The 461,373-nt window shown below is 29.8% G+C and carries 416 protein-coding genes, 4 tRNA genes, 1 other RNA gene, 3 pseudogenes, 3 riboswitches and 4 other annotated features (2 of these 431 cut by a window edge); of the genes and pseudogenes, 69 read left to right on the top strand and 355 right to left on the bottom strand.

Features of this window, described 5'->3' with window-relative positions:
- The 20 genes and pseudogenes from F3K33_RS08020 to F3K33_RS07925 form a co-directional block, all read right to left on the bottom strand.
- Nucleotides 1-1,066 carry the 5' portion of a coproporphyrinogen III oxidase gene (locus tag F3K33_RS08020; protein WP_011968871.1) on the bottom strand. It extends 362 nt beyond the left edge of the window, so the window shows 1,066 of its 1,428 coding nt (coding positions 1-1,066); the start codon lies at nt 1,064-1,066; the stop codon falls past the left edge of the window.
- A gap of 45 nt (nt 1,067-1,111) precedes the next feature.
- Nucleotides 1,112-1,708, bottom strand: a complete 597-nt coding sequence (locus F3K33_RS08015; protein WP_011968870.1) for an MBL fold metallo-hydrolase — start codon at nt 1,706-1,708, stop codon at nt 1,112-1,114.
- Nucleotides 1,709-1,720: 12 nt separating this feature from the next.
- The gene (gene dtd, locus F3K33_RS08010; RefSeq protein WP_011968869.1) at nt 1,721-2,170 is read right to left on the bottom strand and encodes a D-aminoacyl-tRNA deacylase; all 450 of its coding nucleotides are present in this window, start codon (nt 2,168-2,170) and stop codon (nt 1,721-1,723) included.
- Nucleotides 2,171-2,201: 31 nt separating this feature from the next.
- A complete protein-coding gene (locus F3K33_RS08005; protein ID WP_011968868.1) occupies nt 2,202-4,418 on the bottom strand; it encodes a RelA/SpoT family protein in 2,217 nt (738 codons plus the stop codon).
- Nucleotides 4,419-4,762: 344 nt separating this feature from the next.
- On the bottom strand, nt 4,763-5,281 hold the full coding sequence (locus F3K33_RS08000) for an adenine phosphoribosyltransferase (protein WP_011968867.1): 519 nt from the start codon (nt 5,279-5,281) through the stop codon (nt 4,763-4,765).
- A gap of 90 nt (nt 5,282-5,371) precedes the next feature.
- Nucleotides 5,372-6,247 carry a DHH family phosphoesterase gene (locus F3K33_RS07995; RefSeq protein WP_011968866.1) on the bottom strand — a complete coding sequence of 292 codons (876 nt, stop codon included), beginning with the start codon at nt 6,245-6,247 and terminating at the stop codon, nt 5,372-5,374.
- 123 nt (nt 6,248-6,370) lie between these two features.
- Nucleotides 6,371-7,246 carry a protein translocase subunit SecF gene (gene secF, locus F3K33_RS07990; protein ID WP_039770614.1) on the bottom strand — a complete coding sequence of 292 codons (876 nt, stop codon included), beginning with the start codon at nt 7,244-7,246 and terminating at the stop codon, nt 6,371-6,373.
- Nucleotides 7,239-8,504 carry a protein translocase subunit SecD gene (secD, locus tag F3K33_RS07985; protein ID WP_039770616.1) on the bottom strand — a complete coding sequence of 422 codons (1,266 nt, stop codon included), beginning with the start codon at nt 8,502-8,504 and terminating at the stop codon, nt 7,239-7,241. Before secD ends, secF begins: the two co-directional genes overlap by 8 nt.
- Nucleotides 8,505-8,875: 371 nt before the next feature.
- The gene (locus tag F3K33_RS07980; protein ID WP_039770618.1) at nt 8,876-9,244 is read right to left on the bottom strand and encodes a TIGR04086 family membrane protein; all 369 of its coding nucleotides are present in this window, start codon (nt 9,242-9,244) and stop codon (nt 8,876-8,878) included.
- Nucleotides 9,245-9,295: 51 nt separating this feature from the next.
- Entirely contained in the window at nt 9,296-9,574 is a 279-nt protein-coding gene (gene yajC / locus F3K33_RS07975) for a preprotein translocase subunit YajC (protein WP_017208831.1), read from the bottom strand.
- A gap of 162 nt (nt 9,575-9,736) precedes the next feature.
- The gene (gene tgt, locus F3K33_RS07970; RefSeq protein ID WP_011968861.1) at nt 9,737-10,873 is read right to left on the bottom strand and encodes a tRNA guanosine(34) transglycosylase Tgt; all 1,137 of its coding nucleotides are present in this window, start codon (nt 10,871-10,873) and stop codon (nt 9,737-9,739) included.
- Nucleotides 10,874-11,066: 193 nt separating this feature from the next.
- Complete coding sequence (gene queA, locus F3K33_RS07965; RefSeq protein ID WP_011968860.1) at nt 11,067-12,092, bottom strand: tRNA preQ1(34) S-adenosylmethionine ribosyltransferase-isomerase QueA; 1,026 nt, start codon at nt 12,090-12,092, stop codon at nt 11,067-11,069.
- A gap of 128 nt (nt 12,093-12,220) precedes the next feature.
- The gene (gene ruvB / locus F3K33_RS07960; protein WP_017208829.1) at nt 12,221-13,264 is read right to left on the bottom strand and encodes a Holliday junction branch migration DNA helicase RuvB; all 1,044 of its coding nucleotides are present in this window, start codon (nt 13,262-13,264) and stop codon (nt 12,221-12,223) included.
- A 65-nt stretch (nt 13,265-13,329) separates the two neighbouring features.
- A complete protein-coding gene (gene ruvA, locus F3K33_RS07955) occupies nt 13,330-13,926 on the bottom strand; it encodes a Holliday junction branch migration protein RuvA (RefSeq protein ID WP_023976285.1) in 597 nt (198 codons plus the stop codon).
- A 204-nt stretch (nt 13,927-14,130) separates the two neighbouring features.
- Nucleotides 14,131-14,700 (bottom strand): hypothetical protein, encoded by a 570-nt coding sequence (locus tag F3K33_RS07950; RefSeq protein WP_023976286.1) that lies wholly within the window; start codon nt 14,698-14,700, stop codon nt 14,131-14,133.
- A gap of 118 nt (nt 14,701-14,818) precedes the next feature.
- Complete coding sequence (locus tag F3K33_RS07945) at nt 14,819-15,553, bottom strand: hypothetical protein (protein ID WP_023976288.1); 735 nt, start codon at nt 15,551-15,553, stop codon at nt 14,819-14,821.
- A gap of 16 nt (nt 15,554-15,569) precedes the next feature.
- On the bottom strand, nt 15,570-16,439 hold the full coding sequence (locus F3K33_RS07940; protein WP_039770622.1) for a radical SAM/SPASM domain-containing protein: 870 nt from the start codon (nt 16,437-16,439) through the stop codon (nt 15,570-15,572).
- Nucleotides 16,440-16,602: 163 nt separating this feature from the next.
- Nucleotides 16,603-17,067 (bottom strand): annotated as a pseudogene (locus F3K33_RS07935) (radical SAM protein); the annotation flags it as partial.
- Between the two features lie 620 nt (nt 17,068-17,687).
- Nucleotides 17,688-18,119 carry a L,D-transpeptidase gene (locus F3K33_RS07930; RefSeq protein ID WP_373866461.1) on the bottom strand — a complete coding sequence of 144 codons (432 nt, stop codon included), beginning with the start codon at nt 18,117-18,119 and terminating at the stop codon, nt 17,688-17,690.
- Between the two features lie 129 nt (nt 18,120-18,248).
- Complete coding sequence (locus tag F3K33_RS07925; protein ID WP_039772864.1) at nt 18,249-18,863, bottom strand: DUF488 domain-containing protein; 615 nt, start codon at nt 18,861-18,863, stop codon at nt 18,249-18,251.
- A 306-nt stretch (nt 18,864-19,169) separates the two neighbouring features.
- Between F3K33_RS07925 and F3K33_RS07920 the strand changes: the two genes are divergently transcribed.
- Together F3K33_RS07920 and F3K33_RS07915 are read left to right on the top strand one after the other, a co-directional pair.
- Nucleotides 19,170-19,529, top strand: a complete 360-nt coding sequence (locus F3K33_RS07920; RefSeq protein ID WP_039772866.1) for a DUF5658 family protein — start codon at nt 19,170-19,172, stop codon at nt 19,527-19,529.
- A gap of 383 nt (nt 19,530-19,912) precedes the next feature.
- Nucleotides 19,913-21,184: a cation:dicarboxylate symporter family transporter gene (locus F3K33_RS07915; RefSeq protein ID WP_017208821.1), complete on the top strand. Its 1,272-nt coding sequence runs from the start codon at nt 19,913-19,915 to the stop codon at nt 21,182-21,184.
- Between the two features lie 146 nt (nt 21,185-21,330).
- Here the strand turns inward: F3K33_RS07915 and F3K33_RS07910 are convergent, their stop codons facing one another.
- Nucleotides 21,331-21,795, bottom strand: coding sequence for a CBS domain-containing protein (locus tag F3K33_RS07910; protein ID WP_017208820.1), 465 nt, complete (start codon nt 21,793-21,795; stop codon nt 21,331-21,333).
- Between the two features lie 160 nt (nt 21,796-21,955).
- Nucleotides 21,956-23,479: a DHA2 family efflux MFS transporter permease subunit gene (locus F3K33_RS07905; RefSeq protein WP_023976357.1), complete on the bottom strand. Its 1,524-nt coding sequence runs from the start codon at nt 23,477-23,479 to the stop codon at nt 21,956-21,958.
- Between the two features lie 286 nt (nt 23,480-23,765).
- On the opposite strand from F3K33_RS07905, the gene F3K33_RS07900 reads away from it, so the two are divergent.
- Complete coding sequence (locus tag F3K33_RS07900; RefSeq protein WP_011968849.1) at nt 23,766-24,416, top strand: TetR/AcrR family transcriptional regulator; 651 nt, start codon at nt 23,766-23,768, stop codon at nt 24,414-24,416.
- A gap of 176 nt (nt 24,417-24,592) precedes the next feature.
- Here F3K33_RS07900 and thiH read toward each other — a convergent pair whose 3' ends face one another.
- The 6 genes from thiH to F3K33_RS07870 all read right to left on the bottom strand — a co-directional run bounded on the left by thiH (nt 24,593) and on the right by F3K33_RS07870 (nt 31,793).
- Complete coding sequence (thiH, locus tag F3K33_RS07895) at nt 24,593-25,753, bottom strand: 2-iminoacetate synthase ThiH (protein ID WP_039772868.1); 1,161 nt, start codon at nt 25,751-25,753, stop codon at nt 24,593-24,595.
- 10 nt (nt 25,754-25,763) lie between these two features.
- Nucleotides 25,764-26,534, bottom strand: coding sequence for a thiazole synthase (locus F3K33_RS07890; RefSeq protein WP_039772869.1), 771 nt, complete (start codon nt 26,532-26,534; stop codon nt 25,764-25,766).
- A gap of 205 nt (nt 26,535-26,739) precedes the next feature.
- On the bottom strand, nt 26,740-26,937 hold the full coding sequence (thiS, locus tag F3K33_RS07885; RefSeq protein WP_011968846.1) for a sulfur carrier protein ThiS: 198 nt from the start codon (nt 26,935-26,937) through the stop codon (nt 26,740-26,742).
- 202 nt (nt 26,938-27,139) lie between these two features.
- Complete coding sequence (locus F3K33_RS07880) at nt 27,140-28,777, bottom strand: putative ABC transporter permease subunit (protein ID WP_023976358.1); 1,638 nt, start codon at nt 28,775-28,777, stop codon at nt 27,140-27,142.
- Nucleotides 28,770-29,495, bottom strand: a complete 726-nt coding sequence (locus F3K33_RS07875; protein WP_011968844.1) for an ABC transporter ATP-binding protein — start codon at nt 29,493-29,495, stop codon at nt 28,770-28,772. The genes F3K33_RS07880 and F3K33_RS07875 overlap by 8 nt, the downstream gene beginning before the upstream one ends.
- A gap of 255 nt (nt 29,496-29,750) precedes the next feature.
- Nucleotides 29,751-31,793: a thioredoxin domain-containing protein gene (locus F3K33_RS07870; RefSeq protein ID WP_039772871.1), complete on the bottom strand. Its 2,043-nt coding sequence runs from the start codon at nt 31,791-31,793 to the stop codon at nt 29,751-29,753.
- Nucleotides 31,794-31,953: 160 nt separating this feature from the next.
- On the opposite strand from F3K33_RS07870, the gene F3K33_RS26305 reads away from it, so the two are divergent.
- The 9 genes from F3K33_RS26305 (at nt 31,954) to F3K33_RS07830 (ending at nt 40,154) form a co-directional block, all read left to right on the top strand.
- Nucleotides 31,954-32,106, top strand: a complete 153-nt coding sequence (locus tag F3K33_RS26305; RefSeq protein ID WP_023976360.1) for a hypothetical protein — start codon at nt 31,954-31,956, stop codon at nt 32,104-32,106.
- Between the two features lie 147 nt (nt 32,107-32,253).
- Nucleotides 32,254-32,439 (top strand): asparagine synthase, encoded by a 186-nt coding sequence (locus F3K33_RS07865; protein WP_039772873.1) that lies wholly within the window; start codon nt 32,254-32,256, stop codon nt 32,437-32,439.
- Nucleotides 32,440-32,644: 205 nt separating this feature from the next.
- Entirely contained in the window at nt 32,645-33,325 is a 681-nt protein-coding gene (locus F3K33_RS07860) for a GntR family transcriptional regulator (protein ID WP_023976361.1), read from the top strand.
- Between the two features lie 64 nt (nt 33,326-33,389).
- On the top strand, nt 33,390-34,328 hold the full coding sequence (locus F3K33_RS07855) for an AEC family transporter (protein WP_039772875.1): 939 nt from the start codon (nt 33,390-33,392) through the stop codon (nt 34,326-34,328).
- Between the two features lie 490 nt (nt 34,329-34,818).
- Nucleotides 34,819-34,995, top strand: coding sequence for a DUF1540 domain-containing protein (locus F3K33_RS07850; RefSeq protein WP_017208809.1), 177 nt, complete (start codon nt 34,819-34,821; stop codon nt 34,993-34,995).
- 146 nt (nt 34,996-35,141) lie between these two features.
- Nucleotides 35,142-35,828: a FadR/GntR family transcriptional regulator gene (locus F3K33_RS07845; protein WP_011968839.1), complete on the top strand. Its 687-nt coding sequence runs from the start codon at nt 35,142-35,144 to the stop codon at nt 35,826-35,828.
- A gap of 141 nt (nt 35,829-35,969) precedes the next feature.
- A complete protein-coding gene (gene ilvD / locus F3K33_RS07840; RefSeq protein WP_039772877.1) occupies nt 35,970-37,640 on the top strand; it encodes a dihydroxy-acid dehydratase in 1,671 nt (556 codons plus the stop codon).
- Nucleotides 37,641-38,207: 567 nt separating this feature from the next.
- Nucleotides 38,208-38,924 (top strand): DUF434 domain-containing protein, encoded by a 717-nt coding sequence (locus F3K33_RS07835; protein WP_039772879.1) that lies wholly within the window; start codon nt 38,208-38,210, stop codon nt 38,922-38,924.
- 129 nt (nt 38,925-39,053) lie between these two features.
- Nucleotides 39,054-40,154, top strand: a complete 1,101-nt coding sequence (locus tag F3K33_RS07830; RefSeq protein WP_011968836.1) for a hypothetical protein — start codon at nt 39,054-39,056, stop codon at nt 40,152-40,154.
- Between the two features lie 92 nt (nt 40,155-40,246).
- On the opposite strand, the gene F3K33_RS07825 is transcribed toward F3K33_RS07830, so the two are convergent.
- From F3K33_RS07825 to F3K33_RS07725, 20 genes are all read right to left on the bottom strand, one after another.
- Nucleotides 40,247-40,861 (bottom strand): superoxide dismutase, encoded by a 615-nt coding sequence (locus F3K33_RS07825; RefSeq protein ID WP_039772882.1) that lies wholly within the window; start codon nt 40,859-40,861, stop codon nt 40,247-40,249.
- Between the two features lie 92 nt (nt 40,862-40,953).
- A complete protein-coding gene (locus F3K33_RS07820) occupies nt 40,954-41,937 on the bottom strand; it encodes a D-isomer specific 2-hydroxyacid dehydrogenase family protein (RefSeq protein ID WP_039772885.1) in 984 nt (327 codons plus the stop codon).
- A gap of 354 nt (nt 41,938-42,291) precedes the next feature.
- Nucleotides 42,292-43,536: an Nramp family divalent metal transporter gene (locus F3K33_RS07815; RefSeq protein WP_011968833.1), complete on the bottom strand. Its 1,245-nt coding sequence runs from the start codon at nt 43,534-43,536 to the stop codon at nt 42,292-42,294.
- Between the two features lie 261 nt (nt 43,537-43,797).
- Complete coding sequence (locus F3K33_RS07810; protein ID WP_039772887.1) at nt 43,798-44,595, bottom strand: TIGR00266 family protein; 798 nt, start codon at nt 44,593-44,595, stop codon at nt 43,798-43,800.
- A 260-nt stretch (nt 44,596-44,855) separates the two neighbouring features.
- A complete protein-coding gene (locus F3K33_RS07805) occupies nt 44,856-45,161 on the bottom strand; it encodes a spore coat protein (protein ID WP_017208801.1) in 306 nt (101 codons plus the stop codon).
- Between the two features lie 29 nt (nt 45,162-45,190).
- Entirely contained in the window at nt 45,191-45,409 is a 219-nt protein-coding gene (locus tag F3K33_RS07800; protein ID WP_023976369.1) for a spore coat protein, read from the bottom strand.
- 31 nt (nt 45,410-45,440) lie between these two features.
- Nucleotides 45,441-46,577: a zinc-dependent alcohol dehydrogenase gene (locus F3K33_RS07795; protein ID WP_017208799.1), complete on the bottom strand. Its 1,137-nt coding sequence runs from the start codon at nt 46,575-46,577 to the stop codon at nt 45,441-45,443.
- Between the two features lie 19 nt (nt 46,578-46,596).
- Nucleotides 46,597-46,959 carry a spore coat protein gene (locus F3K33_RS07790; RefSeq protein ID WP_026886363.1) on the bottom strand — a complete coding sequence of 121 codons (363 nt, stop codon included), beginning with the start codon at nt 46,957-46,959 and terminating at the stop codon, nt 46,597-46,599.
- 55 nt (nt 46,960-47,014) lie between these two features.
- On the bottom strand, nt 47,015-47,224 hold the full coding sequence (locus F3K33_RS07785) for a hypothetical protein (RefSeq protein WP_017208797.1): 210 nt from the start codon (nt 47,222-47,224) through the stop codon (nt 47,015-47,017).
- 257 nt (nt 47,225-47,481) lie between these two features.
- Nucleotides 47,482-47,685: a hypothetical protein gene (locus F3K33_RS07780; RefSeq protein WP_039772891.1), complete on the bottom strand. Its 204-nt coding sequence runs from the start codon at nt 47,683-47,685 to the stop codon at nt 47,482-47,484.
- Between the two features lie 808 nt (nt 47,686-48,493).
- Complete coding sequence (locus F3K33_RS07775) at nt 48,494-48,814, bottom strand: carboxymuconolactone decarboxylase family protein (RefSeq protein ID WP_039769022.1); 321 nt, start codon at nt 48,812-48,814, stop codon at nt 48,494-48,496.
- A 41-nt stretch (nt 48,815-48,855) separates the two neighbouring features.
- On the bottom strand, nt 48,856-49,140 hold the full coding sequence (locus F3K33_RS07770) for a glycosyltransferase (protein WP_039769023.1): 285 nt from the start codon (nt 49,138-49,140) through the stop codon (nt 48,856-48,858).
- Nucleotides 49,141-49,163: 23 nt separating this feature from the next.
- Nucleotides 49,164-49,688: a PadR family transcriptional regulator gene (locus tag F3K33_RS07765; protein ID WP_105412198.1), complete on the bottom strand. Its 525-nt coding sequence runs from the start codon at nt 49,686-49,688 to the stop codon at nt 49,164-49,166.
- A 220-nt stretch (nt 49,689-49,908) separates the two neighbouring features.
- Entirely contained in the window at nt 49,909-50,283 is a 375-nt protein-coding gene (locus F3K33_RS07760; RefSeq protein WP_039769027.1) for a nuclear transport factor 2 family protein, read from the bottom strand.
- Nucleotides 50,283-50,699, bottom strand: coding sequence for a hypothetical protein (locus F3K33_RS07755; RefSeq protein ID WP_039769029.1), 417 nt, complete (start codon nt 50,697-50,699; stop codon nt 50,283-50,285). Before F3K33_RS07755 ends, F3K33_RS07760 begins: the two co-directional genes overlap by 1 nt.
- A 14-nt stretch (nt 50,700-50,713) precedes the next feature.
- Nucleotides 50,714-51,046: a TfoX/Sxy family protein gene (locus F3K33_RS07750; RefSeq protein ID WP_011968825.1), complete on the bottom strand. Its 333-nt coding sequence runs from the start codon at nt 51,044-51,046 to the stop codon at nt 50,714-50,716.
- A 1,813-nt stretch (nt 51,047-52,859) separates the two neighbouring features.
- A complete protein-coding gene (locus F3K33_RS07740; protein ID WP_039773730.1) occupies nt 52,860-53,147 on the bottom strand; it encodes a tyrosine-type recombinase/integrase in 288 nt (95 codons plus the stop codon).
- A gap of 73 nt (nt 53,148-53,220) precedes the next feature.
- The gene (locus F3K33_RS07735; protein WP_023976775.1) at nt 53,221-53,418 is read right to left on the bottom strand and encodes a hypothetical protein; all 198 of its coding nucleotides are present in this window, start codon (nt 53,416-53,418) and stop codon (nt 53,221-53,223) included.
- Between the two features lie 149 nt (nt 53,419-53,567).
- Complete coding sequence (locus F3K33_RS07730) at nt 53,568-54,569, bottom strand: GGGtGRT protein (RefSeq protein ID WP_011968824.1); 1,002 nt, start codon at nt 54,567-54,569, stop codon at nt 53,568-53,570.
- A gap of 25 nt (nt 54,570-54,594) precedes the next feature.
- A complete protein-coding gene (locus F3K33_RS07725) occupies nt 54,595-55,287 on the bottom strand; it encodes an iron-sulfur cluster assembly scaffold protein (RefSeq protein ID WP_011968823.1) in 693 nt (230 codons plus the stop codon).
- A gap of 371 nt (nt 55,288-55,658) precedes the next feature.
- Here F3K33_RS07725 and F3K33_RS07720 point away from each other — a divergent pair.
- Nucleotides 55,659-55,745 (top strand) — tRNA-Leu (locus F3K33_RS07720).
- A gap of 274 nt (nt 55,746-56,019) precedes the next feature.
- Here F3K33_RS07720 and F3K33_RS07715 read toward each other — a convergent pair.
- Nucleotides 56,020-56,328, bottom strand: a complete 309-nt coding sequence (locus F3K33_RS07715; RefSeq protein ID WP_023976776.1) for an aspartate/glutamate racemase family protein — start codon at nt 56,326-56,328, stop codon at nt 56,020-56,022.
- 699 nt (nt 56,329-57,027) lie between these two features.
- Here F3K33_RS07715 and F3K33_RS07710 point away from each other — a divergent pair.
- Nucleotides 57,028-57,948: a DMT family transporter gene (locus F3K33_RS07710; protein WP_039773731.1), complete on the top strand. Its 921-nt coding sequence runs from the start codon at nt 57,028-57,030 to the stop codon at nt 57,946-57,948.
- Between the two features lie 375 nt (nt 57,949-58,323).
- Here F3K33_RS07710 and F3K33_RS07705 read toward each other — a convergent pair whose 3' ends face one another.
- The gene (locus F3K33_RS07705; RefSeq protein ID WP_039773732.1) at nt 58,324-59,562 is read right to left on the bottom strand and encodes a GNAT family N-acetyltransferase; all 1,239 of its coding nucleotides are present in this window, start codon (nt 59,560-59,562) and stop codon (nt 58,324-58,326) included.
- 557 nt (nt 59,563-60,119) lie between these two features.
- Between F3K33_RS07705 and F3K33_RS07700 the strand changes: the two genes are divergently transcribed.
- The 6 genes from F3K33_RS07700 to brnQ all read left to right on the top strand — a co-directional run bounded on the left by F3K33_RS07700 (nt 60,120) and on the right by brnQ (nt 65,645).
- Nucleotides 60,120-60,971, top strand: coding sequence for a sensor histidine kinase (locus tag F3K33_RS07700; RefSeq protein ID WP_023976779.1), 852 nt, complete (start codon nt 60,120-60,122; stop codon nt 60,969-60,971).
- Between the two features lie 148 nt (nt 60,972-61,119).
- Entirely contained in the window at nt 61,120-61,617 is a 498-nt protein-coding gene (locus tag F3K33_RS07695; RefSeq protein WP_023976780.1) for an NfeD family protein, read from the top strand.
- Nucleotides 61,618-61,643: 26 nt separating this feature from the next.
- A complete protein-coding gene (gene floA, locus F3K33_RS07690; protein ID WP_023976781.1) occupies nt 61,644-62,630 on the top strand; it encodes a flotillin-like protein FloA in 987 nt (328 codons plus the stop codon).
- A gap of 21 nt (nt 62,631-62,651) precedes the next feature.
- Nucleotides 62,652-63,053 carry a hypothetical protein gene (locus F3K33_RS07685; protein ID WP_023976782.1) on the top strand — a complete coding sequence of 134 codons (402 nt, stop codon included), beginning with the start codon at nt 62,652-62,654 and terminating at the stop codon, nt 63,051-63,053.
- Between the two features lie 17 nt (nt 63,054-63,070).
- On the top strand, nt 63,071-63,814 hold the full coding sequence (locus tag F3K33_RS07680) for a LytR/AlgR family response regulator transcription factor (RefSeq protein ID WP_039773733.1): 744 nt from the start codon (nt 63,071-63,073) through the stop codon (nt 63,812-63,814).
- A 472-nt stretch (nt 63,815-64,286) separates the two neighbouring features.
- Nucleotides 64,287-65,645, top strand: coding sequence for a branched-chain amino acid transport system II carrier protein (brnQ, locus tag F3K33_RS07675; RefSeq protein ID WP_039768862.1), 1,359 nt, complete (start codon nt 64,287-64,289; stop codon nt 65,643-65,645).
- A 446-nt stretch (nt 65,646-66,091) separates the two neighbouring features.
- Here the strand turns inward: brnQ and F3K33_RS07670 are convergent, their stop codons facing one another.
- From F3K33_RS07670 to F3K33_RS07645, 6 genes are all read right to left on the bottom strand, one after another.
- On the bottom strand, nt 66,092-67,702 hold the full coding sequence (locus tag F3K33_RS07670) for an IS1182 family transposase (RefSeq protein WP_031276413.1): 1,611 nt from the start codon (nt 67,700-67,702) through the stop codon (nt 66,092-66,094).
- Nucleotides 67,703-68,026: 324 nt separating this feature from the next.
- A tRNA-Lys gene (locus F3K33_RS07665) sits at nt 68,027-68,102 on the bottom strand.
- A 6-nt stretch (nt 68,103-68,108) separates the two neighbouring features.
- A tRNA-Gln gene (locus F3K33_RS07660) sits at nt 68,109-68,183 on the bottom strand.
- A 3-nt stretch (nt 68,184-68,186) separates the two neighbouring features.
- A tRNA-His gene (locus F3K33_RS07655) sits at nt 68,187-68,262 on the bottom strand.
- Between the two features lie 380 nt (nt 68,263-68,642).
- A complete protein-coding gene (locus F3K33_RS07650; protein WP_039770642.1) occupies nt 68,643-69,242 on the bottom strand; it encodes a nitroreductase family protein in 600 nt (199 codons plus the stop codon).
- Nucleotides 69,243-69,575: 333 nt separating this feature from the next.
- Nucleotides 69,576-69,884: a winged helix-turn-helix transcriptional regulator gene (locus F3K33_RS07645; RefSeq protein WP_011968801.1), complete on the bottom strand. Its 309-nt coding sequence runs from the start codon at nt 69,882-69,884 to the stop codon at nt 69,576-69,578.
- 173 nt (nt 69,885-70,057) lie between these two features.
- On the opposite strand from F3K33_RS07645, the gene F3K33_RS07640 reads away from it, so the two are divergent.
- On the top strand, nt 70,058-70,591 hold the full coding sequence (locus tag F3K33_RS07640; protein WP_023976786.1) for a DODA-type extradiol aromatic ring-opening family dioxygenase: 534 nt from the start codon (nt 70,058-70,060) through the stop codon (nt 70,589-70,591).
- Between the two features lie 54 nt (nt 70,592-70,645).
- On the opposite strand, the gene F3K33_RS07635 is transcribed toward F3K33_RS07640, so the two are convergent.
- The 10 genes from F3K33_RS07635 to F3K33_RS26300 all read right to left on the bottom strand — a co-directional run bounded on the left by F3K33_RS07635 (nt 70,646) and on the right by F3K33_RS26300 (nt 81,592).
- Nucleotides 70,646-71,098, bottom strand: coding sequence for a hypothetical protein (locus tag F3K33_RS07635; RefSeq protein WP_039770645.1), 453 nt, complete (start codon nt 71,096-71,098; stop codon nt 70,646-70,648).
- A 167-nt stretch (nt 71,099-71,265) separates the two neighbouring features.
- Entirely contained in the window at nt 71,266-72,135 is an 870-nt protein-coding gene (locus F3K33_RS07630; protein ID WP_023976788.1) for a cation diffusion facilitator family transporter, read from the bottom strand.
- Between the two features lie 389 nt (nt 72,136-72,524).
- A complete protein-coding gene (locus F3K33_RS07625; RefSeq protein WP_039770648.1) occupies nt 72,525-73,307 on the bottom strand; it encodes an HD domain-containing protein in 783 nt (260 codons plus the stop codon).
- A 217-nt stretch (nt 73,308-73,524) separates the two neighbouring features.
- On the bottom strand, nt 73,525-74,919 hold the full coding sequence (gene gltA / locus F3K33_RS07620) for an NADPH-dependent glutamate synthase (protein ID WP_105411917.1): 1,395 nt from the start codon (nt 74,917-74,919) through the stop codon (nt 73,525-73,527).
- Nucleotides 74,919-75,809 (bottom strand): sulfide/dihydroorotate dehydrogenase-like FAD/NAD-binding protein, encoded by an 891-nt coding sequence (locus F3K33_RS07615; RefSeq protein ID WP_041895316.1) that lies wholly within the window; start codon nt 75,807-75,809, stop codon nt 74,919-74,921. The genes gltA and F3K33_RS07615 overlap by 1 nt, the downstream gene beginning before the upstream one ends.
- A 150-nt stretch (nt 75,810-75,959) precedes the next feature.
- Nucleotides 75,960-77,042, bottom strand: coding sequence for a 2,3-butanediol dehydrogenase (locus tag F3K33_RS07610; RefSeq protein ID WP_011968796.1), 1,083 nt, complete (start codon nt 77,040-77,042; stop codon nt 75,960-75,962).
- A 241-nt stretch (nt 77,043-77,283) separates the two neighbouring features.
- Nucleotides 77,284-79,230 (bottom strand): sigma-54-dependent Fis family transcriptional regulator, encoded by a 1,947-nt coding sequence (locus F3K33_RS07605; protein WP_023976861.1) that lies wholly within the window; start codon nt 79,228-79,230, stop codon nt 77,284-77,286.
- Nucleotides 79,231-79,390: 160 nt separating this feature from the next.
- Entirely contained in the window at nt 79,391-79,993 is a 603-nt protein-coding gene (locus F3K33_RS07600; RefSeq protein WP_039773315.1) for a hypothetical protein, read from the bottom strand.
- Between the two features lie 470 nt (nt 79,994-80,463).
- Nucleotides 80,464-80,955: a 2Fe-2S iron-sulfur cluster-binding protein gene (locus F3K33_RS07595; RefSeq protein WP_039773317.1), complete on the bottom strand. Its 492-nt coding sequence runs from the start codon at nt 80,953-80,955 to the stop codon at nt 80,464-80,466.
- A gap of 487 nt (nt 80,956-81,442) precedes the next feature.
- Nucleotides 81,443-81,592, bottom strand: coding sequence for a hypothetical protein (locus F3K33_RS26300; protein WP_017211431.1), 150 nt, complete (start codon nt 81,590-81,592; stop codon nt 81,443-81,445).
- Between the two features lie 536 nt (nt 81,593-82,128).
- Between F3K33_RS26300 and F3K33_RS07590 the strand changes: the two genes are divergently transcribed.
- Complete coding sequence (locus F3K33_RS07590) at nt 82,129-82,707, top strand: 5' nucleotidase, NT5C type (protein ID WP_023976864.1); 579 nt, start codon at nt 82,129-82,131, stop codon at nt 82,705-82,707.
- Nucleotides 82,708-82,755: 48 nt separating this feature from the next.
- Here the strand turns inward: F3K33_RS07590 and F3K33_RS07585 are convergent, their stop codons facing one another.
- The 7 genes from F3K33_RS07585 to kdpF form a co-directional block, all read right to left on the bottom strand.
- On the bottom strand, nt 82,756-83,454 hold the full coding sequence (locus F3K33_RS07585; protein WP_039773319.1) for a response regulator: 699 nt from the start codon (nt 83,452-83,454) through the stop codon (nt 82,756-82,758).
- Nucleotides 83,447-86,158, bottom strand: coding sequence for an ATP-binding protein (locus tag F3K33_RS07580; protein ID WP_084670583.1), 2,712 nt, complete (start codon nt 86,156-86,158; stop codon nt 83,447-83,449). The genes F3K33_RS07585 and F3K33_RS07580 overlap by 8 nt, the downstream gene beginning before the upstream one ends.
- 146 nt (nt 86,159-86,304) lie before the next feature.
- Entirely contained in the window at nt 86,305-86,640 is a 336-nt protein-coding gene (locus F3K33_RS07575; RefSeq protein ID WP_017211435.1) for a hypothetical protein, read from the bottom strand.
- 47 nt (nt 86,641-86,687) lie between these two features.
- Nucleotides 86,688-87,314: a K(+)-transporting ATPase subunit C gene (locus tag F3K33_RS07570; protein WP_039773321.1), complete on the bottom strand. Its 627-nt coding sequence runs from the start codon at nt 87,312-87,314 to the stop codon at nt 86,688-86,690.
- A 66-nt stretch (nt 87,315-87,380) separates the two neighbouring features.
- Nucleotides 87,381-89,444 carry a potassium-transporting ATPase subunit KdpB gene (gene kdpB / locus F3K33_RS07565; RefSeq protein ID WP_039773322.1) on the bottom strand — a complete coding sequence of 688 codons (2,064 nt, stop codon included), beginning with the start codon at nt 89,442-89,444 and terminating at the stop codon, nt 87,381-87,383.
- A gap of 34 nt (nt 89,445-89,478) precedes the next feature.
- Complete coding sequence (kdpA, locus tag F3K33_RS07560) at nt 89,479-91,158, bottom strand: potassium-transporting ATPase subunit KdpA (RefSeq protein ID WP_039773324.1); 1,680 nt, start codon at nt 91,156-91,158, stop codon at nt 89,479-89,481.
- Between the two features lie 32 nt (nt 91,159-91,190).
- Entirely contained in the window at nt 91,191-91,268 is a 78-nt protein-coding gene (kdpF, locus tag F3K33_RS27115) for a K(+)-transporting ATPase subunit F (protein WP_077310054.1), read from the bottom strand.
- Between the two features lie 395 nt (nt 91,269-91,663).
- Here kdpF and nifJ point away from each other — a divergent pair, with 395 nt between their 5' ends.
- Entirely contained in the window at nt 91,664-95,182 is a 3,519-nt protein-coding gene (nifJ, locus tag F3K33_RS07550) for a pyruvate:ferredoxin (flavodoxin) oxidoreductase (protein ID WP_039773326.1), read from the top strand.
- Nucleotides 95,183-95,493: 311 nt separating this feature from the next.
- On the opposite strand, the gene F3K33_RS07545 is transcribed toward nifJ, so the two are convergent.
- The 4 genes from F3K33_RS07545 to F3K33_RS07530 all read right to left on the bottom strand — a co-directional run bounded on the left by F3K33_RS07545 (nt 95,494) and on the right by F3K33_RS07530 (nt 101,471).
- Complete coding sequence (locus F3K33_RS07545; protein ID WP_011968789.1) at nt 95,494-95,658, bottom strand: CDIF630_02480 family spore surface protein; 165 nt, start codon at nt 95,656-95,658, stop codon at nt 95,494-95,496.
- Nucleotides 95,659-95,892: 234 nt separating this feature from the next.
- Entirely contained in the window at nt 95,893-97,731 is a 1,839-nt protein-coding gene (locus F3K33_RS07540) for a S8 family peptidase (protein WP_039773327.1), read from the bottom strand.
- Between the two features lie 521 nt (nt 97,732-98,252).
- Nucleotides 98,253-99,467, bottom strand: coding sequence for an N-acetylmuramoyl-L-alanine amidase family protein (locus F3K33_RS07535; RefSeq protein ID WP_039773328.1), 1,215 nt, complete (start codon nt 99,465-99,467; stop codon nt 98,253-98,255).
- Between the two features lie 174 nt (nt 99,468-99,641).
- Nucleotides 99,642-101,471 carry a S8 family peptidase gene (locus F3K33_RS07530; protein WP_039773329.1) on the bottom strand — a complete coding sequence of 610 codons (1,830 nt, stop codon included), beginning with the start codon at nt 101,469-101,471 and terminating at the stop codon, nt 99,642-99,644.
- A gap of 276 nt (nt 101,472-101,747) precedes the next feature.
- A riboswitch (cyclic di-AMP (ydaO/yuaA leader) is annotated at nt 101,748-101,882 on the top strand.
- A gap of 202 nt (nt 101,883-102,084) precedes the next feature.
- Between F3K33_RS07530 and ablB the strand changes: the two genes are divergently transcribed.
- Complete coding sequence (gene ablB / locus F3K33_RS07525; protein WP_023976251.1) at nt 102,085-102,951, top strand: putative beta-lysine N-acetyltransferase; 867 nt, start codon at nt 102,085-102,087, stop codon at nt 102,949-102,951.
- Nucleotides 102,952-103,032: 81 nt separating this feature from the next.
- On the opposite strand, the gene F3K33_RS07520 is transcribed toward ablB, so the two are convergent.
- The 13 genes from F3K33_RS07520 to F3K33_RS07460 all read right to left on the bottom strand — a co-directional run bounded on the left by F3K33_RS07520 (nt 103,033) and on the right by F3K33_RS07460 (nt 118,615).
- Entirely contained in the window at nt 103,033-103,392 is a 360-nt protein-coding gene (locus F3K33_RS07520; RefSeq protein ID WP_039773330.1) for a C-GCAxxG-C-C family (seleno)protein, read from the bottom strand.
- A 73-nt stretch (nt 103,393-103,465) separates the two neighbouring features.
- Complete coding sequence (locus F3K33_RS07515) at nt 103,466-103,786, bottom strand: rhodanese-like domain-containing protein (protein WP_011968783.1); 321 nt, start codon at nt 103,784-103,786, stop codon at nt 103,466-103,468.
- A gap of 39 nt (nt 103,787-103,825) precedes the next feature.
- A complete protein-coding gene (locus F3K33_RS07510) occupies nt 103,826-104,518 on the bottom strand; it encodes a Crp/Fnr family transcriptional regulator (RefSeq protein WP_023976253.1) in 693 nt (230 codons plus the stop codon).
- A 126-nt stretch (nt 104,519-104,644) separates the two neighbouring features.
- Entirely contained in the window at nt 104,645-107,074 is a 2,430-nt protein-coding gene (locus F3K33_RS07505) for a heavy metal translocating P-type ATPase (protein WP_039773331.1), read from the bottom strand.
- Nucleotides 107,075-107,096: 22 nt separating this feature from the next.
- Nucleotides 107,097-107,462, bottom strand: coding sequence for an ArsR/SmtB family transcription factor (locus F3K33_RS07500; protein ID WP_011968780.1), 366 nt, complete (start codon nt 107,460-107,462; stop codon nt 107,097-107,099).
- 601 nt (nt 107,463-108,063) lie between these two features.
- Nucleotides 108,064-108,270 (bottom strand): alpha/beta-type small acid-soluble spore protein, encoded by a 207-nt coding sequence (locus F3K33_RS07495; protein WP_011968779.1) that lies wholly within the window; start codon nt 108,268-108,270, stop codon nt 108,064-108,066.
- A 184-nt stretch (nt 108,271-108,454) separates the two neighbouring features.
- Nucleotides 108,455-109,651 (bottom strand): Na+/H+ antiporter NhaA, encoded by a 1,197-nt coding sequence (gene nhaA, locus F3K33_RS07490; protein ID WP_039773332.1) that lies wholly within the window; start codon nt 109,649-109,651, stop codon nt 108,455-108,457.
- Nucleotides 109,652-109,774: 123 nt separating this feature from the next.
- Nucleotides 109,775-109,832: a sequence feature (sodium ion sensor (DUF1646 type); this cis-regulatory element may regulate processes involved in with the transportation of sodium ions), on the bottom strand.
- Between the two features lie 131 nt (nt 109,833-109,963).
- A complete protein-coding gene (locus tag F3K33_RS07485; protein ID WP_017211448.1) occupies nt 109,964-110,851 on the bottom strand; it encodes a DUF1002 domain-containing protein in 888 nt (295 codons plus the stop codon).
- A gap of 219 nt (nt 110,852-111,070) precedes the next feature.
- Nucleotides 111,071-112,735, bottom strand: coding sequence for an alpha-glucosidase (locus tag F3K33_RS07480; protein ID WP_039773333.1), 1,665 nt, complete (start codon nt 112,733-112,735; stop codon nt 111,071-111,073).
- Nucleotides 112,736-112,769: 34 nt separating this feature from the next.
- The gene (locus F3K33_RS07475; RefSeq protein ID WP_039773334.1) at nt 112,770-115,142 is read right to left on the bottom strand and encodes a glycoside hydrolase family 31 protein; all 2,373 of its coding nucleotides are present in this window, start codon (nt 115,140-115,142) and stop codon (nt 112,770-112,772) included.
- 120 nt (nt 115,143-115,262) lie between these two features.
- Nucleotides 115,263-116,120: a carbohydrate ABC transporter permease gene (locus tag F3K33_RS07470; protein WP_039773335.1), complete on the bottom strand. Its 858-nt coding sequence runs from the start codon at nt 116,118-116,120 to the stop codon at nt 115,263-115,265.
- Complete coding sequence (locus F3K33_RS07465) at nt 116,120-117,160, bottom strand: carbohydrate ABC transporter permease (protein ID WP_039773336.1); 1,041 nt, start codon at nt 117,158-117,160, stop codon at nt 116,120-116,122. The genes F3K33_RS07470 and F3K33_RS07465 overlap by 1 nt, the downstream gene beginning before the upstream one ends.
- Nucleotides 117,161-117,322: 162 nt before the next feature.
- Nucleotides 117,323-118,615, bottom strand: coding sequence for an ABC transporter substrate-binding protein (locus F3K33_RS07460; RefSeq protein ID WP_039773337.1), 1,293 nt, complete (start codon nt 118,613-118,615; stop codon nt 117,323-117,325).
- Nucleotides 118,616-119,061: 446 nt separating this feature from the next.
- Between F3K33_RS07460 and F3K33_RS07455 the strand changes: the two genes are divergently transcribed.
- Nucleotides 119,062-120,096: a LacI family DNA-binding transcriptional regulator gene (locus tag F3K33_RS07455; protein ID WP_023976261.1), complete on the top strand. Its 1,035-nt coding sequence runs from the start codon at nt 119,062-119,064 to the stop codon at nt 120,094-120,096.
- 242 nt (nt 120,097-120,338) lie between these two features.
- On the opposite strand, the gene F3K33_RS07450 is transcribed toward F3K33_RS07455, so the two are convergent.
- From F3K33_RS07450 to F3K33_RS07405, 10 genes are all read right to left on the bottom strand, one after another.
- Nucleotides 120,339-120,695, bottom strand: a complete 357-nt coding sequence (locus tag F3K33_RS07450; protein ID WP_039773338.1) for a hypothetical protein — start codon at nt 120,693-120,695, stop codon at nt 120,339-120,341.
- A 73-nt stretch (nt 120,696-120,768) separates the two neighbouring features.
- A complete protein-coding gene (locus F3K33_RS07445; protein WP_039773339.1) occupies nt 120,769-121,998 on the bottom strand; it encodes a cell wall-binding repeat-containing protein in 1,230 nt (409 codons plus the stop codon).
- Nucleotides 121,999-122,250: 252 nt separating this feature from the next.
- Nucleotides 122,251-123,513, bottom strand: a complete 1,263-nt coding sequence (locus F3K33_RS07440) for a S8 family peptidase (protein WP_039773340.1) — start codon at nt 123,511-123,513, stop codon at nt 122,251-122,253.
- A gap of 342 nt (nt 123,514-123,855) precedes the next feature.
- Nucleotides 123,856-125,676, bottom strand: a complete 1,821-nt coding sequence (locus tag F3K33_RS07435; protein WP_023976266.1) for an urease accessory protein UreH domain-containing protein — start codon at nt 125,674-125,676, stop codon at nt 123,856-123,858.
- A 1,355-nt stretch (nt 125,677-127,031) separates the two neighbouring features.
- Entirely contained in the window at nt 127,032-128,735 is a 1,704-nt protein-coding gene (hcp, locus tag F3K33_RS07430) for a hydroxylamine reductase (RefSeq protein WP_039772144.1), read from the bottom strand.
- 297 nt (nt 128,736-129,032) lie between these two features.
- On the bottom strand, nt 129,033-129,788 hold the full coding sequence (locus tag F3K33_RS07425) for a DUF438 domain-containing protein (protein WP_039772142.1): 756 nt from the start codon (nt 129,786-129,788) through the stop codon (nt 129,033-129,035).
- Nucleotides 129,789-130,001: 213 nt separating this feature from the next.
- Entirely contained in the window at nt 130,002-130,640 is a 639-nt protein-coding gene (locus F3K33_RS07420; RefSeq protein WP_039772139.1) for an oxygen-binding di-iron domain-containing protein, read from the bottom strand.
- Nucleotides 130,641-130,680: 40 nt separating this feature from the next.
- Nucleotides 130,681-130,914, bottom strand: a complete 234-nt coding sequence (locus F3K33_RS07415; RefSeq protein WP_011968764.1) for a DUF2249 domain-containing protein — start codon at nt 130,912-130,914, stop codon at nt 130,681-130,683.
- 350 nt (nt 130,915-131,264) lie between these two features.
- The gene (gene serS, locus F3K33_RS07410; RefSeq protein WP_023974205.1) at nt 131,265-132,542 is read right to left on the bottom strand and encodes a serine--tRNA ligase; all 1,278 of its coding nucleotides are present in this window, start codon (nt 132,540-132,542) and stop codon (nt 131,265-131,267) included.
- A 66-nt stretch (nt 132,543-132,608) separates the two neighbouring features.
- Nucleotides 132,609-132,815 (bottom strand) — a binding site (T-box leader).
- A gap of 457 nt (nt 132,816-133,272) precedes the next feature.
- Nucleotides 133,273-133,929, bottom strand: coding sequence for a YczE/YyaS/YitT family protein (locus tag F3K33_RS07405; protein ID WP_039772136.1), 657 nt, complete (start codon nt 133,927-133,929; stop codon nt 133,273-133,275).
- A gap of 550 nt (nt 133,930-134,479) precedes the next feature.
- Between F3K33_RS07405 and F3K33_RS07400 the strand changes: the two genes are divergently transcribed.
- Together F3K33_RS07400 and F3K33_RS07395 are read left to right on the top strand one after the other, a co-directional pair.
- Nucleotides 134,480-136,141, top strand: a complete 1,662-nt coding sequence (locus tag F3K33_RS07400) for a glutamine--tRNA ligase/YqeY domain fusion protein (protein ID WP_039772134.1) — start codon at nt 134,480-134,482, stop codon at nt 136,139-136,141.
- Nucleotides 136,142-136,407: 266 nt separating this feature from the next.
- Nucleotides 136,408-138,171, top strand: a complete 1,764-nt coding sequence (locus F3K33_RS07395) for a methyl-accepting chemotaxis protein (RefSeq protein ID WP_039772132.1) — start codon at nt 136,408-136,410, stop codon at nt 138,169-138,171.
- A gap of 82 nt (nt 138,172-138,253) precedes the next feature.
- Here the strand turns inward: F3K33_RS07395 and gltX are convergent, their stop codons facing one another.
- Together gltX and F3K33_RS07385 are read right to left on the bottom strand one after the other, a co-directional pair.
- A complete protein-coding gene (gene gltX / locus F3K33_RS07390) occupies nt 138,254-139,915 on the bottom strand; it encodes a glutamate--tRNA ligase (RefSeq protein WP_039772130.1) in 1,662 nt (553 codons plus the stop codon).
- Between the two features lie 264 nt (nt 139,916-140,179).
- Nucleotides 140,180-140,821, bottom strand: coding sequence for a lactate utilization protein (locus F3K33_RS07385; protein WP_023974211.1), 642 nt, complete (start codon nt 140,819-140,821; stop codon nt 140,180-140,182).
- 55 nt (nt 140,822-140,876) lie between these two features.
- Nucleotides 140,877-141,144, bottom strand: a binding site (T-box leader).
- A gap of 652 nt (nt 141,145-141,796) precedes the next feature.
- On the opposite strand from F3K33_RS07385, the gene F3K33_RS07380 reads away from it, so the two are divergent.
- The 4 genes from F3K33_RS07380 (at nt 141,797) to F3K33_RS07365 (ending at nt 144,742) form a co-directional block, all read left to right on the top strand.
- Complete coding sequence (locus F3K33_RS07380; protein WP_023974212.1) at nt 141,797-142,111, top strand: hypothetical protein; 315 nt, start codon at nt 141,797-141,799, stop codon at nt 142,109-142,111.
- Between the two features lie 29 nt (nt 142,112-142,140).
- Complete coding sequence (locus tag F3K33_RS07375; protein ID WP_023974213.1) at nt 142,141-143,727, top strand: ammonium transporter; 1,587 nt, start codon at nt 142,141-142,143, stop codon at nt 143,725-143,727.
- Between the two features lie 23 nt (nt 143,728-143,750).
- Nucleotides 143,751-144,089, top strand: a complete 339-nt coding sequence (locus F3K33_RS07370) for a P-II family nitrogen regulator (protein ID WP_023974214.1) — start codon at nt 143,751-143,753, stop codon at nt 144,087-144,089.
- A gap of 74 nt (nt 144,090-144,163) precedes the next feature.
- Nucleotides 144,164-144,742 carry a serine/threonine protein kinase gene (locus F3K33_RS07365; RefSeq protein WP_039772128.1) on the top strand — a complete coding sequence of 193 codons (579 nt, stop codon included), beginning with the start codon at nt 144,164-144,166 and terminating at the stop codon, nt 144,740-144,742.
- An 88-nt stretch (nt 144,743-144,830) separates the two neighbouring features.
- Here F3K33_RS07365 and lgt read toward each other — a convergent pair whose 3' ends face one another.
- The 5 genes from lgt to F3K33_RS07340 form a co-directional block, all read right to left on the bottom strand.
- Nucleotides 144,831-145,607 carry a prolipoprotein diacylglyceryl transferase gene (gene lgt / locus F3K33_RS07360; protein WP_039772126.1) on the bottom strand — a complete coding sequence of 259 codons (777 nt, stop codon included), beginning with the start codon at nt 145,605-145,607 and terminating at the stop codon, nt 144,831-144,833.
- A 277-nt stretch (nt 145,608-145,884) separates the two neighbouring features.
- A complete protein-coding gene (locus F3K33_RS07355) occupies nt 145,885-146,136 on the bottom strand; it encodes a TM1266 family iron-only hydrogenase system putative regulator (RefSeq protein WP_011968754.1) in 252 nt (83 codons plus the stop codon).
- 118 nt (nt 146,137-146,254) lie between these two features.
- The gene (locus F3K33_RS07350) at nt 146,255-147,295 is read right to left on the bottom strand and encodes a hypothetical protein (protein ID WP_039772124.1); all 1,041 of its coding nucleotides are present in this window, start codon (nt 147,293-147,295) and stop codon (nt 146,255-146,257) included.
- Between the two features lie 14 nt (nt 147,296-147,309).
- Nucleotides 147,310-148,344, bottom strand: coding sequence for a phosphodiester glycosidase family protein (locus tag F3K33_RS07345; RefSeq protein ID WP_011968752.1), 1,035 nt, complete (start codon nt 148,342-148,344; stop codon nt 147,310-147,312).
- A 198-nt stretch (nt 148,345-148,542) separates the two neighbouring features.
- Nucleotides 148,543-149,910, bottom strand: a complete 1,368-nt coding sequence (locus tag F3K33_RS07340; protein ID WP_039772122.1) for an MATE family efflux transporter — start codon at nt 149,908-149,910, stop codon at nt 148,543-148,545.
- Between the two features lie 616 nt (nt 149,911-150,526).
- Here F3K33_RS07340 and F3K33_RS07335 point away from each other — a divergent pair.
- Complete coding sequence (locus tag F3K33_RS07335; RefSeq protein WP_031275701.1) at nt 150,527-151,174, top strand: hypothetical protein; 648 nt, start codon at nt 150,527-150,529, stop codon at nt 151,172-151,174.
- Between the two features lie 241 nt (nt 151,175-151,415).
- Nucleotides 151,416-152,060, top strand: a complete 645-nt coding sequence (locus F3K33_RS07330) for a macro domain-containing protein (protein ID WP_023974219.1) — start codon at nt 151,416-151,418, stop codon at nt 152,058-152,060.
- Between the two features lie 103 nt (nt 152,061-152,163).
- Here the strand turns inward: F3K33_RS07330 and F3K33_RS07325 are convergent, their stop codons facing one another.
- Nucleotides 152,164-152,706 carry an NADH peroxidase gene (locus F3K33_RS07325; protein ID WP_011968748.1) on the bottom strand — a complete coding sequence of 181 codons (543 nt, stop codon included), beginning with the start codon at nt 152,704-152,706 and terminating at the stop codon, nt 152,164-152,166.
- 409 nt (nt 152,707-153,115) lie between these two features.
- Here F3K33_RS07325 and F3K33_RS07320 point away from each other — a divergent pair, with 409 nt between their 5' ends.
- From F3K33_RS07320 to F3K33_RS07310, 3 genes are all read left to right on the top strand, one after another.
- Nucleotides 153,116-154,021, top strand: coding sequence for a DUF5685 family protein (locus tag F3K33_RS07320; protein ID WP_023974220.1), 906 nt, complete (start codon nt 153,116-153,118; stop codon nt 154,019-154,021).
- The gene (locus F3K33_RS07315) at nt 154,021-154,626 is read left to right on the top strand and encodes a J domain-containing protein (protein ID WP_011968746.1); all 606 of its coding nucleotides are present in this window, start codon (nt 154,021-154,023) and stop codon (nt 154,624-154,626) included. Before F3K33_RS07320 ends, F3K33_RS07315 begins: the two co-directional genes overlap by 1 nt.
- A 177-nt stretch (nt 154,627-154,803) precedes the next feature.
- Complete coding sequence (locus tag F3K33_RS07310) at nt 154,804-155,298, top strand: hypothetical protein (RefSeq protein WP_039772119.1); 495 nt, start codon at nt 154,804-154,806, stop codon at nt 155,296-155,298.
- A 164-nt stretch (nt 155,299-155,462) separates the two neighbouring features.
- Here F3K33_RS07310 and F3K33_RS07305 read toward each other — a convergent pair whose 3' ends face one another.
- Nucleotides 155,463-156,485, bottom strand: coding sequence for a pyruvate kinase (locus F3K33_RS07305; RefSeq protein ID WP_039772118.1), 1,023 nt, complete (start codon nt 156,483-156,485; stop codon nt 155,463-155,465).
- A 145-nt stretch (nt 156,486-156,630) separates the two neighbouring features.
- Here F3K33_RS07305 and F3K33_RS07300 point away from each other — a divergent pair, with 145 nt between their 5' ends.
- Together F3K33_RS07300 and F3K33_RS07295 are read left to right on the top strand one after the other, a co-directional pair.
- Entirely contained in the window at nt 156,631-157,113 is a 483-nt protein-coding gene (locus F3K33_RS07300; protein WP_011968743.1) for a DUF4883 family protein, read from the top strand.
- 251 nt (nt 157,114-157,364) lie between these two features.
- Nucleotides 157,365-158,204 carry a PHP domain-containing protein gene (locus F3K33_RS07295; RefSeq protein ID WP_039772117.1) on the top strand — a complete coding sequence of 280 codons (840 nt, stop codon included), beginning with the start codon at nt 157,365-157,367 and terminating at the stop codon, nt 158,202-158,204.
- Between the two features lie 86 nt (nt 158,205-158,290).
- Here F3K33_RS07295 and F3K33_RS07290 read toward each other — a convergent pair whose 3' ends face one another.
- From F3K33_RS07290 to F3K33_RS07280, 3 genes are all read right to left on the bottom strand, one after another.
- The gene (locus F3K33_RS07290; protein ID WP_039772116.1) at nt 158,291-159,688 is read right to left on the bottom strand and encodes an aminopeptidase; all 1,398 of its coding nucleotides are present in this window, start codon (nt 159,686-159,688) and stop codon (nt 158,291-158,293) included.
- Nucleotides 159,689-159,787: 99 nt separating this feature from the next.
- Nucleotides 159,788-160,696, bottom strand: coding sequence for an HPr(Ser) kinase/phosphatase (gene hprK, locus F3K33_RS07285; protein WP_011968740.1), 909 nt, complete (start codon nt 160,694-160,696; stop codon nt 159,788-159,790).
- Between the two features lie 6 nt (nt 160,697-160,702).
- The gene (locus F3K33_RS07280) at nt 160,703-160,900 is read right to left on the bottom strand and encodes a DUF896 domain-containing protein (RefSeq protein ID WP_023974226.1); all 198 of its coding nucleotides are present in this window, start codon (nt 160,898-160,900) and stop codon (nt 160,703-160,705) included.
- A 308-nt stretch (nt 160,901-161,208) separates the two neighbouring features.
- Here F3K33_RS07280 and F3K33_RS07275 point away from each other — a divergent pair, with 308 nt between their 5' ends.
- Nucleotides 161,209-161,421, top strand: coding sequence for a hypothetical protein (locus tag F3K33_RS07275; protein WP_017211484.1), 213 nt, complete (start codon nt 161,209-161,211; stop codon nt 161,419-161,421).
- A gap of 182 nt (nt 161,422-161,603) precedes the next feature.
- Here the strand turns inward: F3K33_RS07275 and ssrS are convergent.
- The 4 genes from ssrS to F3K33_RS07255 all read right to left on the bottom strand — a co-directional run bounded on the left by ssrS (nt 161,604) and on the right by F3K33_RS07255 (nt 163,334).
- A non-coding RNA gene (gene ssrS, locus F3K33_RS07270) (6S RNA) lies at nt 161,604-161,797 on the bottom strand.
- A gap of 56 nt (nt 161,798-161,853) precedes the next feature.
- Nucleotides 161,854-162,252, bottom strand: a complete 399-nt coding sequence (locus F3K33_RS07265) for a hypothetical protein (protein ID WP_011968738.1) — start codon at nt 162,250-162,252, stop codon at nt 161,854-161,856.
- A 16-nt stretch (nt 162,253-162,268) separates the two neighbouring features.
- A complete protein-coding gene (locus tag F3K33_RS07260; protein ID WP_011968737.1) occupies nt 162,269-162,514 on the bottom strand; it encodes a DUF1292 domain-containing protein in 246 nt (81 codons plus the stop codon).
- 271 nt (nt 162,515-162,785) lie between these two features.
- Nucleotides 162,786-163,334 (bottom strand): hypothetical protein, encoded by a 549-nt coding sequence (locus F3K33_RS07255; protein WP_023974228.1) that lies wholly within the window; start codon nt 163,332-163,334, stop codon nt 162,786-162,788.
- A 248-nt stretch (nt 163,335-163,582) separates the two neighbouring features.
- Here F3K33_RS07255 and F3K33_RS07250 point away from each other — a divergent pair, with 248 nt between their 5' ends.
- Nucleotides 163,583-164,386 (top strand): MBL fold metallo-hydrolase, encoded by an 804-nt coding sequence (locus F3K33_RS07250; protein WP_023974229.1) that lies wholly within the window; start codon nt 163,583-163,585, stop codon nt 164,384-164,386.
- A 110-nt stretch (nt 164,387-164,496) separates the two neighbouring features.
- Here the strand turns inward: F3K33_RS07250 and F3K33_RS07245 are convergent, their stop codons facing one another.
- From F3K33_RS07245 to F3K33_RS07205, 10 genes are all read right to left on the bottom strand, one after another.
- Nucleotides 164,497-166,902 (bottom strand): homocysteine S-methyltransferase family protein, encoded by a 2,406-nt coding sequence (locus F3K33_RS07245; protein ID WP_039772114.1) that lies wholly within the window; start codon nt 166,900-166,902, stop codon nt 164,497-164,499.
- A complete protein-coding gene (locus F3K33_RS07240; RefSeq protein WP_039772112.1) occupies nt 166,892-167,575 on the bottom strand; it encodes a vitamin B12 dependent-methionine synthase activation domain-containing protein in 684 nt (227 codons plus the stop codon). The genes F3K33_RS07245 and F3K33_RS07240 overlap by 11 nt, the downstream gene beginning before the upstream one ends.
- Before the next feature lie 158 nt (nt 167,576-167,733).
- Nucleotides 167,734-167,842, bottom strand: a riboswitch (SAM riboswitch).
- A 102-nt stretch (nt 167,843-167,944) separates the two neighbouring features.
- Nucleotides 167,945-168,901 carry an MraY family glycosyltransferase gene (locus F3K33_RS07235; RefSeq protein ID WP_023974231.1) on the bottom strand — a complete coding sequence of 319 codons (957 nt, stop codon included), beginning with the start codon at nt 168,899-168,901 and terminating at the stop codon, nt 167,945-167,947.
- Between the two features lie 163 nt (nt 168,902-169,064).
- Nucleotides 169,065-170,528, bottom strand: a complete 1,464-nt coding sequence (locus tag F3K33_RS07230; RefSeq protein WP_023974232.1) for an MFS transporter — start codon at nt 170,526-170,528, stop codon at nt 169,065-169,067.
- A 495-nt stretch (nt 170,529-171,023) separates the two neighbouring features.
- A complete protein-coding gene (locus F3K33_RS07225) occupies nt 171,024-171,230 on the bottom strand; it encodes an acyl-CoA thioester hydrolase/BAAT C-terminal domain-containing protein (RefSeq protein WP_236892147.1) in 207 nt (68 codons plus the stop codon).
- A 34-nt stretch (nt 171,231-171,264) separates the two neighbouring features.
- Nucleotides 171,265-171,387, bottom strand: a complete 123-nt coding sequence (locus F3K33_RS26940; RefSeq protein WP_023974233.1) for a hypothetical protein — start codon at nt 171,385-171,387, stop codon at nt 171,265-171,267.
- 149 nt (nt 171,388-171,536) lie between these two features.
- Complete coding sequence (locus F3K33_RS07220; RefSeq protein ID WP_039772110.1) at nt 171,537-173,195, bottom strand: B12-binding domain-containing radical SAM protein; 1,659 nt, start codon at nt 173,193-173,195, stop codon at nt 171,537-171,539.
- A complete protein-coding gene (locus F3K33_RS07215) occupies nt 173,170-173,724 on the bottom strand; it encodes a hypothetical protein (protein ID WP_017211495.1) in 555 nt (184 codons plus the stop codon). The genes F3K33_RS07220 and F3K33_RS07215 overlap by 26 nt, the downstream gene beginning before the upstream one ends.
- 155 nt (nt 173,725-173,879) lie before the next feature.
- On the bottom strand, nt 173,880-175,184 hold the full coding sequence (locus F3K33_RS07210) for a PQQ-dependent sugar dehydrogenase family protein (protein ID WP_023974235.1): 1,305 nt from the start codon (nt 175,182-175,184) through the stop codon (nt 173,880-173,882).
- A gap of 249 nt (nt 175,185-175,433) precedes the next feature.
- On the bottom strand, nt 175,434-176,264 hold the full coding sequence (locus F3K33_RS07205; RefSeq protein ID WP_011968723.1) for a methyl-accepting chemotaxis protein: 831 nt from the start codon (nt 176,262-176,264) through the stop codon (nt 175,434-175,436).
- A gap of 187 nt (nt 176,265-176,451) precedes the next feature.
- Between F3K33_RS07205 and spoVB the strand changes: the two genes are divergently transcribed.
- Nucleotides 176,452-177,951, top strand: a complete 1,500-nt coding sequence (spoVB, locus tag F3K33_RS07200; protein WP_023974236.1) for a stage V sporulation protein B — start codon at nt 176,452-176,454, stop codon at nt 177,949-177,951.
- Nucleotides 177,952-178,130: 179 nt separating this feature from the next.
- Here spoVB and F3K33_RS07195 read toward each other — a convergent pair whose 3' ends face one another.
- The 4 genes from F3K33_RS07195 to F3K33_RS07180 form a co-directional block, all read right to left on the bottom strand.
- Nucleotides 178,131-179,747, bottom strand: coding sequence for a putative polysaccharide biosynthesis protein (locus tag F3K33_RS07195; RefSeq protein ID WP_011968721.1), 1,617 nt, complete (start codon nt 179,745-179,747; stop codon nt 178,131-178,133).
- A gap of 9 nt (nt 179,748-179,756) precedes the next feature.
- Complete coding sequence (locus F3K33_RS07190; protein WP_023974237.1) at nt 179,757-180,731, bottom strand: RluA family pseudouridine synthase; 975 nt, start codon at nt 180,729-180,731, stop codon at nt 179,757-179,759.
- Between the two features lie 93 nt (nt 180,732-180,824).
- Complete coding sequence (locus F3K33_RS07185; protein WP_039772107.1) at nt 180,825-182,006, bottom strand: M20 metallopeptidase family protein; 1,182 nt, start codon at nt 182,004-182,006, stop codon at nt 180,825-180,827.
- A gap of 153 nt (nt 182,007-182,159) precedes the next feature.
- Nucleotides 182,160-184,253, bottom strand: coding sequence for a cell division protein FtsA (locus tag F3K33_RS07180; protein WP_039772105.1), 2,094 nt, complete (start codon nt 184,251-184,253; stop codon nt 182,160-182,162).
- A 266-nt stretch (nt 184,254-184,519) separates the two neighbouring features.
- On the opposite strand from F3K33_RS07180, the gene F3K33_RS07175 reads away from it, so the two are divergent.
- Nucleotides 184,520-185,149: a hypothetical protein gene (locus F3K33_RS07175; protein ID WP_017211503.1), complete on the top strand. Its 630-nt coding sequence runs from the start codon at nt 184,520-184,522 to the stop codon at nt 185,147-185,149.
- 501 nt (nt 185,150-185,650) lie between these two features.
- Here F3K33_RS07175 and F3K33_RS07170 read toward each other — a convergent pair.
- Nucleotides 185,651-187,393: a solute:sodium symporter family transporter gene (locus F3K33_RS07170; RefSeq protein ID WP_039772102.1), complete on the bottom strand. Its 1,743-nt coding sequence runs from the start codon at nt 187,391-187,393 to the stop codon at nt 185,651-185,653.
- A gap of 450 nt (nt 187,394-187,843) precedes the next feature.
- Between F3K33_RS07170 and F3K33_RS07165 the strand changes: the two genes are divergently transcribed.
- The 3 genes from F3K33_RS07165 to F3K33_RS07155 all read left to right on the top strand — a co-directional run bounded on the left by F3K33_RS07165 (nt 187,844) and on the right by F3K33_RS07155 (nt 192,330).
- Nucleotides 187,844-189,583 (top strand): sensor histidine kinase, encoded by a 1,740-nt coding sequence (locus F3K33_RS07165; RefSeq protein WP_039772100.1) that lies wholly within the window; start codon nt 187,844-187,846, stop codon nt 189,581-189,583.
- A gap of 59 nt (nt 189,584-189,642) precedes the next feature.
- Nucleotides 189,643-191,268 carry a response regulator transcription factor gene (locus F3K33_RS07160; protein WP_039772099.1) on the top strand — a complete coding sequence of 542 codons (1,626 nt, stop codon included), beginning with the start codon at nt 189,643-189,645 and terminating at the stop codon, nt 191,266-191,268.
- A gap of 66 nt (nt 191,269-191,334) precedes the next feature.
- The gene (locus F3K33_RS07155; protein ID WP_039772097.1) at nt 191,335-192,330 is read left to right on the top strand and encodes an arabinose ABC transporter substrate-binding protein; all 996 of its coding nucleotides are present in this window, start codon (nt 191,335-191,337) and stop codon (nt 192,328-192,330) included.
- Between the two features lie 94 nt (nt 192,331-192,424).
- Here F3K33_RS07155 and F3K33_RS07150 read toward each other — a convergent pair whose 3' ends face one another.
- Nucleotides 192,425-194,440, bottom strand: coding sequence for an ATP-dependent helicase (locus F3K33_RS07150; protein WP_039772095.1), 2,016 nt, complete (start codon nt 194,438-194,440; stop codon nt 192,425-192,427).
- 298 nt (nt 194,441-194,738) lie between these two features.
- Between F3K33_RS07150 and F3K33_RS07145 the strand changes: the two genes are divergently transcribed.
- Nucleotides 194,739-196,223, top strand: coding sequence for a nicotinate phosphoribosyltransferase (locus tag F3K33_RS07145; RefSeq protein ID WP_023974245.1), 1,485 nt, complete (start codon nt 194,739-194,741; stop codon nt 196,221-196,223).
- Between the two features lie 142 nt (nt 196,224-196,365).
- On the opposite strand, the gene F3K33_RS07140 is transcribed toward F3K33_RS07145, so the two are convergent.
- Together F3K33_RS07140 and F3K33_RS07135 are read right to left on the bottom strand one after the other, a co-directional pair.
- The gene (locus F3K33_RS07140) at nt 196,366-196,602 is read right to left on the bottom strand and encodes a hypothetical protein (protein ID WP_236895129.1); all 237 of its coding nucleotides are present in this window, start codon (nt 196,600-196,602) and stop codon (nt 196,366-196,368) included.
- Between the two features lie 142 nt (nt 196,603-196,744).
- A complete protein-coding gene (locus tag F3K33_RS07135) occupies nt 196,745-197,071 on the bottom strand; it encodes a hypothetical protein (RefSeq protein ID WP_011968671.1) in 327 nt (108 codons plus the stop codon).
- Between the two features lie 413 nt (nt 197,072-197,484).
- On the opposite strand from F3K33_RS07135, the gene perR reads away from it, so the two are divergent.
- Complete coding sequence (gene perR, locus F3K33_RS07130) at nt 197,485-197,892, top strand: transcriptional regulator PerR (RefSeq protein ID WP_011968670.1); 408 nt, start codon at nt 197,485-197,487, stop codon at nt 197,890-197,892.
- Nucleotides 197,893-198,029: 137 nt separating this feature from the next.
- A complete protein-coding gene (locus tag F3K33_RS07125) occupies nt 198,030-198,953 on the top strand; it encodes a hypothetical protein (protein ID WP_011968669.1) in 924 nt (307 codons plus the stop codon).
- A gap of 288 nt (nt 198,954-199,241) precedes the next feature.
- On the opposite strand, the gene F3K33_RS07120 is transcribed toward F3K33_RS07125, so the two are convergent.
- The 21 genes from F3K33_RS07120 to hisZ form a co-directional block, all read right to left on the bottom strand.
- Nucleotides 199,242-199,766 carry a hypothetical protein gene (locus F3K33_RS07120; RefSeq protein WP_011968668.1) on the bottom strand — a complete coding sequence of 175 codons (525 nt, stop codon included), beginning with the start codon at nt 199,764-199,766 and terminating at the stop codon, nt 199,242-199,244.
- A 114-nt stretch (nt 199,767-199,880) separates the two neighbouring features.
- Complete coding sequence (locus tag F3K33_RS07115) at nt 199,881-200,135, bottom strand: hypothetical protein (protein WP_011968667.1); 255 nt, start codon at nt 200,133-200,135, stop codon at nt 199,881-199,883.
- A 31-nt stretch (nt 200,136-200,166) separates the two neighbouring features.
- The gene (locus F3K33_RS07110; protein ID WP_011968666.1) at nt 200,167-200,652 is read right to left on the bottom strand and encodes a hypothetical protein; all 486 of its coding nucleotides are present in this window, start codon (nt 200,650-200,652) and stop codon (nt 200,167-200,169) included.
- A gap of 220 nt (nt 200,653-200,872) precedes the next feature.
- Nucleotides 200,873-201,469 (bottom strand): ribosome biogenesis GTP-binding protein YihA/YsxC, encoded by a 597-nt coding sequence (gene yihA / locus F3K33_RS07105; protein ID WP_011968665.1) that lies wholly within the window; start codon nt 201,467-201,469, stop codon nt 200,873-200,875.
- Nucleotides 201,459-203,789: an endopeptidase La gene (gene lon / locus F3K33_RS07100; protein ID WP_039772091.1), complete on the bottom strand. Its 2,331-nt coding sequence runs from the start codon at nt 203,787-203,789 to the stop codon at nt 201,459-201,461. Before lon (F3K33_RS07100) ends, yihA begins: the two co-directional genes overlap by 11 nt.
- A gap of 307 nt (nt 203,790-204,096) precedes the next feature.
- Nucleotides 204,097-205,773 (bottom strand): ATP-dependent protease LonB, encoded by a 1,677-nt coding sequence (gene lonB / locus F3K33_RS07095; protein ID WP_039772089.1) that lies wholly within the window; start codon nt 205,771-205,773, stop codon nt 204,097-204,099.
- Nucleotides 205,774-206,018: 245 nt separating this feature from the next.
- Nucleotides 206,019-207,308, bottom strand: coding sequence for an ATP-dependent Clp protease ATP-binding subunit ClpX (clpX, locus tag F3K33_RS07090; RefSeq protein ID WP_023974252.1), 1,290 nt, complete (start codon nt 207,306-207,308; stop codon nt 206,019-206,021).
- 42 nt (nt 207,309-207,350) lie between these two features.
- The gene (gene clpP, locus F3K33_RS07085) at nt 207,351-207,950 is read right to left on the bottom strand and encodes an ATP-dependent Clp endopeptidase proteolytic subunit ClpP (RefSeq protein WP_011968661.1); all 600 of its coding nucleotides are present in this window, start codon (nt 207,948-207,950) and stop codon (nt 207,351-207,353) included.
- Between the two features lie 156 nt (nt 207,951-208,106).
- Nucleotides 208,107-209,390 (bottom strand): trigger factor, encoded by a 1,284-nt coding sequence (gene tig, locus F3K33_RS07080; RefSeq protein ID WP_039772087.1) that lies wholly within the window; start codon nt 209,388-209,390, stop codon nt 208,107-208,109.
- Nucleotides 209,391-209,485: 95 nt separating this feature from the next.
- The gene (locus F3K33_RS07075; protein WP_023974253.1) at nt 209,486-210,301 is read right to left on the bottom strand and encodes a hypothetical protein; all 816 of its coding nucleotides are present in this window, start codon (nt 210,299-210,301) and stop codon (nt 209,486-209,488) included.
- Between the two features lie 129 nt (nt 210,302-210,430).
- Nucleotides 210,431-210,625: a hypothetical protein gene (locus F3K33_RS07070; protein WP_017211518.1), complete on the bottom strand. Its 195-nt coding sequence runs from the start codon at nt 210,623-210,625 to the stop codon at nt 210,431-210,433.
- A 639-nt stretch (nt 210,626-211,264) separates the two neighbouring features.
- Complete coding sequence (hisE, locus tag F3K33_RS07065; RefSeq protein WP_039772085.1) at nt 211,265-211,591, bottom strand: phosphoribosyl-ATP diphosphatase; 327 nt, start codon at nt 211,589-211,591, stop codon at nt 211,265-211,267.
- A gap of 31 nt (nt 211,592-211,622) precedes the next feature.
- On the bottom strand, nt 211,623-211,952 hold the full coding sequence (hisI, locus tag F3K33_RS07060) for a phosphoribosyl-AMP cyclohydrolase (protein ID WP_011968657.1): 330 nt from the start codon (nt 211,950-211,952) through the stop codon (nt 211,623-211,625).
- Nucleotides 211,953-212,009: 57 nt separating this feature from the next.
- Complete coding sequence (hisF, locus tag F3K33_RS07055) at nt 212,010-212,771, bottom strand: imidazole glycerol phosphate synthase subunit HisF (RefSeq protein WP_039772083.1); 762 nt, start codon at nt 212,769-212,771, stop codon at nt 212,010-212,012.
- Between the two features lie 4 nt (nt 212,772-212,775).
- The gene (gene hisA, locus F3K33_RS07050; RefSeq protein ID WP_017211522.1) at nt 212,776-213,498 is read right to left on the bottom strand and encodes a 1-(5-phosphoribosyl)-5-[(5-phosphoribosylamino)methylideneamino]imidazole-4-carboxamide isomerase; all 723 of its coding nucleotides are present in this window, start codon (nt 213,496-213,498) and stop codon (nt 212,776-212,778) included.
- A complete protein-coding gene (gene hisH, locus F3K33_RS07045; protein WP_039772081.1) occupies nt 213,495-214,115 on the bottom strand; it encodes an imidazole glycerol phosphate synthase subunit HisH in 621 nt (206 codons plus the stop codon). Before hisH ends, hisA begins: the two co-directional genes overlap by 4 nt.
- A gap of 127 nt (nt 214,116-214,242) precedes the next feature.
- Entirely contained in the window at nt 214,243-214,830 is a 588-nt protein-coding gene (gene hisB / locus F3K33_RS07040; protein ID WP_039772079.1) for an imidazoleglycerol-phosphate dehydratase HisB, read from the bottom strand.
- A 217-nt stretch (nt 214,831-215,047) separates the two neighbouring features.
- On the bottom strand, nt 215,048-216,088 hold the full coding sequence (locus tag F3K33_RS07035) for a pyridoxal phosphate-dependent aminotransferase (RefSeq protein ID WP_023974256.1): 1,041 nt from the start codon (nt 216,086-216,088) through the stop codon (nt 215,048-215,050).
- Nucleotides 216,075-217,373, bottom strand: a complete 1,299-nt coding sequence (gene hisD / locus F3K33_RS07030; RefSeq protein WP_039772076.1) for a histidinol dehydrogenase — start codon at nt 217,371-217,373, stop codon at nt 216,075-216,077. The genes F3K33_RS07035 and hisD overlap by 14 nt, the downstream gene beginning before the upstream one ends.
- Before the next feature lie 132 nt (nt 217,374-217,505).
- Nucleotides 217,506-218,135, bottom strand: a complete 630-nt coding sequence (hisG, locus tag F3K33_RS07025) for an ATP phosphoribosyltransferase (protein WP_011968650.1) — start codon at nt 218,133-218,135, stop codon at nt 217,506-217,508.
- 2 nt (nt 218,136-218,137) lie between these two features.
- Entirely contained in the window at nt 218,138-219,283 is a 1,146-nt protein-coding gene (gene hisZ / locus F3K33_RS07020; protein WP_039772074.1) for an ATP phosphoribosyltransferase regulatory subunit, read from the bottom strand.
- 270 nt (nt 219,284-219,553) lie between these two features.
- Between hisZ and F3K33_RS07015 the strand changes: the two genes are divergently transcribed.
- Nucleotides 219,554-220,303, top strand: coding sequence for a YoaK family protein (locus tag F3K33_RS07015; protein ID WP_011968648.1), 750 nt, complete (start codon nt 219,554-219,556; stop codon nt 220,301-220,303).
- A 66-nt stretch (nt 220,304-220,369) separates the two neighbouring features.
- On the opposite strand, the gene thiI is transcribed toward F3K33_RS07015, so the two are convergent.
- The 6 genes and pseudogenes from thiI to F3K33_RS06985 form a co-directional block, all read right to left on the bottom strand.
- Nucleotides 220,370-221,527, bottom strand: a complete 1,158-nt coding sequence (gene thiI, locus F3K33_RS07010; protein WP_023974258.1) for a tRNA uracil 4-sulfurtransferase ThiI — start codon at nt 221,525-221,527, stop codon at nt 220,370-220,372.
- Nucleotides 221,527-222,675, bottom strand: a complete 1,149-nt coding sequence (locus tag F3K33_RS07005; protein ID WP_011968646.1) for a cysteine desulfurase family protein — start codon at nt 222,673-222,675, stop codon at nt 221,527-221,529. The genes thiI and F3K33_RS07005 overlap by 1 nt, the downstream gene beginning before the upstream one ends.
- A gap of 228 nt (nt 222,676-222,903) precedes the next feature.
- Nucleotides 222,904-223,779: an NAD(P)-dependent oxidoreductase gene (locus F3K33_RS07000; RefSeq protein WP_039772072.1), complete on the bottom strand. Its 876-nt coding sequence runs from the start codon at nt 223,777-223,779 to the stop codon at nt 222,904-222,906.
- A 65-nt stretch (nt 223,780-223,844) separates the two neighbouring features.
- A complete protein-coding gene (locus F3K33_RS06995) occupies nt 223,845-224,669 on the bottom strand; it encodes a RelA/SpoT domain-containing protein (RefSeq protein WP_011968644.1) in 825 nt (274 codons plus the stop codon).
- A 444-nt stretch (nt 224,670-225,113) separates the two neighbouring features.
- Nucleotides 225,114-226,334 (bottom strand): annotated as a pseudogene (locus tag F3K33_RS06990) (dicarboxylate/amino acid:cation symporter).
- Nucleotides 226,335-226,379: 45 nt separating this feature from the next.
- Nucleotides 226,380-227,849 carry a UDP-N-acetylmuramoyl-L-alanyl-D-glutamate--2,6-diaminopimelate ligase gene (locus F3K33_RS06985; protein WP_023974261.1) on the bottom strand — a complete coding sequence of 490 codons (1,470 nt, stop codon included), beginning with the start codon at nt 227,847-227,849 and terminating at the stop codon, nt 226,380-226,382.
- 319 nt (nt 227,850-228,168) lie between these two features.
- On the opposite strand from F3K33_RS06985, the gene F3K33_RS06980 reads away from it, so the two are divergent.
- On the top strand, nt 228,169-229,029 hold the full coding sequence (locus F3K33_RS06980; RefSeq protein WP_023974262.1) for an AraC family transcriptional regulator: 861 nt from the start codon (nt 228,169-228,171) through the stop codon (nt 229,027-229,029).
- 66 nt (nt 229,030-229,095) lie between these two features.
- Here F3K33_RS06980 and msrA read toward each other — a convergent pair whose 3' ends face one another.
- The 8 genes from msrA to F3K33_RS06945 all read right to left on the bottom strand — a co-directional run bounded on the left by msrA (nt 229,096) and on the right by F3K33_RS06945 (nt 237,688).
- Complete coding sequence (gene msrA, locus F3K33_RS06975; RefSeq protein WP_023974263.1) at nt 229,096-229,569, bottom strand: peptide-methionine (S)-S-oxide reductase MsrA; 474 nt, start codon at nt 229,567-229,569, stop codon at nt 229,096-229,098.
- 175 nt (nt 229,570-229,744) lie between these two features.
- On the bottom strand, nt 229,745-230,692 hold the full coding sequence (locus tag F3K33_RS06970) for an alpha/beta fold hydrolase (protein WP_011968639.1): 948 nt from the start codon (nt 230,690-230,692) through the stop codon (nt 229,745-229,747).
- A 316-nt stretch (nt 230,693-231,008) separates the two neighbouring features.
- Complete coding sequence (locus tag F3K33_RS06965) at nt 231,009-231,959, bottom strand: DUF3800 domain-containing protein (RefSeq protein WP_039772070.1); 951 nt, start codon at nt 231,957-231,959, stop codon at nt 231,009-231,011.
- A gap of 444 nt (nt 231,960-232,403) precedes the next feature.
- Nucleotides 232,404-233,645 carry an anti-sigma-I factor RsgI family protein gene (locus tag F3K33_RS06960; RefSeq protein WP_039772069.1) on the bottom strand — a complete coding sequence of 414 codons (1,242 nt, stop codon included), beginning with the start codon at nt 233,643-233,645 and terminating at the stop codon, nt 232,404-232,406.
- Between the two features lies 1 nt (nt 233,646).
- Nucleotides 233,647-234,201, bottom strand: a complete 555-nt coding sequence (locus F3K33_RS06955; RefSeq protein WP_011968636.1) for a sigma-70 family RNA polymerase sigma factor — start codon at nt 234,199-234,201, stop codon at nt 233,647-233,649.
- A gap of 359 nt (nt 234,202-234,560) precedes the next feature.
- On the bottom strand, nt 234,561-235,634 hold the full coding sequence (locus F3K33_RS06950) for an anti-sigma-I factor RsgI family protein (RefSeq protein WP_039772067.1): 1,074 nt from the start codon (nt 235,632-235,634) through the stop codon (nt 234,561-234,563).
- Between the two features lie 215 nt (nt 235,635-235,849).
- Entirely contained in the window at nt 235,850-235,990 is a 141-nt protein-coding gene (locus F3K33_RS26295) for a hypothetical protein (RefSeq protein WP_011968634.1), read from the bottom strand.
- A gap of 558 nt (nt 235,991-236,548) precedes the next feature.
- Entirely contained in the window at nt 236,549-237,688 is a 1,140-nt protein-coding gene (locus F3K33_RS06945; RefSeq protein WP_039772065.1) for an acyltransferase, read from the bottom strand.
- 592 nt (nt 237,689-238,280) lie between these two features.
- Here F3K33_RS06945 and F3K33_RS06940 point away from each other — a divergent pair.
- On the top strand, nt 238,281-238,622 hold the full coding sequence (locus tag F3K33_RS06940) for a hypothetical protein (RefSeq protein ID WP_011968632.1): 342 nt from the start codon (nt 238,281-238,283) through the stop codon (nt 238,620-238,622).
- A gap of 301 nt (nt 238,623-238,923) precedes the next feature.
- Here the strand turns inward: F3K33_RS06940 and F3K33_RS06935 are convergent, their stop codons facing one another.
- From F3K33_RS06935 to F3K33_RS06910, 6 genes are all read right to left on the bottom strand, one after another.
- A complete protein-coding gene (locus F3K33_RS06935) occupies nt 238,924-239,589 on the bottom strand; it encodes a hypothetical protein (RefSeq protein WP_011968631.1) in 666 nt (221 codons plus the stop codon).
- Between the two features lie 437 nt (nt 239,590-240,026).
- Nucleotides 240,027-240,581: a hypothetical protein gene (locus tag F3K33_RS06930; RefSeq protein WP_039772063.1), complete on the bottom strand. Its 555-nt coding sequence runs from the start codon at nt 240,579-240,581 to the stop codon at nt 240,027-240,029.
- A 216-nt stretch (nt 240,582-240,797) separates the two neighbouring features.
- Nucleotides 240,798-241,235 carry an ACT domain-containing protein gene (locus tag F3K33_RS06925; RefSeq protein ID WP_023974269.1) on the bottom strand — a complete coding sequence of 146 codons (438 nt, stop codon included), beginning with the start codon at nt 241,233-241,235 and terminating at the stop codon, nt 240,798-240,800.
- A complete protein-coding gene (gene thrB, locus F3K33_RS06920) occupies nt 241,235-242,131 on the bottom strand; it encodes a homoserine kinase (protein WP_039772061.1) in 897 nt (298 codons plus the stop codon). The genes F3K33_RS06925 and thrB overlap by 1 nt, the downstream gene beginning before the upstream one ends.
- A gap of 11 nt (nt 242,132-242,142) precedes the next feature.
- On the bottom strand, nt 242,143-243,600 hold the full coding sequence (gene thrC / locus F3K33_RS06915) for a threonine synthase (RefSeq protein ID WP_039772060.1): 1,458 nt from the start codon (nt 243,598-243,600) through the stop codon (nt 242,143-242,145).
- 160 nt (nt 243,601-243,760) lie between these two features.
- The gene (locus tag F3K33_RS06910; RefSeq protein WP_039772058.1) at nt 243,761-244,699 is read right to left on the bottom strand and encodes a DUF6414 family protein; all 939 of its coding nucleotides are present in this window, start codon (nt 244,697-244,699) and stop codon (nt 243,761-243,763) included.
- 373 nt (nt 244,700-245,072) lie between these two features.
- Here F3K33_RS06910 and F3K33_RS06905 point away from each other — a divergent pair, with 373 nt between their 5' ends.
- Complete coding sequence (locus F3K33_RS06905) at nt 245,073-246,047, top strand: alpha/beta hydrolase (protein ID WP_039772156.1); 975 nt, start codon at nt 245,073-245,075, stop codon at nt 246,045-246,047.
- A 405-nt stretch (nt 246,048-246,452) separates the two neighbouring features.
- Here F3K33_RS06905 and F3K33_RS06900 read toward each other — a convergent pair whose 3' ends face one another.
- From F3K33_RS06900 to hemA, 8 genes are all read right to left on the bottom strand, one after another.
- Nucleotides 246,453-247,010 (bottom strand): DUF3867 domain-containing protein, encoded by a 558-nt coding sequence (locus tag F3K33_RS06900; protein WP_011968624.1) that lies wholly within the window; start codon nt 247,008-247,010, stop codon nt 246,453-246,455.
- Between the two features lie 83 nt (nt 247,011-247,093).
- The gene (locus F3K33_RS06895) at nt 247,094-247,735 is read right to left on the bottom strand and encodes an epoxyqueuosine reductase QueH (protein WP_039772159.1); all 642 of its coding nucleotides are present in this window, start codon (nt 247,733-247,735) and stop codon (nt 247,094-247,096) included.
- A gap of 27 nt (nt 247,736-247,762) precedes the next feature.
- The gene (hemL, locus tag F3K33_RS06890; protein ID WP_039772162.1) at nt 247,763-249,055 is read right to left on the bottom strand and encodes a glutamate-1-semialdehyde 2,1-aminomutase; all 1,293 of its coding nucleotides are present in this window, start codon (nt 249,053-249,055) and stop codon (nt 247,763-247,765) included.
- A 237-nt stretch (nt 249,056-249,292) separates the two neighbouring features.
- Nucleotides 249,293-250,258, bottom strand: a complete 966-nt coding sequence (gene hemB / locus F3K33_RS06885) for a porphobilinogen synthase (RefSeq protein ID WP_039772164.1) — start codon at nt 250,256-250,258, stop codon at nt 249,293-249,295.
- A 98-nt stretch (nt 250,259-250,356) separates the two neighbouring features.
- A complete protein-coding gene (cobA, locus tag F3K33_RS06880) occupies nt 250,357-251,820 on the bottom strand; it encodes a uroporphyrinogen-III C-methyltransferase (RefSeq protein ID WP_011968620.1) in 1,464 nt (487 codons plus the stop codon).
- Nucleotides 251,821-251,832: 12 nt separating this feature from the next.
- Entirely contained in the window at nt 251,833-252,708 is an 876-nt protein-coding gene (hemC, locus tag F3K33_RS06875; RefSeq protein ID WP_011968619.1) for a hydroxymethylbilane synthase, read from the bottom strand.
- A gap of 43 nt (nt 252,709-252,751) precedes the next feature.
- The gene (locus tag F3K33_RS06870; RefSeq protein WP_023974277.1) at nt 252,752-253,432 is read right to left on the bottom strand and encodes an NAD(P)-dependent oxidoreductase; all 681 of its coding nucleotides are present in this window, start codon (nt 253,430-253,432) and stop codon (nt 252,752-252,754) included.
- A complete protein-coding gene (hemA, locus tag F3K33_RS06865; protein ID WP_023974278.1) occupies nt 253,390-254,595 on the bottom strand; it encodes a glutamyl-tRNA reductase in 1,206 nt (401 codons plus the stop codon). The genes F3K33_RS06870 and hemA overlap by 43 nt, the downstream gene beginning before the upstream one ends.
- A 999-nt stretch (nt 254,596-255,594) precedes the next feature.
- Here hemA and F3K33_RS06860 point away from each other — a divergent pair.
- Nucleotides 255,595-256,236, top strand: a complete 642-nt coding sequence (locus F3K33_RS06860; protein WP_023974279.1) for an undecaprenyl diphosphate synthase family protein — start codon at nt 255,595-255,597, stop codon at nt 256,234-256,236.
- 145 nt (nt 256,237-256,381) lie between these two features.
- Entirely contained in the window at nt 256,382-256,648 is a 267-nt protein-coding gene (locus tag F3K33_RS06855) for a DUF1294 domain-containing protein (protein ID WP_023974280.1), read from the top strand.
- Nucleotides 256,649-256,686: 38 nt separating this feature from the next.
- Here the strand turns inward: F3K33_RS06855 and F3K33_RS06850 are convergent, their stop codons facing one another.
- Together F3K33_RS06850 and metA are read right to left on the bottom strand one after the other, a co-directional pair.
- Nucleotides 256,687-257,295, bottom strand: coding sequence for a DUF2238 domain-containing protein (locus F3K33_RS06850; protein ID WP_023974281.1), 609 nt, complete (start codon nt 257,293-257,295; stop codon nt 256,687-256,689).
- Between the two features lie 85 nt (nt 257,296-257,380).
- Nucleotides 257,381-258,295 (bottom strand): homoserine O-acetyltransferase MetA, encoded by a 915-nt coding sequence (metA, locus tag F3K33_RS06845; RefSeq protein WP_011968613.1) that lies wholly within the window; start codon nt 258,293-258,295, stop codon nt 257,381-257,383.
- 580 nt (nt 258,296-258,875) lie between these two features.
- On the opposite strand from metA, the gene F3K33_RS06840 reads away from it, so the two are divergent.
- Both F3K33_RS06840 and ade read left to right on the top strand, forming a co-directional pair.
- Complete coding sequence (locus tag F3K33_RS06840) at nt 258,876-259,934, top strand: lactonase family protein (RefSeq protein WP_039772168.1); 1,059 nt, start codon at nt 258,876-258,878, stop codon at nt 259,932-259,934.
- Nucleotides 259,935-260,191: 257 nt separating this feature from the next.
- A complete protein-coding gene (gene ade / locus F3K33_RS06835) occupies nt 260,192-261,961 on the top strand; it encodes an adenine deaminase (protein WP_039772170.1) in 1,770 nt (589 codons plus the stop codon).
- A 45-nt stretch (nt 261,962-262,006) separates the two neighbouring features.
- Here ade and F3K33_RS06830 read toward each other — a convergent pair whose 3' ends face one another.
- Nucleotides 262,007-263,113 (bottom strand): HD-GYP domain-containing protein, encoded by a 1,107-nt coding sequence (locus F3K33_RS06830; RefSeq protein WP_011968610.1) that lies wholly within the window; start codon nt 263,111-263,113, stop codon nt 262,007-262,009.
- A 459-nt stretch (nt 263,114-263,572) separates the two neighbouring features.
- Nucleotides 263,573-264,385: a sugar-phosphatase gene (gene yidA / locus F3K33_RS06825; protein ID WP_023974285.1), complete on the bottom strand. Its 813-nt coding sequence runs from the start codon at nt 264,383-264,385 to the stop codon at nt 263,573-263,575.
- Between the two features lie 310 nt (nt 264,386-264,695).
- On the opposite strand from yidA, the gene ytaF reads away from it, so the two are divergent.
- Nucleotides 264,696-265,322 carry a sporulation membrane protein YtaF gene (gene ytaF / locus F3K33_RS06820; protein WP_011968608.1) on the top strand — a complete coding sequence of 209 codons (627 nt, stop codon included), beginning with the start codon at nt 264,696-264,698 and terminating at the stop codon, nt 265,320-265,322.
- Between the two features lie 195 nt (nt 265,323-265,517).
- On the opposite strand, the gene F3K33_RS06815 is transcribed toward ytaF, so the two are convergent.
- From F3K33_RS06815 to F3K33_RS06725, 20 genes and pseudogenes are all read right to left on the bottom strand, one after another.
- Nucleotides 265,518-266,033: a hypothetical protein gene (locus tag F3K33_RS06815; protein WP_011968607.1), complete on the bottom strand. Its 516-nt coding sequence runs from the start codon at nt 266,031-266,033 to the stop codon at nt 265,518-265,520.
- 16 nt (nt 266,034-266,049) lie between these two features.
- The gene (locus F3K33_RS06810; RefSeq protein ID WP_023974286.1) at nt 266,050-267,549 is read right to left on the bottom strand and encodes a cobyric acid synthase; all 1,500 of its coding nucleotides are present in this window, start codon (nt 267,547-267,549) and stop codon (nt 266,050-266,052) included.
- Nucleotides 267,550-267,655: 106 nt separating this feature from the next.
- Nucleotides 267,656-268,318 carry a Dph6-related ATP pyrophosphatase gene (locus F3K33_RS06805; protein WP_039772173.1) on the bottom strand — a complete coding sequence of 221 codons (663 nt, stop codon included), beginning with the start codon at nt 268,316-268,318 and terminating at the stop codon, nt 267,656-267,658.
- 20 nt (nt 268,319-268,338) lie between these two features.
- Nucleotides 268,339-269,076: an immunoglobulin-like domain-containing protein gene (locus F3K33_RS06800; protein ID WP_023974288.1), complete on the bottom strand. Its 738-nt coding sequence runs from the start codon at nt 269,074-269,076 to the stop codon at nt 268,339-268,341.
- A 76-nt stretch (nt 269,077-269,152) separates the two neighbouring features.
- On the bottom strand, nt 269,153-270,238 hold the full coding sequence (gene cobD, locus F3K33_RS06795) for a threonine-phosphate decarboxylase CobD (RefSeq protein WP_039772175.1): 1,086 nt from the start codon (nt 270,236-270,238) through the stop codon (nt 269,153-269,155).
- Between the two features lie 189 nt (nt 270,239-270,427).
- A complete protein-coding gene (gene cbiB, locus F3K33_RS06790; protein ID WP_039772177.1) occupies nt 270,428-271,375 on the bottom strand; it encodes an adenosylcobinamide-phosphate synthase CbiB in 948 nt (315 codons plus the stop codon).
- Nucleotides 271,376-271,431: 56 nt separating this feature from the next.
- Complete coding sequence (locus F3K33_RS06785) at nt 271,432-272,040, bottom strand: histidine phosphatase family protein (RefSeq protein WP_039772179.1); 609 nt, start codon at nt 272,038-272,040, stop codon at nt 271,432-271,434.
- A gap of 53 nt (nt 272,041-272,093) precedes the next feature.
- Nucleotides 272,094-272,480: a bifunctional adenosylcobinamide kinase/adenosylcobinamide-phosphate guanylyltransferase gene (locus tag F3K33_RS06780; protein WP_023974292.1), complete on the bottom strand. Its 387-nt coding sequence runs from the start codon at nt 272,478-272,480 to the stop codon at nt 272,094-272,096.
- A 17-nt stretch (nt 272,481-272,497) separates the two neighbouring features.
- A complete protein-coding gene (locus F3K33_RS06775) occupies nt 272,498-273,256 on the bottom strand; it encodes an adenosylcobinamide-GDP ribazoletransferase (protein ID WP_039772181.1) in 759 nt (252 codons plus the stop codon).
- Nucleotides 273,253-273,792 carry a bifunctional adenosylcobinamide kinase/adenosylcobinamide-phosphate guanylyltransferase gene (locus F3K33_RS06770; RefSeq protein ID WP_031276295.1) on the bottom strand — a complete coding sequence of 180 codons (540 nt, stop codon included), beginning with the start codon at nt 273,790-273,792 and terminating at the stop codon, nt 273,253-273,255. The genes F3K33_RS06775 and F3K33_RS06770 overlap by 4 nt, the downstream gene beginning before the upstream one ends.
- Before the next feature lie 38 nt (nt 273,793-273,830).
- Nucleotides 273,831-274,361 (bottom strand): cob(I)yrinic acid a,c-diamide adenosyltransferase, encoded by a 531-nt coding sequence (locus F3K33_RS06765; protein ID WP_023976657.1) that lies wholly within the window; start codon nt 274,359-274,361, stop codon nt 273,831-273,833.
- A gap of 421 nt (nt 274,362-274,782) precedes the next feature.
- The gene (gene cobT, locus F3K33_RS06760; protein WP_039772184.1) at nt 274,783-275,874 is read right to left on the bottom strand and encodes a nicotinate-nucleotide--dimethylbenzimidazole phosphoribosyltransferase; all 1,092 of its coding nucleotides are present in this window, start codon (nt 275,872-275,874) and stop codon (nt 274,783-274,785) included.
- 74 nt (nt 275,875-275,948) lie between these two features.
- On the bottom strand, nt 275,949-276,914 hold the full coding sequence (locus tag F3K33_RS06755) for a glycoside hydrolase family 73 protein (protein ID WP_039772186.1): 966 nt from the start codon (nt 276,912-276,914) through the stop codon (nt 275,949-275,951).
- Nucleotides 276,915-277,448: 534 nt separating this feature from the next.
- On the bottom strand, nt 277,449-277,628 hold the full coding sequence (locus tag F3K33_RS06750) for a hypothetical protein (protein ID WP_011968594.1): 180 nt from the start codon (nt 277,626-277,628) through the stop codon (nt 277,449-277,451).
- Between the two features lie 72 nt (nt 277,629-277,700).
- The gene (locus F3K33_RS26700) at nt 277,701-277,868 is read right to left on the bottom strand and encodes a hypothetical protein (protein ID WP_241395412.1); all 168 of its coding nucleotides are present in this window, start codon (nt 277,866-277,868) and stop codon (nt 277,701-277,703) included.
- A gap of 33 nt (nt 277,869-277,901) precedes the next feature.
- A pseudogene (locus F3K33_RS27110) lies at nt 277,902-278,147 on the bottom strand (NUDIX hydrolase); the annotation flags it as partial.
- Nucleotides 278,148-278,370: 223 nt separating this feature from the next.
- A complete protein-coding gene (locus F3K33_RS06740) occupies nt 278,371-278,823 on the bottom strand; it encodes a GNAT family N-acetyltransferase (protein ID WP_023976662.1) in 453 nt (150 codons plus the stop codon).
- Nucleotides 278,824-278,836: 13 nt separating this feature from the next.
- Nucleotides 278,837-279,601 carry a cobalt-precorrin-6A reductase gene (locus F3K33_RS06735; RefSeq protein WP_039772190.1) on the bottom strand — a complete coding sequence of 255 codons (765 nt, stop codon included), beginning with the start codon at nt 279,599-279,601 and terminating at the stop codon, nt 278,837-278,839.
- Nucleotides 279,602-279,730: 129 nt separating this feature from the next.
- Nucleotides 279,731-280,453, bottom strand: coding sequence for a precorrin-3B C(17)-methyltransferase (gene cobJ / locus F3K33_RS06730; protein ID WP_039772192.1), 723 nt, complete (start codon nt 280,451-280,453; stop codon nt 279,731-279,733).
- A gap of 186 nt (nt 280,454-280,639) precedes the next feature.
- Nucleotides 280,640-281,194 carry a helix-turn-helix domain-containing protein gene (locus tag F3K33_RS06725; RefSeq protein ID WP_039772194.1) on the bottom strand — a complete coding sequence of 185 codons (555 nt, stop codon included), beginning with the start codon at nt 281,192-281,194 and terminating at the stop codon, nt 280,640-280,642.
- 150 nt (nt 281,195-281,344) lie between these two features.
- Here F3K33_RS06725 and F3K33_RS06720 point away from each other — a divergent pair, with 150 nt between their 5' ends.
- Entirely contained in the window at nt 281,345-282,280 is a 936-nt protein-coding gene (locus tag F3K33_RS06720; protein WP_039772196.1) for a DMT family transporter, read from the top strand.
- Nucleotides 282,281-282,453: 173 nt separating this feature from the next.
- Here the strand turns inward: F3K33_RS06720 and lon (F3K33_RS06715) are convergent, their stop codons facing one another.
- The 6 genes from lon (F3K33_RS06715) to F3K33_RS06690 form a co-directional block, all read right to left on the bottom strand.
- On the bottom strand, nt 282,454-284,841 hold the full coding sequence (gene lon, locus F3K33_RS06715) for an endopeptidase La (RefSeq protein ID WP_039772198.1): 2,388 nt from the start codon (nt 284,839-284,841) through the stop codon (nt 282,454-282,456).
- Nucleotides 284,842-284,969: 128 nt separating this feature from the next.
- The gene (locus F3K33_RS06710; RefSeq protein ID WP_017210012.1) at nt 284,970-285,533 is read right to left on the bottom strand and encodes a TetR/AcrR family transcriptional regulator; all 564 of its coding nucleotides are present in this window, start codon (nt 285,531-285,533) and stop codon (nt 284,970-284,972) included.
- A 276-nt stretch (nt 285,534-285,809) separates the two neighbouring features.
- Complete coding sequence (locus F3K33_RS06705; protein WP_011968587.1) at nt 285,810-286,181, bottom strand: four-helix bundle copper-binding protein; 372 nt, start codon at nt 286,179-286,181, stop codon at nt 285,810-285,812.
- 253 nt (nt 286,182-286,434) lie between these two features.
- On the bottom strand, nt 286,435-286,830 hold the full coding sequence (locus tag F3K33_RS06700) for a carbonic anhydrase (RefSeq protein WP_039772201.1): 396 nt from the start codon (nt 286,828-286,830) through the stop codon (nt 286,435-286,437).
- Nucleotides 286,831-286,922: 92 nt separating this feature from the next.
- Complete coding sequence (locus F3K33_RS06695; protein WP_039772203.1) at nt 286,923-287,330, bottom strand: VOC family protein; 408 nt, start codon at nt 287,328-287,330, stop codon at nt 286,923-286,925.
- Nucleotides 287,331-287,384: 54 nt separating this feature from the next.
- Nucleotides 287,385-287,825 (bottom strand): YiiD C-terminal domain-containing protein, encoded by a 441-nt coding sequence (locus tag F3K33_RS06690; RefSeq protein WP_039772205.1) that lies wholly within the window; start codon nt 287,823-287,825, stop codon nt 287,385-287,387.
- Nucleotides 287,826-288,027: 202 nt separating this feature from the next.
- On the opposite strand from F3K33_RS06690, the gene F3K33_RS06685 reads away from it, so the two are divergent.
- Nucleotides 288,028-288,729 (top strand): MJ1433 family protein, encoded by a 702-nt coding sequence (locus F3K33_RS06685; protein ID WP_039772207.1) that lies wholly within the window; start codon nt 288,028-288,030, stop codon nt 288,727-288,729.
- 91 nt (nt 288,730-288,820) lie between these two features.
- Here the strand turns inward: F3K33_RS06685 and amrS are convergent, their stop codons facing one another.
- The 4 genes from amrS to F3K33_RS26285 all read right to left on the bottom strand — a co-directional run bounded on the left by amrS (nt 288,821) and on the right by F3K33_RS26285 (nt 291,801).
- Nucleotides 288,821-289,807, bottom strand: coding sequence for an AmmeMemoRadiSam system radical SAM enzyme (gene amrS / locus F3K33_RS06680; RefSeq protein ID WP_039772209.1), 987 nt, complete (start codon nt 289,805-289,807; stop codon nt 288,821-288,823).
- Nucleotides 289,808-289,907: 100 nt separating this feature from the next.
- Nucleotides 289,908-291,314, bottom strand: coding sequence for an AmmeMemoRadiSam system protein A (gene amrA / locus F3K33_RS06675; protein ID WP_039772211.1), 1,407 nt, complete (start codon nt 291,312-291,314; stop codon nt 289,908-289,910).
- Between the two features lie 21 nt (nt 291,315-291,335).
- Entirely contained in the window at nt 291,336-291,491 is a 156-nt protein-coding gene (locus F3K33_RS26290) for a hypothetical protein (protein ID WP_011968581.1), read from the bottom strand.
- Nucleotides 291,492-291,660: 169 nt separating this feature from the next.
- The gene (locus F3K33_RS26285) at nt 291,661-291,801 is read right to left on the bottom strand and encodes a hypothetical protein (RefSeq protein WP_017210004.1); all 141 of its coding nucleotides are present in this window, start codon (nt 291,799-291,801) and stop codon (nt 291,661-291,663) included.
- A gap of 412 nt (nt 291,802-292,213) precedes the next feature.
- Here F3K33_RS26285 and F3K33_RS06670 point away from each other — a divergent pair, with 412 nt between their 5' ends.
- The gene (locus tag F3K33_RS06670) at nt 292,214-294,214 is read left to right on the top strand and encodes a KUP/HAK/KT family potassium transporter (RefSeq protein ID WP_038457273.1); all 2,001 of its coding nucleotides are present in this window, start codon (nt 292,214-292,216) and stop codon (nt 294,212-294,214) included.
- Between the two features lie 79 nt (nt 294,215-294,293).
- Here F3K33_RS06670 and F3K33_RS06665 read toward each other — a convergent pair whose 3' ends face one another.
- The 6 genes from F3K33_RS06665 to F3K33_RS06640 all read right to left on the bottom strand — a co-directional run bounded on the left by F3K33_RS06665 (nt 294,294) and on the right by F3K33_RS06640 (nt 301,914).
- A complete protein-coding gene (locus tag F3K33_RS06665) occupies nt 294,294-294,662 on the bottom strand; it encodes a ribosomal maturation YjgA family protein (protein ID WP_039772217.1) in 369 nt (122 codons plus the stop codon).
- Nucleotides 294,663-295,027: 365 nt separating this feature from the next.
- Complete coding sequence (locus tag F3K33_RS06660; protein ID WP_038457272.1) at nt 295,028-296,320, bottom strand: C40 family peptidase; 1,293 nt, start codon at nt 296,318-296,320, stop codon at nt 295,028-295,030.
- 478 nt (nt 296,321-296,798) lie between these two features.
- Nucleotides 296,799-298,091 carry a lactate racemase domain-containing protein gene (locus F3K33_RS06655; protein ID WP_011968577.1) on the bottom strand — a complete coding sequence of 431 codons (1,293 nt, stop codon included), beginning with the start codon at nt 298,089-298,091 and terminating at the stop codon, nt 296,799-296,801.
- A gap of 637 nt (nt 298,092-298,728) precedes the next feature.
- On the bottom strand, nt 298,729-299,085 hold the full coding sequence (locus tag F3K33_RS06650; RefSeq protein WP_011968576.1) for a PqqD family protein: 357 nt from the start codon (nt 299,083-299,085) through the stop codon (nt 298,729-298,731).
- A complete protein-coding gene (locus F3K33_RS06645; RefSeq protein WP_011968575.1) occupies nt 299,072-300,994 on the bottom strand; it encodes an OPT/YSL family transporter in 1,923 nt (640 codons plus the stop codon). Before F3K33_RS06645 ends, F3K33_RS06650 begins: the two co-directional genes overlap by 14 nt.
- Nucleotides 300,995-301,326: 332 nt before the next feature.
- Nucleotides 301,327-301,914: an acyl carrier protein phosphodiesterase gene (locus F3K33_RS06640; RefSeq protein ID WP_039772220.1), complete on the bottom strand. Its 588-nt coding sequence runs from the start codon at nt 301,912-301,914 to the stop codon at nt 301,327-301,329.
- Nucleotides 301,915-302,244: 330 nt separating this feature from the next.
- Here F3K33_RS06640 and F3K33_RS06635 point away from each other — a divergent pair, with 330 nt between their 5' ends.
- Nucleotides 302,245-302,724 (top strand): S-ribosylhomocysteine lyase, encoded by a 480-nt coding sequence (locus F3K33_RS06635; protein ID WP_026889258.1) that lies wholly within the window; start codon nt 302,245-302,247, stop codon nt 302,722-302,724.
- A gap of 167 nt (nt 302,725-302,891) precedes the next feature.
- On the opposite strand, the gene lacZ is transcribed toward F3K33_RS06635, so the two are convergent.
- The gene (gene lacZ / locus F3K33_RS06630; RefSeq protein ID WP_039772224.1) at nt 302,892-305,918 is read right to left on the bottom strand and encodes a beta-galactosidase, LacZ type; all 3,027 of its coding nucleotides are present in this window, start codon (nt 305,916-305,918) and stop codon (nt 302,892-302,894) included.
- 399 nt (nt 305,919-306,317) lie between these two features.
- On the opposite strand from lacZ, the gene F3K33_RS06625 reads away from it, so the two are divergent.
- Nucleotides 306,318-307,871: a response regulator transcription factor gene (locus F3K33_RS06625; RefSeq protein WP_039772226.1), complete on the top strand. Its 1,554-nt coding sequence runs from the start codon at nt 306,318-306,320 to the stop codon at nt 307,869-307,871.
- Between the two features lie 30 nt (nt 307,872-307,901).
- Complete coding sequence (locus F3K33_RS06620; RefSeq protein ID WP_039772228.1) at nt 307,902-309,692, top strand: cache domain-containing sensor histidine kinase; 1,791 nt, start codon at nt 307,902-307,904, stop codon at nt 309,690-309,692.
- 422 nt (nt 309,693-310,114) lie between these two features.
- Here the strand turns inward: F3K33_RS06620 and F3K33_RS06615 are convergent, their stop codons facing one another.
- From F3K33_RS06615 to F3K33_RS06565, 11 genes are all read right to left on the bottom strand, one after another.
- Entirely contained in the window at nt 310,115-311,047 is a 933-nt protein-coding gene (locus F3K33_RS06615) for a ketopantoate reductase family protein (protein ID WP_011968569.1), read from the bottom strand.
- A 327-nt stretch (nt 311,048-311,374) separates the two neighbouring features.
- Complete coding sequence (locus F3K33_RS06610; protein WP_039772230.1) at nt 311,375-313,468, bottom strand: beta-galactosidase; 2,094 nt, start codon at nt 313,466-313,468, stop codon at nt 311,375-311,377.
- A gap of 110 nt (nt 313,469-313,578) precedes the next feature.
- The gene (locus tag F3K33_RS06605) at nt 313,579-314,412 is read right to left on the bottom strand and encodes a carbohydrate ABC transporter permease (protein ID WP_023973300.1); all 834 of its coding nucleotides are present in this window, start codon (nt 314,410-314,412) and stop codon (nt 313,579-313,581) included.
- The gene (locus tag F3K33_RS06600; RefSeq protein ID WP_039772232.1) at nt 314,402-315,298 is read right to left on the bottom strand and encodes a carbohydrate ABC transporter permease; all 897 of its coding nucleotides are present in this window, start codon (nt 315,296-315,298) and stop codon (nt 314,402-314,404) included. The genes F3K33_RS06605 and F3K33_RS06600 overlap by 11 nt, the downstream gene beginning before the upstream one ends.
- A gap of 113 nt (nt 315,299-315,411) precedes the next feature.
- The gene (locus F3K33_RS06595) at nt 315,412-316,725 is read right to left on the bottom strand and encodes an ABC transporter substrate-binding protein (RefSeq protein WP_023973302.1); all 1,314 of its coding nucleotides are present in this window, start codon (nt 316,723-316,725) and stop codon (nt 315,412-315,414) included.
- Nucleotides 316,726-317,202: 477 nt separating this feature from the next.
- Complete coding sequence (locus F3K33_RS06590; protein ID WP_039772234.1) at nt 317,203-318,207, bottom strand: LacI family DNA-binding transcriptional regulator; 1,005 nt, start codon at nt 318,205-318,207, stop codon at nt 317,203-317,205.
- 1,308 nt (nt 318,208-319,515) lie between these two features.
- Complete coding sequence (gene ribH, locus F3K33_RS06585) at nt 319,516-319,980, bottom strand: 6,7-dimethyl-8-ribityllumazine synthase (RefSeq protein ID WP_023973304.1); 465 nt, start codon at nt 319,978-319,980, stop codon at nt 319,516-319,518.
- A gap of 167 nt (nt 319,981-320,147) precedes the next feature.
- Nucleotides 320,148-321,341, bottom strand: a complete 1,194-nt coding sequence (locus F3K33_RS06580; RefSeq protein ID WP_077723640.1) for a bifunctional 3,4-dihydroxy-2-butanone-4-phosphate synthase/GTP cyclohydrolase II — start codon at nt 321,339-321,341, stop codon at nt 320,148-320,150.
- Nucleotides 321,342-321,405: 64 nt separating this feature from the next.
- The gene (locus F3K33_RS06575; RefSeq protein WP_011968561.1) at nt 321,406-322,056 is read right to left on the bottom strand and encodes a riboflavin synthase; all 651 of its coding nucleotides are present in this window, start codon (nt 322,054-322,056) and stop codon (nt 321,406-321,408) included.
- 25 nt (nt 322,057-322,081) lie between these two features.
- Entirely contained in the window at nt 322,082-323,167 is a 1,086-nt protein-coding gene (ribD, locus tag F3K33_RS06570; RefSeq protein ID WP_023973306.1) for a bifunctional diaminohydroxyphosphoribosylaminopyrimidine deaminase/5-amino-6-(5-phosphoribosylamino)uracil reductase RibD, read from the bottom strand.
- A 333-nt stretch (nt 323,168-323,500) separates the two neighbouring features.
- Nucleotides 323,501-323,616, bottom strand: a riboswitch (FMN riboswitch).
- 53 nt (nt 323,617-323,669) lie between these two features.
- Nucleotides 323,670-324,920, bottom strand: a complete 1,251-nt coding sequence (locus tag F3K33_RS06565) for a DUF6398 domain-containing protein (protein ID WP_039772237.1) — start codon at nt 324,918-324,920, stop codon at nt 323,670-323,672.
- A gap of 459 nt (nt 324,921-325,379) precedes the next feature.
- Between F3K33_RS06565 and F3K33_RS06560 the strand changes: the two genes are divergently transcribed.
- On the top strand, nt 325,380-326,375 hold the full coding sequence (locus F3K33_RS06560; protein ID WP_039772239.1) for an amidase domain-containing protein: 996 nt from the start codon (nt 325,380-325,382) through the stop codon (nt 326,373-326,375).
- 449 nt (nt 326,376-326,824) lie between these two features.
- Here F3K33_RS06560 and purB read toward each other — a convergent pair whose 3' ends face one another.
- The gene (purB, locus tag F3K33_RS06555; protein ID WP_039772241.1) at nt 326,825-328,255 is read right to left on the bottom strand and encodes an adenylosuccinate lyase; all 1,431 of its coding nucleotides are present in this window, start codon (nt 328,253-328,255) and stop codon (nt 326,825-326,827) included.
- Nucleotides 328,256-328,456: 201 nt separating this feature from the next.
- On the opposite strand from purB, the gene F3K33_RS06550 reads away from it, so the two are divergent.
- Nucleotides 328,457-328,675 (top strand): DUF378 domain-containing protein, encoded by a 219-nt coding sequence (locus F3K33_RS06550; protein ID WP_011968556.1) that lies wholly within the window; start codon nt 328,457-328,459, stop codon nt 328,673-328,675.
- 127 nt (nt 328,676-328,802) lie between these two features.
- On the opposite strand, the gene F3K33_RS06545 is transcribed toward F3K33_RS06550, so the two are convergent.
- The 36 genes from F3K33_RS06545 to F3K33_RS06370 all read right to left on the bottom strand — a co-directional run bounded on the left by F3K33_RS06545 (nt 328,803) and on the right by F3K33_RS06370 (nt 368,447).
- A complete protein-coding gene (locus F3K33_RS06545; protein WP_011968555.1) occupies nt 328,803-329,063 on the bottom strand; it encodes an HPr family phosphocarrier protein in 261 nt (86 codons plus the stop codon).
- Between the two features lie 122 nt (nt 329,064-329,185).
- On the bottom strand, nt 329,186-329,446 hold the full coding sequence (locus F3K33_RS06540) for a stage V sporulation protein S (RefSeq protein ID WP_009169189.1): 261 nt from the start codon (nt 329,444-329,446) through the stop codon (nt 329,186-329,188).
- A gap of 220 nt (nt 329,447-329,666) precedes the next feature.
- Nucleotides 329,667-331,208 (bottom strand): ribonuclease Y, encoded by a 1,542-nt coding sequence (gene rny / locus F3K33_RS06535; RefSeq protein ID WP_011968554.1) that lies wholly within the window; start codon nt 331,206-331,208, stop codon nt 329,667-329,669.
- A gap of 294 nt (nt 331,209-331,502) precedes the next feature.
- The gene (recA, locus tag F3K33_RS06530) at nt 331,503-332,588 is read right to left on the bottom strand and encodes a recombinase RecA (protein WP_023973309.1); all 1,086 of its coding nucleotides are present in this window, start codon (nt 332,586-332,588) and stop codon (nt 331,503-331,505) included.
- Between the two features lie 171 nt (nt 332,589-332,759).
- Complete coding sequence (gene pgsA, locus F3K33_RS06525) at nt 332,760-333,350, bottom strand: CDP-diacylglycerol--glycerol-3-phosphate 3-phosphatidyltransferase (protein WP_011968552.1); 591 nt, start codon at nt 333,348-333,350, stop codon at nt 332,760-332,762.
- On the bottom strand, nt 333,334-334,653 hold the full coding sequence (gene rimO / locus F3K33_RS06520) for a 30S ribosomal protein S12 methylthiotransferase RimO (protein WP_171780387.1): 1,320 nt from the start codon (nt 334,651-334,653) through the stop codon (nt 333,334-333,336). The genes pgsA and rimO overlap by 17 nt, the downstream gene beginning before the upstream one ends.
- Nucleotides 334,654-334,945: 292 nt before the next feature.
- On the bottom strand, nt 334,946-337,315 hold the full coding sequence (locus F3K33_RS06515; RefSeq protein WP_039772245.1) for a DNA translocase FtsK: 2,370 nt from the start codon (nt 337,313-337,315) through the stop codon (nt 334,946-334,948).
- Between the two features lie 113 nt (nt 337,316-337,428).
- A complete protein-coding gene (locus F3K33_RS06510; protein WP_011968549.1) occupies nt 337,429-338,136 on the bottom strand; it encodes a ClpP family protease in 708 nt (235 codons plus the stop codon).
- A 268-nt stretch (nt 338,137-338,404) separates the two neighbouring features.
- Entirely contained in the window at nt 338,405-339,601 is a 1,197-nt protein-coding gene (gene dapG, locus F3K33_RS06505; protein WP_039772247.1) for an aspartate kinase, read from the bottom strand.
- A gap of 16 nt (nt 339,602-339,617) precedes the next feature.
- Nucleotides 339,618-339,899, bottom strand: coding sequence for a YlmC/YmxH family sporulation protein (locus F3K33_RS06500; RefSeq protein ID WP_011968547.1), 282 nt, complete (start codon nt 339,897-339,899; stop codon nt 339,618-339,620).
- 67 nt (nt 339,900-339,966) lie between these two features.
- Nucleotides 339,967-341,274, bottom strand: coding sequence for a M16 family metallopeptidase (locus tag F3K33_RS06495; RefSeq protein WP_017210729.1), 1,308 nt, complete (start codon nt 341,272-341,274; stop codon nt 339,967-339,969).
- 49 nt (nt 341,275-341,323) lie between these two features.
- Complete coding sequence (locus F3K33_RS06490) at nt 341,324-343,429, bottom strand: polyribonucleotide nucleotidyltransferase (protein ID WP_011968545.1); 2,106 nt, start codon at nt 343,427-343,429, stop codon at nt 341,324-341,326.
- Between the two features lie 106 nt (nt 343,430-343,535).
- Complete coding sequence (gene rpsO, locus F3K33_RS06485; protein ID WP_011968544.1) at nt 343,536-343,799, bottom strand: 30S ribosomal protein S15; 264 nt, start codon at nt 343,797-343,799, stop codon at nt 343,536-343,538.
- Nucleotides 343,800-343,918: 119 nt separating this feature from the next.
- The gene (locus F3K33_RS06480) at nt 343,919-344,854 is read right to left on the bottom strand and encodes a bifunctional riboflavin kinase/FAD synthetase (protein WP_011968543.1); all 936 of its coding nucleotides are present in this window, start codon (nt 344,852-344,854) and stop codon (nt 343,919-343,921) included.
- Nucleotides 344,855-344,911: 57 nt separating this feature from the next.
- Complete coding sequence (gene truB / locus F3K33_RS06475; RefSeq protein WP_023973315.1) at nt 344,912-345,787, bottom strand: tRNA pseudouridine(55) synthase TruB; 876 nt, start codon at nt 345,785-345,787, stop codon at nt 344,912-344,914.
- Nucleotides 345,788-345,881: 94 nt separating this feature from the next.
- Nucleotides 345,882-346,862 carry a DHH family phosphoesterase gene (locus tag F3K33_RS06470; RefSeq protein WP_011968541.1) on the bottom strand — a complete coding sequence of 327 codons (981 nt, stop codon included), beginning with the start codon at nt 346,860-346,862 and terminating at the stop codon, nt 345,882-345,884.
- Nucleotides 346,855-347,211, bottom strand: a complete 357-nt coding sequence (gene rbfA, locus F3K33_RS06465) for a 30S ribosome-binding factor RbfA (RefSeq protein WP_011968540.1) — start codon at nt 347,209-347,211, stop codon at nt 346,855-346,857. The genes F3K33_RS06470 and rbfA overlap by 8 nt, the downstream gene beginning before the upstream one ends.
- 17 nt (nt 347,212-347,228) lie before the next feature.
- Nucleotides 347,229-349,316 carry a translation initiation factor IF-2 gene (gene infB, locus F3K33_RS06460; RefSeq protein ID WP_011968539.1) on the bottom strand — a complete coding sequence of 696 codons (2,088 nt, stop codon included), beginning with the start codon at nt 349,314-349,316 and terminating at the stop codon, nt 347,229-347,231.
- A 26-nt stretch (nt 349,317-349,342) separates the two neighbouring features.
- Nucleotides 349,343-349,654 carry a 50S ribosomal protein L7ae-like protein gene (locus tag F3K33_RS06455; RefSeq protein WP_011968538.1) on the bottom strand — a complete coding sequence of 104 codons (312 nt, stop codon included), beginning with the start codon at nt 349,652-349,654 and terminating at the stop codon, nt 349,343-349,345.
- A complete protein-coding gene (gene rnpM / locus F3K33_RS06450; RefSeq protein WP_017210732.1) occupies nt 349,647-349,913 on the bottom strand; it encodes an RNase P modulator RnpM in 267 nt (88 codons plus the stop codon). Before rnpM ends, F3K33_RS06455 begins: the two co-directional genes overlap by 8 nt.
- Before the next feature lie 13 nt (nt 349,914-349,926).
- Nucleotides 349,927-351,123: a transcription termination factor NusA gene (nusA, locus tag F3K33_RS06445; RefSeq protein WP_011968536.1), complete on the bottom strand. Its 1,197-nt coding sequence runs from the start codon at nt 351,121-351,123 to the stop codon at nt 349,927-349,929.
- Between the two features lie 16 nt (nt 351,124-351,139).
- A complete protein-coding gene (gene rimP, locus F3K33_RS06440; protein WP_011968535.1) occupies nt 351,140-351,598 on the bottom strand; it encodes a ribosome maturation factor RimP in 459 nt (152 codons plus the stop codon).
- 416 nt (nt 351,599-352,014) lie between these two features.
- A complete protein-coding gene (gene ispG, locus F3K33_RS06435) occupies nt 352,015-353,094 on the bottom strand; it encodes a flavodoxin-dependent (E)-4-hydroxy-3-methylbut-2-enyl-diphosphate synthase (protein WP_011968534.1) in 1,080 nt (359 codons plus the stop codon).
- Nucleotides 353,095-353,440: 346 nt separating this feature from the next.
- Nucleotides 353,441-354,451 carry an RIP metalloprotease RseP gene (gene rseP, locus F3K33_RS06430; protein ID WP_011968533.1) on the bottom strand — a complete coding sequence of 337 codons (1,011 nt, stop codon included), beginning with the start codon at nt 354,449-354,451 and terminating at the stop codon, nt 353,441-353,443.
- A 17-nt stretch (nt 354,452-354,468) separates the two neighbouring features.
- The gene (gene dxr / locus F3K33_RS06425; RefSeq protein WP_023973316.1) at nt 354,469-355,632 is read right to left on the bottom strand and encodes a 1-deoxy-D-xylulose-5-phosphate reductoisomerase; all 1,164 of its coding nucleotides are present in this window, start codon (nt 355,630-355,632) and stop codon (nt 354,469-354,471) included.
- Nucleotides 355,633-355,756: 124 nt separating this feature from the next.
- Nucleotides 355,757-356,725, bottom strand: coding sequence for an AI-2E family transporter (locus F3K33_RS06420; RefSeq protein WP_011968531.1), 969 nt, complete (start codon nt 356,723-356,725; stop codon nt 355,757-355,759).
- 142 nt (nt 356,726-356,867) lie between these two features.
- Nucleotides 356,868-357,662: a phosphatidate cytidylyltransferase gene (locus F3K33_RS06415; RefSeq protein ID WP_023973317.1), complete on the bottom strand. Its 795-nt coding sequence runs from the start codon at nt 357,660-357,662 to the stop codon at nt 356,868-356,870.
- Nucleotides 357,663-357,677: 15 nt separating this feature from the next.
- Nucleotides 357,678-358,436: an undecaprenyl pyrophosphate synthase gene (locus F3K33_RS06410; RefSeq protein ID WP_039772252.1), complete on the bottom strand. Its 759-nt coding sequence runs from the start codon at nt 358,434-358,436 to the stop codon at nt 357,678-357,680.
- Between the two features lie 412 nt (nt 358,437-358,848).
- Nucleotides 358,849-359,406, bottom strand: a complete 558-nt coding sequence (gene frr, locus F3K33_RS06405) for a ribosome recycling factor (RefSeq protein ID WP_011968528.1) — start codon at nt 359,404-359,406, stop codon at nt 358,849-358,851.
- A gap of 231 nt (nt 359,407-359,637) precedes the next feature.
- A complete protein-coding gene (gene pyrH / locus F3K33_RS06400; RefSeq protein WP_011968527.1) occupies nt 359,638-360,360 on the bottom strand; it encodes a UMP kinase in 723 nt (240 codons plus the stop codon).
- 108 nt (nt 360,361-360,468) lie between these two features.
- Nucleotides 360,469-361,386: a translation elongation factor Ts gene (tsf, locus tag F3K33_RS06395; protein WP_011968526.1), complete on the bottom strand. Its 918-nt coding sequence runs from the start codon at nt 361,384-361,386 to the stop codon at nt 360,469-360,471.
- A gap of 95 nt (nt 361,387-361,481) precedes the next feature.
- The gene (gene rpsB, locus F3K33_RS06390; RefSeq protein ID WP_011968525.1) at nt 361,482-362,183 is read right to left on the bottom strand and encodes a 30S ribosomal protein S2; all 702 of its coding nucleotides are present in this window, start codon (nt 362,181-362,183) and stop codon (nt 361,482-361,484) included.
- 540 nt (nt 362,184-362,723) lie between these two features.
- Complete coding sequence (gene codY / locus F3K33_RS06385; protein ID WP_011968524.1) at nt 362,724-363,500, bottom strand: GTP-sensing pleiotropic transcriptional regulator CodY; 777 nt, start codon at nt 363,498-363,500, stop codon at nt 362,724-362,726.
- A gap of 208 nt (nt 363,501-363,708) precedes the next feature.
- Nucleotides 363,709-365,802 carry a type I DNA topoisomerase gene (gene topA / locus F3K33_RS06380; RefSeq protein ID WP_039772254.1) on the bottom strand — a complete coding sequence of 698 codons (2,094 nt, stop codon included), beginning with the start codon at nt 365,800-365,802 and terminating at the stop codon, nt 363,709-363,711.
- Between the two features lie 46 nt (nt 365,803-365,848).
- A complete protein-coding gene (dprA, locus tag F3K33_RS06375) occupies nt 365,849-366,904 on the bottom strand; it encodes a DNA-processing protein DprA (RefSeq protein ID WP_039772255.1) in 1,056 nt (351 codons plus the stop codon).
- Between the two features lie 22 nt (nt 366,905-366,926).
- Nucleotides 366,927-368,447 (bottom strand): YifB family Mg chelatase-like AAA ATPase, encoded by a 1,521-nt coding sequence (locus F3K33_RS06370; protein WP_011968521.1) that lies wholly within the window; start codon nt 368,445-368,447, stop codon nt 366,927-366,929.
- A gap of 161 nt (nt 368,448-368,608) precedes the next feature.
- Here F3K33_RS06370 and F3K33_RS06365 point away from each other — a divergent pair, with 161 nt between their 5' ends.
- Nucleotides 368,609-368,980: a YraN family protein gene (locus F3K33_RS06365; RefSeq protein ID WP_039772257.1), complete on the top strand. Its 372-nt coding sequence runs from the start codon at nt 368,609-368,611 to the stop codon at nt 368,978-368,980.
- A 190-nt stretch (nt 368,981-369,170) separates the two neighbouring features.
- Here F3K33_RS06365 and F3K33_RS06360 read toward each other — a convergent pair whose 3' ends face one another.
- The 19 genes from F3K33_RS06360 to pta all read right to left on the bottom strand — a co-directional run bounded on the left by F3K33_RS06360 (nt 369,171) and on the right by pta (nt 387,972).
- The gene (locus tag F3K33_RS06360) at nt 369,171-369,983 is read right to left on the bottom strand and encodes a ribonuclease HII (RefSeq protein WP_039772259.1); all 813 of its coding nucleotides are present in this window, start codon (nt 369,981-369,983) and stop codon (nt 369,171-369,173) included.
- Nucleotides 369,970-370,833: a ribosome biogenesis GTPase YlqF gene (gene ylqF, locus F3K33_RS06355; RefSeq protein WP_039772261.1), complete on the bottom strand. Its 864-nt coding sequence runs from the start codon at nt 370,831-370,833 to the stop codon at nt 369,970-369,972. The genes F3K33_RS06360 and ylqF overlap by 14 nt, the downstream gene beginning before the upstream one ends.
- 217 nt (nt 370,834-371,050) lie before the next feature.
- On the bottom strand, nt 371,051-371,401 hold the full coding sequence (gene rplS / locus F3K33_RS06350; protein ID WP_017210749.1) for a 50S ribosomal protein L19: 351 nt from the start codon (nt 371,399-371,401) through the stop codon (nt 371,051-371,053).
- 116 nt (nt 371,402-371,517) lie between these two features.
- Complete coding sequence (gene trmD, locus F3K33_RS06345) at nt 371,518-372,237, bottom strand: tRNA (guanosine(37)-N1)-methyltransferase TrmD (RefSeq protein ID WP_039772264.1); 720 nt, start codon at nt 372,235-372,237, stop codon at nt 371,518-371,520.
- A complete protein-coding gene (gene rimM / locus F3K33_RS06340) occupies nt 372,227-372,724 on the bottom strand; it encodes a ribosome maturation factor RimM (RefSeq protein WP_011968515.1) in 498 nt (165 codons plus the stop codon). The genes trmD and rimM overlap by 11 nt, the downstream gene beginning before the upstream one ends.
- A gap of 437 nt (nt 372,725-373,161) precedes the next feature.
- Complete coding sequence (locus tag F3K33_RS06335; RefSeq protein WP_011968514.1) at nt 373,162-373,389, bottom strand: KH domain-containing protein; 228 nt, start codon at nt 373,387-373,389, stop codon at nt 373,162-373,164.
- Between the two features lie 48 nt (nt 373,390-373,437).
- On the bottom strand, nt 373,438-373,683 hold the full coding sequence (gene rpsP / locus F3K33_RS06330; protein ID WP_008424801.1) for a 30S ribosomal protein S16: 246 nt from the start codon (nt 373,681-373,683) through the stop codon (nt 373,438-373,440).
- A 52-nt stretch (nt 373,684-373,735) separates the two neighbouring features.
- On the bottom strand, nt 373,736-375,088 hold the full coding sequence (gene ffh, locus F3K33_RS06325; protein ID WP_011968513.1) for a signal recognition particle protein: 1,353 nt from the start codon (nt 375,086-375,088) through the stop codon (nt 373,736-373,738).
- A gap of 12 nt (nt 375,089-375,100) precedes the next feature.
- Complete coding sequence (locus F3K33_RS06320; RefSeq protein ID WP_011968512.1) at nt 375,101-375,430, bottom strand: putative DNA-binding protein; 330 nt, start codon at nt 375,428-375,430, stop codon at nt 375,101-375,103.
- 408 nt (nt 375,431-375,838) lie between these two features.
- Nucleotides 375,839-376,747, bottom strand: a complete 909-nt coding sequence (ftsY, locus tag F3K33_RS06315) for a signal recognition particle-docking protein FtsY (protein ID WP_023973327.1) — start codon at nt 376,745-376,747, stop codon at nt 375,839-375,841.
- 138 nt (nt 376,748-376,885) lie between these two features.
- Nucleotides 376,886-380,443 carry a chromosome segregation protein SMC gene (smc, locus tag F3K33_RS06310; protein ID WP_039772269.1) on the bottom strand — a complete coding sequence of 1,186 codons (3,558 nt, stop codon included), beginning with the start codon at nt 380,441-380,443 and terminating at the stop codon, nt 376,886-376,888.
- A 240-nt stretch (nt 380,444-380,683) separates the two neighbouring features.
- Nucleotides 380,684-381,715 (bottom strand): elongator complex protein 3, encoded by a 1,032-nt coding sequence (locus F3K33_RS06305; protein WP_039772271.1) that lies wholly within the window; start codon nt 381,713-381,715, stop codon nt 380,684-380,686.
- On the bottom strand, nt 381,708-382,406 hold the full coding sequence (gene rnc / locus F3K33_RS06300) for a ribonuclease III (RefSeq protein ID WP_011968508.1): 699 nt from the start codon (nt 382,404-382,406) through the stop codon (nt 381,708-381,710). The genes F3K33_RS06305 and rnc overlap by 8 nt, the downstream gene beginning before the upstream one ends.
- A 274-nt stretch (nt 382,407-382,680) precedes the next feature.
- On the bottom strand, nt 382,681-382,911 hold the full coding sequence (gene acpP / locus F3K33_RS06295) for an acyl carrier protein (protein ID WP_009169140.1): 231 nt from the start codon (nt 382,909-382,911) through the stop codon (nt 382,681-382,683).
- Between the two features lie 80 nt (nt 382,912-382,991).
- Nucleotides 382,992-383,993 (bottom strand): phosphate acyltransferase PlsX, encoded by a 1,002-nt coding sequence (plsX, locus tag F3K33_RS06290; RefSeq protein WP_039772273.1) that lies wholly within the window; start codon nt 383,991-383,993, stop codon nt 382,992-382,994.
- 638 nt (nt 383,994-384,631) lie between these two features.
- Nucleotides 384,632-384,814, bottom strand: coding sequence for a 50S ribosomal protein L32 (gene rpmF, locus F3K33_RS06285; RefSeq protein ID WP_011968506.1), 183 nt, complete (start codon nt 384,812-384,814; stop codon nt 384,632-384,634).
- A 3-nt stretch (nt 384,815-384,817) separates the two neighbouring features.
- Nucleotides 384,818-385,324, bottom strand: a complete 507-nt coding sequence (locus F3K33_RS06280) for a YceD family protein (RefSeq protein ID WP_011968505.1) — start codon at nt 385,322-385,324, stop codon at nt 384,818-384,820.
- A gap of 347 nt (nt 385,325-385,671) precedes the next feature.
- Nucleotides 385,672-386,874, bottom strand: coding sequence for an acetate kinase (locus F3K33_RS06275; RefSeq protein WP_011968504.1), 1,203 nt, complete (start codon nt 386,872-386,874; stop codon nt 385,672-385,674).
- A 96-nt stretch (nt 386,875-386,970) separates the two neighbouring features.
- Nucleotides 386,971-387,972, bottom strand: a complete 1,002-nt coding sequence (gene pta / locus F3K33_RS06270) for a phosphate acetyltransferase (RefSeq protein WP_011968503.1) — start codon at nt 387,970-387,972, stop codon at nt 386,971-386,973.
- Nucleotides 387,973-388,531: 559 nt separating this feature from the next.
- On the opposite strand from pta, the gene F3K33_RS06265 reads away from it, so the two are divergent.
- Both F3K33_RS06265 and ylbJ read left to right on the top strand, forming a co-directional pair.
- Nucleotides 388,532-389,737 (top strand): nucleotidyltransferase, encoded by a 1,206-nt coding sequence (locus F3K33_RS06265; protein ID WP_039772275.1) that lies wholly within the window; start codon nt 388,532-388,534, stop codon nt 389,735-389,737.
- 52 nt (nt 389,738-389,789) lie between these two features.
- Complete coding sequence (gene ylbJ, locus F3K33_RS06260) at nt 389,790-390,971, top strand: dipicolinic acid transporter SpoVV (protein WP_039772277.1); 1,182 nt, start codon at nt 389,790-389,792, stop codon at nt 390,969-390,971.
- Here ylbJ and F3K33_RS06255 read toward each other — a convergent pair.
- From F3K33_RS06255 to F3K33_RS06230, 6 genes are all read right to left on the bottom strand, one after another.
- Nucleotides 390,951-391,493: an ATPase gene (locus F3K33_RS06255; protein WP_011968500.1), complete on the bottom strand. Its 543-nt coding sequence runs from the start codon at nt 391,491-391,493 to the stop codon at nt 390,951-390,953. The two genes, ylbJ and F3K33_RS06255, sit on opposite strands and share 21 nt — an antisense overlap.
- Nucleotides 391,494-391,667: 174 nt before the next feature.
- The gene (coaD, locus tag F3K33_RS06250; RefSeq protein ID WP_011968499.1) at nt 391,668-392,147 is read right to left on the bottom strand and encodes a pantetheine-phosphate adenylyltransferase; all 480 of its coding nucleotides are present in this window, start codon (nt 392,145-392,147) and stop codon (nt 391,668-391,670) included.
- A gap of 3 nt (nt 392,148-392,150) precedes the next feature.
- Nucleotides 392,151-392,708 carry a 16S rRNA (guanine(966)-N(2))-methyltransferase RsmD gene (gene rsmD / locus F3K33_RS06245; RefSeq protein ID WP_011968498.1) on the bottom strand — a complete coding sequence of 186 codons (558 nt, stop codon included), beginning with the start codon at nt 392,706-392,708 and terminating at the stop codon, nt 392,151-392,153.
- A gap of 266 nt (nt 392,709-392,974) precedes the next feature.
- Nucleotides 392,975-395,008 carry an ATP-dependent DNA helicase RecG gene (gene recG / locus F3K33_RS06240; RefSeq protein ID WP_039772280.1) on the bottom strand — a complete coding sequence of 678 codons (2,034 nt, stop codon included), beginning with the start codon at nt 395,006-395,008 and terminating at the stop codon, nt 392,975-392,977.
- A 60-nt stretch (nt 395,009-395,068) separates the two neighbouring features.
- Complete coding sequence (locus F3K33_RS06235; protein ID WP_039772282.1) at nt 395,069-396,709, bottom strand: fatty acid kinase ATP-binding subunit FakA; 1,641 nt, start codon at nt 396,707-396,709, stop codon at nt 395,069-395,071.
- A 13-nt stretch (nt 396,710-396,722) separates the two neighbouring features.
- Nucleotides 396,723-397,073, bottom strand: coding sequence for an Asp23/Gls24 family envelope stress response protein (locus tag F3K33_RS06230; protein ID WP_017210764.1), 351 nt, complete (start codon nt 397,071-397,073; stop codon nt 396,723-396,725).
- A 960-nt stretch (nt 397,074-398,033) separates the two neighbouring features.
- On the opposite strand from F3K33_RS06230, the gene rpmB reads away from it, so the two are divergent.
- Entirely contained in the window at nt 398,034-398,225 is a 192-nt protein-coding gene (rpmB, locus tag F3K33_RS06225) for a 50S ribosomal protein L28 (protein ID WP_008424849.1), read from the top strand.
- Nucleotides 398,226-398,713: 488 nt separating this feature from the next.
- Here rpmB and F3K33_RS06220 read toward each other — a convergent pair whose 3' ends face one another.
- The 58 genes from F3K33_RS06220 to F3K33_RS05935 form a co-directional block, all read right to left on the bottom strand.
- On the bottom strand, nt 398,714-399,349 hold the full coding sequence (locus F3K33_RS06220) for a thiamine diphosphokinase (RefSeq protein ID WP_039772285.1): 636 nt from the start codon (nt 399,347-399,349) through the stop codon (nt 398,714-398,716).
- 4 nt (nt 399,350-399,353) lie between these two features.
- Nucleotides 399,354-399,998, bottom strand: a complete 645-nt coding sequence (rpe, locus tag F3K33_RS06215) for a ribulose-phosphate 3-epimerase (protein WP_039772286.1) — start codon at nt 399,996-399,998, stop codon at nt 399,354-399,356.
- Complete coding sequence (gene rsgA, locus F3K33_RS06210; protein ID WP_039772287.1) at nt 399,992-400,864, bottom strand: ribosome small subunit-dependent GTPase A; 873 nt, start codon at nt 400,862-400,864, stop codon at nt 399,992-399,994. The genes rpe and rsgA overlap by 7 nt, the downstream gene beginning before the upstream one ends.
- Nucleotides 400,865-401,230: 366 nt before the next feature.
- The gene (gene pknB / locus F3K33_RS06205) at nt 401,231-403,177 is read right to left on the bottom strand and encodes a Stk1 family PASTA domain-containing Ser/Thr kinase (RefSeq protein WP_011968491.1); all 1,947 of its coding nucleotides are present in this window, start codon (nt 403,175-403,177) and stop codon (nt 401,231-401,233) included.
- 1 nt (nt 403,178) lies between these two features.
- Nucleotides 403,179-403,898 (bottom strand): Stp1/IreP family PP2C-type Ser/Thr phosphatase, encoded by a 720-nt coding sequence (locus F3K33_RS06200; RefSeq protein ID WP_011968490.1) that lies wholly within the window; start codon nt 403,896-403,898, stop codon nt 403,179-403,181.
- Nucleotides 403,882-404,943, bottom strand: a complete 1,062-nt coding sequence (rlmN, locus tag F3K33_RS06195) for a dual-specificity RNA methyltransferase RlmN (protein WP_011968489.1) — start codon at nt 404,941-404,943, stop codon at nt 403,882-403,884. Before rlmN ends, F3K33_RS06200 begins: the two co-directional genes overlap by 17 nt.
- An 11-nt stretch (nt 404,944-404,954) precedes the next feature.
- Nucleotides 404,955-406,274, bottom strand: a complete 1,320-nt coding sequence (gene rsmB / locus F3K33_RS06190; protein WP_017210768.1) for a 16S rRNA (cytosine(967)-C(5))-methyltransferase RsmB — start codon at nt 406,272-406,274, stop codon at nt 404,955-404,957.
- Between the two features lie 14 nt (nt 406,275-406,288).
- A complete protein-coding gene (locus tag F3K33_RS06185; RefSeq protein ID WP_017210769.1) occupies nt 406,289-406,981 on the bottom strand; it encodes a zinc metallopeptidase in 693 nt (230 codons plus the stop codon).
- 15 nt (nt 406,982-406,996) lie between these two features.
- A complete protein-coding gene (gene fmt, locus F3K33_RS06180) occupies nt 406,997-407,923 on the bottom strand; it encodes a methionyl-tRNA formyltransferase (protein ID WP_039772290.1) in 927 nt (308 codons plus the stop codon).
- Nucleotides 407,924-407,945: 22 nt separating this feature from the next.
- Complete coding sequence (def, locus tag F3K33_RS06175) at nt 407,946-408,404, bottom strand: peptide deformylase (protein ID WP_011968485.1); 459 nt, start codon at nt 408,402-408,404, stop codon at nt 407,946-407,948.
- A 12-nt stretch (nt 408,405-408,416) separates the two neighbouring features.
- A complete protein-coding gene (gene priA, locus F3K33_RS06170; RefSeq protein WP_039772292.1) occupies nt 408,417-410,615 on the bottom strand; it encodes a primosomal protein N' in 2,199 nt (732 codons plus the stop codon).
- A 180-nt stretch (nt 410,616-410,795) separates the two neighbouring features.
- The gene (gene coaBC / locus F3K33_RS06165) at nt 410,796-411,980 is read right to left on the bottom strand and encodes a bifunctional phosphopantothenoylcysteine decarboxylase/phosphopantothenate--cysteine ligase CoaBC (RefSeq protein ID WP_011968483.1); all 1,185 of its coding nucleotides are present in this window, start codon (nt 411,978-411,980) and stop codon (nt 410,796-410,798) included.
- A 1-nt stretch (nt 411,981) separates the two neighbouring features.
- Nucleotides 411,982-412,200 carry a DNA-directed RNA polymerase subunit omega gene (gene rpoZ, locus F3K33_RS06160; protein ID WP_011968482.1) on the bottom strand — a complete coding sequence of 73 codons (219 nt, stop codon included), beginning with the start codon at nt 412,198-412,200 and terminating at the stop codon, nt 411,982-411,984.
- Nucleotides 412,181-412,819, bottom strand: coding sequence for a guanylate kinase (gene gmk, locus F3K33_RS06155; protein ID WP_039772294.1), 639 nt, complete (start codon nt 412,817-412,819; stop codon nt 412,181-412,183). The genes rpoZ and gmk overlap by 20 nt, the downstream gene beginning before the upstream one ends.
- On the bottom strand, nt 412,819-413,091 hold the full coding sequence (gene remA / locus F3K33_RS06150) for an extracellular matrix/biofilm regulator RemA (RefSeq protein WP_011968480.1): 273 nt from the start codon (nt 413,089-413,091) through the stop codon (nt 412,819-412,821). The genes gmk and remA overlap by 1 nt, the downstream gene beginning before the upstream one ends.
- 14 nt (nt 413,092-413,105) lie before the next feature.
- The gene (locus tag F3K33_RS06145) at nt 413,106-413,987 is read right to left on the bottom strand and encodes a YicC/YloC family endoribonuclease (RefSeq protein WP_017210774.1); all 882 of its coding nucleotides are present in this window, start codon (nt 413,985-413,987) and stop codon (nt 413,106-413,108) included.
- 869 nt (nt 413,988-414,856) lie between these two features.
- Entirely contained in the window at nt 414,857-415,282 is a 426-nt protein-coding gene (locus tag F3K33_RS06140; RefSeq protein ID WP_039772297.1) for a PBECR3 domain-containing polyvalent protein, read from the bottom strand.
- Between the two features lie 441 nt (nt 415,283-415,723).
- Complete coding sequence (spoIVA, locus tag F3K33_RS06135) at nt 415,724-417,202, bottom strand: stage IV sporulation protein A (RefSeq protein ID WP_011968476.1); 1,479 nt, start codon at nt 417,200-417,202, stop codon at nt 415,724-415,726.
- Nucleotides 417,203-417,563: 361 nt separating this feature from the next.
- Complete coding sequence (locus F3K33_RS06130) at nt 417,564-418,556, bottom strand: NAD(P)H-dependent glycerol-3-phosphate dehydrogenase (RefSeq protein WP_039772299.1); 993 nt, start codon at nt 418,554-418,556, stop codon at nt 417,564-417,566.
- Nucleotides 418,557-418,558: 2 nt separating this feature from the next.
- Nucleotides 418,559-419,875: a ribosome biogenesis GTPase Der gene (gene der, locus F3K33_RS06125; RefSeq protein ID WP_039772301.1), complete on the bottom strand. Its 1,317-nt coding sequence runs from the start codon at nt 419,873-419,875 to the stop codon at nt 418,559-418,561.
- A gap of 58 nt (nt 419,876-419,933) precedes the next feature.
- On the bottom strand, nt 419,934-421,268 hold the full coding sequence (locus F3K33_RS06120) for a radical SAM protein (protein ID WP_039772303.1): 1,335 nt from the start codon (nt 421,266-421,268) through the stop codon (nt 419,934-419,936).
- A 378-nt stretch (nt 421,269-421,646) separates the two neighbouring features.
- Nucleotides 421,647-422,309, bottom strand: a complete 663-nt coding sequence (phoU, locus tag F3K33_RS06115) for a phosphate signaling complex protein PhoU (protein WP_039772305.1) — start codon at nt 422,307-422,309, stop codon at nt 421,647-421,649.
- A 260-nt stretch (nt 422,310-422,569) separates the two neighbouring features.
- Complete coding sequence (gene phoU, locus F3K33_RS06110) at nt 422,570-423,232, bottom strand: phosphate signaling complex protein PhoU (protein WP_011968471.1); 663 nt, start codon at nt 423,230-423,232, stop codon at nt 422,570-422,572.
- Between the two features lie 18 nt (nt 423,233-423,250).
- Nucleotides 423,251-424,000: a phosphate ABC transporter ATP-binding protein PstB gene (gene pstB, locus F3K33_RS06105; protein ID WP_011968470.1), complete on the bottom strand. Its 750-nt coding sequence runs from the start codon at nt 423,998-424,000 to the stop codon at nt 423,251-423,253.
- Nucleotides 424,001-424,009: 9 nt separating this feature from the next.
- A complete protein-coding gene (pstA, locus tag F3K33_RS06100) occupies nt 424,010-424,894 on the bottom strand; it encodes a phosphate ABC transporter permease PstA (protein ID WP_011968469.1) in 885 nt (294 codons plus the stop codon).
- The gene (gene pstC, locus F3K33_RS06095; protein WP_039772307.1) at nt 424,894-425,787 is read right to left on the bottom strand and encodes a phosphate ABC transporter permease subunit PstC; all 894 of its coding nucleotides are present in this window, start codon (nt 425,785-425,787) and stop codon (nt 424,894-424,896) included. The genes pstA and pstC overlap by 1 nt, the downstream gene beginning before the upstream one ends.
- A gap of 23 nt (nt 425,788-425,810) precedes the next feature.
- Nucleotides 425,811-426,719: a phosphate ABC transporter substrate-binding protein gene (locus tag F3K33_RS06090; RefSeq protein WP_039772309.1), complete on the bottom strand. Its 909-nt coding sequence runs from the start codon at nt 426,717-426,719 to the stop codon at nt 425,811-425,813.
- A gap of 202 nt (nt 426,720-426,921) precedes the next feature.
- Nucleotides 426,922-428,628 (bottom strand): sensor histidine kinase, encoded by a 1,707-nt coding sequence (locus F3K33_RS06085; protein WP_039772311.1) that lies wholly within the window; start codon nt 428,626-428,628, stop codon nt 426,922-426,924.
- A gap of 2 nt (nt 428,629-428,630) precedes the next feature.
- Nucleotides 428,631-429,332 (bottom strand): winged helix-turn-helix domain-containing protein, encoded by a 702-nt coding sequence (locus F3K33_RS06080; RefSeq protein ID WP_011968465.1) that lies wholly within the window; start codon nt 429,330-429,332, stop codon nt 428,631-428,633.
- A 15-nt stretch (nt 429,333-429,347) separates the two neighbouring features.
- Entirely contained in the window at nt 429,348-430,088 is a 741-nt protein-coding gene (pgeF, locus tag F3K33_RS06075; protein WP_039772314.1) for a peptidoglycan editing factor PgeF, read from the bottom strand.
- Between the two features lie 264 nt (nt 430,089-430,352).
- Nucleotides 430,353-430,802 carry a transcriptional regulator NrdR gene (nrdR, locus tag F3K33_RS06070; protein WP_011968463.1) on the bottom strand — a complete coding sequence of 150 codons (450 nt, stop codon included), beginning with the start codon at nt 430,800-430,802 and terminating at the stop codon, nt 430,353-430,355.
- 70 nt (nt 430,803-430,872) lie between these two features.
- The gene (locus F3K33_RS06065) at nt 430,873-431,142 is read right to left on the bottom strand and encodes a YlmC/YmxH family sporulation protein (RefSeq protein ID WP_011968462.1); all 270 of its coding nucleotides are present in this window, start codon (nt 431,140-431,142) and stop codon (nt 430,873-430,875) included.
- A 40-nt stretch (nt 431,143-431,182) separates the two neighbouring features.
- The gene (gene sigG, locus F3K33_RS06060; protein ID WP_011968461.1) at nt 431,183-431,956 is read right to left on the bottom strand and encodes an RNA polymerase sporulation sigma factor SigG; all 774 of its coding nucleotides are present in this window, start codon (nt 431,954-431,956) and stop codon (nt 431,183-431,185) included.
- A gap of 82 nt (nt 431,957-432,038) precedes the next feature.
- Complete coding sequence (sigE, locus tag F3K33_RS06055; protein WP_011968460.1) at nt 432,039-432,746, bottom strand: RNA polymerase sporulation sigma factor SigE; 708 nt, start codon at nt 432,744-432,746, stop codon at nt 432,039-432,041.
- The gene (locus F3K33_RS06050; RefSeq protein WP_039772317.1) at nt 432,721-433,563 is read right to left on the bottom strand and encodes a sigma-E processing peptidase SpoIIGA; all 843 of its coding nucleotides are present in this window, start codon (nt 433,561-433,563) and stop codon (nt 432,721-432,723) included. Before F3K33_RS06050 ends, sigE begins: the two co-directional genes overlap by 26 nt.
- A gap of 847 nt (nt 433,564-434,410) precedes the next feature.
- Complete coding sequence (gene ftsZ / locus F3K33_RS06045; protein WP_039772319.1) at nt 434,411-435,544, bottom strand: cell division protein FtsZ; 1,134 nt, start codon at nt 435,542-435,544, stop codon at nt 434,411-434,413.
- Nucleotides 435,545-435,558: 14 nt separating this feature from the next.
- Entirely contained in the window at nt 435,559-436,812 is a 1,254-nt protein-coding gene (ftsA, locus tag F3K33_RS06040) for a cell division protein FtsA (protein ID WP_017210786.1), read from the bottom strand.
- Between the two features lie 100 nt (nt 436,813-436,912).
- Nucleotides 436,913-437,944 (bottom strand): type IV pilus twitching motility protein PilT, encoded by a 1,032-nt coding sequence (locus F3K33_RS06035; RefSeq protein ID WP_017210787.1) that lies wholly within the window; start codon nt 437,942-437,944, stop codon nt 436,913-436,915.
- 248 nt (nt 437,945-438,192) lie between these two features.
- Nucleotides 438,193-438,891: an RNA polymerase sporulation sigma factor SigK gene (gene sigK / locus F3K33_RS06030; RefSeq protein ID WP_011968455.1), complete on the bottom strand. Its 699-nt coding sequence runs from the start codon at nt 438,889-438,891 to the stop codon at nt 438,193-438,195.
- Between the two features lie 309 nt (nt 438,892-439,200).
- Nucleotides 439,201-440,817 carry a penicillin-binding transpeptidase domain-containing protein gene (locus F3K33_RS06025; protein ID WP_039772337.1) on the bottom strand — a complete coding sequence of 539 codons (1,617 nt, stop codon included), beginning with the start codon at nt 440,815-440,817 and terminating at the stop codon, nt 439,201-439,203.
- A gap of 486 nt (nt 440,818-441,303) precedes the next feature.
- On the bottom strand, nt 441,304-442,524 hold the full coding sequence (locus F3K33_RS06020; RefSeq protein ID WP_011968453.1) for a peptidase U32 family protein: 1,221 nt from the start codon (nt 442,522-442,524) through the stop codon (nt 441,304-441,306).
- Between the two features lie 6 nt (nt 442,525-442,530).
- Nucleotides 442,531-443,175 carry an O-methyltransferase gene (locus tag F3K33_RS06015; protein ID WP_011968452.1) on the bottom strand — a complete coding sequence of 215 codons (645 nt, stop codon included), beginning with the start codon at nt 443,173-443,175 and terminating at the stop codon, nt 442,531-442,533.
- 511 nt (nt 443,176-443,686) lie between these two features.
- The gene (gene mltG / locus F3K33_RS06010; protein WP_039772321.1) at nt 443,687-444,712 is read right to left on the bottom strand and encodes an endolytic transglycosylase MltG; all 1,026 of its coding nucleotides are present in this window, start codon (nt 444,710-444,712) and stop codon (nt 443,687-443,689) included.
- A gap of 108 nt (nt 444,713-444,820) precedes the next feature.
- Nucleotides 444,821-446,647, bottom strand: a complete 1,827-nt coding sequence (gene typA, locus F3K33_RS06005) for a translational GTPase TypA (RefSeq protein WP_039772323.1) — start codon at nt 446,645-446,647, stop codon at nt 444,821-444,823.
- Nucleotides 446,648-447,046: 399 nt separating this feature from the next.
- The gene (locus F3K33_RS06000) at nt 447,047-448,714 is read right to left on the bottom strand and encodes a ribonuclease J (protein ID WP_039772325.1); all 1,668 of its coding nucleotides are present in this window, start codon (nt 448,712-448,714) and stop codon (nt 447,047-447,049) included.
- A 363-nt stretch (nt 448,715-449,077) separates the two neighbouring features.
- On the bottom strand, nt 449,078-449,542 hold the full coding sequence (locus tag F3K33_RS05995; protein ID WP_011968448.1) for a Fur family transcriptional regulator: 465 nt from the start codon (nt 449,540-449,542) through the stop codon (nt 449,078-449,080).
- 85 nt (nt 449,543-449,627) lie between these two features.
- Complete coding sequence (locus F3K33_RS05990; RefSeq protein WP_017210790.1) at nt 449,628-449,906, bottom strand: DUF1292 domain-containing protein; 279 nt, start codon at nt 449,904-449,906, stop codon at nt 449,628-449,630.
- A gap of 201 nt (nt 449,907-450,107) precedes the next feature.
- Entirely contained in the window at nt 450,108-450,524 is a 417-nt protein-coding gene (gene ruvX, locus F3K33_RS05985) for a Holliday junction resolvase RuvX (RefSeq protein ID WP_011968446.1), read from the bottom strand.
- 108 nt (nt 450,525-450,632) lie between these two features.
- The gene (locus F3K33_RS05980; RefSeq protein ID WP_008424959.1) at nt 450,633-450,890 is read right to left on the bottom strand and encodes an IreB family regulatory phosphoprotein; all 258 of its coding nucleotides are present in this window, start codon (nt 450,888-450,890) and stop codon (nt 450,633-450,635) included.
- Nucleotides 450,891-451,026: 136 nt separating this feature from the next.
- Complete coding sequence (alaS, locus tag F3K33_RS05975; protein ID WP_039772328.1) at nt 451,027-453,666, bottom strand: alanine--tRNA ligase; 2,640 nt, start codon at nt 453,664-453,666, stop codon at nt 451,027-451,029.
- A 316-nt stretch (nt 453,667-453,982) separates the two neighbouring features.
- Nucleotides 453,983-454,161 (bottom strand) — a binding site (T-box leader).
- Between the two features lie 431 nt (nt 454,162-454,592).
- Nucleotides 454,593-455,621: an AI-2E family transporter gene (locus tag F3K33_RS05970; protein WP_039772330.1), complete on the bottom strand. Its 1,029-nt coding sequence runs from the start codon at nt 455,619-455,621 to the stop codon at nt 454,593-454,595.
- Nucleotides 455,602-456,102 (bottom strand): PRC-barrel domain-containing protein, encoded by a 501-nt coding sequence (locus F3K33_RS05965; protein ID WP_011968443.1) that lies wholly within the window; start codon nt 456,100-456,102, stop codon nt 455,602-455,604. The genes F3K33_RS05970 and F3K33_RS05965 overlap by 20 nt, the downstream gene beginning before the upstream one ends.
- A 604-nt stretch (nt 456,103-456,706) precedes the next feature.
- Nucleotides 456,707-457,003: a hypothetical protein gene (locus F3K33_RS05960; protein ID WP_023973364.1), complete on the bottom strand. Its 297-nt coding sequence runs from the start codon at nt 457,001-457,003 to the stop codon at nt 456,707-456,709.
- A 401-nt stretch (nt 457,004-457,404) separates the two neighbouring features.
- Nucleotides 457,405-458,481 carry a tRNA 2-thiouridine(34) synthase MnmA gene (gene mnmA / locus F3K33_RS05955; protein WP_011968441.1) on the bottom strand — a complete coding sequence of 359 codons (1,077 nt, stop codon included), beginning with the start codon at nt 458,479-458,481 and terminating at the stop codon, nt 457,405-457,407.
- An 11-nt stretch (nt 458,482-458,492) separates the two neighbouring features.
- Nucleotides 458,493-458,930 (bottom strand): Fe-S cluster assembly scaffold protein NifU, encoded by a 438-nt coding sequence (gene nifU / locus F3K33_RS05950; protein WP_011968440.1) that lies wholly within the window; start codon nt 458,928-458,930, stop codon nt 458,493-458,495.
- A gap of 1 nt (nt 458,931) precedes the next feature.
- Nucleotides 458,932-460,113: a cysteine desulfurase NifS gene (gene nifS, locus F3K33_RS05945; protein WP_039772333.1), complete on the bottom strand. Its 1,182-nt coding sequence runs from the start codon at nt 460,111-460,113 to the stop codon at nt 458,932-458,934.
- Between the two features lie 2 nt (nt 460,114-460,115).
- On the bottom strand, nt 460,116-460,568 hold the full coding sequence (locus F3K33_RS05940; protein ID WP_039772335.1) for an RrF2 family transcriptional regulator: 453 nt from the start codon (nt 460,566-460,568) through the stop codon (nt 460,116-460,118).
- Nucleotides 460,569-460,690: 122 nt separating this feature from the next.
- Nucleotides 460,691-461,373: the 3' portion of a replication-associated recombination protein A gene (locus F3K33_RS05935; RefSeq protein ID WP_077868349.1), read on the bottom strand. It continues 562 nt past the right edge of the window; the window shows 683 of its 1,245 coding nt (coding positions 563-1,245); its start codon lies off the right edge, out of view — the gene reads right to left on this strand; the stop codon is at nt 460,691-460,693.

Genomic DNA, 461,373 nt, shown 5'->3' with positions numbered 1-461,373 from the left:
AGATAAATTCTTCATACATTCTAGACCCTCTTTTAAGCGCTAGGCCATGAACTGTAATGCTATCAGGTTTTAGTTTTATTAACTCATTCTTAGTATGAATGACATCTTCATGCGTCTCACCTGGAAGTCCTATTATTATATCCATATTAATATCATCAAATCCAAGTTCTCTAGCCATTTTAAATTTTTCTTTTATATCTGCTGAAGAATGAGTTCTACCAATTAAATTTAAAGTTTTATCATTCATTGTTTGGGGATTAATACTTATTCTATCTACTCCATACTCTTTCATTGTCTGAAGTTTATTTCTAGTAAGCGTATCTGGTCTTCCGCATTCAACCGTAAACTCTTTTATATTATCATCCTTAATAAAACAATTATAAATTTCTTTCATGATTATGTTGAACTCTTCATCACTTACTGATGTTGGAGTACCGCCACCAAAATATACTGATTCGATATTAAGTTTTCTTTCCTTCACATATGAACTCATACCTTTTATCTCTTTAATAAGTGCCTCTATATATGGCGTCACCATCTTTTTATAAACACCTATAGGGTTCGAAGTGAATGAGCAATATAAACATTTTGTTGGACAAAATGCCATGCCTATATATATAGCTATAGTATTTTTATCCTTATTAACTATTTTTTTCTCAGCTTTTGCCACATCTATACAAAGTCTAGCTTTATCCTCATGAGCCAAGTATTTTTCTTTAAATATTTCTATCACTTCATCTTCAGTATTGCCTTCTTCAAGCAATTTTAATGCTATTTTAGATGGTCTGATTCCAATTAATATTCCCCAAGGATAAATGTCATGAGTTACATTTCTAAGGCACAGAAAAAGAAATCTTCTAAGAGAATTTTTAATATCTTCTCCTAAAGATTCTTCTACATAATAATTATTATATTCAAACCTTAAGGTTTTCTCATCAATATAAACCATATAATCTGCATCTTCTGCACCCACAAATTTAATTTCCCTCATTGAGTAATATACATTAAATAATTGGTATACTTCGTATCTAAATTTAAAATCATTTAAACTAACTTTAACTTCCATCGTTTCTCCCCTTAAAAATGTGCAAATTAATGCACATTTTTATTTTTATAAGAATGGATTATTCCTTTTTTCATATCCTATTGTAGATGCTGGTCCGTGTCCCGGATAAACTTTAACACCATCTCCTAAAGGCAATAACTTTTCCTTTATATTTTTTATAAGCTGTGCTCCATTCCCTCCTGGAAAATCACTTCTTCCAATAGATCCTTGGAAAAGAGTATCTCCTGTAAACAGTTCATCATTTACTAGGAAGCATATACCACCTGCTGTATGCCCAGCTGTCTCTATAACTTTAATTATATTATTGCCTAAAGATACTGTATCTCCTTCTTTTAAATATTTTGAAGCTTTTGGCAGTGATCCAAATACAAACTCGTCATTTTTCATATATTGTTCTTCATTTTCACTTATATAAAAAGGAATATTGAGTTTATTCATTAATTCAATAACTGCTCCCACATGATCCATATGTCCATGTGTCAAAAGAATAAATTTAGGCTTTCCATCCAACCTACTAATCTCTTTTTCTATCAAATTCGGCTGCCCGCCTGGATCTATAATTGCAAGCTCCTTGGTGCCTTCATCCATTATTAAATAACAATTTTCTTCATACATTCCCGCTATTAATGTTTTTATAATCAATTTGAATTCCTCCTAAAAATTTCTCTTACTATCTAATAATATGGTAACAGGCCCATCATTATTAATTTTAACCTTCATGTCTGCTCCAAATTCTCCACATTCAACTTTTAAGTTTGATGTCTTAAGAAGATCTAAGAATTCTTCATACAGCTTTTTAGCCTCTTCTCCACCTTGTGCTTCCATAAAATTGGGCCTTCTTCCTTTTCTACAATCACCATACAATGTAAACTGAGATATCACAAGTATTTCACCTTTAATATCCAATAGTGACAAATTCATTTTATCATTTTCATCATGAAACACTCTCAAATTGATAATCTTATCTTTTATATATTTTAGGTCTTCAAAAGTATCATCCTTAGATATTCCTATTAATACATTAAAGCCTACACCTATTTCACCAATTATATCTCCATCAACACAAACGCTAGATGAGCTCACTCTTTGTACAACTGCTCTCATGTTATCTCACCTTTCTGATATATATAAGATTCTAACTATTTACTCTATATACATCTGTCACACCTTTTAATCTTTTAAGTCGCTTCATTAAATCCTTCAGACTATCGACAGATGTAATTTTTATTTTTACATTAATTAGTGCCGATCCTTGCTTTGCTAAATTCGCATTTACAGCACTTAACTGTAGTTTAAGCTCTGTTATAACACTCATTATATCTGCTAGCAATCCATCTCTATCATCAGCTACAACTTGAATTTCTGCAAAATAAGATGTACCTTGTGCTGATCCCCAATTAACTTCTACTACTCTATCTTTATCTGTATCTATAAGGTTTTGCAAATTACTGCAATCACTCCTATGAACTGATACTCCTCTACCTTTAGTTATATATCCTAAAATTTCATCTCCAGGAACTGGACTACAACACTTAGCAAACCTGACCATAAGATTACTTTCACCTTTTACTGTTATTCCATATCCATTAGGTTCTGGTTTTCTTGCTGTTTTTGCAATTTGTTCCTCGATATTCTTATTTAAAATTTCCTTATTTTCTTTTTCCTTGTTTACCTTATCTACACCTATCCCATTGTCTTCCTTCAATCTTGCAATAAGAGTAGATACAGAGAATCCTCCTATACCAATTAAAGCATATAAATCATCCATAGAATGAATATTATATCTCTTCACTAATTTTTCATAAAAATCCCCTTTAGCAACGTCAGCATAGTTAACACACTGTTTCTTTAATTCCTTTTCAAGAAGTTCCTTGCCCTTTAGCATATTTTCTTCTCTTTTAGCCTTTTTAAACCAAAGTTTTATTTTGCTCTTAGATTGATTACTTTTTGCGATGTTTAACCAATCCATATTAGGTCCCTTAGCATTAGGCGAAGTTAAAATTTCTACAATTTCTCCTGTCTTGAGAGTATAATCTAAAGGAACTATTTTACCATTAACCTTAGCACCTACGCACTTATTTCCTACATCAGTATGTATTCTATATGCAAAGTCTATAGGCGTAGCATTGCTGCATAAATTTATTACAACACCTTTTGGAGTAAACACAAATACTTCATCTGAAAACAAATCTATCTTAAAACCTTCAATAAACTCTTCAGCATCTGATGTTTCTTTCTGCCATTCCAACATATCTCTAAGCCATACTAGCTTCTTTTCAAAATCTTTTTGCTTATCTTGCTCCCCTTTGGCGTTATCTCCCTCTTTATATTTCCAGTGAGCTGCAATTCCATATTCTGCTGTTTTATGCATTTCAAAAGTTCTAATTTGAATTTCAAAAGTTTTGCCTTGTGGTCCAATTACAGTGGTATGTAATGATTGATACATGTTTGGTTTAGGCATTGCTATATAATCTTTAAACCTTCCTGGAATTGGCCTGTAGATAGTGTGTACTATTCCAAGGACACCATAACAATCCTTAACAGAATGCACCAGAACTCTAATAGCCGTTAAATCAAAAATTTGCTCTATGCTTTTATTCTTACTAACCATCTTTTTGTAGATACTATAAAAATGCTTTGGTCTTCCATCAATATCCGATTCAATTCCAGAATTTCCAAGCTTTTGTTTTAAATCATTTACTATATCGTTTATGTAAGTTTCTCTTTCTACTCTCTTTTCAGCAATACTATCTACTAATTCATAATATTCTTTTTCATGTAAATATCTAAAACATAAATCCTCTAATTCCCATTTAATTTTAGACATACCCAGCCTATGCGCTAAAGGCGCGTAAATATCCAATGTCTCTTTTGCTTTGTTTTTTTGCTTTTTTGCTGGCATAAATTTGAGAGTTCTCATATTATGTAATCTATCTGCCAATTTAATAATTATTACTCTTATATCTTTTGCCATAGCAAGCAACATTTTTCTCACATTATCAGCTTGTTGCTCTTCTTTAGTTTTATATTCCATTTCTCCAAGCTTAGTAAGCTTCGTAACACCTTCTACAAGATTAGCGATTTCCGCATTAAAAAGGCTTACTGTTTCATCATAAGAAAACTCCGTATCTTCAATTACATCATGCAATAATCCAGCTACAATAGTATTAGTATCCATACCCAACTCAGCTAGAATTTCAGCTACTGCTATCGGATGAATAATATACGGTTCACCAGATTCCCTTTTTTGGTCCTTATGAGCTTTTTCAGCAAAATCATATGCTTTTTTTACCATTTCAACATCAACATTATTACAATTCTTATCAATCTTTTCCAGTAATTTATCAATCATAAGGATTACGCTCCTTCTATATTAATTCATTTGAAGTAAGTATCTAAAACAAAATAACAGATTAGAAATTACAGTATAATTTTTAGGCAGATAATTTAGTAAATACTGATTCTTAGTGTTAGTCAATTTATCAGCATAAAATACAATTAAATTAATAAAGTATCCTGAATTCCGCTCCGCTTTTTTGAATATACCTAAATTCAAAGGCTGGTTTAATAACCAGCCTAACTTTTTAATAATTATATATTATTTTAGAATTATTTTCAACAATACATTTAAAAGAAATGGAATCCTTACCAATTATAATGCCCAGAAACAACTCTTAAAATACCTAAAATCACAACTTAGATGTCGTATTTAACTAATGATAGTACATCATATCCTTCTAATTTATCTTTTCCTTTTAATTCAGTTAGTTCTATTACAAAATCAAGTGAAGCAACTATTCCACCTGCTTGTTCTATTAATTTAGCAACGCCTTCTACAGTCCCCCCTGTTGCTAATAAGTCATCTACAACAGCAACTCTTTGACCTGGTTTGATTGCATCTTTATGAAGTTGAAGCTGATCCTCTCCATATTCCAATCCATAATTAACTGATATAGTTTCTCCTGGTAATTTTCCTGGCTTTCTTACTGGAATAAATCCTACTCCTAAAGCATATGCCACAGGAACTCCAAAAATAAATCCTCTTGCTTCAGGCCCAACAATCAAATCAATTTTTTTATCCTCTAGATGTTTAACTATTCTATTAATAGTTTCTCTTAGCGCTTCTCCATCAGCAATTAATGTTGTTATGTCCTTAAAACTAATTCCTTCTTTAGGAAAATTTTCGATTACCCTTATTTTTTCTTGTAAATCCATTTTAACTCCTCCATAGAATTTAATTTAACATATCATTTATGATTCAATATTAAACAACTACTAATTAATAAATATTGCTTTACTATTTCATTAACTTTCCATATACCTTATGGAATTATTTGTTTTAAGTCTATATAAATATTTAACAATTTGATCAGCTCTATCTTTATCATTTGTAGTTAAGAGCTCTAAGACAATTCTAGCATTATCCATAACACCTACCGCACCTATAGGCGGAATTATGAATTCAATTATATTATTTATACCATCATTATTAAACTCTTCCAAACTGTTAAATTCTATTATTGATCTCAATCCATTATTATTAGTATTCATCAGGAACTTATTTCCTTCTTTAATTAGTACTCCATTTTCTCCCTTTGATGGTACCTTTGCCCACTGAATACCTATAAGTATTAAATCTAAATATTTATTTATACTTTTCATATTATAATATATAGCAATAGCTTGCATAAGCTTAAAAGTAAGTCCACTTGTCGATAAGTTCTTATATCTGTATTGGCACCCCTTTTGGTTAGGATTTATATAAATATAGTCATTAACAAGATCACTTTCTTCATTTTCAAGAATAATTAAATCAATACCTAGTTTTTTGCATAGCTCAACTTCTTCTTTAGATTTTAATCCAACACCTAAAGTTATTAATAGTTCAGCACCTAAAAAATCTACGTTATTTTTTATATCTACCGAATTTATTCTAGCATCAGCTTCTTGCCTATCATATATTAAATATTCTACATCAGCATTTAAATATCTCAAAACAAGAATTAACGATGAAACTGCACAAATCCCATCGACATTATATGTACCATAAACAACTATTTTTTGTCTATTATTTACCGCCAAAGCTAATCTCTCTATTGCTTTGTTCATACCCTTAAGTATAAATGGGTTATATCCGCTAATATAATTTGGACAATATATACTTTCCCAGAATTTACGCATGGTTTATTCCTCCATAAAATTAGAAAACACCTTTATTATAAATGATTATAATAAATTTTACAATTATTTTGTTAACAAATGAAAAAACCCCCATTGTGCTGGAGGTTTCTTCATTTCCAGTAATTAAGCTTTTTGTAATTTTTTCTTTTGGCTTCTAACTCTATCTTTTAAGTATACCCAAATTGGTGATGCTATACATATTGATGAATACGCTCCACTTATGATACCTACAATTAAAGGTATCGTAAATGCTTGAACAGATGGCACTAAAAAATTCATTGCTATTATAGTAACAACTGTTGCTGAAGAAGTATATAATGATCTTGCTATAGTTTCAGTCAAACTTACATCTGCCACTTCAATTGATTTCGCTCTTCTCATCATCTTTGTGTTTTCTCTAATTCTATCAAAAATAACTATCGTATCACACATAGAATATCCCACTATAGTCAGTATCGCTGCTATAAAAGGTGTATTTACTGGAATATAAAATATTGAGTAAACAGAAATAGTTACTAATATATCATGAATTGTGGCCGCTATAGCCGCTACTCCAAATTTGAATTCAAATCTAATAGCTATATATACTAACATTACTGCAAAAGCCGCGAGTAATGCATATATAGAATTTTGAGTCAACTCTCTACCTACTGATGATCCTATTTCATTCTGTGAAACTAGCACTTTATCATCCAGTTTATATTTAGATTCTAAATCAGATACAATTAATCCTAACTTATCACTATCCAGATCTGCTGATTTTATTTCATATTGATTATTATTAATTGTATTCGTCGAAGCATCTGGTGCATAACTTCGAATGATTGTGTCAACATCATCTTTATTTATACTTTCGTCTAGTTGAAGTACTATTTCAGAACCACCTTTAAAATCTATACCAAAGTTTAGTCCTCTAACACATAAGAATCCCATTCCGATTACAATAATGATTAGGGATATTGAAAACCATAATTTTGTCTTTTCCATTATTTTAAGCATGTTTTTCATCCCCCTTTTTCAAAGTAACACCAAAGTGTGATGGTTTATTTATAATTCCACTTTCAACAGCTAAATTAACAAGTACTTTTGTTACTACCAAACCTGTAAATAAACTTATAATTATACCTATCATAAGTGTAATTGCAAAACCTTTTACTGCTCCAGATCCTATAAAATATAGAATTAGTGATGCAAGTAAAGTTGTCATGTTAGAATCTACTATTGAAGATAATGCATGCTCTGATCCTTTTTTCACTGCCGCCTTAACAGTGTACCCTTTCTTTAACTCCTCTTTAGTTCTTTCAAACGTTAGTATATTAGCATCAACAGCCACACCAATAGTAAGCAAGAATGCCGCTATACCTGGAAGAGTCAATGTAACACCTACTTCTATAAAAGCAAAAAGTGTAAGTGTTATATACAAAGTTAAAGCAATATTAGCCATTAATCCTTGAATTCTATAATGGAATAGCATGAATAAAAATACTAATCCAACTCCTATAATTCCCGCCTTAACAGAGTTTGGAAATGCTGTAGCTCCTAGTTCCGCTCCAACATTACTAACTGAAACTTCTTTAACTGGAAGTGGAAGTGCACCTGCATTAATCATTCCAGCTAATTCCTTATTCTTTTGTAATGTATCATGTGTTTCAATACTTGCTTTTCCACCTGAAATTTGCGAATTTACTCGCGCACTAGATATTTCTTCGTCATCAAGGTAAATTGAAATATTTTGCCCAATATATTTTCCTGTTGCATCTGCAAACTTTTGTGCACCTTCATCATTTAATTCTAAACCAACTTCATATCCACCATTTTGTTGATTCATTTGTGCAGTTGCTTTTTTTACATCTGAACCTGTTAAAATTTCAGTTCCATCTGGCCCTTTAAAACTCAAATTACCAGACTTAACCAAACTATCTACTATTTCCTTAGAATTAGTTAATCCCGGTACATCTACTCTTATTCTCTTTGGACCTTCTGTTGCTACAATTGTTTCTGCAACACCAAGTTTATTTACTCTTAAAGATAAATGTTCCTTAGCACTTTGTAATTCTTCTGCAGTTACATCATCTTTTTGAATTTCCATAAGAACAGAAACTCCGCCTTGTAAATCTAGTCCTCTAGTTATTACTTTATCAAATGATTTAAATTCCCATCCTCCTAGAACAAATCCTTTAAATCCTGCAAAAGCTAACAGTCCAATTACAGCAATAATTAATATCAACAATGCTGAACTTTTGCTTTTTCTTTTCATCTTAATCCCCCTCTGCATATTATGTCTTTCATTAGGTTAGTATTTACTATATATTCCTTACTGAAAATTTTGGATTACAATTTCATTAACAGTTTCCTTTATTATGTAAAATACTTTAATATTTAAAATTAAGAAATTAAAGTCTTTAAGCTTAATTTTAAAGAACTTATTACTTCTTAATTTTAAATATTATTACATTCCTATGTTGCACATTGTTCATTATAGCACACTATAATTTCTTAATAAAGTTTTTTATTAATGTATGATATAACAATAAAATACTGTTTAACCTTCATTTAAATAAAAATGATTTCACATATGTATAACTTCTTTTAATCTTTGTAAAGTTAGTCATTAAAAACTGAAGTATCTTATAAATTTATCCCTAGCATCCCAGCAAGAGTACCTACAACCAGTGCTATAATCAATTTAATGAAGTCAAAAATCTTAAATGCTAATTCTCCATTAAAGCTACTAGATAGTATAAACAATACTAAATAATATGATAGTGCTACTCCAAAGCCTACAAGCCATCCCTTTGATTCATTTTTCTTTGCTCCTATCATTGCTCCTAAACTTAAACTGCATAAAGATATTATTACATATATCATGTTAAAAATACCTTTACTAAATACTAGTTTAGTCATCAATAAAGATAGAATTGTAACTCCTATGAAGCTTAGAATCAAAGTTCCAATAGTACCTTTTACTACTGATCTAAAATATTTACTATTTTCCATCAAAAACACCCCCCAACACTTCATTTTATGAAATATTAAAGGGCATTATGATTAATCCATCTTTATTTTATGAGATATTCCGCTCTTCTCTAATTTAATTCTAGTTTTTGCAGGACCACTTTCAATTGTAACTGATTTTTCATCTATATGTGTAATCTTACCTATGATTCCACCTCTTGTCACAATTTCATCATTTACTTTCAATTCATCAATCATACCTTGATATTTCTTTTTTCTCTTCTTCTCAGGTAATATAAGAAGGAAAAAAAATATCACAAATACAAGTAAATAAGGTACTACGCTCGTAAGTAACGCTAACATATTATCCATACTTTTCCTCCAATGTGTTTATTATATTTTTTTATATTCATGATATGTAGTTTACATTTTATTTACTTTAATGTCAATATAAACCTACATTTGTTACTCATGTTCATTTAGAAATCGTGTAAAGATCTATATCCCACCAAATTCATAAATAATCATTTTCAATTATCTGCCTTCCCATTGTGATAATTTTTCTTCCTTAAATTGCTTGAAATAACCACCTTCAATTGCGTCTCTTATATCTTTCATTAACTTATTATAAAAATACAAATTATGTAAAACGCATAATCTCATCGCAAGCATTTCCTTTGCTTTAAATAAATGTCTTATATATGCTCTTGTATAATTCTTGCATGTTGGACATTCGCAACCATCATCAATAGGTCTATCATCAAGTTCATATTTTGCATTCATAAGATTAAGCTTGCCTTCACTACAAAATACATTTCCGTGTCTCCCATTTCTGGCTGGAAGTACACAGTCAAAGAAATCCACGCCTCTGTCGACCGCTTCCAATATATTGCTAGGTGTACCTACTCCCATTAAATATATAGGTTTATCTTCTGGCAAATGTGGTACAACTGCATCTATCACTCTATACATTTCTTCATGAGTTTCTCCAACAGCAAGCCCACCTATGGCATATCCATCTAGATCCATTTTAGTTATTTCTTTAGCGTGCTTTATCCTTATATCTTCATAAACTCCACCCTGATTTATTCCAAATAGCATTTGTTCCTTATTTATTGTATCTGGCATAGAATTTAATCTATCCATTTCATTCTTACATCTTTCAAGCCATCTTGTAGTTCTTTCTACTGATCTTTCTACGTATTCTCTAGGCGCTGGATTTTCAATACATTCATCAAAAGCCATTGCTATTGTAGATGCCAAATTACTTTGAATTTGCATTGATTCTTCTGGTCCCATAAATATTTTCTTTCCATCTATATGTGAATTAAAATACACGCCTTCTTCTTTTATTTTTCTCATCTTAGCTAACGAAAATACTTGAAATCCACCTGAATCTGTGAGAATTGGTCTATCCCAATTCATAAACTTATGTAATCCTCCAAGTTTTTTAACCACTTTATCACTTGGTCTTAAGTGAAGATGATATGTATTAGAAAGTTCAACCTGGCATCCTATCTCCTTTAAATCCATGCTAGAAACTGCACCTTTTATAGCTGCTAATGTTCCAACATTCATAAATACTGGAGTTTGTATAGTTCCATGAGGAGTTTCAAACTGCCCTCTCCTTGCTTTTCCATCCTTTTTTAATAAAGTATACCTTTTACTCACAAGCGTCCACCTCTTAATTATATTTTTACGAAACTCAGCTACATTTGTTTACTGAGCAACTCTGAGATTCTTTAAAGAAACTAACTTCCATTTAGTTGTTAGCTGAATTATAAAATCAATATCTATTTTCTAATTCATCCCATTTTATATTGAAACACTTGACTATGTCACCTCATCAATGTAATCAAAACTTTTATTTAATAAACATAGCATCTCCAAATGAGAAAAATCTATATTTTTCATTTACTGCTTCTTCATATGCATTCATAACATTTTCTCTTCCTGCTAAAGTTGAAACAAGCATTATCAATGTAGATTCTGGTAAATGGAAGTTTGTAATTAACTTATCCACTACTTTAAATTTATATCCAGGATAAATAAATATATTAGTCCATCCACTTTGTTCCTTAACAAATCCATTTTCATCACCAATAGTTTCTAATGTCCTTGTTGAAGTTGTTCCAACAGATATAACCGCATTTCCTCTTTTTTTAGTTTCGTTTATTATATCTGCACTTTCTTTTGAAAGCATATAAAACTCTGAATGCATTTCATGCTCCTCTAGAGATTCAACTTTTACAGGTCTAAAAGTTCCAAGTCCAACATGTAATGTTAGATATACTATGTTAATTCCTTTATTCTTTATTTCTTGCAATAACTCTTTTGTAAAATGTAATCCCGCAGTAGGTGCTGCAGCAGAACCATTTTCTTTAGAATACACTGTTTGATACCTTTCCCTATCTTCTAATCTCTCATGAATATATGGTGGCAAAGGCATCTCCCCAAGCGAATCTAGAACTTCCTCAAATATTCCATCATAGAAAAATTCAACTATTCTATTTCCGTTTTCTTCCACTTCAACAACTTCAGCTTTTAACTTACCTTCCCCAAATGTAAATTTTCTACCAACTTTTGCTGATTTACCAGGCTTTGCTAGGCACTCCCATCTATCCTTTTCAATTCTTTTAAGTAAAAGGAACTCAATTTTTCCGCCAGTACCTTCCTTTTCTCCAATTAATCTTGCTGGCATTACTCTCGTATTGTTTAATACTAAAGTATCTCCTTCATTTAAGTATTCTATAATATCATGAAATTTCTTATGCTTAATCTCACCAGTTTTCTTATCTAAAACCATAAGTCTTGATGAATCTCTTTGTTCCAACGGATGTTGAGCTATCAACTCTTCTGGTAAGTAAAAATCAAAATCTTTTACGTTCATTTATTTATCTTCTCCTAACTAACAGCTTATTCTTATTATTGACACTTCTAACAAAGTTAAACTTTTAAAAACTATATCAGTTGTTCAAAACTCAATTTTAAAGCACTTACTAATAAATCCCTACTTATCTATTTATCAAAAAAGCTACCTTGTACTTTCCCATTATTACTTTTGCTTTTTGAATTGTTTACTCTTCCAAGATGTTCATATGCCTTATCACTTGCTATTCTTCCTCTTGGTGTTCTTATTATAAAACCTTTTTGAAGCAAATATGGTTCATATACGTCTTCTATAGTTCCCAATTCCTCCCCTATAAAATAAGAAAGTGTTTCAATTCCAACTGGTCCCCCGTTAAAATTATCAATAATAGCTTCAAGTATTTTATTATCAACTTTATCAAATCCCTGATTATCAACTTCCAATAATTCTAAAGCCTCTCTAGCCTCTTTCAATGATACTAGCTTATTAGATTTTACTTCTGAATAATCCCTAACCCTTTTTAATAGCCTATTGGCAATTCTAGGTGTTCCTCTAGATCTCTTAGCAATTTCCAAAGCACCTTCTTCAGTAATTGTACAACCAAAAACCAAAGCGCTTCTACTTACTATCTCCTTAAGTTCTTCATCTGTATAATATTCCATGGCACAAAGCACACCAAATCTATCTCTAAGTGGAGATGTAAGCATTCCAATCCTTGTTGTTGCTCCAATTAGTGTAAATTTAGGAAGATCAATTCTTATAGATTTCGCTGTAGCACCTTTTCCTATAACTATATCTAAAGCATAATCCTCCATAGCAGGGTATAATATTTCCTCAACATTTCTATTTAGCCTATGTATTTCATCTATAAATAAAACATCATAATCTTTTAATGTTGTTAGTATCGCTGCTAAATCTCCTGCTCTTTCTATTGCTGGTCCAGAAGTAATTTTTAAATCCCCACCCATTTCTTTTGCTATAATATTAGCTAAAGTAGTTTTTCCAAGTCCAGGTGGTCCATATAAAAGTGTATGATCTAATGCTTCTTTTCTATTTTTTGCAGCTTTAATAAATATATCTAATCGCTCTTTTACTTTGTCTTGTCCTATATATTCATTTATTTTTTGAGGTCTTAAACTAAGTTCAGAATTAAAATCTTCTTGCATCTCAGATGGATTAACTATTCTTTCCAAAAAACCTCCCCCTTTTCCTATGAGTCATATATGTATTATTTTTTGCTATTTATGTCTTAGTATCTTTATCCCATCAACGCCTTTAATGCATTTTTAATGATATTTTCTACACTATCATTCTTATCTATCTTTTTAAGTACTGATTCTGCTTCCTTCTCACTATACCCTAGCGCAATTAACGCGCTTAAAGCTTCTGATAATGCCATAACATTCTCATTATCCTGTGCATCAATTTCCAAACTGCTATCCAATAATTCATCTGGCTTTAGTTTATCTTTGATCTCTAAAATAATTCTAGCTGCTGTTTTTTTGCCTATTCCCACACCTCTACAGATGTGTTTCTCATCGCCAATCATTATTGCATATTTTAAATTATTAACTCTGCTTATAGATAATAAAGATAATGCTGCTTTTGGTCCAACTCCACTTACTGTTAAAAGAAGCTTAAACATCTCTAGCTCTTCCTTTGAATCAAATCCATATAATCCAATAAAATCTTCCCTTACTATTTGCTCAAGGTAAAGCATAATCTCCTCTCCATTCTTTGGCATAGAGGACATTGTAGCACCTGATGTAAATATCTTGTAGCCTATACCGCTATTCTCTACTATTACATAATCTTTATTTATTCCAATATATTTACCTTTTATATATTCGTACATCTATTTTACACCAACTTTTCTATATCTATAACTGTATTTAAAATTCAGCTAAAAAACTAATTTCTACATTATTAAAACCTAACTTATACTTTATCATTTTCAGGCAAATCTTTCAACAATGTATTTTTTAATTAATAAAAGGCATGTAAGTATCAAATTACTAACATGCCTTTTATTAATTAAAATTTACCTATCAGATTTCCATTATGATAAAAATTCTGATAAGCTTTCTTCTGCATCGTCTTTTGAATTATATTCAAGCTCAAAATTCTTAATTTTGTCTTTATCTATCTCACTTAAGTTATCTACTTTTTTACTATTAGTATACACATCTTCGCTATTTTCAATTGATAAAGTTCCATTACCATCAGTTTTATATATTGCTAAAAAGCCATCTTTTTCTCCAATATAATATTTATTAGGTTTTACAGCTTTAGAAGCATCTCTTTTATAAGTCATTTCTCCATTAGATTCTACTTCTAATACATATCCCTTATCTTTTAATGCCTTTGATAATTCCGTTTCTGTTAAATTCTTATCTATATTTAATTCTTTCTTTAACTCTGATAATGTTAATTCTTTTTCTTTCTTTTCACCTGCATATAAATAAATTCTTATATTATCATTTAATTTATTATTTATTTCACTTGATGATACAGGATTATTTTTAGCATTTTTGTTGCTTATATACTTTTCTGAAAAATAATATGTTATAGAAAATATAAGTGCTAATGCTAATGTCATACCTATAAATAATTTCTTTTTATTTACCATAATAATCACTCCTTATCAAGGAGTATAGCCATTATTTCTATATTTATACAAAAATTTTCTTTCAATGTTCAAATTAAGTATCTGTATAAAGTATTTACCATTTAAGAGTGATTGCCCATCAACTTTTTCTAAAAGCATGTTTTATGGCACTTATTAATATAATCCATGTTATTTTGAAACAATTCCTATAATGTATAATAGCATTTATTATCAACACGAATACTATTAATTCAATATAGTATAATAGTACTGTTAATATTGGCTTTGCATTCATCCACTTCATATCTAAAAACCTTGAAGTTAAAAATGATAATCCGAATATAACTGCACTAAGAATTATAAGTCCTTTTATCATTCCCTTAAAATCTTCATGACTTGGTGCTATTCCACTTATTAACACTAGAAATAAAAATATAGTTATTATACCTTCTTTACTCACTATTATTCTTGGATCTAGTATTCTAGATATATCAGCAACTTTATCTTTCAATACAAATTTACTTTCTATAAATATGAATAATGGTATATTTATTATGACAGGTGCTATAGCTATAAGAAATTCCTTAATGCTAATTAAAAATGGCATACTGCTTCCAACTCTTGATCTTATAAATCCCGGCCTGTTTCCTTTTGGCAAAAGTTGTACTTGTTCTATTTTAGCAAGACACAAAATTGCAACCAATAAATGTGCAAGTTCATGAGCCGGTGTACTTAAAGCATATATAAATTTAGCCACTCCTGCATTTATACTACTCAGTGCTCCTTGAAAAACCGATTGTATAAATCTCAATACATAGTAATACGAAAAATATATCAATAAAAAAATACCCACTGACTTAATTGCTGTTTCCATTTTAACAACGCCCCCACTATCTTACTCTATTTATAAAACCACATTTTTTGCATAATTCCTCTACTGCCTTTCTTCCAGAAAAACCATTATATATGTCTATAGCTCTTTTTGAACTTAGAATTTCTTCTAATGTATTGTCAAAGATATTACCAAGTGCTATACTACCATCACTATCTAAACAACAAGGCACTACTGTTCCATCTACTAATATTCCCACTTGATCTCTAAGCCCATAGCAGAAGACTCTTTCTCCTAACTCCTCAACTTGCAATGATGGCCACTTAAATTTCTCTCCCATACTAAGATATACATTATTTTTTAGTTTAAAACTATTTTTTTCCTTTAAACTTTCTCTCAAACTGGATTTTATTTTGAAACTTTGTTCAAGAAATTCAAAAATATCAATATTCATGCTATTACTAGCAGTATACTTTGTATCTAAATTCCACAACCTTAAAGAAGTTATTATATTAGTTTTTTCACTAGCTTCTTTAACAAATTCAATTATATTATCTATATATTTACTAAACTCAACATGTCCCTCATTCGCTTCAAAGCTATGAAGCGAAATATTAACTTGCCTTAAAGCATTTGAACTAAGTAACACATCTTTAACTTCACTTATTAAAGTTCCATTAGTAGTTATATTAACCTTTAATGAATTTTCATTGCTTATATCCAAAAAACTCTTTATATTTTCATTTAAAAATGGTTCTCCCATTAGATGAAAATATACATAATCAGTATGTAATTTCACGCTATTTACGATATGTTGAAAACTTTTCTTATCCATAAACTTAAGTTCCCTATTTGTTTTAGGGCAAAAATCGCAACTTAAATTACACACATTTGTTATCTCTATATAAATCTTTTTAAATTTCTTCATTAAATTATTACTCCAATCAATACATTTAGATAAAAATAAAATATATTTTATATCTCAAACTAGTATATATTTTAATCCCCGCCTTTGCAAGAAAATCACTGCTTTCTTAAAATTATTTTACAATAAAAATTCCACCTAAATCTAATATAAAATTTAGATGGATAGCAGTATACTTTGTATCTAAATTCCACAACCTTAAAGAAGTTATTATATTAGTTTTTTCACTAGCTTCTTTAACAAATTCAATTATATTATCTATATATTTACTAAACTCAACATGTCCCTCATTCGCTTCAAAGCTATGAAGCGAAATATTAACTTGCCTTAAAGCATTTGAACTAAGTAACACATCTTTAACTTCACTTATTAAAGTTCCATTAGTAGTTATATTAACCTTTAATGAATTTTCATTGCTTATATCCAAAAAACTCTTTATATTTTCATTTAAAAATGGTTCTCCCATTAGATGAAAATATACATAATCAGTATGTAATTTCACGCTATTTACGATATGTTGAAAACTTTTCTTATCCATAAACTTAAGTTCCCTATTTGTTTTAGGGCAAAAATCGCAACTTAAATTACACACATTTGTTATCTCTATATAAATCTTTTTAAATTTCTTCATTAAATTATTACTCCAATCAATACATTTAGATAAAAATAAAATATATTTTATATCTCAAACTAGTATATATTTTAATCCCCGCCTTTGCAAGAAAATCACTGCTTTCTTAAAATTATTTTACAATAAAAATTCCACCTAAATCTAATATAAAATTTAGATGGATATATGAATCAGCTTATATTAAACATTTTAATTATAATAATCAATTATTACCTTTACAAAAGATAAAGAGCAAGTGAATCTTACTAACTCCACTTGCTCTTTCTTAGTTACTGATTTTAACGTTGTCCGCCAACTGGGTACGACCGTCTGTCGTACATTGCTACCGGGATTTTTCCGTTGCCCGTCACCAACTGTATATCTCTTGAGATACACTCTTCTGCCGGATTGAAGTGTCAGTACACTAAGATAAATTAAACCTTTATCTTGATTTAATTATATCTCATTTCATCATTAATTGCAATAGTTTTTTGAATTTTCTGAATAATTGTAATTTTTATAATAAAATCCATATACTAGATTTAATATGAATATGTTTTCTTTTATATTTAATTACAAGTGCAATTTTATATAATTATTCTCTTAACTTTTATTTATCTATCCAAATATATAAATATAGGTTAATTTATAACTACTTTAGTCCCCTTAGGTATATTGTCATAAATCCATTTAGCATTTTCTTTGGCTAACCTTATACACCCATCTGATAGCTTCATACCTAACCTTCCATCTCTAACCGATCCATCCAAATTATAAATTATTGAATGAAATAAATAATTACCTTTAAACTGTGTATAATACCAACACTTGTATCCTTTATTTACGCCAAAATAGAGTCCCTTTATTCCAACCTTATAAGTTCCTTTAGGTGTTGGCGTTGAGGCTTTTCCTAAGGTGCACAAATAACTATTAATTAGGTTCCACTTATTTGTGCTTCCTTTAAAAATATTCACTTTAAAGCTTCCAGTATCTACCCAAATCAAGTAGTTGGTTTCACTAGAATAATTCTTAGAATTTACATAATCTGCATAGCTAATACGGTCACTCGACATATCTGCTCTAATGCCATTTTTTTTAATCCTAATACCTCTTAATACTTTAGATAAAATTTTTTTCATAATTAAAATCCTAATTTAGTAATACATATTAATATATGTCTTATATATTAATTTTGATTTCTATTATTCTAAATGCTCCACTCTATATCCAATTTCTTTATTTGCCAGTCGATAACCTTCCTTAATCATTTCAACCTCGCTAATTTCGTTACCAAGCAAGCTGTCTATAGTAATCTGATTCCTATTACTAAAGTATTTACTTAAAAGTTTCTCTTCTATTTTCTCTTGAGATGCCAAAGTATAGTCATCCAAAATATGCTTAACATTAAATCCATTCTCCCTTAATGATCTTCCAACTAATATACTCCTATGACACCTTATAGGATCCTGCATAGCTCCAAGAAGTGCAATATTATAACCTTTCTGACATCCTGTTTTTAGCCTCTCAATTCCTCTTAAAAAATCTTCTTCCATAATTACCTTTTCAAAATCAGAATATCCTTCCTTATTATAAGAGTTTTTATCTTGCCTTTGAGCCGCAAGTTCTTTAGCCATATATATGTATATAAATCCTTCTTTTTTTAAAGTTTCAGCTATTGTTTCCTTATTATATTGAACATTATATTTCGAATACGGAGTTCCTCTTATATCTACAACAGTATCAATATTATAAGTCTTTAGCATATCTATTAATTTCTCTATAGAATAGTTAGAATGTCCTATTGTGTATATGTACATTTACTTGAACTCCTCTCTTTATTATATTATTTTTTCTTTGCCTTCAATTATACCTTGCTCTTTCCTTAAAATTCTCTTAATACAAACTTTACTTCTATCTTATTCACAGCTTTTTTAATTTCTTTGATATTTTAAATCCTATCTATAAAAATATAGTAACATAAAAACTACTTAGAAAATAAGAACATATCTATAATAATGTAGTTCAAAATATACGTTCCAATAAAAAATATATATCTACCTATAATTAATAAAGCTTATACAATATCTTCATTATGGTAATAATCACTAAATGGAGGTGTTTTAATGATTACTTTTATAAAAAACTATTCTCTTAAAAATATAAAAATAAAATTTTTAGCTCTATATATCCTGAATGTTACAGACATAGTATTTACTATTTTACTCTTAGATACTGGTTTTTACGTAGAAGCAAATATTTTCATGTTAGAAGTAGTAAAAAGTCCAACTATAAGTTTTTTATTAAAAATATTAGCTCCTGCAGTTCTTTTTGTATTCATATATTTTAGAATGAAAGATGCAACTAATAAACAACTAAAGTACTGTAATTACTTTATTAATGGAAGTATCATATTCTATGGTTTAATAAACACATTTCATATTATCTGGTTTGCATTATTGCCTATATTTATTTTCATATTTTAATTTGCTAACTCTTTTGAAAATCAATATCTAATTCTCTAAATATATATTTATTATATTAATTAATATGTTCAGTTTTCTATCTTAAGCCCTTTATCTTGGTGCTTTTCTCTTAGTGTTAAAATCTAGCTTTTCGTAAATACACCATAGTAAGTTTATTAAAAATATAATTAACAACTAGAAATATTTTCAATTAATTGAACAACAAGAAAGGAATATATTCTTTATTTTTAAAAATGAATTTCTTTTAGAGACAAAATTCATTTTTTATGTTATAATTCAAAATGTTGCTAAGTAATCCTAATAATTTGCAACAAGAAATGATAATAACGTCATATTTAATATTATTTTTATTCAAATTTTAAACTAAGGAAGGATAATTTACTATGAAGAAAATTAAATTTGGTCTAGCATTACAAATTCTTGCAGGACTTATACTTGGAATTATAGTAGGTGGATTTTTTTATGGAAATCCAGCTGTTGAGGCATATTTAAAGCCTATTGGAGATATTTTTATTCGTCTAATAAAAATGATTGTAGTTCCAATCGTCTTTTCATCACTTATAGTTGGTATTGCTGGAGCGGGAGATATTAAGCAGGTTGGAAGACTTGGAGGAAAAACTCTTCTTTACTTTGAAGTAGTAACAACTATTGCTATTGTATTAGGACTTTTAATTGCTAATGTATTTCATCCAGGTACAGGAATAAATATGCAAGAGCTTGCTAAATCTAGCATTGATTCTTATGTAAGCACTGCAGAAAATGTAGCACATCATAGCTTTGCAGACACATTTATAAATATTGTACCTACTAATATTTTTGATTCACTTACAAAAGGAGACATGCTTTCAGTCATTTTCTTTTCTGTTATGTTCGGTCTAGGAGTTGCTGCAATTGGTGAAAAAGGGAAACCTGTTATACAGTTCGCCCAAGGAACGGCTGATGCAATGTTTTGGGTAACAAATCAAATAATGAAGACAGCTCCTTTTGGAGTATTCGCTTTAATTGGTGTGACAGTTTCTAAGTTTGGACTTTCATCTTTAATTCCACTTGGAAAACTAATAGTTACAACTTATGGTTCAATGATTTTATTTATATTACTAATATTTGGACTAATTGCAAAATTAGTTGGGACAAGTATCTTTTCAATCATAAGAATTTTAAAAGACGAACTTATACTTGCTTATAGCACAGCAAGCTCAGAAACAGTTTTACCTAAAATCATGGAGAAAATGGAGAAATTCGGATGTCCTAAAGCTATTGCAACTTTTGTAGTACCAACAGGTTATTCTTTTAATCTAGATGGTTCTACTCTTTACCAAGCTATTGCCGCAATATTTATTGCACAATTATATGGTATTAATTTATCAATACCAGCTCAAATTAATTTAATGCTTGTATTGATGCTTACTTCAAAAGGTATAGCAGGCGTGCCAGGAGTATCTTTTGTAGTTTTACTAGCCACTCTTGGTTCTGTTGGAATTCCAGCCGAAGGCCTAGCTTTTATAGCTGGAATAGATCGTATACTTGACATGGCTAGAACTGTTGTAAATGTATTAGGTAATTCTCTAGCAGTTGTTGTTGTATCAAAATGGGAAGGAAAGTATAATTCTATAAAGGGCAAAGAATATATAAAATCCATAAAGAAAGCTGCTTAATTCTATAACAAAAAAGTGAGTGTTTATCTAGAAATTATTTTCTAAATTAACACTCACTTTTATTTTTATATTCTATGGTCCTAGATTAATTGTTATCTTTATTTCTACTTTTAATATAATTATTATAGATAAGTTTTTACTATTACCTACAACTTATCTATAATCTTTTTCTGTATATATCTAATTACATCGCCTCTACTAATAACTCCTACTACTCTTCTTTCTTTATCTATAACCGGTATCTTTTTAAAGTTATGTTTTGAGAAAATAGACAAAACCTTTTCCATAGTATCTTCTGGAAAAACACAGAAAATATCTTTACATTTTGCAATAGTCATGATATTAGTATCCTTTATCATTCCAATTTCTTCTTCTAATTCTTCCTTTTTAAGATAAAATACATATGAAATTAAATCATACATTTTTCCTTCTTTAGGATTTATGCTTCTTATTATATCACCATCACTTACAATACCCGAAAGTATTCCCTTATTATCTACTATTGGTACTCCGCCTATTTTATTGGTGACTAATACCCTCATGACATCTTTAATAGTATTTTCTTTACTTACGGAAATTACATCAGTAATCATAAAATCCTTTACTTTCATTATTCTATCCCCTTTAATCAATTTACTTTATAAGTATTTTCTTATTTGTCTATCAAATTCATTAGTAAAATTTTATATTATTTTTATATTAATATCTTTTTAATTTATATATATCTATTATTAAATAACACATTCCTCTATTATAGTTTAATTTTTTATATCATCTTCTAGTTCTCATAAATAATGTTAAAAATATAGCAATAACAGCTATAGCTCCAGTTACAGAAATAGAATATGCCATAGCATCTACAGATGCTTGTCCTTGAATAATTTTTGCCAATTGAGATAGTGCCATAACTTTAGAAGTTTCTTGTGAAAAACCTTCATACATATATGATTTTGTTAGTGAATTTATAGTTCCTACTGCTGTTTTATTGTAGATATTTATTTGCTCTGCAAGTTTTGAATAATTATAACTTGTTTTCGATTGTATTATTACTGTCATTATGGTTACAGCAAGAGAACTTGCTACCTGTCTTATAGTGCTATTCAATGCTGATGCTCTTGGAATCATTTCGCCTTTTACTACATTCATACCAGCAGTGCTAATAGGCATCATAGCTATTCCTAATCCAATAGATCTTATACAGTTAATAAATATTATTGATTCCTTGCTAGAATTCATGCTTATAGCTGTTGACAACTTAAATGTAGCTAGTGCTAATATAATAAGACCTGGTATAACTACAGGTTTAGCTCCGAATTTATCATAAAGCGTTCCGCTTAATGGCATCAAAGCCCCCATAACTAGTGCTGATGGAAACATGATAAGTCCCGCCTGCATCGCAGTATATCCCCTTACATTCTGCAGAAATAAAGGCAATACATATGACCCTCCCATTAATCCTATAGTTAACACAGTTATTATAACTAAGCTCATACTAAAATCAAATAGTTTGAGAACTCTCAGATCTAATAGTGGGTCTGGATGTGTAAGTTCATTAACCACAAATAATATGAGGCTTAAACTCCCCAACGCTACTAACATTGGATTTATCATATCACCCCAATCAATTGAGGATCCTTTTCCAAGTACATATAACAAACTTACCAAACCTACTGTAGATGATAAAAATCCTACTATATCAAATGCCTTAAATGGTTTCATAGGTTGGCCTTTTAAAATAATCATCCCCAACAATACTCCTATTATTCCTATTGGGATATTTACTGTAAAAATTAATCTCCAATCCATTTTTTCTATAATCAGTCCACCAAGAGTTGGTCCTATAGCAGGTGCGGCCATAGCTGCTATTCCATAAACTCCAAGTGCAAGTCCTATCTTTTTTCTTGGAAATACAGAATATATTATACTCATGCCAACAGGCTGCATCATCCCTCCTCCAATAGCTTGAAATACACGAAATGCTATCATACTAGAATTGCTCCATGCAAATCCGCATAACGCAGACCCTATTGTAAAAATCGCCAATGCAACTATATATACTTTTTTAGCGCCAAAAATATCTTGAAGATATCCTGTTAAAGGAATAATTGCTCCAAGTGCTAATGTATAAGCTGTCATTACCCACTTCACATCATCTAATCCTACTCCAAATACAGACATCATTTTAGTTAATGCAACATTAATTATACTACTGCTTAGTACCGACATAAATGTACCAACTATGATAACTATCATTGCTAACCATGGATTTGCCTGTTCATTACTATTATCCTTCATTCTTTGTTCACCCCGTTGTTTAACATATTACTAGACATTAAATAGGCTAAAACATTTACATACTCCTGCTTCTAAGTTACTTAAGCTTCCTTATACGTCTCTTCTCATTAATTTATGACTTTTTATCATATCTACGATTTCGAGAATATAAGTTACACCATGAAACTTACTTAAGTATAAGTTACACCGCGTAACTTGTCAATGAATTTTGAGTAACATTTAGTAACTTGTAAGTTTATGATTCATTTGCTATGATGTAATTGTCAATTAGTAAGGAGGTAAAGAAATGGAATTTCAACGTGCTCGAAACGAAGAACAAAAAAGCATTAGGCGTGAACAAATCATAGAGGCTACATTAAAGCTATATGAAAGAGAGCCCTTAGAAAAAATCACACTTGCTTCAATTGCTAATGAGTTAAATTTTTCAAGAGCAAATTTATATAAATACGTTTCCACTAAGGAAGAAATTTTCCTATGGATATTAAGTTCAGATTTAGAAAAATGGGTAAAAAAGACATATGATAAACTTAAAGATTATGATCAATTAGAACTTAAAACTTTTTGTCTGTTATGGTCAGAACAAATGTATGAAAATCAGCGTTTTTTAAAGCTATTCTCAATTTTAGCTTCAGTATTAAGAAGTAATGTGACAACAAAATCACTGGAGATATTGAAGCAAGATCTTGCTAATAGCTTTGGTAAATTAAATTTGATTACTAAAAAATTTATTCCTAACCTGACAGAAGATGAGCTTAAACTTTTTAATGAATATCAGATTTATTATGCCTCTAGTTTATATTCTCCGGCAGTATCCTCTAAAAACCAACGTCAAGAGTTTCAAACTGTTTCACTACTAGAAGCCCCACCTGATTTTGTTTCGCGTTTTGCAGGATATCTTGAAGTAATTATATTGGGTCTTCAAGCGAAAAATAAATAATATTTATTTTATAATTCTTATATATAAGTCAAACTATAATTAGTATAATAAATTTATCTAAAAAAAAGTAGGAATCAATTAGAGATTCCTACTAAATTATTTCAGTATTAAGATATATTTAGATTACAACTCATCTATCTTTGCCTATGTTTAAAGATATAAACATCTTATTAATCTTATAAATATACATAATCATTCATTACAGGCTGTAAGCCTTTAGACTTAATTGCTTCATACACTTCATCTACTGATCTGTTATCTGCAATTTCAAATTGATTATCTCCCCTGTCTTCTGCATCTTCCGCATGGCTTCCTATTCCTGTACTTACACCTGCTGAAATCTTAGTAGCTGCTAAGCCAATTACATTATTACGAAATCTTTCGCATTCTCTTGTAGAAATCGTAATATTAGCAAAAGGCATAAAAAGACGGTAAGCTGTAATGACTTGCAAGAGTTGTTTCTCATGCACATCCTTTGGATTAATTTTATCATTATTAATAATTGGTCTTAACCTTGGACATGAAAATGCCATCTCTGCATGCGGATACTTTCTTTGAAGAAGGTATGCATGTACCCCTGTCGCAAAAGCATCTTTTCTAAAGTCATCTAGGCCAAGTAATGCTGCAAATCCAACACCACGCATCCCACCTTTTAGAGCTCTTTCTTGCGCATTAAGTCTATATGGAAATATGCGCTTATGCCCTTCAAGATGAAGTGTTTCATATTTATCTGAATTATAAGTTTCCTGGAATACAGTTACAAAATCTGCACCGCATTCTTGAAGATATTCATATTCATCAGAATTCATAGGATATACTTCTAATCCTACCATCTTAAAATACTTACGTGCTATCTTACAAGCTTCTCCAATATATTTTACATCTGACATTTTTCTGCTTTCACCAGTAAGCAGAAGCACTTCCTCCAAACCTGTTTTAGCTATTGCCTGCATTTCTTTCTCTATTTCATCGAAATTTAACTTCGCTCTGCGTATTTTATTATGACAGTTAAATCCACAATAAATACAATAGTTCTCACAATAATTTGCTAGATATAGTGGTGTGAACATGTAAACTGAGTTGCCAAAATGCTTTCTTGTTTCCTCTTTAGCTAATTGAGCCATCTCCTCTAAAAACGGCATAGCTGCTGGTGATAATAATGCTGCAAAATCTTCTATGGTACGATAATCATTATCCAAAGCCACTCTAACATCTGTTTCTGTATACTTATTATAATCATAAGCTTCCATGTGATTAATTACTTTATCCATTACATCTGATTCTAATACTTCCATCCCAGCCATATATTCCATGTGATTTATACGTTCTTCGCTCATAGTCTGCCTCCTAATCTTCTAAAAACCCAGTTAATGGTGATGACGCAGAAGCACCTTTATCTAGAACTCTACCTAGTCCTGAAAGATATGCTGCACGTCCTGCCTCAATTGCTTGTTTAAATGCTCCTGCCATAGCTGGAATATCACCAGCTGTCGCAATTGCAGTATTAGCCATAACAGCTGCCACTCCCATTTCCATAGCTTCACAAGCTTGAGATGGTCTTCCAATCCCTGCATCCACAATAATTGGAAGATCTATTTCATCTACTAATATTTTTATGAATTCTTTTGTAGCTAAACCTTTATTAGATCCAATCGGTGATGCAAGAGGCATAATACATGCTGCTCCAGCATTAGCTAGATCACGAGCCACATTTAAATCTGCATGCATATATGGCATTACTATAAAGCCTTCTTTAGCAAGAATTTCAGTTGCTTTAATAGTCTCATAATTATCTGGAAGCAAATATTTTGAGTCATGAATTATTTCAACTTTTACAAAGTCACCACAATTCATTGCTCTTGCAAGTCTTGCAATTCTAACTGCTTCTTCCGCATTTCTTGCCCCAGATGTATTTGGAAGCAATGTAACCCCTTCTGGAATAAAATCCAAAATATTTTCACCTCCGCTTGTATTAGCGCGTCTTAATGCCAAAGTAATCATCTGTGCGCCTGCATTCTCAACTGCAGCCTTAATTAAATTCAAATTATATTTTCCAGAACCTAGTATGAATCTTGATGAGAATTCATGTCCTCCAAGTGTTAATACATCTTTTTTCATTCCAATACTCTCCTTTAGCATTTTTCAGCAAGAACTAGTAGTATATAAAATTCGATTATTAAAATAAATTAATATGTATAACCAAATTATTAAATAAATAACTTAATTTAAAAGCTTGTCCTTTTCTAATCTAGATCTTGCAGTAAAATTATTGTTTTTATTGTTGATAATATACATTAGTGATATTTCTGAATTTATTAATGCATCAGCCGCCTCCAACAAAGCTAATTACTTCTAAAGAATCACCATCTTTAATATTTGTCTGCTTATATTGGGGTTTTGGCATTATTTCACCATTTAGCTCAACTACAATCTTATCTATTAAATATCCTTCACTGATAAGAAAGTCCTCTAACGATAATCCAGTTGCATTATCTGCCTCTTTTCCATTCACTTTTACCATTTAATCACCTCTTAAATATTTAATATGACTAAAAAAGGCCACACGAAAAAATACACCCAAGGTGGTGTACCCCTTCGTGTGACCTTCACACTCTGTAAATGATTATATCATTACACTAAGTTGGTGTCAAATTAACTTTAATTCAAAATGCATTACAAAATCAAAAAACAAATTTTTGTAATGCATTTTTATCTTATTCTGACTATTTTTCATTATATATTTTATAAGCATTCTTTAATAAGCCTTTATATAAAAGACTACTTCCAACAAGTGAAATAATAATGCAAATTCCAAATATAATTACATAATTCCTCAATATTATGGCAGCTACTACTAAACCAGCTCCTAATATAAATATAATAAGCATAATTAATAGAGGTATATAATTATTTTTAAACATAGCTTTTTCATTTTCCCATTCCAATTTTGGTGATTTAAAGTCTATATATAATCCCAATAAAGTTACCATAAGTATTGATCCAAATGAAGATATCGTCCCGAGCAATATTATGATAGGACTTACGTTTACTAATAAGAGTCCTAAGACAACTATAACCATCCCAAATTCATTTATAAATAATGATGAAAGAATCTTAGAGTATAGCTGAGTTTTATATTCCACAGGAATATACTTCGATACAATAAAATCTTTACCTTCTCTTGAAAGTGCACTTGCACCTGCTCCACCTGACATTATACATACCGTTCCACCTACAAATGCAATTGCTATGGTAATCGCATTCCATTTGGGACTACTATTTAATAAATACCTATACTCTGATAGTTTACCACCGGAAAAAAATGCAACACCCATTACTGCCGGCATGTAAAACATCATCGCTATGCAATTAATAAAGAATTGAGGAGTTCTGAATAAGATTTTAATATCTTTTATAATTAATGCTTTTAACTTTGAATTTTCTTTTATTATCTTATCTGCCTTACCGTTTTCTAAAATATTTTCCCTCTTGCTATAAGTTTCAGAAATACCTATTACTCCCTTTAAATATAACTTTCCTCCTATATAATAATATATTATGAAAATGATTAAACTTAGGCATAAAGACATAAGTATATTAAGCAAGCCTCTAATGTCATTGTTATATAATAGCGCATTTGAAGAAAATCTACTTGTTATGAAAATATCATTTAGCGTACTCATCGCGCTGTTATTTCCATCTGAAAATCTTTGAATCATTTGCTGTGAATTTGTACTTCTTCCAGAACTTGATGTAAAAAGATTGAATCCTACTATCAATATTAGTGATGCACACCCTGTAAATACTCTAAATGCATCTTTATGCTTAGATAAGCTAGTGAACCTCATAAGAATCATGCATATTAACGATGCCAATACCATCGGTATAATAGGAGTTATTAATAACACTATAATTCCATATAAATAATACAAGAAGCTTGCCTTTGACACAAATCCATAGACTATAAGTGGCAAAATCAACATTGATGTATACACATACATATTAATTAACACTGCCATAAACTTTCCAAATACTATTTCACTGCTTTTAAAAGGAAGTGGTAATATAACTTCAATATCATTTGAAAAGTATAAGATATTTATTATTGTATACATTCCAAAGATGAAAGAAACACTCTCCCCAATTGACAATATTATTGATAATAATATTCCTTCCTGCCTCATAGCATGAAGTGGTCCGTAGCCTTCACTTATTATTACAGTAAAAGGCATAGATAACATTACTACAATAAATATCATTAGCATCACTGCGAATACAGGTTTCATTTTCTTACTACTAGCAAACATTTCCTCAAATGCATTTCTTATAAAATAGTTTGTTATTATCTTAAGCCTACTCATCTTGAATCATCTCCAAAAACATCTCTTCCAAGGATTCATTCTCTTTAAACTCTTTTCTCATATTGCTTAGTGTTCCATTAAATATTAATTGCCCTTTATTAATAATCGCGACTTTATCACAGACTTTCTCTGCAACTTCCAACACATGTGTAGAAAAAATCACGGTATTTCCTTCATCAGCATGTTCTCTCATCATTTCTTTTAATGTAAATGCTGATTTTGGATCTAAACCTGTCATTGGTTCATCTAAAATCCAAACTTTTGGCTTATGAATCAAAACTCCCATAAGAACCACCTTTTGTCTCATACCATGAGAATATGAATGTATCTTATCTCCTAATGCCAACTCCATTTCAAACCTTTTTGATATTTCTTTTATCCTTAACAATCTTTCTTCCTTTGAAACCCCATAAACATCAGCCATGAAATTTAAATATTCCATTCCACTTAATCTTAAAAACATATCCGGGCTATCTGGAACATAACCAAATTGCTCTTTTGCTCTAACTGGCTCTTTACTAATATCAATTCCGTTAATTTCAATTTTTCCCGATGTAGGCGATATTATTCCAGTTATCATTTTAATAGTTGTTGTTTTTCCAGCCCCATTAGGCCCTAATAATCCATATATTTCTCCATCCCTGATTTCCAAATTTAAATTGCTTACCGCATTATAATTTCCATTATAACTTTTTGTTATATTGCTTATATTTATCATAAATTTATCCTCTCCTTGGAATTATTATACTAAAACTCGGTCTTATAACAACTTAAATAAATCTTAATTTTAGATTAATTATTCATCTCCTTTTAATATGCATCCATAATCCTACAATTAATAAAGCTATTATTGAGAATTTAATAAGGAGTATATAACTTCTAAAATTATTATATACATCCTTAAAAAATGTATTTAAATAAATTTAATCCTACAGAAAAACTCTTTTTAATATTTACTAAATACTACGCTGCCTTATAATTTTGATAACATTTTTCTCAATTCATCAATATCATTTACTGGAGCCATACATGATTTTCCTTTACATAAATAATATGTAGATTTTTCATTTATAAGATCATATTCCTTAAGAAATGGTGCTAAATCTTCTATTTCATTTCTATTTTCATCATTCTTAATTATTGTTGTTAAATTAAAAATAGGTCTTTCACTTAATAAATCTTTGATTTTTTCTTCTTCACCTTTATCATTAGTAACACATACTAATTCTTGTGATTCATTTAAAGCAAATGATGCAGCCATTAAAAAGAATGAATGATTTATCTCTTCATTAAATACTGAGCCACAAATAAAATCAAATTGTTTCTCTGCCATTTCTTCAAGAGTTAAATCACCAGTAAGTCTTGCAAGCTTTATTAAATTGTAAGCTGCAACAGAATTTCCTGAAGGCATAGCACCATCAAAAAGTTCCTTAGGTCTAGCAATTAATTTTTCACTATCCTCACCATAAAGGAAGAATCCATCTTTTTCATTATCCCAAAATAAGTTAATCATATCCTTATTTATTTCAATCGCCTTATTTAAAAACTCAATATCATAGCTACTTTCATAAAGCTCTATAAGTCCAAAACAAAGAAAAGCATAGTCATCTAAATAAGCTTTATGACGCGAATCCTTATCTCTATACCTTGCAAGAAGCCTTTTATTTTCGTCCATCAAGTTATTGAAAATAAACTCTACTGCTTTCTTAGCATATTCAAAGTATCTTTCATCCTCAATAACTTTATAGGCTTTTCCAAGTGCAGCTATCATAAGTCCATTCCATGAAGTTAAGATTTTATCATCTTTATGTAATTCCGTTCTGTCACTTCTATATTGAAGTATTTGTTCACTAAGTAACTTTATCCTATCATCTGACTTATGAAAGTTTTTATTTTTTATTAAATTCGGAATGCTCTTGCCCTCAAAGTTCCCATCAGAAGTTATGTCAAAATAATCATTAAAATACGTACCATCTTCTTCTCCTAAAACACTTAAAATTTCTAAAGGTTCAAAAACATAATATTTTCCCTCTTCACCTTCGCTATCTGCATCTTCAGCACAGTAAAATCCACCATTTTTACTAGTAAGCTCTCTAAATACATATTCTAGCACTTTTGTTGCAACCTCTTTGTAAATCTCATTTTTTGTGACCTCGTACCCCTGTAAATATGAAATAACAAGCAAAGCATTATCATAAAGCATCTTTTCAAAGTGTGGTACCAACCACTTATTATCCGTAGAATATCTCGAAAAACCAAAACCTATATGATCAAATATTCCACCTCTATACATAGAAATCAAAGTTTTTTCAGCCATTTCTAAAGCTTTAATTTCTTTATGAGATTTATAATATCTAAGCAAAAACATTGTTATATGAGGCGTCGGAAATTTAGGTGCATCACCAAAGCCTCCATACTTTTCCTCAAAAGCGTGTAAAATTTGATTATACCCATTTTTTAATGTCTTAGATGTCAACTTCAATTTGCTTGTTTCACCATCAAAATAGCCACCAAGTTCTGATAAAATACTATCACCAGATGATATAAGCTTATCCTTATTATCCTTCCATTGCTTATTTATTGAATTTAAAATATCCATAAGTCCTGGCATATTATATTTAGCCTTTTTAGGAAAATAAGTACCTGCAAAAAATGGTTTTTGATCTGGAGTCATTATCACTGTAAGCGGCCAGCCTCCATGGCCGGTTAAGGCTTGGCAAACTGTCATATATACACTATCAATATCTGGTCTTTCCTCTCTGTCCACTTTAATCGCAATAAAACTATCATTCATAATTCCTGCAATTTCCTCATCTTCAAATGATTCGTGGGCCATTACATGACACCAGTGACAAGTTGAATACCCAATCGATAAAAAAATAGGCTTATCTTCCTCTTTAGCTTTTGCAAATGCTTCATCCCCCCATGAATACCAATTTATTGGATTATTAGCATGTTGCAATAAATAAGGAGATTTTTCATTTATTAAATTGTTGGCTTTTATTGTAGATAACATATAAACAACACTCCTTTTATACTTTATTAAAATTATCTTTGCCACGCTGAAAAAATATATACACTTATATAATACATACAATAAAAAGCTTATTACTTTATTATTTTCAGATTAAAATCTTTCTACCTATCCATACTATACTTATGAAAGGAGTGATAGCATGAGTAATGATAGCAGTAAATTTGATAATGAATTCAGTGATTTATCTACAGAAGATATATATTTCATAAGACAAATGGAAAACAGAATAAATGAACACCATAATCCTCCAGTATGCCTTATAGCATATGATAAGCAAACCGAAGATAAGTAAAATTTATAAAGCAGATAATTTAATATTTTTTATAAATTATTACTTAGCATAAAAATCATTTTAAGTGGAAAGTTACTAATGTAAATAATAAATCTTAGATAAAAACATACTATTATTAAACTCTATTAGTTTAAAGGAGGAATAAATATGAGAATTCGAGAAGGAGCAATACCAACCGCATTAGGTACAGTTGTAACAGGTGTAGGTGCAGCTATGGTGGCAGCAGAAATGACACCAGTTATCGCTGCTGGAGTTGTTGGGTTCGGTGCAGCTCACATGGTTCTTGGAGCTATCGATCTAGTTGAACATAAGAAACATCATAGAAGAAGATAAATAAAATAGGCTAATATAATTATCTGGCCTGGTAGATTATAAATTTAATCCACCAGGTTTTTTATTTATTTTTACAATCTAATTTCAATTATATTGATTATTTAGTATATGTAGATTATACTAAAATTAATTTGTCGACAGTATACATTGTATAAATATTGAAATTAATTAATCGTTTTAACACAATCTATAGGAGGATAAAGTAATGGAAAAATATAAAATTGAAAAAGCACCTTCTTACTATGATCAAGCTTACAATTCTATAAAAGCTATGATATTTAACGGTATTTTAAAACCCGGAGATAGGATTTATGAATCCAAACTTGCCAGCGAATTTCAAATAAGCAGAAGTCCAGTAAGAGAAGCTATACGTTCTTTAGAAAAAGATGGACTGCTTGTTATTGGAGATAAATCAAAAATTACAATTTATAAGCCAACTAAAGAAGACATCGAAAATATTTACGAGTGTCGCCAAGCTTTAGAATCTCAAGCTGCAAAATTAACTACTCTTAAAGCATCTGATAAAGAATTAGATGAAATTGAAAAGGTATTAGTAAAAATTCAAAAAAACATAGAAAGCTTTGATGATACACTTACCAAAAGTATTATTGAACTAAATACTAAATTTCATGATTTAATCTTAGATTTCAGTCAAAATAAACATCTAAAAAAATTGAGTAAAGATTTGAGTTCTCTCACTTATTTTTATAGATCTATAGATGTTTATGAACCTGATCGTAATATGGATATTTTCAATCATCATCTTGAGATATTTCATTATATTAAAAAGAGAGATGAAGAAAAAGCATATAAAGCTATGTACAACCACATAGACAACGATTTAAAACATTTGAAAAATATTTTATCAAAGGATTGCATTATATAAGTCAAAGTGTAATCCATTATTCTTTAATTCAATTAGTTAAAAATATATTAAAGGAGAATTTATAATGGTTATTTTTAATGCATTAGGAAGTGTATTCAGTATAGTTCTCATGATTTCTACTGGATTCTTTTTATCTCATAAAGGCTGGTTTGATGAAAAAACTTCAAAGCTTTTTTCAAGACTAGTGTGCAATCTTGCTATCCCCTGCCTCATGATTTCACAATTTACAGAAAGCTTTGATAAAGAGAAACTATTGAGTCTTAGTGATGGATTATTCGCTCCATTTACATCCATGGCTATTGGTTATATAATTGCCGTAATTGTTTCTAAAGCTATTAAAGTGGACAAGAAACGAATTGGTACCTTTAGATCAATGTTTTTTGTATCAAATTCTATATTTATTGGTCTTCCAGTGAATATGGCTTTATTTGGTGAAAAAAGCATCCCGAATGTTTTATTATACTACATAGCAAATACTACATTTTTCTGGACACTTGGTGTATATGAAATTAGTCGTGATGGCGACTCTACCAATGCCAATATCTTTTCCTTTGATACAATAAAACGTATCATGTCACCTCCTTTATTAAGCTTTACTTTTGCTGTTTTACTTATATTACTAGATATTCATCTTCCAAAGTTTGTTCTAGATACTTGCAAATATTTCGGTAATTTAACAACACCATTAGCTATGTTGTTTATAGGGATAACAATTCACTCTGTTAATTTCAAAGAATTTAGATTTAGCTGGGACATGCTAGCAATACTTTTAGGAAGGTTTGTCATTTCTCCTATATTAATTTTGTTATTGTGTAATTTTGCAAATACTCCCTTACTTATGAAAGAAGTATTTGTTATTCAAGCAGCAATGCCAGTCATGACTAATACAGCAATAGTATCTAAACGTTATAATGCAGATTACGAATATGCTACGATAAATACAATTATAACAACTATTTTTAGCTTAATTGTCATTCCTATTTATATGTTATTACTAACTTAAACTCATAAGCATTCATTAATCCATTTATATACGTATAGTATATAATTTCTGCATTGCAAAAATTGTTAATGCTAAACTTTATTCCTTAACATTAAAAAAAGAGCAGCGTTTAAGCTACTCTTTCTAATATAAATTATATATTTATTTTTTATTAAACTTTACAATTTTGATTGTATAAAAATCTATTTCTCTTTATTGGATGCGGTACTTGGTTTACGCACCATCGAATAAATCACAAATACTGTTATTATTACAAATGTCATTTGTACCCCCCCTAATCTATTTGTTAATTATATATTACTATAATCATGTAATCGTATCAATGGACAATTAGTGGCACGAAAAGATAAAAAATACATTTTTAAAGTAATAAACAAAATATCTTTAGTCATTTTTTGAAAAATATAACTTACATTTTTTCGTATAAAAAAATTCCATTAACTAATAATATTATTGTTAATTAAAATAATATTATTAGGAGGTAACAACTATGAAACCAGAAAAAATGAGTTCACCAAACCAAGGAATCAAATGCGTTGTTAATACATGTCAATATTATATGTCAGGTGATCACTGTTGTGCACAACAAATAGAAGTACAACCTAAAAATGCTAGCGATACTCAAGAAACAGACTGTGCTACATTTATCCCTGAAAACCAAATCTAATTTTATGTATGTGCTCGTTGGATTCACTTCAACGAGCTTTATTTTGTATTTATAGGAATCTTTAATCATAAGACATCAGACATCACTATTGAAAGCTAGACTCTTTTATTATATTATATAAACATAACCTAAAAGGAGGTTTGTTTATGCCACGAAAAGGAAAAAGCTTATCGGAAAGTGTTGCTGATGATATACTAGCGATGATTACTATAGATAAAAAATTTAATATTGGTGATAAACTACCAAATGAAAATGAGCTTTCTACTGAATTAAAAGTAAGCAGAACTACTCTAAGAGAAGCCATTCGTATTTTAGTTGCTCACAATATTTTAGAAATTAGGCGAGGCAAAGGCACATTTGTATCAGAAATAAAAAACATTACTGAAAGCATGGGGTTAGAAAATCTTTCTACTCAAAAATTAGATGTTAAAGATTTATATGAGATGAGATTAATTTTCGAACCAGAGACTGCTTACTATGCTGCTAAACGCGCCACTGATAAGGAATTAGAAAGAATATTGTACTACGGAAGACTTGAAGAAGAAATGATCCTAAATAATGAAGATCGAACCGAGGTAGAGAGATCCTTCCATAAATCTATCGCAAAAGCTACTCATAATGAATTTATGAACAAGCTGATGCCTATATTATACAAAGCAATTGATAATGGTGTTATTTTATCCGATGAAAATAAATCAATTCTTCAAAATACTTTAAATGATCATCGCATGATAATGGAGTTTCTGGAGGCTAGAGATGCTGAAGGTGCAAAAACTGCCATGAAAATTCATATTATTAGAGCAATGAAAGATTTAGGTATACCAAATGAATAAGATAAAGTGCTAATTCTTTATATTTATAGAAATAGCACTTTTTTATTTTAATCTTATGTTACAATTGACAACAGACATCATACAACTTATAATTAAAACATACAACGCGATAATTATAAATATATGTAAGGAGAATATACTATGAGAAGTGATGTAATAACAAAAGGATCTAAAAGTGCACCTCAACGTTCATTGCTTAGTGCCTTAGGTTTAACAAAAGAAGAAATGGAAAGGCCTCTTGTAGGTATCGTGAGCTCACAAAATGATATCGTTCCTGGTCATATGAATTTAGACAAAATAGTTGAAGCTGTAAAAATGGGAGTTTCAATGGCTGGAGGTACTCCAATTGTCTTTCCTGCAATTGCTGTTTGTGACGGTATTGCTATGGGACATGAAGGAATGAAATATTCATTAGTTACAAGAGATTTAATTGCAGATTCTACTGAAGCTATGGCAATGGCTCATGCCTTTGATGCATTAGTAATGGTTCCTAATTGTGATAAAAATGTTCCTGGCCTTCTAATGGCTGCAGCAAGAGTTAATATTCCTACAATTTTTGTAAGTGGCGGACCAATGCTTGCCGGAAAAGTTGACGGATGTAAGACAAGCTTATCAAGTATGTTTGAAGCTGTTGGCGCTTACAATGCTGGAAAAATTACAGCTGAAAAATTAGATGAATATGAAAACAACGTATGCCCTACTTGTGGTTCTTGTTCAGGAATGTATACTGCAAATAGTATGAACTGTTTAACGGAAGTACTTGGTATGGGCCTTCAAGGGAATGGTACAATCCCTGCAGTTTATTCAGAAAGAATAAAACTTGCAAAGCATGCTGGCATGAAAATCATGGAATTACTTGAAAAGAACATAAGACCAAGAGATATTATGACAGAAGATGCATTTATGAATGCTATGACTATGGACATGGCTCTTGGCTGCAGTACCAATAGTATGTTGCATTTACCTGCAATTGCACACGAAGTTGGCTTTGATTTAAATGTTGATATAGCTAATGAAATTAGTTCAAAAACACCAAACCTTTGCCATCTTGCTCCTGCAGGGCACACTTATATTGAAGATTTAAATGATGCTGGTGGAATTTATGCTGTTATGAATGAAATAAATAAACTTGGTTTATTAAAAACTAACCTTATAACATGTACAGGAAGAACCGTTGGTGAAAACATTGAAGGATGTGCAAATAAAAACACTGAAGTTATTAGACCAGTCGAAAATCCATATAGTCAAACTGGTGGGATTGCAGTTCTTAAAGGAAATCTAGCACCTGATTCATGTGTCGTTAAGCGTTCAGCCGTTGTGCCAGAAATGTTAAAGCATGAAGGTCCAGCTAAAGTATTTGATTGCGAAGAAGATGCCCTTGAATCCATAAATACAGGAAAAATTGTTGCTGGAGATGTTGTTGTTATCAGATATGAAGGACCTAAAGGAGGCCCTGGTATGAGAGAAATGCTTAATCCAACTTCTGCAATTGCAGGAAGAGGTCTCGGAAGTTCCGTTGCTCTTATAACAGATGGACGTTTTAGTGGCGCTAGCAGAGGTGCTTCAATCGGGCACGTTTCTCCAGAGGCAGCAGTAGGTGGTAACATAGCATTAGTTGAGGATGGAGATATCATCCAAATTGATATTAACGCTAACACTATTAACTTCTTAGTTAGCGATGAAGAATTAGCAAGAAGAAAAGCAAATTGGAAACCAAGAAAACCCAAAATAACTACAGGTTATCTAGCAAGATACGCTGCTCTTGTTACGTCAGGAAATAGAGGTGCTATCTTAGACATTCCTAAATTTTAATTAAACTAATTGTTAATTATATACTTATAGATATCCGAATCTAAAACTAAATTTATGTGGTAATTTACCGAAATCATAAATATTTTGTTCCGAAAATCTATGAAAATATATTTATGATTTCTAGTGAAGATATGAACTTAAAGTTTTAGCAAATTTGTAAATACATTCATCTAATAAGTTAAATTCTTAAATTGGATATCTATAAACAAAATAGTGATATTAATCCACTTTATTTAACTATAATATAGCTACAGATTTCTGATCTAGGAGTGATTCCTATCAACAAAATTTCCGTAGCTATATTTTTTATTCTCAATGAATTTATTTTATTCCTATCACATAAATACAATGTTACATTGTTATAATTTCCTGCCTTTACCTAATATAATAATTCCTATAATTTTTTAATTGCTTCTCTACTATACTCTCCATAAAAGTAATTATTTCATTATATCACATATGATTTATTTGTATTATTTTTACATAAGTATGTTATAATTCAAGGTATATTTATGGAGATATTAATAATTATATAGATATAGATGCTACTTTAGGAGGTATATTTATATGACACAAATAGTTAAAAGAGGCTTTGTTCCATCTGACGAAATTGAATTTAATGAAGAAAACCTAACATTATTAAAAAAAGCTCAAAAGGATATCTATTACTTAATAAATCACGGGTATAGTATAGATAAAAGTGTTGAATTTGTAGGAAATCATTTTTTATTTTCTGCTAGGCAAAGACTAGCATTAAAAAGAAGCATATCTTCTTATAAAGATATTATTAGCAGGCAGAAACGTAAAATATTAGATACATACGAAAATAGCACACTACATATTGATGGTCTTAATATAATTATTACTCTTGAAGTAGCTTTGTCTAACTCAACACTAATTAAATGTATGGACGGAACTCTCCGAGATTTGGCTGGACTTCGTGGAACATATAAGTTAATTGATAAAACAGATACAGCAATAGACTTGATTGGTAAAAGATTGGATAAAATGAAGATACGTAAGGCTATCTTTTATCTTGACTCTCCTGTTTCTAACACAGGAAGATTAAAATCAAGGCTATTAGAACTTCTATATAAATACAACTTCGATATAGAAGTTATTCTTATTCCAAATGCAGATGTTATTCTAAATAAATTGGATCATGTTGTAACTAGCGATGGGATAATTCTTAACACATGTGAAAGTTGGATAAACTTAGCATATGAAATTGTTGAAGCAGAATTACCTAGTACGTCCTATATTGATTTTGAAATTAGATTCTAGTATATTTAAGAATACAACCAATTTATGTAAGAATATAAAAGTTCAAGAATTATATTAACGTAAATTATAACAATCTGAAACTCTGATGAATATATTATTTATAACTAATTTCTGAGGAGTAAAATATAAATGTTAATTGATAATGAGTTCATTAGTGACGATACTATGAACTTCGAAGACTTTAATAGCTTTGAATTTTCACCAATTTTAGATGAATCTGCTGATAAAAAACGTGCACCTTTTACACCAAATAGTGGAGGTTTTCCGCCTCCAGGAAACTATCCTCCTAACTTTAATTTTAATCCTCCTAATTTTGATTATGATAATTCTCCAAATTTTAATTACCCTGGCGGTGGTGTATTCAATCCTCCTGGAGCACCTAAATCTCCACCACCTAATTATGTCCCAAAAAAAAATGATTCTGGAGTTCAAAAAGTCGGAGTTAGCGGTGGTGTAAATGCTAAAGCTGTTAGTTCTAACTCTATAAGATTTTGTCTTTATAAATACACATATATTTGGGAAGAGAATGGAAATAACTATTGGACTTTCTTATTAAGTGTTAACAGACGTACAGTATCTGGTTTTAGATGGTTCCGTAGAAATTGGGTCTATTTCGGATTAGATTTAAGAAGAATAGATTCTTTCATATGCTATAGATCTGATTCTGAATCAGAAGAAAAATGCAATGATTGCATAGATTTAAACAGAAGTGATAAATCATTATTACTAAATAATCAAAAGGAATATTCATTAAATGGAAGTAAGGATGTCTATACTAAAACTCTGGCTTCAATAGATATACCTGATATCAAAGAAGATGTTATGACTAAGACAATAGGTTATTTGGATGATAACGAAATTACTAGCGAAATGCCTTGCGTAAAAGCCAGAAATATTTGTTATAGAATTAACTTAGAAGTAACTTATCCAAGTAATTATGATATAAACTTAAAAAGAAATATAAATAAGTTAGTGGAAGAAGCAAGTAATGATGCTTATGAAATTATATCTTTAAACAGAAACGGTGAAAGCAGTTTTGAACCGCTTGAAACTTTCAATTTATCTGCTAAGTCGATTCCTGATGCTTTTAAAGCTTTCTCTGATTCCTTTAGCAGTAAGCTTAACCTTTTAAACTCCACTATAAACCTTGAAGACATTACTTATTGTATAAGGCATGAAAAGATTTATAACAACTGGAAACCTTATTTTTATAATGATTCATTGTATTAGGTAACAAATAAATTTTATCCATTTCTTACAAATATAACAAGGCTAGAGAAACACATCAACTCTCTAGTCTTATTTTTTATCGTTAAAAGTATTTAAATTGTATAATTTAAATATAGACCTTCTACTTTTTCCCAATCTATTAAGTTCCATATGTTTTTTACATAATCTGCTCTTAGATTTTTATACTTTAAATAATAAGCATGTTCCCACACATCTATGGTCAAAATTGGAACAACCCCATTCATAGCAGGCGAATTTTGATTTAGTGTATTTCTCACTGATAATTTTCCATCTTTATCTTTAACCAAAAAACCATAACCCGATCCAAATTGACCTATAGCTGCATTACTTACTTCGGTCTTTAGAGTATCTAAATCACCAAATGTATTATGTATCTCATCTAATAATTTTCCTTCTGGAGCTTTCTTTGGATTTGGCGAAAGAAGTGCAAAATACAAATTATGATTTGATACACCTCCACCTTGATCTATTACTCCTTGCCTAATTTCTTCTGGCAACTCATTCACATTTGCTAACAATTGATCTAAAGATTTACCTTCTGTATACTGCTCATAGCCTTTTATAAGCGAATTTAAATTATCTACATATTTTTGAAGATGCTTACTATAATGTGTTTCAACTGTTTCTGCATCTATATATGGTTCTAATGCATCAAATGCATATGGTAATTGGATTTTATCAAACATATTTCATCTCTCCTTAGTATTTTATTAATCTGAAATATTAATAGTTTTAGCAAGAAAGAGTGATTTATGTATTGTAACTTATATTTATAATATTATATATCTATCTCCCATGGGTTTTCCTTATTTTCTGAGAATAATATGCAGCTTTTTATTGAATTTTCAATCATATCACTTACCGCTTGATCTGTATAAAAAGCTGCATGAGGTGTTATTATTACATTAGTAAAAGACTTTAGAATAGCTAAATTTCTATTTTTTAAAGTCTCTCCCTTTAGATCACTATAATAAATATTAGATTCCTGTTCAATAACATCTAAAGCAGCTCCTCCTATCTTTTTACTTTCAATTCCATGTATTAAATCATTTGTATTAATTAATGATCCACGGGCAGTATTAATAATAAAGACTCCATCTTTCATTAATTTAATGGCTTTCTTATTAATTATATGATAATTATCATCTGTAGCCGGCATATGCAATGTTATAATATCACTATATTTAAATAAATTTTCCAAATCTACATATTCAGCATTTGATTTCACTTCATCATTTTCATATATATCATGTGCTAATATCTTACAACCAAAACCACTTAAATGCTTGATAACGGTCCTCCCTATTTTCCCTGTCCCTACAACACCTATAGTCAAGTTAGGTAATTCCTTACCTTGAATACCCCTTAAAGAAAAGTCTTGCACATTGCTTCTTTCCATTATAAGTTTGACTTTTCTAACTGCCATTAATATTAACATTATAGTATAATCTGCTACGCTATTTGGTGAATACGTCACATTCCCTACACGAACCCCAAGTTCCTTAGCCTTTTTCAAATCTATATGATCATATCCAATAGTCCTTGTTGATATAAATTTGACACCTAACTCATGAAATTTTCCAACTAATTCTGAGTTTATATTTGTTGTAATTATACTGATACAATCAAAACCTTTTGCAAGAGGTGCTGTTTCTAAACTTGGTTCCTCATTACATAAAACAACTTCAACATTATACTTTTTACTAAATTCTTCGAAATACTGTGTTTCATCACGCCTATGACTATATGCTAAAATTCTCATTTAATATCAGTTCCTTTCAGAAATTATTATTTCTACAGTATTTATTTAATTCTAATTTTACCATACTTTTTAACTTATTTTCCAAATTATTCATTAATTAATCATTCCTCTAATAAAGCAAGTTAAATATAAACTTCCTAATAAAAGCAGATTCCCTATTCTGCTTCATAGTAACATTTTTATATTTCTTGTAAACTCCTAATATAAATTACGGCGATTGTGGTTGTGCTTAGCACTCTTTTCATATATGTAGACTTTTTACGCATCTACTTTTTGAACTCATGTAAGAAAAATATAGCACGCCAAAAAAGGAGCTCAACTGCTCCTCTTATAATTATGAATTATTATATTGTTTTAAAACGAACTTATTAATAGCATAATATTTAAAATAGTAACTATTCCTGCAATACTCCATAAAACAATCTTTTCTAATGTAGTATTTTTATATTTTCCCATTACTTTCTTTGATGATGTTAAATATATTTGCGTGAAAATTGTTATTGGTAATTGTATACTTAATAGCATTTGGGAATAAAGTAATCCCTCAAATGGATTGCTAATAAAAAATATAATAACTAAGGCAACCAGTGTAGTTATTAATACTCCAATCTTACTGCTTTTACTGTTTATATCATATTCTTCTCCAAATAAACCAGCGAATATTGATCCTCCAGCCATACCAGCTGTAACTGATGATGCTAATCCAGCAAAAAGCAATGCTATAGCAAATATTATCGAAGCTGAATTTCCAAGCAATGGTTTTAACATTGTTTGAGCTTGTTCAAGTTCGGTAACCTGAACATTATTATTATAAAATGTTATTGCTACTAAAATCATAGCACTATTTATTATAAATCCAATTATCATTGATAACATTGTATCCATAAATTCATACTTTAACTGTCTCTCTAATATGGACTTATCTTTTAAATTCCATTTTCTACTCTGGATTACTTCTGAATGTAAAAATAAATTGTGTGGCATAACTACAGCCCCCAATACACTCATTATTATTGGTAGGGAATTTACTGGAATGCTAGGTACAACTGCACTACGTATTGCTTCTCCCCAATTTATATTCACTAAGAAGGTTTCAAATATAAATGATATTCCTATAATTGATACAAATCCAATTATTACTTTTTCTATTTTCTTGTATGAATTGGAAAATAGCATAAATATAATTACTACAGCAGAAATTAATGCACCTAATTTTAATGGAATATTAAATAACATGTCCAAAGCTATTGCAGCTCCTAATACTTCTGCCATAGCAGTACTCACTGCTGCTAACATTGCTGTTATTGTAATTACTCGTCCTAAAAATTTATTTATATGTTTATTAATTGCTTCCGAAATACATAATCCTGTTACTATTCCTAAGTGAGCAGCATTATGTTGTAATATTATAAGCATTATTGTTGATAGAGTAACAATCCAAAGCAGTTTATATCCATAATTAGATCCTGCTGCAATGTTTGATACCCAATTTCCTGGATCTATAAAACCTACTGTAACTAAAATTCCTGGTCCAATATATTTTAATAGATCTTTTCCGATTAATTTATTTTTAGTTAAATCTTTATTTTTCTCATTCATATATAGATCCACTCCTTTCTTCTACTTATTATATGATAATGATTATCAACTGTAAAGTGCCTTTTATTTTCTTTATTATATAACTTATTATTATTTACCTAATTTATCCCTTCTTAATTATAATATATAAAGATATAGTTTTTAACCCTAATCGGTGACAAACTTCTAATTGTTTTAATAAAAAAATAACATAAGTTGTAAAATCATAAATAACTTATGTTACTCCCATCATATATATATCAGTATAAATCTATTTTCCTTCTAATTATCTCCATCTAAAATATTTCCAAGCATTCCAAGTACGCTGCCTTCTTCTCTATTTTTTCCGCCAGAAGTTGGAGCTGCTGCAAATACACGTTCCGCAAGCCTGCTAAATGGTAAGCTTTGAACCCATATCTTTCCCGGCCCTGTTACAGTTGCAAAGAATACTCCCTCCCCGCCAAAAAGTGTATTCTTAATTCCACCTATAAATTGTATATCATAATGCACATCTTTAGTCATAGCAACTAAACATCCAGTATCTATTTTTAATGTTTCTCCAGGCAATAAGTTTCTTTCAACTATTGCACCACACGCATGTATAAAAGCTAAGCCATCCCCTTCTAATTTTTCGAGTATGAACCCTTCACCTCCAAAAAAACCTACACTTAACTTTTTTCTAAAATCTATTCCTACAGATACACCTTTAGCAGCACATAAAAAAGCATCTTTTTGACATATTAGTTTTCCTCCTAATAAACTCAAGTCCATAGGAATTATTTTTCCTGGATAAGGTGCCGCAAAATAAACTTTTTCTTTTAATGTTCCCGAATTTGTAAATGCGGTCATAAACAAACTTTCTCCAGTTAGCACTCTTTTTCCTGCCGAAAAAATTTTATTCATAAAACTGTTGCCGCTTTGTTTTGATCCATCTCCAAATATAGTTTCCATTTGTATATTTGGATCCATCATCATCATTGCTCCAGCCTCTGCTATTACAGTTTCTGTAGGATCAAGTTCAATTTCTACATATTGTATATCGTCACCTTTTATCTTATAATCAATCTCATGCGAATACATCAGTTGTACTCCCCCTTATTGCTAAAATTTTAATTTTCTTAATCAACTTTTTATTGATTATTTATAATAAATTTATCATTCTGTAACATTTCTGTAACATAAATCTATTATAATAATATTTGTAAAGTAGTTAAAGCATTATTATTAACCCTAATTTAAAAATACTTATAAATAGTATTTTAGAATGGCTTATTCCCCTAAATAAGTCATTCTTTTTTTCTATCCTATTTTATTATATTGAGTCACACATGTTCTCTAAATCACTTTAAATTCTTTGTAAGCCCCAACGTTGTATCTGTTGTTTCCATATCTACCTTATACTGCTCGCCTAAATCATAAGCATTGTAATAACCTTTCTCCATCATGTAATTTGATATTTTTTCATGAGTTTGAATTGCATCTTGTAATTGCTTCTTTAATATAGCTCTAACTTCTAATGAAGTTGATTCTGTTATTGCAACAGCATAATTTTGTACTCCGCTCTTGGCCGAAATTAAAAAGTCAGTAGCTATAACTTGATCAGTCATTTTGCTCATTCCTGTAAGACTTTCTATTAATCCATTCATAATTCCGTCTCCTTTCTAAAATTAAGTATTTATTCTTCTGAAGATGCAATATTAGATTTTTCCATAAGACTTCTCAACTCTTCAATATGTTTTTCTGATACAGACACCTCTTGTTTCAATATTGATTTTAATTCTTCATCAGAAACCAATGGTGACATAGTAAGAGCTTTAGTTAAACATGTATTTTTGAATGTTAATATTTCATGCAACTGCATAGTTTCATTTGGTGCAATACTTTGATCATTCATTTTTTTACCCTCCTTAATAAATAAACTTTTCCTATGGTTTTAAAACAACTTTAATACATCCGTCAGTCTTTGTATCAAATACTTCATATCCATATGGCGCTTGATCAAGGGGCAATCTGTGAGTAATAATATCACTTGGGTCTACTTTTCCTTCAGCAAGTAGCTTGTAAAGTGTTGGCATATATGGAATAACTGGAGCTTGACCTGTTCTTATATTAATATTACGATTCATTATATCTCCAAAAGGAAATGCGTTATATCTTCCTCCATAAACTCCAGTAACTTGAATCATTCCACCTTTTCTCACTGCCTGAGTAGCTATAACAAATCCACCTAATGATCCACTTTGAAGTTTTAAACCTGATCCTAAAAACTCCATTGGTGTCATTTTTCCATCCATTCCAACACAGTCTATTACTACATCTGCTCCACCATGAGTGATTTCTCTTAGATATTCCCCTGTATTCTCATGTTGTTCGAAATTAACAGTTTCAACTTTATTATGTCTCCTTGCATGCTCTAACCTATAATCGATATAGTCAACTGCTATTACCCTCTCTGCACCGTGCATCCAGCAGAACTTTTGTGCTAATAGTCCTACAGGCCCACAACCTAACACAATAACAGTATTACCTTTCTTAACCCCAGCATTTTCTACGCTCCAATAAGCTGTTCCCATTGCATCTGACATCAATAATAATTTTTCATCCTCTACTTCACAATCTTCTGGAATTTTGAAAGGAGTAAAATTAGCATAAGGCACTCTCATATACTCTGCCTGGCCTCCTGGATATCCTCCAAATGTATCTGAATATCCAAAAAATCCTCCATTTTCTCCATTGGGATTTGAATTATCGCACATACATGTTAAATCATGTTTACAATAAAAACACTCTCCACAACTTACATTAAAAGGCACTATTACTCTATCACCTTTTTTCAATTTCGTAACTTCCGGTCCTACCTCTTCAACAATCCCCATGGGTTCATGTCCTATGATATAATCTTGTGGTAAGTTTGGAACCATATCATGAATTAAGTGCAAATCAGAACCACATATTGCTGTACTTGTAAGCTTAACGATAATATCGTCAGCCTTTTGAATTTTAGGATCTTTGACTTCTTTAACTTTTACATTCTTTATTCCTTGAAATGTTACAGCCTTCATTAAATAATTACCTCCTTTTTTATTTTTCTAGTGTTGCAAACATGCCACTTCTACTTGTGTCTCCAGGAAATAAATCCAAACTAGCAATTTGAGATATTGTTGTAGATGATTCAATATCCATTTGAAATTGCTTTTCTAGGTTTGTAGGATGAAACCAACCTTTTTCTACCATAAGATTTGATATTTCTTCATGCATAAGAATCGCATCATTTAACTGATTCTTTAGAACAGTTCTAACTTCTGGAGTTGTCGCCTCAGTCAATGCAATCGCGCAATTTCTCACACCACTTTTTGCATTTAATAAAAAGCCTAGAGACATATTTGCATCCACAAGTTTAGGCATACCCTCTGCATTTCTTATTTCTAAATAATCATTAATCATAATTTTCCCTCCTTTGTTTTCTAGCATTTTTACAAACAATTTATATATAAAATTCTCATCTTATTTTAGGAGCTTTTTTCAATAAATTTTGTAAGTTACTTATTGCTGTTATAGATTGTTGTACATCCTTTTCTAATAATGCCTTTAGATCTTGATCGAAGACTACACCTTCCATCATTTTTGATGTAGTCATGCATATAGTTTTGAAGTTTAACATTTCATGAACTTGCATTGTCTCATTTGGTGCTAGATGTTGGTTTTCCATAAATTCACCTCCTTGACTTCCTTACTAATAAATGTATTCTTCCACACGCAGCTTTTAGTTATGCAATTAACTAAACAAAATAGATACAATCAATAAGAAAATGGATAAAGCTACTAACGCTAAATACCCCTATAGGATAAAATTTAATTTTCTATCCTATAGGGGTAAAATCATTCTCTTATATTATTTAAGTCCCTTTATTATATAAGTATAATTATTTATATGAAATTAATTAAAATACTTAACTCTATATTTTTTTACAACGAGCAATCAATTTTTATATATGTATTATCCACAATTTGATAATTTAATTTTGATTTTAAATTTTTAACTGCAGATAACTTCTCAATATAATCAATATCAGATAAAGTTACATCTTTTAATCCTGCGATAAATTCAACCTCAGAATTTCTCTTCAATTTATCATTTATAACTTTCTTAAGTTCATTGTTTATATTCATAAAATACCCACACTCCTCATCTACATAGTAATTATTTTCTATACATAATATAGGTATATCATAGCATATTTTGTTGAATTATTCAATTTATTCACTATTTTCCTTTTATTTAAATTGAGTACACTGGCACTTAATCTTCTCATAATTTTAGTAGAAATCTTTTTTTAATTGACATAATATTGCCACAATTATCCTTTATTATAATATTATAAACAATTTATATTAATTGTTCTCCTATTAAATAAATATACAACAAATCAGTATTCAGGATAACTTGATTCCCTTAAACAAGTTATCCTTTTTATTATTTATTAATATATTTAATTCATATAAGACTAATAACTCTAATAAAATTGTATAACACTTTAATCTCATGACAAATTTTGTAACTTTTTATATCAAAGTCACTCTATATTCATATAGTAAGTTAAATATTTGACAATCATATAATTCAATATCAAAAAAAGGCTTAAGTATTAACTGCTTAGCCTTTTTTGGTGATTACCATCTCTCACAAACTATATTTTTATACCCTATTTTTATACCCACTTATATTCTACCATATTCCAACATAATTTCACGTATTTTCGTACTACATTTTCATCTATATATTGATGTTTTATAACAAAATGCATCAATATATCTGTAATTTCATGTCGTTTAAAATCATTATTAATCTAAATTTACATAAAATATTCGTTAAAAAATTATCTAGTTACCTGTAATATTTTATAAATATTATTATTTTAATATAATATTATTTTATTCTATAAAAATAATACTTGAAACTAAAATAAATTCTCCATATTTATTCACTATCATACGCATTAATTGCTATTGGTAATGATTGAATTACTATATTACCTACGGCTGGTAATCCGATTAAAACAGCACTTATTATTTCTTCCCTTGTTGCTCCAAGAGATTTTGCATGTTTAACATGGAAAGGCAGACCACCTTCAAGTCTTGAAGACGCTAAAACTGCAATATATGCAAGTTCCTCTGTTTTCGAATCAAGTTTACTCACTGAATCTAATTTTTGAACTGTCTCCATCCATATCTCCTGATACTCTGGTGCCTCTTTCATAAAAGTTTTAAACGCATTACTAACTGATGACATATCACTCATCCTCTTATCCTCCAATCATTTTTGTTAATTTAACTTATTAATTATATAATCCCATATAGCAAGTGCTGAATTTTTCTTACCATCTGAGGATTCCAACAAGTTTTTAATGTATTTATATTTTCTTTATATGAGGTGTCTTTAATTATATTTCTTATAGCCAATTGTATTTTTGGTGCATTCCATCTGTTAATTGGTATTCGTATTCCAGCACCTTTCATTACTACATTATCAAGATTTATCTGCTGTTCTGGCTGCATTGCAAATCCAACAATAGGAGTACCACTTGCAATAGCAGTTTGGACTGTTCCTTGCCCACCATATAGCACCCCTCCACTATAATCAGCTTTGTCTAAAAATTTTCATTAATAAAGTTTTCAATCCAAGAAATCTCAGTATCTATAAATGCTATTGGTCTTTCAAACAATGCTTTTATATGTGGCCTCTCCTTTGCTGTAGGATGCTGATCATATCTTTTATTTAAGAATTCTTTTCTATCTTTCAAATTTTCTTTATGGTTAATTAAAGCTTTTTTAAATTCTTCCTTGGTCACTAAATAAGAAAATAATAAACCTATATCAAATTCACTAGGATCATTCTTATATTCGCTTATCATTTTTATAATCTGATTCCTAATAATTACTTTGGTTTCTTCTTTTATGAAATATACTTTTCTCTTAGGCGAACCATATTCTTTTTCATATCTGGAACCAATATAGCCTTTCTTTTCAAGTTTATTCAAAGAATTATAGATTGACGAAAATCCAATATCCGTCCACCCTCTCATATTTCTTTGTTCTATTACAGTTTCAAATTCGTATCCATAATAATCTTTATCATATAAAAGTGATAAAAGTATCACCTCAATTTGTGTCATATTCATTCCACCCACCTATTCTATGGTTAGAATAGCATTTTAGGAAGAATGTGTCAATAACTTATAAAAAATAATTTCAATGATTCTAGTAATTAATCTTCATTTAAATTAATATATTCATTTATTTACTCTATAATTGCATACAACTCTATGTTTAAGCTGCCCTTCAGAACTTTTCATAGCTTCTCCTTATATGTAACTTATCAATATAAACCATAATTTAATTACTATAAGGATAATAATGTGGAATTTTAGATTGGAATTCTTTTAAGCTTACGATATAATTATCATCATTAAATTCAATAAGCGATACTCCATCAAATTCTTCAATTTCTCCATCATATCTACATTTAAAATACCACTCAACTGCTGTTATATTCCCCTGATGAATAAACCGCTTTATATCCCAAACCAATACTTTTCCACGTTTATTCCATTCTTTAAACCATGTTGTAACTGTGTCTATTCCATGATATTCAGGACCATAACATTCGCTATAACTTACATTTGAATCAAAAATATCTTTTAATACTGAACAATTATTCTCTAACCAAGATTTAAAATATTTTTTAATTATTTGTTCTCTAATATTCATTACTCACCCAGCTTCTTTCTTAAATCTGAAATATAAGTATTTTGTATTTTCCCTAAATCCATAAAAAAATATGAAAGAATCCTGATAAAAGGATTTTTAATAAAGACATTCTCTTTAAATACTATTTTAGTTCCACCATTTTCTTTTTCTGAAAAACTACCTTTCCAAAATCCAGTAAACATTTTATTTTTCATATTAAAAGCATACTCACTATATTCATCCTTTTTGGATATAATAAACTTTGTAGCATTCCCGTTATGAGTGTATTCAATAAATTCTTTACCATTATTATAAATTTCAATTTTTTTAATATCACTACGCCAACTATAGTCATTATTATTTGTTACTATATTCCAAACCGATTTTATATTAGAATTAAATTCTGCTGTTATTTCTGCTACTCTCGCCCTTTTCAAACTCCTCACCCCTATTATTTTTTCCCTTTTATTTTCTTTTTAACTTTTTGCATTGGCAATTCTTCATAGGTTGCTGATACAACTTCAGTTAAATAGTCTCTATCATCTAAAGATTCAATTAAAAAGGAAGGTTTTGCTCCTTCATAAGCAGGGGCTTCTATAACTTCACATAATAAATTTCTGCCTCCTTTTGTTATCTTTAAAAAGAATTGATTATCACATATTAATCCTATTATTTTTTGATTACAGTAGATTCCGTAATCTCCAAACATTTTTCTATACGTTATTCTTCCTGCACCACTTATCTGTTCGCATACATATTCTACAAACTCTATATTCGAAGCCATTTTCTTTCCTCCCGTTAAGCTCATTTTATAACATCTCTATTGCTTATATCACAACCATTTATAAATATACCTTTTATGTATAATTTTAGCATAAATAATAATTCAAAAGATAGCTATTATTTAAAAACCATTTTTAAATTTCACCTCTAACCCGCATGTTTCCTATAAATATTTATATATGTATATATTTTTCTTTGTATCTATGTTTCTAGGTAAATATATTTCTATGAATAAATTTAACTAGGAACATATAAACATATTTGTATTATTTGATTTTTCTTTATAAAATGTTTATATTAAGTTTATTAACTTGACATAATACTGTCACAAATACCACTTATAATAAAGACATAAGGTTGATAAAACTTTTTTTCATATATATTTACCCCTATTAAATATATATAACACAGTATTCAGGATAATTTGTTGCACCCTAGCAGATTATCCTTTTTATTTTTTATTATAGAATTTATATATTGACATAATTTACAATTTTATCCTATAATATTATTGTAAAGTGACTAGAACATATTATAAAACTCCTATCAAAGATGACTTATCCCCCTAAAGTAAGTCATCTTTTTTTGTAGTGTATTATTAATTTATTCACATTAATTTAATAAGTAATAAAGAATTATTTAATATTTGTATTTTATAATAGTAATTGTAAAATAATTAAAGCATTATTATTTTACCCCCGTATTGGTAAATGTATTTTACCTTTATAAGTTCAACCTGCTCCCCTAAGCAGGTTGTTTTTTTCTTCAATTGTTTACCAAGCCTTAAATTTATTTAAGAAATTATTTATATTTAATTAACATATTTAACATAATTTTGTAATGACTATTTGCTATAATAATAATGTAAAATAATTTCTTATTAAATATTTGTCCTTCTACTTATTAAAAAAATATAATAATCTTTTAAAGGATAACTTGGCTAGTAAAACAAGTTATCCTTTTCCATTTAAATAAATTATATAAATCTATTTAATTTATATTTTTATCCTGTAATATTATCGTAAAAAATTATCATTATTTGTAATACGATTTTCTTTGATTAGTTTCCTCTTATGTTATAAAATGTAAAAGTCGGGTTAAATCAAATTAAATAAAAAGAGGTATTATTGTGAACAATTTTAAATTATTTCAATTAAAATATAGAATATTCCTAAGAAAATCTATTTTAAATAAGTTGTTAAGTTTTTTCTCCCCAAGTAATAAATTTATGATTATACTATCACAAAATTTGGACAAACATATTGTTGCATATTATAAAAATAAGGAAATTCATGAAGTACATAATTCAAAACAACTTTATTCAGTTTCGAAGTCTTTCTAAAGGACTTGTAATTTACTGAATACTTTTAAAGTTAAGCTTGACTTCATACCTAAGTAACTATACGCTTTTTATCTGAGTTAGACGCAATTCTCCAGCAACTCAAAAAAATACTGAAGAAATTACAATATCGCTCTTTAGAGCCTCGACGTGTATACGAATCACGTACCGTTGCAAACATAATTTACATAGAAAACTCTATGTATAGTCTTTTTATATGCGTCAACTCCCTACTACATATCATATCTTTCAATATTTTGACTACCTCCGATTAAGTTACCCTAAACCGCTCTAATGCCATATCCTTATGAAGGACTTAGGCTATAACATGGTAATAATCTATCTATTTTTTTAGTTTTTTAAAGTTTTAATAATCTTTTTTAATCTTTCAATTCATATATGTCTAATGTAATTATTCTTTCATTAAATCCATTAGTTGTTTTATTATGATTAATGTTTACTTGCATATCAACACCTACTTTCTTAACTTAATATTTTTCCCTTTAGAATTTTCCAACTTAATAGATTCCAAAGGATTTTGTGCAATATTTTCGTAATTTAAATCTTCTGTTAACATTTCAACGTAATGTTTCAAAATTTCTAAATTACTATGCCCTAATAAATGTTGTAGTTGAACTATGTTAATTCCGTTCATAACTGCTTTTTTTGCATACCAATGCCTAAACGCATGAATTGATGTACTTTCTATTTCTCTTGATTTGTTGTAGTCTTCTATAGCTCTTGTAAGTCCTCTCTCTTTCATTTTTTCACCTTGAACTGTTGAGAATAACTAAGTACAATCTACTGGCAAATATTCAATATATTCTTTTTAAATATTAATTAAAGATAATGTTATTGGAACAATTAATGTTTTTATCTTTGTCATAATACTTATAAAAACCGTATTTCATGTTCTCAATATAATATTTCTTAGTATCTTCACTCATATTTTTCAACGTACAATGCTCTAATAGAAATTGTTGAAAGCATTCATCAAAAGTTTTATCAATATATTTTCTATTCATTTTTATCATAAAAAAATAGCACCCCTTTCTAAAGTCGTGGGTACTAAAATCATGTATAAAAAAATACCCACACCCATTAATAATTAAATTAATATAGTGTGAGTATTTATATTAGCTAATTAATTCACTCTTAAACCAGTAAAACCTTGATTTTCAGACTATTTAGCTAAAGCTTCTTGAACAGCAACAGCTACAGCAACAGTCATACCAACCATTGGGTTGTTACCTGCTCCGATTAATCCCATCATTTCAACGTGAGCTGGAACTGATGAAGATCCTGCGAATTGTGCATCTGAGTGCATTCTTCCCATAGTATCAGTCATACCATAAGAAGCTGGACCTGCAGCCATGTTATCTGGGTGAAGAGTTCTTCCTGTACCACCACCTGATGCTACTGAGAAGTATTTCTTACCTTGTTCGATACATTCTTTCTTATATGTTCCTGCAACTGGATGTTGGAATCTTGTTGGGTTAGTTGAGTTACCAGTGATTGATACGTCAACTCCTTCTTTATGCATGATTGCAACACCTTCTCTAACGTCGTCAGCACCGTAACATCTTACTTTTGCTCTTTCTCCGTTTGAGTATGCTTTTTCTTTAACTACTTTAACTTCTCCAGTATAGTAGTCAAATTGAGTTTGAACATATGTGAAACCATTGATTCTTGAAATGATGAATGCAGCATCTTTTCCAAGACCGTTTAAGATAACTCTTAATGGTTCTTTTCTTACTCTGTTAGCTTTTTCAGCTATTTTAATAGCACCTTCAGCAGCAGCAAAGCTTTCGTGTCCTGCTAAGAATGCGAAACATTTAGTTTCTTCTCTTAAAAGCATAGCTCCTAAGTTTCCGTGTCCTAAACCAACTTTTCTATCATCTGCAACAGAACCTGGGATACAGAATGCTTGTAATCCTTCTCCGATTGCTTCAGCAGCATCAGCAGCCTTAGTGCAACCCTTCTTTATTGCTATAGCAGCACCTAAAACGTATGCCCATCCAGCGTTTTCGAATGCGATTGGTTGAGTTTCCTTAACGATTGTATATGGATCTACTCCAACTTCAGCACAAACTGCTTTAGCATCTTCCATAGTTTTCATTCCGTATTTTTCTAATACTGGAGTGATTTGGTTAATTCTTCTTTCATAACTTTCAAATAATGCCATTTTAAAAATCCTCCTTTACAAATAATTATTTATGTCTTGGGTCTAATAATTCAGCAGCGTCAGCAACTCTTCCGTATTGACCTTTAGCTTTTTCTAATGCTTCGTTAGCATCCATACCTTTAGCAATGCTTTCCATCATTTTTCCTAAGTTAACAAACTTATATCCGATGATTTCTTTATCTTCGTCTACAGCAACTTCAGTAACATAACCTTCAGCCATTTCTAAGTATCTTGGTCCTTTAGCTAAAGTTCCGTACATAGTACCAACTTGAGATCTTAAACCTTTTCCTAAATCTTCAAGTCCTGCTCCGATAGGTAGTCCACCCTCTGAGAATGCAGTTTGAGTTCTTCCATAAACGATTTGTAAGAATAATTCTCTCATAGCTGTGTTTATAGCGTCACAAACTAAGTCTGTGTTTAATGCTTCTAATATAGTCTTTCCTGGTAATATTTCTGAAGCCATAGCAGCTGAATGAGTCATTCCTGAACATCCAATTGTTTCAACTAACGCTTCTTGGATTATACCATCCTTAACGTTTAATGTTAATTTACAAGCTCCTTGTTGTGGTGCACACCAACCTATTCCGTGAGTTAATCCTGATATATCAGTTACTTCTTTAGATTGAACCCATCTTCCTTCTACAGGAATTGGCGCTGATCCGTGATTAGGACCTTTAGCAAGTACACACATTTCTTCAACTTCTTTTGAATACATCATATATTTTTGCTCCTCCCTAATTAATAGATAATTACAAATTATTAAATCTTATTTCTAAGTTTAAAATTGTAGTTGGGCATAAAATAACCCAGTGGGGCACTTTTCCCTATTCCTATTCTAGCAAATGATTTGATTCCCCACAACCTTTATTTAAAAATTTATGCACATTTATCTACTTTTATTTGAAAATCCGAACTACAAATGAATAAAAATCTTATATTAACTTTAATTAGATAAAATTTTGTCTAATACTTTCATTATGCATTTTTATATGGATATTATAAATTAATTTTCCAAAAATAAAAATAAATTAGAAATACCTATTGAAATATTCTTTAAGACATGGTAGAATAATTTTTGTCAGTTTACATGCCGCTGTGATGGAATTGGCAGACGTGGTGGACTCAAAATCCTCTGGTAGTGATATCGTGCCGGTTCGAATCCGGCCAGCGGCACCATTAATTTTGGTGAATTGCTGTATTACTTGGTTTAAATACCTTGTAGTACAGCTTTTTTTATTCAATTCCCGTTCCTGTACCAAATTCTGTTTTTCTCATAAATTAATCTTCTAATCCCACTGATAATATTATTTATAGCTATTTGTAACATTTTGATTATAAATCCATGTTATTTTTAAATCTTTCTTTTTGACTAAGAATATTATAAGCTGAATTGCATTTAAACCATAAGAAATACAGCATCATCCTCTTGTCTTGTCATTTATAAAGCAAACTATGCTTTTAAATTAATTATATTTGATAATATGCTATTTACATGTATCTCCATAGTATCATAAACATTTAGCGAGAATTCTACGTCTTTAAGTAGCAAAGGCAATTCTGTGCACCCTAATATTATACCTTCTACTTTTTCTCTTTCCTTTAACTCTTTAATTATTTTAATATTTTTTTGTTTTGTGCTATCTTTAATAATTCCATATTCTAACTCATTAGTTATTTTATCATTTATAAAATTGCGAATTATTTCTTCTGGAACTACTATTTTGATTCCATTATCTCTAAAAGTTTTTTTAAAATGCATATCCTATCTATATAATAATACTTAATGTAGTAATAGCTTTATTATAGCCCAAGAAATTACCAATATAAACAATTTTATGTATCTGTATTCTTAAAATAAAAGCAAGTAAATTATAAATTAAAATCAATGTTATTTTCATACTAGAATCCTTTCAACCCGCATTTTATAAGCATATTCTGAAGAATATATATTCTAATATGGTAATATTCTAAAGAATAAATATTGTGAAGAATATTTATTCTTTAGAATTTAAAACAATCAGAAACGTAATCAATAATTATAAATAACCTATATAATAAATACTTTTAAACTATAAATAATGAACCTATAGATAACCCAACTAAGACCTGAACTTATGCATATAACTCGCCGAAATGAATAATATGCTTTTATTCCAGTTTCTAGTTGGGATATATTTCATAGTATAAATCTAGCTTATAATTGGCTTATCTATAATAATAGTTGAACTTTCAACAAACATATTATATGATAGTTAAAGTTCACATATCATATGGATAAAATTTCTACCACAAAAGCGACTCAAAAGTTGAAAACAGAAGAATACACCAAGTAAGAGACAGATATACATGATAAACAAGTTACTCGTCTTTATACATTTGAAAGAAGTCTTAAATCATATGATTATATTTACAAAGAAATATTCTGAAATTATTTTTATTTAGAAAGGACGTAATCTTTTTGAAGAATTCGCATAAAATTATACATTACCTTTTTTTATTTTTTGGAGTTTTAGCTATTTCTACATCTGCTATATTTGTAAAACTATCGGCAGCTCCAGCTCCAATAATAGCTACATATAGATTAGTTTTTTCAACATTGATGATATTACCTGTAATATTATTTAACAAAAAATACATACTAGAAATAAAAAAATTGAAACTCAAACAATTAGCGGCAGTGTTTTCATCAGGAATTTTTCTAGCAATACATTATATACTTTGGTTTGAATCTTTGCGTTTTACTTCAGTTGCAAGTTCAACTGTTCTTGTAACTATGCAGCCACTATTTGCTTTTATAGGAAGCTATTTTTTCTTTGGTGAGAGATTAAAGAAACTATCACTATTTGGTGGTTTTTTATCTATATTCGGAAGCTGTATAATCGGATTTGGAGATTTTAAAATTGGTGGGATAGCCTTGATAGGAGATATACTTGCTTTACTAGCAGCTGGAGTTATTACAGCATATTTCCTCATCGGACAAAGTGTAAGAAAAAATTTATCTCTAGTTGCTTATGTTTTCATTTGTTATTTAAGCAGTAGTATATTTTTATTAGCATATTCTGTCATATTAAAATATCCCCTAATAGGCTATGCAAACTCTGATTGGTTATGGTTCTTCTGCTTAGCATTAATTTCAACAATACTTGGTCAAACAGTTTTAAATTGGCTAATTAAGTGGTTAAGTGCTTCAACTATTTCCATGAGTATATTAGGTGAGCCTGTTGGAACGTGTACATTAGCATTCTTAATACTCGGAGAATCCATATCTTATAATCAAATTATCGGATCACTAATTATCTTAATAGGGATATGTATATTTTTAATTGGCCAAACGGTAAAAGTAAAAGATGATAGTTCAAGTAATTCAAAAGCTATATAAGTATTTAACAAAAAAATTCTTATCCTACTTATGCTCTGTCATTTCATTATTTAAATACATTTAATCTTTTTAGAATTTCAATATACTTTAATGCAACATGAATATAGTAATCTTTTTATTAATTTTATATTATTTATTAATACAATTATATTGTTAATTTATTTTCTAAATTTATAATCATTTATAATTAATGTAGAAATAGTCTTGAAACAAATCATATTTCAAGACTATTATTTATTCCTATAAGTTATACTTCCTTGATCAATTAGAACAAAATCACAAACGCCTTTGTAGTTTGAGATTTTGTTACACAGTTTAAAAGTCCACTGTAAGTAAATGATATATAACCACCTATATATTTCTATATCTCTAAATTTAGAAATAGTCTGAAAAATAAGGCTTCTCTACTGGTATTAACTGTTCTAAAATTTTGAGCATATAATATTCTGTTTTTATTCTTCCACACTCATATAGGAATGTAGGACGCTTATATCCCATAAGCATAGTTGTTAATGTCTGAATATCCATTTCTACTAAATTAGCAGCATACATATCATCACTCTTCTCACAGACTGTTTCTTCATCATCCCAATAGATATTAAAAATGCCATTATTCCATTGAGCAATAGGATCATTTATTTTGAAGCTTATCTTAAGTTTCTGTGCTTTTACTAGGAATGGGTATTTTATTATAAATTCTTTTACATTTATAATCCTTGCCATAAAATATGGTTTAATAGTTTCAACTATTTCGCTATCTTCAAATAAAAAGGCCATTGGCTCTCCCGAGAAATTATTTCCCTTCACTTCATTAACCATAGAATAATGGGCACTTATATAATTCCAAATTCCGTGGTGTGCTTCAGTATTTAAATAAACCATTTCTTTAATATAAAATATATCATTTCTAATATAATAGATTAAATAACCAAGGGGCTTATGATTCTTACTGTAGTAAATAGCCGCAATAATATCATCACTATCCCAACGCCAATATTCATCCCACGCAAGCTCATCTCTAATCATTGCACCATGTCTCTGCATTGAAAAATAATCATGTACATTTAAAAGATCCTCACATTCTAAATCTACACGCTCCATCATTCCTTCTACTACTCTTTTTTTAGGAAGCTGCGAATCTTTGATTGTAAAAGTTATTTTATCAGAAATTATTTCCCAACCATGCTTTCTATAAAGAGGGATTGAATATGGATATAAACAAGAAATAACTTGACCTTCTTCATTCATATGAATAATAGCTCGCTTAATCAAAGAATGAATTAACCCTTTTCCAGTGTATTCAGGATAGGTAGCAACTCCAGTAACCCCACCCATTTTGCAAATACTATCATGGATATTTACTTTCATGGAATATACTACAATCATTGAAGCTAACTTACCGTGATAAAACCAACCAAGAACATAGGCATTTTTAAGAATCGGCATTTTAGCATGCATAATTTGCTCTTCTGTCCAACCAGTATGCAAAAGATCTTCCATCGTTATTTGAAATGCATAACGTAAAAGCCCATTAAACTGTTCTAGATCATCCTCAGTTAATTTTCTCATTTTAAAATCGCCGTATTCTTCAATAAACATTTCTTTATCTTTCATAAATCCTCCCCATATTCATCAAAAACGTATTAAATATAATTCATTTTACGTTTATTGTTAATAACCTAAATATTTATTAGTATAATTTTACAAGACCATATAATTAATTATCCTTTATTATTATCTTATATTATACTATAAATCTTTGTGCGATACATGCTAAACTTTACAATTTATTCCTCTTTGTTTTAAGTATATAAACTCCTTTTTTCACTATTTGCATAAAAAACTAACCCACTCTTTCCTTGTACTTTCAATAAAATCAGACATATTTATTTATTATATTTGGTAATTAAAATTAATATATTTCACATATATGCTGCAACAATAAATTCACATTTAAAATTTAAGTTATGTGAGCTAAGTTAAGACTCAAATTTAAAAATTCAATTGTATCATATATAATATCCCAAAATTTTTCACAAACTTTTATAACACTATATAAGCAGCTTTTATTTTCCCTATCACTGATTAAGAATAAATTAAGGTGATTCAAGGTTAATATTAAGAGAAACATGGTAAAATATACTTGTCATTTATTTGCAAGGAGGTAAAGTATGATAATAAAAAAGCAAGCCTACAACATCTCTAAGATTGTGCTAGTATCTATATTTTTAAACTTAATACAAATAATCTTTATAACTCTATTTATTTACTACAAAAGTCAAAATCCACATATGATTGAAGGAAATTTTATCATTTATGTCGTAGCTATAAGCATAGGTATTAATAGTGTCATTACAGGAATAATATTTTATAATTTTTTATTTAAGAAAGGCAGTAATAATTTAATAGATACAATAAGGTATCTTGAGGACTTCAATAAAACATTAAGATCTCAACGTCACGACTACTTGAATCACATTCAGGTGATTTACTCATTAATGGAACTTGAAGAATTTCAGGAAGCAAGAAACTATATAGAACCTGTCTATAAAGATATAGTAAGAATTAGCAAAGCTCTAAAGACTTCAAAGCCAGCAGTTAACGCATTGTTTCAGGCGAAATTGCAAGTGGCTGAAAAGAATAATATAGATATGGAGCTTGAAATAAAAAGCAACTTAAATAATCTTAATATGGAACCATGGGATTTTTGCAGAATTATTGGCAATATTATAGATAATGCTATATTTGCTTTAAAACAAAAGCCAAGCAATAGATATATGCTTGTTGAATTATCAGAAGATCTAAGAAATATACGACTCAATATATCCAATAATGGAGATTGCATACCTCCTGAAATTATAGTCAACATATTTAAAGAAGGATTCTCAACAAAAAATGAGAAAGGTGATGGCATGGGCCTCGCTATAGTTAAAGAAATTGTTGAATGTTTTTCTGGTACGATTGAAGTTACATCAAATGATAAACGAACATCTTTCGAAGTTATTCTACCAAAAAAAGAATAATAAAATCTTATAAATTGATATTCAAAGATGCCAACACTCTTATAAATGACATTTGAACCTAAAAACTGTATAACTTAGAAGCTTTATGTTACCAAACTTCAACATGTGGCTTATTATATTTATATACCAAGGAGGGAGGTACAAAAATATGATCGCATTTTTACCTGATGTAACAGTTCTTACAGTTTTACTTCTAGTAGTAGGGTTTGGATTAGTGCTTTTAGAAATGCATATTCCAGGTTTTGGGGTGCCAGGAATTGCCGGAGCTATATGTTTAATACTTGCAGTGGCATTGACTGCTGAGAATTTTGCACAAGCTTTAGTTATGATATTAGGAATTTTAGCAATCCTCGGAATCATGTTAGGTGTTGTTCTAACTTTTTTCACGAAAGGAAAGTTCTTTAAACCATTAATTCTTCCTGATGAGCAAAAGAAAGAACATGGGTATATTAGTTCTTCAGATTTAGATTATTTGTTAGGAAAATCTGGAGTAGCTGTTACTGATCTAAGGCCAACTGGTTCTGTAGATATAGACGGAGTTAAATTTGATGTAATTTCTGAAGGAGAATACATTAATAAAGGGACTAATGTAGAAATATTTAAAGTTAGCGGAGTTAAGTTGCTAGTAAAAAAAGTTAAAATATAAATTTATATTTAAAGGAGAGATTATTAATGATTACCAATTTAATTATAGTAGTAATAGCAGTTGTATTTTTAATTACTGTGTTTGTTAGATTTATACCAATAGGATTATGGATATCATCTTTAGCAGCAAATGTTCAAGTAAGCATATTCAACTTGATTGGTATGAGACTTAGAAGAGTTGTACCTTCTAAAATTGTAATTCCACTTATTAAATCAACAAAAGCTGGTATGGGACTTAATGTCAATCAATTAGAAGCCCATTATTTAGCTGGTGGTAATGTAGATAATGTAGTTAATGCATTAATTGCAGCTCATAGAGCTGACATAGACTTACAATTTGAAAAAGCTGCTGCTATTGACTTAGCTGGTAGAGACGTCTTAGAAGCAGTTAAGATGAGTGTTAACCCTAGAGTTATTGAAACTCCAAATGTTTCAGCAGTTGCAAAAGATGGTATAGAACTTTTAGTTAAGGCTAGAGTTACAGTTAGAGCTAATCTCGAAAGGTTGGTCGGAGGGGCTGGAGAAGCAACTATACTAGCCAGAGTTGGTGAAGGTATAGTTACTACAGTTGGTTCTTCTACTAGTCATAAGATAGTATTAGAAAATCCTGATGCTATTTCAAAAACAGTATTAAATAAAGGCTTAGATGCAGGTACTGCCTTTGAGATTCTATCCATTGATATCGCTGACGTAGATGTAGGAAGAAATATAGGAGCCCAACTTCAAACTTTACAGGCAGAAGCTGATAAAAATATAGCTCAAGCTAAAGCTGAAGAAAGAAGAGCTATGGCTGTAGCTAAAGAGCAAGAAATGAGAGCTGCTGTTGTAGAATCAGAAGCCGAAGTACCAAGAGCAATGGCTTATGCACTTAGAGAAGGAAAACTTGGAATAATGGATTATTATGATATGCAAAATGTTATTGCAGATACAAGTATGAGAAGTTCAATTTCTAGCGCAGGAAATAAAAATCAATCTCTTTCTAGTGATAACAAAGATCAGAGAGACAAAAAATAGACTCCTAGGAGAGTGAAAACTATGAAATATGATGATACCATTAATCTATTAAAAATTCTTGCAAATGCTATATTCAATCCTACGTCCATATTAAACAATAATTCAAGAAATTTTGTTTTCAAATATCCAAATGCAACCGAAATGAACGATGGTATAAACAACACTTCTGATACAGAGTTAGAGAATGACGATGAAGAATATGACGAAGGTGATTCAATTGACGATATAGCTAGTGAAAACACGAATTCTTATAATAATACAAAAAATAGCTACTATGATAAAAAAGAAGCAGCTTCTTCAAATCCACAAGGAATTATAGATTCTATTACCCAGGAAATAACACCAGTTAGACTTCAACAAGCTATTATACTTTCAGAGATAGTTGGAAAGCCAAAAAGTAAAACTAGAAAAAGAAGATTTTAAATTAGGAGAATTATTCTATGAATATAAAAGTGCTTATAGTTGACGATGAAATAGGAATAAGGACCATAATAAAAAAAATACTAGATAAATCTGGTGGCTTTGAAGTTGTCGGAGAAACAGATAATGGTGAAGAAGCTATAGCCATATTTAAAGAGCACCGCCCTAATGTGGTGTTCTTTGATATTGAAATGCCTAAGTGCAATGGTATAGATTGTGCTAGAGTATTAACCGATATAGATCCTAAAACTATAATTATCTTTGCAACAGCCCATGCAGAATATATGTCTGAAGCCTTCCAGTTGTACGCTTTTGATTATTTGATAAAACCGTTCAAAGTAGAAAGAGTAATGCAAACCTTAGACAGAATTAAAAATTTAAATAAGCCCAGCTATGGAGATGGTATAGACAAGATAATAAAGCACGAAAAAGGATTGGATAAGCTTATGATAAAAAATAAGGAAGGTATAAGCTTTGTAGATACGAAGGAAATTGTTTTAGTTCAAAGAGAAGAAAGTTCCACTGTTATATATACAAAAACAGATAGCTTCACAACTTCCATTTCTTTATCTGATATAGAAGAAAAACTAGACCATACTCAATTCTTTAGAAGCCACAAATCCTATATCATCAATTTATCATTAATTACAAAAATCTATCCATACGGAAGATGGACCTATATTGTCAAACTTAAAAATACAGATAAAGATGCATTACTTACTCACGAAAAATATGAGGAAATAAAAAAACTTTTTAGTTTATAATAAATTAAACCTTCTAGAAATAGTAACATAACATTACTTCTAGGAGGTTTTTATTATAAAAAAATAAATTCTATATATTTTTATAAATGAAATATACGGTAAGTTCTATAATTGAATTTGGATCTTTCTTATTTTTTTACTACTCTTCATTAAAAAACGCAAATAAGTTAACTATCATCTCTAAAAAAATTATAATAATTGGCTGATTGTCATATGCAACTCATAAAAACTGTATTTACATACATATTTATTCGACAAAGTGATTTTGCTTAAATATATGTAAATATCCCTTTCATTTTAATTTTTAAATAGAATAATTTAACTAATATATAAAAAATGAGTTTTACTAATATAAATAAATATATTATAATTAAAAATTGACAATGTATTATCAAAATGCAAAAAAATAAACACTTTAATAAAAGAAGTATAATTATTTTGATAATACGAAAATATTTAAGGAGGATTATTTATGAAACAAAAGCTAAGCTTTCAGCAAAACTTATTAATAGGTTCATTATTATTCGGACTATTTTTCGGTGCTGGTAATCTAATTTTCCCAGTTCAAATGGGACAACAGGCTGGAGATCACGCTTTTACAGCTACTATTGGATTTTTAATTACTGGAGTAGGATTACCTATATTAGGAATTATCGCATCAGCTCTTTCAAGAAGTGAAAGTTTATTTGATATGGCGAGGCCTATTAGCTCTCGTTATGCAAGTATATTCACATGCTTATTGTACTTAACAATTGGCCCTTTATTTGCAATTCCACGTACTGCTACAGTTGCATTTGAAGTTGGAATTCATCCTTTTATTTCTGATGGATATTTGAAATTAGGACTAATTATTTTTTCATTAATATTTTTTGCTTTTACTATTTATTTTTCATTAAAGCCAGGACAAATTTTGGATTGGGTTGGTAAGTATCTTACCCCTATTTTCTTGGTATTATTATCAATTTTATTAATCGCTACATTTGTAAATCCAATGGGACAAGCAAGTCAATTTCCTGCTCAAGGAAATTATGCAACTCAGTCATTATTCACTGGTTTATTAGATGGATATAATACCATGGATGCACTTGCTTCTGTAGCCTTTGCTATTATTATTATTTCTAACATACAAAAACTAGGAGTTAAAAATCCTCAATCAATTGCTATAGAGACATGTAAATCAGGTCTTGTTAGCGTTATAGGAATGACTATTATCTATGGATCTCTAGCTTATATGGGTGCTACAAGCTTAGGCAGCGTTAACCGTGCTGATAACGGTGGAAGTATATTATCTATGGTAAGCAATCATTACTTTGGTTTTACCGGACAAATATTATTAGCTTTTATTGTTGGAATCGCATGTATAAAAACAGCTATTGGTTTGATAACTTCTTGTTCTGAAATGTTCAGTGAAATGTTTCCAAACTCTGTTTCGTACAAAAAATATGCTGTTCTATTTACAGTTTTCTCTTTCATAATCGCTAACTTTGGATTAAGTAATATTATTCAATTATCTATACCAGTACTTATGTTTTTATATCCTTTAGTAATTACTTTAATCCTACTATCTCTATTAGCGCCTTTCATTAATAAACAAAGTGATGTTTATAGATGGACAACAGGATTCACAGTTATTGCGGCATTTTTTGATTTATGTAAATCATTGCCTCAGCCTCTACAAGAGAATTTAATCGTTAAGCAACTTGTGAATTTTGCTCACTCATATTTACCTGGCTTTGATTATGGATTTGGATGGATAATACCAGCACTTTACGGGTTCTTCATAGGACTAATCATCTGGACTATTCGTTCAAAGAAACGCAAAAGTGCTTAAACATAATATTTCAAAGATAACTTAGACTTATGCAATAAGCATTCGAAAGGAGAAACATTGTTATTTCACAGGACTATGAAAATTTCGCTGAAAGTGCTAAATTGCAGGTTGCACCATTAATGCTTGCTCCCAATTTCATTGTGACAAGCATTAATGAAACAACCTACAATTAAGAGCTTTTAACAGCTTATTTTCAATGCCTGCTGCATAAAAATGTTTCTCCTTTCTAGTATGGTATTTATAATATGTAGTTTATTGTTTATATCACTTATCTATTTTCACTTTCCACAAGGGAGTGTCGCAAAATGATTAAATTTTAATCAGGAGCGATGCTCCTTTTCGGTTTAAGCCAGCAAATCTCCAAATATTTGAAATACAATATTAATTATTTAAAGAATTCTGATTTTTAAGCACACTAAAATAAGCCTAGTTAATTTATTCCATAATTAGGCAGTAGGTTTCAATTCATGAAGATGATTCTGAGTTTTTTCATTTTGTATTTTTGAATGTAATTTGTTAATATTATAACCAAAACAAAGCAAAATAAATTCAGTTTGAACGCTATTTTTTCCACGTGTTAAAAATCTATTGAATTCATAATCACTTTTTAGAACTCCAAATGCTCCTTCGACCTGAATAGATCTATTCATTCTTAATTTAGTTCCAAATTCAGTTGTAATATTTTTATAGGATATTTCACGCTTTTCCACAAAAGTTTTTGAAACCTGCATTTTTCTATTTCCTTTTGCTTTTGTGCATTTTACTTTGTAATCGCAATTATCACAGTTTTCGCATTCATACACAGTTACTTCTGATTTGTATCCACTTGCGGATTTTCTATAAATAATAGAGGTAGGTATTAATTTTCTATTGTTATGACAAATATAAAAATCCGATTCAGCATCATATTTCATATTTTCGCGCTTACTTATATCATTTTTAAAACTTCTTTTTTTCCACTTCTCATAAGTTTGTGGTTTTATATAAGGAGTTTGCTTATTTGATTCTAAGAATAAATAGTTTTCTTCGCTTTCATAACCTGAGTCTGCAATTATATTAAGATATTTACGACCAATTTTTTCTTTCATATTATTAAGCATAGGTATTAATGTTGCTATATCATTTCTATCATCAAATATTCCGACGCCGGTTACGTATTCACTTTCAACTGCGATTTGCACATTATATGCAGGTTTTAATTGACTATTTCTCATATGATCATCTTTCATATGCATGAAAGTTGCGTCTGGATCAGTTTTAGAATAACTATTTCTTTTTGAAAATATTTTTTTACTCAAATTATATTTTTCTTCTCTCTCTTTATATTCAGATAGTTGCTCTGTCCACTTTTGAATTTTGGTTTTTCTTTTACCAATTCCATGAACAAACTCTATGTTTCTTTTCTTTTTTTCATATTCAAGCCATTGAAGAATTTTATCAATATCATCTATTAATGTTTCTTTCTGAACAGTAAATTTTTTTAATTCTCCAAGGTTAATATTTTCTAAAAGAACAAGAATTTTATCAAACATTTTTTCTTCATTTTTTAAAATAGTTTTTTTCCAAACAAATGTATAACGATTAGCATTCGCTTCGATTTTAGTACCATCAATAAATGCATTTTCAAATAGTATTTCATTTTGATTTGCTAAATAATTAACTTGTTGATAAAATAAATCTTCAATTACCTCATTTGAAATATAGTCTTTACGAAATCTACTGATTGTAGCATGATCCGGTGCCTTATAACATTGAAGTAACCACTTAAAATTTATATCTCTTTTGCATGCTTTTTCGATTTTCCTGCTTGAATAAATATTTTGAGAATAAGCATATGATATTATTTTGAACATAATTTTAGGTTCCACTGCCGGTTTTCTTCCAACGGAAGAGTACGCCTTATACAACTTCGTGTAATCTAATCCCTCCAATACATGGCTTAGCAAGCGGACTGAATCATCTGATGGTATTAAATTTTCTAGATTTAATGGTAATATAAGTTGAAAATTATCATTAATCTCAGTATAATCTTTATTGTGTAATTTGGTTTTTAGCATAAGTAAATTATACAATGAATGTGAGTTCTTCGGAATTCACATTTTTTATATCTAAAAAAATGAGCCGCTACAAAACTAACTATGTTAGTTTTGCAACAGCCCCTTTTACGCATCTGTCTTTTCAAATGCATGTGATCGAAATCTGGTAGGTGAATATATTATCTTTTAAAAGGCAATCTTCAAAACCAGTCTTTTTCATAATTTATACTACAAGGAACACAGTATTTGCAGATTTGAATCAAGTATGAATTTTTGAGAATAAAAAAATAACCTAGCATACTAATGCTAGGCTCAATTCAAACTCTTCAATTTGTATTATATAATTGGTGGCTCACCCGGGAATCGAACCCGGGACACCATGATTAAAAGTCATGTGCTCTACCGACTGAGCTAGTGAACCAAAAATTGGCTAGGATGACAGGATTCGAACCTGCGAATAATGGAGTCAGAATCCATTGCCTTACCACTTGGCGACATCCCAGTATGGGGTGAACGATGGGACTCGAACCCACGACAACCAGTGCCACAAACTGGCGCTCTACCAACTGAACTACGTTCACCATATTTGACTACAAAAATTAAAATTCAACTTTTAATTTTTAAAGATTAAAGTATTACCAATATAGGTAAAAAATTTTTATTTGCTTGTTTATTATAAGTTACATATTGTTAATTGTCAACTATATAAATATAATTAATGTTAAGTACAGTACCAATCATATGTTAAAAACCATTATATTCAAATCCTAAAGCCTCTTTATTCCACTGACATCTCAACATTTCTAGCTAAAAATACTCTTATCTAAAATAAAAAGAATTATTCATTTAAATCATAATCTCATTATTTTCTGATTTTAAATAAAATTAGAATCAGTTATAATAATTTTTAGGGGTGATAAAATCACCCCTATTATATGATAATAATCATTGAAATATTTCTTTATTTAAATACCTTTATACGTTCTTCTAATGGTTTAAATTCTTTTGGGCCTGGATCCGCTGTTGGCTTTCCAAAAGGCATTTGCCCAATAAGTTTCCAATCATCAGATATTCCCCATTCTTTCTTTATGTCATTTTCAATAAGCTCATTATAATGTTGAAGCGATGCTCCAAATCCTTCAATTTCTAATGCAGTCCAAATAACAAACTGGTGCATTCCACTTGCTTGTTGAGACCAAATTGGGAAATTGTCTTTATAAAGTGAAAATTGTTGTTGAAGAGATTCTATCACGCTATTATCTTCAAAAAATAAAACTGTACCATAACCGCTTCTAAACGAATTTATTTTTTCTTGAGTTGGCTCAAATTTATCTTCAAGAACAATCTTTCTTAAAGCATTCTCTGTGATATCCCATAATCTATCATGATGATCTCCTAACAATAGCACTACTCTTGCACTTTGTGAATTGAATGATGATGGTGTATGCTTTACAGCATGTTCTATAATTTCATTGATTCTATCATCAGAAACCACCTTTTCTTTACTAATTCCATAAAATGAACGTCTATCTGCTACAGCAGCAAAAAAATCTTTTGACATATAATCATTCCTCCTATCATATCTAAATTTATTTAAGTATTTATATTTTTTTCTTTTTAAATAATTACTTACAGTAATTTAAAATTATATCTAACTATAACTAGTACATCTTTTATATAAAAACAGTGAAGCCTAATAAATTCACTTCAATATTTTTAATTAGTTACTTACATTTAGTAAGTAACTTTAGATTAATTATTACATACTTATAACACTTAGTCAATAGTATTTTAAATATAAATTCATAATTTTTTTAATTTTCAAACAATAAAAAAATATAAAGAATCTCCATTGTAATTAAGAAAATTCTTTATATTTTTTGAATTGTCTTAGTTAATTCCATTTTTCTGCCCATTTTTGGATCTCATCCATGGCACTCTGAAGATCACGGCCTTTTTCTGTCAATTCATATTCTATGCGCACTGGAGTTTCCGGATAAACTTTTCTAATAATTATTCCTTCCTTTTCCAGCTCCTTAAATCGTTCTGTAAGCATACGAGCACTCATATTAGGAATAGCTTCTTCTATATCTGAAAATCGATTTTGTCCATTCAATAATGTTCTTATAATCAATCCGGTCCATCTTTTTCCTAGTAATTCAAAAGCATTTTCAAACCTTGGGCACATATGAAATTTTTCCATATTTAATCACCACCTGTTACTATTCTATCATAATCACTTAATTAAGATAAGCAACTTATGATATTATACTAAATATAATAATATTCATTGAATAAGTCAATATTCCGTAAAACTTATGTATTAACTTTGATCTTTATGGATTTCCAGAAGAACTTTACAATATAAAATATGAGGTGCAAGGTTCTAGTACAGTTGCAGCAAAAGTCGAAGAAAAACTTTCACACGAAGGCATAAAAGTGAAAAAAGACTTAAATAGGGGTCTAGATCACGGAGCTTGGACTCTTTTAAGACATCTTTATCCAGAAGCCAACATCCCCGTTGTTCAAGTTTCAATAGACTCGAACTTATCCATTGAAGAACAAATTAAAATAGGTAGCGCTCTAAAAACTTTAGGTGACGAAGATATTTTAATTATCGGAAGCGGAAATACAGTTCATAATTTAAATTTAGTTGATTTTGAGGCTGTAAGCAATGATTCTTGGGCTGAAGAATTTGATGACTGGTTAATTAACAGGTTAAAAGAAAATGATTTCAATTCGCTTTACAATTATAGAGATCAAGCTCCAAATGCCGATTTGGCTGTTCCAAGCCCTGAGCATTTTGTTCCGCTATTTATAGCATTAGGCAGCAGTTCGCTATTAATTCCTAGAGTTATTTTTCGAGAGTATGAATTAGGAAATTTAAGCCGTCTTTGCCTTGAATTTTAGTAATCTAATATTTTAGCAGGATATGATATACTCAATCCTGCTTTAGTAAAAAATTTAATAGTATTTTTCCTTTACTTCTCTTGTAAATCCATAATCAATAATTACTGGCCTGCCATTAATTACTCCCCAACTACTTTGTCTATTCAAATCACATAATAGTAAATTATAACCTTGAGAAATATTTTTTATCTGTTTTAAATCAAACATTTCTTTTTTACTTTTAACATCAAAATATCTCCATATTTCCGTAATATTATATACCTTATCCGCTCTCTCCATAATTAAGAACTCAAAATTTTTCGAAACATCTATAACCTTCGCAAACAGGTTAGAATTGTCATAACGAGAAATATAATACTCTGTTTTATTTTGTGCAATTCCAGCTGCATTCTTTGCTATTTTTACTACATATCCATTCCCAAGATCAAATACTTCTCTACAAGAACCAGAACCAATATATCTGCAATATCCTCGTGTTATACTAAATATAATTCGATTAATATCCATTTAAACACCTGCTTTATGCTCATCTCTTTATATTCATTGGTAAAATTCTACATATTATATTATTCGCTCGATATGAAATTGGTTCGCTATGCTTTTACAACTTAATTAATTCCAAATAAAAATGTAGCTGAGGAATTTTATTTTTTCCTCAGCTACATTTATACTTTCTACTTATCCGGCTCAACATGAACCATTACCTGCGTTATATCTAGATCTTCTTTCAATTTATCTTCTATTTTTTCGGTAATGGAATGTCCCTCAACTAAAGACAACTCAGAACTGACACTAACTACTAAATCAAGTAAAATATTATTTCCATGAACGCGCGCTCTTATATTCTTAATTTGTTTAACTCCAGGAACTTGGCTAATAGATTTAGTTATACCATCAAGCTTCTCTCTACTAAAACCATCTGATAGATTATGAGTTGCCTCCCTAAATATATCCCATCCTGTCTTTAATATTAAAGCACTTACAACTACAGCTGCAAGAGGATCTATCCAAGGAAAACCAAACTGAGAAGCAACAATACCTATAGTCGTACCAATACTTACCCATGCATCAGAAAGATTATCTTTTGCAGCAGCCATTAGCCCAGAGCTTTTTATCTTAACAGCAATCCTCATATTATAACGATATACCATGTAAATAGCTGCAGCACAAAAAATTGCCACTACAGCAGATATTAAATCAGGAGCCTTAGGGTTAAAAAAGATAACTGATTTAATCGCATTATAAAGCACATCAAGACCAACAGCTATCATAATTAAAGATGCTATTAATGATGCTATTGTTTCTGCTCTAAGATGACCATAAGGATGATCATCATCAGCTGGCTTTCTTGATATCTTTAATCCAATTAAAACTGCCACTGAAGCTATTATATCGGTAGTATTATTAATTCCGTCAGCTAATAATGCCTTTGATTGAGCAAAAAAACCAACTCCGAGTTTTAATAATGATAATGTTATATACGCTATAATACTCACTCTAGCCCCACGTTCCGCTATTTTTAAATTATTATAACTGTTTTCCATACTTTCCACCCCTGACTATACTATTTTTCAATGCTATCTTAATAATTATCATTCTTAAATAAATTTATGCAAAACATACTCTTCATTGAAGTAATTCACTTTCAAGTACTTTACTATAAGGCAATTACAGCATATGATTTGCTATAAAAATGTATTTTACAATTAAAGATTACATAAAGTTAATTTTCCAAATAACATAAGTATTATTCGTTATTATATCTACATATTATATGACACTGAATTTTATAGACCTTATCATACTTATATGTGTATATACTAAACATAACGCATTTAGCATTTGGTTAATAGTTTCAGGTTAGCTAATATGGCCATAAATTAAATATTATTATCAAACAGAAAGTAATTAAAATGTTCATTTTACAGATAAATTAATTTGCTATAGAATTTTCTATATATTTATCAAGATACCGTTCTAAGTCATCAATCTCTTCATTTTTAGGTAAACAACTAATTAATGTTTTTAAAACGTCTCTCTCCTTTATATAGTTAAGAGAAAATGAAAAATTTAAATCAATTATCCAACTTAATTCATATATTTTTCTATCATTATAATTTTCCAGTGAATTATTACTAATTTTTTTGTTTGAACGAATGTCCTTAATAAGCTCTGAATTATAGCCTGATGTAAAAGGTAAATTATCAAGCGCCGGATTAGGATGATTTTTTCTTTCTCTCTCATATCCCATAATGATTCTGAAAATATCAAGTTTATCGGCATCTCTAATCAATTTGCAAAACAATGATTCTTCCTTATTCAAATCCATCGGAAGATCTTTTGCATTATGAATATTTACAGCTTTAATAATAATCTTTCTTCTACTGTCATCTAAGTTTTTTAATGTTCCATTCTCTTCTAATATTTTAACGCCTAAAGCAGCATGATTTTCTGAAAAAGCATCCCTAAATGTCTTATACTTTTTAAATTGTTCAAACCTTCCTATATCATGGAATAATCCTATTATCTCCGCTGTATCAACTTCTTCTTGGGTGAAATTTAAAGATTTTGCAATATTTACAGCATGTTCTGCGACTTTTAGCGTATGTATTTCCTTAAGTTTAATATTCTGATTTATTAAGCTATCTTCCCCATAAAATTTTTTTACATAAGAGCTAAACCAATCATAATATTCTTTAACTAATATATTTTCCATTTTTATCTCCTTACTATATCTAAATATATATCTATTATACTCCTTTAGCATAAATTACTTAACTATAAAGCTCCCTTCTATTTGAGCATAGGTTTTAATTCACATTCATTATGAATCCTTAAAGAATAAAAATACCTTGACAATATTCATTTAATATTGCCAAGGCTTTATAATTTAGGATTTGATCATAAAAATTATATTTATTTTATGTTTATATTTATTTTCCTTGTAAATACTCATCTATAGCTTTTGCTGCTTTTTTACCAGCACCCATAGCAAGTATTACTGTTGCTGCTCCTGTAACTGCATCTCCACCAGCATAAACTGCTTCTTTAGTAGTAAGACCTGTTTCTTCTTCAGCTACAATACATCTTCTCTTATTGATTTCTAATCCTTGAGTTGTTGATGAAATTAATGGATTTGGTGATGTTCCAAGTGACATTATTACAGTGTCTACATCCATAACAAATTCTGAACCAGGAACTTCAACTGGACTTCTTCTTCCTGATGCATCTGGTTCTCCAAGTTCCATTCTTACACATTTCATTCCTTTAACCCATCCATTTTCATCTACTAAGATTTCTGTTGGATTAGTTAATACGTCAAAGATTACTCCTTCTTCCTTAGCATGATGTACTTCTTCTACTCTTGCTGGAAGTTCTGATTCACCTCTTCTATAAACGATATGGCTTTCAGATCCAAGTCTTAAGGCAGTTCTTGCTGCGTCCATAGCAACATTTCCTCCGCCTACTACTGCAACTTTTTTACCAGATCTAACTGGAGTGTCGTATCCTTCTACTGCTGCTTTCATTAAGTTTACTCTTGTTAAAAATTCATTTGCTGAGCATACTCCATTTGCATTTTCTCCTGGTATTCCCATGAATCTTGGAAGCCCTGCACCTGAACCTATAAATACAGCTTTGAATCCTTCATCTTCAAACAATTGATCTATAGTTATAGTTCTGCCAACTATAACATTAGTTTCTATTTTAACACCAAGTTTCTTAATGTTTTCAACTTCATTTTTAACTACTTTTTCTTTTGGAAGTCTGAATTCTGGAATTCCATATTCTAAAACTCCGCCTGCTTTATGAAGTGCCTCAAATATAGTTACTTCATATCCTTTTTTAGCTAAATCTCCAGCACAAGTAAGTCCTGCAGGACCACTTCCTATAACTGCAACTTTCATTCCATTTTTAGGTTCTGTTGCACTTAAGTCAACATTATGTGATGCTGCCCAATCTGCTGTAAATCTTTCAAGCTTACCAATAGATACTGAGTCACCCTTTATTCCTAAAACACATCTTCCTTCACATTGCCTTTCTTGTGGACATACTCTTCCACAAACTGCTGGAAGTGAGCTGTATTTTGAAATTTCTTTTGCAGCTTCTTCAAATTTTTCATCTTTAACATAAGAAATAAATCCTGGTATATTGATTGATACTGGACATCCTTCTACACACTTAGGATTCTTACAGTTTAAACATCTAGAAGCTTCTTTAGTTGCTTCTTCTTCGTTATATCCAATACAAACTTCTTCAAAGTTTGCTGCCCTAACCTTTGGATCTTGTTCTCTTACTGGTATTCTAACTAATCTCTCATTCATGTCCATTATTTATCACCTCTGCAACCACAGCCACCGTGACTATGAGTATTTCCTTCTTCAACTTCTAACTGTGCTTTTCCTTCTTCTGTTTTATACATAGCTTGTCTTCTCATTGATTCATCGTAATTTACTAAATGTCCATCAAATTCTGGTCCGTCAACACAAGCAAACTTAACTTCTCCTCCAACAGTAACTCTACAAGCACCACACATACCTGTACCATCAACCATTATTGGGTTTAAGCTTACTGTTGTTGGAATTTTTAATTCCTTAGTTAGCATAGAAGTAAATTTCATCATTATCATTGGTCCAATAATAATTGCATGATCGTAACTTTTACCTTGATTATTAACTAGCTCTTTAAGCATATCTGATCCAGTTCCCTTAAATTCATATGAACCATCATCAGTTGTTACATAAAGATTTCCAGCAGCATTCTTTAATTTATCTTCATATATTAATAAATCTTTGTTTCTGCTTCCTAAAATAACATCTACAGCTATTCCATGTTCATGCATCCATTTTACTTGTGGGTAAACTGGTGCTGCACCAACTCCGCCTGCCACAAAGATGAAATTCTTTTTCTTTAATTCTTCTATATCCTCATGTATAAATTCACTTGGTACACCTAATGGTCCAACAAAGTCAGCTACATGATCCCCTTCATTAAAAGCAGCTAACTGTTTTGTTCCTTTTCCTACAGTTTGAAAGACTATAGTTACTGTTCCTTTTTCCTGATCATAATCTGCTATAGTTAAAGGAATTCTTTCACCTTTTTCATCATTTTTTATGATAATAAATTGTCCAGGCTTTGCAGATTTTGCTACTCTTGGAGCTTCTATATCCATTGAAAATATATTGTTTGTTAGCTCCTTTTTGTTCACTATTTTATACATTTACGTTCCTCCTAATTTAACCAAGTAAACTTGATTCAGATGATTTTTATATTCATCTGAATCTTAGCATAATTTTTGTTCTTGCGAGAATATACTTTATCTATAAGTATTATTTAATATCTTTATTGCTAATTGCAAATTCCATATAGATTAAGATTTAGATACAAGTTCTTTGTCTGGAGATACTAATATCTTAACATGTTTCTTCTTTTCTGGACCTGTTAATGCTCCGAACCCTTCTTCAACTATATCATCTAAATGTATTTTCTTAGTTACATATCCTTCTGCTTTTATTCTTCCATCTTTCATTTGAGCCATAGTTGCTGGGAATTCATGTCTGTATGCTAATGTTCCAATGATTTTCTTCTCAGTAAATACTAATACATTAGGATTAAATTTAACATCATTTTCCCATATGCTAGTTACAACTAAAGTTCCTTCAAACTTTAAGCTATCTATACCTGTATCAAAACCTATTTGAGCTCCTGTAGTTTCAAACGCCACGTCAACTCCTAATCCGTTAGTAAGCTTCTTAACTTCCTCTGCTATATTTACTTCATTAGGATCTAATACTACATCTGCCCCTGCTCTTTTAGCATACTCTTGTCTTATAGATTTTCTTTGTAATACTATTATTAATTTTGCACCAGCTGCTTTTAAGCACTCAATAGTTGCTAGTCCTATTGGACCAGATCCTAGTACTAACGCAGTATCCCCTGTTCTAAAATTACCAATTCTAATTGAATGTAATGCTACTGCCATTGGCTCAACTAAAGCAGCTTGTTCGTAAGACATTTCATCTGGAATCTTATGTACGAATTCTTCTGGGAAAACTGTATATTCAGCAAGTCCTCCACCACTTCCACAAAGTCCATGGAAACCTAATGATGAACATAAATTATATTTTCCTTCTAAGCATGCTGGACATTTTCCACATGCAACTATAGGTTCAACTATTACTCTATCTCCTGGTTTAAAATTCTTTACATTAGGACCAACTTCAACGACATCTCCTGAAAATTCATGTCCTAAAACTACTGGAGCAGTTGTACCACTTAATGGGTGAGGTTGTCCTACTGGTATAAATATAGGTCCTCCTAAATATTCATGTAAATCTGATCCACATATTCCACACCATTTTACTTTAATCTTTACACCATTAACTGTAACTTTAGGTTCTTCAATTTCCTCTACTCTAACGTCTTTCTTTGCATACCATAATGCTGCTTTCATCTTAAAACTCCTCCTTGGATAAATTGTTAATTAATTCACATATATTTTATTAAGCAATTTCCATGCCAAGTTATGACTAAGATTATATTTTTTTGCGCTATTTAGGTTATTTGCTTGATATAATTTTATTTTACCTATTATTTATAGTATGATTTTATATAAAAACTATGAACTACAAAAGAAAAATGTATCAAAACGATACATTTTATTTTCTCATTTTGATACATAGATTTTTCTTTTCTCATTTTGATACATCTATATGATATTTTTTTATCTTTCTATATAAAGTTGCTCTTCCTATACTTAACAATTTAGATGTTAGTTGAAGATTTCCATCACATTTTTTTATAGCATCCCTTATAGCATTCTCTTCTAATACATCGAGAGGAACTATTTTAATCTCCTCTTGATTTAGAGGTTCCTCATTCAAAGTTTGTGTCATATTATTATAATCTAAATTATTTATATCTATATTCATTATTTCATCTTCGCTTAAGTAATAATCTCGTTCAACAACATTCTTAAGTTCTCTTATATTTCCGTCCCAATCATATTTCTTTAACTTATCAATATATTCCTTACTTACAGTTATAATCTTATTTTTGTTTTTTATGTTTAGCCTTTGAACAAAATCATTTACAAGTACATCTATATCATCTTTTCTTTCTCGTAATGGAATAGTCTTTATTTCCATTACACTTAACCTATAATATAAATCCTCCCTAAAATTTTTCCTTCTTATTTCATTTTTCAATATTCTATTAGTAGCACCAATAACTCTAACATTTAGTTGTTTCTCATAAGTCCCACCGACTCTAACGATCTTTCCATTATCTAAAACCCTAAGAAGCTTACTTTGAATATCTAATGGTAGCTCACCAATTTCATCGAGGAAAATTGTCCCTCCGTCTGCTAATTCAAACTTACCTGGATGCCCTTCTTTTGATGCTCCAGTAAAAGCACCCTTTTCGTATCCAAATAATTCACTTTCAACTAATTCGCTAGGTATTGATGCACAATTTACAGCGACAAACGGACCTCTAGCCCTATCACTATAATTGTGTATTGACTGAGAAATCAACTCTTTACCAGTACCGCTTTCTCCTTGTATTAGTATATTGCAGTCACTTTTTGAAGCCTTTTTAGCGAAGGCTATCATATTTGCCATCTCTTTGCTTGTTGTCATAATGTCTTTAAATTCATATTGTGCTTTATATCCCACAAACTTATTTACTAGTTTATGTACAATCTTAACTTCTGTAAAAGTTATTACCATACCACTACTCTTACCATTTTTATTTAATGGCAAGACATTTATAACACATTTTATTATGTCATTATTTATAGAAAAATCCCATTCTATATTATTTAAAGATTTATTTTTTTCTTGCAATAATTTTTGAAAGTCTACACCATTTAGTACTTCATTAATATTCATATTCATTGCTTCTTCTAATGATATATTTAGAATTTTCAAAGCTCGTCCATTTATTCTTTTAACTTTCATATACTCATTAATAACTATCATGCCTTCTGATATAGAATCAAATGTTACATTAAGTAACTTATACGAAATAGCGAGTGCCATTTGCTTCTGTATTGATTGTGCCGCAGCAGTTACTATACCTAACGTATGAGAATGTGCATTATAATAATTTCCAGACATATTTATACATCCAATTAAATTATCATCTTCATCATAAATAGGAGATGCAGAACAAGTCCAAGAGTGTTGATTTACCCCATAATGTTCTGCTCCTATAGTCTGCACTGGTTTACCAAGGTATAAGGCAGTCCCTATAGCATTAGTTCCAACTACATTTTCTGACCATAATTCACCCTTAAGAAAGTTTAATTCCTCAATTCTCTTCATTATATCGTTATCGCCTATTACATCTACTATATATCCATCTTTATCCGTTAAAAATAATGCAAATCCTGATCCTCGAACCATGCTATAAATACTTTCCATAACAGGCCTAGCTACAGATATGAGTTCATTATTTTTATTAATTAATTCATTTATATTAGAATGTTTAACATGACCCTTACCATCATAAGGATCAACACCATAGTTCATGCATCTTATCCATGAATCACCAATTTCACTTCTAACCTTAGGATTGACATTTCCTGTAGAAATAAAGTCTTTCCAAGCCTTATTAATAAAATCCACATAATTCTCCATATATTTCTCCTATGCTTACACAAAGATAAATTTATCATTTATTATATCTTATATGATAAACTTATTAAATATATATGTCGAATTTAATAATATTTAAATTTGATGTTAGTTTTTGAATAATATAAATATATCACTCTCAACTTACTCTAAAATTTAAAAATCATTTAATATCCATACATAATTCTAATCCAAAGTAACGCTTATGTTCATCATCAATAAATTTTAAAGGTCCATTATAAAGTATTGTTCCTGCATATTTTCCCTTCGTTATAACAATAAAATTATTCAAATTATGGTCTGATGATCTTAAATTAAATTGAAATTCCCTAAGTTCTTTTTGAATAGTTTTAGTATCCAATTTCATCATCCCAAGTTCTGTAATTTCATCATCTGATAACTTTTTATCGTTATCCATATCTCCAATTTTAATTAAAGCTGTCGCTAAGTCTGTTCTAATTTCACTAGAATCAACTATTTTGCCATCAGATCCAAAATCATTTATTTGAAGATCCTCATTTGATGTTCTTTCCGTCTCAAGAGTATTTACCGTTTCACTAAGCATACTGATATCAGTTTTAAAGTCATCAACTGCGAGGCTACTACTATTGATACATTCAATAAAATTATAGAACCTTACTATACTTGTCAAAAAAATAATTAACAATAACAGGAGAAAAAGCATTTTTATTAGATTAATTTTTCTTATAACTATGCTATCTATATTAGACTTATAATTATAAGACAGTAAATTTCTAGTATACATTCTTTCACCTATCCTTTAAAATCTATTTATTTACATTATTAAGTGTAATACTCTATTATTAATTAAAACTTGTTTACGTGTAAAAAGCATGTTAAAACTCCTTCTGTTTTTGCTGATTTTATATAGATAATTCAACTAAGACCTTAACTTATGCATATAACTCGCCGAAATGAATAACATACTTCTGTTCCATTTTAGCTTGTCAAACTGAAAGTTGGAGCATGCTAAAGTGGATACAACCTGCTGCTTAGAACCTTCAGCGATATTTTCATAGCTTTTCGGAATCAAAATATTTATAATTTCGGTGAGGTATACTTAGGCTATGAAATATATCCTAACTAAAATAATAAGGCTTAGAAATGCAATTTAATAACATTTCTAAGCCTTATTTTAAAATAAATATTATTCACTAATCTATTCTTATTAATTTAGCTATATTTTTTGTCTATGTACTTTATATTCTATATATTCTATTTATCTGATTTTTTATTCTTTTTTGCAGTATCTTTGTTATGTCCCTTATGGTTCAACTTATTATCATCACTATCTATCTTAATTTTCACCTCTTCGGTTTCAGAAGCTTCTACTTTATCATTAGCATCTATATCTTCTTTGCGTAATTTTATTTTATCACTATCCTTAACTTTTAAAGCACCACACTTAGTATCCTTTTTAGCTTTTATATCTTCGCTATCTATTATTTCTATCACTGAATCCTCAAGTATACGGGTTTGGCATGCCAATCTATATCCATCATCAATTTTTTCTTTTCCTAAAACTTTTAATTCTTCTTTAGTTGGTTCAGAAAGTTTTCCCTCTATAACTTTAATAACACACTTTCCACATTTTCCTTTTCCTTCACATGAGTCATTAATTTTTACCTTAGCATTTTTAGCAGCTTTTAAAACCTTTTTCTCATCTTTAACTTCTACTTCACTTATAAACTTAACCCTTACTGACATTCTTTCCCTCTCCTTTAAATCTTATATTGATAATTTTAAATTGACAGTTGTAACTTTATTTTATTGAAATTATTTGTAAGTTTAATTCCTATGTATTTCTTCACTTATCATAAACAATCTTATTTTTAAATTTGTTTGTTACCTTAAAGGATAATTATGTAAAGCTACCCTCTAAAAATTATATAATTGTTTACCTCTACAACTTCCCAATCAAAACTTAAATCCAAAATTATTACTCTAAATACTTATCTTTATTAAAATTATATACTTTAAATCATGATACTATACAAAACCTACTGGGTTCTATGCCTCAATAGCTCAATATTACTATTTTCAACTTTCCCTCTATATTTCTTTGCACTAACAATGACATAAATAGCAAACCAAGGTACTTATTTTAAATGACATATAAATGACAAATAGAGTCACCTTTTGTTGGTAACTCTATTTATTATATAATCCATATACTCGATCTATATTTAAATCATTACCATCTACATCCTCCAACTCTAACACTCCAGTTTCTCATTTTCTTTGCAGTTTGATCGCTTTGATAAGCCTTAATCTCATTCTCAGCTTTCTTTCTTCTTTTAATTATATCCTTAACTGTTTTTTGAGTTAGTTCTTTTGGAGTCATATTATCCCACCATCCTTTTTATTTTTGAAATAAAATTTCATCATTACATAAAGTCAATGGTAAATATATTAAGTTTGTACACATTAATTATTTTGTATAGTATTAAAATCACATCATTTATTCTATAAAACGCTGTACTTAAAATTTATTTATCTTTTACTGTAATTATACATCACATTTCTAATTTTTCACCATAATGCGTATAAATTATATTTAATATAAGCATTAAATTAGTAAATTTCTTTAAATACAACCTTTCTAAATCTATTTATTTCTATCATACAATAAAATTGTTAAATTTCTACACGTAAAACTTTAAAAGAACGTTAAAAATATTATATTGGTTACTATACTAAACTAACATTATTTTATTATTCATAAAAGTAACACAACATTAACATACCTTTAATGCTATCTTAGCTTTTTATAAATATACTATATCTATAAAGAATTTAACCATTCTTTGCTTCCTCAATTAAGAATAACCTTGTGGAAGTTTTCTAATATAAATATTTAATAAAGGAGATGTAAATAAAATGAATACTTTAAATATCTGTATTGATATCGACGGAACGATAACTAAGGCTTATGACTGGCTAGATATGGCGAATAAATATTTTAAGAAGAATATAACGGAAGATCAGGTAACAGAATATGAAATTCATGAAGTTATGGGTATAAAAAGGCAGGAATATGACGATTTCTATAATAGAAATAAGTTCAAACTCCACTCAGATCAAAAACTAAGAGATGGTGCTAAACTTGTTATAACTGCATTGCATCAATTTCATAATATATATTTTGTGACAGCTAGAGATTTAGAGCTAAAAACACTGACTCATCTATTTTTAAGAAACAATGAAATACCTTATGATAACTTATTTGTTTTAGGTAGCCACTACAAGGTTGACAAAGCACACGAATTAGATTGTAATGTTTTTATTGAAGATAACTACAATAATGCAATTCAGTTATCGGAGGCAGGATTCAATGTTCTTCTTATGGATACAAATTATAACAGGAAACCTATAAATGATAAAATAACTAGAGTTAATAATTGGAATGAAATATTCTTAATTATAACAGAACTATCTTCACAAATTAAAGCTGTTTAAAAAAAAGCCTCTCCTTAAAAGAATTAGGATAAGCTTTTATCTTAATAACTAATCATCTATCAGCCTGTATCCAACACCAACTTCTGTATAAATATATTGTGGCTGTGCTGGATTCTTCTCTATTTTCCTTCTAAGGCTTGCCATAAAAACCCTAAGTGATTGAGTTTCATTACCTAAAGCTGCACCCCAAATTTCATTAATTATGAAATTATGGGTTAATACTTTTCCTGCATATTTACAAAGTAGTGCCATTATTTTATATTCTATAGGGGTTAGATGTATATCCTCGTCATCTATACTAACTTTTCTTTTATTAAAATCAACAACCAATCCCTTAACCTTAAATATTTCTGTATTTTTATTTTCAGATGTATTTGTTACACTGTGCCTTAAAGAAACTCTAATCCTAGCTAATAATTCTCCAATTCCAAAAGGCTTAGTCAAATAATCATCTGCTCCTTTGTCTAAAGCTTCAATCTTCTGTCTTTCATTTTCTCTTGCTGAAACTATTATTATAGGTATTTTAGACCACTCTCTTACTTTTGTGATAACATTGATTCCATCAATATCTGGAAGCCCTAAATCCAATATTATCAAGTCTGGTTTATGAGACATAGAAAGCGCAATAGCTTCAATTCCTTTCTCTGTTTCTATATAATTAAATCCTTGTGCTTTTAATGATGCTGTTATGAAATTTCTTATGGGCCTGTCATCTTCCACTACAAGAATATATGGCTTATTATCCATCTATCTTTCCCTCCTTTGGAATGTTAAATCTAAAAATTGCGCCTCCTTCATCTTTGTTCTGGGCGCTGATTTTCCCACCATGTCCTTCAACTATAGATTTACAAATTGCGAGCCCAAGCCCAACACCTCTTCTTGAATCAGATATTTTATCTCCATTTGTAAAAAATCTATCAAATATATGTGGTAATATTTCTTCTGATATTCCTATCCCATCATCTATTACCTCAAATATAACATCGCCTACTTCCTCATATACTTTAACCTCAATTAAAGCTTCCTTAGGAGTAAACTTAATAGCATTATCAAAAAGATTTATAAGAACTTGCTCAATTAAATTTCCATCCATAGATAACATTATAACATCTTCTGGAACTGTCACCTTTATCTCATGATCTTTCAAGCGTTTTGAAGTTCTTTGAACTGCTTCATATACAACTTCTTCTACGAGTTCAAGGTTCTTTTTAATTTTCATGTTTCCACCTTCAAATCTAGTCATGCTGAGTAAATTTTCTACCAATCTTATAAGCCATTCAGTGTCATCATAAATACCTTGAAAAAGTTCATCTTTAGTATCTTTAGATAGAAGTTCTCCTGTTTCAATGATAGTACTTATTGCTCCTTTTATCCCTGCAAGTGGACTTCTTAAATCATGGGAAATTGATCTTAAAAGATTACTTCTTAATCTCTCACTTTCAATTTCTAACTTTGAATTTTTCTGAATTTCAGCGAGAATTTCTCTATCTAAAGCAATATATATTTGACTAGCTACAGTCACGAAAATGAATTTTTGTTCTGGTTTTAAGTTTCCAGTGATACAAGAGACACCTAACACGCCTAATACTTTATTATGACTTTTCAGAGGCATATAATATCCTTTTGCTCCATAGAAAGTATTAGTTCCCGCACCTGACTCTTTATCATTTAATAATGTCCAATATGCAACAGCTTCTTCCTCTTTATTTAGCAATGTCCGATCTTTCTCACCTTTAGTAGCCGTATAAATAAAAGGTGTTGTTAATTTATTTTCTTGAACTAAGTAGCAAATAACTGTTCTTTCTAATAATCTAGATAAATATTTTATCCCTATTCCCACAACATCAGCTGTACCTGTTGCACTTAGTAACTTTCTACTTACTCTATATAAAATTTGTGTTGTATTCTCTCTTGCTAAAGAATTTTGTGCTTCCCTTTGTATCTTGCTTGTAAGAGTACCAATTGTAAATGTCACTATTAACATTATTGGGAAAGTAGCTAAGTAGCTTTTATCATAAACTTCAAGAGAATATCTTGGATCAGTAAAAAGAAAATTAAATAAGAATATACTTATGATTGAACATATAAATCCTAAAAGATACCCTCTAGTTTTCATATTTACTATAATTACACCCAGAATAAAAATCATGATGACATTTGCTTCACGAAATCCTATGTAGTCTATAAATAATGAAATCATTGTAGATATAATCATTATTAAACTAGCTGTTAAAATTTCTTTCCATGAAATACTGACCCTTACTTTTTTTCTTTTTATAATGTTTTCTTTTTCTTTATTAAAAGTTGAATTCGGTATAACATAAACGTCTATATATGAATTAGACTCCATTAATTTATCAACTATATCTCTAGCATAAATTCTAAAAAAATTATTTGGTTTTTTATGATTTTTTCCTATTATAATCTTTGTGACATTTCTAAATTTTGCATATTGAATTATTTGTTCAACTATATCATCGCTATATACAGTTACTATCTCTCCACCCAACTCTTCTGCCAACTTAAAATTTGCACTCAAACTCTCCTTATCTTTTTTACTTAAGTTTCTCGACTTTGTTGTTTCCACATAAAATGCTATCCATTTTGAATGATGTGCTTCTGCCATTCTCCTTGCTGTTCTTATAACCCTTGAAGAAGATGGTGATGAAGAAATGCAGGCTAATATTGCATCTACTGTTGGCATTACGGTAATTTGCCCTTTTGACAACCTTACGCTTTCCACTTCATAATTTACTCTATCAGCAGTTCTTCTTAATGCAATTTCTCTAAGTGCAAATAAATTATTTTTAGTAAAAAAATTATTAAATGCTTTTGTCGCTTGTTCCTTATCATACACTTTTCCATCACTAAATCTTTTCAAAAGTTCATCTGGTTCAATATCAATTAATTCTACTTTATCAGCCTCATCAAATATTTTGTCCGGAATTCTTTCTCTAACTGAAATATGGGTTATACTTTCAACTATATCATTTAAGCTTTCTATATGCTGAACATTTAAAGTCGTATAAACATTTATTCCCGCTTCTAAAAGTTCCTCAATATCCTGCCATCTCTTTCTGTGCCTTTGCTCACTAGCATTTGTATGAGCTAGTTCGTCTACTAGCATAATTTCAGGTTTTCTAATAAGAGCCATATCCAGGTCAAATTCTTTTAAGGTTATCCCCTTATACTCAATAATCCTATTTTCTATACTCTCAAGTCCATTTAGCAATGCCATAGTTTCTGGTCTTGCATGTGGTTCTATATAACCTATCACTACATCGTAGCCCAATTTCTTCATATCATGTGCTTCCATAAGCATTGCATAGCTCTTACCAACACCAGCAGCATAGCCAAAAAATATTTTTAATTTTCCTCTTGAAGACACATTCTCTTCTTTTTTTATTTGATTTAAAAGATACTGTGGATCTGGCCTTTCATTTATATCTATTTAAATCACTCCTAACATTTCCTTAATTTTATCTTAGGCACATAAAAGAAACTAATAGTAAGACATACTGTTTTATTATTTCTTTGATTGCGCCTTCTGCCTAATGAAATTATATATCGTCTAATAATAATATAAAAGTACTTTCACTACTCTACTTTAGAATAAGTAGACTCTTTTCCTAAGTAATCATAAAATTCTATATCACTTCCTTTAACTTCTCCATTTAAAGATTTAACTCTCATATAGTTTTGTTTATCCTCATCAAAAGTTATTTCTATTTTATTATCATTTATAGTATACTTACCATACGTATAAAATACATCCTTATAAGAATTGTTTATTACCTTGCATTTACCATTCGAATTAAGCTCTAAAATAGTATTATCAGATGTTTTATATTCTCCAGCATATGGATTATTATTACAACCCGCTATGGAAATGATTATGATAATAGCTAAAAGCCCTAAAAATACTCTTTTCATAGTAATCCCTCTCATTCTATAAAAGTAAAATGAACTAGAATCCCAAATTACTTTATATTTAAAAGTGAAGCTATTTCCATATTGACTTTTAGAACATTTACTCTTGGTTCGCCAAATACTCCAAGTGTTCTACCCTCGGTGTATTTATCAATTAATTTTTTAAGATCACTTTCACTTATTCCTGATGCTTTTGAAACTGCTGGAATTTGAATTTCTGCCGCCTTTGGACTTATATCAGGATCTAACCCAGAACCAGAACTTGTAAGCAAGTCTGTTGGTATATCTTCTTTCTTAACTCCAGGATTAGCATCTAAAAATTCATTTATATCTTTTTCAACTCTTTCTCTAAGAACTTCATTGGAAGGAGACAAATTTTGTGATCCTGAGCCAACTCCACTATATACTACTTTTCCACTTTCATCTGGTACATTATCTGCTTCTGTATAAGTGTTATAATTTACAGCTGAAATTCTTCCTCTAAAGAACCTTGGATCTGTGAAATTTTGTCCTATAAGTTCTGATCCAACTTCATTTCCATTAACAGTTATCATACTTCCATTAGCTTTTTTATTAAAAACCAACTGGCTTATTCCAGTCATTAAAAGAGGATATATAAGCCCACAAAGTACCATAAAAGTAATACTTAACAGAATAGATTTTTTGATTATTTTCATATAAAAATCTCCTTTTCTTATTGAGGTACATAATTTTTTCTTAGCCAATAATCTTCATTATCTAAGTTAGCCAATATTAAGAATTCTAACTAACGGAGTAATAATCATGTCAATTACCTTTATTCCTATGAATGGAATAATTACTCCACCGCCTCCATAAATAAGCATATTTCTGAGCAACATCATCTCTGCTTTCATCGGTTTATATTTTACACCTCTCATTGCTACTGGAATAAGTAGTGGTATTATTATTGCATTAAATATAAGAGCCGATAGTATAGCACTATATGGTGTTGAAAGTCTCATTATATTCATAATCTGCATTTCAGGTATAGCTACTGTAAATATTGCAGGTATAATAGCAAAATACTTTGCTACATCGTTAGCAATACTGAAAGTAGTTAAAGCCCCCCTTGTAATCAATAATTGTTTTCCTATTTCAACTACCTCAAGAATTTTTGTTGGATCCGAATCTAAATCTACCATATTAGCTGCTTCTTTAGCCGCTGTGGTTCCACTATTCATGGCAAGCCCTACATCTGCCTGTGCTAGAGCTGGTGCATCATTGGTTCCATCTCCAGTCATGGCTACAAGTTTACCTTGTTCTTGCTCTCTTTTAATTGCATCAATTTTATCTTCTGGTTTACATTCAGCTATAAATTCATCTACACCAGCTTCTTTAGCAATAGTTGCAGCAGTTAATGGATTATCACCAGTACACATAACTGTTTTAATCCCGATTTCTCTAAGTCTTTGAAATCTGAGAGCAAGACCTGGCTTAACGGTATCTTTAAGATATATAACTCCGTATATTTTATTGTTTACGCAAACTACAAGAGGTGTTCCTCCAAGTTTCGATACTCTGCTAACAGCTTCATCTAAATCATCTGGAATAATTCCTCCCATTTCTTTTATTCTGTTTCTTATAGAATCAGAAGCTCCCTTTCTTATATCAGTACCATCAGGCAAGTCCACTCCGCTCATTCTTGTTTGAGCTGTAAACTCAATAAAATCTAAATTTTTATACTCTTCTTCATTAATTGTTGCTTCGCTTCTTCTAGCAAGATCAACTATTGATTTTCCTTCTGGTGTATCATCTTTTATTGAACAGATTACTGAATAATTTATTAAATCTAATTTCCTTACGTTGTCAACTGGTATAAAATCCGAGGCTAATCTATTACCAAATGTTATAGTACCTGTCTTATCAAGAAGCATTGTATCAATATCGCCGCAGACTTCTACAGCTTTTCCTGACATAGCTATAACATTGAATTTAGTAACTCTATCCATACCCGCAATCCCAATAGCTGATAATAGACCACCAATTGTTGTTGGTATTAAACAAACAAGAAGTGCTATTAAAGTTGAAATATAAATTGAAACACCCGAGTAATTAGCCATTGGATAAAGTGCAACTATAACTATAAGAAATATAATTGTTAAGCTAACAAGTACAGTATTAAGCGCAATTTCATTTGGAGTTTTTTGTCTTGATGCTCCCTCTACAAGAGATATCATTTTATCCAAAAATGACTCACCTGGTGTTGCTGTTATCTCGATCTTTAGCCAGTCACTTACAACCTTTGTTCCTCCTGTAACTGATGCAAAATCTCCTCCACGTTCTTTCATAACAGGTGCTGACTCACCAGTTATTGCAGATTCATCAACAGAGGCTATTCCTTCTACAACTTCACCATCATTAGGAATTATATCTCCATTTTCAACTAAAACTATATCTCCTTTTTTTAATTCATTTGCATTTATGACTTTAGTTGTTCCATCAGGATTCAACAATTTTGCTACAGTATCTTTACGCATTTTCTTTAAATTCTCAGCTTGAGCCTTTCCTCTACCCTCAGCTACGGCTTCCGCAAAATTTGCAAAAAGTACTGTTATAAACAATATTAGAGCTACAATAAAATTATATATTCTTAAATTACTTCCTTTATCTCCAAATAAGCTTGGATAAAATGTAAGCAATAAAGTTATAACAAAACCCACTTCAACAACAAACATAACTGGATTCTTTATCATATATTTAGGATTTAATTTCTTAAAGGACTCTATAATCGATTCTCTTAATATATCTCTTGTAATAAATTTAGACTTTTTTCTTTTATCACTCATATTATTTTTCTCCTTGCTTTCTACTTCATAATAATCAATTCCACAATGTTAAATGTTCTGCTATTGGTCCAAGCGCCAAAGCAGGTAAAAATGTTAATGCTCCAATTATTAAAACAATTGCAATTAGAGTTAATGCAAACATTGTATTATCTGTTCTAAAAGTTCCTATTGTTGTTGGAATTGTTCTTTTGGCGGCTAAAGAGCCAGCTACTGAAAGAAGAATTATAATTGATAAATATCTTCCATAAAACATCACTATACCTGTCGTAGTATTCCAAAACAGAGTATTATCTCCTAACCCTTCAAATCCAGAACCATTATTTGCTGCTGAGGATGTAAATTGATAAACTATTTGAGTTAACCCATGAAATCCTGAATTTGATATTCCTGCAATTCCCTCTGGCGATATTAATGCCAAAGTTGAAAACATCAATATTAGTAATGGGTGAATTATTATAGCTAATGCTATAAGCTTAATTTCTTTACCTTCAATTTTCTTTGATAAAAATTCTGGTGTTCTTCCAACCATAAGTCCACATAAAAAAACAGTAAGAATAGCATACATCATCATATTCATAAAGCCTACGCCCTTACCTCCGAATACAACATTAAGCATCATATTCATAAGAGCAACTGCTCCACCTATAGGTGTTAAGGAATCATGCATATTATTAACTGTTCCTGTTGTGAAGGACGTAGTTACTGTCGTAAATAATGCAGATTGTCCTACTCCAAATCTCACTTCTTTCCCTTCCATATTCCCCATAAGTTGATTTAGTCCCACATGTGCTAATGCTGGATTTCCAGCCTTTTCTGCATAATAACATATTGGAAGTGCTATTATAAATATTCCAGCCATTGCTCCAAATATGGTCCAGCCTTGTTTTTTATTTCTAAGCATTAACCCAAAAGTATAAACTAGTGCTCCTGGAAGTATCATCATAGATAGTATTTCAATTAAATTTGATATAGGTGTTGGATTTTCAAATGGGTGAGCCGAATTTGCCCCGAAGAAACCTCCGCCGTTTGTACCTATATGCTTAATTGATTCAAGAGCTGCTACCGGGCCAATTGCTATATCTTGCATTTTACCTTCTATTGTAGTAACTGTTTTAGTTCCCGATAAAGTTTGTGGTACACCTTGACTTACTAAAAGGATTCCTATTATTATTGATAGTGGCAATAAAACTCTTGTTGTAACTCTTGTCATATCAACAAAAAAGTTTCCCATTCCCTTTCTTCCAATTATTCCTCTCATAAAAGCAATAGCTGCTGAAAAGCCTGTTGCTGCTGATGTAAACATCATAAAAATAATCACTATCATTTGACTAAAATGAGAAAGTCCTGATTCTCCACTATAATCTTGAAGATTTGTATTAGTCATAAAACTTATAATTGTATTAAAAGATAGACTTTGTTCCATTCCATTTATTTTATTTGGATTAAAAAATAAAAAGCCTTGAGCTCTAAGCATTATATATCCTATAAATACCATTGCAGCATTCACTGCTATAATAGAAAAAATATATTCTTTCCAATCCATTTCATCATCTTTACTTATTCCACATATCTTGTAGATAAAGTTATCGATTTTATCAAATAGCTTGTCTCCAACGATTTTATGACCAGCGCTAACATAATATAGATACTTTCCAACTGGTAATACTATTATCATAAAAAGTAGTAAAGTTATTATTATTTGTAACCACTCCATAACTATTCCTCCTAGTTCCACTACTAATAATTTTAAAATTTCTCTGGATTAAATAGTGCATACCCTAAATATCCAAAAAGTAAAATTATAATTACAACTAAACTTAGCATTTATATTCCCCCATTTATTTTCTTTTACTTGTTAGTTTGTTTTTCACACCAATTAGTAAACAGTATGATAGAAAAAAATCCTACAAATAATGATGTCAAAAAAATAAAATCTAGCATCATCATATTTCTCCTTTCGTCATTCATATCTCATATATAAATATTACTAGCTATAATATAAAGATTGGATTAAGACTTTTTTCTTCTGCATAAAGATTGTATAAAGATTTCGTTTATACAATTTTATATTTAATATTTTTCATGTCCATAATTTAATATAAATTATTACTAAATGTACGGCTTATCAGAAATATGTATACTTTTCCTCGGTTTTCAAATAATAAATGAGATAAATAAATTATGATTTTCTATAAAAATAGAAGAGGAGGATTAGCCTAATGCAAAAAGTCACAAAAACAATGGACGGAAATCAAGCCGCAGCATATGCTTCCTATAATTTTACTGAAGTAGCTGCAATATATCCTATAACTCCTTCTACACCTATGGCCGAGGGGGTTGATGAATGGTCTGCTCACGGAAAGAAAAATATGTTTAATCAACCAATTAAGGTTGCTGAAATGCAATCTGAAGCTGGTGCAGCTGGTGCAGTACACGGATCACTCCAAGCTGGTGCACTAACTACTACATATACAGCATCACAAGGCTTGCTGCTTATGATACCAAACATGTATAAGATTGCTGGAGAACTTTTGCCTGCAGTATTTCATGTAACTGCTCGTGCAATTGCAACTCACGCATTATCAATTTTCGGAGATCACCAAGATGTTATGGCAACTAGACAAACTGGATTTGCTATGCTTGCATCAAGCAGTGTTCAAGAGGTAATGGATTTAGCATGTATAGCCCATTTAAGTGCAATTAAAGGAAGAGTTCCATTTACTCATTTCTTTGATGGTTTTAGAACATCGCATGAATACCAAAAAATTGAGGTACCTGATTTTGGAGAAGTAACTAAACTCTTAGATAAAGCTGCTTTAAAAGCTTTCAGAGATAGAGCTTTAAATCCTGAACATCCAGTTGCTAGAGGTACAGCACAAAATCCTGATATCTACTTCCAAGGAAGAGAAGCACAAAATCCTTTCTTTAATGCAGTGCCTGATATTGTAGAAAATTATATGAAAGAATTAAAAAATATCACTGGAAGAGAATATCACCCATTTGATTACTATGGAGATCCTGAAGCTGAAAGAGTTATAGTAGCCATAGGTTCAGTTTGTGACACTATAAGCGAAGTTGTAGACTATTTAAGAGAAAAAGGCGAAAAAGTAGGTATGATAAAGGTTCATTTATACAGACCTTTCTGTGATAAGTACTTCTTTAACGTTTTACCTAAGTCTGTTAAGAAAATAGCTGTATTAGATAGAACAAAAGAACCTGGTGCACCTGCTGAGCCATTATACTTAGATGTTACTAAGCTTTTCTATAATAAAGATAACAAACCAGTGATAGTTGGTGGAAGATATGGGTTGGCATCTAAAGATACAAGACCGTCTCAAATTATTTCTGTTTTTGGCAATTTAAATTCAGATAAGCCAAAAGATAATTTCACTGTTGGTATAGTTGATGATATTACTAACACTTCTCTGCCTGAAGGAGAAATAATTGATACTACACCACAAGGAACTATAAGCTGTAAATTCTGGGGATTAGGATCAGATGGTACAGTTGGAGCGAATAAGAGTGCTGTTAAAATTATAGGTGATAATACGAATTTATATGCTCAAGCATATTTTTCTTATGATAGTAAAAAGTCTGGTGGTACTACAGTGTCCCATTTAAGATTTGGAAAAAGCCCTATAAAATCTCCTTATTTAGTTTATAATGCAGATTATGTTGCTTGTCACAACAAATCCTTTATCTATAATTTTGATGTCTTAAAGGGGCTAAAAAAGAATGGAACTTTTGTACTTAACTGCCCATGGAATAAGGATGAAATTGAAGATAAATTACCTGCAGCATATAAGAGATATATGGCAAAAAATAATATTAAATTCTATACTATAGATGCAATTGCTATTGCTGGCGAAATAGGTCTTGGAAATAGAATTAATATGATAATGCAATCTGCATTCTTTAAACTTGCTAATGTTATTCCTGTTGAAGATGCAGCTAAATATTTAAAAGATTCAATTTCCCACTTGTATGGTAAAAAAGGTGATAAAATAGTAAAAATGAATCATGATGCTGTTGATAGAGGAATAGATTCATTGAACGAAATTAGTATACCTGAATCTTGGGCCAATGCTAAAGATAGTGATAAACCAGTTAAAGACGAACCAGACTTTGTTAAAAATATTCAACGTCCTATGGCAAGACTTGAAGGTGATGAATTACCAACAAGTACATTTAAAGGAATGGAAGATGGTACTTTCCCTCTTGGAACTACAGCCTATGAAAAACGTGGTATAGCTGTTAATGTTCCTGAATGGCAAACAGATAAGTGTATACAATGTGGTCAATGTGCATTCATATGCCCTCATGCTACAGTACGCCAATTCTTAGTTGATGAAATCGAAATGAAGAATGCTCCTGAGGACTTCATTACAAAGAAGGCTGCTGGAAAAGGTCTAGAAAACTACGGTTATAGAATACAAATAGCTCCTCTAGACTGCACAGGCTGCGGCAACTGCGCTGATGTATGTCCTGCTCCTGGTAAAGCTCTTATAATGAAACCGGCTGAAGAACAAATATTAGAGCAAGCTGAAAACTGGGAATACGCAATGAAGCTTACACCTAAGGAAGACTTGATTGATAGAAATACCTTAAAAGGCAGCCAATTAGTTAGACCTCTCCTAGAATTCAACGGTGCTTGCCCTGGATGTGGAGAGACTCCATATATAAGACTTCTAACACAACTTTTTGGTGAAAGAATGATAATTGCTAATGCAACTGGATGTTCATCTATATGGGGTGCAAGTGCTCCTTCTATAGCTTATACCACAAATGCTGAAGGAAAAGGTCCAGCTTGGGCAAATTCATTATTTGAAGACAATGCCGAATTTGGATATGGTATTTTCCTAGGTGTTAAACAAATAAGAGAAAAGCTAGCAGATTTAATGAACGAAGGTTTAGAATCATCTGACTTTAATGACGAGATTAAGAATGCTTTCCGCGATTGGCTTGATAACTTCAATGATGGAAACGGATCAAAAACAGCTTCTTCTAAAGTTTTAGAAGTTCTAAAAAATTCTAATAATGAAATTGCAAAAGAGATATTAGAAAGAAAAGATTATTTAGTTAAAAAGTCTCACTGGATACTCGGTGGAGACGGATGGGCTTACGATATAGGCTACGGTGGAGTGGATCAAGTGCTTGCTATGGGTGATGATGTAAACATATTTGTAATGGACACAGAAATCTACTCTAATACTGGAGGGCAGGCTTCAAAATCTACTCAAACTGCTCAAGTTGCTAAATTCGCAGCAGCAGGTAAGAAAACTAGAAAGAAAGATTTAGGACTTATGGCTATGAGCTATGGCTACGTGTATGTTGCTCAAATAGCTATGGGTGCAAACATGAATCATGCCATTAAGGTAATAGCTGAAGCTGAAAAATATCCAGGACCATCAATCATTATAGCTTATGCTCCATGTATAAGCCATGGTATAAAAGTTGGTATGGGTAACAGTATAAAAGAAGAAAAGAAAGCTGTTGAGTCTGGATATTGGCATCTATATAGATATAACCCATTATTAAAAGATGAAGGTAAAAACCCATTCTTACTTGAATCAAAAGAACCTTCTGCTCCATATAAAGACTTCTTACATGGAGAAATACGTTACTCATCATTAATGAACGTATTCCCAGAGGTAGCCGATAAATTATTTGATGAAGCAGAAAAGAATGCAAAAGAAAGATATGAAACTTATAAGCGCTTAGCTGATATGCAATATTAGTAAAAAGCTCCAAATAACATACATGTAAATAGTAACCAAAATAAAAAATCCCCGATTTTCCGGGGATTTTTCTATAGATAATTTGAAAATCAAAAGTTATATTCCACTAGAAATAAGAAGCATGTTTTGTGGAGTGTTTCATTGGAATTTTTATGGTTATGATTCTTGATTAGAAGTTGTTCCAAATATGCTAGTTCAAACTCGCTTTTGAGGCTAGCATTTTGGATACAACTTCTAATCTTAGAATCGTCCATAAAAATTCCTTAGAAACCGCAATAAAACATGTTTCTTATTTCGTGATGGATATATACTTACTTTTGATTTGTATCTACATATTCTTTTGCATTTCTAACTTGTACTTCGCTAGGAATGTTCACATTAGATACAGGTTGTGCGTCTTCCATATTAGCCCATGCTGCTGCATCATGCTTTTCTATTGGCATTCCAACGAACTTTTCTTTAAATTTATTTGTCATGTGTAAACCTCCTTTTACTATCCAAAATTATTCTAATAAATTTAGATCAGTAATAGTATTTACTTAAAAATGAAAAGTATGACTAGAGTTAATTTGCAACATGATAATTATTTAATTACATATTGGGTTAAAATCTAAATAAATTTGGAATGGACTCTTCATAAATAATGCAAGTTTTGATACTAGACTTTATTATTATATAAAAAAAATCTTCTTAATTATCCTCATATTTTTTTATTTTAATATTTCCATATTTGTTTTCGGAAGTCTTATAAATAGATTTCTCACACTATATTCAATACAGTTTTTCTCCATGCTGACTTCATCTTTTTCTTTTAAATCTAGGTTCATTCTATAACTTCGGCTAATAATATTAAATGTACCAAGTAAATCAAAAAATCCATACCCTATTTCCCTATTAGGATATCTATATGTCGAGTTACTTCTATCAGCACCCAAAATCAAATATGCTATAACTTTCGCTGAAAACATGGTTTTGTCATTTCCATTAACAACTCCCCATTGCAACAAAAGTGCGCAAGCCCCAGAAATTATCGCAGCAGCCACCGAGCTACCAGATACAGTTGTAGTTCCCCCTCCTACTTTTGTAGTTAATACATCTATCCCTAAAGTCGCTAAATCTGGGTTATTTATATCTACATTAACATTCGGACCTTTCCCAGATGCTGCGATCAACGCATTATCATTTCCGTAATAAGCTATTGTAGCTACTCTCCTGGCTGTAGATGGTATTGTTAACGTACTAAATGGGTCTGCTTGAAGAAATCTTGTATTCTCCGGTAATGTTTTTTGTGGCGGAAGCCAAATGTGATATCTTCCATCAGTTATATAATCTCCTCGTAACTGCAATGTCCATATTCCAGCTTTTATGCTATCAAAATTTATGGCTATTGCTTCATGGCCTGTAAAATATTCCGGAACATAATATTTCACAGTCATTCGAGTCTTAAAAAATACAAAATTAACATTTTGTATTTCATTGGCTTTCGCTTTAATGAATTTAGATGATTCTCCATTAGGCGAAATTACATTTATAGATGCCCTATTAGGTTTTATTACCCAAATTGTAAAGGAAAAATATTTCATTTCCTTTGATATTCTTAATTCTATAGAAACTATATCCCCTGTTTGCTTTATAATTCCCGAAGCATGACCTTCTGAAGCGCCTTCATTTCCAACACCAGCAACTGTAATTAGTCCTCTAAGCCTTCCTAGCGATGCTATATATCTTGAAATTAAATTATTACCATCATGACTACCTTCTGTTGTTCCAACTCCAATATATATAACCATTGGTCTATTAAGACTTACTGAAGCATTTTTTAAATAATCTATCGCTGCTAATACCTCTGAATCATTATATACTGGTGTATATGGAATACCATTTGCTATGAGCTCTTCCCTGAATTCCATGGACTCATAAAGTTTTACAACCACAAACTCACATCCAGAAGCTATCCCTTGAACATCGGCATTATACCCCCTTGCTCCAATGATACCGGCCATTTGAGTTCCATGCCCAACTTCATCTCTTGAAGGTACAATTAAATATGGATCCTGTTTATTTCTATAAGCCTTGACTGCATTAGTAATCTCTTCATTATTAAAGGTTTTTCCTATGTAAACTGAGGTATCATCAGAATCAGGAATAGTTTGATCCCAAAGACTTATTATTCTTGAAGTATCATCTTCCCTTATAAATTCTTCATTTAAATAATCTATTCCAGTGTCAACCATGCCTATAAGGACACCTCTACCATTTAAGTCCAAGTAAGGATTAATTTTAATTGCATTTATATTATCTACACTTGACGGAGATATATCTTGTAATACGTACTTACTTCTAGGATCTATGTAAAGAATCGATGGTACATCCTTAGCCAATCTAACTAAATCTTCTGGTGAAGCAGATACAACCGCGATAATATCAGTAATTACATCTCCACACGCATAAGATACTTTGTCTATTTGACCTCTAAAATCTCCTCTATATTGAACTAAATAATTAGGCATTCCTCCATAATATAAACTACATTTCTTAAAACTAGGCACAGCAGACTCCTTAGTATTACTTATATTTAATAGTATTTAGCTAAAGTACAAATTATTCATTATGAAAATACAAATATAATTAAATGGCCTTATCATATTTATAAAAATGCGACCCATACTAATATTTATAAATATTAGTATGGGTCATAGATTTATTAAAAGTATAGATAAGACAATCATAGACTATACTTAGACTATGAAATATCTTCCAACCAGAAATGAGTAATATACTTTTGTGGAATGTTTCATTGGTAATTTTGATGGATGTGATTCTTTGGCTATAAGTTGTTCCAAATGTGCTAGTTCAAAGCTTGTTCTTTGAGGCTAGCACTTTGGATGCAACTTTATATAGACTTAGAATCACCCATCAGAATTGCCCAGAAACTGTAACAAAAGTATGTTATTCATTTCGGTGAGTTATACGCATAAGTATAGATTATAATTAGTTTATTTATATATGTTAATCAACTAGATTATCACTATTTCTAAATAAAAACTTTACATTAAGCATTTTATGAATTCTACTTAATCCAAGCACCATTAGATCCTAATCTATACCCACCAATAGTGGTATTGTATGCCATAGCTCCATTACTATATAAGTAATAATACTTTCCAGACACATCCTTAATCCATCCTGTTTGCATTCTTCCTTCTGAATCCATATTGTACCAATTACCATTAACTAACTGCCAGCCTGCTTTTTTTGCTCCGTCGCCACCCAAATAATACCATGTACCTCCATAGTTTAACCACCCTGTGGCCATGTTTCCATCTGATTGTAAGTAATAATTACGTATCCAATTATTTTTTACTGAATTACCCATAGAATCGTTGTATTGCCATCTTCCATTGACCTGTACCCATTGATTTGCCTTAATATTCTTAGTTGGCAATGGTGTATCACTGCTATTAGAGTTATTTCCACTTCCACCTCTATAAATATTCAATGTGTATGTTCTCTTATCATCATCATTTTTAACAGTTATCTTTATATCATTCTTTCCTTTATTTAAAGATACTGTTTTTCTAAATTTATCGCTTTCATCTACAATACTTCCATCTATTCTTACTTCATAATCATCATACTCATCACTATCACAATCTGGTTTTGCGGTTATTTTAATTTCATCAACAGATCCAGAAACATTTACACTGTAATCAGAGGTATTTTTGGAAAAACTCAAATCCCCTTCACTAAGTGAGATGCTCTTCAAATACACATCTTTATTATCATCTTCATCATCACTAGAAGAACTTGCTGTACACTTCACCCTAATAGTGTATTGACTAGAATATGAATCATCACTGTATTTGACCGTTCCTGGATTATCGTTATATGTTCTTATTGTAAGAACTGTTGTTGATCCTTTGGATAGTTCAATAGTACTGCCTGTTTTTACACCTTTAGTGGAACTTGTTCTTCCTTTAAAGATTCTAACATTACTTGAGTCAGCGCCATTTACACTTATTTTTATTTTACTAGATGAAGTCTTAGCGTAATAAGTTTCATTATTTTTCAACTCATTGTCATCAACTTCATTTTTACTTTTATAATTATCATCACTATAAGTCTTTATTGTGCTTCCGCCTGATGTCTTTAATTTAATGCTTGATAAATCACCTGTTGACGCATAAGCTGTTGTAGTTAAAGTTAAGCTTGTTGCTGGTACAATTGCACTAAAGGCAGTTGCCGCAATTGTTAATGCAACTATTCTTTTAATATTTTTATTCATATTATATCCCCCTAAATTATTGTATTAGCACCAAACAATGCTGTTCACTATATAATACAATATCAAGTACCATTTACAGTACCTTTTAATTGGTAAAATAGATTTTTTTTCTTCATATTACATATTTTCTTATTTCAATGTGCAATTTTAAACAAATGTATTGTTTTTTAACATTTATATTTCTTTAGGAATTCTTATAAATAATGCTTTTACACTGTATTCAATATACTTATTCCCTATTTTCCAATCTGCCCTTGACTTATTTTCTAGGCCTAGATCCATTCTATAGCTTCTGCTTATTATATTAAAAGTACCTAGTAAATCAAAAAATCCATATCCAATTTCTCTAGTAGGGTATCTATAAGCCAAATTGCTCCTATCTGCACCAAGCACTAAATAAGCTATGATTTTTGCTGCAAACATAGTTCTATCATTTCCATTAACAATCCCCCATTGCAATAAAAGCGCACAAGCTCCTGCTATTATAGCAGCTGCTACTGAACTGCCAGAAACAGTAGTAGTCTTGCCTCCTATATTCGTTGCTAATATATCTGCCCCCAAAGTAGCTATATCCGGGTTTTCTACATATGTATTAACATTAGGGCCCTTTCCAGATGCTGCAACCAAAGCATTGTCATTTCCATAATAAGCTGTTGTGACTACACTTCGCGCCGTAGATGGTATTGTCAATGTAGTAAAAGGATCTGCTTGAAGAAATCTCGTATTTTCTGGCAATGTTTTTTGTGGTGGTAACCATATATGATATCTACCATCTGTTATATAATCTCCCCTTAGCTGAAAGGTCCATATTCCTGCTTTTATGCCATCAAAACTAATTGCTATGGCTTCATGACCAGTGAAATGCTCAGGAACATAATATTTTACAGTCATTTGAGTCTTAAAAAATACAAAATTAACATTTTGTATTTCATTTGCCTTTGCTTTAATAAATTTTGATGATTCTCCATTAGGTGAAATAACATTTATAGATGCCCTATTAGGTTTTATCAACCAGATTGTGAAAGAAAAATAGTTCATCTCTCTAGGTATTCTCAACTCAATAGAAGCCACATCCCCAGTTTGTTTTATGACTCCAGAAGTATGACCTTCTGACGCTCCTTCATTTCCGACACCAGTAACTGTAACAATACCTCTAAGTTTTCCAATAGAAGTTAAATACCTTGAAAGAAGATTATTGCCATCATGACTGCCTTCGGTTGTACCTACACCCAAATATATAACCATAGGTCTATTCAGTCTTACTGCAACACTTTGCAAGTAATATATTGCTGCTAAAACTTCTGAATCATTATACACTGGTGTATAAGGAATACCATTTGCTTGAAGCTCGTTTCTAAAATTTATAGATTCAAAAAGCTTAACAATCACAAATTCGCATCCTGATGCAACGCCTTGAACATCGGCATTATAACCTCTTGCGCCAATAATACCAGCCATCTGTGTTCCATGTCCCACTTCATCCTTTGATGGGACAATTAGATATGGATCTTGATTATTTCTATAAGCTTTGATTGCATTAGTAATTTCTTCATTGCTAAATGTTCTTCCAATATAAACTGATGTGTCGGTAGAATCTGGTACTGTCTGATCCCAGAGACTTACTATTCTTGAAGTATCATCCTCTCTTATAAATTCTTCATTTAAATATTCTATTCCGCTATCAACCATACCTATAAGCACGCCTCTTCCATTTAAGTCTAAGTATGGATTAATTTTGATTGCATTGATATTATCTACACTTGATGGCGAGACCTCTTGTAGTACGTATTTGCTTCTAGGATTTATATAAAGAATTGATGGAACATCCTTCATTAAACGATTTAAATCTTCTGGTGCTATAGAGATTACTGCAATTGTATCAGTAATTTTGTCGCCACAGGCATATGATATGTTATCAATTTGTCCCTGAAAATCTCCTCTATATTGCACTAAATAATTAGGAAATCCAGCATAATATAAATTACATTTTTTAAAACTAGGCACATTAAACTCCTTAGTATTGCTATATCTAATAATATTTCCGTAAAATATAATTTATTCATTTAGTACACATTAATAAAACACAAGCGAATGCATGCGAACCTATACTATTTAAATTTATTTCACTTTCACAAATAAAGTAAAAGGGAGAATTTATAATATATAATTGATTAATTAATATTTATATTTGCATAATAATGCACATTGACTTATACATATATTGACTCAAATATTTAAAAATGATATGTTTATATATAAGATATTAATAATTACAAAATGATATATGTAACGCTTAATCACTTTGAACGGGAGAACCATTTTTGGGGGTGAATCTTATTACACGATAATAAGTAGGGTTAATTTTCTTCAATCCGAATCCGTCAGCTAATCTCGTAAGCGTAGAAGAGAAGTTTTGGTATACTTTGATATTTTTTATGTATGCCTATAAATATTATTGCTTTATAAGCTATAGAGACTTCTCTATAGCTTATTATTTTTTTTATAATTATAAACTTAAACTTAGGACAAACTTTTGAGGCTGGAAAAATATCTTATAGTTAAGAAACTTTTTCCTAACTTCAAGTAATACATTATGATAAAAGGAGAAAGCAATTTAATGAGAGCAAGTAGATGTGAATTAAATAATACTTTTTACGCAAAAATAGATCGGACTAAAATATTAGTAGATTTACCTAACAAGCGAATAAAAATAATTGACTTTAATGCCATATCAATGCAAAACTTGAAAAGAATAATTCACTTTGCATCAAAACAACATTTAAGTAAAATTATTTGTAATTGTGATACTAAATCATTTGAAACTTTTATTAATGCGGGATTCAATTCCGAAGGCAAGATCAATGGATATTTTAAAGGTAACGATGCTTTTTGTATGTCATACTTTATTAATAGCGATAGAAAAGTTTGCAGCAATTTTGCAAGAAAAGAACTATTAATAAAAGAATGTCAGAATGTTAGGAACACATATGCGCATCAAAAAAATAATTTAGGATACCTTATTCGAAACGCAAATAAAAATGATATAAAAGAAATGATAGATTTGTTTTCCACCGTTTTTTTAACTTATCAATCACCTATTTATGATGAAGAATATTTAAAACAAACAATGAATGATAAAGTTCTATACAAAGTTGCCGTATATAATGGAAAAATAATCAGCATAGCTTCAGCGGATATGAATAAAGAAAATTTGAATGCTGAAATAACTGACTGTGCTACTCATCCATCTTATAGAGGCATAGGAATATTATCAAACATTATTTATTCTTTAGAATCAGACTTAAAAACTAAGGGTTTTCTCTGTTTATATAGTTTATCTAGATCAATAAATCCTAGCATTAACTTTGTTCTAAGTAAGCATAATTATAATTTTGCTGGCAGACTAGTAAACAATTGTAATATATGCGGTACCTTTGAAGACATGAACCTTTGGGTAAAAAACATAAATAGTACAAGCTTTTAAATTAGTTTTATTATAGTAAAAAATATTATTTATTTGCATGAAGCAAATAAACAATATTTTTTAATCCCCTCTTTTATCATGCTATTTTGCATATTCATTCAAAATATTATAAGCATATTCTATGATTTCATCACAAGTTATACCTTTTTTCTTAAGCTCAATACACTCAAGAGTACCATACTTCTCTTTAACTTTATTTATAATTTCTCTAGTTAATACTCTTGAATTATTTTTTTCTTCACTGCCATTTCTTCCTTTTAATGCACCTATCGCCATTAAAGTTCCAGTGATTGCTCCGCATGTACTTCCAATAGTCATGCCTCCTCCAAAAGGACTTGCTATTGCAATTGGAATTTCAGATCCTGTACCCTCATTAAATGCTTTAAGTATAGATTCTGCACAATTATATCCTTCTTTATGAAATTCAATAACTTTCTTCATGTTATATCCCCTCAATCTAGCAAAATAATTATTATTTATAAAATAATAATAATACTACTTAGTATTATGTACTTTATTTTCTTTTGTTTCCTATATAAGAGCCCATTCCTCCTGCAACATTTATAACCTTGAAACCCTGATTTCTTAGATTGTTGCACGTTCTTGCACTTCTTCCCCCTGATTGGCACATTATATAGTATTCTTTGCTTTTATTTAAGTATTTCTCTGGTTCATCTAAAAGCTCTCCCATAGGAATATTTTGGGCACTTTTTATACTTCCACCTTTATACTCATATTCTTCTCTTATATCAATCAATTCAACTTTTCCTATTAGATCATCAATTTCATTTACATTAATAACTCTTCCATCATCTTTTTTTAAAAATTCAAACACTATAACTTCCTCCTAAAATACTTTCCTAATTTCTCATCTCTAATTGTCTTTTAATATTTTATTTAAATCCTTAAGTATGATTATTTTGCCTCTTTCTAAATTTATATACCCAAGCTTTTCTAAATTCTTTAGCTTTCTACTTATAACTTCACGAACTGAATCAATTTCAAAAGCCAATTCACTATGAGTCGCATAAATTATTTTGCTTTTCTTGCTTATTAGCAATTTTATAAGCCTTGTTTCAAGGGATTCATGAATAATTTCTTCTTTATTCCCTATGATAGTATTAAACTTATTATACAAATCTTTATATATATATAATAAGAAGTCATTATCACTAATAAAATATTTTTTAACCACTTCAAAAGGAATTATGCATACCTTAGAATCTTGAATTGCCTTACCTGTTATATTTAATGATTCCAAATCTGATAAGCAGCTTAAGGCTTCATGACAAAATTCACCTTGGCTTATATTATACAGGTTAGTTTCTTCACCATTCTTATTAATTTTTTGTATTTTTATTACACCTTTTATAACAAATAATATCCCTTTACACGCTTTCTCTGTAGCTTCTACATATTCATCAGCATATAAAGTTTTAAAATTAGCTTGTTCGTTTATTACTTCATTATTCTTTTTATTAATCTCATATAACACCGGATATACCTTATATAGAGATTTTATATATTCCAACCTATTCCCACTTGATATTTCAATTCTATTATTCACTTCATCCCTCCTTTATTGTATTATATTCTTTTTTTTAATAAATTTGTGTGACTTAGTCACATAAGAAAAAAAATTTGCATTTAAAAAGTGTAGTCATAGCAATATTATGACTACACCAATCTATAACTATATATTATCTACTTTCATAGCTCTCATAGCATTTAAGACTGCAAGCAATGCAACTCCAACATCACCAAATACCGCTTCCCACATAGTGCCCATACCTACAGCTACAAGCGCCAATATTATCAATTTAATACCTAATGCGAAAACTATATTTTGCATTACTATAGTTCTAGTCTTCTTTGCAATCTTTATAGCCGAAGCTATTTTTGATGGTTCATCTGTCATTATAACTACATCAGCAGCTTCAATTGCTGCATCTGAGCCAACACCGCCCATTGCTATACCTATATCAGCCCTCGCTAGAACTGGCGCATCATTTATTCCATCTCCAACAAATACTATCTTGCCTCTAGGTGATTTTTCCTTAAACAATAGCTCTAGCTCTTCTACTTTTTGATCTGGTAATAGTTCAGCACGAACTTCATCCAAACCTAATTCTTTAGCAATTTTACTTCCAACAGTTTTATTATCACCTGTAAGCATTACTGTCTTCTTAATGCCTATTTCTTTTAAAGCTTTTATAGCCTTTAATGAATCTTCTTTTACTTCATCTGAAATAACAATATAACCTGCATATTTCTTTTCTATAGCAATATGGACTACAGTTCCTATTTCATCTACTTTGTTATAAGATATATTCTCCTTATCCATTAACTTGTAGTTTCCAGCAAATACCTCTTTTCCATCTAGAACAACTTTTACGCCGTGCCCTGATATTTCTTCATAACCTGTTATCTTATCTGTAATTATCTCTTTATCATAAGCTCTTAATATAGAAGTTGCTATTGGATGATTTGAGTAATTTTCTGCATAAGCCGCACAAGCTATGAGTTCATCTTTTGAAATATTATTTTCTGGCCTTATTTCTGTCACTTTAAATATTCCTTTTGTAAGAGTTCCTGTTTTATCAAACACAACTGTTTCAACATTATTTAATGCTTCAAGGTAATTCCCACCTTTAACGAGTATCCCATTTTTTGATGCTCCACCTATTCCTCCAAAAAATCCTAGAGGTATAGATACAACTAATGCACATGGACAAGATACAACTAAGAATGCTAATGCTCTATAAATCCACTGTGAGAATGTTGCTCCCTCAATAACAATTGGTGGTATTACAGCTAGTGCTAAAGCTGCAAAAACAACAGCAGGAGTATAATATCTAGCAAACTTTGTTATAAAATTTTCTGTCGGAGCCTTTTTTCCACTTGCATTTTGAACTAAATCCAATATCTTAGCAACAGTAGAATCTCCAAATTCTTTTTCTACCTTTATTGTTAAAAGTCCATTTTTATTAATTACTCCACTTAAAATACTGTCTCCTACCCCTACTTCTCTAGGAACAGACTCACCTGTCAATGCAGCAGTATCAACCATAGAGTTTCCTTCAATTATTTCACCATCTAATGGCACTTTTTCACCTGGTTTAACTAATATAATATCTCCAAGCTTAACTTCTTCTGGATCTACTTTTTTGAAATCATTATTTATTTTTAAATTAGCAAAATCCGGTCTTATATCCATAAGTGATGTGATTGATTTTCTAGAACGATTAACAGCCATATCTTGAAACATTTCTCCTATTTGGTAGAAAAGCATAACTGCAACCCCTTCTGGATATTCGCCTATTGCAAAAGCACCAATAGTTGCTATAGTCATCAAGAAATTCTCATCAAATACTTGACCTTTAGCTATATTTTTTAGAGCTCTTAAGACCACTTCTCCACCTATAAGAATATAGCTTATTAGATATAATAATAATTCTATATAATTTGAAAATTTAAAAATAGTAGCTGCTCCAAAAATTATAGCACCAATAGCTAATCTTATAATTTCCCCCTTATCATTATCCTCTTCAACTTTTTCATTTTTGCTCATAGCTCTTCTATCTATTCCATCAATTTCAACAACATTAACATCTGGTTCTATTCTTTTGACAATTCGTTTAACATTATCAATAATGGCATTTTCTTTTGCTGGGTCTTCCATCTCTATAATAAGCTTTGTTGATATAAAGTCCACTAGTGCAGATTTCACACCATCTATATTGTTTGATTCCCTTTCGATTTTTGCAGCACAGTTACCACAACATAATCCTTCAAGTAAAATTTCTTTTTTCAAAATTTTTTCTGTTACCTTTTCTACAACTTTAACATGAGATTCAATATTAGTTACAATGTTAGTTACTGCTCCTATCAACTCTTCTAATTTGTTAGCTTCATTTGTTTCTAATACTAAAGTTTTAGTAAGAAAATTTACATTGGCAAAATTAACTCCATCTAATTCATTTATTTTTTGTTCTATTTTAGCTGCACAATTGGCACATCCAAGTCCTTCTAAGATAAATTCTTTCTTTACTTTCTTTATATTATCTTTCTTTGATAATTTTGCATTAACAGGACCACTAGCTATTTTTATATTGCTTGCCATAATGTTTCCCCCAATCTAAAACTTATTTTTTCTCAGATATATGAATCAACCCTTGATCAAAAATACTTTTAACATGTTCATCATCTAGTGAATAGTAGACTACCTTACCATTTCTTTTATATTTCACTAATCTTGCTTGTTTTAAAACTCTTAATTGATGTGAAATAGCAGATTGAGTCATGCCAAGCAATGCTGCTATATCACAGACACACATTTCAGCCTCAAATAATGCACATAATACTTTTATTCTTGTTGAATCCCCAAGCACTTTAAATAAATCTGCTAAATCATAAAGTGTTTCTTCCTCTGGTATAGATTCCTTAACCTTATTAATTATATCTTCATGAATTATAGTGCAGTTACAAACTTCAATATTATTATTTTCCATACTCTTCACCTCTTCGTTTGAACATATGAATATCTGTTCATATGTTTATTATATTCGACATTACTTTATTTTGTCAATAGAAATGAGAATAATTTTCAGCCTTTCCAATAAAAAATCACAGGCGACTGTGGAGCCGGAGATTTTTTTACGCATCTGCCTTTTCGAACGCATGTGAGAAAAATCTGGCAGGCGAATATATTTTCTTTTTTATTCTTTTTAAAATACCCAAACTATTTAATCAACCTTTTTAAGTCATCCACAGATTTCACTGGAATATAAATTCCTAAAGAATAAAAAAACAATAAGCTCAATACTTATTGTTTACATACTATGCCGAAGTTATATAAAATTATATACTCATATATATCGCAATTTACAATGCTCATTTCAAAATTCACAATTACTGCTAAGATTCTTATAATATCTTTAGAATTATGATGACGAATTATTTTTGCAATATATATAATTATTAAAAGTTAAATTTATCATTAATAAAGGAACTCGTTGCTAAAGTAAAATTTTACTTTTTACTTTGAATGTATGTAATCTAAATAACAGATGTACTGAGAATAAACTCAGTACATCTGCTTTTATTTATCTTCTATAGTCCTTGTTCATAGCTTTCTATCATTCTTTTTACCATTTCTCCACCAACGCTACCGTTTTGTCTTGAAGAAAGGTTTCCTTTATCCATGCTTTCATAATTGCTTAATCCAACTTCTGAAGCAACCTCTGTTTTTAATCTGTTTAATCCTTGTTTTGCTTCTGGTACTAATGTTCTGTTTGTTCCACTATTTTTTGAAGCCATATAAATCTACCTCCCTTAAATTTTTGATTTTGTTTGGCAGTAATATCTTAACCACTATCACAAAATATAACCTATAAAAATCTTAACAAAACTAGCACAGATGGCTTGTATTACAAAACTTTAACTATTCTTCCTTTGCCTTTATTTTTAGAAAAATAAGTTCTAATTTTTCATGAAATTTATATTACACTTGCTCTTCACTTTTAAATTTTATTATTTTAAATATTACAGCTCCAAATGCAGCAGATAAAATAGAGGCTATTATAATACTTATTTTAGCCATAGATAAAGCACTTTCCTCTGTAAATGACAAGGATGAAACAAAAAGTGACATAGTAAATCCAATTCCGCCAAGTACACTTGCTCCATATAAATGCCTCTTAGTTACTTTAGATGGCAATTTTGCAATTTTTAATTTCACTAAAATATACGAAGCCCCAAAAATACCAATTTGTTTTCCTATAAATAATCCAAAAATTATACCTAGACTGACTGGATTCATTATTGCTGCTGATAAACTATTAATATCTATAGTTATGCCTGAATTCGCTAATGCAAATATTGGCATAATTATAAATGAAGATAATGGCGTTAGGACATGCTCAAATCTATATAAAATTGATGTTCTAAATTCCTCCATATTTTTTCCGATAGGTAATCCCATTCCAAGTAATACTCCAGCAATTGTCGCGTGTACTCCAGATTTTAAGAAACAAATCCATAATATAATTCCAAAAATAATATATAACCATTTATTCTTAATATTGAGTTTATTAGCCAACATTATCGCTAAAAAAATAATCAAACCTATGATTAATGCAATCCATGAAATTTCACTTGTATAAAATATAGCAATTACTATAATAGCTCCCAAATCATCAACTATAGCTAATGCTGTAAGAAAAATTATTATTCCTTTTGGTGCCTTTTTACCAACCAAAGAAAGTATTCCTAATGCAAACGCGATATCTGTAGCCATTGGAATTCCCCATCCTATTATAGTCGGTTGGTTAAAATTGAATAGCACATAGATTATAGCTGGCACGACCATTCCACCTATAGCTGCTGATACAGGCAGTATAGTTTTTTTAAAAGACTTGAGTTCTCCAAATACTATTTCTCTTTTTATCTCCATTCCAACTACCAAAAAAAATATAGCCATCAACCCATCATTAATCCAATGCAAAATTGACATAGATAAAGAAAAATCCTTATACCCAATAGTTATATAAGTATGAATTATATTATTATACATACTAGAAAAATTTGAATTTGCAATTATTATTGCAATAATTGCACAAAACAGCAGCACTATCCCACTCGAAGACTCATTCTTAAAGAATTGCAAGAATGGATTTTTAATTTTAATTTTGTTTTTCATACTTTACTCTCCTTCACATAATTATTTATTCCCAAAAATCAGCAAAAATAAGATATTAATTTCTTATTTAACCATTGATTTATTAAAACTCTATACAAAAAAGAGGTGGGAATACTCAAAAAGAGTTTCCCACCCCAGAAACTAAAATTGCTTGAAAGCAAATTATAAAATTTGCCCAACCGTACAACTTAATATATTCATTTATTTCTTATTAATAATTATATCATATGTTACTATAATACTCAAGAATGGTAACTAAAATTCACATTTTCTTACTTTAACTAAATTATACCAATATAAACTTTTAATCTGTTACTTAGAAAATGCACCTTTAATTGAACTTAAAAAGTCAGAGAACATTTTTTCTAACTTATCAAAAAAACCTTGTGCTTCTTTGCTTGTTAGCTTATCTTTTAATTGATTCGTTACATCATCCATCTGCGCTTTTAAATTATTATAGTTAAGATCTAATGAATTTATTTTACTCATTACATCTTTAATTTTAGCTATATCATCATCTGATAAATTGCCTTTATAGTCTTTAACAGCCTTATCTACTATCTTATTTAATTCTTCATCTGTTTTTGGTTTTTCCTTTACTACATCTTTTTTTATGTCATTCATTAAATTACTAGCATCATTTTGCCCTATCTTCTCTGCGATATCTCCTGTAGTAACCAATTCTTCATTAGCTGCTTCTTTTTTATTTTCATCAATCTTTTTTCCTGTACTACTATTTTCAAATCCTTTTAATATTCCTGTAAGTGCAGCAGTTCCTGATACTTTAAATGGCGCAGATGCTTTTACATTTGCATTTTCTACTCCTGCTGTAATCAACGCATTTTTTATCATGCCGTCATTAACCCAAGTAAGATTGTTTGTAGTAACATTTATTCCTCCTTTTTCAGTCGGTTCTACATAAGAACATGATATTGCTTTATTACCAAGTTGAGCTTCTGTTGCAACTTTACCTAAATATGAATGTTCTTCCTTTGATGTTACCTCTAATACATTAGCATCACTTTTTGTTACTTCAAAATATTTTAACATTTCTGCCTTTTGAGCATCGCTTAAATCAGCTCCTAACGTAACAGATTTAAATGAATCTGCAAACGCCTGTCTTCCTGTAACTGAAGTAAAAAACAAACTCAAAGTTAAAGATGAAATAATTGCTTTTGATATAAATGATTTGAATTTCATATTTTCTATTCTCCTTATATTATTATGCTATAAATTATGTCCAAAAATTTAATTTCCTTTATTCCCGTTCATTATAGCACAAAAATAATTAAGTTTTATTTATTATTATATTACTTTTATATTAATATTTTAGTATGTAATAAAGAATTCTCTCCAGGTCTTTTGGAGAGAATTCTATTATATTTCTTCAATATTTATACCGCAAGTATATTATCTTTACTAAACTTCAAGAATAAGTACTTGATATCCTTGCAATATGATTTTATTCTTATCTTTCTTTATTTCTTCACAATTATTGATTAACACTTTAACATATTGTTTATCTAGCTCAATAATCTGCTCTTCCTTTTGGTAATTTGCAAGTATCATTAATTTCTTAGATTCTCCTTGTCTATAAAAAGCAAACAAGTTATCATATTCCTCAAATGTCGGTACGAATTCTCCGTATACTATGGCATCTTTAAATTCTTCTGACTTTCTTAAATTTATGAGCTTCTTATAAAAATTAAATACTGATTCCTCATCTTCAATTTGTGAATTTGCATTAATCACTTTATAATTTTCATTAACTTTAAGCCAAGGCCTGCCAGTTGTAAATCCTGCATTTTCACTTCCACTCCACTGGAACGGTGTTCTAGCATTGTCTCTGCTAAATATATTTATAATTTTTAGTGCTTCTTCATCACTATATCCTTTTTCAATAGCTACATTATATTGGTCTATTGTTGCAATGTCGTCAAATTCTTTTATGGAATTGAATTTGTTATTTGTCATTCCAATCTCTTGTCCCTGATAAATAAACGGTATTCCTCTAAGCATAAGCGATATTGCCCCAAGCATTTTCTTGCTTCTATCATTTAAGCCTTGTTCAGGAATATATCTACTTACGCCTCTAGGCTCATCATGATTTTCAATAATATTAGCCTTAAAACCTACTCCACTTGTCTCTAATTGACTGTCAAAAATAGCTTTTCTTAACTCGTTAATTGAGAAAGGTTTATTATCATACCAACCAAATTCACTTTTTCCCAAGACTTCCATCTCAAAATCGAAGATAGAAGAGAAGTATCCGTCTTCACCTATAAATTTATCAAGTTCTCCTTCTTTTCTGTTGAAAACTTCTCCAACTGTAAATGCATCAAATTTTTCGAAGGTTTTCTCTTTTAACTCATGTAACATGTTCCCTACGCCTTCTGCTGCTTCTAACATTCTATCTATACTGCAAAGTCCATCTTCTCTATCAGCTGGAAAGTCTTGAAATCTCAAATCCTTTTTTATGTTAATAATGGCATCAATTCTGAAACCTGCTAATCCTTTTTTAAGCCACCAGTTAACCATCTTAAATATTTCATTTTTTAGTTTCGGATTTTCCCAATTTAAGTCTGGCTGCTCTTTTGCAAATAAATGCAGATAATATTTATTGGTATTAGGTATTTTTTCCCATACGCTTCCGCCAAAGTAAGAGCGCCAATTACAAGGAGGATTATCACCTTTACCTTCACGAATATAGAAATAATCTGCATATTCTCCTTCTGGATCATCCAATGCTTTCTTAAACCACTCATGCTTATCTGAGCAGTGGTTGACCACTAAATCCATTAATATATACATATTTCTTTTTTTTGCTTGCCTTAGAAGTTCATCCATATCCTCCATAGTTCCAAACCTTGGATCAATATTATAATAATCAGATATATCATAACCTTGATCTACTAAAGGAGAACAATAAATTGGTGATAGCCAAATTATATCCACTCCCAGGTCTTTTAAATAATCAAGCTTACTGATAATCCCCTTTAAATCACCTATCCCATCTCCATTTGAATCGCAAAAACTTTTTGGATATATTTGATATGCTACCTTGTCATGCCACCATTTCTTCATAACGTAAAACCTCCTAAATTAGTATTGAATATATTTATCTTGCTGGATTAGTTATAAACGCCTTGCCCTTTATAACTTCCACTGTTTCTCCATTTATGACTAACGTTTTCTTATTTAAATTGTGAACGATGAATTCTATATTTTCATATTTGTCATCATATCTATAATTTATCAAGTCAATTTTTATTTCGATTTTCTCCTTATTGACTACTTTAATTTTATAATTATTAAATTCTCCTAATTCATATTTAAAACTTTCTCCATCATCAACATAGTGATTATATTCGGTATCAGAATTATCATTAGATAGATAAACTTCTATAGTTAATGAATTAGATTGTTTTTCACCAATATAATTTTGTACTTGCCCTACTGGAATCAATGTTCCTCCTTTAATAAATATCGGACATAGGTCTAACGGAGTTTTTTTAATTATATATTGTCCACCTTTATATTCTTCCTTTGTCCAATAATCCATCCAATTCTCTCCTTCAGGAAGATATATACTTCTAGCTTTTAATCCTTGCTCAACAACTGGTGCAACTAAAATATTATCTCCACAAAGGAACTCATCATTAATTTCATAAGTATTTTTATCACTCTGATAATTAAATAAAAGCGGCCTTATAAGTGGTGCTCCATTCTTACTACACTCCCACATCATGTCGTATATATATGGAATCAGCTTATATCGTAATTTTATATACTTCTTATTGATTTCCTCAGTATCTTTATCAAATGCCCAAGGTTCTTGATCTCTTGTTCCCATAGAAGAATGATTTCTAAAAAGTGGAGTAAATGCTCCAACTTGAACCCATCGACTTAATAATTCCCCAGTACAATCGTATCCAAAGCCTCCTACATCAGTTCCACAAAAAGCCATCCCACTAAGTCCTAGATTCATAAGCATTGGGATCGACATTCTTAAGTGCTCCCATGTACTTTGATTGTCTCCTGTCCACACAGTTGAGTACTTTTGAGTTCCTGCATAACACGCTCTTGTTACTACAAAAGGTCTCTTTCCAGTTGCTTTCTTCACTCCATCATAAGTAGCCTTAGCCATCATATGACCATATACATTATGAGCTTCTTTATGATTAACTGTAATGCCATCATTATTAAACATGACATCATCTGGTAACGGCCCTCTAAAGCTTGCGGGTTCATTCATGTCATTCCAGATTCCACTCACACCTGAATCTATCATTATCTTTTGATTTCCTGACCACCAATCTCTAACCTTTGAATTTAAAAAATCAGGATAAACAGCATCTCCTGGCCAAACTTCATTTACATATGTTATACCTGACTTGTCTGTTGCAAAATACCCTTTTCTGAGTCCTTCGTCATAGATCTTATATCCTTTATCAACTTTAACTCCTGGGTCTATTATAGTTACTACTTTAAATCCCATGTCATTTAATTTTTTAATCATTGCTTCTGGATTCTGAAATTTTTCATTATCCCACGTAAATACCCTATAGCCATCCATATAATCTATATCTAAATATAATGTATCGCAAGGTATCTCCTTCTCTCTAAGAGTGCTTGCAATTTCCATGAGTCTTTCTTCTGAGTCATAAGACCATCTGCATTGCTGATAACCAAGAGTCCATATTTGTGGCAAAGGCATTTTCCCAGTAATTTCAGTATATCCTTTAATAACATTTTTAACTGATGGACCATAAATAAAATAATAATCTAAATTCCCATCAACTGCAGCGAAATAATAATATTCATAATTATCTTTTCCCATGTCAAAATGAGTCTCAAAGTGGTTATCAAAAAATATTCCAAATGCATTATCTTTGCTCAATCCAAGAAAAAATGGAATTGATTTATAAAGCCTATCAAATGTTTCTCCATGGGGCTTTGGATTATCTGTATTCCAATTTACATAATGATATCCTTTCTTATTTAAATGCCCTGTCTTTTCTCCAAAACCATAGAAATACATTTCTTCTTCCATTCTTTTTGATACATATACCTTGTAATCAGATTCTTCCCTAAGAGAATGCCCTTCTGATTCTGCAAGCATATAATCACCATATCTTCTTTTAAAAGGCTTACTTTCACCTCTATAATCTGCGCAGAGCAATGTTCCTTTCTTGTCATAAATATCTACTTTAAATTCATCATAAATCTTGCAAACTAATTTTTCTGTGGTTACCTGAATTCCATTTGTTATATTTTCAACCTGAAAATCATAATAATCATCTTTTAAATTTTCAACCGCTTTAGAATTTCTTTCCTCCCTATGTAAAGGCACAAAGAAATTAATTATATATGAATTCAATACTTTTATAAAAACAGCTTTCTCTTGGAATCTAATATTGATTATGTTATTTTCGATTTTATGACTTAGCATTTTACCAAATTTCATTTTTTCTTCCTGATATTTTCCCATACCTAGTACCTCCATTGTTTCAACATTTTCTAAAAATGCTTTTATTTCCAAAAATCCACTTAAGATTTTTATTAATAATATCTTTTACTTCGACTATCTATTATTTTATAAATTTATTACTTATTTAATTGCACCATCTACTATGCCTTTAATTATTTGCTTTTGAGCAAATAAGAATAAGATGATAATTGGTATCATTGCTAAAAATGCAGCTGAAAGAATTAAGTCCCATTGCTTTACGTAGGATCCTACAAAAGCACTTACTGCTACTGGAAGAGTTTTTATTTTACCATTTAACCCAAGCATTAATGATGGTAATAGATAATCATTCCATATCCAAATTCCATTTAAAATCAAAATTGTCATTTGAACTGGCTTTAGTAGAGGAAAAATAATTCTAAAAAAAGTTCCTTCTGGGCTACAGCCATCAATCCATGCTGCTTCTTCTAGTTCCCGTGGAATTCCTTTTATAAAACCATGAAGGATAAAGACAGACATACTTCCACCAAATCCTAGGTAAGCAAATATGACACCTTGATAACTTTGCAGCATTTGAATTCCAAAAAAATTAGATATATTTCTGAATGTGGAAAGTAAAGGGAGCATAACAACTTGGAAAGGTATAACCATAGCTGCCACAAGAAGCATAAAAATAAATCCAGACCATTTTCTCTTATTTCGGCAAAGCACCCATGCTGTCATGGATGAAAAAAGAGACAATAGAGCCAACGAAACGATTGTAATAAATAATGAACTAAAAAAAGATTTCCAATAATTAAAGCTATCGTTGTGTATTACATTTTTAAAGTTTGTTAACATCTGTCCCCATTTATTAGGAATAGAAAGAGGGCTGATTACAATATCTGCACTTGTTTTAGCTGAATTTAAAATCACTAAAATAAATGGTGAAAGAATTATAAGGGCAAGTATAATTCCAATAACTTCTCCAATCATATTTCTTGTTTTTATCGACTTCATTATACTTCTACCTCCTTCTTCTTACTTATATATACCTGAGTTAATGATACAACTGCCAATATAATAAAGAATATAACCGCCTTAGTTTGTCCAAGAGCGTATTGGTTTTTACCGATTGCAGTATTATAAATATTAAGAGCTAAAAACTCTGTTGATTGCACTATATCTCCATTTAAAATTCTACTAGGAGCACCATTAGTTATTGCTAAATTTAAATCAAACTGTTTAAATGAATTAACCAATGTTAAAAATATACAAACTGTAAAAGTATTAGCAATCATTGGAATCTTAATTTTAAACAATGTAATCCATCCACTTGCACCATCTACACTAGATGCTTCAAGAATATCTTGAGGAACATTTTGCAATCCTGTAACATAAATCATCATAATGTACCCTGCATATTGCCAAGTGCTAACTATTAGAATTGCCATTAATGCTAAATTAGGGTTTGTAAGCATAGACGCACTACCATTTATCACAACTGTGAATACTTTATTAAAGATAAACTGCCATACATAACCAAGCACAATTCCACCAATTAAATTTGGTATAAAGAAAGCTGCACGATAAAAATTTTTTCCTTTTACTTTTGATGTACAAAATAGTGCTAATGCAAACGCTGCCGAATTTACAAGAATCATATTAACAACTGTAAAAATAAAGGTCACTATAAATGAATATACGTAGTCCTCAGATTTAAACATATTGATATAATTGCCTAATCCAACAAACTCCGTAAATTTAATCCCATTCCAGTTAGTAAAGGAATAAAAAACACCGCATACAAATGGTATTAACACAGTTACAAAAAATGCAAATAGCAATGGAAATAGAAATAGTATATTAATTATCATTCTATGCTTCTTAGTTGGAAAACTATATAAGCCTAAGATTACTAATAAAGCACCTACAATTAATATAGTTCCACGCATCGTGTTTTTACTACCCATAATATCTAGATATAGTGCAAAAGCCATGGCTAAAATGCCAAACAACATTACTCCGATTGAAAGCAATCTTTTTATATTTGTATTCATGCTTTTTCCTCCTAAACTTGAATGATTATTATAATCATTGTTGTAATTGCCCATACTTTGCGCTTATGCTTTCCCCCCTTTTAATATTTCACCTGTACGAAAAATAGAATTAATATAGGCTACTCTATTTGCAAGTAACCTATATAATTTATACTACAGTTATTATTTTGCCATATAATCTGCAACTGCTTTCTTCATTGCTTTTGTAAATCCATCTTTATCTAATTGGCCTTTAGCATATAATTCAAAAACAGGTCCTGTAGAATTCATTGCAATACCATCTTTCATATGTGTCCAATCCCATGCATAAGTTTGATTATTTTTAATATAATTGCTCTCGCTCTTTGCTAAAGGTAAGTCTGGTTCAATAGTGCTTGTCTTAAATGGTGAAACCATTCCACTATCTTTTATCAAACATTTTTGCCCTTCTTCTGTAGAGACAAAAGCTTTAAGAAATTCTTTGCACGCATCTATTTTTTTACTATCTTTATAAATCCCCCAATAAGCTGGCGCATCTGCTAAAATACCTGGGGTATCTTTTGTAGTAAATGCTGGTGGCGCAATTCCGCAATCAAACTTCACATCATATGTTGCTAAAGAAGGATCTATCCAATTTCCTTGAGTAATAAAAGCTGTTTTTCCCTTTGCCCATAATGCTAACTGATCATCGTAAGTACCTGATATTAAAACAGTCTTGTCTGCATAATCAAATAATAATTTTACATAGTCAGCAAATTCCCCAAAACGCTCGTCGTCCAATTGTCCTTTATTCAACATATCAATATATTTTTTATCTTTTCTATCTAGTCCTTCTGATAAATAAGCCCCCATGATATGATTACCAGTTGACCAATACATTTGTCCTGATTCTGCTGCTACTGATGCAACCGCTTGAATACCTAACTGATCTTTCATTCCATCAATTTTTTTGAACGCTTCTTTATAAGCATTGATGTTTGTTAAAGTCTTTGGATCAATCCCAGCCTTCTTCAATATATCTGCATTATACACTAATCCAATACCTTCAATAGCAAATGGAAATCCATACACCTTACCGTCATCACCCTTAAATGCAAAATCAGTATCTTTTATCCATTCTTGATCACTTAAGTCTGTTAAATAATCTTTAAATGAAACATACGAATCTGGTCCAAACGCATATATATCTGGCATATTTCCTGCTGCTAAATAATTCTTTAACTGTCCATTAACATCTACTCCGCCTCCAAGAGATTCAATATCTACCTCTTGTCCAGTTTTCTCTTGATATTTTTTTGCAAATTCTTTTAGTGGCTTGTCAATCTCAATTTTCGTATTTACGAAGCGAATTGCTTCACTATTCCCAGTTGATGTTTTAGAATCAGAACTAGCTTGACTCGAGCTACTTCCACAGCCTGATAAAGAACCAATTACCATAGCACTTGCAAGTAATGCTGCTAACACTTTTTTCCTCATATCTTTTCACCTCATATACATTTATTTAGATTAATATGATTTATATTTACATTATTATGCCTATCTTCGAGTCATTATGTTTAGCGCTAAACTATATCATAAGATTAACATTGTTTCTTTTTTCTGTCAATCGTTTTCATAAGCATTTTTACCTCAATTATCTACATTTTTTATATTTACTATTATATATATCTAATTTAATAACTTAAGAATTCTTAGTACTTTTCTTTTGTTTATTCAAGTATTTAATATCTCGTAAACCTAGTGATTAAACCTACTTTAAATACTTTACTTTTCTTATATTTAAAGGTCATGAGGTATCTTTCCCATACGTTAATTCTTATGATTAATGCATATGCTCTCATTGCAATAATATGTAATATATATTAATATTATCTATATACACTTATCTTCATAATAGTATATCGGTAAACTAGGAGGCAATTATGGTTACACTAAAAGATATCGCAGCTGAAGCTGGTGTCAGTATCATGACAGTATCAAATGTAATAAATGGAAATCATTCAAAAGTATCAAAAAAGACTATAGAAAAAATAGAAAAGATAATACAAAAATATAATTATGTTCCTAATCTAACTGCACGAAGCTTGACAGCTAAATCCTCTAAAATTATAGGAGTTATAGTTCCCATTAAAGGTTCGTTTAATAATTTATTTAAAGATCCTTATATTAGTGAATTATTTGGCATTATACAAAATGTAGTTCGTGAAAACGGATACTATTTAATGGTTCGCTCAGTTAAGGATGTTTCAGATATATCTGCATTGCTTAAAAATTGGAATATGGATGGTGCTATATTTTTAATGCCTGACTATGACAATCTTATCTATTCAATATTAAAGGAAAATAAACTTCCAATGGTATTTCTAGATAGTTATTCAAAAATTGATAACATAATAAGTGTAGGTATAAATGATTATAAAGGCGGTTATATAGCTACTCGCTATCTTATAAATAATGGACATAGGAAAATTCTATTTGCAGGGCCATGTCATAAAGATGGTATCCCAATTCCTCAGATTATAAAAAGACTTGAAGGCTATAAAGATGCTTTATTAGAATCTAATATTGAGTTTAATGAAAGTCTCATAGTCGACGTAGAACCTAACTACGAAGTTGGTATCAATTTAGGCAGGTCTATATGTAATAAAGAATTTGATGTTTCTGCTGTATTTACAACGGCTGATATTATGGGAATTGGTATAATTGAAGGTGCTAAATTAAATGGAAAAATTGTTCCTAATGATTTATCAGTTATTGGTTTTGATAATCTTCTACCATCCGTTTATGTTACGCCAAAACTCACTACTATTTCTCAGGATATAGAGTCTAAAGCAACAAAAGCTGTAGATCTACTCATAGAGTATATCGAAAAGGGTTCTGTATCAAACAACAAAATAACTTTAGATGTAGAATTAGTCGAACGTCAATCTGTTGGACAATTATCTAATTTAAAATAGCTGGCAAACTTAGAAAACATCAAATAGTTCACGTTAAACTATTTATTTAGCTCATTTTTTAAATAAATCTAATGGTTATAATAATTTTTAAAAATATAGATATTTGTTGAATCCTGCATTATGCTTATTAGTACAAATGGCAATTGTTCTTATTAAACAATTGCCTACACAATATTATAAATACACCTGTTTCTGACAAGATTATATATTTTATCTATTAGGCTTCTTCTTTAAGTATATCTCTAATAAGGATAGTAAGGATACGGATAATAAGGATAAGGTACTGGCGGAGCGATATAAGGCAGCAAAGCTACTTCTGCCAAAGCAGCAAGTGGGAAATTTCTACGTCTGTAACGTCTAAATCTAGGGTTATAACCATATCTTCCATATTGCCTTTGCTGATTAGAGTTTCCTTCACTCTCTTTCTCTATTACGTCTTCACCGATTAATACTGAAACATTATCTCCATCTACATTTTCAATAATTCCATCAAATGTACTTCCATCTGTCATTATTAAAGTTGCTCCGTAATACATGTATTTTTTGCAATTATCATATAGGCCTCTTAAATCTCTGTAGTTATCTTTTTCTATATCCATTCTTTAAACCATCTCCTTCCAAATATTATTTTATTCAAAACCAAGAAGGATTGTGATAATTTATAGCCTAAAATTATAGTATTTCGTCTACATTAACTTTTCTATAACCCAAATTCCTCCATTCAAATATATAATCCTTGTCATATATAGAATCATGTTCTATATTTTCATTCATATCTTGCATACCATTATTCATTATCATATTTTCTTTATCCACATTCATAACATTATCTTTCATTTTCCCCGTCATACCTTCCATATTTTCATTATTCATCATGTGCTGATCAATAGAAAGCATTCCTTCAATCATTTTTTGTGCTTTATAACTTATATTTGAAACATCCCCTAATATAAAACCGTGCATAAATGGAGGCTTTGGCATTCCTTTTGGCTGTATAGGTTTAATTAAGTTAATATATCTATTTACCACTTCTGGTATTTTATCTTTTTCAATTAAAAGAAGCGGAGTATGTTTTCCCATATGAGCAAATACTACACTAGCAATAATTTTCATTGGCTCATTAAGTTGTCCAAACGTAAAAGCATGACCTCCTCTATAATTTCGTCCCCACCCAAAATCAGTTTTCGTATCATTATATCTAGAAAAATTAACTGCTATTTCGTATGGATTTTCCCCGCCAATTCTGTCTACCTTTTTAACATTATCTAATCCCGACAAATAGTATTCAACATCTTTTGATATTGTTTTAGTTGAACCAATTATATAAATATTGATATCATTCATTTTCTTGATTGCATCAATAGTACAATTAGGAATTCTGTTTCTTTGTACAAATAGAATAGGATCTCCATGATGTGCAGACCAATACCCCGCAATAATTCCTTCTGAATAATCTTCCCCTGAAATTATAAGAATATTATTAAATTCTTTTCTTATCCTAGATATTATGCATGCAGTATCATAATAATTGCGACCCGATATATGCTTTGTTCTATAACCATGATCGTTTAATGCAAAAGATACATTTTTAGAAATATTACCGACTAAAATTACTTGTACCCCATTATATCCCTTAGGGGATAATCTCTCAATTTCTCCCAAAGTTTTTTCATTTAAACTATTACCATCAGTAAACAAAAGTGATGCATTAATTGGAAAATGAACTAAGGATGTTGCTGCAATTCCATCAAAAACTTCATCTTTATTGACTAAAATCACAGCATTTGGTTTCATATTATTAAAACCAATTTTAGATATTTCTATAGAAGTATCTAATTCATCATAAGCACAAATTCTAGTAGTATTTAGTGTAAAAGGGCAACTTTTCAAAGCATCATTCATTGATTTTTCTCCTAAAACTTTTTAATATATAGTATGATTACAAGTTATATTTTGTCATAAAACAAAAAAGAAGCTAATCATTATGTAAATTATTGATTAACTTCCTCAAATATAATTTATCTATAAAAGATGTAAGCTACTCTATTGTTTTAGTATTATTGTCAACTTCTTTATTTCTACTACAGCACTTTTCGTTTTTACCACCTTTAAACATCATAATCATCATTAATATCCTCATTAACTTCATTTATATTACTTTTCTAATTGCTTCACTTTTTTGATAGCATTATAAGCATCTATAAGTCCATATCCTGATTGCTTATCCTTACCTTTGGACATAATATCCTTAGCAGTACTATCTAAAACATCTTCAATCTGACTTGGAGATAAATTAGGATCTTCTGCTTTAACCATAGCTGCTATTCCTGTTGCTACTGGTGCTGCCATACTTGTTCCATCCCATGCTTCGTAACCACCTGGAACTGTGCTTAATATTTCCACTCCTGGCGCTGAAACTTTTATACAATTACCATAATCAGAAAACGAGGCCTTTTTATAATTATAACTCATTGCAGCTACTGTAAAAGCTCCGTCTCCAGCTGGACTTATATTATCACTATCTTCATTATCATTACCAGCCGCAGCTACAACAAATACTCCTTTACTCTTAGCATAACTTATTGCTTCTGCAATTAATTTACTCTTCTCATTAGCTCCAAAACTCAAATTGATTATATCAGCTCCGTTGTCTGCAGCATATTTAATACCCTTAACTATATCATTTATATCCCCTTCCCCATTGCTATCTAATACTTTTATCGGAATTATTTTTACATCTAATGTCCCATCAATTCCTGCTATACCAATATTGTCATTAGCATTTGCAGCTATTATTCCTGATACATGAGTACCATGACCATTGTCATCCATAGTATCAGAATTATTATCTACAAAATTATACCCCTTGCTCTTTAATACTCTATTTTTTAAATCTGGATGTGTGTAATCTACTCCTGTATCTAAAACCGCTACATTAATTTCTCTTTTTTGTTTTATTAGAGGCCATGCTTTATCCGCCTCTGTATAGCTTATATACCACTCATACTTATATCCAGGATCATTTACAGCTTTATTAGTATTTTCATTTATCTCTCCTAATCTAAAATCACTTTTTACCGGAGTCTTCTGTATCGGTTTTATTATTTTTATAATTTTAGGCTCATTGATTATTTTAATCCCTTTTATATCACCAATTCCATCTAAAATGTATTGTTCTAGATCTTTTGGTGACACTAAGTTATATTTATTATTATTATTATTTTTATCAACACTTATTATATCTTTCACACTACTTAGAAGGCTATCTAAATCACCGCTTCTTAGTGATTTTACAAAATTGCTTACACTATTACTCGTACTATTCATGCCATTATTTCTAGGTAAGTAATCTGAAATAGAAACTAATGTAAATATTGAAGCTGCAATTATTATAAATTTAGCTAACTTACTTCTCATAAAAACCTCCTTAAATCATAGTTACTTACTTATATCTTTAATTATGAACAATAATACCTTTTATAAACTTCATTTACCTAATTGTTAAATAATAATACATCATAATTGTGTCGATTTTGTGAAATTCTTTATTTTTTATTATATATATATTGCAAAAACAATTCTTCATCATAATTCTAAAAATATTGCAAGAATTTCAGATGTAATTGCGAAATGTGCACTGTGAATTGCAACATATATTATCTGCTTATAATAAATATCTTCAATGTATATCCTAATTAACCAAAAAAAGACTGATATACATTAATTTGATATATACCAGCCCTAATTCTCATTTATTCTTTATTCATTTATAAGTTTCTTACGAACTTCATCTAAATTTACAGTTTTTAATGAATCTGTAACTTCTATTCCCATTGCAACTACATTGTCTTTAACAATTACGTATGTTCCACTCTTGTCTATATTAAATTCCACATTTACTACATCTTTTCTACCTGTAAAAGTAGTTACCTCGTCTCCACTATCTGCATTATATATTATGAAAACTCCATCAGCCTTATCAAAGGAATTAAGATCTACAGAAAGTTTAGTCTTTATGCCTTTTTGTAGAACTGCTACAAGTGGTTCAAATTCATAACCAGTTCCCTTTATACTTAGATTTTGGGTGTCTCCTGAAATATTAGCTTTTTTAATTAACCTATCAGTAGAAACTTTACTTAAATCATTACCATATATACTTGGAGCTTGAGGAGTATTACTTGCTGATGTTCCTGTACAACAACTCATACCACTACTAGGAGCCGGAATTGATGAATCTGCTTTCGATGTATCCACTGAATCAAGATTATCTGTAACTTTAATTATCCCTCTTATCATTCCCATCCAACAGCTAAAGTTTATGTCCCCGTCTTTAGGTGTAAATTCTATAACATTTTCTCCAGATTTTAATGTTTTTTGGATGTTAAGTGATGGCACTACTACTGCATTATTACAAGAATTTATTTGATTTCCTGTAATTATCCACTTAACAGGCATATCTTTTTGTACGTAAAATGCATTAGGAGTATATCCATTATTATCTGCTGTCATTCTAATTACTTGAACTCCATTTTCTATCGTCGCCTTACCTATATTGGATTGCGCGGCTTGAGCTCCATCTCCAGAAAAATTTTGTGCTAGTGTACTAGCATTTGGAATTCCAACTCCAGCAAGAGCTAATCCCCTATTCCCCATTATTAATCCAAGTACTACTACTAAAATCCCACTAAATTTTAAAAGTTGTTTCGTATATCCCTTACTTAAAAAACCTGATACAGCACCAAATATAAGCATCAAAGGAACTGTTCCGAGTGAAAATAAAAACATTGATATTGCTCCATTTATGGCACTACCGGTACCTAATGCATAAAGCTGCATTGTCTGAAGTGGACCGCATGGCATTAACCCATTTAACATACCAACTAAAAACGGAGCCTTAGGTTTATTTTTAATTTTGCAAGAGGACCATGGCAGCTTAATATTAAGCTTTCTAAATAAAGAAAAGCCTGTCATATTTAATCCCATTATTACCATAAATAATCCTGCAAATATTTGCAATCCAGCTTTTACATTAAGTGATAGCGATAAAACAGAACCCAATGCACCTACAATACCACCTATAATTGTATATGAGGTTACTCTTCCAGCATTATATAAAATCGAAGGCTTTAAAGCTTTAAATCTATTCTCTTTTTCATCTATAATACTATTTTTAGATAAACTTTGTGTAAGCATTATTCCACCGCACATGCCAACACAATGTATAGATGTAAGCATTCCAACAATAAATAACACCACATAAGACGCATTATTCAGCTTAGCACTCATATCAAATCCTGCTGTTGAATTGCCAAGAAGTAAGACTGCTGCCGCTATAACTAAAAAGCCAGCAAATTTTAAGCTAACCGAATTTTTTGTACTATAACCCGCCTTATTAATAGCTTCTTTTAATTGTTCCATACTGCAAAGCTTGCTATCATATTCAACCGTTACCTGCTGTGCACTATAGCTAGCCATAGCATTTAAAACTCCATCAATTTTCATTAAAGCTCTTTCCACTCTATTTTCACAAGACGTACATGTCATATCATAAACTTTAATATTCTCCCTCTTAATACCCATAATCTCCTCCTAATAAATCGCTGCTTATTATAGACAGTGATGAATTTTAAATCATAACTCAAATTACATATATAGATTATAATATAAAGTTATGAAGATTTTATGAGGATATAAAAAAGTACAGAAATTTTTCTGTGTACTTTTATAAATATATTTGAATAAACTCCATATGCTTCTCTTTCAACTAATATTGCATTATCATGTATTTAATAAATTAACATAAACTTATAAATTTTATGTGTAAAAAATAATCTACCATTTGATAAATTTATTAAGATAAATTTCCAGTATAACTATTAACTTCATAGTATTGACTACATAATTAGGGGCACATTAAGATTATAAAGAAGTTAGCAGTTAAGCATTAAATATTCAAGAATGAATATGCCTTCTCAATATAGAGTCAAAAGACTTAACTTGAGAAATAAAGATGCAATCCTATAGTTAGAGTTTTCTATAATTGATTAGTTATTGTAGGGTTACGCGAAAATTGCAATTATGTTAGTCTGTTGCAATAAGGTTTGATTGTTATTTTCTTTATTTAAGGACTGTAGATAAACTTATTGTATGATAGGTTTATCTATGGTTTTTTGTCTTTATGAATATTTAAAAAATAATTTATGATAAGATTTTTTGCATAATACTTAACACTATTTAGGCTCTCAAAATTGCTTTAAATATTAAAAGTTCATTTTACGCAATCACTAAGTAGTTTCTCTATTATTTAATCTTCTCTACTCTCTTACCCCTGATGTTTCCTATAAATATTTATATATTTTCATATTTATATAGAAAAAAATGTTTATAGGAATATATAAACATATATTTATTTTTATATTTTTTCATATTTTCATATTTTTATATTTTTATATAAAAATATTAATCTATAAATATATAAAAATATGAAAATTTCTCTATTATTGAAAATAGATCGCTGAATATCTACATAAGCCTTAAAAGGATATTAAAATTTAAAATAAATTCTTTTAAAAGCAGAACAAAATCGCAGGCGACTGTGGAGCCGGAGATTTTTTCACGCATCTGCCTTTTCGAACGCATGTGAGAAAAATCTGCACATCAGAAATGGTAGCTCTGCTGCATATAAGAACATTTTATGCAGGCGAATAAGATTTCTTTTTTATTCTTTTTAAAATACAAAAACTAGTCAATCAACCTTTTTTAAGTTATCCACAGATTTTATTGTAATATAAATTCCTAAAGAATAAAAAAAATCCTAGCAGCAATCATGCTACTAGGATTATATACTTTAAATATATTGTAGATTATTAAATAGGGTGTTTCCTTATTTGATCGAACTTATTTTATTTGCCATTGTAATTTGCCATAAATTATTTTTATGCTTCCATAAACATCTTCATGTCATCATCTACATTAGTGATTCCACCAATTCCAAAGTTATCAACTAATACTTTAGCAACATTTGGCGAAAGGAATGCTGGAAGTGTTGGTCCTAAGTGAATGTTCTTAACACCTAAGTGTAATAATGATAATAATACTATTACAGCTTTTTGTTCATACCAAGCTATGTTATATGATATAGGTAATTCATTTACACTCTTTAATCCAAATACTTCTTGAAGCTTTAGTGCTATTACAACTAATGAATATGAGTCATTACATTGTCCTGCATCTAATACTCTTGGGATTCCACCAATATCACCTAAATTTAATTTGTTGTATTTATATTTTGCACAACCTGCAGTTAAGATAACTGTATCTTTTGGTAATTTTTCTGCAAATTCTGTGTAATAGTTTCTTGATTTAGCTCTTCCATCACAACCTGCCATTACAAAGAATCTCTTTATAGCACCAGATTTAACTGCATCTACCACCTTATCTGCTAAAGCTAAAACTTGGTTATGAGCAAATCCACCAACTATTTGTCCCTTTTCTATTTCTGTAGGAGCTTTACATTTCTTGGCCATTTCTATAACTTTAGAGAAATCTTTTGTCCCATCAGCCTTAGCTTCTATATGAGCACATCCAGGCATTCCTGTAGCACCTGTTGTAAATAATCTGTTCTTATAAGAATCCTTTGGTATAACTATACAGTTAGTAGTCATAAGGATTACTCCATTGAAGCTTTCAAATTCTTCTTTTTGTTTCCACCATGCATTACCATAGTTTCCTGCAAAATGACTATATTTTTTAAATTTTGGATAGTATTGTCCAGCAAGCATTTCTCCGTGAGTATAAACATCTACCCCAGTTCCTTCTGTTTGCTCTAGTAACATTTCTAAGTCTCTTAAGTCATGTCCTGAAATCAATATTCCTGGATTTGTTCTAACACCAATGTCTACTGTTGTAATTTCTGGATGTCCATAGCTTTCTGTGTTGGCTTTATCAAGTAATGCCATACCATCTACACCGAATTTACCAGCTTCTAATGCTAGTCCTACATAATCATCAACTGTTAATGTATCATCAATTGTAGCAGCAAGAGCTTTTGCCATAAATGCATGAACTTCTTCATTATTGTATTTTAAATTCATAGCATGCTTCATGTATGCTGATAAACCTTTTAATCCATAAGTGATAAGTTCTCTTAAGCTTCTTATATCTTCATTTTCAGTTGCAAGAACTCCAACCTTTTCTGCTTTTTCATCAAATTCTATTGTATTGTCAGCTGTCCAAATAGCTGCTTCTGGCATAATCATTTCTGTAGTTTGCATTCCGAATATTTTCTTGAAGAAACCACCAGTTACTTTTACTTCTCCAACTTTACCACCAGAGCTAATTACTTTAGCTTTTAATTCTTCTCTTAATTTTAAAGTTTCTTTAACTCTATCTAAAATAGAATCTCTATCAAAATTAGCGTTTGTAATTGTTGTAAATAAGTTTTCTGTTATATATTTATCAACTTTACTATCCTTAACTCCAACTTTTCGTCCTTCATTACTTACTATAGCTAGTCCTTTAGTTACATATATTAATAAGTCTTGAGCTTTTGCTACATACTCATCCTTACCGCATACCCCTACTTTAGTACAGCCCTTACATCCAGCTGTTTCTTGACATTGATAACAAAACATTGACATATTATGTCCTCCTATTTCCTATTTTTCTTTTTATATGAATAATTAATAATTTCTTGTTAATCTCTCTTAACTTTGACAATTTAGAGTTTACTATATTGCCAGTATCATTTCTGTAACATACGTTACTAAAATAAAATTAATATTTTTTAATTTCTATATTAGCTCTGTGCTACAGATATATATTACTAAAATACTCTGCCCAAATCTGTAACAATGGTTACGCAATTTCAAAAATAAAAAGACAGCTAGTTTGCTGCCTTTTCTATTCCTACTATATGAAGATTATATCTATAGGAATTATGATTCTGGTGTAAAACTACAATATCCTATTTCATCACATCGTGTCTTCATACTATTCCATACATCCTTTTCAGTTATGGCTTCCACTGCTGTAGGGTATAATATATAATTTTCTTTAAATATATGATCTCTCAAATTGAATATAATATATTTTGCAGTTTCATCAACTTTTTCTTTAAATTCAATAAATTTTAATTTAGATACTTCTGTTGCTATTTGCTTCAAAAATTTTTTCTTTGCTCTTAAATCGTCATGTTCCATTCTCATAATTCTTGTTGGTCCTGTAATTTTTCTATCTTCCATCTCAGCAAAAAGCACTTCTTCCTCTCTTTTATGGTGATTTTCTGCATCTAATATATTATCAATAACCTTTATTAATTCTTCAAATTCAATTAAATTGCTATCATAGCTTTCTAATTTTTGAATCTTTGAATTAATATCTTCAAGTTCTTTTAAAAATCCAAGAATTTTATCATGTTCTGCAATAAATGTGTATACAACATGCCCTGGTTCAATTTTATTCTTTATTTTATCAAGTTCTCCTCTTAAAACTTCCATATGAATATCACACAGATGTCTTAAATCCTGTGGATTCATTCCTTCTTCTATTAAATTTTGCTCCGCTATTGAAAGCTCAATAGGATTTATGTCAGACACAATCTCCAATGCTTCTTTTCTTAATGTCTCTGTTATTCCATCTTTATTTAATTTTTGTAAAACTTCAGTCAAACTTTGTATTTTGCTATTATTCATCTCAAAATCCTCCTATGGATATATAAATTTATATATTCAATATCTCTATGACCTAATTCTACTTAAATTTTTATTATAATAATGTGATTTAAATCAAAATTTCAAATGTTTAAGTTATAAAAGAATTACCATTAGAATATTAAACTTTAAATTTAAAGAAAAAAGGTTATATTTAAGAATAAATTGATTTGTTTCTTAAATATAACCTTTATTTTATTTTAGTTTAAGACATGGCCCATGGCCTGTAGCTATAAGGTCAGGCTTTAACTTTTTTAAAGTTTCTTGTAAATCTTCCAGCTTATTATTGTCTGGTATTTGTTCTTGCTTAATGCTGTTTACTTCTGTATACCAATCAGATTCTTGTACTGTGCCTATTTCTTTTCCCAACGCAAACATCAAATCACTGCTAAAAAATATCCTACGTTTATTTTCTATAACTAATAATCCATCCCAAAGATGCATTTCAGAAGGATAATTGATAAACTCTAATTCATAATTATCAGTATTTAAAGTTTCCTCTGCTTTCTTAGTAATAATTTCTGCTTTTATTCCAAAACCATTTAACTGACGCGCTGTAACTTCAGAGCAAATTGTTTTAGCTTTAGGAAAATGTTCCAATATTAATGATAATCCTCCACATTCATCCGCCTCAAAATGTGAAATAAAAATATACTTTAGCTCTTTGCCATTAAGTACATCTTTTAATTCTGGTAGCAAAGCTTCTGCCTGAATAACGTTCCCTGTATGGACTAATAATGGTTCATCCCCTAATAACAAATATTGATGAAATGTAAGGTTAATTGGTTCAACATAGCTATTAAATTGGTATAAATCTTTACTTATAAATGGCATATTATAAAAACAACTCCTTTTCTCTCTTATTGAATGTGCCTTATTTCTTTGTGATACCTATTCTCCATATTTCAGGTCCCTGCTCTAAATATTTCCACTCAAAGTGTTCTGGAAAGTTAACTATAAACTGCTGATAAAGCGGACGAGGATCATGATCATTTATAAGCTCCATTGTTTCACCTTGTTCAAGCTCTTCAAAAGCTTTAAATATAATCTCCTTTTTATGACCTCTTTCATAAATTCTAACATCTATACTAACAGCAAAACTCGACATAATTAATTCCTCCCTTAATATTATTATCTAAACTTCTTCTTAGATGATAATATTATAACCATTGTGCTGAATTTTTAGCGTGATTTATATCACATTGTCAGTAACTTTTGCTTTTATATGTATATATTTCAATTTCTTTAGAATTTTTGTTTTATATTAAAGTAATACTATGTAAACTGTTCTTATAATTCTTAATCACTACTATGTATAATATCTTAATTCACTACCCAAAATATTATTGAAAATATTTAATAATATTTCACTGTATGAAAAAGACAGCAAATTAATGAGCTTAATACCTCTTTAATTTGTTGTCTTTCTAAATTTAGATATATCTGATCTATTCTACTTTATTTAATTACTGTCATACCGCCCATATATGGTTGCAATGCAACTGGAATATTTACAGATCCATCCTCATTTAAGTTGTTTTCTAAAAATGCAATAAGCATTCTTGGTGGTGCAACTACTGTATTATTCAATGTATGAGCAAAGTACTTACCATCTTTACCATCTACACGGATTTTTAAACGACGAGCTTGTGCATCCCCTAAATTAGAGCAGCTTCCTACTTCGAAGTATTTCTTTTGTCTTGGAGACCATGCTTCTACGTCTACTGATTTTACTTTTAAATCTGCTAAATCACCTGAGCAACATTCTAAAGTCCTTACTGGTATATCTAAAGAACGGAATAAATCTACTGTATCTTTCCACATTTTATCATACCAAGTCATGCTGTCTTCTGGCTTACATACAACAACCATTTCTTGCTTTTCAAATTGATGAATTCTGTATACTCCTCTTTCTTCTATACCATGTGCCCCTTTTTCTTTTCTAAAGCAAGGTGAATAACTAGTCAAAGTTTGAGGAAGTGAAGTTTCTGGTAATATTGTATCTATAAATTTACCAATCATAGAATGTTCACTTGTTCCTATTAAATATAAATCTTCACCTTCAATTTTGTACATCATAGCATCCATTTCAGCAAAACTCATAACTCCAGTTACAACCTGGCTACGAATCATAAAAGGTGGAATACAATATGTAAATCCTCTATTTATCATAAAATCTCTTGCATAAGATATTACAGCTGAGTGAAGTCTAGCTATATTTCCCATTAAGTAGTAGAAACCATTACCAGCTACCTTTCTAGCACTATCTAAATCAATACCACTTAATTTTTCCATAATATCTGTATGGTATGGAATTTCGAAATCTGGAACAACTGGTTCCCCAAACTTTTCTACTTCTACATTTTCGCTATCATCTTTACCAATTGGAACACTTGGATCTATTATGTTTGGAATAGTCATCATGATAACTTTAACTTTTTCTTCTAGTTCTTTTTCTTTAACGTCTAACTCAGCCATTCTTTCTGAATCCGCATTAACTTTTTTCTTTATTTCCTCAGCTTCTTCTTTTTTACCTTGAGCCATTAAGCCACCAATTTGTTTTGATAACTTATTTCTATCAGCTCTTAAAGCTTCTACTTCTTGCTTAACTTTTCTAAGTTCGATATCTAAAGTTAATACTTCATCTACTAACCCCAACTTATTATCTTGAAACTTATTTTTTATGTTTTGTTTAACAATCTCTGGATTTTCTCTTACGAATTTAATGTCTAACATTTTTTTCCCTCCTGATTAAATATATATATTATTATTTCAAAAAATAAAAAAACCATCCCAATATATAATTGGGACGGAATAATCCGCGTTGCCACCCAAATTGCTGGTTAATATTACAACCAGCCCCTCGACACTAGTATTATATAGGTTACTAACCTTTGCATTTATCACGCACAGCTCCAAAAGTGGAAAGATTTAACCTTTCACCGATTCGCACCACCCATCGGCTCTCTGAAGAAATTTATAAATCGTAGTTTTTATCATCGCTGTTTTTTATAACTATTAATTTGTTGCTATGTATATTATATATATATTTATGTTAATTTTCAAGTATATGTTTATATTTAACTTAATAACTAGTTTTGGAATTATATTGACCAGTTATAATATACTATAAATTTCTTATTAAAGTCTACTAAAAAAAATTAAGGTGAGAAGATTTATATAAAAACTCTTCTCACCTTAAATAAATATCCCCTTAAAAATTTTACGGTAACATATATATGTTGCAATTCACAATGCACAATGAACATTTCACAATTACAGCTAAAATTCTTTTAATATTTTTAGAATTATGCTGAAGAATTATTTTTGCAATATATATATAATTATACTACCATAAAATTTTTCACTTACTTTGAATTACTATAGCATATGGATATATAAAGCTAGATATGCCTTTTTGCTTCTATATCTTCGTTTATCAGTTAAAATCAATTCTATTAGAATTCTAACAGATAGTTATACATTCGTTAACAAACTTTAACCCTTCTTTTATATTCCTATGCTTTAGTACCTTTATATCAAATCCAAATACTTTATAAATTAACTGTACACAATATCCTATTCCAATGGCAGTGACTAACGTTCCAATTCCGACAAACCCGCCTAGAATCCATCCAATAATTAGGGCTCCTGCTTCTATAAATAGTCTTATTATTCCAATTGGTTTACCTGTAAGCTTAACTAATGCAATCATAAGACCATCCCTAGGACCACATCCCATTTCACATCCAATATACAAATAGCTTCCTAATGCTGTAACAAATAAGCTTCCAATTAACATTATTATGCCTGTATATATGTTATTACAAACTGGAATGATTTTAGAATGTATTATTAAATCCATAAAATATCCAATTACTATCATATTCGCTATAGTTCCCATCCCAACTTTAAGCCCTAGGATACTTGTGATTGCTACTATTATTATTCCAACTATAATGCTTGCCTGTCCAATAGTTAAACTAGTTACATTTGTTAATCCTTGGTGAAATACGTCCCATGGACTTAAGCCTAAATTCGAATTAAGAGCCAAAACAGTTCCTAGTGCGCATAATAAAAATCCGAATGTCATTCTAATTATAAGTGCTAATAATTTCTTCATACTTCTCCTTTACATTTCTCAATTTTTTGGAATTATAGGCCAAATTACCTATCATAATCCCATTAACTTAAACATTAGTTTCACGTGTGCAAAGCTGACTATAAGCTAATCTTTCAACTAATGTCAGTTTACATCAATTTAATGAAATATTCAATTCATTTTTTAATTTAAATCATAATTATTACTGAAATAAATTCACTAAATACTAATACTGCTACACTCTCTTTTGTAATAAACTATCTAAAAACAAATCAAATCCTAAACAATGTTATTAAAAATGTTAATATTATAATACACAAGTTATCCTACATTTATTTTCCATAATAATATGTATAATAATATGTATAATAATAAAATTAAAACTAAATTTAAGTTTATTAAAGCTCATGTTTAGCAACTTTAGGCAATTTAAATAATTTTATCTTTATTTTTTCTTTATATTAGATTAAAATTATTATTAAGCAAAAATAACAATATAGTTAAGAGGGAATACTACTTCAAGTAAATATTCTTTTCTTAATTTAAATACACTTATAAGTGAGGTAAGACTATGTCAAACGAAATAAATTCTTCTAATTTTATAAGAAATATCGTTGTAGAAGATCTAGAAAGCGGAAAGCATAAAGAGATAATTACTCGTTTTCCACCAGAACCTAACGGTTACTTACATATAGGCCACGCTAAATCAATTCTTTTAAATTTTGGTTTAGCTGATGAGTTTAAAGGAAAAACTCATTTAAGATTTGATGATACTAACCCTGTTAAAGAAGATACAGAATATGTTGAATCAATTAAAGAAGATGTACAATGGCTTGGTGGTCATTGGGATGAACTTTTCTTTGCATCTAACTATTTTGATGAAATGTACAATAGAGCTGTTCTACTAATAAAAAAAGGTAAAGCTTATGTTTGTGACTTAACAGCTGAAGAAGCTAAAGAATATAAAGGTACACTAACTCAACCTGGTAAAGACAGCCCTTATAGAAATAGATCCGTTGAAGAAAATTTAGATTTATTTGAAAGAATGAAAAATGGTGAATTTGCTGACGGCGAAAAAGTTCTTAGAGCTAAAATAGACATGGCATCACCAAATATAAATATGAGAGATCCTGTTATATATAGAATATCTCATTCTACTCATCACAATACTGGTGATAAATGGTGCATATACCCAATGTACGATTTTGCTCATCCATTAGAAGATGCTATTGAACATGTTACACACTCTATTTGTACTTTAGAGTTTGAAGATCACAGACCACTTTATGACTGGGTAGTAAGAGAATGTGAGATGACCGCTTCCCCAAGGCAAATAGAATTTGCAAGATTAAATATGACTAATACTGTTATGAGTAAAAGAAAATTAAAACAATTAGTTGATGAAAAAGTTGTTGATGGATGGGATGACCCTAGAATGCCTACTATTTCTGGCCTTAGAAGAAAAGGATGTACTCCTGATGCGCTAAGAAATTTCTGCAGCGCTATCGGTGTTGCTAAGGCTAATTCTGTTGTTGATTCCCAAATGCTAGATTATTTTATAAGAGAGGATTTACAACTTAAGGCGCCATTGTCTATGGCTGTGTTAAATCCTTTAAAGCTTGTAATAACTAATTATCCTGAAAATGAGACAGAAATGCTTTCAATAGAGAATAATGCAAAAGATGAAACTCAAGGTACAAGACTTGTTCCATTCTCTAGGGAACTATACATTGAAAAAGAAGACTTTATGGAAAATCCACCAAAGAAATACTTTAGGTTATTCCCTGGTAATGAGGTTAGACTAAAAGGAGCATACTTTGTTAAATGTAACGAAGTAATCAAGGATGAAAATGGTGAGGTAGTAGAAATTCATTGTACTTATGATCCAGAAACAAAGAGTGGTTCTGGCTTTACCGGCAGAAAAGTTAAAGGAACAATCCATTGGGTAGATGTAAAAACTTGTCTTCCTGCTGAATTCAGGTTATATGAGCCTTTAATTTTAGATGATGCACCAGAAAATGAAGGAAAACACTTCCTTGAACAAATTAATCCAAACTCACTAGAAATATTACAAGGCTTTATTGAACCAACTGCATTTAAAGATGCTAAACCTCAAGATAAATTCCAAATGGTTAGAAATGGTTTCTTTAATGTAGATACTAAATATACAACTGCTGATAAGTTAGTATTTAATAGAATAGTACCATTAAAATCATCATTTAAATTAAGCTAATAATAAAAATAAATTAAGGCAGAGAAATCTTATATATTAGATTTCTCTGCCTTAATTTATTTTTAACCTCCTAATCCAGATAATTTTATATAAAACTATCTGATTAAAATTTTTTATACCCCTTAAAAATTCTTCACCATTGTCATCATAACCAAACCATAAATTCAACCTAATTTTCTATATTTCGATAAAAGGTAACATTTACTATTAAGTTGATAAATTACATTTCGATAATAGAGTAAGTTTATATATTAGGGGGAATGCAAATGATTATAAAATCTACAAAAAAGACAAAAGGCTTACCTATAAAAACAAAACTTATTTTAGTAATGATTTTATTGCTGAGTATACCTGTACTTGTACTCGGATTAGTAAGTTATTATGTAGCAAGAGCTGAACTTGAAAATAGCGGGAAGATTTTATTAAAAAATAGTGTAGAAATGACATTACAAGTGATTGATGCAAATCAAAAGCTTGTAGACCAAGGAAAACTATCTCTTGATGACGCTCAAGAAAGAGTTAGAGAATATATGCTTAGCGAAAAACAAGCGGATGGTACAAGAAAAATCAATCAAAATTTAAGCTTAGGTAAAAGTGGTTATTTGTTAGCTTATACTCAAGATGGAGTTGAAGCAGCTCATCCAAGTTTAGAAGGCAAAAGCGTACTAGATTATAAGGATAAAAAGACTGGTACATTATTCGTTAAAGATCAAATTAAAGTAGCTAATGATGGCGGAGGCTATTTAACTTATTGGTGGACACTTCCTAATTCAGATAAGATTTCAGACAAAATAACTTATCAAAAGACTGATCCGCATTGGGGATGGGTAGTTTGCTCTGGTACTTACATGAATGATTTTAATGTTGGTTCAAATAATATTCTTATTACTACTCTGATTATATTATTGTCAGTAATTATTTTAGGTTCTGCAGTAATTATGATATTTGCAAAACACATATCTACTCCAATTAAAGAAATTAGTGACGCTGTAGATACTGTAGCTTCAGGTAATTTGAATATTAAGGCTATGAAAATCAAAAATAGAGATGAAATTGGTAATCTAAATAATTCCTTTAATATAATGGTTAGAAATGTTAACGATTTTATAAGTTCAGTTAAAGATTCAGTTAATGTTGTTTTTGACTCCTCTAAATTGTTAGATGAAATTGTTGCTGAAAATACAGCTTCGATTAATGAAGTATCAGATTCCGTTGAAGAGATCGCTAAAGGTTCAAATGAACAGGCTAAAGAAACTGAAAACGGAGTTATAAGAGTTAAGAATTTATCGGAGAAGATAGATTTAGTTACAAAACTGACAATAGAAACTAATGATATTGCAGTTAAAACAACTAATATAAGCAACAGAGGTTTAGAAGCAATTGATTTACTTTCAAAAAAATCAATTGAAAATAGCAAAGCCACTGAAAAAACTAGTGCCATAATAATGGAAGTAGATAAAACTTCTATTGAAATTGGATCTATTACTGAGGCAATAAGTCAGATTTCAGAACAAACAAATTTATTATCTTTAAATGCTGCTATAGAAGCTGCAAGAGCTGGTGAGCAAGGAAAAGGCTTTGCTGTAGTTGCTGAAGAAGTTAGAAAATTGGCTTCTCAATCTTCAATGTCTGCTTCAAAAGTTAAAGAATTAATCAATGGAATCCAAGATAAATCAAAAGCTGCTGTAAAAGCCATTGAAGACGGAAAGTTAATAGCTAAGGAACAAAATAATTCTGTAATAGACGCTAAGGATATATTTGTTGAAATATTAAAATCTGTAGAAAAGATTACAAACGATATGAAAAACCTAAAAACTTATAGCCTTGAAATGGAAAACGAGAAAAATGAAATAGTTGAAGTTTTAGAGACTCTTTCTGCTTCAACTGAAGAAAGCTCTGCTGCCACTGAACAAATTTCTGCTACAACTGAGCAGCAACTAGCAAGTGTAAATCAAATAGCCAAACATACTCAAGACTTAAATAAACTTGCAGAGAAGCTTAGAGATGCAGTTAACGCATTTCAAGTTTAAATGAATTAAGTTCAAACTTTCCCATAAAATTAAAAAGGCATAGTGTTTGGAGTACGTCCAACCTATACCTTTTGCTTATGGTTTATATATTTAAAAATTTATCAAATCTGTTTCTTGTATTTTCTTCACCTATGATTTGCATTATAGTATAAATGTCAGGCGAATTAGTTCTATGAGTTAGTGCTGCTCTAACTGCTCCTGCAACATCCGAAATCATACCTTTATATTGATCTGGATTTGCCTTAAATTCTTTTCTATTAGCACAGTACCCAAGTCTAATTCCTATTTCCTTTAAGTCATCAAACCAAGCTTCTTGACTTTCTACATCAAATTTAAATTCTTTCTTGTAAGTTTCTACTATTTCTTTTGCTGCTTCTAATGTAACTCCCTTTGGAAGTTCAATTTGTTCTGCTGATTCTTTATAGAATAGTTCATCAAAGAAATAGAAAATCTTACCTTTTACTTCATCCCATTTTGCAAAATCTTTTCTTGGTTTTGGACCTTCTTTATCTATATTGAAGATTTCCTTTGCCATAGTTTCATTTTCTGTAACTAATTTATACATTTCTGCATCAAATTCCTTAGCCCATGCTGTATAGTATTCATAAACATCAGTAGCTTTCATAGCAGCAATTCTATCTTTTGATACATCGTTTAATTTAACTAAATCAAATAATGCTCCACTCTTACCCATCTTTTCTAAATGAACTTCGAATTCATGGTAGTCAGCCTTAGGATTTTCAGCTCTCCATTCTTCATAAGTAGAGTTTACTATATTAAGTAAATATTCAATTACAGTTACTACTGGGAATCCAACTTCTTTGTAGTAAGAAACAGCTGCTTCTGCATCTTTTCTCTTTGAAAGCTTTCTTTTTGATCCACCATCTTGCTTCATTATTGTTGGAATATGAGCATATCTTGGTGCTTCAAAACCTAAAACTTCAAATAATTGAACGTGTATAGGAAGTGATGATAACCATTCTTCTCCTCTTATTACATCTGTTGTTCTCATTAAATAATCGTCTATTGTATGAGCAAAATGATAAGTTGGAAGCCCATCCCCTTTAATAAGTACTACATCTTGATTATTTTCTGGGAATGAGATATCTCCCTTTATTAAGTCGTGAAATTCAACCCTTGTTTCGGGATTTCCTGGAGATTTTAATCTTATAATATATTTTTCTCCGTTTTCAATTCTCTTTATTGCTTCTTCTTCAGTTATATTTCTAAACTTAGCGTATTCTCCATAGTAACCAGGAGTTATTTTATTTGCTATTTGTCTTTCTCTAAGTTCAGCTAATTCTTCTGGGGTACAGAAATCTGGATAAGCTAAACCTTTTATAAGTAAATCTTTTGCAAAAGCATTATATATTCCAGCTCTTTGACTTTGTCTGTATGGACCATATTCACCTTTAGATGTTTCTTCTCCTGTCATACCTTCACTAAAATCCATACCAAAATTATGCATAGTAGCTATTGTATCTTCTATTGCACCTTCAACTTCTCTCTTTTGATCAGTATCTTCTATTCTCAAATAAAAAACACCTTCACTTTGGCTTGCTAATCTTTCATTTATTAATGCAGCAAAAACTCCACCTATATGTTGGAATCCAGTTGGACTTGGTGCATATCTAGTAACTCTTGCACCTTCCTTAAGACTTCTCTTTGGATATTTTTCAACGTAATATTCAGTTGTATGTTCAAGATTCCCAAATATTATATCTGCTAATTTTTCAAAACTCATTATTTGTATCTCTCCTTATCATTCTTCCTTACAAGGTATTATAAGCCCCTTGTCATGGCAATTTATATCAAGTGAAACTTGATTCAGGTAGGGTTTGATCCCCATCTGAATCCTAGTTGAACTTATCCAGGAGCGTGCAGCCATTATCCCCCGCTTAAAGAAGTATGGGTATTACGGATGCTAGCTATCGGATAAACCACATAATAAATATGTAGAATAAATTAAAATTATTTAATTATCATAGTTTAATAACACTACAAAATATTAATATCCTAATTGTTTTCCTACGATTATTACTTTTATCCTACCTTTAACAAATTGTCCTCTGATAATTGTAAAATCATTGCATATTCTATTAGGACTTTTACAATCCACACAATACCCTAATTTAGTACATGGAGTATCTTTACCTAATCTTTTTGCATCAATCGGAGCAGCATAATTTCTAACTCTTTTTTCTGCTTCTTCTATATCTTTAACAATTTTATTTGTTCCAGTTATTAAAATAACCTGCTTCGGGCCATAAATCATTGGTGCAACTCTACTTCCATTACCATCAATATTGTATAGTTCTCCACTTTCAGTCAAGGCATTGGTACTACACATAAAAGTATCAGCAGAAAAGTTTTGTATATAAATACCTTTCTTTTCTTCACTTGTAATACCTTCTCTATACTTATCTAAAAATATATAATTTTCCTCACGAAGAAAGTCTATAACACCTGTTTCAAACAACGTCATAGAATCGCCAACCCCTACAACAGAATTTTCATCTATGAGTTGTTTTAACAGTTCTTTTAATTCATTATCATCATTTACAAAGAAACCATCCATATTGCGTTGCCTTAAATTTTTTATAGTTCTATTAATTTGTTCTTCTTTGTACCATGAAATATTAATCTCCATATAATATGTAGTCCTTTCTAAGTTAAATACAAAAAAGCCCTTCGTCCTAAAATATCCTTAGGACGAAAGGCTGACTTCCGCGTTACCACCTAAATTGATTAATTTAAACATATTGATTTTAAATTTCAAATACATTTGATTTAACCCTCTTAATTATCTTTAAGGGAATAACCCCATAAATATACTAGCTTTAAGACATATACCTTATGCTTTCTATTTATTACTCCAAAGCTTCCTTCAATAGTTTTAAATTCTAGGATTACACCCTCCCTAGATCTCTTATAATTAAAATTCTATTTACTCTTCTTTTTCATTGCACTTCTCTATATTTATATTTTATATAGTATTTACAAAATACAAATCAATTATACATTTTGAAGATGCTAATGTAAAGATAAATTCTTATATTTTAATCTTTCTAAGAGATTTTTGGATTAAGTAATACCTTCTCTAATTAATAAAAAGTTTTCTATATTATAAAAAAAATATCATAGTACACAATCATAATAATTATTCCAGTAGGAACACCAAGTCTAATTCATTCACCACTTTTAATTTTTAACTTTCCTGCTGAAATAATGTTGAGTATATTAATTATATACCCTAAAATAACTGATAAAGCTATACCTATACACAAACAGATGTCTGAACAATTTATAATTTATGATATTGTATTTATCCTAGCACAATTCTATCTCTGTCACTCATTGCACTTTTTTTGAACTAATTGATATATATGTATTTAATTCCAATTTATTCTTGACTTCTCGAACCTTAATTATTATAATAGAATCAAATAAAACATTAATGACAAGGTCGTCTAATATTTAAAATATTAGACGACCTTTCTTTTATTAATAGTAATGCCACGGACAATGGAGTCAAAGTATAACAATTTACTTGACTCCATTTTTTGTCGCTAAATATTATATTTTAGAACTTTAAGCAATTTTCAGATGTAAGGAGGTGTAAAAATTGAAAAAGCAAAGTAATATTACTACACAAATAAAATCTAAAGTAGTAATAATTAATAGTCTTTTTATAGGTGCTATGATAATTATTTTTCTCGGATTATTTTTTTGTGCTTTTAGTTTTGTGAATAATATTCATATTAATGTGTTAACTGCTTCTATGCCAGGTGAAATATTTGGACTTTTAGTTTTATATTTAGGAATTAGATATTATTTCTCTGTTATTAAATTCAAGGAAGAGTTATTTAGTTCTTCTTCCAAATTCTCATGGGACAATTTTAGAAGAAATAAGAAGAAAAAATTTAGCTATAAGAAATAAACCAAATTATATTTTAAGGAGGATGATTTATGAAAAAGTCATTTAAATTAGCTGCTATTATATTATTTTTAGGTGCTTTAGCTGTAACATTAGTTTTGGCACTTTCGCCTGCAGGAGGTTCAGACCCAACAGGAATCTCTTACGTTGCAGCAACAGGAAGTGAGACACTTAGCGATGTTGCAACAACTGCTAACAAAGGTTATTATGGAGCAAATTTCACTTGGATTATGATAACTGGATTTATGGTTTTCTTTTTCCAATGTGGATTCGCTATGGTTGAAACTGGATTTTGCCGTGGCAAAAATGCTGCTCATACAATGACAATGAATTTTATGGTATTTTTAGTTGGTGCAATTGGGTACTTCCTAACAGGGTTTGCTATTCAATTCGGAGGTTCTGGAGGTGCTGCAGGACTTGGTTCTGGTGGAGCTGCTTTAGGTTCTATGATTTCAATACCTGGCCTCGGCGGCATTATGGGCTATAATGGATTCCTTTTATCTGGCTTAGGAATTTATGATCCAGGAATTTATGCATTATTCTTTTTCCAAATGGTGTTTATGGATACTACCGTTACAATTCCAACTGGCGCTTTAGCTGAAAGAGTAAAATATTCTGCTGTTGTTGTTTTATCTTTCTTTATTTCAATGTTTCTATATCCTTTCTTTGGAAATTGGGTATGGGGCGGCGGCTGGCTTTCAACTCTTGGACAAAACTTTGGACTTGGACATGGTGTTGTTGATTTTGCTGGCTCAGGTGTCGTTCATGCAATGGGTGGTATGATCGCTTTATCATCAGCTATTATTATCGGACCTAGAATTGGTAAATTCAAAAAAGATGGAACTGCAAGACCTTTCCCTGGGCATAATATACCAATGGCAATCATCGGTACAATTATTCTATTCTTTTGTTGGTTTTCATTTAACGCTGGTTCAACATTAAACTCATCTGATTTTAGGTTGGCTATAGTTGCTACAAATACAATGATTGCAGGTGCTATAGGAGGGCTTGTTGCTATGTTCTATATGTGGGTTAAATACGGCAAACCCGATCCATCCATGACTGCTAATGGCGCTCTAGCTGGTCTTGTTGCTATTACTGCACCTTGTGCTTTCGTAAGTGCCCCTTGTGCTTTCTTTATTGGAGGAGTCGCTGGATTATTAGTCTGCGTAGCAGTATCGTTCTTTGAAAACAAATTAAAACTCGATGATCCTGTTGGTGCCATATCAGTTCACGGAGTTAATGGTATTTGGGGAATTATTTCTTTAGGATTATTTGCAGATGGTTCATATGGAGATGGTCTGAATGGAGTATCTGGAGGAGTAACAGGTTTGTTTTTTGGAAATCCCTCACAATTAGTTGCTCAATTAATATGCGTTATTGTTGTGCTTATCTGGGGTTTTGGTGTTTCCTATATTTTCTTAAAAATTCTCGATAATGTATGGGGTATCAGGGTCTCACCTGAAGCTGAATTAAATGGCTTAGACATTCCTGAAATGGGGGTATCCGGATATCCAGATTTACAATTAGTAAAATCCCCTGAACTTGACTATGATTCACCTGAGAATGCAGAAATAAAACAATTAGTGAGGTTTAAAGAAAATAGTCAATCAATATAATATAAAGAAAGAGAGGTAATTGTATGAAAAAATTAGAGATTGTCATCAATAGCGAAAAATTAGAAGACCTTAAAAGAATCCTTAACGAATGTAATGCAACTGGTGTCATGATTTCAAATATAATGGGTTATGGTAATCAAAAGGGTTACAAAACTATTTATAGAGGCACAGAATATAAAGTAAATCTGTTACCTAAAGTAAAAGTTGAAACTGTCGTGTCACCAGATACCGCAGAAACTATAATAGATAAGGTCTTAAAAGAAATAAGTACAGGCAATTATGGAGATGGCAAAATATTCATTTATGACGCAGACGATGTCGTAAGAATACGTACTGGTGAACGTGGAAAAGATGCTTTATAAACAAATTTATAGAAATGTAGAATTCTAAATAGTCTCAGCATATAATATCTAAAGTAATTAATTAAAGTGATAAGATGAGATACATTTTAGATGTTAAAGAGTGTGAATTTTTAGGGAAAGGCAAGGAAGGCGCTGTTTATTTAACTCCAGAAGGATATGCCTTAAAGATATTTTATAATAAAAAGAAAGCTAAAAACGAAGCTGATCTGCTTGAAAAAGTTAATGGCAGTAGATTCTTTCCGAAAGTATTATTTATTGCTAACAACATGATTTTAAGAGATTATGTTGAAGGTGATAATCTAAGTTCTTATATAAAAAAGAATGGATTATCTTATAATCTATCTATCGAAATAATAAATCTTATAGAAGAGTTTAAAACTTTAAAATTTACAAGACTTGATATAAGAGATGCCCATATATTTGTTAACAAAAACGAGCAAATTCAAGTTATAGATCCAAGAAAGGTTTTTGTAAAAAAGACTCCTTATCCTAAGGAGATTATTAAAGTTTTAGTAAAATCAAATGTTTTTGAGGACTTCTTAAAACATGTTTTAAGTTATAAACCTAAGCTTATTAAATACTGGATTGATGGATATAATTACTTTAGATATACATCTAAAAAAGTGATACGCATTGATATGTTTGCTTCTTAAATTTTAATTTAAATAATCTGTCTAATAGCTCCATTAAGTATATTATAACTCTGAATTTATTCGTTTTATAATATACTTAATTTTAGGCTTAAGTTAAATTCTTAGCTTTTTTTCTTTTAATGTATAGTACAATCACTATTCCTAATACCATTCCAATAATACTTATCAATTGTGCAATTCTTATATTACCAAGCATTAAGCTGTCTGTTCTTAATCCTTCTATAAATACCCTTCCTAAAGAATATAGCGTTATATAGCTTGCTACTACAACACCATCCTCATTATTTTTCTTTTTATATAGAATTAATAGCAAAATCAAACAAATCACAATGTTCCAAATTGATTCATATAAAAATGTTGGATTGTAGTAACTGCCTTCAATATACATGCCTTTCTGTATAAAGCTTGGAAAATGGCTTATAAATGAATGTGAAACTTCTCCACCATGCGCCTCTCCATTCATAAAATTTCCCCATCTTCCAATTGCTTGGGCCAAAATAATTGATGGTGCTGCTAGATCTAAGTATTTTAGCATATTTAATTTCTTTATTTTAAAGAATATGTAGGTAGCAATAAACCCACCAATTAGTCCTCCATGAATAGCTAATCCACCTTTTCTAATATTAAAAATATCTATCAAATTGTTTTTATAATTTTCAAATTCAAATATTACATAATATGCTCTTGCACCAATAATTGCAGTAGGAAAGGCAACAAAAAAGCAATCTAATATTATGTCAAAGTCTATTCCTTTCTTTTTACAATTATAGTTTGCTAATATTATAGCTAATATTACTCCAAGAGCTATTAATATACCATACCACCTAATTTCATAGGTACCAATTTGAAATGCTACCGGATTCATAAAACACCGCCTCTTCCTATAAACTTATGTATTTTCTAAAAATCTGCTTCATAGAAGTTTACCTTAAATCATCAATTAATATTAATAACTGAAATAATTTCGTAAAGAATAAATTATATTGATTAGAACTTATATATTATAGCATTTATTTTAAAATACAAATGTAAAATTTATGTTACAATAAAATTAATGCATACCTACCAGCTTTTAAAGGCGTCAGGTATGCATTCTTTATATTTTTAAATACAGACTTTATTTTCAAATATTTCTTTTCTTGCTAGACTTCAATCTTTGCTATTGAAGTTTTCACTGATACACCATCAATACGGTCAAGCTGCTCTGTAAAATCATTTATTGTTTCTTCTGATTCCCCTGTAAGAGCTATAGATATAACTGATAACTCATCAGCAAAAGGTATCCCCATCCTTCCTTTTATGCTTCCTCTAAATGATGCTACCACATCATTAAATTCATCTTGCACTTCCTTTGGATGCTCTAATATTGCACTCACTACTCCTATTTTAGACATTTTCATTCCTCCATTGATTTTATGTAAAAAAACAAGATCTTCCTTTTTATGAAGATCTTCTTTTCATCAATGTATAGTTTATCTTTTTTTTTTTAACTTATTCATTATTCATATTATTTTATTCCAACTTATTTTTAATTAATGTATTGCCATCTCTAGAAATGATTCCTTTAGAATATGATTGAACCAATTCCCCTTTATATTTTATGTTTTTATTACTTGTTAATTCTAATACACTATTATCTGATTTACTATTAACATAAACTTTACCTGAATAATCGATTAGTATATCATTTTTATCAACAGGTTTCGCAAGTTTTAATTGATTCCATTTCCTCTGACTATCAGATAACACGCTGTAATATATATTTTTAATTTTGTTGTCTGCTACTTCGCCAAAATATACATTATCATTAACATCAGCTCCTAATATTTTTGCACTTTTAACATTAGGTATTGATACATTTCCTTTTGTATTTAATATAGTTATACTGTTATTTTCCTCCATTATCGCATTAGTGCTAGTTGTTGGTACTACAACATTTCCTATAACTTTTTCACTTTTAACCTTCTTCAACTGATTCATTACGTTTGCGTAATACAAATCACATTTTCCACTACTCTTCTTCACTTCTATATATAAACTATGAGTTAATGTTGAAAATACAACATTATTAATTTCATCCTTTGTACTCTCAAGCTTAATTCTAACCTTTTTTAAATCAAAGTCTGCAAGATCCCTTGCTTCTCCTTTTTTAGCATCAAAAGATATAGGCTCAAAATAGTACGCACCTTTTTCCTTTATCTTTTGGATTATTATCATATTATCTTCACTATTAAGCCATCTATAGAATACAATTTCTGATCCACTATCTGTATCACATACTTTTTCCTTATCATCATTGCTATCTAATGTTTTAAGCTTACTGTCTTCTATATATGATACATATCTTGCATCTGAAGATACTTTAATTTCACTTACTCCCTTTTTTATATTAATCTCTGTTTTCTTATCAGCCACATTATCCTCATCTTTAACTTCTTCAGCTTTTATATTAAGATCAGATGCCAAATATACTTTATCAAAATATAAAAATATGCATTGCTGTAATATTAGAGCAAGCGCACACCATGCTAATCTTCTTTTAATATTTCTCATCACTTATCCTCCTTTTACTGTTCCACATAAAATGCTGTAGCAACGGTTCTTTCACCATCCCAAGCATTAGGAGAATTTATAACATTTCCTTTATAATACATAGTTGAAGAATATCCTCCATCAAGAGCACCTGCATTAACAGCACCTCTTTCCATCATTATCTCTTGAACATCATATAAACTCGCTCCTGGTGACGTTATCTTTCTGCCATCTATAACTAATAGAATTATAGTTCCATCTTGTTTCTGACCAACCGCAGTTCTAGGATTAAGCCCATCTTCCATTTTATTTTTTACTTGTCTAATCCCATTAATTACAATATTAGGTCTTCTAAAACACATAGCTTCCTGTACATTCATCTTTTTTAAGTCAGCCAAACTATGATCCCCAACTACTAGTTCTCCACTTTTTGTAAATGCAATTACATTTTCAACTTTTTTCTCATCTGCACCAGACTTTGGATAAATAACATTTCCGCCTGATATTACAAATCCACCAGGTTCAGATCCAGTACCTGCATAAGCAGTTCCATCAGTTGATTTATCAATAAATGACCCACCATTAATAGCTGCAACGGCATTATTATCTTCTGCCATCTGACTTGTCTTTTCACCCATTTTACCTAAAAACTTAGTCATTGCAACTTTCATTTTTAATGGATTTTTCACTTCTAACACATATCCATCAAATCTCTGAGTATGTATATCGTATCGATTTATTTCATTTCCAACTTTATATTTAACATTTATTTTTTTCATATCTTGAAAAACTTCTTGACTATCACTCTCTTCATCTATTCCAAGAAGTTTATTTAATGCTGACTGTGGAATTATATCATTTATTAAATATGCATGCCTTGTTGCTAGGACTGTTGATATAAATGTTTTTCTCGTATTATCATATGGTCCAAAGAACAATACCAATGGTGTTGTTATAGCTAAAAAGATAAACATATCCAATAATCCCTTTAAAAGTACTCTCGAATTAGATTTTCTTTTCTTTCTTTTGTGCGTTTTTTTTCTTGGCTTATGGTTTGTTTGTTTATCCATATATTCCTCCGAAATCTATATTTATTTAATATTTTCATTATCTCCTATTATATAGGAAATAATCCTCTGAGAGGTTACAAAAAAATTAAGAATTCCACATTTATACAATTCACTTTTTTCTAAATATTTCCTTTTTAGAATAGACAGGGAGAATTCTAAAAATAGACTTCATCTTCTATTTTAAAATCCTCCCCAATTCTAAACTAAATTTTTAAGCCATATTCTTTGCTTATATCTCCTAAACCCAAGTATAAATTTGTATACTTCTTCAAATGTAACCATTGCATATACGAAATATATCTGAAGTTCAAGTAACATTCCACCTAAATAGGCAAACGGTATGCCAACTAACCAAACTCCAGTAATATCTAGCATTAATGCAGCTTTAGTGTCGCCACCACTTCTAAGTATACCAACAATATTTACCCAATTAAATATCTTAAATGGTAAATAGCACGAAAAAACTATTAGGCATCTGCTAATATCTACTGCTACACTTTCAGTTACATTAAATAGCATAATTATTGGACTTCTAATAAACAAACATGTTGCAGACATTATTAAAGCAAAAATAAACTGTAGTATTATAAAATACTTTGCATGACTTTCTGCATCATCCAATTTATTAGCACCTAATTCATTTCCCAATATAACCGCAGTTGCTGCACTTATCCCCTGAAATACAACTGTCATTATTTGTTCAACTGTTTGGGTTATTGTGATTGCTGCAACAGCTCCATCTCCCATTCTTCCATATACTAAAGAATACATTGTTACTCCTAATCCCCACATAAATTCATTAATTATAACTGGGGATACAGTTGAAGCATATAATTTTGTAAAATTCTTATTAAAAGATATAAGTTCTTTAAATTTTGCGGCTGCGGGTCCTTTTTCATAATATACTATAGCTAAAATACATGTGCATTCAATTGTTCTAGCTATTATAGTTGCAATAGCTTCTCCTTGTACCCCAAGAGCTGGTACACCAAAATGTCCAAATATTAAAGTATAATTTAGCATTACTTTAATACAAATAGAAAACACTGTTATGACAACAGGAGCTTTTACCTGATTTACCCCTCTCAAAAGTGCTACATAAACATTTGTAACTGCAGTTAAAGGATAACTAATGGCAGCTATAGCTAAATACGATGCACCTATTTTTATCGTATTTTCATTTGGTGTAAAAATACTCATAACTATTTCAGGACATATTAAACTCGGTATTACAAAAATAATTGATCCAACTAAGCCAATAATCAGAGACATACCTAATACTCTTCTTATATTTTTTATATCATTTTTACCAAAATATTGGGCTGTTAAAATCGAAGACCCACTAACGACACCAAATAATAGTAATGTAAAAACAAAAAATACTTTATTTGCAAGGCCAACTGCTGCAATTGAACTCTGACCTAAACTTCCAATCATTACAGTATCCACAAGATTCAAGCTTGTGTTTAACAGAGCTTGTAATGTTATAGGTACTGTAATAGATATAGCTTTGTGTATAAATTTCTTATCTTCCAAAATGTTTTTTAAAGTCTCAGTTATTATCATATTTAGTACCTCATTATCTGCGCTTTCTTAATATCAAATTCTATTTTACTTTAGTTTACTCAGCTACGTCTACCATATATTTAATATTTTTTAAGATTTTGTGGGCATACACAATGAAATATAATTTAATGATCTTGGTTGCTCTTAATAAGTTCCAAATTGTGCTTCGCACTCTTTTCATATGTGCGTGCTTTTTTCTAAGGTGAGTGCTTTTTTATCAGTTGTTCTTATTATACATGAATGACATTTTTTATTGATAATATGTTTTTGGTTGCTCTCCTTTTTATAAGGTAAGTGCTTTTTCTAATTTTAAATGATCTTGGTTGCGCTTCGCGCTTTTTTCTAAGGTGCGTACTTTTTTATCAGTTGTTCTTATTACATATTACTAACACTTTTTTAATTAATAATATGTTTTTGGTTGCGCTTCGCGCTTTTTTTATAGGTGTATATCTTTTATATTTTTAATCTGGTATAATGATGTAATGTTTAAATTAATTATATATGTGTCATAATATATACAAAACCTTGAAAAATAACTTATTTTGTGTTATTTTTCAAATTAGATTGTCATTCACATATATTAATAAACATTAAATCATGAAAGAGGTGCTTAACCATAAATACAAATTATAAAACTCAAGAAAATAAATATACTGAAAAAGGTAATCTTACTGAAATTACTGTCTTAAAGAAAGATGGAAGTGAACTAGTTTGCAAGATAGACACATTCGACGCTAAAAAAGTTAAAGAAGCTGGAATTTGGTTTGCTGAATGGCATAAGGATTTCAATAATCATCTTGTTCAAACTTTAGAGACTGCTAAAGTTAATGGAAAAACAGTTTCCACTAAAAAATCAATTCAATCTGTTATTTTAGATGTTAATCCAAAGACTCCAATAAAACACTTAAACGGAAATACTTTAGATAACAGAAAAGAAAATTTAGAATTATATAATAGAAGTTTAAAAAATGATTGTACTAAAATCGATCACGATACAATGGGTATAATTTTAAGAGATAAATTCGGAAATCATAAGGATACTGCTTTAATTTCAATGGAAGATGTAAATAAAGTAGTAAAAGACGGTTACAACTGGGTTCTTTACAAAAAGGGTACTGAAACTATGGTTGTTGCAAATACTTCTGAAGGTAGAATTCGTTTAGACAGGTTAATTATGGACCCAGACGAAACAATGAAAGTACATCATATAAATTTAAATCCTTTAGATAATAGAAGAAAAAATTTAGAAAATCAACCTATTTAATTAATTTATTTTATTAGTTCTTTTTCTAGAATTTAAAGATTATTGTAATTAAACAAAATAATAAAGCATACATTAAATGTGTGCTTTATTATTTTATTATTTCTCTCATATGTATAACTAGAATTTAATTTTCATATAGCTAATTAACATTTTTTTCAAAAAATAGTATTTTTATTTATGTTAATTGGGTGTAAACTATTAAGTGAGAGAATTTTTGTATGACTAATATGAGGTGATTAATTTGACTAACTTTAAAATACTTTTTGATGATATAACAAAAATCAAATTTGATGCTATTGTAAATGCTGCGAATGCATCTCTACTGGGTGGTGGAGGAGTTGACGGTGCTATTCACAAGGCTTGCGGAGAAAAACTATTAGATGAGTGTAGACAGTTAAATGGCTGTTTGACTGGTAGATCAAAATTAACAAGATCTTATAACTTGAGTGACCACGGTGTGCATTGGGTAATACATACTGTAGGGCCCATTTACCGAAATAACGGCTCAGAAGAAAAATACTTAAGAAATGCTTATCGTTCTGTTTTTGAAATAGCTGCTAATTACTCGGAATTTTATTCAAAGCAGTGTAATGAGATTCTAAATAAAAATCTTTATCGCTTTAATACTGATAAACAAAGAGACTTTATACTAAAAGAACTTGATGATTATATTAATGATCATCCCATTAAAACTATTGCTTTACCATCTATAAGCACAGGCGCCTATTCCTATCCATTAGATGAAGCCTGCAATATAGCATTAGATGAGATTTTATCATTTATAAATAACTCTCCAGATACCTTTGATGAAATTGCAATGGTTTGCTTAGATGAGAAAACATATAATATGTACAAATCTTTGTATGAAGAAAGATTACAAAAGTAAAAGAGAAGATAAATTATTATCTTCTCTTTTACTTTGCTTATTAAGCAGAATTATCATTAATTATTCAGTTAAAAATATGTGTATATTATTCTATCTTATAATATTATGCAAAATATCTATCTAATAATCCTTTGAATGCTTTTCCATGTCTAGCTTCATCTTTACACATTTCATGAACTGTATCATGAATTGCATCTAAGTTTAATTTCTTAGCAAGTGTTGCTAAATCTTTTTTACCTTGACATGCACCATGTTCTGCATCAACTCTAGCTTGTAAGTTAGCTTTTGTATCTGCTACTACTACTTCACCAAGTAATTCAGCAAATTTAGCAGCATGTTCTGCTTCTTCAAATGCTATTCTCTTATAAGCTTCTGCAACTTCTGGATATCCTTCTCTATCAGCTTGTCTTGACATAGCTAAGTACATTCCAACTTCTGTACATTCTCCAACAAAGTTTGCTTGTAATCCATCAATTACTTCTTTATCAACACCTTTAGCAACTCCGATTACATGCTCATCAGCAAAAGCTAGATCTCCGCTTTGTTCAACAAATTTTTCTGCTCCTACTCCACACACTGGACATTTTTCTGGAGCTGTTTCTCCTTCATAAATATAACCACACACTGTACAAACGAATTTTTTCATAATCTCTTCCTCCTAAAATTTTAATTTATTTATTTTTTATTTATATCATTTAATTTTATCTTTTGTTTTCTTGTTTCCTACATTTGTTATTATATAATAATAATTATCCGTTGTAAAGACTTTTTTTATAAATATTTCAAATTTTCCTGAAATACTTATTATTTACTGCTTAACTCCTATCGCTCCTGTTTTGGCCACGATAACATTATACTGGATTCTATAATAAAAAATTCCTACAAATTAAAATTAAATTCATATTTTACAGAAATACATAATATATCCAATATACAGTCATACAAATGTTAATATTATCTGAAAATTTTATTATGTATATATGAACTTTATTGTTTATATGCTTAAATTTACTGTATAATTGATTTATATTGAATTTTATAAGGAGTGTTTTTTATTGTTTGGATATGTTACTCCATTAAAAGCAGAAATGAAAGTAAAAGATTTTGCTAGATTTAAATGCTATTATTGTGGATTATGTTGCCATATAAAAAAAGAATTTGGTAATATACCGAGGATGTCTTTAAATTATGATATGACTTTTTTAGGTTTACTATTAGATGCATTAAATCCAGAAGAGCTAGAAATTTCTCATCACAGATGTTCTCTTCACCCTACTGAAAAAAAAATTGTAATAGCTAATAACAAGGCGTTATCTTATGCCTCTGCTATGAATATATCCCTGTTTTATTATAAACTGTTAGATGATGCTCATGATGATAAAAATTACAAAAGTAAATTTTTATCACTTCTTTTATCCCCTTATAAAAGAAAATTTCCTAGTTCAATCATTAGAATTAATAACAACATAATGGAATCTTTAAATAAGCTTTCCACTTTAGAAGATAGTAAATCATTTAATTCTATAGATGAAATATGTGATCCTTTTAGCGATTTAGTTGGCGGAATTTTACGTGACTATCCTTATAAATTAATCGATGACGGATTGGATTTAAGGAATACTTTATATAGATTAGGATATTCAATAGGAAAATGGATTTATCTAATAGATGCCTTAGATGATTTGAAATCTGATATGGAAAATAAAAAATTTAATCCAATAAATTTCTTGTATAACAAAAATTCTTTAACATACGATAAATTTATGGAATTCATACAGCCTAAAATAGAATTTACAATTTTAAATTGTGGATATAGTTGTAAAGAAAACTTAGAAAAATTAAACCTAAAAAGAAATGAGGATATATTATATAATATAATTGAATTAGGTTTAATGGATAAATATATGAACATAGTTAAAAATCCAGAAAATACAAATGAGACTAAAAGGAGAGATTTATAATGAATCCATATGAAATATTAGGTGTAAAGCCAGGTGCAAGCCAAGATGAAATAAAAAGTGCTTATAGAAAACTTATTAAGCAATACCATCCTGACCAATATGGTGATAATCCATTAAAAAATTTAGCACAAGAGAAAATGATCGAAATTAATGAGGCTTATGAGGCATTAACAAAAAATCCTGGAAGTAACAGTTATAATTCCAATAGTACATCTAGTTATAACAATTCATCAAGTAACTCATATGATTTTCAAGAAATAAGAAGACTTATTCAATCTGGAAATTATGCAGCAGCTGAAAGTCGTTTAAATTCTATAAATAACAAATCTGCTGAATGGCATTATTTATATGGTGCAATAATGCTTAACAAAGGGTGGTTTGATTCAGCACTTGATCATATGACTACAGCTGTTAATATGGATCCAAATAATTTTGAATATAGGCAGGGCTTGAACTCATTAAGGCAAAGAGGTAATAATTACTCTAATCCTTACTATAGAACTACAAATACTAGTAATGCTGACATGTGTAATTGTTGTATAAATCTTTGGTGTCTTGATTCCTTATGCGAATGTGCTGGCGGAGATTTAATTGGCTGCTGCTAATATAAATATGATTAACTCTTTTATTTTATAATATATATGTTCTAAATATTATAATTCATTCTTTAAAAAACTGGCTGACTGCCACTACATTAACTTATACTTTAAAGTAAACTTCTATGAATTAAACTTTTTAGAACATATATATAAGTTGCATTTATTTAGTGAGGTGAATATCTTATGAAGGCAAAATATATAGCTGAAAACGGAATAACTATAGCATTAACATTAATTGTACTTTATGCTGCTTCTATACTTCCAGTAAGCACTTTAACAATATTGACAATAGCTTCTTGCTTAATTCCTATCTCAATAATAAGAACTTCAATAAAAAATACTATATTAGTTTATGTAGCCTCAAGTATTCTTAGTTTATTTTTGATTCCAACCAATATTGCCGTCTATTATATATCATTCTTTGGGATTTATGGAATAGTAAAATATTTTTCAGAAAAACTTAGAAATATTCCACTGGAATTATTTTTTAAATTAATCGCTTTTAATGCATCACTTCTAGTAATTTATTTTATTTTTACTAATCTTTTAGTCGATTTTAACATTGATTATCCTTCATATATGATATGGATTGCTGGGCAAATTGTACTTTTAGTTTATGATTACGCATTGACTATTATCATAAGTTTCTATTTGAAGCGAATACATAATAACATATAGACAAATTAAGAGTATAAGAAATAAATCATATTTATTTCTTATACTCTTAATACATATTTATATATACTTTTTAATATACTCAGTCTAACTAATATCATTTCAATTACTTTCATGATTAATTGATTTCCGCTATTTCATAATCGCTTGGACTTTTTTATTACTGCTCATATATTTCTATATTTTATAATCAAATTATTTAGAAATTCTACTGTTCTTATAGGTGCTTTTCCTATTGACGTTTCCCCTGCCAAAAGAAATCCAGTAGCTCCGATTTTTATGAAATTATATATGCTCTCTACCTCTGAAATCGATGGCATTTTTCCATTTTTCATGCTATTAAGGATATGCGTAGCTATAATTATCTCCTTATCTTTATCTCCTAGAACTTCTTTTATTATTCTTTCTTCATAAATAGGAGTATCTTCTATAGATGTTTCTGGAATCAAATCACCTCTGCCTATAACAATTCCATCTGCTTCACCTAAAATGCTTTTTATATTATTAACTCCATTTAATGTTTCTATTTTAGCCCAAATTTTAGGCTTAAATTGATTTGATTTTCTGTTATTTAGAAATAATTTAACATCATCAATATCTTTCTTTTCCTCAACGAACGATTGGCATATTATATCTACTTTATTGTTAACTCCCCAAACTATTGCGGCCTTATCATTTTCATTTAGCGGCAACTCTTTTCTTTCAAGATTCTTTATATTACAACCCTTCCATTTTCTAATAACTCCTCCCCGAATTGTAGTTGCCTTTATTAGTCCATCAACTTTATCTATGATATCGAAAGTCATCGTATTGTCCTTTATTCCTATTTGTTTATAATCTTTTTCATTCAAAATTTTATTTTTTATATTTAATGGGATAACTTTAATTTTATTTTTACTATTTTTTACTATTTCACTATATTTGTCTTCTCCACAAAAATAAATTACTTCTCCATTATAAACTTTGAAAATATATTGGAATTTACCAGATACTCTTACCTTAGTTCCTGAAAGATCTAGCATTACTTGGATATCACTCTTTATATCTTTAGCCATTTTTAAAAATTCTAAAAATTCTTCTGCGCTTCCGTGTATAAAGTTAAATCGCAAAGCATTTACTCCACTCTCTATTATCCCTTTAAGTACTGCTCTATCTTTTACATTAGGGCCTACTGTTCCTATTATATACATAAACCAATCTCCCAAATTATCTCTACTTTTTATTCATATTATAGAATCTTCGTAATTATCACTTATTGGCTTAATTGAAAAGTTCTAAAAAATAACTAAAAGAATAAATTTAATAGTATATAACGTATTTCTAGGAGGTATACTTTTGAAAAAATTAACTTTTGCTTTCACAATTTTATTTCTCTGTTTCACTTTGAGCAGCTGCGCTCTTCAAAGTCCTAAATACATAAACTTTTCAGTAAAACCAAGTAATCATTATTATATTGATGAAATTAAATCTAAAATTTTAAATAATCAAAACTTCACGCTTTATGTATTTGATACTAATCTATATAAGGAAATAGAAGTTCCAAGTGAAGAAAATTCAATAATTGAAGATTTTGTTTCAGCTCTAACAACTGTTAATTATTCTGACGAATCAGTTGATGCAAAAGAACCTTTCAGAATAAAAATACTTTTTGAAGATAATAGCCAGTATCTATTTAGGATTTTTAATGATTCAACTATATCAGTTTCACCTTGGGATGGGAATTATAAGGAAGATATTATATCAATTAAAGATTTACCGCTAAGATACAATCCATTCGATTTTTGTAATCATATAGCTAATAAACCTTTATCAAAATAGATATTTTTATAAAAAGATCATGGCACAATTGTTTTAATTTATATACACATAAGTTAGAAAATGTGAATATTAACTTATGTTATAAATATCCGCCACTAAGTTTTATTTTAGTATACTTGTATAAGTATCTTATGATATGATTATATTATTAAAATTTGCATAACATATTTTTATATTATTCCAAGTTAATCTACAATAAATTAGATAATTTTATTACTATAAACCTTAAATTAAATTGGAGGTTAAATTATATGCTTAAAGTGGACTTTCACGTTCATACATCTTCTTCAGATGGAACATTATCCCCTAAGGAAGTGGTTAAAAGGGCCCATGATAACAATGTTAAGTACTTAGCTATAACTGATCACGATACCTTAAGTGGTTTAGATAAAGCTATTGAAGAAAGCTTAAAATATGATATCACGCTAATTCCTGGAATTGAATTATCAACTCAACACAATAATGAAAGTGTACATCTTTTGGGATTCTTTAGAGATAATAACTTTAAAAATGATGATCTTATTAGAGAACTAACTAATATTAAGGATCATAGGATAATGAGAGCTAAACTTATGGTTGATAAGCTTAAAGATGAATTTAACATAGAAGTTAGTTTTGAAAAAATTCTAAAAGAAGCTAATGATACTATTGCAAGGCCTCATATTGCTAGAGAAATAGTCAATTGCGGATATCCTTATAACCTAGAGGAAGTTTTCAATAAATTTATTGGGAAAGGTTGTAAAGCATATGTCCCAACCTTAAAACTTTCTACTAGCGACGGATTGAAATTACTAAAAAGATATAATGCTCTTGTATTTTTAGCTCACCCTAAATTAATAAATGATTCTAATATTGATGAATTATTGCTAATGAATTTTGATGGGATTGAATCAATTTATTTTCAAAATACACAAGATGAAACTTCCAGATTCCTCTCTTTAGCAGATGAACACAATTTGTTAGTTTCTTGTGGTTCCGATTTTCACGGTGATTTAGAATCAGATGATCGTCATGGGGACATTGGCTGTATGCAATTTCCTAGTAACTATCTATCGAAATTTCTATCCGCTTTAGATCTACCACTATTATAATATTAGGTGATTAAATTAACTGTCAATAAAAAAAGATATTATAAGTCATTAGACTTGATAATATCTTTTTTCTTAATTTATTGAGATTAAGCCTCTATTAAAAAAGCTTTATATCCATTCATTGTTTCAAATATATCAACTTTACTTGCAACTTCCCAAGGTGCATGCATATTGTGAAGTGCAACTCCACAATCTATTACTTCCATATTGTATTGAGCTAATATATATGCAATTGTTCCACCGCCACCAGCATCAACTTTTCCAAGCTCTGCAGTTTGAATTGAAACATTATGCTTTTCCATTATATTTCTAAGCTCTGCCATATACTCAGCACTAGCATCATTAGAACCTGATTTTCCTCTAGCTCCAGTATATTTGTTAAATACCATTCCTTTTCCAAAGAATGCAGAATTCTTCTTTTCCATTACTGATGGGTAATTAGGGTCAAAAGCTGCACTAACATCGGATGATAGCATCTTTGAATTAGTAAGACATCTTCTTAATTTAAGATCAGAATATCCCTCAATTCTATCAATGATTTCTGCAACTATATTTTCAAAAAATCTTGAGTGCATTCCAGTTGCTCCGATACTACCTACTTCTTCTTTGTCAACCAATAGACAGCAGCAAGTTTTATCAGGCTCTTTTATTTCAAACATAGCCATTAGTGAAGTATATGAACATACTCTATCATCATGCCCATAAGCCATAACCATACTTCTATCTAAACCATAATCTCTAGCCTTTCCAGCTGGTACAATCTCAATTTCAGCAGATAAAAAGTCTTCTTCTTCAAAATCATATTTTTCTTTTAATAACTTTAATATATTTCCCTTAACAGCATCTTTTTTGCTTCCCTTTAAAGGCATACTTCCAACTAATACATTAAGATCTTCACCTTCTACCACTTTGTCAGCTTTTTTGCCCATTTGATCTCCTGCTAAGTGAATTAAAAGATCAGATACTCCAACAACAGGATCATTATCATCTTCACCTATGCAAATATCTATTACAGTACCATCTTTCTTTGCTACTACTCCGTGTAATGCTAGTGGCAATGTAACCCATTGGTATTTTTTAATTCCACCGTAATAATGCGTATCAAGTAATGCTAACTCACTATCTTCATAAAGTGGATTTTGCTTTAAATCTAATCTTGGTGAATCAATGTGAGCTCCTAATATCTTTAGCCCCCTTTCTATAGATTCACTTCCTACAATAAACAACGCAACAGCTTTTCCTTTGTTATTTGCAAAAACCTTGTCGCCTGGTTTTAATTGTTTATTATTTTTTATAATTTCCTCTATATCTTCATAGCCTTCAGCTTTAGCTAATCTAAGTACTTCCTTAACACATTCTCTTTCAGTTTTACATTTAGACATAAAATTCTTATATCCTTCACAAAACTCGAATATGCTTTGAACTTCTTTCTCATCATATTTATTCCATGCATTTTTGCTTAAATCTTTTTTTTCATTTTCCATAGTCAATCCTCCTTTTGATGATAAATATATATCTCATATTCTAAGCATTTCAAATCATTTACTTAGACTTGAGTTATGTAAAAATAGTTACATACTATATTAATCATTAAGCTCATTCATTCTATTTTCTATTACATCAACTGGTGTAATTTTAGACATTAATGCGTGTCTATAATTTACTGCTGCTGCTTCTATAATAACCGCGATATTTCTACCTGGTCTAATAGGAACCGTTAATTTCTTCACGTTAATTCCTAGTATATTCATATATTCATTATCTATTCCTAGCCTATCATAATCATTGTCATCTTTCCAATGTTCAAAATGCATAACTAGCCTTATCTCTTTCTCTTGAACTACTGAACTTAATCCATATAGTGTTGTAACATCAATTATGCCAAGGCCTCTGACCTCTAACATTCCAACGGTTATTTTAGGTGATCTTCCTATTAGCTGTCCATCTATATCCTTTATATCAACTGCATCATCTGTGACAAGTCTATGTCCCCTTTTTATCAACTCTAATGCAGTTTCACTCTTTCCTATTCCACTCTCTCCAGTAATCAATATTCCTATACCAGATACATCTACCAAAACTCCATGCAATCTTGTTTCTGGTGCAAGCTTATCAGCTAGATATATTGTAGTTTTGCTTATAAATTGTGTAGTAACTAAATTACTTCTAACAAACCATATATTGTGCTTTTTCGCTTCCTTTATAAACTCTGGATGTGGCTCCAATCCTCTAGTTATGATTAAGCAATTTATGTCAAAGCTAAAATATTTTTTAACTCTTTTTTTCCTTAATTCAATTTGCATATAATCTAAGAAGCTCCATTCTGCTTTACCTATAACCTGGATTCTCTCTGGAGCAAAATAATTATAAAAGCCTGCAAGCTGTAGTCCCGGTCTATTTATATCATTTACTGAAATTTCAACATCTTCTTTTCCTTCTACAAGCACTTCTAAGTTTAAATCATCAATTAACTTTTTAACTAAAACACCCAATTATCATCATCCCTTTTTCTTATTGTTAAGTTCTATACCTTCTAATTGCGCTCTAAAATTTTTCTTAACATTATCTATATATCTTTTTCTTAATCTACTTTGCAAATCCTTCTCCTCATTACTTAATTCTCTTTCTTGACTAGTCTTATATAATGAATTGATTTTTTCTATAACTTCTTCTATTTTAGCCTTTTCAATGTCCATCATATTTTCATCCTTTCTATCCGTATATCAATAATTTTACCATTTAAAATAATATAATCAACCCGAATTTTTTCGACACCATTTATTCTTCTTCGTAATCGTTTGTCGAACACTTTGTCTGTAAAATATATACAATTATGTTCTATTCAGGTATGAATCTACTAGAAAAACAAATTATTAACCGTTTTATTAAACATTTCTGCAAATTATTGTCATTAATTGTATTATGAAATATTTTTACAAATTTTCTTTTCTTGTTTATAATAATCATATAACAAAAACCAAGTCTGATAAAAAGAGGTGTTAGTATGAAAACTTGGGTAATTTTTAAACTAAAATGTAATATTGTACTTAGGAAAAACCTACTTAACTTATTATTATTGTTTTTTTCACCAAGTAAAACATTTATAGTTGATTTATCTCAAAATTTGGACAAGTACATTGTCTTATATCAAAAAGAATTGATTTCAATATATTATAAGCAACATAACTCTAAATCTGTAAAAAACATAGCTGCTTAAAATATAGCAATAAATAAAATATAAAAATAGCTACTTTATAAGAACTAGAATATTTAATTATAACTTTAGTTTTATGTTAATATAACTGAATACCAAACTAGATATAGGTTTGGTATTTTCTTTTTAGTTTATATTTTATTGTACATAAAAAAACACCTCTAATAGAGGTGTTGAATTCAATCATAGCTCCCAACATGCCGTTCACCTATATATTCAAGTCCTGCGCCTCGCAGGTGGGTTAAACTCAATTCATTCCTGTCTTCTACTGACACAATACTGTGCTTTTAATGAAGCCTGACATTTATGAATATATTGTAAATCCCGATAATGTAATGTAGGTTGAATATCATAAGCTTTACGCACATCTCAGGAAATCTATGATTTAATTATAACATAAGGAAATATATTTTCAATAGTATTTTAATACCAGTTTTACTCATAGTAATCGTTTAAAATATCTTCCATTTCTATATCTGTTAACTCTTCAGAAAATGCTGCTATAAACTTGAAATATCCACTATTTCCATTTTCCATTCCGAATTCTTTATATTTAGATTCTAGTTCAAACTCATCTGATATTTCTTCAATTATTGATTCTACATTATCTACGGCAATATCTCTTAAGTAAGGAATGTAATATTCGTTATACCATTCATCACTTTCTGGTTCAAAATCACTTTCTTCAGTTGAGTATGCTTTTGCAGCGCTTAATTCTTCTTTGTCAAAGTCATAATAAAATTTTATTATCACATAATTGCTTTTGTGTTTTATTTCTTCAACATCTGCTAAATCATTGTCTTCCAAAAAATCAATTATTTCTGAACTCTTCATTAAATTTCACTCCTATTTAATACAATAATTTCTTATATTCTTTCTTTATTTCCTCAAATTCCTTATCATCTTCCACAAGGTTTAATTCTTCATTGCCTTCTTCATTAATATCTATTCTAAATGCAAACATATCATCACACTTTTCATCTACTGGTGATAGTAACAAATATCCTTGTTCTTCTAAATATATCTTTGCAATAGCTTCAAAATCAACTTTATTTCCATTTTCATCTTTAAACGACATTATTTCTTTTTCTTCCAAAATGTTCACCTCATTGTATTCTAATTTGAAATTGTTTTTCTTAAGATTCTTAGTCAAATAACATTTAACATACTTCTCAATTTTACAACTTTAAATTTATTCTATCCTTATTATATGATATTTAGTATTTTTGTCTATATCTTTTTTATTATTTTCTATAACTTTCCATATAATTTTAAAAAACAAAGCTGAATGCATGTAAATATAATGCACTCAGCTTTAAATATGAACGGCTCTATTATATTCTATAAATTATAAGTACTAATTATCCTTATCTCTGTAAAGCTCTTTGAGTCTTGAATTCTCCAAAAACATTATAAATGTTTTTCTTTCTTGCTTTTGCCATAGCTTTAACTATTGCATATGCTATTATGCTATCTGCTGAATGATGCAATATTGCACCAACAACTGTAATGATCAATGCAGGATAAACGGCAACTGAAAATCCTATAAATGGTATTGTAACTAAAGCCTCTAAGATTCCATGGATTGGAGCTGTTATTGCTATTGCCTTAACATAGCTTTTATTTTTCATAATTATCATTGCTCCAACATATCCTACAACTATATGAGTTGCTGCCCTTGCCACTACTGGCGCTGGTGTTCCAGCTATTAAAAATCCAATTGTAGAGCCTATTCCAACTACAGCTGCCACAAAAGGCGATATCAACATTGATAACATCATAGGTACATGAGCCGCTAATGTTGCAGTAAAGTATGGTGGAATAACTATTCTTAAAAATCCAAACTGAATAGGAATTATTATTGCTAATGCTGTAAGTAATCCGGCATACACCATTTGTTTTATTTTATTATTCATTATATTTTCTCCTCCTCTTGCATCACATGTATATACACTAGTATATAGCATGTCTAATTATAAGTAAATGCATTTGACAAAATATATTTGTATTTATATTTCAAACTTAAGCTTATTTATGTAGCACTATCATAATATTGAATTTATTTCATTTAACTCTTATAATTGTAATTATGTTAAATTTAATATTTAGTAATCTTTACTCATATTATCTTTAAAATTTTTTAATTTATACAAGGAGATTTACGATGGAAAATATATATATTCTCGGAACTGGTTCCGCAATGGTTACAAAATGCTATAATACATGTTTTACTTTATCTAACGAAGACGAGCACTTCCTTATTGATGCAGGTGGTGGTAATACAATCCTATCAAATCTAGAAAAGTTAAATATATCAATTAATAAAATACATAATATGTTTATATCTCATAATCATAATGATCATATACTAGGAAGCGTTTGGGTTATCCGTGCTGTAGCACAAAGCATACTAAATGATAAATACTCTGGAAATTTAAATATCTATTGCCACAAAACTTCAATAGATGCTATAAAATCAATTTCTTCATTTGTGCTTCAAAAAAAATTTTTAAAATTATTTGATGATAGAATATTATTTAATGGAATTGAGGATAACTATACAGCAACTATATTAAATAGAAAAACTACTTTCTTCGATATAAAAAGCACAAAAGATCTCCAACATGGATTCACAACAACATTAAATAACGGTAAGTCTCTAACATTTTTAGGTGACGAACCTTATAGAGAAACTGTGAAGAAATATTGTGCTAATGTAGATTATTTATTCCATGAAGCATTTTGCCTTTACTCTCAAAAAGAAATATTTAAACCATATGAAAAACACCATGCTACCGCAAAAGACGCTTGCAAAAATGCACAGGATTTAAATGTTAAGAATGTTATTTTATATCATACAGAAGATAAAAATCTAAAGAATAGAAAAGAATTGTACATAAATGAAGGTAAAGAGGAGTTCAGCGGAAAGATATACATGCCTGATGATTTAGATATAATAGAATTATAATATTTTATAATTTAGCTTTAGTATAAATTCTTGTAATTTAAAGGGTTGTCCTATGCATTTTTAATGCATAGGACAACCCTTTAAATATTAGTTTCTTAATTTATTATTTACTATGAAAGTACTCTTCTTGCAATTTCTACTGATTCCTTTGCATCTTTGGCATAGAAGTCTGCACCTATTCTTTCTGCTGTATCTTTTGTAAGTACTGCTCCACCAACAAATATCTTTCCATTGTACCCATCTTCCCTTAGCGCTTTTATCGTTTCCTCCATGCTTTTAAGTGTCGTTGTCATAAGCGCACTTAATCCAATTAAAGATGCATTATGTTTTTTTGCTTCCTCTACAACAGTCTTTATAGGTACATCCTTCCCTAAATCTATCATTTCATAGCCATAGTTTTCTAAGATAACTTTTACTATATTTTTACCTATATCATGAATATCTCCTTTTACTGTAGCTACAATTATCTTACCCTTTGATATAGTTTGAGAATTAGTTCTAGATATTTCTTCCTTCAAAATGGTAAATGAATTTTTTACCGTTTCAGCTGCTTGAATTAGCTGCGGTAAAAAAAGTTCCCCTTTTTCATATTTTTCTCCAACCATATCTAATGCTGGAATTAAATACTCATTAACTATTTCAAGCTCCTTCTTTTCTTTTAATAATTCAACAGTGGCTTGCTTCGCCTCTTCTTTTAGTCCTTTAACGACAATATACTTTAAATCATGAACTGTATTTATATTTGAATTAATCTTTGCTGCTCCATTACCTTTAATAGTGACTTCTCTTGATAATTCTACATTTGCATAATTATTAATATAACTTTCAGCGCCTTTATCATAATTATATAAAACATTGTAAGAATCAATAACTCTAGTCATTCCATTCACATTAGGATTAATTATTGGTAAATCTAGCCCATTTCCAAGAGCCAGAGCCAAGAAAGTTTCATTAATTAATTCTCTATTAGGAAGGCCAAACGATATATTTGAAACTCCAAGTACTGTTTTAACTCCTAATTTCTCTTTAACCATTCTTACAGCTTTTAAAGTTTCTTGAACTTCTTTCTGCTGAGCTGACACAGTTAAAACTAAACAATCTATAAATACATCTTCTTTTCTTATTCCGTATTCCGCTGCTTTACTTATTATTTTTTCTGCAATCTCAAATCTTTCTTCTGCTTTTGCTGGAATACCTCTTTCATCTAATGTTAAACCTACTACACTTGCGCCGTATTTTTTTACTATAGGAAGTATTCTATCTAAAACTTCATCTTCTCCATTTACAGAATTCAATATAGGTTTTCCATTATAATATCTGAGCCCTGTCTCTATTGCTTTATGATCAGAAGAATCTATTTGAAGTGGTGTATCCATGATGCCTTGAATCTCTCTAATTACTTTATGCATCATATCTGCCTCATCAATTTCAGGTAATCCTACATTAACATCTAGAATGTGAGCTCCAACTTCTATTTGAGAAACTGCTTGATTTAATATATAATCTAAATCTCCATTTTTTAAAGCTTCCTTAAATAACTTTTTACCTGTAGGATTAATTCGTTCACCTATGATTCTAACACCATCTATCCTTACTACTTTTGACGGTGTACAAACTGCGGAATAATATTCTTTTTCCATGGACACAAGTTTCTTATTTCTCGTTATTTTATACAATTCATCGATATATTCTGGACTTGTTCCACAACATCCACCTATCACTCTTACCCCTATGTCAATTAATCCACATAAAGTATCTGCAAATTCTTCTTTAGTAACATCATATTTTGTTTCATTACCTATTGATAGTGTTGGAAGTCCTGCATTAGGCTGAACCATTACTGGAATATGTGATAAGCTGCATATCTCTTCAACAATTGGTTTTAGCTGCTTTGGCCCCAAAGAGCAATTAACGCCAAGTGCATCTACTCCTAATCCTTCTAATACAAGCACCATGGCTTCTGGAGTACATCCGGTGAATGTTCTCAAATTTTCTTCAAAGGTCATTGTACAAAATATTGGCAAACTTGAATTTTCCTTTGCTGCAAGCACTGCGGCCTTAAGCTCGTATAAATCTGTCATTGTTTCAATTAAAATTATATCAACACCAGATTTAACCCCTTGAATTATTTGTCGTTTAAAAATTTCATACGCTCTGTCAAAACTTAGAGTTCCCATAGGCTCTAAAAGATCCCCTATAGGACCTACATCCAGCGCTATATATGTTTCACTATTTCCTTTAGCTTTTTTGGCAATATTAACTGCCGCATCTATTGCTTCTTCAACCACTAAATCACAAAGTTTTAGCTTAAGTTCATTAGCCCCAAAAGTATTAGTAGTTATTACATTAGCACCGCTAGATATATATTCTCTATGGATTTCTTCTATTATATATGGCTCTTTTAGATTTAAGATTTCAGGATTTTCTCCTAATTTCAGCCCTTTCTTTTGAAGCATTGTTCCCATAGCTCCATCAAATATTAATATGTTATTTCTTATATATTCTCTAATCCCCACAGATTTCTCCCTCTCTTCTAAAACTACAATTTTTGTAGTTAGTACATTTTTTGCAGCTCTTTATTTTCTTTTTACTTCCACTATTTATTATCCCTATTATTGCTGTAACAGATTTCCTAGGAAATAGTAAATTATTTTCTGATACAGTAAGTCCAATTTTTTTCTGAGCATCTAATGCCCTTAAAAAGCTACTTTGAACATCTAACGACAAATCTCCATAACCTGGACTATACCTAAAAGTTATATCCTTATTATTCAATATAGCTTTTTCCTTAACAATCTTTTCTACATAATCACATACTTCCTCTACTGCTGTTGTAGCACAAGCATCTAATATGAGTGCTTTTGTTAAATTTATTTTTTCATATAATCTCGTTTTTCTTTCCACATCATTTCCCAAAGTTACTGCCATTAATACGCACTGTTTTGAATCTTTAAGATGCTCTTTTATATCTTTTCCATATAAAATTAGTTTTGTATTAACAACCTCTATAGCCTCATCAATCTGTATTATATCTTTATATTCATACATAAATCTTGGGGTAATTATCTTCTTGATTTCTTCTCTACATTCCTCAATAAGATTTACAATATTTTCATCTATATCCTGTCCTTTATATCCAAGATACCTAAGTACTTCATTCTTGTTTATCTGTAGTTTCAAATCTCCCATATATTGATCACCACCTTATTACTAATCTCAAAGCACTGCCATGTCCTATAAATTTTCATTGTTAATCTTTACAATTATTTATATAATCTTTCTTTTTGATAATTTATTTTAACAAAAAAAGCCTAAAGGTATTCCTTTAGGCTTAAATGCTTTTCAATACCTTATCTACCAGCTTTTACGCTGCAGGATTTAGCACCAAGTAATTCTATAAAATTTACCGGTTGCTGGGTTTCTTCGGGCCAGTCCCTCCACCACTCTTGATAAGTTCCTATACTTTTTAAGTATATATTATAATATCTTGTTTGTAAATGTTTCATCTTTAACTTTAAATACTTCACTTAAAATATAAAATGTCTAAATATACTAACTTTATCTTTTAATTAACAGCAATATTATAGAAATCGCACTAAAAGATAAACTTATTAACATTATGTAATTTACGACTTGTACAGTAGTAAGACCTCTTTTCTCTAATCTAAAATGTATCTGGCTTCTATCTGCTTGATACACTGGTTTCCCTTCCGAGAATCTTTTAATAATGACAAATAAATTATCAAATATAGGTACTGCTAAAGCAAGTATTGGTATAAATAGACTTAAAACAGTTGCCTGTTTAAATGCCCCCTCCAATGCTGTTATACTTAAAATAAATCCTAAAAAATTAGCTCCAGAATCTCCCATAAAAACTTTTGCCGGGAATCTATTATAATATAAAAATCCCAAAATTGTTCCAACTAACATTATAGATACTAATGCAGAATCACTTTGTTCTAATATAATTGCTGCTAAGAAAAATGTTATTGCAGATATGAGGGATAACCCTCCTGCCAATCCATCCATACCATCAGACCAGTTAATTACAGTTGTAACTCCAAATATCCAAGTTATTGTAAGGATAAATTGTATTGTAGTGTTCAACTCTACATAACTGCCTGTAAAAGGATTTGTAAATCCTTGAAAAAAAACACCTGCCTTAAACACTAAGATTGCAGATAATAGCTGAATAACTAATCTTGGAAATATAGCAAATTCTTTTCCTTTAGTCTTATACCAGTCATCTATTAAACCAATTATTATTATCATTGTTGCTGCAACAAAAACAGTTAATTGTTGTAGCAGCTTCATATCATCCCTTGGGAATATAAAATATGAAACAAAAAAACCAAAATACAATGCTAAACCTCCACATAGTGGTGTTGGCACTTTATGTTGTTTTCTTTTGCTGGGCTTATCCGTGAAATGTAATTTGTTAGCTAGTTTCATAAGAAATGGCATGGTAATTAATGCAGTTATAAGTGAAATTACCATTGCTAATACATAATCCATCTTTCCTACTCCTTAGTTAAATCTACAGTAGTAAATTATATCCAAGTATTCCATCTTGGTTTACTTCCTATTTGATTATACTATTAAAGATATCTTATATCAATTACAAAATTATTACGGTATAATTAAAAACTAAGAACATAATTTTTTTCCTTTTAAAATACTACTTCTTTTTCACCTTTAGTTGTATTCCAATATTCAAAACTAACGCAATAGCTAATAAAACTAATGCAACTAACATTATATTATGTAAACCACCGTACATAATCTGCTTCATAAGTGGTAATAAATTTTTGGGTAAATCACCTGCGCTTTGGGAGTCACTCAACTTATTTAATGCTTCAATAGTAACTTCTCCATGAGATTCAGCCACACCTTTGTTTAAAGCGTTATTTAAAATTACTCCATATATTGATGACATAAATGTTTGACTTAAAATACGTAAAAGATATGCAAATGATGTCGCAATTGGAATATCTCGTTTTTCGGCATCCTGTTGTACGCTTATTTGTAATATATTGAAACTTAACCCCAAACCAAATCCCTCAAATGCTCCTGCTATTAATATAATCCATAATGGTACAGATATTCCAGCTAATGCCATAATTCCAAAAGAAATTATAAACGCTAATGTTCCTAGAGCAACTGTACGATACTTACCCAATCCTGGCTGCATAGCTGGTCCAACTACTGAGCCCAGAAAATTAGTAATAGACCCTGGAATCTGAGTCACCCCTCCAATTAAAGCACTTACTCCTAATAATCCTTGCGCCCACATTGGTATGTATATATTAAAGGCAACAAATGCGCCCCATAAAAGAGAAAATAATATGAAATCAACTACTAATGGTCCATTTTTAAAAAGTCTATTAGGTATTATAGGATCCGCTGCCTTTTCTTCAACTTTAAATAGTACTATCAATAAAATAAGACTTATAATAATCAAACTACTAACCAAGCTTAATGAAGCTGTCTCTATCATTTGAATACCTGTTAAAAGAGTTACCAAGCTAACTATCATAATTACAGCACCTAAGTAATCAATTTTTTCTACCGTAGAAATCTTTTGGGGCTCTTTAAAGAAAATTTGAACACTTAGTATTGAAATTAATGCGATTGGAACATTGATATAGAATACCCAATGCCAACTAAAAGTATCAACTATCCAGCCGCCTATTAAAGGCCCTATAATTGCTGCTGCACTAAAGCTTGCTGTCGCATATCCAATTACCTTAGCCCTCTTTCTTAAGTTTGTATACAAATCTGCATAAATGATAAATGGGATAGTGTTCATTCCACCTGCCCCTATTCCCATAATGGTTCTTGCAATAAGAAAAAAAATTATATTACTTGATAATGCCTGAAATATTGAACCAATTGCAAATAATAATGTGGCTATTTGATATGTTCTTCGGTTCCCAATACGCTCTCCTAATTTGCTCCAAAGAGGAGTTACTACTGCCATTCCTAATAAAAAAACAGCTACTATCCACCCCATGTATTGAATTCCATGTAAATCACTTATGATTGCTGGTAATGCTGTGTTGACAATTGTCCCATCTAAACCAGCCATTGCATTTGACAGCAATAACGCAAGTGTTACAATCAAATTTCCTTTCTTACTCATCCTCTAAAAATTCCTCCTTAGCTAAACTTATTATATTCAGTAATTCATAAAAAAATGCTTTATTATGAATTGGCTAAATATTGTAGAATACATTTCTATCTTTTTGTCATATATAACTTATCACTTGAAGTTAACTCCAAGTCAAGATGTTTTTTTTTCAGAGATTCAATAATTATAAATATAAACAAAAAACTCTTTACACTTTTTAATTACGATTCAAGTGTAAAGAGGATTGATTGTCATATTATTATATCCTGGCCATTCATTTAATTCAAAATCAGATTTTCTTAAGATAACAATGGATTTAAATTTAAATATTAACATATGTTTATATTTAAATATTATCAAAGATATATATTTTCAAACATATATAGTTAAATATTTATATACTTTAATATTTAACTATTAAAATATATAAATATTTATAGGAAACATCAGGGGTTGGACCCATTTCAATAATTTGGATACATTTTCTAGGTTAAATCATTCTCATTATTAGATCTTTTGTCTTGACCATTTGTTTATAAAGTTTATAGTTTCATTCCAACAATTTATATTTGCCTTTGCAAAACCATCTATATCGTCTGGATATTTATTTGAAGGATATATAGATTGATACGGTACAGTTAGCATATGTCCAGATTTTTCGTATGTGATATGTTTATATTCATGTTTAAAATGAGCTTTTCTAAGCAATTCCACGATTATTTCACAGTGAGTTTTAGAAGGCCAAATTTTATCTTTTAAAGATGCGAATTAATACTCTTTCATTTTTTAAAAGTCCACTTATTTTTATTGTTACAGGTTCATCAACTTTTGATGTTTCAGGCATAATACTTATCGTACAATTATTCTCCATTAACCTCTCCCCCCATATATTTATTATATAATTACACAAAAGAGTAACACTCATATTATTCCTATGCATGCTACTCTTTGCTATATTCAAATAATCTTTTTATTTAACCTACATAAATATAAATAAATCTCAATATTTTCTTATATTACTTAAATACATCTAATATATTCAGCCTTATCATTAAATAAATAATAAGTATCCTCTTCTAATATTTCTCCAGTTTCAATATATTTCTCTATGTTAATTTTAAACTTTTCTAAATGATATTCTTTAAATGAATATTGTTCTTTAAGTTTTTCTTTTATACTCTTTTCTTCCTCTTTCTCCATGTCACTTCTCAAAAATTCTGGAAGACCACGTTTCTTATTAAATATTAAGTAATTAAATCTAATAATCTCTTTTAAATATTTGTTACTTTCTTGTAATACACTTTCACTATAATCTAAAAATACTTTATAGTATTCAGCATTTCCTATGTTTTTGCTAAAATAACCTTTATCTTCAAAGAACATTCCTAGACTATAGTAAAAATCAAATGGTAACTCAAATTTTCTTTCAAAATATCTAATTATATGATTAAACTTTTGAGAATTATAATATTTATCTACCATCTCTTCTACCTTTTTTAGTTTTAATAACTCTTCGTATGAGATTTTATCCGTTTTTAATATCTCATATGGCGGATATGGTGAGTATTCCATTCCATATTTGTCTGCATCTTCTCTCATAGAAGATCCCTTTAATAACTTTAAAAAACCAAGTTGTATTTCTTCTGGTTTTATTTCATACATATCATTAAAAGACTTTTTGAAAGATTCATAATCTTCTCCAGGAAGTCCTGCTATTAGATCTAAATGCTGATCTATATTTCTTAATGCTTCAATTTCTAAAACTTTTTCTTTTATATCACTGAAATTAACAAATCTATTTATATTTCTTAAAACTTCGTCATTAGTAGTTTGAACGCCAACTTCAAATCTAAATCTTCCTTTTGGAGCTTTTGATAAAAGTTCTATTTCCTGTGGCTTTAATATGTCTGCTGATATCTCAAAATGAAATTGAGTATTCGTATCTTGATTTATTAAGAAATCCCATATTGCCATAGCAAATTTAGAATTACAGTTAAATGTACGGTCAACAAATTTAACTAATCTAACTTCCTTATTTATAAAATACATTAAATCCTTTAATACTCTATCAATATCTAAAAATCTAACTCCATGACTTGTAGATGAAAGACAGTATTTACAGTTAAAAGGACACCCTCGTGAAGCCTCATAATATACAATTTTATTAGTCAAATCTTCATTTTCTTCATATGGAAAAAATATTTCATCCATTGACATAAGTGGACGCTTTTCATTGGAATAAACTATATCATTAACTTTATAATGAAGCCCTCTGACATCTTCCAGTTTAATTTTACCTAATTTATATAGAATAAAATCTCTATAAGTTTTTTCTCCTTCACCTTCAATAACATATTCTCCTACATTATTTTTCAAGAAACTTCTTGAGTCAAATGAAACTTCTGGTCCACCATATAAAATTTCTATATTAGAATCCACTCTCTTTATCAAATTAGCCACTCTTGAGATAAGTTCAACATTCCAAATATATGTTGAAAATGCTACAATATCTGGTTTTTCTTTAATTATTTCTTCAAGTATTCTACCTTCCCTATCGTTTATAGTGAATTCTTTTATTTTGCTTTCATAATCCATATCTCTTGTAAAACTTTTTAAGTATCTAACTGCTAAATTACTATGAATGAATTTAGAGTCAATCGCTGTAATTAATACCTTCATAATTAATATTCTCCTCTACTTCAGCTTTAGTCTTCAGTTTCTTTCCTCTTATGAAGAAAACATCTTCCCACGCTTTAGTTTCTTCTATTTCAAAATATTTTTCAAGAATTTTTTTTATTTCTTCAATATTCGAATTTAAAAGTATATTTAAATTCTTAAATGTAAACTCCTTAACTTTTTCATTTTGTAATATTACTTTTATCTTATTATTAAATATTTTTCCCCTTTCTTTATTAATATCCCAAATAAATATTTCACCAGATTCTTTTATATATGAACTTATTTCTCTTATTAATCTTTCTTTTTCTAAACTAGTCCATATTTTATTTAACTCAAAGAAAAATGTACATGCATCATATTTTCTATCTTTTAGCTCTACTTTACTATCGCTAGATACATAGTCTAATGATATCTCATCCTTTGCTTCCTTTGATATATTATATATTATACCAAGATTTTTTTCTCCTACATCTAATATATCTCCTTGAAATATAATATTCTCTAGATTAATTACCAATGTTTTTCCCATAACATCTCCTCCATTATCACTAATACCTTTTATTATATTTTAGCATTTATTCCATAAATTTGAATATAAATTATTTTTGTTTATTAGATTACTTAAATAATAAAACTGTCTTAAGTTGATAAAACATCACTTAAGACAGTTCAATTTTCTATTTATTATTTTTTATATCCGCGCTTAGAATAAAATTTAAATATTATTAAGCAGGTTAGTATAAATAAAAATACAAATATAAATATCCAAATTGGTTTTGGAAGATTAAATTTCAATCCAAAATCATTAGATTGTAATTTATATATACAACCCATTCCACTATCTAATATATAAATATCTCCATCCGAATATTTAATTCCCTGTATTTTACTCTTATCTTTTAACTTTAATAAGTCATATACAACACTTTCTGAATTTATTCCAGCTATAAGATTCTCTTTACTATTAAAATATACATTTGAATTCTTTTCTAATATTTTTCCATCTTTATCTATGGCTAAGTATCTTATCGCACTAACTTCTGGATATTGATATATAGGTGCTTGAACTATTTTATTAGGAGGATTAGCAATAAGAGGTGATACTAATTTTTCCCCTTTAAACCTTGGTGAACTTATAGGATCTCCACCACTAAAATCAGGCCAACCATACCATTTTCCTTTATCTAGTTTATACAAATAATCAAAATCTCTATTAATAGGCCTATCCCCTATATTCTCCATCCCTCCAACAATTCCAATTAGATTTCCTTCACTATCTAGATCCCATCCCTTTACATTTCTTATTCCTGAAGCATATAATGATGTCTTATCGTTATTTAGATTCACTTCAATTATACAAGAGTTTGCTATACTCTGGGCTTTTATTTTTTGCCCTCCTTCACTGGAATTTCCATATGGCATAAAAGCTCCTGTTTTCTTTTCACCATAATTGAATCCATTTAATGTTACATCTATAGAGCTTTTATCATAAGGTATTTTGTTTTGCGAATACTCGCTATCATTAGATGCTATTCCTGAATTCGTAGCACTTCCTATCGCTAAAAGTAATTTTGAATCCTTTATAATTAAATTCCTATCCAAATATTTCCCTTCACTAGGTATATTCCCTAAAATGCTTTTTAAACTTTTTGATGCTAAATCATATTCATATAAATCTGTTTTAGAAATAAAATACAATTTGTTATTATAATAAAGCAAGTTTTCCATTTCTAAGGATTTATCCTCCAATAAAGTTTCTTCCCTACCATCTATTTTAATAACTTTAATATAATTATTGTAAGCTATATAGGTATTTTGGTTTTCATCTTTCTCAAAAGCTACAGAATCTTTACAATTTTTATAAACAACACTCCAGCTAACATTATTTTTTAATGTATTCATCCTATATTCATTAGATAATTTAAATACAGCAAAAGCTAGTACAACTATTATAATTGATATAATCAAAAACTTTAGAAATCTTTTCACTACACTTCCCTCCTTTACCTCTATAATTAAATTCTAAAAATACTTCTTATGTACAAATCATAATATCCATATTAAATTTATATTGTAAATTTAATAAAATAAGACCTCTCTTTAAAAATCTTATTTGTTTTACATATTAAAATAAGAGCAATAACTCACATAAAATATATGGATTATTACTCCTACTAATTTTTATATTCTTTTTAACTATGTAAAGATGTTTATATATGTTAATCAATATTCCATAAATTAAAGATTTTCAGCTAATTCTCCTAATTTCTTAGCTGTTGAGTTTAACTCTGCTATAGATGCTGCTATTTCTTCTAATGCAGCTGATTGACCTTGTGAGACATCATTAGATTTAATTAAACCATCATTTATGCTATTTATTGATGTTGATATATGTTTTATAACTGAATCTATCTGTTTTATTGACTCATTTGAAGAATTTGATAGTTTCCTAATTTCTTGGGCAACAACATTAAATCCTCTTCCTGCATCACCAGCTCTAGCCGCTTCAATTGCAGCATTTAACCCTAATAAATTTGTCTGTGATGAAATTCCTTGAATAAATGTTACTATATTATCTGTATCTTTGGTCTTTTCATTAGTTTCTTTAGTTTCCAATAATAATTCTTCATTCATTGTCGCTAACTCTTGTACATCTTTTGCAACTTCGTTTATAGTTATTGATATTTGTGATAAAGTTTCCGTTAAATTTTTAGTTATACTCATCACAGCATTTTTTCTTTCTAAACTTTTTCCTACGACAAAAACACCTACAACTTTACCTTCTTCTTTAATTGGAATTGCGAATGATTTAAAAGCAGTTCCATATACATGCTCTGGCACAACTTTTATCATAGTATTCCCAGTTCTCAACACTTCAATTATAGCTCCTCCTTCTGGAATTATATCTCCCTTATTTGTGTTTAATTCCAATTTAGGGCTGTACTTTGTATATAAATATTGCTTAGTATCAGTTAATGCCATAGATACATCTTCATCAAAAAGGACTTCTAGAGATGGCAATGCATTATAGAAAAAATTTATCATATTATTATCTGAAATTTTGTTCATTATGTTTCCCCCATTTAGTACAATTGTTTTTTATAATTTAGCCACAGATAATTATATCTTTTTAGCACTTCTTTGTAAATATTTGTTTTATTTTATATCATTCTACCTTTATATCTAAAATTTTCAAATTCATATTTAGTTATCATTTTGAATATTATTTAAAGTAATTTAAAGGAGTGAATGAACTTTGGGCAAAGATAATTTTTTAAAAAATTCTTTTTTATTAGTGTCCTCTAACGTGACTACGGGTATACTCGGTTTTATATTTTCCATCTATCTTTCTAAAGTCCTAGGAGCCGAAGGAATGGGGCTCTATAATTTGGTTATGCCTATTTACAATTTATTTATATGTCTTATGACTGCAGGTATAGTTGCTTCTATATCCAAAATAACTGCTGTCTATGCACAAAAAGGGGAACATAAAAATATAGAAAAAACGATTAGAGTTGTTTCATTATTTAATATATCTTGGGCACTCTTGGTAGGTATACTAGTATTTATATGCGCCCCACTAATTGGTAAATACGGTGTAAATGACGCTCGTACTATAAATGCAATAAAAGTTATCTGTCCAGCTATGGTATGTATAGCAATTTCAAATATACTTAAAGGATACTTTTACGGAACTTCTAAGATTACAGTGCCAGCTATAATTGATATTTTTGAAAAGGCCATGAGAATTCTAACTGTAAGCATGCTTATATTTTTTACTAAAGCTAATACTTTAGAAGGTATGGTAACCTTAGCTACAGTTGCATTATGCATTGGTGAATTTCAAAGCTTATTTTTCCTCTATATTTACTACAAATACTCAATTAGAAAAATGCCCATTTCTCACGAAAAGACTGAAAGCAGATTTCAGCTTCTCTTTGATGTGGTAATTATAGCAATTCCACTTTGTGCAAATGGTTTTTTAACTAATATTCTAGGGACTCTTGCAACACTAATTGTTCCTCGGCGTTTACTAGTAGCTGGTTTTACTTATACTGAAGCTTTAAGTATGATAGGTAAATATACTGGGATGGCTCTTAGCATAATAACAATACCGTTAATTGTGGTCTCAACAATTAATACATTATTAATTCCAGATCTTTCTCAAAGTCTAGTTTTAGGAAAACAATATGAAGCCTCTGTTAGAATAAGAAAGGTCCTTAAAGTTGCTTTCTTACTTGGTATAGCAACAACAATAATTTGTAATGTTATTCCCCATAGCCTTGGTGAGATGTTTTATGGCCGGAATGACTTAGGTCTATATATTAGATTTGCTTCACTTACTGCACCAATATTCTTTCCTGCAGTAACTATGTTTGGAATACTAAATGGACTTAATAGACAAGGAATAATTTTAAGAAACTCATTAATAGAAGCCGTAATTGAATTGATATGTTTATACATATTTACTGCTATTCATGCAATTAATATATTTGGTTATAGTTTAACTATGCTTGTAGCGTGTACAATTGGCTTTATTCTCAATATGTACGAGGTTAACAAACATATTGAACTTAATTTAAACAAATTTAATATAGTAATATATATATTGCTTGGATTTTTAACTTTCTTAATTATAAACATATTTTCAAAACATATGTTCACGAATTCTATAGTCATAAATAACTTTATTATAATGGGTCTTGTTTTCTTAATTTTTACGTACCTTGGTACCTTTGGAGAAAATGAATATTAATATCTATGTAACCCAGTTATTCATATAGTTTAGCTTAATAAGGCTTTGTTCTTGTTTAAAGCAAATTGGGATTTAACTATAATTTTTGCTAGTGTACATTATATAATCCTATGAAGCCGTCTGGCCATAGCAGATATTATAAATACACTGACTAAATGTTTATAGTTAAATCCCATTCTTTACTTTTGAAGTTTTTTTCTCAAAAATCTAGGTAAATAGTTAAATATTCTAGGTGATATACTGTCTATATCATTCTTTTTTATTCCACCTATTAACATCATTGAATATAAATAAACAAATCCAGCTATAGAAATAATTAAAATCGTTGAAATTGCTTTTAAGAAAACATTTCCATTAGCTAATGTTAGTATAACTGATGTTGGTGTCTTGAGCATAAATATTATACCTGCCATTATTGCAGAAGCAAAAAGAGGTTTAACTGCGCTTCTAAAAAGAGGAATCTTAACTCTAAGTGCCTTTTTTAATGCTCTTTTATTTAAGATCATTGGTATTGCAAACCATAAAAAGTTTCCTGCTACTACTCCTAAAATATTAATTTCTGGTATCCCTACTAATATGTAATTAGCTATTATTTTAGCTACTATCCCTATACTAAATGTTCCAAGCACATAATAAAGCTTATTCATACTTTGAAGTATTATTGTTTGTATTTGCACAACAGCCATGAGAACCAAAACTACTGATCCCATTACCATTAATTCAAACCCTTGATCAGTTCCATAAAGCAATTCAAAAACCTCTTGTCCTAAGCAAGAAAGGCCTACAGCTGCTGGTATTGTTATTATTAATGTTATTCTAAAAGCAAAAGAAGTTTTTCTTCTTATTTCCTTCTTATCTTTTAATGCCATAGCTGCTGAAACAGCCGGTAATACGGTTGTCCCAAGGGCAGTAACTATTATCAATGGAACAGATAATAAGGTCTTATATCTCCCAAGAACCCCATAAAGCACGTGAGATTGTTGTAAATCAAATCCTGCAAATGCTAACCTACTATTTACGTTCACCATATCTACTAAGCTACCAAAATTCTGAAGCCCTGAGCTTAATGTTATTGGTAAGCCGTATTTAATTAACTTTCTTATGATATGCTTAGTTCTTACTCTTTTAACATTTTGTTGAGCATACATAGAATCTTCTTCAAAATTCTTCTTTCCATAAACATATACCATATATAGACATGCAACGAAAGCACCTACGGAAGTACCTATAGTTCCCCCTGCACTACCATATTCAACACTTATGTGTACTAGGAAATATGCACAAGCTAAACTAATTGCGATATTTATTACTTGTTCTAATACTTGTGATACCGCAATTGCAGTCATACTATTTCTTCCTTGAAAATATCCTCTATACGATGATAAAAGCGATGTAACAAATATACTTGGCGCAAGCATCAAAATTCCATAAGAAGCTGCTGGGTTTCCAATCATATTTCCAATAGGAAAAGCAAACAGCATTAAAAATATAGTTAATACCGCACCAACTAAAGATAAAAGAGTTCTTGATATTTTAAGAGCTCTTACAGCATCGTTTGGTTTTCCTAATGCTGTAAGCTCTGCAACCACTTTAGCAATAGCTGGTTGAGTCCCTAAGTTGGTAACTGCATATACAAATAAAAACACTTCATAACAATTCTGATATATTCCATATCCATCTAACCCAATTATTCTTTGAAGCAGTGGTATATAAAAAACTGATATAACTTTGGTTAAAAGCCCTGCTATTGAAAGAATTAAAAAGCCTCTGCTACTATTGGCTGATTGATCTTCCATAATTACCTCCTATCTAAGTGAGAACTTAAATACATCTTGCTTTATTTTTTTAAATATTGGAGGTAATGCCGATGCTATAGTCTTGTTTTTTAGATATTCTAACTTTCCATTAATTTTTCTAAAATTCAACTTATAAGCATATAAATACTGAAAATTTAGACCATATTTACTTTCAAAAAATGAATTTAATTTCTTATCTCCATATTTATTATCTCCAATTATAGGGTTTCCTAAATGTGCTAAATGTGCTCTAATTTGATGACTTCTTCCTGTAATTAAGTGTATTTCTAAAAGTGAATATGCACCATTGCTTTCCACTATACTTATTTCCATTGATATTTTTTTTGAGTTCTTAACCTCAGTGTCGTATATCTTAGATGTGTTAGTTTCAGGATTCTTTAATATGTACGCCTCATAAAGTCCAGCTCTTATTTTTCCTTTTGCTAAAGCGTAATAATATTTTCTTATTTCGTCTTCTCTAATGGCTTCATTTATGGCTTTTAAACCTTCGAAAGTCTTTCCGAACATGACCATTCCTGAAGTATTTCTATCTAATCTATTGCATGCTGCTGGTGTAAATGTTATTTCGTTTTCTGGAATATAATCACCCTTATCATTTAAATAAGAAAGAACATAATCTGTAAGAGTAGGTTCTTCACTATTATTGCTATCTGAATGAACCAATACATCTGGCCATTTTTCAATTACTACTACATTTTCATCTTCATATGCAATCTTGATTCTTTTAGGATCAACTTTAATAAACTTTTCTTTTTTATCTTCTTTGTTACTCTGTATGTATTTTATTTCTACTACATCGCCTTCTTGTAAGAAGTATTTCTCATTTTGTTTTTTCCCATTAACCCTTATATCTTTTTTTCTTAGAGCTTTAAAAATTGCGCTTAATGGCACATCTTTTAATAATTTTCTTAAAAATTTATCTAATCTCTGACCTGCCTCGTTTGGACCTATTTCTATTTTCAAATATAATCACTCCTAAATTTATTACCCTTAGCATTATCTAGTTTTTTAAACATATTGTCAATTTATTTTACATAAAATCGCAAAATAATACTATTACTTTGTTAAATAATTAAATGCTGCCAAAGCTTGAATAGAAACTCCAATTGGAAGACAATCCTCATCTATATTAAACAAATTACTATGTGCTGGCTCAGTAGTATTCTTTTCTTTATTTCCTGAACCTAAAAAATAAAATGCACTTGGTCTTTCATTTGCAAAATAAGCAAAACTTTCAACTCCCATTTTAGGCGCTTTTTGTTCTAAAACATTTTCTTTTCCTAAAATTTCATTTGCGCTATCACTTATTAAATCTACAAACTCATCATCATTATATAAGCAAGGATAACTTTCTTCTATTTTTACTTCTGCTTTAGCTCTTGACATAACTGCAATCCCATTTACAATTTCATTTAATCTTTTTATTGCAAATGCCCTATCTTCTTTTGTCATGGTTCTAATCATTCCACTTAGGGTAGCTTCTCCTGGGATAATATTCTGAGCAGTTCCTGCATGTAATGTACCAACAGTTATAACAATCGGATTAACTGGTGATATTTCTCTGCTTACTATTGTTTGAAGTGCTACTACAATGTGACTGGCAATAACAATAGGATCAACAGTAGTATGAGGTGATGCTCCATGACCGCCTTGACCTGTTATCTTTATACTAAACGGATTTGAAGCTGCATTAACTACACCTTTTTTTATTTTTATAGTGCCACATTTTGTTTCCTCATCAACGTGAAGCCCAATAACACAATCAACTCTTGGATTATCTAAAACTCCCTCGTTTATCATAGGCGTAGCTCCACCAGTAGTTTCTTCAGCAGGTTCAAATAATAACTTTACTGTACCAGAAAACTTATCTTTATTATTATTTAATAACTTTGCTGCTCCCATAAGTATTGTTGTATGAGCATCATGTCCGCAAGCGTGCATTCTTCCATCAATTTTTGATTTAAATTCACAAGTTTTCATATCCTTAATAGGAAGTGCATCAATATCTCCTCTTAAGGCTATAGTTTTATTATTTCCTTCTTTTGTACCTTTTATAATTCCACATACACCTGTTTTTGCTACTTCAATATACTGAATATTATTAGATTCTAAAAAATCCTTGATTACTTTAGATGTTCTAACCTCTTCAAATCCAAGTTCTGGATGTTCATGTAAATCCCTTCTTATTTTTATAAGTTCGTCTTTTATAAGATTAGCTTCTTTTTTAAAATCTATCATTTCTCTAATCCCTCCATATTTAATAATAATTAGATTTTTAAGCATATTTAAAGAATACACTATGCCAATTGTACAAAATAAATTCGTATATCGACTTATTTTAATTTTGAATATGCCTAAATTTAAAATATTAGCTCTAAGAAATAATAAACTTTAATTATCACTCCAAAAAACTTCTATTATATCTCCATCTTTTATATTTGCTGTGTATGGTGCCTTTTCCCCGTTTAAATTCAAGTTAATTATTCCTTTTGGAACTGTTAAGTCAAAATCTATATATTCAAATATATCTACTATTAGATATTGAACTTTTCCTTTCAATACTATATTTTCTCCATTGATATTAACTGTTATATTTCTAAACTCTTCTCTACCAATTGCTATTTCGATTTTATCTGAATTAATATTTTCACTATCTTCATTGCAACCTTCTATATTTTCGCTTTCTATCACATCTACATAATCTTCCCTATCATTTACCTTAGCAGCCTCTTCATGTCCTATATGTGAATCCATTGCTTTAATTACAATGTGATCACCTTCTAAAATTTCATAATTATCTTCTAAGTATTCTCCACCTTTTAGTAATATTACCTCTTCTTTTAATATATACTTCTTAAATTCATTAACTTTACATGGTAAGAATACTCTTATTTCATCACCATTTTTTATTATATAATCTAACTCTTCTCTTTTCTCATTAACAAGCGTTACAGGTTCTATATTCATAATATTATCATCTAAATAAATAGAAACTGAATTTATGTTTCTTATATTTTCTGATAATTTAGGTGATGCATCTTTTCCATTCTGTGCGTATTCTAGTATTATATTGTCATTTGCTTTAACTTCTGTTTCAAGAGTTGCTTCCTCTCCATTTATTCTGATCTTTGCATTAGTTCCATATTCACCAAAAACAATTCTTTTACATCCATTATAGTTAAACCTGACACTTTTACCATTTTTACTTATAAGTAGCGATGGATTTATTCCTGCCTGAAGCAATACATCCATTATAGTATGTTTATGGGAGTTAAATAAACTAATTGGATCATTATTTAAAATAACATCAATAAAATCATTTCCCATACTACGTATTGCTGTTAAAGCTATTCCTAGAACAGTTACACCTGATGATCCCATATCATTATCTGAAACACACTCTATCACTGCCTGCCTATCTTTAATAGCTATTCTTTGAGGTGGTAATTTTAATTTATCAGCAATAGCCTCTAAAATTCCGGGTGTATGAGCTCCACCTCCTACTAAAAATACAGCACTTGGAGCCTTGCCCCCATTTAATTCTAAAATCTTTTTAGATATTTCTTCTCCAGTCTTAATAACAATAGAATCAATTAGTTTGTATACACTTTCTGATGATATTATATTTTCCATACCCAGAACATCAATATATTTTATTTCTTCTTCTTTTACTATAGATCTTTTTATATTTTCAGCAGTATTAAAGTCTACTAAATATTCTTGAACAATAGTTTCTGTAATCTCATCTCCAGCCATTGGGACCATTCCATATGCAGATATACTTTCTTTAGAACTTATGGCTATATCCGAAGTTCCAGCTCCTATATCTACAAGCGCGATATTAAGCAGTCTTAAATTTTTAGGTATAGCAGCTTCCATAGCAGCTATCGGCTCTAAAGTCAAATTTACAACCTTTAAATTAACCCTATTCATTACTGCATAAAGTGAATCAATTACAGATCTAGGTAAAAAAGTTGCTATAACTTCTGCACCTATATTTTCTCCCTTATGCCCTAATAAATTAGATATTAAAAATCCATTTAAGTAGAAATTTCTAACTGAATATCCAACACAATATAGTTTTCCTTCAGTTGTAGAAGCTATCTGCTCCTCTGCCTTTTTTACAGCACTCAATTCAAGACTTCTTATGATTTCTTTATTAACTTCTTCATCATCATTAAGCTCAATATCTGCTCTTACATCAATAGTTCTTAAAAATCTACCTGCCGCCGCAATAGATACTTCATTTAGCTGTATTTCAAGTTCATCTTCGAGATAATTCTTAACTTTTTGAACAACAGATGCCACTAAATTAATATCGTGTATTTGCCCATCCACCATGGCTCTTTCTTCATGCTCTAAATATTTCTCGCATACAACTTGGAACTTCTTATCTTTTACTATTCCTACTGTACCTATAATTGACCTAGTTCCTATATCTAAGGCAAAAATTATATCCTTTTGATTAAATCTTTTTAATTCCATATAAACACAACCAACCTTTATTGTTTTATTTATATTTTTAACTCCTGCATAAATATACTATAAATTATATATTATAAGCCAATTACATACAATGACTTAAAATATTTGTTCACAATTTTGCATTACTTCAACTTATTTACTTATTAACTTCCCTCTGCTAAAATGGTAGAAGGTGTAATTGCCGTGATTTTAATACATAAAAATGATTAACTATAGAAACAAATGTATACCAAATTAAAATAATTAGTTTTTAAGAGGGGGATAACATGCAAAGTAGACCTAACATATCTTTATTAAAAAATAACTACTTAGAGACCTATCATGCTATACAAGCATGTTTGATGCAACATAACTTTAGCCTTTTATTACCAAGAAATATAGAAAAACAAATTTTTGATATTGTATTTACAGCTCAAAATCAGAAGGTTCCAACAAAAAAATTAGAATGCAACAAAGATCTGGATAAGTTTTGTAATAAGTTAATTTATGAGTATAATTCTTCAGTGTCTGCTATTCAACAAGTACTTGAAGGAATATTTACTTTTTCAATACTAGTTTTTTTCTTTACTTTACTAGATGTTTTATTTGAAAAAGGAGTATTAATGAGCACCTTAATTACTTGTATTCTAATATCTATAGGGTATTTCATCTCAAATACTATTTTAAGACATAAGGAAACATCCAGTTCTAAGCTTCGCTCCTTATTAATCTTTGGAATTGTGTTAATTCCATTTATGATTATGTCTTTTCTAAAGACTAAAATTCCTTCTTTAGCTGTCACCTTTCCATTTCTTGATAGTTTAGTATTAACATTAGTAACTGGTGTTATTAGCTTTCTTTCATACTCCATACTTTCAAAAAAGTATGATTTGTTTATATTTATAAGACGTAAATAATTTAATATTTTAGAATGTATATATACTACAATTTAATCCCTACATTATTATTTAAATTAAGCACTTGGATTATTAGAATTTTAAATGTAAGTTTATTATTACAACATATATAAAAGCTAGAAAGTACTTAACTTTCTAGCTTTTGTGCTTTTATTATAATAAATACAAAGCTCCCATAAAGGAGCTAAGCAATGTTAAAAGAAAATAAATATTAAAAAGATGTTAATATTATATGAGAACATTAATCATTTAATTCGCAACATTTATTGTTCTAAATAAAGTGTTAATGAAAAGTCTAAAATCTCCCCCTTAAATAAATAAGGTGGGAGATTTTATCTGAAGAGATGTTTAAAATTATATGGGTATAATATATTATGCAGAAACTCATATAATAATACTAACTTTATCGACTTACTAAATCATTATTTAAGTATGATTTCTGCTTATACATAATTAGGATTAAATATGTTCATCTATACTAAATCCCCAATGACTTTTTAGTTAAAAATCCAATTTCTCTACTGAATTTCTGTAAACTAACTCTGCATTATCTCCCGCTTTCTTTCTCAGACCTCTTGCCTTGACTACTTTCACTAATCCATACATTACTACTGCAATTACAGCTATAGGTACCAATGTTCTAATTCCTATTCCATTTCCACTGGCAAATCCTAATCTTGAGCAAACAACATACATTGATACCATCAAGAATAATACTACTCCACAAGCTTCATAACGATATTTCCATGGCTTAATATCTACTACTTTATTGTCTTTTAACACATATTCCTTTTCTCTTGGTTTTATTTTACCAATAATTAGCATAATCATACATGTGATTACAAATAAGATTCCTAATTGATGAAGGAAATGCATTTCTGGTTTTATTATTAATTGAAGTGTTCCATAAGTTAATACAAAAAATATTATTGATATTTTTGCTGCTATAGCCGGTACCTTTTTTGTTACATATCCTATAAAAACTATTGTGAATATAGGCACATTGAAGAACCCATTTACTGTTTGCAAGTATTGGAATAATCCTTGTGGTGCATACATTATAAATGGTGCTATAGTCATTGAAATTATAGCTAACACAAGTCCAAATATCTTACCCTTTGATATTATTTCCTTATCAGACTTTCCTTTTCCAAATACAGGACTATATACATTTAATGCAAATAAGGTTGACGCACTATTTAACACTCCATTAAACACACTTAATACTGATCCAAACATAGCTGCTGCAAAGAAACCAATTAAAGGTTTTGGTAATACATCGTTTACTAGTCTTGAATATAATAAGTCTGGATTTTCAACACCTGCTCCATATATATGAAAAGCTACTATTCCTGGTACTATAACTATTAATGGTGTTAATACTTTTAAAAGTCCTGCAAAAATTATTCCCTTTTGCCCTTCTGCTAAATTTTTAGCTGCTAATGCTCTTTGAATGATTGCTTGATCAGTTCCCCAATAATAAAGATTAACTAAAAGCATTCCTGTAAATAAAGTTCCAAAAGGTATAGGATCTTGTGATGTTCCTATAGCATTGAATTTATCTGAATGATTAACTAATATATTTGATAATCCTGTTGAAAAGCTTCCATGACCAAAATATATTATTCCAAATATAGGTACTATTAATCCTCCAATAGCTAATCCTATACCATTTAATGTGTCTGATACTGCAACTGCTTTTAATCCACCAAGTATAGCATAAATAAATCCTATTATACCGATAATCCAAACCATAATCCAAATGCTAGCTGTATAGCTTATACCAAACATTTCTTGCACGTTAAATATTTGAGCCAATGCAATAGCACCAGAATAAAGAGTTATTGGAAGTAGATTCGAAACATAACCTAATAAAAATAATATTGAAACTATCTTTTTAACACCTGAATCGAAACGTTCTTCAAGAAAATCAGGCACGGTTGTAACCCCTTGTTTTAAATATCTTGGAAGTAAAAATAAAGCTACAATTACAAGAGTAATACCAGAGCCAACTTCCCAGCCCATAACACTCATATTGCTTGAGTAAGCTTGAGCACTCATACCTACAAAATTAGATGCACTTAAATTTGTAAGTAATAAAGATGCCCCTATCACACCACCTGTCAAACTACGTCCACCTAAGAAATAAGAATCTTTTGAATTATTTTTTTGCCCCTTTAGCTTACGATACGTAATTGTTGCTACTAATACGATACAAAATAAAAATGAAATAACGGTTAACATGCTTTTTTCCTCCTTTAAAATTACGAACGTTTACATCTCACATGGAATTCCACAATTGATTTTAATAAGTACTCTAAATATAAACTGTTCATATTTCCGTAAACTACAGTATGTTATTGTTTTCTGTAATCGTTAATCACATTATATTGAAATCGTTCCATTATAAAAATCTCATTTATTAACTTTTCTTATAAAATATTAACTTAATTAAAAATAAATTTTATATATCCCTCTTTCATAGTTGGTTTTAAAAAATAATAAACATTTCTTTACTCCGATTTCTATACAGTACTCAATTAAAAATATTCATCATTTTTAATTTAAGATATATTCTACACCACATCTTTAATTTATAATTATCCAGTACATAAATTTAAATCCACTATTAAGTACATACCTTCACTAGAATTCCTATACTCTTAGTGCTATAATTTCCTATGGTGATGATCAATGAAGGTAAAAAAAATCACAAAGATAAGAAATCGAATAACTATATATTTTTCAATTATAATACTTGGATTAACTTTAGCTGTTACGTCCTCTATAAGTTCTATTTTTTCTAAAGAAATAATTAAACAATATAATAACGTTGCTACTGAGAAAATAACTGTAATTTCTAAAATCCTTAATGAAAATTTAGATTCTATAAGACATGATTCTTATATGATTGAAAATGATAAAAATATTTATGATTATATGTCTAAAGTTAATAGAAATAACTCTGCAACTCCAGAAAATAATGCAGAATTTTTTAATACTCTTTCAGAATATTGTAAATGGAGTAACTATATAATTTCTATAATTCCTTTAACAACAGATAAAAAAATAATGGATCCTCTTTATTCACAATATCCTTATAATGAATTAATTTATGGAAATAAAGAATTGGACAACTTTATTGAAAGTGGATATTCAAATAAATTTTCTTCTCCTAATACTTTTCCATTTAATTATGAGAATGCCGACTATGAAAAAAGAACAACTATAACTTATTTTTCTAGGTATTTGGATAAAGAAAACTACTCCCTTATCGGCTACCTTATGATCAATATAAAGAAAAAGAATTTATTTATGAACATAGATGATTACTGCCATGGAGTCTTTGATAGCACTTTTATTGTTGATAAAAATGGTAATCTGATTTATAAAATAGGAAATATTGATTATGACAATATAATGCTTGAAAAAGTTAATAATGATACTGTAAATGTTAATAACGTAAAGTATATGGAATTTAATAGTGTTATAGAAGCATATCCAGAATGGAGAGTCATTGGATTAATATCTTTGGACTCTTTAACCAGAAACCTTGATTCTATTCGATGGTTAATTTATTGTATTGGTATTTTTAGTATTGCAGTTGTGCTTTTTATCAGCCACTTTACTTCAAAGAAAATTACAGATCCTATATATGATATTACAAAAGCAATGAATAAGTTTGAAAATGGAGAATGGCCAGACAAACTAGAATCCAAAACCGAAGACGAACTTAAGTATCTTATAATTAGTTTTAATAAAATGATTTACAATATAAAAAATCTAATTGAACAAATCTATAAGGAAGAAGAGGAAAACAAAAAGCTTGAAGTTGAATCCATGAAAACCCAACTGGATTTACTGCAATCACAGATAAATCCTCATTTTATACATAATACACTAAATACAATAAACTATTTGGCTATAAAAAATAATCAAAATGAAATAAGAGAACTTATTCAATCATTTAATGGTCTGCTAAGACAAAGCATATCAACAAGTAAAAAGCTTATAACGTTAAAAGATGAACTTACATGCACTCAAAATTATCTGAAGATACAGAAGTATAGATATGGAGATATAGTTAAACTAGTATGTAATATTCCTGAAGAATTGAATAACTGTTTAGTGCCCAAACTTATTCTTCAGCCACTTATTGAAAATTCTCTTTATCATGGAATAGTACCTAAAGGTTGTGCTGGGACTATAAAAATAGATATATTGCCACAAAAAGATTTTATAAAAATAAAAGTTATCGATGATGGCGTAGGAATTAGTAAGAGAAAATCAACTCACAAAGGCTTTAATGGTATAAGCCTAGATAACATAAGCGAAAGACTCAGACTATATTTTGGAAGCGAATATGACTTAAAAGTATATAGCAAAACAGGAATTGGAACTTGTATAGAATTCAATATTCCATACATTTACTAGAGCACATTCGGGAAATAACAAGTCAGTGTGCCTTAATTCTAAAAAAGGAGGCAAATAGCATGTATAAAGTAATGATTGTAGACGATGAAATACCTGCACGAGAAATTCTCTTGTGCATCATAAATTGGGAATACACTGATTTTAGAATAGTATATAGCGCTTCAAATGGTAAAGACGCACTGGACAAATATACTGATATAAAACCAGATCTTATTATTACAGATATACAAATGCCTATTATAGATGGTTTAGATTTAATAGAAGAAGTACAGAAAATAAATAAATCTCAAAAATTTTTAATACTAAGCTGCTATGAGGACTTTACGTATGCGCAAAGAGCCATGAAAATGGGCGTAACAGACTACTTGATAAAAGATTTAATAACACCTAATGATCTATATGGAATATTAGCAAAAACTAAAACTGATCTTGATAATATAACTATAAAAAAGAGTGAAATAAAAAAAGAACATAAACTTTTAAACTTCCTAAAGGAAAATAAGGATATTGCACTAAGAAAGCTTATATTTAATGATATAAGTCAAGATGATTGTTATAACCTCATTGAAAACCTTAACCTTAATCTAAACGGAAAACTTTTTGTTCTTTTCCTTATCCAGATAGATAACTTTTTTAAATATATAGAAGATGAGAATTTCTATACAAAGACCCTTAACGAAATAATAAAAAATATTTCTGAAACCATCGAAGAACTCAATATTGGTGAATGCTTTTATAGTGAAAATGGAGAATTCACAGCTATTGTACGCTTGACGCCAACCATTAGTGAAGCAGATATAATAAATGAGTGTTATTATTTAGCACAGGAAATAAGAAAAAGGATTTCCCTCATGCATAATATCAGCTTAACAATAAGTGTGAGCTCAACATTTAAAAAGCCATTTAAAATAAAGAAATACTTTGATGAAGCATTTAAACTTTCTAAAATGAAGGTATTCCTAGGCAATGATACTATAATTTTAAATAATACCTTTGTAAAAAATTTAGATTTAGATACTGATACTTTAGCAAAAAGAATTAATGCCATTAATATAGCTATTGAACAAAATAATATTGAAAACTTAAAATCAGAGTTAACTCACTTATATGATAAAGATATACGAGGATTTATGCAGTTTAATTATCTAAATTATATAAACTCCTCTCTCCTAGATTTAGTAGTAAGAACCTGTAATAGATATTCTATAGCTTATGAAGATATTTTTTCAACTTCATACCTACCTATAGAAATATTATCAACAAAAGAAACCGTTGAAGAAATGAGCGGATGGTTTATTGAGATCTTTACTAAAATAATAAATATTAATTTTAATAACTCTTTTAAAAATAAATATAGTAAAAAGGTTGCTGATTCCATAGATTACATAAACAAAAATCTCTTTAATCAATCTCTTAGTCTAACAGATATAGCAGAAAACATTAATGTCCATAAAGTTTATTTATGCAGAATCTTTAAAGAAGAAACAGGTGAAAATGTTACGCAGTATATTTTAAAAGCTAGAATTGACAAATCTAAAGAAATAATTTTATCAACTAACTATAAGCTTTATGAAATATCAGACAAACTTGGATTTAATAGTCCTCAACAATTTAGTATTTTATTTAAAAAAGTTACAGGTATCACTCCGAACCAATTTAGAGACTCTTATTTTAAAAATCTATAGTTGGGTAATGGCTTATAACTACTCCAAATATACATTTTAAAAATTTTGAAAGGAATTTATATTTACATGAATAAGAAAATACTTTTAGCTGCAATAATAATTTTATCTAGTTTTGCTTTCTCTTGTGATACTACAACTTCTAAACAGAGTTCCAAAAAATCTGATTTAGTTATTGCCGTTATTTACAAAACTTTAGATGAAGCTTGGTTTCAGGAAGAAAGTGAGGCTGCTAAAAATAAGGCTTTAGCTATGGGGGCTAAAGATGTAATTACTATAGATGCTAAAATGAATCCTGATGTGTATTTATCTGCTTTGGATAATTTAATCACTCAAAAAGTAGATGGTATATTAATATGCGTTCCTGATCAAAAATTAAGTAAGATAACTATAGATAGATGTAAGAAGTCAAATATTGCTGTTATAGCCTGCGACGATCCTCTTACTGATGATGAAGGTAATTATATTGCACCATTTGTTGGAATAGATTCTAATCAAATTGGAAGGGATATGACTAGTCTCATGGTAGATTATTTAGAAAAGAATAATAAATTAAGTGATCCTAATTCTTCAGGACTTCTGCTTATGTCAATGGATTCTGTATCTAGCTGCATACCTAGAACTGAAGGACAGTTAGAAACATTTAAAGATAGACTTCCAAGCTTTCCAAGAGAAAATATTTTTCAAGCCGAATATAATGGACAATCAGAAAAAAGTTTTTATTCTGCCGCATCAACTATAACGTCTAATAAAAATATAAAGAATTGGTTTGTCATGTCTGCAAATGAAGCTGGCACCATTGGTGCAATAAAAGCACTGGATCAATCTGGTCTTGCAGAAAATGCTGTTGCTGTAGGGGTAGGTGGATATGTAGCAAAGGATGAATTTCAAAAAGAAAACTCTCCTCTTATAGCGTCTGCATACATAAGTGCTACAGAAGTTGGAGAAATTGCAGCTCAGGAACTTATGGAGAACCTTTTGCTTAATAAAAATATTCCTGATAAATATTTGGTAAAAGATAAAGTGATTACAAAGGATAATTATAAAAGTCTTGTGATCAAATAATTTAACAATAAAATAACTCCATTCACATAATAATTTCTCAACTGTTACATGAATGGAGTTCCACCAACTTAAATTTAATTATTATCTTTTTAATTTAACATTTTGATATCAAATTGTTATCAACCAAAATTTTCAAGGAAAAACTCCTAAAAAGTCCATCATCAAACTTCAATTTAATCTTATCTTTGTCATTTTCATCAAATCCTGCGATTTCTCCAATACCATAAGTTCTATGGGCTACTTTATTTCCTATCTCGTATCCATAAGTATCAACAGGCATATCATTTAATTTTCCTTCTACAACAAACCTCGAAACATCCTTAAATTGACCTTTCCTGCTCCTTGGAGAAAATAGATACAGGTTATCTATCGCCCTAGTTATTCCAACATAAAATAATCTTCGTTCTTCCTCAATATTTTCCTTTATACTTGATGCATGAGGTATAGTTTCTTCTACACAATTTATAACATAGACATTTTTGAACTCCATTCCTTTCACGCCATGTATAGTACTTAAGATAACTCCTTCTCTCTTAGTTTTTCTTTTACTTTCCTCTATACTTTGTTTTACTTCCTCTATATGTTCTAGAAATTCAAATATAGTTTTATATCCTTCTGCTGATAATTTAAATTCTTCTATTATATCTTCTAAATCCTCAAAACTTTGATTAAATTTATTAGCATATTCCTGAAGATAATCTCTATATCCTAAATCCATTACTATATATGCAATTGCTGATGATAAAGATATCTTATTTAAATAGTTTATATCTTTCCTTAACTCATCAAGCTTTTTCTTTTGAAATGGTGGTGTATCTTCTTTGCTAATAATTATAGTAAATGGACTCTCTTCTCTATCATAATTTTTTATATAAAATAAATTTCCCTTACTTATATATCTGAAAGGCCTATTTATTATTTGCAAGAAGCTATTTCTATCAAATTCATTTACACTTAATCTTAAATATGATATTAAATCCCTGCAAATAAAATGCTCAAAAAAATTATATTCTCTATCAAGCAGTGTAAATGGGATCTTTCTTTTAGTTAATACATCAATAACAGACATAGACTCTATATTGGTTCTATACAATACTGCATTATCTTCATAATTAATTCCTAAAGTTTTATTATTTATAACTATATCAGTCAAACTTTCAGCCTGCATCTTTTCATTATATGGATTAAACCACTTAACAATGCCATCACACTCTTTATTCCATTTTATTTCTTTATTATTTCGCTTTTCATTATACGCTATTACAGTTTTTGATTTATCAACTATATTCATTCTGCTTCTATAATTTATAGATAAATAATATTTTTTCCCACCCATAAATATTTTATCAAAGTTAACCATATACTCTGGCTTTGACCCTCTAAAAGAATAAATACATTGATCTTCATCTCCCACTGCAAAAAGATTATTATCTTCCCCATCATTTATTAACCTTAAAAAATCTATTTGCATTTCATCACAATCTTGAAACTCATCAACTAAAACATACTTGAATAATTTCCTATAAGACAACAACATATTCTTATCATTCTTTAGCAATTCTAATACTTCTATAGCTAGATCGTCAAAATCTCTTTTGTTGTGTTCTTTTTTATATTCTTCATATTTTTCTAATGCTTCTTCAAAAATTTCTTTTGCAATTGATGGCTTAAATTCATTTAGAGGAACTCTTGAAGTTTTATACAAAGAAATGTTATTTATTGCTTCTTTAATTTTATCTTCATTAACTTCATCAAAGTACTTACCTAAAATATTACTAACTATTTTGTGAACAACGGCCCCATCAACTATGTCGATATTTCTTCCACATCTCAAAAGTATCTTATAAAATAAGCCATGGAATGTCCCAAAAAAAGGCGAACTGTTCGTATTGAATTTAGATACATATCTATTCTTCATATTCTGCGCTGCAGCTTTTGTAAATGTAATTACTATTATATTTCCATTAGCTACTCTTTTATGCTTTACTAGATAATCAACTCTATTTATTATAACCGTAGTTTTTCCAGATCCAGGTGCTGCAACTATCAAGACATTTTTTTCTTCTGCCTTTACTGCATCCATCTGATATTTATCAAGATCGTACCCCACTGTAATGCTCCTTCTTTCATTCCTATTTACATTTCAGCATTTATGAATTTCTTTATATAAGACTTACATATTTTAAATTCTTTCCATATTTACTGTATGAATTTCATTTTCTCTCATAATACTGAATATTTTCTACTTAAATTCAAAAAATTAATATATGTCTGATTTTAAGTTATAAGCAACTATATTGTAATCAAACTCTTATAGATGTACAATAGTTTTATGCATTTTAATTTATAATGGATTAAACGATAATTATAAAATAAAATTATTTACATGTTTTTTAAAGGAGATTATTATGGATAATAAATCTAGTTTTAATGTTAAGGATGAACGAAATTTAACGATGTTAGTTGATTTTTATGAATTGACTATGGGTAATGGTTATTTCCGTAAAGGACTTAAAGACAAAATAGCATACTTTGATATGTTCTTTAGGCGAATCCCCGATGATGGCGGATACTGTATAATGGCTGGAGTTGAACAATTAATTGATTATTTAAGCACTTTAAAATTTACTGATGACGACATTACTTATCTAAGAGATAAACACGCCTTCTCCGAAGAATTTCTTGACTATCTAAGGGACTTCGATTTTAGTTGCGATGTTTGGGCTGTTCCAGAAGGGAACCCAGTATTTCCAAACGAACCTCTTGTAACTGTTCGTGGCCCTGTAATTCAGGCTCAATTCCTTGAAACAATGATTCTTTTAACAATAAATCATCAGACACTAATTGCTACAAAAGCTAATAGAATTTGTAGAGCAGCAGATGGGCGTCCTGTAATGGAATTTGGTTCAAGAAGAGCTCAAGGTTATGACGGCGCAATTTATGGTGCTAGAGCAGCTATTATAGGTGGATGTAGTTCAACAGCCTGCACTATGTCAGACAGAATGTTTAATATACCTGCTGTTGGAACTATGGCTCATAGTTGGGTTCAATTATACGATACAGAATATGATGCTTTTAAAGCCTGGGCTGAAATTTATCCAGATGATTGTGTATTACTTATTGATACCTACAATGTCATAAAGTCAGGAATTCCAAATGCAATAAAAGTATTTAATGAAGTTTTAAAACCTCTTGGCAAGAGACCTCGTGGCATAAGAATAGATTCTGGCGATATTACTTATCTAACAAGAAAATGCAGAAAGATGTTAGATGAAGCTGGATATGAAGATTGTGGAATTGTAGTTTCTAACTCTCTTGATGAGCATATTATAAAAGATGTATTAGATCAAGGTGCATGTATAAACTCTTTTGGAGTTGGTGAGCGACTTATAACTGCTAAGTCAGAACCAGTTTTTGGCGGCGTTTATAAATTAGTTGCATTGGAAGGTGATAATGACATTATCCCTAAAATTAAAATAAGCGAAAATGAAGAAAAAATAACAAATCCAGGTTTTAAGAAGATAATAAGAATATTTGATAAAAACTCTCACAAGGCCATTGCGGATTTAATTACTTTAAGAGATGAAAACATTAACGAGAATGAACCATTAATAATATTCGACCCTATTCATACATGGAAGAGAAAAAAAATCAAGAACTATTACACTAAAGAACTTCAATCACCAATATTCAAAAGTGGAAAGTGCGTGTATAAATCTCCTACAGTTTTAGAAATAAAAGATTTTTCAAAACTTGAAACTGATAAGCTGTGGCCTGAAGTACTTAGATTTGAAAATCCTCATACTTATTATGTTGATTTATCACAAAATTTATGGTCTTTAAAACATTCTCTTCTTCATAAATATACAAACTCTTATGAAGCACAAGAGTAAAACTCTACAAAACTAAGTTAATTCGCGAACTTATCTATAAATATTATAATATTTTTATAGATCAAATAAACATATACTTCTTTTATCAATAAAAATATAGATTAGAATATTTTCATATATTCTAATCTATATTTCTTTAGCATTAATAGTTAATATTTGTTCTTTTTTCGTCATCATATATAGGCAAATTTAGAAAACCGTAGTCTTCTTTCATAATTTCCTTAAAATCGATACTGCTTGACTCACTACATTCATTAAAAATGCAAAGCTTATCATCTTGCCCTTTTAATGATTCACTTTTTATAGGGCATTCACTATAACACTCCACTTTCTCTTTTGTTGTTGACCAAAATGGACACCTACTCATAAAACCCGCCATCCTTTTCTCATCCTAATAATTTATAAATCTCATAAATTTATGAATTCATTATATTACAAACGCCCTTAAAAGTAAAGATTTTACAATGGAATTCTATGTAAAATTAAGGAGCATTTTTTATAATGCTCCTTAATTTTTATAATTATATTTGACAAATATTCTTAACAACTGATATATTTATAAGTTCATTTTGGAATGCTCTAAGTAATGCCTTTTCCAAAACTTTTTCTTTATCAAAGTTCTCTATGTCTCTACATTCAGAAAAAACTTTATTTTTCTCGCCTTTAACATTTTTATAAGTTAATGTCACATATGGCTTGTCATATTCTACTTCTAATATTTTTATTCCCCAAGATATTTGTGCGAAGTCTCCATCAACAGTTAATTTTGTTAATTCCTTTAACTTCTCATTATCCTTGCTTGGATCATTTACAATTATTAATTCGTCCCCAACTTTATATTTTCCCACAAAAATACGCCTCCTCATCAATTTCTATTTATATTTTTATCATAGGCTAAATGATTTTGATTAAGTCTGTAATAAAAATTATCATTTTTTTGTAGAAATAGTAATTATAATTACTATAGTATGTTAATTAATTAACATACTCTGCTTAGTTATATTTTAACAGACTTTTCTTTAATGTACAACAAATTTTTGATATTTTCATTCAATTATCAGAAAATTAATTGAAATTGCGTGTTTATTTATAATTAAATGTTCAAATTAAGCAAACTCAATCTTTTTCTTTGCATTTTTATTAACAATATTTCTCTAAATAATAATAATTGTTTAAAAATAGTATTAATTAATTAGTTGACTCCTTCTTTATTTCTATGCTATAATCGATACATAAAACTAATAGAAGTGAGGTTTTTAAAATGGATCAAATAGCTTCAGTTTTCAAAGAAAAAAAGCTAAAATTAACTCCTCAACGACTTGCAGTATATAACTATTTAATTAATACTACTTCTCATCCTTCAGCAGACGTTATTTATTCTGATATTCATATCCAATATCCAACTATGAGTTTAGCTACTGTATATAAAGCATTAAAAACATTAGTTGATGTAGGATTAATTCAAGAAATAAATGTTGGTGAAGGAAACTTTAGATATGATGGTAATTCATTACCTCATCCTCACTTACAATGCTTAAGTTGCGGAAGAGTAGATGATTTTAAAGATCTATCTCTAGATAATCTTAATGCTTTAGCAAAAGAGCATACTGATTATCAGATTGTTTCAAATAAGGTTTATTTTTATGGTTATTGTAGCAACTGCAAATAATTGTTATTTTCTTCATCCTGATCATAACTTAGGCAAAAAATATTTTGCGTGAAGTTATGGTCTTTTTTTATTTTATCGCTTTTATATTATTAATATGCATCACTATATCAACATATAATTTATTGAGGTGATACATAATGAAAATCATAATATTAAAGAAAAGGATTTTAGTAAACTCAGCACTATATATATCAGCATTATTTTTAATTTTAGGTATGGTTTACTTTATTTCTAATAAGTTTAAATCTTTACAAACTATATCTCCAATAAACATTACCCAAAATACACAATATGACTTAACAGGTGATGGCAAAAAAGATACTTTTCAATTATTAAGCTCACAAAATAAGGTTGATTTTAATATAAATTGTTTTGATAATGATCATTATCTTTCCAATCAACTTAGTGACAAAACACTTTTCACGACTAATCTTCATTTTGAGCCTAAAGTTTATTTTCATAATCTTTCTAGAGATAATATTCCTGAAATTATACTTCTTGGCTCTAAAAATGATAAGTCTATGTCTTATGTATTTAAGTGGAATAAAAAAAACTTTAATTTGCTCTATTCAAGTAATAATAATATTTTTGGTATATTGGATTGTAAAAATTCTAAGACTCCTCAATGTTATTCAATATCATCATCAGAAGGGCTTTCTTCATTAAATAGCTTTATGCTCATTAATAATGATATTTTAGATACTAGTAAGGATAATACAAATCTTCCTTCATTGGATTCTGCAACGAGTTTTATTAATTTAGTTGAGCTTCCTTACGTAGTTGATGATCTTCCAGATATCTTCTCTTCTACAATTGACAAAGAGAATTTATCTTTACTTTGGAGTTTAGATAAAGATAATTATTCGTATACTTTTCAAAATGCCTTTTTTTATGATTATAAGTGGACTGAGTCATTAGAGCCCTCAGCTATAAGGTGGAGACTATCTTTTGAAAAAAGCAATCTTAAAGGTACAAATAATAAAAGTGAGTTGATATTATTAATAGATTTTGAAAAGCAAGGTTCTTCTTATAAAATAAATAGTATACAAAAAGCTAAATAAATATAAAAGGCCGCATTAGCGGCCTAAAGGGGGATGAGGGGTTACTTAATGAAGTAAAAAATTTATCCGATAGTTGAACTGCCATTAACACATCAAACTCTTTAAATGTTAACCAAACGGCATTAAACTTCTGGATAAGCTTAACTAGATTTTAGATGGAAATACCTCTCTAAATCAAGTCTTACTTAATAATCCATTAAGTTTGTAAGAGAATACTTTCTCTATTACATTAATATTATTGACATGATTTCTTTTTGTATACACAATTTAAAAAATAATTTTTATTTTTTATGCTTCTTTGAGTTCTCCATTCTTATAAGCTTCAATGATTCTATCAATAAACTTTATTCTATCCGGATGAGCATAACTTCTAATTGCCATTAAAAATTCTAAGTTCGCATCCTTATCCTTAATATTTCTGTTTGTTGCAACATTGTTCTTTTTAACACCTTTATCTTCATTTAGATTTTCAGAATTTTTAGGATTCGTATTGCTAGAATATTCTTTAGGATTTGAATACATATTCTTATTATTTACATTGCTTTGACTTCCACTCATATTTCCTTGAAATAAGTTATTATCTAAATTTAACCCCATCATTTGAGCTATTGAATTTAAATTTCCCAAATTAAATCCATTTGTATTCATTGAAGCTAACATATTCCCCATATTATTCATATCAAAATTTCCACCTAGTAATCCCATTAACTGCATAGGATCAATTCCGAAAGGTGCATTTCTAGCATTATCATTAATATTAGAACTAGTATCATTTGATGTTTGATCTTGTTCTCTATGTTTATGCTTAGCCATTTTAAAATCCTCTCACTTAAAATTGTCTCTTTTTAATATATGTATATCATTCTAAAAATGTTTATGTTTTTATGCATTTTTTTAGAGGGCCATTAAAGCCCTCTATCCACTATCCTAGCAGCAGCAATTACTTTCTCCTCGTCCGCCTCCTAAAAGATTAGAGAAGCATCCACCACATAATATAAATAGTAAAATAATTAAATATGATTTGTTACAGTTTAATAAACCTGATCCGCATGCTATTAATAGAAATATGATTGGTGTACAACCACTTCCTAATAAACCATCTGAAGCATTTGATCTTGGCTCATAGCAGCAACATTCATTGTGTCTTTTTTCACAGCAACATTTATTCTTCCTTTTAGACATATTTATCTCTCCTTCCTAAAAATTAAGAATCTTAACAATTAGCAGCACAACCAAAATTATTACCGAAAGGACTTACTCCTCCGCCAAATCCACAATTGTTAAATCCTCCGCCTATTCCATTGTTATTATTGCAAAGGAATAATAGTACTAATATAAACAAATATGGTGCACAACTACCTAAGAATCCACTATTAGCTCCGCCTTTGTTGCAACAGCAATCTTTCTTTTCACAGCAGCAATCGCACTTTTTCTCACAGCAGCAATCACTTCCTACATTACCTCTTCCTAAATTATTTCTTCCACAGCCACAATAGAATAATATTAATAAAATCCAAATCCAGCTGTTAAATCCGCAACCACCATTATTGAATCCTTGTCCACAGCCTCCTATACCCCCTGGGAAACCTCCGATTCCTGGTCCACCAAAGTTTGGCCCGCAACCACAATTGTTAGAACTTGAATCTGAACAATCATCATCACATGAATTTAAACCATTTAGGATATCATTCATCTCCATTTTTATTCCTCCTTGGAAATATTTTTTTCTTTTTTATACTATATATTATTCCTACCTAAAATTTTTGACACTATTTTTTATAACTTATAATTATTTAAATTTTTTATCAGCTATTTTAATAAATAATGTCATTACTTAAATAGAAATAACCTCTTACAAATATTATATCTGTAAGAGGTTATTTGTTTACTATTATATAAAAATTTATATAAATATTTTACTAATCTAAATCTGTCGCAAATTCTAAGAAAAGATTATCTATTAGTTCATCTTTCCCATCTTTATTTAATGATGAGAAAAAATATAATTTGTCATCTGAATTTAATTTGAGTGTTTCTTTTATAACTTTCTCATTTTTCTTTAATTCATTCCGTGTAAGTTTATCGCTCTTTGTAGCAACTACTATAACGTCATAACCAAAATGTTTTATCCATTCATGCATAATTATATCATCACCTGTTGGCTTATGCCTAGAATCTACAAGCAAGACAACTCTTTTTAGCTGTTCTCTACCAGTCAAATACATTTCAACAGTTTTCCCCCAGCTATCCTTCTCCGCCTTCGAAACTTTTGCATATCCATATCCAGGCAAATCAACTAAATAAAAATCATCATTTATAAGAAAAAAGTTAACTAATCTAGTTTTTCCTGGAGTCTGACTAACCTTTGCAAGTTTTTTTCTATTGGTTAATGAATTTATCAGCGAACTCTTTCCTACATTAGATCTTCCAACAAATGCAACTTCCACTCTATTATCTATGGGATATTGATTCTTCTTTACTGCTGACGTAATAAAATCTGATTTCTTAATTCTCATTAGTATCCTCTCCAATTAGTGCATTTTTCAATACCTCATTAACTTCTTTAGCAGAAATAATATTCAAGCTATTTCTAATCGAATTTGGTATCTTATCTATATCTTTCTCATTTTCTTTAGGAATTATTATAGTATCTACTCCTGCTCTAAATGCTGCTAAAGATTTTTCCTTTAGCCCACCAATCGGAAGCACTCTTCCTGTTAATGTAACTTCACCTGTCATTGCTACATTATGCTTAACCTTCTTGCCGGATAGTGCTGATACAAGTGCAGTTACCATAGTCACGCCTGCCGACGGACCATCCTTAGGCACTGCACCTTCTGGTGCATGAATGTGGATATCCTTTTCTTTATAAAAAGTTTCATTTATCCCAAACTTAATTGCATTAGCTCTAACATAACTGTAGGCTGTCCTTGCCGACTCTTGCATAACATCTCCAAGCTTACCTGTAAGTTCAAGTTTTCCTGATCCAGTCATAACCATAGCTTCTATTGGAAGCGTATCGCCTCCATATGCAGTCCATGCCATTCCTGTAACTACTCCAACCTTGTCCACCTTATCAATTTGATCAAAATCAAACGTCTTCTTACCTAATAATTTTTCAACACTTTCATTATTAATTAGGAATTCCTTTTGTTCTCTTTTTAACATTTCTGCTAATACTTTTCTTATTAAAGAACTTAATTTTCTTTCTAATCCACGAACTCCTGATTCTCTTGTATATCCCTCGATAACCATTCTAATAGAATCGTCTTCTATATCAATTTTATCTTGCGGAATATCAAGTTCTTTAAATATCTTAGGGATAAGGTGATTTTTAGCTATATTGAATTTTTCTTCATACGTATATCCCGATACTTCAATAACTTCCATTCTATCTAAAAGCGGCCTTGGTATTGTTTCTAAAGAATTTGCTGTTGCTATAAACATAACCTTAGACAAATCCATTGGTACTTCTAAATAACTATCTCTAAAATCTTTGTTTTGCTCACTATCTAATATTTCTAATAATGCATCAGATGGATCACCTTTATAGCTCGAACTAATTTTATCTATCTCATCAAAAAGCATTAATGGATTCATAGATTTTGCCTCTTTCATTGCATAGACTATTCTACCTGGAATTGCACCAACATATGTCTTTCTATGACCTCTTATTTCAGCTTCATCCTTCATTCCACCTACGGATATTCTTGTATATTTTCTATTAATGGCATTAGCTATAGATTTTGCTATAGATGTCTTTCCCACACCCGGAGGGCCAACTAAACAAAGAATAGGTCCTTTTTGGGACTTACTGAATTGTTTTACTGCTAAATACTCTATAATTCTATCTTTAACGTCTTCCAATCCATAGTGCTCATTATCTAAAACTTCTCTTGCTTTAGTAACATCAATATTTTCCTTTGTATTCTTACCCCAAGGGATATCCAATACCCAGTCTAAATATGCCTTTACAACATTGCCTTCTGATGACGTAGGACTCATACTTTTAAGTCTTGATAACTCGTAATTAACCTTTTCTTTAACTTCATTAGGAAGTTTAGCTTTCTTGATTTTTTCTTCATACTTAGCTATTTCTTTCTTGTCCTCATCATCTTCACCCAATTCTTCTTGAATTGCGCGCAATTGCTCTCTTAGATAAAATTCCTTCTGCTCTTTTGCAACTGTATTCTTTACTTTATTAGCAATCTTTTTTTGGATTTTTGCTATAGAAATCTCTATTTTAATTCTTTCTAGTACTTTCTCTACTCTCTTGGTTATATCTACTATTTCCAAAATTTCTTGTTTAAGCTTTTCATCAGTTATTGCATAAGAAGCTACCATGTCTACAAACTGACTTGGTTTTTCAAGTGAATCTATTGATTTAACTGCTTCTCCAAAATTATCTTCACTTAACTTAAGTAGTTTCATAAATTCTTTATCCAAGAATTTAATATAGGCGTCTAATTCCTCATTCTTAACCACTTTATCATCTAATTTTTTTACTGAAACTTTTATATAACTTTCTTCTTCCTCTATATATTTAACTATTTTACCTCTTTCTTGGCCTTCCACAAGAACTCTAATAGTATTATCAGACATCTTTAAGATTTGCTTTATTTTACATATGGTTCCAATCGAATATATTTCATCTTGATTAGGTTCTTCTATCATTGAATCTTTTTGCCCTACAAGAAAAACTTCTTGTTCATCTAACATAGCTTGTTCAATAGCTGCTATGGATTTTTCTCTTCCCACATCAAAATGTACAACCACACTAGGAAAAACAGTCAATCCTCTTAAAGGAATTAGCGGAATCGTATATAGCTTTTTCATAGTACTATTTCCCCCCATATCTTAATTACATTATTTATTTTGACTTATCTAGTATACACATAATAAATATTTTTTTCAATGATTCTAAAAATAAAAAACTCATTATATATTGTAGAGTTTACAAAACAAGTATACCTAGTCACTTGCTTTGTAAACTTATAATAATTTTGTTTAATCAAACAGCATATACACTACTATAAATACTCTTTAGTTTATCTATTATAACATAATATATTAATTTTAAAAGAAAAAGTGTAAAAATATTAAGATTTATTCATATTTTACTGTACTAATTAAAAATATAACTTTACAAGTTATTCAAAATGTTATTGCCTTCAGCTGATAATATTTCTCGCTCGCTTTCATTAATTATATCTTCTTCTATAGCCAACTTAATTACCTCTTTAAAATTTGTTACAGGAATTATTTCTATTTCACATATTTCATGTAGTGATTCATCATAGTTTTCTTGTGGAATTATAACTTTTTTTGCACCAGCTTTAAAGGCTGCAGATATTTTGGCCTTCACTCCTCCTATCGCTTTTACAGATCCTAATATGCTTATTTCTCCAGTCATAGCAACAAACCTGTTTATTTTCTGCTTAGTTATAGCGCTATAGATCGCTGTCGCAATACTTATACCAGCTGATGGGCCATCAACTGGAATTCCTCCTGATATATTTACATGTATATCATATCTATCAGTTGATAAATCGAATAAATTATCCAATACTGTAAGCACATTTTGAACAGATGCAAAAGCAGTGCTTTTCATTTTTATTTTTTTATTGTTATTAGTTATCTCTTCCTCTTCAACTATTCCAGTTATTTTAAGTTCCCCTCTTCTACCTGTAACTTTCTTACAACTAACTTCAAGCGGCATTAACATTCCAATGTTTGCTCCATATACTGCTAATCCATTAACAACCCCAACTCTAGATTGAGATGGTATCTTATTTGAAATTATTTTGTTATACTGTCCATTCTCTAATACCCATTTAATATCATCTAATGTAATCTCACTTCTATCTTCATTAATAGCAATTCCAGATGCCAACTGAATCAAATTTATTACTTCTCTACCATTTGTGCAATATTTACTTACTTCTTCAACACCATCTTTTGAAATTTGCAATCCAACTTTATTAACACAATTTTCAGCTATTTTCTCTATTTCTTCAGGCAATAATGCCCTAAAAAAGATTTCAACGCATCTTGATCTTATAGCTGGTATGATTTCATGTGGCGCTCTTGTTGTTGCTCCTATTAATCTAAAATCAGCAGGAAGCCCATTATCAAATACTTCCTTTATGTACTTAGGCATATTAGTATCTTCTGAACTATAGTATGAGCTATCTAAAAACACTTTTCTATCTTCTAATACCTTCAATAACTTATTTAACTCAATTGGATGAAGCTCTCCAATCTCATCTAAAAATAATACACCCCCATGAGCTTTTGTAACAGCTCCTGCCTTTGGTTGTGGAATTCCAGCTATACCTAAAGAACCAGCGCCTTGATAAATCGGATCATGCACTGAACCTATTAGTGGATCTGCTATTCCTCTCTCATCAAATCTCAATGTGGTTGCATCTAACTCAACAAATTTTGACTTTTCTGTAAATGGCGATAGTTTGGATTTTCTAGCTTCCTCCAACACCAATCTAGCTGCTGCTGTCTTTCCAACCCCTGGTGGTCCGTAAATTATAACATGTTGAGGATTCGGCCCGCAAAGAGCTGCCTTTAATGCTTTAATCCCTTTTTCTTGCCCTATTACCTCATCAAAACTAGATGGTCTACTTTTTTCAGTAAGTGGCTTAGACAAACTTATTTGTCTTAATCTATTTAGATTATTTAATTCCTTAGTATTTTCCCTATCAATTATTATCTCCCTATTTTTTTGTGGTTTACTTATTGCATTACACATAACATAAACCATGAGAATTAGAACTATAATTTGCAAAATCATTAATATATTTGTCATAATCTTTAAATATACTTACCTTTACTAATATATACATTTTATTTCCTTATTATTACTAAAGTAAATATACTTTGCCTCCTTCAATTTTTATTATTAGTATTATTTGCTTATTATTACAAATATATTCTTGATTTTGAAATATAAATAAAAACAATCCAATATTTAAAATACTAAAAACTTGTAAAAACGCTAAATAAGTCAGTATATATAAAAAAATATATACTGACTTATTATTCTCGCTAATATTAAGCTGATTCAATATCTTTCTTAGTCCTAGCTTTTACTAAAGTAGGTCTAATCTTTCCCTCTTCCAATCTTTCAATTCTAGGCTGCTTTTTCTCTTTGATAGCCTCTTCAGTTATTATAACATTAGTTATTCTATTATCAGAAGGTATCTCATACATTATTTCATTCATTATATCTTCAATAATAGCTCTTAAACCTCTGGCACCAGTCTGTCTGCTAATCGCTTCTTCTGCTATTGCGATTAATGACTCTTCGTCAAACTCTAACTTAACATCATCTAGCTCGAATAATTTCTTATATTGCTTTACAAGAGCATTTTTAGGTTTAGTTAAAATTTGAATTAAAGCTTCTTTATCTAAAGACTCTAAAGTAACTAGTATTGGAAGTCTTCCAACAAATTCAGGAATTAACCCAAACTTTAATAAGTCTGCTGGCATAATTTCTTTTAGTAAGCTTCCAACATCCTTTTCATGTTTAGCTTGAATTTGTGCTCCAAATCCCATAGAACTCTTTCTTGTTCTATTTTCTATTATCTTATCAACACCATCAAAAGCTCCACCACAAATAAATAATATATTAGAAGTATTTATTTGGATAAACTCTTGATGAGGATGCTTTCTTCCACCTTGTGGAGGAACAGATGCAACAGTTCCTTCTAGTATCTTTAACAATGCTTGTTGAACACCTTCACCTGATACATCACGAGTAATAGATGGATTTTCTGATTTTCTAGCAATTTTATCTATTTCGTCTATATAAATAATGCCTCTTTCAGCTTTTTCTACATCATAATCTGCATTCTGTATTAGTTTAAGAAGAATATTTTCTACATCTTCTCCAACATATCCAGCTTCTGTTAATGTTGTAGCATCAGCAATTGCAAAAGGTACATTTAAAAATCTTGCTAATGTTTGAGCAAGTAGTGTTTTACCTGAACCAGTTGGCCCTAGTAGTAAAATGTTACTTTTTGATAATTCAACATCAATATCTTCTTTATTAGTATTAATTCTTTTATAATGATTATAAACTGCTACTGCTAAAGATTTTTTTGCTCTTTCTTGCCCAATGACATAAGAATCTAAGTATTCTTTAATCTCATTTGGCTTTGGTACACTTTTAGGGTCAAAATCAACAGTTTCTTGGAATTCATCTGCTATAATTTCAGAACATAAATCAATACATTCATCACAAATATATACTCCCGGACCTGCAATCAATCTTTTTACTTGTTCTTGAGTTTTGCCGCAGAAAGAACACTTTAACTGCTTCTTTTCATCATATTTAGCCATACATTCACCTCACTTAAAAACGTATAAATTGAAAATTCAATCTTATTTATCTTTTCCTATTTTATGCGTAGTTATTACTTCATCAACTAACCCATAAGCTTTAGCTTCTTCTGCAGACATGAAGTTATCTCTTTCTACATCTGCTTTAATTGTTTCTAAAGGCTTACCAGTATTTTCACTTAAAATTCTATTTAAAGTTTCTTTCATCTTTAATATTCTTTTAGCATGTATTTCAAAATCTGTTGCTTGACCTTGAAAACCGCCTAGTGGTTGATGTATCATAACTTCAGCGTTTGGAAGTGCAAATCTCTTTCCTTTTGTTCCAGAAGAAAGTAAAAATGCTCCCATTGAAGCTGCCATCCCTATACATATTGTTGATACGTCACACTTAATATATTGCATAGTATCATATATAGCATTTCCAGCTGTTATTGATCCTCCTGGACTATTTATATATATATATATATCTTTATCTGGATCTTCACTTTCTAAAAATAATAATTGTGCTACTATTAAATTAGCGCTATCATCATTCACTTCTCCACTTAACATGATTATTCTTTCTTTTAATAATCTTGAAAATATATCATAGGAACGTTCTCCTCTACTTGTTTGTTCTACAACCATAGGTACTAAAGCCATATAAATCCTCCTTTTACTATTATACTTTTTCTAATTCTAATTATATATTTTTTTTATTACTTTGTTAATTATTATTTGAATAAATTGCCAGAAAAAAATTTTTTTTCTGGCAATTTATAATTAGCATCCTTATTTTATATTATATATTAAAATAAATTATTTGCAATTTTCTTTTAAGAATTTTAAAGTATTTTCTAATATTATGTCTTTTTCAATCATGTTTCTTTGAGACTTAACTAAGATTTTAGCCATTTTTTCTGGATCTTTTGGTCCATAAATCTTTCCTAATTCTAAAGCTCTTGCATTTAACTCTTCTTCAGTTGCTTTAATTTCTTCTGTTTTTGCAATAGCTTCAAGAACTAAATCAGCTTTAACTTTTCTTTCTGCATTTTCTTTCATAAAGTCTCTCATTTTTTCAGTTGTATTTCCTGTGAATTCCATATATTGTTCTAAGCTTAAACCTTGATATTTTAATCTTCCTTCAAGATCTTGCATCATGGCATCAATTTCTTTATTTACCATAACTTCTGGAATATCCATTTTTGAGTTTTCAATTACTGCAGTTATAACAGCTTCTTCGAATTCTCTTTCTGCCTTTTCATCGTTATTTTTTTCTAATGTCTTTTCAAGATTTTCTTTTAATTCTGCAAATGTGTCAACTGCTGATACATCTTTAGCAAATTCATCATCTAATTCTGGCAATTCTTTAACTTTAATTGACTTAATTTCAACTTCAAACATTGCTGGTTTTCCGTTTAATTCTTCTTTTCCATAAGCTTCTGGGAAAGTAACATTTACTTCTTTTTTATCCCCAACTGCTAAACCGATTAATTGTTCTTCAAAATTATCAATGAAAGTACCAGAACCTATTTCTAAAGAATAATCAGAGCCTTCTCCACCTTCAAAAGCAACTCCATCTATGTATCCTTTGAAATCAATAACAGCTATATCCCCTTTAGCTATATTTCCCTCTGTTTTAACTTCTATTCTAGCATTTTTTTCTTGCATTTCTTTAATTTGCTTATCTATTTCAGTATCTTCTACTTTATATATAGGCTTCTTTATATCTAATCCTTTATACTCTCCAAGTTCTACTTCTGGATAAGTAGTAACTGTAGCAGTATAAACTAATTCTTTACCTTCTCCTAATTCCACTATATCAACTTGTGGGTAATCTACAGGTTTAATATTTTCTGCATTTAATGCTTCTGGATATGATTCATCTATAGCAAAATTAACTGCGTCATCATAGAATACTTCAACTCCATAGAACTTTTTAACCATTGCCATAGGAACCTTTCCTTTTCTAAATCCAGGTATATTATATCTGCCCTTATTCTTATTATAAGCTTTAGTTAACGCTGCATCGAATTTTTCAGCTTCAACCCTTATTTCTAATTTTATCACATTTGTTTCTATTTTTTCCACTTTAGCTTTCATTTTATTCTTTCCTCCTAAATAGTGTGCATCTAATTTAACTAAGTCATTATACCATAAACACTTAAATCTTATCAAATAATTTATTAATATTATCTCTATTGAATATAATTACCATTTACATCGATAAAATATACTCTACCATCAACAGTAATTTTAACGCCTTTTTCTTCCTTTTCACCAATTTCTATATTAGCTCCAGCTAAATCCCACATAACCTTATCTTCATTAGTTGAAATATCAGTCATCCATAGATACTTTTTAAGATTTCCACCTCCAAAATATGGCCTATTAGTTACAAATATTATTTTATCTTCACTAATAAATTTTGGATTCTGATTCCATAAGTATTTTGGATTTGATTGAATTGTAGATTCTTTAGTAAAAACACTTCCACTTGTAGATACATATTGATCTTTTGATATCACCTTGTTTGTTCCATCTAAATTATATAGAGTAATTACTGAATTTGTATCTTCCACAATTATTTCCTTACCAGATGGACTTATGCTGTAACTAACACCATTATCGCTAGTATCTAAAGTTTTGAAAACTTTTCCGGTATTAGCATCATCTACATAAATTGCTTTTGCAACATTTCCACTCGCTAGAGTTATATTTATATATTCTTCCACCGGTTTTTGAGGTTCTTCTTGAACTACTTCCTCATCTTTTTTCTCATCAGATGTTTCTTGTTTTTCTGCTTTAGTTTGTTCTGAAGAATTATTAGTATCACTATCAATCCATGCCTGTATATTTTGTTTAATATTTTCATAATCTATTGGATTATACGCTATTTTAATTGATAGCGCAGATGTTATTAATATTATTGCCAAAAATATTATTATCGCATTTCTTCTTCTTCGCTTCATCCTTTTTTCATATTCTCTACTAAAAATACTTGGCTTTCCCAAAGATGGCCCCCTCCAAATCTTTCTAATGTATTATAATATAAACAAATTCATTATATATTATTCTTTTGTTTAAATCTACAACATATTTTATATTTTTATAATCATATAATCCTAGATCAAAAAATAATATTATTTTTTACAACTGTTCTTACTATTGCAGCTTGAGCAATTACCTTTTTTATTTTCTCCCTTTAAGCAGCAACCTCCACATTCCAATAACCCTTCTTTTTTAAGTTCTTCTAGTGTTAATTTACAAACATTTTCTGAATACTCTTCATAATCTATGGTATTTTTCAACAATTCTTCTTTATATATTTTAATCATTTCATTCTCCTACACATATTATTTTATTTTGTAATTATATATTGCAATATTAAATTTATATATTAATTTAATATTTTCATTCTTAATCTACATTAAATTCAAGTTAGTTTCTACATAATATCTATATTATACACCTATAAATTTCTTATAATTTTTTCTATATAAAAAAGCCATTACTTAGCAATATAAACTTTACTTATTTCTCTTATATTTTAATTGTCATAATATAAAAAATTATTGTTTTTTTTTGTGATTATTGTATAATTAAATTATCAATATTGTAACAAATAGCCCATACACTTTATGGTTTATCGCCATAAAATTTTATAAACCCACAATAACATGTTCATTTATTTCCTTTCTCGAGTGGACATGCGAAAACCTGTACTATATATACAGGTTTTCTTTTTTATGTTTAATATTATAAGTATTCTTGCCTATAATTAATAAAAAATTTACTTTGTGTTTACCTAATATTATAATACTCAACTTATAATTGACAATCAACCGTTAAAATTTTGTAATTCTAAAACTTATGTTATTCAGATTTCCGCATCTTAACATCAAAAAAAAGGATTGCTCAGACAAACAATCCTACTTTTATACTTATAATACCGCTTAATTACAAATAGAATTTATTTAAACATTTGTTATCGGTTTTCTTTCACCTTTAAAATTATTAATTTTAGTTCTCCTCTTTTCCAATTCTGCTCCTACTTCTTCAATCGAAATATTCATTTGAGCTATTAGAACAAGTAAGTGATAAGTAAGATCACAAATCTCATTTATCTGTTCTTCTTTATTATTTTCTTTACAACTAATTATAACTTCCGTGCATTCTTCTCCAACTTTTTTTAGTATCTTGTTTGTTCCCTTTTCAAAAAGATACTTCGTATAGGATCCCTCTTCACCTTCTGTTTTTCTTTTTAGTATAGTCTCATATAAAGCCTTTATATTTTCATCCATTTTTAATCCTCCAATGCTTCTCATATATAAATTACAAATCCCTATAAAAACAAGTTCTATTTCCTGTATGGCATGCCGCTCCAACTTGCTCAGCTAATATCAAAATGGTATCATTATCACAATCTATTTTTATTTCTTTCACATACTGAAAATGTCCCGAAGTTGCTCCTTTATTCCAAAGTTCATCCCTACTTCTACTGTAAAACCAAGTTGTATTATCCTCTAATGTCTTATTTAAACTTTCTTTTGACATATAGGCTAACATTAAAACCTCTTTAGTTTTATAATCTTGAACTATAGTTGGAATCAATCCATTCATCTTTTCAAAATCAACTTGTTCCACTCTCTTGCAAATCTCCATACAATTTTTCTCCCTTCAGATATATACTAGCTATTTGCTTTTTATATAATCTTAAACTTATATACGTACTGAAACATTTTTATCATGTAAATATCTTTTAACCTCATCAACAGTTAACTCCCCATAGTGAAAAAGAGAAGCGGCAAGTGCTGCATCCGCTATATTACTTTTAAATACATCATAAAAATCTTCTAAACAACCGCATCCACCTGAAGCTATTACCGGAACATTAGTTATATCACTTACAGCTTTTGTCAATTCCAAATCAAAGCCTTTTTTAGTTCCATCTGCATCCATAGATGTTAAAAGAATTTCTCCAGCTCCAAGCGCTGTTGCTTCTTCAATCCACTTTAGCAGATCTAATCCTGTATCAATTCTTCCTCCGTTTATTACAACATTCCATCCTGTATTATCAGATCTTTTCTTTGCATCAGCTGCCAATACTATACATTGACTTCCAAAATAGAAAGCTCCTTCTTTTATAAGCATTTTATTTCTAACAGCTGCTGAGTTTAAGCTCACCTTATCTGCTCCTGCTCTAAGTATTGACTTTATATCATCTAAAGTTTGAAGCCCACCACCTACTGTAAATGGGATAAAAATTTTTTCAGCTACACTTTGAACAACTTTTTCCATTATGCCCCGTCTTTCATGAGTTGCTGTTATATCTAGGAATACTAATTCATCTGCCCCTTGACTATTATAATATTCTGCAAGTGCAACAGGATCACCTACATCAACCAATCCCTCAAAATTAACTCCTTTAACAACCCTTCCTTCTTTTACATCAAGGCATGGAATAATTCTCTTAGTATGCATTCATTTATCTCCCCTCTTTAGAAATTTCTATTGCTTTTTCTAAAGACAATGTTCTAGCATATATAGCTTTACCTGTTATTGCCCCATATAAGCCTATATCTTTTAATTCTTTTATATTTTCAATATCCTTAATTCCTCCAGAAGCTGTAATATCAATACTTACTGTTTCTTTAAGTTTTTTAAGCATTTCCACATTAGGTCCTTCTAAAGTTCCATCCTTACTAATATCAGTTACTATTATATTTTTAACGCCTATATTCTCCATCTTTTCAGCAAATTCTATATAATCTAGCTCACTAGCCGCAAGCCATCCTCTCCCATATACTTTACCATCTTTACAGTCTATTCCCACTGCTATTTTACTACCATATATTGATATTGCCTTTTTTAGTAACTCCTCATCCTCAATTGCTATAGTTCCTAAAATAACTCTTGCTACCCCATTATCTAAAAGATATTTGATAGTTTCAAAAGATCTTATTCCCCCTCCTAGTTCTACAGGAATATTAAGTTCTTTAGCAATTTTAATTACTAACTCATGATTTTGATTACTTCCATTTTTAGCCCCATCTAAGTCTACTAGATGTATATATTCTGCCCCTATATCTTGAAAAGATTTTGCTGTTTCAAATACATCATCTGCAACAATTTCTTTTTTATTATAATCTCCCTGATACAATCTTACTGGCTTGCCATCAATTATATCAATCGCTGGTAAAATTATCATTTAATCAACTCCCCAAAATTTTTTAAAATGGCCAAACCTACAGATCCACTTTTTTCCGGATGAAATTGAGCTCCTATTACATTTTTGCACCTAACTACACCTGGTATCTTATTTTCCCCATATTCGCTGTATGCTACCAAATCTTCATTATTATAATCTTGTGCAAAATAAGAATGCACATAATAAACAAATTCCCCTTCATCTATGCCTCTGAAAAGTTCATCGCTTCTACTAAACACCAAATCATTCCAACCAATATGTGGGATCTTTATATTATTAACTTTATCATCTTTCATTTTAATAATACTACCTTTTAATAAGCCGAGCCCTTTTCTTTCAATTCCTTCAAATCCATTTTCAAATAATAATTGCATACCGAGACATATTCCAAGAAGCGGTTTATTCCTTCTTACTTCTTCTGATATTATTTTGTCTAAAGATAATTTTTCAATAGTCTCCATAGCATCTGGGAATGCTCCAACGCCTGGCAATATTAATGCATCAGCAGCTCTGATTTCATCTTTACTACATGAGATCTTATTCTCAATCTCAAGATAATCCAGGGCATTCTTAACGCTTTTTAAATTTCCCATTCCATAGTCTATTATAACTATCATTATATAACCCCCTCCTATAATAAAGATCAAAATGAATAACAAATGATAAGTTAGCATCTCTATTCCCCAAACTTTACAGATATTTTATTAATAATCATCATTATTCATTTTTCTCTTTTATAATTTTCTATAATCTTCCTTTAGTAGATGGTATATCATTATCACTACTTCTAGATATGGCTTCTTTAATTGCTCTTCCAAAAGCTTTAAATAAAGCTTCTATTTTATGATGATCATTTTCACCGTATAAAACTTTTAAATGAAGTGTTATTCCAGCATTAAATGCAAAGGCTCTAAAAAATTCGACCACCATTTCAGTTGACATTTCACCAACTTTTTCTCTCTTAAAATCACAATCAAAAACCAAAAAGGGTCTATTGCTCACATCAATTGACGCTAAAGCAAGCGTTTCATCCATTGGTACATAAAAAGTTCCATATCTGTTTATGCCATGCTTATCTCCTAGTGATTCTTTAAATGCTTCTCCTAATGTTATTCCGATATCTTCTATTGTATGATGATCACATACATAAGAATCTCCTTTAGCAAACACATCCAAGTTAACCTTACTATTAAATGAAAACAAAGTTAACATGTGGTCTAGAAATCCAATCCCTGTATTTATTTCACTATTCCCGTTTCCATCTAAGTCAATTTCTACTCTAACACTAGTTTCTTTAGTTATTCTTTCTCTTCTTGAGCTTCTATCTGACATACTAATTCTCCTTAAAACGAATAATTGTATTTTAAATATAGTTTTCCAAAAGAATTCTATAAATTAATAATATCTATATAAAACATAATCTTTCTATAGTCAAGCATATCTAAGAAAATAATATGCAAATGATATAATTATTTTTTATTGAATCAAATATTATCCCTTTAAATAAATCAATATACCAACTTATTATTTTCCTAAACATGCCAAGTATTTATACATATATAAAAATCTTTTTTATTCCTTCAACTACTTTCCTATTTTGCATTGGTGAACCAACTGTAATTCTGAAACTGTCATCATTAAAATTTCTAATTATTATCCCAATACTCTCAAGTCCCTTAATAAGAGCTTCCTTATGAGGTGTTCGTCCAAAGATGTAGTTTCCCTTTGACGGATAGAATTGTATTTTCATTGCGGCATTTTTTTCAACCTCTTTTAAATTCTCATATAATTCTTCTCTTTGTTTAACTATTTGTTTTGCATTTTTAACAACATTTTCTGGGTATCTCAAAGCCATTGAGGCCAGATTTTGCGAAAACGAACTTATTGTATATGGAATTTTATAATTTAATAATTCAGAAATATTACTCTCATGAGTTATCAAAAATCCTACTCTCAACGATGCAAGCCCCCAAGCCTTTGACAAGGTTCTTGTAACAACCAAGTTTTTATATTTATTTATATATGGAATCATTGATTTTCCGTAGAATTCATAATAAGCCTCATCTACAAGAACAACAGTATTTTTAAAAACTTCTAAAATATTAACTATATCTTCTAACTCTATTCCAATTCCAGTAGGATTATTGGGATTTGAAAAGATAATTAAATCTACGGCTTCTTGTTTTCCTATATTTATAAATTCCTGAACATTAAAATTCATAGTTTGCCCTATATCATATTTCTTTAATTCTCCACCAAATCTTGAAACAAAAAAATCATACATTGTAAAATCTGGTCCTAGAGTTAATGCCTTCTTTCCATTTTTAATAGCCTTACTTACAACAAGTTCAAGCATTTCATCAGACCCATTTCCTACAATTATATTTTTGCTCTCTATATTTGCATAATTTGCATATAATTCTTTAATGGTAGTCATCTCATTTGTAGGATACCTATGGAAAAGTACATTAGTTAAGCAAGATTTCATTTTCATTAGTATCTTTGGGTCCATCTCTAGATAAATTTCATTGCTATCTAGATTTATTGTATACTCATCATACGAATTTATATACTCATTATACGTTCCCATTCTCTAATCTCACTTTCACAGAATTAGCATGAGCTGTAAGTCCTTCCTTGCTTGCTAATGTTATAATTTTTTCTCCATTTTCCATAAGTGCTTCTTCTGAATAATAAATGAAAGAAGATTTTTTTATAAAACTATCAACTGATAACGGTGAAAAGAACCTTGCTGTGCCACTTGTAGGTAATACATGATTTGTTCCCCCAAAATAATCTCCTATAGGCTCTGGACAGTATCTTCCTAAAAATACAGACCCTGCATTTCTAACCATACCTAAATATTTCATTGGATCATCTACCATTAGCTCTAAATGCTCTGGAGCTATAGAATTAGAAATGTCAATACATTCTTCTATTGTTCTACAAATTATTGTACTTCCAAAATTTTCAAGGGAAGTTCTTATTATTTCTTCTCTTTCAAGAGTCTTTACTTGTCGTTCCAACTCCATCTCAACTCTCTTGTGTAATTCTTTTGATGTTGTGATTAATATTGATGATGCTAATTTATCATGCTCTGCCTGTGACATTAAATCTGCTGCTACAAAACACGGATTAGATTTCTCATCAGCAATAACTAATATTTCACTTGGCCCTGCAATCATATCTATATCAACTTCTCCAAATACTAATTTCTTTGCAGTAGCAACAAATATATTTCCTGGTCCAACAATTTTATCAACCTTTTTAATGCTCTCTGTTCCATAAGCCAAAGCTGCAACAGCTTGTGCTCCTCCAACTTTATATATTTTATTAATTCCTGCTATTCTTGCAGCCACTCCAATATATGGATTAATTCCTCCATTTTTATCTGGTGGAGTTACCATAACAATTTCATCTACTCCTGCTACTTTTGCAGGTATTACATTCATAAGCACTGATGATGGATAAGCAGCAGTTCCACCTGGAACATAAACTCCAACTCTTTCTAAAGGCAATACTCTCTGCCCTAGGTATACTCCTTTATCTTTTGTCATTAAAAATCCATTTGATTTTTGTTTTTCGTGATACTCTTTTATATTTGCTTTAGCTTCTTCTAATGCTTCAATGAACTCTTTCTCCACTTTATTAAAACATTCATCAATTTCAAAAGTTGATACTTCTAAAGTTTTAAGTTCAACCTTATCAAATGACTTCGTAAGTTCAAATAAAGCTTTATCCCCATCTTTTTTCACTCTTGATAGAATACTATTTACACTTGAGATTATCTCTTGTTCCGTTTCTGTAACTCTACCTTTAAGTTCACTAATTAAGCTTTCTTTATTACTCTCGGTAATCTCCATTAAATTTAACATATAATTAATAGCCCCCCTTTGACTTGATAAAAAAGTAATAACAACAAAAAATACTCTTTAAATTTTATTTATTATTTTTTGTTAATTACTCAAGATATCATAATCAATTTTATCAACATCTCACGAATTTTGTCAATTATTAATCACTTTCTTAATCCTATCTATAAAATCCCATATTTCATTCTGCTTCATTTTAAAACTAGCTTTATTCACTATCAATCTAGCACTTATCTCACAAATCCTATCTATAACAACTAAACCATTTTCCTTTAAAGTTGTTCCAGTTTCCATGATATCCACAATTCCATCGCATAGGCCTAATATTGGTGCAAGTTCTACTGATCCCTCTATTTTTATAACTTCTACATCCATCCCTTTCTTTTTAAAATAATCCTTTGCAACTTTTGGATATTTACTTCCTATTTTTATATGACCAACTTTTTTGAAAATATCACTTTCTGGTAATGATGCTACTATGAATCCACACTTTCCAAATCCCAAATCCAAAACTTCATAGCAATTGTTATCACTTTCCAAAATAGTATCTTTTCCAACTACTCCAAGATCAGCTACCCCATGTTCAACATAAGTTATTGAATCTGCTGCCTTTACCAAAAAATAATTTATATCCTGCGTTTTATCTTTAAACACAAGTTTTCTACCTTTGCTTTTTAATTCTGAAGGATCAAATTTCGCCTTATCTAAGATCTTTATGGTTTCTTCTTCTAATCTTCCCTTTGTTAATGCTATGCTTATGCTCATTTTTAATATTCCCCACCCTTAACTACTTTTATTTCTTTCATATCTTCATTTGGTAATAAATCAACGATATACCCTTGATTCCTAAGCTCTTCACTTTTTTTAATAGCTTCAATTCTAGTATTTTTATTATAGTATATCTTATATATATTTTCCTTTTCACTTGCTATTTTATTGAACTTTACAGTTGGAATCACAGCATCAATATCTATCGAAAATCCTACTGCTGGAACACATTTTTCTGAGAGCTCAATTAAATTATCATATCGCCCACCTCTCAGTAACGTATTGCCAACACCTTCACCATAACCTCTAAAAATAATTCCTGTGTAATAATTCAGTCTCGGAACCATTCCTAAATCAAATGTCACATTTTTACCATAGCCCAACAAATCTAGTTCCTGGTATAATGCCTCCAGATAATCAAGATTTTTTCTTAACTCTTCATTAAATGCTAACTTTTTAGCCTCTTCCAAAATCTGTTTATCCCCAAACATCCAAGGCAACTTATTAAAAAATGCCTTATACTCTTCCTTTATATCTAAATTCTCTAAATAATCCTCCAAACTTTTTATGTTTTTATCTTCTATAAACTGCGCAATAGCCTCTTTATATTCCTGCTCTATTTCTAAATTTTTAAATGCCCCATTAAAAAAACCGATATTTCCTATTTCAAGCTTAAAATCATTTAATCCTAATTTCTTCAAAGCTTCTAATGCCAATACTAATATTTCTAAATCAGATTTTTCATCTTCAAGTCCTATAAATTCAACACCGCAATCTGTATATTCATTCCTCTTTCCTCCAAGACTTGCGTGAACTCTAAAAACATTCGAGGTATACCTAAGCTTTATTGGTAATTCTACATCTTTGAGCTTAGTCTCCACAACTCTTGCTATTGGAATTGTCATATCTGGCCTCAAAATTAATATACGACCCCTATTATCGAAGAACTTGTACATATCTTCTTCTCTTAAAGTTTGCGAATTATAGTTGAAAGTTTCATAAAACTCCAGCGTCGGTGTTATAACTTCTTTATATCCCCATTTTTCAAAAAGTTTATCAATGTCTTTTTCTAAAATACGTTTTACTGCACATTCATCTAATACTAAATCCCTTGTTCCTTCTGGAAGTATGTTCTTCTTATTCATTTTCCACCCCACCTATTCTTATTGCTTAATCTCTATATTGTTTTATCGTTTTATCAGTTTAGCGTGCTAAATTATCATTTAATTTATGATAACTTATTTTTTCTACCATGTCAATCATTTCAAAAACCTTTATATAGTTATTTATAAGTTATATGTTAAATATTCTTATATCCTTAATTTTAACTATATAGAAATTAGTGTTATAATATAATAGTTTATTTGTAAAAGTATTTTTAATACTGGAAATATATTGAAAGGGGACTTTTTACATTGATTACTAAAGATATACACTTAAACGCAATAAAAAAAATGCACATCCATACCAAAACTTCTGAATCAGTACGTCTTGGTATTCTCCTTGCAATTGTTGGAGGTTTCTTAGATGCTTACACCTTTGTCTGCAGAGGTGAAGTTTTTGCTAATGCTCAGACTGGTAACCTTGTTTTACTTGGAATAGCTCTTACGAAGAGAAATCCTGGCCAAGCAATTACAGCTTTACTGCCTATTTTAGCATTCGTGCTTGGGGTGATATTTACCGAAAGGATAAAAGATATTAAAGTTCCATCAATGACTTTTGCTACAAATGCGGAACGTATAATTTTAATTATTGAAATTATTGTGCTTTTTATTATAGGATTTATACCAACTACAGTCCCTAACATATTTGTAACAGTTCCAATTTCATTTGTGTCATCAGTTCAAATCGCATCTTTTGGAAAACTAATTGACTCTCCATATAGTACAGCTATGTGCACAGGTAATTTGCGTTCCGCATCTCAAGCTGCTTATAAAGCATTTATAGAAAAAGATAAAAAACTTGCTTTCAAAAGTATTCGCTACTTAGTTATAATCTTTTTCTTTATTGTTGGAGCTTATTTAGGCGGAATCTTAACTTTACACGTTGGTGGCAAATCAATTTGGTTCGCCGTAGTAATATTAATTATTTCAGTAGGCTTATTTAGCTTTGATAAATATATTTTTGATCATAACAACAAAGAACAAATAACAAGTGTAACTTAGAATGTCATTAAAATATTTAAATTATATAAAAAAATACCTCAGGTAAAATAAACCTGAGGTATTTTTCTAAAATGTTACAACTTCAATATTTTCAATTGATTTTTGTACTAATTCATCCACATTTAATTTTTCTTCTTCTTTCATTATTGCATCAAGTTTTGGATTTGTCTTCGGATGCTTTGGAACAAATATTGTACAACAGTCTTCATAAGGCAAAATTGAAGTCTCATATGTTCCTATTTTTCTTGCTATTTCCATTATATCTGTTTTATCCATTGCAATTAACGGCCTAAATGCTGGTCTATCAGCACAATTATCACTTACAATAAGACCATCCATAGTCTGACTTGCAACTTGGCCTATACTTTCTCCCGTACTTACTGAATTTATTCCATACTTATCTGCAAGTTTACATGCTATCCTCATCATAAATCTTCTCATTATTATTGTAAGTTCATCTTCTCTACATTTATTTATAATTTCCATTTGAATATCTGTAAAAGGAACTATGTACAAATTAATTTTTTCTGTATATTGAGCTAATATTTTCGCTAAATCTTTAACTTTATCCTTTGCTCTTTCCGATGTATATGGGTGACTGTGATAATAAACACAACTTACTTCAACACCTCTTTTAGCCATCATGTATCCTGCCACTGGGGAATCAATACCACCAGATAACATTAACATTGTACTACCATTCATTCCATACGGAAGACCTGCTGCGCCCTTTGTTATATCAGTATTTGCCCAAACATAAGCATAATTATTTCTTATTTCAATATTTATTAAAATATCTGGATTTTTAACATCAACATTTATTTCTCCATCTAAATTAGTAAGAACATATGCTCCTACTTTCCTTGAAACTTCCATAGAATTCAATTCAAATTTTTTATTAGCTCTATTTGTAATAATCTTAAAAGTATTTCCTTCTGATTGTCTAACCTTTTCTAACGCAACCTCTTGTATACTATTAAAATCTATGTCAACTTCTCTAACTAAACATACTTCAAGTATCCCAAAAACTTTACTGATCCTATTAATACTTTCTTCTATTTCATCAGTTTTTATAAAATATCTTCCACTATCGTGTATAAATTCAGCTTTTATCCCATCAAGTTTTTTAGCTATATTATCTCTTAATTTTCTTTCAAATTTACCTCTGTTTAACCCCTTTAAAAATATTTCTGGTGCGTACTTTACTAAAATAAGTTCTCTCATTATTTTTTTATCCTCCTTAAAAATTTAAGTCCTTTTTCTAAAATGTCTACTACATAATCTATCTCTGATTCATCATTATCATCCGAAAAAGAAAATCTAATTCCTCCTGATATTTCATCCTTAGTTAATCCTAAAGATTTTAACACATAACTACCACCAATTCTCTCTCTTTCCTTAGAAGAACACGCTGATCCTGTAGACACATATATTCCTGATTCCTCTAAATAATGAAGCAATACTTCGCCTCTTACACCTCTAAAAGAAACATTCAATATATAAGGTGAAAAATCATTATTTAGTAGACTATTTATCTTTATATTATCGATATTACTTAATTTATCAACGAATTTTTTCTTTATTTGAAATACCTTTTCGTAATTTTTTTTCATATTATCATTTGAAATCTTAGAAGCTAAAGCCATTCCCATAATTCCAGATATATTTTGTGTACCCGCTCTTATTCCAAACTCTTGAGATCCACCTTCTATCAACGGTGATAAAGAACTAGTATTTTTTATATATATAAATCCTACACCTTTAGGTCCATGAAATTTATGAGCACTCACTGTTAGAAAATCTATATTCATTTTCTTTACGTCTATAGGTAATTTACCATAGCTTTGAACTGCATCAACATGAAATTTAGTTCTATTGCTACTTGCTCTTATTATGTCTCCTATTTCTTTTAGATCTTGGATTACTCCAACTTCATTATTTACATGCATTATTGAAACCAATACAGTTTCCTTAGTTATAGCTTTTTTTAGCTGTTCTAAGTTAATCTTACCATCTTCATTTATCTCTAAAAATGTTACTTTAATATTATTTTCTTCTAATTTCTTTATAGTATTCAAAATAGAAGCATGTTCAAAAGGAGTTGTAATAAGATGAGTTCCGCTTTTCAAAAGCCCCTTTAGAACTAAATTATTTCCTTCACTTCCACCCGAAGTAAAATGTATTTCATTTTCACTTGCGTTTATAGTTTTAGCTAATATACCTCTGCATTCTTTAAGTTTTCTTTCACTTTTCAACCCCAAATTATGTAAGGAAGACGGATTTCCGTAAAATTCCTTCATACCAAAACTCACTTCATCTATTACCTCATCAAGCGGCTTTGTTGTTGAACTATTATCAAAATAAACTTCCATATAAGTCTTCTTCCTTTCAAGTTTATAAACGTCTAAAGATCAATTATAAAATATATTCTTCCCTTATTATCTTATAAACTTACTATGTAATATACATGTTTTATTATAACAAAAAAATAATCCCTGCATAGTATTTTTTTAAATATATAAAATGAAGCAGTAAATAAGAATTTCTTACTTACTGCTTCTGATAGAGAGAGAAAATTAATAAGGGATAATTTCTTAGTATTAATTTTTGCTATACTTTTCGTAATATTTAATAAGACCTTGAGTTCCTAGATCACCCAAATTATCGTTATCTAATGTTTTATACATTTTTAGCACTTCATTTAATACGCCTAAATTTATGGAATTATCCGTAGACTCTTCTATTGCTAAATTCATATCCTTAATAAAATGTTTTATATAAAAACCAGGGTCAAAATCTCCTTTTAACATACGAGGAGCCATATTTTTCATTTGCCAACTTCCCGCTGCACCTTCACTTATACTATCAAGCATGGTCTGAACATCTAATCCTGCTCCTTTTGCATACGTAATTGCTTCGCACACTCCAGCTATCGCACCAGCTAAAGCTATCTGATTTGCCATTTTAGTATGCTGTCCATTCCCAGCTTTTCCTTCATAAATTATATTGGTTCCAAGTGCAGATAAAACATCTTTGTGTTTTTCAAAAACTTCTAAATCTCCACCAACCATTATAGATAATGTAGCATTCTTTGCACCTACATCTCCTCCTGATACTGGCGCATCCAAAGCATATATTTCTCTCTTTTTAGCCTCATTATAAATTTTTATAGAAAGCTTCGGACTTGTAGTAGTCATGTCAATTATACAAGACTCTTTTTTAGCATTCTCTAAAATGCCATTTTCCCCAAAATAAACTTCTTCTACATCTTTAGGATATCCTACAATTGTTATTATGACATCTCTATTATTTGCACAACTTTTAACATCGTCGCACCATTTAGCACCTTCATTTATAACATCAAGAACTTTTTCTTTTGTCCTTGTATAAATAGATACCTCATATCCTTTCTTCATTAGGTTTCTAACCATAGATTTTCCCATTACACCTACACCTATAAATCCAATTGTCTTCACTTCAAACTCCTCCATTTTTAGTTATAATATTTTGTATCCTCATATTTAACTTCTTAAAATTAGTATTAAGAATCTTTTTCTACGTCAATCCATGTCATTTTACTTTTTAATCTATTAATTTCTGCTTCCTGATCTTTTATTATTGTTTTATAATAAACTTCTTTATCTCCCCACTCTTTACTTAAATTGTTTATTAATGATGCCATTTCGTCAGCACTTCCTACAATTCTATTAAAGAGCATTAAGTTGGACTTAAGTATTTCCGGAATTTCATTATGGGAATATCTTAACCTATGATCTATTTCCCCATATCCTTCCTCAAAAATTGTTCTAACCTGTATCTCCGCTATTACCTTTTCATTGATTGGATAAAATTCAACTAAATAATGAACTGATCGATATCCAGAGGCTTTTGACCTTACTTCTATAATAGGATCATCAAAAACATCTATATTATCTCCTTCTCTTACATTTGCAGTAATCTCAGTTACATTCCAAGTTTTTATTATAAAATCATGTATCCCCTGCCATTGGTCTTTAAATATATGTATAACTCTAATTCCTATTAAATCATTTATTTCGTTTCTATAATTATTTACTGTAAATTCAAAATCATCTCCGTATTTATTTTTTCTATCTTCTGTCTTTCTTATAACTTTTTCTATTAATCTCTCAGGATCTTTAATCCTTGATTTAACAGAATGCACCATTCTCTGCGATCGTAAAATGTTTGCTATAAATGCAGCCTGGCTTTCATAAGAAGTTTTATAATTTATGTAGTCTTCGTAGATTTCCTTAAGATTTTCAATATTAATATTATTTTTAGAAATTATTTCTTTAGCCTGAGGATATTTTTCCAAAAATATATCTATGTTAAAACTTTTTTTCATTCTGCATACTCCTCTATAAATTCCATTAATTTCGATACTATATAGATTATACTACATTAGGCATAATCAAAAAATAACAAATCCATCTGCCACATCTATTTTCCATCATGCTGCATCAGCAGATTGCCCTACTAGCTTGCTATTATCCCACTCTACTTTCTTGCCTGATGAAAAATAATCATAGCATTTTGACCTTGTTATTTTCTTTCATATGCCTTAATTAAAAATTATTTCAAAAAACTTCAACCAAAATAAGATTGAAGTTTTTTATTAAAATTATATGGTTTATAATAACTAATAGTTTAGATTAAATTTCTATGAAATAGTCCTTTTCAAGGTATATAAATGTAAATTGTTTATTATAGCCCAAATTTTTGTATGCAAAATACTTGTAAAGAATATGCTATCCAGCTTCTAATTTAATTCTTAGCAAATTTTTCAGTTCTATTTCTTGTCTATAAATTTTGATATTATCATTGTACAGACAGTATTTCCTGATGAATTTAATAATGTCGCTGGTGCATCAATTATTGTAGCTATTACAAGCATTATAGCTAATGCTTCCTGTGGAAATCCAAATATACTTAAAATGAGCATTTCACCAATCGCCCCACCTCCTGGCACCGCCCCAACTACTGCACCAATGAGAAGCCCTGCTCCTAATATAGGAAATAAGGAACTAATAGTATTTATGTCTCTGCCAAATATAGCAAACAAGAACATTATTTTATATATTCCCCCAATCACCGAACCATCCTTATGAATGTTAACTCCAAGAGGCATTATTATATTAGCCAAGGTATCTGATACCCCCATATTTTTAGCTGCTTTTATATTTACTGGTATGCAGGCAGCACTAGAGCATGTTGCTAATGCAGTTATTGAAGGTTCTGCTGCATTTTTCCAAAACAATTTCACGCCTTCTTTTCTACTTGCTATATAAGCATATATACTGAAGAATACAAAGAAGTATATTATGGAGACAACCAAGTATAGTATAAATATTTTTGCATACCCACTTAATATTTGTCCTCCTAATTATCCAATTACATTTGCAAAATAAGCTCCAAGTCCAATTGGTGCATAATACATAATTATATTTACAACTTTCATTGTCACTGTAGCTCCACTGCTTAAAAATGACGCAAAAGCCTTGCCTTGTTCCTTAGAAATCATAGTTCCAAAACCTATTAATATAGAAAATAATATTAGTGCTAACAAATTATTTCTGGATAAAAGTTCAGAAAAATCCCCTACACTTATACTCGAAACAATCTTTTCTAAAACTCCTACACTTTTAGGTGTATCTATACTATTAGTGGTCATTAGATTATTAAACATTGATGGATCCAACCCAACTGCTGGATTAAACATTTTGAAACTAATTACTCCTATTATGCCTGAAATAATTGCAGTAATTCCAAATGTAATCAATGTTATTATAAATATTCTTCCGAGCCTTTTTGATTTATCCATATTAGCTATCGCGGAAGCAATACTAAAGAATACTATAGGAACTAACATTGTAAATATTAAATTCAAAAATAAATTTCCTAGTGGAGCAAATATTTTAGCTTTATCTCCCATGATAATACCTATCGCCCCGCCTAATAATATCGATAACACTAGAATCAATGACGATTTATAGTTCTTTAAAAATCTCAATTTTCTCACCCCTAAATTTTGATGCTTAAATTATAAATACTAGCACTATCCAAGAGCTTTCCTAACAATTTCCCTATCATCAAAATATATTTTATCTTTACCTATTATCTGATAATCTTCATGCCCTTTTCCTGCTATTATTAATAAATCATCGTCTTTCAAAAGTTTTAATCCTTTTTCAATAGCTTTCTTTCTATCAACAATTTTCTCATAAGTTGAATTTATGACTTCCATTCCTTCTTCAATGTCTTCAATTATTTTTATCGGATCTTCTGTCCTTGGATTATCTGATGTTATTATGCAATAATCTGATAAAATTCCTGCCGCCATTCCCATTACTTTTCTCTTACTCTTATCTCTATCTCCACCACAACCAAATACAGTAATAAGTTTGCCTTTAGTCGTCTCTCTTGCCATCATTAATAGTCTTTCTAGCGCATCCGGAGTGTGTGCGTAATCAACTATTATATTTTTATTTAAATTATTTTTTATCATTTCTAGTCTTCCCGGAACATGTTTTAGATTAGATAAACAGCTTATAATGTCACCCATATCCATGCCAAGACCTATACAAGCTCCTATAGCAGCCAAAACATTATATACGGTTATTTTTCCAGGAATATTTACTTTTACATCTGTAATACACCACCAGCGCCATTTTATGTCCCTAAATTTGATTTTGAATATTATACAATCATTTCTATATCTAATCTCAGTTGCTCTAATATCAGCCTCTTTATTTATTCCATAAGTTAAAATCTTGCAACTAGCCTTTTGTATAATTTCTTCTGCTATTCCATCATCTAGATTTATAACTCCTAGCTCACATTTTTTAAACAATTTTATCTTTTCATTCTTATAATTCTCCATTGTTCCATGTTCTTCAAGATGATCTTGAGATAGATTTGTAAATACTCCAACTTTAAAATCACAATACTCAACTCTCTGTTTTGCTAATGCAGACGAAGTGACTTCCATTACAATATTTTCAGCACCTTTATTAATAAATTCCCTAAATAATCCTTGTAATTCTAATGATTCAGGTGTTGTAGGATTAACCTTTTGTATGCTTGCTTTTTCTTTATTAAATTCATATCCCAAAGTTCCTATTATAGCTGTTCTTTTTTTATATGACTCCAATATGTCTTTTATATAATGTATAACTGTAGTCTTTCCGTTGGTACCTGTTACTCCAACCAAATTAATTTCTTTAGAAGGTTCATTATAAAACACGTTAGCTATACTTGCTAAAGCTAACTTAGTATTTCTTACTTTTATTACTGTTATATTTTCATTATCTATTTTAATTTCTTCCTGTATCACTATTGCTAAAGCGCCACTTTTTATTGCTTCATCTATATAGTCGTGACCATCTGCATTAGCCCCCTTTATGCAGATAAACACTGAACCTCCTTTCACTTTTCTAGAATCATAACTAACACTCCTAGCATCTATATCAACACTGCCGCTAATTATTTCGTAATCTAAATCTTTTAATAAATTGTATAACTTCATTTTTATTCCTCCAAGAATTACTTAACTTCTTATATCTTCATTATATACAACATTTTCGCATTAAATAGTGCATATATTGCTTGATATACTGCAAAAAGTGCTTTATGATTTTAATATATATGTTGCAATTGAATTTTTACATTATTATTATAATTGTGCACTTAGCTTACTTGAATTTTAAATGTAAGTTCATTATTGCTACATATATAAAACTAAAATTTATATATACACATCTTAGAGTTAATTGAATATATATTTATATCTTATATTTTTAATTAATACATTTGTAATTAGAGTTATTTCAAGGGAGTTTTCAACTATGAATAAAAATAGTAATAAATCAGGCTACTTAAACAATGATTTTCAATTATTTCATTTAAAAGATAAAAAAAATCAAGAATTTGAATTCCATTATCACGACTTTAATAAAATAATAATTTTTTTATCTGGAAAAGTAACTTATTTAATTGAAGGAAAAGCATACAACTTAAAACCATGGGATATTCTACTTGTAAATAATCATGACGTTCATAAACCTATTATTGATTCTTCTGAAATTTATGAAAGAATTATTATTTGGGCGAATTCTGATTTTATAGAAAACCATAACTATGAAAATTGTGATTTATCTACTTGTTTTAGACTAGCGAATGAAAAAAGTTTCAATCTTATTAGACTTAATAGTAAATTACAAGATAACATTAAGTTTATAATAGATTCACTAATGACTTCCTTTAACTCACAAGATTTTGGTAGTAAACTTTTGAGCAATTCATTATTCATTCAATTGCTTGTATACTTAAATAGAGTGCATCTTAACAACATGTACATTAATGATGAAGCATCTCTCAAATATGATAAGCAAATTGAAAAAATCTTGAAATATATAAATAATAATTTATCTGAGAATCTTTCTACAGAAACTTTATCTCAAAAGTTTTATATTAGTAAATATTATCTTATGCATAAGTTTAAAAAAGAGACTGGATATACTCTTCATAACTATGTAAATCAAAAGAGATTACTAATGGCAAAGGACCTTATAAGTAGTGGTGAGCAAATTACGAAAGTTTATTTACAATGTGGATTTAATGATTATACATGTTTTCTACGTTCATTTAAAAACCTGTTTAAAAAATCTCCAAGTGAGTTTTCCCCAAAAACAAAAAAACTATCTTAAAATAGTTTTCTATTCTTAAGATAGTTTTTAATAAGTTACCAGTATAAATATGCTAACTCATTGATATTAATTAAATTTAATATGGCAATAACCAGTAGGATTTTTTTCTAAATAATCTTGGTGATATTCTTCTGCTGTGTAGTATTTCTTTAACGGTTTTACCTCAGTTACAACTTGAACATCGCATTTTTCTTGAATACTTGCTTTACTTCTATTAATTGTATCAGCATCAGATTCATCAATATAATAAATTCCACTTCTATATTGAGTACCAACATCTCCAGCTTGTTTATTTAATGTCGTAGGATCGATGATACTCCAAAACTTATCTAATAATTCATCAAGCGAAACTTTTTTTTCATCGTATGTTATGTAGCATACCTCAACAAAGTCTGTATCATTTTTGCAAACTTCTTCATATGTTGGATTTTCTGTTTTTCCATTTGCATATCCTACTTCTGTTTCTAATACTCCTGGTATCATAGAAAAGAATTTCTCTACACCCCAGAAGCAGCCTCCGCCAAAAACTATTTTTTTCATATTTAACACATCCTTTAACAGCATTATAAACCCAAATAATAGTACTTTGCAATTATATATATTATAATTGAATTTCTAAATTTTTATCTTAATTGAGAGCTTGGCTTAGTACAAAAATAAATATAGATTTATCATTGTAACAAACCTGTAAAGTGAAATGATGTGCCTTATAAAATCAAGTTTTCTTTTCACTATTGACTCTATCCATCCAATTTAAAATATCCTTATATACCTGTAATTTATTTACTTCGTGTAAAAGATCATGATATTTGTCTGAATATATTTTAGTAAAGATTTTCTCGTATCCTATTTTTTTTATAAACCGTGTTAATTCATTAAATCTTTTTATACTTATAATAACTATATCATCTTCTCCTGCAATCGATAGAATCGGGAGATTTAAGTTTCTTTTTGCCCAGTCTTTTTTGCTATAGTCAATTTTTATTAAGTTACATAGATTTTCAAAACCATTTATTGTGAAAATAAATCCACAACCTTCATCATTCGTAAACTTATCTCTTTCTATTTCTGAGGTTGTTATAACATTATCGCCTATTCCTCGAATTATTTTATGTATAAAAATTGATCTATAATGATCTCCCTTTATCTTTTCTATAATTTTACACAATTTTTTAATATACGGTATAACTTTATTCTTTACTGGTGAACCACAAAGTATAAGACCATCTAACTCATAATCATATTTTTTTAAGTATGCTCTTGCAATTAATGATCCCATACTAAATCCAAATAAAAAGTAAGGATATTTCTTGTACCCTTGCTTCATATATAGTGTTATCTGATGTAAATCCTCTACGAGATTTGTGGTTCCGTTGTTATAAAAATATCCATAATCATTTTTAGTAATAACACTTTCACCATGACCTATGTGATCATGGACTATAGAAATATAACCATTGCTGCCTAAATAATCCATGAACTGTATATAACGTTTTCTATGCTCCATCATACCATGACTAATTTGAAATATTCCCTTTATTTCGCCCTTAGGTACATAAAGCGTTATACCTAGATTTATATTGTCTTGCATAGATTTCATCTTAAAATCCTTAAATTTTTTAGAATAATCTTCCACTTCATTTTCATAAGATAATTTATTCATAAATTCCTCTTTATTAAAAAGCTTATTTTTTTATATACTTCCCTTATTTATAGAAATTTAAAATACTTATGAAAGAAATCTATAAAACTCCAATGTCTTGCTTTATGTTTCTTACAAAACAAAATACCCAAAAGCTCATTTAAGATTCTTTCAGGCATTTTAAATTTCCTAATTTAATATAATAAATTTTTATTATAAATTCTCATATACTGCCTTATCATATAAGTAAATAATTGCGAATAAATAATCCTTTAAACTTATAATCGCTTTACAAAAAACACTAACTTCAATATCTATATATACAAAAGCCATGATACTATATTATCATTTTTCTGTTCACTAACACTCTCTCCAACTGTTTAGATAACAATTTAATCTCGCTAGTAAGCTCACTAATTTCTTTTTCCTTTTCTTTTATTCTAGTATCCTTGAGCTTTAATTGCTCTTTTAGTAATTTTAATTCTTTATTAAAACCTTCAATATAATTATGAGAAATAGCTTGTAATTGAGAACGTGAGATTCCTATTTCTAAATCGTTGTATACATTATGTTTAAGCTCACTAAATATCTTATCCCTGTTGCCATACTCTATATATGATATTAATTTCTCATTAATTTCTCTATTTCCATTTAGAACTCTAAAAAATACATTAGTTATTATATTTAATATCTCTATTCCAGAGCCATAAATTTTATTATTCTTATCAGATACAATAAATGTATTAATTTTACTCTGAACATTATCTTGCATACTTAAATTAATATTTCTATTGTTATATATATCAAAGAAATTTTGCATTATACTACAATTTCTATTTCCTACTTTTGCTTCAATAACTATCCCACCTGATTCTCCATCATTCTTAGTAATAAATGAATAGAACTTCTTTAAAAGTCTTTTTGTCACTATTGAATACGAATCATCTGATTCATTTAAATTTTGCTTAATTGAGCTTGAAATTATTTTGAATCTTAATCTGCTAATCAATGTTGGTAATTTATTTACAAACTCACTTATTATAATTTTATCAATATTCTTGTATACTTCCTCTTTTAATATTATATTATCCATTGGTATATTTGCATCACTATCCAGAAGACATTCTTTCTTATACTCATTTAATTTTCTTTTCAATTCACATTCACTGTTTTTCCAATCGATGCAATAATCATATTCAAAAATCAACCCTACCATTGAGAAATTTCCGCTTTTATCTAAACTTCTAATTCCCCTTTCATCAATAAACATTACATATTTTTTCCCCATATAAACTTCTCCCCTTCACTAATTACTCTTTAACCTAATATACCCAATATTCTTTACAACGCACAACAACAGATACATCCTTATAACTATCCTAAGCATGCTTTTTTACATATAATTTATTAAACATCATCGTACTAATGCGATTTTTTAAAGGAAATATATTTTTTATTACCATACTACTCAAAATTAAATTCTCCTCTATTTTTTGATACGTCGAAATAGCAAATACAATCACAAAATAAGTTTAAATTTATCTTGCAATTGTATCCGTTAATACTAAATAAATATATGGCATACTTCTATAGATTTAGAACTTAGATTACTAAATTTATGAAAAATATTTTTCTAGTATTCTAGAGCTCTTAAAATATTTATAGAGACAGGATAATTTACTTGTTAAAATTATCCTGTCTCTATAGAAAATATATCAGTTTAGATTACTGTCTATTTATTTTTGTCATTTCCCTTACCTTTGGAATCTGAATTGCCATTATTACTTTTCTCTGACTTTGATGAGTTGCTATTTCCCTGAGTTCCAGAACCCTTTTTTTCGGATCCATTTGAAGCCTTTTCATATTTCCTGTCTTGGTCTTCTTCTTGATTAATGTCTGCATTACTATTTTCTTCTTTTTTCAAATTACCATTATTACTTTTCTCATTCCATGAATTATTGCCTTTTTCTGTCTTAGCTTCTTTAGTTTTTTGATCTCCTATTGATGATTGTGTAAATGTAATATCTTCTTCTGTTGATCCAGACGCTACATTAGCATCCTGATTACTAGTGCTTGTGTTTGTATCTGTTCCAGTGTTAGTATTTGTATTACTATCTGTAACATTCGTATTAGTATCTACAGAATTCTTTACATCAACAGCATCATTATCATTTCTAGTCATTTTTCTCAATTCTTTAGTTTTCTTTTGAATTTCCTTAACCGAAATCGATTTATAATCGTCTACCTTAATACTTGGATCTAGTGCTTGAAGCTTTTGTATAAGATTTAATTTTCCTGGAGTTATTCCGAGTTGCCTTGCTTCATCTCTTCTTGCAAGTGCTACTTTATCAGTTTCAACTTCTGCTTCCAAATCATTATTTTTTAATGTTTCATCTGCAGTTTCTTTTAAAGATTCATTTAACTTATCTGCTAAACCATCCTTATCTGTAGATACTGTAATTTCAACTGCTGCAGCTGTAGTTACATTTGTACTATCTTCCTTTATGTAACCATCTGATATGGCATTTGTTATTACTGTGCTGACTGCATTGTCAACTTTAGTGTTTACCAGATTAGTTCCTTCTAGAACTTTTTCACCATCTTCATTATATGCTTCTGCAGATACCACTGTATCAAAAGCGTTTACTCCTAGCTCAACACTCGGATTAATATCTAAACTGACATATGCTACTGGAGTTTTAGCATAAGCATATACTCCTCCTCCTAAACTAAATGCTACTGCTATCGATGCAGCTAAAGCAATTTTTCTCTTCATATAAGTTCCCCCTAAAATATTTTTTATCTTATTGTTAAATGTATTTTTCTTGCTTAAGTATCCCGCTTTTTTCTTTACAGATTCTTCAATACGTTGTCTAGAAGACAAGTCCATAGATAGGTTAATATTTTCATTCAATAATAAATCAGTATCACTAATGTTTAAGTCATCTAATAATTCAAATAATTTATCATCCAATTTATCTCCCACCTCCCAATATTTTTTTTAATTTTTCCATACACCTAGAAACTTTTTTATCAATTGTATTAACTTTTAAACACAGATCACTGGAAATGTCTTTTGAACTTTGATGTAAGTAATATTTTCTTATAATTATTTCACTATCAGGTTCTCCTAATGATTTTATAGCATTTATAAGCTCAGAATTGCTTTCTTTTAATAAAATCGAATTCGCCGCATCATCTACAACACTATGTAATTCTTGGGCTACATCATCTATTGGAAGATGATTATTATTTTTATTTTTTCTATACATATCTATAGCCTTTCTTTTTGCTATAATTGCTAAAAAGGCTTTGATTGATCCCTTATCTAAATCAATTCTATTTTTATAATGAAATACTTCAAAAAACACATCACTTACACATTCTTCTATATCTTCTTTTGAATACATTCCAGAAAGTTTATTAAATATTATTGTGTAAATAAGTGCCATATAGTTATCCATCAGCTTTTTAAGGCCTATTTCCGGCTTCTCATCCAAAAGTTTTAGTAATTCAATATCCGAAATCAAAACGCACCTTCTTCCCCTAAAATTTCGTTATATATTATACAATTCGTAATACATAAATAAAATCTGACAATAAATTTCAAAAAATATAATAATTTTTACATTATCAATATCAAATACTTATATTTTCTTTTCTCTCCTGTTCTATGTAATATATATCAAATATATAGATAAATCCTATTAATGCTATTACTAGTGATTCTTCAATAATAACCTTTTATATTATTTCACGATATATTCCAATTAAATTTATACATTCTGTTCCTCCACTGGATCTAATGAAGCTCTAAATTTAAATTGGTTATCGCAAAAAAATGAGTAGCTATTATTATTTTCTATATTAGCTACTCATTTTAAACTATTTAATTATTTTTATTTTTATCCTTATTACCATTCTGCGAGTTTGAATTACCGTTATCACTTTGTTTTTGAGTTTTAGCTGAATTATCTTTTGATTTTTCAACTGCTGTGGCATTTTCTTCTCTTTTACTAGATGAGTCACTATTTTCTTCTTTCTTAACACTTCCATTTCCATTTGATTTAGAAGAAGAATTGCTTATTTTATCTTCTGTAACTGCATCTTGATTAGCACCACTCTCTATGTTTCCACCAGTATTTGCATCATCTTTAACTGTAGTCTCTTCATTATTATTGATCTTCTTTAATTCTTTAGTCTTCTTTTGTATATCTTTTACAGAACTTGATTTATAATCTTCTACACTTATAGTTGGATCTAATTCCTGTAGTTTTTGTATCAAGTTTAGTTTACCTGGAGTTATTCCTAACGTTCTTGCTTCATCTCTTCTTGCAAGAGCAACATTCTGAGTTTCAACTGTTGCTTCTATGTTATTTTCCTCTAATGATTTGTCGGCAATTTGTTTTAAAGATTCATCTAACTTCGTTGCCACATTATCTTTATCCGTAGCTGTAGTAATTTCAACTGCCGATGTACCGTCTTCCTTTATATATCCATCCGAAACTGCCTTTGTAATAATATTCTTAACTGCATCATCAACATCGCTATTTACTAGGTTAGTATCTTCCAACACCTTTTTACCATCTTCATTATATGCTTCTGCAGAAATAACTTGATCAAATGTATTTACTGATAATTCAATACTTGGATTAATATCTACACTAACATATGCTACAGGAGTGTTCTTTGCATGAGCATATACACCTCCCCCTAAACTTGAAAGCGCTACAACAGATAGTACTAAAGCTATTTTTCTTTTCATATAAATTCCCCCTAAAATATAATTCATTTTTTCTTTAAAAGTATTATTTGATTTATAATAACCAGTTTTTTGGCCAACTAATTTTTCAATTCTTTTTATAGTAATATCATCTAATGATAACTTTATATCTTTATATAGCAACAGATTAGTATCACTAATATTTAAATCATCCAATTTTTCAACTAGTTTATTCTCCAAATTATAAAATCCCTCCCAATAGTTATTTTTTTGTGCACAAACTAACTATTTTTTTCTTTACTCTTCTTAATAATTTTAAAACCCTGGTTTTAATAAATACTGTAAAACTTCTATCAGTTGTTTTTTGCTTTTCATAATATAATTCGTATTGTTATTATGAAATCTGACAATACCGCTGATAGAATTTAAATAAATTTAATTAAGAAAAAAGAGCCCTATTTATTTGGCTCTTTTCTTACAGGTTTATATTTTGAATTTGGATCATTTGGATTTATGTAATCATAATCTCCATTTTCAGTCTTTCTTAATCCTAATGATGCCATTTGCTTTTTAGTGACTTTACGTTTATTAGTCATAATTATCTCTCCTTACACTTCTTTAGATTTAACTCATATTAAAAATTTGTATCAGTAATCTACATAATGATATGTAAATATTATTTCTAAATAACATATAAACTAATGTGGTTAAATATTATCATCATTAATCTATATTATATAAGGTATATAGATCTAAAATCTTCTTTTGTAATATCTTATGTACTTATATCTAAATTTCTATTTTGCATATTATTCTTGACTTTAGTATACGCACTCATTCTAAGTTTATACTAATTTATGATTCATCTTATTATGTTAAGCTGCTCATAAAACTACTTAAGGCAGCTCCATAATACTGTGAAGCATAAATCTCCTACTAATCTTAAGACTTCTTTAAATGAATCAGTCTTCTCGTGATTTATACCCGCAACGAATCAACTCAATGTCCACCAATTTGGCTTCATATAGATAACTAAGGAATAAAAAAAAACAAACTCAGAAATATTTGTAACTTCTAAGTCTGCATCTCTTAATAATTTAATATAAGTTTTAGTTCATAACAATAATGAAATCTAGACAATAAAATTCTCATCCTTAATTTGATATATGTTGGGAGAAAGATCTATCTATATAATTTCTACTTTTATTTAGGAATTTACTCTCTATTTCCTTATCCCAAAACTTCATAGCTGGTTTTCCGATAAAATTAATTCTTGCACCTTCAATAACCATGCATATGAAAAACACAAGAGAAATAGTAATTATAGCATGAAGCGACAACCATCTTGAATTGTAAAAGGAATTATTTTTAGCAATATGTTCCCATAAGTAACTCCGAACAAGATTATTATCATGAATCAAATATATTCCAAATGTAGTTGAAGATATACTATTAATTATCTTTTTAGATCCAATATCTAATTTTTTAAAATAAAGAAATAATGAAATTGAGCAAATAAGCATTGGTAGGGAATTCATCTCTCTTAAGAATGTAGGATCAATAGGAAAATCATTTATTCTTAGAGATAACACATCTAGTATAACTACCGAGAACATTATTAAGATATAGCTGCTAGTAAATATCACTAAAAGTAATTTCGTCTTATCAAAAAACTTATGTTGATATTTCCTTATATAACTTGCAACTAAATACAAAAATACAAACCAAGATAAATTATCAATTTCAAGTAATGAATTTGAAAAAGTAGGTATGACTGATAACACTACAATCAGTATGGTAATCAATATCTTATTCTCTTTTTGAGTACAATAATTGATAAGCTTATTTAAATATGGGGATAGTATATATAATTCCACATATGTAGTAGCAAACCAATACTTAGAAAATATTATAGGGAAAAATGATTCAGCAGTTTCTCTAATTCCTATATGAGATATTCCGAATAATTTAAAAATCAGCATTATAACTACAGAATAAAAGAAAACTTGTCCTACAATTTTAGCAAACTTTTTTATATTAAATTTTGAATTAATCATAAAGTATCCTGTAATTAAAACAAAGCAATTAACACCTAATTTCCCACCTAAACTTAAAAATTGGACAATTATCCTATTGTAACTTAGTTCGTTAGGAATATCCCATCCACCATGAACAGAATAATGATGTGCAATAATCATTATTATCGCCAAAATTCTTAGTAACTCCAAATTAGAGCTTCTTCCTATTTTTCTTTCAACCATATTAATCTTCGAGTCAATTTCTGTATTTTCCACCGCATACACCTCATGTCAATAAAACTAACTTAATAGTCTTATACTTAAACTTTCTATTATCACTGGTAAATTATATCATAATTTACTGTTATAATAGCATTTATTTTCAACTTATATTTTTACTGAATATTAACTATATCACGCCTAATGACTATATATAGTTAATATTCTAAAATTTTTAACAATATTTCAACATTCTTTAAATTTTTATTAATAGAAATCACTTTATTATCTTACAAAATACATCCCCAAGCTATCCCCTATACATTTCTAATGGGGTCTATCTATTTGGAACTAATTCTCCTTTTTTTTATTTATATGTTTTTAGCTTATTGATATTACGCAAAAAATTGGAAACTCAACTTTAAGTAATCTATACTTCTCATCCTCTAATAATATCGACTACAACTATATTCATTATGGCAACGTAATTACTAATCAATCTTACCAGATACATTTACTTTATATTCATTAATTCCTAGTATTCATATTAATCTTCTAACATATTTCTGTTATATATTTTATCTAAATTCTAATAATAAAATTTGAGCGGTTCAATATTCGAATTTAAATTATGAAAGGTGGCTAAATAATGAAAAAATTTACTTTTATACTTTCTATTATTTTACTAATCACATTTAATATTAATAAAACGACTGCCACTGCTGCATCTCTCCCTCAAAACTTTTCAGAAGGATTCTACACTATATCAGATTTAAGTATCATGCAAAATGTTATGTATAATGTTCAGAACCTTTCTCCTAACGAAGTTTTTATGATTATTTTCGATAGTAATAAAAGAATTCAACAATCTATAAGGTTCGAAGGACATTCAATGAAATATGTAATGCGTCCTATGAAATATGATTATAAAATTATAATAATTGGTGATGGCAGCATATCATTTTCACCAATCAATATAAATGGCAGATAAATACTCTTTATAATTACAAATGTATATACAAGCTCCTCCTTTATAGGAGCTTGTCTGAAATTTAAGCATTTTTCTACTGATCATGAACAAGGAGGTATACGCCACGCTTAGTTATATCATTTTGAAATTTCCACATTACTTAATTCCTTTAAATAATCCAATTTTATAACCTAACATCTTTATAATTCCATACAACAATAAGGCTATTTTTATTTTATATTTTTGAAGACTTTGCCTTTATCAGTGATCCTGTAACACAAAAAAGAGCCTTAATTATAAGACTCTTAATTCTACATTACTATTAAACCCATAATTCATGACTTTCTCTTTTTAGTGAATATTGACATTTTCCCAATAGTTTAGAGCTTAACTCACTCTTAGCATTTCTATGAATATGCTCATAAGCATCATATACATAGAGAATGTCCAAATCTAAATCTTTAGTATGTTTGTTTAAAGTACTTTCTGCATATAAAAAGTGCTTTTGTAAAGATGGTTGAACTATCCACCTAGATTTTTCTTCTCCTAATTTAATAGATTTATCATTATTCTCAATCATTGATTTCATATCTTTTAAACACATAAATTTAAATTTTTCTGTAGGAATTCTATTGATTATAAGATAATTTTCTAATCTCTTATAAAGATTTTTTTCAACAGAAATGTAGATATTTTCTTTACTTCTTATTCCTTCTTCTATGTAGTTATATAAATTAACAATTAAATGCTGCTCTCCATAGTAGTATAAAATAGAATCTCTTTCACCAGTATTTCTTCGATTGGAACTATATAAATTGCTTGTGTTGCAAAATATACAGTCAGATATTAAATCATCAATAGATTGACTTAAGCAAATTACTTCATCATCCAATAAGTTATTTTGCTTTTTGGCTAGCAAATCATCAAGCCTTTCCTTCCATTCCTTAATATGACACTTTAAACCACAATTATTACATAATACTCTCATTATCTCACCCCATTTTTATTTTAAAACCCTTTTACAATAAAATTATAACATCTTTCTATGTAAATTTATGTCATTACTTGTAAGCTGAAAAAATAATTGTATTTTTTGTAGTTTAAACATACCGGAATTTTCTAAACTCTTCAATGTTTTTGTATTTTCTTTAATTCATCTCGAAATAAATAATTATAGGGTTTATACTGAATTGTTTTTTTATTTCAGGCATTCATATATTCCCCTCTTTATGCTATAATAAAATCAAATAAGTTAGAGTTCAAACTTTCCACTTTGCTTTCTCTAATTATTGATAGGCACTCATAACGAGTGCCTTTTATTTACATTTGCAAAAATTTTAACATATGAATCATAAGAAAACGAAGTTTGTTTTTTCATTAAAAAATATATGATATTTACTTCTATATAATTTTAGTAATCACTTTTTAGTAGTTTCTTAATTCCCAAATTATTATATTTTCTTGGTTTATTCCAACCGGTATTTCAAACAGAGAGAACTCAACCACCATGTCAATTAAAGAATTTTGTGATATATAATCTATAACTTTAGATAATCCACTTATTGGCGGATCTCTTTTTTCTTTTAGATCGTAATTATAAATATTGTATACTGGCTTTTCCATTGCAATTCTATTTGATATTCCTTTTATATCACTTAACGATGCTCTCATAATAAAATCTCTGTCTATCTCTATGTCACCTTGTAATATTAATCTATCATCCGCAATAGCTAAACTCTCGTATACTGCATATCTTTTGTATTTTTTGCTTTTTAGCAGCACCTGATCTTTGGTAAGCATATATAAAAACTTACCGCCTGATACAGATTTATCTCTTATATTATAATATTTATAGGTATTCTCTTCTAAATAACTTTTAAGTTCATCTAAAGTTGAATTATACGTAAATATCTTTTCTGACATTCTATTTAATCCAAGCTTTTTAATCATATAATCACTTTCATATTTATTTCTAATCATGAAATCACTCCATTTTAATTTTGTGTAATAAAAAACACACCTCCATTTCTGAATAATGTGCTATTTCTAATCTTTATAGTTACTATAAAACCTTCATTGTTCCATATAGAACTTGTCTCTACTGACTTTAATTTATTCTAGCATATTTTTGAACAGATTTTATATTTTATTGATATTTTTTAAATTTATATAATTAAAATAGGAAGGTTTCCCTTCCTATTCCATTCCTATAAATTCAACTTTTTCAACATTTCTTATGTTAAGCAAACCCTCTGTCAATGTTTTTATATCTCCATCTACTGTAGACAAATCTATGGTTATACTCAAATTAGCATAACCATTTAACGGTATGCCTTGATTTATTGTTAAAATATCTCCGCCTTTTTCTGTAATATAATTACTTATATTCGATAAAAGCCCTTTTTCATTCTTAAATATAATATTATAGGTAACTTTTCTACCCTCTGAAGTTTCTGCAAAATCAAATACGAAATCTCTATATTTATAATAAACACTTCTACTTATTCCTGCTATTTTCACTGCTTCAGTTATTTCTTTTACTTTTCCATCTTTTAATAATTTTTTTGCAAAAAGAACTTTTTCATAAACATCAGGCAAAACCCTCTTATCTATAACTAAGTAATCTCCACTCATCATTTTGTACCTTCTATAATGGTTGCCCCCGCATTATCTAAAGATAACTCTAATATATTCCATTCCAATCCTTTTATTTGCAAGAATTCTTTAAGCTTATTGCTAAAGCGCTCATCCTTTTCATCGATAATCGCCATGATTGTAGGACCAGCTCCACTTAGATAGCAAGCTAGAGCTCCTAATTCATAACTCTTATTATACACCTCTTCAAAACCAGGAATTAATTTACTCCTATAATTTTGGTGAAAGGCATCTTTACATGCATACCTTAATAATTCATATTTCCCACTAGAAAAACATGCAACCATAAGAGCTGCTCTTGATACATTATATACTCCGTCTTTTAAACTTATTTCCTTCGGAAGCACTTTTCTTGCTTCCTCAGTTGATAATCTAAAATTAGGAATTATTGAAACAAACCTAATTCCACTTTTTACATCTATCTTATCATAATAGGTCTTGTTTTCATCAACTATTGCAACAACCATGCCCCCAAGTAAGGCTGGTGCAACATTGTCTGGATGCCCTTCAATTTCTACAGCCATCTCCAACAACTCTTCTTCTGAAAACTTCTTCCCCAAGATTTCGTTAGCTCCTACTAGTCCCCCAACTATACATGTAGAGCTACTTCCAAGACCTCTAGATACTGGAACATCTTGTTTAATTTCACTTATTTCTAATCCTTTTATTTTATAGCCCGCTTTATCAAAACAATATTTCATTGCTTTGTAAATAATATTCTCTTCATTACAAAACTCTTCTGGCATTCCATTAAACTTCAAACCATCTTCTATTTCCCTGAACCCAAAATCATTGTATAAATTTAATGCTATTCCAAGCGTGTCAAATCCAGGTCCCATATTTGCTGATGTAGCTGGTACTCTAACTGTAATCATATGTTTATCACCTATGAATTCAAATAAGATAATAGAGCATTTCTCATTTCACTCTTATCCCAAATTTCATCATGTATTACTTTTGCATTTTCCAAAGTACTTAAACTATTTGGTATTTTATTGTTTGTTGAATCAGATAATTTATTTAATACTTTAAAATCATCTAATCCCTCTACATCAATATCAAGTGCATTACAAATACTTCTTGGGAATTTAAACGGACTTGCTGTTGAAAGTATTAAAGTTGGTTTGTTATCTTTAGTTTCTTCTATATACTTCTTTTTAACTACATATGCCACTGCTGTATGAGTATCCATCAAGTAATTATCTTTCTTATAAACTTCCTTTATAGCATCATACACTTCTTCTGTAGTCGCAAAGTTTCCATAAAATTCTTTTATGAAGCTTTTAATTTTTTCGTTTACTTCATAAACACCTTTAGTAGTTAGATCTTCCATTAATTTACTAACAACTTCAGTATCTCTGCCGCTTGCTTCAAATAATAATCTTTCAAGATTAGATGAAACAAGTATATCCATAGACGGTGATTCTGTTAAAATAAGTTCTCTTTTCTTGTCATATACCCCAGTTTCAAAGAAATCTGTAAGAACTTTATTTTCATTTGATGCACATATAAATTTATCTATTGGTAATCCCATTTGCTTAGCATAATATCCTGCTAATATGTTTCCAAAATTTCCTGTAGGAACTACAACATTTATAGGTTCATCTCTTTGTATTACTCCTTGGTTCACTAAATTAAAATATCCATAAAAATAATACACTATTTGAGGTACTAATCTTCCAATATTAATGGAGTTTGCCGATGATAAGATAAATCCTTTTTGAGATAGCCCTTCTCTGAATTCATTATCTCCGAAGATTTCTTTTACGCCTGTCTGAGCATCATCGAAATTCCCCTTTATTCCAATGACCTTAACATTGTTTCCTTCTTGACTTGACATTTGTCTTTCCTGAATTGCACTAACACCATTCTTAGGATAATAAACTACAACTTTAAAACCATCAATATTTTTAAAACCTTCAAGTGCAGCTTTTCCTGTATCTCCTGAAGTTGCTGTAAGAATTGTTATATCCTCTTTAACATCACAAATCTTTTTAGCTCTTTTCATGATTTGTGGTAAAAATAATAACGCTGCATCCTTAAATGCACAAGTTGGTCCATGATATAATTCTAAAAAATTGTTCTTTACTTCCACACTGAATCTATCATTATATGCGTCATTAATTGCCCCAGTTAATTCCGCATCATCAATATCTGTGAAAAACTCATTGATAACTTTAAATGCTAGATCTTCATATTTAATATGCGTATCTTCCTTCAATTCATCATAGACTTTAGGAAATTCATCTGGAACATACAATCCGCCATCTTTTGAAATTCCATTAATTATTGCTCTAGCAGATTCTATATTCTTATCCAGACCCCTAGTACTTCTAAACTTCATCTAATATCACCTCAAAATTGTATTAAATATGAAAATATATCTTTATTAATTAACAAATTTAAGTATATATAAACATATTCCACCTGTAATATATATTATCATGTATTCTATAGATAAACAAGTGTTTTTCCATAAAACACATGAAAATCATAATATTTTTTTACATGTAAATGTTTAATGGCATTATTTGGATTGCGCAATCATTAATTCTTAAATCTGGGCACTCTGGTACAAAAATATTATTTTTCTCTAAACACTCTATAAGGGGAGTAAATTGCTCAAAAAACTTTTCATAAAACTGTTCTTGGCCAGTTTTTCTAAGTAAACTTATAGAATCTTGTTCTTCAGTGCACGTTTTTATTACTTTTCCTATGACCCTACACGGACAATTTATATTATCAAATATATTAAATTTATTATTCATGAAATTATCTTTATTGACGTTTAGTATTATTGTTCCATTTCCACATTTCATAATTAAATCTGTAGTGTTATTATTTTCTAAAATACTTTTCATATAAGTCAGCATTTTTAAGCACATTGAAAAATTTATTTTCACATTACATTCTTTAGTTAGATCATCCAAGTATTCTGCTCCAAATATTGTTATCAAATTAATTAGAGTTTCAATATAAGACATAATGCTTTTATTTGTAATTGTTCCTTCAATCTCAATTAGATCTCCTGGATATATATTATTATTTTCTATATCTTTTTCATTTTTATGCTGCAACTGTTTATTTTCATTAAAGTAGTTAATTAAACTTCCATTTAATACGAATGTAGTATAAGTAGTTTTAACTTGTCTTTCCTCTCTTACGCATTGCCTTGCATCTATTTCTTTATCAATATGATGATGCTCAAAATTATTATTAGCATCTATTTCATTTTTATCCTTAAATCCTTTTCTCTCAATTCTTGTAACACTTCCTTGATTAGAATTTTCTATTCTATCTCCCTCATGAAACCCTGCTGATAATGTTCTATCAAAAGCTTGAGTTCTAGTTATTGTTTCTATAAATCCAGTTAACACTAAAGAGGATAAATTTCTAACTAAAATTTCATCTAAATAAACAAGTATACCAAAAGGATTGCTCATATATACTCCTTTCAAAAAGGTTAATATCTATTCGTTTCTTCTTATATATTATTCATATTCATACTAATATAAAATATTATTTATACTTTCATTTTTATTAAAGATGCATCCATTTTTTCCCAACAAATTGCAAATTTCTTAATTTGCGAATTATTTGAATCTTTTGTAATATAAATTTATAGTATAAATTTATATTAATATAGAAATTCTAATATAGTCTTCAGGTGTACTTAAACGCTTGTTTTCTATACACATTTTTTAGATTGCCTATATTAGTATTTTAGTATTATAAAATCTTTCCAGAAAGGAGATATGCCTAAATTATTATAAATACCTAAGTAAATTTTATTAAATATTAGGCATGCAGTATTTAATGAAGAAGTTTTTTAAAAGATTTTTCTTAATTTTATTTATTGTACTTTTTATTTTTAGTTTATTTTTCTACAAAAGAATTATATTATCATACAGAATTGCTGATAAATATATTTCTTTAAAAAATCACGCATGGACAATACAAGAATTTAATACTCAAAAATCATCAAGTTCAATGAATTACAAAGATGTTATTTATAAAAATACTAATGGTATTCCCTTAAAATTAGATATTTACGGCCCAATAAATCAAGTATATAAATCTTCACCAGTACTTGTATATGTCCACGGTGGAAGCTGGGCTTATGGCGATAAAAATATTCCTGATGCATTGAGTCCGGTACTAGATACTTTCAGAGAACAAGGTTATACAATCATAAGTACTTCCTATGAACTTATGAAAGAAAAAGAAAATTTCACCAAGCAAATTTCTGATATTAAAGATACTATAAGGTGGATAAATAAGAATCAATATTCCTATAATCTTAATACAAGTGAAATAGGCATCATTGGTGTTTCATCTGGTGCGCATCTTTCTCTTATTGCAAGTTATAGTGGTGATGATGAGTTTATAGATGATGGAGATTTAAGTAATTATTCTTCAAAGGTAAAATACTTAATCGATTTTGCAGGACCAACTGATTTAAGTCTACTAAATACTCAAGATTTAAATTATGATTTAACAAAAATTTTTGCTTCTATTTCAAATAAAGAAGAAGCAATAAAAAAATATAATCCTATAAACTATGTAAGCAAATCGAATCCAAATACTTTGATAATTCATAGTGATTCAGATAATATGGTTCCTTATGAAAGCTCAAAGGAACTTTACGATAAATGTGTTCAGGAGCACTCAAAAGCCAAGCTTATTACATTAAATAGCAGTGCTCACGATTTATCAAATATCTCTAAAGATGATGTTATGGATTTTTCTGAAGGATTACTTAAATTTATAATATTCAATTCACCTTTATAGAGTAAATATTTATAGAAATCGTAGGTAATGTAATGCAACAAATTAATCCTCAACTGTAATTCGTATATCTGATGCAAGACTTTACCTTCGTTTTCCTTCAGATTATACTTCGCGTCGGACACATTCTTCGCCTAGGTCAATCAACCTTTTTTAAATTATCCACAGATTTTATCGGAATATAAATTCCTAAAGAATAAAAAAATAAAGGGTATGCCCTAATTTCTTTATGGCTCACCCTTAACTTTTTAATGTCCTAAAATATACATCTTATAAAGCGCAGCTATGCACTTATGAAAAGAGCAGATATACTGCAATACAGAACTTTTCTGCACATAAGAACATTCTATGATAATTGGGACTTGTTATATAATTTCATCTACTTTATCTGACACTTCACCTAGAAAATTAATATTCGTAATTTTTTACATTTTCACATATTACTATATTTATTTTCTTATCCTCTATTACTTTTTTATATGAGCATAAAAATTCATTTAACTCATTATCATTTAAGTCTATACTTTTCTCACTAACTAATATAACATCTAAATTCTCTAGAAGTACTTTCAAATCATTTTTCTCGTTTTTTATGAAATATTCTGACATTGTTTTATTAGATATTCTGCTTTTGTATTTTTCCTGAAACCCCATTGTCTTTTTAATAGTCTGATAGTCTAAGTTGCTTCCACCCGTATCAAATCCGGGTATTTTAAATTGCCCCTGAATTAAAGAAGGATCTACTCCATATCTTTCTAGAAACTTTTTTTGTATATTTATTAATTTATCTTGTGATATATTATTTTCTTCCATGTAAGCTAATATATTTTTGGAGAAATCAGACATATTCATTTTGCCCTCAGCCAGTTTATAATACATAGAATAAATATACTCTTCGAATTTATCTATGTCTTTATCTTTGACCTTATTTTTTAATTCATTAAAATCTATAATTTTATCAGACACATTAATCCTCTCCTTTGTATTATTATATAATATTAAGTATTTATCTGTTGTACTTTTTTTATTATATTTTATTTAATAATTGCTTACTTATTTTTTTCATTATCATCGTTCATTCTTTCATTTTTAGAAAATACGCATCCACAATAATCTTGCCTATATAATTTATATTGTTTAGAAAGCTCTATAGAACGTTTATACCCTTCTTTCTTCTTAAAGTCAGAATATAAATATTTTACATCATGTTCTTCAGATAAACTTTTACCAATTTCGTTTAATTTAGCAGAATTTTTATGAGGGCTTATAGATAATGTTGTTGTAAAATAATCATAACCTTTTTCCTTGGCCATTATGGCAGCTTCATTAAGTCTTAATTCATAACAATTAAAACATCTAACTCCACCTTCTTTTTCCTCTTCCAAACCTTTAGTTAACTTATAAAAACTTTCCGTATCATATTTTCCCTCAATAAATCTTATTTCATTTTTGACTTTCATTTCTGATATAAGACCCTTTTGTTCCGCAACTCTTCTAGTATACTCCTCCATTGGGTATATATTAGGATTATAAAAGAAGATAGTTATCTTAAAATATTGTGACAAATATTCCAACACATAGCTGCTGCAAGGTGCACAGCAACTATGAAGCAGTAAAGTTGGAACCTCTTCATTTTTCACCAAATTTTCAATTAAGGAATCTAATTCCTTTTGATAATTAATTTTATTCATATATAAGTCATTCCTTTTATAAGTTTATTAATGCATCTTATTTTCATTTGATGCAAACTCTTCAAATGCTTTTAAGAAAGCATCTATATGACTTTCTTTATGTTGTACACTTAAAAATAATGCTTCAAATTGTGATGGAGGTAAATTAAATCCTGATTTTAACATATGTTCAAAATATCTATTAAATCTATTTACATCACATTTCTTAACGTCATCATGAGTTCTAACTTCTTTTAAATCATTAAAGAATAAAGTCATCATTCCTCCAACTCTATTCATTACAACCGGAAGATCATATTTTTTTGATATATTTATTATACCTTCTTCAAGTCTAGCTCCTATATTTTCGATGTGATCATAATAATTCTGATTATTTTTTAACTTATTTAAAGTTGCTATACCTGCTGCCATAACAATTGGATTTCCTGACATAGTTCCAGCTTGATAAACTCCGCCTAAAGGGGATAGATTCTTCATTATTTCTTTTCTTCCACCATATGCACCACATGGAAGTCCGCCACCCATAATCTTAGCATAAGTAACCAAATCTGGCTTAACGTTAAATAGTGATTGTGCTCCTTTAAATGCCACTCTAAATCCACTCATTACTTCATCAAATATTAGTAGTGAACCATATTGATTACAAAGATCTCTTAGAGTTTCCATAAAATCATTTTCTGACTTTATCACTCCCATATTTCCAGCCACCGGCTCAATAATAACTCCTGCAATTTCACTACCATATTTTTTGAATAATTGTGTAATTTGTTCCTTATCATTATATATACCAATTAACGTATTCTCTATGCTTTCATTTGGTACACCAAGTGAACCTGGTATTCCTCCTGTCATTACTCCTGATCCGGCTTCAATTAGAAACCCATCAAAATGTCCATGGTAGCAGCCTGCAAATTTAACAATTCTTTTTCTTTTTGTATATCCCCTTGCAAGTTTAACTGCACTCATAGTAGCTTCTGTCCCAGAGTTCACCATTCTGATCATCTCAACATTATCTAGATTGGTGCACATAAATTTTGCCAAATCTAATTCTAATTTTGTTGGTGCTCCAAAAGCCAATGCCATTGAACTAACTTCCTTAATAGCTTCTACAACGTCATCATCACAATGCCCTAAAATTAATGGCCCCCAGGCTAATACGAAGTCTATATATTCATTATCTTCTTCATCTTTGATTATTACACCTTTCCCGCTTTTTATAACAGGCGGATTTAAATTAACTCCCTTAAAAGCTCTAACCGGACTGTTAACTCCACCAGGCATGTATTCCTCTGATTCTTTAAATATATCAACGTTTTTCAAATTAACTCCTCCTTAGCCCGCATAAAATCTATAAATATTTATATATGTTTATATTTTTATTGTTTCATATTTACATATTATTATATTTAAATTGTAAAAAATTTATATATTTAAATATATATGTTGCAATGCACAATTCACAATTACGACTAAAATTCTTGTAATATTTTTAGAATTATGGTGAATAATTATTTTTGCAATATATAATTTTTTTAATTACTATCTATTTGTGTTCTTTTATCTTCTTAGAACTTTTGCTGCCTCTAATGCATGATAAGTAATAATTATATCTGCTCCAGCTCTCTTAATCGATGTTAAAGTTTCCATCATTACTCTTTCTTCATCAATAACGCCAAGCTTTCCAGCTGCTTTAATCATAGCATACTCACCACTTACATTATAAGCCACAAGAGGAAGATTGAAATTTTCTTTACAATCTCTTATTATGTCTAGGTAAGAAAGTGCTGGCTTAACCATAATGAAATCTGCTCCTTCTTCTACATCCATTTGCGTTTCACGAATGGCTTCCATCCTATTCCCTGGATCCATTTGATATGTCTTTCTATCTCCAAATTGTGGCGCTGAATTTGCCGCATCTCTGAATGGTCCATAAAACGCCGAGCAATATTTAGCAGAATAACTCATTATGCTAACATTCTTAAAGTTATTTTCATCTAATGCACTTCTTAATGATCCAATTCTTCCATCCATCATGTCCGAAGGAGCTATAATATCTGCACCTGCCTTTGCATGTGATACTGCTATTTTACTTAAATATTCTAATGTTTCATCATTGTCTACATATTCATCATGGATTATTCCACAGTGTCCATGTGAAGTGTATTCACACATACAAACATCAGTAATAACAAGCAATTCTTTATCAAGCTTCTTTATTTCTCTTATTGCCTGTTGAACAATTCCATTATCATTATAACTTTCAGAACCACACTCATCTTTATGGTTTGGAATTCCAAAAAGTAATACTCCAGAAATATTAGCTTCTCTAACTTCTTCAACTACTTCATACAATCTATCAACTGAATAATGATAAACATCTGGCAGTGATGAAATTTCATTTTTTATATTGTCTCCCTCAACAACAAAAATTGGATAAATAAAATCCTTTGAATTTAAACTTGTTTCTCTAACCATATCTCTAATGGCAGCATTAACTCTAAGTCTTCTACCTCTTTTAATCATAACAAACTCCTCCATTATTTTAGCCATCTTCAAAGATGTCCATCATTTTATTTAATCTCTAAATTTATATATTAATCATTTTAAAAAATCTATTTCCTCTATTGCAGTAAATTTTCTATCTCTTTCAGAAACCCTTCCTCTGAGTGTTCTTTACATACGTATGCTTTTATTCCGTACTTTTCTAAAGGTTCATTAGTCTTTGGTCCTATAGCTATAACCTGCTTTTTCTTAATTTCCTCAATCCCTAACATATCAATCATGTTTTCAACTGTTGACGGACTTGTGAAGAATACTATGTCAACTTCATCAAAAGATCTCTTATTAACTACTGATCCACAAACCGTATCATATATATATACTTTATCTACACTTGCACCACAATTTGTTAGTTCTTCATAAATATATTTCCTACTTTTTGCAGAACACGGCAAAAGTAGAGTTTGGTTATCTTTCAAATGAGGTTTTAATATGCTCACTAAACCTTCACCAACAAATTCTCTGGCCTTTGCAAAACAGATAATTCCTCTTTGTTTTAAAGAATTTGCAGTAGCAGCGCCTATTGCGGATATTTTAGCTTTAATTCTTCTTATATCATAATCTTTTTCAATAAGATAATCAAAAAATATTTCTACACTATTAACTGAAGTAAATACCATATGATCATAATTTTCTATCTTCTCTATATAATCATTTAAGTTTTCCGCACTGCTTTCTATCTTAATAGAATTAAAACTTGTAACTTCCGCTCCTAAGTCAACTAATTTATTTTTTAATTTCTCAGATTGTCTCCTTGATCTTGTAATACATATATTCTTTCCAAACAAAGGTTTATTTTCATACCAGTTCAAATCTTTATTTAAATTTACAACTTCACCAACAACAATTATACATGGAGATTGTAATTTAGCATCTTTTACTTTTTGTGAAATATTCTCAAGCGTTCCTACTACCTTTTTTTGCTTAGCTGAAGTTCCTCTCATCACTACCGCACATGGGAAAATTGGTTCTTTTCCATTATTAATAAGCTCCTCCACTATATTATCTAAATTGCCTAATCCCATCATAAATACTAATGTGCCTTCTTCTTTAGCTAGAGCCTTAAAATTCACATTTAAATCTTGCGCAGATTTTCCTGTTATAACATGAAAACTTTGTGCTATCTTTCTGTGAGTTATTGGGATTCCTGCATAATTTAAAACTGCAATAGGAGATGTTACCCCTGGTATTACCTCAAATTCTATATTTTCATCAACTAAAGCCAATACCTCTTCTCCGCCTCTTCCAAAAACATATGGGTCTCCACCTTTAATTCTTCCAACTGTATGCCCTTCTTTTGCAAGTTTAACTAAAAGTTCATTAATCTCCTCTTGAGTTTTTGAATGAGCTCCTGGTTCCTTTCCACAATAATAAATTTCACAATTTGGTTCTAGATAATTCAAAACATTATTTGAAACCAATCTATCATAAAGAACAGCAGTACATCTTTTTAATACCTTGACAGCCTTTAATGTTAATAACTCTTCATCTCCTGGACCTGTACCTATTATATATACTTTACTCATATTCCTTCTCTCCTATATCTCTAATATCTTATTTGCCAATTTTCTTCCTAATTCAATATGATCGTTTTTATCTCCTAAAATATCTTTTTTAACTATTCTTCCGCCTATGTCATATATACCAATCATATATAAATCATTACCTTGAATTTCAGAATAAGCTCCAATAAGGCTGTGACAATCACCATTTAGCATTCTCATAAAGCTTCGTTCAGCCTCAACTGTTAACTTAGCATTTGAATCTTCCATTTTTTCAAAATATTTTTTAGCACTGCTAGTTTTTAGACATTCTATTCCCAAAGCTCCTTGAGCCACTGCTGGTATAAATACTTTAGGATCAAAATACTCAGTGATTATATCTTCTTCATTTAATCTTTTTAATCCTGCCGAAGCTAGTATGATTCCATCTAAATTCTGTTCTTTCATTTTCTCTAATCTAGTTTGAACATTTCCTCTAATTGGGACTATATCCAAATCATTTCTCATAAGCTTTAGCTGACAAGCTCTTCTTATACTGCTAGTTCCGATTATTGCACCTTTTCTAAGCTCTTTAAATGGTATATTATCTTTAGAAATTAATACATCCCTTATATCTTCTCTTTCCGTTATAGCCGCTATTTCAAATTCATGACTCAGCTCATAAGGTACATCCTTCATACTATGAACTGCGCCATCAGCTCTTTTTTCTAAAAGTGCAATTTCTATATCTTTTACGAATAATCCCTTTCCGCCTATCTTTGCCAAAGAAACATCTAATTTTCTATCTCCTTCAGTAACAATAAGCATTTTTTCACTATCTATATTAAATTTATCCTTTAAACTTTTCATTATTATTTCTGTTTGTGTCTGTGCTAATTTACTTTTTCTTGTTGCTATAGTCAATTTATTCATTAATTTAATTCTACCTCCAAAATTCATTTATCTACAAATCCATTTAAAAATTGATTAAATAATCTACAATTTCCTTCGAAAATCTGCTTCTTAATGCTTTTTCAGCTTCACCCTTATCAAAAGATTTTTTAAATTCATCATTTCCAATAAACGAAGTTATCTGTATTTTAAGTTCTGGAAATGACTTTGCTTTATTTCGTATTAATCCTATATATCTAATAAATTCATCATATTCTTTTATAGTATTTTCTACTTTGTTAGAAAGTAAAACTGCTCCTTTTGGATTTCCATACTTAGTATTTAAAGCAAATACTGCATTTTCTGTACTTCTTTGAATCGGAACAACTCCCATTCCACTTATAAAATCAGATGAATCTATATATATCTTATAGCTCTCTTCACAGTATTTCTTTGCCATTGTTTTTAAATTTTCATCATCTAATGCAATAATTATAAGATGCTTATCTCTTAAAAATTCATAGCTTAAATCTTCATCTATAAGCTTAAGTCTTTCTGGAAATACTTTAGAAAGTTCTATTAATTCTTCATCAAAAGTTTTAGAAATTACCTCGACACAGCATTTATTTCTTACAAAATGTCTTGCTTTTATTGTGCCCGCTTTACCTCCGCCAACTATTCCAACTCTTAGCTTTTTAGAAATTAATGAGATATAAGAATACTCTATTCCTTCGTCATAAATATTTTCTCTATTATTCCTATCCATTCTTCACCACATCCTTTTAGAGTCTCTTCTTTAATAACTTCAATTGCCCTATTTATGTAAAAATCAGATGTACTTTTAATTAATTTATGTGCTAAAGCAATATCATTTTTATCTTTGCTTTTATGTGAAAAAGTTTGAACTCTTTTCTCGTAAACATCATTTCCAACAGTTTTTAAGTTTTTGATTACATGAGAAATACTTCTTAATTTTAACCATTCATCATATTCCTTCAGGTATTTATTCATTATATGCCTATTGTCTTCCATCTTGTCTTTTCTTAATTTTTTATTTTCATCATCTATACGACTTATTGTATCAATATTGTAAACTTCAGTCCTAGATAATAACGCCACCTCTTTTTCCACATCTCTCGGAACTGATAAATCATATATTACTAACCTACTTCCACTTTCACTAATATCTTCTGTTTTTACAACTGGATGTGGTGCTGAAGTACAGCTTATTATACATTCTATACTATTAATATATTTATTCTTTTCTTCAAAAGTAATTACTTTTACTCGTTCATCCTGTATTTCATCTTTTATCTTAGGATTTCTAACAACCAAGTAGACAGTTTGGATTTTATGTGAAAGCAAATATTTCATTACAAGCTGTCCAACTTCCCCATAACCTAAAACCATAAATTTAGTACATTCACGCTTAATAGATTCGCTAACCACTATCGAAGAAGATGATACTGGTATTTCAAATAACTTAGCTTCTTTTCTGAATCGCTTTCCACAAGTAATAGCTTCCTGAAATAATCTATGTAATTCCAATGAAACAGCTTTAAATTCCAAAGCTTCTTCATAAGCATCCTTAACTTGCCCTAGAATTTGATCTTCTCCTAATATTTTCGAATGAAACCCGGAGCAAACTTCAAACAAATGCCTATAAGCATCCTTATTATTAGTTATAAAAACATATTTTTTATATTCATAATCCCAATTAAAAACATCAAAAATCTTTTTTAATAATTCTTCTTCATTTAAAGAAGCATTAAAATAAATTTCTGTTCTATTACATGTAGCTAAAATAACTACTTCATTTAGCTCCTTTAATAATTCTTCAAAATACTCGTTATATTTTTTAGACTTAACTATAAATTTTTCTCTAATTTCCAATGGAGTATTTTTTCTTATGCCTATTAAGCCTATCACGTATTGACACCTCACATACTTTTTTATTTACATTTTCTATTTTTTTCCAAATGCTACATTCTCACAAGGAGAAACTGCAGTAACCAAATATAAAATTTGGATCTTCACTTTTCGACTCATTGCTGCAACTCGACTCACATTCGTTCACTGAGTAAGTTAGAGTTACCAAATGATACATTTGGACTCTCACTTAAGTTTATCAGATAAAGATTGTTTTTTCCAAGCAATTCTTATAAGAATTATAGATTAACTCTGAATAATATAGATAATGAAAAAATTTTTTCTTGCTCTCTATCTAATAAAATTCTAATCAAAGAATATTCCTTAGAATCTATCAAAACAACGTTAATCGAAAAAATTTCTAACCTTAGATAAACATCTTGTTCTGCTAATATTTTAGTATATACTATTTTCGCTCAAAAAACATTTAATTTATAATTAATTATTAAATATTTATAATCAGCTCATATAACTTAATAACCTATTCTTCATAGTGATACAGCTCTTTATAAATATTATTATATTAATTAAATGTATTTTTTATTTCTGACATATTTTTGACACATTTAAGGATTATACTGATATCGTAAAGTAGTTAATTATTTACCCCTTATTAATTAATAGAAGTCGTTTATATATTAATGACTCGCCCTAAGCATAGGATCCCCTAAACTTGTGCTTAGGGTTTTTATTTTTTAAGTTTCTATCCAACCTATATTTCTAATTATGCTTCTCCCTTTTTTATAAATGAGTACTTTTTCACCTACTTTCTTAGCTTCGCTTAATAAGTTCCGAATTGTGCTTCGCACTTTTTTCATTTAAGTTCTTAATTGCGCTTAGCAAGTTCCTAATTGTGCTCCGCACTCTTCTAATATGTGCGCGCTTTTTTCATTTAAGTTCTTAATTGCGCTTCGCGCTTTTTTTATAGGTGTGTATTTTTTTGGATTAATTGGGTTATACTCTTAAAAGCAATATCAAATTTGAGAGGTGAAAAAAATTATGCGAATCCCAAAACACATAGGCATCATTCCTGATGGAAATAGACGTTGGGCTTTATCTAACTCATTAAGCAAAGATAAGGGATATGATCACGGAATAAATCCAGGACTTGAGGTCTTTAAATTATGCCAAAAAGAAAATATTCAGGAAGTAACCTTTTATGGATTCACAATTGATAATACCAAACGTCCTAGCGATCAAAAGATAGCATTTACTAAAGCTTGCATTGATTCTGTTATGCTTTTAACAAAAGAAGATTGCGAAATATTAGTCTTAGGTAATACTGAGTCTAGTTGCTTTCCAAAAGAATTATTGCCCTTCACTAAAAGAAAAAAGTTTGGTTCAGGTGGAATAAAGGCAAACTTTTTAATAAATTATGGTTGGGAATGGGATTTAAATCTACTAAAAAATGCAGATATATCAAAAAAACATATTCAACCACATTTACAATCAAAGGATATTTCTAGAATAGATCTTATAATTAGATGGGGTGGACGAAGAAGATTAAGTGGCTTGCTGCCAGTTCAATCAGTTTACTCCGATTTTTATATTTTAGATAATTACTGGCCTGATTTTAAAAAAGAGGACTTTTATGATGCTTTATCTTGGTACAATGAGCAAGATATAACTTTAGGCGGCTAATGTCATAGATTCAAAAATAAGCAATACTAATAAAATTTCGTAAATCTAACTTCTTTTACTTCATATCTCTATATTTTGTGCTTCAGTATGAATTATGTTATCATTAATATTAATTTATATTTAATGATATATTGGAGTGAAATTTATGTTAAAAGTCGTATTTACATATTTATTGATTATTAACCTTCTAGGATTTCTTATTATGTTTATAGATAAACAAAGAGCTATTCATAAAGAATGGAGAATACCTGAAAAAACACTCATTGGTATCTCTATTTTGGGGGGATCTATTGGCATGCTTATTGGAATGTCTAGTTTTAGGCATAAAACAAAGCATAAGAAGTTTACAATTGGAGTTCCATTCATACTTCTTATGCAAATTTTCATAGCTATACTATATTTAAATTATTAAAATGACATACTAATATTCAAATTTTATTGGACAAAGTATTACTGCTTCGTCTTTAATAGATTCTCATGATATTTTCCTACCGTTAATACTGAAACCATTGAACCTAGAAGCGCAAAGATCATATCCCACTGAGTATCCCAAATATCTCCTTGAGTTCCTAAAAAGGCAGTTGCACTTTCGCCAGTAATTAATGCTACACTAAATTCTATTATTTCATAAGAAGCACTAATAGCAAGGCAAATTGATATTGTAATAAAATTTGTCCATGCTATATTTTTAACAATTTTATTTCTTATGAAAATTTCTCTAATAATTATTGCTGGTATAAATCCTTGTGCAAAATGCCCAAGTCTATCATAGTAATTTCTACTCAATTCAAAAGTATCTCTTAGCCAATTAAATAAAGGCATTTCTGCATATGTATAATGACCACCCACTATTAATATAACTGCATGAAACCAAATAAGAATATACGTTAAGTTAGTAAATACGAATTTATTATAAGTAGTTATTAATACCATAACGCCTATCACTGCCGGAATAACCTCTAATACCCATGTAAATCTATCATGAGGATTTATTCCCGACGCAACTAAAATTACAGATATACTTATTAATAATATTAAATGAAAATTCTTTTCCTTCATCAATATCTCCTTATATAATATTCACAAAATTTAAGAACAAAATCATAAGTGCTTTAAAAGCACTTATGATTTATTCATAAAATTTCTAAAGAGTATTAAGATCAAAAGGTGTATTTTGGTATACACAATAATTTAGCCAGTTTCCAAAAACTATGCTAGCAGGACCTCTCCATGTGTACAACGGTTTTTGATTTATGTCATCATTTCTAAAATAATTTTTAGGTAAAGCTATTTCATCGCCTTTTTCTTTATCTCTTATATATTCATCCATCAATGTATTTCTATCATATTCCATATGTCCAGTTACAAACACATTTCTCCTATCTTTTGTTGCAACTATGAATACTCCAGCTTCCTCAGATTCGGATAAAATTTCAAGATTTGAAACTTTCTCTATATCTTCACGTTTGACTTCAGTGTGTCTAGAGTGTGGTGCATAAAACACATCATCTAATCCTCTTGTCAAATCAGCTTTCTCATCATTAACCCAATGTGAGAACACACCAAACATTTTTTCATCTAAATCATATTTAGGTATATCATAGTGATAATATAAACCTGCCTGTGCTCCCCAACAAATATAGAATGTTGAAAATACGTGAGTCTTGCTCCATTCCATTATTTCAGTAAGCTCTTTCCAGTATGTAACCTCTTCAAAAGCCATTTGTTCAACTGGAGCCCCAGTTATTATAAGTCCATCAAATTTTTCTTGCTTTATATCATCAAAATAGCTATAAAATTTATTTAGATGCTCCGGTGGTGTATTGTGTGAAGTATAACTCTTAGTCTGTATTAGACTTACCTCTACTTGTAGTGGCGTGTTAGATAAATATCTTAATAATTGATTTTCTGTTACTATTTTTTTTGGCATTAAATTAAGAATTGCTATTTTTAGCGGTCTGATATCTTGAGTATTAGCCCTCTCATTATTCATTACGAATATGTTTTCATCAGACAAAACCTGAAATGCAGGCAATTCTATAGGAATTTTTATTGGCATATTTGTTTCCCCCCAATGTGATTATTGCTTATTTTAGATTATTATTTAATTATTTTTGTATATAAATATTATTATATCAAAATTCCACTTCTTATCAACATTATAAAAATAAATATAATAATAAAATTATGTAAGCTTAAAAATACATTTATTTTGCTATGACTTTCACAAGTTAAGCTATAAATATATGGCATAAATTCTTTAACCCAATTTATATAGGTTTCAATTCACAATGCACATTTCACAATTCAAAATTGCGGCTAAAATTCTTGAAATATTTTTAAAATTATGATAAAGAATTTTTTTGCATAAAACTAATTTTGTGGTAATCACTGTTAATAAATTATAGAATTACTTCATTTACAGTTTATAGATGTTTACAATTAACCATTTACAAAAATTTACTATTATTTAATTGTATTTTGACATTAATAATTATACACAATTATTAATTTTTTTTATTTCTTCCACTACTATAATTAAATGATTAAAATCAATAGATCTCTGCAAAATTTCATAAATATCTTTTACTTCCATTTATGCTATACTAATAGATATACAATAAAAGGGGGCATATGTAATGGTACTAAAAGAAAATATTTCAGTTGGATTTATTGGAACTTATACCAAAAATGAAAGTAAAGGAATCTATAGAATTAATTTTGATACAATTTCAGGCAATATTGAAAATATCAATTTAGCTTACAATATAGAGAATCCTACATATCTAACTCTAGATAGAGAACGACACATTCTTTATTCAACATGTAAAATCAAGGAAAAAGCTGGGGTATCTTCATTTAAATATTGGAAAGAAGATAATAAACTACACTTAATAAACTCTAATCTTTCAGAAGAAAAACCACCTTGTCATGTAAGTCTAAATAACAGTCATGAGATTTTAATTTCTTCAAACTATCATGAAAACAAGATGTTTGTCTACAAAACTTTAGATGGCTTAATTTTAAACTCTCCTATGCTTGGAAGTCATAGTGGCTCTAGTGTAAATCAATTGAGACAAGAAAAACCTCATATTCATTGCTCAATGTTTACTGATGATGACAAATATATTTTATCTATTGATTTAGGGATTGATAAAATGATAGTTTCTTCAATAAAAGATGGAAAACTATATCAAAATGAAAATTTAAGCTATACATTCCCTGCCGGCACAGGGCCAAGACATATTACTTATGCTAATGGAAAACACTATTACTACGTTTTAAGTGAGTTAACTTCTGAAATATTTGTTTTTGATTATAAAGCAAAATCAAATATTGTTTTTGAAAATATTCAAACTTTAAGTTCATTATCAAAGGACTACAAAGGGACAAAATCTGGTTCCGCAATTCGTATGCACAAGAATAATAAATTTCTCTATACTTCGGATAGAGGAAATAATTCTTTAAGTTTATTCCATATAAATTCAGATAATGGAAAGCTAAAGTATATCGACACTATTTCTTGTAATGGTGATTCTCCTAGAGATTTTCAATTGGATCCATCTGGTAAATTTCTACTTTGTGCTAATGAAAATTCTGATAATATATCTATATTTTCTATTAATTCAATAACAGGAGAATTAACTTTTATAAAATCTGAAAACATCCCAACTCCAACATGTATAGAATTTATTTAGTTAAATAATTAATCATATAACTAAAAGTTAGGTGCATATTATAATTAAGCTTATAATATGCACCTAACTTCCTTATCTCCATATTATGTATAAAGCCTTTATGTCTAAACGTTATCAAAAGTAAGAATATATATTTTTTTATTTGTAAACATTTTTACTTTTGACAATATTCACAAATTTCAATTATAATAAGGCAATATATTTTTTAGATACAGTGAATATAACTAATAAAAATTCGTAATAAGGAGGACTTTTATTTGAATAAAGATACATTAATAAATCATATTAAAGCTTCTAATAGAAGTGTAAAATGTGATCTCGTAATTAAAAATGTTACCATAATTGATGTTTTTAATAAGAATAGGTTCGTAGATACTATTGGTATTAAAGATGGATATATTGTTGGTATTGGTGACTATGATGGGTATGAAATTGTAGATGGAACTAACAAATATATTTGTCCTGGACTTATTGATTCCCATTGCCATATAGAATCCAGTTTGGTCACACCTACTGAATACAGCAAGCTGGCATTATTAAACGGAATCACATCTGTTATTGCAGATCCTCATGAAATCTCAAATGTTATGGGAGCTGATGGTATAAATTTCATGCTTAATTCTTCACAAAACATCCCATTTGATATATATTTTATGCTTCCATCATGTGTTCCTGGTACTAGCTTTGAAAGCTCTGGTGCAACTTTGCTCTCTAAGGACTTAAAAGATTTTTATAAAAATGATAAAGTTTTAGGTTTAGCTGAAGTTATGGATTATCCTTCTGTCTCAGAATGTGATGATAAGATAATTGATAAGATATGCGATTCAATTACTAATAATAAAGTTATTGATGGTCATGGAGCTGGCTTCACATCTATGATGACAAACACCTATAGGGCCGCCAATATTTTAACTGATCACGAATGTAATAATGCTGAAGAAGCTCTTGATAAGATCCGACGTGGTATGTATATTCTAATTAGAGAAGGTACCGTTGCTAAAAACTTAAAAGAATTATTACCTGCAGTCAATGAATCTAATAGTAATAGATTTTGCTTCTGCACTGATGATAAGCATATTGACGATATTGCTGCTAATGGATCAATTAATAGCTCAATTATTTATACTATAAACAACTCTAATTTAAATCCAGAAACAGCTATTCAAATGGCAACACTAAATCCATCTCTCTTATATAAACTAAATAACAAAGGAGCAATTGCCCCTGGATACATTGCAGATTTTATATTATTAGATGACTTAGAAAGATTTAAAATATCTCAAGTTTATAAAGAAGGTAAATTAGTTGTAAACAATAATGAACTTGTTAATTTCGATACAGATTTAGTAAAAAACGCAAATAACAATGCTTTTTATAATTCTATAAATCTTCCACCACTAAGTGAAGATAGTTTCAAAATTAATATACCAAATAAAGACGTAAAGATATTGAATGCAATAGAAATAATTCCAAACAAATTAGAAAGCATTCATTTAAGGCTCAATATTTCAGATATTAATTCAATAAAAGATAGTGATTATAAATTTTTCACTTCCTCAACTGAAGAAGACTTATTAAAAATCGCAGTTATTGAAAGACATAAGGCTTCTGGCAATTTAGGACTTGGAATCTTAAAAGGCTTGGGAATTTCAGCAGGTGCGATTGGAACCACCATTGCTCACGATTCCCATAATTTAATAATCGCTGGGACAAATGATAAAGATATGCTATTTGCTGCTAAAGAATTGGAGCGAATGGGCGGCGGTATAATTGTGGTTAAAGATAAAAATATTCTTGCTCATATTAAACTCGAAATTGGTGGGCTTATGACAAATAGAACATATGGTGAAATTGAGTTTGATTTAAAAAATCTCCATTCAGCTATCAAAATTATAGCACCACAAATTGATTTCAATCCATTTTTAACATTATCGTTTTTATCATTACCAGTAATACCAGATTTAAAGATTACAGATAAAGGTTTATTTGATGTTATCAATTTTAAGTTTATTGACATTTTTGAATAGTTATAAAGGCAATCTTTAGATTAAGATTGCCTTTATATGCTTATACTAATCAATTTCATATTTCACCCCGGTAATAACTATTGAAATTTCTTTTATAAGATCAATTTTCATACTAATTCTACTTACCCTAGGACTTTCTATTACTCTTACAGTTGGTCTGAGCGGGAATCCTGGTATTGTTTCTTCAACCACAGCAACTTCTTCTGTGCTTAATTCTACAATAGTTCCTTTTGGATATGGAATTACTATTCTACAAAATATATTAACTATATTATAATCAAACATTGTTCCTGCATTCGACATTAAATATTCCAGTACATCACTTGGAAACATTGCTCTTTTATTCGGCAAGTCTGTTGATAAATTATCATATACATTGGCAATACTTACAATATTACTTAGTTCAATAATATTATCCTTAGTTAATCCATCTGGATATCCATTTCCATCTGGTCTTTCATGATGTTGAAGGACTATTAATTTACTTAGACTATTAATATTATAAGTAGTTGATAAATACTTATATCCAAGTCTTGGATGTTGTTTTAATATTTCTTTTTCTTCTTCACTTAAACTTCCCTGTTTATCAAATATCTCTCTAGGTACTAATGATTTTCCAATGTCATGTATCAATGCTCCTATACATAGAGCTTCTAATTTCTTTTTTGATAGTTGAAGCGCAATTCCTATAGTAAGTGATATTACTGCAACATTTACAGAATGAGAATACATATAATTATTCATACTTCGTATATCTACTAATGCAAGCATTACATCCCTTCGATTTACGATATCCTCAATTAAATCTACTGCCATCTTTCCAATATTATAAAAATAACTCTGCTCTTGCCAAGTATAATCACTTTCTTTATTCCTTACTGAATTATTATTAAGTCGTCCTATGTTAGAAAAGGCTTCTTTTATTGTTATAATTGCTTTTTGTCTAAGTTCTGGCTTAATAATATCTTCAATTTCTTCATTACTATATTTATCAACTATATATATTGATAAAATATTTATTTCCTTTATTTTTGCAATTGTATTTTCTCTTAAAACTACTCCAGCTCTAAGTAGAATTCTACCATTAATATCATACAGCGATTTTCCAAGTACTGTGTTTGGCTTTACGTTTTCAATTGGGACTAATCTCAAAGCTTATATTCCCCCTAAATAAATCATTATTATTTATACTATACCCCTAAATATAGACCATATGTAAATAGCCTTTCTTTATGTAACACCTAACAATAACCAAACAATTAATTTAATTTTTTAATTATTAAGTAAATTAATCCTACCGTATATGTGCATAAATATATTATATTACCTTAAACATCAAATTTCATTAATTAAATCTATTTATTTTTTTATTGTATTTATTCTTTTTAGCATCACTTGCGTAGGCTATTATATTAATTGTACTCATAAGCCACACAATGTCCATATATTTCAACATATTATAAATTTCCTGCGAAAATAAAACTACTTTCATTATACTCTTTGAAGGCTTTGCCTTGATAGGCAGTTCCCAAAGAATAAAAAGAAATTGTTTTATAATGCCTATCAAAATGTAGTTTAGGCAATAGAAATAAAACAATTTCCTATAAATTCCTATTTAGATTCACTTAAAATAAATTTTTCTATTACTTTTACTATTCCATCTTCATCATTTGAATCAGTAATAAAATTTGCAGCTTGTTTAATTTCTTCAGTAGCATTTCCCATAGCTACACCAAGACCAGCATACTTTACCATTGATAAGTCATTACCAGCATCTCCACATGCAATTATTTCTTCTTGTTTTATCCCAAGATATTCACCAAGTTTTTTTAATCCAAGTCCTTTATCTACTTCCTTATGAGTAAATTCTAAAAAGTAAGGTGCACTTTTAAATACACTATATTTCTCATAAATTTCACTAGGTAATTCCTTTATGGCTGGATCTAATATTTCTTGTGGATCTATCATCATGACTTTTATAATATCTTCATTGTCATCAACTTCATTGAAATCCTTAATAGTAATATCAATTCCATTCATTGCAGCTTCATACTCTGTATATTGACTAGTTTTAGGTGCTATTAATCCATCCTTTGCAGAAAAAGCATGTACATTGACATTGAGTCTTTTGCTTATTTCATATATATATTTTAAATCGCTCCCTTTTAAACATACCTTTGAAACAATTTTTCCTCTAGTATTTTGAACTAATCCTCCATTAAAGCTAAGTACATAGTCCTCACCTTTTTTTAAATCAAGCTCTTCTAAATATCTATTTAACCCATCTAATGGTCTTCCTGATGCTAATACTATCTTAACACCCTTTTCTTCTGCAGCTTTTATAGCCGCCTCAGTATTTTTTGAAACCTTCTTATCAGTTGTAAGTAAAGTTCCATCCATATCTAGTGCAAGTAATTTATACATTTTATTCCTCCATTTATATAATATAATTTTCGGCATATTTATTGGTATTTTTTTAGATATATATGTTGCGATTAAATTGCTACATTATAAATATTTAAATCACCAAAGGCAATATATATATGAATATGTTATTACAACAATATATTATATATTCATTGTTATTATTTCTTATAGTTTACAGTGATTCTATAGGAATTTCAATTATTATTAATAAATCTATTCCAAAATAATATAAAACCTCAAAATTTGTAACTAATAGTAGTTTTCTTTCATATCATGAATTGTATCTAAAACTTATGAGGTAATAGTTATGCTTGAGTCTTTATTATTAGTATCTTCGTTATGCATAGATTCTTTTGTTGCAAGTATTGCTTATGGTACTTCTAAAATTCGTATTCCACCCATATGCGCAGTAGTAATAAATTTAGTATGCACCATTACACTTGCTTGTTCTTTACTTATTGGCTCAATAGTTAAAAGCATACTCCCAAGTAACCTTCCCGCAATTTTAGGATTTGTACTTTTGATGTTACTTGGAATATATAGATTATTTGAATATATCTTTAAATCATATATTTCAAAATGTTCAAAATCCGATAGTCCCTTAACATTTAAGATCTTTGATTTTCAATTTGTCTTGCAAGTTTATGCAGATGAAATAAAAGCTGACTTTGATAACTCAAAATGCCTAAATATTAAAGAATCATTTTATCTAGGTTTAGCATTATCATTAGATAGTCTTGCAGTAGGAATTGGGTCTAGCCTATGTAACATTAACTATACGGAAGTTTTAGTATTATGCTTTATCATAGGAGTTTCTCTAGTATCTCTTGGGGTAGTTATTGGACGAAAATTTGCTCAAAAAGTACACCTTGAATTATCTTGGTTATCAGGAGCTCTACTTATATTATTAGCAATACTTAGAGTATTAAAATGATAATTTTACACCCAGTTCATATAGTATATTATTACATGAATACTATAAAAACTGGGTATAAAACTTTTCTATTATTTTCTTGAATATTCAGAATAATATTCTCTATTTATCTAAATCTACTTCTAACACTTAGAATCATAATTATTATCTTTTAACTACAGCATGCTCTGCTTAATAACTATCTTTAACTTAATACTATAAATTTACAAATCTATTGAACTGCTTATCTAATTCCTCTAGGTCTGATTGTAGAAACTTATGAAAAGTCTCCTTTTCTAACCTATATGAAAATATTGGAGAGTTTAAAAACTTTAAATACTTTTCTGTTACCTCCATAATTTCTTCGTCTGGGACTTTATAAACTTCTCTAAGAAGATCAAAGAATGTACCGCCTTCATACTGCTTTAACCTTCTTTCAGCCGCATACATAACACTCGTATACTTATCCCCACCAAATAAATCTACCTGTTCTTGTATTGATCCATATCCCTTTTTAAGCATATCAATATATTCATCTATAATAGCATCTTTGGAATTTCCTATATTTTTTCTCGCTATTATATTTTTCAAAACCTCATATGCCTTTTCTTCTGATATCCAAAACGCCTGCTCTAATATATCCGTCATCTTATAGAAAGTTTTACCTTTAACATTTGCTCTTGCGCGTTCTTCTATATATTCTAATAATCTCTCTTCAGTAGCCGTTAACATCTCTATCCCCTTCTTCCTAAAGTTCCATTATTTTTCTCAACTGATATATATCTATATTTTCTTCAAAAAGTTTAGATAATCTATCATATTCATTATCTTTATATTCATTCACTTTTTCTATAATTATATCTTCTGTAACAACAATATCGTTGTTCTCTTTAAGAGATTTAACAAATGAACTTATAAATTCTTCTGAATCAAACATACCATGAAGATAAGTTCCTGCAACAATTCTTTCTTTGTCGCATACACCTACAATATCACCGTCTAAATCCTTAATAAAAGGTATTGCTTTCTTACCAATCTTGCTTATTCCATTATGAATTTCATAGCCACTTATAGTGCTACCTTCTATGGACTTAATTGATTTTAGATCACATAAAATATTTCCCTTAGTCTGCTTTGTAACTTTCGTCTCATTAAATCGTGTCTTTATATCCAAAAATCCGAAACCATCCTCTTGAGATATATTACCCTCAACGCCTAATTTATCGAGTATCAACGTTCCAAGCATTTGATACCCTCCACAAATTCCTAAAATGGGTGTACCACTCTCTTTTAATTCTTTTATTTTATCAAATAATTTATTTTCTTTCATACTTCTTAAATCTTCAATTGTATTCTTTGTTCCAGGTATTATAATTAAATTTGGATTTTTTAATTCACTAGGTTTATCAACATATCGTATAGTCACATCTGGAATTCTATCTAAAATACTAAAATCAGTAAAGTTTGACATATGAGAAAGCCTTATAATAGTAATATCTAAAGTTCCAACTTCTTCTTTGTTCCTAATTCTTTCAGTTACACTATCTTCATCATCAATATCAAATTTTTCATATGGCATAACTCCAAGGACTGGAATATTTATAATATCCTCTAACTGTTTTATTGCAGGTTTAAATAGTTCTATATTACCTCTAAACTTATTAATTATTACCCCTTTTATTCTTTCACGCTCTGATTCGGATAATAATTGAATTGTACCAACTATAGATGCAAAAACTCCACCTCTATCAATATCGGATACTAAAATTACAGGTGCATCAGCAATTTCTGCCATAGCCATATTAGATATATCGCTATCTTTCAAATTTATTTCGGCACAACTCCCAGATCCCTCCAGTACAATTACATCGTGCTTTTTGCTTAGCTTATCATAAGCTTTCTTAACTCTGACCTTTAAAGTTTCATTAAGTTCCTTGTATTTATAAGGCTCAATATTACAAAAAACTTTTCCATCTGCTATTACTTGTGTATATTCACCACTTGGTTTTAGCAAAACCGGATTCATCAATGCATCTGGCTCTAATTTGCAAGCCTCTGCTTGAACTACTTGAGCTCGTCCCATTTCTAATCCATCTTTTGTTACATAAGAATTTAATGAAATATTTAAGGCCTTAAAAGGAGCTACATTTAACCCTTGATTTTTTAAATATCTACATAGGGCTGTTACTAAAGTACTTTTACCAACAGAAGACGCTGTACCTAAAAACATTATACTTTTTTTATCCATTTCTTTACTCCCCTCAAATTCGAGTTCCAATACTTAACATTTATTTTTAATCTCTGATTTCCAACATTTGAATTCAAATTTTGAATTATTTTTCTAATTTATATCTTTAATCTAATAATCCGTTTACTGTTAAATATCCATAATTCTCTGTAATCTCTGTACCACTCTTATTAAATTTGATTGAACTCTTAAATATAGGACCATCAAAAACTAATGTATGATATTCTCCATTTTCTCCACAAGGATCACATCCTAAGTTTTTTATTTCATTAACAACATCTTTTGTTAATTCTTTTCCTAAGAACTCTATTCCTAGCGCCTTTAGATTTACCTTTTTAATTATAGCCTTAAAACCATAATCTATAAATTCATTAGTAAGCTTTTCCCTATTTTCTTGCCATAAAGGGAATACTCCTTTAATTTCTGCTGCCTTGCACCTATCTAAACACCAACCTCTATGTGCCTCTATATCTATATCTCCAAATACACAAATTTCAGCACCTTTATCTTTTGAACCTTTTAATGCCATCTCAAATTCTTCTTCATAATTATTCTTATTGCTACAATCTATTTCAATAAGTGGAATTTCCAATTCTTTAGAAATATCCTGAAAAACATTCCTTGGTATTTTATGAAAATACGAATCTTTTTTGCTTTCAAACGTAACTAATAATCCTATTATTTTATAACCACTTTTAATCATCCTATACAAGGCTAAAGTACAATCTTTTCCCCCGCTGAATGAAACTACAACTTTTTCTTTATCCATACTACCCCTCTTATTTGTTTTTACTTTAATTCAAATTCAGCAGCACATTTTCCGCTAAACTTTACTATTCTATATTTCCCAGCAGTTAAATTCTCAAAATTTTCTAGAGAAATAACTTGACTACTTGTTTTTCCCGGCTCTAAATTATAAGCGATTTCTATAAACATTGGTTCATCTTTAAAAGGGACTTTACTCCATTTATTATCTACAAATTTTTCAACTGCATATTCTACTCCATAATAAGCTGATTGTTTTCCATTGTTTGTGATATACACAGTAATTTCTTTAGTATTTAGACCATATTCAGTTTTTTCTGTTTTCATAGTAATATTATTTTTAGATTCATCATTAATTTCCGTCACATCATTAGTTGAGTTTTTTTCAACCCAAGATCCATCTACTCCTAAATAGTATCCATCCACAGTATCATTGGAAACCATTTCTCCATTTTGGCTTAAATAATACCAAGCTCCTTTATACTGAACCCAGCCTGTTTTCATGGCTCCAGATTCACTCATATAATACCACTTGTTATTAACATTAATCCATCCTACAGCCATATTCCCATCATCTTTAAGGTAATAAAAATTCCCCTTATCATTTACCCATCCAGTTTTTACACTGCCATTTTCATAATAACTCCAGCCAGTATTGTTATTGACCCATCCATTGTTAATTTCTGCATTAACTTTATTAGAGATTCCTACACTCATCCCTACAAACACGCTCATTATTGAAGCAATAAATTTTCTATTCATATCCTGCTCCTCTCATTATCAAAGCTTAATATTTCATCTGATTCCAACAATAAAATTATCCTATACATAACTTAAATTATTGTTCAGTTCTGTGCATTTTAAATATATTTTTCATTATTTTTATCAGTCTGTAATTCTCTTCATGACTTCGTACAGCAACTCTATAATATCTATTATCTAATCCAAGATAATTGCTACAACTTCTAATTAATATATTATTCTTTAATAGTTCTTTTTTCAAATCTATTTTTATCAGAGTCTTTAATAAAATAAAATTCACACTTGGTTCAAAGACTTTGATTCCATCTATCTCTCTTATTTCATTATAAAGGTATTTTTTTTCATGGTCTATAAATTCTATAGATTTCTTTATATAATTCTTTTCATTAAGTGCTGCTTTTGTTGCTATTTCTGCCAAGATATTTATATTCCAAGCAGGAGATATAGATTCTATCTTCTCTTTTAGTGTTAAATCGCTGCAAATAGCGTAACCAATTCTTATACCTGGAAGTGCAAAAAATTTGGTCAAAGATTTTATTATAATTAAATTTTTATATTCATCTATATATGGAATCATAGAAAAACTTTCTTCTCTAAAATCCAAAAACGATTCGTCTATTATTACCTTAACATTATTTCTCTCTGCTTTGTTCAAAATTCTTTTTAATAAATCTATTTCAGTTATAACACCTGTTGGATTATTGGGATTACATATAAATACTAAATCTAAGTTTTCATTTATATCATGTAGAATATCTTCCCTTATATTAAAATCATTTTCCTCTTTCAAATTATAATAAATAATATTACTATTTATTGCCTTTGCTGCCTCTTCATACTCTGAAAAAGTTGGGGCTAAAATTAGTGAACTCTTTGGATTAACTCCTCTTACTGCATTAAATAAAACTTCCGCTGCTCCATTACCTAAAATCAAATTTTCTTTGCTAACATTTTCAAACTTCTCTATTGAATCCTTGAGTTCAAAATAAGTTATATCAGGATATTTCTCAATTTCATTTATACCTTCAATAATCGCATCTTTTACACTACCTGGCATTCCCAATGGATTAATATTAGCTGAAAAATCAATTATGTCTTTGTAATTTATTTTGTTTTCTCTACTTATTTCTTTAGTATTTCCACCATGTCCAAAGCTTGCCATGACTTTCCTCCTTATGCATAGTGCATATATGTTTCAATTAAATTTCTCCACTTCAATCTTAATTTATTTTTAGCTTGCTATACGCTTAAATATAAATTTATTATTTCAATATATACATTAATTTCAATTTAATATTAACTCTCACATCTCTATATTATAATATTCGTTAACCACTCAAATTTCTAACATTTAAAACATTGTTATCATTAGCTTTCTAAATATTAAAGTGAACACAAATCCTATAAAAAATGATAAATAAAGAACCTTAGCAGTCTTCTTAACATCATTAATATCAATTTCTTTAATTTTATCTCCTATTGTAGGCTTACTTACAAGTTTTCCAAAATAATAATTTGCCCCTCCAAGCTGTACCCTTAATGCACCAGCTATAGCTGCTTCTGGATGTGCACTATTAGGGCTTGTATGATTATATCTATCTCTTCTATATATCTTAAAGCTATTTTTATAATCATATCCTAGAAATGCAGAAGCTAATATTATCAACATGCCCGTTATCCTGGCTGGAATAAAATTAAAGACATCATCCAATTTCGCCGGAAAATATCCAAACTCTATGTATTCATCGTTCTTATATCCAAACATCGAATCTAATGTATTCACCGCTTTATATGCGAATGCAAGAGGCGCTCCAAAAATCATAGCATAAAATAACGGAGCTATGACCCCATCTGCCATATTTTCTGCTATAGTTTCAACAACTGCTCTTATTATTCCTTCTTTGCTCAAACTTGCAGTGTCTCTCCCCACTATAAATGATAACTGCTTTCTTGCACCATCTAAATCATTTATTAATAAAAACTTAACTACTTTATATCCTTCAACAACTAATGCTTTCGATGATATACAAAAATATATCAAAATCCCCTCTAAAATAATTCCAAAGTAAATATTGAATTCTCTCGATAAGTTAACAATTGCGAATGCAATTGCAAATATTATTGACACAGTAAGAATCCATACAATGAGACCTGCTGCTTTTAAATGCTTTCTAAGGATTCTTCTAAACATTGCTTCAAGTTTTTTAGCCACATATCCAATTCCTCTAACTGGATGAAACGGATTATTAGGATCCCCAATTAATAAATCCAAAACAAATCCTATACTAAGTTCAATCATATAGTTCTCCTCGTTATTTTCTTTCGCATCTCAAAAATAACTCTAATCATATTTTCTTACTGTATTTGAGATACATTTTCTATTTCAAATTGTTCATCTTTTCTTATTTTTATTGTAAGTTCGTACCCTTCTCCATTGCTAGGCTGCCACTCATAGAATTTTTTCTTACTATCATAAAACATTTCTAATAGCATACCTATACTTCCTCCATGAATCACTCCAAAAGCAGTATCTATATTTTCTTTAATGATATAATTTATAAGCTCCACAAATCCATCATTAACTCTTTTTCTAAATTCTGCTCTGCTCTCTCCGCTTGGACATTTTACATTTCCTTCTTCGTCTTCTATCCAAGTTATATACTCTTTTAGCAGTTTTAGTTCTTCATATGATCTTAATTCAAAATCACCAAAATCATACTCAAAAAACTTGTTTAAAATTTCATACTTATTCTGCGGACAAATAATTTCTAATGTTTGATTTGCTCTCTTTGCCCCACTCGTAAAGTAAAAATCGCACTTTGTATACTTAACCCTTCTAGAAATTTCCATTAATTGCTCTTTCCCGCTTTCACTTAATTCAACATCACTTTTACCGCAATATAATCGCCTTTCATTGCAATAAGTTTTTCCATGCCTGACCAAATATAACTTAATTTCTTTCATACCTTAATCGTTATAGATTTTTAATTAAATCTATAACTACTTTACCTCTTTCTTTAAATTGTATTATTTTTCAATTCCTCTTCAATTCCAAAAAATATTCTACATACATGAGAAGAATGCTTTGCTAGGAACTGAAGTAATCGCCCATTTTCTTCTCTCCATATTCTATCAAATTTTTCGATTGGAACAATTCCAGAATTTATTTCATCACATATTATTATTTTATTTTCTAACAAATCCATTTTATCTTTTAAAACTTCTATTGGGTTAAGCTTATTAGAAATACACGCTTTAACAAAAATATGTAATCCACATATAATTTCTTTATTATATTCTATATTTTCATCTCTACAGAAAAATATCTGTTCATGACTTACTTTATATTTTTCTTTTACATAATCTAATTTTCCATTATAGGCTCCACCAAAGATTAATTTCATAAATGCCACCCTTCCTCTTACGGAATTATTCCTAGTATTAATATTCCAACCACTTCACCTATAACCAAAGCAAATCCAGCAACATCTCCAGATATTCCACCAAATTCTTTTCTGCATTTTTCTACTGACAATTTAATTCCTAAACTCATTAATAAAACTAATATTATTCCATAAATATTTAATAAAATTACTGATATTATTAATGTTATTATCAATGTTATTATCATAATAAGCTTATCATAAACATTGGTCCCTTTTTTAAAATAAGTCCCTAAAGTGCTTTCTTTTATAGTTGCTCTACTTAAAAGATAATACGCTACAACACTTCTGCTTATTATTGGAATCAAAATTAATATATAAAGAGAATTATTCTTTTCTAAAATAGAATATACCCCTCCAAATTGTAAAAAGAACAAAATCACTAGAGATATTACTGCGAACGCTCCTGTAGCTGAATCTTTAAGTATTCTGAGTTTTTCTTCCTTACTTCTCCTTGAAAGAATTGCATCGCAAACGTCCATAAAACCATCTAAATGAAGCATTCCTGTTATTATAAATGGTACTATGGTAATTATTGAACTCTTTAAAATTATTGAGGCATTTAATATACTTGCTAAATAATATATTATACTCCACAAGACTCCAATTATTAATCCAATCAGTGGGTAAAATTTCATCATATTTTTTACTCCATCATCGTCCCATTCAACATATGGAGTTGGAAGTATCGTAAACATGCTTAATGCCATAATAAATCCTTTGTATAATTTCTTCATAAAGTTACTTTCTCCTTATGTTTAATATACTTGATTAATCCGAAGCTACATTCTATAACATTCTCACAATAATTTGCTAACCCTCTATTTATAATAGCTAGTTCCTTCTTAAAATTTTCAGTTATTTCATCATATTGTATAGCATCATTAAATATGTAATCACTCACAATAATAACATTCTTTGCATTATTCATAACTTGCTTTATATCACTTAATATCTTATGAGAAGGATTTTTTATAAGATAATTTTCAACAAACATCTCATTAGTCAAAAGAGAAGTTATACTATCTATAAGTACAGTATCCTTGCAATTGATCATATTAATCACACTATCCAAATCCCTAGGAACTTCTAGTGTCTTAAAATTAAATCCTTCTCTACTTTTTTTATGTTTCTCTATTCTCTCTTCATCTTCTCTATCATATGGATTCATAGTGGCAATATATATAACTTCATTTCTATTTAAGGTTAGAGCTACTCTTTCTCCAACTTCTGATTTACCACTCTTAGAACCTCCAATTATCAAATAATTCATATACTCTAATTTAAGCCCAAAATACTATTAAAAATAAATTACTTCTCTATACCTATCCTTGAGCCTATTCCTTTCTCATATGGATGTTTTACAGCTTTAATTTCTGAAACATAATCTGCAAGTTCAACTAACTTTTCATTAGGATTCCTACCAGTTAGAACAACTTCTAATCCTTTTGGTTTCTTTTCTAAAAAATTTACTACTTCACTTAAAGGGATTAAATCTAAATTAGTAGATGCAATTATTTCATCTAATATCAATAAATCAAAATTTTCTTCTACAGCCTTTTTAGTAACCTTAGAAAATCTTTCCTCATGCTCTCTTTTAGTCTCTCTTTGCTCCTCTTCACTCATAAATTTAAAAAATTTCTTCACTGGAGCCCCTTTAAAAACTTCAAAGTCATTTCCTAGCTTCTCAATAGAATTCAATTCACCCGTCTCATTATCCTTTAAAAATTGTGTTAATAAAACTTTCTTTTGACGTCCAACAGCTCTCATTCCGAGGCCCATAGCCGCTGTTGTCTTTCCCTTTCCATCTCCACAATAAATATGAATAAGTCCTAATTCCATAAATACTCTCCTTTCTTATTCATAAAAAAACAAGTAATTTTATATTCAAAAATGCTACTTAATCATTACTCTATACCTGCTTATCAAAACAAATATATTATTATCAAATTATTAAAACACAATACTATCAGTTTTTACCTGCTTTACATACTCATGTTTTCATAGAGTATACAGTTATTATAACATATTCTTTAAATTCCATATTAACCCCACTATGATGATCTTTTACTTCCTCGCACGACTAGAAATATACCACTTATAAAAAACAGCTATACACTTATGAAAAGAGCATCTATACTGCAATACGGAACTTTTCTACAAAAAAACATTCCTTAGTAGTTTTTTACTTATTATTTACTTTTATGTGCCTTATTAAATTATAAATAGTTAATTTAATCCCCTGCAATCATTTAAATATTTATCATTTATTCATAGCCTTAAGTTCATCTAAATAACTGTCGTTAATTTCTGCTTCTTCGAAAGTTGCCATGTTATTCATAACCGCACATGCAGATTTCATTATTGAAAATGCTAATGGGCATCCACTTCCTTCTCCAAGTCCCATATCTAAGTCTAATATTGGACTTAAGCTTAGCTCTTTCATTGCAACTTTAAATCCTAATTCTTTTGAGTCATGTGAAGTAAACATATAATCTCTAGCTTTTGAATTTAATTTAAATGCTATAAGTGCAGCAACTGCTGATATAAAGCCATCAATAACAACTGGAACTTTATAATAAGCAGAGCCTAAAAAAACTCCTGCCATAGCTGCTAAGTCAAAACCTCCAACTTTCGAAACTACGTCTATTGGATCATCTTTTGCTGGATTGTTCACCTTTATTGCTTTCTTAATAACTTCCTTCTTTTTCTCAAATGATTCGTCTGTGATTCCAGCACCTCTTCCTACAACTGTTTCCACTCTTACATCTGTTAATGCTGACAACACGGCACTGCTAGTAGAAGTATTGCCAATCCCCATCTCTCCAACACCAAGAATTTCATAGCCCAGTTCTTTAGCATTTTTAACAGATTCTATTCCAATTAAAATTGCTTTTTCTGCTTCTTCACGTGTCATTGCAGGGCCCTTTGCAATATTATTAGTTCCTTTTCTTATCTTTTTATTAATTACGCCAGGATAGCTAAAATCACAGTTAATGCCTACATCTATCACCATAAGCTCAGTATCATTTTCTTTTGCAAGAACTGCTACACCTGTTAATCCTTTTGTGAAGTTAATTGTTTGTGCTAAAGTTACCGATTGAGGCGCAGAAGCAACTCCTTCTTCAACCACCCCATTATCCGAGGACATTATTATAACCATTTTTTTTGTTATGTTATTTTTCACTTTTCCTGTAATGCCCGCAAGCTTTATAGCAATTTCTTCTAACTTTCCTAAACTCTTCAGCGGCTTTGCAAGTGATACCATTCTTCTGTCTGCTTCAGCGATTACATAAGCATCTGCTTCTCTTATACTATTAATAATATCTCTTAATTCTTTAGAATTAATGTTCATTTCATTTCCCCCAATTATATACTCTATTATTTTTTGTTTTAATATAACATAAATTCATAAACAATGCGTATAATTTATTTTTTATCTTTAAAATAGTTCATTTCACATTCGAAATCTAAAAGCTGAAGATTTTGTTCTTGAATAACTCCTATCAGAAGTTTCGAATAAATTTCTTCTCCCTTGTCATTTTCTACTGTACTATATCCAGCCTTTTCTATAGCATTAGCCTGGTCTAGATAATCAGTCACCTGGAAAACTCCACTTTGTTTATATCTTTTATTGTTGCTGAGAAATTCTCCATAATCTTTTATGGAATCTTCTTTACTACTATATACCCGAAAGTAATCCTCAATTTTTTGTTTATAATATTCTGAAGTACTCATTTTAATTTTTTTCCCTGTCCATCCCGAATCTGCTTTTATTCCAAATAGATTATTGGCTTTGGTACTTAAATCTGATTTTCCCCAGCCACTTTCTAATATTGCCTGAGAAATAGTTATAGAAGGAAGAATACCATACTTATCATATATCTCAATTGCCTCTGGATATAAATCATTAATAAATCCTTGCTTAGATTCATCTTTTAAATTATTCTTTTGAGATCCAATATATTTTAAATCATCTATATACTTATATACTTTTTCTTTTTGTTCTTTATCAAAAGATAGCTTATCTAACACTGTATCCAAGTCAACGAGCTTATATTGACTATTTTTAATTTTAATGCTTGTACTACTATTGTTATCTATGAACATATTAGCTAATTGATTTATGCTACTATCTGTTGCTTTAGAAAAATCATTTTTATATCTAACACCATCAATAGCCGCCATGAACTTCCAATTTACTTGAAGTTTACCTTTGCTCGCATTATCTGCATCCTGTATATACATTTTTGTGTTTAAATCCTTAAGGTTTATACTATTATATTTTTCCATATAGCCGCTATAAACTCCAAAAATGGCAAAGGCTATAATACCAAATGCTATAATATTTAGTATAACTCTTTTAAATCCTCTTTTTCTTTTTCTCGTGTTCATAATAATTCTCCCTTTCATCCCACATAAAAAATATATAATTATAAATGAACAATCATAACCTAAAAAAACTTCTCTTAATAAGCTATAAAATGTTATGCTAAAATAATAAAATTACATTCAGAATTTCAGTAACCCAATGTTTAATGATAACTTATATTATCTATAAGTTATATACTTAAATTATATAATGTAAATATAAATTTCAGATAACTATTTTTATTAAACTTCTATTACTTTTTAAATAATATTTCGACAATCACTTATTATTTTAAATATATTTTTAAGTGTAATTACTAAAAAAATCATTAATGAATTAACAGCTAGCTTCTTTAACATAAAATCGTATATATGTTGCAATTCATAATTCATAATGTAGATTTCACAATTCACAATTACTGCTAAAATTCTTTCAATATTTTCAGAATTATGATAAAGAATTATTTTTGCAATATATATTCGCAAAAAAATAAAGAGCCTCTTTTTGTGATATCATCATTATCCCAAGAGTACTCTTCAATTTAATTATCATGTATATTAGTTTGCTGGCTCCCATTTGCAGCGAACTGGTGATATAATAGCGCTTTCTTTCTTTAATTCCTTGAATGCATTATCAATTTCTTTACGATCTAAACCAGATAACTTTTCAACCTCACCTGCGCTAACTGGCTTTCCAGCCTCTCTCATAACTTCTAAAACTTTTTCTTTAACGCTCATTACTTTAACTCCCTTCAGTATGAATTATTTATTTTCTTTGATTATATTCCAAAAAGATAATTTAATCAATAATCATTTTCCAATAAAATCTATTATTAATTTTAGATATTCTTTCTTGTGTACACAAAATTCATGAGCTCTTATATTAAATTTTAACTTTTCATCAATTGAAAAAGCCATAATATAGTCATAGCGACCTAATACCAGCTTCTTAAATTCACTAACTGATAACTTTACCATCTTTTCCACTTCAGATCCAATATTAAATTTAGGATCTTTTAGATTATATAAATATACTTCACATATTTCATTATTTAAGAAGCTATTTAGATTAAGTTTTTCTCTTATACTTCCAACAAATCTTAAGTTCCTAGAATTAATTTCTATACCTATTTCTTCCTTAACCTCACGCTTTAATGCATTTTCTATTTTCTCTCCAATATCAACATGTCCTGCTGCTGATATATCATATAATCCTGGAAAATCTTTTTTCTTATATGATCTCTGTTGAAGATATATCCATTTTTCATTGCTAGACTCATCTACTATCCAACAATGAACAACCTTATGTAGAAGTCCATTTGCATGTATTTCCGAACGAGAAGCTACACCAATTTCATTTAATTCTTCATCGTAAAATGACAGTTTCTCTTCACTTTCCGTAAGTATCTCCCCCTTTTATCTATTTTCTTTCAATTGAAAACACTTTTATAGCTATATTAACATCTCATAAACAATTTTTCTATCCAACAATTTTCTTCATACAAATGCTATTACTATCATTTATATACGGTCCATAGTTTTCAGTTAACCTATATCCCATGCTCTCATATAAACTAACAGCTGCCTTTTGTCTGCTTCCTGTCTGTAAAATAATATTTTTAATATTATTCTCAATTGCCAACTTTTCAATTTCTTTTACTATAATCTTAGCTACTCCTCTGCCTCTATCTTCTAATGATACATATACCCTCTTCACTTCTGCTAAATCATAATCAAGAAATTTTAAGCACCCACAACCTATTGGTTTTTTGTCATCATATATTATAATTGTCTTTAAATCTCTAACTGTATTGTGTGATGAATAGTTATTTTGCATCTCCCCATATATTTCGAATAACTCCTCATCAAGTTGCTTCTCTAAAAACTTAAAGTCTACATCTTCCGAAGTGGTTCTTTTGACTATATAATTCATTTTTACCCCCAATTTATTTTTTATCTTTCATCAGAAACTCTACTAATTTTTCTTCATGATTAAATACTAATTCATAATTAAATTTTGGTTTTTCTATTACTATTAATTTAATCTTGGCTTCCCGAACAGCCTTAAGCTTTTCTAGAACTCCACCTTCTTTACCACTGTCTTTAGTCAAAATTGCCTTAATATTATATTGGCAAATAAATGCTTTCTCCAATTCATAAGATATTGGACCTTGAAGCGCTATAATATCTTTAATATTAATTCCCTTCTCGACTATCTTTTCCAATACTTTAGGTGATGGTAAAATTCTATGTATCACTCTATGGTTAAACTCTAAATTTACAAACTTAGAAACATTATTTCCGCCTGTAGTATTTAAAATATTTCCGTCTATATTTTTTATAATTTTAATAGCCTCATCATAATCTTTAACTCTTACTATATCTTCTCCAGTAATACTCTCAAGAGCACCTAATCTTTCATATCTTATATACTTAATCTTAAGATAATTTGCGCACTCTAATGCAGTCTTGGTAACTTCTTGTGCATAAGGATGAGAGGCATCAACTAGCATATCAATTTGATTGACCTCTATCCATTTTAGCATTTCTTCTGCATTCAAAGGCTTTGTGTTTAGCTGCTTTATATTAAATTCCTTGAGTAACTCTCCCCCATACGCTGTAGCAGTTGTAACCGCAATGTCACTAGTATATTTATTTATTAACGATAAAATTTTTCTTCCTTCTGAAGTTCCTAAAATAAATCCAATCATACTTTCTCCATTCCAGATTGCCAAGACACATTAAAAAAATAACGAGCCAACCATGCTAATTTATTTCAAATTTATGTAGTGCATCATTAACTCATTATTTTCTTTCATATGCCTAAATACAAACTATCTCTATCTTTTATTTTCATAACCTCTAGGTGTTATAAAACTTTCATCTTTATAATAACTTTTTGAATTTCCTACTATTACAATAGACATCATATCTACTATATCTTCATCAAAATCTTTGATAGTAAATAATTTATAACTTTGCCCTTCTCTAAGTGCATGTCTTACTACTGCCACTGGAGTGCTATCCTGTCTAAACTCCCTTATTATATCAATACACTCTCTTAAATAGTCAGGTCTTCCTTTACTTTTAGGATTATATAAAGATATTACGAAATCTCCTTCTGCTGCAAGTTTTACTCTCTTCTTTATATCTTCATAAGGTGTCATTAGATCACTTAAGCTAATATTGCAATTATCATGCATAAGAGGCGCCCCAACTACAGATCCTGCCGCACTACTTGCAGTAATACCTGGAATTATCTCCACATCCTCATCTTTTTTAAGTTCAAGTATCAATCCAGCCATTCCATAAATACCTGCATCTCCAGTACTTATTAATGCAACATTTTTATCTTTACATAAATTTAAAGCTTCCTTGCATCTAGCTTCTTCACCTTTCATTCCTGTCGAATATAACTCTTTATCTTTAACTAAGTCTTTTATCATGTCAATATATTTGTTATATCCTACAACAACATCACTATCTTCAATGGCCTTTAATGCTCTCAAGCTCATATTCTCAATGCTTCCAGGCCCTATGCCTATTACTCTTAATTTTCCCATACTTCACTCAACCTCTTTCGCTTCATTTTTATCCTTGGAATGAAATCTAATTCTTATTATCATTATCTAATTCTATATTATAGCATTTCACTCTAATATAGGTAAGATATCATTTGCAATCTTAAAATGCAACTTACCTATTGTATATTTTTCTTATCCAAAAAATATTGATAATAGGATATTCCATTACCTGAAATAAAGTATTATATTTTGAAATATTGCTTTTTCTCTACTCACATTTCTATATTTATGGGATATATTAGCTACGAATTTAATAGAATTACCTTTTTGTAATGAATACTTTTGATTATCAATATCTATCTCTACTTCACCTTGAGTTACTATAATATATTCTTCAACACCATCACTATGTGGAGTAGATACATGATTGCACCCTGGTTCTAATTCAATAGTGAAAATTTCAAAACCTCTATTTGCATCAAAAGGAAATATGGGATATAACTTCATTCTGGCATCGTCTTCTATAATCGGATCAATATTATTTTGATCTACGATCTCTAATTCATCCTGCTCTTCATCAATAAAAAAGGAAAATGATACCTTTAATCCAGTTGAAATTTTCCATAAAGTCGATACTGTCGGATTTGATTGTCCTCTCTCTATTTGACCTAACATAGCTTTACTAACTCCAGTCAATTTTGCTGCTTCATCCAAACTTAATTCTCTCTTATTTCTGATTTCCTTTAATTTGCTTCCAATAATCGAATTTAAATTTCTCATATTCTACTCCTTTGCTCGAAAGTATTGTATGTTATAACATATATACAAATAATATATTGCACAAAATATTATTCCCGTATATAATATAACATATCTTACTAATTAGATTCACAACTTAATTTCAAATATTTTAGATAAGGAGTCTTTTAAATGGCAAAAGCATTTCTATTAGGAGTCGCAGCATCATTTTTCTTTGCATTCACATTTATATTAAATCAACAAATGAATATTTCTGGCGGAAGCTTTTTATGGAGTTCATCACTTCGATATATCTTTATGTTGCCACTCTTGCTTATTATTATGATTATAAATAGACAATTAAATCCTGTATTAAATGATATAATTAACAAACCTATTCAATGGATTACTTGGAGCACAATAGGCTTTGGATTATTTTACGCTCCTTTAAGCTTTGCATCTGCATATGGTGCATCATGGCTAGTTGCTGGAACTTGGCAATTAACTATAATTGCTGGTGCTCTTATGTCTCCATTATTTTTTAAAAATATTAAAACACCTGCTGGAATATGCAAAGTAAGAAATACACTTCCGAAAAAATCCCTGTTAATGTCCTCTTTAATATTACTAGGTATATTTTTAATGCAGCTTGAACAATCAAAAAATGTCTCTTTTTCAGAAATAATCTCTGTAGTTATTCCCGTTATTCTAGCTGCATTTGCTTACCCACTTGGTAATCGCAAGATGATGGAAATCTGCGATGATAATTTTAATACCTTTCAGAGAGTATTTGGAATGACTTTATGTAGCATGCCCTTTTGGATATTAATATCAATATTCGGGGTATTATCTGTAGGCATGCCAAGTAACGGACAAATACTTCAATCCTTAGTCGTTGCTATTTTTTCAGGAATCATTGCCACAATACTGTTTTTTAAGGCAACCGACATAGTAAGTAATGATACACATAAATTAGCCGTTGTAGAATCAACACAATCCGGAGAAGTAATATTTACTCTTATAGGTGGAGTTTTTATATTTCATGATAAATATCCAACATTTGTTGGACTAGCAGGCATAATATTAATAGTAATAGGTATGATTTTAAATAGTATTGTGAAATCATAAAATCATTGGTTTAACAAAAAGATAGGATTCTATAATCTTATACTTATCAACCATTGATCTCATAACTTTTTACGACTAGAAATTTTTATATTTCCGTTCTTGTAAAAAACAAGAAGAGATGTTGCTTCTTCTACTTGTCAGTAAGTATTTTTCACAACATCTCTTAATATTTCTTATTCTTCTGCTGGCTTGAAGGTTCCTTCAATAAATTTATTAGGATTAAATATATGCTCTATTCTTGGTAATGAAATCCCCAAAGTTTCTCTTAAAACATCTTCTACTGTTTCTACAGCTATAATAGTTAATTGTTCCTTAACTTCTTGTGGAACCTCATTTAAATCAACTACATTATCCTTTGGAATTAGTACTTTTGTAATTCCAGCTCTTTGAGCTCCTAATAACTTTTCTTTAAGTCCTCCTATTGGAAGAACAGCTCCCCTTAGAGTTATTTCTCCTGTCATTGCAAGTTTTGAATCCACTTTTATGCCTGTAACAAGTGATGCAAGTGCAGTAAATAATGCAATTCCTGCTGATGGTCCATCTTTAGGAACAGATCCTGATGGAACGTGAATATGAATATCTCTTTCTCTAAAGTTTATAGCATTAATCGGCAATCTTGATTTTAATAAACTTAAAGAGATTTGCGCAGATTCTTTCATAACATCTCCTAGCTGTCCAGTTAAGACAATTTGTCCACTTCCTAGCATTCCTGTCGCTTCTATGAAAAGTATTTCTCCACCTACAGATGTCCACGCTAGTCCAGTTACAACTCCTGGGACATTATCATCTTGAGCCTTATCATGGCTTGAAACCTTTCTTCCTAACAAGTCCTCTAAATCATCTTCTTTAACTTTAAAAGGTAATTCCACCTTATTCGATACAATCTTTTCTGATGCAATTCTTGCAATAGTTGCTATTTGCTTTTTAAGTCCTCTTACTCCAGCCTCTAGAGTATATTCACTTATAATTCTTTCTAATGCTGCATCTTCTATAACAAGCTGAGTATCATTTAATCCGTGTTCTTCAAGAACTGCTGATATCAAGTGATTCTTTCCTATATGGAATTTCTCATTCATAGTATAACTAGAAATTTGAATTACTTCCATCCTATCTAATAAAGGCCTTGGTATAGTATCTAGAGAGTTAGCTGTAGCAATAAAGAATACATTAGATAAATCATAAGGTACATCTAAATAGTGATCAGTAAAAGTATCATTTTGTTCTGGGTCTAGTACTTCTAATAATGCACTTGCTGGGTCTCCATTATAGCTAGCCATCAACTTATCTACTTCATCTAAAACCATAACTGGATTTATTTCTCCTGCTTTCTTTATACTTTGAATAATTCTTCCTGGCATTGCACCTACATAAGTTCTTCTATGCCCTCTTATTTCAGCCTCATCACGAACTCCACCTAAGCTTAATCTTACATATTTTCTGTTTAAAGCTTCTGCAATACTCTTTCCTAAACTTGTCTTTCCTACTCCTGGAGGACCTACTAATAGTAGAATAGAACCCTTTTTATCATTTTTAAGCTGCATAACTGCTAAATGTTGTATTATTCTATCTTTAACTTTTTCTAATCCATAATGCTGTTCATCTAATATTCTTCTTGCCTCTTCTAAATCAATGTCCTTAAATTCTTGTTTTTTCCAAGGAAGCTGAATTAATAATTCTAAGTAGTTTTTGATCACATTGTATTCAGCACTATTTGGACTTTGGCTTTCTAATTTTCCTAATTCTTCTAAAGCAACTTCTTTTATCTCATCCGGCATCTGAGCCTCTTCAATTCTATTTAAGTAGTTCTTGTCCTTTTTAGAAGGTGAGCTTTTTCCTTCATTTAATTCTTCTTGGATAGCTTTTAACTGCTCTCTTAATACTGTTTCTCTATAATTCCTATTAGCTTTTTCTGTGAATTTTTCTGCTAATTCAAATTGTAATTTTAAAGATTCCTTTTGTTTTAATAAATAATCTATAAATTTAAGACCTCTATCCTTTAATGATTGAGTTTCCAATAAATCATATTTTTCCTCACTTGAAATTTGCATGAAATGAGATAAATATCCCATAAGCTTATTCAAATCTTTTTGACCTTCTACAGCCAACATAAACTTTTCTGATCCTTTAAAATTTTCACTAATTTCACGAGTAACTTTTTTAATATACTCTACCATTTCTTCCTTACTTTTTTCTGTAAGATCAATAATATCGGGTGCAAATTCGAATTCAGCTTTAATAAAATCTTCCTCAATACTAAATGTTTTAATTTCAACTCTATCTAATATTTTAATTTCTGCTTTATATCCCTTTTCTGTTTTTTCAATTGCATTTACTTGAAATGTAACACCAACTCTATGAAAATCCTCTTCCTTTAACTTACTTTGACCAAAGTTTTGTTTTAAAGGTAATGCAATATTAACTATATCTTCATCTGATAAACTTTCAATCTGAGTTTCACTAAATTTATTAAATTTTAGTGTATGGTACATTCCAGGTAATAACACTATATCTGATACAGGAATTACTCTTCCTATATTATTTTTATTATCTAAATTTATCATTATAATCATCCTTCCTATTAGAACATTCTTAAACGAGCATTCATTTAAAGATTAGTTAAGCAATAGCGAGATACTTCTGCAATTATATTTTCACAAAATCTCTCGCACTAAAAAACAGTCCTTTTAATTTATATAAGTAATGCCTCTTGCACTATTCTAATGAGTTCCTTTAGCAACTCAATTTTTTCATTTTCATCAATACATGAATTAATAGCAATTGATTTTACTGGATAAAAAAGTATTGCTCTTAAATTATCATTTTGAAGATTTTTAAACACTTTTCTTTCTTTCATTTCATCAAGAAAATTATTTAGGTTATCTATTCCCCTCTTAGTCAAGCATTGATTTGATAAAGCTGGACAATTAGCAAATTGATCTACGAAATGAAAGACTTCTCCATGCTCCCTAATATAAATAAAATACTCTTTAACAATAATTTCAATAACTTGCTGACCATTCATCTTATTGTTAAGTTTACTGAGTATGTAATCAAAAATATCTTCAGAATATTCAAGATATATGTCTTGTAACATGACTTCTTTATTTTCATAATAAATATATACTGTAGCAGGTGATACCCCTGCCTCTTTTGCTATCTTCGAAATAGACGTACCGTGAAAGCCTTCTTTAAGAATTAATTTAATAACTGCTTCCTTTATGTTCTTTTGCTTTTCATCGTCTTTCCTTCTCATTTAAACACCTCTATTATTATATTTCTATAATAAATGAACATTCTTTTATTGTCAATATATATTCCACCAATTTTATCTTATTAAATGTTAATTTTCTTTTAAAATCTACATTAAAGAAACTAAAAACATAATTTATCTGTTTTAATCTAGTGAAAAATGCATCATTCCTAATTATCAAAAGCATTAAAAATCGCTATTCAACTTTAAAATAGCGATTTTTAATACTTTCCAAACTTTTATGTTTAAAACAAGCAGTAACTTAAATCAAACAATGCCTTACATATTCAATACGTGTCTACATTCACTAGCACATTGACTACATACATCAGCACAAGTTTGACAATGTTCATCATTAAATCTTCCGCATTCTTTTGCACAGCTTTCACATACGGCAGCACATACAGTAGCTATTTCTCTTATATGACCACTTCCTCTTGAAATAAAACAAGCTGTTGTAGAGCAAATTTCAGCACAATCTTGAAGTGATTTAATACAATACATCCTATCTCTAGCATCACTATGTTGTAAACATAAATTTAAGCATTCCTCACATATTTGCACACATTTACTGCAAGCATCAATGCAATATTGCATTGGGTTTCCTTCCGATATTAATGAATTTGAATGTCTGGTCATAGTTGCTTCCATTTTTGTTTCCTCCTTTATTATTTTATTGATAACAAAATATATTTTCTTCTAACGCACTAAAAATATACTTTGTAATTTCTGCTTAAGTCGCCTATAAAATTCAAGAAGGATAAATTAATATATTGATAATTTTTTGTATACACTTTTTAGTTTATACTTGTCATATCTTAAATCTTTGTACTTAATATATTTGTGCATCAAAAACAGGAGCAGATTAAGTACCATCTGCTCCTAATTTATATATGTTCTATATTTAAATTCTTTTATACAAGCTAATGACATGTACTTCCCAAAACTCATCTACCCATAAACCAACTATTGTATCAACTGAAAAATTCCAATTTTTAATCAAATTTGTAGCTTCTTCTATTTGCCTATAATGAACCTCAGCATCCACTGGATTCGCAGCACAGTCATAATGACCTACCAATCCAATTATTTTGGATTTATGAGCTTTAACCGAAATATTAATCTTATCTTTTAATCTACTTGAATAAAACGGATTCCCTTCTGACACTATCTTGTCCATGCCAGGCTCAGTTATTAAATCCACATACTCCACATTAAAATTTTCTTTTATCCAATTTATTACTGGAATCTGAGTCCTTCCGTCAATACAATTTAAAACTGTCCCAAAGCTTTTTCTCATTCATACCACCTAAAACTATTATTCTTAGGTAAGATATGAATATAAGTTAGCGTTTGCTATCAATCTCTTCAAATAAAGATGATAAATGCAATCTATATTTCATTTTTATCTCTAAATTCAATTTCTGTGCCCTCAGGAGCCTTTAGTTTAAATAAGAAACTATCCTCAACTTTATATATCACTTCATTATTTTTAACCCTAAAATTGTTATAACCTAAACTTTTAATCCTATTAAATTCTTCTTGAACATTATCCACTAAAAAGCACATATGCACTATTCCTTCGCTTAACTTATTCCACTTAGAAAGATCTTCTCCCTTCTTGCTGGTTTGTAACTCAATCATGAACGTTCCTAGTTTTAACCATGTATTATAATCTCTAGTATGGAAATTCTTTGTCTCTTCCACAATCTCAAACCCAAGAATATTTTTATAGAATTCAAGTGATTCTTTGTAACTATTGGTTTGAATGCACACATGGTGCATAGCTTTTATTCCCATTATTTATCCTCCATAATAAATCTATTTATACTTGTAAATTTAGCCCTAATTATTCTATTTAAATACAACATATTGCCCCTCGTACTCTGCAAAAACAGTTTCCTTATTTTTAATAACAACCTTAAGATCTAATCTACTCTTGTTATGTTTCGTGTATGTTTCGAGAAATTCTCTTCTTGTTTCATCTTCCAAAATTTCACATTCTGCAGTAAAATCTTCACGTATAGGAGCTCTATAATTTATATTACTTTTTTTAATTACTATCTGAGCCTTTGGATCAATTTCTTTAATATTTACAAAAACCATAGACCATCCGCATATTGTCATCAAAGTATTTATACTTCCTCCAAACGCTGTTAATTTATCATTTATATTAGGTTTTAATTTAGCAACAAGTATAACTCTCGACTTAGTAAACTCTGTAACACTTATGCCCATAGCTTCTGTAATTGGTATATTGGTATGTAAAAACTGCTCAAACTCATTCTCACTCATTATCTTACCTCCGCTGTTCATCTACATGTATTGTAGACAAAATATAATATTTATAAATTTTATCATATAACTCAATTCAAATCCAATATATGACATAATAGTACGATCAAGCAATTATTATTCTAATATTGAAATATAATTGTCTTAACTTGTCAGACATGCTATTGTTATCTATATAAATTCTAATATTAAAGGAGCAATTATGAAAAATATTACACATTATTTATTAGTTTCATTTATTTTAATTTTATTATCATTCATAATGTTTTTTATTCACTATTTAGTATTTGGTCAATTGGAAAACACGATTTATTACTCTTTTATGAGTCTCTGTTTTATCCCTATAAATATATTAGTCGTAACCCTAGTATTTGATAAACTTGTAGAAAGACGTACTAAACTTGAACGCTTAAGTAAATTAAATATGTTAGCCGGATTATTTTTTAGTGATATTGGTTTTACTCTATTGGAAATAATAGTAGCTGGTGATGCGAATATACAATATTTAAATCTAGATTTTACAGACTTAAAAACTTCTAATAATAAACTAAAATCTTATGAACACATAATAGCCTTTGAAAAAATTAATTATCCTAGGCTTGAAAAACTAGTTCTCGGAAGTAGAGATATTTTATCTAACCTTATAAGTAATGAGAATATATTAGAGCATGAAACCTTTGCCGATTTACTTATGTCTCTAATGCATTTAAGAGATGAAATAGTATTTTTACAATATAAAACACTGACAAAAGATGACTCTACTCACATAAAAGGGGATATTTGCAGAGTTTATAGGGCATTAACTTCTCAATGGATAAATTACCTTTCTCACTTAAAGCAATTTTATCCTTATCAATATAATGGTGCCATCAAATTCAATCCATTTACAGTTACTAGCAGATAATAATTAAAGCAGGAGCTTTAAATTCTCCTGCTAACAATTTCTTTAATCATTAATTTAAATTTAATCATTAATTTAAAGTTTAAATTTTATTTTACAATATTATGTTTATTTCCTCACCACATTTTGGGCACTTATTGTCTTTTATAAATACATTAGTTGAATAACCACTCCTCTCAATAAGCACTTCATTGCAATTATCACAATAAGTATTATTATCAACTCCTTGAACATTTCCTACATATACATGTTTCAAGTATTTCTTTGCTTCATTTTGAGCTTCTGTTATCCTTTCTATTTTTGTAGCCTCATTCTCCATCTTATATCTTGGAAAATATCTGCTTAAATGAAGAGGTATATTTTCATCAACACTAGCTATAAATTCAGCTATTTGCCTTGATTCTTCTAAAGAATCGTTTTCTTCGCTGACAAGTAAAGTGGTAATTTCCACATGACAGTATTCACTGCACCTTTTTATAGTTTCTAAAACAGGCTCAAGTTTTGCACCACAAATATTATTATAATATCTATTTGTATATCCTTTTAAGTCAATATTCATGGCATCTACATATGGAAGAAGCTTCTTAATCGGCTCTTCATTAATATATCCATTAGTAACAACCACAACACTTGTATCAGTATTACTCTCTTTTATGACCTTTGCAGCATCATACATATATTCATACCACATAAAGGGTTCATTATAAGTAAATGCAACACCAATATTGTTTTCTATGGTTGGAATAATGCCTATTAATTTTTCAACGCTTATATATTGGGTTTCTGGCTTTCCCTGGGATATCTCATAATTTTGGCAAAAGCTACAAGTCATATTACACCCAAAGCTTCCAATTGATAAAATATCTTTTGATGGTTTGAAATGATATAAGGGTTTCTTCTCAATGGGATCAACTCCCATTGAAGTTACTTCTCCATAATTTATGGCAATAGGGATTTTAGATTTCAACGTTCTAACTCCACAAATTCCAAACTTATCTTCATCTATTAAACAATTATGCGGACATATTCTACATCTTACTTTATCTTTAACTTCCTCATAAAACAGTATCTTTTTTTCCACTACTTATCACCTTCTTTAAATAAAGTATAAGTTATTCATAAATATCTTTGATTTTTAAAACTATACTATTAAAATCTTTAACTTTAAATAGATTTATTGTTTATCCTTCCTTATATCTTACAACTTCAAATCTTTCTATCTTATAATCATCGTCAAAATCTATATCTGCCTTATCACATGCAATTTGTAATTGTTCATCTACAGTATTCACACCTTCAAGATCCGGAAGCAATAACCCTCTTCTCATTCCTAAAGAAACAATGACTCCATATTTTTTAGGATCTAAATCTTCCTTATTACATGGTTCCGAATCCATGAGAACATCTACAGATATATCAATATCATCCATTTCATCTTCTGAAACTTCTGGAAATCTTGGATCACTCATAGCTGCTTCTATAGAATTTCTTATTATTTCTTCACCCACAGAACCTGTTGTTGGTGCAATTGTTCCTATACATCCCCTAAGATTACCAAACTTCTTTAAAGATACAAAAACACCGTGTCTTTCATTTAAGAGTTCTTTTGGCAAATTAGAAATATCTTCTATACTTTTTCCGTGAGAAAAATAATGATTTAAATTTTCTCTTGCAAGTTTTACATAGCTATTGCTCTCATCTAGCTTTGCTTTGAGTTTTTCTTCCTTATATTTTGTTAGCTCGTCTAAATAGTTCCTATCTTGCTGCTGTCTACTAAGTTTCATTACTCCATATCCCACGCCAAAAGTTCCTTCATATGATAAAAGCTCTCCTTTTATTTCTTTGCCTTCCATTGCTCCAAGAAGTATATAAACTGAATTTAACCCACATTGTCCAGCCTCACTAATCATAGTTTTATTCATATTAAAAGCGCCTAAAACATCTCCTTTTTCAAGGTTGCCTAAAAGAGCTTTGTCAAATAATTCTCCATATGGTGAATATGAATATGGTCCTTCCTCTTTAAGTTTATGCGAAAGGTCTCCACTTGCTATAATAACAGCTTTCCTATTTAATTTTTCTGCTACATTTTTTATCTCCATACCAAATTTATATAAATTGACATCCCCTATCATTGAGTAAGTAATGTGAACTAATTTGTAGTCTTTATAATATTTATTAATAAAATACAATGGGACTATACTTCCATGATCTAATTCATAATTAACATTATATCTACGTAATAATTCTGAATCTACAAGGACTGACGGAATTCCCTCTACATGACATTCGGTGCGAAGTTTAACATTAAACTCCTTATCTATAGGAATATCCATCTTTATGTTTGTACATCTAAATTGGCTTAAATCTCCCGAAATTTTTTCTTCATCTGATATGGCTATTGCATCAGAAAACATTGTAGCATGAGGTGTTATAATTATTATCGTATCTGGTTTAATATCTGCTACTTCTCTCCCTATTTTATTACATGCTAAGCTTGTTTCCTCTATTTTCTTTTCTTCACCTTTACCTATGTCGGGTATAATTATTGGTGGATGTGGCATTAAATAATAACCTAGTATATTTTCCATGTTCTCACCTCCTAATTAGAACTATTCTTTTTCTCTAGATTTTTCATTTTCCTTAACTTTTTCTAAATAATCTTTTTGACTTACTATATTTTCTTCGAAATTTTCTACTGCATGTTTAGTGAAATTTCCAACACTCATAATATTCTTAAATTTATTGCCTTCACTATTTCTACTCATTAGTTAAATTCTCCTTTCTAAAGAATTATTTAAGCTGATTTTCTCTAAATATATATGTTGCAATTCACAATTACGGCTAAAATCCTTTCAATATTTTTAGAATTATAATGAATTATTATTTTCGCAATATATATAAGTTTTTAACCAAAACAGTTTCAAAGAAAATCACTTATCTCTCAATTTTATTATCCTTTTTATTAGTGATTTTTTTAATTTCTTCCCCAGAATAATGAAAATTCTGAATTGCTGTAGTCAAATCACTTCCTAAACTACTAATACTGTTTCTTTTATCATAAGGCTTATTCTTCATAAATTTATCTCCCCGAACTCTGATTTATTTTTAAAAATTGGGGAAATTATTTTTATAGATATAAATTTCTGTAACAAATTATTTCGTTTTTATTATTTCTATAAATATATTTATTATGCTTGCAGCATACTAAACTCATAAGCGAACAACTTATTATTAGCTTCTTATCAATATTAGTCTAAATCCTCATATAAGGGCTAAAATCCTATGGATTTGGCACTATTCACTGTATTATCTAATTTTTAATGGTTTGACTAATATTTTTTAACAATGTTATTATAATAATTATTCTTAAAATAATTATTAATTTACCTACTTTACATATTAAAAGTAAATTAGACAAGTATTTAAATTTCATTTATTTAATTTTAGGAATTATATATAACTATATTTGATGTAAAGGATGATTAATTTGAAATCAACTACGAAACATGGAGATGTTGCAAAACTGAGTGCTGGAGGAATACTTATAGCACTAGGTGTAGTTTACGGAGATATTGGAACTTCACCACTTTATGTAATGAAATCAATTATTGAAGGTAATGGTGGCTTGAAGAATATATCTGAAAACTTTATTCTTGGATCATTATCTCTAATTTTTTGGACAATTACAATTTTAACAACAATAAAATATGTCCTTATAACTTTAAATGCAGATAATAATGGTGAGGGTGGAATCTTTTCACTATTTACCTTGGTTAGAAATCGTGCAAAATGGCTTATCATTCCAGCAATGATTGGTGGATCAGCATTGCTGGCTGACGGAACGCTAACTCCTGCTGTAACTGTAACTTCAGCAATTGAAGGATTAGATTTAATTCCAAGTTTTAGTGCTGTTTTAGGAAGTCAAGTTGATATTGTTACGATTGTAATAATAATATTAAGTGCTCTTTTCTTCATTCAGCACTTTGGGACTGATTTGATTGGAAAAATGTTTGGTCCAATAATGTTTGTCTGGTTCTCTGTATTAGCTATATGGGGGATTATCGGTATTTCCCACAATTGGACATTATTGCGTGCCCTATCTCCATATTATGCAATTAACACTCTTTTTAGCAGTGAAAATAAAGCAGGTTTCTTTATACTTGGTAGCATATTTTTAGCAACAACAGGTGCCGAAGCTCTTTACTCAGATCTTGGGCATGTTGGTAAATATAATATTTATGGTTCTTGGCCATTTGTTAAGATATGTTTACTATTGAACTACTTTGGCCAAGGAGCCTGGTTATTATCAGCTAGACATAATCCCACTTTTACAAATATGGAAGGTTTAAATCCATTTTTCCAATTGATTCCACCTTCTTTTTTAATTTTTGGTATAATAATTTCAACTTTAGCGGCAATTATTGCTTCACAAGCGCTAATTTCAGGTTCTTTTACCCTTGTTTCTGAAGCAATTAAGCTTAATTTATTTCCAAGATTACATATTATGTATCCATCTAGCACTAAAGGACAACTTTACATACCTTCCATCAATAAATTTTTATGGATTGTCTGTATCGGAATTGTTCTATACTTTGGAAACTCTGCAAGAATGGAAGCAGCTTACGGATTATCGATTACTGTTACTATGTTAATGACTACTATTCTTTTATTTAATTACTTATTGAAGAAAAAAACACCGCTCATTGCTGCTGTATTAATCCTTGTTTTCTTTAGTGCATTTGAGTTTTCTTTCTTCATTGCAAATATCATTAAATTTACTCACGGAGGATTTATTGCTGCTTTAATTGCTCTTGCAATCTTAAGCGTTATGTATATTTGGATTAAAGGCTATTATATCAAGATGCGTTTATTAGAACATGTCCCAATTGAAAATTATAAAACCCAACTTAATCAATTACGCCAAGATAGTGACCGTCCTAAGTATACAACTAACCTTGTATGTTTAACTAGCAGCCATGATCCTGAACAAATCGAAAGAAAAATAATGTATTCTATTTTAGACAAAAGACCTAAAAAAGCAGATGTTTATTGGTTTGTTAATATTGCTGTTACTGATGAGCCTTATGTAGCAGAATATTCGGTAGATACTTTAGGAACATTATATATTGTAAGGGTTCAAATAAGACTTGGATTTAGAGTAGAACAAAAATTGAATGTCTTTCTACGACAAATTTCAACTGAGTTAGTTGAAAATGGTGAAATAAAGATTCAATCTAGAAACTATACAACTATGCCAGACAGAAAAGTCGGTGATTTTCGTTTCCTTCTAATTCAAGAACAGCTTTCATATGAAACAGATTTGAATTTCTGGGAAGAATTAATACTCAAAGCCAAACTATTCATAAAAAGATATACTGTTTCACCAACAAAGTGGTTTGGCCTTGAAAATAGTGATGTTGATGTTGAAAAAGTACCTTTATTCATAGGAAAATATAATCATGCAACTTTAAAACGAACTCCAAAATAACATTACTGAATTAACTTTTTATTTAAATATAACTGTCCACAATTTGGTGGACAGTTATATTTTTCCTTTCAATCTTTAGTTAATTTCTGCAATTTCTTTTTTCTATAGCTTTATATATAAATATAAGAATTGTTCCTATTAAGTATGAAATGATATCACAAAAATCAAAAGTTGATCCAATAATTATTTTAGCCATTTTAAAATCTTCCATGTGCAAAAGAGAAACCAAATTAAAATACTGGCCTATCTCAATTAAGCAAGCAAATATGAAAACATATATTGGTGAAACCTTCTTAGTAAACACTCCTATAAAAAAATAAATTAAGCATACAACTAATACATCTCCAATAAAAGGTCTAATTATATTATCATGTATAAAAGCTCCAATATATACTTCTATTAAAAATAAAATTATGAAAATGTATAAATATTTGTAGTTTACTCTCATATCAATCCCCTCCCATTAATCTAACTTAAATTTATAACTTTTAAGCATTTATTCCAATAATACATATCAGCAGAACAAAATTGCAGAGACTTTGGATCTGGCGACCTTTTATGCATCTTCCTTTGCGAGCGTATTTAAGAAAAGTCTGGCAGTATTTTTTATTCTTTTAAAATCATAGGCCGAATCAATTAGTCTGTTTGAAGAATTATGCCCTAACTGAGTACATCGTCCACAGATTTTACTACACTATACTTTCCTAAAGAATAAAAAATAATAAGGATAGAAGCACCAAATCTCTATCCTTATCATGTATTCTAAATTAATTTATATTTTTCATTATACTTTAACCTCATATAAAAACTGCTTTAAAGTATTCTTCTTGCTGCGTAAAAGTTATATACTGGACCAACCTTGACAACATCACCTGTTTGTGGTGCATGAATCATTTGTCCATTTCCAACATATATTCCAACATGTCCAGCATGAGGGAATACTAAATCTCCAGGTTGAAGTTGATCCTCACTAACAGGTCGTCCAACATCAATCTGTGTATAAGTTGTTCTTGAAATATCTATCCCTGTAGCATGCTCATAAACATATTCTGTAAATCCTGAACAATCAAATGTACTTGGTCCTGTTGCTCCCCATACATAAGATGCTCCTAAATGCTTATATGCCTCATTAAGGACTGCTTGTGCACTACCTCCAGATGGCGCAGCTACAGATGAACTTGATTTCTGACTACTCTTTGATTTGACGCTTGATTGTACATTTGAAGCTACTACTGATTGCTTTACACTTTCTGCAGCAATCCTATCTTCCTCTTGCTTCTTTTTAGCCGCGGCTGTCTTTCCTTTTTCTATTTTATCATTGATTTCCTTAGTAACAATTGGGCTCTTAATTTGACTATCCCTAATACTAATTAACTGGTTAACTGCTCCTTGAATCTCTGTTGATGAACTATTTGAACTATCAATTATATCAAACTGATACTTTACAGCGTCTCTTTCAAGTTGTGATAAATACTGTTCATCAAATTTACTTTTTTCTGCCTTAGCCTGATTAGCTAATTGTTCTTCTTCTTTCTTTTTTTGTGATAACTGATTTAAATTATCCTGTGTTTCTTTGTTAAGCTTGCTAATTTCAGCTTTTTTATCGTCTAATGACTTTATTTTAGCATTTAATTCATTTTTCTTGTTATTGATATCTTCTATGTAAGACTTGTCTTTCCCTACAATCTTACTAACAGCCTGCAATCTCGAAAAAAATTCAGTTGTTGAATCCGAGTTAACGACAAAATTTAAATAATTAAATTCCAAATCTCCTGATGCATACATAACTTTAACTCTTTGTCCTAAAGCTAGATCTAAATCATTGATGTCTTTTTTGTATTGCTCAATATCCTTTTTTGTCTTCTCAGTAATTTTATTAATATTATCTATCTCTATTTTATTTTTATCCACAGTTGCTTGTAATGGCTCCATCTGAGTATCTAAATCATAAATTTTATTTTCAATATCTTTTATGTTATTTTCTATTTCCGCATATTTCTGTCTAGAAGCATCCAACTGTGCATTATCAGGTGCTGCAAAAGCAGCTATGGAACTACTTGTAGTGATTACTGTTGCTAATATAAGTGCTAAAACCTTATTTTTCATAATACCGTCGGTTGTTACAACCCTTTCCCCCTTTGTCATCCCCTGTTATACATAATTATAGCACTTTTAGTAACCGTCAACAAACCTCATATATGCTGTGATAATACATTAAATTAGTTTTTCTTCTCTATTCTTCTATTCTCCTTAAAAATTTGGTAAAATATTCACATTTACTTAAGTTGAGGTTTATAAATATTTTTATATACGTTAGCATATTTTATATAAGAATGCAGACTTTTACAATAAGAATATTTTTTGATTCGCCACTACTTTTTCTATAATTTCACTATTAAATTTATTACTCAAAAAACTACTCCATTAATATTATTTTGATTTTTCACCTTTATGTTTTCCTAGTTAACAAAGTATTTATATCCATTAGATTTTAGTCTCATAAAAGAAAAAAAAGCACTAACTTCCATATAAAGAACAGTTGTGCTTTCATTAAAATACTTCATAATTTATGACCAATACTATTTTAAACTAATTTGGGAAGCGTAGTCGCTCCATGAGGCATAAGGTTAATCGTAGGATTTTTATTTTGATTATTATCATAAGAAATTTTAAGTGCCTCTTCCAAAGTTCTAACAACAATAATTTTTGTGTTCTTTAGCAAATCAGGATCAATTTCTGAAACCAAAATTAGCCTATACTTTTCTCCTGTTTCACAGAAAAAGTACCCTACATATTTTGAGATAGTATAATTCTCTCTAAGATCTCTTTCTCTATCAAGCATATTGTCAAAATTTAATATCATATCATTAATATCTTTAATTTCTCCAATTCCCTCACTGCACTCAGCAAGTACTATAATGGTACCTCCTTCTACAACCGCTTCTTTGGCATTTATCAAAGTTTTTATTGATTGATAAAGATTTATGTCTTTTGGTGCCCCTCCTGCACTTGCAATAACTATATCTGATTTACTTCTTATATTGACGCCGTCAATACTATCCACCAATTTTCTTCCTGCCTCATGAGCTGTTATATAGTCTCCAGCAACCGCCCCAGCTATATTTCCATCAGGTCCCATGACTACATTAAACATAAATGCTGGTTTCACCATTGCTGCTGCTTGCATCATATCATCATGTACTGGGTTTTCTATAATATTACCCGAGCACACACTCTCTCTTGTCCCGCTTCCAAATCCATCATTTAACGAAAGTGAATGATTGGCTGATATTGTTTTAAATGATGCAATACCAGGAAGTATAGATTTTTTCCCTCCTGACCAGCCTACAAGAAAATGATAGACTATAGCTCCTGTAATAACTATATGATCAGATTCAACAGCTTTTTTATTTAACATAACAGGAGTGCCATAGCTTGTCTCCCCTAGATATGTCATACTTTCTTCATCGAAGCAATCATGATCGTAAACTTCAAATCTTTTTGATAGCTTTTCTCCAAGAAGTATTTCATGTTCTTCTCTTGTCTGTTTTCTATGAGTCCCCTGAGCAGATAAAAATATAATATCTTCGTCTTTAACTCCGCCTTCATTTAGTTCCTCTACGATTTTATATAAAAATTTATATGGCTTTTGCCAACTTCTTGTAATATCTGAAATTATTATACAAACTTTTTCACCTTCATGTACAATATCTTTAAGTCTTTCGCTGTCAATGGGATTATACAATGCCTCAGCTATAATTTCATCTTCTGTCTTACTCTTTTTAAAATCGTTGCTTTCAATTATCTCCAAAAGATTTTCTTCTTCAATAAAAGCCCTCATTTTATCTCTTCCATATTTCATATTAATTTCTTTCATTTATAGTCCCCCAATAACGAATTTGTTAACGCTTTTGAATTTTTATTGCCAATTTATCAAAGTTTTCCATCTACTTTTAATATAATACAAATTTTAACTATAGTCAAATTAGAATTTAGAAATAGCCTTTTATTCTAACATATCTATTTAGACTCAAATATATTTAATCTTATATCAAAAAGTAAGAAACATGATTGCTTGATATCACTAAAAGAACAAAATCGCAGGCGACTGTGGAGCCGGAGATTTTTTTACGCATCTGCCTTTTCGAACGCATGTGAGAAAAATCTGCACATAAGAAATGGCAGCTATGCTGCATATAAGAACATTTTATGCAGGCGAATATATTTTCTTTTTTATTCTCTTTATAAAGCACAACATTCTTAATCAGCCTTTTCATAAGTTATCCACAGATTTGAATCGAATATAAATTCCTAGAGAATAAAAAAATCCACTATTCATTGATGCATAGTCACAGTATATAGGGATGGATCATACACTTCATGATAACATTCACAATATTTACTTAGTACTTTCTTGGATATATGAAAAAAATTAAAACCATGGAGAAACATACATCTCTATGGTTTTAACTTTATATATTATAATTTATTACAAGTATAATAAAATATCATATTTAATTTTGAAAATTCACTTTTTCTATATAGTGACAATTAACATCAATATGATTTAAAAATAATAATAATCTCTCATAAAGCGGATGAACCTTATCACCATATTTTGCTTCTAGACTTTCTCCTATGTCTTTAACATTTTTCTTTCCATCTATCTGCAATAATATCCAGCTTCCATATTCATCTAAAGTAATCTTTTTATACTCTGGAATTCTGAATTTAAGTTTTCTAAAGAACCTTTGGACCTTATGGTCTTGTTTTAAAAGTATAGTCACAATATTATCTTTATCCACTTCATACTCTAAATCATCAGATATTTTATATACTAATTCTAAAACATCTTTATTATTTTCCAGCATTTTTTACCTTACTCTTTAGAATTGGTATTGCAGTTGCTATTACTAAAACTATTAGTAATATGAATGCCATTCCATTAGAAGCTGCAAATCCACTTGGCTCAGCTCCACCTACAAGACCCGATATCTGGAATATTATCCCTATAAGTCCAAGAATAGAACCTCCAGCAACTAGTCCAGAAGATAAGCTTATACCATTTGAAACTTTAGCTTCTTTTTCCTTTTCAGATTTAGAATTCTTTTCTATAAATAGACGTACCAATGCTCCTGCCAATATTATAGTAGTTGTAGATATAGGTAAATAGAATCCTATAGCAACTGCCATTATAGGAAGGTTTAACATAAATAAAACAAGTCCCATAACAACACCAGCAATTACCATTACCCAAGGTAATTGGCCTGACATTATTCCAGCAGTTAGTGTAGACATTAAATTAGCTTGTGGTAATGCAAACGGAACATTATCACCAGTAATTGCAAGTTGATCTGAAAGTAATAATATAGTACCAACAACCACTGCAACACCTAGAATTCCAGCTATTGCAAAGTATTTTTCCATTTCTCTTTTGTCTCCACCTATTACAAAAGTAACCTTTTGAGATTGTGAGTAACCGCCTGCTACTGATATAGCAGTAACAATAAATGTCCCAAATAAAAGTAGTGATTTGTTGCTTTCAGGGCTCTTCCATCCCATTACAACAAATAATGATGTCACAATAACTATAGAAGCTATAGTCATTCCTGATACAGGAAGATTTGAAGTTCCTATAGTACCAGTCAAACGACCAGAAACTATAACAAATAATAATGATAAAAACATTGATAAAATAGAAGCAAGTATTGCCATTACTATATTACCATTAGATGCTACAAAACCACCTACAAATCCTAATATTATACCACCAAGTAATATCATATTTTCAACAGATGAACTCTTTCCACTATTTGAAGCTTTAGCATTAAGAGTTTCTTTTATAGAAGATATTATAGTCGGAATAAGTTTTATAGCGCCTATTAAACCACCAGAAAGCATCATTCCTGCCCCTATATATTTTACATAGCTACCAGCTATATCTTTAACTTGCATAGCATTTATAGCAACATTAGGATTATTCCACACAGATCCTCCATCTCTTCCAAGACTTGAGAAGTAACCTATTAATGGCATAATTCCAAAGTTAGCTAGTATAGCTCCAGCAAACATAGTTAAAGAAACCTCCATACCAACTATGAACCCTATTCCTAATAGTAGAGGATTAACTTCAACTTCGAATTTCCACTTATAAAACGACTCATTTACATAACTTATAACATTGTTAACTAAATTCAAAAATGAACTTGTTATAACAGTTATAATACCTCCTATTCCAAAACCAATTCCCATGAACTTCATTGATTCTCCAGCACCTTCTGAAGCAACAAGTGTTTCAGATATAGCCATTGATTCTGGATACATTAATTTACCATGTTCTTCAACAATTAAGTAATTGTAAACAAGAGAAGCTATTCCTATACCAAATAAAACTCCAGCTGCTCCAACAGAAAAACCTTCTATGAAACTAACTTTAGAGCCTATTAAAAGAATTGCTGGTAATACGAATATTACACCACTAGCAACAGATTCTCCACCACTTGACATACCTTGAACTAAATTTTTACCAAGTATGCCTTTTTGCTTTGCAAATACAGCTATAAACCCAGACCCTATTATAGATCCCGGTATACCAGCAGCAACTGTAAGTCCTGATTTCATTCCCGAGTAGGCCGTTGATGCTGCAAATAGAACAGCCAATATAATACCGATTATCAAAACTGAAACGTTTCCACCCGACTTCGAACCGTTAGAAATGTATGGAACATAGCTCTTGCCGGCTACACCGCCATATGCATCTTTGGACAATTTATTATTCATAAGGGCACCTCCTTTTATATTTTACAAGCAATATTATAACACGATTTTCATATAATACTATATTTTTTCTCTTCAATTATTTATATTTTTTTAAATATTTTTATCAAAATATTTAATTTTTTTGAAGATTTCCACACATAATAGATAAGTTTAGCAATATAAGACCATTACACTTTAATTCATCTAGTTTTAGAGATTAGCATATCAATAGAATTATGTTTTCCTATGATAAGCTATAATATTCTAAACATAAAAAATATACAATATATTCGTTTAATTTCCTAAATACATTGTATACTTTATGTTAACTCTAAATACTATGAATCACGTCATTAAAGAATTATTTTAAGCTTATTTGAATAATCAATTGCATGAGGATAAAAACATTTAAAGTCACTTTCAAGACCTTCGTAATTATTAATTAACTCCTCTATAGGATTTACTAATGGGTGCCTTGTGTTGACAAATCTTGTAGCAATCCTATCAACTGCTGTTTGAATGCCATGTATATCTCTGTAAGAAATGAGCCAGTTTTCTTCTATAATATAATTCATCCTTCTTAATAACTTATCTGGCAGACAGTAAGAAAACTTTCTAAGTATCTTATAAAAATTATCAGCATACTCTTCTAATGATATTGAGGAATAATCCTTCCAATTTTTAGCTAAGAAATGATCATAAAATATATCAATCAATACACCTGCCAAGCGTCTATTACTTTTTGAAATTCTTTTTCTACTCCTTAGGAAGTCTGGATGTGAATCCGTAAAGGTATCAAGCTTTTTATGCATAATAATCCCTTTTCTTATTGATTGTTCAAATTCATTTTCCAAAGACTTATTTACAAAGTCCCCTAAGAAATTTCCTAACATATTTTCTTCGCTATTATCTGCGAGATATATGTGTGCTAAATAATTCATTTTTTCTCCTTTCAAATTCCTACAAATAATATTCTAAATTTATAATTTCTATAACTTATTGTTTTTCATTCTTTACCAAGATAATATCACTGATATGATCTTTGGTCATTTAAAAGTATCATATTTTTCTCTATTAATTATAAGTTCTTCTTCATATAACACTTCTTATGGTTTTCTGAACAATTATCTAATATATAAGCATGTTATTGATAATAGAAATTACAAGTGTTAAAATTTAATAGAAACAAATTTAAATAAAGTTCTAATAGATGTAACTATTATAGTATATTATTGAGCATTTATTCTAAATTATATTAAGGAGTGACGTTAATGGAGAAGATAGCAAGTTTTACAATTAATCACCTAGAATTACTTCCTGGTGTATATGTCTCAAGACAAGATAAGTTTGGTGATACAGTTCTTACGACTTTTGATATTAGAATGACTAGACCAAACTTTGAGCCAACTATGAATACAGCAGAAATGCATGCAATTGAGCACTTAGCTGCTACATTCTTAAGAAATCATAAAGATTATGCAGATAAAACAGTTTATTTTGGACCAATGGGATGTAGGACAGGCTTTTATTTGATTTTACATGGTGATTATAAATCTAAAGATATAGTTCCTCTACTTACAGAACTATATAAATTTATGGCTGAATTTGAAGGAGATATTCCTGGTGCTTCTGCTAAAGATTGTGGAAACTATTTAGATATGAATTTACCAATGGCAAAATATTTGGCAAATAAATTTCTTAACGATATCTTATTAAATATAACCGAGAAAAATTTAGTTTATCCTAATTAATGAAATTATGATAAACTTATATGATATAAAAAATAGGATGCTTTTATGGGCATCCTATTTTTTCTTTACTTAGAAATATATACTTCTAGAATCTCTTAACCGATATTTATCTAATAGATATTTCTCAGTTATATAATTCAGAACATTTTATTGGGTATATGCATGTATTACATTTTAGAAATTGCAAAACTATATTCTAAATCCTTACTTGAATCGATGCAGAATTCAGGTAATACTGGTGCTCCCCAGCTATCATCTCCTCCAACACCCATTTGTTTACCTATTATATTCACATGAGTAAAATTAACATATGGTAATTCTTCTATATGAAGTGCGTTTTCTAATTCCATGTTGCTGTATGGTAAAACACTAAATTCAAATGGAGCTTTATCGTAAGTAAATTTAAGACCCTCATTCTTATGATTTTTAACTACTAACCATCTAGTTCCTGTCCTGTTACCACATTCTTGTGGTACTAAATACCTTGATAGATTTTCTATTGGTGTACTTTCATATATTCCAAGTTTTGCCCCTTCACATCTGTCTATATAGTTTTCTTCCGGCCCCATTCCATACCAGCTAAATGAATTAAACTCAGCTAATAATTTAAAATTCATTCCTAGTACAGGCAGTTCAGGTAATCCGCTAGCTCCTTTATACTTAACATTTACTTTAATTATTCCTTCTCCAGATGCTTCATAAGTTATATTAACATTAGTAGATGGCACTGTTGGCAATTGATAAGTATAATCTAATGTAATCTTCTCATCTAATTCCTCAACTGAAAAATCCACATACTTCTGCCCCATAGTAGCAGCCAGCCATTGACTGCATCTAAATTCATATCCATTCCCTCTATCATTATCTGTTGTTGCTCTCCAATAGAAAGTTTTTGGCGTTCTCGTTATAAACTCCTTATTATTATATCTCAAGGATACAATTCCTCCTTCTTGTTTAGAGAATATAACCTTGAAATCTTTTCCGTGAACTCCTATATTTACATCTCCATGAATGATTTTCATTTTAGACCCTGAATTATGATTATTCATATCTGATTTTTCTTTAATAACCTTTTGTCCAAATGCTACTTCATATCCTTTTTCTGCCCAAAGTGTAGCTTGTGATAATCTTAAGGAAGTTGTAAGTACAATTTCTTCAAGAAAATTATACTTTCCTATTGGAAGTTCTATATATTTTTCTTCGCCTGGAGCTACAGATACATTTATATAACCATCTTTTATTAGTTTTCCATCTCTTTCAGCGATATAGTATAAATCATATTTATCAGTATTAACAAAAAGATTTTGATTCTTAATAGTCACCCCTTTTGCATCTAGTTCTAATTTTACGTTTTGATATAAATACTTAACTTCCTGCGCTTTAGGCGATATAGTTCTATCTGCATAAATCAACCCATTCCCAGAGAAATTATAATCTGTTGGACGATCTGTAAAATCTCCTCCATAAGCTAGAACTTCCTTTCCATCTGGAAGTTTTCTATACAACGCTTGATCGCCGTAATCCCAAATGAATCCACCTTGATACATCAAATATTTATCTTCAAGCTCTGTATATTTCATCAATCCACCAGTAGAATTACCCATAGAATGCATATATTCACAGTTAATAAACGGTTTCTTTGGATCATTCTTTAAATATTCTTCTATGTCAACTGCTTTTGCATACATTCTACTTTCCATATCGCTTGTTTTTTCATATTCTCTGTTCCATGTTACACCTTCATAATGAACTAAACGAGATGGATCTTTCTTTCTAAAGTATTCCGACATTTGATAAATATCTTCACCTGCATAAGATTCATTACCACATGACCAAATAAGGACGGATGGATGATTTTTATCTCTTTCAACCATTGATGATGCACGATCTAAAACTGTTGCCTGCCATTCTGGAAGGCTTCCTGGCACATTCCATGATGGTTCAATCTGCCCCATTTTTTGCCATGAACCATGGCTTTCTAAATTTGTTTCATCTATTAAATATATTCCGTATTCATCGCAAAGCCTGTACCATAAGCTTTGATTTGGATAATGTGATGTTCTAACAGCATTAATATTGTGTTGTTTCAAGAACTTAATATCCCACAACATGTCCTCTTTCGTAATTGAGCGTCCACGTCTTGCACTAAATTCGTGACGGTTTACGCCTTTAAAGATAATTCTCTTTCCATTTAGACACATAATTTTACCCTTCATTTCAAAGTGCCTAAAACCTATCTTTTGAGTTACAACCTCAACTAAAGTACCATTTTTTTTCTTTACTAAAATATAAAGTGTGTATAAGTTAGGCTCTTCTGCACTCCATAAGCTTATATTTTGCGCATCTAAATATAAAGTCAACTCATCAGAAAACGGAACTTTTTCAGATATAGCTATTTTATTTCCTTTTTTATCTTCTAAATATGTTTCAACTGTTGTTTCTGAATTTCCAATCATTTCAAGTTCAGCATTTAACTTCGCATTTTTGAAATCATCATATAAATCTGTTTTTATAAATATATCATTTACATGAGTTTCTGGAACTGCATATAAGTATACATCTCTAAAGATGCCTGAAAATCTCCAAAAATCTTGATCTTCTATCCAACTTGCGCTACTCCTTTTATAAACTTCAACTGCAAGTTTATTTTCTCCCTCTCTTAAATAGTCAGTAATATCAAATTCTGATGGTGTAAATGTATCTTCGCTATATCCTACAAATTCTCCATTTACCCATACATAAAATGCTGTTTCAACACCTTGAAAGGAAATAAAAGTCTGCTTATTTTTAAGTTCATCTTTAACTTCAAAAAATGTTACATAGCTTCCTACCGGATTATATGTTTTTGAAATATGAGGTGGTCTTAATTCATCATGACCTTCCCAAGGATACATAGTATTGATATATTGACATTTATCATATCCTTGAATCTGAATATGACCTGGAACTTCAATATAATCAAATCCACTTACGTCAAAATTATCCTTATAAAACTCTTTAATTCTTAATGATGGATTTTCACTATATGAAAATCTCCATTTTCCATTTAAATTTTGCTTAAGAGGCATGGCGTCTTCTAATTTAACATCCTCAACTTTTTCATAAAACCAATGATTGGAATGAGCATCTATTCTATTAACTCTAAATATTTCTGGATTTTCTAGCCAATCTAATGACGGCTTATTATTAATCATACTCTTACCTCACTTTCACCTTGTAGAGTTATTGCTTTTTTAAATTAAAGTCGTTAATCCTATTAACTAAATGTAACTCTTTTATAAAGTCACATTTAATTAATACTTAAACATATGTAAGAATAAAAAAAATTATGGGCTAATATTAATAGGACACCTTACTTCGTAACCAATTACATTACCTCTTTAATTTATCCTATCTTCTGAAGTTAGATTTATGCTATTAACTAAATTTATAGTTTCATTTTATTATCTTTTTAGTAAAAAATCAATTATATTTTACTAAACTTTACTAAAATAATTTATCACTTAATTGAAAACCTTTAATTTATAAGATATAATCAGTATTAAACAATATTTATCTATCTTGTGGTAATTTTAGAATAGAGGTGCTAACTATTGAACGAATATAGTAAAATTTTAGTTGTTGATGATGAGTTTATTATGCGACAAGGCATAACTCATATGATTGATTGGGAAAAAGAAGGCTTTCAAATTATAGGACAGGCTTCTAATGGTGAAGAAGCTCTCGAAATGATAAAAAAGGATACTCCTGACATTATAATTTCTGATGTTGTAATGCCCCAAATAAATGGGATTGAATTAGCTAAATTTGTACAGGGCAAATACCCTAAGATAAGAATTATCATCTTAAGTAGTTATAGCGATTTTGAATATGTTAAATCATCTTTTCAAAATGGTGCTGTTGATTATATTTTAAAACCTTCTCTAAATCCTTCTGAGTTATTAAGTACTCTAAAAAAGATTTCAATTAAAATGAAAAGAAATACTTTAGAAGGAGACTCTTTAAGTCTCAGTAATAGCGCCTTAAATCGCCTTATATCAGGTTTTGACAATGATCCTGACTTTAATTATTTTGATACAATATTTACTTTTCAATCATTTTGCTTATTTGGTTTAAACGCAAAGAAAATATATGATAATTATAGCAAACGCCATGAAATTATTGATTTTACAATTTCAGAAATCGGCAAGGAATTTTCTTTAGAAGGATCAAATGCCAATTATAATATACAAGTCGCTAATATTGAAAACGAAATCATAGCTGTAATTCTAAATTTTGATGATAAAAATTATAATGCTCTATTTAGTAAGCTAGAAACTATTTCAGAAATAGTTTCAAATAGTTTTAAAGAAGCATTTTTTGTATTAAGCAACTTCTTCTATTCTAATAGAAATATTAAAGATATATACGAAAAGGAATTCTTAGTATTAACTCAACAATATTTTTACAACAAAAATGTTTCTTTAATGTGTTCTTCCAACTTCAAAAGCTCATCGCCAATAGAAAAATTTAATTTTAAGCGTTTTTCAGAATCAATTTCTATAATGCAATTTCAGAATGCATTCAAAATGCTAACAATATACGTTACAAATGCTATTGATCAAAGATCTCTTACAGAATTTGAATTAAAAGCATTAATTCAAAATTCTTTTTATAATGTAATTACTTCTTTGGAATATTTAAATTTCGATTTATATAAGTTAAATTCCTTAAAGCAAGAGTGCTTTCATGACATAGATAACACTAAATATTCAGAAGACTTACTTGTGGCCTATAACTCTCTCTTAAATCGCTTTAAACAAATAATAGACACATATGAAAATAAAATAAATTCACATATAATCAATAAAATTATTCAATACATTCATGACCATTACGACGAACAACTCACTTTAACTAATGTATCTAAGCTATTTAATTTTAATTATTCATACTTGTCAGCCTACTTTAGTTCTCATAATGAAGAGGGGTTTAATGAATTTCTTAATAAAATTAGAATACAAAAAGCTTGTGATTTTTTAAAACAGGACATTCCTATATCAGATATAAGTGGAATGGTTGGCTACTCAGATCAAAGTTACTTTTGTAAGGTTTTCAAGAAATTCACCGGAATCACTCCTAGCACTTTTAGAAAAAAAAGATATTAATATTATTAACAAACGAAAGGACTTTTCATTATGATAAAATTATCAAAATCAATACATTCTACGAGCCTGTTTTTTAGAGTTGCTTCAGTTGTTCTTATAAGCGTTATTTTAGTATCTATTTCAATAGGAATTATTACGATTAAAATTTCAAAAGATACACTTGCTGATACTTTCAGCAAATCAAATTATAAAGTTTTAACGCAAATAAGCAATGAACTCAATACATTTAATGATAATACTATTAATATTATGAATGCGATTGATTATATCCCAGATTTTCAGCGATATTTATCAGAAAAGGATCTTACACCGCAACAGAATTATCGAACTTTATATAATATGTTTACAGGCTTCCATAAAATGATCCCTGATAAAGATCTTTATGATATTACTGTACTAGCTGTTGGGATTAATGGTAATACTTATGCAGCAAGTAATTATGACCGCCTTATTATAGATACTAATGAAGTTTTAAATAGCAGCTTTACTAAAAAAGCATTAGATAATAAAAATACTGTTTTATATCAATATTTAGATCATGGCTTTACAAAGCTCACAAAAAATTCTAGCACCATTGTGGCCATAAAAGTTTTGTGTGATAAACTTACAAGAGAGCCCTATGGATTTGTATATGTACTTATTAGCGAGCATACATTTCATAAATATTATGATTATTTTGTGGGTAATGGAAATAGTATTTCTATTATATCAAGTGATGGTACTATTGTTTCTTCTAGCCTTTCCTCAAAAATAGGGACGAAGAATTTAGATTTATATAATATATCAAATGTTATTTTAAATAATAACCTAAAGTACGTTAACACTAAATTAGGCTCTTCTGATGTAGCAATATTATCAAAGCATTTATCAACTTACAATTTCAATATAGTTGGCACAATTGATAAAAATATAGTATTAAGTGAAATATATGATTCTTCTGAAATTATAGCAGTAAGTATATTAATTGCATCAATATTTATTGCAATTACTTTCTTTGTAATACGAAGAACCACAAAACCAATTTCAGCTCTTGTTAAAGTTATGCCTAAGATAATTCACGGTGATTTCAACAATCATATTCCTGTTGTCGGAAGCTATGAAGTTCGTGAACTATCAGCTAACTTTAATTATATGTTAGATGGTTTAAATAATTATGTTCATGCTCAGATAAAAATGCAAAAAGAGAAGAGAAAAGCTGAACTACATGCTTTGCAAATGCAAATTAATCCACACTTTATTTACAATACTTTAGCTTCAATCAAGTGGCTTATGTGGCAAGGCAGTACAGAAAAGTCAATACAAACTATAGATGCATTTATATCGCTTCTTAGAAATACTATTAGTAATAAAAATGAAATGATAACAATACAAGAAGAAATAGAAAATTTAAATAACTATGTTTTAATTAATCACATACGCTACGGAGATAATATTAATGTAAATTTTTTTGTAATGCCAAATCGCGAAAACTATATAATTCCAAAATTAATTTTGCAACCTTTCATTGAAAATGCATTTTTTCATGGCTTTAATGAACGGAATAATGGATCTATACATGTGTTTGTAAATGAACAAAATCAAAATCTAATTTGTGAAATCATAGATAATGGCGTAGGCATGACAGCTGAAGAAGTCAAAAAAATTCTTAATGATTCCTCTAAAAAGCATGAACATTTCACAAGTATTGGTATTCAAAATGTTAATGATAGAATTAAACTTCTATATGGAGATGACTATGGTATTTCAATCAGCAGTGAACTAGGTAAAGGAACTACTGTAAGAGTAACAATACCTGCTCAAAAGGAATTTATAGAGAATTAACTATGTGGGAAAAATCTGTATATCAGAAATGATAGCTATGCACTTATAAAAAGAGTATCTATGCTACAATAGTGAACTATTATGAATATAAGAACATTTTTTGCAAGCAAATATATTTTCTTCTTAATTCTCTTTATGATCCATAACTTTCTGAATCAGTCTTTTCCATAACTTATATCCTCAATGGGCACAACATCCACAGATTTAACTTGAATATAACTTACTTAAGAATAAAAATTTAAAAACTATAATATGTTGTATATAAGTTCTAAATGATATAATTCACTCCTTATAGTATTATTTGTTTTGAATCACCTAATAGTTTAAGGTAATCTCTGATGAATTAAAATTTCTAGAATATATATTAAGTTTCAAATGCAGCATATTATAGTTTTCTATAAATAAAACATATTTTATAATTATTAACTTTTCTTCTTTAATTCATTATAGAAAAATTGACTCATAGGAACTTCTACTTGACATTTTAAAGCTAATTCAATTAACTTTCCAGAAAAGACCTCTAATTCATTTTGTCTTCCTGCTTCAATATCTCTTTTTAATGAACTTGTTGATTCTCCAGCTTGGTTATGCATTAAGTGATAAAAGTGCTCTTCTTCTAAATCATCAGAAATATTAATTTTTAATTTACGAGCTACGGCACAAGATTCCTTTAGTAATATTTTAGTTTGCTTGACTGCTTCATCATTTTTTATAATTTCTGCTGTTGTTGCGTTATAATAAGCAGTTATTACGTTATATGCACAATTTAATATATATTTTCTCCAAATTGCAGCTTCTATATCTTTTTCTATTTTACAAATAATTTCAGCTTCTTGTAATATTTTTTGAATTCTAATTAATACATTCTCTACTTCATCATTGTTTTCCAAGCCATACCCTATATGTATCTTACAATAAGAACTTGCATGATGTATTGAAAAATCTTTTTCTGCCCCAGAAACTACATATATTAAACTATCGACAACTTGGCCATCATTTATAAATTTTCTTACTTTTTCAGATACTCCAACTCCATTCATTAATGGAATTATTACAGTATTTTCATTAATCATTGGTTTTATTTGTTTACATACTTCTTCTAAAGAAAAATTTTTAACACATATAAAAATATAATCCATTATTCCAATTTCATCAGCGCTATCGCTTGCTAATTTAGGATGTACGTTTAATTCTCCATGAAGATTACTGTATAATTTCAAACCATTATTTTTTATTGATTCTAATCTTTTTCCTCTTGCTAAAAAATAAACATTAGAAAAATGCTTTGCAAGCATACAGCCAATATATCCTCCAACTCCACCTAACCCTACAACACAAATTTTACTATTATCCATAAATAACTTATCCTTTCACCTTTTATTATTTATTCAAAATACTTTATCTAATTTATACCTATTTAGTTTATTTATAGTATATCATTAAATTAATACATTGTTAATTTTCATTCTTTCTCCTCACTTATAAATAAGATAAAATCACTACAAACCTTTAATTTATAGTGATTTTATCTTAATTGGGGGTAATATATTAATTTTTTAACATATATATCGAAATTTAATTTCTACATTCTATCCTTAACTAAACACTTGTCTTACTAGAATTTTAAATGTGAATTTATTATTGCAACATATATACATAAAGAATTTTTCTCATTCTAATAATTAATTACAATTAATTTGCTTTAGTATTTTTAGACCATACTTACCTAATATGATCTTTCCACTGATTTCTTCTCCAGAAAGCATATCAAAATATATTTCTTCTCCTAAATCCACCTTTTTTTCTTCTTCAGTGAAATTCATAATGAAAGTATACTTATTATTTTTATTGGAACGCATTTGAGCTGTAACACCTTGTGGCAATTTTCCCTCTATAACACTCTTAATATTTAAATCCTTAAAAAGCTTTGAATAAAAATCATTGTTAAAATCTGCTCCCGTTCTTGCTGAAATATAATATGCTCTTCCATCTCCATAGTTATTAACTGTTAACGCAGGCATATCCGCATAAAAATCTTCTTTATATACTCCAAGAACTTCTGCAGTTTCTACATGGATTAAGTCACAGTAATCTTTTACTTCATATTGGCTCTTTAATTCTTTAATTTTATCATTTTTAAATTCTATATAATTCACTTCATTATCATATAGTGAATCTATTTCTTCTGACCAAATTCCAGTTACTTCTCGAAGTGGTCCTGGAAATCCTCCTAAGAAGCAAAGATCATTTTCATCCACCATTCCGCTAAAATAAGTAGTTACAAAAGTTCCGCCTGTCTTTACAAATTCATTAATTCTTTCTGCAACATTTGGTCTTATCATATATAGCATTGGTGCTATTACAAGTTTATAATCTGATATATCACAATCCATATTAATAATATCTACTGAAATTCCATTTTCCCAAAATACTTTATAAGCTGCTTGACAGCTTTCTTCATAGCCCTTTCTATATTTTTTTAATCCCTGTGCATCATCGATAGCCCATAAGTTTTCAACATCAAATATTATGGCCACTTCTGATTCTTTAATTGACCCTTGGATTTCTTTAATCTTTTTTAAGACTTCTCCAACTTCTGTAACTTCTCTAAATACTCTTGTATTCTCATGGCCACAGTGACCTACAACAGCACCATGGAATTTTTCCGAAGCTCCTCTTCCTTTTCTCCATTGGAAATACAGAACAGAATCTGCTCCATGAGCCACACCTTGCATTGATGATAATAAATGCATTCCAGGGCGCTTTAATTTATTAGTATCATGCCAATTTACTAGACTCGGAGTACTTTCCATTATTAAAAACGGATGTCCACCTTTTAACGACCTATATATATCATGCACAAAACTAACATTAGCTGCAAGATCTTCAGTACTTTCAAAATCGTTATGCCATGCAGGATAGTTATCCCATGTAACTACATCCACTTCTTTTGCAAACTTCCAATAATCTAAACCTGTGAACAAGCCCATACGTGGATAATTACCCATGAAATTAGCTGTTACAGGTATGTTAGGTGTTATTTCTCTTATGGGGGCAATTTCATTTTTATAAAAATCTATTGTCTGATCTGTAACGAACCGCTTCCAATCTAAATTATGTCCATGAACAAACATCTCACCCTTTTCAGACGGACTTTCGATTTGTGACCAACTGTTAAATCTATGACTCCAGAAACCAGTCCACCAAGCCTCATTTAATTTATCTAAATTATTATCGTACTTTCTTTTAAGCCATTCTCTAAAAGCATCTTGGCAGAGATCACAGTGACATTCTCCTCCATATTCGTTAGAAACATGCCACATAATAAGCGCTGGATGATCTTTATATCTCTCAGCAAGAATTTTATTTATTTCATATGTTCTTTTTCTATAAACAGGTGAAGTAAAGCAATGATTGTGTCTCTGACCATGAAGATTTTTACTTCTATCGCTATTTACTCTTAAGACCTCTGGATATTTTTCTGACATCCATGCAGGTCTTGCACCACTTGGCGTCGATAAAATTACATGAATATTGTTTTCTTCCATATCATTCATAATTTTATCTAACCAATCAAATGTATATTTCCCTTCTTCCGGCTCTATTGAACTCCAGCCAAATATGTTTATTGATACACAATTGCAATTTGCAAGTTTCATAAGCCTCACATCTTCTTTTAATACTTCGGGATAATTTAGCCATTGATCTGGATTATAGTCACCACCATGCAAAAATCCATTTATTTTACTACTAAGTACAGGAAATTCCTTCTTCACAAGCTACCCTCCAATATTTTATAAAACTCTTATTTTTTCAGATTCTAATTATTTAATGAATTATATTATTTAAAATTTATATATACTTATATCTTTAGTTCTATTAAATTTTATTTTATTGAACCAGTCATTCCTGCAACAAAGTGTTTTTGCATAACAAAGAATACAAATGCAGTTGGTAAAGTCGTAATTACTATAGCCATCATTATTAATCCATAATCTGGGGAGTAACTTGACGCTAACTTTGAAATTATAAGTAAAACAGTTTTCTTTTCTGGTGATTGCAATGCAATCAATGGCCATAAATAAGCATTCCATGCACTCATAAATGTTATAATCGCTGCTGCTGCATAGGTTGTTCTCATAGTTGGGAAAAATATCTTAAAGAAAATTCCAGCTTCGCCCAAACCATCAATTCTTGCTGCTTCTAAAATTTCTTTAGGAAATGATTTAGCATTTTGTCTAAAGAAGAAAATTAAAAATGCAGTACAAACACTAGGCAAAACTACAGCCCATAATGTATTCACCCCAAGAAAGCCCAATGGTGAACTTTTTAAATTTGAGAAAAATTTGAATAATGGAATCATCAAAGCTGAAAATGGAACCATCATAGACAAAAGTAAAATGTTAAATAGTCTATCTCTAGCTTTTGTTCTAAATATTTCAAATCCATATCCTGCTATTGATGAAACAAGGAGTGCAAGAATTGTAGTTATAATCGCAATTTCTGCTGAATTAACTAATGAAGAAGCAAATCCCAATTCTGGCTTAAAAAGATTATTTAAATTTTCCATAAAGCTATGCCCAGGAATTAGTTTTCCTCTTGTTACATCAACAGATTTATTTGTTGCACTAATAACCATCCAAAAAAACGGAAATATAGAAACAAAAGATGCTATACTCAAAAATATATATTTAAATACTCTATTCATTTTACTTGTCATTCTTATCTCCTCCTATTTTGAATTGGATTATAGCTAACACTACCACTATAATAACAACAAGATAAGCTACCGCTGTTGCATATCCAAAGTCTGGTGTATATGTGAAACATAAGTCATATATATATTTAGAAATGGTAGTTGTTGCATTGGCAGGACCACCTTTTGTGATATTCATAGGTTCATCAAATAACTGTAATGTACCAATTGTTGAAGTAATTGTTGTAAATAATATTATAGGTTTTAATAGTGGCACTGTTATAGATATGAATTTTTTAAATGGAGATGCTCCATCAATTTCTGCTGCTTCATAAATCGAATGATCAATATTTTGTAAGCCTGACAAATAAAATATCATATTATAACCTGTCCATCTCCATGTTATGGCTATAATAATCAATATCTTAGCCCAAAATGGATCTGTAATCCATTCAATTGGTACTGAAATTAAATGTATATTGATAAGCAATTTATTTACTAAACCATCTGATGCAAATATGCTCTTTATAATAACTGAATATCCAACTAAAGATGCTACACAAGGTAAGAAAATTGCTGTTCTAAAAAAGCCACTAAATTTTAATTTTTTATCATTGAGAACTGAAGAAATAATAAGTGCTAAAATAATCATTATTGGAACTTGGACTATTAAAAATATAAATGTATTTCCAACTGCTTTAATCAAAGTTGCATCTGAAAACATTCTCACATAGTTACTAAAACCACTAAATTTTAAATTATTACCTTTACCTGATTGTAGTGACATTATCAAAGATTGTATCATTGGAAAAAACACAAATAGTCCTATTAAAAATGTACCTAATGCTACATAAATCCATCCCCAAAAGTTTTCTTTGCTGTTAATACCAGATCCAATTTTGCGTTTCATTTTTTCAACTCCTTTAGGATTTATAAAAGGCCATTTGCTAAACATATATTTAAACTTTTAACAAATAGCCTTTACAAATTCATATTTTTCAAATTACGGTTATTTTATCTGTGTTATTTGCTTACAGCTGCTTCTGCTTGAGCTTGAGTTTTCTGAAGAGTTTCGTCTATATCGGCTCCATTAACAATAGCCTGCATCCCTTCTGACATAACACTTTCCAATTGATATGTGTAAAGACCATAGTTTACAGATGGAACCTTTTCAGCCCAAGCTGATAAATCTTTAAATACTTGTTGATCTCCATAAAATTTTATTGGCTTACTATAATTTTCACTTGTACTTGCTGATTTTAATGTACTTACTAAACCAATTGCTGGAACTAAATCATTCATTAAAGCATCATCTGATGCAAAAGTATTTGCTAAAAAGTCAGCAGCTAAATCTGAATTTCCAACCTTATCTAGAACATACCAGCTACTACCACCAAGGTTAGATGCATTAACTGATTTTGGATTTGAAGCCATTCTTGGAATAGCTGCTACTGCCCATTTTCCACTCTGGTCTTCAGAAGCTTGTATTGAAGATGAAACCCAACATCCACTTGGCACAGTAGCAACGTCACCTTTTTGGAATGCTGCTATAAATGCATCCCATCCTGATACTTGCTTTGTAATTCCTGCATCAACCATTTGCTTGTATATATTAATTGCATCTTTTAAAGCTTGATTACCAGCAATATTTACTGTTTTTCCATCATCTTTAACATACCATGAACCAGCTGATTGCATCATAGCTCTTAGTTGATTTAAATCACTTGGATCTATAGTTATCATAGCTTTTCCAGTTTTAGCTTTAACAGCTTTACCAATTTCTATATATTTTTCCCAAGTAAGGTTTTGCATATCTTCTTTCTTATATCCAGCTTGTTCAATTAAATCTGTTCTATAAAATAACGCTGTTACGCCACTATCAAATGGTACCCCGTAAGTCTTATCACCTTGCTGCATAGATTTTAATTTATAATCCATAAATTTACTTTTATCTATTTTTCCACTTAAATCTTTAATCTCGCCTGGATAAGATTGCAAATAATTTTGAATTTTATAGTCTTCAATTAACACAACATTAGGAAGCCCATCATATGTTCCAGATGAAAGACCTGTATTTAATTTTTGCACTACATCATCTTGTGCCATACTTACTACGTTAATAGTTACATCCGGGTGATCCTTTAGATATTTTTCTTTAGCCATATTAGCTGCTTTTATATTGAATGTATCATCCCAAGCCCAGATAGTAATTGTTTTATCATCTTTTCCTTTGCTTGATGATGAAGCATTGCTACCACCTGATGATGAACCACATGCTATTAAACTAAAAGCCATCATGCCAGTTACAACTGCAGCCATAATCTTTTTAAGTTTCATAAATTATTCCCCCTTGAAATTAAAGTTTATACATAAATAATTTTCTAATTTATATTAGTTATGTATTTGTTTACATTATAGCATTCTCAATATAGTAAACGTTATTGCATTATTGGTATCAATTTGTAATAATTTTATAATATTAATATTGGGATTTGTACTTTTTTTGGTTATTAGCATTTTTTTATTAGTTTGATGTAAATATTAAACTCGTCTTTTTCAATAAAAGAATTTAATCTTCACGTTAGATTTAATGGTGATAAAAATCTAACATGCTTTTTGTATTTTTTCTTTATCTAATTCTTCAAAAGTTTAAATATATATGTTGCAATTCACAATGCACATTTCATAATTCACAATTACGGCTAAAATTCTTGCAATATTTTTAGAATTATGATGAAGAATTGTTTTTGCATATATATTCATTTAGAGCAAAAAAATAGTAACCCTTTTCCACAAAAGGCTACTGCTTATTTTCTATATTCTCTTACAACTCTCTCTAATTTTAAATTCAGTTGGTATTATTACTTTTTTATTATATTCCCTAATTCCATTCAAATTTTCAAGCAGCAAGTCAACAGCTGCTTTTCCTAAATACTCACTTGGTATTCTTATTGTAGTTAGAGCTGGTATCATATACTTTGCACTAGGCTGATCATTAAATCCAATTATGCTTATATCCTCTGGTATTGATAATCCTTCCTCTGAAATTGCTTTGTAAGCCCCGACTGCCATTGTATCATTTCCAATAAAAAAAGCTGTTATGTTATTTTTAGATTTTAATGCTTCCTTCATAAGATTATATCCAGCTTTAAAAGTGAATCTCTCCGTCTCATATATGTATTTATTATTATAGATATTCTTACTTTCCATAAATTCTTTATATTTCATATCCCTTTTATCCAAATATATATCTCTATAATCTATGCATTCTAATTTATTCCCACCAATGAAACCAATCTTTCTATGGCCTAAACTATACAAATAATCTAAGATTTCATAAGTTGCTTTTCCTAAATCCGCCATTACTGAATCAAATTTATTTTCATCAGGTGAAAAATCTACAAATACTATATTATCATTGGCACTTGCTAATTTATCTATGATACTTGAAGAGAACTTTCCAATAGCAATTATTCCACTAACATTCTTAACATCCTCAATACTGCTATCCTCACTTAGCTTCACCAAATTAAAATTATTTTCATTACATTTTTTTTCAGCAGCTAACCTTATTGATAAGTAATATGGATCTCCTAATTCTTCCTCATAGTTATACCAATAAATAATTCCTATATCCTTACTTTTCTTATTCTTAGCTTTTTTTGTTTTTGCTGAAACATAATCAAGTTCATCTGCTATTTTTAATATTTTTTCCCTTGTTGCATCACTTACATTTAATGTTTCATCAAAATTTAAAACTCTAGAAACTGTTGCTATAGAAACTTCTGCTATAGAAGCTATTTCCTTTATAGTGGCCAACTTAACTTCCTCCTTTAGCTCGCATAGTCCAAAAAAATTAAACACGAGATTTTGCTGAAAACAAATCTAATTTAAGTGTATCTCACAAGCAAAATATAGTCAAACTGTTGTGATACTTTTCTTATATAGATGGCATTATGCGTCAATTCACCGAAAGTAGAGACATTGTTATTTCGCAGGACTATGAAAATTTCGCTGAAAGTGCTAAATTGCGGGTTGCACAAATAATGCTTGCTCCCAATTTCATTGTGACAAGCATTATTTGAACAACCTCCAATTAAGAACTTTTAACATCTCATTTTTAAATGCCTGCTGCATAAAAATGTTTCCACTTTCTAGTTAATGATATATCATAGTATAAATCCAACTAATAATTGTTTTGTCTTTTTATATATCACGACTAATATGGAGCTTACCAAAATTATAAATATTTTATTCCGAAAAGCTATGAGAACTTCAGAAATAATTAAGAGAAAGAGGGTTCCACTTAAACTTATTCCATTTTAAATTGAATAAGCAAAGCGTTCCCCCTCTTCCCCTAAATAACTTGGACAGCTTACTTTATTTCCGCCACATAATTAATTTCACTTCTTATGTAAAAGCACTCATATAATATAAATCAAATATATATTTATGCTAGAAATGATATGCTCTCTTATAAGCATAAGTAGCCCTTAACCCTGATGTTTCCTATAAATATTTATATATGTACATATGAAAATATTTTTATACGTACATATATTTCTTTAAAAATATATAACTTTAATTCTATATAAATATATAGATATATTTATAGTCTTAATTTATTTTCATAGGATCATAGAATATATCTAAGCTATAGACTAGACTTATATATGAGTTTACTGATTCTCATCAACTTGTTTGAGGAACATGCCATGCAAAAATAGGTACAACTTTTACTTAGAGATTTCCATCGAAATTTTCTTAAGTCTATGGAACAAATATATATTCGATTCTACTGATGTCCACATAGGCTCACCTATCATTACGCCTATGGATAAACAACTTAGGAATTTGATTTATACTTTACAATAAACGCCATACTAGAAAGCAGAAACATTTTTATGCAACAGGCATTGAAAATGAGCTGCTAAAAGTTCTTAATTGTAGGGTGTTCAACTAATGCTTATCACAATGAAATTTGGAGCAAGCTTTAGTTGTGCAACCTGCAATTTAGCACTTTCAGTGAAATTTTCATAGTCCTGTGAAATAACAATGTTTCTGCTTTCGGTAGACTATTGCATAAGTCTAAGTCATATATTGTTTATCTATATATGCAAAAATATTTTATCCTATTGTATTAAGTAAATTGGCCATTTCTATTGCTGAAACTGCACTTTCATATCCTTTATTACCAGCTTTAGTTCCTGCTCTTTCAATTGCTTGTTCTATAGTATTTGTTGTAAGAACACCAAAAATTACTGGCTTTCCACTTTCAAGCGAAACACTCGCAACTCCTTTTGATACTTCTGAGCAAACATAGTCATAATGTGATGTAGATCCTTTTATTACTGCTCCTAAACATATTACCCCATCGTATTTAGGGCTCTTAGCCATTTTTTTAGCAATTAGTGGTATTTCAAAAGCACCTGGCACCCATGCAATATCGATATCTTCTTCTTTCACACCATGTCTCTTTAATCCGTCTATTGCGCCTTCTAAAAGTTTTCCTCCAATAAATTCATTAAATCTTCCTACTACTATCCCAAATTTTAATCCTTCTGAAACTAAATTTCCTTCAAATATATTCATTATTTTTTCCTCCAATATTTTATATTATTTATTTTATTTTTTATCAACTTCAATTAGATTTGCATGTAAACTAAATACTAATTGAACTTATAACCACAAATATTCCACCTAATTTATCTCATCTAATATTACTTTAAATGCAGTAACATGTTATTAGAATTTGATTATCAAATATTTAGCAAATGATTCATTCTTTCTTTTTTAGTCTTTAAATAAAATTCATCATTTTCATTCAAAGGCATTTGTATTGAAACTCTTTCTGAAACTTTTATATCATTTTTTTCTAATCCTTCTATTTTATCTGGGTTATTAGTAATTAATCTAACATTCTTTATCCCTAAAATCTTAAGCATGTCAGCACTTGTTTTGTAATCTCTCATGTCTTCTCTAAATCCTAGAGCTAAATTTGCATCTACTGTATCCAATCCCTCATCTTGAAGTGCATATGCTTTCAATTTATTTAAAAGGCCAATTCCTCTTCCTTCCTGTCTCATATACAGAAGTATTCCTGAGTCCTCTTTTGCTATCATTCTCATCGAAGCTTCATATTGTTCTCCACAATCGCATTTTCTAGATCCTAGAGCATCTCCAGTTAAACATTCAGAATGAACTCTAACAAGTATTGGTTCATCATTATTTTTAATATCTCCTTTGACTAAAGCCAAATGACATTTTGAGGAATCTTTTTCTTTAAATGCGAGTACTTTAAAATTCCCATACTTAGTTGGAAGATTAGCTTCCGTTTCCATAACAACACTTAAATGTTCTTCTTTTCTGTATTTAACTAGATCAGCTATAGTAACTATCTTTAAGTTATGCTCCTTAGCAAACTTTATCAAATCATCACGCCTTGCCATTGTTCCATCGTCTTTTACTATTTCACATATAACTGCCGCACCTTTAAATCCTGCAAGCTTTGCCAAATCTACCGATGCCTCTGTATGTCCAATCCTCTCAAATACTCCGCCATTCTTAGCTATCAAAGGAAATACATGGCCTGGTCGTCTAAAGTCATCTGCTTCACTTGCAGTTACAAGTTTGTTTATTGTATAAGCTCTTTCAAATGCTGATATGCCTGTTGTCGTATCCTTATGATCTATGGATACTGTAAAAGCAGTTTCATGGTTGTCCGTATTTTTTTCAACCATTGGATTTAATCCAAGTTTCACTGCAATTTCTTCTTCCACTGGCGTACAAACAAGTCCCCTCGCGTACTTAATCATAAAATTAATATTTTCTCCATTAGCCAGTTCTGCTGGAATTACTAAATCTCCTTCATTTTCTCTTCCCTCGTCATCTACAATTATTATCATTTTCCCTTCTTTAATATCCTTTAATGCCTCTTCTATACTATTAAACATAATGCTCAGCTCCTTAAATTTGTATTTTATATATACTTAAAATTCATTCTGATGATTTATATGATTAAAACCCATTTTTTCTTAGGAATTCCATTGTAATATTGCTATTTTCATTTTCTTCTTTTTCTTTTCCACCAAATAACTTTTCCACATATTTCCCAATTAAATCGCACTCCAAATTAACCTTTGAATTAACTTTTTTATATGAAAGTATAGTATTATCTATAGTATGAGGTATAACAGAAACCTTAAATACTTCATCATCAACATAAGCAACAGTTAAGCTTATTCCATCTATTCCAATTGATCCTTTATATATAATGTATCTTAGTACCTCCTCAGGTGCAGATATAGTAAACCAAGTTCCATTACTTTCTTCTTTTATGGAAACTATTTTTCCAACACCATCTATATGTCCACTTACAATATGACCACCAAGCCTATCGCTTAATCTCAATGCCCTTTCAAGGTTTACTTTATCTCCAGCCTTTAAATTTCCTAAGTTACTTTTTTCTAAAGTTTCGCCCATCACTTCTGCTTTAAAAGAATCTGAATATTTTTCTTTTACTGTTAAGCAAACTCCATTGGTAGCTATACTATCTCCGACTCTAGTTTCCTTTAAAACTTCACTACACTTGATTTCCATAACTCCAAAGCCATTACCTGTGCTAAATTTCTCTAACACGCCAACTTCTTCAATAATTCCAGTAAACATCTTCTCCTCCTTATTCTTTCATCTCTTATTTAGCAACATAACCTTCTAGTACTAAGTCCTCTCCAATCGTTCTATAATTAATGTCCTCTAATCTAACTGCATCATCTAATTTAAAGAATCCTTTTCCTGCTATACTATTTCTGCTTTTTTGTCCACCTATTATCTTAGGTGCTATATAAAATCTTACTTTATCTACAATTCTCTCTTCTAATGCAGAAAAATTTAAAGTTCCTCCACCTTCTATAAGTATTGAATCTATTCCTTCTTCTCCAACCCTCTTAACCAGCTCTTTCAGATTAACTCTATTATCTTTATCTGCCACTTCTATAACTTTAATGCCCATAGATCTTAATTTCTTTTTCTTTTCTTTATCTGATTTTAAAGTAGTTACTACTATTGCAGCTTTATCACTATTTGTGAGAACTTTAGACTCTAGTGGGATTCTAAGATTACTATCTACAATAATCCTGATTAACTTCTTTCCATCGTTGATTCTGCATGTGAGTTCAGGATTATCTTCAATTACCGTGTTTACACCTACCATAATCGAATGAAACCTATTTCTTAAGTGTTGTGAATCTTCTCTAGATTCTTTAGATGTAATCCATTTTGATTCTCCACTATAAGTTGCTATCTTCCCATCAATAGACATTCCACTTTTCAAAATGACAAATGGAATCTTTGATGTTATATACTTTATAAAAATCTCATTCAATTCTTTACATTCTTTTTCTTTAATACCTACTACAACTTCAATCCCATGCTGTTTTAACTTTTCCACACTTTTTCCAGAAACTAGTTCATTGGGATCTAACATACCTATTACTACTCTTTTAAACTTTTTTTCAATTATTAAATCTACGCATGGGGGTGTCTTTCCATAATGAGCACAAGGTTCTAGTGTGACGTAAATTGTACTTTCCTCCACAGATTTTGTTGCATTTTTCACTGCATTTCTTTCTGCATGAGCTTCTCCATAGCACTCATGATAACCTTCTCCTATTATCTCATTGTCTTTAACTATAACGGCTCCAACTAGTGGGTTAGGATTTACTTTACCTATTCCTCTTTTAGCTAATTCTAAAGCTATCTCCATGTACTTCTCATCCAAAGCTAATCATCTCCAATTTTTCATACTATTTCCTATAATATAATCTTATAAATACTTAGTTGAATTATAATTTAATGAATAATAAAGAAACTCCGGGATTCAAATCCTCGGAGTTTTAAAAAATTGTAATGATTATTTATATATACAAGTAAAATTTTAAAATTTATCCTATATATTACAGCATATATTTTAAGCCAGTTCTATCATTCTTATATAATTTCAAACTTAAAAAATATATTGTAATAAAAAAACCCTGAATTCTAATAAATTCAGGGTACTTAAATACGAACAAATAACATTTAAAACTTTAATTTTAAATATAATTTATAACATTACTCTCTTCTTTCATCCAGACTTTACTGTCGGCTTCGGAATCTAACCGAATCTGCTTTTTAAAGCTCGCGGGCTGTACCGCCGATAGGGAATTTCACCCAACCCCGAAGATTTCTTTATTTAATTTACAATAACTATGATATCATGAAGTTTTATCTTTGTAAAGTGATTAGCTAAAATTTATGATATCGAATTCTTTCTTCTTTTCTTTAATCCATTGAAGCATCTTAGGATCATTCCAAATGTCTAAACCTAAGCTAGCATATTTCATAGCTTCTTCCTCGCTTCCAAATCTAATTAAATTAGGCAAGGTACTTGAAACTCTTTTTTGTTTTAATATGTATGGTATAACATGCGGGTTTCTCTTATATGCTCTTCTTAAAGCACTTTCTGCCGCTTTAATTTCATTAATCTTATATAATAACGCTACTCTACTATAATGTATAGCTGCCAAATTATCTTTTTCATATTTTTCTAGCAGGCTTTTTAGTTGTTCATATCTCTCCTCAATTAAAAGCCAATTAACTACTAAACTTCTAACCACTAATTCATCTTTCTCATCATACTCTAGGATTTCTAAAGCATTCTCTATTGCAGCTTCTTTTTCACCAATTTCCCATAAATGAATCGCTAAACTATACTTAGCTCCGAAAAGTTGCCTCGCTATTTTTAATCTAAGAAGCTCTGCCGGTGCATTTTTCAAATCATCTATTCTTAATAAATTCTTCGCTGCGTTAACTGCTTTTTCTAGAAGTTCTGTCCTCTGATTATTATTTAAACTAGAATCTTTTGATAATATTATATATGCATCCGCACAATCTTCATATACTTCTAATGCTTCTTTTGCATATTTTGCTTTATTTTTATAATTCTTTTGTCTCCATGCACACTCAATAGTTCTTTGAGCCATTATATAATCTTTATGGACAGCAAATTTAAAAGGAACTTTTGTTTCATCCTTAACAGCTTTATCCTCTTCTATTTTATCATTCATAGTTAATGCAACTTCTTCTTTAGCTTTTAGCATAGTACCTTCTGAAGCTTCTGCATCCTTATTTTCGCCTATTATCCATTTATTATTATCTTTTGATATATCTAATAAGCTTTTTACTTCCTTTGATTTACTAGAGCCTGTACTACTACTAACACCAAACTCCTTATATAAGTCAGCAACTTTAATATATGGCTTTTCTTTTGAATCAAATAAGTTATTTGCAGTTCCTATAGCATGCACTATTCCTGCTCCCCATGAAAAGCTCTTCCCCTTTTTAAATTGTTCTTCATAATTCAAAAATAAAGTTTCTGTTGCTAGAACACAAATATTCTTATAATCTTCATTGAGATATTCATCTGAAAAACTCTTTATTTTTTCAATTATTTCTTCATACTTGCTAGCTATTCCGTTAGATAATTCTTGCATTTCTTCTTATAGCTCCTTTATAAAAATCTTTAACAAATTTGACTTTATCCTACAACAATTATAATTTGCAAGTATAGTCACCAAATTTATAATTTTCATTTTAGATTTACAATATTCTCTATAAAAATATTATAAGTTCATTACTTTTTTCGTCCATATTACATTATAACATATTAAATATATTTGTATCTACTTTTAAATTTTTATAAACATTTTTGTTGTTTTAATCTATTATCTAGGGTATTACCAATCTTAATATATATTTTTCTGAAAATTTTAGTTCATTAAGGCATACGAAATAAATGAAGTGTTATTTTTTGATTATGCCTAAAGCTCATATTAAACTATCAATCAGGTAATGCAAACAAATAATTTTATAAAAAATGAATTTATTAACACATTTCTATAATTTCCCTCATAAACATATTTAATGATAACAATTTTAAATAAGGAAACTATATGCTAACAAATAGTTTATATAATTTATCCTTTTTACTATCAATGCCTTATAATAATATCAATTTAATTTCTAAACATAAGTATAATTTAGATGATACCATATTAAAAGAAATTTACCTAAAAAAATTATTCAACTTTGAATGGGCAAAAAAATTAAACTCTTCATTTAAAGACTATAAATTTGATTATGCATATAATATACTAGAACAAATTCCAAGTTTTATTAAGGTTAAACTGATTCTGAAGACTTCTTTTATTGTTAAAACTTATCCTCAAAATATAAATTCAGTTTCAATAAATGAATATATACTCATTTTAGAGTATTTGCAAGACAAATGCAAAATACAATTTATAGCAGAGAATGAAGAAAATCCACTTTTATATGAACATATCCTAAATACTGATTTATCAAGCCTAGTAAATAGCCGTAATTTCAATAAAAACAGCAACATAAATGTATATAAGGATAAACTTTCATCAATTGATTCATTATTTGAAATGTTCATAGCTTCTAGCTGGCTTTCTACTAATAACCATGATGAAAAAAGAGCTTCCAAATTTAATGTCACAGATGCCTGCGATTATGCTGAAAGATTTTCATTAAATTATAATCCTGAATACAAATCATTTTCTGGCATCGGAGGGGATTGTACTAATTTTATGTCTCAAATAATTCATGCTGGGGGTTTCAGTCAAAATGCAACTTGGAAACCATATACTCATGCCTGGATTCGAGTTGAAGAACTATATCAATACTTAATAACGCAGAAATTAGAAGCCACTAAGCTTCCAAACGATAAATCATTAGATAGAGGCTGCTTAATTCAATTTTACACTCCGTCTATAGGACGATATTTTCATAATGGCTTTATTACTTATAGGCTTCAAAATGGTGACTGTCTTTATTGCTGTCATAGTTATGACAAATTGAATTATCCTCTTAGTCAAATTTATCCCAACAGATATCCAACACTCAGAGCCTTAAAATTCGATTGATATACAATATCTATCTCAAACTCCAGATCATATATAGATAACCCAACACTATAATCTATACTTATTCGTATAACTCACCGAAATGAATAATATACTTTTGTTCCAGTTTCTGGTTGGAAGATACTTCATAGTTTAAGTATAGTTTATGATTATTATATCTATAAATCTAAGTCAGATACATGTTTACCTGAATACTACAAAACATAACTCTGAAAGCACATAAAAAGAGGTTGCATTAAGGACCAGCTTGCTTCAACTTTAATCTTGCAAGCTAATCCTTAGCAACCTTACTTATAATTAAATCAATTTTTAATAAGTTAACTAAGTTCGTGAACTCAAATTATAAATTTGAACTTTCATTTATAACAGTTAGCTTTCAAATACATATTCATAAATATGTATCTCATTTCTTTGATTTATATATATGCTTAATTTTAACGTTTATATTGTTATACAGTTATCTCACTCTTGATTTTTAATGCATCTTCATTATTCTTAATAATAGGATCTACATATTCATCTATAAACTCAACAACTTGACTTGGTGCTCTTCCAACAAACTTATTTGGATCTATAATTGCTAGAATTTCTTCCTTAGATAGGCCAAATGAATCATCATTTATTATTCTATCTATTAGGTCATTATCTAACCCTTCTCCTTTTACTCTTTGAGCAGCAGCCATAGAGTGCACTCTAATTTGTTCATGTAATTCTTGTCTATCCTTACCTCTTTTCACAGCTTCCATCATTATATTTTCAGTAGCCATAAATGGTAATTCTCTTTGCACGTGAGATGCTATAACTTTATCATATACTACCATGTTTTCAGCAATATTTATGTATAAATTTAAAACTCCATCTAATGCTAAAAATCCTTCAGCTACAGATAGTCTCTTGTTAGCTGAATCATCTAGTGTTCTTTCAAACCACTGAGTTCCTGCTGTAATTGCTGGATTTAATGCATCTACTATTACATATCTAGCTAATGCACTTATTCTTTCACTTCTCATAGGATTTCTCTTATATGCCATAGCTGATGATCCTATTTGATTTTTTTCAAATGGCTCTTCCATTTCCTTCATATTTTGAAGCAATCTTAAATCATTACTAAATTTGTAAGCACTTTGAGCAATTTCCGATAATGTATTTAATACAATAGAATCAAGTTTTCTTGGGTATGTTTGGCCTGTTACTCCATAACTTTTTTCAAATCCCATTTTTTCTGCAACAATTTTATCTAAAGACTTAACTTTATTTTCATCTCCATCAAAAAGTTCCATAAAACTAGCTTGAGTACCTGTAGTACCCTTAACACCTCTAAGCTTTAATGTTGATAATAAAAAGTCTATATTTTCAACATCCATTACTAAATCTTGCATCCATAATGTAGCTCTTTTTCCTACTGTAGTTAATTGAGCTGGTTGAAAATGTGTAAAACCTAATGTTGGCATGTCTTTATATTCTAGTGCAAAATTTTTCAAATGATTTAGAACTGTAACTATTTTATTTTTAATTAGATTTAAAGCATCTCTCATTATTATAATATCTGTATTATCTCCAACATAACAAGATGTAGCTCCTAAATGGATAATTCCCTTTGCGCTTGGACATTGAAGACCATATGCATATACATGACTCATAACATCATGTCTAACTTCTTTTTCTTTTTTAGCAGCCTCATCATAATTTATATCATTGATATGTTCTTTTAACTCTTTGATTTGTTCCTCAGTTATATTTAATCCGAGTTCTCTTTCTCCTTCTGCTAAAGCTACCCATAATTTTCTCCAAGTTGTAAACTTCATATCATCAGAAAAAATAAAGCTCATTTCCTTTGATGCGTATCTTGAATTTAAAGGTGTGCTATATAAATTTCTCATCTAAAAACCTCCACACGAATATATTTTATGCTTTTTCTTTTAACATTCGTATTATATCATATTTTTTTCATTTTTGCCTATTTAATTTTAGAATTATTTGTTCTCTTTTGTATTTAAATTTATTTTACATTTTTGTTATTATTGTCTCTAAGAATCATATATATATACTAAGGATCATATTAAAGATTGGAGTGAAGAAATATGTGTAAGATAGGTATCTTAGATAAACTTTCCTTTTTATTAGTTCTTATAGGTTCATTAAATTGGGGAACAATAGGTTTGTTCAACCTAAATATAGCAAAATTAATTTCTATGAATATTCCAATAATAGAGAGGTTTATCTATATTGCAGTATTTTTAGGTGCCTTAGATTTGGTTTCATTGCTATTTAGATGCAATTTAATAATGGATGAGAATTAGACTTTAATTAAAGATCTGCATGAGTAATCGATATCAAGAATTATACTTATATAAATTATTTAATATTTATACTACTAATGCACCAAAAAAGGTTCCATATTAATAATATGGAACCTTTTTTGGTATATTAGTCTTCTAAAGTTTGAACTAATTTAACGATTTCTTCTACTGCTAAAGCTTCGTCATCTCCTGAAGCAACAACCTTGATAGTAGCATCTTTAGTTACTGCTAAAGATAATACTCCGATTAAGCTTTTTACATTTGCTTTCTTGCCGTTATATTCTATACTAACGTCTGATTTAAATGAAGAAGCCTTCTTAACTAATAATGTTGCTGGTCTAGCATGAAGACCAGATGAATTTTTTACTGTAACCTCTTTTGCTATCATTATATACACCTCTTTACAAAAAATTAATAAATATAGCATTTAACTATTATAGTATAATCGTTTTTATTGATAATTTCAACTTAAAAATGATTGCTCATATGATAATTTAGAAATAATTTTAATTATCTAGGTTGTACTATTAATTTTATGGCCGTTCTTTCTTCTCCATCTATTTGTATATCTGTGAAAGCCGGTACACATACTATATCTTTTCCACTTGGTGCAACAAATCCCCTTGCTATTGCAATAGCCTTAACTGCTTGGTTTATAGCACCTGCACCAACAGCTTGAATTTCTGCAATATTTTTTTCCTTTATTATAGCTGCTAGTGCACCTGCTACAGAATTAGGATTTGATTTTGTTGATACTTTTAATACTTCCATTTTTGTTATTCCTCCTAGAATTTAATACACAAATCGTTTACATTAAATATATTCTATATAATTCCTAAAATTCCTTTTAGAATTACTAAATTAAAAAATATTTTTATTTCTAGGTATTTTGTTTTTATATACTCAATTATAGTTTAAATGAATTAATTACATCTAATCTATAATAAAACGAAGTATATTTCATCACTTAACAAAATATACTTCACTTTTTTTACTTAGCAAAATCTACTGCTCTAGTTTCTCTTATGACATTAATTTTAATTTGTCCTGGATATTCAAGTTCTTCCTCGACACTCTTAACTAAATTACGTGCCAATTCAATTGTTCCAGCATCATCTACTTTATCTGGTTTAACCATAATTCTAATCTCTCTACCAGCTTGAATGGCATATGACTTTTCTACACCTTCATGTGAATTTGCAATTTCCTCTAACTTTTCCAATCTCTTAATGTATGCTTCCAATGTCTCTCTTCTAGCGCCTGGTCTAGCCGCTGATATTGCATCTGCCGCTTGAACTAGTACTGCTTCTAAAGATTGCATTTCTACATCTGAATGATGTGCTGCTATTGCATTTATTACTAATGGCGATTCGTGATACTTTTTAGCTAGATCTCCACCAATTAGAGCATGAGGCCCTTCTTGCTCTTGATCCACAGCTTTACCAATATCGTGTAGCAATCCTGCTCTTTTAGCTAAAGTAACATCTAAACCTAGCTCTGAAGCCATTAAGCCAGCTAAGTATGAAACTTCTATGGAATGCTTTAACACATTTTGCCCATAACTTGTTCTATACTTTAATCTACCAAGAAGTCTTATAATTTCAGGATGTAGTCCATGTACACTAGTTTCAAGAGCTGCTTGCTCTCCTTCTTCTTTTATACTACTTTCCACGTCCTTAGTTGCTCTTTCAACCATCTCTTCGATTCTCGCTGGATGTATTCTGCCATCCACTATTAACTTTTCTAGTGCCATTCTCGCAACTTCTCTCCTAATTGGATCAAAGCTAGAAAGAATGACTGCTTCTGGAGTATCATCTATAATTAAATCAACTCCTGTTAATGTTTCCAAGGTTCTAATGTTTCTTCCTTCTCTACCTATTATTCTACCTTTCATCTCATCATTCGGTAGTGCAACAACGTGTACAGTTGATTCAGACACATGATCGGCAGCACATCTTTGGATCGCAGTTGTAATTACTTCCCTTGCTCTCTTGTCTGCCTCTTCTTTTGCCTTACTTTCAATATCTTTTATCATTAAAGCTGCATCGTGTGTAATTTCTTTCCTTATTTCATCTAGAAGAATCTCACGTGCTTCTTCACTAGATAGAGCCGATATTCTTTCAAGTTCTGCTCTTCTTTCTTCATAAAGCTTCTGTACTCTTGCTTCTACTTGATCTACCTCAAGCATTCTTTGATTGATTGTTTCGTCTTTCTTTTCAAGAAGTTCACTCTTTTTATCAAGTGCTTCTTCTCTTTGAATTACTCTTCTTTCAAGCCTTTGAATCTCATTTCTTCTCTCACGAGATTCCTTATCAAAATCATTTCTTAATTTATGAAGTTCTTCTTTTGCCTCAAGGATTGCTTCTTTTTTAGTTGCTTCTGCATCCTTTTTAGCTCTTACTAGAATTTCTTCTGCTTCTTTTTCAAGCGATTCAATCTTTGCTTTTGATATGTTTTGAATCGTTTTATAAACCACTATTCCTAATATTAATAAAACTATTACATCTATTAATATCATTACTGCTGTTACCACATAAACACCTCCTAATTTATCATTTTCTCATTATATTATTAACAAGAAAGTATAGTAGGTGTCATATTCTTCTCACTGCATTTGGAATATGATAAACCAGTATTCCTTTTTATTCTATATTAAAAACAAAATTATGTCAAGTTTGCGCATATAACTGTTACATACTGCATTATGCTGTTAAATACTTAATATAGCTGCATATATATGAGTTATCATAATATATGCAGCTATACATTTATTAATAAATATTATGAAGTAAATTCACATTTAAACTTTCCATTTATTACATCTTCTTTATTCTTTTGTATCTACAGCAACATCATCTTTATCGCTTATATTTTCTTTAGCTCCCTCTGGTGCAGCTGCCTTAAATAGTTCTGCAGGTGGAAGATTATACTTTTCTCTAATTTGATTTTCTATATCTAATGCCACTTCAGGATTTTCTTTTAGATATAATTTAGCATTTTCTCTTCCTTGACCTAATCTTATATCTCCATAAGAAAACCAAGCGCCACTCTTTTGAACAATCTCTTCTTTTACTCCAACATCTACTATATTACCACATCTTGATATACCCTCATTATACATAATATCAAATTCTGCTTGTTTAAATGGTGGTGCAACTTTATTTTTCATGACCTTTATTCTTGTTCTGTTACCTATTATTGAATCCCCTTGTTTTATAGAATCTATTCTTCTAATATCAAGTCTTACTGATGCATAGAATTTTAATGCTCTTCCTCCAGTTGTTGTTTCTGGCGAACCAAACATAACCCCAACTTTTTCTCTTAATTGGTTAATAAATATAGCAACACAATTAGTCTTATTTATTGTTCCTGCAAGCTTTCTTAACGCCTGTGACATAAGTCTTGCTTGAAGACCAATATGTGAATCTCCCATTTCTCCTTCAATTTCAGCTTTAGGTACTAAAGCCGCAACTGAGTCTACTACCAAAACATCAATAGCTCCAGAACGGACTAATGCCTCAGCTATTTCAAGTCCTTGTTCCCCTGTATCAGGTTGAGAAATTATTAAGCTATCTACATCAACTCCAAGTTTTTGGGCATAACTAGGATCTAATGCATGTTCTGCATCTATGTATCCTACTGCTCCACCTTTCTTTTGTGATTCTGCCGCTATATGAAGCGCAATTGTAGTTTTTCCTGAACTTTCTGGTCCATAAATTTCAATAATTCTACCTTTAGGTACTCCTCCAATTCCAAGAGCTATATCTAAATCTAAACATCCTGTTGATATAGCATCCATGTTAGAAATATTGTGATCACCCAATTTCATTACTGATCCTTTACCAAATTGTTTTTCTATATGACTCATAGCACTTTCAATTGCTTTTAACTTTTCTGCATTTATAATTCCCATAATACTAATTAACTCCCTTCCATCGAACTTATGTTCTATATTTATTATAAATTAATTACAAACCATAGTCAATAATTAATTCTAAGAAAAGCCCCTTCTTTGCTAGCAAAGAAGGAACCTTTTTAATTCATATCCATTTTTTTATATTTCTAAACATGGATCTTATATATTTTATTTATCGTAAGAAACAGCTTCCTTATTCTTTTTAAAGTAATCGTAACCTGAAAGCAGGGTTACTATAACCGCAATCATAAGCATTATCATTGGAGCGAATTTAAAAAATCCTTTCAAATAATAATTGTCTATTACAAAAATTTTTAACAGCCTTGCATCATGAATATTTACTTTTAATAATAATAAAATTATTGCTATAATTTGTATAACCGTTTTAATTTTTCCCCACCAGCTAGCTGCTATAACTCTTCCTTGCGCTGCCGCTATTGATCTTAAACCTGAAACAGCAAATTCTCGTGCAATTATAACTACGGCTGCCCATCCTGGTACTACCTGTAAATCAACTAAAGAAATTAACGCCGCAGTAACTAATAATTTATCTGCTAAAGGATCCATAAATTTTCCAAAGTTAGTTATTTGATTTCTAGATCTAGCAATATACCCATCTAACTTATCCGTTAATGAAGCTAAAATAAATATAAATGTAGCAATAAAACTTCCATATGGTATATCTTTAACTGCTATAAATACTAAAAATACAGGAACCAAAAATATTCTAATTAAGGTTAACTTATTTGCAAGATTCATCAACAACAACTCCCACTAAATCATAATCCATAGTCTCTACTATTTTTACCTTTACAAATTCACCATTTTCTATTTTTGCATTTGATTCAAATAATACATTTGCATCTATATCAGGAGCCATTTCATAGCTTCTTCCATAATAGCACTTTCCATTATATCCCTCAACAAGAATATCATATAACTTTCCAATTTTCAATTTATTTATTTCTTCTGAAATATTCTTTTGTAAAAGCATTAAATCTTCTTCTCTTTTTTCCTTAATTTCTTCATCTATTTGCCCATCCATTTTAGCAGCTGGAGTATCTTCTTCCTGAGAATAAGTAAATGCACCTACTTTCTCAAGCTTATGTTCCTTTAAGAAATCAATAATTTCATTAAAATCTTCATCAGTTTCGTTTGGAAATCCTACTATAAATGTTGTTCTTATAACAATTTCAGGAACTCTTTCTCTTAAAATTTGTATTTTATTAATTATATCTTTTTTACTAGTTTTTCTTCCCATAAGTTTTAAAATCTTATCGCTTATATGTTGAATAGGTATATCTAAATACTTTACAACTTTTTCATTGCAAGCAATTTCGTTTATAAGTTCATCATATATCTCTTCTGGATAACAATAAAGCACCCTTATCCATTCAATTCCTTCAATTTTGGATAATTCCTTAAGAAGAACATGCAGATTCTTTTTCCCATAAATATCGCTTCCATATAAAGTAGTGTCTTGAGCTATAAGTATAATTTCCTTTACTCCACTCTCACTCAAATCTCTTGCTTCATTTATAATATTTTCCATCTTCCTACTTCTAAATTTTCCCCTTATCTTAGGAATTATACAATATGTGCAAAAATTATTGCATCCTTCTGCTATTCTTATATATGCACTCTCCCTTTGAGTTGTAATAATTCTCTTTCCTTCATTAATGTTTTCATCGGAATAATTCAAAAGTTCTGTTGCTAATTTATTTCCATCTATAAATTCAGTTATGATTTCATTTATTTTATTATAGTCATTAACTCCAAGCATTATATCTATTTCAGGTATTAATGTCTTCAACTCTTCTCCATATCTTTGAGTAAGACACCCTGTAGCTATAAGCAGTTTGCATTTATAATTAATTTTATAATTAGCCATCTCTAAAATTGTGTCAATAGATTCTTGTTTGGCACTCTCTATAAATCCGCATGTATTCACTATAATTATATCTGCGTTCTTGGGGTTATTAGTTATCTCATATTCATCACTCATCTTACCTAATATTATCTCTGAGTCAACTCTATTTTTATCACAGCCTAAGCTTACCATTCCAACTTTATACTTGCTTGAAGCCTCTTCATTATATTGTTCTCTATTCTTCGCTATTTCTATTTTAATTTCGCTCAACTTCTTATATCCTCCTACGTTCTAATAGTCTTAATTATAACAAATTAGAACTACATTTTACAAGTTGCTATTATACATATACTACTCCCAAATCTCATAAAAATCACTTATTATTTTACCTCAAAAGAGTTAAATTAAAAAAGTTAACATAATGTTTAATTTTATTTCATAATTAATCTAAAACTATAGCTTTAAACTTTTTAGACATTATTAATTAATTTTCCTCTTCATGTTCATCTTCTAATAGCTGCTGCTTAGTAATAAGCACCTGCCTTGGTCTACTTCCATCCTTTTCCGATATAATCCCCCGTTCTTCTAATTGATCCATTATTCTAGAAGCTCTATTAAACCCTATTCTGAACTTTCTTTGAATAAACGAAGTTGATGCCTGACCATACTCAACTACAACATTTATCACCTCATTAAGTAATTCATCAACATCGTCATTACTATCATTTGCATCCACAGATTTTGAATCTGACGCATTATTAATATGATCAATTATATCTTCTTCATACTTAGTATCACCCTGTTCACTCTTAATAAACGATACAACTTGCTCTACTTCTTCCTCCGATATGAAGCAGCCTTGAACTCTAAGAGGCTTACTTTCTCCCACTGGATAATATAACATGTCACCTTTTCCTAACAATTTTTCCGCTCCGGATCCATCTAAGATAGTTCTAGAATCAATTTGAGATGATACTGCAAATGATATTCTAGATGGAATATTAGCTTTAATTACCCCTGTTATTACATCAACTGATGGTCTTTGAGTTGCTATAACTAAATGCATACCTGCAGCTCTTGCCATTTGTGCTAATCTTCCAATATAATCTTCTACATCATTAGGACATACCATCATAAGATCAGCAAGCTCATCTACTATAATAACTATATATGGCAGTTTTTGTTCTATTATACCCTTATTAAATAATTCATTATACGACTCCATATTTCTAACTCCAGAGTCTGCAAAGAGCTTATACCTATTGGTCATTTCATTTACTGCCCAATTTAAAGCTGCTGCCGCTTTCTTAGGATCTGTAACAACTGGAATCAAAAGATGTGGTATTCCATTATAAACATTTAACTCAACAACCTTTGGATCTACCATTAAAAGTTTAACTTCTTCTGGATTATACTTATATAATAGGCTTATTATAAGAGAGTTTATGCATACACTCTTACCAGAACCTGTTGCCCCTGCAATCAGTGTATGTGGCATCTTACTCAAATCTCCCACAACACATTTTCCTGATATATCTTTTCCTAAAGCAAATGCAAGCTTTTTCTTAGACTCGATAAATTCATCATTTTCTAGAACTTCTCTTAAAAAGACTGGTTTTTGTTTTCCATTTGGAACTTCTATACCAACTGCCGCCTTACCTGGAATTGGTGCTTCTATTCTTATCCCAGAAGCTGCTAACCCTAAAGCTATATCATCAGATAGATTTACAATCTTACTAACTTTGACACCCGGACTTGGCTGAAGTTCAAATCTCGTAACTGATGGACCTTTTGTAACTTGAGTAACCTTGGCATCTACTCCAAAATTAGATAATATTTCTTCAAGCTTATTAGCATTCTCTATTAATTCTTTTTTGTCACTGCTATTAAGTTTTGTATTTGAATTTAATTTTAATAATTCAAGGCTTGGATGTTTATACTCCTTAGTTTCTTTTTGTTCCATTATATGTTCTTGTATCTCTTTATTTACTACTTCCTTAACATCATTACCTAAGTTTTCTTTCTTCTTAGTATGACTTTGCGTAGGTTTTTCTATAAAACTCTCTATCTGAATATCTGATGATACTTCAGCTTTTGATATAGGTGAGATTTCTGTATCATCACTAGTATTTTTCATAAAATCTAGAATTTTTATCTTCTTTTCTACACCAGAAAGAAATGCTTCTTTTTCATTTTCTTTATCATCTTTTTCTACTATATTTATAAAGTTCTCTCTAACTGGTTTCTGCTCATCCCTTACTTTTCTACTTCTTCTGCTATTTCTTATTTTTTCACCTTTATTGTAGGCCTTTATCCCTAAATCATAAAGAGTAATATCGAAAATCAAAGTGATGGCAATTATTGAAAATGCGAGAAGAACTATATATGTCCCAAGGGCCCCTATAATTTTATACATTGGATAACATATGAGATATGCCATTATTCCACCATGAGGAGTCTGGGCGCTATCATTAAGTATGACCTTAAAATTTTCAAAAAAACTTCCTTGCCCGTCTAAACTTTGAATGTTTATTGTTCCAAATGTCAATATGGTAACAGCTACTAATATAGTTATTCCAAAAAAATTCTTGCTTAATTTAATATTTCCTCGTGTTTTTATATATTGGAATCCAAAATATATTAAATAAATAGGCAATGCATTTGCACCTATTCCAATTACTACATATGATACTCTTTGCGCTAAAGATGATAATATTCCAGCTAAAGAAGTGTATATTGCTATACCAAGTATTATTCCTGTTGCAATATACACTATTCCTACTATATCTGGATTTATTGTGTTTTCATCTTTTTTACTTTTTGTAGTGCTATGTTTGCCTTTAGTCCTACCCACCTTAAATCACCTCATAATTTTATTTCTACATTGAATAGCAATTCTCCTTTAATAAGATAACACTAAAAACAAAAATCGGCTATAGATTTTTTCTATAACCTTAAAAATAGCTACTATTTTTCTATTAATTCGTTAAGTTTGCTTAAAGCTTCCTGTATTCCTCCAACTTGGTCAATAAGTCCACAATCAACTGCTTGCTTTCCAATTAACATTGTTCCTACATCATTTAATAAATCATCTGTCTGAAGCATGAATCTTTCTAAAGTATCTGGTTTTATATTTGATGTTCTAACTATAAACTCATTTATTCTTTCTTGCATTTTCTTAAAGTATTCAAATGTTTGAGATACTCCAATCACAAATCCATTCATTCTTACTGGATGAACTATCATTGTTGCAGATGGTGTTATAAATGAAAAGTCTGCTGATGTAGCAAGCGGTACTCCTATGGAATGACCTCCACCAATTACTATAGAAACGGTTGGTTTTGACATACTTCGAATCATTTCAGAAATAGCTAAACCAGCTTCTACATCTCCTCCAACTGTATTTAAGACTATGAGTAGCCCTTTTGCATCATCATTTTGTTCGATATCTATTAATTGAGGTATAATATGTTCATATTTTGTGGCTTTTGTTTGTGGGGGAAGTACAGAATGCCCTTCAATCTGCCCTATTATAGATAAAACCTGTATTCTTTTATTTGGAGTTGCTAATGTAGTATTTCCAAGTTCTTTTACATTTTCTATTTTATCCTGTGCTTCTGATGTATTTTTATCTTCCTTTTCTTTCTCATTATTATTTAAAATATATTTATCCATAAAATAATTCCTCCTATACTCTTTTTATTTTGTACAGTAGGAATTATTTTATACATAAGTGAAATTCCAAATCTATGATTTGGCTAATTGAACTTACTCAGCGAACGAAGCGAGTCGAGTTTCCTTTTAAATTCAAAATCTATGATTTAGTTACTCGAACTTACCCAACTAGCCAATTTTCCTTTTGAATCCCAAATCTATTATTTTATTAATTTAACTTACTCTATATAAAAACTCATAGAACTCATTTAATTAAACTTCCGTTATATTAAAGTTTAAAAGTTTTATGTAAAACATTTATTGCTTCTTTTTCATTTTCAGAGTGAACCAAGCACCAGATTGTCATATGAGAATCCGCTGTTTGTAATACTTCTATATTATTATCACTTAATGCCTTGATTATTTTAGCCATTACTCCTGGTATTCCCTTCATTCTAGAACCAATAACCGCTACTTTGCTACAGTTGTCTATCAAAGTATACTTTAAACTAGCACTATTTAGAACATTTTCTAAAATCTCTTTATCCACTTGATTTATAGTGAAAATTTGTTCATTAGGAAATATATTTATTAGATCTAAGCTTATTTTATTTGCAGCTAATAAATCCAATACATTTTTGTATTTTACATTTCCTTGATTTTCTGCAGCCCTTATAGAAATCTGAATTCTATTCTTTTGGCTTGCGATTCCTGTCATTATCCTGTCATTGCTTTTATCTCCAAAGTTGTTTATTAAAGTTCCTTTACTATTGCTCATAGTATTTTTAATTAATATAGGAATATTTCCTTCCATTGCAACTTCTACAGCTTTTGGATGAATTACTGTTGCCCCCTTATCTGCTAGTTGGAATACTTCATTATAGCTTATAACATCAATTAAATTTGCATTTTCAACAACTCTTGGATCTGCTGTCATGATTCCATCTACATCAGTATATATTTCAATTTCTGACGCTTTAAGGGCCACTCCTAAAATAGAAGCCGTCGTATCGCTTCCCCCTCTGCCTAAAGTAGTTAAATATCCGTTTTCAGTCATTCCTTGAAATCCAGTTACTACAGGAATTCTTCCTTGAGACACTAACTCTAGTATTTTTTTAGGTTTCACCTCAATACAAGTTGCATCAGTAAAATTATTATCAGTTAATATTCCTGCTTGTCCGCCAGTAAGTGGTACAGCATCAATTCCTGCATTATACAAATCATTACTCATAACAACTGAGCTTATAATTTCTCCACATGTCATTAATAAGTCTTGTGCTAACTTATTGGCATTTTTAAATTTATCGCTTATTAATGATAATAATGTATCTGTTGCATATGGCTGACCTTTTCTTCCCATTGCTGATACTACCACAACAGGACTATATCCATCTTTAATAGCACTCTTAACTTTTTCAATTACTTTCTTTCTATTTTCTTCAGTGGATACTGAAGTTCCTCCAAACTTTTGTACAACTATTTTCATTAAATTTCCTCCCGAATTATAACTTTACTTTTTTTATTACTTCCTCATCTGCATCTAATATGATAGTTTTAGCACCAATTTTTTTTACACAATCCCATGGGATTTCTAAAAAATCTTTACTGCTAAATAGATTAAATTTTCCACCACTTAAATTAACTATTAAATATTTAAAATTTCCTTCTTCATCTATTATTAGATCATTATTCAATAGATAATCATATTTTTCACCATCATTTATATTAATAAGTTCGTATCTCTCTATATCACTTAAATATTTCACCTTATTTTCTTCGCTCATAATAAAAACCTCCTTTTAGTACTCATAAAATAATATGAGAAAAGGAGGTGTATTATTACATAATCTTCTATAAATTAATTTTACCATTATGATTTGAGTTATCATATGCTTTGGCACTCTTTAGTATTATAGAATCTAATTTACTATATTCTACATCTTGCCCAACATATGCTGCATTTATAACTCCCTTTTTAAAACATCTTTCTAATACGTATTGTATATCATCTTTTCTTATATTATCTATTTTCTTTATTACTTCTTCTTGAGTTTTTATTTTATTTCTAAACAAGAATGTCTTTGCATTCGAAAACATTCTCGAACTAGTACTTTCAAGCCCTAAAATATAATTAGCTTTAATTTTCTCCTTGTTTATTTCAAGCTGCTTATCAGTTATTCCATTCTTACTAAATAGAGTAATTTCCTTTTCTATAACCTCTAAGGCCTTCTCTCCATAATTTCTATTTAAGCCAGCATATATGTTTAAAGTTCCAACTCCCTGAAATGGTTGCAAGTAAGATGTTATAGAATAACATAATCCTAATTCTTCTCGCACTTTTTGGAAAAGGATTGAAGATGCACCACTTCCAAATATATTATTAAGTAGCACTAATGCGTAATTGTTTTCATCTCCATAAGGTAATCCCTCTAATCCCAGAGAAATATGAAGCTGCTCGATTTCTTTTTTTGCATATGCAGAATCAACTTGTATTATTGTTTTATCATATTCTGGAGTATATTCACCTTTGCTTTTCCATTCACCAAAATATTTATTAATCAATTCATCTAACTCTTTATCATTGAATTTACCACAAACTGATATTACAGAATTATATGGCGTATACTTTTCACTAATAAAATTTAATATCTTTTCTCTAGTAAATGACTTTACCAATGGTATTGTTCCTAAAATAGGATATCCTAACGACTCATTTCCAAAACAAGCTTTAGAATGCACATCATCTAATACATCTTCCGGCGAATCTTCACTCATATTAATTTCTTCAATTACTACGCCTTTTTCTTTTTCTATCTCTTCTGGATCGAATTTTGCATTTAAAAGTATGTCTGAAAGGACATCTAACGTTAAATCTAGATGGGTATCTAATGCTTTAATATAATAACAGGTAGCTTCTTTACTTGTGAAAGCATTGATCTGTCCTCCAACATTCTCAATATCCTCCATTATTTCTTTAGAAGTTCTTTTATCAGTTCCTTTAAAAAACATATGCTCAATAAAATGGGATATTCCATTAACTTCTGGACTCTCATTTCTAGAACCATTCTGAACCATTACTCCAACACTGATAGAATTTAAGTGTTCTATTTTTTCTGTTACAATTCTTAATCCATTTTTAAGGGTATATGTGTTATACATTTTATACTTGCCCTCCTTCTTAGTTAAAAAAAAGGCAATTAATTGCCCTTTATTTCTCTTCCTTATTTTCTTGTTCTACTAAAGCATCTTTTCTCGAAAGATTTATTCTACCTTGGTTATCAATTTCTGTAACCTTAACTAAAATCTCATCTCCAATAGATACTACATCTTCTACTTTGTTCACTCTTTCCTTAGCTAGCTTAGAAATATGAACTAATCCTTCTTTACTTGGTAAAATCTCAACAAAAGCTCCAAATGTAGTTATTTTAGTAACTTTTCCAAGATAAACTTCTCCAGCTTTAACTTCTTTAGTTAATCCTTCTATTATCTTTATGGCTTCATTAACACCATTATGATCAGTTGAGCTTACAAATACAGTTCCATCTTCTTTTATATCTATCTTAACTCCTGTATCTTGTATAATTTTATTTATAACCTTACCACCTGCTCCTATTACATCCCTTATCTTATCAGGATTTATGCTCATAATTTGTGTTTTTGGAGCATATAATGAAACATCTTCTTTAGGTGTAGAAATACATTCGTTTATTTTATCAATTATAGTAAGTCTAGCTTTTCTAGCATCTCTTATAGCATTTTCTACTACATTAAAACTAAAACCTTGAAGCTTAGTATCTACTTGAATAGATGTTATACCTTCTGTTGTTCCAGCTACCTTAAAATCCATATCTCCAAAGAAATCTTCTATTCCTTGAATATCAGTTAATACTGCTTCTTCACTTAAATCTTCTGAAGTTATTAATCCCATTGCAATACCAGCTGCTGGTCTTTTAATTGGTACACCTGCATCTAATAATGCTAATGTTGAACCACAAACTGATGCTTGTGAAGTTGAACCATTAGAACTTAAAACTTCTGATACTAATCTTATTGTATATGGGAATTCTTCTTCGGAAGGGATTAATGGTTCTAAAGCTCTTTCTGCTAAAGCTCCATGACCTATTTCACGTCTACCAGGACCTCTTAAAGGTTTTACTTCTCCAACACTGTATCCTGGGAAATTATAATGATGCATATATCGTTTTGATTGAGCTTCATCTATTCCATCTAGAATTTGAATCTCGCTAATTGAACCAAGAGTTGCAACTGTCATTACTTGAGTTAATCCTCTTGTGAATAATCCTGTACCGTGTGTTCTAGGCAAAATTCCTATTTCACATCCTAATGGTCTGATTTGATCAAATGCTCTTCCATCTGGCCTTCTCTTATCTTTTAGAAGCATGTGCCTTACAACTTTCTTTTGCATAGTGTAAAGAACTTCCTTAATATCGCCCATTTTGTCAGCATATTTTTCACCAAATGCTTCATTAACTTTTTCATAAACTGCATCAACAGCAGCATTTCTTTCATCTTTTTCCATGATATACATTGCTTCTTTAATCATGTCAGATGCAAATTCTTTAACATCTTTTTCAAGTTCTGGATCTACAGCATATAATACTGGTTCATCTTTTTTCTTTCCAAACTTAGCTACTGCTTCTTCTTGGAATGCAATAATCTTTTGACACTCATCAAAACCATATTTAATAGCGTCTATCATAGTATCTTCTGGTATCTCCTGTCCACCAGCTTCAATCATCATTACTCTTTCTTTTGTAGCGCATACTGTTAAATGAAGAATGCTTTTTTCACGACCTTGAGTATCTGGATTTGTAACGAATTTACCATCGATAATTCCTACTTGAACTGCTGCAGCTGGAATTGTATAAGGAATACTTGAAAGGCATAATGCAAGCGATGCTGCATTAATTGCTAAGATTTCTGGCAAATTATCTTTTTCTACGGATACAACTGTAGTAACAACTTGAACGTCATTTCTGTATCCCTTTGGAAATAGAGGTCTTAGAGTTCTATCAACAGCTCTACCATTTAATATAGCTTTTTCTGATGGTCTTCCTTCTCTCTTGATAAATCCACCTGGAATTTTACCTACTGCATATAATCTTTCTTCATATTCAACACTTAGAGGAAAGAAATCAATTCCTTCTCTTGGCTGCTCTGATGCATTAACATTAGTTAAAATTACTGTGTCTCCATAGCTAGTAAATGTTGCTGCATTTGATAACATACCTACTTTTCCGAACTCAACTTTCAATTCTCTTCCAGCGATTTCAGTCGTTAGAACGTTATTCATAATTTATGACCTCCCTTTAGGTTCATCTAATCATTAATAATATTGTATAATTTTTCTATAATTTGTATAGTTTAAAATAATAGAGCGGAAAACTCCGCTCTAAAAATTATCTTCTTAAACCTAATTCTTTGATTAAAGTTCTATATCTTTCGATATCTTGATCACTTAAATAGTTTAAAAGACCTCTTCTTTGACCAACCATCATTAATAGCCCTCTTCTTGAGTGATGATCTTTCTTATGAACTTTTAAATGTTCAGTTAAAGATTGAATTCTTTCAGTAAGTAATGCTACTTGAACTTCTGGTGAACCAGTGTCGCCTTCGCTTCTTCCAAACTTTTTAATTAATTCTAATTTTCTTGCCTTATCCATTATAAGTGCACCTCCGTGTATTATATTAATTATCCCCTAGTTCCAAGTAAAAGATGGCACCTTACAACTTAGAATTAGGTTCCCTGTGTTATTATATCAAAAGTAACTATTATTGTAAACTATATTATTAAAGCCGACATGCAATTCTCATTTTTCGCAAAAGCTTTATCACTTTCGAGCTGGTCCTTTAACTCTTCTAAACTATTAAATTTTTCTTCGTCGCGGATTTTTTTTATAAAACTCACATCTATTTTATCTCCATATATTTCTTTATTAAAATCTAATATATAAGTTTCTACCGTTAAATTTTTACCTTCAACCGTAGGATTGTATCCAACAGATGTGATTCCTTTATATATATTATTATTTACCTTAACATTAGTATAATATACACCAATCTTAGGTAAAATGAAATTTTCATCATATTTCAAATTCGCTGTAGGAAAACCTATAGTTCTTCCAATTTTCTTTCCATGAATAATTTCACCACTTAATGTGTAAGGCATGCTGAGCATCTTATTAGCTTCTGAAACCTCACCATCTTGAATGGCTTTTCTAATTCTAGTACTGCTTACAACATCGTTATTATATGTACGTGGATCCATAACATATAGTTCATACCCATATTCATTTTGCAATTCTCTTAGAAGTTCTACATTTCCTAAATTCTTGTATCCGAATTTATAATTAAACCCTACAACAAACCCCTTGATATTATAATTAACTATCAAAAACTCTATAAATTCCTTTGGTGTCATTTTCATAAATTCAAGATCAAATTCCTTAAAGCAAACTATATCTACTTTATGTTTTTCCAGAATTTTTGCTTTTCTTTCATTGTCCATCAAAAGTTTTACTGAGTTTTCTTTATTTATAAGAGTTCTTGGATGGTTTTTAAATGTAAAAACCATACTTCTCCCTTTATTTTTTTTTGCAACTTCTACTACTTTATTTATTAAAGAAAGATGCCCAATATGAAGTCCATCAAAACTTCCAAGAGCTATATAATTATTAGAACTTTGAATATCTTTTGAATGTTTATCTATAATTATCATTATCCTTACTCCTAAATCAAGGCACCCAGAAAAACAGCTACATACTAGTTAAGATGCCTAAAGCAACAATTTTTCGATTTTGAATCCATCATCATCTTGTTTTCCAATTCCTATAAAAATGCCTTCACTATCATATACCCTATATAGAACATTTTTTTCTCTTTTTTCATTTGTCAATCTCTTATCGAATACTTTAACTCCATTTATTAATAATTTAGTAAATGTACTCTTTACTGTAATTTTAGGGTAAAAAGAAAGTGCATCCTCTATAGTCATAATATAATCTTGTATATTTTCCTTAGTTAAATCATCTATGTTTACACTATCTAATTGCTTAAAAATAGATGTTTCAGATCTATTTAATTCTGCCATAGCTGCTCCAACTTTTAGTTTTTCACCAATATCATAACATAAACTTCTAATATATGTCCCTTTTGAACAAGCTACTTTCATATATACATAAGGTAATTCAATCTTCAAATCTGATATATTAAATATTCTAACTTTTCTCGCTTCTCTTTCAACCTCAATACCTTTCCTAGCCAATTCATAGAGCCTTACTCCATTTTTTTTAAGGGCAGAATACATAGGTGGAACTTGGTCATATTCTCCGATAAAGGATAATGCGACCTCTGAAACTTCATCACTCTTAATATGATCTATTTCATTCTTCTCCAATATCTCACCTTCAAGGTCATATGTGGTTGTCTTCACTCCAAGTAGAAATTTCACCTCATATACCTTATTACTGTTCATGATATAATCAATAGTTTTTGTAGCTTTTCCAAGGCAGACTGGAAGGACTCCAGTAGCTTCTGGGTCCAATGTTCCAGTATGACCGACTTTCTTTTCGTTAGCCAAGAATTTTATTTTTCTAACTACATCAAAGGAAGTCATTCCTTTATTTTTGAATATATTTAATACTCCATTTATCTGTGAAGTTTTTGTATCTTTCATATATGAATTCTCTATTCCTTCCTTATATAAGTGAAGTTATTACTTACTTTTCATAAATATAATTTATATTTTATGAGTCGAGCTCTTCTTTAAGTATCTTTAGCAGATTTTCTTTTGCAGTTTCTATATCTACACCTTTTTGCATAACTCCAGCAGCTTTTATATGCCCGCCACCGCCATATACTTCTGCAACTTTTCGAACATCCACATCATTTTTAGATCTTAAGCTTCCTTTAACTCCATCTTCAACTTCTTTCAAAAGCATAGAAACTTCTACACCTTTAATTCCAAGGCCAACTGAAATTATATCTGAAGTATCAGTATTTTTTAAGTTAAATTCCTCTAACATTCCCTTCGGTATCTCAAGGACTGCTACTTTATTTTCTAGAGCGAGCTCAATATTAGATAACACACATCCCATTAATTTTACTTTCTCAAATGGTTTATTATCAAAAAGATTACTATGGACTTTACTGTTGTTTACTCCAAGTTCTATAAGTTCTGATACTATTTTATGAGTTCTCTTAGTAACATTGGAATGCCTAAAAGAACCTGTATCTGTTACAATCCCTGTATAAACTGCGTTCCCTATATTTATTTCAACATCAGTTTTATTATTAAAATCAATTCCTAACTCTTTTGCTAGTAAATATGATATTTCACATGTAGCCGCTGCACTTACATCAACATAATTTATAAATCCATATTCTTCATTTGAAATATGATGATCAATATTAATAATCTTACCTTTGTAATTACTTAGATCTGCAGAAATTCTTTCAACATTACCACAATCCAATATCATTACAAGATCAGTGCCCTCTTTAGGCTCTAAAGTATTACCATCAATTTCGTTGGCAAAAGAAAGGAAAGAGAGGTTATCAGAAATAACATCTCTTGATATAATATATGAATCCTTTCCTAAATGTCTTAATGCATTTAGTAATGCTAAAGTGCTGCCTATAGCATCTCCATCTGGAGATGTATGGAATGATAATCCAATTCTTTTTGATTTTAAAATTTCTTCTTTTATTTCTTTAAGACTACTCATTGCCCTTACTTATCCTTTGAATTAATTCATCCATATGCATACCGTAATTTATAGAGTCATCTAATTCAATAATTATTTCTGGTGTGTGCCTTAAATTTATTTTTTGGCCTACTGATTTCCTTATAAATCCACTTGCATTTTTTAATGCCTCTAGATTATTTTTCTTTTCCTCATCATCTTTAGAGAATATACTTACATAAACCTTAGCATATCTTAAATCTTTTGTAACTTTAACATCTGTAACTGAAATCATAGCTGTAAGTCTTGGATCTTTAACTTCATTTTGAATTAAATTACTAATTTCTCTTTTAAATTCTTCGTTAATTCTTCCACCTCTATAGTTTGCCATGTTGATCTTCACCTCTTTTAAAGTTCTTTTCTCTTAATTGCCTCCATCATGAAGCATTCAACGATGTCACCTTCTTTAATATCGTTAAACTTTTCAATTGTTAAACCACATTCGTATCCTGCATTAACTTCTTTTGCATCATCTTTAAATCTCTTTAATGATGATAATGCAGATTCAAATATTACTATTCCATCTCTTATAACTCTTGTCTCTGCATTTCTTTGAAGTTTACCCTTTAGCACATAACAACCAGCAATTGTTCCTACATTTGAAATTTTATAAGTTTCTCTTACTTCTGCTGTTCCTAATATAACTTCCTTATAATCTGGTTCAAGCATTCCTATCATTGCTGACTTAACATCATCAATTGCATCATATATAATTCTATAAGATTTAATATCTACTCCATCTCTATCAGCTTGAGCAGCCGCATTGTTGTCAGGTCTTACATTAAATCCTATAACTATTGCATTAGATGCTGTCGCAAGAGTTATATCTGTTTCAGTTATAGCTCCAACACCACCATGAATAACTCTTACCTTTACATCATCAGTAGAAAGTTTTTCTAAAGATTGCTTTATAGCTTCAACAGAACCTTGAACATCTGCTTTTACGATTATAGCAAGCTCTTTAACCTTACCTTCTTTAATTTGATTATATAAATCTTCTAATGATACTCTATGGTTAGCAAGTAAAGTTTCTGCTTTTAATTTGTCTTTTCTGCTTTCAGCCATATTTCTAGCAGTTTTTTCATCTTTTACTTGATTAAATCTATCTCCAGCTTCTGGAACTTCAGAAAGTCCTAGAACCTCCACTGGTATAGATGGTCCAGCAGATTTTATTTTTTTACCAGTATCATCAAACATAGCCCTTATTCTACCATATGTAGATCCGACTAATATAGAATCTCCTACTCTTAAAGTTCCATTTTGAACTAAAAGACTAGCAACTGCTCCTCTACCTTTATCTAATTTAGCTTCTATAACAGTTCCAACTGCTCTTCTATCTTTGTTTGCTTTAAGTTCAAGCATTTCTGCAGTAAGTAGAACCATCTCTAATAACTTATCAATATTAAGGTTTTGTTTCGCAGATACTTCTTCACATATAGTATCTCCGCCCCAGTCTTCTGCAAGCAATCCTTGTTCAGCTAATTCTTGCTTAACTCTATCTACATTTGCTCCTGGTTTATCTATTTTATTTATTGCAACAACAATAGGAACTCCTGCTGCTTTACAGTGATTGATAGCTTCCTTAGTTTGTGGCATGATTCCATCATCTGCAGCAACAACTAATATAACAACATCTGTAATTTGTGCACCTCTAGCTCTCATAGCTGTAAACGCTTCATGACCTGGAGTATCTAAGAATGTTATTTCTTCTCCGTTCAATTTAATAGTATAAGCACCTATATGCTGAGTTATACCACCTGCTTCTGTATCAGTAACTTTTGCTTTTCTTATACAATCAAGTAAAGATGTTTTACCATGGTCAACATGACCCATAACAGTTACAATTGGTGGTCTCTTTTGAAGATTTTCTTCATCATCTTCTTCTATTTTTAATACTTCTAACTCTTGAATTTCTTCTTTTCTTTCAACTAAAACTCCATATTCAGCACAAACCTTTTCTGCAGTTTCAAAATCTATTTCCGCATTTATTGCTGCCATAACTCCGGCAAAAATTAACGTTCTTATTACATCATTTGAAGGTTGTTGCAATTTTTCTGCCAATTCCTTAACAGTTATGCTTCCACCAATTTCAATTACTTTACCTTCAGCCTCTGCTTCAGCAGCTATTCTTGCTTCTTCTTGTTCTTCTTTTTTAGTCTTTTTCTTTTTCTTTATACCTTTGTTAAGTTGTTCTGCTAATTCATCTTCATATACGTCAACTATGCTTTTTGAATTCTCAGCATTATCAGCCGATGCTACTAAATCGCTTGGTGATTTTCCTGCTAATAATTCTTTTATTAATTCAGCATCTTCGTCTTCAATTGTACTCATATGATTTTTTACTTCTATATTAAATTCTTCCTTTAATATAGTTATTAATTCCTTTGACTCTATGTTTAATTCTTTTGCTAATTCATGTACTCTTATTTTTGACATGCAGTCACCCCCGTATTATTATCTACTCATATATTTTTTTCCTCCTCATATAACGCTAACAGTCTTTTTGCTATATCGTTATCTAGAATTCCCAGCAACATAATTTCTTTACGTCCAATTGGAGGTCCTAGTTGTTCTTTTGAGAAGTCTTCAATATATGGTATATTTTTTTCATTACAATGCTTTTTAAATTTATCTTTAGATTTATCTGATAAATCATTAGATATGATAAAAAGATAAATTTTAGTATTATTTCTATAGTCATCACACTTGCTATATCCTTCAAGCAAGTTTCCTGACTTCTTTGCCATACTTAGAAAGTTAAAAAACTTATTCATTATTTACTTCATCCTTTAGTTTATTATAAATTTCTTCACTTATAGGAATTTCTAAATTTCTACTAAGTCTTTTTGCTTTAAATGCTTTTTCTAAGCACTCTGTGTTCTTACAAATGTATGCGCCTCTTCCTGATTTTTTACCAGTCAGATCAACACACACCTCGCCTTCTGGAGTTTTAACTACTCTTATTAATTCTTTTTTTGGTTTCATTTCCATGCAACCAGTGCACATTCTTAAAGGAATTTTCTTAACCTTCATGAAAAGCACCCCTCTATTCTTGTATTTCTTCCATTGAAGTTTCTTCATCTATTGAATCATCAACTTCAATATCATCAAAAATTTCTAATTCATTTAAATCTGTAGTTTGTTCATTTTCAATTTCTACTTCAGTATTTAGAATTCTTTCATCTTCTTCATCTTGCGCTTCTTTTTGAGATTTACTCTTTATATCTATCTTCCAATTTGTAAGTTTAGCCGCAAGTCTTACATTTTGGCCTTCTTTACCTATTGCAAGCGATAACTGATTATCATCAACAACAACCTTTGCAGATTTATTATTTTCATCAACCGCTACACTTAGCACCTTTGCAGGACTTAAAGAATTAGCTATAAATTCTTCTGGATTTTTGCTCCATTTTATTATATCTATTTTTTCATTCTTAAGTTCATTAACTATACTTTGTACTCTTACTCCTTTTGGTCCTACACAAGCGCCCATTGGATCTACTTCTTCATCGTTAGAGTATACAGCTATTTTACTTCTTGAACCTGCTTCTCTTGAAATACTTTTAATTTCAACTACGCCTTCAAATATTTCTGGAACTTCAAGTTCAAATAGTCTTTTAACTAATCCAGGATGTGTTCTTGATACATGTATTTGAGGTCCTTTATTACCATTTTTAACTTCAACTATATATAGTTTTAACTTTTCGTTGAATTTATATTCCTCATTTGGAATTTGTTCATTAGGTCCTATTATACCTTCCAATTTTCCCAAATTTACAAAAACAATACCTTTATCTTTTCTTAATATAGTTCCTGTAATTATATCAAATTCTTTTTCTTTGTATTCATCATATATTATAGTTCTTTCAGCTTCCTTAATTCTTTGAGTAACAACCTGCTTAGCAAGTTGTGCTGCAACTCTTCCGAAATTTTTAGGAGTTACTTCTAAACTTATAATATCATCAACTTCACTTTTAGGATTTAATTCTTTAGCTTCTTCTAATGAAATTTCTGTTACATCATCATATACCTCATCAACTACTGTCTTTTGAGCATATACATGTATTTCTCCTGTTTCTCTATCGATATTAACTTTCACGTTTTGTGCATTTGTATTGGCATTTGCATAATTTTTCTTATATGCTGCAACCATCGCGTCTTGAATAGTTGTAAAAAGTAAATCTTCACAAATCCCCTTTTCCTTAACTAATTCTTTAAGAGCACCTACAAACTCTTCATTCATTTTTATACCCTCCTCGTTATATTTCCCCTTCTAAATTTGCTGCCTTAATTTTATCTCTTGGTATTTGAATTTCTGTCTCGCCTTCTACTAATATAGAATCTTCTGAGACATCTCTTAATAATCCTTTTACACTTTTCACTCCATTTAGTGAACTAGTAAGCCTAATTAGCACTTCGCTTCCTATGTACTTTTTAAAATGCTCTTCTTTATATAATCCCCTATTAAGACCTGGCGAAGAAACTTCTAAATAATATGCTTCTTTAATTGGGTCTTCCACATCTAGAATCTCACTAACTCTTCTTGAAACCGCTTCACAATCATTTAATGATACTCTGCCTTCTTTATCTATATATATTCTTAAGTAAAACTCACCGTTTTCCTTAACATATTCTACATAATATAATTCACATGACAATTCTGAAACAATAGGTCTTACTAATTCTTCAATTCTTTCAATCAATACATCTTTTTTCATCTTTCTAACCCTCACTTTCATCTTTTAAAAACACATGTCTTATATCTATCTTATGCATTTTTAAAATTTGTAATCAAAAACGCAACTATCTTAAGTTAGTTGCGTTACAAACAGAAAGAGCGGGTAACTTCCCACTCCTTTTTTCTAGCTATTAGAAATAAATCTTCTTATATAATATCATAAACAAATTAACTTTACAAGGGATATTCCCAAATTTTAAATATCTGCTCAATATTTTAATGCATAGTTCATAATTCACAATTTTAAAATACATTTTATAGACATATACATTATTATATATACTTAGCTTCGCGATTCTTCAATCTGCGAAAACATCCCTAATTTAATTTCGTGCCTTTTTCATCTGTGAAATGTTCTTATTTGCACTCCGTGCTTTTTTCATCTGCGAGTTGTTCTTAATTGTGCTCCGCACCATCTTCATCTGTGCATAATTTTTCTATTTCTTCCATTAGGGCATCAATAAGATCTTCTTCCTTTACTTTCTTTATGATTTCGCCTTTTTTAAAAATTATTCCTTCTCCTTTTCCGCCAGCAATCCCAATATCAGATTCCCTAGCCTCTCCAGGCCCATTTACAACACATCCCATAACAGCAACTTTAATATCTTTTTTATAATTTTCAAGCCTTTTTTCAACTTCTTCTGCAATTTTTATCAAGTTTATTTGTGTTCTGCCACAAGTAGGACAAGATACGAATTCAACGCCTTTTTTCCTTAATCCCAATGCTTTTAAAATTTCAATTCCAACCTTTATTTCTTCAATTGGATCAGTGGTTAATGATACCCTTATAGTATCACCTATTCCTTCTGCAAGAAGCGTCCCTATTCCTATACTTGATTTAATTGTCCCTCTTTGAATAGTTCCAGCTTCTGTCACTCCTAAATGAAGAGGATAATCACATTTTTCTGCTATCAATCTATAACATTCTATCATCATTTGTACACTAGATGATTTTATAGATATCACAATATCGTGAAAGTCTAAATCCTCTAAAATTTTAACATGTCTTAAAGCGCTTTCAACCAAACCCTCTGCCGTTGGCATGCCATACTTTTCTAGAATATCTTTTTCTAGAGATCCAGAGTTAACACCAATTCTTATTGGTATCTTTTTCTCACTACAAGCTTCTTTAAGTATTTTTATTCTATCTACACTTCCTATATTACCAGGATTTATTCTAAGAGCTGAAACACCATTTTCTATTGCTTTTAGCGCTAATTTATAATCAAAATGTATATCTGCAACTACTGGTATTGGAGATCTTTTTGTAATTTCCCCTAGACTTTCTGCATCTTCCATATCCAAAACTGCGCATCTTATGATATCGCATCCAGCGCTATATAGCTTTTCTATTTGATTCAAAGTATTTTCCACATCTTTAGTACGAGTATTTGTCATTGATTGTACTGTGACAGGTGAGTCCCCTCCAACAAATACATTTCCAACTTTGACTTTTCTAGATTTTCTTCTTTCCATACAATGTATCTCCTCTAATTATAATTAATCTAAAATATAAACATTATATATATATATTGCAAAAATAATTCTTCAACATAATTCTAAAAATATTGCAAGAATTCTAGCCGTAATTGTGAATTGTGCATTGTGAATTGAAGCATATATATTTTTGCATATTTCTCTTTTATCAAAATATTTCTAATACTATTTTTTTAATATTTGTCTTATAATTCTTATAAATTGTACATTATTAAAATTATGTATAGTAAGTTTAATACTTTAAACTTAGGAAACTTGCATTCATATAAGAATCACTTCAAATCTGAATGCAAGTTTTTTATAGTTATAAAATCATTTTTTATTCTTAGAACTTTACAGGGAACAATATATCTTTTATTGTTACTAATATCATCAAACCTATAAGTGCAGCAAATCCTATATAATTTAAAACTCCAACTATTTTATCCGGAACCTTTCTTCTAGTTATTAACTCTATAAGTAATATCACACACCAGCCTCCATCTAAAGCTGGGAAAGGTAAAAGATTAAAAACAGCTAAATTAACACTTAAAAAAGCAGTAAAGTAAAGTAGCGGCCAAATTCCAGCTTTAGCAGTTTCTGCCGAAATCTTAACTATTGTAAGTGGACCACCTACATCAGTTTTTAGATTAGCCTTACCTGTGAATATCATCTCTAAACCTTTAAAAGTTTGAGAAACTAACGAAGCTGTCTGATTAAAGCTCTGCTTAAAACTCTCTGAATATCCTGGATTTTGAATTCTTTCAAAATTAAGCCCTATTAATAATTGTCCTTGTTCATTCTTCATTGGTGTTACCGTAACGTCCTTCTTTTCTCCATTTCTTTCAATAGAAATATCTACTGGATTTCCATTTGCTAATACTATTCCAGCCGAAATATTATCGTATGAGAAAGCTCTCATTCCATTTACTTTCACGATTTTATCTCCTGGTAAAATCCCAGCTTCTGAGGCTGGTGAATCTGGAGTAACTCCAGTCGGAATCTTATTTGTGTACCCAAACGCATGTATAAAGAAAGTAAAAATAACTATCGCTAATACATAATTCATAAATACACCAGCAATTATTATGCTTATTCTTCTTAATGGAGATTTTGCTGAAAAACTTCTTTCGTCTTCAACACTTTCTTCCTCTCCCATCATTTTTACATATCCACCTATTGGAAATAACCTCAAAGAATATTGTGTTTCTTTTCCTTGGTTAGAAAAGATTTTCGGTCCCATTCCAATTGAAAATTCTTCTACTCTTACCCCATTAAGTTTAGCTAATGTAAAATGTCCAAGCTCGTGAACTATTATCAAGACTCCAAATGCTAATATAGCCAAAATTATATACATATTAAATTTTTCCCTCCTTAAAGTACCGCATTTTTTATTACATATTCCTTAACTTCTTTATCTAACTCAATAATGTTTTCTAGGGTTAATTCTTTATTTGCCTGAGTTTTAAATACTTCCATGCATCTTTCTATTATGTCAGCTATTTGTAAAAATTTTATCTTTCTATCTAAAAACAACTCTACCGCTGCTTCATTTGCTCCATTTAAAATAGTTGGCATAAGTCTACCTGCTTTTCCAGCTTTAAACGCTAAATTTAAAGCTTTAAAAGTATCTATATCAGGTTTTTCAAATGTTAATTGAGATATTTCATAAAAATCTATTGTATCTGCAATACGCTTTTCCCTATTTTCGTAAAGTAGAGCATATTGTATTGGTAATCTCATATCCTGTGCTCCAAGTTGTGCAACTATACTTCCATCATTATATTCTACCATCGAATGCACAATACTTTGTGGATGAACTACGACCTGTATATTATCATAATCACAGTTAAAAAGCCAATGTGCTTCTATCACTTCAAGTCCTTTATTCATAAGTGTCGCAGAATCTATGGAAATTTTTCTCCCCATATTCCATTTTGGATGTTTCAGTGCATCTTCCACCTTTATATCTTCAAGACTTTCTAAAGTTCTTCCTCTAAAAGGTCCTCCTGAAGCAGTTAAAATTATTTTTCTCAAAGTATTTATATCATTCCCCCTTAAGCATTGAAATATAGCACTGTGTTCCGAATCGACTGGAAATATTTTTACATTGTTCTCTTTGGCAGCTTTCATCACAATTTCGCCTGCTACAACCAAAGTTTCCTTATTGGCAAGAGCAATGTCTTTTTTTGCCTCTATAGCTTTCATAGTCGGCTCTAATCCTATCATTCCAACTACAGAAGTTACTACCATATCAATTTCATCTAAAGATGCTATCTTATCAAGTCCTTCTATCCCTTCCAATACTTTAATCTTTTTATTATGCTCTTCACAATACTTTTTTATTTCGTGAGCACTTACAGCATCCATCATACCTACATAAGAAGGTTTGAACTCTTCAATTATCTCAATAACTTTTTTTACAGATGTGTTCGCCGTTACTCCTATAAGCTTTAGTTCTCCATTTGATTTTCTTATTACATCTAAGGTCTGAGATCCTATCGAACCTGTAGCCCCTAGTATAGAAATGTTTTTCATTCTTTTTCCTCCTAAAAGCAAATCTTAATCAGTACTGCTCAAGGTTTAATTCGAAGATTAAAAGTCTCTTAATTAACTTTAAATAAATTATTTAAATCAAAATAAAATTCCTTATTCTTCATAATCACTCAGTACTATAAATTATTTCTTTTGCTAGAATGCTATACATTGGGCCAATTAATATACCTAAAACACCAAATATTTTTACTCCTATGTATATAGATAACAATATAACAAGAGGATGCATATCTAATTTGTCGCCTAAAAATTTAGCCTCTAGTATTTCCCTAATAACTTGCACTAGTATATATAGACATATAAGACCAAATGCAGTAAGGAAATTCTTCATTATAATATTGTATATTATAATCGGAATAAATACAATTATAGTTCCAACATATGGTAATATATCCAATATCCCACACACTATACCAAGGGCAAAAAAATTCGATACTCCAAGTATACAAAATCCCATTATTATCTCCATAGTTGAAATTATAACTAAGATCCCTTCTATTCCAATCATTTGAGTAAAATTTTCTTTTTGATCTCTAAATTTCATCATCATTTCCTTTGGAAGTAACATAGAAATTAGTTCTAAAATTTTTGACTTATCAATCAATATAAAGAAAGCACATATGTTTCCTATAAAGTAAGCTAAAACACTATCTCCAGTATTTACTGCTCCCTTCCTTATATTCTGATCATTAATTATGGATATTACGCTCTTTCCAATTTCCAAATTATTAAAATTTACATTTAGCGCAACTGAAATATCTTGAATAAATTTCTCTATCCATTCTAAATTTGTTAGGTATAATTTTTTTATTATATAAAAAATTTCACTTCCCAAATATATTGTCACAAGTATTATAATAATATTGACAGTAACAATACTTAAAGCCCCTGCAATTTTACTTGGCATTTTAGCCTTAATCATGATTTTGTATATAGGAGCGCATACTATAATTATTATAATCATGGATAAAAACGGCTTAAAATAGTATTTTATAAAAAAGGTTCCTATTAATACAAATACGAAAGACAATAAAAGTGAGAAAAGTTTCTTATAAGTTTTAAAAATATTCTTCACCTCACTAACTTAATAATTATTAATATTTGTATATTATATGCCAATCATCTCTTGTTAAAAACTTCATAACTTAAGTTATAAAAAAAAAAAAATTAAGCCTTATATAAGTTATACTATATAACGCTTAATTTCTCTCTATTTTTTAAATTCTTATTATAAAAGTTAAGTAATAAAACACTGCTGCTGCTGCAAAAATTATACTATCAAATCTATCTAGAACCCCTCCATGACCAGGAATTAGATTACTATAATCTTTTACTCCTACATATCTTTTTATTGAGGATGCAACCAAATCTCCTAATTGTCCAAATAATCCACATAAAATACCGATAATAAAATAATTATATATTGGCATAATATTAACATATCTTTGCACTACTATTCCAAATATACCCGTAAAAACAGTTGCTCCTACAAGTCCTCCTATTGAACCTTCTATGGTTTTCTTAGGTGACACTTTAGGCGAAAGTTTGTGCTTTCCAAAAAGCTTTCCGCTGTAAAAAGCAGCTGTATCTGAAAGCCATGACCCTATAAATATAATCCAAACTAAAAATTCACCATGTGCTTTCACATTAACAAGATACACAAAACTAAATAAAATTCCACAATATATAAATCCAAGCAATGTTAGTGATGTGTCAATAAAAGTATATTTCAAATTTATAACCGGAAATATCAATAATATGAACGTTGCAGCAACAACAACATACATCATATTTTCGAAATTGTTATTCAAAAGATAATATATTATCAACAGGATATATCCCGCACTTCTCATTGGTTTTAAATCATTCTCTTTTAATGCATTGTAAAATTCCCATAAAGCCATTGCTGACAATGCGAATATAAAGCACTTAAGATAAATTCCTCCAAGAAATACAAATACTATAAATGGAGCAATCATAGCAGCACCCAAATATCTATTATTAGACTTCAAAATCTAACCACTCCTCTATTTAACTTTTCCAAAGCGCCTATCTCTATTTTGATAATCCGCTATAGCTTTTCTTAAATCTTTTTCTTTAAAATCAGGCCAATTAATATCAGAATACCAAAATTCTGAATAAGCACATTGCCATAATAAAAAGTTACTAAGCCTTTGTTCCCCTGATGGTCTAATAATTAAATCAGGGTCAGGTATCCCTTTTGTATATAAATACTTCTCTACTAAAGCTTCATTAATATCTTCTTCGTTTAATTTGCCATTCTTTATATCTGAATTAATAAGTTTTATAGCTCTGACAATTTCATTTCTACCACCATAATTTAGTGCAAAATTCAAATTTATTTTTGTATTATTTCGAGTGGTTTCTAAAGCTTCTTCTAATGCATTCTGGCATTCCTTGGGTAATTTCGAAGTATCTCCTAAAACATTCATTCTAACTCCATTCTCATGGCATTCTTTTAGTTCCTTTTTTAGATAAGTTACTAAAAGCTTCATTAGTGTTCCTACTTCATCTTTAGGTCTAGCCCAATTTTCAGTTGAAAAAGCATATAAAGTCAGATTTTTTACTCCAAGCCTTGTTGCTTCCTTTAAAATCCTTCTAATAGTCTCTACTCCTGCTCTATGTCCCATACTTCTAGGTAAATTCTGTTCTTTTGCCCATCGTCCATTTCCATCCATTATTATAGCTATATGATTTGGTATGTTATTCATATCCAAGTCAAAATCTTGATTAAATTCCTTTTTTGATTTAAATATATTTAACATCTTTCTCCCCCTAGTTTATTAGAAAAACTTGACCTACTCGCATATATTCTTTATATACATTATTAATACTAAACCTTTTTCATATGAAGTCAACAATAAAGTCTTTACTAATTATCCTCATTTAAACAAAATGTAATAATATGTATTACTTTTCAACAATTTCACAAATATTTTATTCACACAGATATTGAATCTATATTTCACTTGCACTGAGAAAAAATTTACTTTACAACTTATCTTTTATTCAAAAACAAGTTAACTCTTGTAGGAGTTAACTAAATTAACCAATCTAAATATATTATTTAGATTTTTACTCTTCAGCTTGTTCAAAGAATAAATTATTCATATACTAAATTCTGAATTCTAAAATCTGCTTAAGGAAAAAACCTGCTTTTCTAGCAGGCTTTAAAATTTAAACCGATAAGACTTCTTTTTCTTTTGCAGCAATTATAGAATCTATTTCCTTTACAACTGCATCAGTCTTCTTTTGAACCTCATCTTCAGCTTTCTTTACTTGATCTTCTGATAAATCCTCATCCTTTTTCAAGGCTTTTATTTTATCATTAGCAGTTTTTCTTATTGATCTTATAGCTACTTTAGCTTCTTCTCCTGTTTTCTTAACATTTTTAACAAGAGTTTTTCTAGTTTCTTCTGTTAATTCTGGTATTACTAGTCTGATGATTGAACCATCACTTGAAGGATTTAATCCTAAATCTGATTTCAATATAGCTTTTTCTATCTCTTTCAATAGAGGCTTTTCCCACGGTGTTATCATAAGTACTCTTGGCTCTGGAGCTGAAACATTAGCTACTTGGCTAAGTGGGCACATGCTTCCATAATATTCAACATGAATTCTATCAAGCATCGTAGGGTTCGCTCTTCCTGCTTTCATTGTTGATAAATCTGATTTTAATACAGATATTGTTTTTTTCATTTTTTCTTCTGCATTTTGAATAATATCCTTAATCATGATTTTTCCTCCTATTTCTTTTTAAAGACATAAAAGAAATAATAGACCAAAGATGCAACGTATATTTCGCGTCACACAAGGAAATAAATTCTGCTCACAGCGATGCTATTAGTAGAGTTTACTGATGAGCAGAGAAGAACCCAAATCTACGATTTGGTGTGAATCGCTTACTCAGCGAGCGCATGTGAGTTGAGCTTCCAATGGCACAAAATAAACAAGCATACTGGTCTATTATTTTCTTGGTTGTGTTGCAACTAATGTACCTATATTTTCTCCATACATAGCTCTTCTAATATTTCCCGGCTCATCTAACCCAAATACAAGGATAGGAATTTCATTGTCCATACACAATGAAGTTGCTGTAGAGTCCATTACTTGTAATCCTTGTTCTAATACTTCTATATATGATAGTGTATCATATTTTTTTGCATCTGAATACTTATGAGGGTCTTTATCATAAACTCCATCAACCTTTTTAGCTAAAAGAATTACATCCGCTTCAATTTCAGCAGCTCTAAGTGCTGCAGTAGTATCTGTTGAAAAATATGGATTTCCTGTACCAGCAGCAAATATAACAACTCTTCCTTTTTCTAAGTGTCTCATTGCTCTTCTTCTTATGAATGGTTCTGCAATTTCCTTCATTTCTATAGCAGTTTGTACTCTTGTTTTAACTCCAACTTGTTCTAAAGAATCTTGTAGCGCTAATGCATTTATACAAGTTGCCATCATTCCCATGTAATCTGCAGTAGTTCTGTCCATGCCTTCTCCACTTCTACCTCTCCAAATGTTTCCGCCACCAACTACTGTTCCTACTTCAACGCCCATATCAATTAATTCTTTAATTTCAAGCGCAATTCTTTTTGCTACACTAAAATCAAGCCCAAATCCATTAACTCCTGCTAATGCTTCTCCTGAAAGCTTTAAAATTACTCTCTTGTATTTACAATCTGCCATTTATAATTACCTCCTGAATATTTTAGGGATCAATAAAACCTTTTTAATAAGTATATGTACTTTATTTCTTAAAAAAAGAGAACACAAAGTGTTCTCTTTAGGTTCCAACTATTTACCGATTTGTCTTGCAACTTCTTCAGCAAAGTCTACCTTTTCAACTTCGATTCCTTCTCCTCTTTCGTATCTTACGAATCTAGTTATCTTAACTGGAGAACCAACCTCTTTAGATTTCTCTTCTAAGAATTTATTGATTGTCTTATCAGAATCTTTTACCCATGGTTGTTCTAAAAGACAAACTTCTTTAAAGTACTTTTGAATTCTTCCCATTACCATTTTTTCAACGATATTTTCTGGTTTTCCTTCATTTAAAGCTTGAACTCTATAGATTTCTTTTTCTTTTTCCATAGATGTTGCATCAACATCATCTTTACCTAAGAATAATGGGTTTGCTGCTGCAATTTGCATACAAACTTCTTTTGCAACTTCATCTAAAACTTCTGAAGCCTTATCACAAGAAACTTCTACTAAAACTCCAATTCTTCCACCACCATGAATATAGCTACTAACTATTCCATTATCAATAGCGAATTTAGTAAATCTTCTTACTGACATGTTTTCACCAAGTTTTGCTATTAAAGCTTTTAAACTTTCTGCTACTGTTGCTTCTCCATCAAACTTTTCTTCAAGAAGTTCTTCTACTGTTTTAACTGAAGTTTCAGCTACCATTTTAGCTAACTTATCAGCAAAACCAACAAATTCTTCGTTTAATGCAACAAAGTCTGTTTCACAGTTGAATTCAAGAACTGTTCCTGTTTTCTTATCATCTGAAATATATGTCTTAACTATACCTTCAGCAGCAACTCTACCTGACTTCTTAGCTGCATCTGCAAGTCCTTTTTCTCTTAAGAATTCAACAGCCTTTTCAATACTTCCTTCTGTTTCAACTAGAGCTTTCTTACAATCCATCATTTTAGCTCCAGTCATTTCTCTTAGTTCTTTAACTAATTGTGCGCTTATATTTGCCATAAATTTAATTCCTCCTCTATATCGAAAGTAATCCTTAACACCTAATAAAAGGGCAGTTGGAGTGAACTCACTTACCCTTTTAAAGTTTATATAAACTACTCAGCTAATTGTTCGCCTTGTCTTCCTTCCATAATAGCATCAGCCATTTTAGCAGTTATTAATTTAACAGCTCTAATAGCATCGTCATTACCTGGGATTACGTAGTCAACTTCTTCTGGATCACAGTTAGTATCTACAATAGCAACAACTGGTATTCCTAAAATCTTAGCTTCTAAGATAGCATTTTTTTCTTTTCTTGGATCAACTATAAACATTGCTCCAACGTTTGATGCATCTAAGTTTCTGATACCACCAAGATTCTTTTCAAGTTTTTCCATTTCGCCTTTAAGCTTTATAACTTCTTTCTTAGGAAGAACGTCAAAAGTTCCATCTTCTTGCATTTTTTCAATTTGTTCTAATTTTCTTATTCTGCCTCTGATAGTTGAGAAGTTTGTTAACATTCCACCTAACCATCTGTTATTTACGAAATGCATGTTACTTCTGATAGCTTCTTCTTGTATTGCTTCTTGAGCTTGTTTCTTAGTTCCAACGAAAAGTATATCTTTTCCTTCTTCAGCTACTTGCTTAACGAAGTTATAAGCTTCTTCAGCTTTCTTAACTGTTTTTTGAAGGTCTATTATATAGATCCCGTTTCTTTCTGTGAAGATATATGGAGCCATTTTAGGATTCCATCTTCTTGTTTGGTGACCGAAGTGTACACCTGCTTCTAATAATTGTTTCATTGATATTACTGACATTTTGTTACCTCCTTGGTTTTTACCTCCACTATCTTCATCTTATAAATTTCCCTTAAAATAAGGGCACCAAATCTATAAATTGGATAGTGTGTGTATTTCTTACCTTAAGTAGTATATCATAAGGTATTTATGGTATCAACAAAAATTTTTCAATTTAACTTGCATAAATAAAAATATGCATATTATTTGTATTTAATAAAATTTTATTAATCATCTTAAAGTCTTCTCAAAATAGTTAAATCTTATGCACAAATGGAATAAACTATATATTATTATTTGTATTATTGTGCTTCAAAATTTATTTTTTACTTTTCTTTAGAAGAAAATCTCTGAAGCTGTTAAGCAAGAGTTTTTTACGCTTCTACCTTTTCGAACACATCTAAGAGAAATATAGTTGGAGAATACGATTTATTTTTCATTCTTTTAGATACTCCCTTAGTTAATTACCCGTCCCAAAAATTGTTCACAGATTTTACCGAATTATAAATTCCAAAAGAATAAAAAAATAGCTATAGACCATTACTTGTCTATAGCTATCTATTATTTAATCTTTTTTAACTCATCTATTAGCTTTTCATTTAATATTCTAATATAAGTACCTTTCATTCCAAGTGATCTTGATTCAATCACTCCTGCGCTTTCAAATTTTCTAAGTGCATTTACTATAACGCTTCTAGTTATACCAACTTTATCCGCTATCTTTGAAGCCACTAAAAGTCCTTCATTTCCATTTAACTCATCAAAAATATGTTCAACTGCTTCCAATTCTGAGTACGAAAGAGTTCCTATAGCTAACTGAACTACTGCTTTTTTTCTAGTATCTTCTGTTATTTCATCCTGCATAGCTCTAAGCATTTCCATACCTACAATCGTTGCACTATATTCTACTATAACTAAGTCCTCATCAGTAAATGGATTACCGAATCTAGCTAAAATTAATGTTCCTAATCTTTCTCTACTTCCTATAATAGGAACTATTGTTGATAGCTTATCTACCTTCTTGCACTTACCAATCTCTTGAAATACACATCTGCCTTCATTAGGGAGATTAGATAATGTTTCATTAACTTCCAACAATGTCTTATTATAATCTTCTGGAAATTTTTTATCCTCTATTACTTTTTTCTTCATGGCTTCACATTCAAAATCTTTACCAAAAGTATATCCAAGTACTTTCCCCTTTTTGCTTATTATGTACACATTACATTCAAGAACTTCACTTAATAATGTACATATATCTTGAAATGCTACAGGTTCTGTACCAGATTTCTGCAGAATCTTATTTAACATTCTAGTTTTAGTTAATAATGATGACATATTATAATCCTCCTTGGCAGCTGTATAACAATATTATTTAGCAAAAGAATATTATTGTTAGAAAATTCTTAATTTATTGAATTTTTTTACAAGTTGCTACCAAGACTAGTTTATCATATAAAATCTTGCTTTTCAACACTCTTTTTATTAGATTCGACAAAATAATATCACTTATTTACTTATAAAGCTGTTTTCTTCGTATTTATTTCTACTCTTCTTTTGAGTTATCTTTTTTTACTTCTTCTTTATAATTACACTCACTATTTGAGCATTGTATATAGTTTCCTTTTGTTTTCGAATACTTTGCTACCATATAGGAATTACAATTAGGACATTTTTCTTTTACTGGTTCATACCAACTTACAAATTTACATTCAGGGTAACCTAAGCATCCAAAGAATTTCTTTCCCTTTTTGCTCTTCTTAGCTACAATTGGTTTTCCACATTCAGGACATGGAACATCTAATTCCTCAACTATAGGTTTAGCATTCTTACACTCCGGATATCCAGGACATGCCAAAAATTCTCCAAACCTTCCTCTTTTAATAACCATCATCCGACCGCATTTTTCACATTTTACATCGCTGACCTTATCTTCAATTACTACTTTAGATATTTCTTTTTCAGCCTTTTCAATAGCAACTTTTAGCGGACTAAAAAATTCCTCTACTATTTGAGTCCAATTCTCAGATCCTTCTTCTACATCATCAAGCTTTCTCTCCATATCTGCCGTAAAATCAACATCAACTATTTGCCTAAAATATTCACTTACAATATTATTTACTATTTCACCAAGTTCAGTTGGAATTAGATTCTTCTTTTCACGAATAACATAATTCCTTCCTAGAAGAGTTGAAATTGTTGGAACATAAGTACTAGGTCTGCCTATACCTTTTTCTTCTAATAATTTAACAAAAGATGCTTCAGTATACCTTGGCTGTGGTTGTGTAAAATGTTGTGTTCCATTTAGTGATTCCACTTTTAACTCTTCATTTTCCTTAAGCTCTGGTAATATTACAGAATTCTCATCTTCTTCATTTGAGTATTCATATATTTTCATAAAACCATCAAAAGAGATTACTGAACCAGATGCTTTAAATTTATAGTCTCCATTTTCTATATCTATTGAGTGTGTATTTAATTCGCATGACGCCATTTGACTTGCAACAAATCTATTCCATATTAGAGAATACAATTTATATTGCTCTGGATTTAAATTTTCTTTAGCAATTTCAGGTGTAATCTCTACATAAGTAGGTCTTATCGCTTCATGAGCATCCTGAATATTTTTCTTACCTTTATATACTCTAGGAGCACCTGGAAGATACTCTTTTCCATAAGTACCTTCTATAAATTCTTTTGCGCTTTCTTGAGCCTCTTCTGAAATTCTTACCGAATCAGTTCTCATGTATGTTATCAATCCGACTGTACCATAATTTTTAACTTCAACACCTTCATAAAGAACTTGCGCAATCGACATGGTTCTTTTTGTCATGAAATTTAATTTTCTATTTGCATCCTGTTGAAGAGTACTTGTTGTAAAAGGTGGAAGCGGATTTCTATTTTTCTTACCTTTTTTTATACTTTTTACTACAAAGTTTCCCTTATTAAGCTCTTTTATAATTCCATTTGATGTTTCTTCATTTCCAATCTCAATCTTCTTTCCTTTATATGTTGATAGCCTAACTGGAAATTTCTTTTTTTCTTTTTTAAGTGTACAGTCTATTGACCAATATTCCTTTGGTATAAATTCATTTATTTCCTTTTCTCTGTCACAAATCAATTTTAAAGCAGCTGATTGTACTCTTCCTGCACTAAGTCCCCACTTTACATTTTTCCATAAAATCGGACTTATTTCATAACCAACAAGTCTATCTAATATTCTTCTTGCTTGTTGGGCATCAACTAAATCCAAGTCTATTTTTCTAGCTTGTTTTATAGAGGCTTTTACAGCTGTCTTTGTAACCTCATTAAATACAATTCTGCATGTTTCATCCTCTGAAATTTTTAATATATTGGCTAAATGCCACGAAATCGCTTCACCTTCTCTATCGGGGTCGGTTGCGAGATAAACCTTTTCTGCTTTTTTTGCAGCCTTTCTTAGTTTATCTATTAATTCTCCTTTTCCTCTAATAGTTATATACTTAGGAGTATAGTTATTTTCTATATCAACACCTAATGTACTCTTAGGTAAATCTCTTACGTGTCCCATTGATGCTTCTACAATATAATTCTTACCCAAATATTTGCCGATTGTTTTTGCTTTAGCCGGCGACTCAACAATTACAAGTTTTTGACCCATAGTATAACTCCATAAAATTTATGAAGTATTCACCCCCTACACATTTTTAAATTGTTTTCACATAGTAATTTCCCGGTAGACAAATAATTTCACTTTTTATTTGCATTTCAAATAATAATGCGTATAAAGCTCCTCTATCAACAGACGTATTTTTAAAAATATCATCTATGTGAATTGGTGAATCTGTAATTAACTCTAGTATTTCACTTTTCTCTGGTGTAAAATTCATTGGTTGAATTTCAATATGTTCTAAACTAAGTAAAACTCTTAAATCCTCTATATCAGTACATATACTAGCACCATCTCTAATCAGTTTGTTAGAGCCACTTGCTCCAGCATATAATATAGAGCCTGGAACAGCAATAACTTTTTTCTCCTGCTGCTGCGCAAGTCTAGCTGTTATTAAAGATCCGCTTTTTTCTGAAGCTTCTATAACTATTACGCCATCACTAAGACCACTAATTATTCTATTCCTTTTAGGAAAGTTTTCTCTTAATGGCGCTGTACCAAGTAAAAATTCTGAAATTACTACGCCTTTTTCTGCTATTTTAGAAAACAACATTTTATTTTCAGATGGATAAGTTCTATCTATTCCACATCCTAATACGCATATGTTATATCCATCATTCTCTAAAGCTGTTTTATGTGCAATTGAATCAATTCCTCTTGCACCTCCGCTTATAAGCGTTATATTATTAGTAATAAGCTCCTTTGTCAAGAGTTTTGTTACAGTTAGTCCATAATTTGAGCATTTTCTTGCCCCTACTACACCTATAGATTTATTATTTATAATGTCTATATTTCCAATATAAAAAAGGAAATAAGGGGGATTTAAAATCCCGCTCAATTTCTCTTTATATAAAGGATTAGAGTATGTTATATATCTTATATTTTTTTTATATAATGTTTCTTCTAATTTTAAAACTTCATAGTATAAATCATCTTTTTGAAAATTTTTTAATTTTTTAGATATTGTTTCATTTTCTTTTAATATCTCCTCAAAATTATTATATACATTTTCTGCTGTTTTATATTTATTTATTAATTTTATTTTTTGAAAACTTGTTATATCAATAAGTATTAACCACAATTCATAATTCATTTATACATGTTCCCTTCTAAACCTATATAATTTCTCCATTAATATTTTTCCTATAACTAAAAGCTTCTAGAATATGAAACTCTAAAATATCCTTTTGATTGTCTATATCTGCTATAGTTCTTGCCAATTTTATTACTTTTCCATACCCTCTTAATGATACACTTGATGTGTTATAATATTTTTTTAGAAGCTCTGAACATTTCTTACTAACCCTGCAAATTTCAAAGATATCCTTTCCTTTTATATCTGAATTATATTTATAAACTGTATTCTTAAATCTTAGTTTTTGTATTTCTCTAGCTCTAAGTACATTTTCTTTCATAGCTTTCGAATCGTATGAATCTTTCTTGTTTTCTATTTCATCATAATTGAGTCTAGGTACGTAATTTAATATATCAATCCTATCTAGCAAAGCGCTTGAAAATTTCCTAGAATATTTAGTAATTTTAGTATTCAAATAATATTTGCTATCATTAAAATCTTTATCCTCATTGTTTTCTACTGGATTAAACGCTCCAATTAGTAAAAAATCAGCAGGCATTTGATAACTTCCACTAAGCCTATTAATATTCACATTTTTTTCTTCAAGAGGTTCTCTTAGAGATTCAAGAACATCCTTCTTAAACTCCAAAATTTCATCTAAAAATAGCACACCATTATGTGCAAGAGTTATTTCCCCTGGCCTTATTTCTTTTCCTCCACCAATTAATGCTATTCTTGTAGTTGTATGATGTGGCGCTCTAAAAGGTCTGTTAAGACGAGAAATCCTTGTCATAAGACCACATGCACTATATATTTTGGCAATCTCTATTAATTCCTCTTGAGATAAAGATGGTAAAATTGAAATTAATGCTTTAGCAAGCATTGTTTTACCACATCCTGGCTCTCCATAAAGAATTATATTGTGTTTTCCAGCTGCTGCAATCTCTAATGCTCTTTTAGAAGAATACTGTCCTATAATATCTCCGTAATCTGGCGAATCTAATATTTCTTCATCTTTTCCATCTTCATCTATCTCATAAGGAAGCATATCTTCATATGTAATGTGCGAGACTACTTCTTTTAAACTTTTTAATGGGTAATATTCAACATTCTTAAAATAATAACTTTCTTCTAAGTTTTCATAAGGAAAGATAAATTTTCTAATTTCCTTCCTTGCTCCTTCAATTATTATAGGTATAGTACCTTTTACCCCTTTAAGCTCACCAAATAGAGATAATTCTCCGAATATAATATAATCCTCTAAATTCTTTCTGCAAATCTGATTTGATTCCATTAGTATACCAATCGCGATTGGTAAATCTAAAAGAGATCCAATTTTTCTCACATCCGCCGGAGCCAGATTAATAGTAATTCTACCTAATGGAAATTCAAATCCACAGTTTAATATTGCGGCTCTAACTCTTTCTTTTGCTTCTTTTACTGAAGTGTCTGGAAGGCCCACAATATTAAATACCGGTAAGCCTTTAGATATATCTACCTCTACTTTTATTAAAAAACCTTCTAATCCATTGTGCGTTGCACTAATTATTTTTACTGCCATATAAATCACCTACTAAAAATTATAGACATACATTCAAATATTAATTCCATAAAAATACATTTGTTATATTTATTTTTTAATTGTTAATAATTCAAAGATATAATAGCAATACAGTTAGTAATTTTTAATATATTTCAGTAAATAAAATTGGAAGTGATATAGTGAAAAAAATAAATAAAGATATAGGTAATTTCAGCGAAGATTTAGCCAAGAAATATTTAGAAAAGAATGATTATAGTATTTTAGATTGTAATTTCAAAAACTTTTTAGGCGAAATTGATATTATATGCAAAAAGAATAATTTATTAATTATCGTGGAAGTTAAGAGTAGATATAATAATAATTATGGATTGCCAAGAGAATCTGTTAACTTTTCAAAACAAAGATCCATAATAAAAGTAGCTAATTCTTATATTAATTATAAAAGATTACCTAATATTAATGTTAGATTTGATGTCATTGAAGTTTATCTAAATTTAGAAAGTACAAATTTTAAAATAAACCACATAAAAGATGCCTTTAGACTCAACTAATTACTTAACTCACTTGAGTTTTTCTAGCCCTTTTTGTATCCCCTTAATGTATGATCATTGCTACAGCATATAAAATAAAAAAGTCTATAAGAATATTATTTATTTTAATATTCTTATAGACTTCAAATCAACTTCTTTATCTTAAACACATAAATACCATTCATATAAATTTCATTTGACCAAAACTTAATTACAATAATTTTGTTAAAAAGCTATTTCTATGAATGTCGCTTTTTCCGTATTTTTTTAGACCTTCTATATGTTTTGATGTGCCATATCCGACATTATTTTCAAAGTCATAATGTGGATATTTCTTAGCATACTCTTTCATAAGTCTATCTCTATACACTTTTGCCACAATTGACGCCGCAGCAATACTAGCACTTTTTGTATCACCCTTTATGACAGATTTATTCTCTATACCAATGTTCTTAATTAAATAGCCATCAGATAATACTAAATCAGGTTTTATACTAAGTGAATTACAACTTTCTAAAAACACTTTATTATTTGCAAAAGCTATTCCTTTTTCATCAATTTCTTTATTAGAAGAAACTGCTATTTGATAACTTAATGCCTTTTCTTTTATAATTTCAGAAAGTTCTTCCCTTTTATGCTCTTTTACTTTTTTTGAATCATTTATATATAAGATTAAATCTTTTTCTAAAACATTTAAATCAAGAATAACACTACAAGCTACGATAGGACCTGCAAGAGGTCCTCTACCAACTTCATCTACACCAGCTATATATCGATAACTTCCAAATGATTTATCAAACTCATACATTGTTTTGACTCTTTTAACTTCATTTAAATATGATTCTAAATCTTTCTCAATCTTTTTCTTAAGTGATAATACATTTTTCCTTTTATCTTCTTCTAGCCAGTTTATAACTTTTGTATGTTCATCATTTCTATATAAATCAACTATAGATAACTTATATATTTCTTCCTTAATTTCCGCAAATGATAGTGATCTTATATCTTCATTAAACTGTATCATTTTCTTCTATTGGGCGCTCCAATGTGATATTGCCCATTTTTCCTCCCCTGAATTCGTCAAGTAGTATAACAGCTATTCTATTATAGTCAATTTGTCCTCCAGAAATTAAAGTACCTCTTTTTTTGCCTATAGCATCTAATGTATCTAATGGATTTTCAAAAACTTCTTTAAGTTTATATCTTTCTTTTAATTTCTCTTCATAATTACTTTGTAATTTTTCAACAAGTTTCAAAGCTAATTCTTCTATATCCATTATCTCATCTTTTATAGCACCAGTAAAAGCTAAATTCAAAGCTGTTTCATCATCTTCAAATCTAGGCCATAACACTCCTGGGGTATCTAGCATTTCAATCCCAATTCCTGTTTTAATCCATTGTTTGCTCTTAGTAACTCCTGGCCTATCACCTGTTTTAGCTATATTATTTCTCGCCATTTTATTGATAAATGTAGATTTTCCTACATTAGGTATTCCAACAACCATTACTCTCATTGTTATATTAACCATACCTTTTGCCTTTAATCTATCATGCTTTTCCTTCAATAATGTTAGTAGTGTAGGCTTTATATTCTTAAGTCCATCACCTTTTAAACAATTAACCTCTAATACTTTAACATCATCTTTGGTTAAATAATTTATCCACTCTTTTGTAACTTTGCCATCGGTTAAATCACTCTTATTTAAAAGTATAATTCTTGGTTTTCCCTCTAACAATTTTTCAATATCAGGATTTGCAGAACTCCTTGGAATTCTAGCATCTCTTATTTCAATTACAGCATCTACCAATTTCAAGTTTTCTTTAATTTCTCTTTGGGTTTTTTTCATATGTCCCGGAAACCAATTAATTGCCATATGAATTCCTCCTTAAATTTATTTTTCAGTTCACAATGCACATTTCACGCCATTTAAGGCACCCTGTAGCAAATTATAATAAAATCACTTAGACTTTTATTATCAGAAAATTCCTTGAATTTTCCATCCTTAATTGTACACTGTACATTAATCACATATTGATATTAATTTTCTCATATAATAAAAAAAAGGACTGAAACAGTCCCCTTTTCAAATACTATCTAGTTAATAATTCTTTAACTTTAGCAGACTTACCAACTCTATCTCTTAAGTAGTAAAGTTTAGCTCTTCTAACTTTACCTTTTCTAGCGATTTCAATTTTGTCGATGATTGGTGCATTCATTGGGAATGTTCTTTCAACTCCAGTTCCGTAAGCAACTCTTCTTACAGTGAAAGTTTCTCTTAAACCACCATTTTGTTTTTTGATAACAGTACCTTCGAACATTTGAATTCTTTCTTTGTTACCTTCTTGAATCTTAACGTATACCTTTATAGTATCCCCGATAGCAAATTTAGGTAAGTCAGTTCTGATTTGTTCAGCTTCTATAGCTCTTATTATTTCGTTCATTGTGCATTCCCTCCTTAACGATAATTTGACGTTCTTAACACATATGTATGACAGCGGAACGCCCGTACTAGCACAAATTTAATATTATCACATAATTTTTTATATTTCAACAAAAATTATTTATTATTTTTATTTTTTAATATTTTAATATCTTCTTTGGTTAATGTAATTTTCTTATATAAATCGGGTCTAATCTTCTTTGTTACCTCAAGAGACTTAAGTCTTCTCCATTTTCTTATATTTTCATGATGCCCAGATAGCAGAATTTCAGGCACTTTATCTCCTTCAAACTCTTCTGGTCTAGTATATTGCGGATATTCTAAAAGTCCATTATAAAACGACTCTTCCATAAAGCTCTCTTCTTTTCCCAAAACACCTGGAATTAATCTTAATATACAATCAATGACCGGAATTGCAGCCATCTCTCCACCAGTTAGCACAAAATCTCCAAGTGAAATCTCCATATCTATATGCTTATATACTCTTTCATCTATTCCTTCATAATGTCCACATAAAAATATAAGCCCTTCTTCCTTAGAAAGCTCTTTAGCAATCTCTTGGTTAAAGGTTTTTCCTCTCGGCCCTAAGAAAACAACCTTCCCTTTATTACTTAACTTTGCATGCCTTATAGTATCAACTATGGGCTGAGGCGCCATAACCATTCCAGCACCGCCACCATAAGGATAATCATCAACTTTTTTATGTTTGTTTAATGTATAATCTCTTATGTTTAGCGTTTCTAAATCCACTATGTTATTTTCTCTTGCTCTTCCTATTATACTATGATCGAAAATAGAAAACATTTCTGGAAATAACGTTAATATGCTAATCTTCATCTTGCCATTCACCTACTGGCTTAATAATGATTTTTTTCAATTTTATATCTATATCTAGAACTATATCTCTAAGAACTGGTATTAATAGTTCTTTAGGTTCCTTAATCCAATATACATCATTGTTAGGAGTACTTATTACATCGAAAATTCTTCCAATTTCTTTTTCATTAGTATCATATATAGTACATTCTTTTAAATCAGAAACATAATATGTGTCAGGTGGAAGTTCTGGCTCATTTTCGCGTGGTATTTCAATATATTTTTGTTTATAAGTCTCAGCATCATTCATAGAGTCTATACCTTCAATTTTTAGTATCACTCTATCTTTTTGAAATTTAACTCCTAATATTTTCTTTTCCTCTCCACCTACTAAAACAGTTTCTAGACGTTTAAATTTATTCACATCTTCTGTTAGAGGATAGACTTTAACTTCGCCTTTAATTCCATGTGTATTTATAATCTGACCAATTTTAAATAAATTTCCCACTCTTTTCACCTCATTTTAAGCATAAGAAGAATAATGGCATAAAATAACTTAGAACGCGTATGACGAAAGATAGACCAGCATACTGACTTGTTGTTATTTTTAATAGTATCTTATACTGAAATCCATTATTTTTTTGATTATGCCCTATATAAATTATTATATACTTTTTCTTTGAACTCATTGTTAAAGATATTAGATTGCCTATATGATCTTAGTTTCACTTAACAAGTTCCGAATTGTTAATCGCACTCTTCTCATATACGTGCGCTTTTTCATATACGAATTAATATTAATTGTGCTGAAGCGCATTTTTATAGGCAAAATGTTCTCAATTGCGCTTACGCGCTTTTTTTACAGCAAATGATCTTGGTTGCGCTAACGCGCTTTTTTCTAATGTGTATATTTAAAAAGAGTTAGGTTTCCCTAACTCTCAATTTTTAGATGATTTCTACTATAACTCGTTTATTCTGTTTAACTGCTGCAGCTTTTATAACTGTTCTTATAGCTTTCGCAATTCTTCCTTGCTTACCTATAATCTTACCCATATCTTCTGGTGCAACTTTTAATTCAAGTATTATGGATTGTTCTCCATCTACCTCATTAACAGTAACTGCATCTGGGTTATCAACAAGGGATTTAGCCATAAATTCAACTAATTCCTTCATAAACGCCTACAATTAGTATGTACTAACTGCAGAATTCACCTCCAAAAATTACTTAGTAAGACCTGCATTATTGAAAAGTCTCTTAACTACTTCTGTTGGTTGTGCTCCATTAGATAACCATTCATTAGCTTTTTCTTCGTTGATTTTAACTTCAACTGGTTCAGTTAATGGATTATAGTATCCAATTTCATCGATGAACTTACCATCTCTTGGTGCTCTTGAATCTGCAACAATTATTCTATAGAAAGGAGCTTTCTTAGCACCCATTCTTCTTAATCTGATTTTTACTGCCATTTTAATTTCACCTCCTTTAAAGGATAATAAATATATATTTTAACTCTAATGCTTAGAAAGGTAACTTGCCAAATAGGCCGCCTTTCTTTGCCTGCTTCTGGAATGACTTCATTTGCTTCATGTTCTTTTTCATCATTTCATAGCCCTTCATGAGTTTGTTAACTTCTTGTATATTAGTACCTGATCCTTTAGCTATTCTGCTTTTTCTTGATGGAGATTTTAGTATAAGACTTGGATTTCTTCTTTCTTTTAATGTCATTGATTGAATAATCGCCTTAGTCTTATCAAGAGCCTCAGTCCCCTTATCAAAGTCAACTCCTTGAAGTTCCTTTGAATTTAAGCCAGGTATCATTTCCATAATTTTATTTAAAGGTCCAAGTTTTTTCATCTGTTCCATTGCCATTAGATAATCCTCAAAGTTAAATTCTTGATTTAACATTCTCTTACCTAAATCAGCTGCTTCCTTTTCATCAATGGCTTCCTGAGCTTTTTCAATAAGCGATAATACATCACCCATTCCTAAAATTCTTGATGCCATTCTATCAGGATGGAACACTTCAAAATCATTCATTTTTTCGCCAACACCGGCATATTTGATTGGCTTATCAATTATAGTCTTAATTGACAGTGCAGCTCCACCTCTAGTATCACCATCTAGTTTTGTTAAAATAACTCCACTTAAATCTAAATCATTATTAAAGTTTTCTGCAACATTAACAGCATCTTGACCTGTCATAGCATCAACAACTAATAATATTTCTGATGGGTTTACATTATCTTTTATATTTTTTAGTTCCTGCATTAATTCTTCATCAATGTGAAGTCTACCTGCAGTATCTATGATAACTACATTATTTCCATTATCTTTTGCATGAGTGATTGCATTCTTTGCAATTTCAACAGGGCTTACTTTATCTCCCATCGAAAATACTGGAATTTCGATTTGTTTTCCTACAACTTCTAATTGCTTTATAGCTGCTGGTCTATAAATATCGCAAGCTACTAATAATGGCTTTTTATTATTTTTTCTAAGGTTTAGCGCAAGTTTACCACACATAGTAGTTTTACCTGCTCCTTGTAATCCAACTAACATTATAACTGTAAGTCCTGAACTACTATAATTAAGTTTACTTTCAGTTCCACCCATAAGATTAGTAAGTTCTTCATTAACTATCTTTATTACATGTTGTCCTGGTGTTAGACTTTCAAGAACTTCACTTCCAACACATTTAGAACTAACAGAAGAAATAAATTGTTTAACAACTTTATAGTTAACATCTGCTTCTAGTAAGGCAAGCTTTACTTCTCTCATGGCTTCTTTTATATCTTTTTCAGTCAACTTTCCTTTACCTTTTAATTTTCTAAAAGTCTCCTGTAATTTTTCACCTAATCCTTCGAAAGCCATGTTTACTCCTCCTTATAAATTTTCTAGCTTTTCTTTATATTTTATAATATCCTCATCATCTATGGAATATTTATTTTTTAAGTGTTCTAAAAAATTCATAATTTCCTTTTTTCTATTTATACTCTTTTGAAGTAAGTTAAGTTTACTTTCATAGGAGAGAAGTTGTTTATAACATCTTTTGATTAAATCATGAATAGCCTGACGACTCGTTTGATTAAGCTCAGCTATTTCAGCTAACGATAAATCATCATTATAATACCACTGCATAATTTCACTTTGCTTTTCTGTTAATAACGGACCATAAAAATCCATAAGTAACGAAATCTCAACTCTATCTTCCATTTAATCACCTTACCCACAAAAGAGATTTTAACAGGATTACTTCAAAGTGTCAAGTATTTTTACTTAACACTTTGATTTTTTTACACCAATGCTCTATATCTCAAGTTTCTTGATGCAATTAATGACTTTTAAATTATTTATATTTTATATACTCATAACCAAAAACCTTGAACTCCTGATGTTTCCAATAAATATTTACATATTTTCATATGTAAATTTAAAAATATGAATCTTTAAAACTATTTTTATATAAATCTATGTACCTTTAAAAATGTGTTTATAGAAATATATTTTCATATAAATATTCAAACATAGTTTAATTTTTATATATTTTTCTAGAAATATTTTTAAGGCACATGAAAGAAAATAATAGACCAAACATATTGGCCTATTATTTCTTATCTAACCCTATATTAATGCTTCAGCAAATCCTTCTGCATCAAATTTTTGAAGATCATCAATACCTTCCCCAACTCCTATGTATCTAACAGGAATATTTAAGCCTTGCTTTATAGATAAAACAACACCACCTTTTGCTGTTCCATCTAATTTAGTTAATATTATTCCGTCTATCGGACAAGCTTCCATGAACTGTTTTGCTTGAATAACAGCATTTTGACCTGTTGTTGCATCTAAAACTAGTAACGTTTCTTTTCTATAGCCTTGCAATTCCCTGTCAATTATTCTGTTTATCTTTTCAAGCTCATTCATTAAGTTCTTCTTATTATGAAGCCTTCCAGCCGTATCACATATTAATAGATCAACATTTCTAGCCTTTGACGCTTCTATTGCATCGAAAACAACCGCAGCCGGATCCGATCCTTCCTGATGTTTAACTATATCAACTTCGGCTCTAGAGCTCCATACTTCAAGCTGATCAATAGCAGCAGCTCTAAATGTATCAGCTGCAGCCAGTAATACTTTTTTTCCTTCTTGTTTATTCTTTGCTGCAAGTTTTCCTATAGATGTAGTTTTACCAACACCATTTACCCCAATTATAAGCATTACTTTCTTTTCTTTTTCGTCATCTTCATATGTACCTTCAAGTAATATATCTCTAATCACTTCCTTTAATGCCGGTTTTACTTCTTGAGGATCGTTTATTTTTTCTTTTCTGATTTTCCCCCTTAATCTTTCTATAATATCTACTGTTGTGTCCATACCGATATCAGACATGATTAATATTTCTTCTAATTCCTCATATAAATCCTCATCTATAGTTACTGCCAAATTTAAGGCCTCATTTATCTTATCGGTCAATCCATCTCTTGTCTTTGCTAATCCCTCTTTTAGTTTATTAAATAAATTTCCAAACAAATTCATTTCCTCCTAATTAAAATTTTCTACTCAAGTGAAACTTGATTTAAGATAAGTCATCTCATCTTAAATCTTAGTCTAACTAATCCAGAAGCTTGCAGCCGTTACCTCTCACTAAAAGTAGGAGGTTTACGGATGCTAGCTATCGGAAAAGTCTACTGAAACTACCTTTGATACACCTTTTTCTTCCATTGTTACTCCATATATAATATCACTTACCTCCATAGTTCCCTTTCTATGAGTTATAATTATAAATTGAGTATTTTTAGAAAACATTTTTAGGAACTCTGCATACCTATATACATTTGCATCATCTAAAGCCGCTTCTATTTCATCCAATATACAGAAAGGCGTTGGTTTCATCTTTAAAATTGCAAAAAGTAAAGCTATTGCAGATAGAACCTTCTCTCCACCAGACATCAGATTAATATTTTGAAGTTTTTTTCCTGGCGGCTCTACATTTATGTCAATATTGGCTGTAAGCTCATCACCTTCACCTAAAATAAGTTCAGCGCTTCCACCTTTAAACAAATCTTTAAAAGTTTTATCAAAATTATAATTCAATATTTTGAAGTTTTCTTTAAATAAACTTTTCATTTCATTAGTCATTTCTTCAATAACGGCATTTAATTCCCTTTTGGCATTTTCTAAATCCTCTGCCTGAGTAGACATAAACTCATACTTTTCTTTAATTTCTTCGTACTCTTCTATTGCTGCTAAATTTACTACTCCAAGTTTTGTTATCTTTCCTTTAGTAACAAAAATTTCTTGTTTCAAAGCTTCCTCATCAACTACTGGCTCACATTTATCTAATGCCTCTGCATAAGTTAATTCTAACTCTTCATTAAGTTTCTTATAAACATGCTCCCTATCATTTTCTTTCTTAGCTTTAATTACTTCTCGCTTATTAACTTCCATTTCTTTTAAGCTTACTTCATCCAAAATACCGCTTATTACATTATCTTTTTCTTTAAATTCTTGCTTTAACTTTTCTTTTAATATCTCATCATCTTTAAAGTTTACTTCTAAATTGCTGATATTAATATTATTTTCTTCAATATTCTTATTCTTAGCCTTTATATCTAAATTTAAACTTTCAATATTTTTTTTATTTTCCTCATTTTCATTATTTAAAAGTTCATTTTTAATCTCTAAATCCTTAATTTCTTTTTCTATTCTTAAAAATTCATTCTTTTTATTTTCTATTGCCTCATCCAACTTAGCCTTACTGATTTTCATTTCTGTAAGCTTAGTATCGCTATCGTTAACTTCTTGAACTTTGATTTTCATTAACTGTTCCAGTTCTATACTTTTGCTCTTGTTAGCTGTATTTTCACTTTCAATCACCTGAACTTCAGATTCTTTAGCTCTAATCTTTTCTAATATAGCTTCTCTTTCACCTGCTATTCTTTTTATTTCTTCTTTAGCAGTTTCTAGATTTCTCTTTAACTTATCCGTATCAGACTGTAACCCTTTAATCTCACTTTCCTTTTTTGTAAGTTCAATATTTTTCTCATGAACTTCATCCCTTTTATTCAGCATATCCTCATCTAGGTCTTGTATTTCTTTCTTGATATCTTGAACTAGTATTTTCAATTCCTCATATTTCTCTTTTTTATTGCTTATATCTAATACTAATTCTTCAATTTCTCTTTTTCTACCTAGAACATTTGAATTTTTCCCCTTTATGCTACCACCTGTTAACGCTCCCCCTGGATTTATGATTTCTCCATCCAAAGTAACGATTCTATAATTATATTTTCCGATTCTTGCGATATTAAGAGCGCAGTCCATATCACTGCAGATTATTGTTCTTCCTAGAGAATAATCCATTATATTTTTATACTCTTTATCATAAGATATTATGTCACTTGCAATCCCAATATATCCATTAGCTTCAGTTATACTTCTATCTAGTTCTAACTTCTTTCCTTTTATAATATTTAAAGGTAAAAATGTCGCTCTTCCTAGACTATTTTTTTTCAAATATCCTATAAGAACTTTTGCTATTTCTTCATTTTTTGTTATAACATTTGAAATCGCAGCACCTAAAGCTATTTCTATAGCAACTTCATACTTTTTACCTACAGTGAAAATTTCACCTAAGACTTTAGTATCATTTGCAGCCGTAATTCTTTCCCTATGAATTGATTCCATTAAAGATTTTACCGACCTGTTATATCCCTCATAATGCTTTTCCAAGTTTTCTAACATTGATCTATTTGCATCAAGTTTTGTTAAAGTCCCACTTAATTCTCTAAGCTCATTTTCTTTTTTAGTTAAATTTGCTGATAGAGAACCTATTTTTTTCTTATGCTCTACTATTTGCATATTTAGCAATTTTATATTGTCTTTATTCTTTTCAATTTCATTGGTCAGGTCTTTATAAGTCGCTAAATTAATAACAATATTATTTTCTAGAAAAGATATAGACGAATTTAGGGTTTCTTTTTTCTCTTCTCTTAGCGAGAGATCTTTATTTAGCATAGTAATCTCATTCTTCATATCTGAGTTACTTCTTAAAAGTTCAAATTCACCTTCTCTTAGAGATTTTATTTCTTCATCTATACTTTTAAGTTCCTTAGAACTTTTTATATTGTTTTCTTCTAAATTTACTATATCTTCTTCTCTTAATCTTTGTTCCTTTAGTCTTTCACTCAATTCGCTTTCTAATAATTTCTTGTTTTCATTAAGCTGATTTACCTTAATTAAAATATCATCCAGCTCATAATTATTCCTATTGATCTTTTCTTCAAAACTCTTAATTCTTTCTTTATAAAGTTCTATACTTTTTTCATCTTCACTAACAGTTTCTTTTAAGCTATAATATTTCTCTTTTTCTTCTAAATTCTTCTTTTCTAGCTTTTCTATTTTCATCTCTAGTTCTTTAAGTTGTGACTTATAACTAGATACTTCTTTACGCTTATCTTCAATTTCTTTAATTTTTAAATTTAAATCTTCATTGAACCCTTTTAATTCTTCTTCCATTTTGTCTATGGTATGTACTATAAGTGATACTTCTTTTTTCTTCAAATTATTAGATAAGTCAGTAAATTCTAATGCTTTCTCTCTTTCAATCCTTAGGGGTTCTATTCTCTCTTCGTAAGTTGACAGAATATCATTTATTCTAACTAAATTTTCATCTGTATTGCTTAACTTTTTCTCTGCTTCTTCTTTTCTATTTTTAAACTTTACAATACCTGCAGCTTCCTCTAAGAGATTTCTTCTATCTTCTGGCTTACCACTTAATATAGCTTCAATCTTACCTTGTCCAATTAGTGAGTAACCTTCCTTACCAATTCCTGTATCCATAAAAAGATTTATTACGTCTTTTAGCCTGCACTTTGAATTATTTATTAAATATTCCGATTCTCCTGATCTAAATATTCTTCTTGATACAACTACCTCGTTATATTCTGTCGCGAGCTTTTCATCACTATTATCAAGGGTTAGTGAAACCTGAGCAAGGCCCACTGGCTTTCTAAACTGCGTTCCTGCAAATATTACATCTTCCATTTTTCCGCCTCTTAGAACCTTAACACTCTGTTCTCCCAGCACCCATCTTACCGCATCCGAAATATTACTCTTTCCACTTCCGTTAGGTCCTACAACAGCTGTAACGCCTTGTTTAAATTTTAATTCTGTTTTATCAGCAAAAGATTTAAATCCTCGTATTTCTAGAGATTTTAAAAACATGTGTCCTCTCCTTAAAAAGAAAATATACTAGGTAATAATGTTACAACAAAGATTACTATAATAAAAATAGTCATTGCAATCATCATTTTTTCTCTGGTCTTTTTTTTCATATTAAACAACTCCTTATTATAATTTAGTTTATAGTAAAGCTTATTAAATATCAATAATCCATATAAAAGAAAATACTAATTTAAACTTCTTAAATATAATCAACATTTTAAAAGCGAGAGTCTCCTCTCGCTAATATTCTATATCTAACTTTCTATTTTCTAGACAAAGTTTTATATGACCTCTTTCAATATTATCATCTTGTTTTACATCAATAACTTTCCCATTATCTTTAAGCTTATTGAAATATGTTTTCTTATTAGCATAAAGTTTACTTAAATCCCTTGAGTTAATATACAGAACTCCTTTTTTTTCTTCCGCCATATTTTCTAAAATGATATCTGACAATAAGCTGCCCTCAACTAATTCCCTAAACGATGGATGAAATGGGCCTGCCACTATATCCTTTCCTTCATTTATACTTTCTGTCGGCTGAAGACCAATTCTTATTACGTTGATGTTATGCTTTTTATACATATCATACATAACCTTACTTACATTAACGGCCTCTTCAAGAGAATATGGAATGTACTCGTTATTAATATACATTCTTTCCATTGGAGTATCTTTTATAACTAACGACGGATATATTCTACAAATATCTGGATTCATCTTAATTGATTCTTTAGTCGTTTCTATATCTCTTTCAAAAGTATCTCCTGGCAATCCAGGCATTATTTGATGTCCTAATATAAATTTATATTCTTTTATTAATTTAGATGCATCTATAACATCATGAACGCCATGTCCTCTGCCAGCTTTTTTCAACACTTCTTCATTTAGTGATTGAACTCCAAGTTCTATTATGTCAACTCCATACTCTTTAAGATATGTAAGTATGTAATCATTGATATAATCTGGTCTTGTAGAAAGTCTTATTTTATCTATAAGACCTTTTTCCTTAAACTCCTTAGCCACTTTTAGAAGTTCCCTTTGTTTTTCTTCCCTAATTCCTGTAAATGTACCACCAAAAAATGAAATTTCAATAGTTGCATTTTTATTCTTTATAGTTTCTAGATAATCATTTATTGTTGTAATTACGGAACTTGCCGTAACCTCTTCATCATCAACACCTGTTATTCTATCCTGATTACAGAATACGCAATTATGCGGACATCCTTCATGAGGTACAAATATCGGTATTATATAATAATTTTTACTCATGCTTACCTTCCAATATATCTAATGCCTGTTTAGCTGCATTTTGTTCTGCTTCTTTTTTACTATAGCCTGAACCTTCACCCATTAATTTTTTATCTATCACTACATTTGTAAAGAATTTTCTTCTGTGAGGTGGTCCTTCAAATTTTGTAAGCTCATATTGAATTACTACTTCTCCATCTTTTTGAAGAAGCTCTTGAAGCTTTGTCTTGAAATCTAATACAATTTCATTATTTATTGCTTTATTTATTATCTCTTCAAAATGAAGCAATATAAAATCTCTTACAAAACCAATGCCTTTGTCTAAATAAACAGCAGCAATGATTGCCTCAACAGCATCTGCTTGTATTGAAATCCTTTCTCTTCCGCCTGTAATTTCTTCACCTTTACTCATTCTAATATAAGATCCTAAGTTTATCTTTTTTGCAATTTCGTAAAGAGAATTTTCACAAACTATCAAGCTTCTTATTTTTGTCAGCTCACCTTCTGTTTTATGTTTGTAATTATTAAAAAGGTATTCTGTAATACAAAGCTGCAATACTGAGTCTCCTAGAAATTCAAGCCTTTCATTATACTCCGCATCCTTGAATTGATTTCCAAAAGAGCTATGAGTAAGAGCTGTTTTTAGTAATGTGTGGTTATTAAAAAAAACCCCTAAATTTTCTTCTATTTCTTTAAGTGTATATCTATTCATGTATTCCACTCCTTGAAGTTTATTCTTCAACTTGCTAACTTATTGCTATATACTTCTCATAACAAATTCAAGAATAAACTATTAATTTGATATTTTAGTTACTATAATGATTTTTCTTCCTAAATTCCAACTAAAAACATCGTTATCATAGACAGTAACATTTGTACGCCAATATATTACTAAAGTACATTTCTCACTAAAATCTATTTTAAAATGATTTTAAATTTAGTTCTCACTTTGTAAAATATAAAATCCCGCAAGATGCGGGATTATTTTATTCTTCGTGATGAGCTTTTACGTAATTGACAACATCTCCAACTGTTTTGAAGTTTTCAACGTCTTCGTCAGGTATTTCCATATCTAGTTCATCTTCTAGAGCCATTATAAGCTCAACTATATCTAATGAGTCCGCATTTAAATCTTCAATAAATGATGCTTCCATAACAACGCTTTCTACATCGATACTTAATTTATCAGCAATAATTGCTTGGATCTTTTCAAACATTTGTTTCACCTCCCAAGTTCTACATTTAGATAATATTATATATTGTTTAAATCGTCAATATTAGTTTCAATATATTTTAACTAATTTTCCGAAGAAAATTCATTTCTTATATCTTTTAATACATTATTATCATAGAAAATTTTAGTTTGTTTAATGGAATTCTTAAACGCTCTTGCATCAGAACTGCCATGAGCTTTTATACAAATTCCATCAACCCCCAAGAACGGAGCTCCACCATATTCCTTATAATCAAACTTTTTCATTATATTTTTTAGCACAGGTTTTAGCAGAACCACCCCTATTTTAGATATAATCGACGATTTAAGCACCTCATCTTTAATTATACCTAATATACTCGAAGCCGATCCTTCATACATCTTCAAAGCTGTATTCCCCACAAAACCATCACTTACTAAAATATTAGTGTCACCAGTAGGTATTTCTCTTGGCTCTATATTCCCTTTGAAGTTTATGGAACTTTCTTCCTTCAAAAGCTTAAAAGCAGCTTTTGTAAGTTCATTTCCTTTTTCTTCTTCTTCTCCAATATTTATAAGTCCTATAGTCGGGTTTTTAACATTGAAAACCTTTTGATAATATATTTTTCCCATCTTTGCAAATTGCACCAAAAATGAAGGTTTGCAATCTACATTAGCACCAACATCTACTATCATAAACTTTCCACGTCTCCCGGGCATTATAGGTGCAAGAGCAGGCCTTTCTATTCCTTTAATTCTACCTATTATCAGCGTACACCCAGCTAAAAATGCACCTGTACTGCCTCCTGATACAACAGCATCACAAATACCTTCCTTAACTAAGTTTAAAGCCTTAACTATACTTGAATCTTTCTTCTTTCGCAAAGCCATAACAGGATGCTCATTAGTTGAAATTACTTCCTTTGCATCTACCACAATAACTTTTTCCTTGGGATAAGTATATTTAGCTAATTCTATATTTAGAACCTCTTCTGGACCTGTAATATATAATTGGATATCATCATATGCCTTAAGAGCTTGAATAGCACCATCTATTACTGCTACAGGTGCATTATCTCCCCCCATGCCATCTATAGCTATTTTCAACTGAATACCTCCCTTCTTCCACTTTAATTATAAATAAATTAATTTAATTAATAAATAGAATATTTTCTTTTTTAGATAAAGATTATTTAACTTATACTTATGTGATATAGATAAACCAACTATAATCTATACTTATGCGTATAGATCACCGAAATGAATAACATACTTTTATTCCAGTTTCCAGGTAATTTTGATGGGTGATTCTAGGGCTGTAAAGTTGTACCCAAAGTGCTAGCCTCAAAGAACAAGCTTTGAACTAGCACATTTGGAACAACTTATAGCCAAAGAATCACATCCATCAAAATTACCAATGAAACATTCCACAAAAGTATATTACCCATTTCTAGTTGAGATATATTTCATAGTATAAATCTAACTTATAATTGGCTTATCTATATAGGGTTCCATATTGATACCAATACATATCTACTGTTCGAATTTCCTAAATACCAGCGATATTGAAATTTTATAAGTTTGAATATCATTGTGGAACCCTATAGTAAACCCAAAGTAGAAACATCTTTATTTCTCAGAACCATGAAAATTTCGCTAAGAAGTTTTAAGTATAAATTTAATAGCACAACATATATCTATATATATTTCTTTATATAAGAAAAGAAAGTCATAAAGACTTTCTTTTATTTTTCAGAAGCTACAACTTCCTTACCTTTATAATAACCACAATTTTTACATACTCTATGAGCAAGTTTCATTTCGTGGCATTGTGGACATTCAACTATGCCAGGTAAACTAGCTTTAAAAGTTTGAGCTCTTCTTGCTTTTACTTTAGCTTTTCCTGATTTTCTTGCTGGACAACCCATTCATTACACCTCCTTATTATCAAACAAACCTTTCAAGGCCTCAAAACGTATATCTACATCTTCTTTTTGACATGAACATGAATTGTGATTTAAGTTACATCCACATTCTTGACAAAGCCCTTTACAGTCGTTCTTGCAAACTCTTTTAATAGGTAGTGTTGAAATTATGCTACTTTCGACAATTTCTGTGATGTCTAAAACATCATCCATTACAACAATAGCTTCATCATCACCACTATCTCTATTAGTTGTAAACCTTTCTTCTATATCAATATCTATTGGATAGATAAAGGTATCTAAACATCTTGAACATATCATTTCTAAATCAGTTTTGATTTTAGCATTCAATATTAATATATCACCATCTGATAAGATATTCCCAACAACTTCAAAAGGTTTTATTGGTTTAATTATATCTCCTTCAAAATCAAATTGCGGTGCATCAAATATATAGTCAATTTTCTTGCTTCTATCTTTACCTGAAATAATATCTGAAATTTGTACTTTCATAAAATCACAGGATAACCATATAATAAAACTAATGTAAACTATATAATATCTCCTCTTTCACTCCTTAGCACATATATTTATAAAACAAACACAACTAATTATATAAATTGCGTGCTAAAAAGTCAAGAAATTTATTATAAATTCCTATTTCTCCATATGAAAGAAAATAACAAACTCATGATACAAATGTTTTTGTATCTATACTAACTGCTCCCCTTTACGTATATATTTTCTTCTATAAAGGAAGTACAGCCAAATATATTGTATAAAGCCATTGAAAAAACATGCTGATAAATTATAAATAAAAACCAATCAGCATGTTAACTCACTATTTTTTCAATTATGCCTTACTTAACTAATTCTAAAGTTTCTTTAGCAATCATTAATTCTTCGTTTGTAGGTATTACAACTACTTTTACCTTTGAAGTTTCTTTAGAAATTTCCATACCATCTCCGATATTATGACTTTCGTTCTTTTCTAAATCTACTTCTATTCCTAAGAATTCCATATTAGTTAAAGCTCTTGATCTTATTTCTGGAGCATGTTCTCCTATTCCTGCTGTAAATACAATTGCATCTACACCACCCATTACGGCAGCATAAGCACCTATTTGCTTCTTAACTTGATATCCGAATATATCCATTGTAAGTAATGCTCTAGGATCATTATCATTTTCCACTGCACTTCTAATATCTCTAAAATCTGTTCCTATTCCTGATATACCTAGAACCCCTGATTTCTTATTTAAGATATCATTTACTTCATCTATAGAATACCCTTTTTCTTTTACTAAATAAGTAACTATTGCTGGATCTATACTTCCAGATCTTGATCCCATTATAATACCATCTAATGGAGTGAATCCCATTGTAGTGTCTACAGATTTTCCACCATCAACAGCTGTAATACTTACACCATTACCTATATGACAAGTTACTATCTTTAAATCGCTTATGTCTTTATTCATCAATTTTGCCATTTCACCTGCTACATACTTATGAGATGTACCATGGAATCCATATCTTCTTACATGGTCTTCTGTGTATAATTCATATGGAAGAGCATACATAAATGCTTTTTCTGGCATAGTTTGATGGAATGCTGTATCAAATACTGCTACCATTGGAGTTTTTGGCATAAGAGCCTTACATGCATTTATTCCAATTATATTTGGAGGATTATGAAGTGGTGCTAATTTTGTAAATTCATCAAGCGCCTTAATTACTTCTTCATTAATTACTACTGAAGTTGCGTATTTTTCACCACCATGAACAACTCTATGTCCAACAGCTGATATCTCATCCATTGAACTTATTACACCATGGTTTTCATCAACTAAGCATTTTAAAACAAGTTCTATTGCATCTTGATGGTCTTTTAATGGCGTTTCAACTACATATTTATCTTTTCCTTCAACTTTTTGAGTCAATATTGACCCAGTAATTCCTATTCTTTCAACAAGTCCTTGAGCTAAAGACTCTTCATTACTCATATCAATAAGTTGATATTTTAGTGAAGAACTACCACAATTTATAACTAATACTTTCATAACTCTACTCTCCTTTTAACATTCAAACCTTTTGTATTTTTGTTTTAACAATCTATAAGCTAACTTACTTTAAATTATCTGTAAAAATAATACTTACTATTTGTTTGTTTGAGCTTGAACTGCTGTAAGCGCAACAACACTTACAATATCATCTGAGCTACAACCTCTTGATAAGTCATTGATTGGTTTTGCAAAACCTTGACAGATAGGTCCAATAGCTTCAGCATTTGCAAATCTTTGAACTAATTTATAGCCTATATTTCCAGCTTGTAAATCTGGGAATACTAAAACATTAGCTTTTCCAGCAACAGTACTTTCTGGTGCCTTTTGAGCTGCTACTTTTCCAACTATAGCTGCATCTAATTGTAGTTCACCATCTATATCTAAGTCAGGTCTCATTTCTTTTGCTTTTTGAGTAGCATTTCTAACCTTATCAACTAATTCATTATCAGCACTTCCCATAGTAGAGAATGATAACATTGCCACCTTAGGTTCCATGTTACATAAATTCTTAGCTGTTTCTGCAGTAGCTATCGCAATTGCTGCTAATTGATCCTCGTTAGGGTTAGGGTTAACTGCACAGTCTGAGAATATTAATGTTCCTTCTTCACCATAAGATGATCCTGGAACTTGCATTATAAAGAAGCTCGAAACAACAGATACCCCTGGTGCTGTCTTTATAATTTGTAATCCTGGTCTTAATAAATCTCCAGTTGTGTGAATTGCTCCTGATACCATTCCATCTGCATCATCTAATTTAACCATCATCGTACCAAAATATAGAGGATCTCTGACTATTTTATCTGCCTTTTCCATTGTAACGCCTTTTGTCTTTCTAAGTTCATAGAAGGCTTCAATATACTTTTCTAATTTATCTGATTCATTTGGATCAATAATCTCAATTCCTGATAAATTTACATCTAATTCCTTTGCCTTATTATTTATTTCTTCTTTGTTACCTATTAAAATTGGGTAAGCTAATCCTAATTTTTGTATTTTTTCTGCAGCTGCTATATTTCTTTCCTCGTTTCCCTCTGGAAGAACAATTTTTTGTTTATTTGATTGTGCTGCAGTCCATATTTTTTTCATAAGGTCCATAATCTATTTATCTCCTCTCTATATCCTATCTCTAATACTAATATACTCCTTTATCAGTGCTTTTTTCAACACAAATTCTCTATAAAATAGAAGTCTTTAGATTTGAAATAATCTAAATTGTCAGACAATACTCCTGTAAAATAACAATATAGGAAAAGTATAATTTTTAACAATTAAATTTTATTTAAAATTATTTTATAATTTATTATTAAACGCTATCAAATGTTTTAAATTATTGACCTAATATATGAAAAATACATGTCTATTTCATATTGTTTTCATTAACTTTTTCTTAAAAATCTATAGTATATTCATTCAACTAGCTGTGTATAATCTATTTTCTTGCCAATATTAAGCAATAATTAAAAATTCACCATTCTTTTAATGTTCTGAATATTTTTTAAACTACTTTTTAATAGAGTAATATTAAAAAAGTATATTTTTTAACAATAATTTTATAATATCTTATTGACATTTTACAAAAAATACACAACATATTAAACCTTAATAACTAATATTATAAAATTCCATAATATGCTATACTAGCTTTATAAAGGAGATGATTTTAATACTTACAGGAATAATTACAGAATATAATCCATTTCATAAAGGTCATGAATATCACCTTAGTAAAGCAAAATCCGACACAAACGCAGATGGCATAGTTTGTGTAATGAGTGGTAATTTTATGCAAAGAGGAATTCCAGCAATTATAGATAAATGGAAAAGAGCTGAAATGGCTATTAAAAATGGTGTTGATCTAGTTCTAGAGCTACCTCTAGTTTATTCCATTTCTTCTGCTGAACATTTTGCTTTCGGAAGCGTATCTCTTCTTAACTCGTTAGGCGTAATAGATCACTTATACTTTGGAAGCGAAGAAGGAAATGTATCTATATTAGAAGACATAGCCAAAGTTTTAGTTTCCGAGCCTTTAAATTATAAAAAACTTTTAAAAGATAATTTGGACTCTGGCTTACCTTTTCATTTGAGCCGAGCAAATGCACTTAAAGATTATTTAAACTCAAATAAATTATTAGATACAATATCAAATTCTAATAATATCTTAGGTATTGAATATATAAAATCTCTAATTCGTTTAAATAGCGCAATAGTTCCTAAAACCATCAAAAGAGAAGGTTCATTATATAACGATGTCAACATAAGCGCTTCATTTGCTTCTGCTACATCAATAAGAAAACATCTAAAAGAGAAATCTTTAAATGATTTAGCTGATATTATGCCAAAGGCGAGCTATGACATTCTGCTTAGTTTATCTTCTTCTAACTATCCTTTTATTTTTGAGGAAGATACCTTTAAATATATAAAATATAAATTACTCACTAACGAAAGATCTCTTTTAAATTTGCCAGATGTATCAGAGGGCATAGATAATAAAATATTAAAAGAAATTGTAAGATCCAATTCGCTTAACGAATTAATATTGAATTCAAAAAGCAAAAGATATACATACACGAGGATAAGTAGAATTCTTTTGCAAAGCTTTTTGAACCTTGAGAATTTTGATTTATTAAGCTTATCTAAGAGCCCCGCACCTTACGCAAGAGTTCTTGCTTTTAATTCTACAGGGCAAAGAATTCTAAAGAGTATAAAAGCTAATTCTAGTATAAATTTAATAACAAAGGTGCCAAGAAACAATCAATGTGATCATCTAAAAATAGATATCTTAGGAACAAAAGCATATTCACTGCTAAATCCAAAAATAAGTCCTATGGATGATTATTTAAAAGGGCCTTTTATAATATAGTAATATTTTACATAACCATGAGAATATAAATATTATTGATTGGAGTGATTTCATGATATATATTATTATCTTATGGTTTCTTATTATTAGCTTAATCTTTATTTTAATTAAACAACTTAATATCAAAAAAAATACTATCATTTGTATATTTATATCCGTCTTAATAGTTCTTTTTGTTTTAAACATAAACCAATGCATAGTCGCAGCTATTGATGGTTGTAAATTATGGTATAACTCAATATTGCCAACCACCTTTCCTTTTGTAGTTATATGTAATTTATTAATATACTACGATGGAATAAATCTTTATTCTAAATTTCTTGGGCCATTAATCTGCAAGCCATTAGGCCTTTCTAGAAATTGTTCCTTTCCAATCGTAGCAAGTATACTATGTGGCTATCCATTAGGTGCTAAATATTGTGTAGATTTATACAAGATGGAATATATAGATAGGAATGAATACGAAAGACTTTTAAACATAGCGTCTAACGTTGGTCCCCTGTTTTTAATCGGATCTGTTGCTGGAACTTTATTAGGGCATGTATCCTTAGGTTATATCTTGCTTCTAGGAAGCAATTTATCAATAATCATAATGGGATTTTTGACAAAAAAAAAGAGAAACTTAAATGCTCTAAGTTCTCTCCCTTGTCCTAAAAATGAAAGTATGAATTTCGGTAATGCTGTAAAAAATGCAGTTCAAAACGGAATAAACACCACATTATCTATAGGTGGTTTCATAATAATTTTTTCAGTTGTTATATCTCTCGTTAAAAACAATCCTTATATTCATATTGCATTTAGGCAGCTAGATAATGTTTTAAAACTGCCTTCCCAAACTTTATACAGTATATTTTTAGGAAGCATTGAAATGACTAATGGGTGCAGTATAATCTCTCCCCTAGAAATTCCTATCCCCTTGAAGCTTGGTATAATAAGCTTTTTAACTTCATTTTCTGGTCTTGCGGTAATCGCACAAGTAAGTTCTTTCGTAAGCGATACTAAGATAAATTATAGCAGATATATTTTTTTAAAAGTAATCCAAGGAATCGTTAGTTTTATTATAACTTATGGGTTATGCAAAGTGTTTCCTACAAGTATTTATACATCAAACTTACAAATGAGCCATTCTTCAAGTTTATTTATATATATATATCCTGCATTAACTATACTGTTATTAACACTTTTATTAAGTATATTTAATAGAACCTTGAAATTATTTTTTCATACCGCGTAATTCTTTAATGTTCTCTTTTATAACATCGCATGTACCAGTTAAATTTGTATCTATCTCTTTAGCTACTACTTCAAAACTTTCTTGAAGGCTTTTTATTAATTTTATTTTGTGTTCTTCTAATTCCTGATCTAATTGGGTTAATATTTCATCAGAATAATCCCTAGACCCTAATCTTATAGCCTTGGCCTCTCTCTGTGCTGAGGCTATAATTTCTTGTGCTCTCCCCTTGGCTTCCCTCACTATATCGTGATTCTCGACATTCTGTCTCATCATAGTCATTGTTTCTTTTCTAACAGAATCATACTCTTTTTTAGCTTCATTAAGGATTCTTTCTCTCTCGTTCATAACCCATTCAGCTTTTTTAAATTGATCAGGCATATAGTTAATTATTTGATCTATTACATCAACAACTTCTCTTTTATCTATCATAACTTTACCGCTCATTGGCACTTTAGGTGAATTTTCCACCAAGTCTTGTAAATATTCTAATAACTCTATTATATTTACCTCCATTTTTTCCATAAAAACACTCCTTAGATATTTATTCTATAAATGATCAAAATACCAGGAACAAATCTTAATCTAGTATTTTTAATTGTTTTTAGTATTATTAATATCATTAATTTTAAGTCAATGCAGCTGCTTAAACACAGCACATTCTAATTATGAAAATACTTTTCCTTAAAAAATCACCATTTATAGATTTATTCTGGACATTATATCTGAAATAATTTCATTGGGAACAAGTCCACTAATATCTCCTCCAAACCTTGCCACCTGCTTAACAGTTGAGGAACTAATATGTATATTTTTAGCCGATGACATCATACATACAGTTTCGGTATCATCATCTAATTCTTTATTAATAAACGCCATTTGAAATTCATACTCAAAATCAGAAGCTGTTCTTAATCCCTTTAATATTATATTAGTCTTACATTCTTTTAGAAAATTAACTAAAAGCCCATCAAAGCTTCGTATTTCAACATTCTCAATATCTCTTGTCACTCTTTTTATAAGTTCAACTCTTTCGCTGCTTTCAAAAAGATATTTCTTATCAACATTAACTAATACTGCAACTATTACTTTATCAAAGACCTTTGCTCCTCTTTTTATAATATCGAGATGTCCATTTGTTATAGGATCAAAGCTCCCAGGGTACACTGCAACTCTCATTGTTTACTTCTCCTCATGCTTGTAATAACATACTGTTGTATTTCCATACTTCTTACTTTTTGTTAATCTTATATCTTTATACCCTTCATAAATCTCTTCAATGGTATCTATTTTAGTAACTATTATTCCATCATTCTTTAAAATTTCATTATCCTTAACAATTTTCATAGCTTCTGGAATCATTTCTTTGCAATAAGGTGGATCAATAAATATTATGTCAAATTTCTTTCCCTTCTTCGCAAGATTCTTTAAGCCTTCATAAGCATCTATATTCATAGGAAAACAGAAATCTTGAAATTTAAGGCTTTCTACATTTTCCTTTAATAAAGGAAAAGTCACAGAGCTTTTATCAAATAAATAAACTTCACTTGCCCCTCTGCTTGCCGCTTCTAATCCAAGGCTTCCTGTCCCAGCAAAAACGTCTACAACTACTGCCTCTGGTATATACATTTGAACTGAACTAAACATAGCCTCTTTAACTCTATCTAATGTAGGTCTTGTTTCCATTGTAGCTGGAGGTATTAATTTATGTCCTCTTGCTCTTCCTGCTATTATTCTCAAAATTTTATTCCTCCTAAAATAAGCATATAAGAAAATCTACTCTCTAGATTTTTAATTTACAATTTAAAATTAAACTCAGTTGCACACTCCGTGCTCTTTTTATAGGTGAAATGATCCTAATTGCGCTTCGCGCTCTTTTCATAGGCAAAATGATCTTAATTGCACTTCGTGCTCTTTTCATAGGCAAAATGATCTTAATTGCACTTCGTGCTCTTTTCATAGGTGTATATTTTATATATTAACATATCTATACATAATATTTCAAATTAATTAAAGCAAATATATTTACTACTTTTTTCCAAATTTTTACTAAGTTCATTAATTATTTCCCTATTTACCTCAAATTCGTTTTGTAACATGTTATTCGCCTCTAATTTAGCACATCTTAAAATCTTCATATCATCATAAAGATTTGCAAGTACAAAGCCTTCATCACCACTTTGCTTCTTACCAAACATCTCTCCTGCACCTCTGAGTTCTAAATCTTTTTCTGATATTAGAAATCCATCACTACATTCTGTCATTATCTGCATCCTCTTTTTAGTCACATTACTTTTAGCCTTTGCTATTAATATACAATAAGATGAATACTGACCTCTTCCAACCCTTCCTCTTAATTGATGTAACTGCGACAATCCAAACCGTTCTGCATTTTCAACAATCATTACGGATGCATTGGGAACATTAACGCCTACTTCAATTACAGTTGTTGATATTAGAACATTAACTTCATTATTCTTAAATCTTTTTATTATTTCATCTTTTTCAGAGCCTTTCATTTTTCCATGAAGTATCTCAACCTTTAGTTCCTTAAAAATTCCACTGGTAAGTTTATTATATAAAGTTTCTACTGAATTTAACTCCTCTTTTTCATCCTCTTCAATAAGAGGGCATACAATATATACTTGTCGGCCTTTTTTTATCTCATCATATGCCAAATCATAAGCTATATCTCTTTGATTATCAGCATAAAATCTAGTATCTATTTTCTTTCTCCCAGGTGGCAGTTCATCAATTATAGATACATCAAGATCTGAATATAAGTATAATGCCAATGTTCTTGGAATTGGAGTAGCTGTCATAACTAAGCAATCAGCCCTTTTTCCTTTGTTTATAAGTTTACTCCTTTGCTCAACACCAAATCTATGCTGCTCATCAGTTACTATAAGCCCTAACTTTCCAAATTCAACATCATCTTGGAAAAGTGCATGAGTTCCTATTACTAAAATTGGTTCTTTAGTTCTAATTCTTTCTTTGATCCTCTGCTTTTCTTTTGCTGAAGTTGTTCCTGTTAATAATTCGATTTCTATATTAAATTCATCATAAACTTTCCTTGCTTCTTCAAAGTGTTGATTTGCAAGAATCTCTGTTGGAGCCATAAATGCACATTGATAACCATTTTTGATCACATTAAAAATAGCTATAAGTGCAATTATTGTCTTTCCACTACCAACATCTCCTTGTATAAGTCTATTCATTGATGAATTTGATTTTTGATCTCTCAATATTTCACGTATAACTCTTGTTTGAGCATTAGTAAGAGGAAATGGTAACTTCTCTTTAAATAAGCTAAGTTCATCTACCCACTGAAAAAGTATACCATTTTTGTTTTTCTTAATTTTATGTTTAAGAAGCAGTAACTTTAGTGAATATGTAAATAATTCCTGAAATTTAAGTCTTATTATAGCCTTTTCCAGCACTTCCTTATTATCAGGAAAATGGACGCTTCTAATAGCTTCATTTAATGAAATTAGAGAATATTTATCTAATATATTTTGCGGTAAATTCTCCTTAACTGCCATCTTGGACAAAATTTCATTAATTAATTTTTCAAACAACTTATTGCTTATATCACCTTTTAGAGGATATTTAGGTATGATCTCATTCGAAATAGCTTCTTCACATGTCACCATAGGATTAACCACCTCTAAAGTATTTCCTACCCTTTTAAATTTACCCATCAAATTATATATTTCTCCTATTTTAAAGGAGTTTTTTATATACCTTTGATTAAACCACTTTCCAGATACTTTATGTCCATTATAGTCAAATTCTACAGTTGTTAATAATTTACCAGTTTTAGTTTTTACATCGCTTCTAAATCTAATGACTTTACACTTTAAAATCTGCTTGTCTTCTCCTGTAATATTTTCAAATTCCACATTACTATCTACAAATTCATAATCTCTTGGAAAATATAACAGAATATCTAGTATATTAAAAATTCCACATCTATTTAATTTTTCTGTGGCCTTTGGGCCTACTCCTTTTAATGTTGAAATATTGCTATATATATCCAAAGCCCTTCTCTTCCTCCCTAAATAATAAGAGCACCTAGCATTAGGCGCCCTTACTATTTCTTATTCTACTGATATTAAAAAGTAATATAGTGGTTGATTTCCTTTGTAAAATTGAATATCTAAGTCGTCGTACTTTTCTTGTAGCTCAACTTCGAATTCATTTGCATCTTCATCACTTACATCTTCACCATAATATACAGTAATAAGTTCACTTTCATCATCTATCATATCTTCTAGAACTTTACCGGCAACAACCTTCTTGTCTTCGCCTACCTCTTTTATTTTACCTTCTACAAGTCCTAACATATTTCCTTGTTTAATATCTATTCCATCAATTTCTGTATCACGTACTGCATATGTCACCGAACCAGTTTTAACTACTTCAATTGCATCCTTTAAATTAGTGAAATTTTCTTCAACTTCAGAATCATGGTTAAACATTGTGGCACATGCTATTCCTTGAGGAATAGTTGTTGTAGGTACTACTAATATATTTTTACTTGATATTTCTGCCGCCTGATTTGCTGCCATAATTATATTCTTATTGTTCGGCATAATGAAAATATGTTCAGCATTTATTTTCTCAACAGCATCTAAAATATCCTGAGTAGACGGATTCATTGTCTGGCCACCTTCAATGACATAATCTATTCCTAAGTCCTTAAAGATATTTGAAATTCCATCTCCCATAGCAACTGTTATAAAGCCATACTTTTTCTTTTCGCCATCACCAACTTCATCTTCAGACGAAGTTTCTGTTAATTCCTTAGTATTTATTAATAACTCTCTGTGCTCTTCTCTCATATTATCAATCTTTATCTTTGATAATTCTCCTATAGCAACTGCCTTTGATAAGACTAATCCAGGATCATTAGTATGTATGTGCACCTTTATAACATCATCATATCCAACAACTATCATGGAATCTCCAAGGCTCTCTATCTCATTTTGGAAATCTTGTGCACGTTTAGCGTCACCAAGTATTATAAATTCAGTACAATACCCAAACTTTATATCAATTTCTTCTGTAGATTTAGCTAAAGTACCATTTGCGCCACTTATTTTTATATCACTTAATTCAGCTTTAATATCATTCTTTAATGCTTCAAACATACCTCTAAGTATAATGTAAAGCCCCATTCCGCCTGAATCAACTACTTTAGCCTTTTTTAGTGCGGGTAATAATTCTGGAGTTCTATCTAACATTTCTTTTGATTTAACTGTTATCTCTTCCATAAAGCCAACCATATCCTTAGCATCAGATGACACCGCTGCTTCAGCAGCGGCTCTAATTACAGAAAGTATAGTACCTTCAGTCGGTCTCATTACCGCTTTGTATGCTGACTTTGATCCCTCTGAAAAGGCTACTGCAAACTCCTTAATATCTACTTCTTTTTTTCCTTCTAGGCCTTTAGAAAAACCTCTAAGTATTTGCGATAATATAACACCAGAGTTACCCCTAGCTCCCATTAAAGCCCCTTTAGCTAATTTTTTTGATATTTCCCCTATAGAATCACTATCCATATCTTCTATCTCTTTAACTGCTGCCTTAAACGTCATAGACATATTAGTTCCAGTATCTCCGTCTGGAACAGGAAATACGTTAAGTGCATTTACGAAATCACTTTGCTCTAGCAATTTATTGCTAGCATTCACAACCATGTTATAAAAATCATGGCCATTTATCTTTGTATATTCCATTTAGTTTAACCTCCTAAACTCTAACCGCTTGCACATTTACTGTTATGGACGACACCTTAAGTCCTGTATAGTTTTCAACACTATAGCGTACTTTTTGGATTATATTATTAGATATAACCGATATCTTTGTTCCGTATTCAACCATTACAAATAATTCTATTTGTAATTTCTTCTCGCTTGTTAGCTGTATCTTTACACCTTTACTAAAATTTTCTATACCAATAAGTTCCCAAAAGCCTTCACTGGCATTTCTAGAAACCATTCCAACTACTCCATAACATTCCATTGTGGATAATCCAACAATTTTTGCTATAACTTCCTCTGAATAATTTATATTACCATTTTCGTTTGAAAATCCAACCATCCATATTCCTCCTAAATTCTTATATCTTATTTTCTATTCTATATTTACATCTTATTTTCTATTCTATATTAGAACAATATTTTATTCAAGTATTCAAAAAATATACACCTTTAAAAAGAGCACGAAGTGCAATTACGATCATTTCACCTCTAAAAAAAGCGCGCAGCGCAACCAAGATCATTTTTCCTTAAAAAAAACACAAACTGAAATTAAGATCCTTTCCTAAAAAAGCTAAAATTAAAATCAAGATCACAAATTTATAAAAAAGCATGCATATATGGAAAGAGTTAAAAGCATAATTCGGAACTTATTAACTACAATCAAGCTTACTTCCTAGAAAAAAGAATCGAGTCCAATTAAGATAATTCTCCCTTTAGAAAAAATAAAGTACAACCAAATCATTTCCCCCTATGAAAAAGCATAAACTGCAACCTAGATCATAAATTTATAAAAAACATACATACGAAAAGAGTGTAGATCACAATTCAATACTAACTAACTGCAATCAAGATCTTTTCCCCAGAAAAAAGTATTAAGTCCACTCAAGATTATACTCCACTTAGAAAACATAAAGTACAACCACATCATTTCCTTCTCTTCTTTAAAAATCTATCTCTACAAAGTCTTTCCTTCTAAAAAGTTTTTAAAACATAATCAAGAGAATAATTTACCTATGAAATAAATATATATATTGCAAAAATAATTCTTCATCATAATTCTAAAAATATTTCAAGAATTTTGGCCGTAATTGTGAATTGTGAATTACAACATAATACATATCAAATTTCGGCAGGTATTCACATAAGTTTCATTTTCGCTGTAAAGCCGCATATTAACTGCCAATACATAATTTTTAATTTATAATTAATAATTTATCTTGCCTATTACATTTTCCTATGATATAATTTACACTGTCCTATTGAAGATGATTATCTTTGGAATATAAGGAGGTGTTTTCTAATGGCAAGAAGATGCGAAATTTGTGATAAGGGTGTTGTAGCTGGAGTAAGCTATAGCCATTCACATCGTCAATCAAAGAGAACTTGGGCTCCTAACATAAAGAAAGTAAAAGCTTTAGTTAACGGAACACCAAAAACTGTTCATGTATGTACAAGATGCCTTAGATCTGGAAAGGTTCAAAGAGCAATATAGTTCATAATAAAGAATGCAATTGTTATCCCAATTGCATTTTTTATTTTTAAGGCATATGAAAGAAAATAACGAGTCTAAAATGCCATGGTTATTTTTCATCAGGCGAAGAAGCAGATCGGGCTCATAGCGAGCCTATTAGTTCAATCTGTTGATGAAGCATGATGAAAAGAGCAGCTATGCTGCAACAAGGAACTTTTCTTGGCAGATGGACTTGTTATTTTTTTTGATTACGCCTAAAGCTATTTAGAAAGCTTAAAACTAAATTATACATTATGTACTTCTAGCCTTTTTTTCTAAAAAACTTTATTATATTAGATAGAAACTTAGGTAGTTTAAAAGCTATTATTTTCATTTACAAGTCCTCCCAAATATTAATATATTAAAAATTAAAATGAAAATTTAATCCGTCTTATTATATTAATATTCAGTTACTACTCAAAATGTTCCACTTTTAAATATAAAAAATAATTAAATAAGTTCATGAATATTTAGTCTATGGAATGAATAACTAATAACTCTCCTTTTTCATAAGTTATATCTATTGGTGTATCAATAAATTCATTACATATAGCTCGTGGATCTAATAAACCCAAATCATAACTTGGTAGATTGTATTTTCCACCACTAATTTGAAGTTTGCTTACTTTATCGCTTAATGCATGAAATGATATATTTTCACCATATTTGCCGTATAACCTCATTTTATTTTCTCCAAGGTAAAGTCTATTATTATCGTCTAATATTTCTAAATTAGCACCTTTTTTTTTCGTAGTTAGCATAAGTCCTATATTTCCTAGTGTATGATCCATTCTAGTTCCAGTTGCCCCGAATAGATATATCTTTTCTGCGCCTCTTTTTATCGCTTCCATTACTGCAATTTCAGTGTCAGTATAATCTTTCTCTGGTTGAAATTCCAAGACTTCCTTAACCTTTAACTTCATATTATCTAAAATTTCCTTTTTGGCAGAGTCAAAATCACCTAAAAGCAAGTCTGGAATAATATTATAATTATAAAGGCATTCACTTCCCTTATCAGCTGCTATTATAAATTCAACTTCACTAATATATTTCTTTAGTAACTTCTCTGAAGGTGGGTTTCCTCCACTTACAATTGCAACATTCAAATTATTACCCCCTTAGAGCTTTTATATTCTCATCAATTTCCCCACCATTAAACACTGCTGAACCTGCAACAATGACATTTGCACCTGCTTCTATAACCTCTTTAACATTTGTCTTATCAATACCACCATCAACTTCTATTAAAAGCCCTGGGTTCAATCTATCACTAAGTTCTTTTATCTCTCTAATCTTATCTAGAGAATAAGGTATGAATTTTTGTCCTCCAAATCCTGGATTAACAGACATTATCAACACCATATCTAAACTTGGTATTAAATCTTTCAATACACTTGTTGGAGTTCCTGGATTTAAAGAAATCGCTGCTTTTTTTCCTTTTGACTTAATATAATTAATTGTTCTATCTATATGTTTATCTGCTTCATGATGAATTGTAATTATATCAGCCCCAGCCTCTATAAAAGCATCTATGTAATTTGATGGATTATTTATCATTAAATGAACGTCAAATAACTTCTTTGTTCTATTTCTAATAGATTTTATAACTGGTAAACCAAAAGATATATTAGGAACAAAAGATCCATCCATTACATCTATATGAATAAAATCTGCTCCTCCTTTATCTATTCTTTCTATGTCCTCTCCTAATTTTGAAAAATCCGCTGATAATATTGATGGTGCAATCTTTACCATTTATTTTTTTCCTCCTCAATTATTTCTTCTAATGCTCTTACATAAAATTCGTATCTGTATCTATTAATCTTTTCGCTTTCTACAGCCTCTTTTAGAGCACAATTTGGTTCTTTATAATGTAAACAGCCTCTATATTTACACTTATCATTATACTGTGTAAATTCAGGAAAACAATATTTTAAAGAATTTTTATCCATTAAATCCTTTATTTCTAGTGTAGAAAATCCTGGGGTATCAACGATATATCCGTCCGCTACCTCAATTAATTCACTATGCCTTGTAGTATGCTTCCCTCTTCCAAGCTTCTCGCTTACATTACCTGTTTCCATATGTTCTTTGTTTGAAAGCTTATTTATTAATGTTGACTTTCCTGCCCCTGATGGTCCACAAAAAACTGTTATATTTCCTCTAATCTTTTCTTCTAACCGCTCTATTCCTATTCCTTTCTTAGCATTTATAAAGAGAACTTCATAACCTATGACATTTATTCGCTTCTTTATTTCTTCTCTTTCTTCTTCCGATACTAAATCTATCTTATTCAAGCAAACTATAACCTCAATGTTATTATATTCACATAGAATCAAAAACTTATTTAATAAATCAAAATTTATGTCTGGATTCTTAACTGCAAAAACAACAAATGCTAAAGAAACATTTGCTACAGTGGGCCTAACCAATTCAGATTTCCTATCATGTATCTCTTCAATAACGCCTTTTCCATGTTCCATCTTAATTGTAACATCATCCCCTACCATAGGCTTTATGTCTTTATGTCTAAATTTCCCCCTGGCTTTGCATTCTATTAAGCCTTGATCTGTCTTAATATAATAAAAGCCTCCTATGCCCTTTATTATTTTTCCATTCATAATTTCCCTCCATAACTTATAAAATAAATTTATATATTCTTTTATAGAATGTTAATATATGCTGCAATGATAAATTAGATAAATTTAAGTTTAAGATTTTAATAAGCCAAGTGCCTAAATACAACTAGAACTTAGCAACTTAATTGCAAAATATATTAAATTTCTAAATTAGTATTTTCTATCATAGTATATTTTCTTTTAGAGATTTAATGTAGATCTAACTATAAATATATATTGCAAAAAATAATCCTTCATCATAATTCTAAAAATATTGTAAGAATTTTAGCCGTAATTGTGAAATATGCATTGTGAATTGCAATATATATATCATAGAAGGAGAGGTTTTTATGAACCTCTCCTTACTTACTATTGATGGTTTTGATTTGATGTTTTAGGTTGAGTGTTGTTTTGACTGTTATTTGTATCATCCCATGGGCCTGTAGGATTAGTTGTGCCTGGAGTATTAGGAGTCTTTCCTGGTGTATCAGTAGTAGTACCACCTGTTCCTCCAGTATTTTTATCAGGAGTACTTCCATTTCCACCCGGCTTAGTATTTCCTTGAGTAGGATTATTAGTTACAGGTGGATCTTGTTTCGCAACATATTTACCAACTGTTATAACAATTGTAGTTCCCTGCTCCACTCTATTTCCTTCTCCTGTTTGTTTTAAAACTTTACCGTTTTGACTCTCATCTTGTGTTTCTTGGGAATTTACAGATACTTTTAAACCAGCATCTTGTAATTCGCCTGTAGCTGTATCTTGGTCTTTACCAACTACGCTAGGTACTTTTGTAGTCTTAACTTCCGGTCCTTTACTTACAACAACTGTTATCTTATCATCTGCTGTTACTTCAGTATCTTTTTTCGGAGTTTGACTTATTATTTGTCCCTCTGGTACACTATCGCTAAAAGCTTCGCTTTTATCACTAATCTTAAGTCCAAAGGATTTTAAAATAGTAGTTGCAGTATCTATATCATACTCCTTCAAATCAGGCATTTTAAGTTTTGTTGCTCCTCCACTTACAATAACCCTAATCTGACTTTTTTCTTTAACCTTAGTTCCAGCATCCGGATTCATCTTAAGAATAGTTCCTTCTGGCTGATCGCTTGCTTCAGTTCCACCTTCCACTAAAACTAAATTTATAGCTTCAAGTGCTTTCTTTCCATCATCAACATTCTTTCCTACTATATTAGGAACCTCAACTTCTTTGCTGTTAGCACTAGCAGAACTAACCATTTTAAAAGCTGCAACACCTAAAACTATTAACAATAATGCTAAAACTACACCTATTGTTATTTTCATTATTCTCTTCTTGTTTATTCCACTGCCTTTTTCATCTTCATCGTCTTCGTAGTAATAATCATCATCGTCTTCATCATCATAGTCATCATCTTTTTTATTAGGCAACTTTTCCTCTTGCTTTGCTATCTGTTCGGTCACAGCAGACATTATTATAGTATGATCATTGTCGTCTTCTTTATCTATCTTTGCATTAGGATCATCCTTTATTCTTTGGAGATCTGAGATCATTTCTTTAGCATTCTGATATCTCTTAATAGGATCCTTTTCCATTGACTTTAAAATTAATTGATTTAAACTCTCAGGAATCTTTGAATTAACACTTTTTGGCGGAACAACTTCTTCTTGAAGATGTTTTAAAGCTATAGTTACAGCAGTATCTGCTTGGAATGGGAGATTTCCAGTAACCATCTCATATAATACAACTCCTAATGAATATAAATCCGTTCTACAATCAATAAAATTTCCTTTTGCTTGTTCTGGAGAAAGATAATGAGCAGATCCCATTATTGTACTAGTATTTGTAATAGTTTCAGAATTTGATGATTTTGCTATTCCAAAATCAGTTACTTTCATAACTCCATCTTCTGTTACTAAAATATTTTGTGGCTTAACATCTCTATGTATTATATTGTTTCTATGAGCACAATCTAAAGCTTTGGCTATTTGAATTGCAACTGATATAGCTGTTTCATAATTCATCTTTCCAACTTGTTTTATAATATCTTTTAATGTTTTTCCTTTAACATATTCCATTACAATATAATTTATTTCATCCTGTGTTCCTACATCTAGTATATTTACTATATTATTGTCAGATAAGGCTGCAACAGCTGTTGCTTCACCTTTAAATTTTTCTACAATATCAGGGTTGTCGCAAAGTTCTTTCTTAAGTATTTTAACTGCAACAAACCTATTTAATTTATTGTCTCTTGCCTTAAATACTTCTGACATTCCGCCTTCCCCTATTTTTTCTAACAACTCGTATCTGTTTCCAAGTACAATTCCATCCATGCTACATCTCTCCTCCAAACAACAATACTGTTATATTATCTCTGCCACCGTTTTGCTTTGCCAAGTATACAAGTTTATTAGCAATGTTTACATAACTTTCTCCTTCAGTGACGACTTGTAGAATCTCTTCTTTAGTTAATTCATTTGTCAATCCATCTGAACACAATATATAAAGATCATATTCTCTGTTCTCTAACTGAAATATATCTACATTCACATTAATGCTAGTTCCTAATGCTCTTGTAATAATATTTTTCTTAGGATGATTTTCCGCCTCTTTTTCACTTATACTCCCAATATCAACTAGTTCTTGTACTAAAGAATGATCTTTAGTAATCTTCTTAATTTCATTATTTTTAACTGCAAAACAACAGCTATCACCTACATTCGCAACCTGTATAAAATTTTTAGTCATAAAACAAGTTGTAACAGTAGTTCCCATTCCACTTAAATTTTCGCTAGTGTTAGAAAAAGTAAATATATCTTTATTTACTTTTTCTATGGCTTCTACAAGCAAATTTTCTGCTCTACTCGAAGAAAAATTTTCTCTTACATAGTCAACAATATTTGTTGCAGCCATCTGACTAGCGACTTCTCCTGCATTATGTCCACCCATTCCGTCTGCCACTACATAAATTTTGAATTCGTCTCTTTCTAAATACGAAGCAGAGTCTTCATTTAATGTTCGCCTTAACCCAACATCACTAACTAAACCTACCATTTTGCTCCCCCTCTATTTCTTGGGTATTTATGTAACTTCTTCTAAGTTGTCCACATGCTGCATTAATGTCACTTCCCATTTCACGTCTTGTAGTAACTTCTATTCCATGATTTTTTAGTATTTCTGAAAAATCTTCTATTGCCTTTTTTGAAGATCTCTTATATGTATTTTCTTTTATTTCATTTACTGGAATCAAATTAACATGACAAAGCATACCTTTTAACAATTTGCCTAATGCCTTTGCATCTTCTCTGCCATCATTCACATCTTTCACTAGCGCATACTCAAACGTAATTCTTCTATTAGTTTTATTTATATAATATCTGCAAGCCTCTAATATTTCCTCAATGCTATACCTATTAGCTATAGGCATAATTTCTTTTCTCTTATCATTACTAAATGCATGTAGTGATAAAGCTAGAGTTATGCTAAGTTCCTTATCTGCTAATTCGTATATCTTAGGTACAATTCCACAAGTAGATAATGTTATATGTCTCTGCCCAATATTTAATGCATATTCAGCAGAAACTATTTCTAGAAACTTTATAACATTATTATAATTATCAAGTGGTTCGCCACTTCCCATTAATACTACGTTGGAAATCCTTTCATTGATATAATCTTGAACAACCATAATTTGCGATAAAATTTCTCCAGTTGTAAGATTTCTAACTTTACCTTCAATTGTGGATGCACAAAATTTGCATCCCATTGCACATCCAACTTGAGTGGATATGCATATGGAATTTCCATGCTTATATCTCATTAGTACAGATTCTATTAAGTTTCCATCCTTAAATCCTAACAAGAACTTTTCTGTACCATCTATATTAGATTTATATACTTCTATTATCTTTGGCAGACCTACAAAAAAATTTTCTTTTAGTTTTTGTACTAATGGCTTTGGTATATTCTTCATATTATCGAATTCTTTAACACCTTTATAAATCCATGATAATATTTGTTGACCTCTAAATGCACTTTCACCATTTTCCTTCATCCATGCTTTAAGTTCTTCTAAAGTAAAATCTAGCAAATTGTTCATTTATTCACCTACTATTGTCTTTTTTCTAATTTAGTCACAAAGAATCCATCCATATTTTCATTTGGCATAATAGTTAGAGAGCCATCTCTATTGTATACTAAGTTATCTTGTTTACCAATAAAGATCTTTTTCACGCTACAGTCTTTATGTCTGCTAACAAACCACTCAATATTTTCTTCATTTTCTTCTTTATTTAATGTACAAGTTGAATATATCATTATTCCATCCTCTTTTAAATACATCCATGCACATTCCATTATATCTCTTTGAACTTTTATAATTTCTCTTAACTCATTTCTTGTCTTGTTCCACTTTATTTCTGGTTTTTTTCTTATTATTCCAAGCCCTGAACAAGGAACATCTATTAAGATTCTATCACTAGATGCTATTAAATCTGGGTTTAATTTAGTTGCATCACTTGTATTAACTTCAACGTTAGTTATACCCAATCTCTCACAATTTTCTTTTATTAATCCAAGTTTAGATTCATGAAGATCATACGCTAATACTTTTCCAGTGTTTTGAAGTATTTCAGCAATATGAGTAGTTTTACCACCAGGTGCACTACACAAATCTGTAACTGTCATTCCTTCTTCCAATTCTAATAATGGTGCTATAATCATTGCACTTTCATCTTGAACTGTGATTTTTCCTTCTTGGAATAACGGATTATTTTCTATAGATTTACCACCTTTTATGCAAATTGCTTCTGGGCAAATAACACCTTCTTCAACTTCATATTCAAGTTCTTCTAATTTTTCAAATACTTCATCATAATCAGCTTTAAGTTCATTTACTCTAACACTTACTTGTGGAATTGAATTTAATCCAGACATTATTTTCTTTGATACATTTTCACCATATTGCTTTATTAAAAGTCTTATCATCCAAGGTTCAAATGAAAACTTATATGCATATTCGTCAATTTTATTTCCTACAACTTCAATATCATCAGGATTTTTAGTGAAATTTCTAAGTATTCCATTTACTAACTTTGAATCATTTTCTGATATTTCTTTTGCTTCCTCTACCGCTTCATTACAAGCAGCATAGCTAGGTATTTTATCCAAAAAGTTCATTTGGTATATTGCTACTCTTAAAATATTTAAGATATCTTTGTTCATTAACTTAAGATCTTTTACAAAGTTCGAAATTATAATATCTAATGTTTTTTTCCTTCTTAAAACTCCATAAACAATTTCAGTTAATAGTGCTTTATCTTTATCACTTAATTCTGCTTCATTTAACTCTTTTGCTAATACAATATTAGAGTAAGCCCCTTCATTTAAGACTCTTCCTAATATCTTTACTGCTAATTTTCTACAATTCATACGCTACCTCTTTACTAATCATTTCTTCTATTGCTTATAGCAATTAATCTTATTAATTGTGATACTGCCATTAATGTCGCAGCTACATATGTCATTGCTGCTGCGTCTAAAACCTTTTGTGCACTTTTAGTTTCGTCACCATATAGTATTCCTCTTGACTTTAATATATTCAAAGCCCTTGTTGATGCATCAAACTCTACCGGTAATGTTATTAGCTGAAAAATTACAACCCCTGAAAATAAAATTATTCCAAGTGTAGTTAATCCCTTAAAACCTAATAATATACCAACAAAGAATAGCATCCATGATACATTTGAGCCAATATTTACAATTGGCACAATGGAATTTCTTATTACTAGTGGAGCATACCTTTCTTTATGCTGCAATGCGTGCCCGACCTCGTGGGCAGCTATGCCTGCTGAAGAAATAGATGCACCTGAATATACCTCCGGAGATAATCTAAGGATTTTACTTGCAGGATCGTAATGATCTCCAAGCTTTGAATTTATCAATTCTATTCTAACATCAAAAAGCCCAGCTTCATCTAACATCATTCTTGCAACTTGTTGACCAGTATATCCATTTATTGTTCTTACTTGGCTATACTCGCTATAAGCGCTATTAATTTTGGATTGAGCCCAAAATGAAATTATTATAGCTGGAACTAATAATATCATTGTTGGATCAAAAAACGGATAAAAATGCATTATACATCAACTCCATTATTGTAAGATTATATTTTCCTCTATTTCATGTCCATTAATATATTGATCTATTGTCAAAGGCTTACCATTAGGAAACTGTACTCTTTTTATTAATAGAACATCTTCCTTGCATGAAACTTTCACTCCATTTTTGCTTACATCTATAATAGTACCAGGTTCTTTATTGCTTTTTTCTTTTAGAACTTCTGTTTCATATATCTTCATTCTTTCGTTCTTATAATCAGTATAGGCAATTGGCCATGGATTTAGTCCTCTAACTAAGTTATGAATCTCTTCAGCACTTTTATTCCAATCTATATTAGCGATATTCTTATCAAGCATCTTGGCATAAAAAGTCTCATTCCCTTGCTTTTCTGGGACTATATCGCCTTTTGAAATTCCCTCTATACTTTTTACAAGTAAATCTGCTCCTCTAACCATTAATATATCATGTAATTCACCAGTTGTCATATTATTAGTAATTTCAACTTCATCCTTAAGAATCATATCTCCTGTATCTAAACCAACATCCATAAGCATTGTGGTATTTCCAGAACTCTTCTCTCCATTTATTATTGCCCAATTTAGTGGTGCAGCACCTCTATACATCGGAAGCAAAGATGCATGAAGATTTATACATCCATATTTCGGTATATCTAATACTTCCTTAGTTAAAATCTGCCCAAATGCCACTACTATAATAAAATCTGGTTTTAGCTCTTTTAATTTCTCTATCAAATCTCTATCGTCTTTTAACTTTATTGGTTGGTATATTGGGATTTCATGTTTTAATCCTTCTTCTTTAACTGCAGAGTATGCCATTTTCTTTCCTCTACCCTTTGGTTTGTCTGGTTGAGTCAAAATAGCAGTAACATTGTACTCTTTAATCATTCTTTGCAAAGAAGGAACTGCAAAATCAGGAGTACCCATAAATACTATATTCATTATATTATCCTCCTATCAGTATTTATTTTTTTGAAGCTCCCCTACCTTTAACTCTATCTATAAATAGAGTTCCATTTAAATGATCATATTCGTGCAAAATAGCTCTCGCAAGTAATTCTTCAGCTTCTATTTCGAATTCTTCTCCCTTTTCATTTAAAGCTCTAGCTCTAACGTAATTAGGTCTCATAACTTCTTCTGTTTCCCCTGGTAAGCTAAGGCATCCTTCTTCGTCTATTTGAGACCCACTTGTTTCTATTATTTCTGGATTAATAAATACTAGTGGCCCATCTCCAATATCTACAACAAATAGTCTCTTTAATATCCCAACTTGAGGAGCTGCAAGACCAACACCATCAGCATCATACATTGTTTCTTTCATATCTTCAATTAATGTCAATAATCTATCATCTATTTTATCAACTTCTCTGCATTTCTTTCTTAATACGTCATCACCATATTTTCTTATATTTCTTAATGCCATTTTGTATTCCCCCTATGTCATATTGTTAGGATTAATATCTATACTAACCCTTATTTCATTATATACACTCTTATTTAATAGATAAAGTGTATCTTTAACTTTTTCACTAAACTCATCATCAAAATTTCCTTTTATTATTATCTGCCATCTGTAATTTTCTTTTAATTTAGAAATTATACAAGGAACCGGTCCGAGAATAGTAAGATCATCTACTACTAATTTTTTCAAATCAGCTTCTAAAGTATACATAAATTTTGTTAATTTTTCTTCAAATTTTGAAGATCCAACAATTAATAATATTTTACCAAAAGGAGGATTTTCCATCAACCTTCTAATCTTTATTTCTTCTTTAAATAGAGATTCATAATCCTCTTCTTGAGCACACTTTAAACTATAATGGTTTGGAGTATAGCTTTGAACTATTACCTTGCCTTCATCTTCACCTCTTCCAGATCTGCCTGCAACCTGCGTTATTATTTGATATGTTCTTTCAGATGCTCTGTAATCAGGCAAATTTAAAGACATGTCTGCCGCTAAAACTCCAACCAGTGTAACATTTTTAAAATCTAATCCTTTTGACACCATTTGTGTTCCAATTAAGATGTCTGCTTCTCCATTTTTAAAACAATTATAAATTGATTCATGAGAATTTTTATGTCGTGTAGTATCAACATCCATTCTTAATACTCTTGATTTCGGGAAATATTTTTTCACTTCTAATTCAACGCGTTCTGTTCCTGCTCCAAAAAATTTCACATATTTACTATTACATTTTGGACATACAGTTTTTGATTTCTCTGCCCTTCCGCAGTAATGACATATCAAATATCCATTTTTATGGTACGTCATAGAAACATCGCATTCTGGACATTTAAATACATATCCACAACTTCTACACGAAATAAATGTTGAATACCCTCTTCTGTTTAGAAACAAAATTACCTGCTTCTTATCTTTTAAAGTTGCCTCTATTTCAGCCAAAAGTTTCCTACTGAACAATGATAAATTCTTACTCTTCAATTCTTCCCTCATATCTACTATTTCCATATGCGGCATTTCTTTCCCATTAGTTCTTTTATGCATTTCTATTAGTTTATATTCACCACGAATAGCTTTGTAGTAACTTTCAATGCTAGGAGTTGCTGACCCCATAACTAATTTACAGTCCTTAATTTCACATATGAACTCACTTACTTCTCTAGTATGATATTTAGGATTATGTTCTGATTTATATGTATTTTCATGTTCTTCATCAATTATAATAAGTCCAAGATTCTGAAGCGGCAAAAACAAGGCACTTCGTGCTCCTATAACTAATTTAGCTTTCCCTTCTTTTACTCTATACCACTCATCAAATCTTTCACCATCACTTAACCTGCTATGAAAAAGCGCAACATTTTCTCCAAATCGTCCCTTAAATCGTTCAATCATCTGAGGGGTTAATGAAATTTCCGGAACTAAAACAATTGTACTTTTATTTTGCCTTAACATTTCTTCAACTAGTCTTATATATACTTCTGTCTTCCCCGATCCCGTAACACCTTTTATTAGATATTTTTGATCAGGACTGTTTAAAATCGTATTAAGACAGTTTTCCTGTTCTCTTGTAAGTTTCTTATTACTATCAGTATCATATATTCGAGTATTGTATCTAAATACTGTTTGTTCTTCTGTTTTTAGTATACCTTTTTCTATTAACTTATTTAATAAATATAAAGAAAAGCATCCATTACTAACAATTTCTGTTTTTGTATAAATCCCATTGTTGCTAGCTACGAAATCATATAATTTTTTATAATTTTCTTTATCAAGCTGATCTTCATGTATTTCTTCATTTACTAAAACTACTTTTTTCTTTTTTTCCCTTAACCCCTTCATAATTCCAACTGGAATCATAAGTCGGATTGCATCAATAAATTTACATAAATACTTTCTTCTTAAAAATTTAATTACTTCCATATCATAGTTTGTTAATATAGCATGATCATCGCATATATTTAAAATCTCTTTCACTCTATAATTGAAATTAATTAAATCATCTTCCTGCAATATTGAAAATACAAAGCCTTCTATTGGTCTGCTTTTAGGCCCAAAAGGCACTTTAACTCTAAATCCTATTCCTATTTTATCCTGAAGTTCGCTAGGTACTTTGTATGTAAATGGCTTATCAATCTCCAAAGCATCACTATTTATAATTATTTCAGCATACATGATATTTATACCTACCACCTCACATCTAATCTTATATTAACAATATTCAATATTAGATAATTAACATTCTGATTATTACATAAAAACTAATAATCAGAACTATTTCATACTTATACATCTACCTTCATTTGCGTATCATATGTATAAGTATTTCCAATATTAATAAAAGAAGCGCAAATTCTAGCGCTTCTCAAGTATAATATCAAATAAGTTAGTTGCAATTTTTTCTTTGCTCATCTTATCTAAGTAAATTTCCTTACCTTCTTTAGACAAGATTATTACTTTATTATCTTCTGAGGCAAACCCAGTATCACTTGCTGTTATATCGTTTGCTACAATATAATCTAAATTTTTTCTTTGTAGTTTTGACATAGCATTATCTTTTAACTCTTGGCTTTCAGCCGCAAATCCTACTAGAATTTGATTTTTCTTTTTGCTTCCAAGCTCCATTAGAATATCATTATCTCTAATAAATTCTATGCAGAGCTCTCCATCACCTTTTTTTATTTTTTGTGTGCTATAATTTTTAGGCTTATAATCTGCAACTGCAGCTGACTTTATTACTATATCTGCTTCATCAAATATGTTCATAACTTCATTTTTCATTTCTTCATTTGTAGAAACCTCTACAACATTAATATCTTTTGGAGCTATTATTGATGTTGGTCCAGATATTAATGTTACATTGGCTCCTCTATTTCTTGCTTCCTTTGCTATAGCATAACCCATTTTTCCAGTTGATCTATTTGTAATAAACCTCACCGGATCTATAGGTGCTATAGTTGGACCTGCTGTTACTACAACATTTTTATTTAGCAAATCTTTATTTTCATTTAATTCCATTAAAACTTTGTCAACAATAATTTCAGGACTTTCAAGTTTACCTTTACCGCTTGTTCCACAAGCAAGTCTTCCTTCAGCCGGGTCTATGAATTCATATCCAAGTGACTTTAATTTCTTAATATTTTCTTGGACTATAGGATTCTCATACATATTGGTATTCATTGCAGGCGCAAAAATCACTTTTGCCTTAGTTGCCATTATTGTAGTCGAAAGCATATCATCTGCTATTCCATTTGCAACTTTACCTATTATATTAGCTGTAGCAGGTGCTACTAAGAATACATCTGCCTTTTCTGCTAAACTTATATGTTGAATCTCCCAAGCTTTCGGTTCTGCAAACATATCGCATGTAACCATATTCTGACTTAAAGATTGAAATGATAATGGGGTCACAAATTTAGTAGCTGATTCTGTCATAATTACATTAACATTAATATCTTTTTTAACAAGTAAACTTACTATTTCTAATGCCTTATATACTGCAATTCCACCACTTACACCCAACACTAAATTCTTTTTCATCTTATTTAAGACCTTCTTCTAAAATTTCAAATTCAACTGCATCTTGATCTACTTCATTTATTGCAATTGTTAAAGGTTTATTTGATTTTATTGAAATCTGAGGTTCTGCACCTTCTATTATTTGTCTAGCCCTTTTTGATGTTAAAATTACTAAAGAATATCTGTCATGTATCTTTTCTAATAAGTCTACTACTGATGGACTAATCATAGAGTTGTTCATGAATAATTCCCTCCTTTGAATCTAATATACTATCTTTTATTCTATCTACTCTGCATTTTTCAGCAGATATTATAGCTTCTAATTTTTCTACAGCTATCTCTACTTTATCATTTACTACTGCATAATTATATTTTGAAATAAAATTAATTTCCTTATAAGCTGATTTAAATCTCTTCATTAGAGATTCGTTGGTTTCACTGCCCCTGTTAATGATTCTTTGTTTTAACTCTTCCATAGATGGTGGAAGGATGAATACAAAAACTCCTTCTCTTGTGTTTTCTTTAACTTTTAATGCACCTTGTATATCTATTTCTAGAATAACATCATTCCCACTTTGTAACATTTCTTCAACGTTAGATTTAGGTGTGCCATAGTAATTATCATACACTTCTGCATATTCTAAGAAATCATTGCTTTCTATCTTCTCTACAAACTGCTCTTTGGACATAAAAAAGTAATTAATACCTTCTACTTCTCCAACTCTTGGAGATCTTGTAGTTGCTGATACAGACAACATTACATCCTTATTTTTCTCCATAAATCTTTTACATATAGTACCTTTTCCAGCACCAGATGGTCCTGATATAACTATTAATAGACCTCTCCCTTTAGTAATCATTATTCATCATCCTCATCAACTGCCATATCATCTTTTGTAGATAATCTATGAGCTACTGTTTCAGGTTGAACTGCTGATAAAATAACATGATCGCTATCTGTTATTATTACAGCTCTAGTTCTTCTTCCATAAGTAGCATCTATTAGCATACCTCTATCTCTTGCTTCTTGAATAATTCTTTTAATAGGTGCTGATTCAGGACTCACAATTGCAACTAATCTATTAGCAGAGACTATATTCCCAAAGCCTATGTTTATTAACTTTATTCCCATTTTTTACCTCCTAATTATTCAATGTTTTGAACTTGTTCTCTTATTTTTTCAATGGTATTTTTTATCTCTATTACTTTGTTAGTCATATTTATTTCTGTTGATTTAGATGCTATAGTATTAGCTTCTCTATTCATTTCTTGAATTATGAAATCTAATTTTCTTCCAATAGGTTCATCTAAATCTAACGTACTTTTCATTTGGCTTAAATGACTTCTGAGTCTTGTTATTTCTTCATCTACTGCTGCCTTATCTGAAAGAATAGCCACTTCTAATGCTATCCTGCTTTCATCTATATCAACACCAGATAATAATTCTTCCAATCTTTCTTCAAGTTTCTTCTTGTAATTCTTTGGAATACTGTCAGCTACCTTTTCTATTTCTTCAACATAATTCTCTATAATCTCAATTTTTGATAAAATATCAACTTTTAATTTTTCGCCCTCTTTGCATCTCATATCATTCATTAAATCTAGAGCCGATTCAATCAGAGGCGATATCTCACTAAAAATATCATCTAAATCATCATCCAACTCTTCCAATGTAATAACATCAGGAAATTTAGCTATTTTAGTTGTAGATATATCATCAATAACATTCAATTCACTTTGGATTTGTTTTAAACATTTATAATACTCTTCAGCTAACTTCATATTTAGATTTGCTTTTCCAATGTTATTTCCATAGGCTTTATAATTAATAAAAACATCAACTTTACCTCTATTTAGTCTTTTACTAATTATCTTTCTTATCTTCTCTTCTAAAGCCAACATCGTTCTAGGCATTCTTATGTTTATATCTAAATATCTATGATTTACGCTCTTCATCTCTATAGAGAAACTTGACTTTCTTCCATCTTCGCTTTGAGCCCTTCCAAAGCTAGTCATACTTTTTATCAACTGTACACCTCCTTTTAACTTTTAAACAATTTGGAGTTTGCTTTACTAAGTATAATCATAATAAATTTCTATGTCAACATTCTGTTCACAAATTGTTAACATTTATATTTGCAAATTTGATAAATCTTCAAATTCATATATTTACTAGAAATTAGTGACAAGTTAAAGGTGAAATTTTCTTCGTAACTGGAACAAAATGATATTTCTTATTTCTCAGATCTATATGTATAATTTCAGATCTTAGATGGTTTATCTATAGATAAACAATTTAAGAATTAGACTTATTAGATGAACATATTTACAAAGTTACTAAAACTTTAAGCTCATATCTTCACTAGAAATCATAAATATATTTGTAACCACAAGGGTCATAATATGGAGAAAACATTTGAAAATGAGCTGTTAAAGGTTCTTAAGCAGAGAATACAAATCTTTGATTTGGTGAGAATCGCTTACTCAGTGAACGAATGTGAGTCGAGTTTCCGCTATTGGTTGTTCCATTTTAGCTTGTGAAGTGAGAGTCCAAAATTTTATTTTGGGTTCTCGAACTTCCTCAGCGAATGTAATGAGTCGAGCTTCCCTCGGAAAGTTGGAGCATGCTAAAGTGGATACAACCTGCTGCCTAGAAACTGGAACAAAAGTATATTATTCATTTCGGTGAACTATACCCATAAGTATAGATTATAGTTGTTTTATCTATTTAAATAGCAAAAGATTACTTAACAACTATTTATTAAACCATTGTTAAGTAATCTCTCTAATATAATTTATTTTTTGGCAGGTCGGCGTATCCTGCATCTCTGATTACTAAGACTAGCGCGTGAGGAGCCTTTTCTCACCTCAAAAAACAAAATTTATTTCAAAATTAATTATAATATATTTTCTTTTAATTCACTATCTTCAACTTTTATTAATCTTCCCCTATATATTCTAGCATTCATTTTTGATAATGTTATTGGATACATAGTTGCGACATATATATATTGCTCTTCTAAATCAACTTCCAACCCTAAAAGTAAGATAATATTATCAACCTTCTTAACTAATTCAAGAGAGTCACCAACTGCTCTCTTATAATTCACACCAACATATTGTGGATCTTTAATCACTTTTTCTATAGTATCTATTATATTATCCTTGATTTTTTTTGTGAATTGCCTACCATGTCTTTTTTTTATATGGCTTACAACACCTGGAGAGGCATAAACTATTCTAGGTAAATCAAGCTCTAAGAGCTCACTTATAGAGATTTTAATTTTACCAACTTTCTTATAAGCTTTATACTCTCTTTTCATAATACCCCTCATTTATATCCTTTCTTTTATTATATCCCAGTAGTATGTATTTTTCCACCACTTAAATAAAAAATCATGGTAAAAAAAGTGTTGATTTTATTACTTTACAATACATAAGGCATATACGAGAAAAACGAACCCAAGATACCATGATTATTTTCATTAGGCATGGAAGCAGATTCCTCTTATATCTAGCCTATTTTGGTTCTCTGCCTCCGTGAGCTAGGAAGCCAAACCTATGGTTGAGGTGTGAATCACTTGCTCATAGATTGCAGTGAGGCGAGCCCCCCATGTACTTGAAAATAGGTTTGGCATATGCATTCGTTATTCTCTTGATTATGCCTAATATGTAGTATCACTAATATAACTAATTTACTTAACTACAATATAAAATCAACACTTTGTTAGGATTAAATTATAAAAATCTTTATATCAGATTTTTTAAAGTATTATACAGATTAATCCACCATTACCTTCATTAATAATTTTCTGCAAAGTTTTTTGAATCTTAACTTGAACATCTTCTGGCATTTTATATAGCTTATTTTGTAATCCTTCTTTTACTAACACTTCTAAAGATTTTCCAAACATATTACTTTGCCAAAGAAGGGCTGGATCTGTTTCAAATTGTTCTAGAAGGCCTTTTACTAGTTCTTCAGATTCTTTTTCTGATCCCATTATAGGGCTTATCTCAGTTTTGATGTCACACTTTATAAGATGTAAGCTTGGAGCACTTGCCTTTAATTTAACACCATATTTATTGCCTTGCTTAACTATTTCAGGTTCCTCAAACTTCATTTCTGAAAGTTGTGGTGCAACCAATCCATAACCACTCTCTCTTACATCTTCTAATGCATCTTTAACCTTATCATATTCACATTTTGCATGACTTAGGTCATTTATTATGCTTAGTAAGTCACTTTCTGAACCAACTTCTAAATTACATATCTCACTAAGAACCTTATAGAAAATTCCATCCTTAGGTTTCATAGATATTTTTGCTGTTCCACTACCTAAATCAACTTCATTTATGGTTGCTTTTCCCATAAAGTCTTCATTTTCAAAATCATTTAAGCAGTATTTTATGTCTCTTACCTTAGAGACATCTTGACTCATGTTCATAATTATGTTGAAAAAGTCTTTTTTTAGCCAATGGTTACATTCCAATTTTTCTAACCATTCAGGCATATCAATATTTATTTCTTTTACAGGGAATTCCTTAAGTACGTGTTTAAATAAATCTTCGATATCTTGTTCTTCCATATTATAAACATCCATAACTTGAACAGTTACATTATATTTATCTTCTAATTCTTTTTTCAATGCCTTAGTTTCTTGAGAATTAGGTTTATTAGTATTAAGAACTACAATAAACGGTTTATTTAGTGACTGTAATTCATATATTACTCTTTCTTCTGGTTCTACATAGTCATTTCTATCTATTCCAGTTATACTTCCATCAGTTGTAATTACTAATCCTATTGTTGAATGGTCTTTTATAACTTTTCTTGTCCCAATTTCTGCTGCATCCTCAAAAGGTATTTCGTAATCATACCATGGTGTATGAACCATTTTAGTTTCTTCACCATCTAGATATCCTAATGCTCCTTTTACAATATATCCTACGCAGTCAACCATCCTTACTTTAAATTTTATTTCATCCCCTAAATTTATTTCTACTGCTTCATTAGGTACAAATTTAGGTTCTGTTGTGTGAATATTTTTTCCTGAGCCACTCTGTGGTAACTCATCTTTTGCTCTTTCCTTTTTATAAGTATTATCAATTTTAGGTATTACCATAAGATCCATGAACTTTTTGATAAATGTAGATTTCCCTGTCCTAACTGGTCCTACGACTCCTACATATATGTCCCCTTGGGTTCTATCGGCTATATCTTTGTATATGTTAAAATTGTCCACATTTTTCCCTCCCATATTCTTTTTTCCAATATATATATATTCATGCTTTATTTAAAATATACAAATATAATAAATAAAAAATTTTAACACAATTCTAATCACTAAATATATGATTAAAATATTATTAAAATTCCTATCTTTAAAATTAAACATTAACATTAGGCATAATTGAAAAAGAATAAAAAAATAGTAGCCTAAGAACTTTTCACACAACCTATTGAGGAATTTAATTAGACTACAATTTACTAACATTTGAAAATACAAAACCAGCTATATAAAAAATCAATCTTTTTTATATAGCTGGTACAAATAACTTAAATATAAATCCCTAAAGTATACTCATATTACAATACTATAAATATTAAAATAATTCACTCTTTTTGTCTCTATTCATGAGTTCATCAACAATAGACTTGGCATTCTTTCCTTCAAATAATCCTTTATAGAGTCCATCTGTTATAGGCATTGATATACCTATTCTTTCCTTCAGTTGATAAAATGCTCTACAAGCTTTTACTCCTTCAACAACCATTCCAACTTCTTTTAAAGCGTCTTCAAGAGACATACCTTTACCTATTAGTAAACCAGCTCTTCTATTTCTAGAATGCATAGATGTACAGGTAACTATTAAATCCCCCATACCAGTTAAGCCGTAAAAAGTTTCTGCTCTTCCACCAAGTGCTATTCCAACTCTAGAAATTTCCTTCATCCCCCTAGTTAGTAGTGCAGCTTTTGTATTATCTCCATACCCAAGACCATCTATAACTCCTGCAGCTAACGCAATTACATTCTTTACAGCGCCACCAACTTCTACTCCTATTATATCGTCATTAGTATAGACTCTAAAATATGGTGTCATAAATAAATCTTGAACATCAGTAGCAAATTTCATTTCTTTAGATGTACTAACTATTGTAGTTGGTATTCTCATCACAACTTCTTCCGCATGACTTGGTCCTGATAAAACTACAACTGGATTATCTAATTCTTCTTCAATTACAACCGATAATCTTTTATCTGTGTCTTCCTCAATACCTTTTGCAATAGATATTATTGGAATATCTTTAGGAATTTTCCCTTTAATAGCTATACACATACTTCTAATTACATGGGAAGGTACTGATAAAACTATATAATCAGCACCATCTATTGCTTCTTCAATACTATTAAATGCAGTTACTCCTTTAGGAATTGCAAAATCTTTCATATACTTTTCGTTTGTTCTCTTAATGTTTATTTCATTAACAACATTCTTATCTCTATCGTATATATTAACAACATTATTTTTTTCTGCAAGTAAAACAGCTAAGGCACTTCCAAAGCTTCCTCCTCCTAAAAAAGTAATTTTACTCATAACTATTCCTTTCTTTGTCTGTATTCAATTTGTATTCCAGTTCCTTTGAAATCAAAACTATCTCTTAATTGATTTTCCAAATACCTTTCATATGAGAAGTGTCTTGCACTTTCATCATTTATGAAGAACACAAATTTAGGCGGTTTAGTTGCAACTTGAGTTGCATAGTAGATTTTCATTCTCTTAATTCCAACGATAGGTGGTTCCTTCATTAGTACAGCTTTACTTATGACATCATTTAATATACCTGTTGAAATTCTCTTATTGTAATTATCATAGCAATATCTTGCTAACTTAAGCACTTTATTAGTTCTTTGTCCTGTTAGTGCAGAGATGAATAAGTATTCAGCATAACTTAAGAACTTTAAATTTGATTGAAGATCCTTTTTAAATTTATCTAAAGTTTTATCATCTTTTTCAACCAAATCCCACTTATTAACAATAACCATAATAGCCTTTCTCAATTCATGAGCATAACCTATTATTTTTTCATCTTGTTCTGTAATTCCTTCTGTTGCATCAATCATAAGTATACACACGTCCGCTCTTTCTATTGCAGCGTAAGTTCTTATAACACTATATCTCTCAATTTCTTCTTTTACCTTGCTCTTTCTTCTAAGACCAGCCGTATCAACTAAAATAAATTTACCTTCCTCTGTTTCTAAATGACTATCTATTGAATCTCTTGTAGTTCCTGGAATATCAGAAACTATTACTCTTTCTTCTCCAAGTAATTTATTAATTAAAGAAGACTTTCCTACATTAGGTTTACCAATCATAGCTATTCTGATATATTCATCCTCTTCTTCATCATAAATAGATTTATCAAAATGCTTAACTACCTCATCAAGCATATCACCAAGTCCTAATCCTTGTCCTGCTGATATTGCCATAGGATCGCCTATTCCTAAATTATAAAATTCATACGCATTATTTTCATCTTTTAAATTGTCAACTTTATTAACAACTAAAACTACTGGTTTTTTGCTCTTTCTAAGCATAGTAGCCACTTCATTATCTGCAGCAGTTAATCCTTCTTTACCATCAACTATAAATATTATTACGTCAGCTGTCTCAATTGCAATATTTGCTTGTCTTCTCATTTGTTTTATAATAATATCATTATTCTCTGGTTCAATACCACCTGTATCTATCATAGTAAAATTATATCTCAGCCATTCAGCCTCTGCATACACCCTATCCCTTGTAACCCCTGGTGTATCTTGAACTATTGAAATTCTTTTCCCTGCTAATTTATTAAATAACGTTGATTTTCCAACATTCGGTCTTCCAACTATAGCAACTATCGGTTTACCCATTAAAATTCCTCCTCTTTATATTTAGACATATTCAAAAATAACAAGCCAGCATGCTAGTCTATTTTTCTTCATATGCCTCATTAAGTTTTTCTATTAAATCTTCACCTGTGTAGTCAACTACTATTACCTTGACATCTAAAGCTGATTCAATATCTTTAATTTTAATATCATCCAGCATTATCTGCTCATTAGAATCAGATAATTCGTAGCCTTTTCTAAACATGTTATTAGACATTATTAAATACTTACTATTTATTATTCCCTTCATCTGATTTATTATATCAGTTCCAGTTAAAAGTCCTGCTATAGTAATAGTTTCTCCAAAATAATGATTCACTATTTTGTAGACATCAAGCTGTATCTTAGGATTTTTACATTTAATTTTATTGCTGGCTTCAAGCAATTCATTATACGCCAGCTCTCCTGTAACTATAGAAAAGCTTCCCTTCATATTTAAATCCAAGTCATCTAAAGTGCTATCTATGGCATCTCTAAAACACCTAACCATTCCTATACCATCTTCTATTTGATGATAATCATCATAAAATTCCTGATTTGGAATTTCTTTATCTGCGACTAAATAAAATTCATCAGATAATCTCACAAATGGCTTACCAGTTTCTTTAATATATGTATCTTGCAATTCTTTAATATTATTGATTTCCTCAATAGATTGTTCCTTTGTATACGTATTAACATGCTTAAGTCCTTGCCTAAACTTTGTGATACCTATGGGAACTACTGCTACATCTGAAACTTCTGGATAAAGTTTATATAAATCTTCAATTGTTCTTTTAAGTTCATTTCCATTATTTATTCCTGGAACACAAACTATTTGTGCATTCATTGTAATACCTGCATCCGCTAGCCTTTGCATTCTTTCAAGAACATTGCCTGCAAATCTGTTATTTAGCATTTCAACCCTTAGATCTGGATTAGTTGTATGTACAGAAATATTAATTGGACTTATATGATATTTTATTATCCTATCAATGTCCTCATCTTTCATATTTGTTAATGTCACGAAATTTCCTTGTAAAAATGACAATCTTGAATCATCATCTTTAAAGTATAATGTTTCTCTCATTCCCTTAGGCAGCTGATCAATAAAACAAAATATACATTTATTACTGCATGATTTTGCCTTATCCATGATGCCTCCACCAAATTCTATTCCTATGTCTTCACCATACTCTTTTTCAATTTCAATTTCCCATATTTCACCACTAGGTTTTTCTATCTCTAAAACAATCTCTTCATCTGCAGATAAAAATTTATAATCTATGATATCATTTATTTCCTTATTGTTTATAGATACTAAGATATCATTTTCTTCTATCCCGACTTCCTCTGCAATTCCATTAGAGGTTACTTTTGTTATAATATTTTTCATTTTTTCACCCCTTATTATAACATTCTTATCTTTGTTATATTACATTAAACCCTTAGTTAAGTCAACAATTCATATTGTTAAAACATATTTAAACAATTGAAAGAACAAAATCGCAGGCGACTGTGGATCCGGAGATTTTTTACGCATCTGCCTTTTCGAACGCATGTGAGAAAAATCTGCACATCAGAAATGGCAGCTATGCTGCATATAAGAACATTTTATGCAAGCGAATATATTTTCTTTTTTATTCTCTTTTAAAAGCCAGCCTTCTAAATCAGCCTTTCTTATAAGTTATCCACAGATTATCCAACAATATAATTTCCTAGAGAATAAAAAATGTTCTTAATAAAAAGAACATTTTCCTACATTTATATACTACTATTCATTTAGATCAACATAAGCTCCTGTTTTTGAAAAGATAGTCCATTCACATATATTAGTTACGTGATCTCCTATTCTTTCCAAATACTTTATTACAAATAGCAATTGAGTTCCTTCTTGAAGTAAGCTTTCATCTTTTTTTATTGCTTTAATAAAAGAAGCAAACAAGGATCTATATATAGTATCTATCTCATCATCTTTTTTGCAAATTCTATATGCCATTTCATCATCATCATTAACGTGAGAATCTATAGATGCCTTTATCATATATCTTGCTTTTCTTTCCATATCCCATAAATCCTCTGAAACCTTTTTAAGAGAATTAACATTTTTGCCAATTCTTTTAGTTATTTTGCAAATATCCACTGCATAATCTGCTATTCTTTCTAAATCTGTCACTATTTTAGAAACAGTGAATACTCTTCTCAAATCTGTTGCCAGAGGTTGCTCTGATGCAATAAATTTAATACACTGTTCTTCAATTATTTTTTGCAATTCATCAACTTTATCATCAGCCTTAATAATTTTTTCTACTGCTTCTACGTCACAATTCTTTAAACACAGCATACTTTCATATATTTGCTTTTCTACTAAGTCTGCCATAATTACTAGTTGTCTATTTATATTTTTTACTTTAGTATCTTGTGATCCTCTTGTCATTCTTCCATTGCCCCTTCATACTTAAATTTATCGTTTACACCTAATTACACCTTAGTTACATATAAAAAATAATCATTAACTAGATTCTTATTAAATTTCCGATTAACTACTATGAATCATTTTATTATATGATATATTTCATTTATGCTTTCAATTTATTTTTTTCATATTACATTAATATAATACCTAAGTCAAGAAATTCATAGCCAAATGATAAAAATGTCCTCAATAAATTAAGGACACTTTATAATACTTATACCTTATTCATTTAAATCAACATAGGAACCTGTTTTTGAAAAAATAGTCCATTCACATATATTGGTTACATGATCTCCTATTCTCTCTAGGTATTTTATTGCAAACAGTAATTGAGTTCCTTCCTGAAGCAGCTTTTCATCTACTTTTATTGAGTTAATCAAAGTGGAGAATAAAGATTTATAGAATGCATCTATTTCATCATCCTTTTCGCAAACCTTATATGCCATTTCCTCATCTTCGTTAATATATGAATCTACAGAAGCTCTTATCATAGCTCTAACTTTATCGTCCATCTCCCATAATTCTTCTGAACCTTTTTCAAATGAGCTTATCTTTTTCCCAATCCTCTTTGTTATCTTACATATATCTACTGCATAGTCTGCCATTCTCTCTAAATCCGTCACTATTTTAGATGCTGTAAATACTCTCCTCAAATCTGTTGCAAGCGGCTGTTCAGTTGCTATAAATTTGATACATTCCTCTTCTATCATTTTTTGCATATCATCAACAATATCATCATTCTTAATAACTTGCTCAGCCTTTTCTAGATCATATTTTTTTAAACTTAGCAAACTCTCATATATTTGCTTTTCAACTAGACTAGACATTTTTAGCAGCTCTCTATTTATATTCTTTACTCTTGTATCCTGCGATCCCCTTGTCATAATTATCATTGCCCCCTTTTAGCCAAATCTACCTGTAATATAATCTTCTGTTCTCTTATCTCTTGGATTATAAAATATGTCTTCTGTTTTTCCGAACTCTATAACTTCTCCATTTAAAAAGAATGCAGTTTTATCAGCTATTCTTCCTGCTTGCTGCATATTATGAGTTACAATGATAACTGTATATTTCTTCTTTAATTCATCCATAAGTTCTTCCATTTTTCCAGTTGATATTGGATCTAATGCAGATGTTGGTTCATCCATCAAAATTACTTCTGGAGAAACCGCTAGTGTTCTAGCAATACATAATCTTTGTTGCTGCCCACCTGACATTCCAAGCGCACTTGATTTTAGCCTATCTTTAGTCTCGTCCCAAAGCGCTGCTCCTCTTAAGCTTTTTTCTACTATTTCATCTAAGATCTTCTTATTTTTTGTGCCGTGTATTCTAGGTCCATACGCAATGTTATCATAAATTGACATTGGAAATGGATTTGGTCTTTGGAATACCATTCCGATTCTTTCCCTTAAATATATATCATCATAGTCCTTATATATATCCTTACCTTCAAAAAACACTTCCCCAGTTATTTTTACGATCTCAATCAAATCATTCATTCTATTTAAAGTTCTTAGGAAAGTTGATTTTCCGCAGCCTGAAGGTCCAATGAGTGCTGTAACTTCATTTTTATTTATGGACATGTTTATATCTTTAAGAGCCTGATTATCACCATAATATAAGCATAAATCTTTTGTTTCTATAATATTCATAACTATCTCCTACTTCCCACTATAAGCTTTCATCAATCTATTTCCAATTAACCTTGCACAAACATTGAATAAGAGAACTGCTATTATAAGCACAGCCGCTGTTCCGTTAGCTATTTGAGCAGCATCAACCACTGCGCCTTCTGAATTTAGCTTCCATATATGGACAGCTAAAGTTTCTGCTGGTCTAAAAAGTGAAAATGCTGAGCTGTTCCCAGCCATACTTATGGTATTGAAATTTAAATTTTTAGAACTTAATCCTGCAGTATATAAAAATGCTGCTGCCTCACCAAAAATTCTTCCTGCTGCTAGTATTATACCCGTTAATATCTCTCCCATAGCTGTCGGAACTGTAAGCTTCGCTAATGTTTGCCATCTAGTTGCTCCAAGCCCCAAAGATGCTTCCTTAACCCTTTTACTTGCTGTATTTATTGCATTTTCTGAAATTCTAGTCATTGAAGGTATATTTAATATACTCACAGATAAAGCACCTGCAAGTATTGAATATCCCCATCCCGCCATATTTACAAAAACCAATAATCCAAACATACCAATAACAATAGATGGAAGTGAAGACATTGTTTCAAGGGACATTCTTATAAATTTAAGAATAGGTCCTTCTTTAGCATACTCTGCCAAATAAATTCCCGCTCCAACACCAATAGGAATTGTTATAACCAAAGAAATAACAAGCATATAAAATGAATTAAATAATTGCGGTGCTATTCCTCCTCCTGCTCCTGTAAGCTTTGGATTACCAAAAAGGAATGACGGTTTTAACATACTTCCACCTTTATATAAAATATATAAAATAAATGCACCAAGTAAAACCACTATGAACATACTTATTATATAAAATATAACTGTCGCAATTTTATCTACTTTTTTTGCATTCATTATACCGTACTCCTTTTCTCAATTACTCTTACTATAACTATAAATATAAAAGAAATCACAAGTAAAATTAATGCTAATGTCCATAAGGCATCATTCCATGGCGTTCCGCCGACAGTATTAGCCATATCCATTGTTATTATACTTGTTAATGTTGCCATTGAGGAAGTGATACTATCAGGTATCTTTACAGTGTTACCAATTACCATTTGAACTGCTAACGCTTCTCCAAAAGCCCTTGCAATACCAAGTACTACACCTGTTAATATCCCTGATTTGGCGCCTGGAACTATTATTCTATAAATCGTCTGCCACCTTGTAGCTCCAAGGCCATATGACGCCTCAATATGATCTTGAGGTATTGTTTTTATAGCATCTATAGATAACGTTGCTATAGTTGGTAAAATCATTAGTGATAAAACTAAAATCCCTGCGATTAAAGAAAATCCCATTCCTCCAAAACTTCCTTTTATAAATGGTACTAACACAGAAATACCGACCCAACCATAAACAACAGAAGGTATTCCAACTAATACTTCTAATGAAGGTTTAATTATCTTTTTCCCAAATTTGCTTGATATGACATTCACAAATATCGCCAAAGCAATAGCAATAGGTGCACTTATAACTACTGCACCTATTGATACTAAGGTTGACCCTAAGATGAAAGCGAGAGCTCCAAAGGAAGGCTCTCCACCTTTGTTTGGCTTCCAATTATTTGTGAATAAAAATTCTGTGACACTATATCCATCTTTTGTGAATATTCTTATCCCTTTTGAAGCTATAAATACTATGATTGATATTGTTATCACTATTATTAATATTGCACATAGCCCTGCAAAGCCTTGGCCCAAATACTCATTTTTAAGCCTTTCTTTAAAACTTCTTTTTTCCATCTTTACTCATCCCTTAATTGAAATTATTTTACTTTCATTTCACTTCCTGAAACAAATCCTAAATTATCTAAAACTGATTTATCAACTTTATTTGTAACATAATCTATAAAACTCTTAGCTACTCCTGTTGCTTCGCCTTTAGTATACATATGTCCCCATGACCAGAACTTATATGATCCATCAGATATATTTGCTTTTTCAGCTGCAACTCCGTCAAGTTTTACTATTTTTATAGCATCCTTAGCTTCTTGTGTGTTCATATATGCAAGACCTAAATAACTAATTGCACCATCATTTTGTTTCATTGCACTTAAAACTGCTCCATTTGAATCTTGAGTTACTCCTAATGATTCGTTTTCTGCTGATTTATCTCCACCAAGAATTACCTTTTCGAATGTTGCTCTTGTTCCAGAACCTGCTGTTCTATGAACTAATAATATTGGCTTATCAGGTCCTCCAACTTCTTTCCAGTTAGTTACCTTTCCAGAGAATATATCTTTAATTTGAGCTGATGTTAAATTATCTATTCCAAGTGATTTGCTTACCGCAACACCAAAACCTTCTGCTACAACTTTATGATCAACCAACTGACTTGCTTTATCTTTATCTAATTTTTCTTCTGCAAAAATATCTGAATTTCCTACATCTACTGATCCATCTAGTACTTGAGTAAGACCTGTACCTGATCCACCTGCTTGAGCACTAATTTGTGCATCTGGATTTTCCTTATTATATGTTTCAATTGCTTGTTCCATTAGTGGAAGCAATGCAGATGAACCACTCATTGTTATAGACCCACTTACTTTATCACTTGATTCAGTCTTTGTACCTGTTTCTGATTTATTTGATGAGTTTCCACACCCAACCATTGCACTTCCTATAACTGTCACTAACAAAGCCCCTACGACTAACTTTAAAGTTCTTTTTTTCATTATAAATTCCCTCCATCAATAAATTCGACATAAATTATGTTGGTTAAATTGTTTCTTATTACATATCCTATAATATACCCATTTAGTTAATCTATTATTAGAGAATTGTTAAGTTATATTAGAGGTATGTTAAGAAAATTTAACATACCTTTGATAATAATTAAAAAATGCGCAAAGTTTCTACCACTTTGCGCATTATCTGTTATAAATATGGAATTTTTACTTCAAAACATGTTCCTACTCCAAGCTCACTTTTAACATAAATCTCTCCGTTAAAAATTTTAACAATATGTTTTACAATTGCTAAACCAAGACCTGTTCCACCTTTTTTTCTTGATTTATCAACTCTATAAAATCGTTCGAAGATTCTTGATATATCTTCCTTTGGTATTCCTATTCCATTATCTTTTACTCTTAAGCAATAATATTTATCTTCATTATAACTTAACACTTCGACTTTTCCGGAAGTATCCTTAGAGTATTTTATTGCATTTTCTATTAAATTCAAAGCTAGTTGATGGAATTTATCTCTATCTCCAAAGATCTTCTCATTACTATTATCTTTAAATTCTAATTTAATATTTTTATTAATAGCAGTTTTTCTCATTATATTAATTACTTCTTCAATTACTGACACTGGTTCGAACTCATGCATATCAACCGCTAAGTTGCTTTCAATATTAGATAACACTAATATATCATTTATAAGTCTTGATAATCGTTCAGCTTCTTTATCTATAATATCTAAAAATTTCTCTCTTGTTTCGTCATCCTTAACAAATTTTAAAGTTTCAGCAAATCCCTTTATAGATGTTAACGGAGTCTTCAATTCATGAGATACATTGGCAACAAACTGGCTTCTCATAAGTTCTACTCTATTTATATCAGTTATGTCTTGAAAAGTTATAACCTTTCCTACGCCTTCCATTCCATCTACCATAGCCGATTTCTTAATTTTGAAATCCCTTTCTATTGGATGACGTATTTTTATTTCTTTATCACTTACATCATCTTGTTCTAAGAATTTTATTATATCATAATCCTTTATATGGTCTAATAAACATTCGCCTACAATATTTTTTTTAATGCCAAGTAAAGATTCTGCACACGGATTAATTGAAATTACCATATTGCAATTATCAACAGCTATAACTCCGCTTTCCATACTTTTTAATATTGATTCTATTTTATTTTGATTATCTATAACTTCACGAATCTTTATTTGTAACTGTTCCGCCATATTATTGAAGCTATTTCCCAAAGTCCCAAGTTCATCATTTGTATTGATATTGGCTCTTATTTTATAGTCCCCATGAGTCATTTTCAAAGTTACACTTTCTAACTCTTTAACTGGATCAATAATTTTTTTAACTAGTCTTAATGATAGAAATAAAGAAAATGGCATAACCACAAGTAATATTCCAAAACAATATTTAATATTTTCTTTAAGTATTATAGTAACAGAATTTATGCTTACAGAACTTCTAATTACAAAGTTATTGTTAAGCCTAGTAGCATAATATATTAAGTCTGACTTAATTGTCTCGCTGTATCTCTTTGAATACCCTTCACCAGTTTCCATTGCTTTCTTAACTTCTTCTCTATCCCTATGATTTTCACTACTCTTCTGCTCATTATCATATAAGACAACTCCATTATCATTTATAAGGGTAAATCTTACGTCTATACCATTTATTTTCGTATTATTTAATGCTTTTAACTCTTCATAATCATTTCTACTAATATCAGTAACATCATTAAGTTCAGAAACTAGCAAATTTATGTTTCTAAGTTGTTCTTTTGTATTTTTAATTTGTTCTAAATTTATTATTGTGATAAAAGAAGATGCTACAATTAATAGTGCAAATAGCACAGTTATAATAACTGAAGTTAATATTTTGTTTTTCATTTTTACTCAGCTGGGTTAAATCTATAACCTACTCCTCTTATAGTTTCAATAAATCTCGGATTTTTATCGTCTTCTTCTATCTTCTTTCTAAGATATCTTATATGAACATCTACAGTTCTTGTTTCTCCTATATACTCATAACCCCAAATCTTATCTAATAGAGTTTCCCTTTTGAGTATTCTTCCTTTATTCTTTATTAATATTTGTAAAAGTTCAAATTCTTTTAAAGTTAAATCAACCTTTCTATCATTCACATATACCTCATGACGTTCAAAGTCTACTTTAAGATTTTCTGAATTATAAACATCATCTTCTGCCTCATTAAATGAGCTTGTTCTTCTTAAAACTGCCTTTACTCTTGCAAGTAATTCCCTGACCGAAAATGGTTTTGTTATATAATCGTCAGCTCCAAGTTCTAGCCCAAGTATCTTATCAAGTTCTTCGCCTTTAGCTGTTAACATTATTATTGATGTTTTTTTCATTTCAGAATCTCTCTTTATTTCTTTACAAACATCAAATCCATCCATACCTGGCAGCATTAAATCAAGCAATAACAAGCTCGGCTTCTCAGCCTTAGCTATTTTCACTGCATCAATACCATTATTAGCACTTAAAACCTCATACCCAGCATTAACTAAATTAAAATGTAATAATTCAACTATATGTTCTTCATCATCTACAATCAAAATTTTTTCATTAGCCATATTTCATCTTCCCCCTTAACGTGAAATAATAAAAGAAAACATTCTACCATAGGAACCCTGAGATTTTCTATATGAATGCAATTTAATATCACTACTACAATAAGTACACAAATCTAAACTATTTATATTGCACTCATTTATTCCAGATTTCCTTAGATCGTCTATTATGCACGCTTCAAGATTAAGATTATTTCCATTAAATAGCTCTTTTTCATTTATTGTATCTTTCTTTTCAATAAACTTCTGCTTTAAATCTTCTGAAACTTCATAACAACATTTTCTAATATGCGGTCCTATATAAGCCTTAATATTTCTTACATCAGATCCAAATTCATTTTTCATTTTATCTATTGTCTTCAATGTAATAGACTCGAAGGTACCTCTCCATCCACTGTGTATCGCAGCTTTAACCTCTTTTTCCTCATCTACCAATATAACCGGTACACAATCAGCAGTAAAAACCCCAATAATAACATTTTTTTCATTTGTTATTATTGCATCTCCCTCTTCATCTATAATATCTTTCCCATTACCTTCATATTTTAATATTCTATCACTATGAATTTGCTTTATATATATTATATTATCTGCATTAAATTCTTTTTTTAATGAATTTAATTCTCTAACTCCCTCTTCTGTATTTCTATTAAAACTTCTTCCTTTTTCTGCATTTGTGAATATAATTTCAAATTTTTTACCATTTATTATTGTAAAATCATCTTTAATTTCTAAGTCTTTCAACTCTAATGTATTCACTCTAATCCTCCAATAAATTAATACTTTTTTAATAATGTATATGAAAATAAAAGTCACAAAGCCACCATGAAATCTTCTTATATACAGCTAGATACTTTTTATAAGAATAAAATCCCTGTTCCATTTAATTCATTTTAATTCTTTACTTAATATTAACATTTTATTAGCTGCTTGGCATCTTTATTAACTGAAGTTTAACTTATATATAACATTTTTCATTATAAAAAGGACATTGAAAACTTTTCAACATCCTTAATTATGTGATTATGTTCTAAGATTTTTTATTTCTTCTAGGAAAGTATCTATATCCTTAAATTGTCTATAAACTGACGCGAATCTTACATATGATATTTCATCTAACTCTTTCAATCTAGCCATAACCATTTCCCCTATTTCATTTGATGGGATTTCAGTGAGCATACTATTAGATATTGTTTTTTCTATATCATATGCTATTTCTTCGATTTGCTTTCTAGATATGGGTCTTTTTTGACATGCAATAATTAATCCGTTAATTATTTTTTCTTTGTTGAAATTTTCTCTAGTTAAATCTTTTTTAATTACTAGGATTGGAAAATCCTCTATTTTTTCATATGTAGTATAACGCTTATTACATTTTAAACATTCTCGTCTTCTTCTAATTGTTGTATTGTCATCCGTTGACCTTGAATCAACAACCTTACTTTCTTCAAATCCGCAAAATGGACATTTCATACTTTCATTCACCTCTTTGCTTTCGTATATCAAAACCTATACTTATTATAACTATATTTTTGAAATATGGCTATACATTGTTTGCATTTACTTTTTCTTTATCTTTTGCCTTCACCAATATAACATCTGTTCCTATTTTTACTATATCGCTCCACAAAATCTCTTTTTCATCTTCTTTTGCAAACCATGATTTTATTTCTCCTGGTAATATTAACGCAACTATTTTATTTTCATCGCAGTCTATCTTAAAATCTTTTATAAACCCGATTTTAGTTCCTGTTAATATATCTATAACTTCCATACTTCTCATAGCATTGAGTGAATGTAATTCAAGTTCCATAATTATCCCCCACCATTATAATATTATTAAACTCTCATTCTTATACGTGTTTTCTCATATGCTTTAGTGCTGTTTTTTCTAATCTTGAAACTTGTGCTTGTGAAATTCCAATTTCATCTGCTACTTCCATTTGAGTTCTTCCATTGAAAAATCTTAAATTCAATATAAGCTTCTCTCTATCAGTAAGTTTTTTCATTGCTTCTTTTATTGAAATATTTTCAAGCCAATGTTCATCTGTATTTTTTGCATCACTTATTTGATCCATTACATAAATGGCATCTCCTCCATCATGATAAATTGGCTCAAACAGTGATACAGGATCTTGTATTGCATCTAACGCAAATACAACTTCTTCTCTTGGCAATTCAAGTTCTTTTGCAATTTGCGATATAGTAGGCTCTTTATTATTGTCTTTTATAAATTTTTCTCTCATAATAAGAGCTTTATAAGCTATATCCCTTAAAGATCTACTTACCCTAATAGAATTATTATCTCTTAGGTATCTTCTAATTTCCCCAATTATCATAGGAACTGCATAAGTTGAAAATTTAACATTTTGAGACAAATCAAAATTATCTATTGATTTCATTAAGCCTATGCAGCCTACTTGGAATAAGTCATCGATATTTTCTCCTCTATTATTAAACCGTTGAATAACACTAAGTACTAATCTCAAATTTCCCTTTATAAAAGTTTCTCTTGCGTTCTTATCTCCAGCTTGCATTTGTAAAAAAAGCTGCTTCTTTTCTTTTTCTTTAAGTATAGGGAGTTTTGAAGTATTAACGCCACATATTTCTACTTTGTTAATTATCACAAGTATTCACCCCTTCGAAAGTAATAATCCATTGCATTAAACATTATCTCCGATAGGCAATACTTTTATACTTGAAGACAAGCTAAATCATTCTACTTATTTCTTTTTTCAATCTTTTAATTATTTTTTTCTCTAATCTAGAAATGTAAGATTGTGAGATTCCAAGCATATCCGCGACCTCTTTTTGAGTTTTTTCTCTTGTTCCATTTAAACCAAATCTAAGTCTTACTATTTCTTTTTCTCTATCATTTAAGCTCTTTAATGCCATAACTAATAACTGCTTATCTACTTCATCTTCTATCAAATTATAAACAGTATCGTTTTCAGTTCCTAATATATCTGATAACAGAAGTTCATTTCCATCCCAGTCAATATTAAGAGGTTCATAAAATGATATTTCAGCTTTTATCTTGCTATTTCTCCTTAAATACATAAGTATTTCATTTTCTATACATCTAGACGCATAAGTTGCAAGCTTTATCTTTTTCTCTGGATTAAAAGTATTTACTGCTTTTATTAATCCAATGGTACCAACTGATATTAAATCTTCTACATATACACCTGTGTTTTCAAATTTTCTTGCTATATAAACAACCAATCTTAAATTTCTTTCAATTAAAGTACTTCTTATATTTTCATCTCCACCATTTAATTTATTTACCAAATCTTCTTCTTCATCTTTTGATAATGGTGGTGGTAGAGCATCATTTCCTCCTACATAATATAATTTTTTTCTAAACAACTTGAACTTACATAATAATTTATTAAAAAACAGAACTAACTTTTCCATAAATATCCCCCTTATAGACTATTCCCCTTGATAATAAGGCATTAAATTCGCATTCTTTACTTAATTTTTCTTTACATGGACATATTATTGCATCGACTTCTTCATATAGATGATAATTATTGCTTATTTTTATGTTGTTAACTTTTATACCTTTAAGACTTCCTCCATATCCTATTGAACTGTAAAGCACATGATATGTATTGATACTATTAAAATCCACATCACTTATTAGATTTTCTTCAATTAAAATACATGGAAGATTTGTAATTGGCTCTCTAAGCTCATTTCCAGTATCTAAAAAGCTTTTAATACTATATTGCTTGCCTTCTATATTGAATTCAATCTCAAAAACAAAATTCCTTACAAACAGCTTGTCTCTAATGTATTCCACAAGTCTGCTAAAAATTATATACATAATCATTACTCCTAGCATAATATATTTAATTGAATACTTCTCTATTTTGAATGTAGTTCCTAATAAATATAAATTTTGCTTTAATGAAAATAGAAAACATACTCCACTTAAAGTAAATGTCATCATTAGAAATATAATAAGAATCTTGATCATATTAAGAATATTTGTTTTTCCATACACTATTCTGATCATTATGAACGCAACAATTAATTCAATAGGTAAACAAGATAATATGTTTAACTGTGGAATAACTAAAACCAATGTATAAATTCCACCCAATAAACTGGAGCTTAAGAGCGCAATTACCTTACATTTATGCTTTATGCATTTCATAGTTACTGTTAACAAAAAGAAATTTACTATGCAATTTTCCAAAACCAAGGTATCAACATAAATTTCCATCTCAACGCCTCCAGTCTGTCTGGATTTTATTATATACTTCTTTCTCATAAAAATTTGTCACAATCACATTAAATCTTTTTGTTTTTTTAATTGAACTTTTTACATTTATTTACACTATATTTTTTTGTACTCTTTTTTATATTTAAAACTAACTTAATATGTAAAAATAAATTCTTTTATCTTATATAAATTTGCTAAAAATAAGTGGAATAAATTTTAAGTCATTCTATTCTAAATTTAATTATGTAATTTAAATTTAGAAATAACCAATATATAACGTAGACTTATGCACTAATCAACCGAAAGTAGAAACATTGTTATTTCACATGACTATGAAAATTTCGCTGAAAGTGCTAAATTGCAGGTTGCACCACTAATGCTTGCTCCCAATTTCATTGTGACAAGCATTAGTTGAACCAACCGTTAGCGGAAACTCGACTCACATACGTTCGCTGAGTAAGTGATTCACACCGAATCAAAGATTCGGGTTCACTACTTAAGAGCTTTTAACAGCTCATTTTCAATGCCTGCTGCATAAAAATGTTTCTACTTTCTAGTATGGTATTTATTGAAAAGTGTAAATAGAATTATTAAGTTGTTTATCCATAGATAAATAAACGAATTACAAATTATGTTAATCATAATTTAAAGATAATGTCTTCATTAGTGACAGGTGGCAAGATACAAATGACAAGTTTCTGAGAAAAATACAACATACTAAAAAATAAAAAAAATAGAATGAAAACTTGTATATCAAAGACTAAAAAACTATTTAATAGGTTTTTCAGCTTCTAAAACAAATTTTCATTCTATTTAACTTTATTTCTTAATATTATAAATTCCGTTATTAATGTCTCTTTTGTCTTCTTAAGAAAACAGGTATGTCTAAATCATCTTGTTCATAATTGTTAGAAGTCATTTCTGGTTCTTTTGCATCTACTGCAACTTCTTGCTGTTCTTTTGCGACTTCCTTAACTTGAACTTTTTTAGGTTCTTCTACTATAGACCCTAATGATAATCTGTTATTTTCACTTTCAAATCCAGTTGCTATAACAGTAATTCTAATTTCTTCATTAAGAGTTTCATCTATAACAGCTCCCACGATTATATTAGCATCTGGATCTACAGCCTCACGAACAACATCCGCAGCATCATATACTTCTAATGCTCCAAGGTCTGCTCCTCCAGTGAAGTTTATAATAACATCTGTAGCTCCATCTATTGATGTTTCTAAAAGTGGAGATGAAATTGCTTGTTTAACAGCATCTTGTGTCCTAGTATCACCTTTACCGAAACCAACTCCCATATGAGCTAGTCCTTTATTAAGCATTACTGCTTTTATATCTGCAAAGTCAGCATTAATTACACCTGTTATTGTAATTAAGTCTGAAATAGCTTGAACACCTTGTCTTAAGACTTCATCAGCTAACTTAAACGAATCCAACAGCGTTGTTTTCTTATCAGCCATATTAAGTAGTCTTTCATTAGGGATTATAACTAATGTGTCAACTTTTTCTTTTAATGTTGCTATCCCCATTTCAGCATGTCTCATTCTTCTTTTACCTTCAAAAGGGAAAGGTTTAGTTACTACTCCTACAGTTAAAATCTCCATAGATTTAGCAATTTCCGCTACTATTGGTGCAGCACCTGTTCCTGTTCCGCCGCCCATACCAGCAGTAATAAACACCATATTTGCTCCCTTTATAGAAGCTGTTATTTCTTCTCTGCTTTCTTCTGCTGCTTTCTTTCCTATTTCCGGATTAGCTCCAGCTCCTAGTCCTTTAGTTAGCTTTTCACCTATTTGAATTTTTTGATCTGCATTAGAAAGCATAAGTGCTTGCTTATCTGTATTTATTGCAATAAATTCAACATTTTTTAATCCTTCAACTATCATTCTATTTACGGCATTACTTCCGCCGCCGCCGCAACCAATAACTTTTATATTGGTTAACTCTTGCATATCTGTCTCAAAATCTAACAAAACAATTCCTCCCCTTAAAAAATCTTATCAAAAAAAACTTTAACTTTTTTTAGAATATGATTTTCACCTTCATTATTGTGTAAATGTTCTTTTTCATTAATTACTTTATTATCATTATGTTTATTAGTTAGAATTATATTATCATCCTCTAATAAATTTAATCTATCATATACTTCTTTAGCAATAGCCATAGAAGTTATATTTTCTGAATTTTTTATTCCCAGATCATTTTTTCTTATAACTTTAGTTTTTATTTTGAAAATTTTACGAACGATTTCATCTATATCTTCAAAATAATTAACTCCATCTCCATATAGAATTATACTACAAATTCTATCATAATGACCAGTATTTTTTAATTTTATATTGATATGGCTTAATATTTCTTCAATTCTAGCATTTACCACTTCATAGAATAATTTCCTGGAAACTTTAGTAGTTCCTACCTCAATTTCCTCTTCAAGCGAATTATCTAGATATAAAGCTTTATAATTACTAGAGTAAATCTTTTTCATATTATCTGCTTTTAAAAACGAAAACTTTCCACAAATTGCTAAATCCTTAGTTATATTTCTTCCACCTATTGGAATAGAATTTATACTTTTAGGAATTCCATCCGTAAATAATGCTATATCAGTAGTCCCAGCTCCAATGTCCGCAATCACTATACTTTCCATAGAATTTTTTTCATTCAAGAACACTTGCTTTCCTACTAATATATTCAATTTTATAGACCCAATATTATACTCTGTTTTTCTAAAAAGTTCATAATATTTTTCTATTTCACTTTTAGCTGCTATTACTAATGTAAGATTTATTTCAAGTTTACTTCCTTTCCAATTTAATACATCTTTCCGTATTACTTTGTTATCTAATATATAAAAATTGATAAGCACATCTACTATACTTTCATCGTCACTTAAAATAAAATCTCTTTGTGCATTTTTCAGCGCTTTTCTTATATCCGCACTTGTAACTTTTTCTTGAATATTAACTACAGTTGATACTTCAGTAACTCTTACTTTATTAGAAGAAATTCCAATGGATATTCTTTCACTTTTTACTGTCGTCTTTTTTTCTAAATCCTTTAATAAGCTTACTGCAACATCCCTGCATTTATCAATATCTAATAACAAACCTTTCTCTATACCTGCTGATTTGCATGATTGAACTCCTAAAATTTTAAGTTCGTCTTTCTCTCTAATCGCTACAGTAGCAGATAATTTTTGAGTACCAAAATCTAAGGACGTAATTATCTCTTGTTGCATGATTAAATCTTTCCCTTCTCTGCAGAAAAAAATCTACTAATTGCAATATATTCAACACATTTACTCAAATTCCTTTTTTTATTTATGCAATTATTATTTTTTATTTATTATTTCGTATCCATTTTTCATATTCTTCCCTCGATATAGTATTATTACTTACTAATCTTTTCAAATCCATCTCAATAGTCTGCATTCCAAATTTAGAGCCCATTTGAATAAAGCTGTTAATCTGCTCAAAATTTCCTTCTCTTATAAGATTTTTTATACTAGAGGTACATACCATAATTTCCATTGCAGCAGTTCTACCCTTTCCTGAAGCATTTGGCAATAATACTTGTGAAACAACTCCCCTAAGCAATGATGATAGTTGAATTTTCACTTCATTTTGATGGCCAGATTCAAAAGAATTTATAATTCTATATATACTATTTGCTGCTCCCATATTATGCAAAGTAGAAAAAACCAAATGTCCTGTTTGCGCAGCTCTTAAAGCTATTTCAATTGTCTCAGGGTCTCTCATCTCTCCAAGAAGTATAACATCTGGATCTTGTCTTAATGCTGCTCTAAGTCCCATTGCATAGCTTTTTGTATCTTGTCCAACTTCCCTTTGATTTACCATTGATTTCTTCGTTTCATAGATATATTCTATTGGTTCTTCTAATGTAATTATATGCTTTTCTTTAGTCATATTTATTTCATTTACCATAGCAGCAAGTGTTGTACTTTTTCCTGATCCTGTTGGTCCAGTAACAAGAACCAATCCATCTTGTAATTCAGTGAAATCCTTTAAAGCTGGTGCATCTGATATATCCCTAAGCTTTGGTATCGCTTCCTTTATAACTCTCATACATATAGCATAATTACCTTTGCATTTAAATGCATTAACTCTGAAGTTTCCTAAACCAGGCTTATTATATTTAAAATCTATTTCTCCATTTTCTAAAAACTCTTCATATTTACTTGGCATTAGATCTCTAATATATTCTCCAACAACTTCGTGTGGTACTGCATTTTCATCTGCGATAACCAAATCACCGTCTACTCTTACCATTGGTGGCAATTCTGAAGTTAAGTGAATATCTGATGCGCTAGTTAGATCAATTCTATCTAATAAGTTGTCTATTTTAGCCATAAGTTTTCTCCTCTATCCATAATTTTAAAAAGTATATCTTATAAAAAATAAGGTGCTATATTAAAAATAGCACCCTTGTTTAAAGTATGTCAATATTCTTTATATAAATATAGAATATTTATCCTTCCAACTTCTCTTAACATTACACTAATATGAATGAAAATGGATATTATTAAGTACATATTATATACTAAATAGCAGCGCATCGCTTTATAGTGATAAAGATTTATAATTCTCTATACACTAAATTAATTTTTAGTAAATAACTCTTTTTTTAATTTTTTTAAAGCTTTTTTTTCTATTCTCGATACATACGATCGTGATATTCCTAAATTTACTGCTATTTCTCTTTGTGTTTTGCATTTTCCATCAATTAATCCATATCTCATTATTATAATAGCACTTTCTCTTTTGGTTAATGACTCAATCAACTTTTTATATAGAGCTCTAACTTGTAAATTGCTTTCAACTTTTTCTAAGACGCTATCTTTTTCACTGCTTAGTATATCCATAAGACAAAATTCATTTCCTTCTTTATCGACTCCGATTGGATCTTGGAGATAAACTTCACTTTTTTGCTTTTTACTATTTCTAAACAGCATTAGAATCTCATTTTCTATACATCTAGAAGCATAAGTTGCAAGTCTAGTACCCTTACCTGCATCGAAAGAATCGATTGCTTTTATTAATCCAACAGTACCAATTGAAATTAATTCATCTACATCCTTATTAGGAAACGAATATTTTTTTACTATATGAGCTACTAATCTTAAGTTTCTTTCAATTAAAATACTTTTGGCATTTTTATCTCCTTCTTTAAATTTTTTCAAATACATTTGTTCTTCTGTTTCATCTAAAGGTAGTGGAAATGTATTATTGTTTGTCACATATCCAGTTAAGAATAGTGAATTTAATATTAGGTCTATAAAGCTATTTAATATAAACACCTTTTTCCTCCATAGCAGTGCTTGATATTATAATATGTTGGAGTACCAAAAAAGTTGCTTATACATTTTTATTTTTTATATTTATATTTTACTATATAGGTTCTAAATGATATAATTCACTCTTAATAAAGTTATTTGGTTTGTAGCGACCGATATTCCAATATATGTTCTTATTAATTAATTTTTTCAGAACACTTATATTGCAATTAAATTTCTATATCACAAGCTTAATTTACCACTTAGTTCACTAGAATTCTAAATGTAAATTTATTATCTCACTGTATATAATATAGCAGTGATTAAATTTCACTACTTCGCATTTAAAGTTTTAACTATATCTTTAAATATTGGTGCTGCAGTATCGCCACCACCAAGATCTTCATTATTAGCATCCTTATCCATCTGTATGTCTGGAGTAAATACTACCATAGTATAGTTTTTTCCTCCTGCACTAAAATATCCAGCAAACCATCCATGGGTTTTACCTTCACTACCTGTCGCCGAACCAGTTTTACCACCTATATCAAGATCTGATTCATAGGCTTTTATTCCTGTTCCTTTCAAAACAACCTGCCTCATTTCATTCTTAACTATTTTTGCTGTTGTTTCACTAAATACTCTCTTTTTATCAGTTTTAAACTCTTTTATTAAATTATCATCTTTATCCAAAATACCTTCGACTAAGTATGGTTTTTCATAAACCCCATTATTAGTTATAGAATTTATAGCTCCCAGCATTTGAATTGGAGTTACATTCATGCATTGTCCTATAGATATATTGTTTATTCCGGACTCCTCTTCTGGTTTCACCCCTTGTGCCTCTTTTACGATTCCACTATTTAAATTTAGTACTCTATCGTATAATCCTAATTTCTGTGAGTAATCCATTAATTTATCATAGCCAACTTTTGCTCCTATATCAGCAAACACATCATTAGAAGACTTTTCAAAAGCCTGCTCAACTGATAATTTACCATATACTTTTCTATCTATCTTACCTGCTCCAACAAAAGTATCATTTATATTTATAAGCCCCATATCTAAAGCTGCTCCGAGTGTTATTACTTTGTAAATAGATCCAGGTTCATATCCAATCTGCTGTATACCTAAATTCACATTAGCAGCGCTTTCATCCTTTTGAACCATTGCCCTAATTTTACCTGTATCACTTTCCATTATAGTAACCCCTACATTGCTTAAATATGAATATTCCTCTTTATCCAAAATATCTCTTATTTTATTTTCAATATCACTATCAAGAGTTAATTTTAAATTTTTATTATCATCACTTATACTTACTGATTGTTTCGCATAAACAGCTTTATTATCTAAATAAAATTCACTTTTAGGTTTTTCATTATCTTTTAGATAATCATACATATCACCTTCAAGAGTTCCTGCTTCATGTTCCTCATCTAATATTTTTGATAACATACTGCTGACACTCCACGCTTTTTTAGTATCTACTTCATCAGAAATATAAGTATATATTCCTTTAATATTTTTTAGATTATTAATTTTGTTATATGTATCCTCTGATATGTTAAAATATAATTTCCCACTTTGTTTCATTATATCTGAATAACTAAAATCAGGATTTTCAGATTTCATTATGAAATTAAACGCCATTAAATCCTCAAGTGTTTCTTCATAGTTATTTAAACTGAATGGTCTTGTATCAATGACAAGTACGTATTTTTTGTTATACTTCATTAAATCTTTCCCATTAGTGTCTAAAATCATATAATTCATATTGCTAATATTTTCTTCTTGGTGATTTTGATAAGAACTCACAACTCTTTCAGATGGATATATTTGCAATATTGTTAAACGCGCTGTTAACATAATAATTACAGTCATAAGCATAGCTAGAATCTGAATCAATCTCTTATTTCTATCAAATTTTCCAGTAAAAATGAAAAACACCTCCCTCTCTAGCTTAAATTCTAGCCTTAAATAAGGTGTTTTATTCAAAATATCTGGACTTATATATTTATAGATATCCAGCTCTAAAGCTAAATTTATGTGGTAACTTACCGAAATCATAAATATTTTGTTCCGAAAAGCTATGAAAATATATTTATGATTTCTAGCTAAGATAACCATTTATATGTAGTAAATATAGAAACGTGTTCACATAATAAGTCTAATTAATACTTTAGACATCCATACATATAATCGCCGAAATAAAGATTGTGCTGGTGTTCCGGTCTATCTATTATATATTTCATAGTATGGATCTAGCTTATAATTATTATATTTAACCAAATCAAATACATTTGAAATTTATGATTAACTAGTACCATAAAAATTTCGCTGAAAACGCTAAAAATAGGAGCTTGCAACAACTTTAGCTTGCTCCGAATTATTCATTCGTACAAGTCAAAGTTGAGCAAGCTCCCATTAAATAAACTATTCTTTGTCTTTAACTATTAAATCTTTTTCTTTTAGAGGAATATCTACTCTTACTTTGTATATCATTTTCGCTCTATTTGCCGACTCTATTGGAGTTCCGTTTTCTTCTGTCATATCATGAAGAACAACTTCGAAATTATCTCCTTCTGGTCTTAAAACTTCTACTGTATCACCATTTAACACTTTATTTTTTTGTTCAATGGTTGCTATTTTTGTTTCTTCATCGTATGCTCTTACTATTCCTATTATGTCTGCATGCCTTATATACGCTGAATCTTCGTATACTTGCTCTCCACTCTGGCCATAGTAAAAACCTGTATGATATACTCTGTGACTTACTTTATTTAAATTTTCCATCCACTTTGGATCAAATTTATAATTATCAGGATCTTTCATATATGCATCCACTGCCTGCCTATATGATTTAACTACTGCTGCAACGTAATATAAACTCTTCATTCGTCCTTCGATTTTTAGAGAGTATACTCCAGCCTTTATAACATCGTCTATATGTTCAATCATACATAAGTCTTTTGAATTCATTATGTATGTTCCATTCTCATCTTCAACTACTGGATAAAATTCATTTGGTCTCTTTTCTTCTACCAAATGATATTTAAATCTACATGCTTGCGCACAAGCCCCTCTATTAGCGTCTCTCCCAACCATATAATTAGAAATTAAACATCTTCCTGAGTAACTTATACACATTGAACCATGCACAAATGCTTCGATCTCACATTCCTCTGGTAAGTTATCTCTCATTTCTTTTATCTCAGTTAAGCTAAGCTCTCTAGCCATTACTATTCTCTTAACACCTTGTTCATACCAAAACTTAGCTGCTCTCCAGTTAACATTATTAGCTTGAGTGCTTAAGTGAATCTCTAAATTTGGTGCAACTTCTCTAGCTGCTGAAATTATTGCTGGATCTGATGCTATTATTGCATCAACACCTGTTTCATATAATTCCTTTATATAATCTTCTACTCCGCCTAAATCTGCATTATGAGGGAAAACGTTCATAGTTACATAAACTTTTCGATTTCTATCATGAGCGTATTCCACGCCTTCCTTTAATTGTTCATTAGTAAAATTATCTGCAAATGCTCTTAGATTTAATTTGCTTCCGCCAAGATATACAGCGTCTGCACCAAAATCTATTGCTATTTTAAGTTTATCTAAATTTCCTGCTGGTGCTAAAATTTCTGGTCTTATCATTTTAATTTACCTCCTCTTTGTAACTGCAATTCCATCTCCCATTGGTATAACAGATGTAATTAAGTTTTCATCTTGAGTAACTAATTCCAAATAAGTCCTCATTCTCTTTACTATTGTAATTTTTCTTCTTTTAACTAATTCTTGTGATGCCACCATACCTCTAAATAAAACATTATCAGCAACTATTACTCCATCTGGATTAAGTAGTCTCAAACAGTGTGGCAAAAAGTGGTTGTAATGTCCTTTGCCTGCATCCATAAAAATCAAATCAAAAGGCTCATTTAATTTTTCTAAAATCTCTAAACAATCGCCCTCTTCAATTTTGATCTTATGGTCTAAATTAAATTTCTTTAAATTAATGTTTGCAAGTTCAATCATTTTTTCATCACGTTCTATTGTAACAATTTCTGGTTCTGTCCCCGCAGCTTGATACATTAGTATTGATGAAAACCCTATTGCTGTTCCAAGTTCTAATATTCTTTTTGGTTTCTTCATACTAGTCATGAATTCAAGAAATACACCTGTTTCTTTTTGAACAATAGGCACCCCATTTGCTCTTGCAAAAGCTTCTATTTCCTTTAATGTCCCTTCTCTCTCAGGAATTAAACTTCTAATATATTCTTCCATATAGTCATATGTGATTTCGCTCATGAATTTCCTCCATAAATCTGTATTATAGATAAACCAACTAAGACCTGAACTTATGCATATAGCTCGCCGAAATAAGGATTATGCTGTTGTTCCAGTTTCTAAGGAATTATGATGGATGATCCCAAGATTACAAGTTGCACCCAAGATGCTAGCATCAAAGGCAAGCTTTGAACTAGCATACTTGAAACAACTTATAATCTAGGAATCAGAGCCATCAAATTCCTAATGAAACATTCCACAAAAGCATAATTCTTATTTCTAGTTGAGATATATTTCATAGTATAAATCTAACTTATAATTGGTTTATCTATATATGTAGATAAGCAATTTAAGAATTTTACTTATGCATTTGATTAGTTCTTCAATTTACTTGAGTTAGACTGGGTATATGTCAAGTTCTTGTTTTGGAAATCTATACATATCCAAAATCAAGTCTCTATATTATACTTTAGAACTTAAATTATCAATTCACAACTATCGATTGTGCATCATTGTGAATTGTGCATTGTACTTAGTATCCCAACTCTTTTTTCTTATTTAAAAAATCTTCATAGTTATTAGTAAAATAATGTGATCCATCATCTTTCATAATATAATATAAATAATCTGTCTTTTCAGGAAGCAATGCTGCCTTAATGCAGTCTAAACCTGGATTTGCTATAGGACCAACTGGCAGGCCTTTATACTTATACACATTATATGGAGAATCTACTTCTAGATGCTTGTTTAATACTACATCAACATGATATCCTAATGCATAAATTACGGCTGCGTCTATTTGAAGTTTCATATCTTTCTCTAATCTGTTGTAAATAACTGATGATATTAATGGCCTATCACCAGGCACTCTTGCTTCTCTTTCTATCATGGAAGCTATAGTAACTATTTTTTCAACATCTTCATCACTTATTTCAACTTTAGTCTCATCTTCTGCCTGCTTCAGCACATCTTCAAATCTATCTAGCATAGATTTAATTACATCATTTGCATTTGACCCTTTTTCTATTAAATATGTATCAGGATACAAATATCCTTCCAAATTATATCTCTTCTTATTATTATTTTTCACGAAACTAGGCAATTTATAATCTTTAACGTCTTTAATAAATTCGTCTTTAGAACAAATACCTTTATCTTCTACGCTTTTAGCAATATCTTCTATAGAATAACCTTCTGGTATAGTTAATTTAACCAAATCCTTATCCCCATCCTTATTTTCTAAAGATTTTATCAGTTCTTCTAAGGATGAATTTGTATTTATTTCATATATACCTTCTGTTAAATTTACTTTTCTCTTATCTATAGCCTGATTTACTTTAATAAGAAGTTTATTGGTCAATTTATTTTCTTTGTCTAACTTATCCAATATATCATAAAAACCTTCGCCTTGTTTGACTTCAATTATAATTGAGTCTTCAGTCGACTTTAATGGTTTTCTTATGGTACTACTATAAGATATTACAAACGTCAGAGTTATTACAAATAAAAATAATATAATTAACAGTATTAGCTTTCTAAAAGATTTATATTTATTCATAAACTTTTTCTACTTTCTCCTAGATATAATTAAAAGTAAATAGCCAAATAAAGACCATTTACTTTAATTATATTTATTTTATTTAATAGTTAAAGTATTTTCAGCAAATTATTTTTTGTTTCTGCTAATCATTCTTCTTCTTTCAGCACTATCCAATACTCTTTTTCTCATTCTTATATTCTTTGGTGTAACTTCTACCAATTCATCAGCATTTATAAATTCTAAACATTGTTCAAGAGACATTTCAACTGGTGGAGTTAATTTTAATGCATCATCAGCACCTGATGATCTTGTATTAGTAAGTTTCTTCATTTTACATACATTAATTTCAAGATCCTCTGCTCTTGCAGAAACCCCAACAATCATACCACCATATACAGGAACACCAGCACCTATGAATAATTGGCCTCTTTCTTGAGCACTATATAATCCATATGCTATTGAATCTCCTGCTTCAAATGAAACTATTGATCCTCTGCTTCTTCCTGGAATATCACCTTTGTATTTTTCATAAGAATGGAATACGTGATTCATAATTCCATTACCTTTTGTATCAGTCATTAATTCACTTCTAAATCCAATAAGTCCTCTAGCTGGAACTGTGAATTCTAATCTTGTATATCCATTTACTGCAGATGTCATATTAACCATTTCTGCTTTTCTTGGTCCAAGCTTTTCCATAACAGGTCCCATAAATTCTTCTGGAACATCAATTGTTAAGTACTCAATTGGTTCTTCCTTATGGCCATCTACTTCTCTAAATATAACATTTGCCTTTGAAACTTGGAATTCATATCCTTCTCTTCTCATTGTTTCAATAAGAACTGAAAGGTGAAGTTCTCCTCTTCCTGAAACTTCAAAACAATCTGGAGTAAGTTCTTTTACTCTTAAACTTACATTTGTTTCAAGTTCTTTCATTAATCTATCTCTTAAATGTCTTGATGTTACGAATTCACCTTCTTGACCTGCAAATGGTGAATCATTAACCATAAAGTTCATATTTAAAGTAGGTTCATCTATTTCAAGGAATGGTAATGCTTCTGGCGATGATGAATCTGCTATAGTATCACCTATATTAGCATCAATAACACCACTTACTGCAACTATATCTCCCATTGAAGCTTCTTCTGCTTCTTCTCTCTTTAATCCTTTGTATGTGAATATACTAGTTATTTTGTAATTAGCGCTTGATCCATCATTCTTCAATAAAGCAACTGTTTGATTTCTCTTTACTGTACCTCGATGTATCTTACCAATTGCAATTTTCCCAACAAATGCATTTGTATCTAGTGTACTAACAAGCATTTGAAGTGGTTCATCCATATATCCTTCTGGTGGTGCAACATATTTTAATATTGTATCAAATATAGGAGTCATATCATTATTTTGATCATCTACATTATATTTTGCAAAGCCTTCTCTAGCTGATGCATAAATAATTTGGAAATCTAATTGTTCATCATTAGCTCCAAGTTCTACGAATAGATCAAATACTTCATCAATAACGTCTGTTGGTCTAGCATTTGGTTTATCTATTTTGTTAATTATAACTATTGGCTTTAAACCTAATTCTAATGATTTCTTTAAAACGAATTTAGTTTGTGGCATTGGTCCTTCATAAGAGTCAACAACAAGCAAAACTGAATCAACCATCTTAAGTACACGTTCAACTTCTCCACCGAAATCAGCATGCCCTGGTGTATCTACTATATTTATTTTTATATCATTATAAATTACTGCAGTATTCTTTGAAAGAATTGTAATTCCTCTTTCTTTTTCTAAGTCATTAGAATCCATTACTCTTTCTTCTACTTTTTCATTAGCTCTAAATGTATGGCTTTGTTTTAACAAAGCATCTACTAAAGTTGTCTTACCGTGGTCAACGTGGGCAATTATAGCAATATTTCTTATATCTTCTCTTTTAATTAATTCCATTATTATTCCTCCAAACAGCAAGCAAGCTGCGAATTTTTCTTTTATAGTTTCTCTTTAGTTTGTATATAAATTAGTTAAAATTTAAGTATACACTGTAAATAACTTCATACTGTTAACATATTATTACTATTATTATAAATAAATTGCGATTAAAATTATTCACATATAAATGTAAACCTATAACTGTTTTTCTCCAAAAGAAAATTGGATACTTAAAGTATCCAATTCCTACACAACTATTATAAATTCTACTCTTTTCATCAAAAAAAGTCAACCCTATTCCAAAGAATATATATTTAACAATTTAATATTTAGTTAATTCATAATTTAATTATCAATAACAAAATATATTCTTTGCAGTTTTAGAATCACTATTTTCCTTCATACTTCCAAAAACTTCTAAAACTCCATAATTATTGGCAATATCATAGGTTTCCTCTTAGTCTTTTCGTAAAGATACTCTCTAAGTTGATCCCTCATCTTAGATTTTAATGTAGCCCAGTCAGTAATCTGTTTTTCTTCACAAGTCTTTAATACAGATTTAACAATTTCTCTTGCTTCATCCATAAGACCTTCAGATTCTCTAACATAGACGAATCCCCTTGAAATTATATCTGGACCGGATACAACCCTTCCAGTTTGTTTCTCTATTGTAACTACTATTGTTAATATACCATCTTGTGAAAGATGTTTTCTATCTCTTAAGACAATATTTCCGACATCTCCAACACCGAGACCATCAACAAACACTTGCCCTGAAACAACAGTACCATTCTTTTTAATATAATTTCTTGCTACTTCGATAACATCACCATTCTCAGGTATTAATAAATTCTTTTCTGAAAGTCCAACTTCCATAGCTAATTCACCATGCTTCTTTAAATGTCTATATTCACCATGAACTGGCACAAAGAATTTTGGTTTAACTAAAGCCTGCATTAGTTTAAGTTCTTCTTGACATGCATGACCTGAAACGTGAATCTTTTCCTGAGAATCATATATAACTTGAGCACCCTTTTTAAATAGTTGATTTATAACTTTTGAAACAAATTTTTCATTACCTGGTATAGGTGTTGCTGAAATAATTACTGTATCGCCTGGAATTACATTAATTTTTCTATGCTCCGATGCTGCCATTCTTGCAAGAGCAGACATTGGTTCCCCCTGGCTTCCAGTTGTTATTACAACAATTTTTTCGTTTGGATATTTTGAAATTTGATCCACTGGAACAAGTACATCTTTTCCAACTGTGAGATATCCAAGTTCTATTGCAACTTGAACAATATTCTCCATACTTCTTCCTGAAACTGCTACCTTCTTTTCATAAGCTTCAGCAGCTGTAATTATTTGCTGAATTCTGTGAACATTAGATGCAAATGTTGCAACTATTAACCTGCCCTTAGCCTTACTAAAAAGTCTTAGGAAAGTTTCGCCAACAACCTTTTCTGTCATAGTATATCCTGGTCTTTCAACATTTGTTGAATCCGCCATTAATACTAAAACTCCCTTTCTTCCAAGTTCAGCTAATCTTCCAAAATCCATCATTTCTCCATCAATTGGTGTGTAATCAATCTTAAAATCTCCTGTATGAAGTACTACCCCAAGTGGTGTATGAACTGCAATTGCAACTGAATCTGCAATTGAGTGATTAGTCTTTATAAATTCAACTGAAACACTATCAAGTTTAATTATATCCTTTGGCTTTACTCTTACTAACTCTGTTGAAGCTAACAAACCGTGTTCCTTTAGTTTTGTTTCAACTATTCCAAGAGTAAGCTTAGTGCCATAAACAGGAACATTTAGTTGTCTAAGTACATACGGCAACGCTCCTATATGGTCTTCATGTCCGTGAGTTAAAAATATCCCCTTGATTTTCTCTGAATTTTTGATTAGATATGAAACATCTGGTATTACAATATCTATTCCAAACATATCATCATCCGGAAATTTTAGTCCACAGTCTATAATAATAATATCTTCTTTATATTCTATAGCTGTTATATTTTTTCCGATTTCGTTTATACCACCAAGAGGAATTATCTTTATCTTCGCTCTTTCATTTTTCATACTTCCCCTCCTTCTTCTTAATATTATATTTATAAACAAAGGTTCTTTCTTTAGCATTAAAAAATAACAAGTCCTATGTGACAATATATTTCACATTAATATAGGCGACCTTAATCTACATTCCAATCTATAAGCCTACATTGCTTTATTTAGCATATAAGGTTTAGCCATATTAATTCACTTTAAATACATATACCTTAATAAGAATTACCATTTGATACCACGCCTTTTTAAGCATGGCACCGAATGCATTTTCTTAGTAAATATATAAACCGTAAAATACATATCCTTACTTCATTCACGGCAAAATATCTGGCACACTTTTGACTTTATTTTATTTTTAATTTTCTATTAAAAGTCCTTTTATTCATCACTTAGCTTCTTTTGGCATTCATCACATACGCCAAAAAATTTTAAACTATGGTCTAAAATCTTAAACTTATATTGCTTTTCAATTCCAGATTCTAAATCCTCTAATAAATCATCCTGAACTTCCAAAACCTTATGACAGATATTACAAATAAGATGATGATGTCTGTGCGTTTCATTTGAATGCACTATTTCATATCTACTACATCCATCATTTAGATCTAATCTTGATATTACTCCTAATTCTTCTAACAAAAGAATAGTTCTATATACTGTTGCTAATCCAATTTCCGGACAACTTTTTTTTACACTATCATATATTTCTTCCGCTGTTAAATGTTGACCTTCATTTTCAATAATAGTATCAACAATTGATCTTCTTTGTGGTGTTAATTTATAACCCTTTTTTTTCAAGTCTTCCTTCAAGGCATTCATATCAATTAAATTTGATGCATCCATACATGACACCTCACTTTTCATATTAAATGAATTGATTTTTCTCTAAATAAACATTAAAAAAAATATCATATTACTAGATTGTATACTATTCCTCAATTAAACCATCTTCATTCATAAGAGTTTCATAAGTTTCTAATACCATTTCGAATTCTTCATCGTCATCTTCTAAAGCTATAAATATATCGCTTCCATCCTCATCTTTGAATATCTTAAAAGCATAAGCTTCATCAGTTTCTTCAAATGCAGGAGTTGCAATAATATATTGGCCTTTTAATTTTTCTATTTCAAAGTATATAACAACCTCAAACTTAACGTCATTTCCTTCTTGATCAGGTATATATACATATTTTGCTTCCTTATCCATAAATGTATCCCTTCTGTATTTTATTTTTATTTATGTTGCAATTCACAATGCACATTTCACAATCCCGATTAAAATTCTTGCGATATTTTTAGAATTATGATAAGGATTATTTTTGCAATATATATTTATTAATAAAAGCATATTGTATAAGAAATTAATCTTATACATATACTCCTCAAAATTTCCTATTCCATCAGATATTTATTTTCTTGAAATCATATCTAAATATCCTTGAAGTATGTAAGTTGATGCAACTTTATCTACTATCTTCTTCCTCTTATTCCTTGACAAATCAGCTTCAAGCATTGCTTTATGTGCTGCAACAGTAGTTAAACGTTCATCCCAGAATTTCACTTCTACATTAAGTTCTTCTTCTATAACCTTTCCAAAAGCCATCGCAATCTCTCCAGATGGTCCTATTGTTCCGTTCATATTCTTGGGTAATCCAATTACAATAACCTTTGCATCATATTCATCACAAAACTTTTTTATTTCCGCTATATCTTTTTCTTTATTAGTTCTTCTAACTGTAGTCAGGCCTTGAGCAGTGAATCCTAGCGGATCACTTACTGCCACTCCAATAGTCTTTGAACCCAAATCTAATCCAAGTATCCTCAAATTACAGCACCTCTCACAACATATAAGCAGCAAATATCAAGAAAATCTCGATATCACGCTTTCTTTCATATACTAAAATTAAAAGTGCCCGTTATAAACGGGCACTCTCTACTTTATCTCTAAATAAGATTTTATAACTTCTTCTAGTATGTCATCTCTCTCGAGTTTTCTTACTAAAGCTCTTGCTCCGTTGTAATTAGTGATGTAAGTAGGGTCTCCTGAAATCAAATATCCAACTAATTGATTTATAGGATTATATCCTTTTTCCTGTAATGAATTATAAACCTCTGTTAATATTGTTTTTGTAAGAGCTTCTTTATTCTTACTTAAATCAAATTGCATTGTATGTTCAATATTATTACTCATAAAATTGCTACTTAAAGCAACTCACCCCCTTAATCATTTTATAAGGAAACGATATCCATATTTATTATTAACTTTATTTTTTAAATTTATTCACTAACTATAATTAGATTATAACCTATTTTTTATAAAAAGTATACTACTTTGCTAAAGTTTCCACTATTTTATATGATTCTTCAATCGCCTCTTGTATCTTTTCTGGCATCTTTCCACCTGCTTGAGCCATGTCTGGTCTTCCGCCGCCACCGCCGCCAAGCATAGAAGATATTTCTTTTATTAACTTTCCGCAATGAGCACCTTTAGCTACTGCATCTTTAGTTGCCATAGCACAAATAATAACTTTTCCAGCATTTGCACTCATAAGTAAAACTATGCTATTTGGAGCTTTATCTCTTACCTTTTCGCATACATCTCTTAAAGTATCACTATCAACGTCTTTTAATTCATAAGAAATTACATTTATATCCTTAACGTTTCTTGAAGAAGATACTATATCATCTATTCCCATTGATGCGAATTTAGATTTTAGAGCTGTTATTTCTTTATCTTTTTCCTTAAGCTCCTTAACTTGTTGATCAAGCTTAGCTAATAATTCTTTTTCTGAGCATTTAAGCTTAGTTGAAATTTCTTTTAATAAATCTTTCTTTTCATTTACTATCTTATAAGCTTCTTTTCCTATTACAGCTTCAATTCTTCTTGTTCCTGCAGCAATACCACTTTCAGATATAATTTTGAATAAACCAATCTTTCCTGTGTTATCTATATGTGTTCCACCACATAATTCTTTAGAGTATTCCCCTGCACTTACAACTCTAACTTTATCAGCATATTTATCATCAAATATACCTATAGCTCCACTATTTTTTGCTTCTTGAAGATCCATAACTTCTGTAACAACTGGTGTAACACTTGTAATTGCTTCATTTACCAAATCTTCAACCCTACTTATTTCTTCTTCTGTCATAGCTTCAAAGTGAGAAAAGTCAAATCTAAGTCTATCATTACTTACATAAGATCCAGCTTGATGAACATGTGATCCAAGAACCTCAGTTAATGCTTTATCCAAAAGATGAGTTGCAGTATGGTTCTTCTTAATATTTTCACGTCTAACTTTATCCACTTCTATAGTAACTGTATCTCCCACTTTAAGTTCTCCTGATACAACTTCAACAAAATGAACTATTTTTCCACCTATGTTCTTTTTAGTATCAAGCACATTAGCTTTAAAACCATCATTAAATATTACACCTGTATCTCCTATTTGACCACCCATTTCAGCGTATAAAGGAGTAACATCAGTAACTATAATAGCTTTATTTCCTTCTGTTATAGCATCTGTAAAGTCTTCACCTTCAATTAACACTTTAACTTCTGCATTTAAAGTATCATTGTCATATCCATCAAAAACAGTTTCGATTTCTCCTGGTATAATATCTAATGTTTTAACATCAGTTCCCATGTAATTAGAAACTTTTCTTGCACTTCTAGCTCTTTCTCTTTGAACTTTCATTTCTTCATGGAAAGCCTCTTCATCTAATGCTAAACCTTCATCTTCTAATATTTCTTTTGTAAGTTCCATTGGGAAACCAAATGTATCATATAATTTGAATCCATCCACACCACTAAGAACTTTTTCATTCTTTGCTTTTAGTTCACTTATAAATCCATTTAATATTTCCATTCCTGAATCTAAAGTTTCTCTAAATTTATCTTCTTCTATTTTAATTACTTTTTTAATATATTCTTTTTTGCTATTTAGTTCTGGATAAGCTTCACTCGAATCTCTTATAACAGTATCACATAAATTGCAAAGGAATGCTTCTTTAATTCCTAAAGTTTTCCCATGTCTTGCTGCTCTTCTAAGAAGTCTTCTTAACACATATCCTCTACCTTCATTTGATGGCATAACATCATCTGAAATCATGAAAGTTATCGATCTAATATGGTCAGTTATTAATCTTAAAGATATATCTGTTTTTTGATTTTCTCCATATTTAACATTAGCTAATTTTGCAACTTCACTTAAAATATTTTCTAATGTATCAATTTCAAAAATACTATTCTTCTCTTGCATTATAGTTGCAAGTCTTTCAAGTCCCATACCTGTATCAATGTTAGTATTAGCAAGTTTTTCATAGTTTCCTTTTCCGTCACCATCAAATTGAGTGAAAACAAGGTTCCAGAATTCTATTATTTTATCTTCATCTGCTAATTTAACAAACTCATCAGCGTTAGTTGGTATTTCCTCTGATCTATTAAAATGAATTTCTGTACAAGGACCGCATGGACCTGCACCATGTTCCCAGAAGTTATCTTCTTTGCCTAATCTAAATATATGAGTTTTATCCACATCTGTAAGTGTAGTCCAGTATTCATATGCTTCATCATCATCTAAATATATAGTTACATATAATCTATCTTTAGGAAGTTCCAACACCTCTGTGATAAACTCCCAAGCCCAAGGAATTATTTCTTTCTTGAAATAATCTGCAAAAGAAAAGTTTCCAAGCATCTCAAAGAAAGTACCATGTCTACTTGTAATACCTACGTTTTCTATATCCCCTGTTCTAATACATTTTTGGCAAGTTGTAATTCTTCTCTTTGGTGGCTCTTGTAATCCAGTAAAATAAGGCTTCAACGGAGCCATTCCTGCATTTATTAATAATAAACTTTTATCGTTCTTTGGAACCAAAGAAAAGCTATCCATTCTTAGATGATCTTTACTTTCAAAAAATTTCAAGTATGCTTCTCTTAAGTCATTGGTTTTCATAAATTTCATAAACTATTCCTCCATTTTTTTCAGTTAACAGTTGACTCCGATATCCATTGTGAATATCTTTTTATTGTTTATAATCTTCTTATGAAGATTTAAGATTTCATAATTATTTGTGACAAGTTATTAATTGCAGAACCACTGCTCTTTTTATAGGCGAAAAGATCCTAATTGCAGAAAAGTTCCGTATTGCAGCGTAGCTGCTCTTTTCATTAGTGCATAGCTACTCTTTTTATAGGTGAAAAGATCCTAATTGCAGCATAGCTGCTCTTTTTATAGGTGTATAATTTACCAAATAAAAAAAGCCCTCTCCCCAAATAGATATAGGGACGAAAGCTGGAATTCCGCGGTACCACCCTAATTATGTATGATATAATCATACATCACTTAGTAATTTATAGCTCCTAGGTAGCTTCAAAATATATAGCCAAAAGTTTTCACCAACCACTTTTTCTCTGAAATGACTATGATAAATTTACTTATCCTATTCATCGCTTAATATTTAATTATTTCATCAAAATTATATTTCATATAGATAATTATGTCAATATTCAACTTTATTTGTACACCCCTAATGCATAAGCTTTTTTATAGATAACCCAACTATAATCTATACTTATGTGTATAACTCACCGAAATGAATAATATACTTTTGTTCCAGTTTCTAGGTAATTATGATGGGTGATTCTAAGGCTATAAAGTTGCACTGTGTGAAAATTCTGCTAACCAAATATAAAATTCGGAGCATCACTTTTTGGGTTTTCTGCTTAAGTACCTTTAACAGCTCATTTTCAAATGTTTTCTTCATATTATTGCCCTTGTAGTTATAAATATATTTACGATTTCTAGTGCAGATACGAACTTAAGGTTTTAGTAACTTTGTAAAATGTTCATCTAATAAATCCAATCCTTAAGTTGTTTATCTATAAAATCTAGAACAGATAATAATTTATATCATCATATAAAACTTTTATAATGACAGCTATAGGCACCACTAAAACCATCCCAACAAATCCGCCAAATTTATCTCCTATAAGTAATAAAATTATTATAACAAATGGATGCATCTCTGTGCTGTCCCCTGTTATTTTCGGAGATAAAATATCACCTTCAAGCTGTTGAATTATGAACATACCCACAATTACCCAAAACGCCTTTATTGGAGAATCTAAAAGTGCAACTATTACCGCTGGAACTGCACCAAAAATAGGTCCAAAGTAAGGTATTATGTTTAAGATTGCATTCAATATAGAAATCCATAAAGGAAATTTTACTTTCAATAATAATAACAATATTAATGTTAATCCGCCTATTAATCCCGAAAGCATTAACTGACTTGTTATATATCTTGTTAACACTCTATCAATATCACTTAATATTTTTTTAGTTAGCCCTCTTTTAGAAGTTGGTAATAACAACAGCATTTTACTATATATTTTATTACCATCGCAAAGAAAGTAATAAACCATAATAGGTATTATTGCTAGTGACATTGCATTATCCCCAATGCTCATTAAATTTTCCACTGCATTTTCTGAAAAATTTGTCCAAAAAGCATTTCCTTTTTCTAAAATTTCATTATAAATTACATTAGTGGTAGAAAAGTCATCCAAGTTATTTTTCTTTAACATTCCTTCAAGTAAGTTGCTTACGTTATCAAATATATTACTGATATTAGATATCTCATTAAATAGTGTAGGAACTATAACAATTATACATGCAGTTATGATACCTATAATTATTAATATAACCACTATTGAGGATATTTTTTTACTTATTCTAAATTTCGCCTCAAATCCATCCCTAATAGGAGTCAAAGTATAAGCTAAAATAAAAGATGCTACAATAATATTTATTATTGAATTTATTGATTTGTTAAAAATGTAAGCTAATATTAAGCAAATAAAGCATAATAGGGTTATACCTAGAAGAATTGCTTTTTTATGCTTTCTTAATTGCATTGTGCCTATCCATATTATGAGGTAAAGTTTTAAACATAACTCCCTCATTTCCTGTATATAATATATATTCCTCTCCGAGGATGCATCTATTTAATAGAATAATTTGCTTACCCTTTATCATTTTATCTACTAACCCTGAGCTTATAACTATTGCTTTAATTGAATAATCTTGTATATCTATTATAATATCCTCTAGAACTCCTTTAACATTCCCCAATGTATCAATAACTTCCATATACTTAATCTCTTTAAATGTAAGTCCCTCACCTTTTTTTATATTTTCTATTATTACATCTTCACCTATATCTATAACATCTTCCATGTCTATATAGTTATTTTTAGAGAACAGATGGCTATTGGATACCTTAAATCCTACAATCTTTCCCCAAAAGAAATCTATGTATAAGTCTTCTATAATGCCAATCTTTTTGCCTTTAATGTTATAAACTTTCTTGAAATAGAAGTCTCTAGTTTTAAACATTGTGCACCTCCAAAATAATTTTTAATAGAAAGTCCTTATGCCTGTTTATGTCTATACACTATATACTGTAGTGTTCCCCCCTATATTCTCTAAAATAAGTAATATAGTTAATAAACTAAATCTAGTTCATTTGATATGGTCTCCAACAAGAGGAAAATTATTCATATTAATATACTCAAATGTATAATTTTACCGCACAATAATTTTACACTTAAAAAATCGTAGACGAATATGGTTAATTATGAAGGCTTTGCCTCTATGGGCGAGCTCCTACGAAAATACCAATACTTTCATCATCATACATTGTGGATACTTTGTCTTCATGAGCAGTACTAGAGAATAAAAATAGTACCTACTATTTAGTAAGTACTTAATTTCATCAACTAAAATTTTTGAGACAAAATTTTAATATCCTTAGAATTTAGGTGAATCTATTCAATAATATACAACCGTTTTCTTTAACTTTAATAAAAGAGACACTACCATTATCAGTTATTAGAAAAATTAATGTAAGTATAAAATGTTCATTCTAAATGCCAATTTAGAAATGCAGCTTTTTATTCGCTTCATGACATTACCCTCTTATTATTTGGATTTACTCCAATCACTTCCACTTATATCTTACTTCTAAGTATTCACCACCTCTGTCGTATCCTAATATGTTATATCCATTTTTGTTATATCCTTCTTTATCAAAACCTGCACTATTAAATCCATTTCTATCATATCCTTTTTTGTCGTATCCTTCTCTATCATACCCTTCCTCGTTATAATATGTCCCATTTCTATGCATTCCTCTTTTACCAAATCCATACTCGTCATACTTCGTGCCATTTTTATGAAATCCTTTAGAATTAAAGCCATGTTCATCGTATCTTTTTAAAGCCTTGAAGATATCCAAAAAATCACCTTCCAATTTTTTACTCTCAAAAATATTATATCAAGTATATCTTCATAAGTTAATACTATTATGTAAAATATAGGTAAATATTTTATCTCCTCTAGTTGGTAATTCATATTCACTTTCATTGTTTATTTATCCTAACTTTTTAGTATTATTTCTGTAAATTATCAAATCAGTATAATTACTTGCAAAGTTCTTTTTAACTCTAAATCAAATAGTTAATTCTCTTGTAAAAACGCATGGCTTGCTCTGCACCTATAAAGCTTTTTACTGGCTGTAACGCTCATATGCTACTCATACATTGAATTACTCTGCAACCTCAAAACAAAAAAAACGCAAAAAAACTGAGAGCACTTACGTACTCTCAATTTTAAAAATATTTAAATTACAATAACTCTTTAGATTATACTTTCTATTATTCCACCGCCAACTACTATTTCATCATCGTAAAATACAACTGACTGACCTTTAGTTATTGCCCTTTGCTTTTCCTTAAAGATAACTTTCACCCTACCATTTGGAAGTGGTATTAAAGTCGCTTCTGCTGGTCTTGCAGAATATCTGATTTTCGCTGTAACTTCTATTTCTTTTTCAAGTTTATCAAAAGGAATAAAATTCACATCAGTTGCAATTAATTCTGTTTTGAAGATATCATCTTCAGAACCTAGTACAACTTCGTTGGTTTTAGCATTAATATTTGTTACAAATACCGGCCTTCCAAGTGAAAGTCCAAGTCCTTTTCTTTGTCCAATAGTATAATATACAATTCCTTTATGCTTACCTAGTATATTACCACTCTTATCGACAAAGTTACCTGGTTTAACCCTATTTGGTTCTGCTTCTGAAATATATTTCCCATGATTATTATCAGAAATGAAACATATTTCTTCACTATCCTTTTTATTATGAACAGCAAGACCAATTTCTTTCGCTATTTCTCTTATTTTTGTCTTTTCATAATCTCCGCAAGGCATTAATGTATGTTCTAACTGATCTTGAGTAAAATTATATAAAGCATACGTTTGATCTTTTCTATCATCATCAGATCTGATTAAAAGATATCTATCATCTCGCTTTTCAATTTTAGCATAATGACCAGTAGCAACATAATCTGCCCCTATACCTCTTGCTCTTCTTAAAAGTTCATCGAACTTTAAATGTTTATTACATTCAATACAAGGGTTTGGAGTTTTTCCGTCTATGTATTCTTGAACAAATTTATCAATAACTTTTTCCTTAAAATAATCTCTAAAATTCAAAACATAAAATGGTATATCAAGTTTGTCGCATACTCTTCTTGCATCATCAACAGCAGAAAGGGAGCAGCAGCCCCCTTCCCTTTCTTCAAATTCCTCATCGTGCTGCCAAATCTGCATTGTAGCACCAATGACGTCATATCCCTGCTGTTTTAATAAATATGCAGCAACAGAACTATCTACACCACCACTCATACCTACTAAAACTTTTTTCTTCATAAATTCACCTATTACTCTTCTCCATGTACAGCAGCATGTAGATCTTCATCACTATGTTCTTCCATAGGTATTACTTCTAATCCATTTTTTGCTCTGTAATCATTTATAGCTTTATGAATTGCTTCTTCTGCAAGAACTGAACAATGCATTTTTACTGGTGGAAGACCATCTAAAGCTTCTGCAACTGCTTTGTTAGTTAATTCCCAAGCTTCATCTAATGTTTTCCCTTTAATTAATTCTGTAGCCATTGATGATGAAGCAATAGCTGATCCACATCCAAAAGTCTTAAATTTAACATCTTTAATGATATTATCTTCAACTTTTAAGTAGATTTTCATTATGTCTCCACACTTAGCGTTTCCAACTTCACCTACACCATTTGCATCTACTATTTCTCCAACGTTTCTTGGATTTTGGAAATGTTCCATTACTTTTTCACTGTATATCATATTAATTTTCCCCTTTCTTTAAAAAGTCATCCCATAATGGTGACATATTTCTTAATCTTTCAATAATTGGTGGTACAACTTCAAGAACATAATCTACATCTTCTTCTGTTGAACCTTCACCCATACTAAGTCTTAATGATCCGTGAGCAATTTCATGAGGAAGCCCGATTGCAAGTAATACATGTGATGGATCTAAAGAACCTGAAGTACAAGCACTACCGCTTGATGCACAAACCCCTTTAAAATCTAATGATAATAAAATCGATTCACCTTCAATAAATCTAAAACATACATTAACATTTCCAGGAAGTCTCTTATCTCCTCTTGGTCCATTTAATTTAGTGTATGGAACTTCAAGTAAACCAGCTATTAATTTTTCTCTTAACGCAGTTAATCTTTTCATATGCTCTTCTAAATTATTAGTAGCAAGTTCAAGAGCTTTACCAAGTCCAACGATAGAAGCAATATTTTCTGTACCTGCTCTTCTATTCTTTTCTTGAGCTCCACCGTGAATTAAATTATCAATTTTAATTCCCTTCTTTATATAAAGAACTCCAATACCTTTTGGTCCATAAATCTTATGACCTGCAAGTGATAACATATCTATATTCATTTCTTTAACATCAACAGGAACATTTCCAACAGCCTGAACTGCATCTGTATGGAAGAAAACTTTCTTTTCTCTACAGATTTCTCCAATTTCTTTTATAGGTTGAATTGTTCCTATTTCATTATTAGCAAACATAATACTTACTAAAATTGTCTTATCAGTTATAGCATTTCTTAAGTCATCTAAATTTATGAAACCTTCTTCATCAACATCTAAATATGTAACATCAAAGCCATTCTTCTCTAAGTATTCACAAGTATGAAGAACTGCATGATGCTCAATCTTAGTTGTTATTATATGGTTTCCTTTATTCTTATGAGCTGATGCAATACCTTTTATAGCCCAGTTATCAGCCTCTGATCCGCCACCTGTAAAATACACTTCATCAGGTAAACAGTTTAACGCCTCTGCTATCTGTTCTCTTGCCTTATCTATAGCTCTTTTTGTTTCTCTTGATATTCCATAAAATGAAGATGGGTTACCAAACTTTTCAGTAAAATAAGGAAGCATTTCTTCTAATACTTCTGGCTTTACATAAGTTGTAGCTGAATAATCCATATATACGTTCTTCATAATCATTCACTCCTATCCACTATCTTAATATTATTCTTATTGTTTTTAATTGTCTCATAATCATCAAGTATATCTTGTAATGTAATTGAGTTCATAACATCGTCTATGCTTCTTTTAATCTTCTCCCAAACTGCTTTGGTTGCACAGCAATCCGAGCTATCGCACTCAACACCATCAATACAATCTGCTATCTCAACTGGCCCTTCAAGAATAGTCATAATATCGCCAACCGTTATGTCTTTTGGCGGTTTACATAGAACATATCCACCTTGAGCACCTCTTATACTTCTAATCATATTAGCACGTCTAAGCGGGCTAAATAACTGTTCTAAATAGTATTCCGAAAGATTTTCTCTCTTTGATATAGTTTTTATTGAAACGGGGGCACCACCATAATTAGATGCTAAGTCAACCATAGCTCTAACTCCATATCTTCCTTTAGTTGAAAGTTTCATTATTTCTTCACCCCTTTTCGTTTTTTGTTGATATTTCTTTGTTTTTCTAGTATTATAAAAGATATATTAAATTCGCTTATATCTTACCAAAATACTCGGCTTTTGTCAAACGATAATTGCTATTATTTTTTTATTTCTGCCCAGTATTTCCTCAAACTCTCTTCATATTTATTATTTTGTTCATTATAATAAATCTTTCCAAGCAGTTCTTGCGGTAAATAACTCTGTTTTACATAATGATTAGGATAATCATGAGGATATTTATAGCCACCAACACCAAGGTTTGCTGCTCCAGAGTAATGAGCATCCTTTAAATGCATTGGAACATCTCCAAAGTTAATGTTTTCTAGATCACTCATAGCAGAATCTATAGCTAAGTATGCACTATTAGATTTAGGAAGCGTTGCTAAATATACAACTATTTCTGAAAGAATTATTCTTGCCTCCGGAAGTCCAACTTTTAATGAAAGTTCTATTCCAGAATTAACAACAGATAATGCATTTGGAAATGCAAGACCAATGTCTTCTGCTGCAATAACAGATATTCTTCTAATTATAGCAGTTAGATTTCCTCCTTTAATCAATCTAGCTAGATAGTGTACTGCTGCATTAGGGTCACTGCCCCTTATACTTTTTTGAAGAGCACTTAATAAATTATAAAATTCATCTCCACTAGAATCAGCCCGCATACTTGATTGGCCTAGACTTTCAATATATTCGCTCGAAATAACTCTAACCTGCTTAACCTGAGAGTTTACAGCCAGCTCTAAAATATTATAAGCCTTTCTATAATCACCTTGAGAGA

The sequence above is a fragment of the Clostridium beijerinckii genome, assembly GCF_008705175.1.
Lineage (GTDB): Bacteria > Bacillota > Clostridia > Clostridiales > Clostridiaceae > Clostridium > Clostridium beijerinckii.
Note: the sequence above shows the minus strand (reverse complement) of the source record. Positions and strands in the feature narration are given on the sequence as shown.

Excerpts from the sequence above, each read along its gene's own strand:
- gmk (WP_039772294.1), bottom strand. The coding sequence starts at position 412,819 with ATGATTACTAAAGGGAGAGGTCTATTAATAGTTATATCAGGACCATCT.
- topA (WP_039772254.1), bottom strand. The coding sequence starts at position 365,802 with ATGGGTCAAAAACTTGTAATTGTTGAGTCGCCGGCTAAAGCAAAAACA.
- mltG (WP_039772321.1), bottom strand. The coding sequence starts at position 444,712 with ATGAATAAATATAAATCTTTTAGAAAGCTAATACTGTTAATTATATTA.
- F3K33_RS07635 (WP_039770645.1), bottom strand. The coding sequence starts at position 71,098 with ATGGATATTAATCGAATTATATTTAGTATAACACGAGGATATTGCAGA.
- rpsP (WP_008424801.1), bottom strand. The coding sequence starts at position 373,683 with ATGGCAGTAAAAATCAGATTAAGAAGAATGGGTGCTAAGAAAGCTCCT.
- F3K33_RS06710 (WP_017210012.1), bottom strand. The coding sequence starts at position 285,533 with ATGAGAAGGAAAGACGATGAAAAGCAAAAGAACATAAAGGAAGCAGTT.
- F3K33_RS07185 (WP_039772107.1), bottom strand. The coding sequence starts at position 182,006 with ATGATAGATTTTAAAAAAGAAGCTAATCTTATAAAAGACGAACTTATA.
- F3K33_RS06905 (WP_039772156.1), top strand. The coding sequence starts at position 245,073 with ATGAAGAAGTTTTTTAAAAGATTTTTCTTAATTTTATTTATTGTACTT.
- F3K33_RS06620 (WP_039772228.1), top strand. The coding sequence starts at position 307,902 with ATGATAAAATTATCAAAATCAATACATTCTACGAGCCTGTTTTTTAGA.
- F3K33_RS07735 (WP_023976775.1), bottom strand. The coding sequence starts at position 53,418 with ATGATAAAAATGAATAGAAAATATATTGATAAAACTTTTGATGAATGC.
- F3K33_RS07850 (WP_017208809.1), top strand. The coding sequence starts at position 34,819 with ATGAAACCAGAAAAAATGAGTTCACCAAACCAAGGAATCAAATGCGTT.
- F3K33_RS07865 (WP_039772873.1), top strand. The coding sequence starts at position 32,254 with ATGAGAATTCGAGAAGGAGCAATACCAACCGCATTAGGTACAGTTGTA.
- kdpA (WP_039773324.1), bottom strand. The coding sequence starts at position 91,158 with ATGGAGTGGTTACAAATAATAATAACTTTACTACTTTTTATGATAATA.
- F3K33_RS07495 (WP_011968779.1), bottom strand. The coding sequence starts at position 108,270 with ATGGCTTCAAAAAATAGTGGAACAAACAGAACATTAGTACCAGAAGCA.
- F3K33_RS07165 (WP_039772100.1), top strand. The coding sequence starts at position 187,844 with ATGAAGGTAAAAAAAATCACAAAGATAAGAAATCGAATAACTATATAT.
- F3K33_RS07920 (WP_039772866.1), top strand. The coding sequence starts at position 19,170 with ATGATTACTTTTATAAAAAACTATTCTCTTAAAAATATAAAAATAAAA.
- F3K33_RS06980 (WP_023974262.1), top strand. The coding sequence starts at position 228,169 with ATGAATAAAAATAGTAATAAATCAGGCTACTTAAACAATGATTTTCAA.
- F3K33_RS07450 (WP_039773338.1), bottom strand. The coding sequence starts at position 120,695 with ATGGATATAGAAAAAGATAACTACAGAGATTTAAGAGGCCTATATGAT.
- F3K33_RS07310 (WP_039772119.1), top strand. The coding sequence starts at position 154,804 with ATGAAGGCAAAATATATAGCTGAAAACGGAATAACTATAGCATTAACA.
- amrA (WP_039772211.1), bottom strand. The coding sequence starts at position 291,314 with ATGGAAAATATACTAGGTTATTATTTAATGCCACATCCACCAATAATT.
- F3K33_RS06840 (WP_039772168.1), top strand. The coding sequence starts at position 258,876 with ATGGTACTAAAAGAAAATATTTCAGTTGGATTTATTGGAACTTATACC.
- F3K33_RS06860 (WP_023974279.1), top strand. The coding sequence starts at position 255,595 with ATGCGAATCCCAAAACACATAGGCATCATTCCTGATGGAAATAGACGT.
- yidA (WP_023974285.1), bottom strand. The coding sequence starts at position 264,385 with ATGTATAAATTACTTGCACTAGATATGGATGGAACTTTACTTACAACT.
- F3K33_RS07590 (WP_023976864.1), top strand. The coding sequence starts at position 82,129 with ATGAATACTTTAAATATCTGTATTGATATCGACGGAACGATAACTAAG.
- F3K33_RS07115 (WP_011968667.1), bottom strand. The coding sequence starts at position 200,135 with ATGTCTAAAAGGAAGAATAAATGTTGCTGTGAAAAAAGACACAATGAA.
- F3K33_RS07650 (WP_039770642.1), bottom strand. The coding sequence starts at position 69,242 with ATGTCAAAAGATTTTTTTGCTGCTGTAGCAGATAGACGTTCATTTTAT.
- dxr (WP_023973316.1), bottom strand. The coding sequence starts at position 355,632 with ATGAAAAACATTTCTATACTAGGGGCTACAGGTTCGATAGGATCTCAG.
- F3K33_RS07785 (WP_017208797.1), bottom strand. The coding sequence starts at position 47,224 with ATGGAAAACCAACATCTAGCACCAAATGAGACAATGCAAGTTCATGAA.
- F3K33_RS07740 (WP_039773730.1), bottom strand. The coding sequence starts at position 53,147 with ATGAAAGAGAGAGGACTTACAAGAGCTATAGAAGACTACAACAAATCA.
- F3K33_RS06565 (WP_039772237.1), bottom strand. The coding sequence starts at position 324,920 with ATGCAAGAATTATCTAACGGAATAGCTAGCAAGTATGAAGAAATAATT.
- gltX (WP_039772130.1), bottom strand. The coding sequence starts at position 139,915 with ATGAGTTTTGAAAAATTAGCAGATATAATATTTGGGAATCTTGAACAT.
- F3K33_RS06940 (WP_011968632.1), top strand. The coding sequence starts at position 238,281 with ATGAAAAAATTTACTTTTATACTTTCTATTATTTTACTAATCACATTT.
- F3K33_RS07950 (WP_023976286.1), bottom strand. The coding sequence starts at position 14,700 with ATGGTAAATAAAAAGAAATTATTTATAGGTATGACATTAGCATTAGCA.
- ablB (WP_023976251.1), top strand. The coding sequence starts at position 102,085 with ATGAGAGCAAGTAGATGTGAATTAAATAATACTTTTTACGCAAAAATA.
- F3K33_RS06655 (WP_011968577.1), bottom strand. The coding sequence starts at position 298,091 with ATGAAAGAAATTAATATGAAATATGGAAGAGATAAAATGAGGGCTTTT.
- F3K33_RS06540 (WP_009169189.1), bottom strand. The coding sequence starts at position 329,446 with ATGGAAGTATTAAAAGTATCAACAAAATCAAATCCTAATTCTGTAGCA.
- F3K33_RS06230 (WP_017210764.1), bottom strand. The coding sequence starts at position 397,073 with ATGGTTGGATTTTCAAACGAAAATGGTAATATAAATTATTCAGAGGAA.
- F3K33_RS07385 (WP_023974211.1), bottom strand. The coding sequence starts at position 140,821 with ATGGAGATTAATATTTCATGGTACAAAGAAGAACAAATTAATAGAACT.
- recA (WP_023973309.1), bottom strand. The coding sequence starts at position 332,588 with ATGGGAATTATAAATGCAGAAAAGTTAAAAGCAATTGAAAGTGCTATG.
- F3K33_RS07340 (WP_039772122.1), bottom strand. The coding sequence starts at position 149,910 with ATGATAATAACTGAGACTTTAAAAAACATTTTGGAAGATAAGAAATTT.
- frr (WP_011968528.1), bottom strand. The coding sequence starts at position 359,406 with ATGATTAAGGATATTATTCAAAATGCAGAAGAAAAAATGAAAAAAACA.
- hisH (WP_039772081.1), bottom strand. The coding sequence starts at position 214,115 with ATGATAGTTATAATAGACTATGGAATGGGAAATTTAAAAAGCGTTAAG.
- nifS (WP_039772333.1), bottom strand. The coding sequence starts at position 460,113 with ATGAAGAACGTATATATGGATTATTCAGCTACAACTTATGTAAAGCCA.
- yihA (WP_011968665.1), bottom strand. The coding sequence starts at position 201,469 with ATGAGAATTAAGAAATCAGATTTTATTACGTCAGCAGTAAAGAAGAAT.
- F3K33_RS06470 (WP_011968541.1), bottom strand. The coding sequence starts at position 346,862 with ATGAGTAGTCTTAAAGAAATAAAAGAAGAAATTTTAAAATCAAAAAGA.
- F3K33_RS07715 (WP_023976776.1), bottom strand. The coding sequence starts at position 56,328 with ATGCATTTTAAAAAAACTTTTAGAGATAATGGAATCAAAATAGTAGTT.
- pknB (WP_011968491.1), bottom strand. The coding sequence starts at position 403,177 with ATGGATGGAATTGTACTTGGAAACAGATACGAGTTGTTAGAAAAAATA.
- F3K33_RS06500 (WP_011968547.1), bottom strand. The coding sequence starts at position 339,899 with ATGAGCGAAGAAAATAAGGTGAAATATTTAAGTGATATAGAGAGATAC.
- F3K33_RS07500 (WP_011968780.1), bottom strand. The coding sequence starts at position 107,462 with ATGGAAAATAATAATATTGAAGTTTGTAACTGCACTATAATTCATGAA.
- F3K33_RS06200 (WP_011968490.1), bottom strand. The coding sequence starts at position 403,898 with ATGGTAGGTTTAGTTAGTGATGTTGGGTTAAGGCGAACATTAAATGAA.
- F3K33_RS07570 (WP_039773321.1), bottom strand. The coding sequence starts at position 87,314 with ATGAAAATAATCAAAAAATCTATTCTGTTAAGTATTACTTTTATGGTA.
- ruvA (WP_023976285.1), bottom strand. The coding sequence starts at position 13,926 with ATGTACGAATATATAAAAGGTAAATATATTGGAATAAATAAAGATTAT.
- F3K33_RS06255 (WP_011968500.1), bottom strand. The coding sequence starts at position 391,493 with ATGGAAAAAATGGAGGTAAATATAATAGAGTTATTAGAATATTTACAA.
- F3K33_RS07835 (WP_039772879.1), top strand. The coding sequence starts at position 38,208 with ATGACACAAATAGTTAAAAGAGGCTTTGTTCCATCTGACGAAATTGAA.
- F3K33_RS06700 (WP_039772201.1), bottom strand. The coding sequence starts at position 286,830 with ATGAGAAAAAGCTTTGGGACAGTTTTAAATTGTATTGACGGAAGGACT.
- F3K33_RS06495 (WP_017210729.1), bottom strand. The coding sequence starts at position 341,274 with ATGTATAACACATATACCCTTAAAAATGGATTAAGAATTGTAACAGAA.
- F3K33_RS06690 (WP_039772205.1), bottom strand. The coding sequence starts at position 287,825 with ATGAGTGAGAATGAGTTTGAGCAGTTTTTACATACCAATATACCAATT.
- F3K33_RS06970 (WP_011968639.1), bottom strand. The coding sequence starts at position 230,692 with ATGAATAAATTATCTTATGAAAATGAAGTGGAAGATTATTCTAAAAAA.
- F3K33_RS06545 (WP_011968555.1), bottom strand. The coding sequence starts at position 329,063 with ATGATAGCAAAAGAGGTTACAGTAAAAAATTCATCTGGTCTTCATGCT.
- F3K33_RS06660 (WP_038457272.1), bottom strand. The coding sequence starts at position 296,320 with ATGAAAAATAAGGTTTTAGCACTTATATTAGCAACAGTAATCACTACA.
- F3K33_RS06410 (WP_039772252.1), bottom strand. The coding sequence starts at position 358,436 with ATGTTAAATATATTTAAATCAAAAAAGGAATTTAATCAAGATTTTGAC.
- F3K33_RS07630 (WP_023976788.1), bottom strand. The coding sequence starts at position 72,135 with ATGGAAAACAGTTATAATAATTTAAAAATAGCGGAACGTGGGGCTAGA.
- F3K33_RS06895 (WP_039772159.1), bottom strand. The coding sequence starts at position 247,735 with ATGAATAAAATTAATTATCAAAAGGAATTAGATTCCTTAATTGAAAAT.
- mnmA (WP_011968441.1), bottom strand. The coding sequence starts at position 458,481 with ATGAAGAAAAAAGTTTTAGTAGGTATGAGTGGTGGTGTAGATAGTTCT.
- F3K33_RS06810 (WP_023974286.1), bottom strand. The coding sequence starts at position 267,549 with ATGGATAAAAAAAGTATAATGTTTTTAGGTACAGCGTCTTCTGTTGGT.
- F3K33_RS06050 (WP_039772317.1), bottom strand. The coding sequence starts at position 433,563 with ATGGAAATTTATGTTGATACCTTGGTTTTGGAAAATTGCATAGTAAAT.
- F3K33_RS07910 (WP_017208820.1), bottom strand. The coding sequence starts at position 21,795 with ATGAAAGTAAAGGATTTTATGATTACTGATGTAATTTCCGTAAGTAAA.
- F3K33_RS06580 (WP_077723640.1), bottom strand. The coding sequence starts at position 321,341 with ATGTTTAATAGTATAGAAGAGGCATTAAAGGATATTAAAGAAGGGAAA.
- F3K33_RS06985 (WP_023974261.1), bottom strand. The coding sequence starts at position 227,849 with ATGAAGTTATACAATTTATTAAAAGATTTAGATTACGAAATAATTAGC.
- F3K33_RS06740 (WP_023976662.1), bottom strand. The coding sequence starts at position 278,823 with ATGAATTATATAGTCAAAAGAACCACTTCGGAAGATGTAGACTTTAAG.
- F3K33_RS07535 (WP_039773328.1), bottom strand. The coding sequence starts at position 99,467 with ATGAATAAAAATATTAAAAGAATAGTTGCATTAACAATTGCGGCAACT.
- nifU (WP_011968440.1), bottom strand. The coding sequence starts at position 458,930 with ATGATATACAGTGAAAAAGTAATGGAACATTTCCAAAATCCAAGAAAC.
- F3K33_RS08005 (WP_011968868.1), bottom strand. The coding sequence starts at position 4,418 with ATGATTGATAAATTACTGGAAAAGATTGATAAGAATTGTAATAATGTT.
- hisB (WP_039772079.1), bottom strand. The coding sequence starts at position 214,830 with ATGTCAGATAGAAGCTCAAGAAGAGAAAGAATAACTAAAGAAACTAGT.
- F3K33_RS05940 (WP_039772335.1), bottom strand. The coding sequence starts at position 460,568 with ATGAAACTTTCAACTAAAGGAAGATATGGAGTTAGAGCTATGGTTGAC.
- F3K33_RS07995 (WP_011968866.1), bottom strand. The coding sequence starts at position 6,247 with ATGCGTAAATTCTGGGAAAGTATATATTGTCCAAATTATATTAGCGGA.
- fmt (WP_039772290.1), bottom strand. The coding sequence starts at position 407,923 with ATGAATATAGTATTTATGGGTACTCCTGATTTTGCAGTTCCTTCTTTG.
- F3K33_RS07480 (WP_039773333.1), bottom strand. The coding sequence starts at position 112,735 with ATGAAGAAATGGTGGCATGACAAGGTAGCATATCAAATATATCCAAAA.
- F3K33_RS07825 (WP_039772882.1), bottom strand. The coding sequence starts at position 40,861 with ATGTTTGATAAAATCCAATTACCATATGCATTTGATGCATTAGAACCA.
- F3K33_RS07880 (WP_023976358.1), bottom strand. The coding sequence starts at position 28,777 with ATGAGTAGGCTTAAGATAATAACAAACTATTTTATAAGAAATGCATTT.
- nusA (WP_011968536.1), bottom strand. The coding sequence starts at position 351,123 with ATGAATGAAGAGTTTGTAGGTGCTCTTAAAGAATTAGTTAAGGAAAAG.
- lgt (WP_039772126.1), bottom strand. The coding sequence starts at position 145,607 with ATGAATCCGGTAGCATTTCAAATTGGTACCTATGAAATTAGGTGGTAT.
- F3K33_RS07145 (WP_023974245.1), top strand. The coding sequence starts at position 194,739 with ATGGATAATAAATCTAGTTTTAATGTTAAGGATGAACGAAATTTAACG.
- F3K33_RS07445 (WP_039773339.1), bottom strand. The coding sequence starts at position 121,998 with ATGAATGATGCTTTGAAAAGTTGCCCTTTTACACTAAATACTACTAGA.
- F3K33_RS06755 (WP_039772186.1), bottom strand. The coding sequence starts at position 276,914 with ATGAACACGAGAAAAAGAAAAAGAGGATTTAAAAGAGTTATACTAAAT.
- F3K33_RS07425 (WP_039772142.1), bottom strand. The coding sequence starts at position 129,788 with ATGAATAATAGCAAAATACAAAGTTTGACTGAAGTTTTACAAAAATTA.
- F3K33_RS07405 (WP_039772136.1), bottom strand. The coding sequence starts at position 133,929 with ATGAAGAAATTATTAGCACTTATAATTAGAATGACATTCGGATTTTTA.
- F3K33_RS06605 (WP_023973300.1), bottom strand. The coding sequence starts at position 314,412 with ATGACAAGTAAAATGAATAGAGTATTTAAATATATATTTTTGAGTATA.
- F3K33_RS07370 (WP_023974214.1), top strand. The coding sequence starts at position 143,751 with ATGAAAAAATTAGAGATTGTCATCAATAGCGAAAAATTAGAAGACCTT.
- hisE (WP_039772085.1), bottom strand. The coding sequence starts at position 211,591 with ATGGATGAAAATATAAAGGCTTTATATGAGACTATACTAAAAAGAAAA.
- ispG (WP_011968534.1), bottom strand. The coding sequence starts at position 353,094 with ATGGAAAGAAGAAAATCTAGAAAAGTCAAAGTTGGAAATGTATTTGTT.
- F3K33_RS07870 (WP_039772871.1), bottom strand. The coding sequence starts at position 31,793 with ATGTTATCTACAATAAAAGCCAACAATTTAATAAATGAAAAATCTCCT.
- F3K33_RS07795 (WP_017208799.1), bottom strand. The coding sequence starts at position 46,577 with ATGAAGGCTGTAACATTTCAAGGAATAAAGAATGTAAAAGTTAAAGAA.
- F3K33_RS07930 (WP_373866461.1), bottom strand. The coding sequence starts at position 18,119 with ATGTCGAGTGACCGTATTAGCTATGCAGATTATGTAAATTCTAAGAAT.
- F3K33_RS06615 (WP_011968569.1), bottom strand. The coding sequence starts at position 311,047 with ATGGATAATAGTAAAATTTGTGTTGTAGGGTTAGGTGGAGTTGGAGGA.
- F3K33_RS07595 (WP_039773317.1), bottom strand. The coding sequence starts at position 80,955 with ATGTCAGTAAGGGTTAAGTTTATAAGTGAAGTAGAAGTTAAAGATGAG.
- F3K33_RS07860 (WP_023976361.1), top strand. The coding sequence starts at position 32,645 with ATGGAAAAATATAAAATTGAAAAAGCACCTTCTTACTATGATCAAGCT.
- kdpF (WP_077310054.1), bottom strand. The coding sequence starts at position 91,268 with ATGCTAAGTTTAGTTGTAATTATAATTTTACTTTTTGGATATTTAGGG.
- hemB (WP_039772164.1), bottom strand. The coding sequence starts at position 250,258 with ATGATTAAAAGAGGTAGAAGACTTAGAGTTAATGCTGCCATTAGAGAT.
- F3K33_RS06085 (WP_039772311.1), bottom strand. The coding sequence starts at position 428,628 with ATGAAAAACAAAATATTAACTTCAGTTATTATAACTGTGCTATTTGCA.
- F3K33_RS06265 (WP_039772275.1), top strand. The coding sequence starts at position 388,532 with ATGATTTTAATACTTACAGGAATAATTACAGAATATAATCCATTTCAT.
- F3K33_RS06855 (WP_023974280.1), top strand. The coding sequence starts at position 256,382 with ATGTTAAAAGTCGTATTTACATATTTATTGATTATTAACCTTCTAGGA.
- F3K33_RS07195 (WP_011968721.1), bottom strand. The coding sequence starts at position 179,747 with ATGGAAGATCAATCAGCCAATAGTAGCAGAGGCTTTTTAATTCTTTCA.
- F3K33_RS07440 (WP_039773340.1), bottom strand. The coding sequence starts at position 123,513 with ATGAGAAGTAAGTTAGCTAAATTTATAATAATTGCAGCTTCAATATTT.
- F3K33_RS06910 (WP_039772058.1), bottom strand. The coding sequence starts at position 244,699 with ATGAGCAATCCTTTTGGTATACTTGTTTATTTAGATGAAATTTTAGTT.
- thiI (WP_023974258.1), bottom strand. The coding sequence starts at position 221,527 with ATGAGAGAACTTATTTTAGTAAAGTACGCACCAGAAATATTTTTAAAG.
- F3K33_RS06510 (WP_011968549.1), bottom strand. The coding sequence starts at position 338,136 with ATGGATAAATATATTTTAAATAATAATGAGAAAGAAAAGGAAGATAAA.
- F3K33_RS26295 (WP_011968634.1), bottom strand. The coding sequence starts at position 235,990 with ATGACTAATAAACGTAAAGTCACTAAAAAGCAAATGGCATCATTAGGA.
- F3K33_RS05980 (WP_008424959.1), bottom strand. The coding sequence starts at position 450,890 with ATGAGTAATAATATTGAACATACAATGCAATTTGATTTAAGTAAGAAT.
- cobD (WP_039772175.1), bottom strand. The coding sequence starts at position 270,238 with ATGGCAAGCTTTGGACATGGTGGAAATACTAAAGAAATAAGTAGAGAA.
- F3K33_RS06020 (WP_011968453.1), bottom strand. The coding sequence starts at position 442,524 with ATGATAAGACCAGAAATTTTAGCACCAGCAGGAAATTTAGATAAACTT.
- F3K33_RS07915 (WP_017208821.1), top strand. The coding sequence starts at position 19,913 with ATGAAGAAAATTAAATTTGGTCTAGCATTACAAATTCTTGCAGGACTT.
- thiS (WP_011968846.1), bottom strand. The coding sequence starts at position 26,937 with ATGGTAAAAGTGAATGGAAAAGAGGCAGATAATGCAACTGGATTATCG.
- F3K33_RS07305 (WP_039772118.1), bottom strand. The coding sequence starts at position 156,485 with ATGTATATAATAGGAACAGTAGGCCCTAATGTAAAAGATAGAGCAGTA.
- typA (WP_039772323.1), bottom strand. The coding sequence starts at position 446,647 with ATGGAATTAATTAAAAGAGAAGATATAAGAAATATTGCTATAATTGCC.
- F3K33_RS06185 (WP_017210769.1), bottom strand. The coding sequence starts at position 406,981 with ATGCATTTTTATCCGTTTTTTGATCCAACAATGATATTATTAGTTCCA.
- rimO (WP_171780387.1), bottom strand. The coding sequence starts at position 334,653 with ATGGTAAGCTTAGGCTGTGATAAAAATAGAGTTGACTCAGAGATAATA.
- F3K33_RS06065 (WP_011968462.1), bottom strand. The coding sequence starts at position 431,142 with ATGGAACTTGAATTACATTCACTCAATGCTATGAGAAGTATGGAAGTT.
- F3K33_RS07830 (WP_011968836.1), top strand. The coding sequence starts at position 39,054 with ATGTTAATTGATAATGAGTTCATTAGTGACGATACTATGAACTTCGAA.
- F3K33_RS07160 (WP_039772099.1), top strand. The coding sequence starts at position 189,643 with ATGTATAAAGTAATGATTGTAGACGATGAAATACCTGCACGAGAAATT.
- floA (WP_023976781.1), top strand. The coding sequence starts at position 61,644 with ATGATTACCAATTTAATTATAGTAGTAATAGCAGTTGTATTTTTAATT.
- F3K33_RS07355 (WP_011968754.1), bottom strand. The coding sequence starts at position 146,136 with ATGTCTAAAATAGGAGTAGTGAGTGCAATATTAGAGCATCCAAAGGAA.
- F3K33_RS07940 (WP_039770622.1), bottom strand. The coding sequence starts at position 16,439 with ATGAAGAAATTTAAAAAGATTTATATAGAGATAACAAATGTGTGTAAT.
- phoU (WP_039772305.1), bottom strand. The coding sequence starts at position 422,309 with ATGACAAGAGGATCACAAGATACTAAAGTAAAAAATATAAATAGACAA.
- F3K33_RS06480 (WP_011968543.1), bottom strand. The coding sequence starts at position 344,854 with ATGATAATTATAGATAAACATTCAAAAGATATTCAAAGTTCTAATAAT.
- hisD (WP_039772076.1), bottom strand. The coding sequence starts at position 217,373 with ATGTTAAATTTAATGGAGATTACCGAGAGTAATAAAGAAAGCTTAATT.
- F3K33_RS06275 (WP_011968504.1), bottom strand. The coding sequence starts at position 386,874 with ATGAAAGTATTAGTTATAAATTGTGGTAGTTCTTCACTAAAATATCAA.
- F3K33_RS06650 (WP_011968576.1), bottom strand. The coding sequence starts at position 299,085 with ATGCTGGAAAATAATAAAGATGTTTTAGAATTAGTATATAAAATATCT.
- rimP (WP_011968535.1), bottom strand. The coding sequence starts at position 351,598 with ATGAAAAAAGATGTATTGATTGAAAGAATTGAAGAATTAGTAAGACCT.
- sigE (WP_011968460.1), bottom strand. The coding sequence starts at position 432,746 with ATGGAAAAGTTAGTTCTGTTTTTTAATAAATTATTATGTAAGTTCAAG.
- F3K33_RS06280 (WP_011968505.1), bottom strand. The coding sequence starts at position 385,324 with ATGAAAGTACAAATTTCAGATATTATTTCAGGTAAAGATAGAAGCAAG.
- F3K33_RS07420 (WP_039772139.1), bottom strand. The coding sequence starts at position 130,640 with ATGCCATTTATAAGTAAAGATTTATACCAATTTAATAGCTATGTTGAA.
- F3K33_RS06995 (WP_011968644.1), bottom strand. The coding sequence starts at position 224,669 with ATGAAAAAAAGTTTTAACATAGATATATTTTTGGAAAAATATCCTCAG.
- F3K33_RS26700 (WP_241395412.1), bottom strand. The coding sequence starts at position 277,868 with ATGGTAAAGTTATCAGTTAGTGAATTTAAGAAGCTGGTATTAGGTCGC.
- purB (WP_039772241.1), bottom strand. The coding sequence starts at position 328,255 with ATGAGAAATTTATATAGCACACCTTTAAATTCAAGATACGCATCAAAG.
- F3K33_RS07290 (WP_039772116.1), bottom strand. The coding sequence starts at position 159,688 with ATGGAAAATGAAAAAAAAGATTTAAGCAAAAATGCATGGAATAAATAT.
- trmD (WP_039772264.1), bottom strand. The coding sequence starts at position 372,237 with ATGAAGATTAGCATATTAACGTTATTTCCAGAAATGTTTTCTATTTTC.
- F3K33_RS08000 (WP_011968867.1), bottom strand. The coding sequence starts at position 5,281 with ATGGATTTACAAGAAAAAATAAGGGTAATCGAAAATTTTCCTAAAGAA.
- F3K33_RS06140 (WP_039772297.1), bottom strand. The coding sequence starts at position 415,282 with ATGAAAAGAGAGTATAAAGCTTATAAGAAAGTTGGTAAAATTAAAATC.
- F3K33_RS07645 (WP_011968801.1), bottom strand. The coding sequence starts at position 69,884 with ATGGAAAAATTTCATATGTGCCCAAGGTTTGAAAATGCTTTTGAATTA.
- F3K33_RS06870 (WP_023974277.1), bottom strand. The coding sequence starts at position 253,432 with ATGGATAGGAATAATAGAGAAAATATTTATGACGAAGGAATAGAGTAT.
- yajC (WP_017208831.1), bottom strand. The coding sequence starts at position 9,574 with ATGGATAATATGTTAGCGTTACTTACGAGCGTAGTACCTTATTTACTT.
- dtd (WP_011968869.1), bottom strand. The coding sequence starts at position 2,170 with ATGAGAGCAGTTGTACAAAGAGTGAGCTCATCTAGCGTTTGTGTTGAT.
- F3K33_RS07685 (WP_023976782.1), top strand. The coding sequence starts at position 62,652 with ATGAAATATGATGATACCATTAATCTATTAAAAATTCTTGCAAATGCT.
- lacZ (WP_039772224.1), bottom strand. The coding sequence starts at position 305,918 with ATGATTAATAATAAGCCGTCATTAGATTGGCTAGAAAATCCAGAAATA.
- F3K33_RS07465 (WP_039773336.1), bottom strand. The coding sequence starts at position 117,160 with ATGAATACAAATATAAAAAGATTGCTTTCAATCGGAGTAATGTTGTTT.
- F3K33_RS06775 (WP_039772181.1), bottom strand. The coding sequence starts at position 273,256 with ATGAAGAAATTATACAAAGGATTTATTATGGCATTAAGCATGTTTACG.
- F3K33_RS07585 (WP_039773319.1), bottom strand. The coding sequence starts at position 83,454 with ATGGATAATAAGCCATATATTCTTGTAGTGGAAGATGACAGGCCCATA.
- F3K33_RS07900 (WP_011968849.1), top strand. The coding sequence starts at position 23,766 with ATGGAATTTCAACGTGCTCGAAACGAAGAACAAAAAAGCATTAGGCGT.
- F3K33_RS07470 (WP_039773335.1), bottom strand. The coding sequence starts at position 116,120 with ATGAAGTCGATAAAAACAAGAAATATGATTGGAGAAGTTATTGGAATT.
- phoU (WP_011968471.1), bottom strand. The coding sequence starts at position 423,232 with ATGACAAGGGGATCGCAGGATACAAGAGTAAAGAATATAAATAGAGAG.
- F3K33_RS07695 (WP_023976780.1), top strand. The coding sequence starts at position 61,120 with ATGATCGCATTTTTACCTGATGTAACAGTTCTTACAGTTTTACTTCTA.
- coaD (WP_011968499.1), bottom strand. The coding sequence starts at position 392,147 with ATGAGAGTTGCAGTGTACCCTGGGAGCTTTGATCCTATAACAAATGGA.
- F3K33_RS06765 (WP_023976657.1), bottom strand. The coding sequence starts at position 274,361 with ATGGAATTAGGACTTATTCATATTTATTGTGGAGATGGAAAGGGAAAG.
- F3K33_RS06560 (WP_039772239.1), top strand. The coding sequence starts at position 325,380 with ATGCTAACAAATAGTTTATATAATTTATCCTTTTTACTATCAATGCCT.
- F3K33_RS07365 (WP_039772128.1), top strand. The coding sequence starts at position 144,164 with ATGAGATACATTTTAGATGTTAAAGAGTGTGAATTTTTAGGGAAAGGC.
- thiH (WP_039772868.1), bottom strand. The coding sequence starts at position 25,753 with ATGAGCGAAGAACGTATAAATCACATGGAATATATGGCTGGGATGGAA.
- ftsA (WP_017210786.1), bottom strand. The coding sequence starts at position 436,812 with ATGCAACAAGAGATAATTACGTCCTTAGATTTTGGTACTCAAAAATTA.
- F3K33_RS06305 (WP_039772271.1), bottom strand. The coding sequence starts at position 381,715 with ATGAGTAAAAATTATTATATAATACCGATATTTGTACCTCATGAAGGA.
- F3K33_RS06575 (WP_011968561.1), bottom strand. The coding sequence starts at position 322,056 with ATGTTTACTGGAATTATTGAAGAAGTTGGCGTGTTAGAGAAATTTAGC.
- F3K33_RS06130 (WP_039772299.1), bottom strand. The coding sequence starts at position 418,556 with ATGAGTAAAATTACTTTTTTAGGAGGAGGAAGCTTTGGAAGTGCCTTA.
- dapG (WP_039772247.1), bottom strand. The coding sequence starts at position 339,601 with ATGAAAATAGTTGTACAAAAGTTTGGAGGAACTTCAGTATCCACTGAA.
- serS (WP_023974205.1), bottom strand. The coding sequence starts at position 132,542 with ATGTTAGACATTAAATTCGTAAGAGAAAATCCAGAGATTGTTAAACAA.
- F3K33_RS06780 (WP_023974292.1), bottom strand. The coding sequence starts at position 272,480 with ATGAAATTAATCTTTGGTGGAGCCTATAATGGAAAATTAGATTATGTA.
- F3K33_RS07600 (WP_039773315.1), bottom strand. The coding sequence starts at position 79,993 with ATGTATACTAGAAATTTACTGTCTTATAATTATAAGTCTAATATAGAT.
- secD (WP_039770616.1), bottom strand. The coding sequence starts at position 8,504 with ATGAAAAGAAAAAGCAAAAGTTCAGCATTGTTGATATTAATTATTGCT.
- F3K33_RS07415 (WP_011968764.1), bottom strand. The coding sequence starts at position 130,914 with ATGTCGAGTTTTGCTGTTAGTATAGATGTTAGAATTTATGAAAGAGGT.
- F3K33_RS07750 (WP_011968825.1), bottom strand. The coding sequence starts at position 51,046 with ATGGCTTCGAATATAGAGTTTGTAGAATATGTATGCGAACAGATAAGT.
- F3K33_RS07605 (WP_023976861.1), bottom strand. The coding sequence starts at position 79,230 with ATGGAGAATTATGTGGATTTTATTAATAAGGCTTGGAAAGACTTTATT.
- hisI (WP_011968657.1), bottom strand. The coding sequence starts at position 211,952 with ATGGAGATTTGCAAGAGAGTGGAACAAGTTGATTTTGAAAAGATGAAT.
- rnpM (WP_017210732.1), bottom strand. The coding sequence starts at position 349,913 with ATGAAGGTTAAGAAAATTCCTTTAAGAATGTGCACTGGTTGCATGGAA.
- F3K33_RS07205 (WP_011968723.1), bottom strand. The coding sequence starts at position 176,264 with ATGAACAAAATTTCAGATAATAATATGATAAATTTTTTCTATAATGCA.
- cobT (WP_039772184.1), bottom strand. The coding sequence starts at position 275,874 with ATGAACATTAATTCTAAAGAATTAAGAGATATTATTAATAGTATAAGA.
- F3K33_RS07005 (WP_011968646.1), bottom strand. The coding sequence starts at position 222,675 with ATGGAAGTTTATTTTGATAATAGTTCAACAACAAAGCCGCTTGATGAG.
- hisZ (WP_039772074.1), bottom strand. The coding sequence starts at position 219,283 with ATGAATAAGAAGAACATACTTCCAGAAGGAACAAGGGATTTAGTATTA.
- F3K33_RS06850 (WP_023974281.1), bottom strand. The coding sequence starts at position 257,295 with ATGAAGGAAAAGAATTTTCATTTAATATTATTAATAAGTATATCTGTA.
- F3K33_RS06645 (WP_011968575.1), bottom strand. The coding sequence starts at position 300,994 with ATGAATAATAAATTGTCCAAAGATGCATATGGCGGTGTAGCCGGCAAG.
- pgsA (WP_011968552.1), bottom strand. The coding sequence starts at position 333,350 with ATGAATCTTGCAAATAAGTTAACCTTAATTAGAATATTTTTGGTTCCT.
- F3K33_RS26285 (WP_017210004.1), bottom strand. The coding sequence starts at position 291,801 with ATGAAGAATAAGCCTTATGATAAAAGAAACAGTATTAGTAGTTTAGGA.
- F3K33_RS07125 (WP_011968669.1), top strand. The coding sequence starts at position 198,030 with ATGAAAATCATAATATTAAAGAAAAGGATTTTAGTAAACTCAGCACTA.
- nhaA (WP_039773332.1), bottom strand. The coding sequence starts at position 109,651 with ATGAAAAACAAAATTAAAATTAAAAATCCATTCTTGCAATTCTTTAAG.
- clpP (WP_011968661.1), bottom strand. The coding sequence starts at position 207,950 with ATGGCTTTAGTACCTATGGTTGTAGAACAAACAAGTAGAGGAGAACGT.
- F3K33_RS07400 (WP_039772134.1), top strand. The coding sequence starts at position 134,480 with ATGTCAAACGAAATAAATTCTTCTAATTTTATAAGAAATATCGTTGTA.
- F3K33_RS07815 (WP_011968833.1), bottom strand. The coding sequence starts at position 43,536 with ATGAATGAGAAAAATAAAGATTTAACTAAAAATAAATTAATCGGAAAA.
- F3K33_RS07230 (WP_023974232.1), bottom strand. The coding sequence starts at position 170,528 with ATGAGTAAGAAAGGAAATTTGATTGTAACACTTGCGTTATTGCTGTCA.
- ffh (WP_011968513.1), bottom strand. The coding sequence starts at position 375,088 with ATGGCTTTCGAAGGATTAGGTGAAAAATTACAGGAGACTTTTAGAAAA.
- F3K33_RS07700 (WP_023976779.1), top strand. The coding sequence starts at position 60,120 with ATGATAATAAAAAAGCAAGCCTACAACATCTCTAAGATTGTGCTAGTA.
- F3K33_RS06785 (WP_039772179.1), bottom strand. The coding sequence starts at position 272,040 with ATGAAAGAAATTAAGTTATATTTGGTCAGGCATGGAAAAACTTATTGC.
- rpe (WP_039772286.1), bottom strand. The coding sequence starts at position 399,998 with ATGGTAAAGATTGCACCATCAATATTATCAGCGGATTTTTCAAAATTA.
- F3K33_RS07395 (WP_039772132.1), top strand. The coding sequence starts at position 136,408 with ATGATTATAAAATCTACAAAAAAGACAAAAGGCTTACCTATAAAAACA.
- F3K33_RS07235 (WP_023974231.1), bottom strand. The coding sequence starts at position 168,901 with ATGGATTATGTATTAGCAATGGTAATTTCACTTATAACTGCATTAATT.
- rpoZ (WP_011968482.1), bottom strand. The coding sequence starts at position 412,200 with ATGAACAACTCTATGATTAGTCCATCAGTAGTAGACTTATTAGAAAAG.
- cobJ (WP_039772192.1), bottom strand. The coding sequence starts at position 280,453 with ATGGGAAAATTAAGAGTAATAGGCATAGGGCCTGGAAGCATTGAGAAT.
- F3K33_RS07240 (WP_039772112.1), bottom strand. The coding sequence starts at position 167,575 with ATGGGAGATTTGAAACTACAGATAAACAAGAATGAAGTACTTAGGTAT.
- lon (WP_039772091.1), bottom strand. The coding sequence starts at position 203,789 with ATGAAAAAGCTATATACGATTCCGCTAATTCCTTTAAGAGGATTGACT.
- thrC (WP_039772060.1), bottom strand. The coding sequence starts at position 243,600 with ATGAAGTTTAGAAGTACTAGGGGTCTGGATAAGAATATAGAATCTGCT.
- ilvD (WP_039772877.1), top strand. The coding sequence starts at position 35,970 with ATGAGAAGTGATGTAATAACAAAAGGATCTAAAAGTGCACCTCAACGT.
- pta (WP_011968503.1), bottom strand. The coding sequence starts at position 387,972 with ATGGACCTTATGAAAAAAATATGGACTGCAGCACAATCAAATAAACAA.
- F3K33_RS07760 (WP_039769027.1), bottom strand. The coding sequence starts at position 50,283 with ATGAATATTAGAGAACAAATAATTAAAAAATATTTTAAATCTTGGTTA.
- kdpB (WP_039773322.1), bottom strand. The coding sequence starts at position 89,444 with ATGAGTGATAAAAGAAAAAAGTCTAAATTTATTACAAGAGATATATTA.
- dprA (WP_039772255.1), bottom strand. The coding sequence starts at position 366,904 with ATGAATTATGAATTGTGGTTAATACTTATTGATATAACAAGTTTTCAA.
- infB (WP_011968539.1), bottom strand. The coding sequence starts at position 349,316 with ATGTCAAAAATAAGAGTACATGAATTAGCAAAAGAATTAAACATAGAG.
- F3K33_RS06805 (WP_039772173.1), bottom strand. The coding sequence starts at position 268,318 with ATGGATAAAGAAAAAGTTGTAGTTTCATTCAGCGGGGGAAAAGATTGT.
- rbfA (WP_011968540.1), bottom strand. The coding sequence starts at position 347,211 with ATGGCAAACTATAGAGGTGGAAGAATTAACGAAGAATTTAAAAGAGAA.
- rseP (WP_011968533.1), bottom strand. The coding sequence starts at position 354,451 with ATGTATATAATTTTGGCTATATTAGCATTTGGAGTCTTGATAATAGTT.
- F3K33_RS06015 (WP_011968452.1), bottom strand. The coding sequence starts at position 443,175 with ATGAGCGAAATCACATATGACTATATGGAAGAATATATTAGAAGTTTA.
- rpmF (WP_011968506.1), bottom strand. The coding sequence starts at position 384,814 with ATGGGTTGTCCAGCAAGAAAATCAGGAAAAGCTAAAGTAAAAGCAAGA.
- F3K33_RS07625 (WP_039770648.1), bottom strand. The coding sequence starts at position 73,307 with ATGGAAAATATATTAGTTAAAGAATATTATGATTGGTTTAGCTCTTAT.
- F3K33_RS26300 (WP_017211431.1), bottom strand. The coding sequence starts at position 81,592 with ATGACTCCAAAAGAACTAACTCAAAAAACAGTTAAGGATATAATTAAA.
- F3K33_RS05995 (WP_011968448.1), bottom strand. The coding sequence starts at position 449,542 with ATGGATGCATCAAATTTAATTGATATGAATGCCTTGAAGGAAGACTTG.
- F3K33_RS06090 (WP_039772309.1), bottom strand. The coding sequence starts at position 426,719 with ATGAAAAAAAGAACTTTAAAGTTAGTCGTAGGGGCTTTGTTAGTGACA.
- F3K33_RS07820 (WP_039772885.1), bottom strand. The coding sequence starts at position 41,937 with ATGAGAATTTTAGCATATAGTCATAGGCGTGATGAAACACAGTATTTC.
- tig (WP_039772087.1), bottom strand. The coding sequence starts at position 209,390 with ATGAAAGCTAAAGTGGAAAAAATAGAAACAAATGTGATAAAATTAGAA.
- F3K33_RS06335 (WP_011968514.1), bottom strand. The coding sequence starts at position 373,389 with ATGAAGGAATTAGTTGAATTTATGGCTAAATCCCTTGTTGATAACCCA.
- F3K33_RS06720 (WP_039772196.1), top strand. The coding sequence starts at position 281,345 with ATGGCAAAAGCATTTCTATTAGGAGTCGCAGCATCATTTTTCTTTGCA.
- F3K33_RS07170 (WP_039772102.1), bottom strand. The coding sequence starts at position 187,393 with ATGTTAACCGTTATTTCATTTTTATTTTGTATCGTATTAGTAGCAACA.
- F3K33_RS06455 (WP_011968538.1), bottom strand. The coding sequence starts at position 349,654 with ATGAATAAGTTTTTTAACTTTCTAAGTATGGCAAAGAAGTCAGGAAAC.
- nifJ (WP_039773326.1), top strand. The coding sequence starts at position 91,664 with ATGCAAAAAGTCACAAAAACAATGGACGGAAATCAAGCCGCAGCATAT.
- clpX (WP_023974252.1), bottom strand. The coding sequence starts at position 207,308 with ATGGCTAAATATGATGAAAAGAAGCAGTTAAAGTGTTCTTTCTGCGGC.
- priA (WP_039772292.1), bottom strand. The coding sequence starts at position 410,615 with ATGTATGCTGAAATAATTATAAATAGTGATGCTTTGGAGATTGATAAG.
- gltA (WP_105411917.1), bottom strand. The coding sequence starts at position 74,919 with ATGGACATGAATGAGAGATTAGTTAGAATACCAGTAAGAGAACAAGAT.
- ylbJ (WP_039772277.1), top strand. The coding sequence starts at position 389,790 with ATGATATATATTATTATCTTATGGTTTCTTATTATTAGCTTAATCTTT.
- alaS (WP_039772328.1), bottom strand. The coding sequence starts at position 453,666 with ATGAAATTTATGAAAACCAATGACTTAAGAGAAGCATACTTGAAATTT.
- lonB (WP_039772089.1), bottom strand. The coding sequence starts at position 205,773 with ATGACAAATATATTAATGATTTTGCAAATTATAGTTCTAATTCTCATG.
- hcp (WP_039772144.1), bottom strand. The coding sequence starts at position 128,735 with ATGTCAATGTTTTGTTATCAATGTCAAGAAACAGCTGGATGTAAGGGC.
- ytaF (WP_011968608.1), top strand. The coding sequence starts at position 264,696 with ATGCTTGAGTCTTTATTATTAGTATCTTCGTTATGCATAGATTCTTTT.
- F3K33_RS07505 (WP_039773331.1), bottom strand. The coding sequence starts at position 107,074 with ATGGCAAGCAATATAAAAATAGCTAGTGGTCCTGTTAATGCAAAATTA.
- F3K33_RS07120 (WP_011968668.1), bottom strand. The coding sequence starts at position 199,766 with ATGGCTAAGCATAAACATAGAGAACAAGATCAAACATCAAATGATACT.
- F3K33_RS07925 (WP_039772864.1), bottom strand. The coding sequence starts at position 18,863 with ATGTACATATACACAATAGGACATTCTAACTATTCTATAGAGAAATTA.
- hisG (WP_011968650.1), bottom strand. The coding sequence starts at position 218,135 with ATGAGCATAAGCATAGCATTAACAAAGGGAAGATTAGAAGAAGAAACC.
- nrdR (WP_011968463.1), bottom strand. The coding sequence starts at position 430,802 with ATGAAATGTCCATTTTGCGGATTTGAAGAAAGTAAGGTTGTTGATTCA.
- secF (WP_039770614.1), bottom strand. The coding sequence starts at position 7,246 with ATGCTTAAAATAATGGAAAAGACAAAATTATGGTTTTCAATATCCCTA.
- F3K33_RS06925 (WP_023974269.1), bottom strand. The coding sequence starts at position 241,235 with ATGAGTGGAGATTACTTAGTTATAGATAAGAGGGTTTTGCCTGATGTT.
- remA (WP_011968480.1), bottom strand. The coding sequence starts at position 413,091 with ATGGGAATAAAGTTAATAAACATAGGCTTTGGGAATATAGTCTCTGCT.
- F3K33_RS06370 (WP_011968521.1), bottom strand. The coding sequence starts at position 368,447 with ATGGCAGTAAAAATAATTAGTGCAACGCACAATGGATTAGAAGGTTTT.
- F3K33_RS07875 (WP_011968844.1), bottom strand. The coding sequence starts at position 29,495 with ATGATAAATATAAGCAATATAACAAAAAGTTATAATGGAAATTATAAT.
- rpsO (WP_011968544.1), bottom strand. The coding sequence starts at position 343,799 with ATGGATAAGGCAAGAAAATTAGAATTAATTAAAAAGTTTGGAAGAAGC.
- F3K33_RS07265 (WP_011968738.1), bottom strand. The coding sequence starts at position 162,252 with ATGAAGAGTTCAGAAATAATTGATTTTTTGGAAGACAATGATTTAGCA.
- F3K33_RS06935 (WP_011968631.1), bottom strand. The coding sequence starts at position 239,589 with ATGAGAGTATTATGTAATAATTGTGGTTTAAAGTGTCATATTAAGGAA.
- F3K33_RS07275 (WP_017211484.1), top strand. The coding sequence starts at position 161,209 with ATGAAAACTTGGGTAATTTTTAAACTAAAATGTAATATTGTACTTAGG.
- F3K33_RS07855 (WP_039772875.1), top strand. The coding sequence starts at position 33,390 with ATGGTTATTTTTAATGCATTAGGAAGTGTATTCAGTATAGTTCTCATG.
- F3K33_RS05990 (WP_017210790.1), bottom strand. The coding sequence starts at position 449,906 with ATGGATAAGGAAGCAAAATATGTATATATACCTGATCAAGAAGGAAAT.
- cbiB (WP_039772177.1), bottom strand. The coding sequence starts at position 271,375 with ATGATTGAACTTAGTATAGGATTTGTTTTGGATTTATTAATTGGGGAT.
- F3K33_RS07280 (WP_023974226.1), bottom strand. The coding sequence starts at position 160,900 with ATGGACATTGAAAAGGCTAAAATAGAAGAAGTTATAGAAAAAATCAAT.
- F3K33_RS07455 (WP_023976261.1), top strand. The coding sequence starts at position 119,062 with ATGGTTACACTAAAAGATATCGCAGCTGAAGCTGGTGTCAGTATCATG.
- hemC (WP_011968619.1), bottom strand. The coding sequence starts at position 252,708 with ATGAATAAATTGACTATAGCAACAAGAAAAAGTAAATTAGCACAGACA.
- perR (WP_011968670.1), top strand. The coding sequence starts at position 197,485 with ATGGATCAAATAGCTTCAGTTTTCAAAGAAAAAAAGCTAAAATTAACT.
- F3K33_RS06080 (WP_011968465.1), bottom strand. The coding sequence starts at position 429,332 with ATGGCTAATGAAAAAATTTTGATTGTAGATGATGAAGAACATATAGTT.
- F3K33_RS07800 (WP_023976369.1), bottom strand. The coding sequence starts at position 45,409 with ATGAATGATCAAAGTATTGCACCAAATGAAACTATGCAGTTGCATGAA.
- F3K33_RS07615 (WP_041895316.1), bottom strand. The coding sequence starts at position 75,809 with ATGTATAAAATAGTGAACAAAAAGGAGCTAACAAACAATATATTTTCA.
- rplS (WP_017210749.1), bottom strand. The coding sequence starts at position 371,401 with ATGAACGAAATAATAAGAGCTATAGAAGCTGAACAAATCAGAACTGAC.
- F3K33_RS06965 (WP_039772070.1), bottom strand. The coding sequence starts at position 231,959 with ATGGGGAAAAAATATGTAATGTTTATTGATGAAAGGGGAATTAGAAGT.
- rsmB (WP_017210768.1), bottom strand. The coding sequence starts at position 406,274 with ATGAATTGTAGAAAATTAGCAGTAAAGATATTAGGAAGAGTCTTAAAT.
- F3K33_RS07070 (WP_017211518.1), bottom strand. The coding sequence starts at position 210,625 with ATGATTAAAATATATAAAGAAGAATTGTTGAAAAATACCATAGATTAT.
- F3K33_RS07670 (WP_031276413.1), bottom strand. The coding sequence starts at position 67,702 with ATGCTAAAAACCAAATTACACAATAAAGATTATACTGAGATTAATGAT.
- F3K33_RS07545 (WP_011968789.1), bottom strand. The coding sequence starts at position 95,658 with ATGACAAATAAATTTAAAGAAAAGTTCGTTGGAATGCCAATAGAAAAG.
- F3K33_RS06685 (WP_039772207.1), top strand. The coding sequence starts at position 288,028 with ATGAAAAATATTACACATTATTTATTAGTTTCATTTATTTTAATTTTA.
- F3K33_RS07180 (WP_039772105.1), bottom strand. The coding sequence starts at position 184,253 with ATGGAATTAAAAAGATTTAATCAAAAGGATATAATTTTTGCCTTAGAT.
- F3K33_RS06800 (WP_023974288.1), bottom strand. The coding sequence starts at position 269,076 with ATGAATAGAAAATTTATTGCTTCAATAATGAGCGTGTTTGTAGGGATG.
- F3K33_RS07220 (WP_039772110.1), bottom strand. The coding sequence starts at position 173,195 with ATGAAGGTATTAATTACAGCGATTGACTCTAAATTCATTCATAGTAAT.
- F3K33_RS07460 (WP_039773337.1), bottom strand. The coding sequence starts at position 118,615 with ATGAGGAAAAAAGTGTTAGCAGCATTACTTGCAAGTGCTATGGTAATT.
- pyrH (WP_011968527.1), bottom strand. The coding sequence starts at position 360,360 with ATGGCAGATTGTAAATACAAGAGAGTAATTTTAAAGCTTTCAGGAGAA.
- F3K33_RS05970 (WP_039772330.1), bottom strand. The coding sequence starts at position 455,621 with ATGCAATTAAGAAAGCATAAAAAAGCAATTCTTCTAGGTATAACCCTA.
- F3K33_RS06120 (WP_039772303.1), bottom strand. The coding sequence starts at position 421,268 with ATGAAAAATATTATAACAAAAGTAACCTCTAATGGAATTGCAGAGGAA.
- F3K33_RS07325 (WP_011968748.1), bottom strand. The coding sequence starts at position 152,706 with ATGAAAAAATTCGTTTGTACAGTGTGTGGTTATATTTATGAAGGAGAA.
- F3K33_RS06770 (WP_031276295.1), bottom strand. The coding sequence starts at position 273,792 with ATGAATTATTTGATAATTGGAGGTTCTAAGAGTGGTAAATCAGAAGTT.
- F3K33_RS26290 (WP_011968581.1), bottom strand. The coding sequence starts at position 291,491 with ATGAGTAGAAATAGTGAAGGCAATAAATTTAAGAATATTATGAGTGTT.
- F3K33_RS06750 (WP_011968594.1), bottom strand. The coding sequence starts at position 277,628 with ATGAGCGTTAAAGAAAAAGTTTTAGAAGTTATGAGAGAGGCTGGAAAG.
- rnc (WP_011968508.1), bottom strand. The coding sequence starts at position 382,406 with ATGAATAGATATACACTTAAAGAAATAGAAGAAAATTTAGGGGTTTTT.
- rpmB (WP_008424849.1), top strand. The coding sequence starts at position 398,034 with ATGGCAAGAAGATGCGAAATTTGTGATAAGGGTGTTGTAGCTGGAGTA.
- brnQ (WP_039768862.1), top strand. The coding sequence starts at position 64,287 with ATGAAACAAAAGCTAAGCTTTCAGCAAAACTTATTAATAGGTTCATTA.
- F3K33_RS07140 (WP_236895129.1), bottom strand. The coding sequence starts at position 196,602 with ATGGCGGGTTTTATGAGTAGGTGTCCATTTTGGTCAACAACAAAAGAG.
- F3K33_RS07345 (WP_011968752.1), bottom strand. The coding sequence starts at position 148,344 with ATGGATAAACAAACAAACCATAAGCCAAGAAAAAAAACGCACAAAAGA.
- cobA (WP_011968620.1), bottom strand. The coding sequence starts at position 251,820 with ATGAGTAAAGTATATATAATAGGTACAGGTCCAGGAGATGAAGAGTTA.
- hisA (WP_017211522.1), bottom strand. The coding sequence starts at position 213,498 with ATGATAATTTTACCAGCGATTGATATAATTGATGGCAAGCCAGTAAGA.
- pstA (WP_011968469.1), bottom strand. The coding sequence starts at position 424,894 with ATGAATGCAAAAAAAGTAGATAAAATTGCGACAGTTATATTTTATATA.
- ribH (WP_023973304.1), bottom strand. The coding sequence starts at position 319,980 with ATGAATATATTTGAAGGAAATTTAGTTTCAGAAGGATTAAAATTTGGG.
- F3K33_RS06600 (WP_039772232.1), bottom strand. The coding sequence starts at position 315,298 with ATGAAACGCAAAATTGGATCTGGTATTAACAGCAAAGAAAACTTTTGG.
- def (WP_011968485.1), bottom strand. The coding sequence starts at position 408,404 with ATGGCATTAAGAAATATAAGAAAATATGGTGATGACGTATTAAGAAAG.
- F3K33_RS07780 (WP_039772891.1), bottom strand. The coding sequence starts at position 47,685 with ATGAATATAAACAATGAACTTAAGAAAGTTATAAATGATAAATTGAAG.
- rlmN (WP_011968489.1), bottom strand. The coding sequence starts at position 404,943 with ATGAACAATTTGCTAGATTTTACTTTAGAAGAACTTAAAGCATGGATG.
- F3K33_RS06665 (WP_039772217.1), bottom strand. The coding sequence starts at position 294,662 with ATGAGAGTAAACTACAAATATTTATACATTTTCATAATTTTATTTTTA.
- thrB (WP_039772061.1), bottom strand. The coding sequence starts at position 242,131 with ATGATTACAGTTAGAGTACCAGCTACATCAGCAAATATGGGACCTGGA.
- hisF (WP_039772083.1), bottom strand. The coding sequence starts at position 212,771 with ATGCATACTAAGAGAATTATTCCATGCCTTGATGTAAAAGAAGGAAGG.
- F3K33_RS06815 (WP_011968607.1), bottom strand. The coding sequence starts at position 266,033 with ATGTTAACGGCTACTGAAGAGAGATTATTAGAATATATAGAAGAACGC.
- F3K33_RS07035 (WP_023974256.1), bottom strand. The coding sequence starts at position 216,088 with ATGGGAACGTATAATGAGTATATAAATTCGTATGATGAGTATACAATA.
- pstC (WP_039772307.1), bottom strand. The coding sequence starts at position 425,787 with ATGGAAAAAAGAAGTTTTAAAGAAAGGCTTAAAAATGAGTATTTGGGC.
- queA (WP_011968860.1), bottom strand. The coding sequence starts at position 12,092 with ATGAACGTAAAAGATTTTGATTTTTACTTACCAGAAGAGTTGATAGCT.
- F3K33_RS07805 (WP_017208801.1), bottom strand. The coding sequence starts at position 45,161 with ATGAATGGATTAATAGAAAGTCTTACAGGAATGAGCAAAATGACTGAT.
- F3K33_RS07680 (WP_039773733.1), top strand. The coding sequence starts at position 63,071 with ATGAATATAAAAGTGCTTATAGTTGACGATGAAATAGGAATAAGGACC.
- F3K33_RS07215 (WP_017211495.1), bottom strand. The coding sequence starts at position 173,724 with ATGGGAAAAACATTGGTAATTAATCTAGAGAATATTATATTTCAAGGA.
- F3K33_RS07375 (WP_023974213.1), top strand. The coding sequence starts at position 142,141 with ATGAAAAAGTCATTTAAATTAGCTGCTATTATATTATTTTTAGGTGCT.
- F3K33_RS07775 (WP_039769022.1), bottom strand. The coding sequence starts at position 48,814 with ATGAGTGATATGTCATCAGTTAGTAATGCGTTTAAAACTTTTATGAAA.
- F3K33_RS06640 (WP_039772220.1), bottom strand. The coding sequence starts at position 301,914 with ATGAATTATTTAGCACACATATATCTCGCAGATAATAGCGAAGAAAAT.
- F3K33_RS07435 (WP_023976266.1), bottom strand. The coding sequence starts at position 125,676 with ATGGGTATTAAGAGGGAGAATATTAAAGTTTATGATATGACATGTACG.
- F3K33_RS06235 (WP_039772282.1), bottom strand. The coding sequence starts at position 396,709 with ATGGAATATACAAAGATAAATGGCCATGATTTTTATAACATGGTTGTG.
- F3K33_RS07845 (WP_011968839.1), top strand. The coding sequence starts at position 35,142 with ATGCCACGAAAAGGAAAAAGCTTATCGGAAAGTGTTGCTGATGATATA.
- F3K33_RS06695 (WP_039772203.1), bottom strand. The coding sequence starts at position 287,330 with ATGGGAATAAAAGCTATGCACCATGTGTGCATTCAAACCAATAGTTAC.
- F3K33_RS06490 (WP_011968545.1), bottom strand. The coding sequence starts at position 343,429 with ATGAATAACGTTCTAACGACTGAAATCGCTGGAAGAGAATTGAAAGTT.
- F3K33_RS07175 (WP_017211503.1), top strand. The coding sequence starts at position 184,520 with ATGCAAAGTAGACCTAACATATCTTTATTAAAAAATAACTACTTAGAG.
- codY (WP_011968524.1), bottom strand. The coding sequence starts at position 363,500 with ATGTCATCATTATTAACTAAAACTAGAATGTTAAATAAGATTCTGCAG.
- F3K33_RS06595 (WP_023973302.1), bottom strand. The coding sequence starts at position 316,725 with ATGAAACTTAAAAAGATTATGGCTGCAGTTGTAACTGGCATGATGGCT.
- F3K33_RS06360 (WP_039772259.1), bottom strand. The coding sequence starts at position 369,983 with ATGATACAGTTTAATGAAGATATAAGATCACTATCATTTGCGGAAATT.
- ylqF (WP_039772261.1), bottom strand. The coding sequence starts at position 370,833 with ATGGCAATTAATTGGTTTCCGGGACATATGAAAAAAACCCAAAGAGAA.
- F3K33_RS07610 (WP_011968796.1), bottom strand. The coding sequence starts at position 77,042 with ATGAAAGCAGCATTATGGTATGCAAAGAAAGACGTTAGAGTAGAGGAA.
- F3K33_RS07765 (WP_105412198.1), bottom strand. The coding sequence starts at position 49,688 with ATGACACAAATTGAGGTGATACTTTTATCACTTTTATATGATAAAGAT.
- F3K33_RS06930 (WP_039772063.1), bottom strand. The coding sequence starts at position 240,581 with ATGATTAGAAATAAATATGAAAGTGATTATATGATTAAAAAGCTTGGA.
- F3K33_RS06635 (WP_026889258.1), top strand. The coding sequence starts at position 302,245 with ATGGAGAAGATAGCAAGTTTTACAATTAATCACCTAGAATTACTTCCT.
- msrA (WP_023974263.1), bottom strand. The coding sequence starts at position 229,569 with ATGAAAAAAATAGTTTTTGGCGGAGGCTGCTTCTGGGGTGTAGAGAAA.
- F3K33_RS06000 (WP_039772325.1), bottom strand. The coding sequence starts at position 448,714 with ATGAAAAATGAAAGAGCGAAGATAAAGATAATTCCTCTTGGTGGTATA.
- F3K33_RS07250 (WP_023974229.1), top strand. The coding sequence starts at position 163,583 with ATGGAAAATATATATATTCTCGGAACTGGTTCCGCAATGGTTACAAAA.
- F3K33_RS06705 (WP_011968587.1), bottom strand. The coding sequence starts at position 286,181 with ATGGAAGCAACTATGACCAGACATTCAAATTCATTAATATCGGAAGGA.
- smc (WP_039772269.1), bottom strand. The coding sequence starts at position 380,443 with ATGTTTTTAAAATCTCTAGAAATACGAGGATTTAAATCTTTTGCTGAT.
- F3K33_RS07890 (WP_039772869.1), bottom strand. The coding sequence starts at position 26,534 with ATGAAAAAAGATGTATTAACACTTGGAGGACATGAATTCTCATCAAGA.
- rpsB (WP_011968525.1), bottom strand. The coding sequence starts at position 362,183 with ATGTCAGTAATATCAATGAAACAATTATTAGAAGCAGGTGTACACTTC.
- F3K33_RS07725 (WP_011968823.1), bottom strand. The coding sequence starts at position 55,287 with ATGATGTATTCAAAAGAAGTTGAAGAAATGTGTGTACTTGCTAAAGGT.
- coaBC (WP_011968483.1), bottom strand. The coding sequence starts at position 411,980 with ATGAAAAAGAATTTAGTGTTGGGTGTAAGTGGTGGAATTGCAGTATAT.
- F3K33_RS07575 (WP_017211435.1), bottom strand. The coding sequence starts at position 86,640 with ATGAAAAGAGTATTTTTAGGGCTTTTAGCTATTATCATAATCATTTCC.
- tsf (WP_011968526.1), bottom strand. The coding sequence starts at position 361,386 with ATGGCAAATATAAGCGCACAATTAGTTAAAGAACTAAGAGAAATGACT.
- F3K33_RS07295 (WP_039772117.1), top strand. The coding sequence starts at position 157,365 with ATGCTTAAAGTGGACTTTCACGTTCATACATCTTCTTCAGATGGAACA.
- F3K33_RS07905 (WP_023976357.1), bottom strand. The coding sequence starts at position 23,479 with ATGAAGGATAATAGTAATGAACAGGCAAATCCATGGTTAGCAATGATA.
- F3K33_RS07790 (WP_026886363.1), bottom strand. The coding sequence starts at position 46,959 with ATGATTAATGATTATTTAGAAATAAGAAATGCAGAGGGTATGCCTAAA.
- der (WP_039772301.1), bottom strand. The coding sequence starts at position 419,875 with ATGGGTAAACCGATAGTTGCTATAGTTGGAAGACCGAATGTTGGAAAA.
- F3K33_RS07730 (WP_011968824.1), bottom strand. The coding sequence starts at position 54,569 with ATGGCATTATTTGAAAGTTATGAAAGAAGAATTAACCAAATCACTCCA.
- F3K33_RS06725 (WP_039772194.1), bottom strand. The coding sequence starts at position 281,194 with ATGAGAAATTTAAATTCGATTATTGGAAGCAAATTAAAGGAAATCAGA.
- F3K33_RS07705 (WP_039773732.1), bottom strand. The coding sequence starts at position 59,562 with ATGAAAGATAAAGAAATGTTTATTGAAGAATACGGCGATTTTAAAATG.
- F3K33_RS26940 (WP_023974233.1), bottom strand. The coding sequence starts at position 171,387 with ATGGAGAATAATTGTACGATAAGTATTATGCCTGAAACATCAAAAGTT.
- F3K33_RS06320 (WP_011968512.1), bottom strand. The coding sequence starts at position 375,430 with ATGGAAGATAGAGTTGAGATTTCGTTACTTATGGATTTTTATGGTCCG.
- F3K33_RS07155 (WP_039772097.1), top strand. The coding sequence starts at position 191,335 with ATGAATAAGAAAATACTTTTAGCTGCAATAATAATTTTATCTAGTTTT.
- F3K33_RS07810 (WP_039772887.1), bottom strand. The coding sequence starts at position 44,595 with ATGTATTCGCATGAGATTGATTATAAGATAAAAGGTGACGATATACAA.
- rsgA (WP_039772287.1), bottom strand. The coding sequence starts at position 400,864 with ATGAATGGAAAAATAATAAAGGGCATAGGAGGCTTTTATTATATTAAG.
- pstB (WP_011968470.1), bottom strand. The coding sequence starts at position 424,000 with ATGAATATTATAGAAACAAAAGATTTATGCTTATATTATGGTGATAAT.
- F3K33_RS07110 (WP_011968666.1), bottom strand. The coding sequence starts at position 200,652 with ATGGAGATGAATGATATCCTAAATGGTTTAAATTCATGTGATGATGAT.
- F3K33_RS07945 (WP_023976288.1), bottom strand. The coding sequence starts at position 15,553 with ATGGAAACAGCAATTAAGTCAGTGGGTATTTTTTTATTGATATATTTT.
- F3K33_RS07520 (WP_039773330.1), bottom strand. The coding sequence starts at position 103,392 with ATGAAGAAAGTTATTGAATTTCATAAAGAAGGATATAATTGTGCAGAA.
- F3K33_RS06735 (WP_039772190.1), bottom strand. The coding sequence starts at position 279,601 with ATGATTGGATTTATTTTAGGAACTTCAGAAGGAAGAAAAATTTTATCG.
- F3K33_RS07350 (WP_039772124.1), bottom strand. The coding sequence starts at position 147,295 with ATGAGAAATATTAAAAGAAGATTAGCATGGTGTGCGCTTGCTCTAATA.
- metA (WP_011968613.1), bottom strand. The coding sequence starts at position 258,295 with ATGCCAATAAAAATTCCTATAGAATTGCCTGCATTTCAGGTTTTGTCT.
- F3K33_RS07485 (WP_017211448.1), bottom strand. The coding sequence starts at position 110,851 with ATGAAATTCAAATCATTTATATCAAAAGCAATTATTTCATCTTTAACT.
- lon (WP_039772198.1), bottom strand. The coding sequence starts at position 284,841 with ATGATAAATTTAGATAATAAAAATAATATAGGAAGAGTAATTCCTGTA.
- F3K33_RS07255 (WP_023974228.1), bottom strand. The coding sequence starts at position 163,334 with ATGAATAATAAAATAAAACAAATGGTGTATGCCGGATTACTTACAGCA.
- F3K33_RS26305 (WP_023976360.1), top strand. The coding sequence starts at position 31,954 with ATGAGTAATGATAGCAGTAAATTTGATAATGAATTCAGTGATTTATCT.
- F3K33_RS07475 (WP_039773334.1), bottom strand. The coding sequence starts at position 115,142 with ATGGGAAAATATCAGGAAGAAAAAATGAAATTTGGTAAAATGCTAAGT.
- F3K33_RS06550 (WP_011968556.1), top strand. The coding sequence starts at position 328,457 with ATGTGTAAGATAGGTATCTTAGATAAACTTTCCTTTTTATTAGTTCTT.
- F3K33_RS06035 (WP_017210787.1), bottom strand. The coding sequence starts at position 437,944 with ATGGCTAAAATAGACAACTTATTAGATAGAATTGATCTAACTAGCGCA.
- F3K33_RS05965 (WP_011968443.1), bottom strand. The coding sequence starts at position 456,102 with ATGTTTAAAACTAGAGACTTCTATTTCAAGAAAGTTTATAACATTAAA.
- acpP (WP_009169140.1), bottom strand. The coding sequence starts at position 382,911 with ATGTTTGAAAAGATCCAAGCAATTATTGCTGATAAATTAAGTATCGAT.
- F3K33_RS07315 (WP_011968746.1), top strand. The coding sequence starts at position 154,021 with ATGAATCCATATGAAATATTAGGTGTAAAGCCAGGTGCAAGCCAAGAT.
- F3K33_RS07980 (WP_039770618.1), bottom strand. The coding sequence starts at position 9,244 with ATGGAAAATAGTAAATATTTTAGATCAGTAGTAAAAGGTACTATTGGA.